The sequence below is a fragment of the Glycomyces sp. TRM65418 genome (genome assembly GCF_019710475.1).
In the GTDB taxonomy this organism is placed as follows: Bacteria; Actinomycetota; Actinomycetes; order Mycobacteriales; family Micromonosporaceae; genus Glycomyces.
Genome location: NZ_JAJFAX010000001.1, coordinates 172,571 through 623,136 on the forward strand (window position 1 = coordinate 172,571; position 450,566 = coordinate 623,136).

The window sequence follows — 450,566 nt, forward strand, 5'->3', positions numbered from 1 at the left end:
GCGTTCCACCGCACCAACCTGTCCGAATGGATGGCCGAAGCCGGGCGCGACCAGTTGATCGTGTGCGGCGTGTACGCGCACATCGGCTGTCTCATGACCGCCTTCGACGCCTTCTCCAACGACATTCAGCCGTTCCTGGTCGCCGACGCCGTCGCCGACTTCACCGCCGAGGACCACCGTCTGGCCCTCGAACTGGCGGCCAGGCGCTGCGCGGCCGTGGTGCGGTCGCGGGACGTCGAAGCAGCCCTGGTCGGCAGCCCGGCGGCACTGACCAATTCGGACTTCTAGGAGCGGTCGACCGCGGTCACAGTCCTGGCGTTCGAGAGGGCTGCCGAGTGGCCGGACAACAGCGGCAGTGGACAGGGGGCGCGGCTGTCCGCCGCGCCCTCCCCGTTGCGAACCCGAACCCCCGGATGGACGCCGCGTCGGATCGGGCTCGGCTCCGTCCCCGCTGGTCTTCCGCATTCGTCGCCCAGCAGCCCTTCGAACGTGCGGGTCCGCCGCTGCGTATTGCCCGCCGGAAGCCGACGTGAGCGATTCCAGCGTTCAGCTCTGGGCCACCTGGACGAGATCCGGAGCCTGTCCACGCCGGGCGAGCAGCGCCCGGCCGACGGGCAGTTGGCGGCTGGCGGCGCCATTGACGAGGCGGCCCTCGAGGCGGTCGCCGGAAAAGAGCAGCCCGGGGCTGGACATGTCGGCGACCTGGCGCAGCAGCGGCTCGTACAGGGCGCGGCTGGCGCCGCCGGTTCGGCGGGCGATGACGAGGTGGAACCCGAGGTCGAGGCCCTGAGGCACGAGTTCGGCCAGGGGCGCCAGGGGGTTGCCCGCGGCGGAGCCGGCGACGATGTCGTAGTCGTCGACGACGACGAAGATCTCCGGGCCGGTCCACCAGGAGCGCTCGCGCAGCTGACGCGGCGTCACGTCGGCGCCGGGCAGGCGCTGCCGCAGCGCGGTGGCGAGTTCGGCGGCGTTCTGGGCGGCGTGCGCGGCGGTGTTGCAGTAGGTGACGAGGTGGTCCTCGGGGACGGCCTCGAGGTGGGTGCGGCGGTAGTCGACCAGGAAGACGCCGGTCTCGGTGGCGGGCCTGCGGACGATCTGCCGCATGATCGTGCGCAGGACGGTCGACTTGCCGGTCTGAGTGTCGCCGAAGACGATCAGGTGCGGATCGGCGGTGAAGTCGACGGCGGCGGGGCCGAGGTCGCTCTCGGCGACGCCGACAACGGGCGCGAGGGCGTACGGATCGCCCGACGTCGCGGGGACGTCGGGGACGAGATCGCGCAGCCGGACCTGGGCCGGGAGGGCCTTGACCGGGGCGACGCGGGGTCCGGGCCAGCGGGCCGAGACGGTCTTGGCGAGCCCGGCGAAGCCGGCGGCGAGGTCGTCGGTGCCGGTCCCCTCGTCGATGCGCGGCAGGGCGATGTGGCCGAAAAGCTTGTCGGACAGCACGACTCGTCCGGGGACATCCTTGGGCAGCTGCTCGATCATCTTGCGGTCGATGCCGGAGTCGTAGGCGTCCGCCAGCCGCAGTTCGATGCGTCCGGAGAAGGCGGCGGCGAGCCGGGCGCGCACCTGGGTGGAGTTGACGGCGGTGAGGACGACGTGGACGCCGAGGGCCGGTCCGCGAGCGGCGATCTCGCCGACGATGTCGCCCGCCTCGTCGTCGGCCTCGGTGAGCGCGCCCCAGCCGTCGATGGCGAGGACGACGTCGCCGGGGATGGCGACCCTGCCGGCCGCGGCGGCGCGGCGCAGTCCCGCCGCGGAGTCGATCCCGCCCCCGCGCATGGCCGCTTCGCGGGCGTCCAGAAGGTTCTTGACCTCGGCGAGGGTGCGTCCGACGAGTTCGGGGTCCGCCCGGCCGGCGGCGACGGCCACCTGGGGCAGCTCGGCGAGGCTCGACAGGGCGCCGCCGCCGTAGTCGATGACGTAGCAGACGACGGCCGAGGGCGGATAGCGCAGGGCGAGACCGGCGACGAGCGTGCGCACCAGTGTGGACTTGCCGGAGGCGGGGGCCCCGACGACCATGAGGTTGGCGTCGGCGCCCGACAGCTCCCATTCGAGCGGTCCCTGGTACTGCTCGCGGGGCTTGTCGCGCAGGCCGAGCACGGCGCTGACGACCCCGCCGGGCTTTGCGGCGTCGATGGCGCCGGGCACGGCCGACAGTGGCAGGGCGTCCGGCAGGGGCGGAAGCCAGACGGGCCGGACCGGTTCGACGTCGGCGCTCGCGAGGCTCTGGACCAGGACGCGCAGGACGCTGCGTTCGGTGTCGGGCCCCTCGGCGGTCGGTGATGTGAGCGCGTCGAGCGCGAGGGTCGGTACGGTGGGCGGCAGGGGCCAGGGCAGGACCGGGAGGCGGCGTTCCTCGGTCTCGCGCGGCGGCGTGTAGCGACCGGAGACCATGGCGGCCTTGAACCTCGTGAAGATCGTGGTGTCCACTTTGAGGTAGCCGGAGCCGGGTTCGGGCGGAAGCTGGTAGGCGTCGGGCACGCCGATCGCCTCGCGGCTCTCCCCTTCGGAGAAGGTGCGCAGCCCGATCCGGTAGGACAGGTGCGATTCGAGGCCGCGCAGGTGCTGCGCCTCGAGGCGCTGGGTGGCCAGCAGCAGGTGCACGCCGATGGAGCGGCCGATGCGGCCCACGGCGACGAACAGCTCGGCGAAGTCGGGCTTGGCGGTGAGCAGCTCCGAGAACTCGTCGATGATGACCAGCAGGTGCGGGAGCGGTTCGAGTGCTGGATCGCCCTGCCGCAGTTGGGCGTAGGTGTGGACGTTGGGCAGGTTCCCTGCGTCCTTGAGGAGCTGCTGGCGGCGCGCCATCTCGCCGTAGAGCGCCTCGGCGAAGCGGTCGACGAGGCTGAGGTCGTCGGCGAGGTTGGTGATCGAGCCGGCCACGTGCGGCAGGGCGTCGCATTCGGCGAACGTCGCCCCGCCCTTGAAGTCCACGGTGAGCAGGGCGAGCCGCTCGGGGAGGTGGCGGACGGCGAGGGCGGCGACGAGGGTGCGCAGGGTCTCGGACTTGCCCGAGCCGGTGGCGCCGACGATGAGTCCGTGGGGCCCCATGCCGCCGAGCGCCGACTCCTTGAGGTCGAGTTCGACGGTCTGGCCTTCGGCGTCGACGGCGAAGGGCACGCGCAGCAGCTCGGATTCGGGGCGGGGCGCCCAGGCGGCGTGCCAGTCGATGTCGGCCGGGTCGGCGACGCCGAGGATGTCGGTCAGGCCGTGGACGCCGCTGAGGGCGTGCGAGGCGTCGTCCGGGGCCAGGCGGTGCGGGCTGAGGGCGCGGGCGATCGCGACCAGCTCGGCGGCGTCGATACGGTCGGCGCGCCCGGTTCGGCTCGACTCGGCCGCGTGGCCTTCGCTCCGATCGATGGTGGTCACGGTGATCTCGGGGCCGTCGACGGTGATGCGGGCGGCGGTGTGCTCGGGCTCTTGGCGCTGCTCGGCCACGAGGGTGCAGAGGTGGACGCCGAGGAGCGCGGGATCGACGTCGGGGACCAGGCTCGGCAGGGCGACCTGCTGTTCGCCGTCGACGATGACGAACAGGCGGCGGGCGCCGGGGCCGGGCGGGGCGCCGCGGCGGCGGCGGAGCTCGGCGGCGCGCACGGCGAGGTCGCCGGAGAGCAGTTCGGCGAGTTCGGCGGTGCTCGGGCAGATGAGCGGGACCGGCAGGTCGGGGTTGTGGCCGTCGGCGAGCAGGTGGGGCAGCCAGGCGAGGCCGCTCCAGTGGGCGGCGACGCCGGGGGCGGCGACGACGGCGATCTGGAGGTCTTCGGGGGCGACGAGTGCGGCCAGTTGGGCGAGGAGGGTCTGGGCGGTCCGGCGGGCCTCGCCGTAGTCGCCGACGACGGACAGCTCGCCGATCCGCCCGATCGGGACGGTCAGCGGCTGGTCGCCGAGGGTGGCATAGCGTTCGACGAGTTCTTCGGCGCCGGACTGGCACACCGGGTCGTACACGGCCAGCGGGTTGGGGTCGAGCTGGAGCGACAGGGGCCGGCTCAACGGGGTTTCCGCCAGGCCGCAGCGCACGGTGAGCAGGTCGGCGTCGGTGGCGCGGCGCTCCCAGCGGCGGGCCGGATCGCAGGCGATGCCGAGCAGGAGACCCGGGTGCGGGTGGCGGGCGGCGTTGAAGTCGCGCTGCGCGCGGACCGCCTCGCGGATGGTGTGCCGGGCGTCTTCGAGGTAGTCCTGGTAGCGCTCGCGTTCCTGGCGGAGCTTGCGGCGCGGCCCCGAGCGCAGGGCGATGAACAGGACGACGCCCATGGCGACGCTCGCGACCAGCATCAGCAGCCCCGCGGTGGCGTACAGGGGGCGAGAGAGGTTCGACAGGACCATGACCATCGCGCCGCCGCCGGACATGATCGGCATCATGAGCATCGGCGCGCCCATGACCGGCGGCGGTCCGTCGCCGATGACGGGAGGGGCGGCCAGGGTGATCGGCTCGGTGGCGATCGCGGGGAGCGGCCGGCGCGCCGGCCGGCGGACGACCTCGGTGCCCATCAGGCGCCCGCCACGGCCGCGTAGAGGCCGAGGAGCTCGCCGGCGAGGGCCGTCAGGCCCGCGACGAGGAGGATCTCGGCGATGCCGACCACGCGCCTCCACCAGGCGGCGGAGACCTGGGAGCGGGAGATCGAGGCGACGGACACATAGGCCATTCCCGAAAGGACGGCCAGCGCGGGAAGCCACTGGCGCAGCGGTTCGCTCGGTTCGATCCAGTTCCAGGCCGCCCAGGCGCCGGCGGCCATGCCGGCCAGGCGCAGGGGCGCGACGTGGCGGACGAGTTCGAAGATCCGCGAGCGGGTGAGCAGCGCGAGCGCGGTGCCGGTGCCCATCAGCTGTGCCCAGAAGGCGTCCTGGGCCGCCAGCAGCGCTCCGGCGGCCGCGGCGGTGGCGGTGAGACCCCAGATCGCACCGGTGATCCGCGAATCGGTGCGGCCCAGACGGTCGCGCAGGCGGGCGTCGGTGGTGGGCTCGCCTCCGCGGACCTCGCGATCGAGGGTGAACAGGCCGGCGGAGAACATGGACGCGCGCGGGGCCAGGGCGAAGGAGAACAGCGCGGCGAGGACCACGAGCACGGCGACTCGGGTCGGCGCGAGGCCCGCATGGGCCCACAAGGTCCAGGCGCCGGCGCCGAGGGCGACCGCGATGCCCAGGCCGACGGCGTAGGAGGTCGCGAGCCTGGCGCCCGCGCGGGCCACGATCACCAGGAGCAGCGCCGCAAGCAGCGCGCCGAGCAGTTGCGTGGGGCGTGCGGCTCGACCGTCGGGCGCGAACGTGTCGGTCATGACGAACCCGACCCTTCCGGCCCACAGGCAGCCGCCGATGAGCGCGAGGTGGGTCATCAGGGCGTGTTGGCGGGTCGACCACCAGGACATGAGGACGGCCAGGACGGCGACCAAGCCGCCGGTGAGCAGAATCGAGCCGTCGACGCCGGGGCTGAACGCCGCGGCGGCCACCAGCAGGCCGGCCGTGGCGACGGCGACCAGGCGGCCGGTGCCGGGTTCCCAGCGGATGCCGGTCTCGTCGACGGCGTCCTCGACGCCGTCGCGCACGTCCTCGACGGTCTCGGGCAGAGCGGCAGCGGTCGCGTCGTGGACCAGCAGCATCGAGCCGTCGGCGACGGTCTTGTCGCGCAATGTCTCCGAGGGCTCGAAGGTGGCGCCTTCGGGGGTGCTCACGGCCCAGCTCACCGCGGTGCCGTCGGTGTCGCCGCCGGTGTGGCGCAGCATCTCGGGCAGCAGTTCGGCTACGGGCAGGTCGTCGGGCAGGGCGAGATCGCGGGTGGTCTCGGGTCCGACGACGGTGACGGTGCTGTATTGACCGGGCACTGTGGACCTTGTCTCAATCTTGGAACGGTGAGGAGAACGCGGGGGCGCCCTGTTCTTCGGCCTCTTGCTGGCGCTGCCGCTCGAAGGCGCCGGACACGGCGATCACCGCGACGATGAGCGCCACCGCGATCGCTCCGATGAGCGCGGCCGGCCAGAGCGACTGGCGCTGGCGCCAGCTGCGCGCCGAACCGTGGAGGACCGCCGCGCGAAGCTGCCTGCGGCGCAGGGCGGCGGCCTGGAGCACGTAACGCTCGCCTTGGCCGGTGCGTCGCATGACCAGCGGCGCGACGTCCATGCCGGACTCGTCGCGCCGCTCGGCCTCGGTGCGGTCGGTCACCCGCCCCACCGGTTGGTGATGCGGGTGATGCCGGCCTGCCAGTTGCTCGCCGAGGTGTCGGTGGCCGTGGCGAGGCGGTTGAAGGCGGTCTGGAGGGCGGTGAACTCGCCCTCGGTGTCGGTGTTGAACTTCGCGAAGCCCTCGGTGCCGGCGCCGACCCACTGGCCCTTGACCGTCGAGACGGCGCTCTGGAGCTGGCCCAGGATGCCCTCGAAGCGGCCGCGGTAGGTGTGCTGCACCTGGGCGAGGCCCTGGAGTTCGGAGACGTTGCCGTGCAACTCGTAGGGAGAGGCGGGCATGACGCGGTCCTTCCTAGACGGTGATGGAGATCGGCTTGATGGGCGTCATGGCGCCGTGGGCGCCGGCGTACTCGCCGTGGTTCTGGTCGTCGACGGTGACGCCGTCGGTGTTGGTCTGATCCTGCGCCATCGCGCTGACGCCGTACTTGTCGGCGAGCGCGTTGTAGGCGGCGATGAAGTCGGCCTTGGCGAGCTGGAACTGGTGGAGCGCCGCGCCGCTCTGGGCCAGGACGTCGCGCTCCATTTCGCCGATGAGCGAGCGCAGCTGCCCGAAGAGCTCGTCGACCGAAACCTGGTGGCTATTGGCGCTGACGTTCAGCGCATTGGCGACTGTGAGCCCGAATTCATTCGCGCTTCCAGGCATGGTTGTCCTCCTTCAGAAGGGAATTACGGGGAATTTAGCAGGCGGTCGAAAAGGCTCTATCGACGTCTCGGTGAACAATTCATAACGACGCCGATCGGGACCGGTCCCGCAATGTCAGGAGTACCGTCATTGCAATGTCGCCGGGACCGGTCCCATGCTGCCATCGGGACCGGTCCCAGGAAAAACGCTTGAGTCACAAGAGAAACAGCAGCACCATTCTCTCGAAATCCACTGAGGTTAACCTAAAATTCCACAATTGCTCACCTAGCTTGGATTACCCTCTCCGTAGTCTCGATTCTCAGCGACGCCACCCCCAATGGAGGACCGATGGACTTCCTCGGAATGAACCCTGATTCCGCCAATGCGAATGGTGAGCAGATCATGACGCTGGCCGAGAGCTTCGGTTCGCTCCAAGGCGAACTGATGTCAATTGTGGAGGGCTGTATCGCCGCGGCCGGCGAACCGGAGGTGATCGGCGGCTACGAGGAGTTCGGCGCAACCTGGTCGACCGACCTCGCCCGGACGGCCGCGCACGGCGCCAGTGTCGGCGGCACGACCCTCATCACGGTCGCCGATGGCGTCGGCGTCGACGCCGAGAACGCCGCGCTCCAAGCGGTCGACGCCCCCGACGTCGCCCCGCCCGCCATCGCGATGAACTGACACGGCCCCAGAGGAGACCGACGACATGCCCAGCATCCCCACCATCGGCAGCTTCGACCCGCCCACCACCACCGCGGACGAGGCCGCGCTCCAAGAGCACGCCCGGACGCTCGTGGCGCACTCGGGCCGCATCATCGGCCAGGGCACCGCCGTCATGGAGCAGATGAACACCACCGCGGTGGACTTCAGTGAGCTCGTCGCCGAGCCCCTCAAGCGCAACGGCCAGGAGTCCCTCGCCGCCAGCGAGATCGCGATGCAGGGAGCCGTGTGGGGCTCCACCGTCACCGAGCGGTGGGCCACCGACGTCACGACCTTCAAGGAGACGATCGCGGCGCTCGAGGCCGAGTGGGCCGCCGCGGTCGCCGCCGACTTCGGCGCCGGCCCGGACCCGGCCGCCATCGCCGCCGCCGGCCAGGCCAAGCTCGCCGAGATGAACGCCCGCGCCAACGAGGCGTACGAGCTGCTGAAGGCGAACGCGGCCACGGCGGGCGGCATGCTCACCGGAGGACCGACCCCGGCCAACCTCCAGGCCCTCGCCGCGGGCGCGGGCGGGGCCAGCTGGCTGGCGTTCAACGTCTTCGGCACCGCCGCCGGGCCACCGCCCGTCACCGGAGCCGAGGGCGCGGCGCTGGCCGACATGATCCTCGGCCATTTCGCGAACGGCACTCCCCTGCCGCCCGCGCTGTTCGACGTCATGCGCTCGCTGGCCCAGCACGCCCAGAACCTCCAGTCGGGAGCCCTCGGCGCGCTCAGCGCCGACCAGCTCGCCTACCTCGAGCAGTTCTTCCGCGGCCTGGACCGACCCTGGAACGCGAACCTGCCGATCGACACGAACATGCTGTACCACCTGCCGGAGATCATCGGGAACTCCGGACTGTCGGCCGGCGACCAGTCGCTGATGCTCGGCGCGGTCGGCGGCGGCCTGCTCGCCCTGTCGGATCACCGGCTCGGGGGCGGGAGCAACCGACTCCCCGGCACCGTGCAGGGACTGATCGGACGCTACTTCGGCGGCGGGGGCACGCCCGCGCAGGACTCCGCGAACCAGCTCAACGCGCTGGGTGCGATGCTCGGCGCCACCGGACACCAAGGCGTCGGGCTCGAGCGGCTCCAAGGGGGCGAGGAACTGTCGGCGGCGCTGACCATGTCGGTCGCCGACGCCAACTCGATCCCCGAGCTCGTTCGCGCCGGAGCGCCGGTCGACGAGTTCCTCCTCGGACTGAACGGCTTCGAGGAGGGGGCCAGGACCGAGCTGCTCGGTGTCGCCACCCGCCACACCGAGGTCAACGGCCAACTGCTGACGGGCCGGACCGTCCACCCCGACTACGGCTCCGACACGCCCGAGTTCCTCGTGCGCAGCCTCTTCGGCCACGACTGGCACGACGACGGGATGGCGGCCGCCGGACTCGTCAACTGGATCAGCGACCCGAATCTGCCGGAGCAGTACCGGGACCTGGCCACCGAATCGGCCTACACGCTGTTCACCGTCTCCACCAATGAGGACGTCAACGGCCGGTGGGGCGCGGCGACGACCTACGGCGTGCTCACCGACGGCTTCGGCGCGATCGGGCCGTTCGAGGCCGCGCCGGTCGGCGTGGCCAACCCGCACATCGCACAGGCGATGGCGCGCACGGCCGTGTCCTATCTCGACTACTTCGACGACTCCAACACCGGCGGCCCGAACCGGCTCGCCTTGTCCGTCGACCCCCGCGCCTCCGACATGTACCTCAACCTGCAGACGCGAGAGAACTTCTTCGAACTGGCCATGGGAGACAAGGGCGCCGCCGACCTCCTCGGCACGGCGGCCTACGCCAGAATGATCGCCTCGGCCGGCGAGGCGCACCTGTGGGAGGGCCTGCCCGAGGCCGAGACCCATGGAGCGAACGGGGGCATGCTGGCCAGGCTGCTCGACACCGGGCTCACGCGGATGATGGAAGACGCGACCACTGACGCCGAGGGCGTGACCGCGCACAACACCCAGCAAGCCGCCTGGTTCCGCGCCGGCGCCGCCGCCGTCAAGGAGCTCATCTCCGAGCTGCCGGTCGTCCGGCAGCTCGGCGATGCCGGCCGCATCTTCATGAAAGAGCTGCTCGAAGCGCCGAAGTGGGCGCCGGGGGCCATGCAGGCCGAAGGCTGGGTCTGGGGCAGCGGTCGGACGCCCGCCATCGAGGACCCCGGCTTCGGTCTCGACCTCGAGAGCGTCAAGCTCGGCGCCGCCCACTCGCTTGTGGACGCGCTGCTCAAGGACCCCGAGTCCGGCATCGACATCCGCGACGTCGAAGCGGTCGACTCGCGGCTGGTCACGACCGACGACGCCGGCAACACCGTGCTGCTGCCGGCGGAACAGCTCCTCGGCGCCGATATCCCGCCGTCGCAGGGCGATCCGGAGCAGCAGGGGAACATGCAGAACCGCGAGGCGCGGCAGTTCCTCGAAGAAGTCCTGGCCGAGTCCTGCTACGACGACGCCGGCGCGAACCTCGACGAGTTCGTCCGGGAATTCTTCGCACGGCGCGAGAGCAAGTAGACCCCTATCCGATCAGGAGAAAGCACGTTGCAGAACGAGGAGCCAGGCGGCCCGAAGCACTCGGCCCCGCGGGACCTGCCCGCCGGCATGAGCGAACTCTGGGAGAAGGCGCGTGCAGGCCTGGGCGCCAACCGGTCGATGGCAGGCGTCGCCGCCGCCGCCGCGCTGGTGCTGATCGTGGCCGTCATCTGGGCGGTGATGTCCGCCGGCGGCGGCGACGATCCCGAGGCCGCCGCCGAAGACGAGCCCGCCGCCACCGAGTCGCCCAGCCCGTCGGCCTCGCCCTCGCCCTCGGCGTCCCCGAGCGCATCGGCGTCGCCCGAACCCGACGACCACGCCGATCCCCCGCCCCAGGAGACGACCGACGACGAGAAGGAGGCCGATGAGGGGGCCACGGAGCAGGCCGAGACTGATTCGGGAGGCCTGTCGGCCATGCCTGACACCGGCTTCTACCAGGCTCGCCAGGAGGCCAGCGGCCTATGCCTGACCCAGGGGCCCGAGCCGGGGTATGAAGAGCGGACCGTGACCGTGCTCGGCGACTGCGCCGAGGCGTATCCCGATCTGCAATGGGAGGCCGAGGACGCGGCCGAAGAGGAGGGTGTGTACATCGTCGAGATGCACTTCGACGAGGACACCGACTGCCTGGGCGTCGACTACGAGGGCGACGAGACCGGGCTCCTCCTGTCGGCCAAGAGCTGCGCGTGGGCCGACACGCAGCAGTTCAAGCTGGAGCCGGTCAGCGGCGGCGTCTTCCTGATCCGCACCGTCTCGGGCGACGACCTGTGCCTGGGCCAGCTCAAGGACCAGCCGTCCGAGGAGGGTCGGGCCGTCGCCACCCGGAACTGCGACGCCGGCGACCCGAAGCAGCGTTGGAGCATCGGTTAGCGGATTCCGGGACCAGCGAGCGCCCGCCCTGGGCGCTCAGGCCCATATCGCCTCGGCGACGGTCATGCCGAGAACGAGGGCACCGAGTCCCGCGGGAGGCCGGCGGCCGGTCTCACCCGTCGATGGCGAGGTGGGTCTTGGTCGACCACCCGCCCCGTGAACGCCCCAGTGCTTCACCGGCTACGGGCGCGAGGGCTCGTTTTGCGGGCGCCGGCGGCGTGCTGGTGGACCCGCACGATCGAGGAGTCGAGACTGATCGTCCACTCCCCGAAGGATGCCGTCGTCCTTGACCTGCGCGGCGGCGAAGACCTTGTTCCGAGTCCCCTCGGCGGTCCACCGCCGCGGCCGCTCGTGCCACGGTTGTGCCTCAGCCACAACCGTTCACAGGCCAGGCTCTAGCCCATCGGCAGCCGGAAGCCGTACCTGCCGGCCAGTTCGGTCGATTCCGGATGGGTCGCCCAGGTCGCGATGAAGTAAGTGCCCCCGTCCGCCAGTTCGTCGGACAGGTCGAGCTCGCGTCCGTGACCGGGTTCGATGAGGTCTTCGGGCTCGGTGTGCGGGGCCTCCTCGACATCGATGAAGTCGTCGCCGGATCGCCATGCGTACACCGTCAACGCGCAGTAGTTCTCGTCCCCGAGGTTCTGGAACCGCCATGTGATGCCGTCCACGTAGCACACCTTCCAAGGCCCGACCCGTACGTCGCGGCTCTTGCCGTCCAGTGCCGCCTCGGCGGCCTTCCTCGCGCCCCGGGCCGACCACCCCGCGAAGACGGCGGCGGCCAGCGCGACGAACGCGGCGACGACGTGCACAGCGGCACTGAAGGGATCAGTCATGAGCCGACCGTACTGGAGGCGGACCCGACCCGCCGTGCGAAGGATGCCGGTCCCTGCACACGCTTGAGGAGAGGACCGCGCGGTCCTCTCCTCGAGCGCATCATTTCCTCGTCGTCCCGTGCCTGCCCGGAAGTCGGCCCGGACAGGGTCGGCCGCATCCTCGCCGATGCGGACGGGCGGGGCACTGATCAGCCGCGCCGTGCGTCGGCGGCGACGATCGCCAGCCAGGTCATCGCGGTCAGGCAGGTGAAGGCGAGGACGAGCGAACCCGCGGGCCCCTGTGCCGAGGAGTAGAGGTCCCCGGCGAGGAAGACGGTGGCGGCGATCCGTGAGCTCAACGCCATTCCGCGCCGACCGGTCCGGGCGTAGTGGCGGCCCATCACGTAGCAGGCGGCGATCAAGGCGATGAATGCGATCGTGCCGACGGCGAGGTGGAGGACGGAGCCGAGTGTCATGCCGGAGGCCTCGGACGCGTCGGCCGGAAAACCGCCGCCGCCTTGCAGGACGAACGGTCCGCACAGGAGGATCCCGATGCCGTAGGCGAGGACCAGTCGGGGTCCCCACGCACCTCCGGGAGTGCCGCGAAGGGCTCGGCGAAGTCCCACCCCGCCCAGTGTCAAGAGCAGTCCCGAGACGATGAAGTTGGTGATCTGGATCCACCCCAGATCGCCGTTGGAGAGCAGGCTCAGCGGGTGGCGGGTCAGGTCGAAGCCCTCGCGGGTGACGGCCTGCGTGAGCGAGACGACGCCGAAGACGGCGGTTCCCGCGATGAGGCTCGCGAGCATCCGGCGAGTGCCGGCGCTGTGGCCCTCGCCGTCAGCGGCGGTGCGGTGGACCTCGATGTGGTGAGCGGCGGTGGCGGTCATCGTCGTTCCTCTTTCAGTGAAGGGATTCGCTTGTCACTGATGCGTCGCCTGAATCGGCCGGAATTCGACAGCGCCGCCGTCATGTACGCTGATCGGCGAAATCACGCGTTCCCTGTCACATCGGTGCGCTGTTGCGGCGGCGCCACACGAGGTGCTGACCCGAAGCGGATCTGAGGAGGTCCAATGCAGTTCTTGCTGACCACACGGGACGACGGCACCGGTGCCGACGTGGACGAGGCGATGCACGCCGAGCTGATGGCGTTCATCAAGGAGCTGAGCGACACGGGCGTGCTGGTCGCCACCGGGGGACTCGACGCGGGCACCCGCGTCGTGAGCGCCGGCGGCTCGCTCACCCTCACCGACGGCCCCTTCGCCGAGACCAAGGAGGCGATCGTCAGCTTCGCGCTGGTCGAGGTGGACTCCCGGGAGGAGGCCATCGACGTGAGCAGGCGCTTCGTCGAGATCTTCGGCGGCGGCACGTCCACGGTGCAGCAGGTCTTCGGTCCCGTCGACGCATGACCGGCGCGGCGGACATCGCAGGCGAGATCTGGCGCCGAGAGTCGGCGCGAATCGTCGCCGGCCTCGCGCGCCTCCTCGCGGGCGACGTCGGCCTGGCCGAAGAACTGGCGCAGGACGCGCTCGTCGCGGCCTTGGAGCAGTGGCCGGAAAGCGGTGTGCCGGACAACCCGGGAGCCTGGCTCACCACCGTGGCCCGCCGCCGCGCGATCGACGCCCTCCGCAAGATCGAGCGTCGCGAGCGCGGCCACGCCGAGATCGCCCACGCCCTGCGGACCGGCGACCCCGAGGAGATCGACCTCCCCGACTCCGACACCCTCGACGACGACGTACTGCGGCTCATGGTCGTCTCCTGTCATCCCGTGCTCGCCCCCGAATCGCGAGTGGCGCTGACCCTCCGGGTCGTCGCCGGGCTGCGGACCGACGAGATCGCCCGCGCGTTCCTGGTCGCCGAGTCGACGGTGGCGCAGCGGATCGTCCGCGCCAAACGGGCGCTCGCCGCGAACCGTGTCCCGTTCGAGGTCCCCGCAGGGCCGGAGCGGACGGCCCGACTGGCCTCCGTGATGGACGTGCTCTACCTCGTCTTCAACGAGGGCTACGCCGCGACCGGCGGCGACGACTGGCTCCGCCCCGCGCTCTGCGATGAGGCCGTACGCCTGGCACGGATGCTCGCGGGCATGGCCCCCGACTCGGCCGAGGCCCACGGGCTGCTCGCGCTCATGGAGCTGCAGCACAGCCGCCGCGACGCCCGCGTCGGTCCGGACGGCGCGCCGGTCCTGCTCCAGGACCAGGACCGCTCGCGATGGAACGCCGACCGGATCCGCGCCGGATTCACGGCGCTCGTGCGCGCCCGGCAGACCGGTGCTCCCGCGGGGCCGTACGTGCTCCAGGCCGCCATCGCGGCCTGCCACGCCCGGGCCCGGTCGGACGCCGACACCGACTGGGGACAGATCGCCGCACTCTACGAACTGCTGATACGGGCGGCCCCTTCGCCGGTGGTGGCGCTCAACCGCGCCGTCGCCGTGGCGAGGGCGCGCGGGAGCGAGGAGGGTCTGCGGCTCACCGAGCCCCTGCTGTCCGAGCCTGCGCTCGCCCGGTATCCGCTGCTGTTCGGCACTCGGGGCGACCTGCTCGCCCGACTCGGGCGGGTGACCGAAGCCCGCAGGGAGTTCGAGCGGGCCGCGGGCCTGACCGCCAGCACTCCGGAACGCGACGTCTGGCTGCGCCGAGCGGCCGAGCTGCCGCGCGCCGCGTCGTACGAGGGGCCGTCGCTGGGCGCCGCGGCCGAGCGCTTCCTCGACCGGCCCGATCTGCGCCCGGGAACCGCGCGATCCTACGGCCAGACCCTCGGCCGGCTGCGCCGCGCGCTCGGCGACGACCTGCCGTTGACCGAACTGTCGCCCGAGGCGGTCGCCGGCGTCTTCGCCGAGACGTGGCCGCGGGCCGCTCCGGCCACATGGAACCGGCACCGGGCGGCCGTGCGCGCCTTCGCCGCGTGGGCCGGCACCGGTCCGCTCGACCGGTTCCTCGACCGGCGCTGGGCCCCACGCGGACGGGTGCGTCCACTGTCGCCGGACCAGGTGACCGAACTCGTCGAACGAGAGGCCACCGCGCTGCGCGAGCGGGTCTTCTGGCGCCTCCTGCACGAGAGCGGGGCGTCGGCCGCTGAGGTGCTCGCGCTCGACGTCGACGACCTCGACCTGGAGGCGCGACGCGCAGGGCAGGACGCGATCACGTGGTCTGGGGGGACCTCCGAGCTCCTGGCCGAGCTGATCGCAGGCCGTGTGCGCGGTCCGGTCTTCCTCGCCGACCGACGGCCGGGCCCCGGCCGACCGCGGCGACCGCACGACCTGTGCCCGCACACCGGCCGCGGCCGACTGTCGTATCCGCGAGCGGCACTCTTGTTCAAGCGGGCGTCAGGCGGCGCGACACTGCGGGCCCTCTCCGGCGCCTGATGCCGGTCAGAGGCGGAGGGGATCTGTCGTGTTCACCGATGATGTGCGCATGTCATGCCCGCTAGATGCAGTGGGGGTTCGAATCCCACACGGGCTACTTCGGGGAGACCCGGCTCAAGCGCTGGAGCGCCGCCGCTGAACGGGTGCGACACCGGTCGGCCGCGGTTTTGCTCGGTGCGGGTGCGCGGCCCGATGGGGGCGTCTACCAGTGCCGAGGGCGACGAGTCCCATCGGGGCCCGCGGCCTGGGAGTAGGTTCGGATGCGGCGCGGAGGAGCGTCTCGACGTGGCGTTGGACGTCGGCCCGAGCGGTGGTGCGCTGGTCGTCGCAGGCGTCGGCGTGGAGTCGGGACCGGTGAACGACAACGCCAGTGCCTGGGGGCCGCCCGGCTCACCCGGCAGGTGCCCGGCGCCGGTCCAGTGCTCGAACCGCCGCGCGACGGCGCCGCGTCCGCCAGGCCCTGAAGTGCCGCCCGCCTCCGCGAACGCAGAATGGCCTCTGGAACACGAGAGCGGGGAACGTCATGGTTGAGCAGCATCGGCCCGGGAGCGGCCCGGGGACGGTATGGACCATCGGTCACTGGACGTGCCCGCCTTCCGTCGTGCTCGACACGCTCGAGTCCGCGGACATCGAGGTGCTGGTCGACGTGCGCAAGATGCCCGGATCGCGTCGCAGCCCGCACTTCGACGCCGACGCGATGCGGTCCTGGCTGGAGGCGGCCGGGATCGACTATCTGCACTTGCCCGAGCTCGGCGGTCGACGCCCGAAGCAGAAGGACGTCGACCCCGGCCGCAATGCCGGTTGGCGGAATGCGAGCTTCAAGAACTACGCCGACTACACGCTGACGCCGGAGTTCGAGGCGGGTCTCGCCCGGTTGACCGGCATGGCGACCGATCGGCACGTGGTGCTCATGTGCGGCGAGCCGATGCCCTGGCGCTGCCACCGCCTGCTCATCGCGAACACGCTGACGGCCCGCGGATGGACCGTCGTGCATCTGATGACCGACGCGAAGCCGGTACCGCACCGACTCGGGCAGTGGGGCGCAACGCCCTCGGTCACCGACGACGGTGTCGTGACCTACCCGGTGAGGTAGGAGGCCCGCCGCTGCAAGAACCGACCCGCCGGTCCCTTCCGATGCTGCCGGCGGCTAAGCCCGCAGTGACCTTCCCTGCTCGGCCAAGACCTGTTCGAGGACCCGGATCGTCTTCGGCCCCACACCGTGCAGCCGCAGCAGCTCGGCCTCGGATCTGGCCGCGACGCGATCCAAGGTCGTCAGACCCGCGCCGTGCAGCGCCCGGGTCGCCGGTCGCCCGATCGCCGCCGGCAGGTCCCCTTCGCCGGTCGCGGCGGCCTCGGCCTGATCGACCGCTGCGACCAGCCGTCGGGGGGCCCGGTGCCGCCAGGACGCCCGCACCAGGGCGTGCAGCGCCCTTCCGTCGAGGGCCGCGAGCGGGACCCGCAGCCCGATCGTCCTTCCCGACCGGGACAGCCGCTCCCCGGCCGGATGCACGGCCGGCGCGGCCTCCACCTGTTCCGGCGGCATCCGAAGCTGCACCCGGCCGTCCTCGGAGAGCGAGGCGAACCCCCTACCGCGCACCGAGAACGCCGCCATGCCGAAATGCGAGCCCTCTGCGGTCTCCGGCAGCGCGAGCGTCGTCGTCCGCAACTGGTTCGGCGTGGCCATCGATCCCTCCTCACCTTCCTTCGGTCGCGTCGGCGAGCGTCTTGCGGCCGGTCACGACCAGCAGCACGTCCTTGACGGGCAGGCGCAGCTCCTCGCCGTCCCCGACTGCCGCATCCGCGTCGGCGGCGACCAGTCGCCGCCCGGTGAGGTCGACGCCGAAGTGGGCCAGGTTGCGCGGGCCCGCCGCGCTCAGGACCAGGCCGATGCGCTCGGCCGGAGGAGCGGGCAGCCCCAACGGCTCGGTGATGTCGAGCCCGTGGACGACCTCGTGCGAGAGCGCGCCGGCTCGCCCTCCCCCGGGCGGCGACCACGGATGCCCGATGTTGGACCGGTAGAGCGCGGCCAGCTCCCGGTCGGTCATCGCCGACGCCGCCCGCCGAGCGTCGCGGTCGGCGAACACGTCGAACCGGAACCGGGCACGCATCATCCCGCCGAGGAATCCCGGCCCGGACAGGCGGAACGGCATCGTCATGTGCGCCAGTACCTCGCGGACGCGCCAGCCTTCGCACAGCGAGGCCTCCGCCCACTGCGCGGGCTCCAAGTCGTCGAAGACCGCCGAGAGCCGCTCGCGCTCAGCGCGCGTCTGCTCCGCGAATCGGGGATCGTCGCGTTCCATGCCGGTGTCCTTCCCTGTTCGGTCGTGCTTCACCGCTTGTACGACCGGACCGGCGCGGACTCATCGGTCGAGGTGCTCGGGGAGCCCGAATTCCGCGAACCGCCCGCCCGAGCCCAGGAACGTGACGGTCTCGGACACCCGCATCTCGCGCAGCTCGACCAGGATGAGGGCGAACGGGACCAGGCGGCCCTCGGCGTCGGGGCGGTACTGCCCGAACCCGGCCGAGCCGTTGACGGCGGTCGGGAGCAGCCGGTCGCCTGCGCACGCCTCGCTGCGGGCCATCAGCGCGGCGATCCGCGCCCCGCCGCGCACCCACCAGGCGAACGGCGGCATCGAGGTGGCCGCGTCCTCCCGCAGCAGCGCGGTCAGGCCCGCCACGTCGTGCGATTCGAAGGCGGCGACGTAGCGCCGCAGCAGCTCCCGCTGCCGGGGGTCGGCGGGGTCGAAGACGTCGACCGGTTCGGGGCGATCGGTCTCGAGGGCGGCGCGGGCGCGCTGCAGCGAGCTGTTGACCGCCGCGACCGTGGTTTCGAGGATCTCGGCGGTCTCGCGGGCCGAGAACGAGAGGACGTCGCGCAGCACCAGGGCCGCGCGCTGGCGGGGCGTCAGCCGCTGCAGCAGGGCGATGAACGCCAGGCGGACCGTCTCGCGTTCCTGGACGACCTCGCCGGGGTCCGCCGTGCCGAACAGGCGCCGGTCGGGCATCGGCTCGACGAACCGCTCCGGCGGCAGCGGCGCACCGAGTCCGCCGCTCTCGGCGGCCGGTCCGAGGTCGATCGCGAGGGCCCGGCGGCGGGCGCCGCGGAGCATGTCGATGCAGATGTTCGTGGCGATCCGGTGGACCCAGGTGGTCAGCCGGGCTCGGCCGGGGTCATAGCGATCGGCGCTGCGGGCCGCGCGGATGAGGGTCTCCTGCACCGCGTCGTCGGTGTCCGCGGCCGATCCCAGCAGGCGGTAGCAGTAGCGCGTCAACGGGGCGCGAAGCGATTCGAGTTCCTCGACCGCGATGGCGGTGCCGTTCATTGCATCCATACAGCCTCCGCGGCCATTGTGCCCGCTGGGTCCGTCCATGCGGCGACCTCGGTCGCCCGAACCGGATGCCGGTCCGGCTCGGCTTCGGACCGGCCGGCCCTCGCGGTCCGCGACCGCACCGGTTCCGGGCGCCGGCAACGGCTGACGAGTCCGGTCCGGCGCGGGAGCGGCGTCCCCGCAACGGCCGTTGCGGTGCCACCGCCGGTGGCGCGAGACGGGCGGTCCGGCTGGCCGCCCGAGAGGGGCGGCGCGCTCCAGCGCGCTTCGCCGGCGCCGGGCGAGGTCGCCGCGTCGCTGTCGGCCTGCGCTCGCTTTGCGATCATGCTGCCGCTCGCCGACTGGGACGAGCGCTCCGCGATGCGGTCGGCCACGCGACGTCGTCGATGGCGAGCCAGGGCGCTGCGGCCACGGCGGTGGGCGTCAGCCCGGTGAACGCCTTGGCCTCGCGGTGGAGATGCGACTGATCGACGTAGCCGCTTTCGACGGCGGCCTCCGCGGCGGGTCGGCCTGCCGCGAGGAGGTGGGCGGCGTGGTCGAACCGCACCAGTCGGGCGGCGCGTTTGGGGGTGATGCCGAGCTGGGAGCGGAAGCGCGACCACAGGCGCTTGCGGCTCCAGCCGACCTCGGCGGCCAGGCCGTCGACCCGCGCCCGCCCTCGGCCGGCGAGCGTCCGCCGCCAGGCGTGGGCGACCTCCGCATCGACCGGTGGACGGGTGCTCAGCCGTCGGCCGAGGAGGTCCGCCGCGATCGCGAACCGGTCGTCCCACGACGCGGCGGCGCGCAGCCGGTCGTGGAACCGGCGCGCATCGCGGCCCCACACCTCCTCCAGGTCGGCCAGTGTCCCGCTGAGTTCGGTCGACGCGCCCCCGAACACGGCTGCCGCGGCGGCCGGTTCCAGCCGGATCTGGAGGCATTCGCCGGCTCCCCGTGCGGTCACCCGGAGGTCGCCGGGAGCGAGCCCCGCGACGACGCTGCCGCGCTCGCGCCGGCCATGTGCGTCGTAGACGAGCCCCTCGCCGTCGCTCAGATCGACGAGCAGGGTGACGGACGGGTGGGCGACCATGGCGATGTCCACGGGAGCGGGTGCGCGGTGGCGGAACCCGGCCATGCCGGTCCCCGGCAGCCGAACTGCCGGGGGCGGGACTGCCACGTCCACGTTCGCCCAGTCGAATGTCCCGGTAGGCAGCACGTGTCCAGTCTAGGTTCGGGGGTTCGCCGGCGGGAGTGTCAGCGGTCCGGGGCCGTGAAGTCGAGCAGCAGTCTGCCGGTCGTCTCGGGGGCTTCGAGGAGGGGCAGGTGTCCGACGCCCGCCAGCAGCTCGACCCGCGCGGTCGGCACCGCGTCGTATCGGTGCGCCGATGCGGGGTCCCACCGGGGGTCGGCCGCGCCGAAGACCACCAGCACCGGGACGTCGAGAGCGGCGAGACGCTCGGGCACGCTGCGTTCGGTGAGGTAGTCGTCGAACCGGCGCAGGAGCGTCCGCAACGTGCGGTAGGAGAGGCGCCGTACATCGGCGACCAGCTCGTCGGGCAGGTCCACCGGGCGGGCGGCCGTCGCGCTGATCCCGCTGCGGATCATCGCGTCCGAGCGCCGCGCCCAGAGCAGCGGACCGAGCGGCGGGGCCAGCAGGGCCCGGAGGACGACCGGCTGCGGCAGGAACGCGTCGGGACCGGGGCCGGTGCTGATGAGCGCCAGCGCGCGCACCAGGTCGGGGCGCTGTTCGGCGAGCGCGGTGGCGACGTAGCCGCCGCTGGAGTGTCCGACCGCGGTGACGGGACCGAGACCGAGGTCGTGGAGCATCGCCGCCAGCCGAGCCGCCTGTGCGGGCACGTCGTATGGCGGCGAGGGCGGGGACTGGCCGCAGCCGGGGAGGTCGACGCGGATGACGCGGTGGTGGTCGGCGAGGATCGGAGCCATGGGGCCCCAGAAGGCGCCCGAGGCACCGGATCCGTGGACGAGCAGCAGCGGCGGGGCCTGCCGCGGGCCGGTCTGGGCCACGTGCAACCCGTGCGAGGACTCAAGGTCGTACTCACTCATGCAGTGATGATGCGAGGACCGACGCCCCCTGTCTTGGACGAATGTCGCCGTGGCCGGCCCGTCGAGGAGCAGACGCGCCTCACGCCGCGGTGACCCGTGACCGGTTCCCGATCCTGTCGGGCGTCGGCCGGTCGCTCTCCTGAGCCGTCGACGGCGACGGCGCCGGTCAGCGGGCATTCGCGGGAGCGTCCGCCCGGCGACGGCGGCGCGGTCGGTCCTCGGCCCAGGGGCCGGTGGCCGTGCGCGCGCCGCCGTCACCGGGGCGGTTCGACTGCCGGGGACGCCGTCAGGCGAGTCGCCATTGCTGAGCGGCGTTGTTCAGGCAGGTCCACTGCCGGACTTCGGCGCCGGGCTCGGTCCCCCAGTTGTAGTCGTCCAGGCACAGGCCGCTGTGCCGGTTGACGAGGTTGACGTAGCCGCCGCCGGCGTCGACCACCCGCCACTGCTGCACGGCCTGGTTGTTGCAGGTCCACTGCCGGACTTCGGCTCCCGGCTCCGTCCCGAAGTTGTAGTCGTCGAGGCAGAGGCCGCTGTAGAGGTTGTGGATCGCGACGTAGCCGTTGCCGAGGTCGCCCAGGTACCAGTCCTGGACGGCGTAGTCGTTGCACGTCCACTGCCGGACTTCGGCGCCGGGCTCGGTCCCCCAGTTGTAGTCGTCCAGGCAGAGGTTGCTGTGGCGGTTGCGGATCGCCACCGGCGCGATGTTCCGCTCGCCCGAGGGGCCCTGCAGGACGGTCGTGGTGGAGACCGGGACGCCGAGGTTCGGCGTGCCGTCGGCGTTCCAGGAGATCTTCTGCACCCTGGTCGTACGGGTCCTCCCGCAGCCGTCGGACGCCGAATCGTTGGCGTGGTAGGCGATCCAGGTCTCCGTGCCGTCCGGTGAGGTGAAGAACGAGTGGTGGGCGGGACCGTAGACGCCGGCGGCGTCATTGCGCTGGAAGATCGGGTCGGAGTACTTCGTCCACGAGCTCGCCTGGAGCGGATTGCTCCCGGTGTACTCGAGCATCCCGATCTTGTAGTTCGGTCCATTGCAGTGGCTGGCCGAGTACGTCAGGAACGTGCGGCCGCCCCGCTGGAGGGCGAACGAGCCTTCGTTGACCGCTCCGTCCTGACGCTCCCATGACAGGGTCGGCGCCGAGATGCGGGTGCCGTGGGCGCTCGCGGTCCAGGGGTTGGACATGGGCGCGATGTACAGCGACTGCAGACCGTCGCCGGCGAAGGCCGAGAAGGTCATGTAGAGGTTGCCGTTCAGCCGCAACGGGGCCGCGTCGATCGCCCAGCCCTGGTCGGGCATCAAGTCCAGGATGCCGAGCTTCGTGTAGGGGCCCATCGGGTCGGATCCGGCGCTCTGGGCGACGTGGGTGCGGCGGGCGGCGCAGCACTGCTCGACCGAGTAGTACAGGTACCAGCGCCCGTCGATCAGCTCCAGATGCGGCGCCCACATGGTGTCGCCGCCGGTCTCCACCACCACCTGCTCGGGCGCGGTCTTCAGACCGGCGATGGTCGCCGACTTGCGCATGACCACTTGGGACGACCAGGTCGTCGCGACGTAGTAGTAGAACCCCTCGTGCTGGACGAGGGTCGGGTCGGCGCTGTTGGGCACGTCCACCACCGGGTTGGTGAAGGAGGAGCCCGGGGCCGCTTCAGCGCGGTCGGCGTCACCGAGGACGTGGGCGGACACGGCGAGGATCGTGACCGCGATGAGCACCAATGCTCTTCGCAGAGCCGTTCGCGGATGGGAAGTGGGCATGAAGACTCCTGGCATGAGGGTGGATGCCGCGCATGCACGCGGCACAGGACCCCAGTGGCCACCAGGTGATGTTCACGATAACAATACTGACGACAGCGGTCAACCCATCGAGATGCATAGATCTGAATTGAGTCGGACCTGAGGTCGGGCGGCCCATTCCAGTGGCGCAACCGAATGCCGGACGCATCGCAGGGGAATCGATTCTGTAGGAGAACGCTTACCTCTACTGCATTTCCGCAAGGGAGGGTCGCCGCCCCGCCGGCGGCCGCCCCGCGGGGGAGTCGGCGCGCCGACGCGGCACCTCCGCGCCTCTGCGCATGGGGACTGCGCCGAGGGGGGCCCGGGGTGTCGTGCGGGAATCGGCCCGGGAGCCGGATCGGTTCAGGCGGGGGCGCGGGTGAAGGTCACGTGCGTGACGCCGCTCGGCGACGAGGTGGCCTCGACCTGGAACTGCCGCTCCAGGCCTTCGAGCCCGTCCCAGAGGCGCACGCCCCGGCCGAGCACGATCGGCACCACGGCGAGGTGCATGTAGTCGATGAGCCCCGCGGCCAGGAATTCGCGGAGCATGGTGGCACCGCCGCCGATGCGGACGTCCAGACCGCCTGCGGCCTCGCGGGCGGCCTCGAGCGCCTCGGCGGGCGAGGCGTCGATGAAGTGGAACGTCGTGCCGCCCTCCATCTCGATCGACGGGCGGACGTGATGGGTCAGGACGAACACCGGCGTGTGGAACGGCGGGTTCTCGCCCCAGGGGCCCTGCCATTCGGGGTCCTCGTGCCAGCCGGGGTAGCCGAACTTCCCGGACCCCATGATCTCGGCGCCGATGCCCGGGCCGTACTGCCGGACGAACACGTCGTCGACGCCGCCGCTGCCGCCGGGCTCCCACGACCGCGTGGCGGCCATCCATTCGTGCAGCCGCTCCCCCGCGTGGCCGAAGAAGGCGTCGCGGCTGACGCCCTCGCCGGTGCCGAAGCCGTCCAGCGAAATCGCGAAATTGTGGACACGGGCGAGCGACATGGACGGAACTCCTTCGTTCGGGGTGGAACCTCTTCCAGCATCATGCCCGTTCGGGGCCATGAGGTCCAGTGCCGTGAAGGCCGCCGGATCCGCAACGGTATTCCAGTGCTAGAATACTGGGATGACCGCAGCGCTGACCGAGGGCGAGTTGACGGTGCTCGGGCTGCTCGTCGAACGGCCCCGCCACGGGTACGAGTTGGAACGGGTCGTCGAGGAGCGGGGCATGCGCGCCTGGACGGCACTCGGGTTCTCGTCGATCTACTACGTGCTCGACAAGCTGGCCGGGCGCGGCCTGATCGAGCCGACCGGCGCCCCCGCGTCGAAGAAGGCGCGGGTCGTGTTCCGGCCGACGGCCGAGGGCGTGGACGCGTGCGCCGCCGCCACCCGGGACGCGCTCGCGGCGCCGACGCCGCTGCGGGGACGCGTGCTCATCGCGATGGCCAACAGTCCCGGTCTGCCCGACGCCGAGGTGGCGGCCGGACTCGCCCAGCGCCTCGAGGCGTTGCGGGAGCGGCTCGCCGAGGTCCGGGCGGCGCGTGCCGCGCAGGAGCCCCTGCCGGCCGCCGCCGCCGCGATCTTCGACTACAGCGAGGCCATGCTGACGACCGACCTCAGCTGGACCGAGACCACCCTGGCCGCATTCACCGAGGAGACCGCCATGCCCAAGTACGACGTCAAGAAGGCCCACAAGGAGCTGTACGCGCCGAGTGCGAAGGCGTTCACCGTGGTCGAAGTGCCCGAGCTGCACTACATCGCGATCGACGGCCACGGCGACCCGAACACCTCCTCCGCGTACGCCGACGCGGTCGAAGCGCTCTACGGCGTGGCGTACACGTTGAAGTTCGCGAGCAAGGCACTCGGCGAGGACTTCGTGGTCGGCCCGATGGAGGGGCTGTGGCGGGCCGACGACCCCGCCGCGTTCCTCGCGCGGCGCAAGGACGAATGGGAGTGGACCATGATGATCAACCGTCCGGACTGGATCACCGAGGACATGGTCCACGCCGCCGTCGACCGCGTCGCGCAGCGGCGGCGCACCGACGCGCTCGACGCGCTCCGGATGCTCACCCTCGACGAGGGCGCCTGCGTCCAGATCCTCCACATCGGCTCGTACGACGACGAGACGCCCACATTGGAGCGCCTCCACCGCGAGTACATGCCCGAGCACGGCCTCGCCTTCAACGGCGACCACCACGAGATCTACCTCAGCGACGCGCGCCGGACCGCGCCCGCCAAGCTCAGGACGATCCTCAGGCAGCCGGTCAAGGCCGCGTAGGCCTCGCGGCTATGCGGCCGCCCGGCTCCGTTCGGCGGCGGTCCGCCGTTCCCTGAGGGCGACCTCCTCGCGGATCGCCGCGAGGCCGCGGGCGATGGCGGGCTGCTCGGCGCTGCCGCGGCGCACCACGGTGAACAGGCGCCGGATCGGAATCGGGTGGCCGTGGATCGGCACGCGCACCACGGCGTGCTCGGCCGGGATCGGCACGAGACGCGAGTACAGGCCCACGCCGAAACCGGTGCACACCAGCCCGGACATGCTGGTCCAGTAGTCGGCGTGGTGGGTGAAGTCGGGCGAGAAGCCGGCCGCCGCGGCCGAGCTGAGGAACAGCTGATGCTGGTCGACGCAGGCGGCCATGCTGATCCACTCCTCATCGGCCGCCTCGGCCAGTTCCACGCTCTCGCGGCCGGCCAGGCGGTGGTCGACCGGCACCAGCAGGTCCTCGATGTCGTCCATCAGGAGCTGCTGGTCGAACCGCTGGTCCGCGGGCGGCGGCGTGGTGTCGGTGGGGGTGATGACGGCGATGTCGGCGTCGCCGGACTCCAGCATGCGGAACGCGTCGTTCACCTCGACCGCGGCCAGGTGCATCCGCACGCCCGGATTCGCCTCGCGCAGCTTCTTGGCCGCCGGGGCCACGAAGGCCGAGATGGCGCTGGATATGCCGCAGAAGCGCAGGGTGCCGATCTGGCCGTCCGCGAGCGCGGCGAGGTCCACTTTGGCTCGTTCCCATTGCGCGTACAGCACGTCGGCGTGCTCCAGCAGGAGCTCCGCGGCCGGGGTGAGCCGGACGCGGCGGCCGTTCGGCTCCAGCAGCCGGACGCCGGTCTCGTGGGCGAGCTGTTTGAGCTGCTGCGACACGGTGGAGGGCGTGAGGTGCAGCGCGAGGGCGGTGGCCGTGACGGTGCCGTGCGAGCGCAGGACTCGCAGGGCTTGCAACTTCGGATCGATCATTCGGATAACCCACAAGGTCCGGTACGAAAACTTCCGTTGTTCCCGGACGATACCAGGCGAAGACTGGTCGTATGACCAACGAAGAGCACCTCGACGACCACGGTTGCCCGATCTGCGAGCTTCGCATGACCGAGGCCCTCACCGTGGTGTCGCGCCACCGGACCTCCACGGGCACCGTGACCTACGCCCGATGCGAGTGCGGACGGCTGTCCATGTGGTCCGAGCCGGCCGCGTTCGTCCAGGCACCGCCGCAGCTGCGGGCGCTGGCCCGGGGGCCGGTCGCCCGCAGCCGTTGAGCCCCCTGCGGGCGGTGCCGGGAGCGACCGTCCGACTGCGGCGCGCGTCTCATGTGACGTGTTGTTCACGCTCGTGCATTAAGGTGGATCCCGTCACATGCGGACGATTCGTGTTTTCGGTGATCGGAGCGACGGTTGCGCGCTGGGCAGGTTGTGGGCGATCGGTACAGGTTGGAAGAGCGCCTCGGTTCGGGGAGCCAGGGACAGGTGTGGCGGGCGGCCGATCTGCGGCTGAGCGAACGGCCCGTGGCGCTCAAACGCGCGCTCAGCGGCGGTGACGCGGCCGCGGCGGCGAAGGTCCGCCGCGAGGCCGAAGTGCTCGCGAACATCAACCACCCCAACGTCGTCACGGTCTACGACGCCGTCGAGGAGGACGACGACTGGTGGGTCGTCATGGAGTTCGTGAACGGGCAGACCCTCGCGCAGCTGGGAACCGTGGCCGCCGGGGAGGCGGCCCGCTACGGGGCGCAGCTCGCCGGAGGACTGGAGGCCGTGCACGCCAACGGGATCCTCCACCGGGACATCAAGCCCGCGAACGTCATGGTCACCGACACCGGCCACGCGAAACTCGCCGACTTCGGCATCGCGCGGCAGGTGCACGCCGAGCCGACCCTCACCGGGACCGGCGCGGTCACCGGGACGCCCGGCTACGTCGCCCCCGAGGTCGTCAAGGGCGGCAGGTTCACCCCCGCGGCCGACGTGTTCTCCTTGGGCGCCACGCTCTTCCACCTCATCGAGGGCACCTCGCCGTTCGGCGAGGGGAACGCGCACGCGCTGCTGTGGCGGACCGCGCAAGGCCGGCGCCTGGAGCCCGAGCGGGCCGGCGATCTGGCCCCGGTGCTCGACCGACTGCTCCAGGCCGACCCGAAGCGGCGCATCAAGGTCGAGGAGGCGCGCCTCGCCCTCGGCGAGTTGAGCGGCGAGCCCACGATCGGCGCGCGCCGCCGGCGGGTCACGAGGCGGCGGTGGATCGGGGCGGGCGCCGCCGCGGCGGCGCTCGTGGTGCTGATGGCGGCCGCCTGGCCCGTGCTGGGGCCCGGTGACGACGGCGGGGCGGGGAACGGATCGCCCGCGTGGGCGGGCGTGGACCTCATCGGCGAGGAGACCACCGCCGATCCCTGTGCGCTGCTGGACGTCGAGGCGCTGGCCGCCTTGGGCGAGACCCGGCTCGACACCGACAAGGGCGACCCGGCCCAGTGCAACGCCGTCGTCTACCACTCCGAAAAGGGCTTCCTCGACGTCGAGCTGTACTTCTACTCCAGCGACGGCGAACCGCCGCCGGGCGAGGCGACCATGGTCGGATCGATCGGCGTCATCCGGTACGAAGGCGACCACGACCGGTGCGGGCGGCAGCTGGTCCTGCCCGACGGGGACCACTTCGTCACCGTGAACGCCCGGCAGGACACCAGCGGCGAGTGGGACCTGTGCGCGGCGGCGGACGTGGCCGCCGACGGCGCGGTCGCGGTGCTGAACCAGGGGCGGGTGCCCCGGCGCGAGGAGGAGCTGGACGCCGATTCGCTGTTCCGGCTCGACGCGTGCGAGCTCCTCGACAGTGAAGGGCTCGAACGGTTCCCCGGGGTCGACGCGCACCATCCGCTGGAGCGATTCGGCGGGTGGAAATGCAAGTGGTACAGCACCACCAGCGACAGCGAGCTGCAGCTGGTCCTCGACCGCTCCGACCCGCCGAGCGCCGACGACGGCGAGCCGATCGAACTCGCCGGGAGGGACGCGATCATCCGGGGCGAGCACTGGGAAGCGCAATCGTGCATGGTCAGCGTCGTCCACCGCCACTACGCCGGCCCTGACGACGACGGAACCACCACGACCGAGTACCTCCACGTCATCGTCGCCGGCGAGGACCCCCTGGAGGAGCTGTGCGACCTCGCGGTGACCATGGCCGAGCCCGCGGCGGCGGCACTGCCGCCGGTCTAGGCCCCGTCCCCGCCGACGCGGCGAGTCCGAAGACGATCGCCCCGCGCCGCGGGCGTCAGCGGCGGCGCCTTCCGGACCGGCGGAGGCGCGCGTTGCGGCGGTGTCCACCGGCCGGTGCGATCCGTTGCCGCGCATGGGCCGCTCACCGATTCGGGCACTGCAGCGGTGATACGCCGCGCGGTTCGGGAGTGGTCCCGGAGCGGGCGTGCATGCTAGGACGCAGGAAAGGAGGTCGGCATGACCGACATCTCGCAGGTCGAGGGGCTGGAGCCGCTGGCGGCGAACCACGCCAGCCTCGCGTTCGGCGTCCCCGAGTCCGTGCCCGGCACGATCTTCGCCCTATCGGTGTCCGGCGGCGTCCGCTTCCGGCCCAAGGAAGCACGCGTGGTCCTCTTCGGACGCAACCGCCCCGAGGTCCACGTCTGCGTCGGCGAAGACGACCGACGCGTCAGCCGCAGCCACGGCCGCCTCGCCCGCCGCGGCGACCACTGGTGGCTCGCCAACACCGGGCACCTGCCGCTCCAGCTGCCCGGCTCGCGGATGCTGTTCCCCGAGGACGAGGCGTTCCCGCTCCAGACCGGGTACACGCCGGTGTTCATCAGCGGCACCGCCCGCCGGCGGCACCTGGTGGAGCTGTACGTCGCGGGCGTGGACGGGCGGCTGCCGACGCCCGCGCCGGAGGCGGCCACGCTGAAGGACCGCCCCTGGAAGCTCGACGCCGACGAGCGGCTCGCGCTCGTGTGCCTGGCCCAGCGGTACCTCCTGCACGACGCCTACCCGCAGCCGGTCTCCTGGAAGCAGGTCGCCACCGAACTCGCGGAGCTGCGCCCGGACGAGGGGTGGCGGCCGAAGAAGGCCGAGCACCTGATCTCCGGCGTGCGCCGACGCCTGTCCTCCGCCGGAGTCCCCGGCCTGACGCGCGAGGAGGTCGGCGAACCGGTCGGCAACATGCTCAACCACAACCTCGTCACCGAGCTGCTGCGCACCCGCACCCTCGTGCCGCCGGATCTGCTCATGCTGGGCGCCGACTGAGGGGCCGGACCGGCGGCACCGCCTCACGGTGCGGGGAAGCACGGCGGTCCATGTGGCTCGCAGTTCAGTTCGCGGCCGCGCTCGCCGGCCTCCTGCACGTGCGCCTCCGGGTCATGGAGACGCTGCGCTTCGACGACCCGAAGGCGCACCGCGGGGTGTTCCGGGTCGCGAGCGCCGACGTGGAGCGCGTCCGGAGCCGGGCGTTCAATCAGAGGGCCGGTACACCCTGTTCCCGGTGATCGGGGCGCTCGTCGGGGTCGCGGTGGTGCGGTTCGAGCAGGCGGTCGGCTGGACGCTGATCCGGTTCGCGCGCGGCTCGATGCCGGGGCGGCGCTGGTGCTCGTGGCGAAGGACCGTTCGATGGCCCGGCGGCGCTCGAGCAGGGCCTGTTCCCGGTGCCGGCGCTGCTTTTCGCGCTCACGCAGCGGTGATCGGTTGATAGGCTGGCGTCCCCATCGGGACGCCGGATGAGCGGAGGTCGACGTGAACGAGCGGCGATTGGTGCGAGTCTCGAAATTCCTGTCGCGGCACCTGCGGCACGACCCGGACCGTATCGGGATCGAACTCGACGAGCACGGCTGGGTCGAGGTCGACGCGCTGCTCAAGGCCGCCGAGGACCACGGATTCCCGATCACGCGCCAGGAACTCGAAGAGGTCGTGGACGAGAACGACAAGCAGCGGTTCGCGCTGCGGGACGGCCGGATCCGGGCCAACCAGGGGCACACGGTCGACGTGGACCTGGACCTCGACCCGGTCGATCCGCCGCCGCTGCTCTACCACGGCACGACCGAGCGGTTCCTCGACTCGATCCGCGAGGAGGGCATCAAGGCCATGGACCGCCACGACGTGCACCTCTCCCCCGACCACGAGACCGCGGTGGACGTGGGTTCGCGGCGCGGCGAGCCGGTGGTGCTCGTCATCGACGCGGGGCGGATGGCCGACCGGGGCCACTTGTTCTACCGGTCGGAGAACGGCGTGTGGCTGACCGAGCACGTGCCCGCCTGGGCGATCACCTTCCCCGACTGAACGCCCTTGCGCGAGGGCCGACTTCGACGCCGGGGGCCGCCGTCCGCTGCGGACGGCGGCCCCCGGCGTCGGCCTCGCTAGCCGATGGCGACCGGTACCGGTTCCACCGTGGCGGCCTCGCGCCGGCGCGTGCGCAGCACGGTGACCGCGATGACGAAGGCGAGGGCCACGAACACGGCGGCGACGGCGTAGCCGACGCGGAACCCGCCCGTCAGGGCTTCGGCGTGGGCCGCGCCGCCCTCGGTCAGCGCCCCGGTGCGAGTCGCGACCGCGGTGCTCAGCACCGCCAGGCCCATGGCGCCCCCGACCTGCTGGGCCGTGTTGAACAGGCCGGAGGTGACCCCGGCGTCCTCCGGTTTCGAGTCGGCCATGCCCAGCGTCATCAGGGCGGGCATGGTGATGCCGAAGCCGAGCGGGGCCGTGATCATCCCGGGCAGCACGTCGACCAGGTAGGACCCGTCGGCGCGCATCTGCGCGAAGAGCACGAAGCCCGCGACCATCACCGCGAGGCCGACCATGGCGAGGCCGCGCGGCGAGAAGCGGGCGAGCAGCTTCGGCGCGACCCACATCGACACGACCGCGATCACCAGCGGCGCGGGCAGGAACGCCATGCCGGCGGCTCCGGGCGCGAACCCGAGCACCTGCTGCAGGTAGAGGACCGTGAAGTACATGAACCCGAACGCGGCGCCGACCATGAGCGCCTGCGCCAGGTTCGCCCCCGCGACGTTGCGGGAGCGGAGGATGCGCAGCGGGATCAGCGGCGCGGCGGCCGTGGCCTGGCGGAGGAAGAACCCGGCGAGCAGGACGATCGCGAGCGCGCCGAGGCCGAGCGTGCGGGCCGAGTCCCAGCCCTGGTGCTCCACCTCGATGAGCGTGTAGACGGCCAGCATGACGCCGGAGGTCACCAGGACGGCGCCGAGGACGTCGGCCCCGGCCTTGACCCCGATGCCGCGGTCGTGCTCCAGCAGCTTCCAGGCCAGCGCCAGGACGGCGAGGCCGATCGGGACGTTGATGAAGAAGATCGACTCCCAGCCGACGGCTTCGGTGAGGACGCCGCCGATCACGCTGCCCAGCGCGCCGCCGCCCGCCGAGGCGAAGCCGAAGGCGCCGATGCCCTTCGCCTGCTGCTCGGGTTCGGGCAGCAGCATGACGACCATGCCGAGGAGCCCGGCCGAGGCGATCGCGCCGCCGACGCCCTGCACGAAGCGGGCGCCGAGCAGGAGGCCCTGCGTGTCGGCCAGGCCCACGGCCGCGGAGGCGGCGACGAACAGGGCCAAGCCGGTCATGAAGACCCACTTGCGGCTGATGAGGTCGCCGAGCCGCCCGGCGAGGAGCAGCAGGCCGCCGAACGGGATCACGTAGGCGTTGACGGTCCACACGAGACCGGCTTGGGAGAAGCCGAGGTCGCCGCGGATCGCGGGCAGCGCGATCGTGACGATGTTCTGGTCGAGGATGATCATGACCTGCGCGGCGAGCAGGACCGTGACGGTGAGCCAGCGGCTCCGGAGGGTCGGTTCGGCGGACATCGAGGGCTCCTAGCGTTTATGGGGAACGATTTGTTCCTTGAGCCATCATGTGTTCCAATGAAGGAATCCGTAAGAAGGCACTTCGATGTGCCGGGGGATACATCGATGTTCCTCTCCAGGTCGAACCCCGCGAACCGCCTAATGTGAAGTGAGGCACTGTGATGACCGACGACGGCTGCGTCCTGCCGAAGTCCGACGTGCAGGCCGAGGCCTGCCCCATCGTCCAGATCATCGACCGCGTCGCGGGCAAGTGGTCGGTGTCGATCCTGGTGGCGGCCATCCGGAAGCCGGTGCGCTACACCGAGCTCGAACGCAGCATCCCCGGCATCAGCCGCCGGATGCTGACGCTCACCCTGCGGAACCTGGAGCGCGACGGCCTGCTGGAGCGCACCGTGTACCCGACCGTGCCGCCGAAGGTGGAGTACCGCGCGACGCCGAGCGCGCGGGAGCTGTACGGGCATCTGACGGGCCTGCTCGACTGGGCCGAGCGGCACCGCCCCGACATCATCGAGGCGCGCCGGGCCTACGACGAGGCGCGGGCCTTGGCCGCATAGCGGAACGCTGCAGAGCGGAGCGCCGAGCCCGGTCGGGCTCGGCGCTTCGCGTGTCAGGCGAGTTCGGCCAGCAGCGCCCGGTGGACTCGAGGGGTCGCGGCCAGGATCGACACCGCTCCGTCGCCGTAGTCGACGCCGTCGAAGTCGGTGACGAGCACGCCGGCCTCGCGGCAGATCACCGTGCCCGCGGCGACGTCCCAGAGGTTGATGCGGTCGTGCATGACGGCGTCGTGGCGTCCGGCTGCCAGCCAGCACAGGTCGAGCGCGGCCGATCCGAGCATCCGGATCCGCTGGATCTTGGGCACGAGCCGCTGGAGCGTGGCCAGGCGGCGGAGGTTGCGCCTGTCGGCGTCCGGGCCGACCGCGAAGTCCCCCATCGCGACCACGGCCCCGGCGAGCGCCTCGGGGGCGACGGCCGAGAGGGACTGCTTGTTCAAGGCCGCGCCGTGGCCGAGCGCGGCGCTGTAGCGCTCCTCGGCCATCGGGGCGTGGACGACGCCGACGACCGGCATCCCGTTGCGCGTCAACGCGAGCGAGACGCCGAACTGCGGCGAGCGGTGGGCGAAGTTGATGGTCCCGTCGATCGGGTCGAGGACCCATTCGTACGGGGAGTCGGTGTCGCCGGTGCGACCGCGCTCCTCCCCCAGGAGCGGAACCCCGGGGGTCGCCTCCGCGAGGAACGCGCGGACCGCGTCCTCCACGGCGAAGTCGAGGTCCGTGGCGAAGTCGCGGTCGCCCTTGCCGCTGATGGACCGTTCGCGGCCGAGCCCCGACCGGATCACCTCCACCGCTCGCTCGGCCGCCTGCTCGGCCGTGCCCAGGAATTCCAGCAACTCGCTCATGTTTGCAGTGCCCGCTCTCGATCGACCCACCCCGACGGACCTCATCTTAGGGGGCCAAGACCATGCGGCACTTGGACTCCCGGCGCGGTTCGCCTCCGGACGCGCCCAAACCGCGCACCCGGGCCGCTCGGACGGGAACGCGGTTGCGAGCCGGTGCGCCCGCCGTAGGGGCGCACCGGGTCAGGGCGCGAGCGGCAGCCACACCCGCATGGGCGCGGGGGCCCTGGTGGCGCGCAAGTGGAACGGGATCAGCGGGACCTCGGCGGACTTGCCTTCGTCGGCGGCGGCGGGCGGGCCGTAGGGCCAGGTGTCGGGGCGGTCGTGACCGCGCTCGAGCACGACGCCGGCGGACACGTACACGCGGCCGTCCCGTTCCAGCGGCACGGCCGAGGCGTCGACCGAGAGGTCAGCGACGTCGGCCCCGCCGGGCAGGTCGATCGACTCGGCGCACAGGACCACCGGGCCGCGCTCGACGGCGGCGCAGCCGCGCACGGCGTCGATGCGCGGATCCGGGAAGGTCCACCGCGGCCGCACTGGCAGGTCGAGACGGATTTCGTCGCCGGGCCGGCACGCGGCGGTGACCGCGGTGAACGCGCCCGCCGCGACCGTGCGGGCCTCGCCGTCCGGCCCGGTGAGGCGGGCGCCTTCGGCCCAGGCGGGGACGCGCAGCGACATGGTGCGCTCGCCGCCTTCGTTCGCTTCGACGCGCACGGTCACGGCGCCGTCCTCGGGGTAGGCGGTCGCGACGGTGAGCGCGAAACGAGCGCCGTCCACTGTGGCGTCGATCGTGGAAGGGGCGTACTGGTGGATCTGGATCCCGCCGCCGTCGGGGCCCAGAACTCGTTCGCGTCGGGCCAGGCGGTGTCGCCGCCGATGTAGGTGGCCCAGGCGTTCCAGTACAGGAGCTGCTTGTAGTCCTCGGCGGTGATGGCGTCCTGGTCGTAGTCGCGGATGGCCGAGGTGGGTGCGCCGGGCGGCCGAAAGAGTCCGAAAACCTTTTCGGTCGTTGCGTCGCCCCCGATGCTATTGGCCGCGGCACGGCGATGTCAATGCATCGATTGCCATGGATTCCCTGCGGCTCGGTGACCGAAAGCCGGTTCGGCAACGTTTCGGCCGGTCGGCTACAGTCGAGCGATCCCGGATGCAGCACGGGCCGCGCCTCGAGGGCGCCGGCCCGGCCGGGTCCCGGCAGAAGGAGGACGAGTGGCCCGATCTTCCGCGGCGCGCGGCACCCGCGCCGCCACGCTGTCCGATGTGGCGCGATTGGCGGGCGTCTCCGTCTCGACCGCCTCGAAGGCGCTCAACAACCGCAACCACGTGCACGCCCAGACCCGCGAGCGGGTCCTGCAGGCCGCCGCGCAGCTGTCCTTCTCCCCCAACTCGCTCGCCCGGGGACTCCTGGCCGGGCGCACCGGCACGGTCGGTCTCCTGACCTCGGACCTGGTGGGCCGCTTCAGCCTCCCGATCCTCATGGGCGCCGAGGACGCGTTCGGCGCGGGCCAGGTGTCGGTGTTCCTGTGCGACGCCCGCGGCGACGCGATCCGCGAGCGCCACCACGTGCAGGCGCTCTTGAGCCGCCGCGTGGACGGCCTCATCGTCGTCGGCTCCTCCACCGACCCGCGGCCGCCGCTGGCCGACGCGGTGGACGTGCCCGTGGTGTACGCCTACGCGCCGTCGGAAGACCCCGAGGACCTCTCGATCGTCCCCGACAACGTGGGGGCCGGGCGGATGGCCGTCGAGCACCTCATCGCCTGCGGGCGCACCCGGATCGCCCACATCAGCGGCGCCCGGCACTACAGCGCCGCGCGCGACCGCGCGGCCGGCGCGCAGGAGGCCCTCGACGCGGCCGGGCTCGCCCTCGTCGGCGAGGTCGCCTACGGCGCTTGGGAAGAGGGGTGGGGCCGGGCCGCGGCCGGAATGCTCCTCGACCGCTCCCCGGAGGTCGACGCGGTGCTGTGCGGCTCGGACCAGGTCGCCCGCGGGGTGCTCGACACGCTGCGCGAACGCGGCCGCCGCGTCCCCGAGGACGTGGCCGTCATGGGCTTCGACAACTGGGACGTGATGACCACCGGCGCGCGGCCCCAACTGACGAGCGTGGACATGAACCTGGAGGAGCTCGGCCGGGCCGCGGCCAGGGCCCTGTTCGAGGCCATCGACGCCGAGCACGGCCGCGGCGTCCGCACCGTCCAGTGCCGGGTGACCGTGCGGGGCTCCACGGCGGCGGAGGGGTGAGCCCCGGTTCGCCGGGAGTTTGGCGATTATTTTCGTACTAGGGACTTCCCGTGAAGCGGAATTTCATGGGATCTTGTGGGGACGACTCGCTCGACCATGACTCCCCCCGAAAGCCAGGTCCCATCGTGCGCAAGACTCCATGGATCCTCGCGGCCGTGCTCGCCGCCGGCCTCCTCGTCCCGCCCGCGAGCGCCCAGGACGCGCCGGCCGACGCCATCGCCGTCGACGCCGACAGCACCCTCCTCGCCCCCGGCGTCGCCCTCGACTCCTACGACCGGTGGGAGGACCAGGGCTGGCTGCGCGCCGACGCCGTCACCGTCGACCTCGCGGGCGCGCATCCCGAGTACCTCTCCCCCGGGTCCGTGGCCGCGGCCGCACCGGTCCGCGAACAGGCGGCCGGGATCGACGACGTGGTGCTCGCGTTCAACGCGGACTTCTTCGACATCAACGACACCGGCGGGCCGGAGGGCGTCGTCGTCGTGGACGGCGAACTCGTCAAGTCCGCCGACGCCGGGACCGCGAACGTGCTCGGCTTCGACGCCGACGGGCGCGCCGCGATCCGGTCGATCGGCTTCACCGGCACCGCCGACACCGGCTCCCGGGTCCTCGACCTCCACGGCCTCAACACGACCGAACTGCCGCGGGACGGGATCGGGGTCTACGACGCGGACTGGGGCGAGGCGAGCCGCGCCCGCGTCGCCGACGGGGCCGCCGAGGTGGTCGAAGTCCACCTCGTCGAGGGGACCGTCACGGCCGTGACCGACGCGCCCGAGGCCGGGCCCATCGCCGAGGACGCGATCACCCTGGTCGGCCGCGAGGCCGGAGCGCAGGCGCTCGCCGCACTCGCCGTCGGCGACCGCGTCGCCGTGGCATACGCGCCGGTGCTCGACGGCGAGCTGCCGCGGACCGGCGTCTCGGGACGCCAGATCCTCATCCGGGACGGCGCGATCGTCCCCCACGCCGACCAGGCCCGCCACCCGCGGACCGCCGTCGGCCTCTCCGAGGACGGGACCACCCTGTACGCGGTCACCGTGGACGGCCGCCAGGCCGCCAGCGGCGGCTACACGCTCGACGAGGTCGCCGCCGAGCTCCTCGAGATGGGCGCCCACAGCGCGATCAACCTCGACGGCGGCGGCTCCTCGACCCTGCTCGCCCGCGCCCCCGGCACGGACGACCTGCTCGCCGTGAACAGCCCCTCCGACGGGACCGAGCGCGCGGTCGGCAACGGCCTCGCGTTCACCGTCCCCGCGGGCGACGGCACCGCGGCCGGCTTCGCGGTCGCACCGCAGGGGCCCTTCGCGCCCGGCGCGATCGACGGCCTCGACTACGACCGGGTCTTCCCCGGTCTGAGCCGCCCGCTCGCCTGGGCCGCACACGACGCGACCTTCGCGCCCGCCGAGGCGACGCCGCGCTGGCGGACCACCGGAGGGAGCCGCGTCGACGGGGACGCGGTCTTCCACGCGGGATGGCGATCCGGCACGGTCGAGGTCCACGCCCGCTCCGGGCGGGCCGCCGGCTCGACCGAGCTGACCGTGCTCGGGCCCCTCCGCACGGTCGCCCCCTCGCAGCGGCTGCTCGCGCTGCCCGACGCCGCGGCGACCGCGACGTTCCAGCTGATCGGCGCCGACGCGGACGGCTTCACCGCGCCGATCGACCCGGTCGACATCGCACTCGACTACGACCGGGACCTGCTCACCGTCGCGCCCGACGGCCTCGGCGGCTTCACCGTCACCGCGAAGCGCGACAGCGGATCGGGCGTCGTCACGCTCACCGTCGGCGGCCGCACCGCGAGCCTCGCCGTCACCGTCGGGCTCACCGAGCGGCCCGTCGCCGACTTCACGGACGCGGCACAGTGGACGTTCTCCGCGGCCCGCGCCACCGGGTCGGCCGCGCCCGCGACCGGGTACGAGGGCGATGGCCTCGCCTTGAGCTACGACTTCACCCAGTCCACCGCCACCCGTGCCGCCTACGTCCGGCCCCCGGCGAACATCGCGGTCGAAGGGCAGCCGCAGCGGTTCGGCATGTGGATCAAGGCCCAGGGCGACGGCGAATGGCCGTCACTGCACCTCAAGGACGCCGACGGCACCGACGTGGTGCTCCGCGGCGCGCACCTCGAGGACGAGGGCTGGCAGTGGGTCGAGTTCGACGTGCCCGAAGGCACGAACCACCCGGTCTCGGTGTACCGCTTCTACGTCGCCGAGACCAAGGCGACCGCGGCGTACCACGGCGAGATCACCATCAGCGGCCTCGTCGCCTACACCGCGCCGGACGTCGAGCTGCCGGCGGTCGCGACCGAACCGGACCCGCTGGTCGCCGACGACCTCGACGGCGCCGAGTGGACCTTCGCGGTCATGTCCGACGCCCAGTTCGTCGGCGAGAGCCCCGACAGCGCCATCGTCGCCTCCGCGCGACGCACCCTGCGCGAGATCAAGGACTCCGAGGCGGACTTCCTGATCGTCAACGGCGACCTGGTCGACGAATGCGAGGCCGACGACCTCGCGCTCGCCGAGCGGGTCCTGGACGAGGAACTCGGTGACGACCTGGAATGGGTCTACGTCCCCGGGAACCACGAGGTCATGGGCTGCGACATCGCGGACTGGTCCGCGGTGTTCGGGCCCGCCCGGCAGACCTTCGACAAGGGCCGCACCAGGTTCGTCACGCTCGACACCTCGCGGCTCACCGTGGCCGGCGGCGGCTGGGAGCAGATCCTGATGCTCCGCGAGACGCTCGACGCGGCCGCCGCCGATCCCGACGTCGACTCGGTCGCGGTGGTGGCCCACGTGCCGCCGCACGACGCCAGCCCGCAGCAGGCGAGCCAGTTGGGCGACCGCCTCGAAGTCGCCGTGGTCGAGCGCTGGCTCAGCGGCTTCGAGACCGAGAGCGGCAAGCAGGCGGTCTACATCGGCGCGCACGCGGGCTACTTCGCCGCCGACCGCGTCGACGGCGTGTCCTACTGGGTGAACGGCAATTCCGGGAAGGCCCCGCACGGCACCGCCGCGGACGGCGGGTTCATCGGCTGGACCGAGTTCGGTCTCGGGGCGGGCGGCGACTGGCTCGCCGCCCAGGTCCGGCCGCAGGTCGACGCCTTGAGCGTCACCGCCGGGGCCGTGCCGCGCGGCACGGCCGTCCAGGTCGAGGCCGCGCTGACCCAAGGCGACCGCGTGCTGCCGGTGGCCTACCCGATGGGCGCGGCGTGGGCCGGTTCGAGCGAGGTCTATGTGGGCGAGCGTCCGCCGGGGCCGATGCACTGGTGGCGCTACGACGCCTGGTTCGACCCCGAAACGCGCGAGCTGTTCGCCTGGCGCACCGGCACGGTCGAGCTGACGCTCACCGTCAACGACGTCGAGGCGGTCGGCGCCTTCACCGTCGCATGAGCGGTCGGGCGCGGCGGTGAAGCGCCGCCGCGCCCGACCGCCTCAGGAGCCTCGCGACCGATGCGGCACCACTCTGGCCCCTGGTGTGGTTCGTTAAGCGCGACAAGGAAAAAGAATGCGGGAACCGTAGAAATCAATCGGTTGGGGCAAATAGACTCACGCCCATGCAATCCGCCCCCCGAACCGTCGGCGTCGGCGTCGACCTGGGGTCTTCGGCCACCACGGTGTCCACGCGCCGCAGCGACGATCGACCGGAGACCCGTCACTACGACCGCGACGACACCGACGGCCCGAACGTCGCGCTCGCCGAAGCGGTCCGCGACGCCGGACAGCACGCGTCGTCGGTCGCGCTCACCGTCCCCGCCGCCTGGAAGTCGACGCGCCGCCGCGCGCACGCCGAGGCCGCCGCGAACGCCGGCTTCGACGTCGCCGTGCTCGTGACCGAACCCGAGGCCGCCGCCAGGTACCTCGCCGAAGCCGAAGGCGCGCAACCGCATCCCGGGGGGCCGCTCATCGTCTGCGGGCTCGGGGCGGGCTCGTGCAATGTCGGGGTCGTCCGCCGCGAAGGCGACCGGTACCGCGTCGAGGCCGCGAAGAGCGCCGAGGACCTCGGCGGCCGGGCCTTCGACCGGCTCCTGCTCGACCACCTCGCCGCCCGGCACCGCGCCATCGACCCCGAGTTCTGGAACCGGGTCGCGGACCCCGCCGAGACCGCCCTGCGAACGGGCCTGTTCGCGGAGGTCAGGCGGGCCCGCGAGCATCTGACCGAGCATCCGTCCACCGCCGTGCGGCTGGCGGCGATCGGACGCGAAGTGCGGTTGAGCCGCGAGGAGGCCGACCAGTGCCTCACGCCCGCGGTCCTGCGGATCATGGCCCTGGTCGAGGAGGTCATGCTGGAGGCGAGGATCGGCGCGGACGAGCGCACGGCCCTGATCCTGGTGGGCGGGGCGAGCCGGACGCCGCTGATCGCCACGGTCATCCGCCACCATCTCGGCGTCCAACCCGTGCTGCCCGAGTTCCCGGAGCTCGTGCTCGCCGAGGGCGCGGCGCTGGCGGCGCTCGCCCGGGTCGAGGAGACCGCTGCGGCGGCGGACACCGCGCCGCCCGAGCGGTTGCGGACGAGCCCCGGCGTGCTGGTGACGGCCATGATGGTCGGCATCGCGATCGCCGCCATCGTCGGTGCCGCGCTGATGAACCGCGATCCGGGCGACCAGGGCGGCGCCGACGCCGTCACGGACGACATCGGCATCGGGTCCCTCCCGATCGAGGCCGAGACGACCGAGCCGGTCGCCACGACGGAACCGACGACCGATCCCGCGCCGACGCCGGAGCCGCAGGAGGAGGACGAGGGCGAGGCGTCCACCGTCCCGGATGCGTCCCCTTTGGACTCGGCGAGCGCGGCCTCGGCCTCGGCGGCCGACGTCGCCGCCCCTTCGGAGACGGAGGCGACCGACGCGGCGGTGCCCGATGTCACCGGCGTCTCGCTCGCGGACGCGAAGCGGACGCTCGCGGAGGCCGGGTTCACGAACGTGTCGGCGCAGGGCGAGCGGCGCACCGGCGCCGACCACGACCACTGCGCGACCACGGCGCAGTCTCCGGGCGGCGGGAAGCGGGCCGGATACGACGACCCGATCACCCTGTCCTATGTGTTCGTGGGCAACGACGACTGCTGACGGCCCGGGCGGTCAGGGGGACGCGGGGACGTGGCAGTCGGCGAGGTGGTCGTCGACCATGCCGACGGCCTGCATCATCGCGTAGGCGGTCGTCGGCCCCACGAACCGGAAGCCGTGCCGTTTGAGCGCCTTCGACAGGGCCGTGGACTCGGGTGTCACCGCCGCGACGTCCGCGATCCGCTTCGGTCGTTCGCGCCGCTCGGGCGCGAACGACCACACCAGGTCGGTGAGGCCGCCGTCGAGTTCCCTCGCGGCTTTGGCGTTCGCGATCGTCGCGGCGATCTTGGCCCGGTTGCGGACGATCCCCTCGTCCGCGAGAAGCCGCTCCGCGTCGGCCTCGGTGTACTCGGCCACCGCGGCGATGCGGAAGCCGTCGAAGGCCGCCCGGAACGCCTCCCGCTTGCGCAGGATCACCAGCCACGACAGACCGGACTGGAAGGCCTCCAGGCTGATCCGCTCGAACAGGGCGTCGTCGCCGCGGATCGGCCGGCCCCATTCGCGGTCGTGGTACTCGCGGTAGAGCGCCGGTTCGGCGCCCCAGGGGCACCGCGCCAGGCCGTCCCCCTCGAATCTGACGGCGTCGCCCACCGTTCGCTCCCGTCCCTCGTGCGGATCGCCCGAGCGTACGCGCCGCCACCGACAATCCGGCTCGAGCCATTGCGCCGCAAAGGCCCCGGATTATACGATGCCGCCATGGCCTCACCTTTAACGATTCCGGTCGTCTCGGGCGCCCGGCCGGTCCTGGGTCACGCCCTCGAACTCGTGAAGGATCCGCTGGGACTGCTCCTGCGCGGGCACCGCGAGCACGGCGCGGCGTTCCAGCTCCGGCTGCCGCTCAAGCGGGCCACGGTGCTGCTCGGTCCCGAGCACAACAAGCTCGTGTTCGACGAGACCGACCACAGGCTGTCGATCCGCGCGGCCTATCCGTTCTTCCTGCGGATGTTCAGCCCCGACTTCTACTTCTTCGCCCCCTACGAGGACTACCGGCGCCAGCGCCAGGTGGTGCTGCCGCGGTTCCAGGGGCCGCAGCTGGACGCGTACGTGGCGGTCATGGAGGCCGAGGCGGAGCGGTTCATGGACGGGTGGGGCGACCGCGGCGAGACGTCGATCCCCGGCTCGTTCGGGCCGCTGGTGATGCGGGTGGCGGCGCACGCGTTCCTCGGGGAGCGGTTCGCGGAGACGACGACGGACTGGTTCGGGGAGTTCCGCCGCTTCTCGCGCGGGGCCGATTACCTGACCCCGGGCTGGCTGCCCGCGCCGCATCTGGTGCGCAGCCGTGCCGCGGGGAAGCGCATCCGGGCCCGGTTGCAGGAGATCATCACGCGGCGCCGGGCCGCGTCCGGGGAGGGCGGGGACTTCCTCGACGCCTTCGTCAAGGCCGAGTACGAGGACGGGACGCCGGTCCCGGACGCGATCCTCATCGATCTCATCGTCATGCTGGTGTGGGCCGGACACGAGACCACCACGGGGCAGCTGGCGTGGGGGCTGATCGATCTCCTGCGCCACCCCGAGGAGCTGGAGCGGGTGCGGGGAGAGGCGGACGGGATCGCCGGACCGCTGGACGCGAAGGGCGTGCGTCGCCTGGGGCATCTCGACCGGTGCCTGCACGAGTCGGAGCGGCTCCACCCGGTCGCGTTCCTGATGGTCCGCCGCGCCGCCGAGGCCCTGGAGGCCGGCGGTCGGGAGATCCCGGCCGGGTCGGTGGTGATGCTCTCCCCCATGGCGTCGCACCGGCTCGATTCGGAGTTCCCGGATCCGCACCGGTACCGGCCCGACCGCTATGTCGAGGATCCGGCGCAGCGGTCGCGGCTCATCGGCTTCGGCGGCGGTCTGCACCGGTGCCTGGGCATCCGGTTCGCCTACCTGGAGATGTCGGTGATCGTCGCGAAGCTCGTCCAGCGGTACGAGTTCGAACTGCTCGACCCGGATCCGCAGCCGGTCGCGCGGACGGGCGCGAAATGGCCGGAGCCGACCCGCGTGCGGTATCGGAGACGCTGACCACTCCACTGGCGCGGACGTCGTTATTGCAAGATACTTGCAATAACGCGTCCCCTTCGGCCTTGAGGAGCAGCATGTCCGCACCCGACGTCCACTCGATCCCCGATCTCGTCATGGCCTGGGGCCGCGGCCGCGCCGTCTCGCGGCTCACCGCGCCGCCGGCTCCCGTCCCCGGCGGGTTCGAGGTCGCCGTCGGCAGGCCGAGCCGCGAGATCCGGCAGGTCTTCCACACCTACACCGCCGAGTCCCTCGCGGCGGCGGCCGAGCGCCTCTCGGAACCGGGACGGCAGATCATGATCGCCGGGCCCCGCGACCTCCTCCGCGAGTCGGTGCCGGCGACGTGGACGATGGACGCGGCCGGGCACCTCATGACCGTCGGGTTCGCGCCGACGCGGTACGAGGTCCCGGACGGCTACCGCCTCAGCGTCGAGACCGAGGGCGCGCTCACGGTGGCGCGGGCGTTCTACCTCACCGGTGACCTGGCGGCCTCGGCCCGCTTGGGCCGGGACGGGGCGTTCGGCGTGTTCGACAAGGTCGTCACCGATCCGGCGCACCGGCGCCGGGGCCTGGGCGCGACGCTCATGCGGGCGCTGACGGGCCACGCGGTCGCGCTCGGGATGCAGTGGGGCCTGCTCGTCGGCAGCGACGACGGCCGGGCCCTCTACGAGCACCTCGGTTGGACGTTCGTGTCCGATTTTCCGGGTGTGCGCAGCAAGGGCGACTGACGCCGGGCCGGTCGCCGCGACCGGTGTTCTCCGAGGTTCCTCTGATGCGGTTTTGAGGCGCGCAGCGGCTCGGCCCTGAATGATCGGGGCACGAACCGCCAGAGAGGGGCACCACGGTGAGGACGACGAAGCGCGAATCGCAGAGTTACGAGGGCCGACCGTACGCGAAGCCGGACGAGGAACTGGTCGACCAGGGCCTGCGATTCGACATCGGGACGCTGTTGAGCCGCCGCGGGGTCCTCTTCGCGGGCGCGGGTGCGGCGGCCCTGGGCTTGGCGGCGTGCGGCACGGCGTCCGACTCGAGCGGCTCGAGCGGTGCGACGTCCGATGCGGCCGCGGGTGATCTCACCGAGATTCCCGAGGAGACCGCGGGGCCGTTCCCGGGCGACGGATCGAACGGGGCCGACGTGCTGGAGCAGAGCGGCGTGGTGCGCGGCGACATCCGCTCCAGCTTCGGCGCGAGCACCGCCACGGCCGAGGGCGTCCCGATGACGCTGGAACTGACGGTCTACGACATGGCGAACGGCAACGCCCGATTCGCGGGCGCCGCGGTCTACGTCTGGCACTGCGACCGCGAGGGCCGGTATTCGATGTACTCCGAGGGCGTCGAGGACGAGAACTTCCTGCGCGGCGTCCAGATCGCCGACGCGGACGGCGTCGTGACCTTCACCAGCGTCTTCCCGGCCTGCTACGAGGGACGCTGGCCGCACGTCCACTTCGAGGTGTACCCGGACGAGGCCTCGATCGCCGACGCCGCCGAGGCGATCGCGACCTCGCAGGTGGCGCTGCCGGAGGACGCCTGCGAGACGGCGTACGCCGCGAACGGCTACGAGCAGTCGGCGGAGCGCCTCGCGACCGTCGCGCTGGACTCGGACACCGTGTTCGGCGACGACGGCGGCGCCGCCCAGCTCGCCACCGTGACCGGCGACGTCGCCGGCGGGTTCACGGTGTCACTGGCGGTGGGCGTCGACGCCGCGACGGAGGCGAGCGGCGGCGCGCGGTGAGCGGTGCCGGCTAACGGCGGACGGCCAACGGCGGACGGCCAACGGCGGACGAGGCCGCCGCTTCGCCGGCGGCCTCGTCCGCGTTCGATGCTCAGTGGAGGACGACCAGGCCGGTCTCGCCGAAGACGGTGGCGGCCAGGGACGGCCGGTTCCCGGCCTTGACGGGGAGCTTCGCGCCGAGCGAGGCGATCGACGGCTCGATCCGCTCCGGGTGCGGGTGGACGCCTTCGAGCGCCACCAGCGGAACGGTGGGCAGGTTCGCCGACGGGTGCGGCGAACGGCCCCAGTCGATGAGGAAGGGCACGAGCCCGGCGTGGCCGCGCTCGACGTCGAGGGTGAGCCGCCACGTGAGGCGCTCGCCGTTCGGGATCTGCCGCGCCATCTCGCGGGGCTCGCCCGGGTCGTATCCGGTTTCGCGGGCGGCCGCGACCGCGGCGTCGATGCCGTCGACGCGGACGGCCCAGGCCATCACGCGGGCCTCGGCGAGGCCGTCGATCCCGAACGGCCGCGGAGCCTGCGGCGCGTCCTGATCGGGATCGGGTCCGACGATCTCGAGGTAGGCGCCCTCGCCGAGTCCGAGCAGGTAGTTCCCGGTTCCCAGGCCCGGATGAGCGCCGCCGGGGACCGGTCGGGTCCCGGTCAGGCGGGCGATCTCGCCGACGGTGGCGGCGAGGTCGGGCGTGGCGAGCACGATGTGGTCGAGTGAGGACATGGCCGCAGTCTAGTCACGATGGGCCGCAGGTGTAACGAGTGCCGCACGATGCGTCCGCCCCGGTTCAGCGCCGCCGCGGGTCGGTGAGCGCTTCCAGGATCTCGTCGCCGGCCTCCTCGAGGACCCGCGATGCGGCTTCACGGGCCTCGGCCTCGCCCGGTTCGTAGCCGATGCGGCAGCCGTCGGGGCCGAAGGCGGGGTCGGGCGCGGGCGCCTCGGTCTCGCGGCGCATGAGGTCGCCGATGCCGTTCTCCAGCAGGTCGAACGCGTGCCGGGCGGCGGAGACCGCCCGCGGATAGAGCTCGTCGAGCGGCTCGCCTTCGAGGACGTGGTGGACGTTGACCTCGACGAGGATCTGCTGGGTGTGCAGGACCTGGGCGGCGACCAGGCGCGAGGTGAGGACCGGGTGGCCCTCCTCGATGAGCGCCTCGGCCAGGAGCGCCCCCGACTGGCGGCGGTAGTCCATGGCGCTCACCAGCAGCGCGGGGGTGGCCCGGATCAGGCGTTGGACCTTGAGGAACAGGGGGCTGTCGCTCAGCCCCGTCTGCGGCGCGCGGCGCTCGAGCAGGTGGAGGTAGTGCTCGCGCAGGGCCGCGTGCGGGGTCTGGCCGCGGGGGCGCTCGCGCACGACTCGGGCCGCGTCGCCCGTGTGGTGCTTCATCCCGCCGATGACGAGGTCTTCCTTGCTCGGGAAGTAGTTGAACACCGTGGCCTTGGAGACCTCGGCCGCCGCGGCGATCTCGGCGACGGACACCCGCTCGTAGCCGCGCTCCTCGAACAGGTCGAGGGCGGTCCGCTTCAAAAGCCCCCACATCGCGTTCTTCTTGCGTTCGCGCAGGCCGGTGCGTTGCTCCACCCGTTCACTGTACCAGATCGAAATTTGAACCGGGAAAAACTTTGTACCCGGTCAAAGTTCAATGCTACGCTCGCTCCCATGACAGGAAACCCACCCTCGCCTCCCCCCGCGAAAGCGGCCGAACCCGAGCCCGAGGACGCCCCCGAAGGCTCGATCACCCGGCTCCTCGCCGAATACCTCCGCCCCCACCGCAGGCCCCTCGCACTCACCGTGGCCCTCCAGATCGTCGGCACCATGGCCTCCCTGTACGTGCCGACCCTCAACGCCGACCTCGTCAACAACGGCGTCGCCCAAGGCGACACCGCCTACGTCCTGCGCCACGGCGCGATCATGCTCGCGGTCACCCTCGTCCAGATCACCGCGTCCGGGTTCGCCGTCTACTTCGGCGCCCGCGCCGCCATGGGCCTCGGGCGCGACCTGCGCGCCGACCTCTTCGCCCAGATCCAGCGCTTCTCCGGCGCCGAGATGGAGCGGTTCGGCGCGCCCTCGCTCGTCACGCGCGCGACCAACGACATCACCCAGGTCGTCACCATGCTCGTCATGGGCCTCACCCTGCTGCTGACCGCGCCGATCGCCGCCTTCGGCGGCCTCGCGCTGGCGCTGAGCCTCGACGTCCCCATGTCGGGCGTGCTCTTCGCCGCGATCCCCGTCATGGCCCTGATCATCTACTGCATCGTCGCCGCGATGGTCCCCGCCAGCCGCGTCATGCAGCGGCGCATCGACGGGATCAACCGCGTCATGCGCGAGCACATCACCGGCATCCGGGTCATCCGCGCCTTCGTCCGCGACGACCACGAGCAACAACGATTCACCAGGGCCAACGCCGAACTCACCGAAGCCTCCCTCAAGGTCGGCCACGTCCAGGCCTTCTTCGGGGCCACCGCGATGGTCTTCGGCAACCTGACCTCCATCGCCATCGTGTGGCTCGGGGCCGGGCGCATCGCCGACGGCACGATGCAGATCGGCGACCTCATCGCCTTCCTCACGTACGCCGGGATGATCCTCGGCGCGGTCATGATGTCCATGGGCGTGTTCATGACGGCCCCGCGCGCCAAGGTCGCCGCCGGCCGCCTCCGCGAAGTCCTCGACACCGAACCGGGCATCGCGGACCCGGCCGAACCGGTCACCGAACTCGCCGGAGTCGGCGAGCTCCGCGTCGAGGGCGTCACCTTCCGCTACGCCGGCGCCGAAGCGGCCGTCCTCCACGACGTCGACCTCGTCGCCCGGCCCGGCCAGACCACCGCGATCATCGGCTCCACCGGCGCGGGCAAGACCACCCTGCTCCACCTCATCCCCCGCCTGTTCGACGTCGACGCCGGCGGCATCCGCGTCGACGGCGTCGACGTCCGCGAGATGGACCGGGCCCTCATCGCCCGCACCATCGGCCTGGTCCCCCAGCGCGCGTACCTGTTCTCCGGGACCGTCGCCTCCAACCTCCGCTACGGCGACCCGGACGCGAGCGACGAGGTCCTCTGGCGGGCACTGGAGGTCGCGCAGGCCGCCGGATTCGTGCGCGCCATGCCCGACGGCCTCGACACGGTCATCGGCCAAGGCGGCACCACCGTCTCCGGCGGCCAGCGCCAACGCCTGGCCATCGCCCGGACGCTGGTGGCGCGCCCGAAGATCTACCTCTTCGACGACTCGTTCTCGGCCCTCGACACCGCCACGGACGCGGCCCTGCGGGCCGCGCTCGCGACCGAGATCGCCGACGCCGCGCAGGTGATCGTCGCCCAGCGCGTCTCCACCATCCGCGACGCCGACCGCATCGTCGTGCTCGACGCCGGACGCGTGGTCGGCACCGGCACCCACGAGGAGCTGCTGGCGGACAACCCGGTCTACGCGGAGATCGTCAACTCCCAACGCACCCTGCAGGAGGCGCTGTGACCATGCGAGGACCGGGCGGACCCGGAGGGCCGGGCATGCCGGCCCAGTCGAAGGCGGACGACTTCCGCGGCACGGTGCGGCGGATCCTCGGGCTGCTGCGGCGCGACCGCCTGCGGCTGGCCTCGGTGCTCGGCTTCGGCGTGCTCATGGTGTGCGGGATGCTGTCGATCCCCACGGTGCTCGGCCGCGCCACCGACCTCGTCATCGACGGCGCGGCCGCGGGAGGCGGCCTCGACTTCGCGGGCCTGGGCCGGTTGCTCGGGCTGGCGGTGGCGCTCGCGCTGGGGACCTTCGTGGTCACCGTGGCCAACGGGCGCACGATCGCCAAGCTGGCGCAGACGATGGCCTTCGCGCTGCGCGCGGAGGCGGACCGCAAGGTCTCGTCGCTGCCGTTGCGGTACTTCGACTCCCGTTCGCGGGGCGAGGTGCTCTCGCGGGTCACCAACGACATCGACAACCTGACCCAGACGGTGGGCGTGGTGACCCAGCGGATCGTGCAGGGCCTGCTGTTCCTCGTCGGCGTCCCGATCATGATGCTCACGATCTCGCCGCTGCTCACGCTGGTGGTGCTCGCGACGATGCCGCTCACGGTGCTGGCGGCGCGGCAGATCGGCAAGCGCAGCCAGCCGCGGTTCGCCCAGCAGTGGGCCACCACGGGGAGGCTCAACGGGCACGTCGAGGAGATGATCACCGGGCATCAGCTGGTGACGCTGTTCGGGCGTCAGGCCCAGGGCGCGGCGCAGTTCAAACGCCACAACGACGAGCTGTACGAGCACACGGTGCGCGCCCAGTGGGTGGCGGGCCTGCTCGGCCCGGCCATGGCGTTCCTGGGTTCGGTGACCTACGTGCTGGTCGCCGTGGTCGGCGGGCTGCAAGTGGCCGCGGCGGTCCTCAGCTTCGGGCAGATCCAGGCGTTCATCCAGTACACCGGGCAGTTCTCGAACCCGCTGAACATGCTGGCGGGCCTGTTCGGCCAGGTCCAGTCGGCGGTGGCCTCGGGCGAGCGGGTCTTCGAGTTCCTCGACGCCGAAGAGCAGTCGCCGGATCCCGCGGCGGCCGGCGACGCGCTGGCATCGGTGCACGGGCGGGTCGCGTTCGAGGACGTCTCGTTCCGGTACCTGCCCGACGAGCCGCTCATCGAGCACCTGTGGCTGTCGGCCTCGCCGGGCGAGACGATCGCGATCGTGGGTCCCACGGGCGCGGGCAAGACGACGCTGGTGAACCTGCTCATGCGCTTCTACGACCTGGACGCGGGTCGGATCACCGTGGACGGCGTCGACGTGGCCACGGTGGAACGGGAGCGGCTGCGGCGGCGCATCGGCATGGTCCTGCAGGACACCTGGCTGTTCGACGGCACGATCGCGGAGAACATCGCGTACGGCAGGCCGGAAGCGAGCCGCGAGGAGGTCGTGGCCGCGGCGTCGGCGGCCCACGCGGACCACTTCATCCGGACCCTCCCGGACGGCTACGACACGGTGGTCGGCGCGGAGGAGGGCAGCCTGAGCGCCGGGGAGCGCCAGTTGGTGACGATCGCGCGGGCGTTCCTGATCGACCCGTCGATCCTGATCCTCGACGAGGCGACGAGCTCGGTGGACACCCGCACGGAGATGCTGGTGCAGCAGGGCATGGTCGCGTTGCGGCAGGGGCGCACGAGTTTCGTGATCGCCCACCGGCTCTCCACGATCCGGGACGCGGACGTGATCGTGGTGATGGAGCACGGCCGGGTGGTGGAGCAGGGCGGTCACGACGACCTGCTGGCCGCCGGCGGGGCCTACGCCCGCCTGTACGAGGCGCAGTTCGCCCAGCCCGCGGCGGACCCGGAGACGGCGGGCACGTGACGGTGCGGCGGTCGGCCGGGGCGAGTCCCCGGCCGACCGCCGCCGACGCGCCGAGTCCTCGGGTTTTCGAGGAGGCGCCGCCCTCGGCCGCCGCGGCGTTCTACGGTGAGAACATGCGACTCACCAAGTTCGGCCATTCGTGCGTCCGCTTCGACACGGACGCGGGCAGTCTCGTCATGGACCCCGGCGTCTTCTCCGACCCCGAAGCGCTGGACGGCGTGGACGCGGTCTTCATCACCCACCAGCATCCCGACCACTGCAACGACCCCGAGCTGCGGAAGCTCCACGAGGACCGGCCCGAGGTCCGCATCTACGGCCCCGACGCGCTCGCGGAGGTGCTCGGCGGCATCCCGTTCACCGCCGTCAGCGCGGGCGACACGGTCCCGGTCGCGGGCACCGAGGTCGCGGTCGTCGGCGAGCGCCACGCGGTGATCCACCCCGACATCCCCGTGATCGCGAACGTCGGCTACATCGTGGACGGGATCTTCCACCCCGGGGACGCGCTCACGGTCCCCGACCTGCCGGTGCGGGCGCTGCTCGCGCCGGTCGCGGCGCCGTGGCTCAAGTTCTCGGAGGCGGTGGACTTCATCCGCACCGTCGACGCGCCCGCGGTGTACCCGATCCACGACGCGATCCTCAGCAAGGACGGCGTGGCCATCGTGGACCGGATGCTCGTGAACCTCATCGGCGACCCGTTCCAGCGCATCCCGGACAACGCGACGGTCACCGCCTGAGCCAACGCCCGTAAGGGCACCGGTCCGAAGTGGCGCCGGTCGCCGGTTCGACGCCCGTGGCGGCGCGGGCGTCGTCGTGCGCCTTCAGGCGAAGACCGTGAAGGTGCCGTAGGCGGCGCTGGTGGCGATCGCTCCGGCGCACACCAGTACGCCGGCGCCGATGACGGCCCAGTCCGCTCGGCGCATCCGCTGACGCCTGGCGTGGGTCCGCGGGATCTCGGAGTCGAAGCCGCGGGCGTCCATGGCGGCGGCCAGTCGGCCGGCGCGGCGGATCGCGCCGACCAGGAGCGTGAACATGGTCGAGCCGAACAGCCGCGCGCGCCGCAGCGGGTTCCATCCGCCTTCCAGGCCCCGGGCGCGGCGCGCGGCGGCGATCTGGCGCCATTCGGCTCCGAGCAGCGGCAGGAGCCGCAGCGCGGCCAGCGCGCCGATGGTGAACCGCGGCGGCGCTTTCAGTTGCTGCGTCAACGCGTCGGCGAGGTCCGTCGGGTCGGTGGTGGCGAAGCCGAGCACGCCCGCGGTGGCGGCCACGCAGACCCGCAGGCCGATCTCCGCGCCGTCGAGCAGCGCGCCGGAGCTGATCGTGATCGGGCCGATGGCGACGAGGACGGCACCGGTCTGCTCGGCGGCGAAGACGGCGTTCACGATGACGACGGTGCCCGCGGCGAGCCACAGCCAGTACAGCCGGCGCGCCAGCGCGCCGATGCGGATGCCGGCGAAGGGGACGGTGGCGAGGAGTGCGCCGAGCAGGAGCAGCTGCGTGAGCCAGTCGGCGGCGACGAGCGCGGTGGTCGAGACCGCGAAGGCGGCGAAGAGCTTCGCGACCGGGTTGACGCGGGCGATCGGCGCGTCGGCGTCGCAGACGGGGGCGAGGGTCAGCATCGGGTCGGCTCCTCCGCGATCCGGCCGCCGCGCAGGACGAGTTCGCGCCCCGCGAGGGCGGCGGCGAAATCGCGGTCGTGGGTGACCGCGAGGAGCGCGGTCCCCTCGTCGCGGATGTCGGCGGTGAGGTCGACGAGTTCGCCCCAGGTGCGCCGGTCCTGCCCGAAGGTGGGTTCGTCGAGCAGCAGCACGCCGGGGGCGGCCGCGAGGGCTCCGGCGACCGAGAGGCGTCGGGCCTCACCGCCGGAGAGGGTGTGCGGGTTGGCGGCGGCCAAGTGCGCCAAGTGGAGTCGTTCGAGCAGTTCGGACACGCGGGCTTCGATCCGCGCTTTCGGCCAGCCGGCCTGGTGCGGGCCGAAGGCGAGTTCGTCGCGGACCGTGGCGGTGACGAACTGGTGCTCGGGGTCTTGGAAGACCGAGCCGACCCGGGTCGCGAGGCGTCGGGCCGGGAGCTTGTGGAGCGGCCGGGCTTCGCCGGGGACGGTCACGCGGCCGCCGGTGGGTCGCACGAGCCCGCCGGCCAGGAGCGCCAGCGTGGACTTGCCGGAGCCGTTGGGTCCGGTGACGGCGAGGAGTTCGCCTGAGCGCAGGTCGAAGGAGACGTCGTCGAGGGCCGGCCGGTCGGTTCCGGGATGGGTCAGGCTCAGCGACTCCCCGCGCAGCGCCGTGTCGCCCGCGGCTCGCGCCGGGCGCGACGGGAGCGGCGCCCCTGGGACCCAGACGCCTTGGGCGGCAAGCGCGTCGCCGTGCTCGGCGAGGACTGCCGCGGCGGGTCCGTCGGCCAGGAGGGCGCCGCCGGGGCCGAGGGCGACGACGCGGTCGACCAGGTCGAGGATCTCGGCGACGCGGTGCTCGACGACGATGAGGGTCGCGTCGGTGTCGGCCAGCGCGGCCCGGAGGGCGTTCCGGACGTCTCGGGCCCCTTCGGGGTCGAGGTTGGCGGTGGGCTCGTCGAGGAGGATCAGCTCGGGCCGGCGGGCGAGGACTCCGGCGAGGGCGAGGCGCTGCTGCTCGCCGCCGGAGAGGGCGTGGGTGGGGCGGTCGAGCCCGTAGGGGAATCCGACGGCTTCGAGGGATTCGCGGACGCGCGGCCAGATCCGGTCGCGCGGGACGGCCTGGTTCTCCAGGCCGAAGGCGACGTCGTCGGCGCTGCGGGCCATGACGAGCTGCGTCTCGGGGTCCTGGAAGAGGATGCCGACCCGGTCGCGCTGGTCGGCGGCGGGCTTGCCGTCGAGGAGGACGTCGCCGTCCTGGTCGCCGGAGTCGTCGGTGAGGAGGCCGGCGAGCGCGGCGAGGAGGGTGGACTTGCCCGACCCGGAGGGGCCGAGCAGGAGCACCCGCTCGCCGGGCTCGACGCGGAGGTCGACGCCCGCGACCGCCTGGGCGCGGCGTCCGGCGTGGCGCCAGGCGAAGCCGCGGAACTCGACCGGGATCATCGTCGGGTCAGATCCGGTCCCGATCGCGCCCGGCGGGGAACCGGTCGAGGACCCCGGTGGGGAGCATGGCCGTGACGAGGGCCATAGAACCGAGGCCGGCGACGAGCGCGCCGGAGAGCATGGCGAGCACGAAGTAGGGGACCTTGAACTCCCACAGGCCGGTCGTCGGGTAGTAGTTGCGCACGTCGAACCAGGCGAGGGCGACGGCGGCGAGCGCACCGCCGAGGAGCGCGATCGGCGTGGTGTAGCGGCGGTAGCGGGTGGAGGCGAAGGCGAGTTCGCCGCCGAGGCCTTGGAGGAGGCCCTGGTAGATGACGGCGACGCCCCAGAAGGAGCCGAGCAGCGCCGAGATGGTGGCGGCCAGGCCTTCGGTGAGCAGGCCCGCGCCGGCGCGGCGCACGATCAGGGGCGCGAGGACGGCGGGGATGAGCCAGACGCCGTTGAGGATCGATTTCAGCGGCGGGTAGAAGGCGAGGGCGGATTCGAGGCCGGTCCAGACGAATCCCCAGGCCCAGAAGACGACGCCGAAGGCGACGGCGAGGACGGCGCAGGTGAGGATGTCTACGGTGCGCCAGCGGCCGGGGGCGGCGAGGGCGGGGCTGTCGGCGGGCATGGGCTTGCCTTTCAGAGTGCGTGGACACGGCGCGACAGCGGCACACGACGACTTCCTACGCCGGCATTACCCGGATCAGGTGTGAGGGTCTGCGGTCGGTTCCGCACTCTCAGCCAGTCGGCTCCCCTGTCTGCTTCGACGGTAACACCAGGCGGCGGGGCGGCGGCGCGAGCGAGCCGCGCAGGTGGCGGGCGACGCCTCCGGGCGCGGCCGCTAGGCTCGCCGGCATGACCACTGAGCGGGATTGGGAGCTGGTGCGCCGGGTCGTGGACGCGTTGCCGGAGGGCACCTGGACCTCGTACGGGGACCTCGCGGAGCTGATCGGGACGGGCCCGAGGCAGGTCGGCGCGTTCATGCGGGACGACGGCGGGGTGCCGAAGGCGTACCGGGTGCTCACGGCGGGCGGCACGGTCTCGGAGGGCTACCGCTGGGCCGACGGCCGCAGCGGCCGGGACGTGCCCGACCTGCTGCGTGCCGACGGCGTGGTGGTGACGGGGAAGGGCCGGGCCGATCAGGCCCAGCGCATGTCGGTGTACGACCTGAGACTGCTGGCCGCCGAACTCGAGGCAGACGCGAACGAGACGGCATCCGACGACAGCCACGGTGGGTTATATCCGATAAATCGTGATATTTCCGGCCTAAGGGACCCCTGACGCAAAACTACCCGACGGGTGCGACATCCGCCGGATATGAGTCCGACTCGGATGCGTCAGAGGTCGGGGACGACCGCGGGTCAGTGCAGTTCGGCGTCCGGTTCGGTGAGGCGCCAGCCCGTGAACTCGACCGTGAGCCCCGCTCGAGTCGGGGCGCAGCAGTAGGGCCCGGCCTTGGCCGGGGCGTCCGGGTCGAAGGGCGCGAGGCGGACCAGCCGCCACGGCTCGTCCTCCGCGCGGGCGCGGATGACGACCGCGTCGGCCTGGCGGGTGGCCCGCATGGTGACCTCCTTGCCCGCCCACTCGGGCACGGGGCCGGTCGACCAGTCGGACTTGCCGTCGGTGACCACCGCGCCCAGCTGCAGTGCGCCGTCGGCGAACTCGACCCCGGTCTTGATCCAGCGTTCGGCGTCGACGCGGATCATCAGGCCCGCCTGGTCGAACTGGGCGTCGAGGGCGGCGACGAAGACGACTTCGATCGCCTGCGCGGGATCCCAGTCCTCCAGGAGCGCGTGCGCGTCGTCGTGGACGAAGCCGTAACTCGTGTGCCGCCAGGCGTCGCTGCCTTCGGCCGCGGTGACCCGCAGCCGTCCGCCCGCCTCCTCCGCCGCGACCGGCAGCGCGGTCCAAGCGCCGGACTTCCAAGGGATTTCAATCGGTGCTTCGATCTCCATCGCACCGAGCCTAGTAGTGCCCTCAACGCCTGTCGCACCAGTCCGGTAGAACGGTGCATATGGCAGAAAACGCGGCCCGGCCGCTCAGAGACGAAGCCGAAACGCTCCTGCGCGCCCTCGCCGGCGAGCATGCGCGGCTCCGAGAGGACCAGTGGCGCGCCATCGAGGCGCTCTGCGAGGGCGCGGCGGCGCCGGGGAGCGCCCACGGCAGCGCTGGCCGCCGTGTGCTCCTGGTGCAGCGCACCGGTTTCGGGAAGTCCGCGGTGTACTTCACCGCCACGGTGCTCCTGCGCCGCCGCGGCGCCGGCCCCACGGTGATCGTCTCGCCGCTGCTCGCGCTCATGCGCAACCAGATCGGGGCCGCCGAGCGCGCGGGCGTGCGCGCCCGCACCATCAACTCGGCCAACCCGGAGGACTGGGACGCCATCGCGGAGGCCATCGCCGAGGACGCCGTCGACGTGCTGCTCATCAGCCCCGAGCGGCTCAACAACCCCGCGTTCCGCGACCACCAGCTCCCCAAGCTCGCCGCCGGCTGCGGCATGCTCGTGGTGGACGAGGCCCACTGCATCTCCGACTGGGGCCACGACTTCCGGCCCGACTACCGGCGCATCGCCACCTTCATCGCGGAATTGCCCGACAGCGTCCCGGTCCTGGCGACCACCGCGACCGCGAACGCCCGCGTCTCCGACGACATCGCCGAGCAGCTCGACAGGCGGGACACCAGCACGCTCGTGCTCCGAGGCAGCCTCGACCGGGAATCCCTGCGGCTGTCCGTGGTCGAGCTGCCCGACAACGCCCACCGGCTCGCCTGGCTGGACGAGCATCTGCCGCGCATCGAAGGCTCGGGCATCGTCTACACGCTCACCGTGGCCGCCGCCGAGGAGGTGAGCGACTACCTCTCCGGACGCGGCCACGCGGTCGCCTCCTACACCGGCCGCACCGACAACACCGAGCGCCTGCAGCGCGAGGAGGACCTGCTCGGCAACCGGCTCAAGGCGCTCGTGGCGACCAGCGCGCTCGGCATGGGCTTCGACAAGCCCGACCTCGGATTCGTCGTCCACTTGGGAGCGCCGTCGTCGCCGGTGGCGTACTACCAGCAGATCGGCCGCGCGGGCCGGGCCCGCGACCGCGCCGAGGTGGTGCTGCTGCCCGGCAGCGAGGACCGGGCGATCTGGGAGTACTTCGGGTCACTGTCGTTTCCCTCGGAGGACGCGGTGCGGCGCACGCTCGACGTGCTCGCGGCCGAGGGCCGGGCGCTGTCGACGGCGGCGCTGGAGACGCGGGTCGATCTGCGCCGCACCCGTCTGGAGATGATGCTCAAGGTCCTCGACGTGGACGGCGCGGTACGGCGCGTGAAGGGCGGCTGGGAGGCCACCGGGGAGCCGTGGACCTACGACGCCGAGCGGTACGCGAAGGTGGCCGCGGCCCGGAAGCACGAGCAGGGGCGGATGCTCGCCTACGAGGCGACCGACCAGTGCCGCCTCGAGTTCCTGCGCCGGGAGCTGGACGACCCCGAGGCCGCGCCGTGCGGGCGGTGCGACAACTGCACCGGCGCCCGCACCGAGGCGAGCGTGTCGGCGGCCGCGGCCGAGGGGGCGGCGGCGGCGCTGTCGAAGCCCGGCGTGCCGTTCGAGCCGAAGCGCATGTGGCCCACGGGGATGCAGGCGATCGGGATCGACCTGAAGGGGAAGATCCCGGCCGATCGGAGCGCGGAGCCGGGCCGGGCGTTGGCCAGGTTGTCGGACATCGGCTGGGGCGGTCCGCTGCGCGAGCTCCTGGCGGACGGCGTCGACCGGGAGGTCCCCGAGGACGTCTTCAAGGCGGTCGTGCAGGTGCTCGCGTCGTGGGACTGGGCGGAGCGGCCGACGGCGGTCGTCTCGATGGGGTCGCTGTCGCGTCCTCGCCTGGTCGACGGCCTGGCGGAGCGGATCGCGCGGTTGGGCCGCATGGAGTACCTGGGTTCGCTGGGGCGGGCCGCGGGTGCGGGCTCGGGCGCGCACCGCGCCAACAGCGCGCAGCGGCTGCAACAGGTGCTGGAGTCGTTCGCTGTGGACTTCCCGGTTCCGGCGTCGAGCGTGCTGCTGGTGGACGACGTGCGCGACAGCGGCTGGTCGATGACCGTGGCGGCCATGCGGTTGCGCGAAGCGGGGGCTGCGGCCGTCTACCCGTTGGCCCTCGCCTTGCAGGCCTGAATGGAGCGGTGGCTCGACCTGTCGCGTTGGGCGGGGCTGCGGCGGCGACGCCGACGGCCGCTTCCGCGGGCCGACCGACGCCGCCCGAGGCCTCTGCCTCACCCGCTGCGCCTGAGCCGCCGACGCCCGCCGGCCCCGACGTGACGGGCCTGCGGGCGTCGGGCCTCACAGGGCTTCGAGCAGGGCCGGGAGGTAGCCGCCGCTGTGACCCGCGGCCTTGGGGTGGTACGGGATGTCGAGCAGGGTGAAGCCGTGGAGCCACGGCTGGCGCGAGCAGATCTCGTGGCCGGTGAACTCGTCGCGCACGTCCACATAGGTGAACCCGTGCGCGTCGGCGGCCGTTTCGATCACGGACGAGAGCACGTCGGCGCCGACGTTCATGCGCTGCTGCTCGGCGATGCTGATCGTCCCCAGCGCGTCGCAGGTGTTCCTGGCGGCGAAGAGGCGCGGATAGCCGGTCACGTAGACCTCGGCGTGCGGGGCGCGCTCCTCGATCGCGGTGTACACCGCGTCGAGCTTCGCGGGGAGTTCCTGAGTGGCCTTGCGCTCGGCCTCCTCGATCGCCGGGAAGCAGTCCGTCAAGGGGGCGATGCACGCCCGGATGGCAGAGGTCCAGTCGATGTCGTTGCCGCCGATGCCGATCGTGACCAGATCGGTCTCGGCGTCGAGCGCCTGCACCTGGTCCTCGAGCACGTCGCCGGTGGTCGCGCCCCCGCAGGCGACGAAGGTGAGCGACGCGCCCAGCTCCGCGGCGAGGAGCGGCGGGTGCGCCCGCCGCGAGCGCTGGCACATGTAGTCGGTGTAGGACCCGGCGCCCGAGCCCGACGTGTAGGAGTCGCCCAGGGCGACGTAGTCGAGCGGCGCGCCTTGGGCTTGGGCTGCGGCGGGGACGAGGATGAGGACGGCGAGTGAGGCGACCGCGATCGCCGCGGCCCGTCGGAGTCGGTGCATGGGGAGCTCCTTCACGAAAGTCGTCATTGACTTGCCACATATTGTGAACTCATGAGTAACTTGTGGGGAACCCCTGCACCGCCACAAATCGGGAACTTTACATATCCCGTTCTATAGTTCTCGTACTGCGTTGTGGGCCAGGCGGTTCAGCGGGCGACTCGATCATGGTCCTAGAGCGCTCCGGCGATCGCCGGGTAGTAGCCGTCGCGGTGCCCCATGGCGTTCGGGTGGTAGGACTCGGCGACAGGATGGCGCAGGCCGTGCAGGTACTCGACCTCGTCGCACACCGCGTGGCCCGCGAAGGCCTCGCGGACGTCCACATAGGTGAATCCGTGCCGCTCGGCGGTGCTCTGGAGCACCTCGGCGAGCCGGTCGGCCGCCTGGTTCATGCGCCGCTGCTCGGCGATGCTGTTCTGCCCGAACGCATCGCACGTGTCCCGCTCGTTGAACAGCCGCGGATAGCCGAGCACGTAGACCGCGGCGTTCGGGGCACGACCCGAGATCGCGCTGTACGCGCCGTCGAGCAGACCGGGCAGTTCGTCGCTCATGCGGGCCTCGGCCGCTTCGATGTCGTCGGTGCAGTCGGTCAACGGGGTGATACAGGTCCGGATGGCCTCGGCCCATCCGATGTCGTTGCCCCCGATGGTGACCGTGACCAGATCGGTCTCGGCGTCGAGTGAGTCGAGCTGCGTGGCCAGCAGATCGGCGGTCGTCGCGCCCGAACAGGCCGCGAACGCCAGCTCGGCCTCCAGCGCGTTCGCCAGGAGGCTCGGGTACGCCAGATTCGAGCGCAGGCACTCGTGGTCGAAGTAGTCGCCGGCGCCGGTCCCGGAAGAGTAGGAGTCGCCGAGCGCCGCGTACTCGGTCGCGAAAGGGAGCGCCTGGGCCGCGGCGGCGGGCAGGAGAACGAGCGGGGCGGCCGCGGCGAGGGCCGCGGCCGCAAGTCGGGCAGGGATCATGCGGGCTCCGTTCCGAGTCGGTTCGAGAGGGAACGTTAATGCCCGAGCAGTGATATTCACGGAGGAAACCGCTAGAAACGGGAAAAGTGTCACAGAGACGACGCACCGGTCGTCGCGACGCGGCACGGCTCGAGCCGCGCGGGATTCAACGCCGCGGCGCCCGATCGACGCCGCGCTTTCCCCGAGACGCGGCGCTGACGTCACCCTCCTCCCCTACGCTGGACGCATGGGTGAATCGACGGCACCGCGTCGCCGGACCATGTCCGACCAGGCGCTCATCGAAGGCACCGGCGCGGACTGGAAGACCTGGCTGGCCCTCCTCGACGAACGGGGCGCGGCCGAGCTCGACCACGCCGCCATCGCCCGGCTGCTGATGCGCGAGTTCGAGATCGACGGCTGGTGGGCCCAGTCCATCACCGTCGGCTATGAGCAGGAGCGCGGTGTGCGGGCACCGGGGCAGCGACCCGACGGCGCCTTCAGCGCCACCGTCTCCAAGACCCTGGACGTGCCGATCGGCGCGGCGTTCGAGCATCTGGCCGATCCCGAGACGCAGGCCGGATGGGTCGGCGACCTCGAGCTCGTCCAGCGCAGCGCCTCCCCGCCGGCATCGGTGCGCTTCGACGCCTCGGACGGCAGCCGGGTCCTCGTGAACCTGTCGGTGCAGGGCGAGACGAAGACGGCCGTGCAGGTCGAGGTCGCGAAGCTCGCCTCCCCCGAGGACGTCGGACCGGCCGAGGAGGCGTGGAAGACGCGTCTGGAGCGGCTCGCGGCGCAGCTGGGGAACTGATCCGGCGCTTAAGACTTCGGCGCCGGCGCGGCGACGTCGGTGGCCTCCACCGGCGGAACGGCGGCGGGCTCGCCCTGGCGTCCCCGCGACCGCGAGATCGCCACGCCGAGGAGCGCCAACGCACCGCCGGCGAGCGTCAGCCAGGTCGGGACCTCGCCGAGGAAGAGCCAGGACATGCCGACGACGATCGCCGGGACCACGTACGTCGTCGCGCCCAGCTTCCCCGCCGTGGTGTACCGCAGCGCGTAACCCCAGGTGAGGAAGGCCAGCGCGGTCGGGACCAGACCGAGATAGAGCACGTGGAGCGCCGCCGAGGTCGGCGCGGACTCCAGCTGGGAGAACAGGAGCGGGGCGAACGGCAGGCACAGGACCGCGGCGATCGCGTTGCCGAAGGCGGTGAACTGCAGCGTGGTGCAGTGGCGCAGGGTGGGTTTCTGGACGACCGCGCTGATGGCGTACGTCAGGGCCGAGACCAGGCACAGCAGCACCCCGGCGATCGAGGCGGCGCCGTCGCGGGACATCGAGAGGCTCACGACCGCGACCCCCGCGAAGGAGATGGCGATGCCGATGAAGAGGCGGGGCGGGAAGCCCTCCTTGAGGACCCAGCCGCCGAACAGCGCGATGAGGATCGGTCCGATGTTGACGATGAGCGCGGCGGTCCCGGCGTCGACGAGCTGCTCGCCCCAGTTGAGGGCGACCATGTAGACGCCGAACCAGAGCACCCCGGCGGTGAGGATGCCGGGCCAGGCGCGGCGATCGGGCAGGCCTTCGCGGCGGACGGCCCACACGGCGAGGAGGACGATGCCGGCGACGGCGGCGCGGCCGAGGGTGAGCGGCCCCGGGTCGAGGTGCTGGCCCGCGTCCCGGATGGACACGAAGGCCGAAGCCCAGCACAGGACGGTGACGCCGATGGCCAGGGCGGCACGGGTGTGGATACGCTCGCTCACGGGCGTTGGCTCCTCGGGACGGGCGGCGGTCGGGTGGGCGCCGCGGACGGACGGGCGCGGGTGACGCCGGGCCAAACCTAGCATCGAGGTCGGGTTCCGGGCATCTGTTGAATGACGGGGAACCGGGTCGCGCCGGGCGGCGTCTTAAGGACATGATGGGACACATGACTATGCAACGGTTGATCCCGGTCGCGGCGCTGCTCATGCTGGCGGCGTGCGGGCAGGGCGCGGATTCCGGAAGCGAGGGCGGGCCCGACGCGACCTCGCCGACCACGACGCAGACCGGCGAGCCGGACGCGCCCGCCGACGGCGTGGTGTACCAGGGCGCGCTGACGGTGCTCCAGGGCGTCGACCGCGACGCGCCGGAGTTGTGCGGCGTGGTCGCGGAGTCGTACCCGCCGCAGTGCGGGGGCCTGCCGGTGACCGGCTGGGACTGGGACACGGTCGACCACGAGGAGGCCGAGGGCGTGCGGTGGGGCTCGTACATCGTGACCGGCACGTACGACGGGAAGTCGCTGGTGCTCACCGAGGACCCGGTGTCGACCGAGACGGTCGACATGGACGACTACCCGCACCTGCAGTACGAGGAGCCGGAGATCGGCGACCCGGCCGAGGACTTGAGCGCCGAGGAACTGCAGGCGATCGCCGACGAGCTGACCACCGAGTTCCCGAGGATCGTGTACGGCGGCTGGGCCGACGAGCAGAACGGGGTGGCGCTGGTGGACACGCTGCTGGTGACCCCGGAGCTGGAGGCGTACGCGGCCGAGCACTACCCGGAGGACGCGGTGGTGTTCTCGACGGTGCTCAAGCCGATCGAGGAATAGCGCCGGGACGAACACCGGGTCCAGGCGATAGATACGTCATCCCTTGAGGGACCGGCCCTCGGCGAAGCCGGCGAGCCGTGAAGGTGCGGAGCGGCAGGTGCACGCCGGGGGTCCGGCATGTTCGGCGACCGCGGACCGCGCCTCGGTCGGACGGTCTCGCACCAGAACGACGCGCGGGTTCGTCGCGCACCCGCACCCGCACCCGCACCCGCACCCGCACCCGCACCCGCACCCGCACCCGCACCGACCATGGATCATTCCCGCGTGCTTCACGCGGCGCCACCCGTTCGGCGGCACCTGCCGCTCCCCCCGCCGTCCGCTTGACGGGACGGCCCGGACGGGCCGGGTTCCGTCCGCTTCGCCATGGCGGACAATTGGCGAGCCCCCGCCGCCGAACCGAGACGAGGCGGTCGCGCCCGCGCGCGGCAGCTCGGCGCGTGCGGGCTCGCAGTCCGGCGGACCGGCGCCGACCGGACGATCGCACGACCGAAAGGGAACCTGGCGATGAGCCGAACCGATTTCACCTACGTGGAAAGCGTTAGCCCCGGCAGCGGGCGGCGTGATCCGCGGGCGGCGCTGGCCTCCGACGCCGCCGCGCTCAGCCTCGACGGCGACTGGCGCTTCCGGCTGGGAGCCGGCCTCCACGACACCACCGAGGGCTTCGAGGACCCCGCCTTCGACACGAGCGGCTGGGACACGGTCACCGTCCCGTCGATGTGGCAGATGCACGACCTGGACGGCGACGCGCCCTACGGGAAGCCGCAGTACACCAACACCCACTACCCGTTCCCGGTGGATCCGCCGCGGGTGCCCGACGCGAACCCCACCGGCGAGTACCGCCGCTCCTTCACCCTCCCCGCCGACTGGCCGGGAACCGGCCGCACCCTCCTGCGCTTCGAAGGCATCGACTCCTGTTTCGCCGTATGGCTCAACGGCACCCGCCTCGGCGACGGGAAGGGCTCGCGCCTGCCCACCGAGTTCGACGCCACACCCCACATGGTGCCGGGCGAGAACACGGTCGCCGTCCGGGTCCACCAGTGGTCGGCCGGGTCCTACCTGGAAGACCAGGACATGTGGTGGCTCTCGGGGATCTTCCGCCCCGCCGCCCTCCTCCACCGCCCCGAGAACGGCCTCGAGGACGTGTTCGCCCACGCCGACTACGACCACACCACCGGCCTGGGGACCCTCCGCGTCGAGACCACCCCCGGCGCCCGCGTGAGCGTCCCCGAACTCGGCATCGACATCGCCGCCGGCGAGAGCGCCACCGTCCCAGTCGAACCGTGGACCGCCGAGACCCCGCGCCTGTACGACGCCCAGATCGCCACGGCGACCGAACGCGTGCACCTGCGCCTCGGCTTCCGCACCGTGAAGGTCGAAGGCGGCCTCCTCACCGTCAACGGCAAGCGGATCCTCCTGCGCGGGGTCAACCGCCACGAATGGGACCCCGACACCGGCCGCACGCTCAGCGTCGAGACCATGCGCGCCGACCTCGAACTCATGAAGCGGCACAACGTCAACGCCGTCCGCACCAGCCACTACCCGCCCGACCGCCGATTCCTCGACCTCTGCGACGAGATCGGCCTCTGGGTCGTGGACGAATGCGACCTCGAAACCCACGGCTTCGTCCACCATCAATGGCGGCACAATCCCAGCGACGAGCCTATGTGGAAGGACGCCTACCTCGACCGCATGGCCCGCATGGTCGAACGCGACAAGAACCACCCCTCGATCATCATGTGGTCCCTGGGCAACGAGGCCGGCACCGGGCAGAACCTCGCGGCGATGTCCGCGTGGGCCAGGCAGCGCGACCCCGGTCGCCCGATCCACTACGAAGGCGACCGGGACTCCGGCTACGTCGACGTCTACTCCCGCATGTACGCCGACCACGCCGAGACCGACCTGATCGGACAGCGAGCCGAGGACCCGACGAAGGACCCCGCGCTCGACGAGCACCGCCGCAGCCTCCCCTTCATCCTGTGCGAATACGCCCACGCCATGGGCAACGGCCCCGGCGGGATGAGCGAGTACCAGCGCCTGTTCGAGCAGCACGACCGCTGCCAGGGCGGGTTCATCTGGGAGTGGATCGACCACGGCGTGCGCCGCCGCACCGAGGACGGCCGCGAATGGTTCGCCTACGGCGGCGACTTCGGCGAGCCGATCCACGACGGCAACTTCGTCATCGACGGCCTGGTCTTCCCCGACCGCACCCCCTCCCCCGGCCTGACCGAGTTCAAGAAGGTCGTCGAGCCCGTCCGCATCACCGTCGACGCCGCCTCCCGCACCGTCGCCGTCGCCGACCTGCGCGACTTCGCCGACACCGGCGACCTCGAATTCGTCTGGTCCGTCGAGGACGGCGGCGAACCGACGGCCGGAGGACGGCTGGACGTCCCCGCGATCGGGGCGGGCGAGTCCGCCATCACGGCGTTCCCGGCCGCGGTCACCGACCTTCCGACGGCCGTCAACGGGGAGCGCTGGCTGACCGTCCGCGCCGTCCTCGCCAAGGACGAGCCCTGGGCCGAAGCGGGGCACGAGATCGCTTGGGGCCAGGCTCGACTGGCCGCCGTCGCGATGCCGGCCCCGGACGGCCCGTGGGTCGCGCCCGTCGCCGAGGAGCGCGGTTTCCGCCTCGGCGGCGCCCGCTTCGACGCGCTCGGTCGCCTCAGGGGCATCGGAGGGATCGCGATCGAGGGGCCGCGGCTCGACCTGTGGCGCGCCCCGACCGACAACGACCTGCTCAGCTGGCACGCCCCCCTGGCGAACCGGTGGCGGGACCGCAGGGCGGCCCTGTACCGCCTGGAGCACAAGGTCCTCGGCATCGAGTCCACCGAGGAGGGTCTCACCGTGGCCACCCGCATGGGCGCGGCCGGGGCCGAGATCGCCATGGGCGCGGTCTACCGGTGGCGGCTCGCCGGCGAACGCCTGTGGCTCACCGTCGAGGTCGTCCCCGAAGGCGACTGGGACTTCCCGCTGCCGCGGCTGGGGGTGCGCGCCGAAGTGCCGAAGGATCTCGACGAGATCACCTGGTTCGGCGGCGGGCCCGGCGAGGCGTACGCCGACACCCGGGCCGCCGCCCGCATCGGCCGCCACAGGTCCACCGTGGCCGAGATGCAGACCCCGTACGTCTTCCCGCAGGAGAACGGCTCCCGCATCGACGTGCGCTGGGCGCGCCTGTCCGGGGCGGGCCGCACCCTGCACGTGTTCGGCTCGCCGCATTTCGCCTTCACGGTCCGGCCGTGGACGAGCGAGGATCTGGAGGCCGCGAGGCACCCGCACGAGCTGGTCGAACGCGACCGGCTCTCGGTGAACCTCGACGCCGCCCTCCACGGGATGGGCTCGGCCGCGTGCGGGCCGGGGGTCCTCCCCGAGCACCGCCTGCTGCCCCAGGCGACCGCGTTCACGTTGGGCTTCGCGGCGACGGAGTGAGACCGCACGCGTTCGGGCCGGGCCACTGCGTGGCCCGGCCCGATGCGCTCGGTGCGCCGCTCCTGATGCCTACGGCGGCCTGCGCCGTGGGCGGCGAGCGGTGCCCGCCTCAGTCGGTCTGCCGCGGCGGCCTGGGCCGCCGGGCGAGTGCCGACCGGTCAGCGACGCTCGTTGTGCCGCCGATCGTCGTCGGTGAGACGCTCCTTGGCGTCGTGGAGCTTGTCGTCGCCTTCCTCTCGGAAGTCGTGGAACTCTTCCTTGGCCTTGCCTTTGAGCTCTTCGGCTCGACCCTCGTTGGCCATGCTGTGGTTGTCGGTCGCGTCGCCGACCTTCTCCTTAGCGCGGCCCTTGAGCTGTTCGGCCTTGTCCTTCGCTTTGTCGAAAGCGCCCATGTGTGCCGTCCTTTCAACGAACGGGAATTTCCATCGGGGGTGTACCCGGTCTGAGCGACGGCCACACCTCCCGTGGTCAGGCCCCGATCACTCGGCGGGCGTGACGTAGGTGTCGAGATCGGGCAGCTCGGCGGGATTGGCCGGGTAGGGCAGGGGCACCACCGGCACCCATTTGCCGCCCGGGTTGCCGCCGCGGTTGCTCGCGAAGCTCAGCGTGCCCGTCGCGCCGCGCACCACCTGCTCGCTGTTGAGCAGCAGCAGGTGCTCCCGGACGTCCACCGGCAGCGGCGCCGCGACCTCCCACGGGTTCGTGATCCGCACGGCGAGGATCGCCGTCGCGAGCGCGTCGTGGTAGGTCATGGCGTAGCCGTCGGCGAGGGAGTGGGGGTCGCGGTCGACGAGGGTCGTGTAGTCCTCGTGGAACGCCGCGAACCACTCGGGGGCGGGGGTCGCGCCCGTGGCCCAGCCGGGATCGGCCCCGGCGGCGTAGAACACCTCGAGCCGGCCGGCGTCGACCCATTCGGCGATCTCCCGCTCGCGCTGCATGTCGGTGCCGGTGACGCCGAAGAGGACGGTGAGCGGCCGGTCCAGGCAGGCGCGGACGCTGAGCGCCTCCAAGAAGACCTTCAGGTCGGGTTCGCGCCCCGCGAACAGGACCGCTTCGGTCTCGGCCGCGCAGATGTTGCGGGTGATCGGGTCGAACACCTCGGGGCCGCCGGACTGGATGGAGCGGCCGGGGAACGGCTGGTGCGACCCGGCGATGTAGTCGGCGAGCTCGGCCTCATAGGCGGTGCGCAGGGTGGTGGTGTAGCGGTCCTGGGCGGTGCTGTCGTAGACGAGGACGGCCGAGGCGATGTCCCCGCGCGCGTCGAGGTAGCGGCGCAGGGCGACGGCGAAGTCGGTGTTGCTGGGCGCGGTGCGGATGAGGCCGTCGATGGCGTCGTGGTCGATGCCGTCGGCGGTGGTGACACCGGTGACCATCGGGATGCCGGCCGCCGACAGGCGCTCGGCGGCGGCGACGGTGTTGTCGCTGCTGACGCCCTGGCCCATGACGGCGACGAGTGGGACGTCGTCGTCGACCATGTCCTCGAGCCGCCCGACGGTGTACTCCCAGTGGGTCTGGCGGGCGCCTTCGTTGGCGAGCACGAGCTGGACGTACCGGAGCCGGTCGCCGAGCTCCTGGGTGCGGTTGGCGCGGTGCAGGGCGACGTAGGCGCCTTCGAGAGCGCTCTGGATCTTGTCGGCGCTCATGGCGCTGTCCTCGGTGGTGGTCAGGGTCGTGAGCAGGGCGATCCTGACGAGCGGCAGCCCCTCGGCGGCGGCCTGCCGGGCGGCCCAGTCGTTCTCGGCCTTGATGTCCTCCTGGATGCGGGTGAACTGGTCCTGGAAGACGAAGGAGCCGTCGGTGACGCCGACGCATTCGCCGCCGAGTTCGCGGACGCCGCTGCCGAGGCCCCCGCATCGCAGGTCGGCCCAGAGTCGCGGGCCGAAGACGACGGCGGCGACCGCCACGACGGCGACCGTGGTCAGGATCGCGAATCGGCGCAGCCGACGCCGACGCTTCGCCCAGAGGAACGAGCCGGGGCTGGGCGGGAGGGAGAGCGGGCCGTCCGCGGGGGCGTCGGTGTCGGCCGAGGTCGCTTGCTCGCTCATGTCCGGCTCCCCTCGACCGATTCCGAGGGCGGGCGCAGCCCGTCGCCGATGACCAGCAGCGGCGGCGGCGCGAGGCCTTCGGCCGCGAGTTCGGCGAGCACGGACCGCAGTCGCTCCCGCAGGATCGACCCCGTCCTGGCGTGGGAGTGGCGCAGCAGGATGACGCTGCGGTACCACTGGTGCTTGGCGAGTCGGCCTCGGCCGTAGGCGTGGCGCAGGTCGGCGAGCATCGCCTCGATGAGGAGGCGGTCGCGCTCGCGGCGGTTCGGCGTGGCGTTGGCGCCGGGAGGGTGGGCGTGGTGGTTCAGTTCGCTCAACCGCGCCTCGGGCACGGTGACGTCGCCGGGTCGGTCGCGGTGGCCCCACCATTTGTAGAAGTCGTACAGCGAGGGGTACCGGCGCTGCATCACGGAGACGGCGAACGCTCCCGCCAGCGCGACCCTCGGGCCGATCTGCGCCAGCAGGGCCACGATGCCCTCCTTCTTCTGCTGCGTGAGCAGCGGCGGCGCGATGGTCTGCCTCGCGGCCGTCCTGAACGCGCGCGAATAGGCGAGCCCGTAGGTGTTGTCGATGCGTTCGGCGATCACCGCGAAACCCACTTCGAGTCGGCGGAACCACAGGCGCGGGTAGTGCTCGCACGGCCGCTCGAGGCCGGTCTTCGCGGTGGCGAGGAGCTCGGGAAGCTCGTCGACGGTGAAGTCGGCGCAGTCGATCAGGGCGTGGGGCGCTTTGCCGTTGAGCGCGGCGGCGATGTCGGCGAGCAGGGTCTCGGGCGCCGAGGAGGGGATTTCGACATCGTGGAGGGTCGGTCCGACCGGCGTCGACGGCGCGGTCGGCGTGTCGAGGTGCGGCCTGATTTTCGCGAACTCGTGTTGAGCGGTCGTTGCGGACATGCGGGTTCCCTTCGGGGTGGCCTCGGCGGGCAGGGAATCACTCGATGCGGGGTCTATCGATCTTAGACGATACGTGCACTGGTCGGGACCGGTCCCGATCGGCGTCCGTTGAGGACGCTTCGCGCGTTCGGCCTGCAGCGGTGGCGAAGTCGTCGGACGCCCGCGGCGGCGGGGCTCCGGTGGAAGGTCGGGCCTCGAACACGACGGCGTCGAGCGGCGCGGGATCGCCGGTGCGGGTGTCGGTCCCGCGAGGCAGAATCTTCTGATGGTCTCCGGTGATGTGCAGATCCGCCCCGCGCTTCCCGCCGAGTACGCCGCGCTCGGGGAGTTGACCGTCCGCTCGTATCTCGACGGCGGGTTCCTCCTCGGAGGGCTCGACGACCCGTACACGCCGAAGCTGCGCGACGTCGCCCACCGGGCCGCGAACGCGCTCGTGCTCGTCGCCGTCGACGGCGAGCGGCTCCTCGGCGGGGTCACGCTCGCCTTCCCCGGTAGTCCGCTCGTCGAGCTGGGCGGGCCCGGCGAGGCCGAGATCCGGATGCTCGCGGTCGATCCGGCGGCGCACGGGCGCGGGGTCGGGTCGGCGCTGGCCGCCGCGTGCGTGGAGCGGTCCCGGGCGGAGCCGGGGATCAAGCGCATCGTGCTGAGCTCGCAGACGACGATGCGCGCGGCCCACCGCGTCTACGCGCGGCTCGGGTTCGAGCGGACGCCAGCGATGGACTGGCGGCCCCTGCCGGCCGTCGAGCTGTGGGCGTTCGGGCTCGACCTCTAGAGCAGGGCGCCGAACGTGCGCTTGTAGTCGGCGAGCGCCCGGTCGACGTCGCCTTCGGTGAGGCCGTAGCGGGCGAGGTCGTAGCGGTGCCCGGTGGGACGGTCGAGGAGCGAGGCGTCGAGGGCGCGCTGCTCGGTCGGGCCCCAGGGCGCGCCGAGGCGTTCGAAGAGCTCGGGCATCCGATCGCGCGCTTCGTCGGTGAGGTGCCGGTAGGGGACGTCGAGGACGGCGTACGCGGGCATGCGCCGGCGTGCGGTGCGGGCCCGGTCGAAGCCCGTGGCGAAGAGCCCGAGCCAGGTCCGGCCGATCGCGTGCAGGTCGATCTCGCTCGTGTTCATGCTCATCGCGGTCTCGTTCATGGAGCACAGGGAGGCCAGCGCGGCGGCCGGGTCGCGGTGGGTCCACACGATCTGGGCGTCGGGGAAGGCCTGCACGAGCGCGCCGAGGTTCCACAGGTGCGCCGGGGCGCGCAGGATCCAGCGGCGGCGGGGCCGCCCGTGCTGGAGGACCTGGAGGGCCTGCTTGAGGTAGCGGTAGTCGGCGGTGTAGTCGCGTTCGAGCATCCACTGGACGTAGCCGGGCGGGTGGACGCGCACGAGGTGGCCGATGCCGTGCGGGAGGACCCAGACGCACGCCTCGGGCTTGTCGGCGGCCATGTCGTAGACGGTCCTGAAGGTGGGGACGGCCTTGCCGATGCCTTCGACGACGCGTTCGGACCGGCGCCGGTGGTCGGCGCCCTCGAGGTCGGGGTACATGAGCTCGTGCATGAGCGGGGAGCGGTGGGGCTCGGGGGCCGCGAGGAGGCGCTGGAGCATGGTGGTGCCGGTGCGGGGGACGCCGATGACCACGATGGGGCGGCTGATCGGCTCGTCGGCGATCTCGGGTCGGAGGGCGTGGAGTTTGCGGACGCGCAGACGGCTTTCGAGGCGGTCGGTGACCTCCTGCTGGACGCCGACCCAGCCGGTGAGGGTGAGGCCCTCGACGTCGGCGTAGCCGCGCAGGAGGACGCGCATGTCCTCGATGAAGGCGTCCTCGCCGTGGGCGGTGGACTCGGTGCGGTCGACGGCCTCGCGGACGGCGCGGTCGAGGAGCCGGTCGACCTTCTTGCGGCGGCCCGCGATCGCGGGGGTGAGGACCGTGTTGACGGCCTTGACCCAGGGGGCGACGCGTTCCATCCGACCACTCCTTTTGTCCCGCTTATGAAAACGAGGTGAGCCTACCCTCCAGTAGGAAAGCGGGCCCACCTCAGTCGGCGCGATGTGTCCCGGGGCCTACCGGGCGTCGACCGGTTCGGCCTCCAGCGGGATGGCCGTGGCGATCTGCGGGGCGAGTTCGGCGACGAACCGGGCCGAGAGGTGGTTGGAGTCGCGGTAGAGGAGGAGGTTGCCGATGACGACGGGGCAGGTGCCGCTGTCGACGTCGCAGACCCACGGAATCGGGTCGACGACGGTGGCGCCGGTGTCGGCGACGGCCGCCATGGTCTGTTCACGCCGTTCGGGTTCGATGACCGAGGCGTCGAGGTCCCCGACGCAGACGCTGGCGTCCTCGGGGTTGTCGGCGAGGCAGGTGGGAGGGTCCACGCCGAGTCGGGGGTTGTCGGCGATGTAGTAGACGGCGGCGCCGGTCTCCTGGAGGCGTTCGACCGATGCGGTCCAGCCGTCGACCCACGCTTGGGCGGGGTCGTCGGCGAGCACGTTCTTGGCGTCGAAGGCCGAGGCGACGACGATGTCCGGTTCGACCTCGTCGAGGAGGTCGAAGACGCGGTCCTTCCACTCGGGGCATTCGGTGTACTCGCGCTTGAGCTTCTCGTCGTACGCGTCGACGTCCGGGACCGAGCAGTTGGCCTTGGTCATGGCGAGGAGGCGGTACCCGGAGGCCTGGGCGAGCTGGTTGAGCGCCGGGAACCATTGGGCGGCATGGGAGTCGCCGAAGAGTACGACGGTCCGGTCACCTTCGGGATCGCCGTACCAGCAGCCGTCCTCCATGACCTCGGTGCTGTCGCGGGCGACGAGGCAGCCGTCGGATTGGAGGGCGGGCTGGTCGAGCCGGGCGTCGTCGAGGGCCGGGGTGAGGTTCGCCGGGACATTGTCCACATCGGAGGCATTGCCGAGGAGTTCCCACACGGTGGCGTCGTTGCCGGTGATCTCCGCGGCCTCCTCGTTGCCGGTGGTGGGCATCGGTTGGAGCGAGGCGAGGATCGACGCCGCGAGCGCGATGGAGACGAGCCCCCCGCCCATGGCGAGCGCGCGCGAGGGCACCTGGACCAGGGGCCGGCGGGTGCGGATCGGTTGCTCGACGAGGTGGAACGTGGCGACGGAGAGGAGGAACGCGGCGACCATGAGGAGGAGGTAGTGCCGCAGGCGCGGCGCTTCGACCCCGATGATCGTCGGCCCGATGATGATCAGCGGCCAGTGCCACAGGTAGAGGCCGTAGGAGATCTTCCCGATGTACTGCAGCGGCTCCAGGCCGAGGACGGTGGTGGCGCCGAAGCGGTGCGGGGCGCAGCCCGCCGCGATGACGAGGGCCGTGCCGGCGACCGGGAGGGCCGCGGCCGAGCCGGGGAAGGCGGTGCTCTCGTCGATGAGGAGGACCGAGGCGACGACGAGGGCGAGGCCCGCCCAGGAGGCGAGGGCGGCGAGCGCGGCCGGGAGCCGCCGGAGCCGGGCCGCGACGAGGGCGACGCCCGCGCCGGCGGCGAGTTCCCAGGCGCGCGTGTGGATCCCGAAGTAGGACCAGACGGGATCAGCCGCGGACTGCGTGACGCTCAGGGAGAAGGAGCCGATGGCGACGACCGCGAGGACGGCGGCGGTCAGCATGATGCGGCGGCGGTGGAGGTGGCCGCGGGGGGCGAACCGGCCGCCCCAGACGCGGCGCGCGGCGAACGCGATCGCCAGCAGCAGGAGCGGCCAGACGATGTAGAACTGCTCCTCGACCGCGAGGGACCAGAAGTGCTGGAGCGGCGAGGGGACGGCGTCGTCGTTGAGGTAGTCGGTGCCTTCCCGGGCGAGGCGGATGTTGACGACGTTCAGGGCCGCGGCGGCGGCGTCGGTCGCGATGTCGGGCAGCCGGGTGCGCGGGAGCCACAGCCACGAGGCGGCGAGGGTCGCGGTGAGCACGAGGGCGGCGGCCGGGAGGAGCCGCACGGCGCGGCGGGCGTAGAACCCCGCGATGGAGACGCGGCCGGTGCGGTCGATCTCGCGCAGCAGCAGCGAGGTGATGAGGAAGCCGGATATGACGAAGAAGACGTCGACGCCGACGAAGCCGCCCTCGGAGTAGAAGAAGTGGATGTGCGCGGCGATGACGGCGCCCACGGCCACGGCTCTGAGGCCTTCGATGTCCGGACGCCAGTGGCTGGGGCGCGCACTGGCATGGTCGGACGCGGCGGACTCGGGGCGGCGCTCCGCCCGTCGTCGATGTATGCGGGCGGCGGCGTCACTGGACGTCTTCGCCGGTTCTGGCGCGTTGGTCAGACGCATAAGGGTCGGTCTCCGAACGGTTCACCGGGCATGGACTCCCCCGCCGGGCAAGGCGGGGCTGACATGGATCGGGCGCGTATCCGGGACGAGTGCAGACCATAACATCGCCATCGCAATTGGATTTACCCGCTGCAATGCGGTGATATGCCGCTCGAACGGGAAATGGGGCGGCCGTCTCGTCAGGGCATGCGGACAGGGGCGTCCCGATGACGGGACCGCCCCTGTTCGCGCGGGGTGGCTAGGGGACGCCGGGGGGCTCGGGGGTCCGCCGGAGGAGGCCCTCCTGGGTCGCCGAGGCGAGGTGCGCCCCGGAGGCGTCGAAGAACCGGCCCTGGGCGAGGCCGCGCCCGTCGGCGGCGGTCGGCGAGACCGAGTCGTAGAGGATCCAGTCGTCGAAGCGGAACGGCCGGTGGAACCACAGGGCGTGGTCCAGACTCGTGCCGAGGTACCCGCCGGGGCCCCAGACCTCGCCGTGGCGGCTGAGGACCGAGTCCAGCAGCGTCAGGTCCGAGGCGTAGGTGAGCACGCACACGTGGATGAGCGGGTCGTCCGGGAGGGCCCCGTCGGCCTTCATCCACACTCGCTGGTGCTCCTGCGCCGGGCGCTCGCCCGAGGCCGAGAAGCCCGAGCCGCCCCCGGCGTAGCGCACGTCGATCGGGCGCGGCACGCGCGCCCAGATCCCGAGCCGGTCGGGGTGGGCCTTGAGCTGCTCGCTCAGCGGCGGGATCTCCTCCGGCGCGGGCAGCCCGTTCGGGGCCGGGTCGGCGTGCTCCAAGCCCGCCTCGCCGGTGTGGAACGACGCCGACATGAAGAAGATCGTCTGCCCGCCTTGGAGGGCGACGGTGCGCCGCACCGAGAACGATCGGCCGTCGCGGATGTTCTCGACCTGGTAGACGATCGGCTTCTTGGAGTCGCCGGGGCGCACGAAGTAGCCGTGCAGCGAGTGGACCCGCCGCTCGGCGGGGACGGTGCGCCCGGCGGCGACCAGGGCCTGGCCGGCGACCTGGCCGCCGAAGACCCGCTGGAGGCCGACTTCGGCGCGCGGCCCGCGGAACAGGCCCTGGTCGATCTCTTCCAGGTCGAGGACGCTCAAGAGCTTGGCGACGGCGTCCTGGCCTACGAGGACCTCCCCCATCTACGAGCCGATCTGGTGGACCCGGACGGTGTTCGTCGAACCGGGGGTCCCCGCCGGGGTCCCCGCGACGATGACGACGAGGTCGCCCCGCTGCGCCAGGTGGTGCTCCTGCAGGGTGTGGTCGACCAGCTTGAACATCGCGTCGGTGTGGTCGACGTGCTCGACCAGGTAGGAGTCGGTGCCCCACGACAGCGCCATCTGGTTGCGGACGCTCTCGATCGGGGTGAGGCCGTAGATCGGCCGGTCCGGCTTGAGGCGGGCCAGGCGCTTCACGGTGTCGCCGGTCTGGGTGAAGGCCACGAGCGCCACCGCGCCGATCGCGTCGGCGATGTCGGCGGCCGCGTGGGTCACCGCGCCGGACTTGGTCTTCGGGTCGTGCAGCAGCTCCCGCAGCGGGATGGGGCCGCCCTCGGTGGTCTCCACGATCTTCGCCATGGTGCGAACGGTCCCGATCGGATACTTGCCGACCGAGGTCTCGCCCGAGAGCATCACGGCGTCGGTGCCGTCGAGGACGGCGTTGGCGACGTCGGAGACCTCGGCGCGGGTCGGCCGGGCGTTCTCGATCATCGAGTCGAGCATCTGGGTGGCGACGATGACGGGCTTCGCGTTCTCGCGGCAGAGGCGCACGATCTCCTTCTGCACGATCGGGACCTCGTCGAGGGGCATCTCGACGCCCAGGTCGCCGCGGGCGACCATGATGCCGTCGAAGGCCAGGACGATCTCCTCGAGGCGCGCGACGGCCTCGGGCTTCTCGATCTTCGCGATGATGGGGCGGCGCACGCCGACCTCGTCCATGACCTTGTGGCCCAGGCGCGCGTCCTCGGGGCTGCGCACGAACGACATCGCGATGAGGTCCACGCCGAGGTTCAACGCGAACTTCATGTCCGAGATGTCCTTCTCGGACAGCGCCGGGACGGAGATGTTCACGTTCGGCAGCGACAGGCCCTTGTTGTTGGACACCGGGCCGCCCTCGACCACCAGGCACTCGACGTCGGTGTCGTCGGCGCTGAGGACCTCCAGCGCCAGCTTGCCGTCGTCCACCAGCAGGCGGTCGCCCTTGGTGACCTCGGCCGGCAGCTTCTTGTACGTGCAGGAGACGCGGTCGTGCGTGCCCTCGACGTCCTCGGAGGTGATCCTGATGCGGTCGCCCGCGTCCCACTGCTCGACGCCGCTGGCGAAGGTGCCCAGGCGGATCTTGGGACCCTGCATGTCGGCGAGGATCGCGATCGGCTTCCCGGCGGCGTCGGCCGCCTCGCGGACCATCTGATAGACGGCCTCATGGTCGGATTGGACGCCGTGGCTGAAGTTCATGCGGGCGACGTTCATGCCGGCGTCGATCAGGCCGGCCATGCGCTCGGGCGTGGCGGTGGCAGGCCCGATGGTGCAGACGATTTTTGCTCTACGAGTCACCCTGCGAGCTTATATCGGACGCTCACTCGCACTCAGGGGGTCACCGCAGTTGAGAGGTGGAATTCACCGGCCCGGAAAAGGCACTGGGGAATGCGAAAGAAAGGCAGGCGGAATTGAGCCCGATGCCATATCCATAGGGCTCAATTCCGCCTATCGCACTTCATGCGGCGAGCGGCTGTGCGCTCGCGTCGACCGGCGAGGGGAGCGCGGTCTGCCCGCCGAGGAACTGGTGCGCGGCCGCCGCGGCGGCGCGGCCCTCGGCGATCGCCCACACGATGAGCGAGGCGCCGCGGTGGGCGTCGCCCGCGACGAACACGCCCGGCGCCTCCGTCTGCCAGTCCTCGCCGCAGTCGATGACGTTGCGGCGGCTCCGCTCGATCCCGAACTGCCGCAGCAGCGGCTGGTCCTCGGTGCCGGCGAAGCCGATCGCCAGCAGGACGAGGTCCGCCGGGACGATCTGCTCGGTGCCCGGCACCGGGATGATGTCGCGCCGGCCCTGGGACTTGTCGACCCGGACCTCGCTGAAGCGCATCTGGCGCACGTGCCCGTGCTCGTCGCCGATGAACTCGGCGGCGGCCGAGGCGTAGTTGCGCTCCCCGCCCTCTTCGTGGGCCGGGTAGTTGCGGACGATGACCGGCCAGGTCGGCCACGGGTCGCGACCGGGGTCGCGGGACTCGGGCGGGGTCGGGTACAGGTCGAGCTGGCGGACCGAGGCCGCGCCCTGCCGGTGGGCCACGCCCAGGCAGTCCGCGCCGGTGTCGCCGCCGCCGATGATGACCACGTGCTTGTCCTTGGCGTCGATCGGCGCGAACGGGGCCTTGCCCGCCACGACCTGGTTGGCGCCCACGAGGTGCTCCATCGCCTGGTGGATCCCGGCGAGTTCGCGCCCGGGCTGCTCGGTCTCGCGGCCTTCGAGCGCGCCCACGGCCAGGATCACCGCGTCGTGGCGCTCGCGCAGGTCTTCGGCGGAGAGGTCGAAGCCGACGTTCACGTTGCACGCGAACTCGACGCCCTCGGCCTCCATCTGGGCGACGCGCCGGTCGATGTGGTGCTTCTCCAGCTTGAAGTCCGGGATGCCGTAGCGCAGCAGGCCGCCGGGGGCGTCGTCGCGCTCGTACACGGTGACCGCGTGGCCCGCGCGGGCCAGCTGCTGCGCCGCCGCCAGGCCCGCCGGGCCCGAGCCGACCACGCCGACGGACTTGCCGCTCGAGTGATCGGCCGGGCGCGGCGCGACGTTCGCGTCCTCGAAGGCCCGGTCGATGATCTCGACCTCGATGTTCTTGATGGTCACCGGGTCGTCCCCGATGCCGAGCACGCACGCCGCCTCGCACGGGGCCGGGCACAGCCGCCCCGTGAACTCCGGGAAGTTGTTCGTCGCGTGCAGCTGCTCGATCGCCGCGCCCCACCGGCCCGTGCGGGCCAGGTCGTTCCACTCGGGGATCCGGTTGCCCAGCGGGCAGCCGTTGTGGCAGAACGGGATGCCGCAGTCCATGCAGCGCGAGGCCTGCGCGGTGATGAGCTCCTGGCTCGCGCGGGTGTAGACCTCGCGGTTGTCGAGGATGCGCACCGGGACGGGGCGCTTCTTCGGGACCTCGCGGCGGTGCTCGAGGAATCCGCTCGGGTCAGGCATTGGCGGCCTCCTTCTCGGTCAGGACCAGCGTGCGGGGCGCGATCAGTTCCTGGGCTTGCTTGGCGAGGACGGCCTTGTACTCGCGCGGGATGACCTTCGTGAAGCCGCTCGCGGCCCTCGGCCAGTCGGCCAGGAGCTCCGCGGCCACGGCCGAACCGGTGGCCCGCTCGTGGCGCTGCAGCAGCGAGTGGACCAGGTCGATGTCGGAGGCCGACAGCGGGTCCAGATCCGCCAGCGCGGTGTTGGTGCGGGACTCGTCCAGGCGCCACACGTAGGCGGTGCCGCCGGACATGCCGGCCGCGAAGTTGCGGCCGGTGGGGCCGAGGACGAGGACGGTGCCGCCGGTCATGTACTCGCAGCCGTGGTCGCCCACGCCTTCGACGACGGCGACGGCGCCGGAGTTGCGGACGGCGAAGCGCTCGCCGACCTTGCCGCGCACGTACAGCTCACCGGAGGTGGCGCCGTACAGGATGGTGTTGCCGGCGATGACGTTCGCCTCGGCCTTGAAGGGCGCGGTCGGGTCGGGCATGAGCGCGATGCGCCCGCCCGAGAGGCCCTTGGCGACGTAGTCGTTGGCGTCGCCGAGGAGCCTGAAGCTCGCGCCGCGGGTGAGGAACGCACCGAAGGACTGGCCGGCGGTGCCCCGGAAGGTGAGCGAGACGGTGTCGTCGGGCAGGCCTTCGCGGCGGGCGCGGCTGACCGCGGCGCCGAGGAGCGCGCCGACCGAGCGGTCGGTGTTGCGGATGTCGAGTTCGGCCTCGACCCGCTCGCCGGTCTCGATGGCGGGACGGGCGAGGTCGACGATGCGGGCCCCGAGGGTCGCTTCGACGCCGTGGTCCTGGACGGCGGCCTGCGTGCGCGGGCCCTCGACGGGAGCGGCGATGACGTTCGACAGGTCCACCCGGGCGGCCTTGCGGCCGGGGGCGGGGACCTGGCGGAGGCGTTCGACCGCGCCGATGGCCTCGTCCAGCGAGCGGTAGCCGAGCTCGGCGAGGATCTCGCGGACCTCTTCGGCGATGTAGCGGAAGAAGTTCTCGACGAACTCGGGGCTGCCGGTGTAGCGCTGGCGCAGGACGGGGTCCTGGGTGGCGACGCCGACGGGGCAGGTGTCGAGGTGGCAGACGCGCATCATGACGCAGCCGGCGACGACGAGTGGGGCGGTGGCGAAGCCGTAGCCCTCCGCGCCGAGGAGCGCGGCGACGACGACGTCGCGGCCGGTCTTCATCGCGCCGTCCACTTCGAGCCTGACGCGGTCGCGCAGGCCGTTGCGGACGAGGGTCTGCTGGGCCTCGGCCAGGCCGATCTCCCACGGCGTGCCCGCGTGCTTGATCGAGTTGGCCGGGGACGCGCCGGTGCCGCCGTCGTAGCCGGAGATGAGGATCGAGTCGGCCTTGGCCTTGGAGACGCCCGCGGCGACGGTGCCGACGCCGACCTCGCTGACCAGCTTCACGTGGACCTCGGCGTCGCCGCCACCGGCGTGCTTGAGGTCGTGGATGAGCTGGGCGAGGTCCTCGATCGAGTAGATGTCGTGGTGCGGGGGCGGGCTGATGAGCCCCACCCCGGGCGTGGCGTTGCGGGTCTCGGCGATCCACGGGTGGACCTTGTACCCGGGCAGCTGCCCGCCCTCGCCGGGCTTCGCGCCCTGGGCCATCTTGATCTGGATGGCGTCGGCGGTGGCGAGGTACTCGGAGGTGACGCCGAAGCGGCCGGAGGCGACCTGCTTGATGGCGCTGCGCCGCTCGGGGTCGTAGAGGCGGTCGACGTCTTCGCCGCCTTCACCGGAGTTGGAGCGGCCGCCGAGGCGGTTCATGGCGATCGCGAGGGTCTCGTGCGACTCGATCGAGAGCGCGCCGTAGGACATCGCGCCGGTGTGGAAGCGCTTGACGATCGCTTCGACCGGTTCGACCTCCTCCAGCGGGACGGCCTCGCGGCTGTCGTCGAAGCCGAGCATGCCGCGCAGGAGCCCGGAGTCGGCGGCGAGGGCGTCGACCTTCTCGGTGTAGCGCTTGAACACCTCGTACTGGCCCGAGCGGGTGGCGTGCTGGAGCAGGAACACCGTCTCGGGGTTGAACAGGTGGACTTCGCCGTCGCGGCGCCACTGGAAGTCGCCGCCCGGGGGCAGCGGCTCCGAGGTCTCGATCTTGCGCTCGTAGGCGGCGCGATGGCGTTCGGCGACCTCTTTGGCGAGGGTCTGGAGGCCGATGCCGCCGATCGAGGAGTCGGTGCCGGTGAAGTAGCGGTCGACGAAGTCGGCGTCGAGGCCGACGGCCTCGAAGATCTGCGCGCCGGTGTAGGAGGCGATGGTGGAGATGCCGATCTTCGACATGACCTTGAGGACCCCGGTGCACAGGCCCTTGATGTAGTTCTCGACGGCCTGGGCCGGTTCGGCGTCGACGACGCCCTGGGCGCAGAGCTCTTCGATGGAGTCGAAGGCCAGGTACGGGTTGATGGCGGCCGCGCCGTAACCGAGGAGGACCGCGGCGTGGTGCACGGTGCGGCAGTCGCCGGTCTCGACCAGGAGCGCGACCTTGGTGCGGGTCTGCTCGCGCACGAGGTGCTGGTGCACGGCGGCGGTGAGCAGGAGCGACGGGATCGGCGCGAGGTCGGCGGTGGAGTCGCGGTCGGAGAGCACGAGGATCCGCACGCCGTCCTCGATGGCCTCGGAGACGTGGCGGCAGATCTCGACCAGGCGGTCCTTGAGGCCGCGCGAGCCGTGGCGGGCCTTGTAGACCCCGGAGACGCGCACGGCCTTGAAGCCGGGCATGTCGCCGTCCTCGTCGATGTGGAGGATCTTGGCGAGCTCCTCGTTGTCGAGGACCGGGCGGGAGAGTTCGATCTGGCGGCACGAGTGCGGGCCGGGCTCGAGCAGGTTGCCCTCGGGACCGACCGTGGTGCCCAGGGCGGTGACGAGCTTCTCGCGGATGGCGTCCAGCGGCGGGTTGGTGACCTGCGCGAACAGCTGCGTGAAGTAGTCGAACAGGAGCTTGGGCCGCTTGGAGAGGCCGGCGATGGGCGTGTCGGAGCCCATGGAGACCAGGGGCTCTTCGCCCTTGGCGGCCATGGGGGCCAGGATGAGGCGCAGCTCTTCGTCGGTGTAGCCGAAGGTGAGCTGGCGGCGGCGCACCGACTCGGGGTCGTAGGGCGTGTGCTCGCGGTCGGGCAGCTCCTCGAGGCGGATGAGCCCGGCGTGGAGCCAGTCCCCGTACGGGTGCTGCTTGGCGAGGGCGTCCTTCACCTCCTCGTCGTCGAGGATGCGGCCGAGGCCGGTGTCGACGAGGAACATGCGGCCCGGTTCGAGGCGGCCCTTCTCGGCGACCTGGCTCGGCTCGACGTCCACGACGCCGGCTTCGGACGCGAGGACGACGAGGTCGTCGGTGGTGCGCCACCAGCGGGCGGGACGCAGGCCGTTGCGGTCGAGGACCGCGCCGATCTGGACGCCGTCGGTGAAGCAGACCGCGGCCGGGCCGTCCCACGGCTCCATGATGGAGGCGTGGTAGCGGTAGAAGTCGCGGCGCTTGGGGTCCATGGTCGCGTTGTGCTCCCAGGCCTCCGGCATCATCATGAGCATCGCGTGGGGCAGGCTGCGCCCGCCCAGGTGCAGCAGCTCGACGACCTCGTCGAAGTTCAGGGAGTCGGATCCGCCCGGGGTGTTGATCGGGAAGAGCCGGCGCAGCCGCCCGGGCAGGTGCTCGGTGGCGAGTTCGGCCTGGCGGGCGGTCATCCAGTTGCGGTTGCCGCGGATCGTGTTGATCTCGCCGTTGTGCGCGACCATCCGGAACGGGTGGGCCAGCGGCCATGACGGGAACGTGTTGGTGGAGAAGCGCGAGTGCACGAGGGCGATGGCGCTCTGCATGCGCTCGTCGGCCAGCTCGGGGTAGAACTGCGGCACCTGCGCGGGCGTGAGCATGCCCTTGTAGACCACGGTGCGGGCCGAGAGGCTGACGATGGCGGCGCCGTCGAGGTGGCGTTCGCGCAGCTCGCGCTCGGCCTGCTTGCGGACGGCGAAGGCCAGCCGGTCGAGGTCGATGCCGGACGCGAGGCCGTCCTCGGCGGCGAGGAAGACCTGGGAGACGCGGGGCTTGGAGGACAGCGCGGCCGCGCCGAGGCCGGAGGCGTCGGTGGGCACGTCGCGCCAGCCGAGGACGCGGCAGCCCTCGGCGACCGCGTACTTCTCGACGATCGAGCGGGCGCGGGAGGTCTCGTCGTCCGATTCGGGCGTGAAGACCAGGCCGGCGGCGTAGTGGCCGGGCTCGGGCAGGCCGAAGTCGACCGTGTCGCGGTAGAAGGCGTCCGGGATCTGGAGCATGATGCCCGCGCCGTCGCCCGAGTCCGGGTCCGGGGCGGTGGCACCGCGGTGCTCCATGCGCACGAGGGCGGAGAGTCCGCGCTCGATGACGCTGTGGGCGACCCGGCCTTGCATGTCCGCAACGAAGGCGACGCCGCAGGCGTCGTGTTCCCAAGCGGGGCGGTAAAGACCGGGCTCTGAGTTCAGGGCAGAACGCAACCGTGGCCTCCTTCGTCGTCGAGGGCTCCAGCAGCAGGTGGGGGCGCGGAGCACTACGGTGTTTCATACGGGACGACGTCGGCCCGAGAGAATGCAAAGTGTCAGACGAGTGTAATGCATCGCTCATCTGGCGGACACCATCGTCCTACGATCCGAGCAGGTGGCGCGGTTTTTCTCCTGCAACGCGCCCTTGACGCAACGGAATCGCAACGGCCGCGTAACCGACCGGGGCGGACGGGCGGTCCGCGCCGGGGCCGTGGCAGCCGGTGGCTAGAGTGATCCGATATCGCACGGCGCCTCTCCCGTGCTTCGAACCCCCCTTTCAGAGTACGTTCGCAAGGAGCTATGCACCAATGAGCTATCCCCCGCCCCCTGGCTACGGGCAGCAGCCGCAGCAGCCCGGCTATCCGCCGCCGCCGCAGCCGGGCGGGTACGCCCCGCAGCAGCCGTACGGCCAGCCGTCCCAGCCCGGGTACGGCGCCCCGCAGCAGCCCGGGTACGGCGCCCCGCAGCAGCCCGGGTACGGCGCGCCCCAGCAGCCCGGTTACCCGCCGCAGCCCGGCGGCGCCTACGGGGCTCCCCCGCCCCCGCCGATCCCGCCGGGCGGCGGAGGCGGCGGCTTCGGCAACTTCGCCAAGGAGACCGGCAAGGGCCTGCTGTGGAAGATCGTGCCCGCGGTCCTGGCCGTGGCCGGCCTCGGCATCTTCTTCGTCATCCGGCTCGTGGCGAACGACGGCGACGCCGGCCACGCCCTCCAGGACATCAGCGACTCGGACACCAGCGCGGGCGTCGCCACCGGCGACTGCCTCTCGTCGTGGGACTACGCCTTCAGCACGTCCGAGGACCCGCTCGCCGATCTCTTGGTCGACTGCTCGTCCGCGGACGCCCTGTGGTCGGTGACCTCGGTGCACGAGGACGTGGACGACATCCGGGCGGACGCCAGCGGCTACGCCGAGGACCTGGCCCCCATCACCGCGATCTGCGGCGAGGAGATCCTCAGCTACCAGTTCGGCCAGACGTGGAAGAACTACAACTACGTCGTGGACGCCTCCGGCGGCAGGCTGGACTACCTGATCTGCGTCGAATCCGTCGACAAGCCGGACGCGTCCGGCCGCACCCCGCGGATGCCCGACGTCGGCGACTGCTTCAACGAGGACTACGACGGCTGGTTCGTCACCGACTGCGCCTCGGCCTCCTACCAAGTCACCGTGACCATCCCGATCGATCCTCCGGTCGCCATGACCGACGACGAGATCTTCGCGCAGGGCGAAGGGCAGTGCGGCGCCGAGGACTACTACTTCTCGATCTACCAGATCACCGACCCGACCGCGACCGAGGTCACCACCTCGGACCCGGTGACCGGCGTCCTCTGCGCCTCCACCACCTACTAGTCGAACGCACGGATCCGCACTGGTCCGCGGCGAACGCGAGAGGGCCGTCCCGGCTGTGGGGCGGCCCTCTCGCGTTCCTGGCGGCACGCCCGCTCGCAGGGGCCCAATATGATGGACCGCAAGCGCACCCACGACGCCCTGAGCCCGGCCACGCGACGGAGACCCCCATGACCTATCCGCCCCAGAACCCCTACGATCCCAGCCAGCCGCCGGGCCCCGGGCAGCCCTCCCCCGGGCCGCAGCACTACACGACCGACGCGGACCCCTATTCGCGTCCGGACCCGTACGGGCCCGGCTCCGGGTACGGCAACCCGCCGCTGAACCTCCGGCCCGGCAGCGCCCCGCCCGGGCAGCCCTACTCCCCCGGGCCCGCGTACACGCCCGCGCAGCCGGGCGGGTACCAGCCGGCCCCTCCCGGTCCTCCGGGGCCGCCCGTCGGCCCCTTCCAGCCCGGCCAGGCCGCGCCGCCCCCGCCCGGCGGTTCGGCCAACATCCCGCTGATCGCCACACTCGCGGTGGTGCTCCTCGTGGTCATCGGCGGCGGCGTCCTGCTGGTCATGAATCTCAACAAGGACGACGGCGACCCCGACGCCGCCTCGACCACCAGTGCCGAGGCGACCTCCGAGGCCGAGCCCACCGAGGAGGCGACCACGGAGGCGGAGCCCACGGCCGAGGCGACTTCGGAGGGCGAGTCGGTCTACCGCGTGCCCGTCGAGGGCGAGTGCATCGAGAACGTGACCACCGGCTTCTACGTCGTCGACTGCGAGTCCCCCGACGCCTACTGGAGCGTCCTCAAGATCGTGCAGAACCCCGAGGACCCCGATCCGACCGATCCGTACCACGCGGTGGCCGCCGCCGACGCGTGCGCGGGCTCGGGCAACACCCAGTACTACTACACCGACACCGCGATCGCGGCCGGCCGCGACTGGGACCCCGAGATCGACTCGATCACCGCGATCTACTGCGTCAAAGAGGTGTGACCAAGGGTCCCTTCGCGACCCGGCTCGCGCACCGGCCCGCGGGCTACGATCGGGTCATGTCCGTGACCGTGAGCGAACTCGACCGGTTCGAGGCCTCCAGGCCGCGCCTGGAGGCCATCGCCTACCGCCTGCTCGGGTCGGCGAGCGAGGCCGAGGACGCCGTGCAGGAGGCGTTCCTGCGCTGGCAGGCCGCCGACCGCGACCTCGTGGAGGTCCCGGAGGCGTGGCTGACGAAAGTGCTCACCAACCTATGCCTCAACCAGCTCACCTCGGCACGGACGCGGCGCGAGACCTATGTGGGCCAATGGCTGCCGGAGCCGCTGCTCGCGGGCGACCCGATGCTCGGCCCTGCCGACACCGTCGAGCAGCGCGAGTCGGTGTCGCTCGCCGTGCTCACCCTCATGGAACGACTGTCTCCTGTGGAGCGCGGCGTGTACGTGCTGCGCGAGGCGTTCGCGTATTCGCACCGCGAGATCGGCGAGATCCTCGATCTCACCGAGGCCGCCAGCCAGCAGATCTTCCACCGCGCCAAGAAGCACCTCGCCGCGGGCAGGACCCGCGCCGAGATCGACGAGGCCGCCGCGCGGCGGATCGTCGAGGAGTTCCTCGCGGCCGCCACCAGCGGCCGGACCGAGCCGCTCGTGCGGCTGCTCACCGAGGACGCCACCTCCGTCGGCGACGGCGGCGGGAAGGTCCCGGCCCGCGCCAAGCCCTTCGAGGGCGCGATCGCGGTCGCCAAGTTCATCTGGGGCCTGTTCAAGCCCGGCGAGGCCAAGCGGAACCTCCTCGGCGGGCCCGCCGACGTGTACGCGACGACCGCCAACGGCGACCCCGCCGTCGTGGTGGTCGTCGAGGGGCGGGTCTTCGCCGTCATGTGCCTGGAGGTCACCGCCGAGGGGATCGTCGCGATCCGCAACCAGGTCAACCCCGACAAGCTGGGACGCGCGGCCCGGCGGTGGGCGGCCGCCGAGCACGAAGCGCCGCTGCTCAGGGCCTGGTAACGATATGTGATCGGCTTCACTCCCGAGACCTGTCAGGAATCGGCGGGCCGTCCGGTTCAGGTGGCGAACCCGAACCAGACAGGAGCAAGGCCATGCAGCACCGCATCCTCGTCCTCGGCGCCGGCTACGCCGGGGCCACCGCCGCCGGGCGCCTCGCCCGCCGCCTGCACCCCGAGGACGTCGCCGTCACCCTCGTCAACGCCGAGCCCGACTTCGTCGAACGGGTCCGGATGCACCAGCTGGCCGCGGGCCAGGACCTCACGCCACGGCCGCTGGCCGAGATGTTCGAGGGCACGGGCGTCCGGTTGCGACTCGCCGAAGTGACCGCCGTCGACGCCGACCGCAAGACCGTCGCCGTCGTCGACGCGGACGGCGCGGACGAACTCCACTACGACACGCTCGTCTACGCGCTCGGCAGCCGCTCGAACGACCACGGCGTCCCCGGCGTCGTCGAGCACGCCCACGAGATCGCGAGCCGACCGGGCGCGCTGCGGCTCCGGGAGCGCCTGGCGCGCCTGGACGCCGGCGGCACGGTCACCGTCGTCGGCGGCGGCCTCACCGGCATCGAGGCGGCGACCGAGTTCGCCGAGGCCCGACCCGACCTGCGCGTGTCGCTCGTCGCCCGCGGCGGCCTGGGCGACTGGGTCTCCCCGAAGGGGCGGGCGCACCTGCGGAAGGTCTTCGCCGGGCTCGGCGTCCAGGTCCACGAGCACACCGCGGTCGCCCGGGTCGAGGCCGGGGCGGTCGTCACGGACGACGGCGCCGAGATCCCCTCGGCGGTCACCGTGTGGACCACCGGCTTCGCGGTCCATCCGATCGCCGCCGCGACCACCTTGGAGACCACCGCGAACGGCCAGATCGTCGTGGACCGGTCCATGGCCTCCGTGTCGCACCCGGACGTGTACGCCGTAGGCGACGCCGGCTACGCGATCGGCGACGCCGGGAAGCCGCTGCGCATGTCCTGCGCGTCGGGGATCCCGATGGCGTGGCAGGCCGCCGATGCGATCGCGGCCCGCCTCGCCGGCGGGAAGGCGAAGCGCACGCCGCTGCGCTACTTCAACCAGTGCATCAGCCTGGGCCGCTCGGAGGGCCTCATCCAGTACGTGACCGCGGACGACCAGGCCAGGAGCTTCTCGCTCCGCGGCCGCTTCGCCGCCCGGTACAAGGAGTTGGTCTGCAAGGGCGCGGCCTGGGGCGTCGCCCACCCGGGCATCGGCGTCCTCAAGCGCCACCAGCGCGTCCGCGGCGCCGGGACCGGCGCCGCCCGGAGGGCCGCCACCGCGCGGTAAGAGGGACATGGCGATCGGCCGTGCGGGGCCGACCGGTGCGCGACCCGCCGGCCGGCCCTGCCGCCCGGCCCGTGCGGGGAGACGAGCACGGGCCGCACTCGTCACGAGCGCGGCCCGTGCTCGCGTCGGCCTACTCGGCGACGATGGTCGGGTGGAGGTCCGCGGCCGGGGGCTCCCAGGCGTCGACGTCCACGGTGGTCTGCTCGCCGGAGCGGATGTCCTTGATCTGCGTGCCCTCCTCGTTCGTGAAGAGCACGAAGGGGATCCCGCGCTTGTCGGCGAACTTGATCTGCTTGCCGAACTTGGCGGCCGAGGGCGAGACCTGGGTCGGGACGCCGCGGCGGCGCAGGCGCTGCGCGAGGGCGTTCGCGGCGGACCGGTCCTCCTCGTCGGCGAGCGCCACGATCACGCACGTGGGCACCTCGCGGGTGGCGTCGATCTTGCCGGCCTGCAGCAGCGGCACCAGGATCCGCGAGACGCCGATCGACAGTCCCACACCGGGATAGGTGTGCTTGCCGTCGGAGGCGAGCTTGTCGTAGCGCCCGCCCGAGCAGATCGAGCCGAGGCCCTCGTAGCCCTCCATGACGGTCTCGTAGACGGTGCCGGTGTAGTAGTCGAGGCCGCGCGCGATCTTCATGTCGGCCACGACGAACCCGGGGGCCTCCTTCGCGGCGGCGTCCACGACGGCGGCCAGTTCGCTCAGGCCCTCGTCGAGCAGCGGATCGGACACCCCCAGGGCGCGGACCTCCTCCACGAACGACGTGTCCTCGGCGCTGATCGAGGCGAGCTTGAGGCAGGCCTCGGCCTGCTCGGGCGTGGCGTCCACGGTGTCGATGAGGAGCTTGGCGACCGCGTCGTGGCCGATCTTGTCGAGCTTGTCGATGATCCGCAGCGCCTCGTCGGTGTCGTGGATGCCGAGGCCCTGGTAGAAGCCCTGGGAGAGCTTGCGGTTGTTGACGTGCATGCGCACGGGCGGCAGCGGCAGGCCGCGGAGGGCGTCGGCGATCACCAGCGCGACCTCGACCTCGTAGTGCGCGGGCAGCTCGCCCAGGTCGACGATGTCGATGTCCGCCTGCAGGAACTCGCGGTAGCGGCCCTCCTGGGGGCGCTCGCCCCGCCAGCAGGGCTGGATCTGGTAGCGGCGGAACGGGAAGTTGAGCTTCCCGGCGTTCTCGAGGACGTAGCGGGCGAAGGGCACGGTCAGGTCGAAGTGGAGGCCGAGTCCGGCGTCGCCGCCCTCGGCGTCGGCCTGGAGGCGGCGCAGCACGTAGACCTCCTTCGAAGTCTCGCCCTTGCGCAGGAGCTGGTCCATCGGCTCGACGGCGCGGGTGTGGAGGTTCGCGAAGCCGTGGAGCTCGAAGGCGCGGCGGAGATGGTCGACGACCTGCTGCTCGACGATCCGCTGCCGGGGCAGCAGTTCGGGGAAGCCCGAGAGCGGCTGAGGTCGTGACATGGCGGTCTCCTAGCGTTGGTTCGGTGGAACGATGCGCGCGGCGAGGCCGCGGCTAATGGGCGCGCTGAGCCGCGCGCTTGAGGTACGGGTTGCGGGCGCGTTCGGCCGCGATGGTGGTCGCCGGGCCGTGCCCGGGGAGGACGATCGTCGCGTCGTCGAGCGGGAGGACCTTGTCGCGCAGCGTGTCCTGCATGGCGGCGTCGGAGCCGCCGGGCAGGTCGGTGCGGCCGATCGCGCCGCGGAAGAGCACGTCGCCGGTCACGGTGTACGGGGCCTCGGCGCCCGCGGTGTGGAACATGGCCGAGCCGGCGGTGTGGCCGGGCGCGTGGTCGACGGTGAAGCGCATCCCGGCGAGCTCGACGACCGCGCCGTCGGCGAGCGCCCGCACGTCGTCGGGCTCGGTCCACTCGAGACCGGTGCCCACGAGCGACATCATGTTCGCGCTGAAGCCCTTCGCGGGGTCTTCGAGGAGGTGGCGGTCGTCGGTGTGGATGAAGGCCGGCACGTCGGAGGCGCCGCACACCGGGGCCACGGAGAACGTGTGGTCCAGGTGGCCGTGGGTGAGCATCACGGCGACGGGCTTGAGCCGCCGCTCGGCGAGCAGGTCGTCCAGGCGCGGGGCGATGCCGATGCCGGGGTCGACGACCACGCATTCGGATCCGGGACCGGCCGACAGCACGTAGCAGTTCGTGCCGAACGCATCCGCCACCAGCGTCTCGATGAGCAACCGCTCCCCCTCCCTTCGCCGGGTCAGGATACACGGGGCATCCTGCGGTGACGCGTCTGACGTGGCCCCGTTAGACTGCGGAACTCGTACCCCCCGGAACGCGCGAGCGGTATGCACCGCACGCGGCGTTCACCCAGACCGGTCGACCGAGGAGGCCAGGTGCCCGCCAAGTCCAAGCACATGGAGCAGCGCAAGCAGCGCATCGCGAACGCGAAGAAGAACGCGCGCCTCGCGGAGAAGTTGCGCCGCCGCCGCCAGCTCCAGGCGCTGTTCGGGCTCATCGCGATCGCCGCCGTGCTGACCCTCGCGTTCCTGTGGCAGACGGGGTTCTTCGAGGACGAGGAGCCCGCGGCCGAGGAGACCCCCACCTCGGAGATCACCGAGATGCCGTCCCTGGACCCGAGCGCCACGGCGGACCCGACCGCGACGCCCACCGCGGAGTCCGCCGAGACCCCTGCCGACACCGAGACCGAGTAAGCACCCCTAACCGCGCGAAGGAGATCCGACGGTGGCGTCGAAACAAGCCCAGCGCCTGGCCGCCCGGCAGCAACTGCAGCAGCGCATGGCCGTGAAGGCCGAGGAAGAGCGCCGCAAGCGCACCGTCCTGTGGAGCATCGGCGGCGTGGCCGCGCTCGTGGCCCTGGTGCTGGTCGCCTGGGGCGCGGTGACGGTCTTCGGCGCGGACGACGACGAGGCCGGCGCGTCGGACCCCGACGTCGCCGAGCTGGTCGACGAGGCCGAGGCCGCCTCGGACCGCTGCGCGGACGTCGAGCCCAGCGGGGAGGGCGCGCTCGGCACGCCGACCGAGGGCCTCACTGACGGGCGTCCCGCCCAGGACGTGTACCTCGAATGCCTCCAGATGAGCACCCCGGACGCCTCGGCGACCGAGTCGTGCATGTACACCTCGGTCGACGGCACCAGCCCGACCCCGCTGTCGGTGCAGCCCGCCGCGGGCACGCAGAAGATGACGATCGTGACCAACCTGGGCACGATCACCGCGGAGATCGACACCGCGGGCGCGCCGTGCACCGCCGGGTCGTTCACCTACCTCGCCAAAGAGGGCTACTTCGACGGCCAGCAGTGCCACCGGCTGACCACCGAGAGCATCTGGGTCCTCCAGTGCGGTGACCCCGACGCGCGCGGCGCGATCGAGGCCGGCACCCCCGAGATGGCGGGCGCGGGCTCCCCGGGCTACCAGTACGAGGAGGAGAACCTGCCGGTCGAGGCCGAGGCGAACTACCCGGCCGGGACCATCGCGATGGCGAACGCCGGCGCGGGCACCACCGGCAGCCAGTTCTTCATCGTCTACGAGGACACGAGCCTCCCCGCGGACTACACCGTCCTCGGACAGGTGACGTCGGGCCTCGACATCGTGGAGCAGGTGGCCGCCGCGGGCGTGATGTAAGCCCGCCGGTGGGCGCGCACGCCCCGCGAACGTGCAGGAGAGCGTGTCCCGCGTCCCGCCGTCGGTGGGGGATCACACTGGCCCGCACGGCCAGCCGAATTTATGGCTCGCACGCATCGCCAAGTAGGATGGGCATCAAAGCTCTGTCGAGCTTTGAGAAACTGTAGGCCGTGTTGAGACCGAGGAGGCGTGCGTGGTGACCGAACGAGCCGCGACCGGCAAGACCGCTGACGCCGCGTCGGCCTCGGGCGGCCCCATAGGGCCCCCGACCGGCAGGCGGATGCGGGCCCGGCTGGCGCGATTCAACGCGCCCTGGCAGTCGTCCCAGCTGCCCGAGGTCCTCGAACCGCTCGTGGCCGCCCACCGGGCCGCCCACCCGCGCGCCGACGTGCGGCTGCTCCAGCAGGCGTACACGCGGGCCGAGGAGCTGCACAACGGGCAGTTCCGCAAGTCCGGCGACCCGTACATCACCCACCCGCTCGCGGTCGCCTCGATCCTCGCCGAGCTGGGCATGGACACGAACACGCTCGTGGCCGCGCTCCTGCACGACACGGTCGAGGACACCGACTACCAGTTGGACGAGCTGTCCGAGGAGTTCGGCGGCGAGGTCGCGCTCCTGGTCGACGGCGTGACCAAGCTGGACAAGGTCAAGCTGGGCGACGCCGCGAAGGCCGAGACCATCCGCAAGATGGTCGTCGCCATGGCGAAGGACCCGCGGGTGCTCGTCATCAAGCTCGCCGACCGGCTGCACAACATGCGGACCCTGACGTTCCTCCCGCCGGAGAAGCAGGAGCAGAAGGCCCGCGAGACCCTGGAGATCCTCGCTCCCCTGGCCCACCGCCTGGGCATGAACACCATCAAGTGGGAGCTGGAGGACCTGTCCTTCGCGACCCTCTACAAGAAGCGCTACTCCGAGATCGCGCGGCTGGTCTCGGAGCACTCCCCGCAGCGGGAGATGCTGCTCCAGCAGGTCGTCGCGCAGGTCAAGGACCACCTGAAGGGCTCGCGGATCAAGGCCGAGGTGTCGGGGCGGCCGAAGCACCTCTACTCGATCTACCAGAAGATGATCGTGCGCGGCCGCGACTTCAACGACATCTACGACCTGGTGGGCCTGCGCATCCTGGTCGAGGACGAGCGGGACTGCTACGCGGCGCTCGGTGTGATCCACGCGAACTGGCAGCCGGTGCCGGGTCGCTTCAAGGACTACATCGCGATGCCGAAGTTCAACATGTACCAGTCGCTGCACACCACGGTGATCGGCCCGAACGGCAAGCCCGTCGAGATGCAGATCCGCACGTGGGCGATGCACCGCACCGCCGAGTACGGCATCGCCGCGCACTGGAAGTACAAGGAGACCAAGAACTCCACTGTGGCCGGCCCTCCGGCGCACATCGACGACATGGCGTGGCTGCGCCAGCTGCTGGACTGGCAGCGCGAGGCCGCCGACCCGTCGGAGTTCCTGGACGCGCTCCGGTTCGACCTGGCCTCCTCCGAGGCGTACGTGTTCACCCCCAAGGGCGACGTGATCGCCCTCCCGGCCGGATCGACCCCGGTGGACTTCGCGTACGCCGTGCACACCGAGGTCGGCAACCGCTGCATCGGCGCGCAGGTCAACGGCAAGATCGTGCCGCTGGAGTCGACGCTGTCGAACGGCGACGTGGTCGAGGTCTTCACCTCGAACTCCGAGAACGCCACCCCGAGCGAGGACTGGCTCGGGTTCGTCAAGAGCCCGCGCGCCCGCACCAAGATCAAGCAGCACTTCAAGCGCGAGCGCCGCGAAGAGGCGATCGAGCTGGGCAAGGACGAGCTGACGCGGGCGATGCGCAAGCGCCGCCTGCCGCTGCAGCGCATGCTCACGCACGACAACCTCACCTCGCTGGCGAAGGACCTGAACCTCAAGGACGTCGAGGCGCTGTACGCGGCCCTGGGCGAGCACCACGTCTCGCCGACGCAGGTCGTGCAGCGGCTCCTGGACGTGCAGGGCGGGGCCGAGGGCGCCGCGGAGGACATGGCCGAGGCCACCGCGCCGACCCAGCCGGCCCGGATCGTGCCGGAGGCGCACGGCGACATCCACGCCGCCGTCACCGTGTCGGGCATGGAGGAGGGCGAGATGCCGGTGCGCCTCGCCCACTGCTGCAACCCGATCCCTGGCGACTCGATCATCGGCTTCGCCACCCGCTACCACGTGATCTCGGTGCACCGCAGGGACTGCGAGAACGCCGAGGAGCGCATCGAACTCCAGCCGGACCGGGTGCTCGAGGTGCACTGGTCCCATGAGGACGACCAGGCGACCTTCGTGGCGACGGTGCAGGTCGAGGCGCTCGACCGGCACCGCCTGCTCGCGGACGTCACGCAGGTCCTCTCGGGCGAGCGCGTCTCGATCCTGTCGGCCACGGTCACCACGACCCGCGACCGGGTGGCGTTGTCCCGCTTCACGTTCGAGATGGCCAACCCGGAGCACCTCGACCACATCATCAAGGTCATCCGCAAGATCGACGGCGTCTACGACGCCTACCGCCTCACCGGCGCCGAGCGCGCCTGAGGCGTCGACCTCGTCTCGCCGGGCGAGCCCGTCCGCAGTATGGTGTGGCGGTCCCCCACTGCCGCAAGAGGAAGCAATGCCATGACGGACCTGTCCGACTTCAACGAGGACGAACGCGCCCTCATCGTCACGACTCCCGGTGTGGTGCTGAAGGGCGCGATCGTGTCCGACGGCTTGAGGAAGCCGATCGCGTTCCTCAAGGAGGTGACGGCCGGCGCCAAGGCGTTCCGCCAGGCCCAGCAGCACCGGAACCCGCTCGTGAAGTCGGTGGCGATCTCCTTGCGCGACAGCGGCTCCTCGATCGAGGAGGACCGGGAACTGCCGTTCACCGACGAGGCGATGGCCAAGGCGCTCCACATGGCGCGGCAGGCGATGGTACTCCTGCACGAGCGGGCCGCTGCGGAGGACGCGGCGGCGTACGGCGCGTGGCTGATCAGCATCGCCACCGACGTCGCGAAGGCGGCCAGCTCGAAGCCGGCCGGCTTCTTCAGCCGAAAGGTCGCGATCACCCCGGCCGAAGAGGCCTTCATCGAAGAACTCCGCCAGGCCGTCGCAGGCTGACCCGATCGGCCCGCCGCGGCGGCACCGTCGTCATCCCACCCGGGTAACGGTCATATTCAGGCCATCGTCCGGATGGTAGTTCCACGTCGCGGTGAGACCGTCGAACGTCGCCTCCTGATAGCCGTCGAGCGCACGAGTGTTCTGGATCCGGTCGACGACGGCATACGGAACGTCGAGCTCTTCGAGGAGGCAGTCGAGCTGCAGGAGGGTCGCGCCGGGCATTTCCTCGGCACCGGCTCGGTCGATGCTCAAGGTGTCACCGTCGTCGCCGATTCGGATGTCAGAGGAGCCGGACGCGCAGGTCTCCTTTGCGGACTCGAAGATATCGGGGTCCGATGCGCCGGCGCCGTCGGAGCCGCCGCTGGCGAGACCCACGATGAGCCCGACGAAGAAGGCGGCCACCGCGGCGGCGATTGAGAATATGAGGCGGAGGTCGGGCCGTCGACGGACCGGCGGCGCAGTCGGGCCATTGGGCCGCCACAGGCCCGGGGTGGTGGACGGAAGTGCCGATGACGTTTCCGATTCGGCGATCCGGTCCTGTTCTGCGGCGGGATCAGGCGGAGGAGGGGAGGGTGCGGGAGTCATCATTGGAGCGTTCCATGTTCCGGGCCGACCAGCGCCATGTACCACTCGTTCGTGTCGGTGCACGCCCGTCCCCCACCCGGTCGATGTCGCCGAACGGCGGGCGGCGGCATCCGTCTGAGCCGGTGTCCGTCAAACGCCGAGCTGCGGCAGGACGTGTTCGCCGAAGGCGTCGATGAATCGTTCCTGCTCGGGGCCGACCTGGTGGACGTAGACGCGGGCGAAGCCCATGTCCGCGTAAGCGGCGAGCTGTTCGGCGTGCCGGTCGAGGTCGGCGCCGATGTGGACGCCGGGATCGATCGCGTCGACGGGAATGTGCCGGCAGGCCGCGTCGAACTGCTCGGGCAGTTCGAGCTCCTCGTTCAGGATCGGCGGCAGGACGCAGAAGCGCCACTGCTCCCAGGCCTGGGCCCGGGCGCGGTCCTCGTCGGGGTCCCACGAGAGGTGGACCTGCAGGTGGACCGGCTTGCCTTCGCCGCCGCCTTCGCGGAAGGCGTCGATGACCTCGCGGAGGTGCTCGGGGGCGGCGTTGACGGTGATGAGGCCGTCGGCCCAGGGGGCGACCTCGCGGGCGGTGCGGGGGGTGAGCGCGGCGGCCATGAGCGGCGGTGGCGTCTCGGGGCGGGTGTAGAGGCGCGCGCCCCGCACCGTGACGGTGCCCTCGTGGTCGACCGTCTGGCCGTCCAGCAGGCGGCCGATGATGTCCGCGCACTCGCGCAGCCGCACGTTCCGTTCGGGCTTGCGCGGCCAGTGCGCGCCCGTGACGTGCTCGTTCAGTGCCTGGCCGCTGCCGAGCGCGGGCGTGAAGCGCCCGGGGAACAGCTCCTCCACGGTGGCGATGGCCTGCGCGGTGATCGCCGGGTGGTAGCGGTCGCCGACGGCGGTGACGATGCCGAAGGGCACCGTGGTGTGGGCCATCGCGGCCCCCAGCCAGGTCCAGGCGAACCCGGACTCGTCCTGGTCGGCGCTCCAGGGCGAGAAGTGGTCGGACGAGAGGACCGCCTCGAATCCGGCCTCCTCCGCGGCGGCGGCCAGCGCGGCCAGGCGCGAGGGCGCGAACTGCTCGTGCGATGCGTGGTATCCGATCTCCACCGGTGACTCCCTCTCGTTCAGTCGAAGACGCTCGCGCGGGGCCGCATCCAGCGGTACCCGTGGCCCCGCAGCCGCAGCAGGCGCGGCTGGTCCTCGTCGGGCGGATAGTCGCTGTCGGCCATGACGTCGACGAGGTCGCCCAGGTCGTCGGGGACTTGCACTTTGACGTCCTCGCCGCTCAGGTTGACGAGGGTGATCGCGACGCCGTCGCCGTCGTCCTGGTGGCGCAGGGCCACCACGGACCGGCAGCCGGTGTCGATGACGCGGTGGCGGCCGAATCCGATCTGGCGGAGGCCGTGACGAGCTCGGACCAGGTCGCCGATCCTGCTCAGGAGACTGTGAGGACGGCGCTGCTGGTCGTAGACGTTGATCTCCCTGTAGCCGAACGGTCCGTCCCGGACCGGCTCCGCGACGAGCCGATCGGACGGGGCGGAGGAGAATCCGGCGTGCTCGTCGGAGCTCCACTGCATGGGGATGCGGACGGAGAGGCGTTCGCGGCGGGAGAGGTCGTCGCCCATGCCGATCTCGTCGCCGTACTGCAGGACCGGCGCGCCGGGCAGGGAGAGCAGCAGGGCGTGGGCGGCGGCGATGCGCCGTTCGTCGCCGCCGAGGATCGGGGCGAGTCGGCGCCGGATGCCGCGGCCGTAGAGGCGCATGTCCTCATCGGGTGCGAAGGCCTCAATCACCTCGGCGCGTTCGGCGTCGCTGAGCCGTTCGAGGTCGAGCTCGTCATGGTTGCGCAGCCAGTTGGCGTACTGGCTCAGGTGGGGCGGCTGCGGCATCGCGTCCAGGGCGCGGTGCACCGGTTCGGCGTCGCCGCGGGCGAGCGCGAGGAACATGTGGTTGTTGAGCCAGAAGTTGAGCAGCATGGTCATGCCGCGGCCGTCGCAGAAGTAGTCGTTGTACTCCTCGATGGGGACGTCGACTTCGCCCATGAGCACCGCTTCGGGGTGGCGCAGGGAGACGAGTTCGCGCATCTCGCGCAGCAGCCACGCGCCGCCTTCATGGGGGTCGGCCGCTCCGGCGGCCTCGACCATGTACGGCACGGCGTCGACGCGGAAGCCCGAGACGCCCAGCCGGAGCCAGAAGGACATGATGCGGCGGATCTCGCGGCGCACCGCGGGGTTGGCGTGGTTGAGGTCGGGTTCGTGGGAGTAGAAGACGTGCCGGTAGTACTGGCCGGCCTGCTCGTCCCAGGTCCAGATGTCGTCCTCGACGGTCGGGAAGATGGGTTCCTGCCCGGTGTCCTTCGGCTCGTCGGACCAGATGTAGTAGTCGCGGTAGGGGGATTCGGGGTCGGAGCGGGCCTCCTGGAACCAGGGGTGCTGGTCGGAGGTGTGCTGCACGACCAGGTCGAGGAGCACGCGGATGCCGTTCTCCTCGGCCTCCTCCAGGAGTTCGACCACGTCGGGGAGCGCGCCGAAGCGGGGGTCCACGCCGAGGTGGTCGGTGATGTCGTAGCCGCCGTCGCGGAACGGCGAGGGGTAGAACGGCAGGAGCCACAGGCAGGTGACGCCGAGTCCGCGGAGGTGGTCGAGCCGGTCGGTGATGCCGCGCAGATCGCCCCATCCGTCCCCGTCGGAGTCGCGGAACATGGCGGGGTCGACGGCGTAGATGACGGCGTTGCGGTACCAGAGCGGTTGCACGGCACTCCCATCGATTCGGTGACGGTCCTCTTCGAATGCGATGGCGGATGCCCGCGGCGCCGATTCGTGAAACCTTCCGCATGTGCGGAGGCCCGCGCGGGCGTTCAGCGGACGCGGCGGCCCCAGTCGATGGCGTGGGCGTGCTGCCACGCGGTTCGCTCCGGAGTCATGAAGCGCTCCATGACGAACGGCATCACGGCGTCCCGGATGCGGGCCGCGATCGGACCGGCGGCCTTGGACTGGTTGGTGCGGGCCGCGGCGGCGATGATCCGTTCGACGCGGCCCCGGCGGATCGCCTCGTAGGCCTGGAAGGCGCGATCGACGGGCAGGTCGCGGAGGCACCGGGCCAGTTCGATCGCCGATTCGGCCGCGAGGCTCGCGCCCTGGCCGGAGGAGGGCGAGGCGGCGTGCGCGGCGTCGCCGATGAGCGCGATGCGGCCCTTGGACCAGTGCGGAAGGTGCGGGAGGTCCTCCAGGGGCGAGGGCGGGATGAAGGAGGCGGGGGTGACGTGGTCGAGCAGCCGCAGGGCCGGGCTCGCGTCGTCGGCGAAGGCCGCTCGCATCCGCGCCGTCCACTCCTCGAAGGCCGTGGCCCGCAAGGCGTCGCGGTCGAGCCGCTTGACGGGAAGGTTGGCGAACCAGCCGGTGCGCTCGCCGTCGGAGAGGTGCCCGAAGAAGGCCCGGCGGCCGAAGACCATGTGGAAGGCGCCGCCGGTGTCCACGACGCCCGCGGGTCCTTCGATGAACCCGCCGAGGCCGATGAGGCCGGTGTAGCGCGGCCGGGGTCCGGCGGGGTCGATATGACTGCGCACAGTGGAGCGGATGCCGTCGCAGCCGATGAGCACATCGGCTTCGGCGGTGGTGTGGTCGTCGAACTGGGCGATGACGCTGCGGCCGGTGTCGGTGGCGTCCACGAAGCGCCTGCCGTAGACGATCGGGACGCCGGCGGCCTCGGCGCGGGCCTGGAGGAGCTCGGTCATGCGGCCGCGGGAGAGGGTGACCATTGTGGGCAGTTCGGGTGCGTGCTCGATCGCGCCGAGCACTTTGCCGGCACCGGAGTGGACGACCATGCGCGGGGTGGGGATGCCGGTTTCGGCGAGGTCCGCGTCGGCGCCGACCACGCGCAGGGCGCTCAGGCCGTTCGGAGCGAGCGTGAGCGGCCCGCCCTTGGAGCCGGTGCCGGGTCGGTGGGCCTCGTACACCGTGGCCGCGATCCCGGCCTTCTGGAGCGCGAGGGCGGCGACGGGTCCGGCGACGCCGCCGCCGATGACGACGGCGGTCCTGGCCCGTCCGCTGGGGTGCTGTGCGTTCATGGGCCCGACGCTAGGGATCGAGGTCTCCCGCGCGCGTCATCCCGCAGTAGCGTTCGGCGGTCGACCGGGGGTGTACGGAAACTCTGGAAACTTCCTTCACAGGAGTCACTCTGCTCATATAGTGATACCGACTCACACAGGGAGGGGTTTGCATCGTGGGTATGCAGGACAAGTTCAACGAGGCGAAGGACAAGTTCTCCGACAACACGGAGGACATGAAGGACAAGGCCGAGAATCTGTACAACAAGGCCAAAGGGTCCGAGTCGGGCGATAGGATCGACGACGTCTCCGATTCCGCCAAGGAACGGGCGCATGACACCGTCGGCGGGATGAGGGACGAACGGCGCACCGAGTAGTCGAGGCGAACTGCCGCGGGCTCTCGATGGAGCCACCAGCGCGAAACGGCGGGCGGACCGAAGAGGTCCGCCCGCCGTTTCGTCGGTTCGCAGAGCGCTAGCGGCGCCGGCGCTTCTTCGGGGCCGGCCGGGACGGTCCACCGGAACGGGACGGTCCGCCCGAGCGGGCCGGGGCGCCGCTCGCGGCCTTGGTGCGCTCCTCCAGGAGCTCCAGCGGGATCTCGTCGCTCTTGGCGAGCACGAGGCGGTCGTCGTCCTCGTCGACCTGCCCGGGCTTCGCCGCGGACTTGCGGAGCGGCTTCCCCTCGTCGTCCACACCGGCGCGCTTGTTGGCGATCTTCTGGTTGTGGCGCTGGTAGACCGCGCTGCGCTCGGCCATGTCGACGACGAACGGCGAGGCCAGGTAGATCGAGGAGTACGTGCCCACGATCATGCCGACGAACAGCACCAGCGCGAGGTCCTTCAGGGTGCCCACCCCGAGCATGCCGACGCCGACGAACAGCAGCGCCGCCACCGGCAGCACGCCGATGATGGTGGTGTTGATCGACCGCATGAGCGTCTGGTTGATCGCGTCGTTGACGCCTTCGGCGAAGGTCTTCATCCGGGTCTGGAGCAGCTGCGCGGTGTTCTCCTGGACCTTGTCGAAGACCACGACCGTGTCGTAGAGCGAGTAGCCCAGGATCGTCAGCATGCCGACGATGGTGGAGGGGGTGATCTCGAAACCGACCAGCGAGTAGATGCCCGCGGTGAGCACGAGGTCGTGCATGAGCGCCCCGAGGGCGGCGATGGCCATGCGCCGCTCGAACCGGATCCAGATGAAGATCGACACCAGGATCAGGAAGACCACCAGCGCGATCAGGGCCTGCTGGGACACCGACTCGCCCCAGGTCGCCGAGACTTCGGAGACCGAGATGTCGTCGGGGTCCAGGCCCGTGGCCTCGGCGATGGCCGCTTCCACCGCGACCGACTCGTCGGACTCGAGCGTGCCGACACGGACGATGTAGGAGCGGCCGTCCCCGGAGCCGGCGACCTGGCCCGAGGCGACCTCGGCTCCGGCCGCTTCCGCCGCGTCCTCGACCTCCTGCAGCGACACCGAGGTGTCGGCGGCGGGCACGTTGTACATGATGCCGCCGGCGAAGTCGATGCCGAGGACGAAGCCCTTGGCGATCATGACCACGACGAGCGCGGCGACGACCACCGCGGAGGCGATGTAGAACCGCTTGCGGTGCTGGACGATCTGGAAGTTCGTCTCACCGCGGTAGAGCTGGCTGAGGACGCCGGGTCGCTTTTCGGTCTGCTTGGTGCTCATCGGAGTTCCTTAGCCTTTCGCGGCCGCGTCGCCGGTGGCCGGGGCCGTCTTGGTGTGCAGCCCGGACAGGCGGGGCTTGTTGAGGAGGTTGCCTCGGGTGAGCCATTCGGCGATCGGGTGGGTGAACAGGAAGACCACCATGACGTCGACCAGGGTCGACAGGCCGAGGGCGAACGCGAAGGCGCGGACCGGGCCGATCGCCAGGATGTACAGGACGATCGCGGAGAGCATCGAGACGGCCGCGGCCGAGAGGATGGTCCGGCGGGTCCTGACCCAGGCGCGCGGGACGGCCGAGCGGGACGACCGGCCTCCCGCCATCTCCTCCTTGATGCGTTCGAAGTAGACGATGAAGGAGTCGGCGGTGATGCCGATGGCGACCACGAAGCCCGCGATGCCCGCGAGGGTCAGCGTCAGGCCGATCTGGGAGCCCAGCAGCGCCACGGTCGGGTAGAGGACGACGGTGGCGGCGAGGAGGCTGCCGAGGACCAGGAAGCCCATCAGCCGGTAGTAGACCATGCAGTAGAGGAAGACCAGGATGAGGCCGAACAGCATGGCGAGCAGGCCGGCTTCGAGCTGGTCGACGCCGAGCGTCGCGGTGACCTCGTTGACGGTCTCGACCACGAAGGTGGTCGGGAGCGAGCCGAAGTTGAGCTGGTCGGCGAGCTGGTTGGCCTCGTCCGCGCTGAAGTCGCCGGAGATCTGCGTCGAGTTGGTGGAGACCTCCCGGATGGTGGGGGCGCTGACGACCTCGTTGTCGAGGACGATCGCGACCTGCGACTGCAGGTTCTCGGTGGTGAGGGCCCCCCACTTCTCGGCGCCTTCGGCGGAGAACTGGACGTTGACGACGAACTGGTTGAGGTTCGCCTGGTCGTTGCCGACGTCGGCCGAGGTCACGTCCGAGCCGAGCACGGTGGCCGGCTGGAGGAGGTACTTGTACGAGAACGTCAGCGTCGGGTCCTCGGCCGCGGCGGACTCGGGGGCCGAGCATGCAGTGACCTCGATGTCGGGCTGCTGGACGGCGCCCGGCGGCCGGTTGTCGAGCTGCTCGCAGGAGATCTGCGGGACGTAGAACTGGACGGGCGCCGGGAGGAGCGAGACCTCCTCGGGCGTGAGCTCGCCGAAGGGCTCGAGCAGGGGCAGGGTGGACTCGTCGGGGGCGGCGGTGAGGGCCTGGGCCGCGGCGGCGGCGTCAGGGCCGACCTTCGCCCACACGTCGTCGAGGGTGGGGCTCACGTCGTCGGTGCCGGCGGCCTGGCCGGAGCCGGGGGCCTCTTCAGTGGCCTCGTCGGTGGGGGTGGCCGAGGCGTCCTCGGCCGGGGCCTCGGAGGACTCCGCGGTGGGGGTCTCGGCGCCCTCGTCGGTGGGCTCCTCGGCCGGGGTCTCCTCGGCGAGGGCGTCCTCGAGCGCGGAGGTGTCGGCGACGGAGTTGGTGACGATGCGGAACCGGAGTTCGGCGGGGGCGCCGACGTCGCGGAGGGCCTGCTCGTCGATGTCGTCGCCGGCGACGTTGACCACGATGTTCTCGGTGCCTTCGACGAAGACCTCGGGCTCGGCGACGCCGGTGGAGTTGACGCGGCTCTCGATGATCTGGCGGGCCTGCTCCATGGTCTCGGCCGAGGGGGGCTCGTCGCTCCCCTGCTGGTAGGCCGTGAGCGTCATCGACAGGCCGCCTTGCAGGTCGAGACCGAGCTTCGGCGTGGGGAACTTCCATCCGGAACCCGCCAGCGCGGACACCCACAGGATCGCGAGCACCAGGAGCAGCGCCGTGAAATAGGGGGCGACTGGCAGGCGCTTGCGCTGGATCTTCTTCCGTGGGCGGTCAGCGCCCGTTACTGAAGCCAATGGTCGGTCTCTTCCTCAGAACTCGAATAGGGGCGGACACCAAAGCGTGAACCGCGCAGAGGGCAGCGGGCGCCGGTCGACCGCGGGGCCGACCGGAGGGAGTGGGCTCGCACACATACCTTCGGCGGGGCTCATTCTAGGACGGGTGCCTCAAAGGCGCAGAAGCGCCTAGTACTCCTTGCGGTCGGGCTTCCCGGCGTGCTTGTCCTTGTCGTCCCCGCCGGTCTCGCCGTCGGTCGCGCGGAGCTTGTCGAGGTCCTCGTCGGTGAGGGTGGCGTCCTCTTCGGCGACGACCTCCTCGACGGTCTCGGCCTCGGCTTCGGTCTCGGCCGGGGTGAGGACCTTGGCGATGGCCTGGCGGGCGAAGACGAGGAAGTTGTCGTCACTGGCCTCGAGGGTGACGGTCTCCTCGTCGGCGTCGACCACGGTGCCGTAGAGGCCGCCGATGGTCATGACGCGCGCGCCGGGGGCGACGGTGTTCTGCATGTTCTGCTGCTCCCGCTGCCGCTTCTTCTGCGGGCGGATCATCACGAAGTACATCAGGGCGATGAAGCCCACGATCATGATGATGAACGTCAGGTTGCTGCCACCCGAGCTTTGGGCGAGAACGTCTGCGGCTGAAAGCACGATGGTGCCTTTCGTGTTGTTCGGTCACTGTTTCAGTGGGTGACGTGGGCGGAGTCTATCCCGTGGCCGGTGCCGCCCCGTCCTCACGGCCCACCCTACGCGTTGCCCGACCCGAAGAGCCCTTCGGCGTTCGGGGGCTGGAGCCCGAGATGGTGCCAGGCCGCGGGCGTGGCGACGCGGCCGCGGGGGGTGCGGGCGAGGAGTCCGGCGCGGACGAGGAACGGCTCGCAGACCTCTTCGACGGTGTCGGGCTGCTCCCCCACCGCGACGGCGATGGTGGTGAGGCCGACCGGCCCGCCGCCGAAGGTGCCGCAGAGGGCGCGCAGGACGGCGCGGTCGAGGCGGTCGAGACCCAGGTCGTCGACGTCGTAGAGAGCCAGGGCTTCGGCGGCGACCTTCGCGTCGATGGTGCCGTCGGCGCGGACCTGCGCGAAGTCGCGGACGCGTCGCAGCAGCCGGTTGGCGATGCGGGGCGTGCCGCGGGAGCGCCCGGCGATCTCCGCGGCCCCTTCGGGGGTGATGGCGACGTCGAGGATGCCCGCCGAGCGGGTGACGATCGCTTCGAGTTCGGACTCGCCGTAGAACTCGAGCTGCCCGAGGAAGCCGAAGCGGTCGCGCAGGGGTCCGGTGAGGAGCCCGGCGCGGGTGGTGGCGCCGACGAGGGTGAACGGTTCGAGTTCGAGCGGGATGGCGGTCGCGCCGGGGCCCTTGCCGACGATGACGTCGACCCGGAAGTCCTCCATGGCGGTGTAGAGGAGCTCTTCGGCGGGGCGGGCGATCCGGTGGATCTCGTCGATGAAGAGGACTTCGTTCGGGCCGAGGCTGGTGAGGATCGCGGCGAGGTCGCCGGAGCGTTCGATGGCGGGGCCGGAGGTCTGGCGCAGGCCGACGCCGAGCTCGGCGGCGACGATCATCGCGAGGGTGGTCTTGCCGAGGCCGGGCGGGCCCGACAGGAGCAGGTGGTCGGGCGAGGCGCCGCGGCGGCGGGCGCCTTCGAGGAGGAGGCTGATCTGCTCGCGGACGCGGGCCTGGCCGATGACGTCGTCGAGCTTGCCGGGGCGGATGCCGGCCTCGGCCAGGCGGTCGAGCTCGGTGGCCTCGGCGGCGGTGAGCGCCGCGCTCCATTCCTCCGGCGTGTAATCGGGTTCGTCCGTGGTTTCGTACGCCATGGCTTATCGCTTCCCGAGGAGTCGGATGGCCTGCTTGAGGAGCGTGGGGACGTCGGTGCCGTCGGCGCCCTCGGCGTCGAGCTTCTCGATGGCGGTCTCGGCCTCCTTGGCGGACCAGCCGAGCGCCTGGAGACCCTGGGAGACCTGGGTGCGCCAGCCGCCGGGGCGGTTGCCGCCCTGCTTGGGGGGACCGCCGAGGTCGACGGGGCCGATCTTGTCGGCGAGGTCGAGCACGATGCGCTCGGCGCTCTTCTTGCCGACGCCGGGGATGCGCGAGAGGGTCGCGGTGTCGCCGGTGGCGATGGCGCGGCGGATGACGTCGGGCCGCAGGGACTCGACGGCGTCGCGGGCGATGCGCGGGCCGATCTTCTGGGCGTTCTGCAGCAGCTCGAACAGGTCGCGTTCCTCGGCGGTGTTGAAGCCGTGCAAGGTGATCGAGTCCTCGCGGACGACCGTGGAGATCGCGAGGACGACTTCGGAGCCGACCTTGAGGTTCGCGAGCGTGTGGGGGCCGGCGTGCACGGCGTAACCGACGCCGCCGACGTCGATCACGGCGTAGGACTCCCCTGCGGCGGCAACGGTTCCGGTGAGCTGGGCGATCATCGGCGGCGCTCCTCGCCGACCGCGGCGCTGCCGTGGCGGGCGGCGTTGTCGTCGAGAGCGGCGCTGATGCGGGCCTTCACGCCGCCGCGCCACAGGTGGCACACGGCGATCGCCAAGGCGTCCGCGGCGTCGGCGGGTTTCGGCGGCTCCTTCAAGCGGAGGATGCGGGTGACCATGGTGGTGACCTGGCGCTTGTCGGCGGTGCCGTTGCCGCAGACGGCGGACTTGACTTCGGAGGGCGTGTAGGTCGCGGTCGGCAGGCCGAGGCGCGCGCCGGCGAGCAGCGCGATGCCGGAGGCCTGGGCGGTGCCGATGACACTGGCCACGTTGTGCTGGCTGAAGACCCGTTCGACGGCGACGGCCTCGGGCTGGTGCTCCTCGAGGATCGCGCGCAGGCCGTCGTCGAGAGCGAGGAGCCGTTCGGCAAGGGGCGCTTCGGGGTCGGTGCGGACCACGCCGACGGCGACCATGGCGCCCGGCGCGCCGGCGCGGCCGTCGACCACCCCGAAGCCGCATCGGGTCAGACCCGGGTCGATCCCCATGACGCGCACGCGTTCCTCCTGTCGCTCGGTTCGCGCCAGCTTATCCGGCCGCACCGACGTTCGGCTCGAAGCACGTCGGCGGGCCCGGCGGCGGTGCGAATCGGGACGGTCCCGGCATGTCACCGTCCTCCGCGAATCGACCTGGTGGCCTTGCCCATAAACCACTTGCCGGTCGGCTAGTGACGTGATTGGGTGGGAAGCGGCCGGACGCACCGCACCGCCTCCCATCGGCGAGCAGGCGAGCCGTGGGTCCGGTTCCCCGTTGTCCTGCAATCCACTCCGCGAACCTCTGGTTGGGATCACCGTGTCTGCTGCCGCCTTCATGCCGCCCGCCACCGCGTCCGGACACTCGCGACGATTCATCGCCACGATGGTGTTCGTGCTCGGTGCCCTCTCGGCGACCGCGCCGATCGCCATCGACCTCTACCTCCCCGCGTTCCCCGCGATGGCCGACGCCCTCGGCTCGCCCGAGAGCCGCATCCAGCTCACGTTGACCTCCATGATGATCGGCATGGGGATCGGGCAGGCCTTCATCGGCCCGCTCTCCGACCGCTTCGGCCGCCGACGGCCGCTGCTCATCGGCATGTCGGTGTTCACGCTGACCTCGCTGGTGTGCGCGATCGCCACGAGCGCGGACCTGCTCATCGCGATGCGGTTCGCGCAGGGCCTCAGCGGCGCGGCCGGCGTCGTCGTGGCCCGCGCGGTCATCCGCGACCACTTCCACGGCGACGACATGACCCGGTTCACGGCGAAGATGATGTTCGTCACGATGCTCGCGCCGATGCTGGGGCCGATCGTCGGGGCGCAGCTCATCCGCTTCGGCCCGTGGCAGACGGTCTTCGTGTTCATGGCGGTCCTGTCGGTGCTCTCGACCTTCCTGGTGTGGAAGTTCCTGCCCGAGAGCCTTCCGGCCCGGGAGCGCCGGTCGATGGGCGGGCGCGAGTTCGCCGCCTCGCTCGGCACGCTGGTGCGGGACGCGCACTTCATCGCGCCGACGCTCGTCGTGATCATGAACTTCTCCATGCTCTTCACGTACGTCTCGACGTTCAGCTTCATCGCGCAGGAGGAGCTGGGGGCCTCTCCGGGCTTCTATTCGCTCCTGTTCGCCGCGGGCACGCTGGCGCTGCTCGCCGGGAACCAGGCGAACATGCTGATGATCGACCGCAGCCAGTCGAACCAGCGCATGATCGTGGGCATGGTGATCTCGCTGGCCGGCGTCCTGTGGATCGCCGGGGTCCAGTTCGCGGGCGCCGAGAACCTGTGGACCGTCCCGGCCGGGATCGTCCTCATGATGTTCGGCTGCGGCGTGGTCTTCCCGAACGCGGGCGCGGCCGCGATGTCCTCGCAGCCGCCGCAGATCGCCGGCACCGCCTCGGCCTTCATGGGCTCGCTCCAGATGGGCGCGGGCGGCGCGATGCCCGCGCTGGCCACGATCGGCGGGGTGACCCTGGCGAACATGACCTTGGGCCTGTCGGTCTACGCCGCCGCCACGGCGCTCGCGGTCGCATGGACCATCCGGGTCTACCGCCGCGACCCGGTCGTGAACGCGTAGCCCATGCCGGGTCGGGTACTCCCGGCCGCATGGAAACGACATCCGTGACGATCCCTGTCGGCTCCGACGAACGCGAAGCCGACCTGGCGCTGCCCGACGATCCCGGGGCCGTGGTGCTGTTCGCCCGCGACTCGGGATCGGTCCGCCGCGACGACCGGGACCGCATCGTCGCCCATACGCTGCACCAGGCCGGTATCGGGACGCTGGGGATGGACCTGGTCGCCCCGTACGAGACGCAGGCCCGCGGGAACCTGCCCGAGGTGCCGCTGCTCGCCGAGCGCCTCGCGCAGGCGACCGGCTGGCTCCGCGATCAGCAGGAGACCCGAGGCCTCCCGATCGGGTATTTCGGGGAGGGCGCCGGCACCGCGGCCGCACTCTGGGCCGCTGCCGACGTGCATGTCGGCGCGGTCGTCTCGTTGAGCGGGCAGCCCGAACTCGCGAGCGAGCGGCTCGGCGACGTGACCGCGCCCGTGCTGCTCATCGTCGGCGGACGCGACGAGGCCGCGCTCGACGGCCACCGCGAGGCCAAGCGGTTGCTGGGCGGGGCCGGCAATCTCACCGTGGTGCCCGAGGCGGGCGGGCTGTTCGAGGAGGCGGGACCCCTGGGGGACGCGGCGGAGCTGGCCCGGGACTGGTTCAAGCGGTACCTGACCCCGAAGGCGTCCTGACCGAGGCGCTCACTCCTCCTCCTTGCCGTCGCCGGAGGCGGCGGTGAGGAGGTTCGCCACCTCCTCGTCGGTGGTCTGGCCGAAGTCGACGTACCACTCGCCGACGGCCGTGAAGTCCCTCGGGGTGTGCGCGCAGACGACCTCGTCCACGAGCGGGGCCAGCTCGCGCAGGGCCGCATCGGGGGCGACGGGGACTGCCGCCACGACCCGCGCGGGCCCCAGTTCGCGTACCGCCCGGACCGCCACGCGCATGGTCGCGCCGGTCGCGAGTCCGTCGTCGACCAGCAGCGCCGTCTTGCCTGCGAGGTCCAGCGGCGGCCGGTCGTTCCGATAGGCATCCTCGCGGCGCCGCAGTTCGGCGCTCTCGCGTTCGGCCGCCCGGTCGAACTCCTCGGGGGAGATGCCGAAGGCGTGGACCACCTGGTCGTTCGTGACCGTGGCGCCACCGGAGGCGATCGCGCCCATCGCCAGCTCGTGCTGGCCGGGGGCGCCGACCTTGCGCACGGCGAAGACGTCGAGGGGCGCACGGAGGTTCCGCGCGATCTCGAAGGCCACCGGCACGCCGCCGCGCGGCAGTCCCAGGACCACGGTGTCCTCGCGGCCCCGGTACTCCCCCAGCCGACGGGCCAGCGCCCGTCCAGCGGCACTCCGATCGGCGAAGACTTGCTCGGTCATGCGCGGGAAGTGCCCGCTCGCGCCGTGGGGCAAACCCGCCGGGAACGCGAGGCGGGCCCGGAGCGCCCGCGCACTCGCTGAACCGCGAGTGCGCGGGGCGCTCCGGGCCCGCCGCATCCGCCTCGGCCGGTGTCCTCGTCCGGCTCGGGCTGGCGTCTTCGTCCGCCTAGACCTCGGCGTCGAGTTCGGCGAGGACCTCGTCGGAGATGTCGGCGTTGGTCCACACGTTCTGGACCTCGTCCGAGTCCTCCAGCGCGTCGACGACGCGCATGACCTTGCGGGCGCCCTCGGCGTCGACCGCGATGTGCACGGAGGGCTGGAAGCCCGCCTCGGCCGAGTCGTAGTCGATCCCGGCGTCCTGGAGGGCGGTGCGCACCGCGACCAGGTCGGTGGGTTCGCACAGGACCTCGAAGCCGCCCTCGCCGAGGTCGTTGACCTCTTCGGCGCCCGCGTCGAGCACCGCCATGAGGATGTCGTCCTCGGTGAGCTCGCCGCCGGCCGGGACGATGATGACGCCCTTGCGGGAGAACATGTAGCCGACCGAGCCGGCCTCGCCCAGGGAGCCGCCGTTGCGCGTCAGCGCCACGCGGACCTCGGCCGCCGCCCGGTTGCGGTTGTCGGTCAGGCACTCGATGAGGACCGCGACGCCGCCCGGCGCGTAGCCTTCGTACATGAGCGTCTCGTAGTCGACGCCGCCGCCGTCCAGGCCGCCGCCGCGCTTGACCGCGCGGTCGATGTTGTCGTTGGGGACCGAGCTCTTCTTGGCCTTCTGGATCGCGTCGAACAGCGTCGGGTTGCCCGCGGGGTCAGGACCGCCAGTGCGCGCCGCGACCTCGATGTTCTTGATGAGCTTCGCGAAGATCTTGCCCCGCTTGGCGTCGATCGCGGCCTTCTTGTGCTTGGTCGTCGCCCACTTGGAGTGGCCACTCATTCCGGCGTTCCTCGTTCCTACTGCTCGACGTTGCTAGCGGACGGCGGGTTCCGCGGCCGTGCCGCGGACCATGTCCACGAAGTACTCGTGCACCCGCGCGTCAGGGGTCACCTCAGGGTGGAAGGAGGTGGCCAGGCAGGCGCCGGCGCGTACGGCGACGATCCTACCGTCCGGCGCGTCACCGGAATCGCCACCGTTCTCGACCCTGCCGAGCACCGCGACCCCGTCGCCGACCCGCTCGACCCACGGAGCGCGGATGAACACCGCCCGGAACGGGGCGCCGGATATCCCCTCGATGCCGATCTCGGTCTCGAAGGAGTCCACTTGGCGGCCGAAGGCGTTGCGGCGAACGGTCATCGGGATGACGCCGAAGGAACGCTGGTCGGGTCGTCCGTCGAGGACCTCGTCGGCGAGCATGATCATGCCCGCGCAGGACCCGAACGCGGGCATCCCCTCGTCGAGGCGCTTCTTGACCGGGTCGAACAGGTCGAAGGCCTCCAGGAGCTTGCTCATGGCGGTGGACTCCCCGCCGGGGATCACCAGGCCGTCGACGGCGTCGAGCTCGGCCGCGCGGCGCACCGGGACCGCCTTCGCGCCCGCGGCCTCCAGCGCGCGCATGTGGTCGACCACGTCGCCCTGCAGGGCGAGCACGCCGATCAAGGGCACGGTCATGAGAGCACTCCAAACAAGTCGGGTCGACGGGCGCGTCAAGCGTAATTCCGGTTCTCCCGCCTGCCCAGCCGCGCGATCGTCACTGTGACCGAAACCGGCCTGAACTCGGAGGGCAGGTGACGATCCGTTAAAGTCTGCGATCGAACGTGCCTCACCCCTGAGCCTGGAGTAAGACGATCATGCCGAAGACCATGCCGAAGACGTCGAAGCGCAATCCGATGCCCCGCGCCGTCCGAGCCGGTCGCAACGCGATGTGGATCGAGGCGGCGATCGCCCTGGTCGTCGGCGGTCTCCTCGTGCTGCTGCACCACACCGCACGGGACTTCGTGCCGCCCGCCGCCGAGCACGACGTCTACCGCGGCGCGGCGGGCCTCGGCGGACTGGCGCTCTTCCTGCTGCTGGCGATCGCGCTCATGCACTTCCAGTGGCGCGTCCTGTGGGTGCTGATCCTGCTCGTGCAGGTCGCCGCCATCGTCGGCCTCGCCTGGCTGCTGTTCACCAGCGGACTGTACTGGGCGCTGTGCATCGGCCTGCTCATCGCGCCGATTACGATCATCGGGACGCTGACCGAGCGCTTCGCCCGCCGCTGGTTCAACCACTAGCCCCCGGGCGTGGCCGCGAGGCGGCCCCGCCGACACCGCTGAAAGGCCACATAGATGCTCCCGCAACCGAACTTCGGCCGCGACAAGGACCCCGTCGGTCCCGACGAGGACGCCGACGACGCGATGCCCCGCCGGAAGCTCCTCCGGTTGCAGATCGCGATGTGGATCCAGGTCGTCTGCGCCGTGATCGCGGGCAACATCCTCGCCTTCTACACCTTCTCGCTGCGCGGGGCCACGGTCGAGGACCTCCAGTCGATCTATGAGGGGAGCGACGCCGTCGACGACCCGGCGGCGACCGCCCAGCAGGCCTTCGAGCTGTACCAGAGCACGAACTTCATGGTCTCGAACCTCGTCATCGCGGGCTTCGCGATCGTCGCCGCGATCATCGGCGCGCTGTGCGCCATCCGGTTCAAGACCCGCCTCAAGGTCGTGCGCTGGTGGGCCGTCGGCGCCACCGCGGTCCTGTTCATCATCGGGATGTTCATGTCGACGGTGTTCGGTCTGTACGTGGCCCCGTGGGTCTTCGCTTCGGTGCTGGCCCTGTGGTGGCTCTTCTCCAGCGACATCCGCTACTGGCTCAGCGAGTCCGGAACCCGGCGGGCGAAAGCCGGCGAAGCGGAGGACTAATCCTTCGGGCCCTCCGACTCTGAGCCGTGCTTCAGGATGTAGTCGATGAAGGCGGCGCGGGCCAGCGGCTCCGCTGAACCCCAGTCGCCCTTCGTGGCCTCGCGCCACATCCCGAGCAGGTCGTCGATCGCCACCCCGATCTCGGCCACGTCCGGGTCGAGGTCCTCGGAGTCCAGCGCGGTCGGGGTGTGCCGGAACAGTTCGATGAAGAAGCGCCAGTCGCGGCGCTCGCGCGCCAGGGCGAAGGCGCGGTGCTGGAGGTCGGCGGTCGGGAGCTGATCGAGGTCGGTTGCTTTCATGGTTCCAAGCGTAGGCGGGGCTCGGAGTGTCGAAGTCCGATTGCGCGCCTTCGGCTCCATATGATCGGCCCATGAAGAAGCTCACCGCGGCCGGCGCCGCCATCGTAGGCGCCTCCGCTCTCTTGGCCCTGGGTTCCGCACCCGCCCATGCGATGTCGTTCCAGCAGGTGCATTCGATGCCGGCCGGTCCCGGCGGCGCCGACCGCCCGCACAGCCAGATGATGATCCGCATCGCCTCCTCGAACGGCGAAGGCGTGGAGGCGATGACCCTCTCGTGCCCGCAGGAGTCGAGCGAGCACCCGAACGCCGCCGCGGTGTGCGACCAGCTGGAGCGGGCCGAGGGGCACGTCGACGCGATCGAAGCCGCCGACGGGCTCTGCACGAAGGAGTACGCGCCGGTGCACGTGGTCGTGGCCGGTCACTGGCACGGGACGCCGCGGTTCTTCATGGGGACCTACGGCAACCGCTGCGAGGCGGTCGTGCAGACCGGTGGGGCGCTCTTTGATTTTTGAGACGCACGCGGCAGGGCCCGAGCGCACGCGCTCGGGCCCTGCCGTTCGTCCGGTGCTACCAGCCGCGCTTGGCGAGCTTCTGCTCCTCGCTCAGGGAGTCGACGTTGATGCCGACCATGGCCTCGCCGAGGCCGCGCGAGACCTCGGCGATGACCTTCGGGTCGTCGTGGAAGGCGGTGGCCTTGACGATCGCGGCGGCGCGCTTGGCGGGGTCGCCGGACTTGAAGATGCCCGAGCCGACGAAGACGCCCTCGGCGCCCAGCTGCATCATCATGGCCGCGTCGGCCGGGGTGGCGATGCCGCCGGCGGTGAAGAGCACCACCGGGAGCCTGCCGAGCCGCGCGACCTCCGCGACGAGCTCGTACGGCGCGCGGAGTTCCTTGGCGGCGGCGTAGAGCTCGGCGTCGTCGAGGGTGGTGAGGCGGCCGATGTCCTGGCGGATCTGGCGCATGTGGCGGGTGGCCTCCACGACGTTGCCGGTGCCGGCCTCGCCCTTGGAGCGGATCATGGCCGCGCCCTCGCCGATGCGGCGCAGGGCCTCGCCGAGGTTGGTCGCGCCGCACACGAACGGCACGTTGAACTGCCACTTGTCGATGTGGTTGGCCTCGTCGGCCGGGGTGAGGACCTCGGACTCGTCCACGTAGTCGACGCCGAGGGACTCCAGGACCTGGGCCTCCACGAAGTGGCCGATCCGGGCCTTGGCCATCACCGGGATCGAGACGGCCTCGACGATGCCGTCGATCATGTCCGGGTCGCTCATGCGCGAGACGCCGCCCTCGGCGCGGATGTCGGCGGGGACGCGTTCGAGCGCCATCACCGCGACGGCTCCGGCGTCCTCGGCGATCCTGGCCTGCTCGGGGGTGACGACGTCCATGATGACGCCGCCCTTCAGCATGTCGGCCATACCGCGCTTGACGCGGGCGGTCCCGATCTCGGCCTCGGTCTTCTGGGTCTCTGACACGGTCACCGGCTCCATCTGAGGTAGGTTCGTCGCAATCACAGGGGTGGATCTGACCTGGACGATTCTACGCCGCGACCCGCCTCACAAGCCCCTCGATACAAACCGTTCACCGTGAGCCGGAATCGCCCACCGGGTCCTCGATGTCCCAGTACGCGGGGCGCGGCAGCCGGTGGTGCAGGCGGAGCAGGACCGCCATCGGCAGGGAGCGCGAGGCGACCGCGTCGCGCACGAAGTCGGAGTGGATCTGCCGCGCCAGCGCGACGCGCCGGTTCGCGGACTCCAGGTCCTCGCTCCAGACCGGGTCGGCCGCGAGTTCGCGCAGCGCCCGGGTGAGGTCGTTCTCGGCGTATTCGCGCAGCTCGCGCTGCCGCTGGGTGTCGGCGGGGACGGCGACGACGGAGAGGGCGAGGGCGACGACCTCCTCGAAGCCGGGGTGGCCGACGAACTTGAGGACGGTCTCGGCGCGGTCGTCGAGTTTGGCGAGGAGGGCGCTCTCGGCGGCGCGGGCGCGGCGGTGGAGACGTTCGACCCGGGTGACCGTCCACGTCGCGTACGCGCCGACGACGGCCACGATCGTCACGAGCACAGCCAACCACCACATCGGCCTCATCGTACGGGCAGGCGTCCGCCGCCGGTTCCCCGGCGGCGGGTGCTCCGGACGGGCCGCGGGCCCGCGCCCGCGGCGTGAGCGGGTCTCAGCGGCGGCGTTCGGTGCCCGCTTCGATGGCGGCCCGGTAGACCTCCAGGAGCCGGGCGGCGACCTCGGGCCAGTCGTAGCGCCGGACCCATTCGTCGGCGCGTTCGACGTAGGCCTTGCGCAGGGTGTGGTCGTCGAGGAGGCGGCCGGCCTTGGCGGCGAGGTCGGCGGCGTCGCCGACGGCGAAGAGCTCCCCGGCGGTGCCGTCGTCCAGGACCGAGCGGAACGCCTCGATGTCGGAGGCGAGGACGCAGGTCCCGGCGGCCATGGCCTCGGTGAGGATCATGCCGAAGGACTCGCCGCCGGTGTTGGGGGCGACGTAGAGGTCGACGCCGGTGAGCATGGAGGCCTTCACCTCGTCGGAGACACCGCCGAGGAAGTGGATGCGGGAGGCGATCGCGGGGTCGAGTCCGTCGACGGCGGCTTCGGGATCGCCGCGGCCGACGACGACCAGGTGCAGGTCGGGCCGGTCGGCGGCGAGCTGCGTGAAGGCCTCGCGGAGGATCGGGAAGCCCTTGCGGGGCTCTTCGTAGCGGCCCATGAAGCCGATCGTGGGGCCGTCGGGCAGGGATTCGAGGGGGGCGGCGTCGCGGTAGAAGGCGACGGGCACGCCGTTGGGGATCTCGACCGCGCCGCCGCCGAGGTGCTCGACCTGGACCTTGCGGGCGTAGGGGCTGACGGCGATGCGCGCGGAGAGGCTTTCGAGGACGAGCTGGGCCATGTGCTTGCCGGCGGCGAGCATCCGGGAGCGGGTCATCGCGGTGTGGAAGGTGGCGACGACGGGGCAGCGGGCGTTGAGGACCGCGAGGCACGAGAGGGAGGGGGTGAGCGGCTCGTGCACGTGGACGACGTCGAAGTCGCCTTCACTGCACCATCGGCGCACCCGCGCGGCCGAGCGCGGGCCGAAGGCGAGGCGGGCGATGGAGCCGTTGTAGGGCACCGCGACGGCCTTGCCGCCGGGGACGACGAAGTCCGGCAGGCCCTCGGTCTCGGTGGCGGGGGCGAGCACCGAGACGTCGTGGCCGGCGGCGATGAGCGTCTCGGCCAGGTCGCGGATGTGGAACTGGACGCCGCCGGGAACGTCGAAGGAGTACGGGCTGACGATCCCGATCCGCAGGGCCTCCATCAGGAGTCCCGGGACTCGAAGTCGGCCGTCCAGAAGCGCTGGAGCATGTGCCAGTCGGCCGGGTGGGCGCGGATGCCCGCCTCGAAGGCCTCGGCCATGCGCTGGGTCGTGACGGCGACGCGCTCGCGCAGCGGGCCGGTGCCGGTGTCGACCGGGCCCGTGATGTGGCAGACGGCGCGGTCGGGCTCGTAGTGGATGTTCGCGGTGAACAGCTCCACGCGGTTGCGGATGGCCAGCAGCGCCGGCCCGGTCGGGAACGTCGTGGCCTCGCCGAAGAACTTGACGTCGGTGCCGCTGCGGCTCAGGTCCCGGTCGGCGACGAGCGCGACCACGTGACCGGCGCCGAGCGCCTCCCCGAGGGCCGCCTGCGGGTTGCGGTCGCTGCCGGAGGTGGGGATGATCTTCATGCCGAGGGACTCGCGGTATTCGAGGAAGCGGCGGTAGACCCCTTCGGGTTTGAGGCGCTCGGCGACGGTGGTGAGCTGGTCGCCCGCGACCGAACCGACCCAGGCCCCGGCGAAGTCCCAGTTCCCGCAGTGGGGCAGGGCCACGATGGATCCCAGGCCGCGTCGGGCGCGCTCGTGGACGGGTTCGTAGCCGTTCATCTCGAACTTGCGCTCGAGGTCGGCGGTGCTCATCGACGGGAGCCGGAAGGCCTCGATCCAGTAGCGGGCGTAGGAGCGCATGGCCTCGCGGATCAGGTCCTCGCCCGGTTCGCCGTCGACGACGCGCGCGAGGTTCCTGCGCAGCTGCCGGACGGCGCGGCCGTCCTGCTTCACGGCCCGGTCGGCGAAGCGGTTGCCCAGCGCCGCGGCGGCGCGCTCGGGCAGGAGCCGCACGCCCCGCCAGGCGGCCAGGTAGGCCAGCTCGGTCATGCGCTCAGACATCGACGCGCTCCTCCCCCGCGGCGAGGACGTTGCGCGCGTGGAGGAGCCGCTGGACCACGGTGATCGACGCGAGCACGGCGAGCAGGCCCAGGCCGGCCTCCAGGGACCACGGGACGCCGAGGATCTCGACGAGGACCGCGAGCGCGGCGATGATGAGGCGTTCGGGCCGTTCGGCGATGCCGACGTTGCATTCGGCGCCGAGGCCTTCGGCGCGGGCCTTGACGTACGAGACCAGCTGGGAGGCGATGAGGACCCACAGCGCCAGCGCGCAGCCGAGACCGCGGTCCTCGGTGAGGAGCCAGTAGGCCAGTCCCGCGAAGATCGCGCCGTCGGCGAGGCGGTCGCACGTGGAGTCGAGGAGCGCGCCGAAGCGGCTGATGGTGCCCTTGACGCGGGCGATCGCGCCGTCGAGCATGTCGGTGAGGACGGACAGCCCGACCACGATGAGGCCCGCGAGGAGCGCGCCGCGGGCGAGCAGCAGCACGGAGGCGGCCACGACGACGGCGGTCCCCGTGACGGTGACGGCGTTGGCGGACACGCCCGCTCGGATGAGGACCTTCGCGGCGGCGTCGACGTACCGGCGTACGCCCGCTCGGCCGGAGGTCCGGAGGAACTTCGCCATGGTCTCCTGTTTTCTCGGCATCGCCCAGGTGGGTGTTCGGGCGAGTGGGTGCGGGGCCCGTTCCCGGATCGGGCCCGGGAGCGGCATGCCTTGACTCTAACGGTGCCGGTCCGGTCACACCCGCTCCCATGCGGCCGCCAGGTCGGCGCGGGTGTCGGACAGGAGCTGCGGGAGGGTCTTGGTGCGGCCGATGATGGGCATGAAGTTGGCGTCGCCGCCCCAGCGGGGGACGATGTGCTGGTGGAGGTGGCCGGCGATGCCCGCCCCGGCGACCTGGCCCTGGTTCATGCCGATGTTGAACCCGTGCGCGCCCATGACGGCGCGGAGGACGGTCATGGCGCGCTGGGTGAGCCGGCCCATCTCGGCCACCTCGTCGGCGTCGAGGTCGGTGTAGTCGGGCACGTGCCGGAAGGGCACGACCATGAGGTGGCCGTTGTTGTACGGGTACTTGTTCATGACCGTGTACATCGTCTGCCCGCGGGCGACGATGTTGCCGCCGACGTCGTCGAGCTTGGGGATCTCGCAGAACGGGCAGCCCTCGATGTCGGCGTCGTCGCCGGTGGGCTTGCCCTCGCCTTTGATGTAGGACATGCGGTGCGGCGTCCACAGCCGCTCGTACCCGTCGGTGACGCCGACGCCTTCGCCTTCGCGCTCTTCCACGGAACGATCCTAGGCCACGGGGTGGTGAACCGGAAACCCGACGAAACTACCGTGACACCGGGTATCGGTTAAGCTCCGGGCGTGACGTTGCCCCAGTTGTACATCGTTCTGCTGATCGGCTGCGTCACCGTGCTCGCCTCCATCGCCGCGATCCGGGCCACGCACCGGCTCGGCCTCCCCGCCCTGCTGGTGTTCCTGGGGGCCGGCATCGTCCTCGGTGAGGACGGTCTGGGGATTCCCTTCGGCGATTTCGAACTCGCGCAGGTCGTCGGCACGTCCGCCTTGGCGCTCATCCTCATCGAGGGCGGCCTGACCACGCGGTGGCGCGCCATCAGGGGCCAGCTGGCGCCGGCGGGCATATTGGCGACGGCCGGCGTGGGCATCAGCGTCGCGGTCGTGGCCTCGGGCGCGCACTACCTGCTCGGATTCTCCTGGCAGACTTCGCTGATCCTCGGGGCGGTGGTCGCCTCGACCGACGCTGCGGCCGTGTTCTCGGAGCTGCGCGGAGCGGGACTGCCGAAGAGGCTGTCCGGGACGCTGGAGGCCGAGTCGGGGTTCAACGACGCCCCGGCGGTGATCCTGGTGCTGGCGTTCTCCTCGGCGGCCGGCGTCCCGAGCACCGCGAACCTGATCGGGACCCTCGCCTGGCAGCTGACCGCGGGCACGGCCATCGGGTTGGCGGTCGGATTCGGCGGGGCGTGGCTGCTGCGGCGCCTGGCGCTGCCGGTGTCCGGGCTCTATCCGCTGGCGGTCTTCAGCCTCGGGCTGGCGGGCTTCGCATTGGCCGGAGCGCTGAACGCCTCGGGCTTCATCGCCGCGTACCTGGCGGCGCTGATCCTGGGCAATTCGCGGCTGCCTCACCGCGCGGCCACGCAGTCGTTCGCGACCGGCCTGGGCTGGATGGCCCAGCTGGGCATGTTCGTCATGCTCGGCCTGCTGGCGAGTCCGGGGAACCTGCTGGACTCGGTGATCCCGGCGCTCATCCTCGGCAGCGTGCTCACCCTGGTGGCGCGGCCGCTGTCGGTGCTGCTGTGCCTCACTCCGTTCCGGTTCTCGGTTCGGGAGCAGACGTTGATCGCATGGGCGGGACTGCGCGGGGCGGTGCCGATCGTCCTCGCCACCATTCCCCGGTCCGAGAGTCTGCCGGGCGGCCAGGCGCTGTGGGACATCGTGTTCATCCTCGTGGTGGTGTTCACCCTGCTGCAGGGCCCGACGCTGCCGTGGGTGGCGAAGCGCCTCGGGCTGTCGCAGCAGGGGCTGGTGCAGGAGGTCGACATCGAGACCGCACCGCTGGACGCGGTGGACGGCGAGGTCCTGACGATCACGGTCCCGAAGCAGTCCGGGCTGGCGGGCATCCGGATCTTCGAGCTGCGCCTGCCCGAGGGGAGCGCCATCGCCGGGATCGTGCGGGGCGACCACCTCTTCGTCCCGGCGAACCACGACCGCCTGCGCTCGAACGACCAGCTCATCGTGCTGACGACGCCGAGGCTCCGCGAAGCGACGGAACAGCGTCTCACGGCCCTGGCCAGGGCCGGAAGGCTCGCCCGCTGGCTCGGCGAGACGGGCAAGGACTGAGTGGGCGGAGGTGCCGGGGAACCGCCTTCAGCGGTTCCCCGGCGCCTCCTGTGTTCAGCGCTACTCGGCTGCGGCCGAGGGGCCTTCGTTGACCCTCGATTCGACTACCTCGACCACGTGGGCGATGGCCTCATCCGCTGGGACGCCGTTGCGCTGGCTGCCGTCCCGGTAGCGGAAGGAGACGGTGCCCGCGTTCTGGTCGTCGTCGCCGGCGATGATCATGAACGGGATCTTCTGCAGCTGCGCGTTGCGGACCTTCTTCTGCATGCGGTCGTCCGAGTGGTCGACCTCGCTGCGGACGCCCGCCGCGCGGAGCCTCCCGAAGAAGTCCTCCAGGTAGTCGGCGTTCTCGTCGCGCACCGGGATGCCGACGGCCTGGACCGGGGCCAGCCACGCCGGGAACGCGCCCGCGTAGTGTTCGGTCAGGACGCCGAAGAAGCGCTCGATCGAGCCGAACAGCGCGCGGTGGATCATGACCGGCTGCTTGCGGGTGCCGTCGGCCGCGGAGTACTCCAGGCCGAAGCGCACCGGCTGGTTGAAGTCGAGCTGGATGGTCGACATCTGCCAGGTCCGGCCGATGGCGTCCTTGGCCTGCACCGAGATCTTCGGGCCGTAGAAGGCCGCGCCGCCCGGGTCCGGGACCAGGTCGAGCCCGGACTCCTCGGCGACCTGCCGCAGGGTCGCGGTCGCCGACTCCCACAGGGCGTCGTCGCCGATGAACTTCGGCGAATCGTCCTTGGTGGACAGCTCCAGGTAGAAGTCGTTGAGCCCGTAGTCGCGCAGCAGCTGCAGCACGAACTCGAGCAGGCTCTTGATCTCGCCGGGCGCCTGCTCCTCGGTGCAGTAGATGTGCGCGTCGTCCTGGGTCATGCCGCGGACGCGGGTGAGGCCGTGGACCACGCCGGACTTCTCGTACCGGTACACCGACCCGAACTCCGACAGGCGCAGCGGCAGCTCCCGGTAGGAGCGCCCGCGCGAGCGGAAGATCAGGTTGTGCATCGGGCAGTTCATGGCCTTGACGTAGTAGTCGGCGCCCTCGAACTCCATCGGCGGGAACATGGTGTCCGCGTAGTACGGCAGGTGCCCCGAGGTCTCGAAGAGCTTCCCCTTGGTGATGTGCGGGGTGTTGACCAGCTCGTACCCGGCCTGCTTCTGGCGCTCGCGCAGGTAGGACTCCATCTCGTACCGGATGATCCCGCCCTTGGGGTGGAACACCGGCAGCCCGGAGCCGAGCTCGTCGGGGAACGAGAACAGGTCGAGCTGCTGCCCGAGCTTGCGGTGGTCGCGCTTCTCGGCCTCGGCCAGGCGCGCGAGGTAGTCCTTCTGGTCCTGGACGGTCGGCCAGGCGGTGCCGTAGATGCGCTGCAGCTGCGGGTTCTTCTCCGAGCCCATCCAGTACGCGGCGGCCGAGCGCATGAGCTTGACGGCGCCGATGAGCTTGGTGGACGGCAGGTGCGGGCCCCGGCACAGGTCGGACCAGACCTTCTCGCCGGTGCGGTCGCGGTTGTCGTACGCGGTCAGCTCGCCGCCGCCGACCTCCATGATCTCGTCGGCGTCGGTGCCCTCGCCCTTGGTCTCGATGAGCTCGAGCTTGTACGGCTCGTTCGCGAGCTCGGCGCGGGCCTCGTCGAGGGAGGCGAACTTCCGGCGGTGGAAGGTCTGCCCCTGCTTGATGATCTGGAGCATCCGCTTCTCGACGGCTTTGAGGTCGTCGGGGTTGAACGGCTCGGCGACGTCGAAGTCGTAGTAGAACCCGTCGGTGATCGGCGGGCCGATGCCGAGCTTGGCCTCGTGCAGTTCCTGCACCGCCTGCGCCATGACGTGCGCGGCGGAGTGGCGCATGACGTTGAGCCCGTCCGGGCTGTTCAGCGGCACGGGTTCGACCTTGGTGTCGGCCTCGGGGGCCCACGCGAGGTCGCGCAGCCGCCCGTCGGCGTCGCGGACCACGACGATCGCGTTGGGGCCGTTCACGGGGAGGCCGGCCTCGGCCACCGCTTCAGCGCACGTGGTGCCAGCAGTGACCCAGAGCGGTTCGGTGACGGCTGGGTTGCTGTGGTTCGGCGCTGCGGATGCCACGGTTCTCCTCGGAAGTCGTGAGCCGGTCGGTTCCGGCGGTGAATGTCCGGGTCAATGGTAGTCGCCCGGGCCCGATGCACTCCATCGCATTCCAGCGGGGGTGACCGCGTCGGAAATTTCCTCGGAGCAGGACTTGACCTTGGACCCGGCTCCAAGGTTTACGGTCGTTCCATGACCGCCGCAACCGCCGCCCTCACCGTCGGGAAGCTCGCCGAGCAGATCGGCGTGACCCCCGACGCCATCCGCTACTGGGAGCGCGAGGGCCTGTTCCCCGCTCCGGAGCGCAGCCCTTCCGGGTACCGCCGGTACGGGGCCGACGCGCTCGACCGGGCCCGGTTCATCCGGGCCTGCCAGCGCGCGGGGCTGCGCTTGTCCGACATCGCGGACCTGCTCTCGGTGCGGGACACGGGCACGTGCCCGTGCGAGCCGGCCGAGACGCATCTGGAGCGGCGGATCGCGGAGGTCACGGCCGAGATCGCGCGCCTGGAGGGACTGCGGTCCCAGTTGACGGCGATGCTCGGGGCGGTCGAGGCGGGGACGTGCGACCCGCCGCTGCCCGAGAACTGGTGCCCCCCGACGGACCCGCCCGTGGACCGCGGATCCGCTCGATCCGTGCCCGGAGGAGGTGAATGCGAATGAACGTGTCCGAGGAATGCTGCACCTGCTGCGACGACGCCGCCTGCGACTGCGGCGGCCAGGAATGCTGCCACGGCTGCTGCGAGAAGTAGCCCGTGCGGTATGAGCGCCCGCCGCCGTCCCCGTTCGGGGACGGCGGCGGGCGCGTTTCGGCGATTCTGCGCAAATCGGGCGCGCGGAGGCGCCCCCGACACAAGGGTGCCCGGCCGGTCCGACAGTCCGGGCGGGACGAAGGCAGGCGCGCGACCGAGCCGCAGACGAGCAAGACTCGACTGTCGGACGGTACGGCCGGGGACCGGGCGTCGGACTGGTCGCCGCCTCCGGCTCCGGGCGGGACGGTCGCGCTACTTGACGGTGAGGACGATCTTGCCGAAGTGGCCTCCGGCGTTCATGAGGCGGTGCGCCTCGGCGGCTTCCCCCAGCGGGAGGCGCGTGGTGACGACCGGTTCGATCTCGCCGGAGTCGAGGGCGGGCCAGATGCGCTCGAAGGACTCGGCGAGGATCTGGCGGCGCTGCTCGATCGGTCGGGCCCGGAGGGTGGTGCCGGTGATCGTGGCGCGCTTGGCGAGCAGGCCCCCGAGGTGGATCTGCGCGGCGTTGCCTTTCTGGAGGCCGATGATCGCGAGGCGCCCGTCCTGGGCGAGCGCCTTGAGGTTCGGCTCGAAGTAGGCCGCGCCGATGACGTCGAGGATCGCGTCCGCGCCTCCGGCTTCCATCGCCAGGGCGGCGAAGTCCTCGTTGCGGTAGTCGATCACCCGGTCGGCGCCGAGGGCCTGGAGCTTCTCGGCCCACTCGCCGCGGGCGGTCGTCCAGGTCTCCGCGGCGGCGAGCTTGCGGGCGAACTGGACCGCGAAGGTGCCGATGCCGCCGGCCCCGCCGTGGACGAGGACGCGGCGCTTGCCGGGGGCGTCCTCGCGGAGCAGGTAGCCGAGGTTGGAGTAGACGGTGGCGGCGGCCTCGGGCAGGCCGGCGGCGTCCACCAGGTCGACCTTCTCGGGCTTGGGGAGCACCAGACCGGCGTCGACGGTCACGTACTGGGCGTAGCCGCCGCCGGGGAGGAGCGCGCAGACCTCCGCGCCGAGGAAGGCCGCGTTGTCGTCGCTGCCGACGTTGACGATGGTGCCGGAGACTTCGAGGCCGGGCCAGGCGGGGGCGCCGGGCGGGCTCGGGTAGTGGCCGGCGACTTGGAGGAGGTCGGCGCGGTTGACGCCGGCGGCGGCGACCTCGATGAGGACTTCATCGGGGCCGGGCGCGGGCTCGGGCACCTGGGCGGCGGTGAGGCGGCCGTCGGCGACGGTCATGGCAAGCATTCCCGCATAGTATGACTGCGCCCGAAGGACAAAGCGGCATACCCGTCAGTAAGTCATGTCCGTCCCGGCGCGATTGCCAGTTCCCTTGCGCTGCAGCGCATCACGGGTTCTCGCTCGAATGGCCGGGGAAGAGGTGAGCGTCGGGGTCGATCGCGACCGCGGCGTTGTTCACGGCGGTGGCGGCCTCGCCGAAGCCGGTGGCGATGAGCTTGACCTTGCCCGGATACGAGGCGATGTCCCCGGCGGCGTAGACGCGCGGCAGATTGGTGGCCATGGTCGAGTCGACGGCGATGGTGCGGTGGTCGAGGCCCAGGCCCCACTCCCCCAGGGGGCCGAGGTCGGCGGTGAAGCCGAGCGCGGCCACGATGGCGTCGGCCGGGAGCGACTGCGGCCCTTGGTCTTTCACGTCGATGTCGATACCGCTGACGCAGACCGTGCCGTCGCGTTCGGCGCCGTGGACGGCGGTCACCTGGGCGTTGACGACGACGGGCACGCCGAGCGCCCGCACTCGGTCCACAGTGCCCTGGTGGGCGCGGAACTTCTCGCGGCGGTGCACGATCACGACGCTGCGGGCGACGCCGTGGAGGGCGAGGGCCCAGTCGAAGGCGGAGTCGCCGCCGCCGACGATGACCACGTCCTGGCCCGCGTGGGCGGCGAGTTCGGGGACGAAGTAGACGATGCCCGTGCCGTGGAAGTCCGCGGCGGCGGGCAGGGGGCGGGGAGCGAAGCTGCCGAGGCCGCCGGTGATGAGCACGGCCTCGGTCGCGAGGCGCTGGCCGTCCGCGAGTTCGAGGACGGGCCTGCCGTCGACGTGCTCGAGCTTCGTGGCCTGGCGGCCGAGGAGGTAGAGGGGGGTGAAGGGGGCGGCCTGGCGCACGAGGTTCTCGACGAGGTCGCGGCCCTTGATCTCGGGGAAGCCGCCGACGTCGAAGATCTGCTTCTCGGGGTACATGGCCGTGATCTGGCCGCCCGCTTCCGGGAGCGCGTCGAGGACCGCGGTCTTCAGGCCGCGGAAGCCCGCGTAGTAGGCGGCGAAGAGGCCGGTGGGACCCGCGCCGACGATCGCGAGGTCGACGGTGAGGACGGACATGGGCGATCACCGGCTTTCGTAGGCGGCACACCGTTGTCAGGACGGCTCAGGACATCCTAGCGATCGAGCGGCCCCGGCGGGGACTTCGCGGCCGGTCTTCCGGCGCCGGCCGCGAGGTCCCCGGCGGTCACGCGCCGCGGAAGGGACCGGTGACCTCGAAGGTCATCCCGGCCCAGCTGGAGCCGGACGTGCCGCGCTGGGAGGAGAAGTAGAGGCGGTCCCCGGCGGGGCTCAGCGCCGGGCCGGTGATCTCGGAGGCGCCGTGCCCGACCAGCCGCAGGAACGGGGCCACGACGTCCTCGGGGGTGATCACGCAGATCTCCATGTTGCCGCCGTCCTCGGCGACGAACAGGTCTCCGCTGGCGGGGCTGCCGGTGATGTTGTCGACGCCCGACAGCGGCGGGTTCGACGTCAGGTTGTCGTCGTAGGCGAGGACGAGGGTGTTCGCGGCGGTGTCGTAGGCCCAGACCCGGTTGTCGCCCTTGGTGGTGAAGAAGCAGACGCCGTCGGCGTAGTAGCAGCCCTCGCCGCCGTTGAAGCGCTTGGTGTTCGCGACCTGGTGGCGGGTGGCCGTCGGCGAGCCGTCCGGGTCGGGCACGGTCTTCCAGGCGAGGGTCCCGCCGGACTCGGTGAGGACCTCGAGGCGGCCCGAGCCCAGGTTGCCCCACGTGGTGGGCACGAAGCGGTAGAAGGCCCCGTCGGAGACGTCCTCGGTGAGGTAGACGACTCTCCGGTCGGGGTCGCAGGCGGCGGCCTCGTGCTTGAAGCGGCCCATCGCGGGCCGCTGCACGGCCGCGCGCTCGCCGAAGGGGTCGGTCTCGTAGACGTAGCCGCGGTCGACCTCCTCGCAGGAGAGCCAGGTGTGCCACGGCGTGGCGCCGCCCGCGCAGTTGGTGCGGGTGCCGTTGAGGATCCGGTAGGCGTCGACGATGGTGCCGGAGGCGTCGAATCGGAGCGCGCCGGCCCCGCCGCCGGTGGAGAGCTCGGCGTTGGAGACGTAGATCCAGCCGTTCCCGTCGGCGAAGCAGGCGCCGCCGTCGGGGGCGCCGTGCCACGTGTAGGAGGTGCCGGGGACGGTGCGGGAGGAGCGGGCCACCACGCGGGAGGTGAAGCCCTGGGGGAGCATGACGCCGTTGGCGTCGGCGGAGCGGAGGGAACCGTAGGGGCTCGGGCCGGTCTGGGCCGGGGCCGCGAACGAGGGGCGGGTCATGGTGAAGCCGAAGGCGACCGATCCGGTGCCGACGGCGGCGGCTCGCAGGACGTGGCGTCGTTGCATGGGGGGAGTTCCTTTGCGGACGAACTGGTGCAAGCTATCGCTGCTGCCCAATACGGTAGGGAATCCGGCGGGGCGCTGAGCCAATGCGACGCGTCGGGTCGGTGATGAATCGGCGGACGGGAGGTGAACGTCCCTCTCTCGATCCCGCCGGCGCGGCCGCGGGGTCCGATTAGACTCGAACGCGCACCTCCACAGGAAGGCGGACCATGCCAGCAGCGAACCCGGACCCGGCCGCGCCGAACAGCACGGCGGGCAGGACGGCCTTGATCACCGGGATCACCGGCCAGGACGGCTCCTACCTGGCTGAACTGCTGCTCGCCAAGGGCTATGCGGTGCACGGGATCGTGCGGCACACGTCGTCGCTCATCGCCAACACCTCGCGGCTCGACGCGGTCTATCAGGACCCGCACGAGTCGGAGCGCAAGCTGTTCCTGCACAAGGGGGACGTCACCGACGCCGGGATGCTGGTCAACCTCATCCGCGACATCCGGCCCGACGAGATCTACAACCTCGCCGCCCAGAGCCATGTGCGCGTCAGCTTCGACCTGCCCGAGTACACCGCGAACGTGACCGCGCTGGGGGCGATCCGGCTCCTGGAGGCGGTGCGCGCCAGCGGGATCGACACCCGGATCTACCAGGCGTCCACATCGGAGATGTTCGGGCTGGCCGCGCCGCCGCAGGACGAGACGACGCCGTTCCACCCGCGCAGCCCGTACGGGGTCGCGAAGGTCTACGCGCACTGGGCGACGGTGAACTACCGCGAGTCCTACGGCATGTTCGCCGCGAGCGGCATCGCGTTCAACCACGAGAGCCCGCGCCGGGGCGAGACGTTCGTGACCCGCAAGATCACCCGCGCCGTCGCCCGGATCGCGGCGGGCCTGGAGAAGCAGGTCTTCCTCGGGAACCTCGACGCGGTGCGCGACTGGGGCTACGCCCCGGAGTACGCCGAGGCGATGTGGCTCATGCTCCAGCACGACGAACCGGTCGACTACGTGATCGCCACCGGCAAACCGGCGACCGTCCGCGAATTCGCCGAGGCGGCCTTCGCGCACGCCGGGCTCGACTGGCGCGACCACATCGAGCACGACGACCGCTACGAGCGTCCCGCCGAGGTCCCCGAGCTCACCGGCAACCCGGCGAAGATCGAGCGCGAGATCGGCTGGAAGGCGAAGGTCCACTGGGACGAACTCGCGCGGATCATGGTCGACGCGGACCGGAGGGCGCTGCAGAGCGGCACCTGACCGGCGTCGCGATGCCGGCCTCGGACGCCGGAGACGCACGGGTCCGCCGGCGTCGCGGCCGGGGCCGGGGCCGGTAACGAGTCGAACATCGCGATCCGGAGCGCCCGCGCCGCCGGCGCGGTTACCATCGCGGGCATGACTGATCTCCGCGCACCGGTACAGCTCAACGACGGCGTCGCCATGCCCCGCATCGGCTACGGCACCTACAAGGTCGGTGACGACGAGGCCCAGGAGGCCGTCGCGACCGCCCTCGAGACCGGGTACCGGCTGATCGACACGGCCGAGATGTACGGCAACGAAGTGGGCGTGGGGCGCGCCATCGCCGCCTCCGGCGTGCCGCGCGAGGAGGTCTTCCTGACCACGAAGGTCTGGAACGACCACCACGGCGCCGACGCCGCCCGCGCCGCGCTCGAGGCCTCGCTGGAGCGCCTGGGCACCGACTACCTCGACCTGTACCTGATCCACTGGCCCTCCCCCAAGCAGGGCCTGTACCCCGAGACCTTCGCGGCGCTGCTCAAGGCCCGCGAGGAAGGGCTGATCCGCTCGGCGGGCGTCTCGAACTTCCTGCCCGAGCACCTCGAGCGCGTCTTCGAGGAGACCGAGACGTGGCCCTCGGTGAACCAGGTCGAGCTGCACCCGTACTTCAACCAGCCCGAGCTGCGCGCCTGGCAGGCCGAGCGCGGCATCGCCACCGAGTCGTGGGGGCCGCTCGGCCAGCGCACCGGCTCGGTCCTGGAGGAGCCCGCCGTCACGGCCGCGGCCGAGGCCCACGGGAAGAGCCCCGGCCAGGTGGTCATCCGCTGGCACCTGCAGAACGGCTGCATCGTGATCCCCAAGTCCTCCAAGGCGAGCCGCATCGCGGAGAACTTCGACGTGTTCGACTTCGCGCTGACGGAGGCCGAGATGGAGGCGATCGACGACCTGGAGACCGGGCGGCGCCAGGGCATCGACCCCGGCGGCGATGAGCGATGACGCCGGGGCGGCGGACGGCGCGGCGAGTCCCCCGAACCGACACGTCCCGTCCATTGCGCCAAGCGGCTTGGCAATCGCTTCCGCACTGAGTAGGCTCGCGCGCATGAGCGAACTGAGCACTGCGATCACCATGTCGGGCGGCGCCGAGATCCCGCGTTACGGCTACGGCACCTTCAAGATCGACGACGACCGGGCGCAGGCCGCCGTCGAGACGGCCCTCGCCACGGGCTACCGGCTCGTGGACACCGCGGTCGGGTACCAGAACGAGGTCGGCGTCGGCCGCGCCATCGCCGCGTCGGGTCTCAAGCGCGAGGACGTCTTCCTGACGAGCAAGACCTGGGACCACGGCTACGACGAGGTCCGCCGGAACCTCCGGGAGTCCCTGGAGCGCCTCGGCACCGACTACCTCGACCTGTACCTCCTGCACTGGCCGCGGCCGGCGGTCGACAAGTACGTCGAGTCCTTCCAGGCGCTGCTCGACGCGCGCGCCGAGGGCCTCATCCGCTCGGCGGGCGTCTCGAACTTCACGATCGAGCACCTCGCCCGCGTCGAGTCCGAGACCGGGGCCGCCCCGGAGCTCAACCAGGTCGAGCTGCACCCGTACTTCAGCCAGCCCGAGCTGCGCGCCTACCACGACGAGCACGGCATCGTCACCGAGTCGTGGGGTCCGCTGGCCCTGCGCGGCGGCGGGCTGTTCGACGAACCGGTCGTCCAAGCGGTGGCCGAGGCCCGCGGCCGGACCGTGGCGCAGGTGGTGCTCCGCTGGAACCTCCAGCGCGGCAACGTGGTCATCCCGAAGTCGGAGACGCCCGAGCGGATCCGCGAGAACTGGGAGGTCCTCGACTTCGCCTTGACCGATGAGGACCTCGCGAAGATCGACGCGCTCGACACCGGGAACCGCCAGGGCGGCGACCCGCTCGACGTCAACTGAGGCGACGCCGTGGCCGCCTCGCTCATCGCCCTGGTGCACAGCCCGCTCACCGGGCCGAGCGCCTGGACGCCGGTGGCCGAAGCGCTGCGGCGACGCGGACGGACCGTGGCGGCGCCGACGCTCACCGAAGCGATCGGCGCCGCCCCGTCGCACTACGGAGCCGTCGCGGCCTCGGCCGGGCGGCAGATCACCGAAGCGGTCCAAGGCGAGGCGGTGACGCTGGTGGCGCACAGCGGCGCGGGCGCCCTGCTCCCGGCCATCGCCGAGGCGACGCCGGGCGTCGTCGGCGCGGTGTTCGTCGACGCGCTGCTCCCCCACCCGGGCGAGTCCTGGTTCGCGACCGCGCCGGAGCCGCTGCGAGAACACGTGCGGGCCTTGGCCGAGGGCGGCCTGCTGCCGAAGTGGACGGACTGGTTCCCCCCGGAGGCGATCGCCGAACTCCTCCCCGACCCCCGACTGCGCGAACGGTTCAGGGCGGAACTGCCGCGCGTCCCGCTGTCGTACTTCGAGGAGGCGGCCCCCGAGTCGAAGGCCTGGCCGCCGCCGAGATGCGCCTACGTGCGCTTGAGCGAGGCCTACCGGGACCAGGCGGACGAGGCGGTCCGCCGCGGCTGGCGAGTCCACGCCGTCGAAGGCGACCACCTGTCGATCCTCACCGACCCGGAACCGGTCGCCGAGTTCATCGCCCGCTGGTGAGGCCGAGGCGGTCGGCCAGGGCGGCGACGCCGTCGATCACTTCGGGGCCCTGGACCAGGGCCGGGTCGTTGTGCCCGGACGCCTCCACCGCCACCACGGTGACCGGGGTTCCCGCCGATTCGGCGGCATCGGCGACCGCCCGGCTCTGGCCGGCGGGCACGACCTCGTCGGACTCGCTGTAGATCACCACCACCGGGGCCTCGTTGCCCGCCAGGTGCTCGGTCACGGCGAACTCGTCCCGCAGGAGCAGTCCCACCGGCAGGATCGGGTAGTGCTTCTGGCCGACGGCGGCGAGGTCGGTGAACGGCGAGCGCAGGACCAGGCCGCCGGGGTCGACCTGTGCGGCCAGCGCGGCGGCGACGCCCGCGCCGAGGCTCTCGCCGAACAGCAGGATCCGCTCGGCCGCGAATCGGGTGCGCAGGTGGTCCCAGGCGGCCGCGGCGTCCTGCGCCAAGCCCTCCTCGGCGGGCGAGCCGGGATTGCCGCCGTAGCCGCGGTATTCGAGCAGCAGGACCGTGAACCCCTCGGCCGCGAGCGACTGGCCGAGGCCGATCCTGTCGCCCCGGTTGCCGGCGTTGCCGGGGGCGACGAGCACCGCGGTCTCGCGGTCGGCGGCGGCGTCGGGCGCGAGTTCCCACGCGGTGAGGTCGAGCCCGTCGTCCGTGCGCAACGCGACCTCGACGACGCCTTCGGGCAGGGGCGGCGTGGCCTGGTCGGGGTGGTAGACGAGGGCCCGCTGGCCGAGCCAGGCGGCGAGGAGCACCAGCGCCCCGACGAGGAGGGCGATGACGGCGATGCGCGCGATCGCGGCCCACGGCATAAGGGCCATTATGCAGGCGACGGGCGGCTCGTGACGGCCGCATCGAACCGGAGGCCGGCTGCGTCAGCCTATGCCGTGGCGGACCGCCCACAGCGCGGCCTGGGTGCGGTCGGCGGCGTCGATGCGCCTGAGCAGGTTCGTGACGTGGGTCTTGACGGTCTTCTCCGAGACGCCGAGGGCCCGTGCGATCTGGCGGTTGGTCTGCCCTTTGGCGATCAGGCCGAGGACCTGACTCTCCCTCGGGGTGAGCGACGGGGTGGACGCGGCGTTGCCGTTGCCGCTCATGAGGCCCCGCATCGCGACGGGCGAGAGCAGCATCTGTCCGGCATGGACGGTGCGGATGGCGTTCGCCAGCGCGTCGGGGTCGATGTCCTTGTACACGAACCCGGCGGCTCCGGCGGCCATGGCGGCCGGGACGCGTTCGGCGTCGGTGGCCGAGGTGAGGACCAGGATCCGCGGGCAGTCGGCGGCCCGGGACCCGCCGCCGAGGCGTTCGAGGACGCCTTGGCCGTCGAGGCCGGGCATCTTGAGGTCGAGGAGGACCACGTCGGGCGCGAGGTCGTCGATGGCCTTCAGGGCCTCCTCGCCGTCGCCGGCCTCGCCGACGACGGCGAAGTCGGGTTCGAGTTCGAGGTAGCCGCGCAGGCCGCGGCGGACCACGGGGTGGTCGTCGACGAGCAGGAGTCGGATCTCAGCCACGGTCGGCCTCGCTCTCGTCGTCGGGGGCGCTGTCGAGGCGGAGGGTGACGACGGTGCCTTCGCCGGGGGCGGTCGCGAGGTCGAGGTCGCCGCCGAGGGCCTTGGCGCGTTCGCGCATCGAGAGCAGGCCGAGGCCGCGCGTGGCGGCTTCGGCGGCGTCGAAGCCGACGCCGTCGTCGGCGATCTCGATCCGGTCCGAGGCGATCATGATGCGGACGTGGGCGGCCTTGGCGTGCCGGAAGGCGTTGCCGAGGGCCTCCTGGACGAGCCGGAGCACTTCGACCTCGCCGTCCCGGGAGAGGTCCACCGGCGAGCGGACCTCGAAGGCGACCTCGGTGTCGTGCAGGCGGTCCAGGAGCGCGACATGGCGTCGGAGGGTCTCGACCAGGCCGTGGACGTCGAGGTCGGCGGGTCGCAGCTCGACGATGACGCCGCGCAGTTCGGTGATCGCCTCGGCCGCGAGCGCCTCGACCTCGCCGAGCCGCGCGACGGCGGCCCCGGGGTCGGTGTCGACGAGCTTGCAGGCGGCGCGGGCCGAGAGCCGCAGGGAGAAGAGGCGCTGCATGACCGCGTCGTGGAGTTCGCGGGCGAGGCGGTTGCGCTCTTCGACGACGGTGAGCTCGCGGCTGCGCTCGTACAGGCGGGCGTTGGTGATCGCGATGGCGGCGTGGGAGGCGAGCAGTTCGATGAGCTCGGTGTCGGCCTCGGAGAAGCCGGGCCTGCCGAGGTCGTTGGTGAGCACCACGATGCCGAGGATCCGGTCGCCGTCGAGGATGGGGACGCCGAGGAGCGCGGCCATGGCCGGGTGGGCCTTGGGCCACCAGCGGTAGCGGGGGTCGCGGCGCAGGTCGTCGAGGCGGATCGGCTCGGTCTCGGTGAGGATCGCGGCGAGCATGCCGTGCTGGCGCGGGAGCGGCCCGATCTTCAGGCGCTGCTCCTCGCCGATGCCGTCGGTGATGAACTCGGCGAAGCCGCCTTCGTCGTCGGGGATGCCGATCGCGGCGTAATCGGCGCCGACCAGGCGCCGGGCCGAGGAGACGATCACTTCGAGCACCTGGCGCACGGACAGGTGCCGGGTGATCGCGCCGACGGCCGCCGACACCTCGTGCAGCAGCGCGGCGGGCTCCGAGAAGGACGCCGCAGGGGCGGGTCCCGTCGAAGCGGGCCCCGCAGGAGCGGGTTCGGCCGAATGGGAGGCGGTCACGCTGCGAATATAGTCCACGAAGCGGCCGCCGGGCCTCCGTCGCTGGTCCTAGGACCTGCGGAGCAGGACGGACCGCGACCTCAGCCGGAGGCGTCGCGGCGCGGGCGGCCATAGCGTGGGGTCATGAACGACATGCTGCTTCCGCAAGTGCACGACCGCACCGCCATCGTCACCGGGGCCTCGGCGGGCCTCGGCGAGGCCCTCGCCGAGCGCCTGGCCGCCTCGGGCTGGGACCTGGTCCTGACCGCCCGGGGCGGCGAGCGTCTGGCGGCGGTCGCCGATCGGCTCGGCGCCCGGTACCTCGCCGGGGACGTCCGCGATCCCGGCCACCGCGAGGCCCTGGTGGCGCTGGCCGGCGACCGGCTCGACCTGCTCGTCAACAACGCGTCGACGCTGGGCGAAGTGCCGCTGCCCCGGCTGAGCGCGGCCGACCTGTCGGTCTGGCCGCGCCTGTTCGACGTGAACGTGGGGGCTCCGATCGCCTTGGCGCAGCAGGCGCTCCCGGTGCTGCGCGAGCGCGGCGGGGCGATCGTCAACATCACTTCGGACGCCGCGACCGGGCCGTACGCGACGTGGGGCCCGTACGGGGCGACGAAGGCCGCGCTCGACCAGCTGTCGAACGTGCTCGCCGCCGAGGAGCCCGCCGTCGCGGTGTGGGCGATCGACCCCGGCGAGATGGCGACGGGGATGCTGGCCGACGCGGTCGGCGAGGCCGACGCCGCCGAAGCGGATCCGCCCGCGACGGCCGCCGAGGCGATCGTCTCCATGATCGGGGCCCGATGGTGCACCTGCGACCGCGGCGCCCCCCAGAGCGGGCGCTACCTCGCCCGCGAGCACGCCGCGCTGCACACCCACACGTACGAGGAGGCACGGCCGTGAGCACCACGTTGACGTCCCCGTTCGAGTTCGCGCTCGACGCGGCCCTGGAGGCCGACCAGCCCGCGGAGGTCCGCGGCGCCTCCCGGTCGGACGTGCGGCTGCTGGTGTCGGACAAGGCGACCGGCGCGATCGCGCACCGGCACTTCGAGGACCTGCCGAGCCTGGTGCGCCCCGGGGACCTGCTCGTGGTCAACAACTCGACCACGCTCCCGGCGGCCGTGCCGACCCGGCAGGGTTTGGGGGTCCACTTCTCGTCCACGCGACCCGACGGGTCGTGGCTGGTGGAGCTGCGCGACCGCGGCAAGCCCTACCTCGGCGAGGCGCCGGGCGGGATCGTGGACCTCCCCGGCGGGGTGGCGCTGCGTCTGGAGCGGTGGTTCGGCAAGCGGCTGTGGGTGACGCGGCCGCCGGTCGAGTCGGTGCCGGAGTACCTCGCGCGGCACGGCAGGCCGATCCGTTATTCGTACCTCGACCGCGCCTGGCCGTTGAGCGCCTACCAGACCGCCTTCGCCACCGTCCCCGGCTCAGCCGAGATGCCGAGCGCGGCAAGGCCGTTCACGCCGGAGATCGTCACGAGGCTGGTGTCGGCCGGCGTCGGGATCGCCCCGATCACGCTCCACACCGGGGTCGCGTCGCTCGAGAGCGACGAGGACCCGTACCCGGAGTGGTTCGAGGTCGGCGAGTACACGGCGCGGGCGGTGAACGCGGCGAGGGCCGCGGGGGCCCGCGTGATCGCCGTCGGCACGACGGCGGTCCGGGCCTTGGAGAGCGCCGTGGTCGACGGCCGGGTCGTGGCGGCCTCGGGCCACACCGACCGGATCGTGTCGCGCGCGAACCCCGTGGCGGTGGTCGACGGCCTCCTCACGGGTTTCCACGAGCCGCGATCGACGCACCTCTCGATGCTGGAGGCGATCGGGGACACCGATCTGCTGCGCGAGTCCTACACGGCCGCGATCGGAGCCCGCTACCTCTGGCATGAATTCGGCGACGTCCACCTCATCGCGTGAGGCGCGGGCCGCCGGGGCCGGGCCTCCGGTCTCGGCAGTACGCGCAGGTCGGGCACGCAGTAGCATGGACGTGTGGTGCATCCAGTGGGACCCGCGATGGGCGACGGGCCGAAGCGCCGGGCGCGCTTGGCGATTCCCGACTCGCCTGTGGTCGCCGTGGTCACGGCGCTGATCACGCTGGCCTTCGCGGTGGTCCTGTTCCTCACGGCGCTGCCCGGCGAGGAGCGCGTGCTCTATTACGAGGGCCGCGAAGTGAGTCCGGGCGCGGTCTGCGAGGTCACCGGCGCCGACGGCGAGACCGAGCACCGCGCGTGCGCCGAGGTCGGCGAGGTCGAGACCCGGCCCACGGGCTGGAGCGTGCCGTCGGTCGTGATCGCCGCGGTCCTCGCCGGACTCGCCGGTGTAGTCCTCGCCGGCGTCCCGAAGCAGCTCAGGGAGCACCGCGCGGAAGAGGCCGCCAGGTTGGCGCGCCTCACCGACGAGGACTTCAAGCGTTAGTCGACGTAGATGTCCGGCTGGAAGTCGGTCTGGCCCGGGACGACGGCGTAGCCGCTCAGGTCGGTGATCCCCTCCGCCGCCAGGAGGTCCTCCACCAGGACCGCGTTGCCGGTGTAGGCGTCGGGGTCCTTCGCGAGGATCGCCACCGCGGCGTCGGCGACGATCTCGGGTTTGCGGCTGCGGTCGATCATGGGCTGCCCGCCGAGGGCGAACTCCACGGCGGCCGTGGCGATGGTCGTCTTGGGCCACAGGCAGTTCGCGGCGATGCCCGGTTCGGTCTGGGCCGCGCCGAGGGTCATGATCGTCATGCCGTACTTGGTGGCGGTGTAGGGCCCGCCCTCGAACCACCGGGCGTCGGTGTTCAGCGGCGGGCTGACGGTGAGCAGGTGGGCGTGGTCGGAGCCGCGCAGGTACGGCAGGGCGGCGCTGATGGTGGCGAAGGTGCCGCGCAGGTTGACGCCGGCGATGAGGTCGAACTTCTTCAGGCTCATCTCGCCGATGCCCGTGATGTCGAGCGCCGAGGCGTTGTTGACGCAGATGTCGAGTCCGCCGAACGCGGCCGCGGCGGTGTCGACGGCCTCGCCGACGGCCTCGGCGTCGCGCAGGTCGCCGACGATCGGGAGCGCCTGGCCTCCGGCCGCTTCCACGGCCTTCGCGGTCTCGTAGACCGTGCCGGGCAGTTTCGGATGGGGCTCGCCGGTCTTGGCGAACAGCGCCACCTTCGCTCCGGCCGCGCCGAGCGCGACCGCGATGGCCGCGCCGATGCCGCGGCTGGCGCCGGTGACGAATGCGGCCCGCCCGTTGAGCGCCTGAGTGTTGACGGCTCGCTCCATTGCTCTGCCTCCAAGTGTTCGGTGTCACCCGAATACTACTAGCCGGTAACTTCCGGGGGAAGCCCGCTCGGCCCGACACTCCGGATTCCTTGCTGAACGGAAGCTGAGAGCCCGTCCAGAACTCGCGTGGAAACGATCGCGAACCCTTTCAGCGGCACAAACGGTGCAATAGGCTGGCCGGGCGATCGAAACGCGGCACGCGGGCAACCGAAGCGCGCCCGCACGAGTACTTAGGAGCGGTGGATGACTTCGACCAGCGGGCCGGCCGGGGCCACACCGCCTGCGGTGCCGCTCCGGGGAGACGGGTCCCCGGCGCGCCTCCTCGTCGTCGACGACGAGGAGAGCCTGGCCGATCTGCTGGTCGAAGCCCTCTCGTTCCAGGGGTACGAGGTCACCGCCGCCCGCTCGGGCACCGAGGCGCTCACCGCCGTCGAGGAGACGCGCCCCGACCTGGTGATCCTCGACGTGAACATGCCCGGACTCGACGGCTTCAGCGTGGCCGACCGGCTGCGCGCCTCGGGCGACGAGACCCCCATCATCTTCCTGACCGCGCGGACCGCGCCCGACGACCTGCGCGACGGCTTCGGCTCCGGCGGCGACGACTACCTGATGAAGCCGTTCCGGCTCGAAGAGCTGTCGCTGCGCGTCTCGGCGGTGCTGCGCCGCACCCTCGGCAAGGAGTCGGCCTCCTCGCGCGGGAACGACACGGTCGCCGTGGCCGACCTCCTCCTCGACCTCGCCGCCCACCAGGTGACGCGCGGGGGCAGGACGATCGACCTCTCCCCCACCGAGTTCCGGCTGCTGCGGTACCTGGCGGCGAACACCGGCCGCGTCGTGTCCAAATCGGAGCTGCTGCGGCAGGTGTGGGGCTACGACTTCGAGACCGAGTCGAGCCTGGCCGAGACCTACGTGTTCTACCTGCGCCGCAAGCTCGACAAGCTCGGGCCGCGCCTCATCCACACCGTCCGGGGCGTCGGCTACATGCTGCGCCCGCCGCAGGGATAGTCCGTGGCCATCAGGACGAAGATCGCCGCGGCCATGGCGGTCCTGCTCATCGTGGCCGTGAGCATCATCGGTTTCGTCACGGTCCAGACCGTCTCGAACCACCTGATCGACCAGGTGGACCACAAGCTGCGCGGGCTGATCGAGCAGGGCGGCATCCGCTCGGACCCCACCACTCCGGACCGCGTCCCCTACAACGAGTTCGCCGTCATGATCTTCGACGAGGGGGGCGAGTTCGTCCTCGCCGCCCCCGCCGGCTACAAGGCCGCCCCCTACTCGCTGCCCGACGTCGCCTCCCCGCCGAGCGAGAGCGGGTACTTCACGGTCGACAGCGCCGACGGCCGGATGACGTACCGGGCCGTGACGCTGGCCGACATCGACGCGACGGTCAACGACGTCGACGGGACTTACACCATCGTGGTCGCCACCTCGATGGAAGGCGTCGAGGCGACCTCCGCGACGCTGACCAAGACCGTGGTGATCACCGGCGTCGTCGTCGCCGCCATGGGGATCCTGGCCGCCTGGATCATCACCCGCCGCGGCCTGCGCGTGGTCGACCACATGGTCGCCGACGCCGAGACGGTCGCCTCCGGGCACATCGGCCACCGCATCACCGCCGCCGACCCGCACACCGAGATGGGCCGGCTCTCCTCGGCGCTCAACCGGATGGTCTCGCGCCTGACCGACGCGATCGCCGAACGGGACCGCCAGCACGGGCGGCTGCGGCAGTTCGTGGCCGACGCCGGGCACGAGCTGCGCACCCCGCTGACGGCCATCGGCGGCTACGTCCAGCTCTACCAGTCCGGCGCCGCCGCCCAAGGCGAGAAGCTCGACCGGGCCATGGACCGGATCGGCAGCGAGAACGCGCGACTGGCGAAGCTCGTCGACGACCTCATGGTCCTCTCGCGACTCGACGAGGAGGTCGGCGGCGACCGCGAACTCGTCGAGCTCACCCAGCTCGCCCAGGACGCCGTGGACGACTCCGAGGTCGCCGACCCGACGCACCCCGTGACCCTCCATGCGGCGCAGGCGGTCACGGTCGTCGCCAACGAGGGGCAGCTCCGGCAGGTGCTCGTGAACCTCCTGACGAACGCCCGCGTCCACACCCCGTCCGGGACGGCCATCGACGTCTCGGTCGAGGTCGACCGCGGCTGGGCCGTCATGCGCGTCCGCGACCACGGGCCGGGCATCCCCGCCGAGCACCGCCAGAAGGTCTTCGACCGGTTCTACCGGGCCGATCCCTCGCGCTCGCGCGCCACCGGCGGCTCCGGCCTCGGACTGTCCATCGTGTCCTCGATCGTGGCCGCCCACGGCGGCCGGATCGACCTCGAGAGCGAAGAGGGCCAAGGCACCCGGATCGACGTGCGGCTGCCGGTCGCGCGCCTCGAATAAGCGGTCAAGGGAGCGGCCCGAGCGGTCCCGGGAGTGGCGCGCGTCGATGCCGCCGCCCTCGCTCGGTCTTCGCCGCGGTGGTCCTCGCCCTCGCGCCGCCGGGCCTGGCCGACGCCGGGATCCAGTCGGGCACGATCGCGTTCGCCGTGGAGTGCGGCGCTCAGGCCACGGCCGCGACCGGTGCCAGTGCCTTCGGGATGACCAAGGGCGTGCCGGTCTCGGGGTCGTCGATGATCCGGCACGGCAGGTCGAAGACCCGGTGCACGGTCTCGGCGGTGACGATCTCGGCCGGGGCGCCCTCGGCGACGACCGCGCCGTCGCGCATCGCGATGAGGTGCGTGGCGTAGCGCGCGGCCTGGTTGAGGTCGTGGAGCACCGCCACGAGGGTGCGGCCCTCGCGGTGGAGCTTCGCGCACAGGTCGAGGACCTCGATCTGGTGCGTGATGTCGAGGAACGTGGTCGGCTCGTCCAGGAGCAGCAGCGGGGTCTGCTGCGCGAGGACCATCGCGATCCACACGCGCTGGCGCTGACCGCCGGAGAGCTCGTCGACGCCGCGGCCGGCGAGCTCGGTGATGTCGGTGGCGGCCATGGCCTCGGCCACGACCTCCTCGTCCCGGTGCGACCACTGGCGCAGGATCCCCTGGTGCGGGTACCGGCCGCGGGCCACGAGGTCGGCGACGGTGATCCCGTCGGGCGCGACCGGGGACTGCGGCAGCAGGCCGAGGCGGCGAGCGACGGCGCGGGTGGGCTGGGAGTGGATGTCCTTGCCGTCGAGCAGGACGTGCCCGGCGGTGGGCTTGAGCATGCGCGCCAAGGCCTTCAGGAGGGTCGACTTGCCGCAGGCGTTGGGGCCGAGGATGACGGTGAACTCCCCTTCGGGGACGTCCACGTTCAGTCCTTCGCTGATGGCGACGCGGCCGTATCCGATCGTGGCGTCCTGCACCTGGAGCGGACTCTGCGATGCGGTCAAGACATGACCCCCTTCTTGCGGTGAGCGATGAGCAGCCAGATGAGGTAGGCGCCGCCGACCACGCCGGTGACGACCCCGGTCGGCAGTTGGCGGTCGCCGATCCCGGCCACCGCGACCGCGTCGGCCGCGGTGACGATGAGCGCGCCGATGATCGCGGCGACCGTGAAGCTGCGGGTCGAACCGGTGAGCCTGGCGGCGATGTGCGGGGCGGCGAGCGCGACGAACGCGAGCGGCCCGGAGACGGCGACGGCCCCGGCGGTCAGCACCGAGGCGACCACGAGCGCGACGACGCGGGTGCCGGTGACGCCGACGCCCAGGCCCGTCGCGGTGGCCTCGCCGAGGCGCAGCGCGTCCAGGCCCCGGGAGAGGAGCACGATCGCGAGCACTCCGGCGGCCAGGACGAACGCCACGGTCCGGGCCTGCTCCCAGTCGCGGCCCGAGAGGTCGCCGGTGAGCCAGTAGACCGCGCGGAACGCGTCCACGATGGTGGTCCGGGTGAGCAGGTAGCCGTTGATCCCGGCGAGGATCGCGGCGACGCCGATGCCCACGAGCACGAGCCGGTACCCGGACGGGTCGCCGCCGCGGGTGAGCGACCAGATGAGCATCCCCGTCGCGAGCGCGCCGATCGCGGCGAACGCGGCGGTGACCTGGAGGCCCGCGTCGGTGAGGACGATCGCGATGAGCGCGCCGGACGTCGCGCCCTGAGTGAGGCCGAGGATGTCGGGGCTGCCGAGGGCGTTGCGGGTGAGGTTCTGGAACAGGGCCCCGGCCAGGCCCATGCACGCCCCGACGGCCAGGCCCGTGGCGAGGCGCGGCAGGCGCAGGGTCCAGAGGATGAACTCGTCGCCCTTGGTGCCTTCACCGATCAGGGCGGCCCAGACGCGTTCGAGGCCGAGCGCGGTCGAACCGGTCGCGGCCGACCACATGGCGATCGCGACGAGCGCGGCGAGCGAGCCGAGGATCGCGGCGAGCGTGCGGTGGCGCAACCGGATCGAGTAGCCGCCCGCGCGGACGACCGTGGCGCGACCGCCGGGCCGGAGGGGAGTCGACACCGTGGTCACAGGCGGGCCACCTTCCTGCGGCTGACGAGGTAGAGGAAGAACGGGCCGCCCGCGACGGCGCAGACGATGCCGACCTGGACTTCGGCGGGCCGGGCGACGACGCGGCCGAGCACGTCGGCGGCCATGAGGAACGCCGCGCCCGAGAGCATCGAGTACGGCAGGACCCAGTTCTGGTCCGGTCCGGTGAAGGCCCGCACCACGTGCGGGACGACGAGGCCGACGAAGACGATCGGACCGCACACGGCCGTGGCCGTCCCGGCCAGGACGGTGATGACCGTGATGCCGGCGACGCGCAGGACCCGCGGGTCCACGCCCAGGCCGGTCGCGGTCGCGTCGCCGAGGGCGAGGGCGTTCAGCGGGCGGGCGAGCAGGACGCCGATGAAGGCGGCGCCGCCGATGAGGAGCACGACCGGGACCATCGGGGCGACATGGGCGTTCACGAGCGAGCCGACCGACCAGAACCGCATCTGCTCCAGGGTGGCCGCGTCCATGAGCTGGATCGCCGAGACGTACGCGTACCCGGCGGCGGTGACCGCGGCGCCGGCCAGCGCGAGCCTCGCGGGGGTCGCGCCGGCGGCCCCCGCGATGAGGTAGCAGCCGACGGCGGCGACCGCGGCGCCGACGAAGGCGAAGCCGATGGTCTCGCCGAATCCGAAGGAGCCCAGGAAGAACGAGGCGGTCACGACGGCGGCGGCGGCGCCGGTGTTGACGCCGAGGAGGCCCGGGTCGGCGAGGGGGTTGCGGGTCATGGCCTGCATGAGCGCCCCGGCGAGGCCGAGGGCGGCCCCGGCGGCGAGGCCGAGGACGGTGCGCGGCAGGCGCAGTTCGGTGACGACCGGGTAGGACTCGGAGGTCGCGTCGGTGAGCCCGGCCCAGACCTGGCCGAGGTCCATCGCGCGGGAGCCGACGGCGATGCTGAGGACCGTCAGGACGGCCAGCGCGGCGACGAGGGCGAGGAGACCCAGGAGGCGGCGAGCCATGGGCGAGCGGGGGACGGACTCGCCTGCGACCCTTGGCGAGTCGAGCGTCGGGGCCGGCACCCTGGCGCTGTGGGCGGTTGACAAGTGCGATCTCCGGAGGGATAGTGGCTGCGGTTTTGTTTAGGCTAACCTAACCGCGATCGCCCCGCTACGATCCCTCACCTTCTGAAGGAGTTCCCCGTGCCACTTCACGCTCGTCCCCCCGCCCCGGGCCGCCTCTCCCGCCGCGGCCTGTTCGCGGTCGGCGGCGGCCTCGGCGCCGCCTCCGTGCTGGCCGCCTGCGGCCCGGACGCGGATGCCGGGGACGAGGACGGCGGCGCGTCGGGGTCGTTCTCCTTCGTCGACGAGCGCGACCAGACCGCCGTCGAGCTCGACCGGATCCCGAGCACGGTGGTCGCCTTCACCGGCCTGGGCGCCGCACTGTACGACTACGGGGTCGAGGTCGCGGCCGTGTTCGGGCCGACGACGCTCGCCGGCGGGTCCCCCGACATCCAGGCCGGGCGGATGCCCGTCGACGGGCTCACCGTCCTGGGCAACGCCTGGGGCGAGTTCGACGTCGAGCAGTACGCGCAGCTGAACCCCGAACTCCTCGTCTCCCACTACTACGACGGCTTCGACCTGTGGTTCGTGCCCGAGGAGCGCCTTGAGGAGGTCGAGTCGCTCGCACCGGGCATCGGCATCGAGGTCTCCCAGCCCGCATTGGACCAGATCATCGACCGCCACGCGGCCCTCGCCCAAGCGCTCGGAGCGGATCTCAGCTCCGACGAGAACGTCGCGGGGATCGAGCGCTTCGGCGCGGCGATGGCGTCGATCTCGGATGACTACTTCGAAGTCCAGATGTCCACCGGCCATGAGTACAAGGCGATGGCCGTCGGCGCGTGGCCCGACGGCCTGTACGTCGCCGACCCCTCCGCCTTCAACCTGCTCGCGAAGAGCGTCGAACTCGGGGTCGACTTCGTCGTTCCGGAAAACCCCGACCAGAACGGCTACTGGGAGCTCCTCTCCTGGGAGAACGTCGACAAGTACGAGGCGGACGTGATCTTCCTGGACCGGCGCACCGGCAACATCCCGGCCGAGGAGCTGCTCGCCGAGTACCCGACCTGGGCGGCGCTTCCGGCCGTCGCAGCCGGGCAGGTGTACAGCTGGAATGCCGAGCCGGTGTACTCGCATGTCGGCGGCGCGGTCGAACTCGAGGCGATCGCGGAAGGGCTCGCGACCGGGAGGCCGCTCCGCTTCCTGAACGACTGAGCAGTGGCCGGCGCCACGCGACGACCCCAGTTCATCAAGCCCGGATCCGTTTAGGTTAGCCTAACCTCCATTCGGTCGGGCCGCGCCCGCGGACGGTTCCGACCCGGCCCTCACCTGCCCTTCGACAAGGAGACACACATGGCTTTCGATGCCGACAGCGTCAAGTTCGGCCGACGCGGCCTGCTCGCGGGCGGTGGCGCCCTCGGCCTCACGGGCGCGCTCGCCGCCTGCGGCGCGGGCGACGACGAGGACGGCGGCAGCGCCGAGCGGACCGACCCCTGGTCCTTCACCGACGACCAGCCGGCCACGGTCGAGCTCCCCGCCACCCCCACCAAGATCGTCGCGTTCACCGGCATGGCCGCCGCGCTGTACGACTTCGGCATCGAGGTCCCGGCCGTCTTCGGCCCCACCACCAACGAGGACGGCACCGCCACCAGCCAGGCCGGGAACCTCCCCGTCGCCGACCTGGAGGTCTTCGGCAACGTCTTCGGCGAGTTCGACGTCGAGGCCTACGCCGCCTGGGGCCCCGAAGTGCTCATGACGCACTACTACTACGACCCGGCGACCCTCTGGTACGTGCCCGAGGAGCGCAAGGACGAGATCACGAGCCTCGCCGAGGTCACCGCCCTCAACGTGGACGACGGCGCGAACACGCTCGACCAGATCATCGGCCGGCACGCCGAACTGGCCGAGTCCCTCGGCGCCGACCTCGCCTCCGAGTCCAACGCCGCCAACAAGGAGCGCTACGACGCGGCCGTCGAGGCCCTCCGGGAGGCCGCCGCCGCGAACCCGGTGACCGTGCTCGCCTGCTCGGCCGCCGCCGAGACGTTCTACGCCTCGAACCCGGCCATGGGCAACGACATGCGGTTCTTCACCGAGCTGGGCGTCGACTTCGTCGTCCCCGACGCGCTCGACGAGTCCACCGGCGGCTACTACGAGACCCTCTCGTGGGAGAACGCCGACAAGTACCCCGCCGACATCCTCTTCCTCGACTCGCGCGTCCAGGCCCTCCAGCCGGAGGCGCTCACCGACTTCCCCACCTGGAACGCGCTCCCGGCCGTCCAGGAAGGCCAGATCGTCGGCTGGGAGGCCGAGCCGATGTACGGCTACGGTCTCGCCGCCGCCTCCATCGAGGCCCTCGCCGAGGCGATCACGAACGCGAAGAAGCTGTCCTAGCGGCTTCGAGAGACCGCAGCTGAAGAACGCCGAGTGAGAAAGGGCGGGCCCTCGCGGACCCGCCCTTTCGCCTGCTCGCTCGTGCTACTTGATGTCGAAGACGACGACTTCGGGGTCGTGGTCGGAGACGCCGTAGTTGCCGTACGCGGGCTCCTCGCCGAACTCGTACGCGTCGGCCGGGTAGTCCGAGTTGATGTGCGCGGACACCGCGGACTCGACCTCGCGCAGCAGCTGCGGGGACGCCCACATCTGGTCGAGCGTCTGGGCCTGGCCCATGTAGGTGTACGTGTAGGCGGCCTCGGGGTGGTCCTCCAGCATGTAGTCGTACAGGTTGGTCAGACCCGAGTCCTCGTAGAGGCCGGCGAGCTGGTCGGACGGGCCGACCCAGTCCCGAGCGATCCGCTGGCCCTCCGCGAACGGGTCGTCCGGGCGCGGGAAGACGTTGAGGTCGCCGCCCGCCAGGACCTTCGCCTTGCGATTGTGGTCGAGGATCGCGGCGCTGACGGCCGCGAGGTAGTTCGCCTGCTCGGTGCGGTGCAGCACGCGGTTGTTCGGGCCCGAGGAGAAGTGGTTGTTGATCAGGAAGATCTCCTCCACGCTGCGGCCGTGCTTGTCCTTGAGGTGGAACTTCGCGACCTGCGTCGGGCGACTGAAGACGTCGTAGCCGTTGCAGGCGTAGACGCCCGAGCCGGTGCACCGGTCGAGGACCTCCTGCGGCAGCGCCGCGTTGAGGGCCTTCGGGTTCTCGACGTCGGCGTTGATCTCGTCGGCCTCGGTCGGGTACTCGACCTCCGGCTCGGCCCCGAACACCGGGTCCCAGCCCTTCACCTTCGACAGGCCGGCCAGCTTGGGCTGGTACAGGAAGCCGGTCATGATGCCGCGGGTGTCGGCCGAGTCGAGGTCGCCGACCGCGTTGTAGGTCGGGCCGCCGTGCTCGGCGATGAGGAGCGCCAGCTCCTGCAGCGAGTCGGGCGCGCCGTCGCGGTGCTCGTTCGCGTCGCCGGTGTTCACCAGGTCGCACACGAGGCGGTCCTGGCCGAGGTCGGAGCGCTTCGTCCACTCGGGATTGACCGAGCACACGTCCTGGGCCTCGCCCTCCTGGGTCATGAGGATCGCCGGGCTGTGCAGGTCGTCCACGATCTGGGCGGCCTCGCGCTGCATGCGGGCCTCGTACTCGTCGTAAGCGGCGGGCACGTAGTCGAAGGGCGGGTTCACGTTGCCCTCGGGGTCCTCCGGGTCGGTGCAGCCGGGGTCGCCGGCGAAGTCGCACTCGGAGTTCGGGTTGTCGCGGGTGTCGTAGAGGTTCTCGATGTTGTACGAGGCGACCGCGGCCTCGTGCTTGCCCGCGGGCTCGACCGGCTCGTTCTCGGCCGGCTCCAGGCCGCCTTCGAGCGCCAGGTCCTCGGCGACCTCGATGGCGTACTTCGCGAACGAGAGGTAGACGCCGCCGGTGTTCGCCTCGGTGATGACGTCGAAGGTCTTGGCCGGGGCGATGATCGACTGCGTGTCGCCCTCGGTCGCCCGGATGCCCAGGTCGCCCATGACGAAGAGGTAGCCGTTGCCGTCGTCGAACGCGCCCTCGACGGTGTCGAGCGGATGGGCGTCGCGGAAGGCGCGGCCCGCGTAGCCGTCCTGCTGGGCCGCTGCGCTGTCGCCGCGCATGGCCCAGACCTCGCCGCCGCTGGAGTACACGTCGCGCCCGGCGGTGACCACCGAGTCGGCCGGGACGGTCATCTGCATGCCGAGGTGGCGGCGGAAGTACTCCTTCGACGCCGTGGCGTCGTTCGGCGGATCGACTTCGACCGCGGCCACCTCGGCGAGCGGGTCGAGGCCCGTCTCGACCACGTCGTAGACGAAGGTGGAGCCGCCGCTGAACTGGATGTTCCCGAAGTAGGAGCCGACCACGGCGCGCACCACGATCTCGTCGCCCACCGTCACGGTCCAGTTCGCGCCCAGCTCGGACTGCGCGGGCGAGCCGTTGAGGGTGCGGACCGTCGTGTACCGGTTGTTGAAGACGAAGATGCCGTCCGAGGAGTTCGGGTCGCCGTCCGTCGCGTCGGCGCGCTCCTGGAGGAAGAAGCCCCGGTTGCCGGAGGGGTCCAGGGTCTCCTGGGTGACGACGCCCTGCACGTACACCGTCTTGCCGGCCAGGGGGGAGGAGAAGTCGGTGTCGCCGTCGGCGATGGAGCCCTGGACTTCGCCGATGTGGACGATGTCGGTCTGGGCGTTGGCCTGCGAGGCGAACGCGAATCCGGCGGCGCCGATGAGCACCGCGCTCGCGGCCGCGGCCGCGAGTCTGGCTCGTCGTCTGAGGGACTGCACAGGAAGACTCCAATGCTGTTCGTATGGGACCTCGGCGCGCGAAGGCGCCTGAGGCGGGATGACGGGGGCGGTCTTCACTCAACCGCAACCGCGGGTCGAAAGCAAGGCTTCCAAGTGAATTCCTCGTATCATCCCATGTCTCAGTGCGGAGGGTCCCGGACGACGGAAGGCGGGGCTCCCGAAGGAACCCCGCCTCACTGCGGTCGTGCAGGTCCGGCTAGTGCCGGCCGTGCCTGGGCGTGTAGTAGTCCGGCACCGTGACGTCGCCGAAGTCCATGTCCGAGCCCATGTAGAAGCTCGTGTACTGCGGCTGGTTGTAGGTGGTCTGCTGGTTCGCGACCCCGACCCGGTACTGCGGGTCGTGCATGAGCGTGAACAGCTTGTGGTCGGTGACCTCGGTCGACAGGTAGACGCGGATCGCGCTGGAGTCGGTGGTGCGCACCAGCAGCTCCTCGCGCCAGTCGCCGAGCACGTCGGCCACCAGGCCGGGGTTGCCCTTCGACCAGTTGTTGGTCAGCGTCCCCGCCGCGTCCAGGACCACGCCGTCGGTGTAGTCCCGGATGGTCGTCTCCTCGATCACGTCGGTGGCGGCGCCGTGGACGAGCTGCGTGGTCAGGTCGGCGGACCAGCGGATGCTCATGTTGGTGCCGGGCGTCGGACCCTCCAGCGGCTCACCGGTCGCGGTGAAGACGCCCTCGGAGGCCCCGCCGGGCGGCAGCGAGGCCCACGCCTCGAAGCCCGGGACCGACGGGTCGATGTCGCCGACCATGCCGCGGCCGGTGTCGCGGCCGGTGTAGCCGCCCCACAGGACCTCCCCGGTCTCGGCGTCGCGCATGGCGTAGCCGTAGGGCGCCCATCGGCCGCCTTCGTGGACCGTGAAGATCTCCAGCCCCTCACGATCGGGGTCGAAGTCGCCGACGTGCTCGGCGTCGCCGTGGCCGAGCTTCGCCAGAGCGCCCGGGTTGCCCGAGCCCTCGGGCATGGTGTCGTAGGAGGAGTACAGCAGCGAGCCGTCGTCGTCCAGGGTCGCCGACCCGTAGACGATCTCCTGCTTGCCGTCGCCGTCCACGTCGGCCGCGCTCAGCGAGTGGAAGCCCTGCGTCGTCAGCGTCCCCCACTCGGGGTCGGGGCCTTCGACGCCGTGCGGGCCGTCGTTGAACGGGTTCGACATCGGCGCGTGCCCCGAGTCGGCGAGCCAGCGCTGCTCGAGGTTGCGGCCGTCCCAGTCGATCGCGGTGATGGTCGCCCGCGTGTAGTAGCCCCGGGCGAAGATCGCCGTGGGGCGCTCGCCGTCCAGGTAGGCCACGCCCGAGAGGAACCGGTCGACCCGGTTGCCGGGCTCGATGCGGGACATGGCGTAGTCGCCCCAGAGGAGCCCGTCGTCGCCGCGCTCGACCGGGAAGTCGATGGTGTCCATCTCCAGGCCGGTGCGGCCGTTGAACACCGTCAGGTACTCCGGCCCGCTCAGGATGAAGCCCTCGAAGTTCCGGAGCTGGTTCCGAGTGGAGCGGGCGGGCGCGTAGACGTCGATGAAGTGGTCGGCGAGGGTCTCCGCGTCCTCCTGGGACAGCGGATACGAGAAGTCGAACTGCTCGTCGGCCCCGAGCGCCGCCTCGATGGTCGCAGGCCAGTCGCCGTTGACGACCTCGGGGTGCTCGTGCCACCCCATGAACATGGAGACGAGGTGGTCGTAGTAGCCCTCGGCGGAGAGCCGGTAGTCGTCCTCGTGGGTGACCCCGGCCTCGACGTCGTCGGAAGGCAGGGTGATGAACCGCTCCTTGCCGCCCCGGACGTACGAGGTGGACTTCGTCCCGGGAGCGGTCTTGAGCATGACCTCCGAGATGCCGTCGCCGTCGAAGTCGTAGACGTCGAACTGGGTGTAGTGGGCGCCGGCCCGGATGTTGACGCCGAGGTCGATCCGCCAGAGGAGGTCGCCCTCCTGGGTGTAGGCGTCGAGGTAGACGGGGCCGGTGTAGCCGACCTGGGAGACGTCCCTGGAGTTGGAGGGGTCCCACTTGACGACGTACTCGTAGTCGCCGTCGCCGTCGAGGTCGCCGGGGCTGATGTCGTTGGCGCGGTACTCGTAGGCCTCCCCGGCAGGCGTGACCCCGTCGGCGGGCTTCTGCAGGGGGATGTCGAGATAGCCCTGCGACCAGGGCTTGACGGAGGCGGAGACGTCCGTCGGCCATCCCCGCTTGTGGGCGACGACCCGGTACTTCGAGTCCGCGGTGCCCGCGGCGTCGAGGAAGTTGGTCGAGTCGCTGACGGTGGCGATCTTCTTGCCGTCGCGGTAGACCTTGAACGTGGCGCCGGTCAGACCTGAATCGTTATAACCGGTCACCTCGTCGGCGAGCAGCCGCCAGCTGAGGAACACGCCCTCGTCGGTCACGGCCGCCACGAGACCGCGGTCGAGCCGTTCGAGCTGGATCTCGTCGCGATGACCGCCGCCGTGGGCCTGCACCGAGGCCGTGACGCCGGCTCCGGCCAGCGCACCGACCAGCGACATCGCGACGACTCTACGAAACATATTGGGAGGACTCATGGAAGGGGCTCCTCGATGAACGCGCGAGGCCTGCGAAAACGCGCCGAAATCGCGAAGGGGACGCGCCCAGACCTCAATTGAAACGATTTAACGCATCGAAGACTATCGACCCCGCCCGCCCCTGTCAACCCACCCCGTGTGACCGGAGGAACCGACAACCCCCCACTGCACTCCCCCGCAACGGACTCGGGTACAGTTCTACCTCGTCCCGGTCGATTAGCTCAGCGGGAGAGCACTCGCTTCACACGCGAGGGGTCACTGGTTCGATCCCAGTATCGACCACCAGCACAGAGAGGGCCCGGCGGATATCCGCCGGGCCCTCTCTGTCGCCAAATCCGGGGCCATTGCCGGTGTTATTCGGCCTCTCGGAACTCCTCCTCAAAGACCTCGTCGAGCAGGTTCGCGCCCGTCGTGATGACCGGCCTGAGCTGGTGCCGGTAGACGGTCCTCGTGGTCGACGTCTTCTTGTGTCCCACCAGGTCAGCGATGAGCTGATCGCTCGCGCCCTGGTCCGACATCCACGACACGAAGGTGTGGCGCAGTTCCCGCGGGGCCCATTGCCCTTCGATCTTCGCCTCTTTCACGATGGCTTGGAAGAATCGGCGCACGTTGCGGGCGTCCTTCACGGTGTCGTTGCGAGTGCCGAAGACGTAGACGATGCCCTCGTGCTTGTGACCATTGCGCTTGCGCGACTCGACTTGCTTCGCCGAGTAGTCGAGGAGAATCGTCACCACGTAGGACGGGAGGGCGATCGTGCGGCGGCTCTTCTCGTTCTTGGTGTCCCCCTTCTTGCGGACCGAGCGCCACACCTCGACGTGCGGTGGCAGGTCTTCCTTGTGGACCCGCCCGCAGGTGCACCGCTCACCCTTGACGGGGTTCAGATGCGTGTGCTCCCGCTTCAGCGGCCGGGCCTCCTCGGTGCGGACCCCGGTGAACATCGACAGCGCCACGTAGGCATGGAGCCACGGCTCCCGGCTCTGCCGGCACCCGCGCACGAGGGCCCTCCCCTGCTCAAGGGTCATGGCCTTGCTCGGACGCCCGTCCTTGCCTAGCGGCGCTTCCACCAGCTCGGCGACATTCCGCGCGACCTTGTTGCGCCGCTGGGCGAAGCGGATCACGCGGCGCAGGGTTCCGAGGATGCGTCCGAGGTAGCTGGTCGAGACCTTCGTCTTCAGGCTGGCTAAAGGCTGTCCCGTAAGGATGTGATGGTCCACCGAGGTTGAGGCCGTGGCCGTGTGTTTAGAGGATCCGGCGCATGCAGGTGCGGGGCCAGCGGTCGAGGCCGTGGGCGGCTTCCCGGTCGCGGATCTTGCGGAGGCCTGGGGTCAGGCTGTTCGCCGGGATCGGTTCGAACCCGCAGCGGGCGTAGTAGGGGGCGTTCCAGGCGACCTCGGTGAAGGTGGTGAGGGTCAGCGCCTCCATGTCCTGGGCGGCGGCATGCCCGGCGGCGTGCTCGATCAGGCGGCGGCCGATGCGGCGGTGCGCCCAGTCCGGGTGGACCGAGACCTGCTCGATGTGCAGGGCGCCGTCCACCGGCTCGGCGATGAGGTAAGCGACCGGCCGGTCCTCGCCATCGACGGCGACCCAGGCCAGCCCCGACCGCTGGAAGCGGGCGAGGTCGTCCAGGCTGAGCGGTTCGTCGTCAGCGATCGGGGACATCCCGATAGGCCGGAAGGATTCGCCCGCGGCGCGTTCGATGTCCCGGCATCGGGGCAGGTCCGTAATGGAGGCCGATCGGATACGCATCGGGCCAGTGTGCCCGACCGGTCCGGCGACGGCAAGCAGGTTTGATGCTGTCGCGTTATTAGTTGCGGCGCAACGGTTTAGGATGTCCGCGTGGGTGTGGTGACCGCTGCCGAGGAGCGCTGGATCGAACCGTTCTCGGGGCTGCGGCCCCGGGTGTTCGCCCGGCTGGTGCGCCAGCTCGAACGCGAGGGCCCGACGCGGCGCGTCGGGGCCGCCCCTGGAGCCTGCCGCTGACCGACCGGGTGCTGCTGGTGGCCGCCTACTGGCGCACCAACCTCACCCTTCGCCAGCTCGCGCCCCTGTTCGGGATCTCGAAGTCCGCTTCCGACCGCATCATCGACGACCTGGGCCCCAAGCTCGCGCTGCGGCCGCGTAAGCGGTTCGCGCCGGGCACCGTGCTCATCGTTGACGGCACCCTGGTGCCCACGCGGGACCGGTCGGTCAGCGCGCCGAGCAAGAACTACCGCTACTCGACCAATCACCAGGTCGTCATCGACGCCGACACGCAGCTGGTGGTCACCGTGGGCACGCCGCTGCCGGGGAACCGCAACGACTGCAAGGCGTTCGCCGGATCCGGGGCCGAGCACGCCTGCCGCAATCATGATGTGATCGGTGATGGCGGCCACACCGCCATCAGCGCGATCATTCCCCACCGCCATCAGCCCGGGCAGGCGCTGCCAGCTTGGAAGGAGGAGTACAACGCCTCCCACCGGCACGTCCGCGTCCGCGTCGAGCACACTTTCGCACGGATGAAAACCTGGAAGATCCTACGGGACTGCCGCCTGCGAGGCGACGGGGTCGCGATCGCGATGAGCGGTATCGCCCGTCTTCACAACCTTGCCCGCACCGCCTGATCCCCAGCGAGTCACCGCGGACGCCAGCGCGATCGAATCCCCAGGACCAATAACGGGACAACCTTTAGCGGCGGAGCCTTTGCGGCGTCAGATGCGGCCGGTCTCGTGGGCCCACATGGCGACTTCGACGCGGTTTCGGGCGCCGAGCTTTCGCATGAGGCTGGCGAGATGGGCTTTGACGGTGCTTGGGGTGATATGGAGCTCGCTGGCGATCTCATTGTTAGTGCGGCCTTGCGCTACAGGCACGAGGACTTCCTCCTCGCGGGCGGTGAGCGGTTCTATCGGCTGCCTGGGTGGTGAGGTCTGCGCATGGGCGAACGCTGCGAGCAGTCGGACAGTCACGCTGGGTGCGATCAGTGCGTTTCCGGCGGCGGCGGCGTGGATGGCCTGGGTCAGCAGGGCGGGTCCGGCGTCCTTGAGCAGGAACCCGCGGGCGCCGGCTTTGAGCGCTCCGTGGACATTCTCGTCAAGGTCGAAGGTGGTGATGACCACGATCGGCAGGGGGTCGGTGACGTCGGGGCCTGCGAGTCGTCGGGTGGCTTCGATGCCGTCCATCAGCGGCATTCGGATGTCGAACAGGCCGACGTCGGGGCGCAATTGGAGCGCCAGGCGGACTGCCTCGCGCCCGTCCGCGGCCGCGCCGATCACTTCGATGTCGGGCTGGGCATCGAGCAGCATCGTCAGCCCGGTGCGCACGATGGGCTGATCGTCGGCGATGAGGACCCTGATGCTCATCGTGGCGTCCCGGTTCGGGGCAGGACCGCCTCTACCCGCCAGCCCCGCTCGGCGGCGGGACCTGCGTGGAAGGTGCCGCCGAGCAGTGAGACGCGTTCGCGCATGCCCACCAGGCCGTAGCCTGCTGGGGCGCGGCCGCCAGCGGCGGAGCCGTCGTCGTCGATGGTCAGCCGTACCTGGTCGGCGTCACCGGTGACGGCGACGGTGACCTGGGTCGCGTGGCGGGCGTGCCGTCGAGCGTTGGTGATGGACTCCTGGGCCAGGCGGTAGATCGCGGCCCCGACCGCCGGGCTGAGGTCGTCGAACTCGCCGAATAGCGTCACCTCGACGCAGGGACCCGTCTGGCCATCGGTGGCGAGCTGCTCGACTTCGGCCACGCCGGGCTGCGGCGCGAAGCCGGTGTCCTGTGAGGCGCGGAGCACGCCGACGATGGCGCGCAGCTCGCCGAGGGTGCGGGTCGCTGCGTCCTCGATGACGGCCAGGGCCTCGATGGCCCCCTCGGGGTGGGAGGCCGCGATGGCACGTCCTGCTTGGGCCTGGATGGTGATGCCCGAGACGTGGTGGGCAACGGTGTCGTGGAGTTCGCGAGCGAGCTGTTCGCGTTCGCGGGCCTTGGCTTGGTCGATGTCGCGGATGCGGATCTTCGCGCGATAGCGGATCGCGGCGCCGAGCGCGGCGGCGAACAGGAAGAACGCATATCCTGCGGCCGCCTCCACCGGGGTGGCGGGGTCGGCGCCGTGGGTGGTGAGGATGGCCAGCCAGAGCAGGATGACGCCGAGGCCGCTTGCGGCTTCCCGTCCGGAACCCCAGCGGAACAGGGCGTAGGCCAGGATCAGCACCGCGAGGGTGCTGTTCAGCATGGTGCCTTGCGTCCCGGTGAGGATTCTGACGAGGTCGACGATCGTCAACGTGCCGCAGGAGACCGCAACCGCGACGAGCGGGTGCGTGCGTCGCCACAGCAGGGGGCCGAGGACCGCGAGCACCGCGAGTAGCTGCAGCGGGCGTGGCGCCAAGTCCTGGCGAAGCACCACTTCCACCACCGACCAGCAGATCAGTACTGCGACCAAGACCCAGTCCCGCGGGCCCCGGCCCGGGGCATTCGTGGGTCGAGGTTCGGCCCACAGCGAGCGGAGTGCGTTGGTGGCCATCTGATCAGCCTAGGCGGCCCGCGTGCTCGGTGTATCCGCCGAAAGTACAAGAGCTCAGCTGTGCCAGTGGCCAGGTCGAACCAGGCTCCGCGGCTGATGTGCCCGCCGCCGGCATCTGTGAAGGTGGAAGCACCCAACCAATCAAGCCAGGGAGCATTGTGATGAGAACGCCTCAATCCCACACCGCACCAGAGAATCCGCCGTCCCAGAACACGCTGGAAGATCTGCGCATGCCCGTGCAGGCCAAGCTCGCAGCAGCATGGACCAGCTTCATGTTCCTCTACATCTACGTCGACTACCTCGCCCTGTACAAGCCCGGCTTCCTCGACGACCTCCTGGCCGGCACCGTCCACGAGTTCGACACCGGCCCAACCTTCGTCGCCGTCGCGCTCACGCTCATGGCCATCCCGATCCTCATGATCCTGCTCTCCGCGACACTGCCAGCCCGTGTCAACCGCACCATCAACCTCGTCGTAGCAACGCTCTACATCCCCGTCTCGATGTTCAACGCGGCAGGGGAGGCTTGGACCTACTCCTACTTCTACGGCCTCTCCATCGGACTCGAGGTGCTGCTCCTGGCCTTCATCCTGCGCTCCGCCTGGACCTGGCCACGCCGCGCCGCATCACCGGCGACCCTGGCAGCCAGCCTCGACAGCGAGCCACTCCGCAGGCCGCAGCAGGCGTGACTGCCCCGCAGTTCAGCCCAGATCGGGCATGGCATGCCCCAGAATGTCCGGCCGGTAGCCGAAGACGCAGTCACCTGGGCAGCCGTCAAGACTCACGGCAAAGATGTCGTGATCGAGCTGGCCGCGAGGCTCATTACCGAACACAAGGCAAGAGCCAGAATCGGGTAACCGGGATGAGGACAGCCTCACCCCGCAGTCGCAGCCGACCCAGCTACGAGCAACCTCTCGACATAGCCCGCCCAGGCATCGCAGGGTGCCTGGGGCGACAACTGCGATTCCCTGGACCCTCGACTCAGCTACTGCTGGCCTTCAGCAGGCGATAGATCGTCTTGCGGCTGACCCCGGACTCCTCAACAAGCCGCAGCCGTGGCACCCCGGCCCGGGCAGCGACTAGCAGCCGCTCCAGCTCATCGACATCGAGGCGGTCGCGAACCGCTCGCGGCTTGCCGTTGCGGGGAGCCATCGCGAGTTGGAACAACTGAGGCACCGGTTCGGGTCGCTCATCGGCCGAGATGGCATCGATGAGATCCCTGAGGGCGGGTGAGCGAGGCTCTGACCTGCAGTGGAGAGTTGTAGTAAGAGCCAGTAAGGTCCACCAGCAAAAAGCCCCGGCCAGATGAGCCGGGGCTTTCGCGTAGGAGCCAAAAAGGGAGCCAATCGGCCTCTCAGCTGGGCTCCTGCAAGGTCTCACCGAACACCCCATCCAGCAGATCGGCGCCCTTGGTGATGACCGGTCGAAGCTGGTGTCGATAGACCGTCCGCGTGGTCGAGGTCTTCTTATGGCCGACGAGATCGGCGATCAGCTCTTCGGCCGCGCCCTGGTCGGACATCCACGATACGAAGGTATGCCGCAGCTCCCGCGGTGTCCAGCTCCCTTCGACCTCCGCGTCCTCGACGATGGTCTGGAAGTAGCGCCGCACGTTGCCCGCATCCTTGACCGTGTCGTTCCGCGTGCCGAAGACGTACACGATGCGCTCATGCCCATGACCGTTCCTCTCGCGGGATTCCGCCTGCTTGGTCCTGTATCCGGCGAGGATCTCGACCACGTAACCGGGCAGGGCGATCGTGCGGCGACTCTTCTCGTTCTTCGTCTCGCCCTTCTTGCGGACCGAGCGCCAGACCTCCACGTGCGCCGGAAGCGTCTCCCGATGCCAGCGCCCGCACGAGCACTCCTCCCCGCTACCGGGTTCAGGTGCGTGTGCTCCCACTTCAACGGCCGCGCCTCCTCGGTCCGGACGCCGGTGAACATCGACAGCGCCACGTAGGCGTAGATCCAGGGTTCCCGGCTAAAGGCTGTCCCGGAAGTTGGTGAGTCGATTCTCCGGTGACGTGACCCGATGGATGTGAGAACCTGCGGGAATGCTGATTCGGGAGCACAAGGGTGTCCAGTACGCCATCGAGGTCGGTTACCTCGGTGATGAGGAGGCATGGATGCTGGAGCTGAGTGAGGCGCGGCATGCCCCCGAGTCCTGGAGCGAGAGCTTCAAGACGGTTCCCTGGTTGCCAGGTGAGGCGTTCCTGATGGCATTGGTTCCTGACGAAGACCTTGATCGGGAGCCGAGTCTCCACCTGTTCGGTCCCAACGGTAAGGAGCTTCCCCACGCGGTCATGCTGTGGTTCATGGAGGTCGTTGCTGAAGAGGTCGCCCGCTGTCGTGCCAACCTTGAACAGGCTCGGCCGTCCGACCCTGCTTGAGAGCAACGCAATGCCGTTGGGGCGCATGGGATCATACTCGTGTGGCAGGTGTGATCAGCGCGGCGGAAGAGACCATGATCGAGCTGTCCAGCGGGCTGTCCGCCCGGCAAGTCGCCAAGCTCATCCGGCAGCTGCGTGCCGAAGGCGCCGACCCGGCGCTCAAGGGCCGCCCTTGGAAGCTCGGTTTCGAGGACCGGGTGCTGGTCGCGACCTATTGGCGCACCAACCTCACGATGCGGCAGATCGCGGTCCTGTTCGGCACTTCGAAGTCCGCCACCGACCGGATCATCGACGACCTTGCCCCGAAGCTCGCGCTTCGGCCGCGGAAGCGATATGCGCCCGAGACCGTGCTCATCGTCGACGGCACCCTGGTCCCGACCAGGGACCACCAGGTCGCGGCGCCATCGAAGAACTACCGGTACTCGACCAACCACCAGGTGGTCATCCACGCCGACACCCAGCTCGTGGTCGCGGTCGGGACGACGCTGCCGGGCAACCGCAACGATTGCAAGGCCTTCGGTGAGTCCGGAGTCGACCACGCCACTCGCACCGCGACCGTGATCGCCGACGGCGGCTATCCCGGCACGCGCGCGGTGATCCCGCACCGTCGCAAGCATAAGGACGAGCCGCTGGTCGAGTGGAAAGAAGAGCACAACGCCTGCCACCGGCGAGTGCGCGCCCGCATCGAGCACACCTTCGCGGCGATGAAGCACTGGAAGACCATGCGTGATTGCCGCCTACGAGGGACCGGCGTTGCCGAGGCCGTGTCCGGCATCGCCCGTCTCCACAACCTCACCCTCGCCAGCTAAAACACCGGCCGGACACCACGCCCACACCCAAAATCAACTTCCGGGACAGCCCTTAGTGCCGGAGGTGGTGGTGGCTTGACAGTGCGGTTTCCGACCGTTACCGTTCGGTGCTCGCTCAGCCCGCCCGGTTGAGCACGCAGCCTTCACAACTGAAAGCGCCCGCCGTGAACCCTTCCACGTCCTCGCCGTCAGGTGAATCAACCCCGCCTGCCCACTCCATATCCCCATCGCCCCAACACGACCAGCCACAACCGCGGCCTCCGCGTACTCTCGTACGCCAGGGGCTGCGCAACCTGTGGGTCTGGATACTCATCGAGTTCGCGATCGTGCCGCTGCCGTTGAGTATCCTGGGGCTCTGGCCCGTCAACGGGGAGATCGACCAGTTCGTCGCGGGCGTGATGCTCTATCTCGCCGTAGTGGGATTCGGCTTCGGGCTCGCTATTGTTGTCCTCCCGTGCGCGATCGCGTCCGCAGGGCGATTCAAACGCAACCCGCCGCCGAGGATGCATTTCGTCCCCTACCTGGCGACGGGGGTTTGCGCCTTCGCCTTCATGCCGATGACCGGCATCCTGTGGGGACTGGTCGTGATTCCGCAGGCTGTCGTCACGCCGGTGCTTCACTTCCTGATGGCGCGGCATTACAAGCGGTCCACCTGGCGCGAGGGTTGAGCAGCGCCATGTACCGTCAGCGGCCACTCGCGGGGGCCGACGGAGCGCGCGGGCCGTGGCGAACTTCGATGATTCCGGCCTGGTAGACGTCGCGGACATCCTCCGTTGAACTCGTTTCGACCCGGAGAACGATGCTGCGGGCATCAGGGCTCCTGGAGTGCGTCACTTGCTGGCGTGGATGAGGGTGCCGTCGATGATCACGTAGCCGCGGCCGGAGCGCTTGGCTCGCCGCAGCCCGGCTCGTAGTCGTGGTGCATGCGCCGCGAGCAGGTCGATCACTTCGTTGAGATACCGCGCGGCAGTGGCCCTCGAGATCCCGAATGCGGGAGCCAACTGCTCATAGGAGTGGCCCTGATGCAGGTAAGCCACGGCCAGCAACGCTTGCTGACCTGGATCGATAGCCCGCCACCGTGACCGGATAGTGCGACGATGCGCCCGGATGAGCCGGGCGGTGAAGTTCAAGGTCCGAGTCGACAACGGCAGCGCGGCCTGGAACAACAACATTCGGAAGCCCCTGGGAGGCAACGTGTTTGGTGACTGTTGTTGTACCAGGAGCTTTGCTGCACAACGGAACCCACTCACGATGAGAGAGGCTCTGTGCCACTGGATGATCGTCTCGAGCAAAGATGCTATTCCGGAGGCCAGGGTTTAACACCAGGATCAACCACTGCGAGGCACTTTAGCGGCCGATCCCCTAGGACGGAGAATGCAATTGCATCCTCGATAGATTCACCCAGTTTCCAGACCCATGAGAATCCGGTCGCCACAACAAGACCATCCTCACGAATAAGTACGCTCGAATGGCTCATCCACTCACCCATCGGGCACCAGTCTCCGCCGAGTGCCTTTTCGAGCTCATCTTGGAATCCAACCCCGGTCAGTGTGGGATCGAGCTCCAAGGGCTCATCATTTGAATAGTTTGGCCCTTCCTTGAACAAGGGATCTATTGAAAGGCCGCCGAACTCCTTCAATGCGGCGCATCCAGATGGATGCATTATGTAACCCTGCCCCTGGAATTCTTCTACCCAGGTTGATATATCTACGGCTCGTCCCGGCGCCCAGCCCGAACTCTCAAGGCGTGAGGCAACCCTAGTCGAGAATCTCATTACGCAACCCTACCCCGCCCTTCCACGAATGGTTGCGCTCCAAGCGGATCGAAGCGATCATCCTGCAACGCCGCCGTAAGAAGATATGGCCTGGGCAAGGTCCGCTGTGTCGTTGAACAGGCCATCGCGCACTTCCACCAGTTCAAACGCCGCGCGGTCCGCTGGGCACCTCCTCCTGCATGAGGACTTCACCAAACTGGCCGCCGCACTGAGCTTGTTTCAACGTGCCTGAGGTCTGTTGCGGTGCAACAGATGTCGTGAGGACATGGCAGGTCCTGGACCGAGACAGCAGGAGAGCCCCTGGTAGAACAGCAGGTGCTGAAATCCGTTGTCTACCAGGAGCTCTCGTGCTTTTCTACCCTGCCGCGCTACCCCTGTCCACCTCGACCCTCAACCGCGTGGCCGGCCTCATCCGCACCCACCGCAAGACCATCGGCTCCCGCTGGCGAGTCCTCGACCCCGGCACCCAGGCACTGCTCACCCTCGCCTACCTGCGTAAAGGCGAAGCACTACGGATCCTCGCCGCCGGGTTCGGCATCTCGGCCGCGACCGCATGGCGACGCACCCGCGAGACCATCCTCCTGCTCGCCGCCCGCGCCCCGGGGATCCGAGACGCCCTGCAGCATGCGAAGTGCTCCGGTGCGGCCTTCGTGATCCTCGACGGCACCCTGGTCCACATCGACCGCAACCAGATCGACCAGCCCTTCTACTCCGGCAAACACCAGCGGCACGGGATGAATCTCCAGGCCATCGCCGATGCGCGAGGGAACCTGCTGTGGGTCTCCGGGGCGATCCGCGGCTCGATCCACGACACCGCTGCCGCCCGGACCTGGCAGATCCCCAGGCTCCTGCACGAGCACGGCCTGTTCGCCCTGGGCGACAAGGGCTACGACGGACTCGACCGAGACCTGGTGGTCACGCCGTTCAAGGGGAAGGGCAAGCCGGAGTGGCAGAAGGAGTACAACCGCCTCCACACCCGGCTCCGCGGCCCCGGCGAACGAATGTTCTCCCAGCTCAAGAAATGGTCGATCTTCGCCCAGCTCCGCTGCGACCCCGCCTGGACCACCCACATCGCCAAAGCCCTCCAGGTCCTCAACGACTACGAGCGCTCAGCAGGTTGAAACAAGCTCACTCATCTGCTGGAGACGCCTCAAGCGTGCCGTTTGAACCGAGCCTGCTTCTCATCTTTGCGGGAGCAACCGGTGCACGATGGCGACAGCTGATCCTTCGGTGTTCGTGAGCCGGGCGGTGTCCACCTTGCAGGGGCCGGGTGGCCAGTCGATGCGCACGAAATCGCCCTCGATGCACCCGTCAGGCCCGTAGTCAGCGACCGAATAGGCGGCGTCGATCGTCACCAGCCCTCCGGGCGGAACGTGCCAATCCATCACACCAAGCCATCGCGCATGCGGCAGTTGGTCGTCGACCATGGCGAGCAGTTGGTGTTCGGTATCAGCGCACCACCATCGGACGATGCAACGATGCTCGGCCAGATAGGCGGATGCAAGCGGCTCGTCGCCGAGGACGAGCGCGTGGGCTTCATCGGTGATGGGGCCGAACGCAACGAGCCCGTGATAGTCGTCAACAGCGCATGCTCGGCCGTAGTCACCCCAGGTTGTCGGGTCGTCCCCGGATCCGAGATCGGCTCCACCCCAGGAACTTGCGCGCAGAAGATCGCGAAGCTGGTGAACGCGAGCGGGAAGGGAGTCCCGGTGGTGGAAGAGCTTCCTCATGGCGACCTTTGGAACCACTCAGGACCCCAATGAGAAACACCTGAATCCAGCCCACGCAGAATCCCCACTTCCGTGGCTTGGGTGGGGATCGTCGTGGGCGAGACGTTGTGGCAGTCGCGGTGCGGGTCAGGCGGTGCGGGCGAGATTGTGGAGACTGGCGATACCGCTCATCGCGATCGCGCCGCCTTCGCCGCGCAGGCGGCAGTCTCGCAAGATCTTCCAGGTCTTCATCCGCGCGAAAGCGTGCTCGACCCGTGCCCTGACCTCCCGGTGCGAGGCATTGTGCTCGGCTTTCCAGGCCGGTAGGTCGGCGACGGTGCGGGATGATCGCGCTGGTGGCGATGTAGCCGCCATCGCCGATCACGTTGTGATTGCGGCAGGCGTGCTCGGCACCGGAATCGGCGAACGCGATGCAGTCGTTGCGGTTGCCCGGAAGCGGCGCGCCCACGGTGACCACCAGTGGCGTATCGGCGTCGATGACGACTTGGTGGTTGGTCGAGTACCTGTAGTTCTTGCTCGGCGCGGCGATCGACCGGTCCCGGGTGGGCACCAGGGTGCCGTCGACGATGAGGACGGTGCCGGGCGCGAACCGCTTGCGCAGCCGCAACGCCACCTTCGGTCCCAGGTCGTCGATGATGCGGTCGGCGGCGGACTTCGAGACACCGAACAGGGGCGCGAGCTGGCGCAGGGTTAGATTGGTCCGCCAGTAGGCGGCCAGGCACAGGCGCCAGGGCCGGCCCCGGCGCGGCGGCACCTTCGCGCTCCAACTGCCGCACCAGCCAGGCGAACACCCTGGGTCGCAGCCCCGAGAACGGCTCGATCCAGCACTCCTCGGCAGCCGTCACCACGCCCACCAGGACATCCTAAACCGTTGGGACACAAGTAGAAACGGTCCATCATTGAGTCGGGCGGATGGCCGCGTACAGCAGCATGTCCCGGCGGACCTCGCCGATGATTTGATGGCTTCGCAAGAGTCCTTCGCGGGCGTAGCCAGCGCGCTCGGCAGTTCGTATCGAACCGGTATTCCAAGGCTCGATGTACAGCTCCATCCGGAACAGTCCGGGCACCGTCCATCCGAAGGCGGTGAGCGCGGTGAGGGCGTCGGCGGCGAATCCGCGCCCGCGGACGGAAGGCGCGATCGAGTACCCGGCCGACGCCCGACCGGCCTCGAGTTCTCTGAGCCAGAGCCCGCATTGACCGACCGCCGTATCGTTGCTGGCTTCAGCGATCACGAAGGAGAAGCCGGCGCCTTCGTGGTAGCGTCCCATCTGCCGACGTATCCATGCCAGGGCCTCCTCGTCATTGGCATGCCGCGGCAGCGTGCCGATCGTGGGAACGTAGGCATCGGTAGCGAGCTCCCGGGCCATGGCGATGTCGTCCTCACGCGGTCGGCGGAGCACGACACCGCCGTGCGCAGGCGGCGTGGATGGCCAAGGCGGGAGCGGCGAGGTCGACACCATGGCCTCATTATCCATGCAAACGCGCTCGCCGACCGTCGCGCAATATCGCCCAGCCGCAACCCCGGAGTCCTCACGTTCTACGGACGCGACGGTGCCATGTCGCGTCTCAAACGGCCGGGTAGGTTGCAGCGGTGAAGCAATTCTGGAGAACCTTCATGTTGTGGTCCGCCCTGAATGCCGGAATCACAGCAGTGCCGCTGGTGGCACTCCCGCTCCTTGCGACCGGCGGGCCCGATCTTGTCCTGATGCGGCTTATGGCAGCCATCGCCGGACTGGGGGTCGGGTTGGGCGTTGCGCTCGTGGTCCTCCCTACCGCGCTGCTGACGACGAAGCGGTTCGCGCATCACTCCAAAAACTGGATCTTCATCCCTTATGCCGCAATGATTCCGTACATGGTCGCGATCATGGCGGCCACCGGCATGTTCTTCATGCCCCCGTTGGTGCTGCAGCTCGTCGTCGCTGTGACCCTGCACCTTCTGATCGCGCAACGCCTTCGAAAGGCACCCCGGCTCTCATGAACGCCGGCCAGACCGCGCAATACGAGCCATCCTCCGCGCATCGGGCCGTCGGACACTCGGATCCCTTTCCGGGAGGGAAACCTCCCAGCCGAGGGCCGCATCCAAACCGGGACCGGCACAGTAGCGGCGCGCGCCACGGATCTACGCTTCCGACATACTCAGCCCGGAGGGGCTTCGCCCTTCCGATGCCTCAACAGGGTGGATCAATGACGGCTCTCTCGCTCCAGTGGAACATGGGGAATGCAGGCTCCGCCGACCTTGTCTTCCAGCATGCGGCGGAGAGCGTCGAAGTGCACACAACGTACATAGGTGACGGTCTCGGCTCCATTGTGCAGGCCGCCGTCGACCTTCACAGAGGTTCACGATCGGCGTTCGCCTATCTACCCGCAGAACCCTCCGGGACCTGCCTGTTCTTTGGAGGAGCACGCACCGATGTGTATGTTCAGATAGTGCAGTTCGCTGACATGGAGTCCTTGTCCGCTCGGTGGAGCGGGGGCGAGCTTCGGTGGCATGGACGGGTCGACGTCAGGGAGTATGTCCGCAACGTGAAGCACATGGCTGACGACGTGTTGCTTCAGTGCGGAGGCGTCGAGTCGTACGCGAGGGCCTGGGGCGGGATTTCCTTCCCGATCGAGGAACTGGAATCACTTCGGCAAGGACCTTCGACCGGACCCGGCTCCGCCCGTTGATGGGCTGGTCAACCTGCGGGTTCATGGGCTGCGCCTGATAAACGCGCACCCCGGACTCTCGCCGAAAGGACCGCGGCGGCCCTGCTGGAGGCCAGGATCACGGTCGAGGCGGCCTCGCCCGATTATGCATAATCAAAACATCGCGCATAGAGAGGAGGGACTTTAATTGACGAGACATGCTTGGAGGCCGAACGTCGGACATCCCGCGTAGAGTGCAGGCATTTTTATCTTCTGAGCAGGGCATGACGTCAGAGCCAGTCTCCGACGGGTGGCCGGTTGATTCGCGTCCATGGAGTTGCCCTCGCATCACCGGTCGGGTACAGGTCGAGCCTCGTCAGGCGCCCATTCGGGTCGGTAGTCGCGGTGATCGGCCCAGGGAGCGGCGAGGTCGCGGAGCTCGCGGCAGCGGGCGATGTCGGCAACTTCGGACTCGAGGTCGCCGTCGAAGTTCAACCATTCACCACATCCGCAGCAGGCCCAGACGCCGTTCTCAGGACGGTCGGCCGGGCGGTGCCGCGCAAGGATGCGGCGCCCGGCGGCGACTTCGCGGAGCGCCCTCGCCGGGGAGTGAAAGACAATGTGGTCGGCTGGTCCGGGCGCTGTCGTGTCGTCGTCGGCGACTAGGACGAGGCGGCCCGCGCCGTCTTCGATGCGGCCACCGCGGCCGCGGTGCCAGGGGGCAGCGCCAGCCGCGCGCGCGGTGGCTTCGTCCTCAACAAGGCGGACGTAGATGAAGTTGCGGAGGTCGTTCATGCTGGCTGAGGGGTTCCTTCTCGGTAGTGGCGGCGGTCGCGCCGTTCGCGATGGCGGTGTCGAGCAGCGTTAGAGGAGAGGTGCTGCATGCCGCGAGCGTAGTGCTACCGAAGGCGCGGGGGCCGGACCCTCAGCAGCTCCTACGGTCCGCAGCGGCCCGGGACTTCCTTTACCGCCCCCGTGCCAGGGTCTTCCGGTTCGGGTTCTGGGGCGAGGCCCTGGGCTCTCAGCTGCTTTGCTTTCGCGATCCGGATGAGGACTCCGGCGATGCGGTGGGCGTCGATAGTCTCGCGCCGCTCGCCATACACGCTGATCCGGCGCTCATATCCTGACATCGCCCGACCATAACGCCGGAGCCCTCGCCTCCCTTGGAAGCGATCGTGCCGTGTCGCGACTCAGCCGGCCAGGAGCCGGTGGATGCTGCGCCGACTGATTCCGAACTCGGCCGCCAGCGCCTTCCTGCAGGCCCCCGCACGAGCCGCAGTCAGCAGACGCTCGAACTCCTCAGGCGCGAGCCGGTCCCGGATCGCCCGAGGTTGACCATTGCGGGAGGCAGCCGCCAGCTCGGAAACTTCCGGTGCCGACTGGTGCCGTCCTGGGGTCGCGGCGGCCGAAATGACGTCTCGTACGCGCGCCAACAGGCGCGTGACCTGCGGTGATGAGTTGTAGTAAGCGGCGCTAAGGTCCACCACCCGGCCCCCTCATGGGGCCCATGTGATCGCCTGTGACCGGCTCTCGGTCACAGGCGTCACGTTTACTGGTCCTCGTCTGCTACCCATACCGCGCCGACGGCGGGTTCGATTACCTCTGCATCCGCACCTCCCACGTGCGCTCCTTCGCGGGGCACATGTGTCCGTGTGTGACCAGCTGTAGGACTGTGATCGTCCATTAGGGTCTATGTTCGAGCCGGTGTCTCCCCGACCATCGCGTGCAGGTAGCCGATGCGCTGCTCGACGCGCGCGGACGACTTCTCGACCGGCCAGGCGGGATTCCCAAAGTGGACCGGGGCGGTTCTGGCCCCGGCGAGTGGTCGGCCGCTTCGCCCGGGACCGGGCCCGGCGGCCGACCCCTCGCCGTCAGTTCCGCACCGTGAATCGATCGGTGATGTCCGTGACGACCGGTCTCGCGACGAGCCACAACGACACCGAGAACGCCCCTCCCAGCAGGAGCAGCAGCGCCTCGGAGCCCAGGACCACCGTGGCGATCACCACGACGAACAGGGCGAGCAAGCCGAGAGACGACTTCCATGAGAGGAAGAACTCCGCCGCCGCCACGCGGAGGACGTCCCGGAAGCGGAACGAGAAGAACGAGGTCACCACGAGCAGGTGACCCGACCACACGGCGAGCGCCACCAGGAGTACGGCGCAGACCGGTCGCAGGACCGCTCCCCCGGCGACCCCTTCGGCGAAGAGCAGGTTCACGGCCAGCACCGTCGTCAGCGCGAGCACCGGGACCCACCAGGCGATCGTGTCCCGCAGGTTGAGCCGCAACCCGCGAAGCAGCAGTCGCGCCGGGCTCAGGTCCGGTTCCCTCGCCCAGGCCCGCTGCGCGTACAGCGCCGCCGAGAGCGCGGGAGCGGCCGGCAGGAGCGCGGCCGTGAAGAGCACGACGTTCGAGGGCTCGGGCGCCAACAGGGTCCAGAACAGCAGGGTCGGCAGCCCGGCGACCGCGAGGAACACTCCGAGGACGAGGTACCGGTAGACCGCGGCGGTCAGCCGGGAGAGCGCCCCCGGGCCGATCTCGTCGGCGTGCGTCGTCATCGTGATGCTCCCGCCGCCCTGCGCGTTTCGGCCGCGCGCCTCTCCGCGTCGCGTCTCATCCCTTCACCGAGCCCAGCATGATCCCCGATACGAAATAGCGCTGCACGAAGGGATAGACGCACAGGATGGGGATGACGGTGAGGATCATCGTCACCGCCTGGATGTTGGTCGACACCAGCGCGGTCGTCGTCCCCGCGGCCGCCGCCCCTTCGGAAGCCGAGGTGGAGGCCCCCGCGATGAGGTTCCTCAGGAACAGGGTGACGGGGAAGAGCTCGGTCTTGTCGAGGTAGAGGAACGCGGCGAACCAGTCGTTCCAGAAGGCGACCGAGTAGAAGAGCACCATCGTGGCGACGACCGCCTTCGACAGCGGCAGCACGATCCGCCCGAAGATGCCGTACCAGCCGAGCCCGTCGATCTGCGCGGCCTCCTCGAGGTCCTTCGGCAGGCTCTCGAAGAACGACTTCATGACGAGGAGGTTGAACACGGAGATCGCCCCGGGCAGCACGATCGCCCACATGGTGTTCTTCATGCCCAGCGAGGAGATGAGCACGTAGTTGGGCACGAGGCCGCCGTTGAAGAACATCGTGAACACGGCGATGCCGATGAGCGCCTTCCGTCCTTTCAGGTGCTTCTTCGACAGCACGTACGCGTAGGTCGTGGTGAGGACCATGGCGATCAGGGTCCCGACCACGGTGTACAGCACGGAGTTGCCGTAGTTGCGCCAGAACATCTCGTTCGACATCACCGCGCCGTAGGTGTCGGTGTTGAAGCCGACGGGCCAGAAGCTGACCTGGCCCGCGTTGATCGCGCCCGGCGAGCTGAACGACTGGGCGAGGACCGTGATGAACGGGTACAGCATGACCAGGCACAGGAGGACGAGGAAGGTCGCGTTGACGACGCCGAAGACGCGCGTCCCGGTGGACTCCTTCATCGGTCGTGGGCGGGTCGCCGGCCTCGTCGTGTTCTTCGCAATGTCGGTCACCACAGGCTCGTCCCCACCATCCGCCGCGAGATCAGGTTCGCGGAAAGCACCATCACGAGGCCGATCACCGCCTGGAACAGGCCGATCGCCGCCGCATAACTGAGATTGTTCGACACGAGGCCGACCCGGTAGAGATACGTCGAGATGACGTCGGCCGTCTCGTACGTCAGCGGGTTGTACAACAGCAGCACCTTCTCGAAGCCGACGTTGAGGAACGTCCCGATGTTGAGGACCAGGAGCGTCATCATCGTGGGTCGGATGCCGGGCAGCGTGACGTGCCACGTCTGCCGCAGCCGGCCGGCCCCGTCGATCCTCGCGGCCTCGTACAGGGAGTCGTCGACCGTGGTGAGCGCCGCCAGATAGAGGATCGTCCCCCAGCCGACGGTCTGCCACACTTCGGAGCCGACGTAAACGGCGCGGAACCACTCGGGCCGCTGGAGGAACGGGATGGCCTCGCCGCCGAACGCCCCGATGATCTGGTTGACCGTCCCCTGCAGGGACAGGAGCTGCATGAGCATGCCGACGACGATGACGATCGAGAGGAAGTGCGGCAGATAGGAGATCGACTGCACGATCTTCTTGAAGTGCTTCTTGCGCACCTCGTTCAGCAGGAGCGCGAGCGCGATCGGGAGCGGGAAGCAGACCAGGAGGGTCAGTCCGCCGAGGATCGCGGTGTTCGCGAACACGTGCCAGAACGTGGGGTCGTTGATGAACATCTCGATGTATCGGACGCCGACCCACTCGTCGCCGAACATGCTGCCGCCGGGGCGGAACCTTCGGAACGCGATGACGTTGCCGACCATGGGGCCGTACTTGAAGACCGCGAAGAAGATCAGGGGAACCAGGGCGAGGCTGTACAGCTGCCAGTCGCGCCGGAACGCCTCCCGCCAGGTCTGCTTCCGCTTGCGGGGCCGAGGGGTCGGTTTCGCGGCGGAAGTCGGTGTCAGGGGCCTGTCGGGTGCGGCCGCGCCGGTCGCGCCCCGGCCCGAGGACCGCGGGGACTGCTCGTCTTGTGTGAGGGGCATCGGTGCTCCCTCCCGTCCGCGTCGGGGCGGCCGCCCCGACAGGCGGATCAGGAGTTCTCCTCCTCGAAGCGGTCGCGGGCGGTGTTGATGAGGTCGACGTACTGCTGGAGGCCCTGGGCTTCGAGCTCGGCCACGTAGTCGTCCCATTCGGCGATGTCGCGCTCGCCCATGATGAACCGCAGCGTGTTCGTGTCGACGGTGTCCTTGATCGGCGTGGCGAGGAGCGAGGCCTGCTCGAGTTCCATCTCGTCGAGGGGCGCGGGCGGGTTCGGGTCGCGCGGGGTCCGTGTGGCGAGTACGGAGTCGATGTACTCGACGAACGTGGGGGTGTTGTAGGACTCCTTGAGCGCGCGCGATTCCGTCGAGTCGGCGAACACCGAGTTCGACCAGCCGAGGTCGCTCTGGATGTCCGTCGGCGCGCCCGGGTTGATGTTGTAGGCGTTGAGGGAGTACTCCGGCTTGAGCGTGATCGTGCCGTCGGCGTCCTTCATGTACGTCTCGTCGAGGATGCCCCAGCGGAGCAGTTCGCGGGCTTCGGGGTTGTAGTAGAGCCAGTCGAGGAACTGCAGCGTGGCGAGGAAGTGCTCGGACTCCGCGACCTCGGAGTTCAGCATGAACCCGTTCCAGAAGTTGCGCGGTTCGACCACCTGGCCGGCCGGGCCTCCCGGCGGGGCGATCTGGAGGACCTCGTAGTTGCCGGCGCCCACGGTGGCGTCCAGCGCCTGCGCGAACTCGATCGCCGTGCCGCTCGATCCGGATGCGGCGAAGACCAGCTCGTTGGCGAACTTCTCCGCCACGCTGCCGCCGCCGCTGCCGTCGTTCGCGGCCGTGAGCGATTCGGTGTCGAGGAGGCCGTCGGCCACGAGGCCGCGGAAGTACTCGACCATCTGCTTGTATCCCTCGGACACGGCGGTGTACTGGAGCTTGCCGGAGCCGTCGTCCATCATGCCGTCGCCGAAGCCCCAGCCGGCCTGGGCGCCGAACGCGTGCGCGGCGTAGTTCAGCAGCGACGCCGCCTCGAACCCGTCGGCGAGGGGCTTGGAGTCGGGGTACTCCGCCTTGATCTCGACGAGGGCTTCGCGCATCTCGTCCCAGGTCTGGGGGACGCCTCCGGCGACGGACTCGAAGACGTCCTTGCGGATGACGAGCGTGAAGACGGGGACCGACACCTCTTGGAGGCCGGGGAGCATGTAGTACTTGCCGTCGGCCTGCTTGAGGTTGTCGATCATCTCTCCGAGGTCCCACTCCTCCACGTACTTGCGGAAGTGCGGCATGTGCTCGACGTAGTCGCTGATCGGGAGGATCGCGCCCGAGGAGACGAAGGAGTCCTCGTCGCCGGTGTAGATGAGCGGGATGACCGTGGGGGCGTCACCGGCGCTGATGAGCAGGCTTCTCTTCTCGACCGCGTCGCTGAAGGGGATGGTCGTGACTTCCATCTTCACGTTCGTGCGCTTCTCGATCTCGTCGAAGAACTGCCACGAGTCGGTGATCGGGAGGTCGGGCCACTCCGTCCACAGGACCGACAGGGTGAACGCCTCAGTCGCCGTGAACTGCGAGTCGGCTGCGAAGTCGTCCATCGCTCCCTTGGATTGCCGATCGAGGTCCACATCGCCGCCGTCGTCGTCGCTGCACGCCGCGAGCGCGAGTGCGCTGGAGGCTGCGATCGACATACCGATGACACCGCGACGAGTCGCTCTTATAGGAGTGCGCCCGAATACGTCTGACATGTCTCTCCTCGAGATCGTCGTTGTTCCGCTTGACCGTCCGCTGTGATGCGCACGGTCACACATGGAGTGCTCGAAAGTTTCGAAGAATTATTCGATAATTTCCAGAGCTTAGTTATCGCGAGCATTGATGTCAATGAGTCTTTTGGTGCGACGCCATCGGCACGCTGGGTGATGAAGTGGATTCGCCCCTCGACGTAGGGAGGTCGGCGATGCCGGACGATGCAGCGGGGCCATCGGCGAGGCGGCAGCACTTTTCGCAGGCACCGTCCGGCAACTCGCGCCACCCGGGGCGGTGTCGGCGAGGACGCGTTCGGCGCCGACTCGTCACCCCGGGCACTTCCCGGTTCTCAGCGCGTACCGTCGCTGAGAACCTTAAGACCAACGGTCACTGTCCGAAACTTTCGTAGCTTCATGACCCGAGACGCCCCGCGAGCGGTCCTGCAGGACCGCTCGCGGCGGGGTGGATCTGCGGGCGCCGCCTCGCCGAGGGCGTTCACCACTGCGGCGCCGCGGACGGTGATGCTCTGGAGTGCGACCTGGCATGTGGACGGATCCGCGACCGCGCTCGGGTGGATTAATAGTCCATGAGGGAATGTCAAGAAGTGCTGACCGTGAAGCGGCGCACGGTGACGGCGCCGCCGAGTGCCGCGGTGGCGTAGTTGAAGACGGCGAACCGGTAGCCCATGAAGAACGTCCAGTTGCTGTTGAGGGTGAACGCGGGACCGAGCGGCACGAAACTCGCGCCGTCCTCGCTGTAGGAGAAGACGGCCTGACGTCCGGGGCCGGGCCGGATGTCGGCGGCGACCCGCGGCCAGACCCGGTCGCCGCACAGCTCGGCGCTCGCGCGTTCGGCGCCCCTGCCGGTGGTGTTCCAGTCGGCGTCCATGGTGAGGCCGTCGGTCATGGAGATCCGTGTGACGCCGTTGTCGCGGCGCAGGCCGATCCAGGCCGAGGCGTCGCGGAGCACCGCCAGGCCCGCGCGGTCGCCGTTCGCCATCGCGGACGGGTCGAGTTCGATCGTGGCCGTGGACGAGGGCCCTTGGATGCGGTGGGTGAGCGTGTTGCGGGCCTGGTAGAGGTCGTTCGTGACCGTAGCGGTCTGGAGGCGGAGGCCGTTCCCGGTGGACCACTCGGCGTTGTCCGGGTTGTGGTTCCATTCCCACTTGGCGCGAGGGTCGCGGCGGTGAACTCGTCCGTCCCGATGAGGGACGGCACCGGGTGCGGGGTGAGGTTCGGGAACGGGTAGGTGCTCCCCCATGCGCCGTTCACCGTGGTGACCTGCGGCCAGCCGTCCGGGGTCCAGGTGATCGGGGCCAGCGCGGGCATCCGGCCCCCGGGATAGGCGTCGACGAAGGCCATGTAGTACCAGGCCCCGCCTGTGGTCGAGACGAGGCCGCCCTGGTGCGGCACGCCGCCGCCCGGGACGGGGCCGGGCATGTCGAGCAGAACTTGCCTGAGTGCGTAAGGGCCCCAAGGGGAGGGGGCTTTGAGGACGTACTGGCCGTTGGCGGGCCGGGTGAGGAAGATGTAGTAGCTGCCGTTGATCTTGTAGAACCGGGCTCCTTCGAGGGCGCCGATGCTCGACGGGGTGGTGAAGACCTGCTGGTCGCGCACCTCGGTCCTGCCGTCGGCCGAGAGCTGCGCGACGGAGATCCGCGTGTTGCCGTAGGCGACGTAGACGGTGTTGTCGGTGTCGACGAGCATCCCCGCGTCGTAGTAGGCGCGGGGCAGCTCGGCGTGGCGGGTCCACGGGCCGGCGGCGTTCGCGGCGGTGTAGAGGTAGGACCGGGCGAAGTCGATCTGGCCGAGCCAGTAGAAGCGGTTCTCGGCGGCGCGGTGCGCGATCGTGGAGGCCCAGATGCCCCGCACGTAGCCGCGTCCGCCGTTCAGATCGTACTTGGCGCCGAAGTCGAGTCTGGGTACCGAGTGGCCGATGAACTCCCAGTTCACGAGGTCTCGCGAGTGCAGGACCGGGGCGCCGGGGGAATAGTGCATCGTGGATGCGGTCATGTAGAAGTCCGCGCCGACGCGGATGACCTCGACGTCGGCGAAGTCCTGCCAGACGACCGGGTTCGCATAGGTCGACTGCTGGGCCGCGGCTTCGGCGAACGGTCGGAGGGCGGTCGCGGCGGCGGCACCGGCGAGCACGCCGGCCCCGCCGATCAGCATCCGCCTGCGGCTCCGGGGCATTCCGAGCCAGGACATGGCGGCTCCCTTCGTTAGAGGTCGGCTTCCCAGACGATGCCGCCGCCGGAGGCGTCCGAGGCGAGCCGGTCGCGGGCGGCGGTGTCGCCGTAGAGGGCCCAGCGCATCCAGTCGAGGCTGGTCTTGACGGTCTGGTCGTAGGTGGGGCCGTTCCAGATGAACTCGTCGTGGCCCTGTCCGGTGTGGGTCATGAACGCCTTGGCCGGCGGGAGTTCGGCGTAGGCCTGCCGGGCGAGCGAGTACTGGCAGATGGGGTCCTGGTCGCCGTGGACGAACAGGGTCTTCGCGTTCACCGCTCCGGTCGGGTCGCCCATGTCGACGCACGCGTAAGGGATCGCGGCGGTGACGCGGGAGTCGGGCCAAGCGGTGAGCAGGCCGTGGGTGGTCATGCCGCCCAGGGAGTGTCCGGCCGCGCCGACGCCGAGAGTCGTGTCCATGCGGCCTTCGAAGGGGTCGCATGAGCCGGGCTCGCCGAGGGCGAGCGTGCGGGTGATGACCTCGGAGACGTCTTTGGACTGGTTGCCGTTGTAGACGTCGCCGACGTTCCCTTCCGCGCCCGTCGTGGTCGTGGGGAACACCGGAGCGGCGACGATGAAGCCCGCGGCGGCCAGGGGCCGGATGCAGACGCCGTAGCTCTCGGGGTTGCCGCCGAGGCCGTGACTCCACTCCACGACGGGGAACCGCCCGTCCGCGACGGGGGCGTCGCCGACGGGGTCGCCGCCCGGGGCGCCGGAGGCGGCGGGATAGAAGATCCGCGTGACGAGGGTGCGGCCGGCGCGGCTCCAGGTGAACTGGCGGACGCCGAGCGGGAACGTCCGGGTCGGCGCGGTCCGGGCCAGAGCGGGCGCCGCGGGACCGATGAGGGCGCCCGCACTCGCCGCGGTGGCGAGGCTGAGAACGGTGCGTCGTGTCATGGACATGGAAGCTCCTTGCTTAGGGCGGGACCGGACCGGGCGGTCGCGGACCGGCGGGTGCGCCGCCCGGCCCGGTCCCGGATCGGTCACTTCGAGGCGGAGGCGATGTCGGCGAGGACGGTGTCCGCACCGCAGGCGGCGCCCACGGGGATGAGCGAGAACTGCTGGTTCGCGGCGCCCGTCGGGGCCCATTGGCGGATCGGGTCGCCGGCGGTGGTCGACCAGTTGTAGACGTCGAGCGCCTTGCCCGAGTGGCGGTTGACGAACGAGTAGTAACCGGCCGAGTCCCTGGTGACCCGCCACTGCTGGTTGTCGCCGTTCAAGTTGGTGTACTGCGCGATGGTGCCGCCGTCGGCGGTGCTGAAGTTCCAGACGTCGAGCACCTGCCCGGAGTGGCGGGCCTGGATCCGGTAGTGGCCGTTGCCGCTGTCGATGAAGCGGAACTGCTGGTTCGCGTTCTCGTAGTTGGTGTACTGGGTCAGGATCGCGCCGGTCGCGGTCGAGGCGCCCTGGATGTCGAACGCGAGGCCGGAGTGGCGGGAGACGATCGTGTACCAGTCGCTCGTGTTCGGCGGCTGCGCCTCGGCACGGTCGACGGGGAAGGCGACCATGGCAGCGGTCGCCACCACGATGACCGCCGCGAGCGCGGCCAGGCCGCGGGCCCAGCGGGACGGGAACGAGCAGTCGGGTGCGGCCGAAGTCATCGGGGGCTCCTTGGCGGACTCGGGAACGGGGGACGAGGGATTCGGAGGAGTCAGCACGGGTCGGCTCCTTGGAGGGTCAGGAGGCCGAGCCGGTAGGGCAGCTGCGAGTAGTCGCCGCCGGAGTTCGGGTTGCGGCCCTGGTAGAGCATCTGGAAGTTGCCGGTGTCGATGTCCATGGTCTGGTCGCGGCCGGATCTGATGAGCTCGCCGTGGCTGATGTCCCTCGTCCAGGCGCCTCCCGGGAAGGAGACGTTCGCGGCTCCCGCGAACGGGGCGGACTGGCTGACGGCCTGGGGCCGCCACTGGCCGTTGAGGCCCTCGGCGGTGTAGGAGCGGTAGTACCGCGCGCCGTCCGACCCGATCGACTCCCACAGCAGGAGATAGGTGTTCGAGTCGTCGACCTGGTACACCGCCCCGCCCTCGAAGAGGTTGTTCTTGGTGTCCTGCAGCACGATCTTGGTGTTGCGGAAGCCGTTCGGGAACTCCCCCACGGTGGTCTCGGCCCGGTAGACGTGCCCGTTGTCGTCGGCGGAGAACAGGTAGCACATCGTGCTGTCGCAGATGACCCAGTAGTCCAGCCAGTGGCCGTCGCCGATGTTGTCCCTGACGATCTGCGGCATCGAGCTCTGGAAGTTCCGCGGCGCCGACCAGCTGCTCGGGTCGTTGATGTTCGCGGTGGTGGAGTACGAGGGCAGGCCGGTCTGGTAGACGAGGTACCAGAGCCGCTGCGGCTCGTAATAGAACACGTGGGGTGCGGCGGCGTACCGGGAGCCGATGTTCGGGTTGGCGTCGAGGAAGGTGTGGGGCGCGGACGAGGCCTGACTCCAGTCGTTGAAGCCGGTGTAGGCGAGGCTCCAGGCTCCGGCGGTGTTCGCGACGGTGAAGAAGACGTGCCATTTGCCGCCGGCGTCCTGGACCACGGTGGGGTCTTTGGCGGAGACGACGTTGTGGCTCGGGTTCGGTTTGGGACCGATGAGGGCCCCGGTCGATTCCCAGCTGTAGCTCGTCGGGAGCGCTTGGGCGCCGACCTCGTCGGCGGTCGGGCTCTGGGCGTTGGCGGTGAGCGCGGTGGCGGCGAGGGCCGCGGCGGCGGCCAGCGCGGCGAGCGCTCCCAGCAGTCTGGTCCGGGTCATTCGGCTTCCTTCCAGGTGAGGCGGGAGGCTGCTCTGTTATCGATCACAGATGCAAGCCGGTTTCGAAACGTTCGAGTTAGATTCCGAAACTTAATAGATTCGAACTATAGAGACTTATCGATACCCAGTCAACGGCCGGGGCGAAGTTGCGACGGGTGTTGCGCCTGGCGTTAGACTGCCGCGATGAGCCCCTCCGCCGCTTCCGGGCCGACTCCTGATGGACCGTTGACGATCGCCCAGCTCGCCGCGCTGGCCGGCGTCTCCACCGCGACCGTCTCGAAAGTGGTCAACGGCCGTTCGGACGTGTCCGCGGCGACCCGTGAGCAGATCGAGGACCTCATCCGGACCCGCGGTTACCGGCGGCAGCGGCGGCCCACGAAATCGGCGGCGCTCATCGACGTCCTCTTCCACGAGCTGCGAGGCCTGTACGCGATCGAGATCCTCAACGGCGTCCAAGAGGTCGCGCACGAGCACCGGCTCGGCGTCGTCCTCTCCGAGATGGGCGGACGCCACGTGCCCGGGCACGACTGGGTCGAGGAGGTCCTGGCCCGCCGGCCGATCGGCGTCGTCTCGGTGTTCTCCGGCCTGACGACCGAGCAGAGCGACCGGCTCTACAGCCGCGACATCCCGCTGGTCCTGCTGGACCCCACCGGCGACCCCGATCCCGACGTGCCCTCGGCGGGCGCGAGCAACTGGAACGGCGGCCTCGCGGCCGCCCGGCATCTCGTGGGGCTCGGGCACCGGCGCATCGCGGTCATCACGGGCCCCGACCACATGGAGGCCGCCAGGGCCCGCCTCGACGGCTTCCGGTCCGGATTGGACATGGCGGGCGCGCCGATCGACCCGGCCCTCGTCCGCCCCGGCGACTTCGAGATCGAGACCGGACGGGACCTGGCGTCGGACCTGCTGCGGCTCGACGCACCGCCCACGGCGATCTTCGCCTGCAACGACGGAACCGCGCTCGGCGTCTACCACGCCGCGGCGAAACTGGGGGTGCGCATCCCCGAGGACCTCAGCGTGGTCGGCTTCGACGACCTGCCGAAGGCGAAGTGGACGGTGCCGCCGCTCACCACGGTCCGCCAACCGCTCAAGGCGATGGGAGCCGCGGCGGCACGGATGATCCTCGCGCTCGCCGCGGGCGAGCCGCTGCCGCAGCAGCGCGTCGAACTCGCCACCGAGCTGGTGGTGCGCGAGAGCACCGCCCCGCCGCGCGACCGAACGGCGTAGTCGACGCGGCCGAACCGATCGCGCACACCGATGAGGCGGCCCGGCAAGGGCCGCGCCGCCGGTTCGGGCCCCGCTGTGTCAGTCCGACTGCCACACGGACATCACGGCCCACGGCGCGAGGTCGACGTCGAGATCGAGCACGCCGGACTCGGGAACGGTGAGCGCGAACCGCAGGAGCGCGTCAGCGACCGCGGCCAGGTACCGGTGCTCGGACCGGCTCGGATTGATCGGGCTTCCCATGCCGTACCAGGCCTCGGCGACGTTGCCGTGCTTCCAGTCGACGATCTCGACGAGGAAGGTCGTGCCCGGTTCCAGCCCGGCGATCGAGTGCCGGATCCTCCGGTTCGGGCCCTGCTCGGCGAGGGCGCGCGTCGCCTCGTACGAGTCCGCCGAGCCGACGGCCCGCAGGCCCATGTCCTCGGGGTAGTTGAAGAACACGGCCGACACCGCCGAGGTCCCGCTGTCGCGGGTCACCGCTCCGTGGGGAGTGGAGTGGAGCAGCCGGTCGCCGAGGCGGTTCAGCATGGCGAACGCGTGGAAGGTGGGCTTGTGGATGCCGTTCTCGTTCACCAGGCCGAAGCCGCCGTGGAACGGCCCGATGCCCGCGCCGCCCTCCTCGAACACGTCGGTGAAGGCCCAGTAGGAGATCGAGTCGGCGAGCGTGGCGCACTGCAGGTACGAGCGCGTGATCGAGGCGGCCGCGAACACCGTGTCGTGCATCCGGTCGCGGGAGGACGGGGACGTCGACCACTCCGTTATGTGGATCTCCGCTTCCGGGTAGGCGCTGCCGGCGACGAGCTTCCGCAGGAGCGCGAGGTCGTCGCGCGTGGCGTCGGCGTAGCGGGCGAGCGGCACCCCGACGCCGTCGGCGCCGAACGCGTAGTCGGTCGGGTACGTGTGGGTGGAGATGAAGTCGATCGGGACCTGCCGCCGCTCGCACCAGGCCAGGAACTCCTCGATCCACACCGGACGCCAGTCGAGCGCGTCCACGTCTTCGGCGGCGGCGGTCTCATGTTCCTCGGCACGATCCTGAACCTCGCCCTTGTACCGGTCGTCGGGCACGAAGACGCTCGTGGAGGGACCGCCGACCCGCAGCTCGGGGTCGATCCGCTTGATCGCCCCCGCAGTCTGCTCGTAGAGCTCGAAGTACTGCGTCCGGGTTCCGGTCCAGAAGTGCGGCACGAGATTCGGCTCGTTCCACACCTCGAACCGCCATTGACGGACCTCTGCCGGGCCGTAGCGGTCGATCCAGTGCTCCACCGTCTTGGTCACCAGTTCGACCCAGCGCGACATGTCCTTGGGCGGGCTGCAGTGCGCCCGCCACCAGAACAGCGTCTCGGTCCGCGTCGCGAGCTCGCGGGGCATGAAGCCGAGTTCCACGAACGGGCGGGCGCCGCAGGCGAGGATGAAGTCGAACACCTTGTCCACGTAGCCGAACGTGTGGACCGGGGACTCCAGGGGCGTGTTCGGGCCGAAGCCGCCGCCGTCGCTCCCTCGGTAGACGAACATGTCGTCGTGGAAGACGCCGTGGAAGCGGATGAACTTGAAGCCGAGGGTGTCGACGGCTTCGGCGAACTGCCGCTGCCAGTCCGCCCGCAGCGCCTCGTTGGCCCTGCCCGCGCCGACGCATTCGCTCCAGACGTGCGGCAGGGCGGTCTCCTCGCACCGTTCGCCGTCGATGCGGAAACGGGGCCGGGGCATGGGGTGGGGGGTCATGGTCTCACTTCGCTCGTGGTCGGCGGCGTCGCGTCGCATTTCGAAATATTTTCGAAATATATTCGATCGGACTTCACGCTACCGTGAAGGACGATGCCAGTCAAACGGCTACTGAAGTGGGAGTTCACTCGGCAGCTCGCCTCATCCGGACGATGTTAGGATCGAAAGGTTTTCGAATCTTGAACGGAGCGCCTGATGGGTCGGCAACCACGAGCTGAGCGAGTCACCCTGGCCGACGTCGCGCTGCGGGCAGGTGTCTCATCGGCGACCGTCTCGAAAGTCCTCAACGGCCGCACCGACGTCTCCGCCCGTACGCGCGAGCATGTCCTCGGCGTCATCGCCGAAACCGGCTACCGGTCGACGACGCCGCGGCACGACCGCCCCCGGAGGCAGGCGCTCGTGGTCGTCGTCGACTTCATGGCTTCCCCCTACGCGGGCACCGTGCTTCAGGAGATCCTCGCCGCCGCCACCGAGAAGGCCACCGATCTGCTGCTCCGCCTGCCGCCGGACGCGTCGATCGGCGCCAGCACCAAGCCCGCTCACACCTGGATCACGCAGCAGCAGGTCGCAGGCGCGGTGGGCCTCATCGAGCTCGCCGTCGCCGTGCCCGACACGGTGCTCACCGCCGCGAACGAGTGCGAACTGCCGATCGTCACGATCGATCCGATCGGCACGGCAGGGTCCCGCGCCGTCACCATCGGTTCCACCAACTGGGCCGGCGGGCGCTCCGCGACCGACCACCTCATCCGCTTCGGCCACCGCAGGATCGCCTGGATCGGCGGCCCGGTGAACTCGGCCCCTTCGGCTGAGCGCTTCCACGGATACCGGGCCGCACTCGAGGCCGCCGACCTCGCAGCGGAACGAGATCTGATCCGCCACGACGCGTTCCTGGTCGAGGCGGGGTTCCGCCACGGCCATGACATGCTTTCGCTCCCGACGCCCCCCACCGCCGTCGTCGCGGGCAACGACGAGATCGCCATCGGGGTCCTGGCCGCGGCGAAGGAGCTGGGCGTCGACGTCCCACGCCAATGCTCCGTCACCGGATTCGACGACACCCCGCAGACCGAATGGACCACGCCCGCCCTCACTTCGGTGCGGCAGCCGCTCGCGGGCATGGGCCGGATGGCCGTCGAGACCGTCCTCGGCATGGCGAACGGCGCCCAGCCCGCGTCCCGCCACCTCCAGCTGGCGACCGCCCTCACCGTCCGCGACTCGACGGGGCCCGCCCCGATGGACTGACCCGATCGAAGCTCGATCCCCCGAGCCCCTGCGGATACGCAATGCCATCACCGACCCTGCCAGGTTCGCTTTGCCGGGATCGAACCGGTGACGAGTCGGCAACGGTTTCTCGATGCCCCCGCTCACTTCGATACGCGCAGACGGTTCACCGCCGTCGCGGGAGTAAACCGATCTGACTTATAACCCGCCCGAGGAGCCGTGGAGGAGCTGGTCAGGTGCGTGGGGGTAGCGGCATAACCCGCCCAGGACGCAAACCCGCACACTTTGAACGTGTCTCAGTCGGTCAGGACCGAGGCGAGGCGTGTGAGGGCGGTCTTGACCTGGTCGGGGGAGAGTCCTTGCCCGCGTTGATGGGCGAAGACGTCAGGAGCGAGGGGGGCAAGGAGGATGTCGGCGAGGGGATCGGGTGAGGCGATGCCGGCCGCCCGTGCGAGCGACAGGACGTGGGCGCGCCAGAAGCGGTAGGCGCCGACTTCGAAGCGGCGCCCGCCGACTTCGGTGGCGAGGGCGAGGTCGCCGTGGGTCTCGAGCAGGTCCACCATCGCCGCGTAGAAGGCGGCGAGGCGATCGACCGGCGGAGCACCCGGGCCCAGGGGCGGAGGGCCTTCCAACAAGTCGCGCTGAAGGCGCCTTTCGTGCTCGTCGAGCAGCGCGACGGCGATGGAGGCGATATCGGGGTAGCGGCGGTACAGGGTCCCGCGGCCGACGCCGGCGGCCTTCGCGATGTCGTCCATCGTCACCGTCCGGGGGTCCTTCGCGGCGAACAGTTCGGCCGCGGCGGTCAGCACCTTGGCGCGGTTGCGGGCCGCATCGGCGCGCTCCTTCCTCATGGTGGCGAGCATAACAGGCAAGTGGACGGCATGACCGGTTATGCTCGGCAGTAAGTGGTCATCGTGTCCACTTATCTGCCGAGGAGGAACCGTGCTCCTGCACCTTGACGCCAGCGCCCGCCGCCACTCGTTCAGCCGTGAGATCGGCGACGCCGTCGCCGACGCCTGGAGACAGACGCATCCCCACTCCGCCTACGTCCACCGCGACCTCGCCTACGACCCGCCGCCGCCGATCGACCAGGCATGGACCGAGCTGTGCGACTACGTCCTGAAGCACCAGATCACCGACCCCGCCCGGTACCGAGAGGCCGTCCGCACCCCTGAGCAGGCGAAGGCGTGGTCCATCGTCGAGCCGCTCCTGACCGAACTGGTCACCGCCGATGCGGTGCTCATCGCGACGCCGATGTACAACTTCTCCATCCCCGCCGCCCTCAAAGCGTGGATCGACCAGGTCACCTTCCCCAAGATGTCCCTGGCCGGCACCCGCTTCGTCGTCGCCTACGCCCGCGGCGGCGCCTACGGCCCGGGCAAACCACGGGAACCGTTCGATCATCACGAGCGCTATCTGCGCGACTTCTTCGCCGGCCACTTCGCCGTCGAAGAGGCCGTGTTCGTCGGCACCGAGATGGTCAACGCGCTCCTCGACCCGGTCCTGGCCGATCGACGCGACGAGCACGAGCGCTCCCGCGCCGCCGCCCTGGCCGCCGCCCGCGAGATCGGAGCAGGGCTGTGAGCTGGTGGATCCTCATCGCCGCCGGCATCGTGGAGATCGCGTGGGCGATGAGCATCAAGCCCACGGCAGGATTCACCCGCTTCTGGCCCACGGTCCTGTGCGTGGCGCTGATGGGGCTCGCCGCCTTCCTGCTGTCGGTCGCGATCCGCGATCTGCCGACCGGCACCGCCTACGCGGTCTTCACCGGGATCGGAGCGATCGGCGCCGTCACGTTGGGCATCGTCCTCAACCGGGACCCCGTGACGACCGGACGAATCGTGGCGATCGCGCTCATATGCTGCGGAGTCGTCCTCGCCAGGATCACCGCACCCTCCGAGTAACAGCCCACCACGCCAGCTGCAGACCCACACGCAGCGACTGAAGCGGCCGACGCCGCGACCGAGCAAACCGGGAGACCGGGCGGATTGAGCAAGTGAGCTGAGCTTCCTCGGCGGCGAGAACGGCCCTCAGATGACGACCGGACCGCGTGTCTGCAGTGAGCCTGTCGCAACTTGATCGGTGTTCGTGGTCATCGAGAACTTGAACGGCCTTGGCGATCCGAGTGGCCCGATTCGGATCGCAGCGGACTTGGTCGAGGATCACCCGGGCTTTGAGCTGGGTGACCATGCGCTCTCCGGGTTCGCGGAGGCGGTTGCACTCCTTACCCCTGAGGCTTGCTCTTGCCCTTGATCGGCGTGGCGACCAGGTCGTGGCCGAGCCCCTGCGCGCCGATTAGTTCTTCGGATCAGGCCATGGGGCTCGCTTCGCGTAGTGCGCGTAGGCGACCAGTGCCGAGAGCATGGCCAAGACACCGCCGAGCGTCATGACCGCCGCAGGCGAGGAGCGGTCGACGACGACGCCTCCGGCGAGTGCCCCGAGGGCGATGGTGGCCTGGAACGACGCGGTGAACAGCACTGACGAGGCCTCAATGGAGTGCGGAGCGGACTTGGCGAACCAGGCCTGGGAGCAGACCGGAACACCGCCGTACGCGATCCCCCAGAGCGTGAGGAGCACGATCGCTCCGAACAGGCCGTGCCCGAGCACGGGCAGCAGCAGCGTGCTCACGGCGATCGCGGTCGCCACGGCCGCGAACGTGGCCCGCGGATACCGGGACACGGCTGCGCCGCAGAGGAAGTTGCCGATCATCCCGGCCACGCCGTAGACGAGCAGGACCGCGGTGACAGTGGTCGAACCCGCCGACGTGACGTCTTCCAGGAACGGCGTGACGTACGTGTAGGCGCCGAAATGGGCTGCCACGATGAGGAACGTCATCGTCAGCGCGAACCGCGTACCGGTACCTCGAAGCATGCTCCCCAGCTCCGACATGCGCGTCGGCCGCTCGGGCCGAAGCGTCGGAACGGTGAGGATCAGTGCCGCGAGGACGGCGGTGCTCAGGACTCCCATGACGACGAACGCCGTGCGCCAGCCAGCGATCTCGCCGATGAAGGTGCCCGCGGGGACCCCGAGCACCGACCCCAGCGGCACCGCGGAGAAGATCGCCGCCGTCGCCCGGCCGACCAATGCAGGGGGCACGAGGCGGCTCGCCAGGCCGGCCCCGATCGACCAGAAGCCGCCGATGGTGACGCCGACGAGCACCCTGGAGAGCAGCAGCAGCCAGTAGTCCGTGGCCGCTGCGGCGAGGAAATTGGCGACAGCCAGCAGCAGGATGAGGGCGCACAGCATCGCCCGGCGATCGAAGCGTGCCGTCGTGACGGTCACCAGTGGGGCGGCGACCGCCGCTAGAAGCCCTGGCATGGTCATCATCAACCCGGCCATGCCGTCGGAGACGTCGAAGCTGGCACCGATGGAGGTCAGCAGGCCGATCGGCAGGATCTCGGTAGTGACGATGGCGAAGATGCCCGTCATCACTGAGACCACCGCCGGCCACGGGGTGAGGCCCGGGCGGTTCGCCGGCTCGGTCGTCCTTGTGGGAGGCGGGGCGGTGGTGTGCATGAACGGGCGTCCTGTCCTGGCGGCTGGAAGAGTGCGTGCGTTCCAGCTCATCAGGCGGCGCAACGGAATGCTGGCAGGATTGCGACGTCAACCGTGTCCCGCCCGGGGACCGCTTCATGACCGATGGTGCGAGATCGGCTGTCGAGTTGGCGATTTCATCGGGCGGAACCTGACCCCGATCGTCGACGGCGTCCTCGGACTGGTCGTGCGGCTGTTCCGGCGGGCAGAGCGCAGAAGCGGCGCTCGGTGACGACCTCCCCGGTTTCTTCGCGGCGCCGGTGGGCGATGAGGGCGCCGAGGACTATCGAGACCGGGGGCGCAAGCAGCTGAACCGAAACGTCGCACGCAAGCTGAGCCGGCCGGGAGGCTGACATGAGCATCCGGGACATCATCGAGGGCAAGCTTCTGCGACGGTCTGATCGAGGACCCGCCGACGTATGCCGGCCTCTGTCAGGAGTCGATTCACAAGCAGTCCTGACGCTCCGGGCGATGACCCGGCCAGCCATGATGAGGGCATCGCCGGACATCCGGTCCGGCCGTCGGGGGGGATCTGTTTTCAGCCGACCAGTGGACGGCCTTCGGGGTAGTGGTACAGGCGCCGCCGGGTGCGGATCGCCAGTGCCGTGGCCAGGAGGACCGGCCCGATGCGGCCGATGAACATCAACGCGATGATGAGCACCTTCGACGCCGCGTCGAGTTCGGCGGTGAGCCCGGTGGACTGGCCGACGGTGGCCAGGGCGGAGGCGACCTCGAAGGCGGACTCGTGGAGCGCGAATTCGGGGTGGAGGAGGGTCATGGCGACCACCGCGGTCACGTTGACAGCGACGTAGAGCAGCGCGATGGTGAGCGCCTGCCGGATGACGTTCACGCTCAGGCGGGTCCGGAACGCCGAGGCGTCGGGTTCGGCGCGCACCTCCGACCAGATCACCCACAGCAGGACGAAGAACGTGGTGACCTTGATGCCGCCGGAGGTCGATGCCGAACCGCCGCCGATGAACATGAGCACGATCGAGACGAGGACCGAGTGGTCCTCCATCGCCCCCACGTCGATCGAGTTGAAGCCGGTGGTGCGCAGCATCGCCGACTGGAAGAACGCCGACAGGGTCTTCTCGTGCCAGCCCATGGGGCCGAATGTGGCCGGGTTCGCCCATTCGAAGGCGAGGAAGACCACGAAGCCGCCCGCGAACAGGATGGTGGTGCCGGCGAGGGTCATCTTGGTGTGCAGGGTCCAGCGCTTGCGCCCCCAACCGCGCCGGGTGACCTCGAAGATCACCGGCATGCCCAGGCCTCCGATGATCGAGGCGGCGGTGATCGGGACGATGACGAGCGGGTCGTTCGCGAAACTCATGAGCGAGTCGGAGAACAGACTGAATCCGCCGTTGTTGAACGCGCTCACGCCGTGGAAGAGGCCCTGCCAGGCCGCTTCGCCGCGCCCCATGCCGTAGCCGTAGTGGAACCGCAGGGCCAGGACCAGCGCCACCGCGGCCTCGACGATGCCCGCCACGGCGAAGGCCCGGAAGATGACGCCCCTGAGGTCGCCGAGGTTCAGCGCCGAGTGCAGCTCGGCCTGGGCCATCAGACGCGAGCGGAGGCCGAGTCGTTTGGATACGAGCAGGCCCATGAACGCGGCGCTGGTCATGATGCCGAGGCCGCCGACCTGCATCGCGACCATGATGACCGCTTCGCCGAAGCCGGTCCAGTGGACGGGGGTGTCGACGGTGGCCAGACCGGTGACGGTGATGGCCGAGGTCGCGGTGAACACGGCGTCCAGCACGGTGGTGCCGCCGGGGTCGGCTTGGGCGATCGGGAGCATGAACAGGCCCGTGACCAGCGCGATGGCGCCGGCGAAGGTGAGCGGCACGAGTTTGATCGGCCGCCGGGCGAGATGCTCGAAGGCCGAGCGCAGGCCGATCGGTGAGGGCCCGGACGCCGTTCGCCGCAAGGAGGCCGCGTTTTTCACTCGGCGAGCGTATTTTCGTTCGGGCGCCTCCGGCTGCTCGGCGGCGTCAAGAATCCGTCAGGATCCGCGGTTCCGCTCACCCGGCCCCGCTCCTGGTGCCCGTACGGCCTGGGATGCGAGCATGCTTAGGGTTGTGACAGGTGGAACGACCGCGCGCCTATCGTGGCCGCGACGGCCCGGTCGAAGCCGGGACTTCATCGGCGCCCGACGCCGCCGCACCGGCTTCGCCCTGACCCTGCTCGGGCTCCCGGCGCTGGTGATATCGCTGGTGCCGCTGCGCGGCGAGCTCTCGTTCAGCAGCGTCATCCTGATCGTGCTGACCGCGGTCATGGGCATCACGCTCACCGGCGGCATGTGGCCGGCGCTCCTGGCGGCGCTGGTCGGATTCTTCGGACTCAACTACTTCTTCACCGAGCCGCACCACACCTTCATCGTCGCGCACGAGCGCCAAGTCGTCGCCCTGGTCGCGTTCGTGGTCCTGGCGCTGGGCGGGGCCAGCGTGGTGAACCTGTCGGCCGATCGGGCTCGCGCGGCCGCGCGAGCCCGATCGGAGGCGCAGGTGCTCGCCGAGGCCGACCGCCTGCGCACGGCGCTGCTGGCGGCGGTCTCCCACGACCTGCGGACGCCGCTGGCCTCGGCGCGCGCGGCGGTGGGCAGCCTGCGATTGAGCGGGAACCGGTTCACCGAAGCCGAACGCGCCGAACTGCTCGACAGCGCCGACATCTCGCTGGCGCGCCTGGGCGGCCTGGTGGACAACCTGCTCGACATGAGCCGCCTCCAGGCGGGTGTGCTCGGGGCCGAGCCGGTCCCGATCGCCCTGGACGAGGCGGTGCCGTCCGCGCTCGACGAGATCGGCGCCGCGGACGTGCGGATCCTCGTGCCGCCCGCCCTGCCCGAGGTGAGCGCCGATCCCGGCCTGCTGCAGCGCATCCTCGTGAACCTCGTCGGCAACGCGATGCGCTACAGCCCCTCCGACCGGCCGCCGCTCATCACGGCCAGCGAGGCAGGCGAGTCGGTGGAACTGCGTGTGACGGACTGCGGCCCGGGCGTGCCGGAGGAGGACTTCGAGCTGATGTTCACCCCGTTCCAGCGTCTGGGCGACACCGACAACAGCACCGGAGTGGGCCTGGGGCTGGCGCTCTCGCGCGGATTGGCCGAGGCGATGGGCGGCGCCCTCACTCCCGAGCCGACTCCGGCCGGGGGCTTGACCATGGTCCTGGCGCTGCCGACCGCGAGGCAGGAGCGATGACCAAGGTCCTGGTCGTCGACGACGACCCCCAGATCGTGCGGACGCTGCGGATCAACCTGGCGGCAGGCGGCTACGAGGTCGTGACGGCCGTCGACGGCACCGCCGCGCTCAGGTCCGCCGAGGCAACTGCACCGGACGTGGTCGTGCTCGACCTGGGCCTGCCGGACATGGACGGCACCGAGGTCATCACCGGTCTCCGCGGGTGGACGGCCGCGCCCATCCTGGTGCTCTCGGGCCGCACGGGCAGCACCGACAAGATCACCGCGCTCGACGTGGGCGCCGACGATTACGTGACCAAGCCGTTCGACATCGGCGAGCTGCTCGCCCGACTGCGGGCCATGGCACGGCGGCAGGGCGGCGAACCCGAACCCACGACTGTCCATATAGGAAACGTTCTCGTCGACCTCGCCGCTCGGACCGTCCACCGGGGCGCTGTGGAGATCCGGCTGACCCGTACCGAATGGCGACTCCTGGAGGTCCTCCTGCGCAACCCCGGCAAGCTGGTCGTCCAGCGCCGCCTCCTGCACGAGGTGTGGGGCCCGACGTACCGGCGCGAAACCAACTACTTGCGCCAGTACATGGCCCAGCTGCGCCGCAAACTCGAACCCGAACCGTCGAGGCCGGTCTACCTCCTCACCGAGCCCGGCATGGGATACCGCTTCAAACCCGACCCCGAGTGACCCTCAACCGGCTGGATCGTTCACGCAGCCTCGTACCCCGAGACGGGGCCATGGTTCGAACTCGAACCGACCGTGCGGGACCGACGTGCTGAACCGCGCCCCCGGTCCCGTCGGATCGCCCGAGTTCGAAGCCGCACCCCTGCTTTTCGGACGTTCGCAATCTGGTCGGCTTCGGCGCTGTAGTCCCGGCCGCCGGTGTCCTGGGGTACGAGCGTCCGCCCGGCCCCGAACTCGATCAGTCCGGCGAGGACGCTCACCGGTCCGCAGCAGAGCAGGCCGAGCCGGGCCAGGAACCAGCCGGTGGCGCGGGCGGTGGCACTGCGGTGGAACACGCCGATCGTCGCATAGAGCACTGCGAGGCACAGATAGACGACCGCTACGGCCCCGAAGGAGATCGAGAGGACCCAATCGACCTGGAGGAAGACGTAGTAGGCGTCTTCCCCGAGCCCCGGGTCGCGCTGGACCCGCCGTTCGAGCTCTTGGCGCACCGCGCCTTCGGAGGCGAGGAAGCCGATCGCGGCGAGGACCAGTGCGGCGGCGGTGAGGAAGCGCGTCCACACGATGACGGTCTCAGCCGGCTGACGCTTCGGTCGGATCGTCGGCGGCTCTCGGAGGTCCAGGGCCATCCCCGGAGCGGACGGCGCAGTGCGATTCGGCGTTCAATGGAGTCGAGGGCTTCCGGTATTGAGTCCTGTTGCGAGACAACGAAGGCAACTGCCGATGCCGTGGCCGACCTGATCCTGGAGGCGGCCGACACCACCGCCCGGGACCGTTCCCGATCGCGGTCAGTTGGCGTCGAGGCGCGGGTGGACGAGCTCTCGGACGACCAGTCGGACCGCGGCGTAGGTCGGGACGGCGAGGACCACGCCGACGACGCCGTAGAGCGTGGCTCCGATGAGGACGCTCACGAGCGCGGCGAGGTTGGAGACCTTGACGGCGCTGCCCATGATGGTCGGATAGATGAGCCAGTTCTCCACCTGCTGGTACACGACGAAGAAGATGAGCGCGGCGACCGCGGTCATCGGCGAGGAGGCGAGCGCGATGAGGATGACGATGCCCGATCCGATGAAGGCGCCGATCTGCGGGATGAGATCGGTGATCGCCACGATGAACGCCAGGATCACCGCGTAGGGGATGCCCGCGATCACCATGAAGACCCACGCGGACACTCCGGCGGTGAGGCCGATCACGAGCGCGCCGATGAGGTAGGAGCCCGCCTGGAGGAGGATGCGGTCGAGGATCTCTCCGGCCCGCTCGCGTTTGGAGTCGACGACGAGCCGCAGCGCGGCGTCCCTGATGCGGTCGTGCGCGGCGAGGATGAACAGCGACAGGAGCACGGCCGTGACGGCCCAGCCGACGACGGTGGCGGCCGAGGCCGCTCCGCCGAGGAGGCCGCCGGCCGCCGCCGAGAGGTTCTCGGCGGTGAGCAGCTCCTGGACGCGGTCGAGCAGCGCCGACTCGCCCCCGAAGCGCTCGGCGAGGGTCGACTGCATGAGCTGCTCGTAGTAGTCGGGCGCGGCGGCGACGAAGTCGGCGGTCTGCCTGACGATCGCGGGGATGACGAGCGCGAGGCCGCCGCAGAAGAACAGGAGGAGGCCGACGATGAGGATCGTCATCGCGAGCCAGCGCGGCAGGCCGTGCCGCGTCATGAACTGGACGGGGCGGTTGAGTCCCACGGCGAGGAATCCGGCGATGATCAGGACGATGATGAGCGTGTCGAGTTTCGTTACGGCCCAGATGAGGAGGGCGGCGAACCCGAGCCCGATGCCAAGGTAGAGGCCGGCCTGCACCGGAGGGGTCTGGGAAAGGCTGCGCCGCGTCGGCAACTGGGGAGCGTTTCCGGTCATACCAGGTGTCTAGCAGAGATTCCTTCACGTGTATCGGCTTCGGCGCTCCCGGTCGACGGGCGGGAGGTACGGCGCCCACGATCATCGGCAATGGCGTGTCGGACGCCGAGCGGATCGAGCCGGAGGCCTGCTCCGAGAAGTTCGCGGTGTGCTGCTGCCGGGGCGGGCTCAGCGCCTCGGCTCGCCCGCGCCCCCTGCCACCAGGACCGGGACGGGCGCCTGCTGGATCATGGTCTGGCTCACGTCGCCCATGAGCGCCTTCGACAGCCCCTTGCCGTGGCGGCCCACCACGATCACGTCGACGTCCCGCTCCTCGGCGTATCGCAGCAGCGCCCCGGCCGGGGGCCCCGCCAGCACCGCGGAGCTCACCTGGCGGTCGCTGATCCGCGCGGCTCTGCGGGCCAGCTCCTCCTCGACCCGCTGGATCGCCTCGGCGTCCTCCGAATCGACGTCGGCGGCTTCGGCGAGGTCGAAGTCCACGACTCTCGCCAGGATCAAGGAGTACCGGTCGCCGGGCAACAGGTCGAGCGCCGTGTCCAAGGCGCGTTCGGACGCCGGAGAGCCGTCGATGCCCACCAGCGCCCGCCGTTGCGCCGAGGAGTCGTCCCGGTCGCGTTCGGATTCGACCAGGCGCGAGTTCATCCGGGCCCGTTCGGGCGCTGAGGCGGCGAAAATGGGGCCCAGCAGCACCGCGAGGAGAATCCATCCGCGATCGCGATGGCCCTGCCGGGCCATCCACAGGAGCGCCACCAGCCCCGAGGCGGCCCACAACGCGATGATGATCAGCAACACTTCAAGTGCGGGCATCCCCCCATGCTAGGTGCGCCCCCATGCCCCGGCAAGGCGTTCGCCGCTCCCGAATCGAAATAGCCGAAACCGGTTTGACGCGCGCCCAAAGGGAAACATCATTAGGTCCGCGGCAGACCGGTGGCGACCGAGCACTGCCGCCGTCCGCCGCCCCGTCGGGGCGGCGGACGCCTGTGCGCTTCGGTCGCGAAAGGAGCGGTGGACCGGTCGTGTTGCTGTTCGCGCCCCTGATCGCCCTGGCGGTCTTCGCCCTCCTCGTCCCCGTGACGTACCGCCGTTTCGGACGCGACACCGGATGGCTCCTCGCCGCGGGGTTCACGGTCCTGGCGGTCGTGCTCGCCCTCCAGTTGCCGGCGAGCGGGGACGGGGAGGTCGTCACCGCCTCCTGGTCGTGGATGCCCTCGATCGACGTGGCGCTGCGGCTGCGGCTCGACGCGCTGGCCCTCCTGTTCTCGCTCATCGTCCTGGGCGTCGGGGCGCTCGTCATGGCGTACTGCGCCCGCTACTTCAGCCGCGGACGCCACGTGTGGCTCTACACCCTCATGACGGTCTTCGCGCTGGCCATGCTGCTGCTCGTCCTCGCCGATGACGTGATCGTGCTCTTCATCGGGTGGGAACTCACCACCCTGTGCTCGTTCTTCCTCATCGGCGGGGTGCGTTCGGGCGCCGCCGGCCCCGCGCTGCGCGCCCTCCTCGTCACGGCGTCCGGGGGTCTGGCCCTCTTCGCCGGGCTGATCCTGCTGTCGGTCCACTCCGGCACGACGAGGCTGAGCGCGATCCTCGACGACGAGGCCTGGAAGAGCGATTCGCCGCTCGCGACGACCGCGGCCGCACTGGTGATCGTCGGCGCCATGGCCAAGTCGGCGCAGCTGCCGCTCCATTTCTGGCTGCCCGGTGCGATGGCCGCCTCGACGCCCGTGAGCGCCTACCTCCACGCCGCTTCGATGGTCAAAGGCGGCATCTACGTCCTCATGCGCTTCTCGCCGCTGTTCGCGGAGAACCCACTGTGGACGTGGGGCCTGATCACCGTCGGCCTCGCGACCGCGCTCTTCGGTGCGCTGCTCGCCCTCGAGCAGCACGACCTCAAGGCGCTGCTGGCCTATTCGACCATGAGCCAGCTCGGCTTCCTGGTCGCGATGATCGGCGTCGGCACCCCCGAGGCGCTGGCCGCGGCGGCCCTGCACACCCTCGCGCACGCCCTGTTCAAGGCGACGCTGTTCATGCTCGTCGGCATCATCGACCGCCAGGCGGGCAGCCGCGACATCCGGGAGTTGGGCGGCCTGCGTCGCGTCATGCCGGTGACCGCGACGCTCACCGCCCTCGCCGGGATGTCCTTGGCCGGCCTCCCGCCGATGATCGGGTTCGTCAGCAAGGAGACGATGTTCGCCGCCTTCCACGATCTGCCCGGCCCGGCGTGGGCGGGGCCGGTCGCATTGGCGCTCACGGTCGCGGCGGCCTCCCTCACGTTCGCCTACGGGCTGCGGATCTTCACCGGCGCCTTCATCGGGCCGACGGTGCAGCGACGCCTCCACGAACCGAGCCTGCTGTTCCTGGCGCCCGCCGCGGTCGCCGCGGCGGGCGGACTGGCGCTGGGCGTCGGCGTGCACACGCTGAACCCGCTCATCCGCCGCGTCGCGGTCGACACCCGCGAGCAGTTCGCCGCGGTCGATCTGCACCTGTGGCACGGGTGGACCCCCGAACTGGCGCTCTCCGCGGTCACCTTCGCGGCGGGCACGGCGCTCTTCCTGGCGCGCGACCCCGTCGACCGATTCCTCCAGCGCCCCCGCCGGCGGCTCGACGGGGAGGCGGCGTTCACCGCCTGCTACGACGCCACGATGCGCGCCGGCGCCCGGCTCGGATCGCTCACCCAGCGCAGCTCCCCCGCGGCGCATCTGCCGGTCCCGATCCTGGCGCTGGCGGCGATCGCCGCGGCGTACGCGCTGCACCCCATCGCCGTGCCCGCGCCGCCGCGGCCCACGACCTTCGGCGTGGACTGGGTCCCGGTGACGGTGCTGGCCGTGACGGTGGCCGGAGCGGCGACCAGGCGCTCACGGCTCGGCGCGGTCATCCTCGTCGGCCTGACCGGGTTCGTCATCGGCCTGTGGTTCCTGCTCGCGGGGGCGCCGGATCTGGCGATCACCCAGGTCCTGTTCGAGGTCATCACCGTGGTCGTGGCGGTGCTGGTGCTCCGCGGCCTGCCCCGCCGGTTCCACTCGGCTTCGCGGCGTCGCACCGCGGTCACGGCGGGCATCGCCGTAGGGGCCGGCATCGCCGCCGCGGCGGCGACCTTCGCGTTCACGGGGCGACGCGAGCGCTCCCCGGTCGCGGATTACCTGCTGCACGAGACGGGTCCGCAGACCGGCGGTTCCAATGTGGTGAACACGATCTTGGTGGAGTTCCGCGCCCTCGACACGCTCGGGGAGATCGCCGTGCTCGTCGCGGCGGGGCTGGGCACGGCCGCGATCATGGACCTGGTGGCCGTGCGCGGCGCTGAGCGCACAGCGGCTTCGGAGCAGGCCGAAGTCCCCGACAGCGCGCTCATCGTCGACGTCGTCCGGCGGGCGCTCACACCGGTGCTCGTGGTCCTCTCGGTCTATCTGCTGCTGCGCGGGCACCACGAGCCGGGCGGCGGCTTCACGGCCGGACTGGTGGGCGGATGCGGGCTCGCACTCGTGCACCTCTCGCGGCCCGCGGCGTCCCGGACGCCGCTGCCGCCGATCCAGACGCCCCTGCTCGCGGCCGGGCTGCTCGTCGCCACCGGCACGGGGCTCGCGGCGCTGGCCGCCGCCGAACCGTTCCTGCGGCCCGCGCACGGCCACGTCGATCTGGCCGGCGCGCACGTGTCGCTCAGCTCCTCCCTGGTGTTCGACCTCGGCGTGTACCTGGTCGTCCTCGGGATGGTGGCCGCGGCGCTCAACCGCTTGGGCCACTACGGCGTCGAAGCGGCGTCGGGCGCCCCCCGCGATGCGCCGGAGCGGGCCGGCGCGGGCGAACGGGGCGACGCATGAGCGCGGCGGTCGCGGTCGGCATCCTGGTGGCCGGAGGCGTGTTCCTGATCCTGCAGCGCGGGCTCGTGCGCATCGCGCTCGGATTCATCCTGCTCGGGCACGCGGCCAACGTCGTGCTGCTCGCCTCCGGCGGCATGTCCACACGCGAGCCGCCCCTGGTCGGGGACGGCGTGCCGGCCGACACCGCCGACCCGCTGCCGCAGGCGTTCGTCCTGACGGCCATCGTGATCACGTTCGGCATCACCGTCTACCTGTTCGCGCTCGCGCGCGCCGAGGGGGACGACGACGACACGGAGGCCGACCCGTGAGCGGACTGACGATGCCCCTGTCCATCGCGCTGCCCCTGGTGGCGGCCACACTGCTGGCCGTGGTGCGCCGTCCCGCGCGGCCGCGGCGCATCGTCCTGCTCGGAACGCTGGGACTCCTGCTGGCCCACCACGTCGTCCTCCTCGTCGCGGTCGCCGACGGCGCGGTGCTCGCCACCCGCATCGGCGGCTGGCCCGGCGGCGTGGCGATCACGTTCGTCCTCGACACCTTCAGCGCGCTCATGCTGGTCGCCACCTCGCTGCTGGCGCTCGTCTGCGTCTGGTTCGCGATCGCGGCGGGTGAGGACGAGCGGTCCATGTTCGCGCCGCTGGTCCTCGTCCTCGTCGCCGGTGTCGCCGGGGTGCTGCTCACCGGCGACCTGTTCAACCTGTTCGTGTTCCTCGAAGTCACCTTGATGCCGTCCTACGCGCTCATGAGCATGTCCTCCGATCGCGCGCGGTTCGCCGTCGGCAGGGTCTTCGTCAGCATCAGCCTGCTCACCTCCACGGTCTTCCTCATCGCCGTGGGCCTCGTCTACGGCATCGTCGGCACGGTCGACCTCGCCTCCCTCGCCGGAGCGGCGGCCGACTCGCCGCCGCTGGCCGCGGCGGGCGCGGTGCTGCTCGCGGCGCTGGCGGTCAAGTCGGCGCTCGTGCCGGTCCACGGTTGGCTCGCCGAGACCTATCCGCACGCCTCCCCCGGCGTGACGGCGCTGTTCTCGGGCCTGCACACCAAGCTCGGCATCTACGCGATCTACCGGCTCTACTCCCTGCTCTACGGCGGCGAAGCCCGGTTCGCCTGGATCGCCGTGGGGGTGTGCGTCCTGACGATGGCCGTCGGCGTCCTCGCGGCCTTCGGGCAGCGATCGATGCGGTCGATCCTGTCGTTCCACATGATCAGCCAGAACGGGTACATCGCGCTCGGCGCGGTGTTGGCGGCGCCGGCCGGGGCCGCGGCGGGCATTTTCTACCTGATGCACCACATGGTGGCTAAGGCGTCGCTGTTCCTCTCGGCGGGCGCCGTCGAGCACCGCTACGGCACGGGGCGGCTCGCATCGTTCGGCGGCCTCGCGCGACGCGAGCCGCTCGTCGCCCTGGCCTTCATCGTCCCGGCGCTGTCCCTGGCGGGGATGCCGCCCTTCTCGGGGTTCCTCGCGAAGTACGTGCTGGTGCGGGCGGCCATCGGCCAGGGGCAGTACATCGCGGCGGTCGCCGCGGTGGCGGTCGGGGCGCTGACCCTGGCATCGATGATCAAGATCTGGCAGTCCGTCTTCATCGCCAAGCCCAAAGACGACGACCGGCACGAGGCGCCGCAGCTCACCGCCGCCCCCGTGGGGTTGGTCGCGCCGGCGTTGTCGCTGGCCGCGGTGACGGTGATCCTCGGTCTCACGGGCGACTGGCTGCTGGCGCTGTGCGAGCAGGCGGGCCGCGGGCTCGCCGACTACACGGCCTATGCGGAGGCGGTGGTCGACTGATGAGAACGGCACGCGGCGCACTCGTCCCGGCCTTGACGTGGCCGGTACGCCTGGTGTGGTTCGCGCTCTACTTCGCGCGCGAGATGATCACGGCCAACGCCGCGCTCACCTGGGACATCCTGACGCCCAGCAGTCGGCTCGCGCCCGGCATCGCGCGGTTCCCCCTGCGCTGCCGGACCCGGTTCGAGATCGCACTCCTGGCGAACCTCATCTCGCTGACGCCCGGCACCTTGACGCTCGCGGTGCGCCGCGAGCCGCCGACGCTGTACGTGCACGGCATGTACGCGCCCGATCCCGATCGATTCCGCGAGCGTCTGCGCGCCTTGGAGAGCCGGATGCTCGCCGCGGTCCGGTTCCACGGCATCGACGCCGAAGCGGCCGAGGGGGGCGGTCATGAACGCGCTTGACGTGATGTTCGCCGTCGTGGCCCTCGCGCTGCTCACAGCAGCCGTCGGTGTGATCCGCGGGCCGACCGACGGCGACCGCGCCGTGGCCGGGGACCTCGGGTTCTACGCCTTCGTCGCCGCCGTGGCGATCCTGGGGACGCGCCTGGGCGGCTCGGCGTTCTTCGCGGTCGTGCTCGTGGCGGCGCTGGTCGGCTTCCTCTCGTCGGTCTCCGTGGCCCGGCTGATCGACCGAGAGGACCGGAACGAAGGAGAGGAGGACTGGTGAACGCGCTCGAAGCGATGTCGTGGGCGTGCATGGGTCTGGGCGTCTGGCTCATCGCCGTGGCGGCCGTGGGCTATGTGCGGCTGCCCGACCCGTATTCGCGGCTCAACGCCGTCACCAAGGCCTCGGCCCTGGGTCTGGTCCTGGTGCTGGTCGGCGCCTGGATGGCCGAACCGGGGTGGCTGGAGGCGGTCGAAGTGCTGCTGGCGATCTGGCTGCTGTTGACCACCGCGCCGGTGGGCGGCTACGCCATCGGCCGGGCGCTGCACCGCAGCGGCGTCCCTCTCGGACCCCGCGCCGGTTACGACGAGTTGCACGAGGACCGGCGAGGAGAGTGAGCAGGGAGCGCCGCGCCGGCCCGCGGCCTTCACCGAGTCGGCGCCCTCCGGCCGAGGCGGCGCGACCATCGGATGCAGGAGGGAAGTGATCGGGTGTCGAAGCCTTTGGAGGACTACGCCCTCATCGGCGACATGCACACGGCGGCGCTGGTGGACCGGGGCGGATCACCTCATCGTCGACGCCGGCGTCGAGTTCGACATCGCCTCGGAAGACCGCGCCGAGGCCGCCGACCGCGGGGGCTCGAGCGATTGAACGACGCCCTGCAGGGAACCTGATGAGCGGTCGCGCCGGAACGCCTCCGCTTCCCGCGCAGGCGTAAACTCTGCAAGATTGTCGGCCCCGAGATCTGAGGACGCGAATGATCGGCCAAACCCCGGCGCTGGCCGCCGCAGTACCGCCCGCCACCGAGGAATACGACGGATTCATCGGGTGGGTCCTGGGGCTGATGACCGATTTCGGCGAGGCCGGCGTCGGCCTGGCGCTCGCCATCGAGACGATCTTCCCGCCCGTCCCCAGTGAGCTCGTCCTGCCGGTGGCCGGATTCCTGTCCTATTCGGGCCACATGAACGTCGCCCTCGTGCTGCTGTTCGCGACCATCGGATCGATGCTCGGCGCGTACTGCTATTACTTCGTCGGCGCCGCGATCGGCCGTGAGCGCACGCGCTGGCTGTTCGCGAAGCTGCCGCTGTTCGAGGTCCGCGACTTCGAGCTGTCCGAGCGGGTCTTCGACCGCTGGGGCGGCATCGCGGTCATGGCGGGGCGCTGCCTGCCGCTGGTGCGCAGCGCCATCTCGATCCCTGCCGGCATCGCGCGGATGCCGCTGGGGAAGTTCTCGCTCTACACGCTCATCGGCAGCACCGTGTGGAACTCGGTCTGGGTCGGGCTCGGCTTCGCGTTCGGCCCGCAGATCGAGCCGATCCTCAGCCGCTACAGCAACCTCTTGAGCACGATCGTGCTGGGCGTCCTCGCCGCCCTGTTCCTCTGGTTCGTCACCGCCCGCATCATCAAACGCATCCGCAAAGGCCCCGATCAAGGCTCAGGACCGAACTCGGTGACCGACACGGTCATCCTGAAAAAGATCCGCTGACCCGACCCTGGACATCCCCGCGGTCAGACGCGGACACCAGCCGCGAAGCCGAAACGGCGGCGTTCGGCGACGCCGTGCCGGTCATGGGCGGAGGCGCGGTAGGAGTGTTCGGCGACCGGAGCGCCGGTCCAGGACCAGGCGTTCCCGTCGCGGAGGTGGTAGTCCTCCCCCGGCTCGGTGCCCATGCCTTCGAACGGGTTCCGCCTCCCTTCGACGAACTCGTCCTCGAATCCCTCGACCAGGTCCGTGGTCGTGCGCCGCATGTCGGCCATCGCGGCGCGGACGCGTTCGCGGTGCGCGATCTCGCGGCGCAGCTCGGCGTGGACACGGTGGCCTCCCTACGGGAATCGGATGCGCGAACGGCACCGCGCTGCCGTGTCGGCCGCTGACGGGCACCGGGATGCGCAGCGGTCTCGACTCTACCCCGGCGGTAGAGTTGCGGCATTCGTGACGGAGGTGGGGACCGAGATGACCGAACCCATTGCGGTGACCGATGCGGGACTGTGGCGGCTGCGCGTCCGCGGAGCGATCATCCTCGCCGCGTGCGCCGACGCGCTCGGCGCGCCCTTCGAGGGCCGGACCGAGGTCGACCCGCAACAGGTCGCCGCCGAACTGGACCTGCCGACCCCGCCGACCCAGTGGACCGACGACACCGCGCAGATGCTCGTCCTCGCCGCCCATCTGGCCCGGCGAGCGGGCCGGATCGACGCGGACGCACTGGCCGGTGAGCTGGCCGCGGCCTGGGCGTCCGAACCCTGGCGCGGCTACGGCCCCGGGGCGGTGAAGGTGCTGTCGCAGATCCGTTCGGGGGCCCGTTGGCAGGAGGCCGCCGCCTCGGTGTTCGGCGGCGCCGGTTCGCTGGGGAACGGCGCGGCGATGCGCGTCGCACCAGTGGGACTGGTCGCCGGCCTGAACCTCGATGCGGTGGCCGAGACGGCGGCGGTGAGCGCGTCGGTCTCGCACGCCCACCCAGAAGGGGTCGACGGTGCGATCGCGCAGGCCGTGGCGGTGGCGCTCGCCGCCCGCAGCGACAGCGCGCTCCCGCTCCCGCCCGCGGACTTCGCTGCGGCCGTCGCCGCCCACACCGGCACCGACGCCTTCGCCGCCGCGCTCGGAGCGGTGCCGTCGCTGGTGGAGGGCCCGAGTGCGGACCTCGCCGATCGGTTCGCGTGCGACGCGACCGCGCTCGGGTCGGTACCGGCGTCGATCACCGTCTTCCTGCGCCACCCCGAGGACCCGGTCGCGGCGGTCGCCGAGGCGATCGGATTGGGCGGCGACACCGACACCATCGCGGCGATGACCGCGGCCCTGGTGGGCGCCCGCTGCGGCGAAGGGGTGGTCCCCCCGCTCTGGGGGCTGCGGTTGGAGCAGCCGATGCGCGTGTGGACGGTCGCGTGCGAGCTGGCACGCCTCGAACCGCACCGGTAACGTGGCACTCTTGGAACCCGAAAGACGGAGCGGCGATGCGCGACAGCGAACTGATGCAGATCGGCGAGGTCGCCGAGCGGACGTGCCTGAGCCTGCGCACCATCCGCTACTACGAAGAGGTCGGTCTGGTCGTGCCCTCGGAGCGCAGCCAGGGGCGCTTCCGTCTCTACACCGAGGCCGACGTGCGCCGGCTGTGGCTGATCCGCCGCCTCAAGCCCCTTGAGCTCTCGCTCGATCAGATCCGGGACCTGCTCGCCGCTCTCGACCGCGCCGATGCGGGGAACGTCGACGGCGACGAGGCGGCCGTACTGCGTTCGACGCTCACCGCGTTCCAGACCATCGCCCGGGTCCGATGCGAATCGCTGCGCGACCAGCTCGTCGGCGCCGAGGAGTTCGCCGCCGCCCTCGCCGACCGGATCGACGCCCTGCAACCGGAGGCCGCGCCGCAGCCCTGACCGCCGCGCCGACAACTGTGACATCACGTTAGTGTCAGCGCCGCAGTCTGGTCCGACGACCCGTCCGACCTCGGCTTCCTCGCTCGGCCCCGCGACGTCTTCGCCAAGGCCGAAGCGCACGTCATCGCGGTTCCGGGTCCCCTGCACGGCATAAAGGCGACCAACACCGTCTACCTCGCCTCGATGGCCTGCCGAGCGCCGGCCCGGCGACACGCCGCCGCGCGATCCCGATCCGGACGAGTGAACTCGCGGAGGCGTTCCATGCCCGCCATCCGCCTGCGGCCGTCCGCGCCCTCGCATCGGGCCTCGCCCGCTGCACCGCCACTGGGCCTCGCCAGCCATCGCCCCAGGCGGAGAACCGGCATCTCAGCGGTCCCCATCTCGTTTCCGCAGCATCGGCCGAGTCTGCCGTAGCGTCTCGGACTCGCCGCCGTCGGCCTCCTGGAGTCGCTCATGACCGCCAAGGTCGTCGACGACGCCACCGACACCGGTTCGAACAAGACCCGTGAAGCCGCGGGCCAGGGCATCGGCAACATCCTCGTCGGCTGCTTCGGCGGCATGGCCGGCTGCGCGATGATCGGCCAGACGATGATCAACGTCAAGGCCGGGGCCCGCTCGCGGCTCTCGACCTTCTCGGCCGGGTTCTTCCTGCTCATCCTCGTGGCCGTCTTCGGCGGCGTGGTCGCTCAGATCCCCATGGCCGCGCTCGTGGCCGTCATGGTCTTCGTGTCCGCGGTGACCTTCGACTGGCACTCCGTCAAGCCCGAGACCCTCCGCAAGATGCCGGTCTCCGAAACGATCACCGTCGCCGTCACCGTCGCCGTCACCGTCGCCACCCACAACCTCGCCATCGGCGTCCTCGCCGGCGTCATCGTCGCGATGGTCGCCTTCGCCCGCAAGGTCGCCCACCTGGTCGAGGTCACCAGCGTCCAAGAAGGTCGAGATCGTCGGCCTCAACCGCCCGAGCGCGAGGCTCCACGGCGAACTCACCGGCGGCCGCTAAAGGCTGTCCGACGAGCTCGGGCCGCAACGGTCGAACGGTCGGACAGCTCCCGGCGGCGTTACCGAGGCGAGGGTCCCCCGCACCGACGCACCGGCTCAAGCGTCACGTGAGCTCCTGAACGACCTCCGGTAGGCCCCGGGTGTGACGCCGACGGTCTGCGCGAACTGCGCCCGGAAGTTGCTCAGGCTCGGGAAGCCCGTCTGCGCGGCGATCCGCTCCACGGTGTGGTCGGTCGTCTCCAGCAGCTCCTGGGCGTGCCGGAGGCGCACCCCGCCGAGCCACTGGATCGGGCTCTGGCCCGTCTCCGCCGCGAACCGCCTGGTGAGCGTTCTGACGCTGACGCCCGCAGCGGCGGCGATGTCCGCCAGGGAGAGGCTGCGGTGCGCGTGCTCCTCGATCCACGCCAGGACGCGCTCCAGCGTCGCGGTCTGATAGGACGGGCGGTTGCGCAGGATGTACTGCGCCTGGCCTCCCGTGCGCTGCAAGGGGGCCACCGCCAGCCGCGCCGCATCGGCCGCCACGGCCACCCCGTAGTCGCGCTGCACCAGGTGAAGGCACAGGTCGAGCCCTGCCGCGGCTCCGGCCGAGGTGAGCACGTCGCCGCCGTCCACATAGAGCACGTCGGGATCGACCTTCACATTCGGGTGTCGGCGCGCGAGCGTCTCGGCGGCCAGCCAGTGCGTGGTCGCGGCTCGGCCCTCGAGCAGACCCGCCTCGGCGAGCGTGAACGCCCCCACGCAGATCGAGGCGATCCGCGAACCGCGCTCGGCCGCGCGTCGGAGCGCGTCGAGGACCGCCGGCGCGGTCGAGCGCCGATGGTCGTTCCGGCCGGGCACCACGACCAAGTCCGCCCGCTCCACCGCCTCCAGTCCTGCGTCGGTGGCGATCCGGATCGGCCCGGCCGTCGTCACCGGGTTCTCTCCGGCGACGACCACCCGGTATCCGGGCCGCCCGTCCGGCAGCCGCACGCGACCGAACACCTCGATCGGGGTGGCCAGATCGAACGCGATGCCGTCCTCTAGTGCGAGGACCACGACGGTGTGCATGGGCTGATCGTAACGCGACTGCGGCGCCTGCCGCGTCATGGCCGGAAACAGGCAAAAGTTGGCCGTCCAGCCATTGTCGATGACCGTCCGCAACGCGAGCATGGGGAGCCAGCAAGCCAAGGAAAGGACCTCCATGACTCGATGCCGCACCAGGGCGGGCGCATGACCGCGTTCCTGCTCTCCGTCCACGTGCTCGCCGCCATCCTGACGATCGGCCCGGTCGCCATCGCCGCCAGCATGTTCCCTCCCGCGCTCGCCGCCGCCGCGCAGGACCCCGAGGACACCCGGAAGACCGCAGGCGTGGCGATCCTGCACCGCATCACCCGCGTCTACGCCGTCATCGGCATCCTCGTGCCGGTCTTCGGCGTCGCCACCGCCGCGAGCCTCGGCGTGCTCACCGACGCCTGGCTCATCACCTCGATGACGCTCACCGCGGCCGCGGCCGTGATCCTCATCGCGATCATCCTCCCCGGGCAGCGCCGTGGCCTCGATTCCCTCAGCACCGCAGCGGCGACCGGCGCCGGTCGGCGCCTCGCTGCCGCCACCGGCGTCTTCAACCTGCTGTGGGCGATCGTCGTAGTCCTCATGGTCTACCGCCCCGGCTCCACGACGGGAGTCTGACCGTGAACCAGCGCCGCGCGCTCCACGCCATCGGAACGGTCGAGCTCACGACCTTCGCGCTCATGATGGCGAACCTGGCCACCGTCCACCTTGAACTCTTCACGAGCATCCTGGGCCCGCTCCACGGTCTCGCCTACACGGTCAGCGTGATCGCCGCCGCCCTCACCTCGAACGGCCGCCACCGGATCTGGCTCCTCGCCCTCGTCCCCGCCGTCGGCGGCCTCCTCGCCGCCCGCAGCCTCCCCTCCCGCCGGCCCTCCCCTTAGGCCGCTCCGCGCAGGCGGGTGGCGCGGCGGGATTCGCCGCCGCGCTACCCGCCCTCGCCGCATCACCGGCCTCCGTCTCCTCGGACTCGGCGTCCCGACCGGTGGCGGGCTCGCCCGGCAACAGGCCTGATCGCTGCGGGAGGCCTCGGGTCGGCAGGACGCGCGGCGTCGCCCGTCGGGGAGCGTGCCGAGTCGACGATCGGCGAGGCCGGTGGCGCCGAGGCGGTCCGGGCCCGGAAGGCGTTCCGTCAGTCGAAGAGATCGCGTTCGGCGGCGACGGCCAGCGCGTCGATCAGCAGCACCGGCCGCTCCAGCAACGACTCCAGGGTGGTCGCGACCTCGCCGAGCGCCTCGCGGTCGCCGCCGTAGGCGCAGAACATGCCGGCCTCGGAGTCGAACGAGAAGCGCTCGAGGAGCGGACCGCGGTCGATCAGCGCGGCGTGCACCGCCGACTGCCAGTCGTAGCCGGATCCTTCGAGCCCGTGGGCGGCGAACACCTCGGACAGATGGGCGTCGGCCGGACCGCCGGGACTGTAGATCACCGAGTCGCTCGTCTCGCCCTCAACGAACGTGACGTTGGGGAAGCGCGTGAATTCCGGTCGTTCTGACATGCCCGCGAGCCTAGCGGGAGCGACCGACAGCACGACGGCTTCTCCGCGGCGGTCCGCGCCCGCCACGCCGTTTCACGGGACGACGCCTCGACCGCCCGGGGTGGACGGCCGGTCGTCGACTGGAGGAAGCGCCGTCTCCGGGTGCCCGATGCCGAATGCGTGAGCCGGTGAGCGCAGACGGCGAGGAGCATACCCCGCATGCTCCCGGCCAGCTGCCGCCGATGGATTGTGCACCTATGGTAGGAAGGCTCCGTACAAGCGTTGGCTTGTCCACGCACGGAATCCGCCGCGACATAGTCCGATGCCCGCACCGGCCGGGCGGTCGCCAGGGCTCCGGACCATACGGAGGTGGAGTGATGGTGAAACGCGGAGACTGCGACCGGAACGGCACCGGCCCGCTGCCGCGGTTGTCTCCCGCCATTCCGCCGCCCGAGCAGGAAGAGCCCTTCCGGGTCACGGCGCATGGTGACTCGCTCGGGGGCATGCGGGTCGCCGGAGTGATCGATGCGAACAGCCACGACGCCTGGGAGCGGGCGCTGAGGCAGGCGACCGGCCCGGGTGCGGGGATACACTTGGATCTGGCCGAGGTGGAATTCATCGACTCTCGGGGCGTGGCCGTACTCGTGCAGGTCGCGAGCGGGCTGCCCGACGGGTACCGGATCGTGGTGCGCCATCCGCCGCGGTGCCTGCGCCGCATCATGCAGGCCCTGTGGCCCCAGGGAGTGCCCGCCATCGTGATCGAAGGAGCCGTGCCATGAGCCCTGCGCATCCCTCTACGGCGGAGGACCCGTTCGACCATCCGGCGCTGTTCTACTCCGGTCCCGACGAGTATTTGGCCGGCACGGTGCCGTTCATCGAGGAAGGCCTGAGCGCGGACGAACCGGTCGCGGTCGCCGTCCCCGAGCGCAACCTCAGACCTCTCCGTGACGCCTTGGGGTCCTCGGCCGAACGCGTCCACATGCTCGACATGACCGAGGCCGGGGCCAACCCCGGACGCATCATCCCCGGGGTGCTGCGCGCCTTCGCCGACGCCCACCCCGACCGCCGCGTGCGGATCATCGGCGAGCCGATCTGGCCGGGCCGCAGCGAGATCGAATACCCCGCGTGCGCCCAGCACGAGGCCTTGATCAACTTCGCGTTCACCGGGCGAGCGGTCACCATCCTGTGCCCCTACGACACCGACGGCCTCCACCCGCAGGTGATCGACGACGCCCGAGCCACCCACCCCGTGCTCGTCGACCGCGGCGGGCGTCGGCGCAGCGACAAGTACGACCCCGGCCGCATCGTCGGCGATCACAACCAGCCGCTGCCACGGCCCCCGCAGACGGCCGTCGAGCGGGTCGTCGATCGCGCCGCTCTCGACGGCGCCCGCCGATTCCTCGCCGCCTACGGACGCGAGTCCGGCCTCGCCGCCGATCGGATCGTCGACCTGGAGATCGCCGCCACCGAACTGCTCACCAACAGCGTCCGCCACGGCGGCGGCACCGGCACGCTCCGCATCTGGACCGACGGGGAACAGCTGATCTGCGAAGTCAGCGACACCGGCCACATCACCGACCCGCTCGCCGGGCGCCGTCCGCCGGGCGCCGATCTCTCGCAGGGCCACGGGCTGCTGCTGGTCAACCACATCGTCGACCTCGTCCGCATCCACACCGGCCCGCTCGGTACGACCGTGCGGATCCACCTGTGGCTGACCCGCCAGGAGCCTCAGGCAGCCGCAGCTCAACAGCGGTGAGGGCGTTCGCGCCGACCCGGCGGGCGTCTGTTATGGAGAGGTCTCGGTCGATTGCCGCCGGCGGGGCTCTGGGGCCTCGGTTCACACCGGCCGGGCCTCCTTGCCCTCCTGAGCACCGCGACGATGCCGTTCGGCCGGCACCGGGCTCGACGTGCCGGTATCGTCTTCCGTCGCACGCGAGCTGCTCCGGTCCATCGCTGCCGTCCGATTCCGACCGGGTGCCGTAACGCGGCGCGGTTCCGATGTCGTCCGGGGTGATCATCGTTGCCGACGCGGGTAAACAACGGCAGAAGGGGAAGCCGATGCGCATGATGCTGCATGGGGTACGCGACGGCGTCGGCGAGGATCTCCGGGGGATGCGGCGATTCCTCCGCGACATGGCCCGCCGGGGCACGTGGGCGCAGGAGACCGCGACGCAGGCGCTCAAGGCCGCGATCGCGTCGGTCCTCGCCTGGATCGTCGCGGCGCATCTGCTCGCGCTGCCGATGCCTTACCTCGCGGCGTGGGCCGCGCTCGTGGTGGTCCGGCCGACGGTCCATTGGTCGGTCCTCACGGGTCTGCGCCAGTTGGTGGCGGTCGGGTTGGGCGTCGTGGTGGCGGTGCTGGCCGTCGTGGTCACGCCCGGCAAGGAGCTCGCCCTCGCCGTGGGCGTGTCGGTCGCCTTCCTCATCGGGTACTGGCCCCGGCTGAACGACCAGGGCCTCTACGTGCCGTTCACCGCACTGTTCATGATCGCCGTGGACAGCGTCGAGGAGCCGTTCGTGGTGGTCCGCCTGCTCGAGACGGCGCTCGGCGCGGGGATCGGCATGGCGGTGAACCTGCTGATCGAGCCTCCTGCGCGAGTGCGCGCGGTGGGCACCCGTATCCGGCAGGACGGTGCGGCGACCGCCGAGTTCCTGCGCCAGATCGCCGCATGGCTGCGGGAGGAGTCCGAGCGCGGCGACGGCGACACCTGGGCGGGCCGGGCGAAGCGCCTGGACAGCCACGCCGCCGAGACGCGATCGGCGCTCGACCACGCGAACGACAGCCTTCGTCTCAACCCCCACACGACCAGCGCGCAGACCGACGCCCTCGATCGGTTCCACGCGGGGTTCGAGCTGAACCAGCGGGTGCTCCGTGCCACCCGGGCCCTCACCGATGTCCTGGACGGGCCCGCTCGCGGCGCGATACCCGACGACCTCGCGCTCGATGCCGAGTTCTGCGGGGACTGCGCGACGGTGATCGAGGAGACGGTCGACGTCTACGAGGGACGGCTCACCCGCATCCTGACGCGCCACGACTCGGATCCGGGCGACTCCAGCTCGGCCGACGAGGCGCTGACGGCGCTGGAGCGCCGGACCCATGCCGCCGGCGACGACGGCGTCATGGTCGAAATGCAGGCGACCGTGCTCGTCGCCCTCCGCCGCCTCCTCAGCGAGGCGCAGTCCTGACAGTCCGGTCGACTCCGGTTCAGTGCTGCGACCGCGGCGTCGCGAGCGTTCGATCGCCAGTGCTCGTCAGTCGGGGCGGCGGACGAGGTGCGGGATGCCCGCAGGGTTGGTGATCCAGTGCGCCGTCATGCCCGGCGGCAGCGGCTCCAGCTCGTCCTGGGGCTCCACCCCGTGCGCGGCCAGATGGTCGGCGGCCAGTTCCACGTCGTCGGTGAACAGCTCCAGCCAGAGCTCGGCGCTCGCGTAGTTGTCGACGCGGTCGAACCAGAGCTTCACCGGCCCGAACTGCACGGATGCGGACTGGCGCACCCCGTCCGCGATGTCGGTTCCGCTCTCGTCGACCACGTCCATGCCCAGGACGTCGCGGTAGAAGGCGAGGGTCCGGTCGAACTGTGCCTTCGGGAGCTTCATGGCGATGTTCTGACCGCCGCGGAAGTGCGGGTTCACGATGGTTCCTCCGATGTGTGGTCCAGATGGTCTTGCAGGTCGTGCAGGCGCGCGTCCCAGTCCCGTGCCATCGCGGCGAGGAACTGCTGCGCCACGCGCATGGGCTCGGAGTGCAGCCGGTACCGCACGCGACGCCCTTCTCTCGGTTCGGGCGTCACCAAGGCCGCCTCGGCGAGCAGCGCCAGATGCTTGGCGATCGCCTGCCGGGTGATCGGCAGCCGGTCGGCGAGCTCGGTGACGGTGGCCGGACCGCCGGAGGCCAGGTCGGTCAGGATCGCGCGCCGGGTCGGGTCGGCGAGGGCGACGAAGACCCGTTCGGCGGTCGTCTCGGCGTCAGGCGGCATCGAGGTATCCGACGAGCTCGTCGAGTTCGATCGTCCATCCCTCGACATTGCCTCCGAAGGCCTCGCGATGCGCGTTCTCCGGCAGTTGCGCGAATCCGGTCTCGACCACGCGAAGCAGCGTGCCCGTGTCCACCGGCTCGAGGGTGAACTCGACGTAGGTGCGCCGCGGGTCGTCCTCGGGCAGTCCGGTGATCGGCCAGGTGAATCCGAAGACCCTCGCCTCCTCCACGCGCTCCACGCGCAGTTCGGCGGTCTCGCCGCCGGCCCATCGCATCCACCCCGCCCCGCCGGGACGCAGGTCGATCCGCGCCTCGGTGCCGAACCAGCCGCTGAGTCCCTCGGCGGTGGTCAGTGCGGCCCAGACCTTGTCCGGCGGATGGGCGAGCTTCACGGTGCGCTCGATGCTGTCCGGAAAACCCATTGCCTGCCTCCAAATGATCGCAACCTCTTGGTTGCGACCATATCGCAACCAAGAGGTTGCGTCAACTATCGGAGGAGCCCTGTTCGAATGCGGACCCGTCCGAGTTCCAGCCGACCGCCCGTCGCCGATCCCCGGTCGGCAAGCACCTCGGCAATGTCCTCGCAAAACCCTGACCGCCCCAAGAGGACGTCGAGCACCCCGCGGGCTCACAGTCCTGGCCCGCCTCTGCGGCGACCGCTGCATGAGCAGTCCCGGCCCTGCGCATCGCGCAGTAGGATCTCGTCGATGAGGGACCCTCTCGAATCGCTCACTCCTCCCCAGCGTGAACTGCTGGACGTATGGCTGCCCGGGCTCGAAGCCGAAGCCGACATGAGCTGGAACCTGGTCGAGACGACGGTGCTGCGGGCCCGAGCGGGGGAACGCACCGTCGTCGTCAAAGCGGGTGGCACTGCGGACCATCACATCGAACGAGAAATCCGCGCCCACCGTGAATGGACCGGTCCCTGGGTGCGCAGCGGCCGAGCCGCCCGGTTGCTCCACGCCGATGCCGACGCGAAGCTGCTGGTCACGGAGTATCTTCCCGGCACTCTCGTCCAAGGCACCGCTGCCGCCGCCGAGACGGACACCTACCGGCAGGCGGGCGAACTGCTCCGCGTGTTCCACGACCAGTTGGCCTTCGAAGACCCCGACTACGAGCCGCGCATGAACGCGAAGGCGCTGGCGTGGATGGACGGCCGCCACCGGATCGAGCCGGAGATCGAGGCGGAGCTGCGGGCCGTGGTGCAGTCCTGGCCCGTACCGACAGCGGTCTGCGCACCCTCGCACGGTGACTGGCAGACCCGGAACTGGCTGCAGGACAACGGCGTGGTGCGCGTGATCGATTTCGGCAGAGCGGCTCTCCGCCCGGCGGCCGAGGACTTCGAACGCCTTGCGGTCCAGGAGTTCGCCTGGCACTCGGGCGCCGAAGAGGCGTTCGTCTCCGGCTACGGCACGGACCCGCGCGAACCCGAGGCCTGGTTCCGCCAACGAGTCCGCTCCGCGATCGCCACCGCCTGCTGGGCCCACCTCGTCGGCGCTGACGATTTCGAAGCCCAGGGCCATCGAATGATCGCCGCAGTACTCGCCGAAGCCGCTTAGAGTGAAGCGTCTGTCTGCGGGTTCGCATAAGTGTGCAGTACCTCCGCCACGGCAATGCCCCGGTCGACCGAGCCGGGGCATTGCCGTGAGCGCCGAATCCAGAGCCGATCGCTTCCTTGCAGCCGCCCTTCAAGGGTGTCCCCGTTGGCGCACTGTCGAGGACGGCGACCGCGTCTCATTGCGCCCTCCGGTTCGACCGGAGGGCGGGCTTGCTCGGGACTAGGCGGCGTCCTGCTGTTCCAGCCACCGCAACATCGCCTGGGTTGTTGCTTCCGGTTGCTCTTGCTGGATCCAATGACCGGAGTCCAGATTGACCACTTCCACATCGGGCACGAACGCCGTCAGGTTCTCAGACCTCCGGACCGCATCGCGGTCGCCGTAGATCATGAGGGCCGGCTGGCGGATGACGGGGTCCACGTCCGCCAGCAAGTGCCAGTTGCGGTCGAGGTTCCGGTACCAGTTGATGCCGCCCGTGAACCCCGAGGATTCGAAGGCGGTGACGAAAACGGCCAGTTCGGCGTCGCTCATCAAGGGCTCCCCGAGCGGTGTTTCCGCCTTGGCGAGATTGATCATCGCCATACCCGGCTGAGGCGCTGCGGGCGGCTGGTTCTTCCGGTACATGTTGCGGAGGAACTGGAAGGTGTGGGCTTCGAGTACGGCGTCGGCGACGCCCGGCTGTCGATTGAAGTGGACGAAATAGAAGTCGCCGCCGAGCACGTCCTCCATGACCTCGACCCAGGGCTTCGCTCCGCGCTCCTGGTAGGGCAGGCTCAGGTTGATCACCTTGTTCACCCGGTCGGGGTGCAACAAGGTCAGTCCCCAAACGACCATTGCGCCCCAGTCATGGCCGACGAAGGCGGCGTCCTCGTATCCGAAGTGGTCGAGCAGTGCGATGAGATCGCCCGACAAGTGCTCGATGTCGTAGTCGGTCACTTCGGTCGGACGGGATGAGTTGCCGTAGCCCCGCTGGTTCGGAACGATGACATGGTAGCCCGCTGCGGCGAGGGCGGGCACCTGGTGGCGCCAGGAGAAGGCATGCTCCGGCCAGCCGTGACAGAGCACAATGGGCTTTCCGGCGTCTCGGCGCCCTGCTTCGAAGACTTCGAGTTCCACACCGTTGACGGCGATGAGGGCGGGCTGGGGAAAATCGTTCGGATCGAACACTGCATCGCTTCCTTGTCGTTTCGGGGTGATCAGGCGATCGCCGGGATCGAAGACGCGGGTGCGCCCTCGGGTGACGGCTCGGCGCATCGAACTTGCTCTCGGTGCACCGATCTCGGTTGCGGCCTGATCGGCTGCCTCACCATAGGACGCTTCGCGGACAGGATCGGTCCTCGATAAGTGGCAGACTGAGAAAATGCGGAACGATCCCACCGGTCGAGCGCTGCAGCTGCTCTCGCTCCTTCAGACGCATCGTTTCTGGCGTGGCGCCGAACTCGCCGAACGACTCGAGACCACGGAGCGGACGGTGCGCCGTGACGTCGATCGGCTGCGCGACCTCGGCTACCCGGTCGACGCCACGTCGGGACGATACGGGGGCTACCGGCTGGCGGCGGGGGCGCACGTGCCGCCCCTCGTCCTCGACGATGACGAGGCCGTCGCGGTAGCCGTCGGACTGCGCTACGCCGCGGTGGCGGCCATCGGCGGCATGGAGGAAACGTCGCTGCGCGCCCTGACGAAAATCGAGCAGCTCCTGCCTCATCGGCTCCGCCGACGGGTGGCTGCGCTGCATTCGAGCGTCACTTCGATGCGGTGGCCGGCCGGCGACGTCGTCGATCCCGAAGTGCTCAGTGCGCTGGCCGCGGCGTGTCGAGATCGTGAGGACGTGCGTTTCGACTACCGGCGACGCGATGGCGAAGACGGGCGACGGCTCGTCGAGCCGCACCGACTCGTCACCGCCGCCCATCGCTGGTATCTCGTGGCATGGGACCGACATCGCCACGGGTGGCGCACGTTTCGGCTGGATCGGCTTCGGGAGCCCCGGCCGGCGGGCGGTCGTTTCACACCCCGCCCGATCCCGGGCGGGGATGCGGCGGCCTTCGTCGCAGGCTCACTGGGCTCGATACCCCGTCACCATGAAGCGAGGCTCGCCGTCAACGCGGCGTTCGCCGAACTCGAGGGTGCGCTTCGATGGGTGGACCACACACTGATCGAGACGAAGGCGGACTTCTGCTCCGTCCAGATCCGCGGCGACGACCTCGACTGGCTTGCCGTGACCGTCGTCCGCATGGCGCTCACCGCCCCAGTGGCCGTCATCGAACCGGCCGAGCTCGCCGACGCCGTCAGGCGGCTCGCCGCTCACCTCGCTGTCTCGCCGCCGTGACGATCAGGAGCGGTCCGGCCGATCAGGTCATGCGGGACCAGAATGTGCCGACGCCTGCTGCTTACGACGGCCCTGCCGCAGAAGGCCTAGACTGCTCGTGAAAACTTCACAGCATTGAAAGGGACCCCTTGTCCACCACGTCTTCCGACCTCTCGCGCCTCGCGCCCCTGCCCGAGCCCGATCCGCCCATGAGCGGACGCAAAAAGGCCCTCATCGCCCTCGTCGCGGTCGCCGCCCTCGCCATGGCGACCGGTATCGGATGGTTGACCGCCCGGCCCGAGGAACGGCCGGCCTGCTGCACCGTGAGGACCGCCATCGCAGACGCCGCCGCGGGGCTCGACTACCAGATCCCGCTCGGATGGGCCCAGATCGATGGAAGGCAGCTCACCGGCTCCGCTTCCACCGCCGCATCGACCGGTGAGCAAGGGGTCACAGGAGCCCAGGTCCTGGCGTTCGCCGACGTCGCCCCCGCAGCGGACCTGGCGACCTGGACCGAAGGCCTCGCCGAGTCCGCGTCCGGAACCCTCTACGCCATGGTGCCGGACCGCACGGAGCTCCTGTCTTCTGAACCCGCTTCGGTGAGCGGGAACGAAGCCCACCAGGTCACCTGGTTGATCTCGCACTCCCGTTACGACGGACCGCTTTACGGGCACGTCATCGTGGTGCGCGCCGCCGACGGACGATCCTCTGCAGTGCTGCTGGGTTTGGTGTACCCGGACGACCCCGCGCTGCGCGAGGAAGTCGGCTGGATCATCGAATCCGCCGGCCGCAACGGCGCCTGAACCGGAGCGGTCGCACCAGCCGATCGGGATGACCAGTGCCTCCTCAGTCTGGATCGTTCGGCGGTGGCCTCCGCCAGGGCCCCGGCCAGCGGCGCTGCGAAGCGGCCGGCTGGGGGCGCGGGTTGCGGCACTTCGGCCGTGCAACGCCCGCCGCAACGCTTCCACCTGGGCCCCTTGATAGTTCCGAGTGACGGCAAGGATCGCCTGCGGACGGTCGGGACCGGATTCGAGGCCTGTGGACCGGTGATTCGACGACGCGCCGCGACCCGCGGCGGAGTCCGCGATGCCGGGGGCGGCGACCGAGCCGCTCGACGAACGCGGTGCCGACCAGACCGGCCGAAGCCGGGAGCGTTCACGGGACCCGACCGTTGCGGCGCCGCGGTCGCTCGTGAGCCTCAGGGCCACAGCCGATCTGAGGAAGCGCCTCCGGAAGGATGCCGGTGCCATATGATGCGCCCGTGACGGCGCATCATCTCGGTCAGACGTTTCCATGGCAGGGACGCTCGGTGTCCTGGGACCGGTTCGGCGACGGGCCGCCGCTGGTGTTCCTGCACGGCACCCCGTGGTCCTCTCGGCTGTGGCGGCCGATCGCCGACGCCCTGGCCGGCCGCTTCACCGTCTACCTGTGGGACATGCCCGGGTACGGCGCCTCCTCCAAGCACCCCGAGCACCGGGTCGACCTCGCATGGCAGGGCGAGCTGTTCACCCGGCTGCTTCGGGGATGGGGCCTCGAACGGCCGCATGTGATCGCCCACGACTTCGGCGGCGCCGTCGCCCTGCGAGCGCGGCTGCTCCACGGCGCGAGGTTCGCGTCCCTGTGCCTGACCGACGTCGTGGCGCTGCGCCCTTGGGGCTCGCCCTTCTTCACCCTCGTCCAACGGCACGCGGCCGTGTTCGAACAGCTTCCCGCCGCTGTGCACCGCGGGGCCGTCGAGGCCTATATCCGCGGCGCGAGCCACCGCGGCCTGCGCGAGGACGACCTCGCGGCACTGGTGGAGCCGTGGACGGGCGATGAGGGCCAAGGCGCCTTCTACCGCCAGATCGCCCAGGCCGACGAACGCTACACCGACGAGATCGAACCGCGCTACGGCCGGATCGGCGAACCGACCCACATCGTCTGGGGAGCCCAGGACACCTGGATCCCCCTCGACCGCGCGCATCGGCTGCAGGCGCTGATTCCCGGTTCCTCGCTGGCCGTGATCGAAGACGCCGGACACCTGATCCAGCTGGACGCACCCGCCGCGCTCGCCGCCGAACTCACCCGCTGGACGGCGGCCGTCCGCGGGTGATCCGGCGCCGGGGCCTCCCGCGTGTCGGGTCCCGTCGAATCGGTGAGCCGCGCCTCCGCGCCTTGGACGGTCCGCGGCCGCGGACCTATCCTGAAGTCGGGGCCCGGCATGCGGGCCCGCGGACGAGGGAGCCGTACCCGCACCACGACAAGACGGCCTGAAAAGGTGACGTCATGGCTTGGACGGTTCTCGTTCTCTCCGGCGTGCTCGAAGCCGTATGGGCATCGGCGCTGTCGGCTTCCGAAGGCTTCAAGCGCAAGGGCCCCACGGCCCTGTTCGCCGCCGCCCTCACGCTCAGCATGGCCGGGTTGGCGTGGTCGATGACCGCTCTGCCCACCGGCACCGCCTACGCCGTGTGGGTCGGCGTCGGCGCCACCCTCACCGTGCTGTGGGGCATCCTCACCGGTCGGGAGCGCGCGGATTGGAGTCGCCTACTGCTGCTGGTGCTCCTGGTCGGCTCGATCGTCGGCCTGAAGGCGGTGAGCTGACATGCCGTGGGTCATCCTGCTCGTCAGCGCCGTGTTCGAAGCCGTCTGGGCGACCGCGCTCGGCGCCTCGCACGGCTTCACCGAACCGGTCCCCACGGTCGTCTTCGCGGTCGCACTGACGGCGAGCATGCTCGGGCTGGGCCGGGCGGCCGAGCACCTCCCCATCGGCACCGCGTACTCGGTGTGGGTGGGCGTCGGCGCCGCGCTGACGGTCGGGTACGCGATGGCCGCGGGGACCGAGTCGGTCTCCCCGGCGAAACTGGTCTTCATCACCGGCGTCATCGCCGCCGTCGTCGGTCTCAAGCTCGTCCCCGGCAGATCAGTCGAGTCGAAGGACTGAGCTGTCATCGTGCTCCGGCGCGGTCGCGCAGGGGGCGGAAGCAGTCGCGGAGGTCTTGGACGAGGAGGTCGGGGGCCTCCATCGCGGCGAAGTGGCCGCCTCGGTCGAACTCGGACCAGTGGACGATCCGGTGCCTGCGTTCCAGGAGGGGGCGAACGGCCGGGTCGTTCGGGAAGACGGCGACGCCGGTCGGCACCTCGGACCGCTCGGGAACGGGTTCGTCGCGCACCGCCCGGTATTGGTGCGCCGAGGTCGCACCCGTGCCGGTGAGCCAGTAGAGGGTGACGTTGGTGAGCAATTGGTCGACGTCGACGGCGTCTTCGGGGAGATCGGCGGCGGGGTCGGTCCAGTCCTTGAACTTGTCGGCGATCCACGCGAGCTGACCGACCGGAGAATCGTTGAGGGCGTATGCGAGCGTCTGCGGCTTGGTGGACTGGAGGTCGGCGTAGCCGGTGCCGTCGCGGACCAGATCGCGGACGCCGTCGAGGCGGGCGCGCTCGGCGGGGGTGAGCGCGGCCAGGTCGGCGTCGCCGGCGGCGGGCAGCTCCAGGCCCCCGTTGATGTGGACGCCGACGACCCGGTCGGGGGCGAGGCGGCCGATCGCCGGTGAGACCTTGGAACCCGTGTCACCGCCGTGGGCGCCGAAGCGGTCGTAGCCGAGCCGGTCCATGAGCACCAGCCAGGCGGCGGCGATGCGGGCGTGGTCCCATGCGGGCGCCGACAGCGGCGTCGAGAACGCGAAGCCCGGCAGGGACGGGGCGACCACGTGGAACGCGTCCGCCGGGTCGCCTCCGTGCGCTCGAGGATCGGTGAGGGGGCCGAGGATCCGCGTGAACTCCACGACCGACCCGGGCCAGCCGTGGGTGATCACGAGCGGCAGCGCGTCGGGTTCGGGCGAGCGCACGTGGAGGAAGTGCACGCGCTGGCCGTCGATCTCGGTGAGCCCCTGCGGGAACGCGTTCAGGGCGGTCTCGTGGGCGCGCCAGTCGTAGCGGTGCAGCCAGTGGTCGGCGAGCTGCTGCAGGTAGGGCACCGGGACGCCGGGACTCCAGCCCGGTTCGGGACTGGCGGCGGGCCAGCGGGTGCGCCGCAGCCGGTCCCGCAGGTCCTCGAGCGCGGCCTCGGGGATGTCGATGCGGAAGTCGGCGATCGGTTCCATGGCAGTCCTTTCGTCCGGCGTCAATGCAATCAGAGCGAGGCGAGGGCGTCCTCGTTTCGCGCAGGACTCGACGGCGCGAAGTCGCTCGGAGCCCGGGCGGCCGCGTTCAGGTGCTCGGCGATCGGCTTCGCCCTCCGGTTGCGGTGGGCCCTCGGCCCTAATATACTCGTCACACAAGTTTATTAGAGGCGGGTGCATCATGAGGAACTTCGACACGATCAGAGCCGTCCTGTTCGACATGGACGGCACGTTGGTGGAGTCCGACGCGGCCGTCGAGCGGGCATGGGAGGCCTGGGCCGTCGAGTACAGCGTCGAGCCGTCCGCCGCGCTCGCCATCGCGCACGGCGCGCCGGCCCCCGACACCGTGGCGAAGCTCCGCGCCGACCTGGATCCGGCCGACGTCGCCGCCGCCGCGGCGCGACAGCTCGAACTGCAGTACGACGACCTCGCGGACGTGACGGCCACGCCCGGCGCGCACCGGCTGATCGGCGTCCTGGACCGACTCGACCTGCCGTGGGCCGTGGTCACCAGCGCCGACGGCCGTCTCGCTCGCGCCCGCCTGGCCGCCGCGGGCATCACACCGCCGCTGCTGCTCACGGTCGAAGACGTCACCCGCGGCAAACCCGATCCCGAGGGCTACCTTCTGGCCGCCGACCGGCTCGGCGTCGACCCGGCGGACTGCCTCGTCGTGGAGGACTCCGAACCCGGTCTCGCAGCCGGACGAGCGGCCGGCGCGACCACCGCCTCGCTGCGCGGCCTCGACGCCGACCTCATCCTGACCGACCTGGGCCGGCTGGCCCGGCTGCTGCGGCGACACCACGATCCGTCCGGGTGGTGGCAGGACGCGGCCGGGTACCAGGTCTACCTCCCGTCCTTCGCCGACAGCGACGGCGACGGCTGGGGCGACCTGCCCGGCGTCGCAGCGCACCTCGATCACATCGCCGCCCTCGGCGTCGACATGCTGTGGCTGACGCCGTTCTTCGCCTCGCCCATGCGCGACCACGGCTACGACGTCAGCGACTACCTCGCCGTCGACCCGAGCTTCGGCGGCGAGCAGGCCCTCGACGACCTGATCGCCGCCGCGCACCGGCGGGGCCTGCGCGTCATCGGCGACCTCGTCGTCAACCACACCAGTGACCGGCACCGGTGGTTCCGGGAAGCGGCGGCGAGCCGCGAGAGCCGCTACCGCGACCACTACATCTGGCGCGACCCCGCACCCGGCGGCGGCCCGCCGAACAACTGGCTCTCGCACTTCGGCGGCCCGGCATGGACCTACAGCGAGGCGACCGGCCAGTACCATCTGCACCTGTTCAAGGCCGAGCAGCCGGACCTCAACTGGCGCAATCCCGCCGTCGCCGAGGCGATCGACGCGGTCATCGAGCACTGGCTCGATCGCGGCCTCGACGGCTTCCGCATCGACACCGCCGCGTACCTGGTCAAGCATCCCGACCTGCCGAGCAATCCCCTTCTGCCGCCGGGCGAGCGGTATCTCAGCGGCACCGTGGCCGCGGACTGGGCCCTGCAGGACCACCGGTACGACATCCACCAGCCCGACGTCCACGCCGTTCACGAGCGCTGGCGTCGCGTCGCCGATCGGCACGGCGCGCTGCTGGTCGGCGAGATCTACGAGACCGACCCGGCCGCTCTGACGGCTTACCTCGCCGCCGATCGGCTGCATTCGGCGTTCTGGTTCGGACTGCTCACCGGCGAGTTCGATCCCGCCGCCACCCCGGCCGAACTGCTGGCAGCCGCGCAGACGTCACCGGGGCTGTCATGGGCGCAGGGGAACCACGACTGCCGTCGCGCCGCCACCAGATTCGGGGCCCGCCGATCGCTGGCCCTCCATGCGATGACGGCGTTCCTGCCCGGCCTCACCTGGATCTACCAGGGCGAAGAACTCGGACTCGAGGACGGCGTCGTGCCTCCCGAACGAGCCGCCGACCCGTTGGCGACGGCGCACCCCGAATCGAGTCGCGACAGCGCCCGCACGCCGATGCCCTGGGACGCCGGGCCGGGACTCGGATTCACCACGGGAGAGCCGTGGCTGCCGCTCGGAGGGCGAACCGAAGCCGATACCGTCGCGAGCCAGGAAGAGGACCCGAACTCGCCGCTGCGGACCATGCGACGGCTCATGCGCGTGCGCCACGCCGTCCTCGACGATCTGCCGAAAGGGCTGGACGACTGGCAGGTCGACGACGGCGTGGCCGCTTTCCGTCGAGGATCCGTCCAGGTCTTCGCGAACCTCGGAGCGACCGCCGTCGACGGCGTGGCCCCCGCAGGGCCCGTGGTGTTCGACAGCGACGACCACCGGGTCACTCCCGAAACCGCCTCCAGTGGACCGATCCGGCTCGCCCCGGGCCAGGCCGTGGTCGCCTTCACGGCGTGAGCCGATCGCCGGGCGTGTCGCCGACCGAACGGCGGTGTGCTGACGAGGCGCAGCTGGTCGTGGCGCCGCCCAGCCGACATCATTTGCCGGTTCGGCAAGAAAATTTGCCGGGATCCGGTTGCAGCGGGGACGATGGCCGGACCGGGATCGGGCCTCGGCGCGCCGCGTGAGCGCCCGTCCCATTCCCGGTGCAGGCCTTCCGACGACCAGGGCAGGGATACATGGACGCACGATACTGGGACGAGCGATACGGCAGCCGCGATCAACTCTTCAGCGGCGCGCCCAACGGGGTGCTCGTCGCCGAGACCGCCGACCTGCCGCCGGGACGGGCACTCGATGTCGGCTGCGGCGAAGGCGGCGACGCGATCTGGCTGGCCCGGCGGGGGTGGCGGGTCACCGCCGTCGACCTCTCACAGGTCGCACTCCGACGCGCTGCCGCGGCAGGAGCGGACCTGGCCGACCGGGTGACCTGGACCCGAAGCGACCTCGCGGCCGCGCCGCCGCCGAAGCACGCGTTCGACCTGGTTTCCGCGCAGTACTTCCCGCTTCCGAAGCAGCCCGACCACGCCGCGCTGCGCGGCCTGCTGGACGCCGTCGCACCGGGCGGCACCGTGCTGATCGCGAGCCACGACCTCGCCGACCTCGGCCACCTCCGGGACGAAGGCGTCGACCTCGCCGACTTCTACCAGCCCGCCGACATCGCCGGTCTCCTCGGCGGCGACTGGGACGTGCTGGTCAATGAGACTCGCCCCCGAACCCGCCCGGGACCGGAGGGGACGCGCCACACCCGCGACACCGTCCTGCGCGCTCGGCGCCACGACCGATAGCGGCGGTCTGCGGTCGGGTCGAAGCCGCGCGGAGATCGCATGCGGAGGCGTTCCCCGCGGTCGAGCGGCGTTCAGCCGCCGGTTTCGAGGTGCGCCAGGGCGCGTTCGGCGAAGGCGGTTCCCAGCGGGCACAGGGTCGACTGGTGCTCTTCCCCGCCGATGGTCGTGATCAGGATCGACTGGTCCGGACGGGTCGCGACGACGGTGAAGCAGATCGCCTGGAACTCTTCCTGGATGACGGTGTAGCCGTCGATCGCGGCGTCCGTGTCGCGGCCGTCCTCCCAGTCCTCTGCGACCGTCTCGGCGCTCTCCGAAAGGTGGACGACGATGCCGGCGGAGACGCCGTCGCGGGTCTCCCAGTTGCAGCTCTTGCCGGAGTCGCCTTCGCTCGGTTCGGGATCGGTGAGGCCGAGGGCGAAGGCGTCCATGTCGTCGATCGCCGTGCAGGGATCCTCGGCCAGTTCCTCGAGCGTGACGGGCTCGGGCGTCGGCGTGGCGTCGGGCTCGGCGGATTCGCCCGAGGCGGAGGGCGCCCTCGAACCGCCAGCGGCCGGGTCCTCGTCGTCGGAGCCGCATCCGGTGATCGCCAGGCCGAGCAGGACCGCGGACGCGATGCCCGCCGCCCGCCGCAGTCCCCCGGTCTCCCGCCGTGCAGATGAAAGGCGCATGTCCGGAAGGTAGACCGGCCTCCTCGGGACCGGTCCCGGCGTGGCGGGGGCGTCAGCGCGAAGGCGTCTTCACCGGGACGTCCGGACGGCCGCCGCCGCGGGCCGGTCGGCCGCGTCCTCGCAGGCTGACGTCGGGGCTCGGATTCGGCGGCGAGTCGGTGACGGAAGTGCCTGCGGCCCTGCTCATCAGAGCGCTACGGTGGGCCGATGAACCGATTCGAAGGCAAGGTCGCCATCGTCACCGGCGGCGCCAAGGGCATCGGAGCGGCCTGCACCGCTCGTCTCGCGAGCGAGGGCGCGGCGGTGTACGTCGCCGACGTCGACGAGGAGGCGGGTGCGCGCATCGTCGAGGAGACCAAGGGCGAAGTCCACTTCAACCGATGCGACGCCTCCAGCGCCGCCGACTGGACGGCGGTGTCCTCGGCCGCGCTCGACGTCCACGGACGCATCGACGTCGTCGTCTCCAACGCCTTCGCCAGCGTTCCCGGCGCCCCCCACGAACTGTCCGAAGCGGACTGGGACCGGACGGTGGACGTGACGCTGAAGGCTACCTACCTCGGCGTCAAGGCCTGCATCGAGCCGCTGCGGGCCGCGCGCGGCGCGGTCGTGGCGGTCTCCTCCGTCCACGCCCACCGCTCGCATCCCGGTTACACCGCCTACGCCGCCGCCAAGGGCGGGCTCAGCGCGCTCATCCGGCAGCTCGCCGTCGAGTACGCCCCCGAGGTCCGGTGCAACTCGGTCGCGCCCGGCCCCATTCTCACCACGCACTGGGCAGGCACCTCCGAGGAGGAGATCGCCCGCGCCGGCGGCACCACCCTCGTCGGCCGCGTGGGCCGCCCCGAAGAGGTCGGCGCCGCCGTCGCCTTCCTCGCCTCCGAGGAGGCGAGCTATGTGACCGGCGCCGAACTGCCGGTCGACGGCGGGTGGCTCGCCTTCAAGCCCGAGTGAGGCACGGGCGCGCCGCCGCGCGCCCGGTTCAGCGGCGGCCGATGGCGAAGCCGATGAGCAGCCATCCGGCGGCCGCGGCGAGGCCGATGACGACGGCCATCGCGATGCGGTCGAGCATGACGTAGAAGCCGATGCCGAAGACGAGCGCCATGATGACGGCGCCGCCGAAGCGGACGGTGTTGGACATGGGTACCTGCCTTTCACTGGTGTGGAAGCGGTTGCGCACGCCCGGCGCGCCGAACGGGGTCCCCCGTTCCGTTCGGCGCGCCGGGCGTGCGCGGCGAATCACCCGCAGATGGCCTCAGTGGCGGCCTGGCATCCCAGGAAGGCGATCAGGGAGCACACGGTGGCGCAGCCCAGTCCGCCCGGTCCCGAGACGAGTCCGAGGGCGATGCAGGCGCCGTAGCAGCCGGCGCCCCCGCCTGTCGCGCAGAGTGCCCCGACGGCCCATTCGCACACCCCCTGCTGCGACATGTCGTCGCCGGCGGCCAAGGCCTCGGCCGCCTCCTTGCACTCGGCGTCGGCCGTACCGCTGTCGGCGGCCGCGGTCATCTCGCGGTATTCCGGAGCGGCGGTCAGCTCGCCGTCGGACCCGATGGTGCCCTCGTAGACCGCATCGCCTTGGTCGAGCACCGTGATGTCCACGGCGTGGGGGTCGGCCCCGCGGCCGACCGTGGGAGTGAAGACCATGGTGCGGTCCCACAGGACCTGGTCGTCGGCGAGGTCGACGAAGTAGAGGCTCACCCGGGAGTGCTCGGGGTCCAGCGAGTTCACGGCCACGCTGGCGTAGTCGCCCTTGACGTTGACGATCGCCTCGTCGAAGTCGAACGGCGCGTCGGCCGACTCGTCCTGTTGCGCGAACGCCGCCGAGTCGGCGACCACGGCCTTCGCTTCGGTCTGCTGCTGCGAGGTGCCGGTGGAGTCCGGCGGATCGGGAGTTTGCGGCGCCGGGGGCCCCGCCTGGGCCGACGCTCCGATGCCGAGGAGCGCGACCAGCGCGGTGACGCACAATAGCAGTCGCTTCATACGGTGTTTCTCCTTGCTCTGGGCAGAGATGGCAGAGGCGGCAGTCTTCTCATGTAGACAGTCGACTGGTGAGGGTCATCCGCCTCCCTACCGTCGTACCATCTCTGGCAAAAGCACACAAGACAGACAAGTGTGCCATTTTGATTCCCGTTCGGTCCCAAGGCGATCGAGCGATTTCCCCAATGGTGCGATCGGGACGCGTTCGACGGTTGCATCCATAGAGGCCTGTTGTCGGCGTCCGGGGCGCGGCGGGCGAATGCGATGCGCGTCGCCTCGCCGAGCGGCCCGGACGCCTGTGGCGGAGGGGGCCCGTGAGGCCTCCGATCACGAAGTGCCCGGGGAGGTCACGCGATCGTCGCGAGGTCGCCGCGGCGCGCGCGCAGGAGCCGCCCATGCCGAAAGCCTCCGCGCCGCGCTCGCCTTCGGCTCACCGACCGCGATGCCGCGGTCTCATGGGCTCGACGGAGCGGGAAGGGAGGCCGGAGGTCTCAGGCGGTGCGTCGGGGACCGCGGGACGGAGGTGGGCGGGCGTGATCACGCCCGCCCACTTCGCCGACGCCGGTCGAACGGCTCCGATGCGGAGCGGACCGGCGGTTCAGAGGATCAGAATCCGGCGTCGATCGTCGGCGCCGCGAACGCCGTCAGGGCGAAAGCGGCCGCCAAGAGCGCGATGCCGACGCCGCGGGTGCGGCGGGACGGCAGGGGTAGCGCGGCGACGACCAGCAGGATGATCGCGATCAGGTAGAACACGGCTTGGAATGTGGCCATGGTGGACTCTCCAGGAGTGGGCGAAGGGCGGTGTGCGGTCCGCCGCGTCGGTTGCACGGCGAACATCGACTTGCTTCAATGATACGACCAAAATGGATAGAAGTCCACCGATTCGTGCGATCTCGGCCCGCTTTCGGCGATCTCGCCGCACCCGGCCGGCCGCGTCGCCGATTCGCCGGAGCGGACGTCGCGGTCCCGGCGTCGACTGCGGGCCCCGAACCGCTGGGCGGCCCGCATCGCCGAGGGGGGGCCGGGTGTTCGCCCGGCCCGCCCTCGGCTCGGGTTCAGGACGCGCCGCCGCCCTTGCGGGGGCGCCGCACGATCGCGGTCCCGTGCGGGTCGAGTTCGAGGCGCTCGCCGCCGAGGTCGACGACCGCCCCGGTCGGGTTGCAGTTCAGGACGAACACGTGGTCGGTGTCGCCGTCGGTGCGGAGCTGGGCGGTCACGCCCGCGGGCAGGTCCGCGTCGAGCGCCCGCTCGACGCCGGCCTCCGCGATCACCTCGCGGTAGAAGTCGGTGAGGAAGTCCGCGCCGGTGCGCGCGGCGACGAAGTACGCCCTGCCTTCGCCGTGGCGGTTGACGGTGAGCGCCGGGCGGCCCGCGTAGAAGTCCGCGCCGTACGTGCCGAGGACCTCGGCGCCTTCGGCGTGGATCAGCTCGCAGAGGTCGAACGCCTCGTACTCCTTGCCGTTCCAGGCGACGGCGTTCCGGTCCTCGGGGTAGAGGGCGTCGATCTCCTCGGCCCAGACGCCGAGCGTGCCGCGGAGCGGCCCGGGGAAGCCGCCGAGGAACGTGCGGTCGTTCTCGTCCACATAGCCGGAGGCGTAGGTGGCGACGAGGGTGCCGCCGCGTTCGACGAACGCGTTCACGGCTTCGGCCACCCCGGGCCGGAGCATGTAGAGCATCGGGGCGACGAGCACGCGGTAGCGGTCCAGCTCCCCCGGTGCGGCCAGGAGCGAGCCGTCGAGGACGTCCACGGGGACGCCCTGCTCCCAGAACGCCTGGTAGTGGTCGACCACCGTGCGCACGTAGCCCGTGCGCTCCTGGAGCATGCCCTTCATGTCGTCCAGGGCCCAGCGGTTGTGCCAGTCGTAGACGAGGGCGACGTCGGCGGGCGTCGTGGTGCCGACGACCGCGTCCAGCCCGGCGAGGCGCTCGCCGACCTCGGCGACGTCGCGGAAGACCCGCGTGCGCTCGGTGCCCTCGTGGTCCACGATCGCGCCGTGGAACTTCTCGGAGCCGCCGCGTCCCTTGCGGAACTGGAAGTACTGCACGGTGTCGGCGCCGTGGGCGACCGCCTGGATCGACTGGAGCATGTGGACGCCGGGACGGTGGAGCTTGGCGACCGGCCGCCAGTTGGTGGCCGAGGGCGAGGACTCCATGAGCATGAACGGCTTGCCTTTGAGGCTGCGCGTGAGGTCGTGGTGGAAGGAGGCCTCGACGCCGGTGCGCACGTCCCGCTCGGTGTCGCTCCACTGCGGGTAGGAGTCCCACGAGACGACGTCGAGCACCTGCGCGAGCCGGTAGTAGTCGATGCCCGGATAGGTGCCCATGAGGTTGGTCGTGCACGGGACCTCGGGCGCGGCCGCCTTGAGCGGCGCGGCCTCGTGGAGGTAGAAGTCCGTGAACTGCTCGGTCGTGAAGCGCATCCAGTCGAGCTTGAGGCCGTGGATGTCCTGCTCGCCGCGCCAGTGGGCGCTCGGGGACTCGATGTGCGACCAGTCGCTGTAGGTCTTGGCCCAGAACGCGGTCCACCAGGCCTCGTTCAGCTCGTCGAGCGAGCCGTACTTCTCCTGGAGGAACGCGCGGAAGCGCTCCTGGCAGAGGTCGCAGTGGCATTCGCCGCCGTATTCGTTGGAGAGGTGCCAGACGCCGAGCGCGGGGTGCCCGGCGTAGCGTTCGGCCAGGGCCGTGTTGATCGCGAGGGTCTTCTCGCGGTACACCGGGGAGGTGAGGCAGTGGTTGTGGCGCCCGCCGTGGAGGTTCTTGGTGCGGTCGGCGTTCACGCGCAGGACCTCGGGGTAGCGGTGGCTCATCCAGCCGGGGCGCGCGCCGGAGGGGGTGGCGAGCACGGCGGTGACGCCGTTCTCGGCCATGAGGTCCATGATCTCGTCGAGCCACCCGAACTCGTATCGCCCCTCTTCGGGTTCGAGTGCGGCCCAGGCGAAGATGCCGACCGAGAGGGTGTTGACCCCGGCGAGCCGGGCGAGGCGCATGTCCTCCTTCCAGGTGGTGTCCTTGGACCTGATCCACTGGTCGGGGTTGTAGTCCCCGCCGTGCAGGAGGTGGGGGACGCCCTTGACGATGGGCGCGTGGCGGAGGATCCGGCTCACGAGTCGTACTTCCTTCGATCGACGATGAAACTTTATCGATAAAAATCCTAGGGGCGCGAGGCCGTTTGTCAAGCCCGATCCCGCATGCTCGACGGTCGCGCGGAGCGGGCCGAGGGTCGCGACGGGATCGGTCGAGCGCTTCGGATCACCGCGGAGGCGAGCGGATCACGCCAGGTCGGCCGGCGCCGGGGCGCCGATCTCGGCGCCGAGCCGGCGCGCCTCGCCGCGGCGGCTCCGGAACGTCGCCGTGTCGCCTTCGGCGGGGGCCGGGCCGGTGGGGACGCCGAGCGGCTCGGCGGGGCCGCGCGGCAATGGGACCAGAGGGACGAATCCGCACTTCACTCGGGGGCGCCGGTGCGGCAGACGGTTCACACGGGAGGCCTCGGCGGATGTCCGCCCAGTTCAGAGGCGCGAATGAGCACTCGAGTGCATTCGGTGCGTTCAGGGGAGGAATACGGGGAATACCGATATGCGTCGCCAAAACGCGTGACCGTATCATAATCCGATCGAATGGCTTTGTACTGGAAGGATCACTCCCGGTGCCCGACGCGCCCACCCCCCGGCTCATTTACGACGCGTTTCTCATCACCGCCCACCACGACTTCTACAAACCCGCGGTCTCGCCCCATGTGAGCGGACTGGGGTTGGGCGCCGCGCTCTTGGCGGAACTGGTGATCTCCGGCCATCTCGCCGTGCACGCCCAAGGCGGCGAAGACCTGGTGTTCCCCGGACCGCGCGGCCAGCCGCCGCAGGACTCCCTGGGGCTGTGGCTGGTCGAGCTGGTCCGCTCCGAACAGGACCAGCTCGCGGTGCCCCAGTGGCTCGAATACCTCGCGATCGCCGACGTCCAGACCAAGACGGCCGAGCACATGGTCGTCGCTGGGCTGCTGCTGCGGTCCGAGCGGCGCAGCCGCTGGCTGCAGCGCACCCAGGTCAGCTACGAGGCGGCCGACGCGCTCATCGCCCAGGCCCCCCTGGCCCGGATGCGCCGCCAGCTGTCCACGATGGATCAGCGCATGCCCCTGGTCGACGCCTTCCTCCTGGCGGTGACCGAAGCCGTCGGCCTGTCCAAGCCCCTCTACTCCCAGCTGCCCTCCGGCGCGCGCGACTACGCCGACGGGCACCTGCGCGTGCTGCCCGCACCGCTCCAGACCCTCCGCGGCCACCTCATCGCGGCCGTGGCCGACAACGCCATCACCGGCAACCTCTGAACGAACCGCTACCCCCCGTAAGGAGACCACGTCCCATGTCCGCACCTCCTGCACCCTCCAGTGTGGTCCAATCCGCACTGGCCCGCGACAAACTCGGCACCCTCAGCCTGCTCCACTTCTCCCTCACCGCCGCGACGCCGCTCACGGTGATCGCCGGCGGCGTCGTCGTCATGTTCGCCATCGCCGGCCAGATCGGCATCCCCCTCGGATACGTGATCATCGCCGTGTCCCTGTGGCTGTTCAGCGTCGGCTACACCGCCATGGCCCGCCACATCTCCAACGCCGGAGCCATGTACGCCTTCATCGCCCGGGGCCTGGGCCGCGTCCCCGGCGTCGCCGCCGCCTGGGTCGCCGCCACCTCCTACTGCGCCCTCCAGGCCAGCCTCTACGGTCTGCTCGGCATCACCGCCGAGGGCCTGTTCGCGCGCGCCGGACTCGAGCTGCCGTGGTGGGCCTTCGCGCTCGCCGCCTGGCTGCTCGTCGGCCTGCTCGGCACCCGGGCGGTCGACATCAACGCGAAGGTGCTGGCCATCCTGCTCGCGGTCGAAGTCGCCGTCATCCTCCTGTTCAGCGTCTCGAACTTCGCGCACCCCGCCGACGGCCTCTCGTTCGCCCCGCTCTCCCCCACCGCGCTCGGCGGCGAGGCCGCCGGGGCCGTGCTGGCCCTGGCCGTCATCGGCTTCATCGGGTTCGAGTCGCCCACCGTCTACGGCGAGGAGGCCAAGGACCGCAAGCGCACCGTCGCCAGGGCCACCCTCGCCACGATCGGCATCCTCGCGTTCATCTACATCGCCGCGTCGTGGTCGATCATCACCGCCGTCGGCGACGACAACGTGGTCGCCGCCAGCGCCGACCCGGACCTCATGTTCACCCTCGCCGGGGAACAGCTCGGGAGCGCGTGGGTGACGATCGGCCAGGTGCTGCTGCTGACCTCGGTCACCGCCGCCTCGCTGAGCTTCCACAACACCACCGCCCGGTACCTGTTCGCGCTCGGACGCGAGCAGGTCGTCTTCTCCTGGCTCGGCCGCACCTCGGTGCGCACCTGCGCGCCGGTCGCCGCCTCGATCACGCAGACCGTCGTCGGCGGCCTCGTCATCGTGCTCTGGGCCGTGCTCGGCCTCGACCCGCTGGTGCACCTGTTCTACTACCTCGGCACGTCCTCGGGGATCGGCCTGATCGCCCTCATCCTGACCTGCGGCATCGCCGTGGTGGTGTACTTCGCGCGGGATCGGCGCGACGAGTCGCTGTGGGCCTCCAGGATCGCGCCGACGCTCGCGGTGCTCGCGATGGCCGGGGTCATGTACCTGTCGGTCGCCCACTTCCACACGCTGCTGGGCGTCGAGCAGGGCTCGCTGCTGCCGCGGCTCGTGCCGATCCTGTTCGCCGTGCTGGCGCTGCTGGGCGCGGGCTGGGCGGCGTACCTGAAGCGGGGGAGGCCGGAGGTGTACGCCGGGATCGGCCACGGCGCGAAGGCGCCGCTCGTGCAGGCCGCCGAGCGGACCGCCGTCCCGGTGGGGGTCACCGGTGACCGTTGACGCCTATCGGACCGTGGCGGCCATGCTCGCCGTGGAGTTCAACGACCTGCCCACCGCGCGGTGGCTCGTGGACGACCCCGACGAGCGCCTCAGGGCGGTCCGGGGCCAGTTCGAGCTGATCGTCGAGCACGCGCTGGGGCACGGCGGCGTGGTCACCTCCGGCGACCTCGACGGCGCGGTCGTCTGGTTCGACCACACCGTGCCCCCGCCGCCGGTCCCGGATTACGACGAGCGGCTTCGCGCGGCGTGCGGCGCGCACACCGACCGGTTCCACCGCCTGGACCGGGTGATGGAGGAGCACCACCCCGGCGATCCCCACCATTATGTGGCGCTGGTCGGCGTGCGCAAGGAGCGGCGCGGCAACGGCATCGCCTCGGCGATGCTGCGCCGCCACCACCGGGTGCTCGACCGGGACGGGATCCCGGCGTACCTCGAAGCGGTCTCGCCCGAGACGGCGAAGCTGTACGAGACGCTCGGGTACCGGGCGCACGGCGAGCCGTACGGGCTCGAACCGGGCGGTCCGTTCCTGTATCCGATGTGGCGGGAGCCGCAGACCGGCTGAGCCGCGATCGCGGCGGGCCGGCGGCCCGCCGCCCGTTCCGCTGCGCGAGGCGGGCACCGTCGACCGAGCGGTGCCCGCCTCGCGGCCGTGGCATGCTGGTCGACGTGACAACTGATGCGAGGGCGAGGGCGCCTCGGTGAGCAACGTGGAGACCGACCCGGTGGCCGTGCGCTGCGGCGAGGACGGGTCGCAGGAGGCGGCGCGGGTCGAGGTGCTCACCGCGCGGGACGTGCCCTTGGGCGGGGTGCGGGCGCTGCACGTGCGGCGGACCCTGCCGCAGCGGGCGCGGACCCTGATCGGCGCGTGGTGCTTCGCCGACCACTACGGTCCCGTCGACGTCCCGTCCTCGGGCGGCATGGACGTGCCGCCGCATCCCCACACCGGCCTCGCCACGGTGAGCTGGCTGTTCAGCGGCACCATCGAGCACCGCGACAGCCTCGGCACCCACGCCCTCATCCGGCCGGGCGAACTCAACCTCATGACCGGCGGGCACGGCATCAGCCACTCCGAGGTCTCCACCGCGGACACGGCGGTCCTCCACGGCGTCCAGCTGTGGGTCGCCCTGCCCGAGGCCCACCGGAACGCCGACCGGGACTTCCGGCACCACGCGCCCGAACCGGTGCGCGTCGACGGCGCCGAGATCCGCGTCTTCCTCGGCTCGCTCGCCGGGGACACCTCCCCGGTGCCGACCTTCACGCCGCTGCTGGGCGCGCAGATCGACCTCGAACCGGGCGCCCGCGTCACCTTGGAGGCGGACCCCGCGTTCGAGCACGGCCTGCTCGTCGATGCCGGGGACGTCCGTTTCGCCGACACGGGCCTGCGCCCGACCGAACTCGGCTACGCGCCGTGCGGCCACGGCGCCCTCACGCTCGCGAACGAGTCCGAGCGCCCGGCGCGGACGATCCTGCTCGGCGGCCCGCCGTTCGAGGAGGCGATCGTCATGTGGTGGAACTTCATCGCGCGGACCCATGAGGAGATCGTCCAGGCCCGGGAGGACTGGGAGGCCGCCGCCGACCGCTTCGGCGCCGTCGAAGGCTATGCAGGGCAGCGGCTTCGCGCGCCCGCCCTGCCGAACGCCGTCCTCACGCCGCGCGAGAACCCTCGGCGCGACCGGACCGAGAGCGGGAAGGCGGGCGCCTCGTGAACGGGGCGTCGACCGAGCCGGTCGTGGACCGCGTGGACGGCGAGCACCGGTACGCGATCACCGTGGACGGGCGGCGCGCCGGCTTCACCGCCTACCGCGACCAGGGGGACCGGCGCGTCTTCTTCCACACCGAGATCGACGACGCCTACGCCGGACGGGGCCTGGCCGCGCACCTGGTCGAGCGGGCCCTGACCGACGTGCGCGACTCCGGGATGCGGGTCGTGCCCGTCTGCCCCTACGTCGCGAAGTTCCTCGAACGGCACGGCGAGTTCGCCGACATCGCCGACCCCGTGACGCCCGAGATCCTGCAATGGCTCGAGACGGCGATCGCTTGAACGCCGAGGACCGGCCGCCGCATCCAGGGCTCGACCGGTTCTCCCCCGCCACCGCCTCGTGGTTCGCCCGCGAGTTCGGCTCGCCGACCGCCGCCCAGGAAGGGGCCTGGACGGCGCTGGCCGAGGACGAGGACGTGCTCGTCGTCGCGCCGACGGGTTCGGGCAAGACGCTCGCGGCGTTCCTGTCGGCGCTGGACGACCTGGCGTCCGCGCCGCCGCCCGAAGAGGCCAGGCGGCGCTGCCGGGTCCTGTACCTCTCGCCGCTCAAGGCCCTCGGCGTGGACGTCGAGCGCAACCTGCAAATGCCGCTGGCGGGGATCCGCGCCGAGTGCGGGCGGCTCGGGCTGCCGGAGCCGGAGATCCGCGTCGGGGTGCGGTCGGGCGACACGCCGCAGTCCGAGCGGCGCTCGATCGCCGAGCGGCCGCCGGACATCCTGATCACCACGCCCGAGTCGCTGTTCCTCATGCTCACCTCGAAGGCGCGGGAGGCGCTGCGCGGCGTCGAGACGGTGATCCTCGACGAGGTGCACGCCGTCGCCGGCACGAAGCGGGGTGCGCACCTGGCGCTCTCGCTGGAGCGCCTGGACGCGCTGCTGCCGCGGCCCGCCCGCCGGATCGGCCTCTCCGCGACCGTGCGCCCGGTCGACGAGGTGGCCCGCTTCCTGGCGCCCCAGCGGCGCGTCGCGATCGTCCAGCCGCCGTCGGACAAGGTGTTCGACCTGTCGGTCGTCGTACCGGTCGAGGACATGGGCGACCTCGGCGAGACGACCGGCCGGTCCTCCTCCGCACGGGAGGCGCGCGACCGGCTCCATCTGGCCGCACGTCGAAACCCGGATCGTCGACCTGGTGGAACGGCACCGCTCGACCATCGTCTTCACCAACGCGCGCCGCGTCGCCGAACGGCTGTCGAACCGGCTCAACGAGATCGCATACGAGCGGATGCACGGCGGACCGCCGCCGGAGGACCACGCGCCCGCCGAGCTGATGGGGAGCGCCGCGGCCGCCTCGGGCGTCCCGTCCGTGCTCTCGCGCACCCACCACGGCTCGATCGCGAAGGAGCAGCGCGCGCAGGTCGAGGCCGACCTCAAGGCCGGGCGGCTGCGCGCCGTCGTCGCGACGTCCAGTCTCGAACTCGGCATCGACATGGGCGCGGTGGACCTGGTCGTCCAGGTCGAATCGCCGCCGTCGGTCGCCTCCGGGCTCCAGCGCGTGGGCCGCGCGGGCCACCAGGTCGGGGCCGTCTCCCGGGGCGTCATCTTCCCGAAGGTCCGCGGCGACCTGATCCAGTCGGCGGTGGTCGCCGAGCGGATGCGCACCGGCGCGATCGAGGCGCTCAGGATCCCGGTCAACCCGCTCGACGTGCTCGCTCAGCAGATCGTGGCGATGGCCGCGATGGACGAATGGCCGGTCGATCGGCTGCTGGCGCTGGTGCGCCGGGCGGCGCCGTTCGCGTCCCTACCGGATTCGGCGTTCGAGGCCGTGCTCGACATGCTCGCCGGACGCTATCCCTCCGACGCGTTCGCCGAGCTGCGTCCGCGCCTGGTCTGGGACCGCGTCGAGGGCACCGTCACCGGACGGCCCGGCGCGCAGCGCCTCGCCGTCACGTCCGGCGGGACCATCCCCGACCGCGGCCTGTTCGGGGTCTTCCTCGCCGGAGCCGACCCGAAGCGCGGCGGCGGCCGCGTCGGCGAACTGGACGAGGAGATGGTGTACGAGTCCCGCGTGGGCGACGTGTTCACACTGGGGACCTCCTCATGGCGGGTCGAGGAGATCACCCGCGACCGGGTGCTGGTCTCCCCCGCGAGCGGCGTGCCCGGGCGGCTCCCGTTCTGGAGGGGCGACGGGCTCGGCCGCCCGTTCGAACTCGGCCGCGCCGTCGGCGCGTTCGTCCGCGAACTCACCGCCATGGACGAGTCGGCGGCCCGTGCCCGGCTCGACGCGGCGGGCCTCGACGAGTTCGCCGCCCGCAACGCCGTCGCCTACCTCGAGGAGCAGCGCGAGGCCACCGGCCACGTCCCCGACGACCGCACCGTCGTCGTCGAGCGGTTCCGCGACGAGCTCGGCGACTGGCGCATCGTGGTCCACTCGCCGTTCGGCGCGCAGGTGAACGCCCCGTGGGCGCTCGCGATCGGCGCGCGGCTGCGCGACCGGCACGGCGTCGACCCGCAGCTGATGCACCACGACGACGGCATCGTGCTGCGCCCGCCCGACGCGGACCTGTTCGCGCCGCCGGGCGAGACGGACGCCGATATCGCGCCGGTCGGCGCCGACGACCTGGTGTTCGACCCCGACGCGATCCGCGAACTGGTCACCGAGGCCGTCGGCGGGTCCTCGCTGTTCGCCTCCCGGTTCCGCGAAGCCGCCTCACGGGCGCTGCTGCTGCCGCGCCGCCGGCCGGGAAAACGGCAGCCGCTGTGGCAGCAGCGGCTGCGCTCCTCGCAGCTGCTCGACGTGGCCGGGGAGTTCCCGTCGTTCCCGATCGTGCTCGAAGCGGTGCGCGAGGTGCTGCAGGACGTGTACGACGTCCCCGGGCTGGTCGCGCTCATGGCCGACCTCGCCGCGCGCAAGGTGCGTCTGGTCGAGGTCGCGACCGCCGAGGCGTCCCCGTTCGCCCGGTCGCTCCTCTTCGGATACGTCGCCCAGTTCATGTACGAAGGGGACTCGCCGCTGGCCGAGCGCCGCGCCGCCGCGCTCGCGCTCGACTCCCGGCTCCTCGCCGACCTCCTGGGCGAGGTCGAGCTGCGCGAACTCCTCGACCCCGAGGTCGTGGCCGCGACCGAGCGGGAGCTGCAATGGCGGACCGGGGACCGCCGGGCACGCGACGCCGAGGGCGTCGCCGACCTGCTGCGCCTGCTCGGCCCGCTTCCGGACGACGAACTGGCCGAGCGCGGCGCCGAGCCCGCATGGGCCCGCGAACTCGCGGAAGCCGGCCGCGCCGTACGGGTCCGCATCGCCGAGCGCGAGCATTGGGCGGCGATCGAGGACGCGGGCCGCTTGCGCGACGCCCTCGGCACCGTGCTCCCGCCGGACGTCCCGGAGGCCTTCACCGAGCCCGCCGCCGACCCGCTCGGCGACCTCCTCTCCCGCTACGCCCGCACCCGCGGGCCGTTCACCACCGCCGAGGCCGCGGCCCGGTTCGGCCTCGGCGCCGCCGTGGCGGCGGACGGCCTGCAGCGGCTGGCCTCGGCGGGCCGCCTGGTGGAAGGCGAGTTCCGACCCGGCGGGCAGGGACTGGAGTGGTGCGACGCCCAGGTGCTGCGGCGATTGCGCCGCCGCTCCCTCGCCGCGCTCCGCGAAGCGCTCGAACCCGTCCCGCAGTCCGCATTGGCGTCGTTCCTGCCGCAGTGGCAGCACTTCGGCGAGCTGCGCGGCGTCGACGGCCTCGCCCGCGCCGTCGAGCAGCTGCAGGGCGTCCCCGTGCCCGCCTCCGCGCTGGAGCGGCTCATCCTGCCCGCCCGCGTCGCCGACTACCGCCCGGCGCTCCTGGACGAGCTCACCGCCTCCGGCGAAGTGCTGTGGGCCGGGGCGGGCGCGACCGCGGGCAGGGACGGCTGGGTCGCCCTCTACCCCGCCGAGACGGCCTCGCTGCTCCTGCCCGAGCCGCGACCGCTCGACCGCACCGACCTGCACGACGCGCTGCTCGACGCCTTGGCGGGCGGCTACGGGCTGTTCTTCCGCCAGCTCGCCGACCGCGTCCGCGCCGAAGGCCGCCCCGACGCCGACGACGGCGCCCTCGCCGGGGCCCTGTGGGACCTGGTCTGGGCCGGTCGCGTCACGGGCGACACGCCCGCGCCGCTGCGGGCGTTCCTCGGCTCGGGCCGCACGGCGGGCGCCTCGGCCCACCGCGCCGAGCGGCCCTCGCCCCGCGGCCGGTACGGCGTCCTGCCCGGCGTTCGGCGGGAGCTGCAGCGCGGGCCGGGCGCGTCGAGCCTGCCCGAGGTCGCCGGGCGCTGGTCGCTGCTTCCCGAGCCCGAGCCGGATCCCACGGTCAGGGTGCACGCGCTCGCCCGCGCGCTGCTGGACCGGCACGGGGTCGTGACGCGCGGCGCGGTCGCCGCGGAGGACGTCGAGGGCGGTTTCGCGAAGGCGTACCGGGTGCTGTCGGTGTTCGAGGAGACCGGCCGGGCCCGCCGCGGCTACGTCGTCGAGGGGCTCGGCGCAGCGCAGTTCGCCATGGACGGCGCCGTGGACCGACTGCGCGCCACCGCGAGTCAGGGCGATGCGGCGGCCGGCGCGAGGGTGCTGGCAGCGGCCGATCCGGCCAACGCGTACGGGGCCGCCCTGCCGTGGCCCGAGCCGCCCGCCGGCGCGAGCCACCGGCCCGGCCGCAAGGCCGGTTCACTGGTGGTCCTGGTCGAGGGCGAACTGGTCCTCTACGTCGAACGCGGCGGGAAGACGCTGCTCGTCTGGCCCGGCCGGGCCGGTGACGCGGCGACCGCGGCGGCGTGCGCCGCCTTGGCGGCGGCGGTCCGCGCGGGCGGGGTGGAGTCGCTCCACGTCGAACAGGTCAACGGCGTCTGGGCCCCGACCTCGCCGCTGGCTCCGCTGCTCGAATCAGCCGGATTCCGGGCCACCCCCAGGGGTTTCCGCTTGCGCGCGTAGCGGATCGGCAGCGCGAAGTCGGCGGTGCCGGACGGCCGCGCAGACGGCCGCCGACGACTGGCCGCCCCATAATATGAATTTGACAGTATATACATTCTAGAGTATGTTAGCTTCATGCTGTCGATATTCGAGGTGCTGTCGCTGCCGGCTCGGCGGGAGATCATCGAGCGGCTCCGCGACGGCCCGAAATCGGTCGGCGAGCTCGCCGACGAACTCGGCGTCGGCCAACCGGTCATGTCGAAGCACCTGCGGGTGCTTCGCGACTCGGGATTCGTGACCGTCCGGGCGGACGCGCAGCGCCGCTGGTACGAGCTTCGTCCCGAGCCGCTGCGGGAGGTGGCCGAGTGGGTCGAGCCCTACCGATGGATGTGGGAGGGCCGGCTCGACCGGCTGGGCGAGCGACTCGACGCCATGCGAGACGAGGAGGAGAACCGATGAACGATCCCGAACTGCTCACCGACCGCGAGCGACCGGCCATAAGGGTGGAGCGCCGATACGAGCATCCGATCGACCGGGTGTGGCGAGCCGTGACCGCCGCCGAGCACCTCGCGCAGTGGTTCCCCGCGGCGGCCGAAATCGATCTGCGGCCGGGCGGACCGGTCCGCTTCGACGGGTTCGAGGACGATGCGGCCTCCGGGCGGGTGCTGGAGGTCGATCCGCCCCGGTACCTCTCGTTCACGTGGGGGGACGACCGCCTCGAGTTCGAGCTGCACGAGCGGGACGGGCGGACGGACTTCGTCCTGACCCACCACTTCGACGACCGGGCGGGAGCGGCGAGCTTCGCGACCGGCTGGGAGACGTGCCTCGCCGGCCTGGGCGAGGTCCTCGCCGGGGCCGAACCCGGCGAGCCCGGCAGGAGCGTCGAGCGGCACGAGGAACTCGTGGCCCGCTTCCGACTCGACCGGCCGGAGGTCACCCGCGGCGGTACGGGCTGGCACGTCAGGTTCGAACGGCAGCTCACGTGCCCGGCCGAAACGGCCTGGGACCTGTTCTTCGGCTCCGATCCGGCGGGCGGGGAGCGGCGGCGGGCGCCCGCGGTCGGCGAGGAGTTCCGCGCCCGCGAGACGCCCGAGGTCGTGCTCGGGACCGTCACCGAGGTCGACGCCCCGCGGACGTTCGCGTTCAAGGTGGCCGACGGCGAACCGGGAGACGCGGTGCGGCTGCGGCTCGGTGAGGGCACCGGCCACGGCGCGCGGCTCTTCCTCGAGGTGCGCGGCGGCGAAGAGGCGGAGCTCGATCGGGCCGTCGACCGATGGGGCGCCGGAGCGGTGGCCCACGTCGCCCGCGAAGCCGCCCGCCTCGCGGCCTGAGCGTCACTCGTTCCGCGCGATGCCGCCCGGCCGGCGAACCCCGGCGGTGCGGGCCGTCGCCGGCCTCCGGCTCGGCCTCTGCAAGGGCCTGGGAGTCCCGCCGCGCTGATCGTCGCCGCATGTCCGCACGACGCTCAGGGGCCGTCGCATCGGCGACGGCCCCTGAGCGTGGCAACGTTCCGAGTCGGACTCAGACGGCCGTCCAGCGGCTCTCATCGGCGGCGCTCGCCTCGACCGCCGCCAGGACGCGCTGGACCCGCAGGGCGTCCGCGAACGACGGGGCCGGGCGCTCACGGTTCGCGATCGCCCCGACGAGGTCCACCACCTGATGGGTGAACGCGTGCTCGTAGCCGAGCCCGTGCCCCACCGGCCACCAGTTGCCCGTGTACGGGTGCTCCGGTTCGGTGACCTGGATGCGGCGGAAACCGGCGTTCGGCTCGTCGGCCGCGTCGTAGAACCACAGCGCGTTCATGTCCTCGAAGTCGAACGCGAGCGCGCCCTTCGAGCCGTTGAGCTCCAGTCGCATGGCGTTCTTCCGGCCCAGCGCGAACCGGGTCGCCTCGAAGACGCCGACCGCACCGCCCTCGAACCGGGCGGTGAACATCGCGGCGTCGTCCACCGTGACCGGGCCGCGGGGGCCGTCGACCCCGCCGTGGCCGCCCAGGCCGACGAACTCGCCGCCGACCGGTCGCTCCTTGACGAACGTCTCCATCAGCGCCGAGACGCCGGTGACGTTCGCGCCCGCGATCCACTGCGCGGCGTCGACGATGTGCGCGCCGATGTCGCCGAGGGACCCCGAACCGGACTTCGACTTGTCGAGCCGCCACGTCAGCGGCGCGTCCTCGTCGGTGAGCCAGTCTTGGAGGTACTGGGCGCGCACGTGGCGGATCCGCCCGAGCGCGCCGGATTCGACCAGGCGCTTCGCGAGCGAGAGCGCCGGGGTGCGGCGGTAGCTGAAGCCGCACATGGCGAACGCGCCGCGGGCCTCGGCGGCCTCCGCGGCCGCGGTCATCCGCTCGGCCTCGGCCACCGAGTTCGCCAGCGGCTTCTCGCACAGCACGTGCTTGCCCGCTTCGAGCGCGGCGATCGCGATCTCCGCGTGCAGGTCGCCCGGCACGCAGATGTCGATCAGGTCGATGTCGTCGCGCTCGACGAGCCGCCGCCAGTCGGTCTCGGTGGAGTCCCAGCCGAGCGTCGCCGCCGCGGCGGCGACGCGTTCGGGGTCGCGGCCGGCGACGGCGGTCATGCGGGGTGCGAGCGGCAGGTCGAAGAAGCGCGGCGCGGTCCGCCACGCGTGGGAGTGGGCCGCGCCCATGAAGGCGTAGCCGACCATGCCGACATTGAGGGTTCCGGATTCACTCACTGCGATGGCTCCTCTGGCTCAGGACTTCGCGGACCGAGGTCCAGGCTTTCATGGCCGCGAGGACGTCGGCGTTCCGCTCGGTCGCGATCGCGGCCTCATAGGAGCGGTCGAGCACGTCGTCGATGACGACTCGCCGGCCCTGCGCGGCGCTCTGGGTCGCGGCCTCGACCATGGCGAGGCTCATGACGTTGGCGTGCACGCGCCCCATCGGTTCGGTCCCGCGGCGGACGGCGGCGACGAACTCGCGCAGCGAGCCCGCGATCTCCAGTCCGGGATCGTCGACCGCGGCGACGGCCTCCTCCGGGTCGGCGCGGGGTTCGCCCTCCCCGTCCCACAGGACGGTGCCGCGCTCGGCCGAGATCCGCCAGGAGCCGTTCCAGGAGGTCTCGAAGCCCGGGCTGCACCAGCTGCCGTTGAAGGTGAACCGGGCGCCGCCCTCCATCGCGAAGACCGCGGTCGCGGCGGCGTCGCCGGCGTACCAGCTCCACGCCGGGTTGTACTCCTCGCAGGAGACCGAGACGGGGTCGGCGTCGAGGAGGAACCGGGCCATGTCGAACTGATGGATGGCCATGTCGAGCAGCAGCGGGCTCGCCATCTCGTCGCGGAAGCCGCCGAACCTGGGGGCCTTGAAGAAGTCGACGGCGACGATCCCGACGGCCCCGAGCCCGGCGAGCCGCCGCTTCGCCCGGTGGAGCGCGTGGTGGTAGCGGCGGGACTGACTGACCATGAACAGCTGCCCGGTGAGCTCGGCCGCGGCGGCGAGCGAGAGCCCTTCGGCGACGCTGGCGGCGACCGGCTTCTCCCCTAGCACCGGGAAGCCCGCCAGGAGCGCGGCCGTGGTGACCGGGTGGTGGGCCTCGGGGACGGTGGCGTTGACGATGGCGTCCGCGCCCGCGCGGCGGGCGAGTTCGACGGCGTCCGAGCCGACGGCGAGGCCGGGGATGCCGGTCTCCTGCGCGGCCGATTCGGCCGCGGCGGCGAAGAGGTCGGCGATGCCGACGAGTTCGGTGTCGGGGTCGGCCTGGATGGCGCGGGCCCAGGCCCGTCCCATCCCGCCGGCGCCGACCACGATGAGGCGCAGCGGGCCTTCGGTTTCGACGGTGCGGAAGCTCATCGCTCGAACGCTCCCCGGTAGCCCTGGCCGTTGAAGAAGTCGTCGGTGTCGTAGCGCAGCAGCGTGGGCGTCTCGCGCTCGCGGTCGGGCCGGGCCCATTCGATGCCGTTGGCGATCACGTGGTTCACGTCGGGGTGGTGGTAGACGGGGAAGTCCTGGTCGCCGGGGCTGAAGTAGAAGATCCGGCCGAATCCGCGGCGGTAGGTCATGCCGCTGCGGAAGACCTCGCCGCCGGTGAAGCCGCTGATGAAGATGAGCTCGTCCGGGGTGGGCACGTCGAAGTACTCGCCGTACATCTCCTGCTCGGGGATGACGATCGGGTTCGGGATGCCGCGGGCGATCGGGTGCTGGGGGTTGACGGTCCACACCAGTTCGCGGTCGTGCTCGCTGCGCCAGCGCAGCGTGCAGGTGGTGCCCATGAGCTTGGTGAAGATCTTGGACCAGTGCCCGGAGTGGAGCACGACGAGGCCCATGCCGGCGAGGACGTGGCGGTGGACGCGTTCGACGACCTCGTCGGCGACCTCGTGGTGGGCCGCGTGGCCCCACCAGACGAGCACGTCGGTCTCGTCCAGCACGTCGGCGGTGAGGCCGTGCTCGGGTTCGTCGAGCGTGCGGGTGGTGATGCTGGCCCGCTCGCCGAGCCACTCCCCCGCGCCTTTCGCGATGGCGCCGTGCATCCCGTCCGGGTAGCGCTCGGCGACGGAGGGTTCGAGTTGTTCGTGCCGGTTCTCGCCCCACACGACGACTCGGATCGGCTGGTTGGTCATGTTGTCGGTCTCCTTGGTAGGTGTTCGCGAATTGTGAGCTTAAAATCCTGAGTGCCGGTGTCTTCGGAGGCGTTTCCGATCATGGGGCGGGGTCGGTGCTGGAGCGGACGACGAGCGTCGGCGGCAGCAGGAGGTGCTCGGGTTCCTCGGGCCGGTCGATGACGAGGCGGACCAGTTCGGCGGCGATCCGCGTCGACGGCTGGCGGACCGAGGTGATGCCCACGGTCCCGAACGAGGTCAGCGGCGTGTCGTCGTAGCCGGTGACGGCCACGTCCCTGCCGGGGACGAGGTCGCGGCCCTGCATCGCGATGACGACGCCCGCGGCGAGGGGGTCGGCGACGCAGATGATCGCGGTCGGCGGCGTGACCGCCTCGAGGAGGCCGGCGGCGACGTGGACGCCGGTGGCCAGGTCGCGGCCGCAGTGGACGATCCGGTCGTCGGCCACCGATCGGGTGAGCCCGCGGCGCAGGCAGGCGTCGCGATAGCCGATCTCGCGCTGGACCATGGTGACGCTGTCGGGGTCGGCGCCGACGAACGCCAGTTCGCGGTGCCCGCGGTCGGCGACGTGGTCGACGGCGGTCGCGATGCCGAGCGCGGCGTCGGCCTCGGCCCAGCTCCACGGACTCGCGAACGCCTCGCCGGTGCGCCCGTAGGCGGCGAACGGGAGGCCGCGCTTGCGGAGTTCGACCGGCCGGGGGTCCGCCGACTCCACGTTGGAGATGATGAAGCCCGCGGCGGACTGGCCGAAGTACAGGTTCTCGCAGGCGGTCATGAGCGCCTCGGTGCCCTGCTCGGTGACGAGGGCGAGGTTGCGGTCGGCCTCCTGGCAGGCGGCGGCGAGGTCGTGGAGGAACGCGTCCATGTACTCGTTGCCGACCGCGTCCCGGGCCGGGAGGACGTAGGCGATCTGCCGCGGCTGCGCGAGCCTGAGGCTGCGGGCGACCAGGTTGTTGCGGTAGCGCAGTTCGCGCATCGCGGCGTGGACCTTCGCCTGGGTGGCCTCGGAGACGATGGCGGGCCGGTTGATGACGTTCGAGACGGTCATGACCGAGACGCCCGCGAGGTCGGCGACGTCCGCCATGCTCGGCTTCCGCCGCGCGGCGGAGGACTTGCCGCTCATGCGCCGCCCTCCGTCCGGTGTCCTTCGGCCCGCGGCCCCGGAAGGGGTCCTGCTGACGCGCCGCTGGCGATTTTAAGCATAAAGTCTCGCGGCGGGCAAACGCGGGGTCTCGTCGGATCCGGCGCGGACCGGGACGGCCGGGCTCCCGGTCCAGCGGAGAGGGCGGGAAAGGGCAGGGACGCCGGCAGGCGCGCGGCCGCATACCGGCAGGGACGTCAAAGGGCGGGCGGCCTCTGCAGGCCGCCCGCCCCGGCACTCGTGGGGAACGACGCTCGGTCAGATGCCGTGGTCGTTCCTGAAGTCTTCGACGGTCCCCTGCGCCTGGTCGCCGGCGTCCTGCGCGGCGTCGCCCGCGCCTTGCGCCGCGTCTCCGGCCTGCTGCGAGAACTCGCCCGCCTGCTCTTCGAGCGGCACGTCCGTCGCGTCGCCGAGCATTTCGCCGGCCTGGCCCTTGGCCTCCTCGACGGCCCCGGTGACCAAGTCCTTCATCTCGTTGAACTTGTCCATCAAGCCCATGTGTCCACCCCCTGTTTCGCTTCGTCCTGTCCACTATAAGGGCCGGAACGGCGGAACGGTCGCGTCGCTTATGGTGCAATGTGCACGGTTCCCGCCCGAACCGTTCTTACTCGCCGGTAATACGGCCTTCGCGGACGCGTGCCGGAACCTGGCGGGCTCGCTCGGCGCCGGAGGGCGACCGAGGACGAGTCGGCCGCCGGGCGGGGCCTGGAGGGCGCCCCGACCCGCCCGAGGAGACCGAGACCCCCTGGCCGTCTGCGGCGGCGGTTACGGTGGAGGCCATGCGCTTCCATGTGTCAGCGGCGTCCGCGCCGGGGGGCGGTGCGCCGAACGAGGACCACTTCCTCGTGTCGGACCGGTGGGCCCTGGTCCTCGACGGCATCACCCGCTACCCCGACGACGGCTGCGTCCACGACGTGCCCTGGTACGTCGCCCGGCTGGGGGCCGCGATCGCCTGGCAGCTCGCGGACCCCGGCGTTCCCTTGGGGACGGCGCTGGCGGAGGCGATCACGGGCGTCAACCGCCGGCATGAGGGCGGCTGCGACCTGGCGAATCCGGTGTCGCCGGGCGCGACGGTCGGGATCGTGCGCGTGGCGGGCGGCGACCTCGAGTGGGCCCTGCTCGGCGACTGCTCCATCGCATGGCGCGATCGCGAAGGGGCGCATCAGGTCCGGTCCGACGAGCGGCTCGTCGGCCTCGTGGACCCGCCCGCCGCGGTCGACGTCGGCGGGATCCGGCGCTACGCCGTCGACTACATCGCGCGGGTGCGCAACCGCGAGGGCGGGTTCTGGGTCGCCTCGACCGATCCCGGGGCCGCCGCCATGGCGTACACGGGGTCGGTGGCCGCTGCGGAGGTCGGTGAGATGCTGCTGTGCACCGACGGGCTGACGCGGCTCACCGAGCGCTACGGCCGCACGTGGCCCTTCCTCTTCGACCTCGCCGCCGCCGAAGGGGTCGAAGGGCTGATCCGACTCGTTCGCGAGCACGAGCAGGCCGGTCCTGCAATGGGAAAGCGCCACGACGACGCCACCGGCGTGCACCTCCGCTTCCCGGCGCCGCCCGCCGGCGAAGCGACTCTTTACTGACAATGATTGTCGCTATAGAATCGGTGGCGGCGGGGCGCGAAGCGCGCGTTCGCGTGCGGAGACCCGCCGCGCGCTCCCGAGGAGGGCGGAACCGATGGAGATCGATCACGTCGTACTGGCGGCCAGGTCCAAGGCCGAGGCCGAGCGCGTACTCGCCGAGGCCGGGCTCGGCATCGCACGAGGCCGGGCCATTCCCGGCCTCGGGGTGTCCAACCTCGTCGTGCCGCTGCGGCAGGGCCAGCTGCTGGAGATCCACTACCCGAACGGTGAGCCGCCCGCGCCCGACGCCCCACCGCTGCTCCGGTTCCACCTGGAGGCCCTCGACGCGAATCCCCGCGCCTCCATGACCGCGATGGCGTGGCTGCTCGCTTACGAGGACGAGCGGCGACTCCGCGGTCTCGCCGCCGCGAACGGGATGTCCGTGATCGAAGCCCCCGCGGAGGGGCCCGGATTCCCGCCGTACCTGCTGGCCGGGTTCGGCGCGAACTTCGAGCGTCGGCATCTGCCCTGCCTCATCCACTGGCCGGAGGGCTTCCCGTCGCTCAGCGCCGAGCACCGCCGCCGCCCCGTCGGCATCACGCGCATCGACGTCGCCGGTCCCGCCGACGAGATCGAGGCCTGGTGCGGCGGCGCCCCGAACGGGTGGCGCGCCCTCCCCGGCTCCGGCGGTCCACTGCGGGTCGCGATCGGCTTCGAGGACGGGGAACCGGTCACGCTGGGCCTTCCCGGGTAGCGCTTGACGCGGAGGTTCGGGTCTCTCTCCGATCGCGTTGCGCCCGCGATGCACCCGCCGCCGCCGGTCAGCGAAGCGGCCACCCGCTCCTTCGGCCTGACAATGCGGCATCAGAGGGACATTCGCATCACGGTAAAGTCGTGGCGGCGTTCGCGGGCTGAGCCGACGGGGGGCTGAGATCGAAGGGCATTGCGCTGGAACCGGTCGCCGCCTCATGGCGGCGGCGCTGTCGGCGCTCGCCTTCGGGTGGCTCGGCTGGCGCACCTCCCACGCGCTCTCCACCCGGCTGTTCGACCACGTCCACGAGCAGGACACCGGCGCCGCGGCGTGGAGCCAGAGCGGCCTCGCGGGCTCGGTCGGGCTCCTCGCCGGGTGCCTCGCGCTCGGATCGCTCGTGGCGGTCCTGGCCTCCGGACCGCGCGCCCACTCCGCGAGCGTCCGGACGGCCAGCGTGCTGTCCGCCGGGGCCTTCGTCACCGCGGACTTCGCCGAACGCGTGCTCGCCGGCGATCACGCGATCCCCTCCGCGCTCGTGCTCGCCATCGCCGTCGGCGTCCACACGCTGTTCGCCGCCGGGGCGTCGATGCTGTGGCACGGCTGCGTGGGCGCGCTGCTCGAGACGCGCGCCTGCTTCGAGGAGAACCGGCGGCCGGTCACGGCCCGCCGTCCGGCGCCGCCCCGGCCGCGGGCCGAACGCCTGCTGCCGCTCCATTCGGGATCGACCTTCGAGGGGCGCGCGCCGCCGTGCGCGGCGGCGTGACCGATACCGCCGCCACCGACGCCTCGTCCGCGAACGCGCCCGGAAGGGCGCCGCCGTCCCTCCCACAGGCAGGAGCCGCTCAGTGCTGCCCCGACAACCCGAAGACCACCGGCGCGACCACGACCACGACATCGACTGGACCGGCGAGCAGTGGGGCTCGCACGGCCGCCCGGTGCTCATCCTCAACGGCCCCGCGCACCATCGCACCGCCTGGTGGCCCGTCGCGGCGCGCCTGGCCGACGCCCACGCGGTCACCGTCCTCGAGCTGCCCGCACGCCGCTCGCCGCACTCGCTCGCCGAGGAGCTGGCCCTGCTCACCGTGCGGCAGGGCACGAGGGCGCCCGTGCTGATCGGCCACGGCTTCTCGGCGCTCGTCGCCTCGCTGTTCGCCCTCCACTACATCGCGCACGCGGTGGTGGCCGTCGAACGGAGCCTCGACACGCGGCCCGGGGCCGCGGCGGCCGAGGACGTCGGCACGCTCGCACTGCTCCGCGAGCTCACGGGCGGGCCGAGCGTCATCCGCTGCCCGTTCCTGTCGGTGTTCGCCGCCGAGCCGCGCCCCGGCTACGCCGACTGGCTCAAGGAGCGGATCCCCGCGTCCCGCTGCGCGGTGTACGGCACCGCCGGGCCCTATCCGCATCTCGAGGACGGGACGCGGTTCATCGCCGACGTCCGGGAGGTCGCCGCCTGACTCGGCCCGCCCGCGGGTCCCGCCGCGACACGGCGCGGGCGTCAGGCTCGGTACAGCGACCCGAGGCTGGCGACGAGGACTTCCGGGGCCTGTTCGGCGGTGAGGCGGCCCGCGGAGATCTCGTCGGAGGCGGCGTGCACGAGGCTGTACAGCGCCGTGACCATCCACGACAGGGGCAGGTCGGTGCGGAAGACGCCGTCGTCCTGCCCGCGGGTGAGGAGTGCCTCGATCCGCCGCAGGATCGGGTCGTGGCGTTCGCGCAGCCATTGCGGGGATAGGTCGCCCACGACGTTGTCGCGCAGGTTCCGGTTGCGCTCCATGAGGTTCCACTGCCGGCGCAGGATCCGGGCGAGCGCTTCGTCGGCCGCACCCGAGGTGTCCACGTCCCGCCAGGCCGCTTCGGTCTCCTCGAACGCCCGCTCGATCAGGGCCTGGGCCAGTTCGGTGCGGGAGGGGAAGTGCCCGTAGAGGGTCACGCGCCCGACCCCGGCGGCTTCGGCGACCTCGGCGACGCTCACGCCGGGCCGGGAGCTGTAGAGCTCGAGTCCTGCGGCGAGGATCTTGTCGATGCTGCGCTGGGCGTCGGCACGGCGCTGCCCGCTGGGCCGCCGTGCCGACGCGGTGGTCTTGCCGTCGGCCATGCCTGAAGGGTAGCTAGTGGCCGTGGGGGCCGCCGCCGGTCTCGACCTTCCCGCCCGGGACCAGGAGCAGCGCGACGACGGCGGCCGCACCGGCGGCCACGGCGCAGACGAGGAACGCGTCGGTGAAGCCCGAGAGGGTCGGGATGCTCACCCCGATGCTCGCGGCGGCCACGGTCGACATCACCGCCACGCCCACGCTGCCGCCGAGTTCGTGGAAGGTGGTGACCATGCCCGAGGCCACGCCCGCCTCCTGCGGTTCCACCTGGGAGAGCGCCGTCGCGTTGGCGGTGATGAACAGGGTCCCGAGGGCGAAGGCGCCCAACGCGAGTCCGGGGACGACCACGGTGGCCGCCTGGCTGTCGGTCTCCAGCATCGCGAGCCAGGCCGAGGCGGCGGCCGCGAGCAGCATGCCGGCCACGGCGATCGGGCGGGGGCCGAGCCTCCCGATGAGGCGCCCGGCCAGCTGCGCGCCGATCGTGGTGGCGACGGCGACGGGCAGGAACAGCAGGCCGGTGCGCAGCGGCGAGTACGCGGCGAAGTCCTGGAGGTACAGCGAGCCGAGGAAGAAGAACGAGATCAGCAGCGCGGTCGCCATGAGCATGAGGAACGCGCCGGTGACGACGGTGCGGCGGGCCAGCAGCGCCACGCGCATGAGCGGCGCGGCGGTGCGCCGCTCGACGAGGCCGAAGACCGCGTAGAGCACGACCGCGGCGGCCAGGGCGGTGAGCGTCGTCGCGGAGGCCCATCCGTGGTCGCCCGCGCGGACGAGGCCGAAGATGAGCGCGGCGGTGGCGGCGGTGACGAGCAGCGCGCCGGGCGCGTCGAGGCGCTCGCGCTGCGCGACTGAGGCGTCCGCGGGGAGCAGGGCGGGCAGGAGCACCAGGATCAGCGCGCCGATGGGCACGTTGATGTAGAAGATCCACTGCCAGCCGGGCCCGGCGGTGAGCACCCCGCCGACGAGGACGCCCACGGCGGCCCCGGCTCCGGCGATCGCCGAGAGCAGGGCGAGCGCGCGGTGGCGTCGGGCGCCGTGGAAGACGGTGGTGACCGTGGACAGGATGGCGGGGGCCATGAGGGCCGCGCCGAGGCCTTGGACGAGGCGACCGCCGAGCAGGACCGGTCCGGTCGGGGCGAGTCCGGCGGCGAGTGAGGCCGCGACGAAGAGCGCGAGCCCGGTCCCGAGCATCCGGCGCGGGCCGAAGAGGTCGGCGAGCCGGCCGCCGAGCAGCATGAGGCCGCCGAAGACCAGGGTGTAGCCGGTGACGATCCAGGTGAGCGCCTCGCGGTCGAGGCGGAGGTCGGCGCCGATCGAGGGCAGCGCGATGTTGACGACGGTGATGTCGATGATGAGCATCGCCTGGGCGGTGCACAGCAGCGCCAGCATGAGGCGGGGCCGCGGGAGCGGCGGCGCGACCGGGGCGGCGGGCTCGGGGTGGTGGATCGCGGACACGATCACTCCTTAACTCGAACATGTATGTACGAGTTTTAGCGTAACCGCGTTCGCTCCATAAATCAAACAGTGGTGTTCGACTTATCGTCGGGGTCCGGGAACGCCTGAGGCCCCGGCGGGTCTCCCCGCCGGGGCCTCACGGCAACCGGAAGCGACGGCCGTACCGCTCAGGGCACGGCTCCGGCCGGTCTCAGATCGCGGGCATGCGCATGGCCTGGCGGGACCGGAGCGCGGCGAACATGGGCTTGCGGGAGGGCGACTCGGCCAGCCCGCTGTGGAGGACCGCGGTGATCGCGACCGCCGCCGCGGCGTCGTCGGCGGCGGCCACCCCGGCGGAGATCATGTCGAGGATCTCGTCGGCGGCGGCCGTCACGAGCTCCGGGTCGGCCTTCTTGGAGGCCTTGGAGAAGCCGAAGGCGAGGTCGCTGTCGCCGACGACGTTCCAAGCGGCGCAGGTGTGCAGGCGCCGCCCGTACCCCGTGCCGTCGATCCAGGCGTCCACCAGGAACACCAGGATCCGGTCCTCCCGCTCCCAGAGCAGGTCGCCGTCGAGCAGATCCGACAGCGCCGGGAGGCGCTGCGCCTTCGGATACTTGGAATCGACGACGGCCGTCGCCTCGGCAGGGGACAGGTAACGGTAGTTCATACCTCAACGGTAACCGGCCGGAGCGTCATAAACCCAATGCCCGGACCATGCGATGCCACTCCGGATGCGGAAACCGGGCCGCAGGCGCCCGCCGGCGCGTCGCGGGCCACGCGAGCGAGCCGCGGATCACCCGCAGAGGGCCTTGCGGGCCTAGCCGATGGCGTCGCAGTGCGGCCGGATGGTCTCCACGATCGTGGGGCCCTCGGCCTCCTCGACGCCGAAGAGCTCGGCGGCGTCGCGGGCGAGCTGCTCCTCGTCCTGCTTGTCCACGGCCTTCTGGCACACTTCCCGCGCGTTGTCGAGCAGGTCCTGCGGGCTCATGTCGGGGACGATCTCCCACAGTTCGGAGGCGAGGTCGGTGGGGAACTCGGAGGCGAGCTCGTCGAGGGACGACTCCCAGTCCGAGAGCGTGGGCGAGTCGACCGGCAGGTCGATGCCCTCTTCGCTGCACGCCGAGAGCGCCAGGAGGGCGCCGATCGCGAGTGCGGCCAATGCGCGTCGTGCCATGTGCGTTGCTCCGTTCGCGTGGTGTTGCGGCCACGCTAACAGGCGCGGGCGGCGGCGGCGTCCCAGGCGGGAGCGGAGCTGCCGGGTACGTCACCCGCGCCGGCCTCCACGGTGGAGCGCTCAGCGCCGGCGACCGGTCCGGCGCGGGCCCTCCTCATCCGCGGCCGGGGCGGGCGGACACCGGCCTCCCCGCGTCTAGACGGCTTCCCATTCGAAGCCGTCGGGGTCGGTGAAGGCGCCGAGGTCGCCGCCGATGACGATCCGGTGCGAGCCGGAGCCCTCCTGGTCGACGAAGGCGCTCTTGGCGATGAACTTGCGGCTGTAGAGCCCGAGCGACACGCCGTTCTCGGGCGCCTCGAACTCGACGTACTTGCGTCCGAAGCTCTTCGCCACCTTCATGCCGCGGTCGATGTAGAGCTGCTTGGTCGCGGCGACGTCGGCGACGCCGAGCCCGAGGTTGACCTCCTCGACCTCGCGGACGACCGGGCCGCCGTCCTTCTTCTTGGAGGTGGCGATCTTCCAGATCGCGCCCCACGGGTCCCGCAGGACGGCGCCGTAGCCCCAGAGGCTCTTCTCGGCGGGCTTGACCGCGGCGGCCCCCGCGTCGAGCGCGGTCGCCACGAAACTGTCGACGTCGCCCGGCTGGGCGACCACGAGCGAGAGGGCGTAGCCGCGGAAGCCGGTGCTCGGCTCCTTGGCGGGCCGCACGCGCAGCCGGCCGTCCGCGCCGAGGTCGAAGGCGGCGGCGTAGAACGCCTCGGCCGCGGCGGTGTCCTCGACTTCGAGGGTGACGGTCCGGATCCCGGTGGCGGTCATGGTGGACTCCTTCAGCATCGTGCGCTTCACGGACGTGTTCCGCTTGCTCATGTGCGCAACGGTATGGCCGCGAAGGGCGACGGGGCTTCTCGATTCCTGACCAGTCCGGCCCGCTCCCCTTTGCGACCGGTTTGCGGCTATATTCGTAAACGTCGATGTATAAGTCATGTCCGCCGGCGGTTGGGTGGTGCGGACCCAGCCTGAGAGGACAGTGCATGCGAGCCATGCGAAACCGGCCGCGGAGGTTCGCGGCCGTCGCCGCCGCCTGTGCGGCGCTCGCCGCGGGGACGATCGGCGCGGTCGCGGCGAGCCCGGCGCACGCCGACGCCTGCGAATCGATCGACTACACCGTCGTGAGCTCCTGGAACGGCGGCCACCAGGCCGCCGTCTCGCTCACGGCCGGGACCGAGGCGGTGAACGGCTGGACGATCGGATTCGACCTGCCGGTCGGAGCCGCGGTCCAGAGCGCCTGGAACGTCGAATGGGGCCAGTCCGGGCAGGCCTTCACCGGCTCGGACGTCGGCTGGAACGCGAGCGTGGCGGCCGGGCAGACCCGGGAGCTGTTCGGGCTCGTCGTCTCCGGCGGCGCGGCGGCGCCCGCGGCGTTCACGCTCGACGGGATCGGCTGCGGCGCCGAGGAGCCCACCACGAGCGAGGAACCCACCGAGACGCCGAGCGAGGACCCGACCACGGGCCCGCCGGCCGACTGCCCGACCGGTGCCGTCTGCGACGACTTCGAGGACCAGGCCGGCGCCGTCCCCGGCGGGGACTGGACGGTCGGCGCGAACGACTGCACCGGCACCGGCATCGTCGCGGTGGACACGGCGGTCGCCCGCAGCGGTGACACCTCGATCCGCGTCGAGGGCGGCGCGACCTACTGCAACCACGTCTTCATCGGCCGGGACCTGCCCGCCGACGCCGAGTGGTTCCGCGTCTACATGCGGCACACCACGCCGCAGCCGCAGAACCACACCACGATGATCGCCATGGAGGACCGCGCCGACGCGGGGACCGACCTGCGCCTGGGCGGCCAGAACGGCGCGCTCCAGTGGAACCGCGAGTCCGACGACGCGACCCTGCCGGCGCAGAGCCCGGCCGGGGTCGCGCTGAGCGAGCCGCTGCCGGTGGGGACCTGGACGTGCGTGGAGTTCCGGATCCAGGGCGGGAACCTCGCCACCTGGGTCGACGGCGCGCTCGTCGAGGGCCTGGTCGTGGACGGGGCGCCGACCCACGACGTGGACGCGCAGTGGCTCGCGAAGTCGGGCTGGAACCCGGACCTGGCGGACCTGCGGCTCGGCTGGGAGAGCTACGGCGACGACGCCGACACCCTCTGGTACGACGACGTCGCCTTCGGTCCCGAGCGGATCGGCTGCTGACACGGCGGCGCCCCGGCGGGACTCCCGCCGGGGCGCCGCGCTTCGTCAGAGGCGGAGGGCGAACTCCAGCAGGTCCAGTCGCACGGCCGCGTCGCGGGCCACGAGGAAGCCGACGATGCCGAGCACCCAGCCGGTGGTACTGGCGGCGTGCTTGACCATCCAGTCGTTGATCTTCACCAGCAGCGGCTCGATCGCGTTGCGGGCCGCGAGCCGGGCGGCCAGGAGCACCAGCGCGGGCAGCACCATCACGAGGCAGTACCCGGCCATGGTCAGGGTGGTCGGGCCGGCGCCGAGGCCGGCGGAGGCGACCATCCCGATGGCCGCCAGGTACGGCAGCATCGTCGCGACCTCGATCGAGGCCGCGGTCAGGGCGAGGCCCGCGAGCGGCAGCACCGAGGCGCGGGTGCTCGTCCCGCCCTCCGCCGCGTCCTTGGCGTCCGCGTCGATCCCGAGGGCCCGTTCGCGCCAGCGCGACAGCCGGCCGCCCTCCTTGGTCCGCTTCTTCGAGTCGAAGCGGAAGCTCAGCGCGAACAGGCCGACGCCGATGAAGAGCTGCACCCAGGAGGCGGGGCGGGTGTTCAGGAGCGCGCCGATGTCGTCGATGAACGTGGTGGCGCCCAGGACGATCGCCATGCCGACGAGGAAGTAGAAGACGACGATGGTGCCGAGGTAGACGAGCATCCGGCCGGCCCGCACGCGGCCGGGGGCCAGGAGGAGCCAGACGGGGATGAGCAGCGTGCCGAAGCTGGTCGAGTCGATGAGCGCGAGCGCGGCCAGCGAGGCGGCGAGGGCGAGGTCCATGCTCTGAGCGTAGGAACGCGGCGGGTGCGGCCGCGTCGGCCGCGGGAGTGAGGTTCGCGGGCGGGCCTGCATCTTTGGTGGCAGTCCGAAAGGCGCGGTCGAAACCGGCTCGCGACTGGATACCGCTTTCAGATAGTGTCGGACGTCAATGCATCCCCGCCGAAGGAGGCCCCCGTGCACCCATCAGGTCCCGCCGAACCGATCGTCGTCAACGACAACGGCGCGTGGTGCTGGTTCCAGGACGAGCGGGCGCTCGTCGACCCCGAGACGCAGACGCTCGTGGCCGGTTCGATCGCGGCCGCCGAGGGACCGGGCGGCGAGGCCCGCTCCGGGAACGTCGAGCTGTCCGTGGTGGACCTGCGCTCGGGCGCCTCCACGGTGGTCGTGCTGCACGAGCGCATGGAGGTGGACGACCACGACGTGCCCGCCCTGTGGCGCCGCTCGGACGGCCGCTGGCTGGCCGTCTACACCAAGCACAAGAGCGACGACCTGACGCGCTGGCGGATCTCGGAGCCGGGCGACCCGACCCGGTGGGGCCCCGAGCGGACCTTCGACTGGAGCCCGTTCACCGGCGGCCGCGGCGTCACGTACTCGAACCTGCGCGCCATGGGCGGGCGGCTGTACTGCTTCGCCCGCGCGGTCAACGACGACCAGTGCGCGCTCGTCTCCGACGACGAGGGCGAGACCTGGGCGTACGCGGGGAAGCTCTTCACCAGGCCGAAGGTCGGCTACGTCAACGGCTACACGCGGTACGCCGCGAACGGCGACCGGATCGACCTGGTGACCACCGACCACCACCCGCGGGACTTCGACAACTCGGTCTACCACGGCTACCTGGAGGACGGGGCGCTTCGCCGCAGCGACGGCAGCGTGCTCGACCCCGCAGCGCTGCAAGGCGACGCGCCGACGCAGGCGGACCTGACGACGGTGCTCGCGGCGGGCTCGCGGTGGGGCGGCGAGCGGATGTCGCACTGCTGGACCACCGACATCCGCACCGGCGCCGACGGCTCGGTCGCGGCGGTCCTGACCTCCCGCGCGGGCGAGGACGAACTGGACCTGGACCGCGGCGAGGCCGCGCCGGACCTGAGGTTCTTCTACGCGCGCATGTCGCCCGGCGGCGAGTGGACCGTGAACGAGCTGGCGAAGGCCGGGCCCGGCCTGATGCCGCACGAGCAGGACTACACGGGGCTGGCGGCGATCGACCCGTACGACCTCGGCTCGGTGTTCGTCTCGACGCCGATCGACCCGCGGGACGGCTCGGCGCTGGCGCATCGGGAGATCTTCCACGGCCGCGCCGCGGCCGCGGGGGCCTTCTGGGCGTGGACGCCGGTCACCGAGAGTTCCGAGGTGGACAATCTGCGGCCGATCGTGGCGCCGGGCGACCCGTCGCGGACCCCGCTGCTGTGGTTCCGGGGCCCGATGACCGCCTCGCAGCACTACCGGTGCGAGGTCGTGCTGCTGGATCTCCCCCGCGCCTGAGCGCGGCGGCCGAACGCCGCGTCGGGCTGCCGACCGCCGACGCGGACTTCCCCGACTCGGCGCCCTGGGCCGAGGGCGACGCCGATGCGGCGTTGCTCAACGCCCGCTGAGGAACGCGGTGAGCGCGGCGGCGACCTCGCCGGGGGCCTCCTCGGCCATGTGGTGCCCGGAGTCGATCACGGCGGTCTGCACCGGCCGTTCGCACCACGGCTTCCAGATCGCGGCCGGGTCGCCGTAGAGCCGCTCCATGTCGTCGTGCCGCGACCACATGGCCAGGACCGGGGCGGTGATGCGGCGACCGGCCGCACGGTCGGCGGCGTCGTGCTCGCGGTCGACGGTGAGTCCGGCGCGGTAGTCCTCCAGCATGGCCCGCACGGTCCGCGGGTCGGTGACGGCCGCGACCATGTCCGCGTAGTTCTCGCGGCCCATGCGCGATTCGTCGGGCCGGTACCAGGCGAGCGGGTCGGCGGTGATCACGCGTTCGGCGTGCGGCGAGGAACCGAAGAAGAACCAGTGCCACCAGGCGGCGGCGAAGTCGGCGTCGGCGCGCTCCAGGGCCTCGATCAGGGGGACGCCGTCGCACACGGCCAGGGCGGCGACCCGGTCGGGGGCGTCGAGGGCGGTCCGGTAGGCCACGTACGCGCCGCGGTCGTGGCCGGCGACGGCGAAGCGGTCGTGGCCGAGGGCGCTCATGAGGGCGGTCAGGTCGGCGGCCATGGTGCGGTCGCAGTAGACGCGGTGCTCGGGGTCGGGTTCGGGTTTCGCGGAGCGGCCGTACCCGCGCAGGTCGGGGCAGACGACGGTGAAGCCCTCGGCGGCGAGGGCGGGGGCGACGCGGTGCCAGGTGGCGTGGGTGCGCGGGTGGCCGTGCAGCAGCAGGACGGCCGGGCCGGCGCCGCCGGATCGGCCGTGGAGCGCGACGCCCGGTGCGACGGGCAGGTCCCATTCGCCGAAGCCGGGGAACAGACCCGTCACTCGGGGTCCTTCCGCTCGAGGGGCGCGGTGGCCGGGCCTTCGATGACGCTGCCGTCGAGATCGAAGCGCGAGCCGTGGCAGGGGCAGTCCCAGGTGCGTTCGGCGTCGTTGAAGCCGACGATGCAGCCGAGGTGGGTGCACTTCGCCGAGAGCGTCCGGAGCCGCCCGTCCTCGCCGCGGTGGACGGCGAGGCTCTCGCCGTCGACGTGCACGACCGCGCCCTCGCCGGGGCCGACGTCGTCGAGTTCGGTCCGGCGCGCGGCGATCCGGTCGCCCACGAAGTGGCCGACGACCTGCTTCTGGAACGAGGCGAACCGGACGGCCTCCCGGCCGGGGTGGACGCGGGCGGGGTCGAACAGCTCGCTCCATGCGGGCGGTTCGCCGGCGACGAGTCCGGCGATGAGGCGTCCGGCGGCGACGCCGTTGGTCATGCCCCAGCCGCCGAATCCGGTGGCGACGTAGGCGCGTTCGGTGCCGGGCAGGCGGCCGATGTAGGGCAGGCGGTCGGTGGTGTGGTTGTCCTGCGCGGCCCAGTGGTGGCCGACTTCGGTGAGGCCGAAGCGCTCGGCGGCCCAGGCGGCGAGCCGTTCGAATCGGCCGGTCACGTCGGGGCTGCCGGGCGTGAAGGCCTCGCCGGTGACGATGAGGAGCCGCCGCCCGTCCGGCAGGGGCGCGGTGCGCACCGACCGGGTGTTGCCCTCGGCGGTCCAGTACATGCCGCCGGGGTCGGCCTCGGCGGCGATGGGCGCGGCGACGACCGCTTCGCGGTGCGGGGAGAGGCGGCCGAAGAGCCGGACCCGGTCGACGATCGGGTAGTGGGTGGCGACGACGACTTCGAGCGCGCGGATCTCGATGCCGCTGCCGAGCCGCAGCACGTGGGGGGTCGCTTCGAAGTCGATGTCGGCGACGCGGGAGCCCTCGAAGATCCGTCCGCCTCGGGCGATGAAGTCGTCGGCGAGCGCGAGCAGGTAGCGGCGGGGGTGGAACTGCGCCTGGTTCTCGACGCGGACGGCCCCGGCCACGGGGAAGGGCAGACCGGTGTCGACGGTGAAGGACGCGTCCAGGCCCGCCGCGGAGGCGGCGTCGGCCTCGGCGGTGATGCCCGCGAGGCCCTCGTCGGTGTGGGTGTAGGCGTAGGCGGGGACGCGTTCGAGTTCGCAGTCGACGCCCAGCTCGGCGGCCGTGGCGGCGACGTGCTCGATCGCCTCGGTCTGGGCGGTCGCGTACTGCCGTGCCGTCTCGGCCCCGAAGGACTCGCTCAGGGGGCCGTATATGAGCCCGTGCTGCGCGGTGAGCTTCGCGGTGGTGTGCCCGGTGACCCCGGCGGCGACCCGTCCGCCCTCCAGGAGGGTGACGGAGCGGCCGGCGCGCGCGAGCTCCCAGGCGGTGCAGAGCCCGGCGATGCCCCCGCCGACGACGGCGACGTCGGTCGAGAGGTCCTCGGAGGCAGGCGGATGGAAGGCCGCCTCCGTGGAGGCCATCCAGTACGACTTCGGCTGTCCTGAAATGAGCGTCACCATCTGGAACTACCCAGCAGGGCCGACTCCATGCCGATCGTTTACACCCGGTTCACGGCCCGGGCCCTACCGTTCGGCCCATGAAGCGCATCTCTCTCAACGGTTCTCTCATCTGTGCGGCGGCGATGCTCGCGTCCGCGTGCTACACCTCCGCTGAATCCCACCAGCCCGACCGGGCGGCCGGCTGCGAACCCGAGCTCCTGGCCGCGCTGGGCCAGTGGGCCGACGTCGGGTTCAGCGGGACGGTGGCGATCGAGGGCGGCGGCCGCTACTGCCGGGCCGCGTTCGGCTCGGCCGACGTCGCGGCCGGGACCGCGAACACCGATGCGACGGTGTTCGGCATCGGCTCGGTCAGCAAGGCGTTCACCGCCGCGGCGATCCTCGACCTGGTGGACGCGGACGCGTTCGCCCTCGACGACCGGGCGGGCGACCTCCTGCCCGGTCTCGGCGGTCCCGCCGCCGAGGCCACCGTGGAGCAGCTGCTGCTGCACACGAGCGGCATCGAGGGCTCCCACGGCGCCGACCACCGGCCGCTGGACCGCGACGAGGCGATAGCGGCCATCAGCGCCCTGGAGTCGGCGTTTCCGCCCGGCACCGACTACCTGTACTCGAACGCCGGCTACTCGCTCCTGGCCCTCATCATCGACGAGCAGTCCGGCTCGTCCTACCGGGAGTACCTGGACGAGCAGATCCTCACGCTCGACAGCGGGCACATGGGCGGGTTCTGGGACGGCGAACCGGCCCCGGCGGGGCCGCGCGCGATCGGCTACACGGAAGGGGAGCCCGCGCCGGAGACGGGCGGCTTCGCCGGACCGCACTGGGCCATGGCCGGCAACGGCGACCTGGCGATGACCGCCGCCGAGCTCGGCGCCGGCACCGCGGCTCTCTTCACCGGTGAGCTCCTCTCGCCCGAAGCGGTGGACATGCTCATGAGCACCGGCTTCGACCACGGGGACGGCACCACCGAGCTCCCCGGCTGGGTGTCGATCGACCCGGAGCTGCTCGGCGTCCCCGTCATCGCCGCCTCCGGGGGCGGCGGCGACACCGGCCACAGCGCGGTCACGGTCTGGCTGCCGGAGACCGCCACGACCATCGCGATCGCGAGCAACACCGACGAGGTCCTGCCGGACGAACTCCTGGAAGTGCTCCTCCCGGCCGTCGTCACGGGCGAGCCGATGGCGGTCCCCGATGAACGGGCCGAGGTCGACCCGGCCGAACTCCAGGCGCGCGCGGGCGTCTACGCGCTCGACTCCGGCTCGACGCTCACAGTCGCCGCCGAGGACGACGGCCTCCTCGTCACCGCCGAGGGCGCCGACGCCGTGGCCGCGATGTTCGGCTCCGACGACTTCACGGTCGAGGACGCCGCCGCCCACGAGGACGCCGTCCTCGCCCTCCTGGACGGCGAGTCCGCCGTCGGCCGCGCCGAACGCGACGCGATCGAGGCCGAGATCGGCCCCATCACCGGCGTCGACCTCGCCGGGACCGCCGACGAGGACGGTGAACTGCGCACCTACGTGCGCGTCCACGGCGAGGACGGCGACATGCTCGTGTGGTACGCCCTGGACGACCAGGGCCAGATCGCGGCGCTGGAGTACGACGCCGGACCGCCCGCGTTTACGCTGGTGCCCATGGGCGAGGGCGAGTACCGTCCCGACGAGCCGATCGCCGCGGAGGCCGCGGTCGAGGTGTCCTTCCAGGACGACCTGATGACCGTGACCGGACCCGACGGCGCGGTCGACGCCCGCCGCACCGCCTGAGGGGAGACGCCGTGCGCATCCTGCTGGTCGAGGACGACCGCGACCTGGGCCCGGTGATCGCGATGGGCCTGCGCAACGAGGCCTATGCCGTCGACCTGGCGACCACCTGCGCCGACGCCGAAGAGCTGCTGTGCGGCAACGACTTCGACGTGGCCTGCCTCGACCTGGGCCTGCCCGACGGCGACGGCCTGGCGCTGCTGCGGCGCCTCGGCGCGGACCCGGCGCTGCGCCGGCCCCGGCGGCTGCTCGTGCTCACCGCGCGCGACGCCGTGGAGGACCGGGTCGCGGGCCTGGACGCGGGCGCGGACGACTACCTGGTCAAACCGTTCAGCTTCCAGGAGCTGGCCGCGCGGCTGCGGGCGCTCTCGCGGCGCTCGGACGTCCTCGACGCCGTCCTCCACGTCGGGGACCTGCGGCTCGACTCGGCCGCGCACCGGGCCTGGCGCGGCGACGAGGCCCTGGACCTGACCCCGAGGGAGTTCTCGATGCTGCGCTACTTCATGCACCACCCGGGGCGCGCCGTCAGCGCCGAGGAGCTGCTGGAGCACGTGTGGGACGCGCAGGCCGACCCGTTCACCGCCTCGGTGCGGGTGATCCTCAGCCGCCTGCGCCGCAAGCTCGGCGAACCCGGCCCGATCACCACCGTCACCGGCGTCGGCTACGTGCTGCGGGAGTCGCCGTGATCGGGTCGCTGCGGGTCCGCCTCGCGCTCACCGGGTCGCTGGCGATCTACCTGCCGGTGCTGCTGGTCTTCGCCGTCACCATGCTCAACCGCTCGGAGGAGAGCCGGGTGGCGCCGGACGGGACGGAGCACGTGGTCGCCTCCACCGGGATCGAGCCGACGCCCTGGGCGGTGTTCACGGTGCTCGCGCTGCTGCCGGTCACCGCGGCGCTCGCGTGGTGGTGGTCGGGCCGGGCGGTGCGCCCCTTCGAGCGGATCCGCGAGGCGGCCGAGCGGATCGAGGCCGCCGACCTGAGCCTGCGGGTGGGCACCGCGCACGGGACGACCGAGGCGATCGGCCTCGCCGCCGCGTTCGACGCCATGCTCGACCGCCTGGAGCGGTCGGCGCAGGTGCAGCGGCGGCTCGTCGAGGAGACCAGCCACGAGCTGCGGACCCCGCTGGCGGTGCTCATCACCGGCGCGGACGTGCTGCTGCGCCACCCCGAACCGGACCTGGACCTGTACCGGGAGGGCTTGGAGCGCAGCCGGAACGCGGCCGAGCGCCTGCGGGACGCCGTGGGCGAGCTGCTGGTGGACGCGCGCGGCCGCGCCCGGGTGATCGACCGGCGGCCGACGGACGTGACCGCGCTGGTGCGCGAGGTGTTCGAGGAGGTGGGCGCGTTCGCCGCGTCGCGGTCGGTGCGGCTGGAGCTGCGCGGGGGGCCGGCGGAGGCCCCGGTGGACGGCCCGAGCATCCGGCGGGCCGTCGCGAACCTGGTCCACAACGCCGTCAAGCACGCCCCGGCGGGCACGGCGGTGGCGGTCGCGGTGGAGCGCTCGGCGGGGACGATCGCCGTGCTCGTCGCCGACGCGGGCCCGGGCGTCCCCGCGGTCGAACGGGACCGGGTCTTCGAGCGGTTCTGGCGGGGCGACCGGGCCCCGGGCACGGGCCTGGGGCTGCCGATCGCCCGCCAGATCGCACAGGCCCACGGCGGTGACGTCACGCTGCTGGACGCGGAGGAGGGCTGCCGGTTCCGGCTCGACCTCCCGGTGCCGGAGGCGTGAGGCCGGACCGCGCGGGGGCGGCCCGGCCAGGATTGTCCTTAGGGGACGAGGTGGCCGGCGGCGATGAAGAGCTTGTACCACTCCTCGCGGGTGAGCGGGACCTCGGATCCCGCGGCGGACTCGGCGACGCGGGTCGGGTTCGTGGTGCCGAGGACGACCTGCATGTCCGCCGGGTGGCGGGTGATCCAGGCGACCGCGATCCCGGTGGGGGTCACGTCGTACTTCGCGGCCAGGTCGTCGAGCATGTCGTTGAGCTCGGCGTAGTGCTCGCGGTCGCCGAGGAAGACGCCGTCGAAGAAGCCCTTCTGGAACGGCGACCAGGCCTGGAGGGTCATCTTGTTGATCCGCGAGTACTCCAGCAGCCCGTTGTCGCGGTCGATCGCCTGGTCCTGGCCGGCCATGTTCGCGGCGACGCCCTGGGCGATGAGCGGCGAATGCGTGATCGACAGCTGCACCTGGTTGTAGAGCAGCGGCTGCCGCACGGCGGTCTTGAGCAGTTCGACCTGCAGCGGGGTGTGGTTGGAGACGCCGAAGGCGCGGACCTTCCCGGCGGCCTCGAGCGCGTCGAAGGCCTCGGCGACCTCTTCGGGCTCCATGAGCGTGTCGGGCCGGTGCAGCAGCAGGACGTCCAGGTAGTCGGTGTTCAGCGCCGCGAGCGACTCGTCGACGCTCGTGAGGATGTGCTCCTTCGAGAAGTCGAAGAAGGGGTGGCGGATGCCGACCTTGGACTGGATGATCACCTGCTCGCGTTCGGCGGCGGCGAGCTTGACGGCCTGGCCGAAGCGGGCCTCGCAGCCGTGTCGGGGCGGGCCGTAGATGTCGGCGTGGTCGAGGACGTTGATGCCGGCGTCGCGGGCCGCGCCGTAGAGGGTGCGGATGTCCTCGTCGGTCATCTCGGCGATGCGCATCAGGCCGAGGACGACGTTCGAGGGACGCGGGCCGGCCCCGGGGATCGCGAGCGTTTTCATAGCGTTCTTCCTGCCTATCGCGTTAGTTGACCGATAAAGTACCACGGTTCGGGGTACGGCCGGGCCGACCCGCCGCGGCGCTCCTGGCACGGCGGACCTCGCCGAGGAGCTCGGGGCCCGACCAGTCGCGGCGCCCGCCCGCCTCGGCGGCGTGGACGAGGGCGGCGAGGCGCTCGTTGACGGGCGCGGTGCGGCCGCGCTCGGCCGCGAGCGCGGCGATCTCGCCGTTGAGGTAGTCCACTTCGGTGGGTCGGCCCGCTTCGAGGTCGTCCCATGTCGAGGACCGCGCGAGCGGGTCCATGGCGAGCATCTTCGCGGCGGCGCGGGTGAACACGGCGTCGGGCAGGCCGAACAGGAGCGGCAGCAGGCGCGAGTCGAGCCCGGCCGTCTTGGCGGGGCGGATGCCCGCGGCCCGGAAGACCTCGAGCGCCTCCCGGACGGCGATCCCGAGGCAGCGGCGGTAGTCCCGTTGCGAGAGCTGGGTCTTGAGCGGCAGTCCCGAGAGCGCGTTGACCGGGTTGTTGAGGTTCAGCAGGAGCTTCGCGGCCTGCACGCCGGTGAGATCGGCGTGGCGGGCCAGGGGCAGCCCGGCGTTCGCGAACGCGGTCGCGTGCGCGTCGAGCGCGGAATGGTCCTGGACGGCCACCTCCCCCACCGTGCCCTGGTGGAAGCGGCCCTCGCCGAGGTGGACGACGTTGAAGGCGACCATGCCCGGCAGGACGACCGCCTCCGGCAGATGCTCGCGCAGGACGGCGGCGTTGCGCAGCCCGTTCTGGAGGCTGACGACGACCGCGCCCGGCGCGAGGTGCGGGGCCAGCCCCTGCGCCGCCGCGGCGGTGGCCGCGGACTTGACGGTGACGAGCACCAGGTCGGCCCCGGCGGCGGCCTCGGGGACGGTCGCGTAGTCCGGCTCGGGCACATGCAGTTCGGCGCCGCGCAGATCGGTGAGGGTGAGACCGTGGGCGGCGGTCTCGCGGGCGAGGCGCTCGCGGCCGACCAGGACGACGTCCGCGCCGGCCGCCGCGAGCCTGCCGCCGACGTAGCAGCCGATGCTCCCGGCGCCGTACACGCAGATCATCCCCAGATGCTACTGCCCCGCCGCCGCACGGCCGCTCCTCCGTTTCCGCAGATCCGTTCGCGCCGAATCGTTCCGGCACGGCCACCCGTCGTTCAAGATGGGGTCATGGGATGACACCGGGAAACGGGTGCCACAATCCACGATCATTCCTCGAATACCTCGGTGCTGAGACAGGAGCGACCATGTCCGCCGACCGCAGAACCCTGCTCGGGGCATCGGCCGCCGCGGCCGAGCAGCCCAAGCGCTACTCCTTCACCGTCATGGGGACCACCGACCTCCACGGCAACGTCTTCAACTGGGACTACTTCGCCGACAGGGAGTACAGCGACGCCGCCGGCAACACCCGCGGCATCGCCCGCATCGCCACCCTCGTCAGGCAGGTCCGCGAAGCCGAGGGCCGGGAGAACACCATCCTCATCGACTCCGGCGACACCATCCAGGGCACGCCCCTGGCCTACTACTACGCCCGCGTCGACCCCATCGCCGCCCCGGCCGGCCCCGTCCACCCCATGGCCCGGTCCATGAACGAGATCGGCTACGACGCCGCCGCCCTCGGCAACCACGAGTTCAACTACGGCCTCGACACCCTCCGCCGATTCGAGTCCCAACTCGACTTCCCGCTCCTGGCCGCCAACGCGATCGACGTCGAGACGCAGCAGCCCGCCTTCCCGCCCTACCACATGGTCCGCCTGCGCACCGACTGCGGCGAAGACGTCAAGGTCGCCGTCCTCGGCCTGTGCACCCCCGGCGTCGCCGTCTGGGACAAGGCCTACGTCGACGGCGTCCTCGAGTTCCCGAGCCTCGAAACCGAAGCGGCGCACTGGGTACCGAAGCTGAAGAAGATGGGCGCCGACGTCGTCGTCATCTCCGCCCACTCGGGCACCTCCGGCGCCTCCGCCTACGACACCGCTGCGGGCCTCGGCGTCGAGAACGCCTCGGCGCTCGTCGCCCGGCAGGTCAGCGGCATCGACGCGATCCTCGTCGGCCACGCCCACGCCGAGATCGAGGAGATGCGCGTCGCCGACCCCGACGGCCACGAGGTCGTCCTCTCCAACCCCCTCTGCTACGGCCAGCGCCTCACCCTGTTCGACTTCGAACTCGTCCTGGAGCGCGGCGAATGGAAGGTGGAGTCGGTCAAGGCCTCCCTCCTCGACTCGAACGAGGTCGAGGAGGACGAGCGCATCGCCCAGATCCTCACCGACGAGCACGACGAGGTCGTCGCCTACGTGAACCAGGTCGTCGGCCGGGCCGTGATCGACCTCGACACCGCCGAGGCCCGCTACAAGGACGAGCCGATCATCGATCTGATCACCAAGGTCCAGGAGGACACGGTGAAGGCCGCGCTGGCGGGCACCGAGCACGCCGACCTGCCCGTGGTCGCGCAGGCGTCGCCGTTCTCGCGGACCTCGCTCATCCCCGCCGGGGACGTGCGGATCAAGGACCTGTCGAGCCTCTACATCTACGACAACACGCTGGCCGCGAAGCTCATGACGGGCGCGCAGATCCGCGACTACCTCGAATACTCGGCCGAGTACTTCGTGCGGACCGCCGCGGAGGCGACCGCGGACCCGGCGGCGATCACGAACGCGGGCGACCGGCCCGACTACAACTACGACTACGTCTCGGGCTTCACGTACGAGATCGACATCGCCGAACCGGCGGGTTCGCGCATCGCGAACCTGAAGCACGCGGGGGCCGAGGTGGACGATGCACAGCGGTTCGTGCTGGCGGTCAACAACTACCGCGCCAACGGCGGCGGCAACTTCCCGCACGTCGCGGCCGCCGAGGAGCTGTGGAGCGAGTCGATCGAGATCCGCACCCGGATCATCGAGTGGGTGACCGCGAAGGGCGCGCTGGACCCGGCCGAGTTCGCCTCGGTGGACTGGATCCTCACCCGCGAGGGCGCCCCGGTCTTCTGAACACCGCAGGGAGCACGGCGCCGCGGGCCGAGGGCCCGCGGCGCCGCCGCTATATCGCGGGCGGTCCGGCGGCCGCCTCGACGACGACCGCTCACCGCGGCGGGCCGCCTTCCTGGGGGCGCCGATCCCTTCGCGAGCGTGCGCTTCGAAGGACGGACCGCCGTGGGCGCCGACGACTGGCGGAACCTGCTGCGGCGCGGCCTCGACGACACCGCCCCGGCCCGACCGTCCCGCTCCCGACTCCGGGGCGATGCCTGCCGGCGCGCGACGCGGACGTGGCAGTATTGCGTTCACCAGGCGGGCTGACCGCCCGGCTAGGAGACCAGCACCCAATACGCCCCAGGAGCGCACATGGACTTTCGGGAAGAGGCCGCCGCGATCGCGCCCGAGCTGATCGCACTGCGCCGCCGACTCCACCGGATCCCCGAGATCGGACTCGACCTGCCGAAGACGCAGGCCGCCGTCCTCGCCGCGTTGGCGGGCCTGCCGCTGGAGATCACGCTCGGCCGGACCTCGACCGCCGTCACCGCGGTCCTCCGGGGCGGGAGGCCGGGACCGGCCGTGCTGCTGCGCGGCGACATGGACGCCCTGCCCGTGACCGAGGAGACCGCCGTCGACTACGTCTCCGAGCATGTGGGCACCATGCACGCCTGCGGCCACGATCTGCACACCGCCGGGCTCGTCGGCGCGGCGAAGCTCCTGTCGGCGCATCAGGCCGAGCTGTCCGGCGACGTGGTGTTCATGTTCCAGCCCGGCGAGGAGGGCTTCGACGGCGCGGGGCACATGATCGCCGAGGGCGTGCTGGAGGCCGCGGGCCGCAAGGTCGACGCGGCCTACGGGCTGCACGTCATCTCGGACATGGTGCCGCGCGGGGTGTTCACCACCCGGCCGGGGCCGATGATGGCCGCGTCCTCGGGCCTGTTCGTGAACGTGGTCGGCAAGGGCGGGCACGGCTCGCGCCCGCACACGGCACTGGACCCGATCCCGGTCGCCGCGGAGATCGTCACGGCGCTGCAGAACCTCATCACGCGGCGGTTCTCCGTGTTCGAGCCGATCGTCATCACCGTCGGGACCTTCCACGCCGGGACGCGGCACAACATCATCCCCGACAACGCGCGGTTCGAGGCCACGGTGCGGACCTTCTCCGAGGAGGCGCTCGCGCAGGTGGAGAAGGAGTCGGTGCAGCTCGCCGAGGACATCGCGACCGCGCACGGCCTGTCGGCGGAGGTGCGGTTCGACCGCGAATACCCGGCGACGGTCAACGACGCGGACGAGGCGGCGTTCGTGGAGGCGACGGTGAAGGACCTGTTCGGCGGGGAGCGGTACACGGAGATGCCGAACCCGGTGATGGGTTCGGAGGACTTCTCGCGGGTGCTCCAGGCGGTGCCCGGCAGCTACATGTTCTACGGCGCGACGATCAAGGACGACCCGAACGAGGCGGCGTCGAACCACTCCCCCAGGGCCGCCTTCGACGACGGCGTCCTGGCCGACGGCGCGGCCCTCCTGGCCGAGCTCGCCGTCAGGCGCATGGCCCGCGGATAGCGTTCCGCGCATCGGCGGCGCGTCGCCCGCCCGCCGTGGACGCGACGGCCGGAGGGCGGCCCGCGCCGCGGGCCGCCCCTCGGGTGCTGATGCGCTAACGCGCGATGCGCGCGAGGCGACCGGATTCCAGTGCGGTCCAGACCGTGCCGTCCGGGGCGATCGCCAGGCCGTGGGGTTCGCTGCCGGCCTCCGACAGGTCCCAGCCGCTCACTTCGCCGTCGAGGCTCACGCGCCCGAGGCGGTTGCCGCCCCACTCGGTGAACCAGCAGCCGCCCTCGGCGTCGACCGCCACGGCGTGCGGCTTCGCGCCCTCGCTCAACGCGAAGGCGCTGACCGTGCCGTCCGCGTCGATGCGGCCGATCCGGTCCCCCATGATGTCGGCGAACCAGACGCCGCTCACGCCCGCGGCGATGCCGACCGGCGCGGCCCCGTCCCATTCGAGCGGGATCACCGTGACCGCCCCGTCCGCGTCGACGTGCCCGACCGACGCGGCGGCGTTGAGCGTGAACCACATGCGGCCCCCGGGCGCGGCCGCGATGGCCGACGGGAAGCCGCCCCGGTGCGGGATCGCGAACCGGGTCAGCTCCCCGTCCGGGGCGATCCGCCCGATGTGGTCGGTGGCGGTCTCGGTGAACCACACCGCTCCCGAGCGGTCCGTCGCGATGCCGTACGGCCCCGCGCCTTCCCCGAGCTGGATCGCGGTCAGCTCTCCGTCCGCGCCGATCCGACCGATCCGGTCGGCCTTGTACTCGGTGAACCAGGCCGCGCCGTCCGGTGCGACGGTGACGACCGTCGGCTGCGATCCGGCCTCCAGCCGGTGGTAGACCGGCTCACCGCCGTCCTCCACGTGCCCGACCTGGGCGCCCTCGGCGACGGTGAACCAGGTCGATCCGTCCGCGCCGAAGGCGATGCCGTACGCGCCCTTGGCGACTTCGACGGTTCTCATCAGATGGCGCCTTTCGCTCGCAGGGTGGCGGCCACGGCCGCGATGTCGGCCGGGGTGCCGGACATGATCGTGCGCGCGTGCTCGGTCACGGCCTCGACGGGCCAGTCCCACCACGCGGCGTCGAGCATCCGCGCGGTGTCGGCCTCGTCGAAGCGGCGCTTGACCGGCTTCGCCGGGTTGCCGCCGACGATCGTGTAGGGCTCCACGTCGGCCGTCACGACCGCGCCGGCGGCGACGATCGCGCCGTCGCCGATGCGCACGCCCGGCATCACCAGGGCGTTGTAGCCGATCCAGACGTCGTTGCCGACCACCGTGTCGCCGCGGCTCGGGGCGCCCTGCATCAGATCCGCGGTGCGCTCGGCCCACTCGCCGCCGAAGATGGTGAACGGGAACGTCGAGACGCCGCTCATCAGGTGGTTCGCCCCGGCCATGATGAACCGCGTGCCGGTCGCGATCGCGCAGTACCTGCCGATCACGAGTTTTTCCGGCCCGTAGGCGTAGAGCACGTTCCGGGTCTCGAACTCCTCGGCCGCGTCGGGATCGTCGTAGTAGGTGTACTCGCCGACCTCGATCCTCGGGTCCTTCACGAGCGGCCTGAGGAAGACGACCCGCGGGAAGTCCGGCATGGGGTGCAGCGTGTTCGGATCGGGAATGGCGCTCGTCATCGGTGCCTTTCTGTCGCCGCGGCCGGGGCGGCGATCGTGTCGCTCCGGCCGCGCGATTACTCTGTACAACGTACGATGATAATCGCCGTCGCGGCCGCCGCAAGACTTCGGACGATCCGAACGCCGTGTTTCAGATCACTCTTGGATCGCCGCCTTGCGGTTTCGGCTGCCGAGCGGGCACGGAAAAAGCGGTCGGCGGGACCCCCTTGCGTCCCGCCGACCGCCGCGACGACCGGTTCCCTCAGCCGCCGGTCAGGCGGCACCGGCCAGTGCGAAGGCCAGGCTCGCCAGCGCGAAGCCCATGAGCCCGATGGTGGTCTCCATGACCGTCCAGGTCTTCAGCGTGGTCTTGACGTCCATGCCGAGGAAGCGGCCCACGAGCCAGAACCCGGAGTCGTTCACGTGGCTGGCCATGACCGAGCCCGCCGACATGGCGAGGACGATCGAGGCGAGTTCGACGGCGTTGTAGCCGCCTCCGGCGACGATCGGCTGGACCAGGCCCGCCGCGGTCGTCAGGGCCACGGTCGCCGAACCCTGGGCGACCCGCAGGGCGGTCGCGATGAGGAAGGCGGCCGCGATGACCGGCAGTCCGATGTCCGAGAGCCCGTCGGAGAGCGCCTCGCCGATGCCGCTGGCGCGCAGCACGCCGCCGAACATGCCGCCCGCGCCGGTGATGAGGATGATCGCGCAGACCGGGCCGAGGGCGTTGTTGAGCAGGTCTTCGACCCAGGTGCGGGTGCGCCCGCGGCGCGCGCCGAGCACGTAGCTGGCGACGAAGACGGTGACGAGCAGGGCGATCGGGGTCGCGCCGACCGCGCGGGCCACGTTGAACCAGGTGGCGTCGGCGTCGACCCAGCCGGCCGAGCCGGCGGTGTTGAGCCCGGTGTCGATGAAGATCATCGCGAGCGGCAGGAGCAGCAGCAGGATGACGGTGCGGGCCTTGGGCGGGTCCTCGGGGTCCTCGACCTGCGGGCCGCCGGACAGGACGTCGGGGACGGGCAGCTCGATGCGCTTGCCGACCCAGAGGCCGTACAGGTAGCTGGTGACGTACCAGGTGGGGATGGCGATGAGGAGGCCGAGCGCGACGACGAGGCCGACGTCGGCGCCCAGGAGCGTGCTCGCGGCGACCGGTCCGGGGTGCGGGGGCACGTAGATGTGCATCACGGAGAAGGCGCCGGCGGCGGGCAGCGCGTACTTGAGGACGCCGCCGCCGAGCCGGCGGGCGACCGCGAAGATGATGGGCAGCATGACGACGAGCCCGGCGTCGAAGAAGATCGGGAAACCGAAGATCAGGGACGCGACGCCCAGGGCGAGCGGGGCGCGGTCTTCGCCGAACTTCGCGATGAGCATGTCGGTCAGCGCCTTCGCGCCGCCGGAGACCTCGACGAGGCGGCCGAGCATCGCACCGAGGCCCACCAGGAGGGCGACGTTCGCGAGCGTGGCGCCGAAGCCGCTGGTGAGGGTGGGGATGACGTACTCGGCGGGGATGCCGGTGGCGAAGGCGGTGAGGACCGAGACGGTGATCAGCGCGAGGAAGGCGTGGACGCGCAGCCAGATGATGAGGACGAGCAGGAGCGCCACCGCGCCCGCCGCTATGCCCAGGAGCGGTCCCGCTCCGAGGGTCGGTGTCCAGTCCATTTCCATGGGGGAAAGCTCCTTTGCTTTACGGGGGGCTCGTTCACGCCGGGCGTCGGCGTTCGAGGTCGTCGCAGACCTCGTCGACGATCTCCTCGGGCGTGGCCTCGACGTCGACGGTGATCCCGTCCTCGTCGGGGCCGAGCGGCTGGAGATCGGCGTATTGGGAGTCGAGGAGGCTGGCGGGCATGAAGTGGCCCCTGCGGCCGCCGAGGCGGGCGGCGATGACGTCGCGGGCGCCGGCGAGGTGGACGAAGTGCACGCGGGAGGTCGCGCCGCGCAGGAGGTCGCGGTAGGAGCGCTTCAGCGCCGAGCAGGTGGCCACAGTGGACTGCCCTGCGGCGTCGTGCTCGCTGATCCAGTCGCGCAGCGACAGGAGCCAGGGCTCGCGGTCCACGTCGGTGAGCGGAATGCCCGCCTCCATCTTGGCGATGTTGGCCGGGGAGTGGAACTCGTCGGCCTCGGCCATCGGCCAGCCGAGTCGGGCGGCGAGCATGAGTGCGACGGTGCTCTTGCCCGAGCCCGAGACTCCCATGACCACCAGGCTGGTCGTCGACATGGACCCCTCCTCATCGAAAGGTAGTATCTATTGAACGGAAAGGTAACACCATTTATACGAGCGCGCAAACGCGGCCCGGATAGGATGCCGACATGGGCGACAGGCGCAATCCGACCGCAACGGGGCTCCACGATCCCGTGCTGGACGAGCTCGGCACGGAGATCGCCTCCGGCGAGCTCCCCGCCGGGCACGTGCTCACTCTCGACGGCATCCAGGAGCGCTTCGGCGTCTCCCGCACGGTCGCCCGCGAGACGATGCGCATCCTCGAATCGATGGGCCTGGTCCGCTCGCGTCGCCGCGTGGGCATCACGGTGCGGCCCATCGCGGACTGGAACGTCTTCGACCCCAAGGTGATCTGGTGGCGGCTCGCCGGCCCCGGACGGGGCGCGCAGCTGCGCACCCTCACCGAACTGCGCATCGCGGTCGAACCGCTCGCCGCCGGCGCGGCCGCCCGCGCCGCGACCGTCGCGCAGCGATCGCGCGTCGTCGAACTGGCCGGAACCCTGCGCCGCCTCGGCGAGGCGGGCGAGCTGACCGAGTTCATGGAACGGGACGTGGAGTTCCACGCGCTGCTCCTGCAGGCCAGCGGGAACGAGATGTTCGGCGCGCTGTCCGACGTGGTCGCCGCCGTCCTCCGCGGCCGCACGCAACTGGGCCTCATGCCCCACAAGCCGGTCCCCCAGGCCCTGGACCTCCACGAAGCGGTCGCCCACGCGGTGGCGGCCGGCAGATCCGCCGACGCCGAGCACTCGATGCGGGAACTCCTGGTCGAGGTCCGCAGCGCCATGCTCCCGGGCTGAACCCGGCACCGCACCGCGCGAGCCGGGCGCCGCCCGGCTCTTCACACGACCCCAGCCGCCGCGACGCTGCGTGGCGGCTTCACTCGTGCCCATCGCCACATCCCGGCGCAGGCAACTCCCAATAGCGCATCACGCGTCACATACCCAGAAAGGCAGACTCGACACCCGCTCGGCAGCACCACATCACATGCCACATATCCCCCTGCGGCACAACGCTCCGCAACCGCTGCCCGCGGCCCTGCCCGGCCGGACCGTATTTAGGCGACGACACGGCGTTTCTCCCGGTCTGAGCAGTGAACCACGGGCTGTAACCGAATAGCATGTGCCACAACACCACCACGGTTCACAAGACCGCGACACACCGCAGATCGGACCAGCCATGCCCGAGTTCGCACCAGTGCGCCTGCCGCACTACGACGGCCGGGCTTCCGGCCCCCACTCGCTCCTCGCCGACGTCGCCGCCTGGACCGGATCCCCGCCCATGCGCCGACTCCTCGACCAGTTCGGCGGCGCGCTCCCCGGCGCCGGCACCGCCGAAGACCTCGCCTACCTGGAGGCCTTCTCGGCCGACCACTGGGACTTCCGCGCCGGCCGCGAACGCCACGAGACCGCGCCCCAGCCGCTCGACCCCGAACAGGAGCACGCCGTCACCGAGGCCGCGCTGGCGCTGGGTCTCGGCGCCCAGGCCGAGCCGCGCCGACGGCACTACACCCACGTCCTGGTCCTCGGCGGCCTCGTCGCCTCCTGCCTGTTCCGCACGCGGTTCGCCGCCGAACTGCTCGCGAACGGCGTCGAAGCCGACAACGTGACCGGCGTCGGGGGCTTCCGCCCCTTGGACGCACCGGATCGCGAATCGGCCGCGCTGAGCGGGATCGCGTGCGGCGACTTCGAGGTCGACGCGATCGAGGCGAGCCTCAAGCGCGCCTTCGGGATCGAGGGCGAGCCGCATGTGGACCGAGGCGGGGACCCGCGCCTGGAGCCGAGCCGGGCCTGGAAGGTCGCGACGTTCGCGGACGGACCGGTCGCGGTCCGGGCGGTGGCGGCGCCGTCCTCGCAACCCGACCGCCGCCGGGCCGACACCGTGGACACCTGCCGCTTCTGGGCCGACCGGGTCGCCGACCTCTCCCCCGGCGACAGCGTCCTGGTCGTGACCTCCGCGCCCTACACGGTGTTCCAGCACTGCGACGCGATCACCCACATGGGACTGCCCTACGGGTGCGCGGTGGACACCGTCGCCGTCGACCCCGCCCAGCTCCCCGAACCCCACTTCCGCAAGGAGCACACCGCGAGCGGCTACCTCCAGGAGGTCCGCTCGGCGATCCGCTCGATGCAGCGCCTCTACGGCCTCGCCTACGCCGCCGCCCAGGCCCCGACGTCGCGGTCCCGTCCGCACCGCACCAGGTCGGCGGCATTCCGCTAGCGGCGGGTGACCTCTCACCGACGCTCAGTAGGGTCAATGTAGACGAACGGTCGCGCTCCGTGGTGCGCGTCGTCGCGGTGATCGTCCAGCGGCGGGCGAAGGCCTGTACCTCGTTGCCGATATATCTCTATTACATCACCGCAGGGCGCGTCTCGCCTCGGCCCGCGCGCGGCGACGGCCGACCCCGAGCGCCAGCGAGCGGGGTCGGCCGCGCAGGTTCCGCGGGCGCGGTCGTGCCGGGCCCGGTTCGGCTAGACGAGGAACCTGGTGTAGGCCGGCAGGGTCAGGAAGGTCGGGTAGTCCTCCCCCAGGGCGCATTCGGTGAAGACGGCGAGCGCGTCGTCGAAGCGGTCGCCTTCGAAACGCTGCATCTTGGCGAACTCGTCTTTCAGCAGCTCCTCGACCCACGGCCGCGTCACGGTGCGCCCCTCGTCCGTCTTGGCCTCGGCGTTGATCCACTGCCAGATCTGCGAGCGCGAGATCTCGGCGGTCGCGGCGTCCTCCATGAGGTTGTTGATCGCCGCCGCGCCGATGCCGCGCAGCCACGACTCGATGTACCGCACGCCGACTTCGAGGTTCTTGCGGATGCCGCCCTCGGTGATCGCTCCGGGTGTCGAGGCGACGTCGAGCAGGGCCGCCGCGTCCGGGACGACGTCCTCGCGCTGCTTGTCGATCTGGTTCGGGAGCCCGCCCAGCGTCTCGTCGAAGACCGCCATGGCGACCGGCACGAGGTCCGGGTGGGCCACCCAGGAGCCGTCGAAGCCGTCGTCGGCCTCGCGGCTCTTGTCGGCCCGGACCTTCTCCAGGGCGACGGCGTTCGCCTCGGCGTCCTTGCGGCTCGGGATGAACGCGGCCATGCCGCCGATGGCGGAGGCGCTGCGCCGGTGGCAGGTGCGCACCAGCAGTTCGGTGTAGGCGCGCATGAACGGCGCGGTCATGGTCACCTGGTCGCGGTCGGGCAGGACGAAGCGGGGTCCCCGCTGACGGAAGTTCTTGATGACCGAGAAGATGTAGTCCCAGCGGCCGGCGTTGAGGCCCGACGAGTGGCGCCGCAGCTCGTAGAGGATCTCCTCCATCTCGAACGCGGCGGTGATGGTCTCGATGAGGACCGTCGCCCGGATGGTCCCCTGCGGGACGCCGAGGAGGTCCTGAGCCATGACGAAGACGTCGTTCCACAGGCGCGCTTCGAGATGCGATTCCAGCTTGGGCAGGTAGAAGTAGGGGCCGCGGCCGAGTTCGATGAGCCGGTGCGCGTTGTGGAAGAAGTACAGCCCGAAGTCGACGAGGGACCCGGCGACGGGCACGCCGTCGACCCGCACGTGCAGTTCGGCGAGATGCCAGCCGCGGGGGCGGACGATGATCGTCGGCAGGTCGGTGAGGGTCTCGCCCTTGAGGCGGTACTCCTTGCCCTGCTCGCTGGTGAAGTCGATGCGCCGCTCGATGGCGTCGCGCAGGTTCGCCTGCGAGTCGATGACGTTGTGCCAGTTGGGGGTGGAGGAGTCCTCCAGGTCGGCCATCCAGCATTTCGCGCCCGAGTTGAGGGCGTTGATCGTCATCTTCCGGTCGCAGGGGCCGGTGATCTCGACGCGCCGGTCCTCCAGGCCCGGCGCGAGCGTGGCGACGCTCCAGGAGAAGTCCTCGCGCACGTCGGCGGTCTCGGGCAGGAAGCGGGGATCGCAGCCGTTGGCGATCTTGACGCGCCGCTCCTGCCGGCGCTGGAGGATCTCCTGGCGACGGGGCGCGAAGGCCCGGTGGAGGGCGGCGACGAAGGCCAGCGCGTCAGGGGTGAGGATCTCGTCCTGGCGGGCGACCTCGGGCCCGTTGATCGCTATCCCTGAGTCGGTGCGGGTCTCGGTTGTGGTGACCACGTGGGTACTCCTAAGGTGGCGGGCGGAGCCGCGCGGGGCTCCGCCGCGGCGGACAGGCGTCGCAGGGCTAGTGGAATTGTCCCGCCTCGGTGGACCCGGTGAGAGCGAGAGTTTCGCTATCCGGGTTCAGGGCGGCGGTGACGCGGTCGAAGTAGCCGGTGCCGACCTCGCGCTGGTGCTTGGTGGCGGTGTACCCCCGCTCCTCGGCGCTGAACTCGCGTTCCTGCAGGTCCACGTAGGCGCTCATGCCTTCGCGGGCGTAGCCGTAGGCGAGGTCGAACATCGAGTGGTTGAGGGCGTGGAACCCGGCGAGGGTGATGAACTGGAAGGTGAAGCCCATCGAGCCGAGTTCGCGCTGGAACTTGGCGATCGTGTCGTCGTCGAGGTGGCGCTTCCAGTTGAAGGACGGCGAGCAGTTGTAGGCGAGCATCTGCTCGGGGTGCTCGGCCTTGACCGCTTCGGCGAACGTGCGGGCGGCCTCGAGGTCCGGTGTGCCGGTCTCCATCCACAGCAGGTCGGCGTAGGGCGCGTAGGCGTTGGCGCGGGCGATGCACGCCTCGATGCCGTTGCGGACGCGGTAGTAGCCCTCGGGCGTGCGGTCGCCGGTGAGGAACCGGCGGTCGCGTTCGTCGACGTCGGCGGTCAGCAGCGTGGCGGCCTCGGCGTCGGTGCGGGCGATGATGACCGTGGGGACGCCTTCGACGTCGGCGGCCAGGCGCGCCGCGTTCAGCGTCCGCACGTGCTGCGAGGTGGGAATGAGCACCTTGCCGCCCAGGTGGCCGCATTTCTTCTCGGAGGCGAGCTGGTCCTCCCAGTGGACCCCGGCCGCGCCGGCGCCGATCATGGCCTTCATGAGCTCGAAGGCGTTGAGCGGGCCGCCGAAGCCGGCTTCGGCGTCGGCGACGATGGGCACGAGCCAGTCCTCGACGGTCTGGATCCCTTCGGCGGCCTCGATCTGGTCGGCGCGCAGGAGGGCGTTGTTGATGCGGCGCACCACCTGCGGGACCGAGTTCGCCGGGTAGAGCGACTGGTCGGGGTAGGTCTGCGCGGCGAGGTTGGCGTCGGCGGCGACCTGCCAGCCGGAGAGGTAGATGGCCTTGAGGCCGGCCTTGACCTGCTCGACGGCCTGGCCGCCGGTCATCGCGCCGAGCGCGTGGGTGTACCCGCCGGTGGCGGCGTCCTCGGTGAGCCGGGTCCAGAGGCGCTCGGCGCCGCGGCGGGCGAGGGTGTGCTCTTCGGTGACGCGACCGCGCAGACGCACCACGTCGGCGGCGGTGTAGTCGCGGGCCGTGTGGGCCCACCGCGGGTCGGACGCCCACTCGTGGGCGAGCCGTTCCGCGGCGGGGCCGCTGTCGTTCGCTTGTCGTTCGCGGTTGGTGTCGGACATCGTCGGCTCCGAGCGTCGGGGCCGCCAGGGCGGCCGTTACTTGCAGGTAACAGCAATTTTTCACCGGATGCCGGGCCTACGGAGGAGTTCGGACTGGAAAGATCGTCAATTCTTCGCAATACTGGGGAAATGACGAACCTACCGGTGGACCGTGCCGACGCAGGCGTGCCCCCCGCCCAGAGCAGGGGGAATGGCAGCGGTAACCAACGGGTGCCCGCGCCGTCGAAGCGCGCGGTCTCCCCTTCGAAGAACGGCGAATCCGCCGATCACGGCGCTGCGCACCGCCCTTGGGGCGCGGCCGAGGCGGCCGAGCTCGCGGCCGACGACGTCACCGTGGACCTCATCAGCCTGGGCAAGCAGATCCGGCACCTGCGCAAGCAGCAGGAGATGAGCCTGGACGACCTGGGGGCGGCCGTGGGCGCGGCGGCCTCGCAGCTGTCGCTCATCGAGAACGGCAAGAAGGAGCCGAAGCTGTCGATGCTGCGGGCCCTGGCCCGCGCGCTCGGCGTCTCCTCGGACGAGCTGCTGGGGGCCGAGCCGCCGAACCGCCGCGTCGCGCTGGAGATCGCCCTCGAGCGCGCGCAGCGCAGCGCCCAGTACCAGGCGCTCGGGCTGCCGAGCGTGAAGCCGTCCGGGCGCGTCCCCACCGAGATCCTCGAAGCGCTCGTGGGCCTGCACCAGGAGGTCGAGCGCCAGGTCAACCTGCACGCGGCCACGCCCGAGGAGGCCCGGCGCGCGAACACCGAGCTGCGGCGTCGGATGCGGGACAAGGACAACTACTTCGGGGACATCGAGGCCGAGGCGCGGACGCTGCTGCGCAACGTCGACTACACGAGCGGGCCGCTGTCGCAGCACCAGATCGCGGACCTGGCCGCGCACCTGCGGTTCACGCTGCACCACGTGGACGACCTGCCGCACTCCACGCGCTCGGTCACCGACCTCAAGCACCGCCGGATCTACCTGACGCAGGTGGGGACCGGCTCGCACGACCCGCGCACGGTGCTGCTCCAGGCGCTCGCGAGCCACGTGCTCCAGCACGAGGTGCCGCGCACGTACCTGGAGTTCCTGGGGCAGCGGGTGGCGACGAACTACCTGGCGGCGGCGCTGCTCATCCCGGAGTCGAGCGCGGTGGCGTACCTGCGGCAGGCGATGGCGGGCAAGGAGATCGCGGTGGAGGACCTGCGGGACAACTTCGCGGTGTCCTATGAGGCCGCCGCGCACCGGTTCACGAACCTGGCGACGCACCACCTGGGGATCAGGACGCACTTCCAGAAGGTCCACAAGTCCGGGATCATCTTCAAGGCGTACGAGAACGACGACGTGGCGTTCCCTGCCGACCCGACGGGCGCGATCGAGGGGCAGCCGATCTGCCGGTACTGGACGAGCCGGCAGGTCTTCGACGTGCCGGACAAGTTCAACGCGTTCAACCAGTACACGGACACGGGGACGGGCACGTACTGGTGCACGGCCAGGACCGAGCGGAGCGCGGACGGGCTGTTCTCGCTGTCGATCGGCGTCCCGTACGAGTCGGCGAAGTGGTTCCGGGGCAAGGAGACCCGGGCGCGGTCGGTGTCGCGCTGCCCGGACCCGGACTGCTGCAGGAACCCGCCGAGGGAGCTGTCGGAGACGTGGGCGGGCCAGGTCTGGCCGACCGCGAGGGCGACGAGCTCCCAACTGGCCGCGATGCCGCTGGGCTCCTTCCCGGGCGTGGACGAGACCGAGGTCTACCAGTTCCTGGAGCGCCACTCGAAGCGCTGACGCGTCGACCCGCGGGCATGACGGGCCCCGCAGACCGCGGACGGCGCTTCGCGCAAGGCCGAACTCGTCTCGCTCGAACTCCCTGGAGCCGGGGCAGGGGCCCTGGACCGGGCCGCGGTCGCAGTCGCAGCCGTCGATCGCGGCCCGGCGCCAGGTCCCCGTTCACTGCAGCTCGGCGAAGAACGCCCGCACGTCGTCCGCGAACGCCTCGGGCCGCTCGGCCGCGAAGAAATGGCCGCCGCGCTCGTGCTCGGTCCACCGCACCACGTTGTGGTCGCGCTCGGCCCACGGCCGGATCGCCACATCGTGGCGCGACCTGAGCACCGCGGTCGGCACCGTGCCGCACCCCGGCCCCCGGCCGCCGGGCTCGCCGCCGCCCCAGCCGCCCGACTCGGCCCCGGCCTCCTCGCCGTCCCGGTCCCGAGCGGCGGTGCCCGCGGCCGCCGCGTCCCACTCGGCGCCGGCGTCCTCACCGCCCCACTCCTCGCTCCAGCCGCTCGCGGTCACGAACTCGTAGTAGTACTGCGCCGCCGAACCCGCCGTGCCCGTGAACCAGTACAGGCTCACGAACGCGAGCATCCGGTCCGGGTCGAACGCGGACTCGCCCTCGGGAGCGTCCGTCCAGGCCGCGAACTTCTCGGCCATCCACGCCAGCTGCCCGACCGGCGAATCGTGGAGCGCATACGCGAGGGTCTGCGGGCTCTTCCCCTGGATCTGCAGGTAGCCGTCGTTGAACGCCTGCATCGCCTTCCAGCGCGCCCGGTCGCCCTCGTCCAGCTCCTCCATCTCGCCTTCGGCTCCCACCGGGAACGTGAGCAGCGCGTTCGTGTGCACGCCGATCACCCGCTCCGGCTCCTGCTTGCCCATCTCGGGCGCCACCCATCCCCCGATGTCGCCGCCCTGCACCCCGTACCGCTCGTATCCGAGCCGGGTCATCAGCGCCCCGAACGCCTTCGCGATGCGTTCGGCGTTCCAGCCCGGACCGCTCAGCGGCGTCGAGAACCCGAACCCGGGCAGCGACGGGATCACCACGTGGAAGGCCTGCGCCGGGTCGCCGCCGTGGGCCCGCGGGTCGCTCAGCGGCCCGGCCGCCTCCAGGAAGTCCGCGAAGCTGGACGGCCATCCGTGGACGAGCATCAGCGGCACCGCGTCGGGCTCCGGCGACCGGACGTGCGCGAAGTGGATGGTCTGGCCGTCGATCTCGGTCGTGTACTGCGGGAAACGGTTCATCTGGGCTTCCTGGGCGCGCCAGTCGAAGCCCTCGCGCCAGTGATCGGCGAGGCCGCGCAGGTACTCGACGGGGACGCCCCGGCTCCAGCCGGCGCCGGGGACCTCGGGGGCCCACCGGGTGCGGTCGAGGCGCTCGGCGAGGTCGTCGAGCACGGCCTGCGGGACGTCGATGCGGAAGGGTCGAATCTCGTTCTCGTGTGCCATGTCCCCCAAGCTAGGAGCCGTTGCGGCCGACTACCGTCCTATACGGCTGCGAGAATCGGGGCATGTCGGCGACCTCGGCGCGGCTGCTGCGCCTGCTGTCCTTGCTCCAGACTCCGCGCGAGTGGAGCGGCTCCGAGCTGGCCGAACGCCTGGAGGTCAGCCGGCGCACGGTCCGGCGCGACGTCGACCGGCTCCGCGGGCTCGGCTACCCGGTCCACGCCACCCGCGGCGGCGCGGGCGGCTACCGGCTCGCCGCGGGCGCGAAGCTGCCGCCGCTGCTCCTCGACGACGAGGAGGCCGTCGCGGTCGCGGTCTCGCTGCGCAGCGCCGCTCTCGGCACCGTTGCGGGCCTGCAGGACACGGCCCGCCGGGCCCTGTCCAAACTGGAGCAGGTGCTGCCGCCGCGGCTGCGCGGCCCCGTCCGGGCCATCGAGGCCGCCACCGTCACCATCCCCGACCGGGACACGCCCACGGTCACGCCCGCGGCGCTCGCGGCGCTGGCGACCGCCTGCCGCGACCGCCAGTCGCTGCGCTTCGACTACACCGCGCACGACGGCACCGGCTCCTACCGGCGCACCGAGCCGCTCCGACTCGTCTCGTGGGGCGAGCGCTGGTACCTCGTCGCATTCGACCTCGACCGCGACGACTGGCGCACGTTCCGCGTCGACCGCATCGAGCCCCGTGGGCCCACGGGCCCGCCGTTCGCCGCCCGCGAGGCGCCCGCGGGTGATCTCACCGCCTCCCTCACGCGGCAGTTCGGGGCGATGTGGCCGGTGCGCGCCGTGTTCCGGGTCCACGCCCCGGCCGAGCGGATCGCCCCGGGGATCGCTCCTGCGGACGGCGTGGTCGAGGCGGTGGACGACGCGACCTGCCTGGTCACCCTCGGCGGCTCCGACCCGTTGGTCGTGACCTCGTTCCTGTGCATGTTCGGCGTCGACTTCACCCTCGTCGAGGGCGAGGAGGCGGCCGCGGCGCTGCGCGACCTGCGCGACCGCTGCGATCGGGCCCTCATGGACGGCCCGACCGGCGATCCCGCCGGCGGCGGGCCGAATGCCCCGATCACTCCGTGACTCCGACGTTCGTCCTCATCCACGGCTCCGACGCCGACTCCTCCACCCGGGCCCCGCTCCAGCGCGAGTCCGCCCCGCCGGGGCGCCGCTGGCTCGCGGTGGACCTGCCGGGCCACGGGTTCGACGCCGCCGTCCCGTCCGCGTACCGGGTCCCGGACGCGGATTCACCGCCCGAGGCGCATGGCACATCGTGTGCCAACTTCTGGTCGATGCGACGCCGCAAAGGCCTCCGAATCGGCTTTAGGTCTCCATAGGACACTGCCGCACCCGGCCGAGGAGCGGCGTGTACCTCCGGGTCGCATCGGCCGCTCCCATACTGAGGCGGTACCGCACCTTTCTCAAGGAGTGTCCATGCGCCTCATCGTCCAACGACTCGTGCTCGCGGTCGCGTTCGCCGTCGCCGCGCTCATGTTCATCCCGGCGCCCGCCCAAGCGGGCGGCCGCTGGATCGAGATCTGCACCTACATCGAACTCACCGACGACGTCTTCGTCATCGACGACTGCCACATGGTGTACCTGCCGATCCCGGAGCCCAGCGACCCCTGGCCGCCCGACTGCTGGAACTGCATCCTGGCCTTCGACATCTGGGACGACAAGATCGACCCGGGCCTCGTGTTCGAGTTCAACCAGTACTTCAACAAGGGCTTCGGCCTGCTCGCGGAATCGCGCCTCACCGAGGACCCGAAGCTCGCCGACCAGATGCGCAAGTCGTCCGTGGAGTACTTCCTGGCCGCCGCGAAGGCGCTCGGGCAGTACACGGTCGCGCTCGACGCCGTCGGCTGGGCGAATCCGGACACCGGCGAGATCCACCATGACTCCGGCACGCAGCCGCTCCTCGAGACGTTCGGCAAGGAGCTCGCCGCCGGGACCACGCTCTTCCAGGGGGCGCTGTGGGAGCAGCAGCCCGGTGCGTCCGTCGACGCGGCCCTCGCGCACTACGACGCGGCTCTCGACGCCCTCGACAAGACCGCGGTGGGCTGAGGCGGATTCGCTCGCGACAGCGGGCGCCGCTGCGATTCCTCTTCCGGCGCTTCATCGGGGGCAGGGCGAGCGCAGCGGCGGGAACGGGGCCGGGAGCCGCACGGCTCCCGGCCCCGGCTGCGGCAGGCTCGCCAGACCGCCTCGGCTGCGGCCCGCCGGCCGACGGCACCGCTTCGGGCCGGGCCGATCGCGATCGGCCCGGCCCGAAGCGCCCCCCTCGTCCCCCCGTCGGCGGGCCGGTTCGCCATTCCCACGGCGCCGCGCACCCGCCGAGGTGGACTGATGCCGGTGGGCCGGGTCAGCGGCCGGCGAGCGCGGCGAAGACCTTGTCGTAGGTGCCGTCGGCCTCGGCGAAGCGCATCGGCTTGACGCGGTCGACCAGGATCTGCGCCGCGTCGGGTTGCGATTCGAGCAGGCGCATGGTCTCGTCGACGTACTCGTCGAGCGGCATCGCGCGGTCGTTGTTCGTCGCCTCGCCGTTCAGGTCGGTGCGGACGAGCGGCGGAGCGATCTCGATGACCTGGACCGAGGTGTCGCGCAGCTGCTCGCGCAGGGCCTCGGTGTAGGCGTGCACCGCGGCCTTGGTGGCGCTGTAGGTCGGCGCGCCGGCCAGCGGCACATAGGCGAGGCCCGAGGTCACGGTCAAGATCGCCGCGTCGGGCTGCCGGGTCAGGAACGGGGCGAAGGCGTGGACGAGGCGGATCGGGCCGAGCACGTTGGTCGCGACCGTGCGCTCGGCGATGTCGAGCGAGTCGCGGTCGAGCACCTGCTCGAACCGCATGATGCCCGCCACGGCGATCACCGCGTTGAGCTGCGGGTGCTCGGCGGTGACCGTTTCGAAGAGCCGGCGGATCGAGGACTCGTCGGTGACGTCGAGCAGTTCGCCCTCGATGCCGTGCTCGGCGGCGATCTCGTCGAGGAGGCGGCGTCGCCGGCCGGCGACGATCACCTTGTTCCCGGCTTCGTGGAGGCGGCGGGCGAGTGCGAGGCCGATGCCGGAGGTGCCTCCGGCGATGAGGATGGTGTTGCCAGTGGTCTTCATTGCGGTGCTCCCGAAGATCGTTGTTATCACCGATAACAATACACCGTTTTCAACGTTATGCAACCATGGTTAGCAGAGAACTGTTATCGTTGATCCGTGAACGAACGGGAGACCACCAGGCGGAGGATCGTCGACGCCGCGGCGACACTGCTGGAAGAGCACGGCATCGACATGGTGACCACCCGGGCCGTCAGCGCCGCCGCGGGCGTCCAGCCGCCGACGATCTACCGGCTCTTCACCGACATGAGCGGCCTGCTGGAGGCCGTGGCGTCGCAGGGGTTCGACGACTACCTGGGGCGCAAGCACGCCGTGGCCCTGACCGACGACCCCGTCGAGGACCTGCGCAGCGGGTGGGACGTGCACGTCCAGTTCGGGCTCGAGAATCCGGCCCTCTACCTGCTCATGTACGGGCAGCGCACCCCGGGCCGCCACGCCGCCGCCGTGGAGCGGGCCGCCGAGCGGCTGCACCTGCTCGTCAGACGCGTCGCCGAGGCCGGAAGGCTCAAGGTCGCCGTCGAGACCGGCGCGGCGATGATCCACGCCGCCGGTTCGGGCCTCATGCTCAGTCTCATCGCGACGGACCCCGAAGACCGCGACCCCGACCTCTCACCGCGGCTGCGGGAGGCGATGATCGCCTCCATCACCGGCGAGGCGCGAGCGGAAGCACGGGACTGCGCCCAGCGCGCCGCCGGGTTGAAGGCGGTGCTCGACGAGGCGCCCGGGCTCCTCTCCCCCGGGGAGCGCGCCCTCCTCGGCGAGCTCCTGGACCGACTCGCGGACGCGCCGAGCGGGAGCGGACCGGAGACGTGATCGCCGTGCGAGGGCCGGCGGCGGGCGGCGTCCTGCCGCCGTAGGGAGGGTCGACGAGCGACGCGCCCGGCCGGGGTTCCGGCCGGGCGCGCTGTTCGAGTCGTCTACTGCTGCTTGATGCGGAGCATGTTGCCCGCCGGGTCGCGGAAGGCGCAGTCGCGGACGCCGTAGGGCTGGTCGGTCGGTTCCTGGACGACCTCGGCGCTCTCCTGGAGCTTCGCGAACACGCCGTCGAGGTCCGGCGTCGACAGGTTGATGCCGGCGTAGGTGCCCTTGGCCATCATCTCGGTGATGACGGTCCGCTCCTCGTCGGTGACGGCCGGATCCGCGGCGGGCGGGTGCAGGACGATGGAGACGTCGGGCTGGCCGACCGGGCCGACGGTGATCCAGCGCATCCCGTCGTAGCCGACGTCGCCCCGGACCTCGAAGCCGAGGAGGTCCCGGTAGAAGGCGAGCGCGGCGTCGGGGTCGTCGTGCGGCAGATATGCCTGGTAGATGTTGATGTCCATGCCGGCAACCCTATTGCTCGCCCGCGGCCGGTGCTTCTCGATTCCTGATCGGTCGGCTGATCCGCTTGGCCACGCACGCCGGGAGGCCCTCGGTGGCGTCGGCGGCCCGCTGCTTGTAGACGCTCGGCGGCATCCCCACCAGCTCGGTGAACCGGGTGCTGAACGTCCCGAGCGAGGACGAGCCGACCGCGAAGCACACCTCGGTCACGCTCATCTCCCCCATGCGCAGCAGCGCCATCGCGCGTTCGATGCGCCGGGTCATCAGGTACGAGTACACCGATTCGCCGTACGCCGCCTTGAACTCGCGGCTGAGGTGCCCGGCCGACATGTGGACGCCGCGGGCGAGCGCCTCGACGTTGAGCGGCCGGGTGTACTCGCGGTCGATGCGGTCGCGGACGCGGCGCAGGACCGCGAGGTCGCGCCTGCGCTGTTCGGGACTCGGTCGGCTGGTCACGTCGACATCATCGCACTCCGGGCCGACGCCGGCCGTGCAGCGGACCGCCCGCGGCGACGCGCGGGCGGTCCGTGAGGCGGTTCGTCCGGGTCAGGCGCCGACGTAGGCGGCGAGGTGCTCGCCCGTGAGCGTCTCGGGGTTCGCGACGAGGTCGGCCGGGGTGCCCTCGAAGACGACCTTGCCGCCGTCGTGGCCCGCGCCGGGGCCGAGGTCGATGATCCAGTCCGCGTGGGCCATGACCGCCTGGTGGTGCTCGATGACGACGACCGACTTCCCGGCGTCCACGAGCCGGTCGAGCAGGGCGAGCAGGTGCTCGACGTCGGCGAGGTGAAGGCCGGTGGTCGGCTCGTCGAGGAGGTACACGCCGCCGTCGTCGCCCATGTGGGTCGCGAGTTTGAGGCGCTGGCGTTCGCCGCCGGAGAGGGTGGTGAGCGGCTGGCCGAGCTTGAGGTAGCCGAGGCCGACGTCGTCGAGCCGGGACAGGATCGCGTGCGCGGCCGGGATGCGCGCCTCGCCGTCGCCGAAGAACGCCTCGGCCTCGGCCACGGACATCTCGAACACCTCGCTGATGTCGCGCCCGCCGAGCTTGTACTCGAGCACCGACGCCTCGAACCGCTTGCCCTCGCAGTCCTCGCAGGGCGTGGACACCGTCTCCATGAAGCCCAGCTCGGTGTAGATGACGCCGTTGCCGTTGCAGGTCGGGCAGGCGCCCTCGGAGTTGGCGGAGAACAGGGCGGGCTTCACGCCGTTGGCCTTCGCGAACGCCTTGCGGATCGGCTCCAGGAGCCCGGTGTAGGTCGCCGGGTTGCTGCGCCGCGAGCCCTTGATGGCGCTCTGGTCGACCGTCACGACGTCGTCGCGTTTGGACAGCGAGCCGTGGACGAGGGAGCTCTTGCCCGAGCCGGCGACGCCGGTGACCACGCAGAGCGTCCCGAGCGGGATGTCGACGTCGACGTTCTGGAGGTTGTGGGTGTTCGCGCCGCGGATCTCCAGGGCGCCGGTCGGCGTGCGCACGTCCGACTTGAGTTTCGCCCGGTCGTCCAGGTGGCGGCCGGTGACCGTGCCGCTGGCCCGCAGGCCGTCCAGGTCGCCCTCGAAGCAGACGGTGCCGCCGGCGGTGCCCGCGCCGGGGCCGATGTCGATCACGTGGTCGGCGATCGCGATCGTCTCGGGCTTGTGCTCGACCACGAGCACGGTGTTCCCCTTGTCGCGCAACCGCAGCAGCAGGTCGTTCATCCGCTGGATGTCGTGCGGGTGGAGGCCGACCGTGGGCTCGTCGAAGACGTAGGTGACGTCGGTCAGGGCCGAGCCGAGCGCGCGGATCATCTTGATGCGCTGGGCCTCGCCGCCCGAGAGCGTGCCCGAGGGGCGGTCGAGCGAGAGGTAGCCGAGGCCGATCTCCACGAAGGAGTCGAGGAGCGCCTGGAGCCCGGCGAGCAGCGGGGCCACCGACGGCTCCTCGATGGTGCGGAGCCACTCGGCCAGGTCGGTGATCTGCATGGCGCAGACCTCGGCGATGTCGCGGCCATTGATCTTCGAGGACCGGGCTTCTTCGCTGAGCCGGGTGCCGTCGCAGTCGGGGCAGGTGCCGTAGGTGACCGCCCGGTCGACGAAGGCGCGGACGTGCGGCTGCATCGCCTCCCGGTCCTTGGTCAGGAACGACTTCTGGATCCGGGGCACCAGGCCTTCGTAGGTCATGTTGGTGCCGCCGATCTTGACCTTGGTGGCCTCGCGGTGCAGGAAGTCGTCGAGTTCCTTCTTCGTGTACTCGCTGATCGGCTTGTCCGGGTCGAAGAAGCCCGACTCGGTGTAGAACCGCACCGACCATCCGTCGGCCTTGTAGCCGGGGACGGTGATGGCGCCTTCGTTGAGGGACTTGCTCGCGTCGTACAGCTGGCTCAGGTCGATGTCCTTGACCTGGCCGGTGCCTTCGCAGCGGGCGCACATGCCGCCGTGGTAGACGGCCTTGCGGACGACCTGCTTCTCGCCCCTGCCCTTCTCGGAGGTCAGGACGCCGCTGGCGATCCGCTTCGGGACGTTGAACGAGTAGGCGGTCGGCGGCCCGATCTGCGGCTCGGCGAGGCGGCTGAACAGGACCCGCAGCATGGCGTTGGCGTCGGTGGCGGTGCCGACGGTGGAGCGGGGGTTCGCGCCGAGGCGCTCCTGGTCGACGATGATCGCGGTCGTCAGGCCTTCGAGGAGGTCCACGTCGGGGCGCGCCAGGTTGGGCATGAAGCCCTGCAGGAAGGCGCTGTAGGTCTCGTTGATCATCCGCTGGGACTCGGAGGCGATCGTCTCGAACACCAGGGAGCTCTTGCCCGAGCCGGAGACGCCGGTGAACACGGTCAGCCGGCGCTTGGGGATCTCGACGCTGACGTCCTTGAGGTTGTTGACGCGCGCGCCGTGCACGCGGATCAGTTCATGGCTGTCGGCGTCGTGCGGCGGGGTCGTCTTCAGGGCTCTGCTCATGGAGGCAACTGTAGAGCTCGGCCCCGACACGCACTTCTCGAATCCTGATCGGTCGAGACGCGCATGCCGGGGCCTGCGACGACGTCGGTGCGTCGGTCGTTATTCGGCGGTGAGTCGTGCGAGGCGCTCGGGCGTGGGCCATTTGGCGTCGGTGACCCAGCCGGCCTGCTCCATCAACCAGATGATCCGCGCCGAGGTGTCGATCTGCCCCCGCTTGACCCCGTGCCGGGCACTGGTCGGGTCGGCGTGGTGGGAGTTGTGCCACGACTCGCCGCCCGAGATGAGGGCCAGGGGCCAGAAGTTCGCGGCCTTGTCCCGGCTCTTGAACGGGCGCTCCCCGATCATGTGGCAGATCGAGTTCGTCGACCACGTCGCGTGGTGCAACGCCGAGACCCGCACCAGGCTGGCCCAGAAGAACGCGGTGAGCGCGCCCTGCCACGACATCGTGATGAGCCCGCCCAGGAGCGCCGGGAGGAGGAACGTCGCCACCGTCCACACCCAGAACAGCCGGTCGATCTTGACCAGGTCGCGGTCCTTGAGCAGGTCGGGCGCGAACCGCTCCTCGTTGGTGGTGTTGCGGGCCTGGAACATCCAGCCCATGTGCGCGTGCCAGAAGCCCTTGCTCAACGCCCAGGCGGAGGTGCCGAACAGCCACGGCGAATGCGGGTCGCCCTCCTTGTCGGAGAACGCGTGGTGGCGGCGGTGGTCGGCCACCCAGGTGATCAGCGGCCCCTGCACCGACATCGACCCCAGGATCGCCAAAGCGATCTTCACCGGCCGGTTCGGCTTGAAGGAGCTGTGCGTGAACAACCGGTGGAACCCGATCGTCACCCCGTGCAGGGTCAGCACGTAGAACCCGACGGCGATCGCGACATCGGTCCAGGACAGCAGCCCGGTCGTCCACGCGAACGGCACCGCCGCCGCCAACGCCGCCATCGGCACCAGCAGGAAGAGGTAGACGAGGGATTGCCGTCCGGCGTCGCGAACGTCGCCGTGGATGGGTTTGGGACCGGCGGGCGCCTTCCCTGCGGGCAGGGTCTGCGTGATGGTGGCCATCGCACGTCCTCGCTTTCGATTCGTCCGACGGTTCAATCGTCGTCCGGCGCGGTCGCCGATGCAGTGGGGCGGATCAGTGCATTTCGCACCATTGACGCCCCTCGTCACAGGGGACCTACCCCTACCCTCGAACGACCCGTCCGGTGCGCGGGCGCGCCGAGCGTGCCGAACCGGCGTGCGGGGACGAAGGGGCCTGCCGGTCAGTTGCCTTCGAGGTAGGCGAGGACGGCGAGGACGCGGCGGTTGTCGTCCTCGGACTGGCCGAGGCCGAGCTTGCGGAACACGTTCGCGGAGTGCTTGCCGACGGCCTTCTCGGTGATGAACAGGCTCGCGGCGATGGCGGCGTTGGTGCGGCCCTCGGCCATGAGGCCCAGGACCTCGAGTTCGCGCGGGGTGAGCGCGTCGAGCCGGTTCTGCTGCCTGCCGAGCAGGCGGGCGACCACTTCGGGGTCCATGGCGGTGCCGCCGGCGGCGACGCGGCGGAGGGCCTCGATGAACTCGGTGATGTTGGAGACGCGGTCTTTGAGGAGGTAGCCCACGCCGCCGCGGCGGTCGCCGAGGAGTTCGCGGGCGTAGAGCTGCTCGACGTACTGCGAGAGCACCAGGATCGGCAGGGCCGGGATGTGGCGGCGGGCCTCGATGGCGGCGCGCAGGCCCTCGTCGGTGAACGTCGGCGGGAGGCGGATGTCGACCACGGCGACGTCGGGTCGGTGCTTGAGCAGGGCGGCGGCCAGCGAGGGCCCGTTGTCGACGGCCTCCACGACGGTGAAGTCGTGGGCCTCGAGCATGCGGGTGAGCCCGTCGCGCAGCAGCGAGTGGTCTTCGGCGAGGACGACGTCCATGATGCTCCTCAGGCTCCGTTTCGGCGGCGGCCGGCTCAGTCCGGCCGCGGCTCGATTCAATTATCGGCGCCGCGGACGTCGACCACCACGGCGGGCATCGTCATCGTGACGGTGGTGGGTCCGCCCGGCGGGCTGTCGACCTCCACGGTGCCGTCGAACGCGGCGAGGCGGCGGCGCACGCCGTCGAGTCCGCCGCCGGGCGCGAAGGTCGCCCCGCCGACGCCGTCGTCGCGCACCTCGATGACCACCTTCTGGCCGAAGCGGCCCACGACGACCTGCACCTGCCCGGCCTCGGCGTGCTTGGTGATGTTCGTGAGGACCTCGTTGGTGGCGAAGTAGGCCGCGGCCTCCAGCGGCGCGGGCAGCTTGTCCGCGAGCCGGTCGACGACGGAGACCGGCAGCGGGTGGTCGAGCGCCATCGCCTGCAGCGCTCCGGTGAAGCCCCGGTCCGCGAGCACGGGCGGGTGGATGCCGCGCACGAGCTGGCGGATCTCCTCCAGCGCGTCGGAGCAGGCCTGGCGGGCCTCGCCCACGAGGGCGGCGGCCTGGTCGGGCCGGCCGTGCTGCAGCAGCTCCTCGGCCATGCCGAGGGTGAGGCTGAGGGCGGCGATGCGGGCCTGCGCGCCGTCGTGGAGGTCGCGTTCTATGCGGCGCAGCTCGGCGGCGGCGTGGTCGGCGGTCTGGTCGCGGGCCTGCCGCAGCTCCGAGACGCGCGCGGTGAGCAGGGCCTTCGACGTCGGTCCGAGCAGGAGCACGCCGAGATGCGAGTACCAGCGCAGGAAGAGTTCGCCCCAGCGCCACCACGCGACCCCGCACGCGAGCGCGAGCGGCACGAGCATGAGCGTCTTGGCGGGCGTGTCGAAGTCGTAGAAGCCGAAGTCGTTGACGAACGGGCTCTGCGCGGAGCGGAAGACCGTGACGAGCAGGACCGGCTGCACGAGGTAGTAGACGGCGACGCTGAAGACGCCGAGATAGAGCAGGTTCACGAGGAACCCGAGGGTCGCGTCGATCGCGAGCCACGCGAAGTCGCGCCAGGTGGCGGCCTCGCGGATGAGCCACAGGGCCTGCTGGTCGATCCGGCCCTTCGCGCGGGGCCGGTACGGGGCCGGGATGGTGATGCCGAGCTGCTCGCCGATGATGCGCCGCTGGGTGTTGGCCCAGAAGCGGATGGCGAGGAGGACGGCGACGGCGACGGGGATGCCGATCCAGAAGATGACGAACACGCCGGTGACGATCGCGGCGGCCAGGAGGGCTCCCGCGACGAGTGTGAGGCTGAATCGCAGGACCGACCAGCCCGGAAGGGCCAGTCGCCGCGTGATGGGATTGGCCGGCATCGACATGATGCGCTGAAGCCTACCCTCCGGGTCGCGAGGATCGATGCCGCTGCCTGCGGTGTCACGGCGTGCCGTGCTCCGGTGACTAGGCTGAGGGCCTGTCTTTCCTTACGCGTGAGAGGAACCGGTATGGGCGAGGGGACGTGGGCGCTGGTCACGGGCGCTTCGGGGGGCATCGGGGAGGCCTTCGCCCGGCAGCTGGCGGCCCGCGGCCACGGCGTGGTCCTCGTGGCCAGGTCGGAGCGGAAGCTCACCGCGCTGGCGGCGGAGCTGCACGAGCGGCACGGGGTCGACACGATGGTCCTCACGCAGGATCTGGCGAAGCCGGGGGCGGCCGAGCAGATCGCGGACGCGGTGTCGGTGGCCGGGATCCGGATCGAGACGCTGGTGAACAACGCCGGGATCGGCACGTTCGGCCGGGACGCGGAGATCCCCGCCGACTACAACCGCGACGTGGCGATGGTGAACGTCGTGGCGGTGGCGGACCTGGTGCAGCGGTTCCTGCCCGGCATGGTCGAACGCGGCCGGGGCGCGGTGGTGAACGTGGCGTCGATGGCGGGCTTCCAGGCGCAGCCGTACATGGCGCTGTACGCGGCGACGAAGGCGTTCGTCGTGAACTACAGCCTCGGCCTGTGGGTGGAGACCAAGGACACGGGCGTGAAGGTGCTGGCGGTGTGCCCGGGGCCGGTCGACACGGACTTCCCGATCGCGAACGGCATCAAGTACGACGAGCGCCGCCTGGGGTGGCTGCTGGCGGACCCCGAGAAGGTCGTCCGGCAGGCGCTGCGGGCCCTCGACCGCGACAGGGGCTATGTGGTGCCGGACTGGCGGAACTGGCCCGAGGCGCATCTGCTCCCCCGCCGGCCGCGGCGGCTCGTGGCCCGGCTCATCGGCCTGGTGCTCCGGCGGTTCGCGGACTATCAGCGGGGGTGACCGCGCCTTCGCGGCTCGGCGTTCGACGAGCCGTCCGGCGGGGCGCCCCGGTCTCGGAGACCGGGGCGCCCCTCACTCGATCGGCGGGCCGGGCGGGGCCGAGTCGATCGGGCCTTATGCCTTGATCGACGGGCTGTACTCGTGCCACTTGTAGGTGCCGCTCTGCGAGGCCCAGATGTGGACTCGGAACGTCGCGCCCTCGGCGACGTTGCGGTCGCAGACCGTCCTGCCCCCGGAGGAGTTGCCGGTGCTGGTGTCGTCGAAGCAGACGCCGCCGTGGTTCTTCCAGTACTGGTACCCGGCGGGGTCCCAGGTGAGCACCTGGAGCTGCGCGCGGGTGCCCCAGCCGTCCGCGCGGAAGTCCTCGACCACGAGGTTCTCCCCGTAGCTCCGGGTTTCGGCGACACCGCCGTTGTTGACGTGGGCGGGGTTCTTCCACCACGCCCAGGTGTGGTTCGGCTCGGCGGCGTGGGCGGCGCTGGGGGCCAGCCCCACGGCCACCAGGATGCCCGCCGCGAGGGCGATGAGGGCGTGCCTGACGTTCTTGCGCGAACGGATTCGCATGGACTCTCCAGTCTCTGCTTGTCGCAGTCGTAACGGATGCGGGGATCGTCATCCCTCTATACGCGGCGACAGCGTGGGAGCGTTGCACCGAACTGAAGATTTTCTTCAGAAATCTATCGACTGATGCCAAGGAATCACCAAACGCTCCGCGCCTGGAGCAGGCCGGGCCCCCGGCCGCCTGGCGGCCGGGGGCCCGGCCGCGGTTCAGAACGGGTAGCGCTCCAGGAGCTTGCGGGCCTGTTCGAGCACGTCGCGCTTGTCGAGCTCGAGCAGGCCGGGGTCGGGGCGGTCGCCGAGGGCGTCGCCGGTGCGCCCCGCCCAGAGGGCCCGGTGGCGGCGCCGCCACGGCGGCGGCCCCCACAGCGTCGGCGGCATGGGTCCGAACAGGACGACCGAGGGCGTGCCGAACGCGGTCGCCATGTGCGCGACGCCCGTGTCCCCGCAGACCACGAGCCGCGCCGAGGCGATGATCGCCGCCAGCTCCTCCAGGCCGGTGTGACCCGCGAGCACCCGCCAGGGCGCGATGCCGCCCGCGGCGGCCACGGAGCGGGCGAGACCGATCTCGTCGGCGCTGCCGGTGATGGTGATGTCGTGCCCGTCGTCCTGGAGTTCCCTCGCGACCCAGGCGAAGCGGTCGGCGGGCCAGCGCCGCGCCGCTGCCGCCGCGCCCGGGTGGACCACCACGGTGCCCACGTGCGGGGTCGGCGTGGGCGGCGGCGCGAGCAGGAGGTCGGTGGGGTCCGCGGTGATGCCGGACTGGTCGAGCAGGCGGCACCAGCGGTCGATCTCGTGGAGTTCGGGCCGCCAGGGCGGGCCCGGGACCTCGGGGACCTCGGGATGGCCGTGCGCGATGAGCGACGAGGGCCGGACGCCGAGGAGGTCGCGGACGCTCTCGGGGCCGCAGCCGTGCAGGTTGACGGCCAGGTCGGGAGCCGCGCTGTGCCAGGCGAGGCCGCCGAGGCCGGTCGTCGGGTGGAGCCGGTCGACGGCCTCCACGAGGTCGGCGAGCGGCCGCAGCGCCTCGGGCGCCGCCAGGACGATCCGCTTGTCGGGGAAGGCCCGGCGCAGCGCCCGGAGGGCGGGGACGGCGGTGAGGAGGTCGCCGACCCCGAGGGCCCGCAGGACGAGGACGGTGCCCCCCAGGGTGGGGTCGTCCTCAGGGGGTCTGAGCGGTTCCTCGGCGCCGGCGGGGTCGGGGTGGAGGGTTACGGCCACGAGGTCTCCTCCGACGAGCAGATGACCAGTTCGCGCACCTCGCAGCCGGGGGGCTGGGCGAGCGCGAAGAGGACGGCGTTGGCGACGTCCCGCGGGTCGTTGAGCTTGGCGGTGGGACCGGGCTTGTACTGCTCCGGGCGGCCGTCGAAGAAGGCCGTGCGCATGCCGCCGGGGACGAGGAGCGTGACGCGGACGCGCCCGGCGGTCTCGGCGGCGAGCGCGCGCGTGAACCCGACGACGCCGAACTTGGAGGCGCAGTAGGCGGTCGCGTCGGCGACGGCGTTGAAGCCGAGCGTGGACGCGCAGGTGATCACGGCCCCTTGGGTCTCGGTGAGGTGCGGGAGCGCGGCGCGGACGACGGCGGCGGTGCCGATGAGGTTGACCTTGACGACCTGCTCCCAGGCGTCGGCCTCGATGTCCGCGAGCTTGCCGCAGGCGTCCGTCCCGGCGGCGCAGAAGACCGCGTCGAGGCCGCCGGCCTGGACGGCGAGTTCCTCGACGGCCTGCGCGGCGGCCTTGGAGTCGGCGAGGTCGGCGCGGCGGAAGGGCCAGTCGGCGTCGGGTACGTCGCGGTCGATGACGAGCGGGACGCCGCCGGCCTTGGCGACGGCTTCGGCGGTCGCGGCGCCGAGTCCGGAGGCGCCGCCGGTGATGAGGACGTTTCCTGGCTGCATGGTGGTCCCTTCGTCAGATGCGGCTGTTCACGGTGTCGCCGTGCACGGCCGGGTCGTCGTTCATGTCGCTGGTGTCGAGGTCGTTGGTGTTCAGGTCGCCCGTGGCCATGGGTCGGCCGTTCAGCGCACGGCCGTTCAGGGCGCCGCCGTTCCCGTCGGCGCCCGCCGCGTTGATGTTGAGGGCGTTGACGAGCCCGGTCGTCGAGTATCCGTCTACTGTGGGCACTGTGACGATCTCGCCGCCGTGGCGGCGGACCGTGTGCGCCTCGGGGAGCGGGAGCCCGTCGTAGTCGCCGCCCTTGACCCACACGTCGGGCCGGAGCCGGTCGAGCACGCGGTCGGGGGTCGGCTCGTCGAAGACCGCGACGGCGTCGACCGCGGTGAGCGCCATGAGCATTTCGGCGCGTGCGGCGGCGGGCAGGATCGGTCGGCCGGGGCCCTTGAGCTCCTGGATCGACCGGTCCGAGTTGAGGCAGACGACGAGGGCGTCGCCCATGGCGCGGGCGCGGCGCAGGAGGCTCACGTGCCCGGGGTGGAGCAGGTCGAAGCACCCCCCGGTGGCGACGAGCGTGCCGCCGCCGCCGCGGATCCGCTCGGCCAGCGCGAAGGCGTCGGCCGGTTCGGAGGTCGCTGGGGGCGCGGCGGCCTCGCCGGTCCGCACCGTGTCGGCGTCGCCGCGCGAGGCGGCGGACCCGACGTTCACCTGCGAGGCGGCGTCGTCGTGGGACCGTTCGCCGACGGCTCCCGCGCCGCCGGCGGCGACGAACTCGGAGGCGGCGGCCACGGCGGACGCGACGGCGTGCGTGAGGTCGAGGCCGCGCAGGAGCGCGGTGGCCGCGGCCGCGCTGAAGCGGTCGCCCGCGCCGCACGTGTCCGTCCAGTGCGCCGAGGACGCCGCTGCGGGCGGGCTGATGCGTTCGACCCGGTGGGCGGTGGCGATGGTGGCGCCGCGTTCGCCTTCGGTGACGGCGACCGCTTCGCACGCGAAGGCGGCGCGCAGGGCCGCGGCGAGCTCGGCGACGTCGTGGTCGCCGGGCGCGAGGCGGCGGGCCTCGGCGAGGTTCGGGGTCACCAGGGCCGTGCCGCGCACCGGCGGCGGCCCCTTCGGATGCGGGTCCCACACGATCGGGATGTCGAGGGCGCGTTGCGCGAGCAGCCGGCGCAGCCCCGGGTGGGCGGCGAGCCCGCGGCCGTAGTCGGCCACGAGCACCGCGTCGGCGCACTGCAGGGCGGTGAACGCCTCGGGGACGAGACCGCCGTCGGGGGCGCGCCCGTCGCCGTCGTCGACGCGGGTGACGAGCTGCCCGGAGGCGCGGATGCGGATCTTGCGCACGGTGGTGCCGCACAGCGGCACCGCGGCGAGGTCGACCTGCGGGGCGAGCAGCTCGCGGAGCTGCCGCCCGGCCGGGTCGTCGCCGATCGCGGTCACGAGGCCGACGGCCGGCGCGGTCAGCCCCTGGCAGTCGGCGGCGGCGAGGACGGCGGCGAGCCCGGCCCCGCCGGGGCGGCGGACCTCGCTCTGGGCGTCCACGACCGGCACGGGCGCTTCGGGGCACAGCCGCTCGGAGCGGCCGTCCAGGTCGACGTCGAGGAACGCGTCGCCGACGACCACCAGCCGTTTGCGGCCGTTCGGGCTGCGGTGCGTCATGGCCGGGCTCCGATCGCCGCGTCGAAGGCCTCGCAGAGGGCGTGGACGATCGCCAGGTGCGCCTCCTGCACGGTGGCGGTGGTGTCGGCGTCGACGCTGATCGCGTCGTCGGCGAGGGTCGCGAGCGGGTTCGGCGCGGGACCGGTCAGGCCCCACACGGTCAGTCCCTCCTGGAGTCCGGCCTTGGCGGCCTGGATGACGTTCTGGCTCGTGCCGCTCGTGGACAGCGCTATGAGGACGTCCCCGGGGCGGCCGTGGGCGCGGACCTGGCGGGCGAAGTACTCGTGCTCGCCGTAGTCGTTGAGGATGGCGGTGGCCGCGGAGGTGTCGGCGTGCAGGGCGATCGCCGAGAACGGCGGCCGGTCGAGGCGGAAGCGCCCCACCAGTTCCCCGCTCAGGTGCTGCGCCTCGGCCGCCGAACCGCCGTTGCCGCAGGTGAGCAGGCGGCCTCCGCCGCTGAGGACCTCGGCGAGGTGCGCGGCCCAGCGGGCCACGCGCGGCGCCTGGTCCTCCAGGCGCTCCATGGCCGTGCCGAGCCGCCGCCAATGGCTCGCGGCGTCCGGCGTCTGCACCGTGGATTCGTCGGTCATAGCGGGTGCCTTCCTTTCCTCAGCGTCAGTTCATATCCCCGCGGTCGCGGCCGCGAGCGAGTCGACGGCCTCGGCCACGTCCATGGGGGACACCGTTTCGAGGCACGGGTGGCGGGGGACGGGGCAGTGCCGGGCGCGGGTGTCGCGGCAGGCGGCGTGCTGGTCCCCGAGGAGCACGTGCGGGACCCGGTAGGGCCCCCATTTGACGGCGGGGACGACGGGCGCGAAGAGGCTCACCACGGGCGTGCCGACGGCCGCGGCCACGTGGGCGGCGGCCGTGTTCGGCGCGACCAGGGCGTCGGCCCGGTCGATGACGGCGGCGAGTTCGGGCAGGTCGGTCCGGCCGCCGAGGTCGATCGCGCGACCGTGGGCGACGCGGACGGTGAGCGGCCGTTCGTCGGGCGAGCCGGTGACGACGACGTCGCGGCCGGCGGCCGCGAGGGTGTCGACGATCGCCGCGAGGCGCGGCGGCGACATGCGCCGGGCCGGGGCCGAGGCCCCGGGGTGGACGACGACGTACGAGGCGGGAAGACCGAGGTGGCCGATGTCGGGGAGGGGCCGGGCCAGCGCGAGGCGTCCGTCGTCGCCTTCGGGGAGCGCGAACCCGGCCGCCTCGGCCAGGTGCAGCGCCCGTTCGGGTTCGGGGAGCGCTTCGGGGACGTGCAGGCGCAGGTCGAGCAGCGACCCCGGGTAGTCGGTGCTGATCGCGCCGACCCACGGGACGTGCGCGAGGCGCAGCATGAGCGCGGTCGGCAGCGGCGACTGGTGGAAGGAGGTGAGGATGAGCGCGGTGTCGAAGCCCCCCTCGGCGATCCGGGCCCGGATCGCCTCGAAGTCGTTCGGGTCGAGCGGCTGCGGCTCGGGGTCGATCCAGGGCGCGCGCCAGGAGATCACCTCGTCGACGCCGGGCAGGAGCGCGGCGGCGGCCGCGCCGCGCGGCCCGGCGAGGACGGTGACCGAGTCGGATCCGGCGGCCGCGGCGCGGATGCACGGCCCGGCGAGCAGGACGTCCCCGAGGTTGTCCTGGCGCACGATGAGGGTCTTGGCGCTCATGCGACGTCTCCCAACGCGATGTTGACCGCCTCGCACAGGTCCCGTGCGACCGCGCCCCGCTCGCGGGCCAGGGCGACCTCCTCGGGCCGGGTGCGCTTGGTGGGGACCAGGATCGCGCGGGCGCCGGCCGCCCACGCCGCTTCCATGTCGGCCCCGATGTCGCCGATCATGACGCACCGTTCGGGCCGGGCCCCGAGCTCCTCGGCGGCTTCGAGGATGAGCCGCGGCGAGGGCTTGCGGCAGTCGCAGCCGTCCAGGTGCGGGCAGACCTTCCAGGTCTCGAACGGGCCGAGCAGCTCGTCGACGCGGCGGTTCACGGCCTCCAGTTCGGCCTCGGTGATGAGGCCGCGGGCGACGCCGGACTGGTTCGACACGACCCCGGTCGGGATCGCGGCGGCCCGGACGCGGCTCATCGCGAGCGCGGCCTCGGGCAGCGGCGTGACCTTGGCGGGGTCGTTCAGGTAGGGGCCGTCCTCGATGAGCGTGTCGTCGCGGTCGAACAGGATCGCGTCGGGCCTCGGCGGCACGCGGTGGCGGAGGGTGCCGACGACGTTCCAGTAGACCGCGGCGGGCGGGATGAGGACGCTGGAGAGCGCCATGTCCGCGATCTCGGTGGCCCGCAGCGGGCCGTGCGCGATGCGGGAGGCGGCGAACCGCCCGGTCATGGCGGCCCAGGCCGCGGCGGCCGGCGCGGCGAAGCGGCGGCGGCGCGCCGTCCCGTACAGGGCCGCGGCTCCGAGGACGCTCGTGGTCAGGTGGAAGGCGAAGCGGGAGCGCCGCTCGCCGCAGCGTTCGCGCCAGGTGAGGCCGTGCTTGGCGCGCATGAGCGCGTTGTCGGCGTTGCCGACCTGCTCGCGGACGCTGGAGAGGAAGCCCTTCGGCCGGGCCGGGTGCTGGGTGCGGCGCGTGCCTTCGGCGATGCGCCAACCGGCGTCGACCACCCGCAGCGCCAGGTCGCTGTCCTCCCGGAAGGCGCGGGTGAAGCGGTCGTCGAAGCCGCCCACGGCCTGGAGCACGTCCCGGCGGTAGGCCATGTCCGCGGTGATCCAGCGGGCGTCGGCCAGCGCCGCGGTACGGCGCTCGGCGTCGGTGGGCGCGTGGTCCTCGGGCGGGGGCACTTCGATGCGGCCCTGGGAGCCGCCGTCCTCGCCGCCGACGAGATCGAGGTCGCGGGCGAGGTCGGCGAACCAGCCGGTGCCGGGGATGACGTCGTCGTCGAGGAACGCGATCCACTCGGTGTCGGCTGCGCGCCAGCCGAGGTTGCGGGCGGCGGCGGGGCCGTGCCCGTAGGAGCGGAGCGTCCCGGTGCGGAACGGCATCGGCGGCAGGTCGAGGTGGTCGGGCCGGGGGCGGTCGTCGACGAGGATGAGCTTCGCCGGGCGCGGCCCCTCGGCGGCGGCCAGCGCGAGCAGGAGCGTGTGCAGGCTCTCGCGGCCGACGGTCGGGACGACGACGGTGACGTGGTCGAGCGTGGGCTCGCCGGGCGCTGCGGCCTGGCGGCGCTGCGGGTGCGGTGCCTCGTTCATCGCCGCCTCACCGTGAACGGTCCGATGGCGAGCAGGTCGATCGGGGAGGACCCGAAGCACTCCATGGCGTCCTGGGGCGAGTCGACCATGGGCCGTCCGGCGGTGTTGAAGCTGGTGTTGACCACGGCGGGCAGCTGGGTGAGCCGCTCGAACTCGGTGAGCATCGCCCCCAGGAGGGGCTGCTCGGCCGGGTCGACGGTCTGGACGCGCGCGGTGTCGTCCACGTGCGTCACCGCGGGCAGGCGGCCCTGCCAGTCGGGATGGACGTCGTGGACGAAGAGCATGTACGGCGAGGGGATCGGACCGCGCGAGAAGACCTCGGGGGCGCGGTCGAGGAGCACCATGGGCGCGATGGGCCGGAAGCGTTCGCGGCCTTTGACGGCGTTGAGCCGGTCGAGGTTCGCGGCCCGGCCCGGGTGCGCCATCAGCGAGCGCTGCCCGAGGGCGCGGGGCCCGAACTCGCTGCGGCCTTGGAACCATCCGACGATGCCGTCGTCGGCGAGGGCCGCGGCGACGCGGGTCGCGAGGTTGTCGGGGCGCTCGTACGGGAGGTCGGCGCGCTTGAGCTCGGCCTCGATCGCGTCCTCGCTCCAGCCGCGCCCGAGCGCGGCGTCGCGCATGGGCTCGGGCGTGTCGCCGAGTTCGACCGCGACGTGGAGGGCCGCGCCCAGCGCGGTCCCGGCGTCGCCGGCGGCGGGCTGGACCCACACGTTCGCGAAGGGGCCTTCGGCGTGGAGGCGGGTGTTGGCGACGCAGTTGAGCGCCACGCCGCCGGCGAGCGCGAGGTTCGTGGCGCCGGTCTCGGCGTGGGTCCAGTGCGCGAGTTCGAGCAGGACGTCTTCGACGCGCCGCTGCACGCTGGCGGCCAGGTCGGCGTGCGCCGCGGTCGGCTCCTGCCCCGGCTGCCTCGGCGGGACGAGACGGCTCCAGTCGATCGGCTCGGTGACGAAGCCGCCGTCGCCGGTGGTGCGCACGGCCTGGGTGAGCTCGGGCAGGAACTGGGGACTGCCGTAGGAGGCGAGGGCCATGACCTTGTACTCGTCACTGGAGCGCTGGAAGCCCAGGTGCACGGTGACGTCCTCGTAGAGCAGACCGAGGGAGTGCGGGAGGGCCTGGGACGCGAACTCGACGAGCTTGCCGCCGCTGTAGCGGCCCGCGAGGTGCGAGGCGCACTCGCCGCGGCCGTCGGCCACGATGACGGCGGTGTCGCCGTGCGGGCCCGCCAGCGCGGCGGAGGCGGCGTGCGCGACGTGGTGGCGCACGAAGACTACTTTGGACGGATCGAGGCCCGGCAGGGCGGTCTGCATGAACCACGGCGTCCGGCGGGCGTAGGAGGTGCGCAGCGACTCCCACTGGGGGTCCTGGCCCGGGCCGTCGGGGATGACCGCGTCGGGGTCGTAGGAATAGGCGACGGCGTCGAGGTCGGCGGCCTCGATCCCGGCTTGGGCGAGGCACCAGGCCATGGCCTGCTCGGGAAGCTCCCATGCCGAGAACGGCACCGGGCGCTTGCCGTGCTTGCGGCGGCTGAAGCGCTCTTCCTCCGCGGCGGCGACGATGCGGCCGTCGACGACGAGGGCCGCTGCTGGATCGTGGAAGATGGCGTTGACGCCGAGTACTTTCACCGTGGGCCTCCCGTGCCGATGGCGTGATTACCGGTCGTGGTCAACTACCCGCAGGCTTCTCCGATAAACGCTTCGCAGGTGAAGCGGTATAGTGTTCCCGCAGGTGTGGGGCTTGGAAGTGGGGGTACCCCCGCCCGATGCTCGATGCGCGGACCACCGTGGTGATCGCGACGCGAAACCGCGGACCTGAACTGGAGAAGACCATTGAGGAGATTTGCGGGCTGGACCCGGCGCCGCCGGTGATCGTCCTCGACAACGCCTCGGAGGACGACACGGCCCCCCGGCTCCTGGCCCTGGCGGAACGCCATCGCCAGGTGAGCGGCTTCCGGCTGCCGGTCAACCGGGGCACGGCGGTGCGGAACCTCGGGGTGGTGGCCGCGCGGACGCCGTATGCCGCGTTCTGCGACGACGATTCGACCTGGGAGCCCGGCGCCCTCCAGCGCGCCGCGGACCTGCTGGACGACCATCCGCGCCTGGGTCTGGTGGCGGCGCGGACGCTCGTCGGCGAGGAGGGCGCGGAGGACCCGATGAACGCGGCGCTCGCCGACAGCGCCCTGGGGACGCCGCCGGACCTGCCGGGGCCGGCCGTGCTGGGCTTCCTGGCCTGCGCGGCCGTGGTACGGCGCAAGGCGTTCCTGGAGGTCGGCGGGTTCAGCGAGGTGCTGCGGTTCATCGGCGAGGAGCGGCTGCTGGCGATGGACCTGGCCGCGAGCGGGTGGGCCGCGTGCTACGCCGAGACGGTGACCGCGCGGCACCGGCCCTCGGAGCACCGGCCGCCGTCGCCGTGGCGGCGGGCCCGGGAGCTGCGCAACGACGCGCTGACGGCGTGGATGCGCCGCCCGGTGGGCGTCGCGGCCCGCGAGACGCGGGCGCTGGCGAAGCGGGCGGTGCGGGACCGCCAAGCGGCCAAGGCGATGGCCGAACTCGCGGCGCGGTTCCCGGTCGCGCTGGCGCAGCGCCGCCGGCTCCCCGAAGCGATCGAAGCCCAGGCGGCGGCGCTGGAAGCGGCCCGGGGAAGGGCCTGACACCGCCCTGGAAGCGGCCCGGGGAAGACGCGGTGGCGGGCGGGGCCGAACCGCCCGCATACCGGCAGTGATCGGGGCGCCGCCGTGCGGTGAAGCCCCGACCCTGCTCAGCGTTCGTCCTCGGCGCGTCGCGCGGGCCGCTCGCGCCGACGCCGCTCAGCTCGCGGGCACCTCGCGGTCCGCGATCACCTTCTCGTAGGCCTTCAGGGTCTCGGCCCCGATCGCGTCCCACGAGTACCGGGCGCAGGCCCGCTCCCGGCCCGCGAGGCCGCGGCGCTTCCGCAGCTCCTCGTCGTGCAGGTACGGCCGGATCGCGTCCGCCACCGCCACCGGGTCGTTCTCGTGGACCAGCGTCCCGGTCACGCCGTCCTCCACGGTGTCCTTCATGCCGCCGACCGCCGACGCGACCACCGGCACGCCGCAGGCCATCGCCTCCAGCGGGACGATCCCGAACGGCTCGTACCACGGGGTGCACACCACGACGTCGCTCGCGCGGTACAGCGCGGGCATCGCGTCGTGGAGCACCTTCCCGGGCATGAGCACCCGGTCGGCCACGCCGCACTCCTCGGCGACCCAGCGCAGCCGCGCCGCCTCGGGGTCCGCCTCCACCGGGCCCTCGGCCGGTCCCCCGGCGATCACCAGCTCGGTGTCGCGCAGGTGTCGCAAGGCGGCGATCACGGTGTCGACGCCCTTGCGCCGCACGAGCCTGCCGGCCACGAGCAGCCGCGGCAACCCGTCCCGGCCCGCCGCGGGACCGAACGGGTTGAAGTAGTCCAGGTCCACCCCGCAGGGGATCACCGCGCACTTGTCCTCGGGGACGCCCATGGCGGCCAGCTCGGCCACCTCGTCCTCGCAGGTCGCCACGATCCCCGCGCAGGCCGCCCCGATCTCGCGCTCGACGGCGATCCGCTCGGGCGGGCTCGTGTCGGCCGCGCCCTGGTAGCGCCGCTTCACCGTGCCGAGCGCGTGGTACGTCTGCACCACCGGCACGTCCAGCGGCTGGGCGGCGCGCAGCGACGCCAGGCCCGACATCCAGAAGTGCGCGTGCACGACGTCGGGCCGCTCGAGCCCCCAGGTCTCCCCCAGGCGCTTGGCGAACCGCTTCATGTACGGCGGCAGCTGGTCCTTCGGGACCGGCTCGGCCGGCCCGGCGTCGACGTGGACGACGGCGTAGCCGTCCGCGGCGAGCACGACCGCCTCGATGTCGGGGCGGTCCCGCCGCGTGTAGACCGTGACCTCGTGGCCCTGCCGGACCAATGCCGCGGCGAGCTGGGCGACGTGGACGTTCTGCCCCCCGGCGTCCTCGCCCCCCATCTCGGCCAGCGGGCTGGCGTGCTCGGACACCATCGCGATCCTCATGTCGCCTCCGTTCGCGTTCAGGACGTGGCACGCGCCAGGAGCGCGTCCCACCGCCGCAGGAAATCCTCGAGTCCGAAATGGATGCTTGCGTACTCGCGGGCCGCCGCGCCCGCCTCGCGCGCCTCGCCGGGGTCGGCGACGAGCTTGGCGACCCGGTCGACGAGCTCGTCGACGTCCGCCGAGACCGCGCCGACCTCCGGAGGCAGGGTCGCGGCGGCGGTGCTCGCGACGACGGCGACGGGCATGCCCAGGTGCATGGCCTCCACGAGGGAGAGCCCCAGGGAGGTCCAGCGGGCCGGGTGGATGTAGACGCGGCGGCGGGCCATCGCCCGGTGCAGCTCGCCCATCGGCAGGTCGGGTCCGCCGAGCAGCTCGTGCCGCGACGGGCCGGTCTCCAGCCGCAGCTCCGCGGCCTTGATGCCGAAGACGTCCACGGGCGCGGCGGCGCAGAACGCAGGGAGCAGGTCCGCCCCGGCGGCCCGGCCGCGGCGCACGGGTTCGTTGACGACGGCGACCGCGCGCGGCAGGTCGCCGAGGTAGCGCTGCCCCGGGTCGGGGATGCCGTGACCGATGACGGTGGTGGGCGCGGTGCCGCAGTCCCACATGAGCCGGTTGAAGTCGGTGACGTGGACGATCGGGATGTCGCGGCGGTCGGCGAGCGGGTGGCGGCTGACCGAAGCCCCGCCGGGCGGGGTGTTGTGCTCGACGTAGACGGCCGGGAGGTCGATGCCGGGACGGCGGCCGAGCCAGCGCTCGGTCAGCCGGATCTCCTCGACCCGCTGCAGGACCACGACGTCCACGGCGGTCCCGGGAAGTTCGTCGACCGGGACGTCGCGGACGTTCTCGGGCCAGGCCCGCCCGGCGCGCCCGCGGCCCCATTGCCCGCCCTCGTTGAGCACCGGCAGCAGGTACTCGTGCCCGCCGCGCACGAACGCGTCGTGCCACGTGCCGTGCACGTGCCAGCACAGCACCCGCAGACGCCGGGGTCCCCCGGCCGGAAACGTCTCCTCCAGCATGGCGGGCAGGTACCCCGAAGCGACTCTCGCCAATCACCGTCGAACGAGAGGCCCTGCCGCGCAATCGGTGAGAACGGGCCGATACGCAGTGCGCCTAGTCGATCACGCGTGCGATCGAGAGGCCGTCGTAGCCCTTGACGCCGACGGTCTGCATGACGGTGCCCTCCAGGCGCGGGTGGGCCGCGACCTTCTCCAGATACGAGCGCACGCCCTGCACGTTCGGGTCCCGGCTGAGCCCGTCGGCCACGGCCCCGCCGCGCACCACGTTGTCGGCGACGATGAGGCCGCCGGGCCGGGTCAGCTTGAGCGCCCAGTCCAGGTAATCGGGGTAGCCGCCCTTGTCGGCGTCGATGAAGACCATGTCGAACGGCTCGACGCCCTCGGCGGCGAGCGCCGGCAGGCTCTCGGCCGCGGCGCCGACGCGGATCTCCACGGTGCCCACGAGGCCGGCGCGGGCGATGTTGCCGCTGGCGACCTCGGCGTGCCGGGGGCTGTACTCCAGGCTCACGAGGTGCCCGTCCGCGGGCAGGGCCCGCGCCATCCAGATCGCGCTGTAACCGCCGAGCGTGCCGATCTCCAGGATGCGGCGCGCCCCCAGCACCTTCGCCAGGAGATGGAGGAACTTCCCCGTCGCAGGGGAGATCGAGATCGGCGGCAGGCCGGCCCGCTGGGCCGCGGCGGTCGCCTCGGCGAGGGTGTCGTCCTCGCCGACGATCAGCGATCCGAGGAACGCGTCGACTTCGCTCCACTGCGACTGGCCCATTTGCTCGCCCCTTCCAAGGAGTCGGAGAACATCGGTCAAACGCTATCACCGCGGTGCCACGGGGCTCACTCCGATAAAGTCCGGCATTCGTGACGAGGCGCTCGTGCGCATTGTCGGTTTGCCGGAGTGAGCGGCGGGGAATGGTACCGCTAACGAGTGAAGAACGTTGTTGTAATTACGACTTGGACGCAGGATCGCCGATGGCCTTTTGTCGGATTTTGCCCCTGAATCAGCTGAACGCGCCGGGCTCGGTCTTGCCGATCTTCGTACGGTGCAAGGGCTTGAATGATAGACCTGAATCACGACTTGTTCACCGCCGAGACGCCGGACCTCCGGTGCGGCGGCGGACCGGAACGACGGCCGACTTCGGGGGGAGCCGGTCGCAGACTGGGGGGTAACGCTATGAGCATGGCACGAGCGGCGACAGTCGACATCGGCACCACCATGCGGCTCGTCGCGCCCGATTTCGCGACGGTGAGTGTGCGCGCGAGTCTGCGATACGACCCGGACGACCCGTACGCGGTCTGCGTCATGTTCCACCCCGACGGCACCGACGCCGACCAGGTGGCCTGGTCCTTCTCGCGGGAGCTCCTCGCCAAAGGACTCGAGGAGCCCACCGGCATCGGCGACGTGCGCGTATGGCCCTGGACGACCCCCCGGGGCGAGTCGGTGGCGCTCGCGCTGTCCTCTCCGGACGGGAACGCGCTGTTCGAGATCAACCGCGGCGTCGTGCAGCGGTTCCTCCGCCGCGCCTACAGCCTGGTGCCGCGCGGCCGCGAATCGGGCTACGTCGACATGGACACGACCCTCACCAAGCTCCTCGCCGGCGGCGTCTGACACGCCGACCTCCCAGGCGAACGAAGGGGCGGACCGGATGATCCGGTCCGCCTTTCGCGTGCTCGGCGGGACCCGTCGGGTCCGGGGACCGCGACCGGAGCGGCGCCGGCCGGACTCGGACACGAGGGGCGCGGGCCCCTCGGCCGGGGTCAGCTGCGCAGGAGCGCCGCGGTCTGGCCCGCGATCTCGCCCTCTTCATTGGTCGGAACGACCATCACCGTGATCGGCGAGTCCGGCGTCGAGATGATGGGGCCGCCCGCCGCGTTCGCGGCCTCGTCGAGCTGCACGCCGAGCGCCACGAGCGAACCGAGCGCGCCCGCGCGCACCTCGGCGCTGTTCTCCCCCACGCCGGCGGTGAACGCGATCGCGTCCGCCCCGCCGAGCGCGGCGATGTACGAGCCGATGTACTTGCGGATGCGGTAGCAGTAGATCTCCAGCGCGGTCTGCGCCGCCCGGTCCCCCGCCGCCGCGGCCGCCTCGATCGCGCGCATGTCGATCTGCCCGGTCAGGGCGTACATCCCCGACTCCTTGTTCAGCGCCGTGTCCAGGTCGGCGAAGGAGGCGCCGGTCCGGCGGTGCATGTGGAAGACGATCGCCGGGTCGATGTCGCCCGAGCGGGTCCCCATCACGAGGCCTTCGAGCGGGGTCAGGCCCATCGAGGTGTCGATCGAGCGGCCGCGCTCGACGGCGGTCACGGACGCGCCGTTGCCGAGGTGCGCGACGATCACGTTGACCTCTTTGGGGCTCCTGCCGAGCATCTCGGCGGCCTTGCGGGAGACGTACGCGTGCGAGGTCCCGTGGAAGCCGTAGCGGCGCACCCCGTGGTCCTCGCGCCAGGAGGCGGGCACCGCGTACAGGTGCGCCCGCTCGGGCACCGTCGCGTGGAACGCGGTGTCGAACACGGCCACCTGCGGGAGCTTCGGGAAGAGCTTGCGGGCGACCCGGATGCCTTCGAGGTTCGCCGGGTTGTGCAGGGGCGCGAGCGCCGAGAGGTCCTCGATGGCCTGCTCGACCTCGTCGTCCACGATCACCGGCTGCACGAACCGCTCGCCGCCGTGCACGACCCGGTGGGCGACGGCGATGAGCCCCGTCGTCGACAGCGGCGTCCCGTGCTCCTCGAACGCGGCGACCATCGCCTCGAGTCCGGCCGCGTGGTCGGCGAGGCGCCCTTCGCGCTCGTGCCGCTCGCCCGCGTGCCGGTGGGTGAGGAGCGACGCCGACTGCCCGATGCGCTCGATCAGGCCCGAGGTCGACGCCTCCATGGTGTCGCCGTCGACCAGCTGGTACTTGATCGACGAGGACCCGGAGTTGATCACCAGGACCGGTGCGCTCATGGAACTTCCCTTCGGTGCCGGGCTCGGCTAGGCGGTCTGGCTCGCCTGGATGGCGGTCAGGGCGACGGTGTTGACGATGTCGGGCACGGTCGCGCCCCGCGACAGGTCGTTCACGGGCTTGCGCAGGCCCTGGAGCACCGGCCCCACGGCGATCGCCCCGGCGGAGCGCTGCACGGCCTTGTACAGGTTGTTGCCGGTGTTCAGGTCGGGGACGATGAAGACCGTCGCCTTCCCGGCCACCTGCGACTCCGGCAGCTTCGTGCCCGCGACGCCGGCGTCGGCGGCGGCGTCGTACTGGATCGGCCCCTCCACCGGGAGGTCCGGCCGGCGGGACCGGACGATCTCGGTGGCCGCCCGGACCTTGTCCACGGCTTCGCCGTGGCCCGAGGTGCCGGTGGAGTAGGAGAGCATCGCCACGCGCGGTTCGACGCCGAACTCGGTGGCGGTGTCAGCAGAGGATAGCGCGATGTCGGCGAGCTGCTCGGCATCGGGGTTCGGGTTCACCGCGCAGTCGCCGTAGACGAGGACGCGGTCCTCCAGGCACATGAAGAACACCGAGGAGACCACGGCCACTTCGGGTTTGGTCTTGATGATCTCGAAGGAGGGCCGGATGGTGTGGGCGGTGGTGTGCACCGCGCCGGAGACCATGCCGTCGGCCATGCCCGTGTGGACCATCATGGTGCCGAAATAGGACACGTCCGCCACGGTGTCGTAGGCCTGGTCCGCGGTGACGCCCTTGTGGGCGCGCAGCTGCGCGTACTCCTTCGCGAAGCGCTCGCGGATCTCGTGGTCGCCCGGGTTGAGGACGGCGGTCCCGCCGAGGTCGACGCCCAGTTGCGCGGCCTGCGAACGGATCTCGGACTCCTCGCCGAGGAGGGTCAGGCGGGCGACGTCGCGCCGCATGAGGATCTCGGCGGCCTTGAGGATGCGCGGCTCGGTGCCCTCGGGCAGCACGATGTGCTTGTCGAGGGACTTCGCGCGCCCGATCATGGCGTGCTCGAACATGATCGGCGTGACCACGGTGGGCTTGGCGAGGGCGAGCCGGTCGAGGAGGTCGTCGCCGTCCACGCCCGCGGCGAAGCCTTCGAGCGCCCGGGTGATCTTGCGCTGGCCGCCCGAGGCGAGCGAGCCGGACACGTCGCCGACGAGGTTGGCCATGTCGAAGGTGTCGTGCTGCACCAAGGCGATCGGCAGGCGCGAGTCGAGCCCCGCGACGATGTCGAGGATCTGCGGCTCGGGCCGGATGCCGCCGGTGAGGAACACCGCGGAGAGGCTCGGCGTGCCCTCGGCCTGGTGGGCGGCGAGGAGTCCGAGGAGGACCTCGGAGCGGTCGCCGGGGAGGATCACGGCCTTGTCGTCGGCGAGTCGGGTGAGGAGGTTCGGGAGGGTCATCGCGGCGACGACCACGTCGCCGACGGTGCGGGTGAAGACCTCGGGGTCGCCGGAGATGAGCGTGGCGTCGGCGGCGTCGATGAGCTCGCCGACCGTGGGGGCCTCGATCATCGGGTCCTCGACGATGACGCCGGTGCCGGGGTGGGCGGCCTTGACGAGCTCGGCGTCGGCGGCGTCGACGCGGTTGACGATGGTGCCGAGCACGGTCGCGTGGTCGGCTTCGGCCTGGGCGACGCCGAAGCGCAGCGCCGCGGCGATGTCGGCGGGGGTCTTGCGGTAGCCGGTGATGACGAGCAGCATCGGCGCGGCGAGGTTCACGGCGATGCGGGTGTTGTAGGTGAACTCGACGGAGGCGCCCACATCGGAGTAGTCGGAGCCGACGACGAGCACGACGTCGTGGGCGTCGGCCAGCGCGTGGTAGCGCTCGACGATCTGGGTGAGCGCGGCGTCGGCGTCGGCGCGCACGTCCGAGTAGGTGACGCCGACCGAGGCCTCGTACGGGCTCGAGAGCCGGTACCGCTCGCGGAGCACGGCGATGACGGGGTCGCCCTGCGGCCGGGCGTCGGTGTGCAGGCCGCGGGGGTCGGGCGCCGGGCGGGCGTGCTCGTCGCGGACGATGGGGCGGAAGACGGCCACGGAGCCGGCGCGCCGGGTGAGCAGGTCCATGACGCCGACCGCTACGGCCGACTTGCCGCTGCCGGGGTCCAGACTGGCGAGATAGAGACTTTGAGCCACGGCTCCAACGCTATCCATCCTGTGTCTGCCGCGCAGCGGATCTGCGCGGCGGCTCACCTGTGAGCCGCGCCTGTGACCGAGCGGTCCCGGCCGGGCCGCCGGGACCGGGCGGGCGCGGCCACGGAGGCCGGTGCGGCCGCAGTCCTGGTGCAGGCTGCCGACGACCGTCCCCGACCCCCGCCCGCCCGCCCGGGGACCGTAGCCTCGATCCTCCCGCGCGGGTGCGACGAGAACCGGGCGGTGCGGCGCGCATGTCACCCGGACGTGTGCGGTGAGGCGTGGCCGGCGGCGCTCGCCGCAGGCCGCGCCCCGCCGCGCACCGTCATGCCGCGAAGCCGCCCTCGGGGACCGGCTGCGGCGGCGGGGCGCCGACGTAGCGGGCCCGCGGGCGGATGATCTTGGAGTCCCTGGCCTGCTCGAGGATGTTGGCGCTCCAGCCGACCACGCGGCTGGAGGTGAACGTGGGCGTGAACATCGGGCGCGGCACGCCCGCGAGCTCCATGACCACGCCCGCGTAGAACTCGACGTTCGTGTAGAGCTTGCGGTCGGGCTTGACCTCGGCGAGGATCTCGATCACGCGGCGCTCGACGGTCTTGGCGAAGTCCACGATGTCGCCGCCGAGTTCGTCGGCGACGTCGCGCAGGTGGAGCGAGCGCGGGTCGTCGGTCCGGTAGACGGCGTGGCCGAAGCCCATGATGCGCCGCCCGGCCTCCAGTTCCCCGCGGACCCAGGCGTCGATGTTCTCGGGCCCGCCGATCGCGTCGAGGGCGTCCAGCGCCCGGGAGGGCGCGCCGCCGTGGAGCGGCCCGGAGAGCGCCCCGACCGCGCCGACCAGGGCCGCGCCGAGGTCGGCGCCGGTGGAGGCGATGACGCGGGCGGTGAACGTGGAGGCGTTGAAGCCGTGGTCGACGGTGAGGATGAGGTAGTGCTCGACGGCGCGCGCGGCGGCCTCGGAGGGCACCTCGCCGGTCATCATGTACAGGTAGTTGGCCGCGTAGCCGAGGTCCTCGCGCGGGTCGAGCGGTTCGAGGCCCTGGCCGAGCCGCCACATCGCGGTGAGGATCGTGGGAGTGACGGCGCACGCGAAGAGGGCGTCGTCGGCGCGGGCGTCCTCGTCGATGTCGAGCACGGGCTTCATCGGCCGGGCCGCGCACGCGGCCGAGAGGGCGGTGCGCAGGGCGTCGAGCGGCGAGGCGCCGGTGAGGTGCGGCAGGAGTTCGCGCAGCTGCGGAGTGAGGGTCCGGTACGGGGCGGTCTGCGCCTTGAACTCCTCGAGCTGCGCGCGGGTGGGCAGCGCCGCACGGGTCATGAGGTACCAGACCTGCTCGAAAGAACAATGCTGGGCGAGGTCTACGGCGCTGTACTGCCGATAGTGGTAGAAGCCCTCCTCGCCGCGGACGTCGCCGATCTCGGTGTCGGCGACGATGACGCGGTCCAGGCCTTTGGGGACTTCGATGAATTCGGTCATAAGGTACTCCTCGTCCGGCGCGCCTGTGGGCCGCCTCGTGACGTTTCCTGTCGAGTTCGCCGCTCCGGTTCGCTTGACAGCCTACGGGATTTCGTCCGGCCGGGGTTCGAACGCCCACCCGGGGAACCGCCGCCGGACGCCGGAGGTCACACTGGTGCGGAACCGATCCCTCGGGCGGGCCCGCCGTGAGACGGGCTCGGACGGCGATCGTCTCCCTGCCCGACAGCAGCGCACGCCCCCGCGAGCCGCCGGACTCCGACACTCCATGGCCCGCAGGCGATCGCGTTGCCGACGCCGTCAGAGGAGGCGGCCGATCCGCAGGACGAAGACGGCGGCGGCGAAGGCGGCGACACCGACGGCGAGCCCACGGGCGACGACGATCCCGAGGTCCGGAACGAGACCAGCGAGCCCGATCAGCCGAAGGAGGGCGGCGGCGAAGTGCCGAGCGTCCTCGGTCCGACGGCGTTCGAGGCCCGCGACGAGCTTGCGGCGCAAGGGTTCGCGAACGCCGTGGCGGCCGTCGGGTATTTCGCGTTCTCGCCCGAGCCCGAGCACTGCGAGGTGATGACGCAGTCGCCGCGCTCGGGCCAGACGGCCGACTACTCCGCGCAGATCACGGTGTACTACCACAGCCGCAACAGCGTCGGCACCGGCTGCGAGTGGTGAGCCGCGCAGACGGTCCTGTGTGGCCGCCGGTCCGGGAGGCGGGCCGCAACGGCGTTCGGGTTGACCGGTCGGGACCCGGCCTGAATGATGGAGAGGACGACCGGTAGAAAGGTCGAGGCACGGTCGGCCTCTGACGGGATTGGGATCAAGTTGGACGAAGGTTTGAACTCCGCGCCCGGCGTGGTGGTCGGGGTGCTCCTCATCATCGCGGCGATCATGTGGTTCTCCCCCGGCGCGCGCCACAAGTTCCGCAAGGCCACGCTGTGGCTGGTGATCGCGGCGGTCGCGATGATCATCATCTTCGGCTACCTGAACGCGGGCCAGCAGACCTGAGCCCGGCCGCGGCGCCCGCAGGCCCGCCGTGGTGCGCAGCGATCGCGGGCGGCCGCACCGGTTCGGGGACCTGAGCGCGGCGTCGACCGCCGGTGCCCGCCGTGCGGGCCTGCGCGCCCGAGCGCCGCGACCGTCGACGACCGCCGTTCCGGTCCCGACCATGGGCACCGCCCAGCAGACCCGATCACGGCGGCGACCACCAGTTCGCGGCCCCGGCCCCCTTGCGCCTCGCGACGTCCTCCTCCCATCTCAGGTGGTCATTGGCGGTCTTCCGGATGCCGGTTGTGAAGGCCGGAGCCCGATGCTTCCTTCGCTCGCCTGCCCACAGGCGGGCGTTTTCGCTGTTCATCGGATGGCGGGAAAATCTTCGGACTCGTAGTGGAACAGATCATTCCGGTCTGCTATAGTGGAATCAAGCGTTCCGTTCCAACGAACTCGCACCCACTGGAGTCACCGTGAGCCTGTCCACCGAAGCCCCTCCCGTCACCGCCGTCGAACCCGAGAAGCCTGCTGCCGCGACCGAATCGCCCGCGCCGTTCCCCCGCCGCTGGCTCGGTCTCATCGCGATCCTCGCGGCGACCCTCCTCAACCTGCTCGACGCCTCGATCGTCAACGTCGCCGCCCCGGCGATCCGGGCCGAACTCGGCGGCAACGCCTCGCACCTCCAGTGGCTCGCCGCCGGATACACCCTCACCCTCGCGATCGGCCTGCTCACCGGCGGCCGCCTCGGAGACATGTTCGGCCGCAAGCGCGTCCTCATGATCGGCCTGGTCGGCTTCATCGCCGCCTCGGTCGCCTGCGGCGCGGCCGGGTCGATCGGCCTCCTGCTCGCCGCCCGCGTCGTCCAGGGCGCCTTCGCGGCCGTGATGGTGCCGCAGTGCTTCGGACTCATCCGCGACATGTTCGGCCGGGACATGGGCAAGGCCTACGCGCTCTTCGGCCCGATGATCGGCCTCGCCTCCATCGCCGGACCGATCGCGGCCGGCCTGCTCGTCGACGCCGACCTGTTCGGCACCGGCTGGCGCTCGATCTTCCTGCTCAACCTCCCGCTCGGCATCGCCGCCCTCGTCCTGGGCGTCAAGACCCTCCCGGCGGGCGCGCCCACCGTCAAGCACCTGAAGCTCGACCTCGGGGGCGCGGTCGTCGCCGCCGTCGGGATGTGCCTCCTGCTCGTCCCGCTGGTCGAAGGCCACGAACTCGGCTGGCCCGCCTGGTCGCTCGTCATGCTCGCCGCCGCGGTCCCGGTCCTGGCGGTCTTCGCCCGCGGCCAGGTGCGCCGCGCCCGCTCCGGCCGGACCGCGCTGATCGAGCTGAGCGTCTTCAAGAAGCGCTCCTACACCTCCGGCAGCGCGTTCGTGGTCGTCTTCTTCGGCGCGGTCACCGGGTTCTCCCTCGCGGTCGGCCTGTTCCTCCAGCTCGGCCTCGGCTTCAGCCCCCTCAAGGCGAGCCTGGCGATGGCCGCGTGGGCGGTCGGCGCGTTCATCGGCTCCGGGTCCAGCGCGGGCCTCGCGCCGAAGCTCGGACGCGGCGTCCTGCACCTGGGCCTCGCCGTGATGACCGTCGGCCTGGTGGTGCTGTGGTTCCAGTTCGGCGCGGCCGCGGCTCCGGGGACGTGGGCGCTCGCTCCGGCGCTGCTGGTGTACGGGATCGGGATGGGCATGATCTTCGTGCCGCTGTTCGGGATCATCGTCGGTGAGCTCGAAGACCACGAGGTCGGCTCGGCCTCGGGCCTGCTCGAGTCCTTCCAGCAGGGCGCGGCGGCGCTGGGCGTGGCGGGCCTCGGCACGGTCTTCTTCAGCCGGTTCGCCATCGGCGACGGCGCGGCCGAGTCGATGGGCGCGGCGCAGTGGGTCACCGGGTTGACCGTCGTGCTCACGGTGATCGCGTTCTTCGTGGCCTTCGGCCTGCCGAAGCAGGCGAAGGCCGAGCACTAGGCGGTCGATCTCCCGCCGACCGGTCGGGCCCGCGAGGGCGCGCCCGGTCGGCGGCGTATCAGAATGAACTACTCTGTTCCAGTTAGGATGCCGTCATGACCGACAAGCCGCTCAGCGGACGCAAGGCACAGGCCGCCCGCAACGACAAGCTCATCCTCGAGGCCGCCCAGGAGGTGTTCGTCGCCGACCCGGAGGCGCCGATCGCCGAGGTGGCCAAGCGCGCCGGCGTCGGCATCAGCGCACTGTACCGGCGCTACCCGAGCAAGGAGGATCTGGTCCGCAAGCTCTGCAGCGACGGCCTGGCCCGGTACACCGAACTGGTGCGCGAGGCGCTCGAGGACGAAGGCGACCCTTGGGAGGCCTTCCGGGCCTTCATGAGAGGAGTCGTCTCAGCCGACACGCCTTCGATCACGGTCAAGCTCGCGGGGACCTTCACGCCCACTCCGGACATGTTCGAGGCCGGCGTCGCGGCGGACGCGCTGAACCGGGCACTCATCGTCAAGTTGAGGGATGCCGGCGTCCTGCGCGAGGAGGTGGAGAACGGCGATCTCGCCCTCGTGACCGAGTCGATCGCCTCGATCAACCTCGGCAGCGGGGAGCGGACGCGAGAATTGCGCCTGCGGGCCTTGGAGCTGTATCTGGAGGCGCTGCGCGCCCCGGGTGCAGCGCCACTGCCGGGCACGGCCCCGAGCGAGGAGGAGATGGGCGCCCGCTGGGTGCCGAAGAACGTCAAGGAATAGGGATGCGGCAGAGGGCCTCCGGCCGGGAGGCCCTCGCCGAGCACGCCCCCGCTGCGGAGGCGAACGAAAAGGCCCGGCGAAACCGCCGGGCCTTGCACATCTGAGCGGACGACCGGGATCGAACCGGCGACCTACACCTTGGCAAGGTGTCGCGCTACCAACTGCGCTACGTCCGCATCTCGCGGGATCGCCCCGCGAACGAGCATTACTGTAGCGCATCGTTCAACGGGACTTCATGGGGCCTTGGGTCCGTTTGGGGCGCGGCTCACGCCTGAGCCGCGCCCCAAGCCCGCTCATCGCTCACGCATCGGGCCCGAGGCCGAGCGCCCGCAGCACGTCCTCGTCGAGGCCCTCGATCGCGACCTCGTGCCTGCGGTGGGCCTCCCAGTCCTCGCGGGTGAGCCGCCAGCGCCGGTCGACGCGGCGTTCATTCCGCAGCACGTGGTGCTCGATGCCGTCGGCCCGGTAGCCGAGTTTGCGCGAGACGCCCGCCGAGGGCTCGTTGCCGTCGAACGAGGCGCTCACCGCGTAGTCGGCGCCGAGCCCGTTGAAGAGGAAGTCGAGCACGGCGGCGCGCATCTCGGTGCCGACGCCCTTGCCGTGGTGGGCGAGGCCGAGCCACGAGCCGGTGGCGCCCTCCCGCTTGACCTTGAAGTCCTTCGCGGCGACCTCCTGCATGCCGACGACCTGGCCGTCGAAGACGGTGACGAACGGCAGCGTCCAGTCCTCCGGTGTCGCGTTCATGATCGCGCGCATCTGCCATTGGATCGTGGCGCGGCCGCGCTCGACCGGTTCGGCCTCGGTCCAGGGCGTGGGGAACGGCATGAAGTCGGGGTCGTGGACGCCCGCGGCGGCCTGGTCGGCGAGGGCGACCAGGTCGCCGAGGTCGGGCAGGCGCAGTTCGAGCCGTTCGGTGCGCAGGCGGATCCGGTAGATCGGCAGGTAGTCGGTGAGCATCACGCGTCGCTTTCTGACACGCCGAGGCCGAGCATGTCGAGGACGTCCCGGTCGAGGCCTTCGACGGCGACCTCGTGCCGGCGGTGCGCCTCCCAGGCCTCGCGGTCGAGTCGCCAGCGCTGCTCGGTGCGGCGGACGTCTTGGACCACGGGGTGCTGGATGCCGTCCTCGCGGTAGCCGAGGCGCCGCGAGACGCCCGCGGAGGCGCCGTTGCCGTCGTAGGAGCCGCTGGTGGCGTATTCGGCGTCGAGTTCCGCGAACGCGAGGTGCAGCACGGCGGCGCGCATCTCCTTGCCCAGACCTCGGCCCTGGAAGGCCAGGCCGATCCACGAGCCCGTGCTGACCTCGCGGGTGACCGCGAACCGCGTGCCCCTCAAGACCTGCACACCGATCGGCTTCCCTTCGTGGAAGACGACGAAGGGGAAGCCCCAGTCCTGGGCGTCCCAGCGGCCGATGGCCCGGTGGTACCAGAGCGCGACGCTGCGGGCGACCGCCTCGGGTCCGCCTTCGGTCCAGGGGACGCCGAAGGGCATGAAGTCCGGGTCGTGGACCCCCGCCGCGGCGGCGTCGGCGAGCGCGGCCAATTCGTCGAAGGACTCGGGCAGGCGCAGTTCCAGGCGTTCGGTGCGCAACCGGAGCCGGTGGACGGGGAGGTGGTCGGCCAGCATGTCCTGATTCTTCCGCCGGGCGTCGCTGCGCGGCAACCCGTTTACGACCGCTCCGGCCCGGCATTTGCGTCTCGATCTGACATGTGTCAGAATTTTCTGACATACGACAAGGATGGTTTTCATGGAGGACGAGGAGTACACCGGCGCGGCCCTGCTCGCGGCCTGCTCGGCCCTGGCGAACCCGCACCGGCTGCGCATCCTCGGCGCGCTCGCGGACGGGCGCCAGTACGTGAGCCTGCTGGCCCGCCGGCTGGGCATGAGCCGGCCGCTGCTCCACATGCACCTGCAGAAGCTCCAGGCCGCGGGCCTGGTGACGGGTTCACTGGAGCTCTCGGAGGACGGCAAGGCCGTCAAGTACTTCGAGGCCGTGCCGTTCGCGCTCCGGATCACCCCGCAGATCGTCAAGGCGTCGCTGCCGACGCTGCCCGACACGGGCAAGACCGACCCTCCGAAGACCGACGCCGACAAGACCGACCCAGAGAAGGAAGCCTCGTTATGTCCACTGCCAACGCCGGGATGCTGTTCGTCTTCGGATTCGCCCTGCTCATCGCCGCGATCGTGATCGCGGCGATGCTCGTCTGGGCCTCGACCAAGAAGGCGCAGGCCTCGGCCGCCCGCGAGGCGAACTACCGGGAGCTCGCGGAGCGCACCGGCGCGGACTCGGCCGAGATCAAGGCCTCGCTCATGGAGATCAAGAGCCGCCTGGTGTCGGTGGAGCGGATGCTCAAAGAGGTCGACTGAACAGCGCGGCGCGCGGGCGCGTCGATCAGGCACGAGGAATTCTTGCGAATCACCATGCGCCCGCGCCGGATACGGCACCCTCGGACGCATGGACACCTCCAAGACCCGCCACTCCGACCCCGCCGCCTCGCACACCGCGGCGCCGCTGGACGACGCCGAGCTCGCCCGGATCGACGCCTACTGGCGCGCCGCCAACTACCTCACCGTCGGCCAGATCTACCTGCTCGACAACCCGCTCCTGCGCGAACCCCTGCGGCCCGAGCACATCAAACCGCGCCTGCTCGGCCACTGGGGCACCAGCCCTGGCCTGAGCCTGATCTACGCGCACCTCAACCGCTGCATCACGGCCCGCGACCTCGACATGATCTACGTGGCCGGGCCCGGCCACGGCGGCCCCGCCATCGTGGCGAACACCTGGCTGGAGGGCACCTACCCCGAGCTGCATCCGTCGGTGGACCACTCCGAGGACGGCATGCGGAAGCTGTTCCGCCAGTTCTCCTTCCCCGGGGGCATACCGTCCCATGTGGCCCCCGACGTGCCCGGCTCGATCCACGAGGGCGGCGAGCTGGGCTACGCCCTCTCGCACGCCTACGGGGCCGCGTTCGACAACCCGGACCTCACCGTGGCCTGCGTGATCGGCGACGGCGAGGCCGAGACCGGCCCGCTGGCCGGATCGTGGTTCTCCAATGTGTTCCTCAACCCGGTCTCGGACGGCACGGTCCTGCCGATCCTGCACCTCAACGGCTACAAGATCGCGAACCCGACGATCTTCGCGCGCATCTCCGACGAGGACCGCGTCTCCTTCTTCCGCGGCGCGGGCTACGAGCCGCACCTGGTGGAGGGCGACGACCCCGCGGAAGTCCATCAGCGGCTCGCCGCGGCGTTCGACGCGTGCTTCGACCGTATCGCCGAGATCCGCGCCGACGCCCGGCGGCGCGCGGACGGCGAACCGGTGCGGCCGCGCTGGCCGATGGTGATCCTGCGGACCCCCAAGGGGTGGACCGGACCCGAGGAGGTCGACGGCGTCCCCGTCGAGGGCACGTGGCGAGCCCACCAGGTGCCGCTCGCGGCGGTGCGCTCCGATCCCGAGCACCTCGCGATGCTCGAATCCTGGATGCGGTCGTACCGGCCCGAGGAGCTGTTCGACGCCACCGGCAAGCCCGTCCCGGAGCTGCTCGGCCTCCCTCCGGAGGGCGAGGCGCGCATGAGCGCCAACCCGCACGCCAACGGCGGTCTCCTGCTGCGCGACCTGGTGCTGCCGGACTACCGCGAGTACGGCGTCGCGATCGAGGGCCACGGGCGCACGCTCGGGGAGGCCACGCGGACGCTGGGCGCGTGGCTGCGGGACGTCATCGCCGCGAACCCGGACCGGTTCCGGCTCTTCGGGCCCGACGAGGTCGCCTCGAACCGCCTCAGCGCGGCCTTCGAGACCACCGACCGGCAGTGGGAGGCCGAACTGCTGCCGACCGACGAGCACCAGGCCCCGCACGGACGCGTCATGGAAGTCCTCTCCGAGCACCTGTGCCAGGGCTGGCTGGAGGGCTACCTCCTGACGGGCCGGCACGGGCTGTTCACCAGCTACGAGGCGTTCATCCACATCGTCGACTCGATGTTCAACCAGCACGCCAAATGGCTCGACGCCTCCGGCGGCATCCCGTGGCGCCGCCCGGTCGCCTCGCTCAACTACCTCCTGTCGAGCCACGTGTGGCGCCAGGACCACAACGGCTTCTCGCACCAGGACCCGGGCTTCATCGACCACGTCATGAACAAGAAGGCCGACGTCGTCCGCGTCTACCTGCCGCCGGACGCCAACACTCTGCTGTCCACCATGGACCACTGCCTGCGCTCGCGGCAGTACGTCAACGTGGTGGTCGCCGGGAAGCAGCCGGCGCTCCAGTACCTGAGCATGGACGAGGCCGTGCGCCACTGCGAACGGGGCCTCGGCATCTGGGAGTGGGCGTCCACCGACGACGGGCACGAGCCGGACGTGGTGCTCGCCTGCGCCGGGGACGCGCCGACCCTCGAGGTCCTGGCCGCCGCCGACCTCCTGCGCCGCCACCTGCCCGACCTGCGCGTGCGCGTGGTCAACGTCGTGGACCTCATGCGGCTCCAGCCCGACTCCGAGCACCCGCACGGCCTGACCGACCGCGAGTTCGACACGGTCTTCACCACCGACAAGCCGATCCTCTTCGCCTACCACGGCTACCCGTGGCTCATCCACCGCCTGACCTACCGCCGCACCAACCACCGCAACCTCCATGTGCGCGGCTACAAGGAGGAGGGGACCACGACGACGCCGTTCGACATGGTGATGCTCAACGACCTCGACCGCTACCGCCTCGTCATCGACGTCGTGGACCGCGTGCCGGGCCTGGGCCCGAACGCCGCGGGCCTGCGGCAGGAGATGGTGGACGCCCGGCACGCGGCCCGGGAGCACACCCGCCTCCACGGCGAGGACGTGCCCGCCGTCGCCGAGTGGCGCTGGTCGGGCTGACCCGTCTCCTCAAGCGGCGCAGCGGCATCGGACGACGCCTTGACACGAGGTGAACACGCTTCGTCAGTCTCTTGAGGGAGGTACGCTCGCAACCCCTTGGAGGACTGCACGTGGCGAAGGTCAGACCCGGTCGCGTCGTAGTCGACCACGACGAGGACCTCGTGGTCTTCACGGTCGGCATGCGGATCAACAAGTTCTGGAAGTTCGGCAAGTGGGTCCCGGTGTTCACCGCCATGCCGCGGATGCTGCGGGAACTGGAGGCCGACCCGGACCTCGGCCTGCTCGACTCGCGGATCATGGTCGGCGGCCGCGTGATCATGGTCGTCCAGTACTGGCGCAGCGAGGACCACCTGGAGCGGTACGCGCACTCCCGGGTCCACGGCCACCGCGGCTTCTGGAAGTGGTTCAACCGCAACGTCAAGAGCAACGGCGAGGTCGGCCTCTGGCACGAGCTGTACCGGGTCCCGGCCGGGGCCCACGACACCTCCTACGTCAACATGCCGCCGTACGGGCTCGCCAAGGCGACCGGGGATCGGGCCGCCGAGCGGACCGACCCGGACGACCACGGCCACGAGACCGGGACCGGGACCGTCCACTAGATCCGGTCACGCCTCCAGGAGCGCGAGGTTCCTGACGAGGACCTCGGTCGACCACTTGATCTGGTGGGCGGTCTGCTCCTCGTCGAAGCCGCGCACGGCGCACTCGACGACGAGGATGAGCATCAGGTAGATCCGGTAGAGGGCCAGCCGCCGCTCCTCCCCCGCCGTCAGCTCCCGGCCCAGGAAGCCGTCCACGGCCGCCGCCGTCTCCTCGGCGGAACCGAACGAGAGGGAGACGATCTCGGCGATCGGATCCCCGTAGAACGCCCGCTCGCCGTCGATGAACGCCTCGACGCGCCAACCGGACTCGGCCCGCTCGACGAAGACGTTGCCGTCCCACAGGTCGAAGTGGACGAGCGCGGGTCGGGTCACCTCGTCGAGCAGGTCGCGCTCGGCGGCGACGAGCGCGGCGATCTCCTCGGCGGGACGCGGCAGCGGCGAGCCCTGCTCGGCGGCGTCGGCGAGGACGTCCGCGATCATCGCCTGGAACGACTCGGACCAGGTGTCCGCGACGGTGCGGCCGCTCTTGCGCGGGTAGCCGAACCGCTCACCGGTGACCGTGGCGAAGCGTGCGCTCAGGGCCCCGATCTCGCGCCGCACGGCCAGGAGCTCGGCCTCGGACATGTCGTCCCTCGCGTTCGGGAGCGTGACGCCGTTGAGGCGGTCGATGATCATCACGCCGCCGTCGGGGTCGCCGTAGTGGAGCGCGGGCATCGGCACGCCCGCGGCGAGGCCCCGCTCGAAGCACTCGATCTCGGTCGCCATGAGGTCGACTTCGTAGCGCAGCAGCTTGAGGTTCCTGTCGGGGGCGACCTTGACGACCACGTGGCGGCCGTCGGCCAGTTCGAGGGCGTGCGCGGCGTTGAAGAAGCCGTCCTGGAACTCCTCGTGGCCGACGACGTCGACCGGTCCCGGAAGGTGCCGCCGGGCGATGGCCTCGACGTCGGCGCGGGCGAGGCGGGGGCGGATGGCGATTTCCATCGGGCCATTCTCGCCGCCGGAGCGCCGGACGGCAATCCTGATTTTCTCCTTGTCCCGCAGGGCGGCCCGTCATAGCGTGGACGGATCGACCGTTCGATGACCGGAGGCGACCATGACCGACCCGCATTCATCCGTGGTGCTGCGCGAGGCGCGGCCCGGCGACCTCGGCTGGATCGTGCACCGCCAGGGGAAGGGCTACTGGGAGGAGTTCGGCTGGAACGAGGAGTACGAGGCGCTCGTCGCGCGCATCGTGGCCGACTTCGCCGCCGGCCACGACCCCAGCCGCGAGGCCGTCTGGATCGCCGAACTCGACGGCGAGCCGGTCGGGTCGGTCATGTGCGTGGACGCGGGCGGGTCGGTCGCGAAGCTGCGGCTGCTGTGGGTCGAGCCGTCCGGCCGCGGCAAGGGCGTCGGCGGGCTGCTCGTGCGCCGCTGCGTCGACTTCGCCCGCGAGGCCGGGTACCTGTCGATGACGTTGTGGACCATGGGCGTCCTGGATGCGGCCCGGCGGCTCTACGAGGAGGCCGGGTTCGCCCTGACCAGCGAGAAGCCGGTGCGGATGTTCGGCAAGGACGACCTGGTGAACCAGGTCTGGGACCTGCCGCTGCGCGAGAGCGCCGCTTGAGGAGCCGCGCCGCGTGCGGGACGGGGCGCGGCTCGCCCCGGGTCGCCGGCGCGGCCCGGGGACGGTGCCGGGGTGTCGCTCACCCCGACTTGAGGGCCGCCATGCGGGCCTCGATCTCGGCCTCGTCGCCGAGGCTCTCGAGGTCCTCGAACTGCTGATCCAAGGAGGACATGGCCAGCTCCTGATGGCCCCGCACCTTTGCCTCCTCGCGGCGGACCTTCTCCTCGAACCGGCTGACCTCGCTGAGGGGGTCCATCACGTCGATGCCGCCGAGCGCCTCGGTGACCTGCTGCTGCGCCTGAGCGGTCCGCTGCCGCGCGACCAGGCTGCTCCGCTTCGACTGCAGCTCGGACAGCTTCGACTTCATCGCCGCCAGGGAATGCTTCAGCTTCTCGACCACCTCGCGCTGGCCCGCGATGATCGGCTCGTTGGCCCTCATCTCCTTCTCGAACGCGATCTGCTTGCCCAGCGCGACCTTGGCGAGGTTGTCGAAACGGTCGGCCTCGGCGTCGTTGCCCGCCGCCCGCAGCTCGTCGGCCTTGCGGCTCGCGGTGCGCGCCTTGGCGCCCCACTCCTCGACCGCCTGCGAGTCGGCCTCGTGGTCGTCCTCCATGAGCCGCAGGTTCCCGATGGTCTCGGCGATCGAGTTCTCCGCCTCGACGATGCTGTTCTTGTAGTCGCGCTCCATCTGCGTGAGCATCTTCTCGGGATCCTCGGCGTTGTCGATGACGTCGTTGATGTTCGCCTTGACGAGCTGCCCGATGCGCCCGAGGATCGACTGCTTCTTGGTCATGGTGGTCTCCTTGAGATCGTGCTGGATCGTGTCGGTCACCGGGTCCTTCAGAATCGGCCCCCGCCTCCTCGCCGGCCGCGGGTCGCGCCGCCCCCGAACGAACCCGGGACCCCACCGCGCCGATGCCCTCCGGAACCGGTGGAGAAGCCGCCGGGGCGCGCGGACCCGCCGCCGAGCAGATTGCCCAGGAGGATCCCGCCGAGGACGGCTCCGGCGTTGCCGCCCATGGCGGGTCCGCCCTGGTTCGGGTTGCTCGGAGACAGGTAGCCGCGCACGTCCCGCTGGGCGCCGGCGGAGGCCTCGTTCGCGAGCGCGTCGGCCCGGTGGGCCAGGTCGAGCGCCTGCGCCGGGTCCCGGTCCTGCAGCGCCGACGCCTGCGCGAGGTGGTGCTTGGCCTCGTTGAGGCGGGTGCGGGCCTCGGGGCCGACCGCGCCGCGGTTGGTGTTGACGTAGTCCTCGACGGCGGCCGTGGTGCTCCGCGCGCTCAGCAGGACCTGGCCGAGCTGCTCCTTCGCCCGCCTGGCGTTCTGGGCGGCGTCGCGCAGCGCCTGGACTTCGCGGTCGAGGTCGGCCTGGGCCCGTTCGACGCCGGCGATGGTCTCGAGGGGATCGACGGATCCGGCCGACATGGCGCGGCGGGCGTCGGCGACGACCGCCTCCGAACGCGCCGCCCGGGCGGCGACCCCGGGACCGGCATCGGTGGCCGCGGCCAGGCGGCGGGCCTCGGCGGCGTTCGCGGCGGCTTCGTCGAGTACGGCCGGCAGGCGCGCGGCGGCGGCGTCGATCTCCTCGGCCCGCCGCTGGACGGCTTCGACCGCCTGCTCGGCCTGCGCGGTCGCCTCCTCGGCGGCCCGTACGAGTACGGCGGCCCGGCCCCGGTCGCCCGCGTCGATCGCCTCCTCGGCCTCGGCGAGGTGCTCTTGGGCGAAGCGCAGCCGGTCCTCGGCGGTGTCGGGGAAGTCGGCGACCGTGGCGGAGGCGGAGGCGGGGTGTCGTTCACGGAGGGCCGCCACCGCCGTGCGGGACTCGTCGAGCTTCGGGCGCAGGGCCGCACCTCGTTCCTTGAGCGCGGCGACGGCCTCGGGGGCGCGCCGGCCGAGGTCGCGGAGCCGGTCGAAGTCGGCCGCCTTGGCGTCCAGTTCCCGGTTGGCCTTGACGAGCCGGTCGATGATCTCCGAGAGCATCTGGCGGCGTTCGGGTTCGGTCTCGGGGACCTCGTCGTCGAGTTCCTGGCGGAGCGTGAACGAGGCGGAGAGCTCGGCCTTGGCCGACGTCAGCGCGGTGGTGTACGCGGCGGTCTGCTCGGCGCCGAACTCGGCCTCCGCGAAGCCGAGTTCCTGCTCGCTGGTGCGGAGCGCGTCGTCGGTCGCCACGAGGAGCCGGTTGGCCTCGTTGTTGAGCTGCTCGGTGGTGAGCTTCTTGCGCTGTCCGGTGGTGGGCGCGCCGACGGCTCGGGCGGGGCGGCGCTTCCTGAACCAAAGGAAGAGGAGCACGGCGGCGATGAGGAGGAGCGGGACCAGGAGCCAGGCGGGCGAGAGGCCGCCGGAGGAGCCGGAGGAGCGTTCTCCGGTGGAGGCGGCCCTGTAGCCTTCGGCGGCGCCGATCGCGGCCCCGGCCCAGTCCCCTTCGGCCAGTCGCGGTCCGATCCGGTCGGCGGCGACCTCGTTGAGCTGGCCGTCGGTGAGCGGGAAGCCCGAGGCGACGGACCAGGTGTAGCGGCGCTCCTCGGTGGCGACGGCGAGCAGGAGGTCGTCGGTGCCGAGTCCGCTGTCGATGGCGGTGGTGTCGGCCCAGGTCTGCGGTTCGTAGCCGCCGAAGTCGGCGATGTAGACGACGTAGAGGCCGATGCCGGTGTCGGCCTTGAGGTCCGCGATGGCGTCCTGGATCTCGGCTTCTTCGCCGGCGACGGCGCCGACCTGGTCGGTGACGGGGCCCGAGAGGAGGATCGGAGCCGCGGCCGGGGCGGGCGGGGCCCAGAGGAGCAGGGCGAGTCCCGCCAGTGCCGCCAGTGTCGACTGGAGCGACCGCATGAGCACCCCCTCAGCTCGGAAACGGAGTCAGTCTAGGAGCGAACGCGTCGATGCCCGGTTCGTTTCGGTATTTCCTTCACGGCGGGCCAGTATGCGGAGGGAGTGGTCCGTGTCACGGGCCGAAATATTCGGCGGCGGGCGGGCGTCCTACAGGGCGTTGGCACTCTCGGGTTGAGAGTGCTAATCCCGAGGAAGGAGACCGCCACCATGATCGTTCGCTACCAGCACCCTTACGCGGCGTTCCGACAGTTCGACCGCGAGTTCGAGCGCCTGGTCCGGGCCGGTTTCGGCCAGGGATCGGTGCAGTACACCCTGCGCGCCGACGTCTACACCGAAGGCGAGGACCTCGTGGTCACCGCCGCGGTTCCCGGCGTGAGCCCGGAGGACGTCACGGTCGAACTCGAGGGGCGCCGCCTCTCGATCACCGCCGAGCGACGGCGCCGCGAGGCCGCCGAAGGCGACCGCTACCTCGTGCGCGGCCTGGCCGGCGGCACGTTCCGCCGCGAGTTCACCCTCCCGGAGGGCACGACCGCCGAGCAGCTGAGCGCGGAGGTCGCCGACGGGCTCCTCACGGTGCGCGTGGCGGGCGCGGTCAAGCCCGCCCCGCAGCCGCAGCGCATCCCAGTCAACGGCGTCACGCCGGCGATCGAGGGCGAAGCCGCCGAGGCGACGGCGACCGAATAGGCGTCGAACGGCGGGCGGCCCCGGAGCGATCCGGGGCCGTTCCGCCGTCCGCGGCTCACCACAGCTCGGGGGGCCGGGCGCTGAGGACCGGGTCGCCGAACGCGCCGGTGTTCGTGACGATCTGGCCCGGCATGGAGTACGCGACGGCGACGGGCAGCGCGACCCCGTCGCCGGTGGCCACCTCGGCGACGGCCTCGCCGCCCTCGTAGACGTGGACGGTCCGGCTCTCGTTGCCCGTGGGGAAGGACTCCATCGGGAGCCGGTCCGGGACGGGCTCGCCCTGCCAAGGACCGCCGGACAGGGCCGCACCTGCTGAGGCCCGGTGCCGTCCCGTGCCTCAGTGCGCGGCCTCGACGGTTTCGGCGGCCTTCCGCAGGTCGTCGACCAACCGCGCGAGCGCCTCGGCGCGATCGTCGCCGTGCAGGCGGATCACCGCGGAGGGATGGACCGTCGCCAGGAACGCGCACTGCACCTCCGTCCCCTCCAGCTCCAGGTCGTAGACCTCGCCCCGCTGGGTGCTGACGCGGAACGCCGGGCCCATGAGGGACTGGGCGGCGGTCGCCCCGAGCGCGACCACGAGCGCGGGCCGGATCGCGTCCAGCTCGGCGCGCAGCCAAGGGTGGCAGGCGACCACCTCGCTGCGGGCCGGCTTCTTGTGGAGGCGGCGGCCGCCGCGTTCGGCCCGCTCGAACTTGAAATGCTTGACCGCGTTGGTGACGTAGAGCCGGGACCGGTCGATCCCGGCCTCCTCGAGCGCCTGGTCCAGCAGCCGCCCGGACGGACCTGCGAACGGTTCGCCCTCCCGGTCCTCGACGTCGCCCGGCTGCTCGCCGACCAGGACGACGCGGGCGTGCTCGTCGCCCTCGCCGAAGACGGTCTGCGTGGCTTCGCGGTACAGCTCGCAGCCTTCGCAGGTCCGGGCCGCCTCGCGCAGCCGGTCGATGTCGCCGCCTTCGGGCACCCATGCTTCGGCGCCGGGTTGCCGTGGTGTCATGTCGTCGCCTTCCCGAGCAGGATCCGCTGCAGCTCGCGCTGGCGACGGGGATACCCGGGCACGGCACCGGTGAACACGGAGCGTGCTCGTCGAATCTCGGCCGATCGGGTGCGATGGCGGCCTCGTCGCCGAATGCGAAGACGGCACCGCGCGCCGGTGCAGCGCGGCGGGCCTCAGCGGCGCGCGGCGACGAGGCGGGCGCGGGGGCGGTGACGCCACTCGCCGACCGGCGCTCTCCGGAGGAACTCGGCGCGCAGCATGTCGACGAACGCGTCGCCTCGCGAGAGGACCAGGGAGCGGCCCGGGCCCGAGCTCGCCCAGGCGTCGAAGACCTCGGCCGCGTCGCGGTGCGCCATCGGGTAGACCGGGAGCTCGTCGCGTTCGAGCGTCGCGCCGTGCTCGGTCACCGTGGCGGCGAGCGCGTCCTCCCAGGCGTCGTCGTCGCCGGCGGGCAGATGCTCGCCGGTCACCTCGGCCAGGAGCGCGAACGGCCCGTCCGTCTCGGTGACCTCCGGCCAGAACACGATCGAGAGCCGCCCGTTGGGGCGCAGCGCGTCCAGCCAGGACCGGACGGCGTGCTCGGGGTCGGGCAGCTGCTGGAGGCCGAAGACGGAGACGACCGCGCCGCAGCGGCCGGACCAGCGCGGGTCGAGCGTGGCGGCGTCCGCCACGACCGCCTCGACACGGGGCCGGCCGGCGGCCCGTTCGCGGGCCCGCTCGATCATGCCCGGCGAGAGGTCGATGCCGACGATCTCGCGATCGGGGAAGCGTTCGACCAGCAGGTCGAGTTCGGGGAAGGTCCCGCAGCACGGTACGAGGACGGGGCCGTCCGGGAGGTCGGGGGCGGCGACGGCCGCGACCGCGAGCTCGACCCAGGGCGCGAACCGCGGGACGAAATAGGCGTCGTACCCGTCCGCCGCGTCGTCCCAGGCGCGGGCCGTCCGTCGGAGCCGTTCATCGTCGGTCGTCATGATGCGCCACAGCGTATCGCCTCCCCGGACTCGCCCGAGGCGAGCGGTCAGGCCCGCTTCGCGAGCAGCAGGCCGTGGGCGCGGCACTCCGCGGCGAGGCCGTGGGCCGCCGCGTCGGCGATCCTCCGCTCGGGAGGGGTTCGCCGCCAGTCGGAACTGGACGAGCGTTCGTCGACGAGGACGATCGGAGACGGATACCGCGGGGCCCGGGAGCCCGCGCGAAGAAGAAGGAATGCTGTGGAGGTGGGTACGGGATTCGAACCCGTGTGCACGGCTTTGCAGGCCGTTACCTAACCACTCGGACAACCCACCCTGATGCGAAGGAAGCCCAGGTCTTGCGAACCCGGGCTTCTCGCTTCTGTGGACGATACTGGGATTGAACCAGTGACCTCTCCCGTGTCAGGGGAGTGCTCTCCCGCTGAGCTAATCGTCCGGGACAGCGCTCTTTCGAGCTCCGAGCGGACGACCGGGATCGAACCGGCGACCTACACCTTGGCAAGGTGTCGCGCTACCAACTGCGCTACGTCCGCATGTCTGCCTGGGGTTTTTCGTTCCCCCGGCGACGGGATAGAACTTTACCCAATGCTCGCGGGAGCGTCCACCGGGGGGTGGGGGCTTCCGGCTTGGAAGCATGTTGTCGCAGCGCTCTGGCAGAATCCTCCCGTGGCTCAAGCTATCGATCAACGCATCGCCGAAGAACTCTCGGTCGGCGCCCATCAAGTCCGCGCGGCCGTCGCCCTGCTCGACGACGGCTCCACCGTTCCGTTCATCGCCCGGTACCGCAAGGAGGCCACCGGGGGCCTCTCCGACGAGCAGCTGCGCGGCCTCGAAGAGCGCCTCGGCTACCTGCGGGAATTGGAGGCCCGCCGCAAGGCGGTGCTCGAATCCATCGGCGAGCAGGGCAAACTCACCGATGCGCTCGCCGCGCAGATCGAGGCCGCGGACACCAAGGCCCGACTCGAAGACCTCTACGCGCCCTTCAAGGTCAAGCGCCGCACCAAGGCGCAGATCGCCCGCGAGGCCGGTCTGGAGCCGCTCGCGGATCTGCTGCTGAGTGATCCCTCACAGCATCCGGAGACCGCTGCGGCGGGCTTCCTCAACCCCGAGGCGGAGGTCGACGACGCGGCCGCCGCGCTCGCCGGGGCCCGCGCGATCCTCACCGAGCGCTTCAGCGAGGACGCCGACCTCATCGGCGACCTGCGCGAACGCATGTGGCGGCGAGGCCGGCTGGTGTCGCGAGTGCGCGACGGCGCGGAGGAGAAGGGCGCGAAGTTCTCGGACTACTTCGACTTCGCCGAGACGTTCACCACGCTCCCCTCGCACCGGGTCCTCGCGCTCATGCGCGGCGAGAAGGAAGAGGTGCTCTCGCTTTCCCTGGAACCCGGCGAATCGGAGGCGGACGGGGCCGACTGCGAGGCCGTCATCGCGGCCAAGTTCGGCGTCCGGGACGAGGGCCGGCCGGCCGACGCGTGGCTCGCCAAGACCGTCTCGTGGGCCTGGCGCACCCGCATCCTCGTCAAGCTCGGCGTGGACCTGCGGATGCGGCTGTGGCAGCTCGCCGAGGACGAGGCCGTCAAGGTCTTCGCCGCGAACCTCAAGGACCTGCTGCTGGCGGCCCCGGCCGGGCCGAAGACGGTGCTGGGCCTCGACCCGGGCTACCGCACCGGCGTCAAAGTGGCCGTCGTCGACCCCACGGGCAAGGTCCTCGACGCCACCGCGATCTACCCGCACCAGCCCCAGAACCAGTGGGACGCCTCGCTCGCGACCCTCGGTGCGCTCGTCGAGAAGCACGGCGTGCAGCTCATCGCCATCGGCAACGGCACCGCCTCGCGGGAGACCGACAAGCTGGCCGCCGACCTCATCAAGGCGTACACCGCCGCGGGCGGCGGGGAGCTGGCGAAGATCGTGGTCTCCGAGGCCGGGGCCTCGATCTACTCGGCCTCCGCGTACGCCACCAAGGAGCTCCCGGGCATGGACGTGTCCCTGCGCGGAGCCGTCTCGATCGCCCGGCGGCTCCAGGACCCGCTCGCCGAACTCGTCAAGATCGAGCCGAAGCACATCGGCGTCGGCCAGTACCAGCACGACCTCACTGAGTCGAAACTCACCAAATCCCTTGAGGCCGTAGTCGAAGACGCCGTGAACGCCGTGGGCGTGGACCTGAACACCGCCTCGGTGCCGCTGCTGTCGCAGGTCTCGGGCCTCTCCGAGAGCGTGGCCGCGAACATCGTGGCGTACCGCGACGAGCACGGCCGCTTCCCGGACCGCAAGGCCCTGCTGAGCGTTCCCCGCCTGGGCCCCAAGGCCTTCGAGCAGGCCGCCGGGTTCCTCCGGGTGCCGGGCGGGGCGAACCCGCTCGACGCTTCCGCGGTCCACCCCGAGGCCTACCCGGTCGTGGAGCGGATCCTGGCCGCCACCGGCGCGCCGATCGGCGGGCTCGTGGGCGACGCGAAGACCCTTCGCAAACTCAAGCCCGGCGATTTCGCCGACGACCGCTTCGGCGTCCCCACGGTCTCCGACATCCTCGCCGAACTGGAGAAGCCCGGCCGCGACCCGCGCCCGGAGTTCAAGGCCGCCACCTTCAAGGAGGGCGTGGAGAAGGTCTCGGACCTCCAGCCGGGGATGCTCCTCGAAGGGGCCGTGACGAACGTCGCGGCGTTCGGCGCGTTCGTCGACATCGGCGTCCACCAGGACGGCCTGGTGCACATCTCCGCGCTCGCGAACCGGTACGTCGAGGACCCGCGCGAGATCGTCAAACCCGGCGACGTGGTCAAGGTGAAGGTGCTCAGCGTCGACCTGCAGCGCCAGCGCATCGCGCTGACCATGCGGCTGGACGACGAACCCGAAGCCGGCGGCGCCGAGCCGCGCGGCGGCAGGGGCAAGGGCCAGGGCAAGGGCGGCAAGGGGAACGGCCGGCAGCAGCCGCGCCAGCGCGGCGGCCAGCAGGCGGCCCCGCAGAGCGCGATGGCCGAGGCGCTGCGCCGGGCCGGGCTCACGAAGTGACCGCGGGAGCGCCCGGCCGGGGCCGGGCGCTCCGCTTAGGCTGGGAGTCGTGCTGCACCGCTTCGCCGTCAAACGGATCGACCTCGTCGTGGGGCTCGTCAACGCGGTCGTGGTCGTGGCGTGGACGATGCTGCAGTGGGTGCTGCACATCCGCGACAACCAGGGCCTGAGCGAGTCGCTGGCGTGGACGGCGATGGCGGTCTCGGTCGTCGTGCTGTTCTGGCGCAGCTCGTTCCCGCTCGCGGTCACGCTCGTGACGCTGGCCTGCACGGTCGTGTACTACCCGGCGTCCTCGACGGACGGGCCGATGCTCTCGGGCTTCGTGGTCGCGTTGTACACGCTCGCGGCGCTGGGGCGGCTGATGGCGGCGGGAGCGATCGCGGTGGGCACGTTCCTGCTGGTGGTGGTCTCGGAGGTCATCGCTGACTTCGCGCACATGTCGCCGAGCGAGACGTTCATGCTCAGCGGTTGGATCGTCGCCGTCCCGGCCATCGGGGCCATCGTGGCGAGCAACCGGCGGATCCGGGCCGAGACGGCGGTGGCGCTCCAGGAGACGCAGCGGCGCAGCGCGGCCGAGGAGCGGCTGCGGATCGCGCGGGAGCTGCACGACGCGGTGGGGCACCACCTGTCGCTCATCAACGTCCAGACGGCGGCGGCCCTGCGGAAGCTGAAGAAGAACCCCGCGTTCGCGACCGAGGGAACGCTCCGGATCATCGACGAGACGAGCCGGTCGTCCCTGCGGGAGCTGCGGGCGATGGTCGGGGTGCTGCGCGAGCGCGGGGAGGACTCGCCGACGGGCCCCGGGCCGACCCTGGAGCAGCTGCCTTCGCTCGTGGAGGCGGCGCGCGCTTCGGGCCTGCAGGTCGAGCTGCGCGTGGACGGACGGGCGGAGCTGCCGGTGGCGGTGGACGCGGCGGCGTACCGGGTGGTGCAGGAGTCGCTGACGAACGTGCTGCGGCACGCGAAGGCGAAGCGGGTGCAGGTGAAGGTGGTGATCGGGACTTCGACGCTCGCGGTCGCGGTGGCCGACGACGGCGCGGGCGAGGCCAGGCGCGGCAACGGGCCCGGGAACGGTCTGACGGGGATGCGCGAGCGCGCCGAGAGCCTCGGCGGTACCTTCAACGCGGGGCCGCGCGACGACGGCGGCTTCTTGGTCGAGGCCACGTGGCCGTTGCAGGTGGAGGCGCCGTGATCCGGGTGATGCTGGTGGACGATCAGCGGTTGGTGCGGGCGGGGTTCGCCTCGATCCTCGGCGACGAGGACGACATCGAGCTGGTCGCCGAGGCGAGCAACGGGGCCGAGGCCCTGGAGCTGGCCCGCCGGCACCGTCCCGACGTGGCGCTCATGGACATCCGCATGCCGGACATGGACGGGCTGGAGGCGACCGAGCGGATCGGGCGGGACCCGAAGCTCGACGGCGTCAAGGTGGTGATCCTGACGACGTTCGACGAGGACGACTACGTGTACCGGGCGCTGCGCGCCGGGGCGAGCGGGTTCCTCGTCAAGGACACCGACCCCGACGAGCTGCTCCACGCGATCCGGGTGGTCGCGGCGGGCGAGGCGCTGATCTCGCCGAAGGTGACGCGGCGGCTCATCGGCGAGTTCGCCGGGAGGATCGCCCGGCCGGAGCCGAGCCCGAAGCTGAACGCGCTGACCGAGCGCGAGACCGAGGTGCTCAAACTCGTGGCGACGGGTATGAGCAACGACGAGATCGCCGGGAGCCTGTTCCTCTCCCCCGCGACGGCGAAGACGCACGTCAGCCGCATCATGTCGAAGCTCTCGGCGCGCGACCGGGCGCAGCTCGTGGTCACCGCGTACGAGTCGGGCCTGGTGCGGCCCACCTGGACCGACGGCGAATCGTAGGCGGGCGCCGCCGCGACGTGGACGGCGGCGTGCGACCGGGGAGGTACGCCCGGAAGCGTCCTGACGCCTGGGGTGTACGGCGATCTCGGTTGCTGAGGTGATGCGGCCGGGGCCGCCTGTCGCCCATAGTCGTCGGCATGGAACCACACCTTGCCGCAAAGCCCTCCGCGATGGCGCGGCTGTCCGGTTGGACGCAGCGCCGCCCCCTCATCGCGCTTTTCATCTGGGTCCTCGTGTTCGCCGGCGCCATCGGGGCGTCCGCCGCGGTCGGCTCGGCCTTCGAAGACGACAACACCATGCCCGGCACCGAATCGCAGGAGCTGTCCGACCTGCTCGACGAGCGCGCGCCCGACGCGAACGACAGCACCGTGCAGGTCGTCTTCGCCGCCGACGACGTGGCGGCCGAACGGACCCGCATCGAGGGCTTCCTCGCCGACCTGGCCGACGAGCCCGGGATCGCGGGCGTGAACGACCCCTTCGCCGAGTACGGGGCCGTCAGCGAGGACGGCACGGTCGGCTATGCCACCGCGGTCTTCGACGGGACCACCGCGCAGGCCGGCGACCTGATCGCCAAGGCCGAGGCGGCCTCGGGCGACGGCGTGGCGTTCGCGCTCGGCGGCGACGCCGTTCGCGAGGCCGGTGAAGGCGGCGGCGGCGCGGCCGAGGGCATCGGGATGCTCGCGGCGCTGGTGATCCTCGTGCTCATGTTCGGGTCCCTGCTGGCCGCGAGCGTCCCGCTCATCACCGCGGTCTTCGCCGTGGGCACCGCGTTCTGCCTGTCGATGCTGGTATCGCATGTGGTCACACTGCCGACGTTCCTGGCACCGATCATGTTCCTCATCGGCTTCGGCGTCGGCGTGGACTACGCGCTGCTGATCTTCGCCCGCTTCCGCTCCGAGCTGATGGGCGGCGCGAGCCGCAAGGCGGCCGCCGCGACGGCGCTCGACACCGCCGGCCGCTCGGTGCTGTTCGCCGGCTCGGTGGTCATCGTGGCGCTCATGGGCCTGTTCGCGCTCGGCCTGGGCTCGCTCCAGGCGGTCGCCATCGCGGTGGCGCTCACCGTCCTCGTGACGATGCTCGCTTCGGTGACGCTGCTCCCGGCGCTGCTGGCCCTGTTCGGCAGGCGGATCGAGCGGTCCGTGCGCAAGAGGGCCGCCAAGGCGAGGCGCGCGCCCGGCTCGCGCTGGGTGGGCTGGTCGCGGTTCGTGGAGCAGCGCGCCTGGCTCGCGATCATCATCGTGACGGCCGGACTCGCCGCGCTCGCGGCGCCGCTGGCGGACCTGCGCCTGGGCTTCGCCGACGCGGGCACCGACGCGGAGGGCACGACCGGCCGCGAGGCGTACGACCTGCTCTCCGAGGGATTCGGGGAGGGCTTCAACGGCCCGCTCATGGTCGTCACCGACGGCACCGAGGCCGAGGCGACCGCCGCGTACACCGCCATCGACGCGCTCGACACGGTCGAGCAGGTGTCGCCGCCGTTCCCGATCGGCGCGGACCTGTGGATGTCCACCGTGGTCGGCACCGCCGGGCCGGCCGACGAGGCCACCGTCGACCTCGTCCACGAACTGCGCGACGACGTGCTGGACGAGGTCGAGGGCGAGCAGCTGGTCGGCGGCTCGACGGCCGCCGCGATCGACTTCAGCGACATCATGATCGAGAAGGCGCCGCTGTTCCTGCTGTTCGTGGTGGGACTGTCCCTCCTCCTGCTGATGGTCGTGTTCCGCTCGATCCTGATCCCGGTCAAGGCCGCGATCCTCAACCTGCTGACGATCGGCGCGAGCCTCGGCGTGGTCGCGTGGATCTTCCAGGAGGGCGCGTTCGGCGTCCCGGCGGGCCCGGTCGAGGCGTTCGTGCCGGTGATGGCGTTCGCGATCATCTTCGGCCTGTCGATGGACTACGAGGTGTTCCTCATGTCGCGGATGCGGGAGGAGTACCTGCGCACGGGCGACGCCCGGGACGCGGTCCGCCGCGGTCTGGCCTCCACGGGCGGCGTGGTGACCGCCGCGGCGGCGATCATGATGGCGGTCTTCGGATCGTTCATCCTCGACGACGCGCGCCTGCTCCAGCAGTTCGGCATCGGCATGGCGGTGGCGATCTTCATCGACGCGTTCGTCATCCGCTGCCTGCTGGTCCCGGCGATCATGAAGGTCATGGGCCGGGCGGCCTGGTGGATGCCGAAGGGCCTCGACAAGGTCCTGCCGCACCTGACCGTCGAACCCGAGCCCGAGCCGCAGCGGGCCGCTCGGGAACCGGTCGAGGTCCACTGACCGAAACGGGAAACCGTTGCGGCCCCGGCGCATCGCGCCGGGGCCGCAACGGGCTTCAGGCTAGGAGACCGAGATACCGAACGACAGCGTATTCGACCTGTTCCATGTCCTCCCGATTCAGAAAATCGACGAGGTCGCCGGTGACGTACTGCGTGTCGATGGTCCGCATCTGGTCGACCAGCATCCGAGTCGATCGTCCCGCGACCACCGCTTCGGGACGGAAGGCCGACGCCTGCGCGCTGGTGGAGGTCGGGACGACAGTGACGGTGCTCCAGCGCTCATGCTGGGCGCTCAACATCAGACCGAGGCGCCTACCGCGCTGCTCGTGACCGCGTTTGGCATCGCCGAAGTCGACGGGATAGACCGCGCCACGGATCACCGGTCGGTGTCCTTGCGAGAAGCGACGACCACATCGGTGCCGACGACGCGAATATTGCCGTCTTCGTCGTATTCCCAGGCATCGGGCTCGTCCGAGAGGTCCTCAAGTGCCAGGCGCGCCATGTCGGCGCGCGCCTGCTCCTCCCAGGCGAGCCGTTCGAGGCTGCGCAGGCCTCGACGAAGCACGTCAGAGGTGCTCTCGCCTTCGCGCTTGAAATGTTCGATGATCCGTTCGTCATCGTCCGTGGGCCGGAATCCGATAGCCATGCCCCTGATTGTACAACATTTGTCGAACACGCTGGTGGCGCTCTTGTCGCGTCGTCGTACTCAAGACCGCTGAGCGGCGACGAAGGGGCCCGCGTCGACGCGGGCCCCTGTCGCCTCGGCTACTTCGGTGCCGACCAGGCCTTCCAGGCTTCGACCTGCTCGCGCACCTGCGCGAGCTGGTCGGCCACGGCCTTGGGGCCCGTGGAACCCGGGGTCGTGCGGCCCGCCAGCGCGCCGTCGACGGTGAGGACTTCCTTCACCGACGCGTCCAGGTGCTCGGAGAGGCCCGGCAGGTCCTCGTCGGCGATCTCGTGCAGTTCGATGCCCCGCGCCTCGCAGTGGGCCACGCAGGCCCCCGCGATCTCGTGGGCGCCGCGGAACGGGACGCCCTTGCGCACCAGCCAGTCCGCGATCTCCGTGGCGAGGCTGAAGCCCTTCGGGGCGCTCGCGCGCGGGACCTCGACGTTGAAGACCATGGTCGCGACCATCCCCGTCACGGCCGGGAGCAGGAGCGCCAGGTTGTCGAGCGAGTCGAAGACCGGCTCCTTGTCCTCCTGGAGGTCCTTGTTGTACGCGAACGGCAGCCCCTTCAGCGTCACCAGGAGACTCGTCAGGTTGCCCACCAGGCGACCGGACTTGCCCCGCGCGAGCTCGGCGACGTCCGGGTTCTTCTTCTGCGGCATGATCGAGGAGCCCGTGGAGAACGCGTCGTCCAGCGTCACCCAGCCGAACTCCTGGCTCGACCAGAGGATGACCTCCTCCCCCAGGCGGGAGAGGTGGACGCCGATCATGGAGCAGACGAAGAGCAGCTCGGCCGCGAAGTCGCGGTCGGCCACGCCGTCGAGCGAGTTGGCGGCGGGCCTGTCGAAGCCGAGGTCCTCGGCGACCGCGACCGGATCCAGCGGCAGGGACGAGCCGGAGAGCGCACCGGAGCCCAGCGGCGAGACCGCCGCCCGCTTGTCCCAGTCCCGCAGCCGTTCCAGGTCGCGCAGGAAGCCCTGCGCGTGCGCCAGCAGCTGGTGGCCCAGCGTGATCGGCTGCGCGTGCTGGAGGTGCGTCATGCCCGGCGCGGGCGCCTCCACCAGGCCGGCGGCCTGCTCGGCCAGCGCGCTCACGAGGTCGTGGAGGTCGGCGGCCAGGCCGCGCGCGTGGTCGCGGCAGTACAGGCGCAGGTCCGTGGCGATCTGGTCGTTGCGGCTGCGCCCGGCGCGGAGCTTGCCGCCGAGTTCGCCGAGGCGCTCGACCAGGCCGCGCTCCAGCGCGGTGTGGACGTCCTCGTCGGCGACCGTGCCGGTGAACGCGCCCGAGGCCACGTCGTCGGCGAGGGCGTCCAGGGCGGACAGCATCCGGTCCAGTTCGGACTCGGTCAGGAGCCCCGCGCGGTTGAGCACGCGCGCATGGGCTTTCGAGGCCTTGATGTCGTACGGGGCCAGCCGCCAGTCGAAGCCGATCGAGGCGTTCAGGGCTTCGAGGGCGGCGGCGGGGCCGCCCGAGAAGCGGCCCCCCCACAGTTTCGCCATTACTCGGCCTCGGCCTTGATCCGCTCGTTCCGGGCGGCGGCGAGCTTCGACGGGAGGCTCCACAGCTCCACGAAGCCGCGCGCGTTCGACTGGTCGAAGGTGTCGCCCTCGTCGTAGGTGGCCAGGTCGAAGTCGTACAGGCTGGTCTCCGAGCGCCGGCCGGTGACGGTGGCCTTGCCCGCGTGGAGGGTCAGCCGGACCTCGCCGGTGACGTAGGTCTGCACGTCGTCGATGAACGTCTCGAGGCTCTGCTTCAGCGGGGAGAACCAGAGGCCGTCGTAGACGAGCTCGCCCCACCGCTGGTCGACCGTGCGCTTGAACCGGGCCTGCTCCCGCTCGACGGTGACGTTCTCGAGCTCCATGTGCGCGGCGATGAGCGCGATGCCCGCCGGGGACTCGTAGACCTCGCGGGACTTGATGCCCACGAGCCGGTCCTCGACCATGTCGATCCGGCCCACGCCCTGCGCGCCGGCCCGCTGGTTGAGCTCCTGCACGAGCGCGAACGCGGACTTCTTCACGCCGTCGATGGCGACCGGCTTGCCGGAGACGAAGGTGATGACCACTTCGTCGGCGTCCCGCTCGACGGCCGGGTCCTGGGTGTAGTCGTAGATGTCCTCGATCGGACCGTTCCAGATGTCCTCCAGGAACCCGGTCTCGACGGCCCGGCCCCACAGGTTCTGGTCGATCGAGTACGGGGACTTCTTGGTCACGTCGATCGGGAGGCCCTTCTCCTCCGCGAACGCGATGGCCTTGTCCCGGGTCCAGGCGAAGTCGCGGGCGGGCGCGACGACCTTGAGGTGCGGGGCGAGGGCGGCGAGGCCGGCCTCGAAGCGCACCTGGTCGTTGCCCTTGCCGGTGCAGCCGTGCGAGACGATCGTCGCGCCGTGCTTCTCGGCGGCGGCCACGAGGTGCTTCACGATGAGCGGCCGGGAGAGCGCGGAGACCAGCGGGTAGCGGTCCATGTAGAGCGCGTTGGCGGCGACGGCCGGGAAGCAGTACTCGGCGGCGAACTCCTCGCGCGCGTCGACGATCTCCGCGGCCACGGCGCCGCAGCCGAGGGCCCGCTCCTTGATGACGTCCATGTCCTCGCCGTCCTGGCCGACGTCGATGGCCACGGCGATGACCTCGGCGTCGAGCTGCTCGGCGAGGTACGGAATGGCGACGGACGTGTCGAGGCCGCCGGAGTAGGCGAGCACTACTTTCTCGGTCATTTGGTGTTCTCCTTGGCAGTTTTCAAAGGCTCGGGCTCAGTGGTGGCGGCGTGGTACGGGTCCGGCGCTTTTCCGGCCCAGTGCAGCATCTGCTCGGCTACCTCGCGGCCGGTGACGCCGTCGCGGGCGATCACGGCGATCGTGTCGTCCCCTGCGATGGTGCCGATGACGTCCGCGAGGCCCGATCGGTCGATCGCGCTGGCGAGGTACTGGGCCGCGCCCGGCGGGACCCGCAGGACGGCCATGTTGGCCGAGTGGTCGGCGCCGACGAGCAGTTCGCGCAGGAGGCGCTGGAGCCGGTCGGGGGCGGCCTCCGCGTCGCGAAGGGGCCGTTCGCCTTCGGCGAAGATCGAGTAGACCGCGCCGCCGCCGTCGGTGCCGCGGACCTTGACCGCGCCGAGTTCTTCGAGGTCGCGCGAGAGCGTGGCCTGGGTGGCCTCGATGCCGTCGGCGGCGAGGAGGTTCGCCAGTTCGGTCTGCGAGCGGATGGCGCGGGTGGAGATCAGCTCGACGATGCGGGCCTGCCGCGCCGCTTTGGTGGTCGGTTGGTTCATCGGCGTTCACTCCGGTTCGGGGAAGGCGAGCGCAGCGAGCCGGCTTGGCCACAGTGGGCGCGCAGCGCCCACCATGTCGGGTGGGGGCGGGCGACGGGCGGGCGCGACGGGTGTGGGCTCATGACGGCTCTCCCACGAGCCGGGCGAGGAGCGCCTTCTGGGCGTGGAGCCGGTTCTCGGCCTGGTCGAACACCCGCGACCGGGGGCCGTCCATGACCTCGTCCGTGATCTCCTCGCCCCGGTGGGCCGGGAGGCAGTGGAGGACGATCGCGTCGTCGGCCGCGTGGGCGAGCAGGTCGCCGTTGAGCTGGTACGGGCGCAGCTCGGCGAGGCGCTGCTCGCCGTCGGTCATGCCCATCGAGACCCACGCGTCGGTGGAGACCACGTCCGCGCCCGCCACGGCCTCGACCGGGTCGGCGGTGACGGTGACCGATCCGCCGGTGGCGGCGTTGATCGCGGCGGCGCGGGCCAGGACCTCGTCCGCGGGCCGGTAGCCCTCGGGGGCGCCGATCCGGACGTGCATCCCGGCCATCGAGCAGGCGATGACGGTGGAGTTGCCCATGTTGAACGCGGCGTCGCCGACGTAGGCGAGGGTCGTGCCCTTGAGCGGCCGGTGCTCGGCGACGGTCTGGAGGTCGGCGAGGAGCTGGCAGGGGTGCCAGCCGTCGGTGAGGGCGTTGACGACCGGGACGCTCGCGTGGGCGGCGAGCTCTTCGATCCGGTCGTCGCCGAAGGTGCGGATCACGATGGCGCTGACGTACCGGGAGAGGACCCGGGCGGTGTCGGCGACGCTCTCGCCGCGGCCGAGCTGGGTGGACTGGGCGTCGATCACGACCGAGTGGCCGCCGAGCTCGGCGATGCCGATGTCGAAGGACAGCCGGGTCCGGGTGGAGGGCTTCTCGAAGACGACCGCGACGGACTTGGGGCCCGCGAGCGGGCGGTAGCCGTGGCGGTCGGCCTTCAGTTTCGCGGCGAGGTCGAGGATGTCGGCCTGCTGCGCGACGGTGAGGTCGTCGTCTTTGAGGAAGTGCGGCGTGTTCGGCTGGGCCGAGTGCTTGACGGTCACGGTCGACCTCCAGGGGCGGAAACGACGGCGTCGAGGGCTTCGATGAGCTTGTCGCAGAAGGCGTCGAGCTCGGCCCGGGTGATGGTGAGCGGCGGGGCGATCCGGATCGTGTCGGGCCGGGGGGCGTTGGCGAGGACGCCGAGGCCGATGAGGTGCTCGACCGCCTCGGCGGCGACCGGCTCGGCGAGGGCGATGCCCCGCCACAGGGCCTGGCCCCGGATCTCGGTGACCCGCGGGTCGGCGGCGAGCCGGGCGTCGAGGTGCTCGCCGAGGGCGAGGACGTTCTCGAGGAGGTGCTCGCGTTCGATCGTGTCGATCACCGCGAGGGACGCGGCGCACGCGATCGGGTTGCCGCCGAAGGTGGAGCCGTGCACGCCCTTGGCGAAGAGCGCGGCGGTCGCGTCGGTGGCGAGGACCGCGCCGATCGGGACGCCGCCGCCGAGGCCCTTCGCGAGGGTCACGACGTCGGGCACGACGCCTTCGGCGTGGTGGGCGAACCAGGCGCCGGTGCGGCCGAAGCCGGACTGGATCTCGTCGAGGACGAGCAGGGCGTTGCTGGAGGCAGTGATCTCCCTGGCGGCCTTGAGGTATCCGGCGGGTGCGGGCATGACGCCGGTCTCGCCCTGGGTCGGTTCGATGAAGCAGGCGGCCACGGTGTCGTCCACAGCGGACTTCAGGGCGTCGGCGTCGCCGTAGGGCACGAACGCGACGTCCCGCCCGAAGGGCCCGAAGGCGTCGCGGATCGCGGCCTTGCCGGTGATCGAGAGGGCGCCGAGGGTCCGGCCGTGGAAGCCGTTGTCGGTGGCGACGATCTTGGTGCGCCCGTTGGCGTTCCCGTGGAGGATCGCGAGCTTCAGGGCGGCCTCGTTGGCCTCGGCGCCCGAGTTGCACAGGAAGACCTTGCCGGGGTTGCCCCACAGTTCGAGGAGCTTCTCGGCGAGTTCGACCTCCTTCTCGTGCAGGAAGAGGTTCGAGCTGTGGGCGAGCCGGGCGGCCTGGTGGCTCACGGCCTCGACCAGCGCGGGGTGGTTGTGCCCCAGGCTGGAGACGGCGATGCCGCCGATCATGTCGAGGTAGGCGTTGCCGTCGACGTCGGTGACGGTGCGGCCCTCGCCCTCGCGGAGGGCGACGGGCGGGAGGCCGTAGTTGCCCATCAGGGCGGCGGCGTACCGGGTCTTGATCTGCTCGGAGTAGGTCATTTCGCCTCCACGACCATGGTGCCGACGCCGTCGGAGGTGAAGATCTCCAACAGGGTCGAGTGGGGGACGCGCCCGTCGATGACGTGCGCCTGGGGGACGCCGCCCTTGACCGCCCGCAGGCAGGCCTCCATCTTCGGGACCATGCCCGACTGGAGGGAGGGCAGGAGGCCGGCGAGCCGGTCGGTGGTGATCTGCCGCAGCAGGGAGTCCTTCTCCGGCCAGTTCTCGTAGAGCCCCTCGACGTCGGTGAGGACGATGAGCTTCTGCGCGCGGAGGGCTTCGGCGAGCGCGGCGGCGGCGGTGTCGGCGTTGAGGTTGTAGAGGACGCCGTCGTGGTCGAGCGCCACAGTGGAGACCACGGGGATGCGGCCGGCGTCGATGAGGTCGTCGATCGCCGCGGTGTTCACGGAGGCGACGTCGCCGACGCGGCCCACGTCGACCCGTTCGCCCTCGACCTCGGCCCACCGCCGCTTGGCGGTGAACAGCTGGGCGTCCTCGCCGGACATGCCGACCGCGAAGGGACCGTGGTTGTTGATGAGCCCCACCAGTTCCCGGCCGACCTGGCCGACCAGGACCATCCGGACCACGTCGGCGGCCTCGGGGGTGGTGACGCGCAGGCCGCCCTTGAACTCGGAGGCGATGTTCAGCTTGGCGAGCATGGCCGAGATCTGCGGGCCGCCGCCGTGCACGACGACGGGCTTGATGCCGACGTAGTGCAGGAACACCATGTCGGCCGCGAACGCGGCCTGGAGCTCGGGGTTGATCATGGCGTTGCCGCCGTACTTGACCACCACGATGGAACCGGTGAACCGCTGGAGCCACGGGAGCGCCTCGATGAGGGTCTCGGCCTTGCCCAGGGCGGACTGCAGGTGCGGTGCGAGATCGGCGTAGCCGTTGTCGGCGAAGCTCATCGGCGTTGACTCCGGTTCGGGGTGGACGAGCGAAGCGAGTCGGCTGGGCGGGGTGACGAGTGTGGGCTCATGTCGAATATGCCGAATTCTCGTGGACGTAGTCGTGGGACAGGTCGTTGGTCCAGATCGTGGCCGAGGCCGCGCCGTTGTGGAGTTCGACGTCGATCGCCACGTCGCGGCCCGTGAGGTCGACGAGGTCGCGGCTCTCGCCCGCGGCGCCGGCCTTGCAGATCCACACGCCGTTCACGGCGACGTCGACCGCGTCGGCGTCGAAGGGGGCCTTGGAGACGCCGACGGCCGCGAGGATCCGGCCCCAGTTCGGGTCGGAGCCGAAGAGGGCGGTCTTGACGAGGTTGTCGCGGGCGACGCACCGGGCGACCTCCACGGCGTCGTCCTCGGTCGCCGCGCCGGAGACGGTGATCGCGACGTCCTTCGTGGAGCCCTCGGCGTCGCTCAGGAGCTGGCGCGCGAGGTCCTTGCACAGGTCGGTGAGGGCCGCGGTGAACTCGTCCGCGTCGGCCTCGACGCCGGAGGCGCCCGACGCGAGGAGGAGCACGGTGTCGTTGGTGGACATCGAGCCGTCGGAGTCGAGCCGGTCGAACGAGTAGCGGCAGGCCGTGCCCAGCGCGGCGTCGGCGAGCGGTCCGTCGATCACGGCGTCGGTGGTGAGGACGACGAGCATCGTCGCGAGGCCGGGGGCGAGCATGCCCGCGCCCTTCGCGATCCCGCCGACGGTCCAGCCCGCCGGGCCGGTGATCGATGCGTGCTTGGCGACGGTGTCGGTGGTCATGATCGCGGTGGCGGCGGCCTCCCCGCCGTCGGCGGCGAGCGCGGCCGCGGCGGCCTCGACGCCGGGCAGGAGCTTGTCCATCGGCAGCTGCTCGCCGATGAGCCCGGTCGAGCAGACCGCGATCTCGACGGCGCCGCAGCCGAGGACCTCGGCGGTCTTCTCGGCGGTGGCGTGGGTGTTCTGGAAGCCCTCGGCGCCGGTGCAGGCGTTCGCGCCGCCGGAGTTGAGGATGACGGCCTTGACCTTGCCGTAGGTCAGGACCTGCTGCGACCACTTGACCGGGGCGGCCTTGACGCGGTTCCCGGTGAAGCGCCCGGCGGCCACCTGGAGCGGGCCCTCGTTGACGACGAGCGCCACGTCCGGCCTGCCGGAGGCCTTGAGCCCGGCGGTGACGCCGGAGGCCGTGAAGCCCTTGGGGGTCGTGACCGTCACGGCGCCACTCCGTTCACGGTGAGGCCCGCGGCCTCGGGGAGGCCGAGCATGAGGTTCGCGCACTGCACGACCTGCGCGGCCGCGCCCTTGCCGAGGTTGTCGATCGCCGCGGTGACGATGATCCGGCCCGAGTCCTTGTCGACCGCGCCCTGGAGCTGGACGGCGTTGGTGCCGTAGGTCGCGGCGGTCGAGGGCCACTGGCCTTCCCGCAGGACGTGCACGAAGTGCTCGCCGTCGTAGGCCTTGGCCAGCGCGGCCCGCACGTCGCCCGCGTCGAGCTCGGCGGTCGCCTTGGCCGTCACGGTGGCGATGATGCCGCGCGGCATCGGGGCCAGCAGCGGGGTCATCGAGAGGGAGGCCGCGCCGGAGGCCTGCTTGATCTCGGGGACGTGCTGGTGCGCGCCCACCTTGTACGGGCTCATGGAGCCCATGACCTCGCTGGCGAGGAGCTGCTTCTTGGGGGCGTTCCCGGCCCCGGAGGTGCCGGAGGCGGCGACGACCACGACGTCCTCGGCCGCGGCGATCCCCGCGTCCAGGAGGGGCCGCAGCGCGAGGATCGTGGCGACGGCGTAGCAGCCGGTCGCGGCGACCCGGGTCGCGGCGGCGATCCGCTCGCGCTGGCCGGGCAGTTCGGGCAGGCCGTAGGTCCAGGTTCCGGCGTGGGGGCCGGGGTAGTAGGCCTCCCAGGCGGCGGCGTCTTCGAGTCGGTGGTCCGCGCCGAGGTCGACGATCTTCTGGTCGGCCGGGAGCTGGGCGGCGAGCGCGGCCGACTGGCCGTGCGGGAGGGTCATGATCACCAGGTCGGCCTCGGCGAAGGCCTCCGGGGTGGTCGGGGTGAAGCGTCGGTCGCCGTACGCGGTGAGGTGGGGGTGGACCGCGGTGATGAACTCACCGGCGTTGCTGTGCGCGCCCGCGGCGACGACGTCGAGCTGCGGGTGGTCGGCGAGCAGCCGCAGCACCTCGCCCCCCGCGTAGCCGCTGGCGCCGGCCACGGCGACCTGGTACGTCACTGGAAACCTCCGTCTTGAATGACTATGCAGAGAACTGTATCAGCATTCAAGTCGGACGGGAACGCCTGTTCCGGTGTGTGGGACGTGACTATCGCCCCTGTTCACGGGCGAAGATGGCGGCCTGGACGCGGCTGGTGAGGCCGAGTTTCGCGAGCACGCGGGTGACGTGGGATTTGACCGTGGCCTCGGCCATCCCGAGTTCGGCGGCGATCTCGGCGTTCGACATCCCCTCGCCGATGAGCGCGAGGACCTCGGTCTCGCGCGGGGTCAGGCTCGCCAGTCCGGCGTGGTCGACCGCGATCGGGGCGTAGGCGGGGCGCGAGCGCGCGAACTCGGCGATGAGGCCGCGCGTGACCGCCGGGGAGATGAGGCCGTCGCCGCGCGCGATCGTGCGCACGGCCTCGACGAGCGTCTCGGCGTCGGCGTCCTTGAGCAGGAAGCCGCTCGCACCCGCGCGCAGGGCGTCGAAGACGTTCGCGTCCTCGCCGTAACTGGTGAGGACGAGGACGTCGGCGGCGCCGCGCAGCTCGGCGGCGGCCGCGATGCCGTCCTTGCGGGGCATGCGCACGTCCATGACGACCACGTCCGGGGACAGTGCCCTCGCGAGGTCGACCGCCTCCACGCCGTCCGCGGCCTCCCCGACCACCTCGATGTCGTCCGCGCTGTCGAGCAGCATGCGCAGGCCCGCGCGCACCGCGGCGTGGTCGTCGGCGAGCAGGACGGAAATCATCGGTGTTCACTCCGTTTCGGGGAAGGCGAGCGCGCGGCGACGGGACCGTCAACGCGGGATCAGGTTCGGGAAGCGGCGGGCGGGAGGCTCGGCCGGCGGCGCGAGGTCGTCGGGACCGCCCGTCGGGATCTCCGCGTGGACGCGCCACCGGCGGCCCTCGGGTCCGGCCCGCACCTTGCCGCCCAGGAGGCGGACCCGCTCGGTCATGCCGACCAGTCCCGCTCCCCCGCTCGGCACGAGGTCGGTTCCCGGGCGCACCGCGTTCGCGACCTCGACGGTGACCCGGTCGTCCCCGTAGCGGATCGCGACGGCGGCGTCCGAACCGTATTTGAGCACGTTCGTCAGCGCCTCCTGGACGACCCGGTAGGCGGTGAGCTCGACCTCGCCCGGCAGGGCCCGCACCGGTCCCTCGGTCGTGAAGTCCACTTTGAGGCCGACCGCCCGCATGCGCTCGACCAGCTCGGGCACCTGGTCGAGCCGGAACGACGCCAGCTCCTCGCCCTCCCCCGTCCCGTTCTCCGCGGCGCGCAGGAGGCCGATGATGCGCCGCAGCTCGGCCAGGCCCTCGACGCTGGAGGAGCGGATCGCCGCGACCGAGGTCCGCATCGTCTCGGCGTCGAGGTCCTTGCGGGCCTGGAGGGCCGTGGACTGGAGGGCGATCGCCGACAGGTAGTTGGCGACGGTGTCGTGCAGCTCGCGCGCCATCAGGGTGCGCTCGCGCAGCACGGCCTCGCGGCGGCGCACGTCCGCCAGCCGCGCGGTCTGCTCGGCCCGCTCGGCCTCCAGCATCGCCCGCTCGTGGGCTTGGCGCACGATGACGCCCGTGAACACCGGCGAGGCCGTGACCAGCGCGGCGATCGCCAGCGAGCTGATCACCGAGGCGGCCCTGCCGTCCGTGACCGCGACGTAGACGCCCACCGCGAGCACGACCGCCACCACCGCGGGCATCATGATCGCGAGCCCGCGCCGGGAGCCGTAGCGGGCGTACGAGTACAGGTTGTCGGTGAAGACGAACACGACCGCCAGCGAGAACCCGATCGCGAACTCCGTGCCGAAGCCGAGGACGCCCAGCGCGAGCGTGACGCCGGGCCGGGCGCGCCGCAGCACGACGCCGGTGCAGACCAGGAGCAGCGGCACGTACCGCACCCGGTCGGGCACCTCGATGCCGAACCGCTCGTAACTGCCGAGCGCGAGCAGCGACGCCCCCGCGAAGAACAGGAGGACGGCGGCGATCACATCACCGCGATGGACGCGGCTGAGGAGGCTGGACGGGCGCGGCGGGCTCATGTTCCCATCCCATCATGCCCGGCGCGGTGCGGCCTCGGTCTGGATGCCTAACCACGCCTCCGACTTTGGTCGGACCCGCCGCGTTCGGGTCGGCCGCGTCGGCCCTGCGGGGCCGGGCCCTCCGGCCGCGGCGGTCGCCGCGGTGACCGCCTACGTCAGAATCCGGCCGCCAGGCCGATGATCCAGGACGGGTCGTCGGGGGGGTAGGACGTCGGCCAGTCCTCGATCTCGTTGACGGCGGCCCCGATCATCGCGACGGCGAAGACGTAGTACGCGATCCAGAAGAGGGTCGCCGCGACCCCGATCCACCCGAGGACGATCCCGGCGGTGGCCATGCCGTCGCCGCCGTCGCCGGACTCCCGGATCTGGCGCTTGGCGACCATGCCGAAGATGATGCCGAGGACTCCCACGATCGAGCACACGCCGACGATGCCGCAGACCATCGCGGCGATCGCCATCCCGTTCGTGGGGCGCGGCGGCGGGAACCGGTACGGCGCGTATCCGTACGGCGGGTACGGCACGTAGGGCGGCGGGGCCTGGTACGGCTGGTACGGATTGGGGTCGGGCGTGGACATGGGGCACCTCTCGAACGAACCGGGCTCGCCCCCTCAGCTTAGGGGCGCCGCGCTCATGCGCGGTGTCCCGCAGCGGTCCGCGCGTGCTCGGCCGCCGCTCGCGCGGCCCGCTCGCGGTCGAGCAGGGGCGTCATCGCCCACCAGGTGAGCGCGGCCACGGCCCAGCCGAGGGCGGCGCCGGCGATCGTGTCGGTCAGCCAGTGCGCGTGCTGCCAGTTCCTGGCGAGCATCATCGCGATCGTCAGCACCGCGCCGATCGGCCACCAGAACTTCAGGTGCCGGGCCGGGATCGCCACGGCGGCGATCACCACCACGAACGCGGCCATGCGCGCCGCATGGCCCGAGGGGAAGGCCAGCGAGGCGGTCTCGACCATGATGTCCGCCGGGCGCGGGCGGGCGGAGAGGGTCTTGAGCAGGTCGACCACGAGCGCGGTCACCGCGACGGCGGCGCAGGCGAAGACCGCCGAGCGCCAGCGCCGCATCAGCAGCAGCGCGACGGCCGCGGCCGCCAGCACGAGCAGGCCGGACTGGGCGCCGACGTGGTAGAACAGCTCGGCCGCCTGCCACGCCGGTCCCTCGGCGGGGCCGCCGACGAGGCCGTTCCACCAGTCGTCGACGTCTTGCCACGGCGGGGCGTCCGGGTCGGCGCGGATCCAGAGGGCGTCGCCGAGCACGCCCAGCGGGATCGCGATCGCCAGGATCAGCGCGAGCCTGGACTTCGGAAAGCCGTTGGGCGTCATGGGCGGCATCGTATCGGAGGCGCCGATCCGGGCCGCGGGCCGTCAGCGCGCCTAGTAGGTCGTCGAGTAGGAGCTGGCGGCCGAAGTGACCGCGACGATGACGACGACGAAGTAGAGGATCCAGAAGATGGTGAAGGCGATCCCGATCCAACCGAGGACGACCCCGGCCTTGGCGAGCGGGCGGCCGATGCCCATCCCCATCTCGATCTGCCGCTGCGCGCTCTTGCCGAGGACCAGCGGGATGACGCCGAGCGGGGTGGTGCAGAACAGGACGCCGCAGACGAGGGCGGCGACGGCCTTGCCGTTGATCTCGACGCCGGCCTGCTGCGGCGCGTACTGCTGGGCCATCGGCATCCCGGGCGGGGGCGGCATGCCCGGAGGCGGCGGAGCGGAGGGCTGCGATTGCTGTCCGTAAGGGTCGTAGGTCATGGCGGATCCTCGGGCTCGATGGGGCGCTGATGTGAAGCACCGTAGCACCGTGTCTCAACAGAAGGGCCAGTCGCAGTCCTCGGTCGTCGGGACCTCCGTCGACGGCGGTTCGGAGCTGGGCTCCGGCTCGGGTTCCTCAGTGGTCGGATCGGGCTCCGGCGCTTCGCTGGTCTCGGGCGCCGAGGGCGACTCCGACTCGGTCGGGGACGGGGACTCGCCGGCGCCGCAGGCGTCCTCGTCGGGGTTGGCCCGGCAGTACTCGCTGCCGGGGTCGATCCGGCCGTCGTCGTCGGCGATGCCGTCGGTGAGGTCCTCGCCCGCCCCCGAGGCGCCCGGCAGCTGCTCCGGCTCGTAGTCGTGCACCTCGATGGCGGTGTCGATGAGGTTGCGCCACAAAGGCAGGCCACCGTCGCCGGCCGCCGCGCCGTCGGCCCACGCGGCGACGCTCAGCTGCGGGATGGCGCCGACGAACCAGGACTGGGTGGTCGTGCCGTGGTAGTCGGCGGCGACGCCGAAGTAGTCGCGGTCCTCGATGGCCTCGCTCGCGCCGAGGCCGAGGAACTGGAGGTCCTGCGCGGTGGTCTCGGCGAGGGCCCGGTCGGTGCGGACGCCCTCGCCGGGCTCGACCGTCGCGTCGTCGGTGTCGATGACGCGGTCGATGAAGTGGGTCTCGGCGTGGACGCCGCCCGAGGCGATCGTCGCGTAGACGCTCGCCATGTCGACGACGCTCACGGGGTAGACGCCGAGGTCGGCGGCCTCGAGACCGTCGTACTCCCCTGCCGCGAGGTCGCGGACGGCGCCTTCCGCGTCGGTGACGGCGGTGAGCCCCATGCCTTTGCCGGTGTCGAGGACCGCCTCGACGCCGTACTGCTCGGCGACGGCGTCCATGGCGGCGGCGTGGGAGTCCTGCACGGCCGCGGCGAGGGTGACGTCGGCGTCGTCGCCGCGCCACCAGGACTCGATGGAGGCGCCCGCTTCGAGCGCGGTCGCGGCGGTGACCATGTCGAACACCGACAACGGCGGATGCGGTGCGGCCGGGCCGATCTGGTCGACGCCCGTGGCGCCCTCCGCGCCGTAGTAGCACCGGACCGCGCCGGTGCCGGGTTCGACGGCGACGACCCCGGCCTCCCCGGGGGTCGCCTCGGCGGCCTCCTGGAGCGCCTTGTCGAGGGTGAGGACGACGCGGAAGCCGTCGGGGCGGGCGGCCGCGTCGTAGAGCTGCTCGGGGGTGAGCCCGTAGCGCGCTTCGAGTTCGGCGTCGATCTGCTCGGCCAGGGCGGGGTGCCGCTCGGCGAAGTCCGCGGGCAGCGACTGCCCGCCCGCGTAGAGGAACGCCGCCTGCGCTTCGCCGCCCGCGCCGGAGGCGTCGTCGGGGAGGTCGCCGAGCACGATCGCGACGCCGAGGACGACCACGAGGCTCACCGCTCCCGCCACGGCCAGGTGCAGCTTGGTGAACGCCACGTCGCCGATCTTGCCGGGCAGGGTGATGCCGAGGGGGAGGGCCGGGGCCGCACGGCGCTTGCCGCTGTAGCCCGGGGTGCGGGCGCCGGCCCGGCGATGGCCGGACGGGTCGCCGTGCGAGCCGGTCCGCCTCCGCCGCCTGCCGACGCGAGAGGGGTTCCCGTTGTTCACACACGTACCTTAAAAGGCGCGGACCATACGGTAAGCCGCGGCTCCGGGCCTACGCCGCGTAACCGTGTGACACGGACATGCGGAACGGGGCGCGGCATCGCCTTCGCGATGCCGCGCCCCGACGGCGGTTCTAGACGCGGATCGAGGCGCCGAAGCGCTCGGCCGCGACCGCCACGGCCGCGTCGCGCACGGCCACGCCCTCCTCGTTGGTGAGCGTCCGGTCGGCCGCGCGCAGCTCCAGCTTGAACGCCAGGGACTTGCGGCCCTCGCCCAGCTTCGCGTCGCGGTAGACGTCGAACAGGTGCAGGTCCTCGAGCAGGTCGCCCGCGCCCTCGCGCAGGGCCGCCTCGACCTCGCCGGCCGGGACCGACTCGGCGACCACGAGGGCCACGTCGATCAAGGTGACCGGGAAGTGCGAGATCACCGGCGCGGGGGCCAGGTCCTGCAGCGGCAGGGCCGAGATCGCCATCTCCATCGCGGCGGTGCGCCGCGGCAGGCCGAGGCGCTCGCAGACCTCCGGGTGCAGCTCGCCGGCGTGGCCGACGACGACGCCGTCCACGCGCAGCGCCGCGCACCGGCCCGGGTGCCACGGCGCGGCCTCGCCTTGGGCCACGTCGAGCGTCACTCCGGAGGCCTCGGCGACGACCTCCGCGGCCTCGATCGCGTCGGCCCAGTCCACGGCCCGCCCGGGCGCGTCGACCCCGGCGGGCACCGCCTGTCCGCACAGGACCGCGGCCACGTGGCGCGGCTGCACCGGCAGGCGCCGGATCGCGGCGGCGACGGCCTCGTCCTCGGGGCGCTTGGCGACCGGCAGCTCGACGACCTCCAGGTCGGTCCAGCCGTCGGCGGGCTGGAAGACCAGGCCCTCCTCGAAGACGGCGAGGTCCCGCGCGCCGCGCGCGAGGTTGAGGCGCACGGCGTTCACCAGGGTCGCGAGGACGGTGGTGCGCAGCAGCGGCGCGGCGTCGTCGAGCGGGTTGAGCACCGCGACGGCCTCGCGCTGCGGGTCCTTCTCGTCCAGGCCGAGCTCGTCCGCGCGGTCGCGGGAGACGAACGGGAACGTGTAGGTCTCGACGAAGCCGTTGTCGGCCAAGGCGCGGGCCACGCGGCGGCGGCGGCGCTGGGCGGCGGTGAGGCCGGTTCCGGCGATCGCGCGCGGCGTCGCCGAGGGGACGTGCGCGTAGCCGTGCAGCCGGACGACCTCCTCGACCAGGTCGGCCGGGTCGGTCAGGTCCGGACGCCACGAAGCGGGCGTGACGGTGAGGACGTCGCCGCCCTCCACCGTGCCCTCCTTGACGATCCCGCCCACGACGGTGCAGCCGGCCGCTTCGAGCATCGACACGACCAGTTCGCGGTCGTAGTCGACGCCGACGGTCCTCGACGGCAGGTCCACCGGCATGACGATCGGCGCGGCCGGTTCGCGGTGGTCGACGTCGGCGACCTCGTCCACGAGCGTGCCGCCGCCGTACTCGACCAGGAGCTCGGCCGCGCGCTGGGCGGCGAGCAGGCTCAGGGCCGGGTCCGCGCCGCGCTCGTAGCGCTTGGAGGCCTCGGAGGTGAGGCGGTGCCGCCGGGAGGTGCGCGCGATCGCCACCGGGTTCCAGTGCGCCGCCTCGATGAGCACGTTGCGGGTGTTCGGCCCGACCTCGGAGGTCTGGCCGCCCATGACGCCGGCCAGCGACAGCGGGCCGGTGCCGTCGCAGATCACCATGTCCTCGGGGTCGAGCATGCGCTCCACGTCGTCGAGGGTCTTCAGGGTCTCGCCGGGCCGGGCGCGGCGCACGACCATGACGTCCTCGAGCGCGTCGCGGTCGAAGGCGTGCAGCGGGTGCCCCAGTTCGAGCATGAGGTAGTTCGTGACGTCCACGGCGAGGCCCAGCGGGCGCATCCCGGCCTGGGCGAGCCGCTTGGCCATCCACTCCGGGGAGGCCGCGTTGGCGTCCACGTCGCGCACCTCGCGCAGCGTGAAGCGGGTGCAGCCGTCGGTCTCCACGCGGACCGGGTACGGCGGGACCTCGGTCGCGGTCGGCTCGGTCGCCTTCGCGGCCGGGTCGGTGAACGCGACGCCGAGGCGGTGGGCGACCTCGCGGGCGATGCCGCGCACCGAGAAGCAGTAGCCCATGTCCGGGGTGATCGCCAGCTCGAAGACGACGTCGTCGAGGCCGACGAGCGGGCGCGCGTCGGCGCCGACCTCGCCGTCGGGGAGGACGATGATGCCCTCGTGGTCGTCGGAGACGCCGAGTTCGCGGGCCGAGCAGATCATGCCGTCCGAGAGGCGGCCGTAGGTCTTGCGGGAGGCGATCCGGAAGCCGCCGGGCAGCTCCGCGCCCGGCAGCGCGACCACGACGAGGTCGCCCTCGCCGAAGTTCCTCGCGCCGCAGATGATCGAGCGCGGCTCGGCCTCGCCGACCTCCACGTGGCAGTGGCGGATCGGCTTCTTGAACTCCGTGAGCTCTTCGATCGAGGCGACGCGGCCGACCACGAGCGGGCCGGTCACGCGCCCGCGCAGGTCGTCGACCTCCTCGACTTCGAGACCGGATTCGACCAGCGCGGCGTCGAGCGCCTCGGTGGTCAGGTCCGGGGGCAGGTCGGCGTACTCGGCGAGCCACGAGACGGGAATCCTCATCGGGTTACTCCTCCACCTTCAGCCCGGTCGGGAACCGGACGTCGCCGTCGATGATGTCGCGCAGGTCGGTGATGCCGTGGCGCAGCATGAGCGCGCGCTCCACGCCCATCCCGAACGCGAAGCCCGAGTAGACGTCGGGGTCGATCCCGCAGGCGCGCAGCACGCGCGGGTTGACCATGCCGCAGCCGCCCCACTCGATCCAGCGGGGGCCGTCCTTGTGCGCGGCGAACCAGACGTCGACCTCGGCGCTCGGCTCGGTGAACGGGAAGTACGAGGGCCGCAGGCGGGTGATCGCGTCGGGCCCGAAGACCGATTTCGCGAAGTGGTCGAGGGTGCCCTTGAGGTCGGCCATGGTGATGCCCTCGTCGACCACGAGGCCCTCGGTCTGGTGGAACACCGGCGAGTGGGTCGCGTCGACCTCGTCGGTGCGGTACACGCGGCCGGGCGCGACCGTGTAGATCGGCGGCTCCTGCGTGAGCATGGTGTGGATCTGCACGGTCGAGGTGTGGGTGCGCAGCACCATGTTCGAGCCGTACTCGCCCTTGCCGTCGGCGATGTGGAACGTGTCCATCATGGTCCGGGCCGGGTGGTCGGGGTGGATGTTGAGGGCGTCGAAGTTGAACCACTCCAGCTCGACCTCGGGGCCCTCGCCGATCGCGTAGCCCATCGCGGCGAACAGGTCGGCGATGCGGTCCATCTGGACGTTGATGGGGTGGCGCGCGCCCTGGCGGCGGCGCGGCGTGCGGGCGGTGACGTCGACGGTCTCCTCGCGGAGGATCCGGGCCGCCTCGGCGGCCTCCAGGATCTCCTTGCGGGCCTCGAACACGGCGGTGATCTCGGCGCGGGCGGCGTTCACGTTGCGGCCGGCCTCGCCGCGCTCCTTGCCGGGGATGGAACCGATCGCCCTGCGGGCCAAGGACACGGGGGCCTTGTCGCCGAGCGTGGCGGATTTGGCGGCGGCCAGTTCCTCAAGGTTCGCGGCGGCTTCGATGGCCGCGGCGGCCTGCTTGACGGCCTCGGCGAGCGCCTCGGGCCGGAGCAGGCCGGCCTCGTTCTCGTTCTCTGTGCTCATGCTGCTTTCTCCTGGCGGGACCATAAGGAGTCTAGAAAAGGCGCGCGGCTCTGCCGCAGCCCGCCAGGGAGCAGTAAGGCGTGGACGACTAGCGCCGCAGCCCGCACCCGGCGGGCTGGATAAATTCGCGGTAGCCGTAAGACATGACGCCATTCTAACTTCCCTCTCGGGAAGCCTGCGAGCCGTTACTCGGCATGCCGCGCCGCCGCACCGGCGGCCGCGCTCACGGCGCGCCGCTGCGCGGCGGCGCTCGCGTAGAGGCACACTCCGGCGGCCACGGCGAGGTTCAGGCTCTCCGCCTTGCCCCAGATGGGGACGCCGACCTTGCGGTGCGCCAGGGCGGCCGTGGCGTCGTCGAGGCCGTGGGCCTCGGAGCCGAACAGCCACACCGTGGGCGCGGCGAGCTCGCCGGCGCCGTCGAGCGCGTACAGGTCGTCCCCTGCGGCGGCGGCCGCCAGGATCTGGGCGTGGTCGAACACGTCCAGGAGGTCGGCGGTGTCGGCCGCGCGGATGACGGGCAGGTGGAACAGGCTCCCGGCCGAGGAGCGCACGCACTTGCCGTTGTACGGGTCGACCGAGTCGGTCCCGAAGACCACGCAGTCGGCTCCGGCGGCGTCGGCCGCGCGCAGCACCGTCCCGGCGTTGCCGGGGTCGGTGATCCCGTGGAGCACCGCGACCAGGTCCGCCCGCTCGGGGAGGCGCTGATCGAGGAACCGGCAGACCGCGACGAGCCCCTGCGGGGCCACGGTCTCGGCCAGCGCGGCCAGGCCCTCGTCGGTGCAGGGGTGCACGTGGGCGCCCGCCGCGACGGCGGCGTCGATCAGGTCCGAGTGGCGCTCGTCGGCGCCGAGGTCGTAGAACAGGTCCTCGACCACGCCAGCGGCGACGGCCTCGCGGACCGCCTGCGGCCCTTCGGCGAGGAACCGCTCGGCCTTGTCGCGGCCGCGGCGGCGCTGCAGCTTCCGGGCGGCGACAACCCGGGACGATCGCGCGGTGAGCGCGTCCGCCCCGGGTCCGTCGGCCATCACGTCTACTGCTCGGCCGGAGCGTTGACGTCCTCGGGGAGGGCCTTGCGGGCGACCTCGACGAGGGCGGTGAACGCCGCCGCGTCGTTGACGGCCAGCTCGGCGAGGATCTTGCGGTCGACCTCGACTTCGGCGAGGGACAGGCCCTGCATGAAGCGGTTGTAGGTGATGCCGTTCGCACGGGCGGCCGCGTTGATGCGGGTGATCCAGAGCTTGCGGAACTCGCGCTTGCGGGCCTTCCGGTCGCGGTACGAGTAGGTGTACGAGTGGAGCAGCTGCTCCTTGGCCTTGCGGTACAGGCGCGAGCGCTGGCCGCGGTAGCCCTTGGCCTCTTCCAGTACGACGCGGCGCTTCTTCTTGGCGTTCAGCGAACGCTTGACGCGTGCCACAGTTCAGTCTCCTTGCGTTAAAAGCGGATGGAAGTCAAACGGAGTGCGGGCTAGCGGCCCAGCAGTCTCCGGACCTGCTTCTGGTCGGCGGGGGCCACTTCGGAGCGACCCTGCTGCTCGCGCTTGAAGCGACCGCTCTTGTGCTCCATCAGGTGGTTCTTGCCGGCCTTGCGGCGCATCAGCTTGCCCGAGCCGGACACCTTGAATCGCTTCTTGGCACCGCTGTGGGTCTTCATCTTCGGCATCGTGTTCTCCTCTGTGTTCAATGCCGACCAGGGGCGGGCGCGCGGGGCGCCCGCTTCCGGTCGGTGCGTGCTCAGGTCTCTAGGACTCGGGCTGCTCGGCGGGCGTCTCCGCGGGCGCCTCGGCCGGGGCCTCGGCCTGCTCGGCGTCGCCGCCGCGGCCGCCCTTGCGCCCGCCGCCCTTGGCGATCTCGCCCTTGGGGCGGATCGGGGCGACGACCATGATCATGTTGCGGCCGTCCTGCTTGGCGGCGGACTCGATGACCGCGAGGTCGGCGAGCTCCTCCGCGAGCTTGTCGAGCAGGCGACGACCCAGTTCCGGGCGCGACTGCTCGCGGCCGCGGAACATGATGGTGATCTTGACCTTGTCGCCGGCCGTGAGGAACCGCACGATGTGACCCTTTTTGGTCTCGTAGTCGTGCTTGTCGATCTTCGGCCGCAGCTTCATCTCTTTGATGACGGTCTGCTGCTGGTTCCGGCGCGAGGCACGAGCCTTCTGGGCGGACTCGTACTTGTACTTGCCGTAGTCCATGAGCTTGCAGACGGGCGGACGGGCGGTGGGTGCGACTTCGACCAGGTCCATGTCGACGTCGGCGGCCAGTTGCAGGGCCTTGTCGATCGACACGATGCCGACCTGTTCCCCTGCCGGGCCGACCAGGCGCACTTCCTTGGTCCGAATCTGGTCGTTAATACGCAGATCGCTGATGGGGCCTCCTTGGTTCGCGATTCTCGCCGATGGCAACATCGGCGCCCCTGTGGCTGTTCCGGTCGTCGGAGCGGGCGCTCCGGCGGCTTGTCGCGCAAGCGTGACCCAGCACAGGCCTCACGAAATGAGGTCCCCAAAAGAAAAGACCCCGGCGTCGGCCAGGGTCCACTCCAAGGGCACGGCGATCATCTCGCCGTACGTGACCCGGTCGCCTGTCAGTCCCTCGGAACGAGGGCCCGGCTGCGGGTGGGAGCTGGACTCCGCTTGCTCGGCACCGCACGCCGCCGAGAGGCGGGCGCGGTGCGATCGACACGCAATCGTACCACTCAGCTGCGGGACTGCTCCAAGAGCGCCCGCAGGTGCTTGATCGCCGCCACGGCCCGCTCCTTGTCGGTGACCTGCACGGCCATGATCGACATCTCGTCGTCGTCCGCGAGTTCGACCGTGGCCCAAGTCATCTTCTCCGTGAAGTTGACCGCGGTGACGACCCCCCACGGGAAGTAGCGCTTCTGGGCGACGTTGGTGATCTCGATGCCCTTCTCGTCCGCGCGCACGCGCAGGCGCAGGAAGCTGAGGATGACGATCGCGCCGATGACGCCGAGGCCGATCATGCCGGCCTGGTCGGCCCAGGTGACGGTGCCGCCCTCGACGGTCCGGGACCCGAGGGTGAAGGAGAGGGCGGTGAAGCCGCCCAGGCAGATGACGGCGCCGATCCAGGCGCCGATGCGGGACTTGCGGGGCCGGTAATCCAGCTGGCCGGGTTCGGTCATGGTCTGCTCCTGTACGGCGGTCACGCTGCTCCTCCATTATCCGACTGCGGGGTCCTTCACCCGGACGCTCAGGGCAGCTGGTCGATCTCCAGGCCCGAGTCGAATGCAAGCAGCGTCTTCGGCTCGCCCGTGACGATGGGCCAGCCGGGGCGGTTCAGGCCACACCATGCGACGTGCCCGGCGGCGATGTTCCCGTGCTGGCGCGAACGGGAGAGCATGAGCCCGACGTCGCGGGCGGACTTCTGGTCGAGGTTCATCACGACGGTGACGGGCAGGCCGAGCAGCACCTGGAGCGCGTCGCGGTCGCGCCGGCGCGCCTGGGACCAGGCTTCGGCGAGGGCCCCCGAGGGGATCGCGAGGACCACGTTCTGCTCGAGCGCCGTGAAGACGACGGCCTGCGGGTAGGGCATGGAGGTGGCGAACCCCACGATGGCCGATACGTCCAGGATGCGGCCACCGATCACGAGGCGGCCTCTCCTTCTTTGCCTTCGACGCCGAGGACCTCGCGCGCCCAGGCCAGGTGCTCCGCGCTGGGGGCGTGTCCCTTCCGCTCGAACAGGTCCTGGAGCTCGGCGAGCGAGCGGTCCCGCTCCAGGCGCTCGGCGACGGCGGCGGCGACGTACTCGTCGACCGAGGAGGCCCGTCCGACCGCCACGAGGCGGCGGATCTGCTCGAGCTGGCCGTCGGGCAGGGTGACGCTCGGCCGCGTGGAGCCCGCCCCCGCGGGAGAGGAATTGAGCGACGAATTGGCGCGATCGGTCACGCCTCCCAGGGTAGCGGGGCGGGGGCCGGGAGAGGCAGCCGCCATGACACCGGCGGGCGCTTCCCACGGAGTAGTACCGTCGGAGTGAGGCCCTCACGACCGGGCCGCATTCGCGTTCATGGGGAAGGACCTGGCATGGCTGACAAGAAGTCCGGCGAGCGGCCGCACGACCCGAAGTTCCCGGAGAAGTTCCTGAACTTCATGCGCACCGGCTGGGGCGCGACCGAGCTGGACGTGGCCGAACTCGAGCAGGCGGCCTACACGGCCCGCCGCCGCGAGGCGGTCTCCGCGGCGTTCCCGGGCGAGACGATCGTGGTGCCCACCGGCGCCGAGAAGGTCCGCGCGAACGACACGTTCTTCCGCTTCCGCGCGAGCTCGGACTTCGCGTGGCTCACCGGCGACTACGACCCCGAGGGCGTGCTGGTGCTCCACCCGAACGGGTCCGGCCACGACGCGGTGCTGTACCGGCGCCCGCGCCGGGGCTACGACTCCGACGAGTTCTTCCGCTCGGCGAAGTACGGCGAGCTCTGGATCGGCCGCAAGCGCTCCCTGGAGGAGACCGGCGTGCTGCTGGGCATCGAGGTGCGCGACGTCGACCGGCTCGAAGGCGAGCTCAAGGGGATCGAGCGCGGCAAGGTCCGCGTGCTGCGCGGCTTCGACGCGGGCGTCGACGAGCGCTTCCCGGCCGAGGCGCCGGCGAAGGACGCCGACGGGAAGCCGCAGCCGACCCGCGACGGCGAACTCGCCGCGGTGCTCTCGGAGCTGCGACTGGTCAAGGACGAGTGGGAGCTGGCGCAGCTGCAGAACGCCGTCGACATCACCGTGCGCGGCTTCGAGGACGTGGCGCGGATCCTCCCGGCCGGCGGGTCGGTCCCCGAGCGGCTCCTCGAGGGCGTGTTCGGGATGCGCTCGCGCGTCGAGGGCAACGGCCTGGGCTACGACTCGATCGTGGGCGCGGGCTCGCACGCCACGACCCTCCACTGGATCACCAACGACGGGCGGACGACGCCCGGCGAGCTGATCCTCATGGACATGGGCGTGGAGAACGACCACCTCTACACCGCCGACGTCACGCGCACGATCCCCGTGAGCGGCACGTTCACGCCGCTCCAGCGGCAGGTCTACGACATCGTGCACGCCTCGCAGCAGGCCGGCATGGACGTCGTCAAGCCCGGCACGGAGTTCCAGGAGATCCACCAGACCTGCATGCGGGTCCTGGCCGAAGGGCTCAAGGACCTCGGGGTGCTGCCCGGCTCGGTCGACGAGGCCCTCGACAAGGACTCGCTGATCTACCGCCGCTGGACCCTGCACGGCTTCGGGCACATGCTCGGCCTCGACGTGCACGACTGCGCCAACTCCCGCCCCGAGCACTACTACCGGGGCGCGGTCCAGGAGGACTACGTGCTCACCGTCGAACCGGGCCTGTACTTCCAGGCCAACGACGAGCTGGTGCCCGAGGAGCTGCGCGGCGTCGGCATCCGCATCGAGGACGACGTGCGGGTCACCGCCGAGGGCTGCGAGAACCTCTCGGCCGGGCTGCCGCGCACGGCCGACGACGTCGAGTCCTGGCTCGCCGCGCAGCGCGAGGCCGGCCCCCGCTGGCCGGGGCTCGCGGAGGCCTGAACCGGTCGGCCCGGCTCGGCTCCCGGAAGCGCGAGTTCCTCCGGCCGGGCATGGAAGACCAGGTGACGAGGGGGATCACAGGGCCGCTGCAAGGCCTGTGAGGGCCCCGCGTATAGTCCGAATTAAGACTTATATCCACCGCACCGGGCCGACGGCGGCGAGCATCACCGCACACCGACCGCCAGCCGCCGTCGGCCTTTAACCCAAGGCGACAGGCCCGGATGCGAGTCCTCTCCGAACGCCTACGGCCGCAGCGCCGTTCCTTAGGCTCGGCTAAGAACCTCGCGGGCGAACCCGGGTGCTACAGTTGGACTCGTTAAATAAGACGGACGTACTGTTTAAGAGTCGGACGCTCTGCCGGACCTCCCGTCCCCTTCCCTCGGGTTGCGGCAGACTGAAGCCGACCTTCAGTCCTGAATCGAGGAGCTCTCATGGTGAGTACGGACTCCTTCGGCGCCCGCGAAACGCTGCGGGTCGGCGAACACGAATACGACATCTTCCGCATCGACAGGGTCGAGGGGCACGACCGACTGCCATACAGCCTCAAGGTCCTCCTCGAGAACCTGCTGCGCAACGAGGACGGCGCGGACATCACCGCCGACCACATCCGCGCCCTGGGCTCCTGGGACCCGGCCGCCAAGCCCAACACCGAGATCCAGTTCACGCCCGGCCGCGTGATCATGCAGGACTTCACCGGCGTCCCCTGCGTCGTCGACCTCGCCACCATGCGCGAGGCCGTGCGCGACCTCGGCGGCGACCCGTCCAAGGTGAACCCCCTCGCGCCTGCCGAGATGGTCATCGACCACTCCGTGATCGTCGACTTCTTCGGGCGCCCGGACTCCTTCCAGCGCAACGTGGAACGCGAGTACGAGCGCAACCGCGAGCGCTACCAGTTCCTGCGCTGGGGCCAGACCGCCTTCGACGAGTTCAAGGTCGTCCCGCCCGGCACCGGCATCGTCCACCAGGTCAACATCGAGCACCTGGCCCGCGTCGTCATGACCCGCGACGGGGTGGCCTACCCCGACACCTGCGTGGGCACCGACTCGCACACCACCATGGAGAACGGCATCGGCGTCCTCGGCTGGGGCGTCGGCGGCATCGAGGCCGAGGCCGCGATGCTCGGCCAGCCGATCTCGATGCTCATCCCGCGCGTCGTCGGCTTCAAGCTCTCCGGCGACCTCCCGGCCGGGACCACCGCCACCGACCTCGTGCTGACCATCACCGAGATCCTGCGCGACCACGGCGTGGTCGGCAAGTTCGTCGAGTTCTACGGCGAGGGCGTCGCCGCCGTGCCGGTGGCCGACCGCGCCACCCTCGGCAACATGAGCCCCGAGTTCGGCTCCACCTGCGCGATCTTCCCGATCGACGAGCGCACCGTGGACTACCTGCGCCTGACCGGCCGCACCGACGAGCAGATCGCGCTCGTCGAGGCGTACGCCAAGGCCCAGGGCCTGTGGCACGACGCCTCCCGCGAGGCAGCGTACTCCGAGTACCTCGAACTCGACCTCTCGACCGTGGTGCCCTCCATCGCCGGGCCCAAGCGCCCGCAGGACCGCATCCTGCTCGACCGCGCCGACTCCCAGTGGCGCCGCGACGTGGCGAACTACGTCACCACCGACGAGGGCAGCGTGGAGTCCTTCCCGGCCTCCGACTCCCCCGCCGTGACGCCCAACGGCGACCGCCCGCACAACCCGCAGACGGTCAAGACCGAGGAGGGCGTGTTCGAGATCGACCACGGCGACGTCGTCATCGCCGCGATCACCTCGTGCACCAACACCTCGAACCCGTACGTCATGGTCGGCGCGGGGCTCCTCGCCAAGAAGGCCGTCGAGGCGGGCCTGCTGTCCAAACCGTGGGTGAAGACCTCGCTCGCGCCGGGCTCGCAGGTCGTCACCGGCTACCTCCAGCGCGCCGGGCTCTCGCCGTACCTCGACAAGCTCGGGTTCAACCTGGTCGGCTACGGCTGCACCACGTGCATCGGCAACTCCGGCCCGCTCCCGGAGGACATCTCCCGGGCGGTCCAGGGCGGCGACCTCGCCGTCGCGGCGGTCCTCTCGGGCAACCGCAACTTCGAGGGCCGCATCAACCCCGACGTGAAGATGAACTACCTGGCGTCGCCGCCGCTGGTGGTGGCGTACGCGCTCGCCGGCTCGATGGACGTGAACCTCACGAGCGACCCGCTCGGCAAGGGCAAGGACGGCCAGGACGTGTACCTGCGCGACGTGTGGCCCACCTTCGAGGAGATCCGCGAGGTCGTGGACGGCAACATCGGCCGCGACATGTTCCTCAAGGAGTACGCCTCCGTCTTCGACGGCGACGAGACCTGGCAGTCGCTGCCGATCCCGACCGGGAACACCTTCGAGTGGGACGAGGACTCGACCTACGTGCGCAAGGCCCCCTACTTCGAGGGCATGCCGGCGACCCCGGCCCCCGTCGAGGACATCACGGGCGCGCGCGTCATGGCGAAGCTGGGCGACTCGGTCACGACCGACCACATCTCCCCCGCCGGGTCCATCAAGGCCGACTCGCCGGCGGGCGAGTACCTGAAGGGCCAGGGCGTCTCCCCGGCCGACTTCAACTCCTACGGCTCGCGCCGCGGGAACCACGAGGTCATGGTCCGCGGCACCTTCGCGAACATCCGCCTGCGCAACCAGCTCGCGCCGGGCACCGAGGGCGGATGGACCCGCGACTTCACGCAGCCGGGCGGCCCGGTGTCGACCATCTACGACGCCTGCCGGCGCTACGCCGCCGAGGGCACCCCGCTGGTGGTCTTCGCCGGCAAGGAGTACGGGACGGGCTCGAGCCGCGACTGGGCGGCCAAGGGCACGCGCCTGCTGGGCGTCAAGGCCGTCATCGCCGAGTCGTACGAGCGCATCCACCGCTCGAACCTCATCGGCATGGGCGTGCTCCCGCTCCAGTTCCCGGAGGGCGAGTCGCACCAGAGCCTCGGCCTCACCGGCGAGGAGACCGTCTCCATCACCGGCGTCACCGCGATCAATGACGGGATCCCGGAGACGGTGACCGTGACCGCCGTGAGCCCCGACGGGTCCGAGAAGACCTTCGAGGCCGTGGTCCGCCTGGACACCCCGGGCGAGGCCGAGTACTACCGCAACGGCGGCATCCTGCAGTACGTCCTGCGCGGCCTGCTCGCCGCGTAAGCGCGCACCTCGACGGGGGCGGGCCTGCGGGCCCGCCCCCGTCTCCTTCCCTCAAGGAGGCACACCCCTGTGAACTACGGCTACGGGCTGCACCACGTGCAGCTCGCCATCCGCCCCCACGGCGAAGCGGACGCCCGCGCGTTCTACGTGGACGTCCTCGGCATGACCGAGATCGCGAAGCCCCCGGAACTGGCGGAGCGCGGGGGGCTGTGGCTGCGCACCGACGCGCTGGAGCTCCACCTCGGCGTCGAGAACGACCTCGTGCCCTCGAAGCGGGCGCACCCGGGCCTCCTCGTCGCCGACCTCGACGGCCTGGCGGCCGCGCTGAAGTCGGCCGGGCACCCGGTCGACTGGGACGACCGCTTTCCCGGGTTCCGGCGCTGCTACGCCCGCGACCCGTTCGGCAACCGCCTGGAGTTCCTGACGCCGCTGGCGGGTTGAGACCCCCGACGGGCGAAAACCCAGTCGACTGGGTTTCCCCCGCGGCCGTTGACGCCGGTCCGCGGCCCTGGAAGGCTCGGGGCATGACTGCGGGATATGAACTGGCACAGGTGAACATCGGGCGGATGCTCGCGCCGCTGGACTCGCCGGCGATGCGGGACTTCGTGGACAACCTCGACGAGGTGAACGCCGCCGCGGAGGCGGCCGAGGGCTTCGTGTGGCGGCTCGTCGACGAGGAGGGCGACAACGCGACCGGGTTCCGGTTCTACGGCGACGAATGGCTCATCGTGAACATGTCGGTGTGGACGTCGGCGGAGGCCTTGCGGGCCTATGTGTACGGTCCGGCGCACCGGCCGTTCCTGCAGCGGCGGCGCGAGTGGTTCGAGCACCTGGCGGAGGCGATCACCGCCCTGTGGTGGGTGCCCGCGGGCGAGCGCCCCACGGTCGAGGAGGCCGAGAAGCGCCTCACCCTGCTGCGCGAGAAGGGGCCGACCATCGAGGCCTTCACGATGAAGGACTCGTTCGCGAACCCGGAGGCGTAGTCGCGGGGCGCAGCCGAACCGTACGGGTCGCCCTGCGCGTGAAAGGCCTCACCACTCGGAATCGGCGCCGTCGCGGGGCCGTTGGACCCGGTGTGATTCGCGAGGTCGAGGTCGTCGTCATCGGGGCCGGGCAGGCCGGGCTCTCGGCCGCCTACTTCCTGCGGAAGCACTTCGAACCCGAGACGGGGTTCGTCGTGCTCGACCACGCCCCGCACGCGGGCGGCGCGTGGCAGTTCCGCTGGCCGACCCTCACGTTCGCCACGGTCAACGGCGTCTATCGGCTGCCGGGCATGCCGGTGCCCGAACCCGAGGCGTCGGCGCCCGTGGCCCCCGTCCTCTCCGAGTACTTCGCCGACTACGAGCGGGCGTTCGACCTGCGCGTCCAGCGGCCCGTCTCCGTGCGGTCGGTCCGGTCGCTGCCCGACGGGCGGCTCGAGGTCGCGACCGGCAGCGGGATCTGGATCGCCGAGGCGCTCGTCAACGCCACCGGCACCTGGGAGCGGCCGTTCTGGCCCCGGTACGCCGGTCAGGACCGGTTCGAGGGCCGCCAGCTCCACACCGCCCAGTACCGCGGCCCGTGGGAATTCGAGCATGAGCGCGTCGTGGTCGTCGGCGGCGGCATCTCGGCCGTCCAGCACCTCATGGAGATCCACCCGCTCGCCGCGTCGACGCATTGGGTGACGCGGCGCCCGCCGGCATGGCGCACCGACGAGTTCAACCCCGACCGGGGCCGCGAAGCCGTCGCGATGGTCGAGGAGCGCGTCCGCATGGGCCTGCGCCCGCAGTCGGTCATCAGCGTGACCGGCCTGCCGCAGACGCCCGAGATCAGGGCCGCCCGCGAGGCCGGGATCCTGGAGCGGCTGCCGGTGTTCGACCGCATCGAGCCCGGCGGTGTCGCTTGGGAGGACGGGCGGTTCGTCCCGGCCGACGTCATCGTGTGGGCCACGGGGTTCCGGGCCGCGCTCGACCATCTCGCGCCGCTGAAGCTGCGCGCCCCGGGCGGCGGGATCGTCATGGAGGGCACCCGCGTCGCGGCCGATCCGCGCGTGCACCTGGTGGGCTACGGTCCTTCGGCGAGCACTGTGGGGGCGAACCGGGCCGGGCGCGCGGCCGTCAGGGAGATCCGGGAGCTGCTCGGTGCGAGGAGGCCGACCGCCGAGCGCGTCTCGGCACGAGCCTGATGAGGGCCTGCACCGGCCAGTGGTCGGAGGGGGTGAGGCCGTTCTGGGTGAAGGCGTTCACGCCCGTGCTGAGGCATTCGACGGCGCAGTCCCGGCTCGGCCTGGTGAGGATCCAGTCTATGCGGGTCGGCCCCTCGAACGGTGCGGTCCTCCAGCGGTTGAACGTGGCCCAGGCCGGGGTGAGGCGGTCGGCCGCGGTCTCCCAGGCGTCGTCCAGTCCACCGCCGGTGAAGGCCCGGTGGGTCGCCGAGCCGGGCCCGCAGTTGAAGTCCCCGGCGACGATCACCGGGTCGAGGAAGCGCTCGGCGGTCTTCAGGACGATCGCGGCGCTCTTGCGCCGGGCCTTCTCGGAGCGGTGGTCGAAGTGGTTGTTCACCACGTAGAACCGCAGGCCGGTCTCGTGGTCCTCGAAGTGGACCCAGGTGAGCATCCGGACGGTGCCGCTTCCCCAGCTGCGCGAGCCGATCACCTTCGGGCGGCGGGAGAGCCACAGGTGGTCGTATTCGAGCGGGGCGAGTCGCGCGGCGTCCCAGAAGATCGCGGTCGATTCGCTCCTGGAGCCGCCGCCGCGTCCGAGGTGGACCCAGTCGTAGTCGTCGAGGTCCGCGCGCAGTTCCAGGAGCTGTCGGAAGCGTCCCTCCTGCGTGCAGATGACGGAGGGCAGCTCGGTCTCCAGCACGGTCTTCACCAGGGGGCGGCGTTTCCACCACGAGTGCGGGGCGCGGCCGGAGGCCGACTTGAGGTTGTAGGTCATGACGTGGAGGAACGGCGGTGCGGCCGGCCCGATGAGCGGGTGGCCGGTCTGGGCGGCGATCTGCGCGTCGTTCACCTACGCAACGATATTCGCGCGATCACCGCCCTGCTGGCCGTTCGCCGACTACGGCAGTTCGACGAGCGCCTGCGCGGGCCAGTGGTCGGAGGGCGTGAGGCCGTCCTTGGAGTACGTGTTCACCGCGGCCTTGAGGACGCGGATGTCGGGAGTGGCCATGATCCAGTCGATCCGGCGCTCCTCCTCGGTGGGGACGGGGTCCCAGCCGTTCCAGGTGCCGTAGACGGGCGTGACCTGCTCCTCGGCCTCCAGCATGGTGTCGACGAGGCCGCCCTCGACGAGGATCTGGTAGGTCGGGGTGCCGGGGACCTGGTTGAAGTCGCCGGCGGAGACGACCGGGAAGCCCTGCTCGATCCACGGCGCGATGACGTCGAGGTTCATCTGGGAACCGAGCTGGCGGGAGTGCTCCGACTGGTGGTCGAAGTGGTTGTTGACGGTGTAGAACTCCTTGCCGGTCTCCAGGTCCAGGAAGCGGATCCAGGTGAGCATCCGGACGACGTTGTTGCCCCAGCTCTTGGAGCCGATGAGCAGCGGCGTGTCGGAGAGCCACAGGTGGTCGTACTCGACCACCTTGAGCCGCTTGGTGTTCCAGTAGATCGCGGTGGCCTCGGACTTGGAGCCGCCGAGGCGGCCCAGGTGGATCCAGTCGTAGCCGTCGAGGTCCTCCAGGACGTCCTGGAGCTGGCTGAACACGCCTTCCTGCGTGAACAGGATGGAGGGCTTCTCGCGCTTGAGCACGTTCTTGACGAGGGGGCGACGCTCTTCCCAGGTGTGGGGCGAGGGGTCGCCGCCCTTGTAGCGGAGGTTGAAGGTGAGCAGGTGCAGCTGCTCGCCCCGGGGCTTGCCGATGAGCGAGCCGCCGAAGGCCTCCTGCGCGTGAGCGGTGCCGGAGAGGGCGCCGGTGGTGAGAGCGGTGGCGCCGACCGCGAGGCCGGCACCGAGCACGTTGCGTCGACTGAGGACGTTTGTCATGGAACCTCTATATCTCAGGAGCAAACCGGGTGGAAAGCAAGTTCACGACAAATGACTCTTTCGGACAACCGACAGGGCGTGAATTTCGCTTGAACGCACTTCGGCGAGCAACGAAACGCCCTCTCCGGCAGGGAAGGGCGTCTCGCACTCCTCAAGCGGCGGTGCTCGTCTGGACCGTGAGCGGCGGAGGCGAAGGGGCCCGCCTCGCGGCGGGGTCCCGCAGGAGGATGCAGGGCACCGCGGCGCGCGCCGGTGGGGCCCGCTCGCCCCGAGTGTCCGCAAGCGACGGCGGCGGGAGGGCGTCCCGCCGCCGTGTTCACGGTTTCAGGCGGTCAGCGAGCCCCGGCATTGGTCTCCAGGTAGGCCCGGATCGCCGCGGGGTCGTCCTCGCCGGCCCAGCCGATGTAGCCGTCGGGGCGGATGACGCGGGCCGGACTGCCGGGCGCGGCCGAGGCCGCGTGGGCGACGAACGCGCCGCCGGCGGCGTCCGCACCGGGTTTCAAGGCACTGTCGAGCACGACGAACCGCCCGCCGCGGAGCGCCTCGTAGAGCCGCGAGCCGTCGGCGAGGCCGATGTCCTCGGCGCGCCGGCCGACCAGGTGGTGGTCGCCGTGGGCGTGCGGGTAGCGGATGCCGATGCCGCTGATCATGCCGGTCATCCGCTGCATGACGGGCTTGATGCCCAGGGCGGTGCCGAGGACGGTGCCGCGGATGCGCTGGGCGATCTTGGAGCGGTTGGCGGCGACCCGGATCAGCGCGCCGCTGGAGCGCAGCACCGCCTTGCCGACCGGGTGGCGCTCGCCTTCGTAGGTGTCGAGCAGGGCCGGGTCGCCGCCGCGGAGGACCGCCGCGAGCTTCCAGGACAGGTTCGCCGCGTCCTGGAGGCCGGTGTTCATGCCCTGGCCGCCTGCGGGCGAGTGGCAGTGCGCGGCGTCGCCCGCGAGGAACACGCCGCCTTCGCGGTAGGTCGGGGCCTGGCGTTCGTCGGAGTGGAAGCGGGAGGCCCACCGTTCATCGCGCATCCCGAAGTCGGTGCCGAGCGAGCGCCGCACGGCGGTGCGGATCTCGTCGAGGTCCACGGGGGCGTCGTCGGGCTGCTGGTCGTCGCTGTTCCAGCCGATGACCCGCCAGTAGCCGTCGCCGAAGTCGGCGATGAAGGTGAAGGCGCCGTCGGCGCCGGCGATGACGGGGCTCCGGTCGGGCGGATCGGTGAACCGCACGTCGGCGAGCATGAGCGACTGGAGGACGGCCTCGCCGGGGAAGGGGATGCCGACGGCGTCGCGGACCGCCGAGTGGACGCCGTCGGTGCCGACCGCGTAGGTCGCGGTCCAGTCGCCGTGTTCGGTGTGGACGGTGACGCGGCCGTCGCGTTGGTCGACGCCGGTGACCCGGTGGTCGTAGTGGAACTCGACGCCCGCGTCGACGGCGCGGCGGCGCAGGACGCGCTCCACGTGGTACTGCGGGGTCATGAGGACGAACGGGAAGCGGCTGTCGAGCCGGTCCAAGTGGAGAGTGGCGCGGCCGAACAGGAGGAACTCCCCGAGTTTGTTGCCGCCGAGGGCGAACAGGTCGTCGGTCAGGCCGCGGGCGTCGAGGACTTCGAGGGTGCGGGCGTGGACGGCGAAGGCGCGGGAGAGGTTGGAGAGCCGCTCGCCGCGTTTCTCGAGCACCACCACCCGGACGCCGGCTTCGGCGAGGTCGCCGGCGAGGAGGAGGCCGGTGGGCCCGGCTCCGACGACGATGACTTCCGCTTGCTGCTGGTCCGACATGGCGGTCTCCTTCGGGGCGGGCCGATACCTTTAATTCATCAGCCGATGAATTAAAGGTAGACCCGAAGGCGCCCCGAGGGAAGCCGTTGGGGCGTGATGTGACGGAGAACAAGGGAGTGTCGGCACGCAGTGGAGAGCGACTGCCCGCCGGCGCGAGAAAGCATCAGGGCCACGGGAGGTGAGAAGCCCGCGGCCCTGCGTCGTACTGCCGAAGAAAGGTTAGCATAACCTAACTTCATCGCTCAAGCGGTGCTCACCAGCGCAGGAACGCCCCCACGCCTCCGGCCTTCTCGTCGAGCCGCACCTCGTCGCTGAGGAACGACACCTGAGCGTCCGAGGCCAGCGCCATCTCGATCATCGCCTCGCCGAGCTGGGCGTCCGCGATCGCGGTGGCGAGGTCGGGCTCGGCGGGCGCGATGGCGTCGGCCAGGACCGTCCCCTCCGGGATGCGCTGGCCGCTCCACAGCGAGTCGCGCTCGATGACGAGCCGGTCGACCCGGGCGCCCTGGAGCGCGTCGAGCACCGCCTCGGCGCCGGCGACGGTCATGCGCGGGGACTCGGTGAACTCGGCGACGAGGCGTCGGTCCCGGTCCGCCCTCGCGGCGGCGATCTCCGGGGCCAGCACCTGCTGGACCTGGGCGGGCGTGGACTGGCTCAGGACGTGCTGCGAGGCCACGACCTCGGCCTTGACGCCGTTGCGGAGGGCCTTCGTGGTGGCCTCGACGAGTTCGGGCTCGCCGCTGACGACGAGCAGCTCCCAGCCGAACGTCGCCACGTGCTCCTCCAGTGTGGAGTGAGCGGCGGCGAGGAACTTCTGGAGGTGCTCGGCGACGCGGTAGTCGAACAGGTCGCGCTGGTTCGACGAGCTCTGGCCGTCGCGGCCGCCCCAGCCGCCGCGGGCGCGGGCGGGGGCGGGCCCCCGCAGGACCCGCCATTCGGCGGTGTCGAGTTCGAAGGAGAGCCCGGAGATCTCCTCGCACTTGCCGAAGCGGGAGTCGAGGATGCGCATGCCCTTGCCGTCGACGACGGCGATGCCGACGGGCGAGCCCTCGGCCCACGCGGCGAACATCGGGGCGATGTGGGAGCGGGGGGCGAGGGCGATCCGGTCGGTCAGCGGCGTCTGCATCTCGACGCTGTAGGAGTTGCCGCTGGCGAGGCCCACGAACAGGGCGCGCCCGATGCCGGGCGCGCCGGGGCGGACGAGCTGCTCGATGTCGAGCTTGAGCTCGTCGAGCCGGCGCCCGAGCGCCGACCGCGTGCCGTTGTCGACGGCTTCGAGCAGGTGCTTCAGCCCCTTGTCGAGGCGGGTCTTCCAGGGCGGTTGGGAGCCTTCCTGCCGGGGGTCGGCGTTGACGTAGAGCGAGAGCACACCGGTGTCGTCGCGCATCTTCACCAGTCGCAGTTGCGTCTCGCGGTCCATCGGCATGGCGGTCGCCTCCTCGATCTAGCGGAATTCGCCTCAGGATATTCCCCGAGGTGTCCGTTCGTGAAGGTTTCGCCGGTTGTGTGCGAGGACGCGTCTAGACGGCGCAGCCCTCGGGGCCGCAGGCCTCGCCCGTCGAGCCCGCGTCGGTCATGATCACCGGCCGCTTTTCACCCCAGGCCTTTTCGAGGATTTCGGCGAACAGCTCCGTGGGCTGGGCGCCGGAGATGCCGTATTGCTCGTCGATGACGAAGAAGGGCACGCCGGTCGCCCCGAGCGCGGCGGCCTCGGCCTCGTCGGCGCGGACCGATTCGCGGTAGGCCTCGGGGTCGTCGAGGACGGCGACGACCTCGTCCCGGTCGAGCCCGGCGCCGACGGCGGTCGCGATGACGCGCTCGCGGTCGAAGACGGAGGCGGTCTCGGCGAAGTTGGCGACGTAGAAGGCCTTCCAGGCCTCGGCCTCGGCGCCGCGCGCGGCGGCGAGGTGGAGGACGCGGTGCAGGTCGAAGGTGTTGGCGACGTCCCGGCCCTCGGCCTCGTAGGCGAGGCCTTCGGCGGCGGCGAGGTCGCGGAGCCGGTACTCCCCCGCCTGCGCCTCAGCCGGGCTCATGCCGTACTTCGCAGCGAGCATGGCGACGACGGGCGTCCGCTCGCCGGGGGCGCTGTGCGGGTCGAGCTCGAACGAGCGGTGCCGCACCTCGACCGCGACCTTCCCCTCGAGCTGCCGCACGGCCTTGTCGAAGCGGGCCTTCCCGACGTAGCACCAGGGGCACACGATATCGGACCAGATGTCCACACGAATCTTTGTCACAACAGCTGAAACACTTGAAGCTTCCACTGAATTCCGGCCGTGCGCCACGCCTCACGATCCGGAACGGCGTCGGGCCCGCACTCGCGCCCAAGCGCCCGTTCAGGTACCCTTTCTCAGGCTCGGCGCGCCCCTGCGCGCCCCGAGGGTGCTTAGCTCAGCGGTAGAGCACCTCGCTTACAACGAGGTGGTCACAGGTTCGATCCCTGTAGCACCCACCACCCAAATAACCCGGATGCTCAGGCAGTTACATCTCATCTCAAATGATCCGGGTTTGGTTATCACTGGTCATGGCCAGAACTCCCCCACAGCAACGCTTGCGCATCACGGCGAGTGAGGATGGCGCTGATCCGACGTTTGAGGGGACGCGGACACTTCTGGCGCTGGTATGTGGGGAGACAGCACTTGCTCGATCCTGGAGGCGGCTCCCACCGTGATCGAACCCCTCACCGCCGCAACCCTCAGCGGTCGCGGCCGATTCGCCGGCAATGCAGGAACCGGCCGCGCATACGGGGCTCCTCCGAGCTTCATGGGCCGTGATCAGGTAAGTCGGTCGGTACGGCGCCACCCTGGTCGGACAGACCCTCGGCATAGAAGTCGAAGTACAGGCGGGACACCAGTCCTCCGCGCGAGCTGGTGCCGGTCTTGTCGAAGACGGATTTCAAGTAGTCCTGGACCGTGTAGGCCGACAAGTGCAGGTCCCGGGCGATCTGGGCGGTCGAGTTGCCACGGGCGACCAGCGCGGTCACCTCGCGCTCGCGTTCGGTCAGGCCGTACGCCGCTGCGATCAGGCCCGCCATCTCGGGGGCCCGTGCGCCTTCCAGCGTCACGGCCACGGGGGCCTCGGGCCCGTCGCCGAGTACCGATCCGCGCACCACCAGCCATCCGCCGGTCGTATGCACCGTGGCCCTGGCGAGCTGGGCGCCGCCGACTGCGAGTGGTCCGCCTGCGAGGAGGAGGCGGGCGTGCCGTGCGACCGCCGAGATCGCCAGCGGCAGTCTCGCGCCCACACGCGCACCAGCCGACAGCCGGTCGAGCCACCGGTCGGCTCCGTGGTCGCTCATCGCCACCGAATCGTCGGGGTTGAGCACCAGGACGCCGTGATCGTCCTGTTCCGCAGCCCCTGAAAGCAGGGCGGCACGCCGCAGCCCGTCGGTGATCACCGGAGCGAGCGAGGCCAGTCGGCGGATCTCCGTCGGCGTGTAATGCGGCCGATTGGACTCCCGGAACAGCGTCAGGCCGCCCCAGGCGCCGGCGCCGCTCGCGAGCACGATGCGGATCTCGTCCTCGAAACCGCCGGGCCTGCGCACTTCCCGTTGGCGCGCGCTCCGGTCGAGTTCTCCTCGGGTCGCCTCGGCGAGCCCTGCGGCCGCAGTCCCGGCGTTCCTGAGCGCGATCCACTTGTTGACGTCCGGTTCGGCGAGTTCGATCTCGATCAGGCGGAGGATGTCGTCGGAGGGCAGGCCGTCTTCGACGTAGTCCCCGGTGGGGAGCATGGTGGCGGGGTCGACCGTCTGCAGGCAGGACCCCTCGCCGGGGACGATGCGGCCCAGCACCTTGTTGACCTCGCGGGCGAACGCGGGCACGTCGAGTCCGCGATGAACCAGCCTGACGAGGTCATCGCGAGCGCGGGCGTAGGTCGCCGCCGAAGGCATACAGCCGACTCTAACGGCCGCGGCGCAACCCCCAGGAATCTGGGGTACCGCAGGCCGCTTGCTGCTTGCATCGTGGAAGACACATCCTGAGGAGGAACCATGAACCAAGCAATAGTCGCGGACGGTACATCGATCGACGTGCCGTGTGGCATCTGGCAAATCGACCCCGCCCATAGCGTGGTCGGCTTCTCAGTACGGCATCTGATGAGCAAGGTGCGCGGCACCTTCGACGACTTCACCGGTCAGATCACCATCGACGAGGACCGCGTCGAGTCGTCCGTGCGCGTCGAGATCGCCATGGCATCGGTGAACACCGGAAACGAGATGCGGGACAACGATCTGCGAAGCAGCAATTTCTTCGGGATCGAGCAGCATCCGGTCATGACATACGTCAGCACTGCGTTGAACGAATCCGGCGGATCTTGGACGCTCGACGGCGATCTGACGATCCGTGGCATCACCCGCAGCGTTCGCATCGCCGTGGCCTTCCTCGGCTACGAACCCACCGGACTGCAAGGCGAGCCCAGGATCGGAATCGAGGGGACCACGTTGATCAACCGCAGCGACTTCGGCGTCGACTTCGGCCTCGCCGACAGCGGCAAGGTCGTCGTCGGCGACAAGATCGACATTTCACTGGAGATCGAAGCGTTCCTGACCGACACGGCGGGAGAGCACTGATGTCTCGCGTGGTACTGGACATGTCCATGTCGCTCGACGGCTTCATCGCAGGCCCCGATGACAGCCCGGACAATGGCCTGGGCGATGGCGGAGAACGCCTGCACGCGTGGCTCAGCGACGGCAGGGGCGACGATCCCACCAGCTTCAGGCCCACGGAAGAGACCGACGCGATCGTGGTCGACGAGATGATGTCGACCGGAGCGGTGATCTGCGGCAAGCGGCTCGGCGAGTTCGTCGACTACTGGGAAGGTGATCACCACAACGGCGTGCCCATCTTCGTGCCGACCCATCACGTGCCCGACCAGAAGCCGCCCGGCGACGTCCGCTTCGTGACCGACGGTATCGAATCCTGCGTCGAGCAGGCGAAGGCCGCCGCCGAGGGCCACGACGTCATGCTGCACGGCGCCTACACGGCGCAGGAATGCCTGCGAGCCCGCGTGCTGGACGCGATGGAGATCCACCTGATCCCGGTGCTGCTCGGGCGGGGCCGCCGACTGTTCGACCGCCTCGGCCCCGAGCACATCGAGCTCGACCTGGTCCGGCAGCTCCAGTCGCCGACGGTGCTGCACCTGCGCTACGAGGTGCGGTCGTGAGCGCGCCGATCCGGCTCTACATGTCGATGTCGCTCGACGGCTTCATCGCCGGCGAAGACGACCGCTCCGGTCAGGAGCTCGGTCGAGGCGGCGGGCGCCTGTTCAACTGGCTCGACGACCGGCACAGCGACGGCCCCAACGGCCAGGTGTACCGCGAGGCCCTGGCGACCGGCGCGCTGATCTCCGGCCGCCGCACGTTCGAGCTGGCCAAACGCTGGAACGGCGACCACCACGACGGCGTGCCGATCTTCGTCCTCACCCACCATGTCGCCAAGGGCGATAACCCTCCCGGCAGCGCGCGATTCGTCACCGACGTGGAGGAGTGCGCCGCCCGGGCCAGAGCCGCAGCGGGCGACCGGCCTGTCATGGTGCACGGCGCGGGTGCGGCACAATCGCTGCTGCGGGCGGGCCTGCTCGACGAGATGGAGATCCACCTGGTCCAGGTCCTGCTCGGACGAGGGCGGCGACTCTTCGACTCGCTCGGCACAGGTCCCCTCCCGCTCGAACTCGTGCGTCGACTCCCCGCGCGAGACGTCACGCATCTCCGGTACCGCATCGCCCGCTGAGGAGAGCGTGCGGCGAAGGGCCGGTGTCGATTCAGTTCCGTTGCCCTCCATCTGACGCAGCCCCGGGAACTCGACACCATGTCATCTGAGACTTCCTTATTTCGGCATGTCAACCAAGCGAGAGACGGACCGAAGGCTCATGCCGTACCGCTTCGCGAGCTGCCGCTTCGGTACACCAGCGCGAACCGCATCGAGCAACTGCTCGTATTCCTCTGCAGCGAGGCGATCGCGGATTGCTCGAGACTTGCCGTTGCGGCAGGCCGGCGCGAGTTGCGACAATTGCGGTACTGGTTCGTGCCGGTCTTGGGCGTCGATCGCCGTCATAAGCCGCCGCAGGCGCGCCAATAGCCCTTTGACCTGGGGTTTTGAGTGGTAGCAGGAGGTTGAAAGGTCCACCGCGGAACCGCAGGTCAGGCGCTGCTTTTTCGCGACGCGCCGACGCGTTCCGAGTTCTGGTCCATGTCGGTGTCCATGAAGATCATGTTGGGCATGGCCGACCGACCTTCAAATGACCCGCGCGCTCGCGGGAGCATCCGGCCCCGCGGCGGTTCCCTGCAAGTCCGCGTCTACGCCGGCACCGGCACACCCGTCTGTCTCACCGAGACCCACGCCGACCTCGAGGAAGCCGAGAAGGCCCGCACGCGACTGGTGGCGGCCGTAGACGCCAGTCGTGCTCCGCTCGCCGAAGGCGACTTCGCCGGCGCCATCGGGCGGCGGCTCGAGTCGCTCCACGACGAAGTCGACGCGGGCGTATGACGATCGAGCACCACGCCACCGGGCGGGCCGACAGCCGGACGCTCCGCACACTCGGGACCCGCGCACGGCGGCGGGGTGACGATCAGGCGGTCGTCGAGGCGGACGGGGCCGCGTGCGACCGCGCCGCCGAGGAACCCGTCACCGGTCCCGCGCCTGCGGCGGCGTCTCCTGTCCGCCGTGGGCGGCGTGGTGGCGGAAGCGGTCCGCCACCGCGGTGCGCACTCGGGCGAGATCGCCCTCGCGGTCCTGGAGTTCCCACAGCCCCATGGTCAGGCGGTGCGCCTCGCGCGGCATCCGCGAATGGCGGTACGTCCACTCGTACATGTCGAACAGCGGCCACCAGGTGTAGCCGACGACGTCCACTCCGGAGGCGCGCAGATCGTGTAGGGCCGCGACCGATTCGTCGAGCCAGTCGGTGCGCTCCTTGACCGAACCGGTCACGCAGGTCTCGGTCAGCATGACGGGGGCACCGTACCGGTCGGCCGCCTCCCGCAGCAGTTCGACGAGCCCCGCGACGCCGTCGTCCCGCGTCGGGCGCGGATCGCGGAAGCCTCCCGAGTGGAAGACTCCGGCCTCGAAGACCTCGGTCGAGTGGAGCGGGTAGTAGTTCACGCCCATCACGTCCGGCCGCACCGGGGCCTCGGTGAACCAGGCGAAGTCGTCATCGCCCCAGCCATGGGCGTTCAAGAACGGCTTGAGCGGATGCGACTCGCCGACGCCCCCGGTCACCAGGTCCTCTACCAGGAACACCTGCTCCTTCAGCCGCGCCGCGTGCTCCCGGTGCTCGGACGCCCCGATGTCGCCGACGAAGCGCATGCCCGCGTCCACGTGGACGAACACCGACCGGTCTCCGAGCACGTCGCCGATGGCGCGCTGCTGGAGCACGAAGCCGCGGGCGAGCTGCTTGACGATGGCACTGAAACCATGGGGGCCTTGCAGGTACGGAGGCCAGTACGCGTACTCGCCGGAGAACAGGGCGTGAATCATCGGCTCGTTGACCGGCGTGTAGTCGACCACGCCGAGCGGCGCATACCGTTCGGCCACCCGCGCGGAGTACTCGGCGACCCTGGCCGGGTAGTCGGGATGCGCGAACTCGCGCTCCAGCCACAGCGGCGTGCCGTAGTGCATGAGGTCGACGATCGGGCGCAGACCGAGTTCCGCGAAGCGGTCCATCACCTGGTCGAGCCAGCTCCAGTCCCATCGGAGCGGTTCCGGCTGGATCTTGTACCAGGGCACGCCCCAGCGCACGAGTTCAGCACCCGCCTCCCGCGCCAAGCCGAGGTCGGCGTGCCACTTCTCGTAGTGCTGGGTGAGCTCGTACTCGTCGATCGGCCGCTCATCGGGCCCCGACTGGGGCACGAAGGTGTCCTCGACGCCGACGGCGAAGTGCATCACGCCGTCGCGATTCCATTGGGGGGAGCCGATCATTTGAGTCCTGTCGTTGCGATGTTCTCGATGAATCGACGCTGGATGAAGAGGAACGCGATGACGAGCGGCAGGATCGCGATGAGCGAGCCGGCCATCATCACGCCGTGCGGCACGATGCCGCTCGGCCCGGTCAGCAGCGTCAGTCCGGACGTGATCGTGCCCATGTCGGCATCGGTGGTGAACACCAGCGGCCACAGCAGGTCGTTCCAGTTGTTCACGAACGTGAACAGGCCCAAGGTGAGCAGGGCCGGGACGGCGTTCGGCAGCACGATCGACCGGAAGATGCGGAACTCGCCCGCGCCGTCCATCCGCGCGGCGGCGTCGATGTCGCGCGGGAGCGCCAAGAAGAACTGGCGCAGGAAGAAGATGCCGAACGCGTCGGCCGCGCGCGGCGCGATGAGCCCCGCGTACGTGTTCACCCACCCGAGGTCGGCCACCAGCTGGTAGAGCGGGATCAACGTGGCCTGGAACGGGATCATGAGCGTCGCGATGATCGCGACGAGCAGGAGGCGGCGGCCCGCGAAGTCGATCCGCGCGAGGGCGTAGGCCGCGAGCGAGTCGAACACCAGCGCGCACACGGTGACGCCCCCGGCGAACACGAAGCTGTTGCCGACCAGCCGCATGAACGGCAGTTCGGACGTGACGGTCTTCAGGTTGTCGAGCGTCCACGTGTCCGGGAGGAGGCTCGGCGGGTACGCGTTGACCTCCGCGACCGGTTTGAAGGCGGTGAGCACGATGATCGCGATCGGCAGCAGCACGACGGCGCTGGCGGCGAGGAGGGCGATCGTCGCGATCACCGTGGACGGCCGGAGGTCGCGGGGGGTCCGGCGGCGCGAGGCGGCGGTGCTCATGCCAGGTCCTTTTCTTTGCGGCCGAAGAACGCGAACTGCACGAGGCTCAGCAGCAGGGTGGCGATGAGCAGCACGTACGAGAGCGCGGAGGCGAAGCCGAGTTCGAGCTTGCGGAAGCCGGACTCGTAGATCTCCATGACCAGCGTCTGCGTGCTGCCGTAGGGTCCGCCGCCGGTCATGACGTAGATCTGGTCGAAGGCCTGGAGCGCCGCGATCATCGCGAAGACGAGGACGAAGGCCATGGTGTTGGAGAGGAGCGGGAGGGTCACGTGGCGCAGCCGCGAGAGGGGGCCCGCGCCGTCCATGCGGGCGGCCTCGTAGAGCGAGGCGGGGATGTCCTGGAGTCCGGCCAGGAAGATCACGAAGTAGAACCCGAAGAGCTTCCACACGGCGACGAAGGCCACGGCGGGCATCGCCAGTTGCGGATCCTGCAGGACGTTGCCGAGCTGGATCCCCATGCCGCGCAGCCAGTAGTTCAGCAGGCCCACGTGCGGGTCGATGAGATAGCTCCAGGCGAAGGCCGCCACGGCGAACGAGACCACGAAGGGCACGAACAGCGCCGTGCGGAAGAACCCGCGGAACGGCAGGTGCGGGCTGTTGAGCAGCAGCGCCAGTCCGAGCGCCGCGAGGACCGCGGTCGGTGTGAACAGCACGGTGTAGAGCGCCGTGTTGGTGACCGCCTTGAGCAGGTCGGGGTCGGTGAAGACCTCGGCGTAGTTCTCCAGCCCGACCCATTCGGGTTCGCCGAACCCGCTGGCGTCCGTGAAGGACAGGCGCAAGGCCGAGAACATCGGCCAGATGACGAACAGGCCGAGGACGATCAGCGCCGGGGCGAGAAAGCCGAAGGCCTTCGCGCTGCGTCGCATGGAGCCGTCCTGGGCGCGGCGGCGTCCTCCCAGGGGCGCCGGCGGGCGGTACCGGCGGGCCGGCGGGTGCTGCACACTCATGGTCTCCTCGTTTTCTCCACTCGCTCTTGTTCCCTCGCTTCGGCGCGACGGGGACGCCCTGGAGCGGGCGCCCCCGTCGCCTTGCGCCCTACTCGTCGAGCGCGGCCTGGATCTCGGCCTGCGCTTCGGCGAGCAGCGCGTCGACGTCTTCGCCGGCCATGGCCCGCTGGGTGAGTTCGTCGACGGCGGCGAGCACGTCCACGCTGTTGACGACGCCCGGCAGCAGCGGGCGGCCGAGGTCGGACATCTCGGTCAGTGAGACGACGACCGGGTTGGCGCTGACGGCCTCGGTGGGCACGTCGGTGCGCAGCGGTGGCCACCCGGAGCCGAGCGACCAGGCGGCGGCGTTCTCGTCGTTGAGGAAGTGCGCGAAGAACTCCTCGGCCGCAGCCTGCGCCTCGTCACCGGCGTCGACGGTGATGCCCATCGATACACCGATCGCGGAGGCGGCCTGGGCTTCCGGTCCGGCGGGGATCGCGGCGATCTCGTAGCCGATGCCGTTCTCCTCGGCGATGGAGGCCATCCAGGGCCCGCCGACGGTCATCGCGGCCTTGCCGGCGCTGAACAGCTCGTCGGCGCCGATGCCGTCGACGCCGGTGGGAGAGATCTGGCCGTCCACGATCGCGGTGCGCCAGTACTCGAGCGTCGCGGCGTTCTCGGGCGAGTCGATGACGGCCTTGCCGTCCTCGACGATGTTCCCGCCGTTGCCGTAGAACAGGGACGGCCACAGGCCGTTGGCGACGGTGGCGTGGTCGGGCAGGACGGCCCCGTACTGCTCGGGGGTGCCGTCCCCGTCCTCGTCGACGGTGAGCCGCTCGGCCGTGGCGACCCACTCGTCCCAGGTCTGGGGGAACTCGGTGACGCCCGCGGCCTCGAAGAGCGCGGTGTTGTAGTAGACGGCGAGCGGCACGAAGCCGGTGGGCACGCCGTACTTGGTGCCTTCGACCTCCACCATGGACGCCGCGCCCTCGACGAGGTCGGCGGTGTTGCTGGACTCGTCGGCGTAGAAGTCGTCGAGTTCGGCGAAGGCGCCCTTGTCGGCGTAGACCGGGAGCCGTTCGGCGGGCATGGCGACGATGTCGGGGCCTTCGCCGGCGGAGAGCGCCGTCAGGAGCGAGTCGTCGATGCTCGCCCAGGTCTTCACCTCGGTGGTGATGGTGACGTCGTCCTGCGACTCGTTGAAGTCGTCGACGATGCCTTCCAGGACGTCGCCGTCGGCCTCGGTGTAGCCGTGCCAGAACGTGAGTTCGACCGGGCCGCCGGTGTCGCCGCCCCCGCCGCAGGCGGTCGCGGCGAGCGCGAGTGCGGCGCCTCCGGCGCTCAGCAGGATACGTGTGCGTGTCATTTCGAGTTCCCTCCCAACGCGAGACTGCGCTGTCCGTGTTCGGTGAACGTCGCGTCGAGAGCCTCTTCGAGGCTGTTCTACAACGTTGTAATTTTCTGAATCGTAAAGAGCGGTGATCATCTCTGTCAACGCCGTGCGGCGTTCGTCTCCAGTTCTTCTCCATTCCGTGACCACGGACTTGACCGTTCGAGCGAAGTCGTCCTAGGATGTGCTCCACCTAACATACAACGTTGTAGAAAGTAGGATCGCTCATGCCCCTTGTTCGAACGCGCAATGTGCGGCGGTTGGTCGCCGCCTGCGCCGTGACGGCGCTTTTGGCGCTGCTCGTCGCCCTCGTGCAGGCACCCGCCCCCGCTGCGGCGGTCACCACCGGAAACGGCGCACTCGTCTACTCCCCCGCGCCAGGCTCCTCGTTCAACCCCGAAGGCGGCACGCCCGCCGGCACCACCTACGCCAAGGTCATCGTGCTCAAGCACAGCGGCAGCGCGAACGGCACGCAACTGGTCACCTTCGACCAGCTCGTGCTCCAGAACGGCGTGCAGGTCTACCCGATCTACCGCAGCACGAACAACGGCACCAGCTGGACCAAGGTCGCCGACGTCAACCCCAGCGCCCAGTTCCCCGCCCTCACCCGCACCGCTCAGCCGTTCCTCTACGAGGTCACCCAGACCACCGGCGACCTGGCCGCGGGCACGATCCTGCTCGCGGGCATGATCATGCCGGAGGACCGCTCCTCCAGCCGCCTGGTGGTGTACAAGAGCACGGACCAGGGCACCAGCTGGAGCTACCTGAGCACCATCGACACCGGCGGACCCGCGGTCTACGACCCCTCGCCGACCTCCACCACGACCACCGTGTGGGAGCCCTCGCTGCTCATCGACGGCAACGGCGGCCTCGCCGCGTACTTCTCCGACGAGCGCCAGAAGGCCAACGGGGTGCTCCAGGCGATCTCCTACCGCCGCTCCACCGACGGCGGCAAGACCTGGGGCTCGCTGGTCAACGTCTCGGCGCCCACGAACCGGAGCGACCGTCCGGGCATGATCACCGTGACGAAGCTGCCGAACGGCCGCTACCTGGCGACCTTCGAGGTCGTGAACCGCCCCAGCCAGTCCAACAACACCGCGCCGGTCTACTACAAGACCTCCGCCGACGGCCTCAACTGGGGGAGCCCCACCTCCATCGGCACTCCGATCGAGCTGGCGGACGGCCGCGGCATCGGCTCCTCGCCGTACGTGACCTGGGTGCCCTCGGGCGGCCCGAAGGGGATGGTCGTGGTCGCCTCGAAATGGTCGCTCGACGCGAACGGCGCCATCGACGGCGGCCAGAACTTCTACGTCAACTACAACCTCGGCGAGGGCCCGTGGGAGCGGCTGCCGATGGCGGTCACCTACGACGCGAGCGACACCCAGGGCGGCAACTTCAGCGGCTTCGCCCAGGGCATCGACGTCAGCGTCGACGGCCGCACGCTCTACCAGGCCACGAACGTCGAGAACCTCCAGACCGGTCTCAACGACATCAGGGTCGGCTCCATCCCGCTCGACGCCCAGCAGTACGAGGCCGAGAACGCCGTGCGCAACGACGCGTCCACGGTCGCGCACGTGCAGGCCTCGAACGGATCGAAGATCGGCAACATCAACAACGCCGGCAGCTACGTCGAATTCACCGTCAACGTCCCGGCCGCCGGGACCTACACGATGAACGTCCGCTACGACAACGGCTTCGGCGCCACCGCCACCCACGGTGTCAGCGTCAACGGCGGCTCCTCCTCCTCGATCAGCTACCCGGCGACGGTCGACTGGGGCCGGTACCAGTGGGCCCAGAAATCCGTCAGCCTCAACGCCGGCGACAACACGATCCGGTTCACCAAGGGCACGAACTTCGCCGAGCTCGACGTCCTGCACCTCTACCGGAGCGCCGCGCTCGACCCGGTCTTCCAAGTGCAGAACCGGAGCAGCGGCAAGTACCTCGAAGTGCTCAGCGCCTCGACGGCCGACGGCGCGGCCGTCGGGCAGTGGGGCGACACGGACCACGCGACTCAGCGCTGGACGATCAGCGGCGGGAACACGGTGCAGCTCGTCAACCGCAACAGCGGGAAACTCCTGGAGATCCCCTCGGGCCAGACCGCCGACGGCGTCGACGCGGTCCAATGGGGCCCCACGGGCAGCGCCACCCAGTCGTGGACCGCGGTGACCAGCGGCGGCTGGTGGACCTTCGCCAACGCCAACAGCGGGAAGCTCCTGGAGATCACCGGCTGCTCGACCGCGGATGGAGCGGTCGCCCAGCAGTGGGCCGCCAGCGGCGCCACCTGCCAGCAGTGGCGTCTCGTGAAGGAGGGCATCCAATAGGAGGCCGCCGGGGCGGCGGGCGCATCGCCCGCCGCCCCGGCGGGGCCGCGCTCAAGATGCGGGCCGCTCGCCCATGCCGCCGTGCTCATCGCGGGGGCAGCCTCCGAGCAGACCCCGCTCCGCGGGAACGTCATGCGTCCCGGTGCTCAGCCCCCCGGGGCGGACTCCCGCTCGACGATGCTGAAATCCGCCAGCTTGGTGCGCGGCGGCAGGTCGGAACCGCCCCGGCCGATGCGTTCGAGCAGTGTGTCGACTGCGGTGCGGGCCAGCCATTCCCGGCCCGGGTCCACCGTGGTGAGCGAGGGAATCGAGTAGGCGGCCTCGTCCAAGTCGTCGAAGCCCAGGACCGCCACGTCCTCGGGCACCCGCAGCCCCGCCTCCTGGAGGACGCGCATCGCGCCGAGCGCCATCGTGTCGTTGAAGCCGAACACCGCGTCGAATGGGACGCCGCGCTCCAGCAGCTCGCGCATCGCCCGCGCGCCGTCGGCCCGGTGCCACAGGGTCGCCCGCACGACCAGCCGCTCGTCGTATTCGATCCCATGCGCGGCAAGCGCTTCGCGGTACCCGCGGAGCCGCAGTCGGGCGGAGCCCATCACCTCGGCCTCGTTCTCGCCGATGGCCGCGATCCGGCGTCGCCCCGAACCGATGAGGTACTCGGTCGCCGCCCGCGCGGCGTCCTCGTTGCGCATCGTCACGTGGTCGCACGGCCAGTCGAACGTCCGCTCGCCGAGCAGCACCAGCGGAAACGGGACGTTGAGCGCCTCGGTGTCCTCCTGGCCCATGCCGAGCGGGCTGATGATGAGGCCGTCGGTCATGCTCAGCCGCGGGCTGTGGAGCAGCGCGAGTTCGCGCTCGCGGTCGCCGCCGGTCTGCTCGACCAGTGTGACCAGGCCCTTCTCCTCGGCGGCCGCGATGATCATGCCGGCGAGCTCGGCGAAATAACTCAGGTTCAGCTCGGGGACGGCGAGGGCGATCGTGTCGGTGCGGCCCGACCTGAGGCTCCGGGCGCTCATGTTCGGCTTGTAGCCGAGTTCGGCGATCGCCCGCTCGACCTTCTCACGGGTCGCGGGACGGACGTGGGGGTAGTCGTTGATCACGTTCGAGACGGTCTTGAACGACACCCCGGCCAGTTTGGCGACATCGCGCAGGGTCGCTGCCATCGCACCTCCTCGGTCCGGCAAATCGTACAACGATGCAAACCGGTGGAATTCCGCTGACGTCCTCGAACGCGAAGGGCGGCCCCATCACCCGTCCTCGGCGTCGTGCATCATCGCGGCCGAACGCCTCCCCTCGGACTGGACTGCCGCACCTCCGCGTCGGCGAGCACGCAGGGCTTACGCTGCCGGGCACGGACTCCCCGCGGCACCGCCTGAACGTGATCGACGTCGAAGCGACATGCTGGGAGCAGCCGCCGCCGTCCGGGGCCGTCGGCGAGATCACCGCGACCGGACCGACGGCGGTCGACTGAGGTACCGGCTCACGCGGTGTTCGGCCGCGACCCCTGCCGGCCCGTACTCCAGGGAGACGGCCACCGTCGCGGGACCGCCCGTGAAAACGGTTCGCCATAGGTCAGGGACGCTTGCTATGGTCGGCGGCATGTCCACTCCGCGCAAGTCGTTACTGCCACGCTCCGACTTCGCGGGTGGAGTCTGCCCTGTTCCAGGGCGGTCTCGGGATTGTTCCGCCTGGTCTGACGCGTGGCTGCGCGACCGGGGGCCCGCGGGTCGCAGCTGCCGTGACAGCGACCGCAGCGCCGAATCCGGCGCACACACGAAGGACCTTCCGTGGACACCTCCACCGCTCCCGCGCGCCTTGGACTGGGCCGCGACTTCCGGCTGCTCGCCTCCGGGCGGGTCACTTCCCAACTGGGCGACCAGATCCAGTTCCTCGCCCTACCGCTCCTCGTCGTCGCACTGACCGGTTCGACGATCCAGGCCGGCATCGTGCTCGGCGCGCAGACCATCACCTCGCTCGCCTTCGGGCTGCTCGCCGGTGCGCTCGCCGACCGGTGGGACCGCAAGCGCACCATGATCGCCTGCGACCTCGGCCGGGCGGCCCTGACCGCGACCATCCCGATCGCCGCGCTCTTCGGGTCGGTGCCGATGGGCCTGCTCTACGCGGTCGCCGTCGCGAACGGGCTCCTGGGCACCCTGTTCGGGGCCGCGAGCACCTCGGCCCTGCCCAACCTCGTCGACGCCGAGGACTTGACCCGGGCCCTCGGCGGCCTCGGCGCGATCGAGAACACGGTGCGGCTCGCGGGCGCGTCGATCGCGGGCCTGGTCTATACCCTCGGCCGGACCGTGCCCTTCGCCGCCAACGCCGTGACGTTCCTGGTCTCCGCCGCCACCCTGCACCGCATCCGGCACTCCTTCCAGCAGGAGACCGAGGCGCGGCAGGGCGCGCCGACGCCGCGCGCATTGCTCGCCGACATGCGCGAAGGACTGGCCTGGCTCTGGCGCAAGCCGGTGATCCGCACGCTCGCTCTGCTCGATGCCGGTGACGCCCTTCGCTACGGCGCGGGCTACCTGCTGATCATCGCGCTCGCCGCGAGCTTGGACGCGAGCCCGACCCAGATCGGGATCGTGTTCACCGGTGCGGCGTTGGGTGCGCTGCTGGGCAATCTGTTCGCGCCGAAGCTCTCGACCCGGTTCGCCTTGGGGCGCCTGGCGATCGCGATGCTGTGGGTCGAGGCGCTGACATTCCCGTTCTACGCGATCGCGCCGACCTGGTGGCTGCTGCTGGTCGTCGCCTTCGCCGAATCGGTCGTCAGCCCGGTCTACAACGTCGCGCTCGACAGCTACCGCCTCGCCCGGACTCCTGACCGGATGCGGGGTCGAGTCACCGCCGGTATCGGCGCGGTGGTGACCGGCGCTTCGGCGATCGGGGCCGTCGCGAGCGGCTCGCTCATCGCAGCGATCGGCCCGGCCGCGCTCACCTGGGCGCTCGCGGGCTGGCTGGCGCTGCTGGCGACCGCCGCGACGCTGAGCGGCACCGTCCGCCGAGCCGAGTAGTGAACGGGGGTGAGGACCGGGGTCCTCGCCCCCGGCAGGTTGACCGGTAGGCGCAACCGGAGCCATGTCACGGTGTGGACGAAATCGGCGCTGAAGACCCGCCGATCGGCGCGTACGCGTACGGGGTTGACGGCCGGGACACTCATCCCGATCACCTGCAAAAGGCACCCAGGCGACACCGTCACCGTCGCGACGATCCGGCACGGCAACGCGGTGCTGCGCGCCTTCTACGACTTCTGCAGCGAGGAGGCCACTGGGGGCCGCCGCTGTCGGGGCGGCGGCAACGAGCGAGGGCCGGTTAGGCGAGTGCGAGCACGACGCCCGCGGCCTCAGCCCCTGCCAGAGGCCGTCCTGACGTTGCACTCGGCGAGGGGTTCAGCACGAGCGGGAACAGCGATTCCCGTTCAGCCCCGGGCACGTCCGGGCTCTCCGTTCGAGGAATGCCCCCGCAACCGGATCACTCCGCCGACCTGGGGTTTTCGCGCTGCTTGGCGTTGAAGCGCGCTTTCTTCCGGCGGTTCCCGCACGTGTTCATGTCGCACCATTTGCGGGTCCGGCTTCGGCTGGTGTCGAAAAAGGCGGCCCGGCAGGTCGGCGAGGCGCACAGAGCCAATGTTCCGTCTCGCTCGCCCGCGATGACGCTGATCGCGTCGGAGGCGATCACGCTGAGGGCGTCTTCCACACAGGACGCGGAGCTGAGGCGCCACCGCCGCTCGCCCTCGGGCGTCAGGACTGCTGCGGCCCGACCCTGAGCGCTACAGCCGTTGATGACTCGGACCGCCGATGCGGGGAGCGCGCCCTGGGTCGCGGCCGCTGTCGCGGCGGCGTGAATCGACTCCCTCAGTTCTCGGGCGAGGTCGAGCTGAGCGGTGCTGCAGGAGTCCACGGCGAGACCGTTCACCGCCAGCCAGTCGATGAGTCGCTGCGGCGTCGGAATGCGCTCCACGCTGTCGCCGTGACGCTCCGACAGCGTCCCCGTGAAGCTGGTCGCCAGCACGTTGCCGAGGCGGAACGCAGGGAACTGGCCGCGCATTGAACCCCCTTCTGCAGGTTGCACGTGGGCATGAGGGGATGGTAGAACCGTCTAAGCCGGTTCGCAATAGGGCGCGGCCGGTTCCCCGACGGCCAGGAGGTCTCATGCCCCGTCCGACCGGCGACGTGCAGGCATTCGAAGCCCGCGCGACTGATGCGGAGCTCGACGATCTGCGCGCCCGGCTGGCCGCGGCGCGGCTACCGGAGGCCGAGACGGTCGACCACTCTCGCCGATGGGACCAGGGTGTTCCTCTCGCCGACCTCGTCGGCCTCGTGGACTACTGGCGCACGGGGTACGACTGGCGGTCGTTCGAAGAGCGCCTCGACCGGATCGGCCAGTTCCGCACGACCATCGACGGCCTGGGAATCCACTTCCTGCACCGCCGATCCGCTCGCGCCGACGCCACGCCGCTGATCCTGACGCACGGCTGGCCGGGCAGCATCGCCGAGTTCATCGACGTAGTGGACGAGCTGGCGGATCCGAAGGACGCGGACGCGCCGGCGTTCCACGTCGTGGTGCCCTCGCTACCGGGTTTCGGTCACAGCGACAAGCCGGCCACGACCGGGTGGGGCACCGAGAAGATCGCGGCCGCATGGGTGGAACTGATGGGAAGGCTCGGCTACGGCGAGTTCGCGGCGCACGGCGGCGACTGGGGAGGCAATATCACCACGGTGCTCGGCGGCAGGTTCCCCGCGCACGTCCTCGGCATCCACACCACGTTCGCGGAGGGACCGCCCGGACTGACGACGGACGGGTTGACGGCGGTCGAGCGCAAGTGGGCCGAGGAGACCCGCGAGTTCTACGAGGGCCCCCGCGGGGCGTATGCGAAGCAGCAGGCGGCCCGGCCGCAGACCATCGGATACTCCCTCGTCGACTCACCGGTCGGGCTGCTCGCCTGGATCCTCGACAAGTTCGCCGAGTGGTCGGACACCGAGGACAGCCCGTTCGAGACGATTTCCAGAGACCGCGTGCTCGACGACGTCACGCTGTATTGGCTGACGCGGACCGGCGCATCGGCGGCCCGCATCTACTACGAGAGCCACAGCTCGCTCGATCCCGGACTGCGGGTCGACGTCCCGGCGGCGATCACCATGTACCCCCGCGACATCGAGAAGTGTCCGCGCCCCTGGGCCGAGGAGCGCTACCGACGGATCGTCCGATGGAGGTCGCCCGAACGCGGCGGGCACTTCCCGTCACTGGAGGTTCCCGAGTATTTCGTCGACGATCTGCGAGAGGGCCTCGCGGCAGTGCTGGCCGCTCAGCGGTGAGCGCGGCGGTCCTCAAGGCTCGAGCGTCTCGCTCGATTCCTCCCAGCTGGTGAGTCGGCCGCAATCCGGCGAAGGCGTACCGGCGGTCAGACGCCGGTGTGCGCCTTCAGGAAGGCGGCGACGGCTTCAGGGTCGCCCGTGAGCTCGGTTTCGGCGGCCTCGCGGCGACCGCTGAGGTAGAGCAGCAGCTCCACCGGGTGGCCGGTGAGCACGGCGCCTCCCGGGGAGCCGAAGCGGTGCGTCCGGCCTCCAGGACTGCGCAGTTCCAGACCGTGCGGGCGGATCTTGCGGGCGGCCCGCCAGCCGGTGAGGCGGTTCGTCTTCCAGGCGAGCGAGTCGAGGTCGGGGCGGTCGGTGCGCCGGCCCCGCCCATTGGCGCGGCGGACGTCTTCATGGTGGATCAGGAACTCGGTGCCGTTCAAGACCGTGCGGAGTCCCGGTATCCGCCACGGCAGCATCGGCGGTCCCGCACGGAGCCGGTCGATCAGGGCGGGGAGGCCCTTGGCCTTCGCCGTCGACATCTTGGCCTCGGTCCATGTGGCGAAGTGCTCGCGCAGCACGAGGTGCGCGGCGAGGTCGAGGGTGGCCCAGCCCTCGCACAGGGTCGGCGCGTCGGGGCCGAGCTCGGCCAGCAGGTCGCACAGGTCCCGGCGCTCTCGCGCATCCAGTGGCAATGCCCGTTCCCGTGTGGCGCTCATTCGCCGCCTCCCTCTCTTCGGACCGACTGTAGTACCCGATCTCGGGAGGTCCAGACCAATGATGGTCCAGGCGGATGGCCGTCCCTGCCCGTGCAGGGGGCCGCGCGCCGCTCGGACATCGAGCGAGGCTCCGGCCGGTCGCAACCGCGTTGCCGTGCCGGCAGGCGCGTGAGATCGTTTGCGGTGAGACCGCCTTCGAGCATTGGAGACAGGTCCTGCTCCTGCTTCGGTTCCCCGCCCGCCCTACTACGCCGTGGTGTTCACCTCGTCGCGAACGACCGGCGACAACGGCTACGGCGAACGTGCCGAGCAGATGCTGGAACTCGCGCGCGACCAGCCGGGGTTCCTCGGGGTCGACTCGGCCCGCGGCGCGGACGGCCTGGGCATCACGGTGTCGTATTGGAAGGACGAGGCGTCGATCGCCGCCTGGCGCGACCACGCCGAGCACGCGCTGACCCGGTCAGAGGGACGCGAGCGCTGGTACACCTCCTTCGCCGTGCACGTCGCCAAGGTCGAACGCAGCTACGGATTCGCTCGCCCGGCCGAAGAGCGAGCGCTGTGACCGTTGCCTCCGGCCCTGCACCCGACTCCGGCGCGGTGAACTCGTCGAGCACGGCGTGTTCGACGACATCGCCCCCGCCGACCGGATGGCCGGGACAGGCGGTCGGCGCTCATATCGAGTGGCGCAGGTTCGCCGTCGTCAGCCGGCCGGGTCGTACTGGAACTGGCGGAGCTCCTGCGCGCAGCGGCAGGCGGCGGCGAGCCCGTCCCGGCGGCCGACGAGCGCCGGCCGATCGAGGCCGAGGCGGAACCGGCCCTAGACCCTCGTGTCCGCTTCCGGCCTGCTCGCCGGGTGCGGGAGCGGCGTGACGAGCGCGGCGATCATGACCGCCAGCGGGACGAGCGTGGACAGCCACAGGACGAGTCGGAACGAGCCGGTCCAGTCGTGGAACAGCGAGTACAGCAGGGGGGCGAACGCGACCGCGGCGATGGTGACCGAGGCGACCACGCCGCGGATCGATCCGATGTGGGCGGTGCCGAACAGGCGCGGGGTCATGGCGCTCTCGATGGAGCGCAACGCGTTGCCGGCCGCGCCGATGGCGAGGCCGAACCCGAGCGCGGACCAGCCCGGCTCCACGGCGGTGCCCCAGGCGACCGCGAGGGCGAAACCGAGCATGGAGGCGGCCAGCAGCAGTCGGGGGCGGCCCCGGTCGACCAGGTAACCGAGCAGGAGCGTCGCGAGGGTGCCGGCGATGGTCTGGGGCAGGAAGTTCGCGGCCGCCTCGGTGGCGGACAGGCCCTGCTCGCCGAGCAGGGCGATCTGGTGGAAGCCGATGGCGGTGCCGAAGAACCCGGCGGTGCCCACGGAGGCGACCAGGACCCAGAAGTAGGGGTGGCGCATGGCCTCGCCGCGGGTCATGCCCCACTCGGCGGTGCTCGCGTGCTCGTTGGCCGGGTCGCCGTCGACGAACTGGCCGATGTCGCCGGGGCGATTGCGCACCAGGAGGACCGCGAGCGGGACGACGATGAGCGCGACGGCGGCGGCTTCGAGGTGCATGGCGGTGCGCCAGTCGGTGGCGGCGATGACGCGTTCGAGGATCACCGGCGAGATCGAGATGATGCCGCCGCCGATCGCGCCCTGCAGGCCCAGGACGGTGCCGCGGCGCTTGTCGTACCAGCGCGAGACCAGGGTGGCGGCGCACAGCCCGAGCGCGCCCTGGCCGAGCATCCGGATCCCGATGAAGCCCGCGCCGAGGCCGATGATGTTCTGGGCGAAGGAGAGTCCGACGAGGGCGAGGCTGAAGGCGGTGGCCACCACGGCCATGGTCGTGCGGGTGCCGTAGCGGTCCACGGCCCGGCCGATCCAGGGCAGGGCGAGCGCGCCGGTGAGGGTGCCGACCATGTAGGCGGTGGAGACGGCGGTGCGGGAGACGCCGATCTCCGCGATCATCGGGTCGAGGAAGACCGAGATCGACGCGGTCTGGCCCGGGGCGGTCAGGCCCAGGGCGATCGTGGCGACGACGACCATGCGCGGTCCGGCGAACCGGCGCTGGGCGGTGTGGGACGCGGTGGCGGTCATGCGGCGAGGCTCCCGAGGTGCGCTGGAAAACGTTGGCTTGCCGGTCGGCAGGCAGAGACGGTTCCAGCCTAGAGCGCGGCAGGCGCGAGGCGCCTCGTCAATTTCCGCATGCCGGGAGGCGGGCGAACGGGCCGCCGATGCCCATGGCCTGTTGGTTCGCCCGCCCGCAGGTCGGCCGTCATGTGCGCCGCGGGTGTGAACGGCCGCTCATGAGGTCGTGTCGGCTTCGGCGGATCGCGTAGGCGTAGACCGCCGCCGCGAGGGTCGCGCCCCAGGGCAGGAAGAACAATCCGGGCAGGCCTTCGCCCCAGTTGCTCCAGGTCATGTCGTCGAGCGCGCCCACGGTCACCGTGGTGACCCGCATGCCTCCCTGGAGGAGGATGATCGCGACCCAGGCTCCCGGCACCACGGCGGCCCAGATGGGCACCCGTCGCCCGCGCAGCACGGGAATCCAGCGGGGGAAGACCTCGCCCCAGGGCCGGACCAGCCCGAGCGTCAAGACCGCCCCGGCGATCGGCAGGCCCCCGAAGAGCACGGCCAACCCCAGACGCTCCAGTCCGGTCATGGTGTCGACGTAGCCGTCCGGGACGCCGAGCGGGAGCCCCACGGCCCAGGAGAGCCGCACCAGCGGGTAGGGCAGCGCGAGGAGCGCGGACGCGTAGGTCACCGCCGCTCCCCAGCGCGGCGCGCGGGCCGCCGCGAGGAGGCTCCGGCCTCGGGACAGCTGCGCGACGGCCGCCAGCGCCCACAGGACGCCGCCGACGATCGAGACCACCATCGCGCCCAGGGCGAGGTCCCACAGGCCCGTGTGGCCGAAGAACAGGTAGGTGAAGTTCTGCAGCACGCGCACGTCGGGGACGATCAGCAGCAGCACCAGGCTCAGGCACGCGGCCGGCATCGCCGGCCAGCGGTGATGCGGCAGGAGCCGGCCGGCCAGGACGGTCAGGAGGCCGGTGAGTCCGATGAGGAATGTCGCCCAGCCGATCGGCTCCGACTGGAGGCCTTCGAAATAGGACCAGACGTCCGCTGCCCGCCGGTCGTTGACGCCGAAGGGGCTGTCGGCGGCGCCGGTGGCCCAGAAGAGGCCCGCCACGCAGGCGAGGACGGACCATACGGCGGCGGCCGGTGCGGCCCGGGAACGCCATGATCGCCGCGAGGCGCGTTCCGGCGGTTCGTCGGTCGGATGCTGCGACGCTTCGGTCGTCGTGGACATGTCGGCTCCTTCGCTCGGTGAGGGCCGGACTGGAGCCGGCCTCCACACCAGCCTTCCCGGCGGGCGCTGCCGCGAGATCCCCCGTGCGGGGGAACCGGCTCCCGCCGCCGAGTGAACGCGCTGCTCGTGCGGGCCGAACGGTCAGACCGCCGGGCCCTCGCTCGGGCGGAGGAGGCGTTTGAGGAGGGTGTTCAGCAGGATGACGACCACGAGGAGCGCAGGCAGGTTCAGGAGTCCGAAGAGGATGACCGGCGGGATGTAGGCGGCCCAGGTCTTCGCTCCGGCCGCCCAGGCCCGGGGTTCGTCATAGCCTCTGAACAGCGAGGTCCGGCCCTCGATCAGGTGGGCTTCGGCCTCCTGACCCACTTCGCATCGACCCGGGAGCTCGATGCGGACCTCGACCGCGGGGCCGCCGTCGTCGGGGACGAACGTGCCCGTGCAGGCGCGGCCCTGTTTGACGTCGACGGCGCGCTCCACGGTCACCGTGCCGGGCACGCCGGCCTGGCCGTTCGTGGCTCGGTAACCGTCGATCAACGCCATCGCGTTCGCGTGCAACGCCACTGCGAACAGCGCCAGCACGAGGCCGAGGGCCGCGAAGAGCGCCGCCATGACCGCGGGGTGCGGCCGCTTCCGGCTCTGGTCACGCTCGGCTGCGCGCATGTTCGGCTCCACGGTTCGATCGGTTCGGTCCGCTCCAGCATGGCCTGCCCGTGCCATGGAGGCCGAAGCGGTCGTGCGGGCTGTCAGGGTCATGGCGGCGACGTGTCAGGGCCGTGTCAGCCGACAGGTCGAACCTCTGGTGCATGGAACGCACACCGCACCTCACGACCGCGACCGAAGCCGCTCGAACCGACCGGATCGTCGAGCGGCTGCTCGCCGACCGCCACTCGGTGCCGCTGTCGATCGCGCTGCACCTCGTCCCCGGGGCCCTGATCGTCGCGGCCTACTACCTCATCGGACAGCCGATCACGAAGGCGATCGACTACCCGATCTTCCTCGCCTGGGCGATCGCCTTGACCGTGGTGCTCGCGCCACTCCAGTTCGGCCTGCTGTGGCTGGGCCGCAGGCGCAACGGCCGGTACTCGCTGCGCGGCGTGCTGCACTACCGCGACAAGCCGTTCTCGCGCGGCGGGATCACCGCCATCGGCATCGGGCTCATGGTCTACATGACCGTGGTGGCGCTCGCGCTCGTCCCGCTCGACAACCTCGTGTACGAGTGGGCCTTCACCTGGGTGCCCTTCGAGGGCGCCGGCGGCAGCGCCACCGCCTACCTCGACGCGTACTCGCAGTCCTTCCTCCTGGTCACCCTGCTGGTCTGCCTGCCGTTCACCGGGTTCTCGCTGCCGCTCGTCGAGGAGTACTACTTCCGCGGCTTCCTGCTCCCCCGGCTCCCCCAGCTGGGCGGGTGGGCGCCGCTGTTCAACACGGTCCTGTTCTCGGTGTACCACTTCTGGGCGCCCTGGACGGTCCTGTCGAAGATCGTCTTCCTGCTCCCCGGCGTGTGGTTCGTCTGGCGCAAGCACGACCTCCGGGCGTCGATCTGGATGCACCCCGGTTCGGCGCTCCTCATGACCACCGCCGGCCTCATCGCCATCGCGCTCGGCCTCATGTAGCGCCGAACCGAGCGGGCGCCGTCCACACCGGACGGCGCCCGCTTCCGGCTGCGCGGTCAGGCCAGGTTCGGGATCGCCGCGTGCAGGAGCTCGCGGACCTTGTGGAGGTTCGCCTCGAAGACCGCGAAGACCGCCTCCTGCGTCACCGGTTCGACGTCCGGGTCCTCGTCGAGCCCGGCGTCGTAGTCGGTGACCAGCGCGATGCCGACGAAGGGCAGCCCCGCCTCCTTGGCGAGGGGCGCCTCCGGGGACTGGGTCATGTTCACGACGTGCCAGCCGGCGTCGCGGTGCCAGCGGGACTCGGCGCGGCTGGAGAAGCGGGGCCCGTTGATCACGACGACGGTGCCGCCGTCGTGGGCGCGGACGCCGACCTCGGCGGCCGCGTCGAGCACGACCCGGCGCAGGCGCGGATCGTAGGGTTCGGCGAAGGGGGTGTGCACGGGTCCGTCCTCGAACTCGTCGTGGAAGGTGGACTCGCGGCCCCACGTGCGGTCGACGATCTGGTCGCAGACGACGAACTCGCCGGGTCGGATCTCGGGGCGCAGCGATCCGGCCGCGAACGGGGAGACGAGGGCCCGCACCCCCAGCCGCCGCATCGCGTCCACATTGGCGCGGTAGTTGACGCGGTGGGGCGGGAAGCGGTGGCCGGCGCCGTGGCGGGGCAGGAACGCCACGCGCGTGGATCCGAAGGCGGCGATGTGGACCGGTGCGGACGGCGGCCCCCACGGGGTCGCGATCTCGTGGGTCTCCGCGTCGTCGGCGAAACGGTAGAAGCCGGTGCCGCCGAAGACGCCGATGTCGGCCCGGGGCCGGGACGGATCGTTCAATTCGTGCTCCTCATCGCATTCGTGCTCGGGCCAGGGCCAGTTGGGCCCGCATGTCCTTGATCGCGCGGAGGGTCCCGCCGACGGTGCCGGTGACCTTGCTCCTGCCGACCCGGGGCCGGTACGGGACCGCCACTTCGGCGATCCGCCAGCCGTCGTGTCCGGCGCGGAGGACCATTTCGAGCGGCCAGCCGGAGCGGCGGTCGGCGATGCCGAGGCCGAGGAGGGCGTCGCGGCGGGCGGCGCGCATCGGGCCGATGTCGGTGACGCGCGCGCCGCAGTAGCGGCGGACCTGCCGGGCGAGGTAGCGGTTGGCGACGCGGTTCTGCGGGGCCAGCGCCCCGGCCTCGGCGTCCCTGGCGCCGAGCACCAGGTCGGCCTCGCCGTCCAGGACGGGCCCGCAGACCGCGGGGAGGTCGCCGGGGTCGAGCGAGGCGTCGCAGTCCATGAAGGACACGACGGGTGCGGTGGCGGCGGCGAGCCCGGCGTGGCAGGCCGCGCCGAAGCCGCGGCGCGGCTCGGCCACGACGCGGGCGCCGTACTCGGCGGCGATCTCGGCCGAGCCGTCGTCGGAGCCGTTGTCGACCACGATCGCCCGGTAGCCCTTGGGCATCCGCTCGAGCACCCACGGGATCGCGTCGCGCTCGTTGAGCACCGGGAGGACGACGTCGACCTCCGGTTCCTCGGGCGGCGCCAGGTCGCACAGCACCGCGGCGGTACGGGTGCGCGGGGCGAGGCGGGCGATGGCGCGGGCGTCCTCCATGTCGTCGAGGTCGCGCAGTGCCGGGAGCTCGGCGACGGTCAGGCCGAGGGCCCGGAGCCGCTCGAGCTGCCGCAGGCCGGTGTCGGCGCGGCTCATCGGGACGTCCCGGAACGCGTCCGGGTGCGGGCGGTGCAGGCCCAGGGCCCACCAGCCGCCGTCCTCGGCCGGCCCCAGCGCCGCGTCGCGCCCGCCGTCGACCAGCGCGGACAGCGACGCGTCGAGCAGTGCGGCGGTGATCTGCGGGGTGTCCATGCCGATCTGGAGGCCGGGCCCGCCCGCGTGCGCCCAGGCCGCGGCGAGCCGCTGGTTGAAGGTGCCGTCCGCCTGCGGGACGACCTCGAAGCCCTCGGGCAGCCACGGGCCGGGCTCGCCGTCGAGGGCGAGGACGCGCCGGTCGGCCCCGCAGGCGGCGACGGCCTCCAGGGTGTCGGCGAGCGCCGCCTCGGCGACCGCGGCGGCCTCGGCCGGCGTGAGCGGGGGCGTGAGCCGGGTCTTGGACCGGCCCGGGAACGGGGCTTTGGCCAGGACGAGGAGATGGATCCTCTGCATGAGGCCGATGCTACTGAGCGCGCGGCCCTCCGAGGCCCGGAGTTTGCTTACGGTATGCGAAAGTCTCGGCCCGTCGCTTGGCGCGGGGGCCCGCCATCGGCCATCGTAGGGGCATGGTTCCCGATGCCGACCCGCGCGTGCTGGTCGTCGACGACGATCCCGCGCTGGCCGACGTCGTCGCCCGCTATCTGCGCCGCGAGGGCTTCGAGGTCGACTACGCCCCCGACGGGGCCACCGGCCTGCGCCGGGCCCTCGCCACCCTGCCCGACCTGGTCGTGCTCGACCTGATGATGCCCGGCATGGACGGGTTCGAGGTCTGCCGCCGCCTGCGCCGGGCCACCTCCATCCCGGTGGTCATGCTGACCGCGCTCGGCGAGGAGGACGACCGCATCGCCGGGCTCGACCTCGGCGCGGACGACTACGTGACCAAGCCGTTCTCCCCGCGCGAGCTCGCCGCCCGGGTCCGGGCCGTCCTGCGCCGCGCCGCGCCCGGGGCCGCCGAGGTCCTCAGCGCCGGGGGCATCGAGGTCGACACGCTCGCGCACCGCGTCAGCCGCGGGGGCGAGCCGGTTTCGCTGACGGCCAAGGAGTACGACCTCCTGGTGTGCTTCCTGACCAATCCGGGGCGGGCGTTCCGCCGCGAGGAGCTGCTCGAGAGCGTGTGGGGCTGGCGCATCGGCGACACCTCCACCGTCACCGTCCACGTCCGCCGCCTGCGCGAGAAGGTCGAGGACGACGCGTCCGCGCCCCGCCACCTGACCACCGTCCGCGGCGTCGGCTACCGATGGGAGCCCTGATGCAGCAGCGCCGGCGCCGACGCGGAGGCTCGCTGCTGATCCTCGCCGTCGCACTCGCGGCCGCCACCGCCCTCGCGGTGAGCTTCGACTTCCCGCCCCGCGACATCGCCGTCCTCGCCGCGACCGCCGCGGTCGCGTCCGCGGTGGCCGGCGGGATCGGCGGGGTCGCGCTGCGGCGCCTGCGCAACCGGCCCGCGGGCGTCCAGACCATGGCCGTCGCGCTCTCCTCGGTCCTGGTCGCCGCCACGGGCGTGGTGACCGCCGCGCTCGCCATGTTCATCTCGCTGCACGACCTCGTGGTGCTCTTCGTGGTCCTCATCGTCGCCTCCGGCGTCGCGTTCGGCGCGGCATGGCAGCTCGGCGACGACATCGGCGCGGGCGCGCAGCAGGTCGGCGCGTACGCGCGGACCATGGTCGGCGGCGACGGCGCCATCAGCGCCGAGCGGGCCCCGGCGGTGACCGGACCGGGCGAACTGGCGGCGCTCGCGCGGGAGCTCGCCGACGTCTCGCACCGGCTGGACGAGTCGCGGCGGCGCGAACGCGCCCTCGAAGCGTCCCGGCGCGAGCTCATCGCCTGGGTCTCCCACGACCTGCGCGCCCCGCTCGCCACCATCCGCGCCATGGCCGAGGCCCTCGACGACGGCGTCGTCGGCGGGGACGACGCCACGGTCAAGCGCTACCACGCGCAGATCCGCACCGACGCCGAACGGCTCACCGCGCTCGTAGACGACCTGTTCGAGCTCTCCCGCATCCACAGCGGGGCGCTCCGGCTCGGCGGCGAGAAGGTCGACCTGAGCGACGCCGTCGCCGACGCCCTCGCCGGGGCCGCCGCCGCCGCGGACCTCAAGGGCGTCACCGTGGTCGAGCGGCTGTCGGGGCTGCCGCCCGCGGAGGTGTCCGCGCGCGAGTGCTGCCGCGCCCTGGACAACCTGTTCGACAACGCGATCCGCCACACGCCGCCGGGCGGCACCGTCGTGGTCGAGGCGGCCGCCGACGCGGACGCCGCCGTCCTCCACGTGGAGGACGAATGCGGCGGCATCCCCGAACCGGACCTGCCTCGCGTGTTCGACATCGCCTTCCGCGGCGACGACGCCCGGCGGCGCGACGAGCGCGGCGGCGGCCTGGGCCTGGCGATCTGCCGCGGCCTCATCGAGGCCCACGCGGGCTCGGTCGCGGTCGCCAACACCGCGGGGGGATGCCGCTTCACCGTCCGGCTGCCGACCGGGGAACGCCGGTGACCGCGCCCCGCCGCACGGCCCTGACGGCCGCCGTCCTCGCGTCCTGGGCGCTGTTCCTCGCCCTCGTGTGGGTGTTGGGGCAGTACAAGGACGCGATCACCGCCGAGGACCTCGTCCTGGGCGCGATGCCGCTCTTCGGCAGCTGGGAATGGCGTCTCGACGTCGAGCTGCTCGTCCCGATCGGCGTGGGCGTGCTGCTCATCGCCGTGCTGCCCGTGATCAGCGCGCGCGGCCGGTGGCGGGCGGTGGCGGCCGCGGCCGCGCTCGGCGGCATCGCGTTCAGCCTCGCCCTGGCCCTCGCGCACTCCCACCCGCTCACCTGGCAGGACCTGGACAACCACTACGGGAGCCGCATCCACGTGGTGGACGACGCGGGCGGGTTCGGGCCGTTCCTGCGGCAGTACACCGACGTGCAGCTCACCGACGTCTACCCGGTCCACCTGCAGTCCCACCCGCCCGGGCTCGTCCTGTTCTTCTGGGCGGCGGCGAAGATCGGCCTCGAAGGGCTCGTCTTCCAGAACGCCGTGATCATGCTCGCCGCGGGCGCGGGCATCGCCGCCGCGCTCGCGATCGGCCGCGACGTCGCCGGGGAGCGCCTCGCGCGCCGCGCCGCGCCGTTCCTCGTCGTCGTCCCGGCCGCGTTCTGGCACAACAACGCCGACATCGTCTTCGCCGGGGTCACGCTCGCCGCCGTGGCGTGCCTCGTCCTGGCGACCAACCGGACCGGCGCGCGCGCCGTCGCGTTCACGGCGGCGGGCGGGCTGCTCGCGGGTGCGGCGCTCATGCTGTCGTTCTCCGCGGTGCTGTTGGCGCTGCCGTTCCTCGTGGTCGCCGTGCGGCGGCGGCGCTGGGACGTGCTCCTCGGCGGCGGCGCGCTCGCGGCCGCCGTGGTGCTCGCGCCGCTCCTGTGGGGCTACTGGTGGCTCGAAGGGCTCCAGGTCACGCGCGTGCGCTACTACGCGGGCGTGGCCTCGGTCCGCGGCTACTGGTACTTCCTGGTCGCGAACCCCGCGGTGTACGCGCTCGCGCTCGGCCCGGCGATCGCGGTCGCCCTCGCGCGCCTGCGCGACCGCCGCATGTGGATCGTCGTCGGCTCGTGCCTCGCGGCCGTCGCGATCGCCGACCTCTCGGGCATGTCCTCCTCCGAGACCGAGCGGATCTGGCAGCCGTTCATGCCGCTGACGCTCCTGGCCGGGTGCGCCCTGGACCGTCCACGGGCCTGGCTGACCCTCCAACTGGCCGTCGCCGTCGCCCTCGCCGCCGCGCTGCGCGTGCACTGGTGACCGAGAGAAAGGCAAGACCCATGCGAGTACTCGTGACCGGCGGCGCCGGGTTCATCGGCGGGCACGTCGTCGAGCGGCTCGCCGCGCGCGGCGACGACGTGGTCGTCCTCGACTCCCTCACCGCCCACGAGCGGCCCCCGGCCCACCTCCCCGACTCGGTCGAGCTCATCGTCGGCGACCTCGCCGACGCCGAGGTCCTCGAGCGGGCGGTCGAGGGCGTGGACGCGGTCTGCCACCAGGCCGCGCGGGTCGGGCTCGGCGTCGACTTCGACGACGTGGCCGACTACGTCGCCGACAACGACGGCGGCACCGCGAACCTGCTGCGGGCCCTGTGGCGGCGCTCCTTCGCCGGCCGCCTCGTCATCGCCTCCTCCATGGTCGTCTACGGCGAGGGCCGCTACCGCTGCCCCGAGCACGGCGACGTCCGCGCCGAACCCCGCCGCGCGGCCGACCTCGACGCCGGGCGCTTCGAGCCGGGCTGCCCCCGCTGCGGCGCCGACCTCGCCTGGGCGCCGGTCTTCGAAGACGCCCGCCTCGATCCCCGGAACGTCTACGCCGCCACCAAGGTCCACACCGAGCACCTGGCGTTCCTGTACGGCCGCGAATCCGGCGCGCGCGTGTGCGCCCTGCGCTACCACAACGTCTACGGCCCCCGCATGCCCCGCGACACCCCGTATGCGGGCGTCGCCAGCGTCTTCCGCAGCGCCCTGGAGGCCGGGAAGGCCCCCCGGGTGTTCGAGGACGGCGCGCAGACCCGCGACTTCGTGCACGTCGACGACGTGGCCCGCGCGAACCTCCTGGCCCTCGACGGCGCCTGGGAGGGCGCGTGCAACGTCGCCAGCGGCGAGCCGCGCAGCGTCGGCGACATGGCGCGGGCGCTCGCCGCCGCGATGCCCGGCGCGCCCGAGCCGGTCGTCACCGGCGAGTACCGGCTCGGGGACGTCCGCCACGTCGTCGCCTCGCCCGATCTCGCCGCCGAGGCCCTGGGCTTCCGCGCCGAGACCGGCTTCGCCGAGGGCATGGCCGCCTTCGCGCACGCGCCGCTCCGGTAGCCGGCCGCGGCTTTCGCATCTTGTAAGGTCCGCGCGGCCGTTCGCGTGCTGTACTCGGAGGATGACGACAACAGCGTCGTATCCGCCGTCCCGGTTCGGCGCGTGGCTCATCGCCGCCACCCGCGTCGGCGTGGCGTTCCTGTGGATCGACAACACCTCCTGGAAGGTGCCGCCCGACTTCGGCGAGGACGACGGGGGCAGCCTCTACCGCTGGACCCTGCTCGGCGTCGAGCACCAGGTGCTCGCGCCGTGGGCCTGGTTCGTCGAGCACGTCGTGGTCCCGAACTTCACGCTCTTCGGCTGGGCCGTCCTCGCGATCGAGGCCTCGTTGGGCGCGTTCCTGCTCATCGGGCTGTGCACCAGGCTGTTCGCGCTGCTGGGCCTCGTCCAGACGCTCGCCATCACGTTCTCGGTGCTCAACGCCCCGCACGAGTGGTACTGGGCGTACCTGCTCATGCTGCTCGTCCACCTCATGCTCTTCGCGACCGCGGCCGGGCGCTTCGGCGGCATGGACGGCCTCCTGCGGCCCGTCTGGCACCACCGCCCGGGCCGGGTCCACCGGCTCCTGGAGGCGGCGTCATGACCGGCCCCCGAGGACTCGACCGGGCCGCGCTGGCCCTCGGGCTCGCCTCCGTCGCGAGCCTCGTCTTCGCCTTCAAGGGGCTCGACGAGTTCCGGTTCATCGCCATCGGCGGCCCGTCGATCGCGGTCGCGCTCGGCCTCGGCGCGCTCGCCGTCGCCGCCGGCCTCACCGGCGTGCGGGTCCTCGTGCTCCTCGCCGGGCTCGGCTTCGCCGCCGCGGCCCTGCTGCAGCTCATCGCCGCCGCCAATGGCGAACGCTGGCTCCAGGCCGACCTCGCCGCCATGTCGTTCTGGCTCGGACTCGCCGTCGGCCTGCTCCTGGTCGGCGCCTCACCGAAGACCACCGCCACTTCCGAAGGGGATTGAATGGACACCTCAGCCGCGCTGGAACCGGTCCTGCGCACCGCCCGCGACCACGCCGCCGACGTCGACGCCGAAGGCCGCTTCCCGACCGAGGCGGTCACCGCCCTGCGCGACAGCGGCCTGCTCGGCCTCACCCTCCCGCTCGACGCGGGCGGCCTCGGCGGCGGACCCGCGGACCTCGTCCGCGTGGCGGGCGGGCTCGCCGCCGCCTGCGGCTCGACCGCCATGGTCTACCTCATGCACGTCAGCGCCGCCATGACCGTGGCCGCCGCGCCGCCGCCCGCGCAGCCGAAGCTGCTGGGGCAGATGGCCTCCGGGGAAGCGCTCGGCACGCTCGCGTTCTCCGAGCCCGGCTCCCGCTCCCATTTCTGGGCGCCGACCTCGGTCGCGAGCGCCGACGGCGACACCGTCACCCTCGCGTCGAAGAAGAGCTTCGTCACCTCGGCCGGCCACGCCGACGTCTACGTCGTGTCCACCCAGAGCCCGCCCGGCCGCGCCGAGGGCGTCGACCTCTACGCCGTCCCCGCCGACGCCGACGGCATCGCCGTCGCGGGCCCGTGGAAGGGACTCGGCCTGCGCGGCAACGCCTCCTCCCCCATGACCTTCGCGCTCGACACCGACGCCGGCCACCGCATCGGCGCCGCCGGAGGCGGATTCGGCCTCATGCTCGAAACCGTCCTGCCCTGGTTCAACCTCGGCAACGCCGCGGTCTCCCTCGGTCTGGCGCAGGCCGCCGTCGACGCGGCCGTCGGCCACGCCTCCGGCGCGCGACTCGAGCACCTCGGCGAATCGCTCGCGCAGCTGCCGACCATCCGGGCGCATCTGTCCAAGACGTCCATCGAGCTGGCCGCCGCGCAGGCCTACCTCGACGCCACCGCCCGGAGCCTCGCCGCGCCCGACGAGGGCACCATGCTCCGCGTCCTCGCCGTCAAGGCCCTCGCCAACGACACCGCCCTGCACGTCACCGACGCCGCGATGCGCGTGTGCGGCGGCGCGGCCTTCGCGAAGGGCCTCGGCCTGGAGCGGTACTTCCGCGACGCCCGCGCCGGGCACGTGATGGCCCCGACCGCCGACGTCCTCTACGACTTCTACGGCAAGGCCGTCTGCGGCCTGCCCCTGTTCGAAAGCTGAGGCTCACCATGGATCGACCGCTGCTCGTCGGCGCCGTCGCCTACACCCCCAACGTGGTCCCGATCTGGGAGGGCATCCGCGACTACTTCGCGGGTGGACCGGCCGAGATGGACTTCGTGCTGTTCTCCAACTACGGCCGCCAGGTCGACGCCCTCATCGACGGGACGATCGACGTCGCCTGGAACACCAACCTCGCCTGGGTCCGCACCGTCCTCCAGACGCAGGGGAAGTGCCAGGCGCTCGCCATGCGCGACACCGACCTGAAGTTCCGGACCGTGTTCGCCGCGCGGGCCGGGAGCGGCTTCACCGGTCTCGCCGATCTGCGCGGCCGCCGCGTCGCCCTCGGCTCGCGCGACTCGGCGCAGGCGGCGATCCTGCCGGTCCAGTACCTGCGCGAGGCCGGGCTCGACGACGAGGACGTCGAGCTCGTGCGGCTCGACTCCGACATCGGCAAGCACGGCGACACCGGCCGCAGCGAACTCGACGCGATCCGGGTGCTCCTCGACGAGGACGCCGACGCGGTGGCGCTCGGGATCAACACCTGGGACGCGATCGGCGCCGACGAGCTCATGGGCGACGCGCTGGAGGCGTTCTGGACCTCGCCGGCCTACTGCCACTGCAACTTCACCGCCCTCGACTCGCTCCCGCCGGAGCGGTACGGCCTCTGGGTCGAGCAGCTGCTGGCGATGTCGTGGGACGAGCCGGAGCACCGCCGGATCATGGAGCTCGAAGGACTCGAACGGGCGTGGGCGAAGCCCGATCTGGCCCGGTACGCCTCGCTGTTCAAGGCGGTCGAGGACCAGGGGATCTCAGCGCGGTGGTGACCTCGGGGATCGTGCTCGACCTCGTCGAGCGCGTCGGCGGCGCGGTGGCCGGCTCGCTCGTCGAGGTCCCGGCCGCCGCGACCGACGCCGACCTGATCGGGCGGTGGTGCGAGCGGGCCGGCCACCGGTTGGTCGCCGTCGAGGACGGGGTCGCGCGGATCAGGCGCGGCCCGTTCCCCGACGACGCCGCCGTCCTCGCCTCGGTCCCGGCCGAACGGCGGCCCGGGGCGCGGCTGTGGATCTACACCAACTTCGACTGCAACCTCGCCTGCGACTACTGCTGCGCGAAGTCCTCGCCGAAGGCCGAGCGGAAGGCCATCGGCCCCGAGCTGATCGAACGGCTCGTCGCGGAGGGCGCCGACCACGGCGTCACCGAGGTCTTCCTCACCGGCGGCGAACCGTTCCTGCTGCTCGACCTGGACCGGATCGTGCACGCGTGCGTCGAGCGGGCGCCGACCACGCTGCTCACCAACGGGATGCTCTTCCGCGGCAGGCGCCTCGACATGCTCAAGGCCATGCCCCGGGAAGGGCTGGCGCTGCAGATCAGCCTCGACTCGGCCACGCCGGGGCTCCACGACCGCCACCGCGGCGCGGGCAGCTGGCAACGCGCGCTCGACGGCATCCGCACGGCCGTCGGCGAGGGCTTCCGCGTCCGGGTCGCGGCCACGGTCGCGGCCGGAGAGAGCGGCGCGGACGAGGCCCGGGCGTTCCACGCCCTGCTCGACGAGGTCGGCATCGACCGCGACGACCAGGTGATCCGCCCGATCGCCCAGCGCGGCTTCGCGGAGGACGGCGTGGCGCTCACCGTCGAGTCGTTGATCCCGGAGGTGACGGTGACCGCCGACGGGGTCTGGTGGCATCCGGTCGCCGCCGAGCACGAGGACCAGCTCGTCACGCGGGACCTGTTCCCGCTGGGCGCGGCCATCGAGCAGGTGCGGCGGCGCTTCGCCGAGTACCGGCGCGAATCCGACACGGCCGCCCAGCGCTTCACCTGCGCCTGAAGGCCGGGTCTCGGACAGCCGCCACCGGCCCCGCCCGCTCGGGCGGGGCCGGTGGCGGTTCAGAAGGACGTGTGCACGCGGGCCCGTGTACGGCTCCTCGATCGCCGCGGTCGCCTCGTCGGTAGGCGACGTCCGACGCGGCCGAGCCGGGGACGGCCTTGCACGGGCGCTGAGACTTCTCGCCTCGTGGCCGGCCGCCGATGCCCCGCTCGTGGAGGCGGGAGGTCGGCCCTCACAGGTTGCCCCCGGCTCGGCGCGTGCTCGCGCCGAGCCGGGTCGTGCTGCGGCCTCGTCAGCGCGCCGGTTCACGGCCGTTCGCGCTCCGCGGGGCGGTCATTCCGGCACGGGGGCCGCGGTCACGCGCTCCAGGCGCGGTGTTCGGTCGCCTGCGGTCCCGCGGACCAGCAGCCGGACCGTACCGGTGTTCCAGGACCCCGGGACCCAGAGCCTGCCGGGGTCGCCGCCGGTGAAGCGCGGGCGGGCCGGGTCGTCCAGCCAGACGCGGCCGAGCAGTTCCCCGCCGGTGAACGCGCTGATGCGGATCTGCTCGCCCGCGAACCGCAGCGAGCGGCCGCCGGAGGGGACCGCGACGTCGAGCCAGACCTCTTCCCCCGCATCGAGTTCGAGCGGCAGCGCGATGGACTCGCCGGCGCCGTCCTTTCGGGACAGCGCCAGGATCGCATCGTCGGGCTGCGGCTCGACCTCCCAGGCGCGCACCGCTTCGAGGCGCAGCAGCGTCGCGGCCCCGATCGATCCGGGCCAGTGCGGCAGGGCGACCGCCAGCTCCCGGCCCTCGCCGGGGGCCAGGTGCACCCACGGGTCCTCGGGACTGACGATGCGGGAGGCGCCGTCGACGGTCACGCCGCAGGGCGCCGCCAGTCCGTCCAGGTGCAGCGCGTAATGGCTCACGCCGTCCACCGGCAGCGGGCGCCGGTAGGTCGCGGGCAGGCCGATGCGGGTGCTGCTCCAGCCGCCGAGGGTTCGCAGCGGGGCCGGGTCCCCGGCCCACTGGTCGCCGCCGTCGACGGTCCACAGTGCGGTGACGTCCTCGCTCGCGACGACCGACCAGACGCGGCCGAGGCCGCGCGGGGAGCCGATCGCGAGGCCCGGCAGGCGGGCGTCGTCGAAGTTCGCGTGGCCCCAGGTCTCGACGGTCGCGGCGAACGCCTCGGCGCCTCGGAGCGGCACGCGGACGGTGGCGCCGAAGCGGGCGAAGGTCCCCGCGGCCCGGCCGTCGAGGGCGAGGTCGACGATGTCGCCCGCGCCCTCGACGAGCAGTTCGGTGAGTCCGGCGACGGACGCGGCGTAGTGGGTGCGGCCGCGGTAGACGCCGACCTGCTCCGAAGTCGGCGGCAGTTCGTGCGCCTCGGTCTCGCCGGTGCGGGTCTCGAGGTCGAGGCGGGTCGCGGCGGTGAGCGGCTCGGGTTCGGGCGGTTCCGGAGAGATGACGCCCGCGGTGCCGTCGGGAGCGGGCACGTCCTCCGGGTGGAGTACCACGACTTCCCATGCGGTGGAGCCGGCCCGAACCGTGTGTCGTTTCGGCTCCCCCGTTGCGGGGGCGTCCAGGTCGACGATGACCGGTATTTCACCGTCCGCTGCGAGGGCCACGGTGCTCGGTACCCGCGAGGCGAACTGGAGCCCGTCCTGGTCCGCGCCGACGAGATCGGCGTTCGCGAACTGCAGCACACCCGGCAGACCGAAGCCCGCGAGCGGCAGGTCCTGCACTACCAGCGCGCAGGAGCGCGGCGCGAGCTCGATCGGGAGCTCCCCGAGTGCCGTCGTGATCCATCCGGTGCCCGGCTCCTCGGTGAGGTTCGGGACGCCGGTGAGCGTGCCGCCCCCATCAAGGACGAGCCGCGACGGCGATGAGCTGGTCGTCACCGATACACGGTGCACCCCTTCGGCTTCGGTGGTCGTGGCGCGGGCGAGTGCCGGTCCGAGCGTGCGGGCGACGGCCGCCAGCACCCGGGCCTCGGCGGCCTGCGCCCGGGATTCGCCCACAGGGGACAGATAGCCGCCGAAGTCGTAGTCGTGGGTCATGAACCCGCCCGGGTCGCCCCAGTTGCCGACCGACGGCGTGTACCCGAAGTCGTAGCCCGACGCCTGGAGGTAGGGCGCGAGCAGCGTCGCGCCGGAGCACAGCAGTCGCCGCAGCGTGGCGTGGCTCCGGTTGGTCTCGGTGATCAGCAGCGGCAGGCCCCGATCGGCGACGAGGTCGGCGTACCGGCGGACCTCGGGTTCGATGAACGCGGAGCGGTCGTCGGGGTAGAAGTTGAACGCCGGGGCGACCCCTTCGACGCCGCCGGTGGCGCCGAACAGGTCGCCCTGGCCGGCGCACGCGATGAGCGGCACGTCGATGCCGTGCCCGACCGCCATGTCGCGCAAGGCGGTCATGTACGCCGTGCGGTCGCGGGTGTCGAAGAAGTCGAGCTCGTTCTCCAGCTGGACGGCGACGACGCCGCCGCCGCGCCCCCATTGGCGTTCGGCCAGGATCGGGATGGCCCGGTCGAACCAGCCCCGCACCTGCGCGAGGAAGCGCGGCTCCGCTTGGCGCAGTTCGAGGCCCTCTTCGAGCGCGAGCCACGCGGGCAGCGCGCCGCCGTCCCATTCGGAGCAGATGTACGGCCCGGGCCGCGCGATGACGAGGAGGCCGGCCTCGTGGGCGAGGTCGAGGAACGCGCCGACGTCGCGGCGCCCCTCGAAGTCCCACACGCCGGGCGACGTCTCGTGGAAGTTCCACGGCAGGTAGACGTCGATCGCGCGGTAGCCGGTGGCGCGGACCTGCGCCAGCCGGGCCTCCCAGACCTCGCGAGGGAGCCGGAAATAGAACAGGGACGCGCACAGCAGCGCCTCTTCGCGGCCGTCGAGCACGAGCCCTGTGGGACGCAGTGCGACGGTCGCCGTCGACAGGTCGGTCACTTACTTCACTCCTGCACTTCCGCCTTGGAGGTTCATTTCGTAGAGGTACTTCTGGCCGAGGTAGTAGATCGCGATCATCGGCACCGTCAGCAGGATCGAGCCGACCATCACGAGGTTCCACGGCGGCAGCTGCATGGCGTTGCTCGTGCTCGTCATGTACTGCAGGCCGAGCGCGAGCGGCATGGACTCCTCGGAGTTGAGGTAGATGAGCGGGCCCATGAAGTCGCCCCACGCCGCGGTGAGCGTGAAGATCGCGATCGCCGTCAGGATCGGCCACATCATCGGCAGGATGATCCTGCGGTAGACCCCGAAGTAGCCGAGCCCGTCCATCTGCGCGGCCTCGTCGAGCTCCCCGGAGATGCGGGAGACGAACTGCCGCACCAGGAACACGTTGAACGCGTTGGTGAAGAAGTTCGGGACGATGAGCGGCAGGTAGGTGTTCACCCAGCCGAGCTCCTTGAACAGCAGGAACTGCGGGATCATCGTGATCTGCGCGGGGATCATCATCGTGGCGAGCACGATCATGAACATGACGCCCTTGCCGGGGGCGCGCAGCCGCGCGAAGGCGTAGCCCACGAGCGACGAGGACAGGACCTGGCCGACCGCGGAGAGGGTCGCGATGAGGACCGAGTTGAGGACGAACCGGCCCACGGGCAGGCCCGTGGCGGTGAAGACCTCCGCGAAGTTGCCCCACTCGAACTCGGTCGGGAGGACCGTGAACGCGTTCTGCGCGCTGGTCTGGTCGCTCGCGAGGGAGATCGAGACCATGAGCACGAACGGCACGAAGAACATCGCCGAGACGATGAGCAGCACCGCGTAGGTCGCGGGCGAGGCCTTGAACGCGGAGAGGCCGCCCTTGGGGTCGCGGTCGGCCCGGCGGCCCTTGGCGGCGGCGACCGCGTGGTCGGGCGTCTGGGAGGCGACGGCCATCAGCGCACCTCCGTCTCGTAGAAGACCCATTTGCGGGCCGTGCGGAACGCGATCACGGTGAACAGCAGGATCACGATGAACAGCAGCCACGCGATCGCCGAGGCGTAACCGAAGTGGTAGAAGGAGAACGCCTCCTGGAACAGGAGCGTCACCATCATCTGGCTGGCGTTGTCGGGGCCGCCCACGTTGTTGTTGGGCGCGAGGATGTAGACCTGCGAGAAGATCTGGAACGCCCCGATGAGCCCCATGATGAGGTTGAAGAAGATCACCGGGGTGATCTGCGGGAACGTGACCGACCAGAACTGCCGCCACGGACTGGCGCCGTCGATCTCGGCGGCCTCGTACAGCTCGCGCGGGATCCCGTTCATCGCCGAGAGCAGCAGCACCGTCGCGCCGCCCGCGCCCCACACGGACAGGATGATCAGCGCGGGCTTGATCCAGGTGGCGCTGAGCAGCCACTGCGGGCCGTCGATGCCGAACCAGCCGAGCAGGTCGTTGAACGGGCCCGAGGGCGCGAGGACCATCTTGAAGACCATCGCCGTCGCGACGAGCGGGACGAGCGTGGGCAGGTAGATGAACGTGCGGAACAGCTTGCGGCCGCGGACCCGCTTGTTGAGCAGGTTCGCCAGCCACACGCCGACGACCAGGCCGAGCGGCACCGAGATCGCCGCGAAGTAGAAGGTGTTCCCGAGCGCCTTCCAGAAGATCGGGTCCTCGGTGAGCGCGCGCGAGTAGTTCTCCAGGCCGACCCATTCGGGCGGCGTGAACGAGTCCCACTCCGTCAGCGAGATGTAGACGGAGGCGATCATGGGGCCGAGCAGGAACCCGACGAATCCGATCAGCCACGGCGAGATGAAGAGCCAGAAGTACAGGGCCTCCTTCTTCCGCCGCCCGGACATCTTGGGGCGACGCCTCCCGGCGCCGCGCGTCTCGCGCGCGGCACCGGGGGCCTCGTCGACGACGACGTTCGACATCGGAGCGTCCTACTCGATGATCGACTCGAGCTGCGCCTGGATCTTGTCCAGTTCGGTCTTCGCGTCGCCGCCCTCGTTCCAGAAGGTGCCGAGGTTGTCGTCGAAGGTCGCCATCATCTCGTTCCACTCGGGGATGAACGGGGCCCGGAAGATGAACTCCGAGGACTCGCCGAAGGCGCCCATGTCCAGGCCCTCGGGGGCCCACTCGGGGTTGAGGAACGCGTCGGACTGCTGCACTTCGAGGTTGGCCGGGACGTCCTGCGCCTTGTCGATGATGACGGTCTGCGCCTCGACGTCGGTGAGGAAGTCGATGGCCTCGAAGGCCTGCTCGGGGTTCTCGCTGTCGCGGGTGACGGCGAGGCCGGAGCCGAACGCGGACACGGCCTGCTGCTCGCCGCTCCACATGGGGGCGATGCCCCAGTTGATGTCGGACTCGATGAGCCCGCCGATGGCCCAGAAGCCGGTGGTGTTCATCGCGACGGTTCCGGCGGCGAAGGCGGGGTCGCCGCCCATGTCCGGGCCCATGTCCGCGTACTCGGCGGCGGTCGGGACCACGTGGTGGACGTGGGTCAGGTCGTTGGCCCACTGGAGCGCCGCGACGACCTCGGGCGAGTTCACCGCGGGCCGGCCGCTGTCGTCGATGATCTGGCCGCCGTTCTGGTAGGCGAAGCTCCACCACTGGGCCCACCAGCCGGCGCCGCCGTAGCCCCACTGCTCGCCGGGGATCGTCAGCTGCTCCATGGCGGCCTGGGCGTCCTCCTGGGTCCACTCGGCCGTCGGGTACTCGAGGCCGGCGGCGTCGAAGAGGTCCTTGTTGTAGTAGACGATCATCGCGCCCGAGCGGTCCGGGATCGCGTACGTCTGGTCCTCGTAGGTGTAGAGGTCGCCGACGGGCCCGAAGCGCTGCTCCATGTCGAGGCCGGAGGACTCGATGTACTCGTCGAGGGGGACGAGCTGGCTCTTGGACGAGTAGGAGTTGACGTTCTCGGCCACCTGCATGATGTCGGGGCCGTCGCCGCCGGCGATCATCGTCTGGACCTTCTGCTCGTACTGGTCGGACGGGATGAGCTGGAGGTCGATCGTGATGTCGGGGTTCTCGGCCTCGAGCAGGTCGATGCGCGCCTGATAGGTCTCCTTGTCGAGGTCGCCGCCCCAGACGACCATCTTGAGCGCGCCGTCGTCGCCGGAGTCGCCGCCGCCGCAGGCCGCGAGGGCCGCCGCACCGAGCAGCGCCGTCGCGGCGAGTCCGGCGCCTCTGCGCCATTGCACCTTGTGCATCATGTCGTCCGCCTCCTTGCGGTCAGGGGTTCTGGCGTCGACGGCCCGCCGACACCACTTAAGACGAGGGTAAATCTAACCAATAGACAAAGGGCTGTACAGGCGTCCTCGATAACGATTCGAGCGTCATTCATCGATGTCATCGCTCCCATTCCCCCAGCTCCCGGCATGTGGACGCCGAGGTGGGCCCGCAGCGGCGGCGGACGCGCGCCCCGGCGTCGCGGGCGAGCCGCGGAGGCGAAGCGGTGCAAGGAGAACCGCGCCCGGACGATCCCGGCCCGACGATCCGCCCGCGAGAGCGCCGCCGGAGCGGCCGGTGTCGGGGCCGGCCGCGGCCTTCGCCCGTCGTGGGCGCGAATCGGCCGTCGCTGCCTTAGGCTGGGGCCGTGAGCGATGCGTCCCAGGTGAAGTCCGAGAGCGTCCTGACGGTGCTCGTCGCGGCCCTGATGAATCTCGGCATCGCGCTGGCGAAGCTCGTAGCCGGGCTCCTGGGCGGGTCGGCCGCGATGGTCTCCGAGGCCGCGCACTCGGCGGCCGACACCGTCACCGAGCTCATGCTCTACCTCGCCCTGCGCAACAGCGTGAAGCCCGCCGACGAGACGCACCCGTTCGGGTACGGCAGCACCCACTACATGTGGGCGGCGCTCGCCGCGGCGCTCACGTTCGTGGCGGGCGGGCTGTTCTCCATCACCCACGGCTTCCACTCGATGCACGACGAGCCGGGAGGCGACTACCTGCTCTCCTATGCGGTCCTGGCGATCTCGTTCGCCTTGGAGGCCGTCTCGTTCGCGCGGACGATCGTGCAGTTGCGGAGCGAGTCCCGGCGCTGGAAGGTCCGCCCGTGCCTGTTCCTGCGGCACACGCCGGACACCAGCTTGAAGGCGGTGTTCCTGGAGGACCTCGCCGCCCTGATCGGCCTCGTCCTCGCCGCGGTGGGCCTGGGGCTGACCGAGATCACCGGCAGCCCCCTCTACGACGGGCTCGCCTCGGTCCTCATCGGCGTGCTGCTCATCGTCGTCGCGGTCCTGCTGGGCCACGCCAACCTGTCGCTCCTGATCGGGCGGAGCCTGCCGCCGCGCTTCCGCGCGGCCGTGCGCGCCGACCTCGAGACGGGCGAGGACATCGACGCGGTGCAGGAGCTCCTGACGCTGCAGCTCGGGCCCGCGTCGGTGCTCATCGCGGCCCGGGTCGACTTCCGCGACGGCGCCGACGGCGCGGCCGTCGAACGGACCTGCCGCGAAGCCGAGGCCCGGCTGCGCGAGCGCTACCCGGTGATCCGGTACGTCTTCCTCAGCCCGTGGGGCGAGGCGGACCTGCCGCGCCGCTGACCGGGCGCACCGGCCGTTCGAGCCGGTGCGCCCGACTGGCGTCCGTCAGCGGAGCTTCCCGGCTCCGGCCCAAAGCGGGACCAGGACCGGCACGAGCCGGGTCGCGTGGACCTTGCCGTGGAGCACCGGCAGCTCGGTGACCGTGTCCGCCATGGGCGCGTCGGGGTTCGCCTCGTTCCAGGCGGCGAGGAGGTCGACCCGCCTGCCGTTGAACAGGCTGCCTTCGATGTGCATGGCGTCGCCGCCCCAGTTGTAGAGCGCGACGGCGGGCGGGAGGCCCTCGAGGTCCCAGGCGTTGTTCTCGGCGTAGATCTGCGAGTGCCGGCCGGCGCCGATCGAGTAGTGGTACGGGTACCCCGAGGCCTCGCGGTACGTGTAGTAGTTGTTGTAGACGTGGTTCTGGCCCCAGCGCAGGCGCGGGGCGCGCTGGCCGGCGTTCTCGAACCAGTTGTGGTGGATGGTGACCCGCAGCTTGTCGTCCTCGGCGTAGCGGTCGGAGTCGGTGTTGCCGATGAGCATGGTCTTGTCGTGGTTGCGGATGTGGTTCCAGGACACGGTGACCAGGTCGGAGGCGCGCACGATGTCGATGCCGCCGTCGAGGTGCTCGACGCGCTTGCCCCAGATCACCGGGGCCTCGTAGTCGTGGGTGGTGCCGTCGGTGACGGTGAGGTGGTCGAGCCACACGTGGGTGGCACCGGAGACCTCGAAGTTGTCGAACTCGCCGTCCCAGGCGTCGCCCTCCCAGGCGGGGAAGCAGTCGTAGGCGTTGTGGACGCCGAGGTTGCGGACGATCACGTTGTCGACGTTGCCGATGAAGAACGCGCCGTGGGTGACGGAGGCGCGCCCGGAGCCGACGATGGTCGTGTTCGCGCCGATCCGCAGCAGCACGTGCTCGCGGTAGGCGTTGTAGGAGCGGACCCGGGCCTCCTCGACCGGCCCGGAGGGGGCGTTCCAGCCCCAGACCTCGGGGTCGTAGGCCGCCAGGTACTGCTCCCAGGTGTAGCCGGGGTCGTTCCAGTCCTCGCAGGTGAGCGCGTTGCCCTCGGCGTCGGTCCAGGCGTCGATGTCGCCTTCGACCTTGACGATCTTGGGCTCGTCGCCCTGGACCGCCGCCTTGAGCTCCGCCCAGGTGTCCACGGTGTACACGTGGTCGCGGTCGGCGTCGGCGCCGCCGGTGGTGCCGCCGTCGTAGGCGGCCCAGCCGTCGTTCGCGGCGAGGGTCTGGCGGCCGAGGTCGTGGCGGCCGTGCGCGTCGGCGGCGCCGGGGACGGCCGTGGCGGCCAGCGCGGCGATCGCGCCGGCGGCGAGGAGTCGTCTGACAGGACCGTTCATCGTCGAATGTCCTTTCGGGGTGAGGGTGGCGGGCGGGCGGGCGGCCCTCCGGCGGGCTCGGGTTCCACCGATGGGGCAACCGTTTGCCCTAGCCTGGCGCACCCGGCAACCGATGTCAAGCATTCGACTATGTCAATGTGAGGGGCAAGAGGAAGGGCCGCCGGTCGTCCCCGGCGGCCCCGCGGCCTCGGTCAGCGCTGCAGCTCGGCCAGGGCCTTCTGCCAGGCGCCCTGGTCGCGGGCCTCGCCGGGCGGGTTCATCTCGGCGAAGCGGACGACGCCCTGCTTGTCGATGACGAACGTGCCGCGGTTCGCCATGCCCCTCTCCTCGTTGAACACGCCGTACGCCTGGGCGACCGCGCCGTGCGGCCAGAAGTCGCTCAGCAGCGGGAACGCGAAGCCCTCGCGCTGCGCCCAGACCTTGTGGGCGAACGGGGAGTCGACCGAGACGCTGAGGACCTGGACGTCGTCGCTCTGGAAGGCGTCGAGGTTGTCGCGGATCCCGCACAGCTCGCCCTCGCACGTGCCGGTGAACGCGAACGGGTAGAACACGAGGAGGACGGCCTTCTCGCCGAGGAAGTCGGCCAGGGCGACCTCCTGGTTGTTCTGGTCCTTGAGGGTGAAGCCGGGGGCCTTGGTTCCGATGTCGATCGGCATGCGCGCTCCTTGCGGTGCGGCCCTCGACGGAGGGCCTCGGTTCGTCTGACGGGCAGAACGGTAGCGCCGGGGCCTCCCTCGCGCGAGAGGGCCCGGCGTCGACGGGTCGGGCCGATGGGCCGGCTAGCGGCGGGCCACGACCATGCGGGAGGCGACCCAGTCCGGTGAGGCGTTGAGGGTCTTGGTCGACTTGAGACCCGCCAGCGTCGCCGCCTCCTCCACGTCGGCCGGCTCGATGTGGCCGGGCCTGCCGGCCTTGGGGGTGAGCAGCCACACCACCCCGTTGTCGGCGAGCGGGTCGCGCGCGTCGAGCAGGAGGTCGACCAGATCGCCGTCCTCCTGTCGGCACCACAGGAGCACCGCGCCGACGATCTCGTCGGAATCCTCGTCGAGGAGTTCCCCGACTGCTTCGATGACCGCGGTGCGCAAGGCGGCGTCGACATCGGTGTCGAAGCCGATCTCCATGACGGCTTCGACGCCTTCGAGCCCGAGTCGCTGCACCACGCTCGATGAGTCCACCGGGCTGCCCGGAGCGTTCACTGCATCCCCTCCATAGGTCGTTCTGCTGTGCATGCGTCACAGCGTATGGCGTCGAGCATAGGAGGTGGGGCGTATGCCGCACTAGTACGCCCGGACGCCGGGTTCGTTCGGCAAACGATCGCAAGGGGGCGCGGCCTAAAGGTGAGCGCTCGTTCACATGCCCGTGATCTCGGCGCGGCGGCCCGCCCTCGCTGCGGCGCAGGTGAGCGGCCCTCCTGGTCGGGGGGAGTGTGGGCGCGGTCGCATCAACCCGGGTGGGTGGGCGATGCTCGCGGTAGATTCAAGGGAGGATGGTAGAAAACGATGACACTCTGCTGCCTGAAAGAAACCCTGCAAAGCCGCAGTCTTAGAACGAGGGATCGCCCGTGACCACGGAACAGAACCGGCCGCCCATCAGTGACGGATTGCCGACCCAAGTACCGGACACTGACCCCGGGGAGACCAGCGAATGGCTGGAGTCCCTGGACGGCCTCCTCGACGCCGGCGGGCGCACCCGCGCCCGCTACGTCATGCAGCGGCTGCTCGAGCACGCCCGCAAGCGCCAGATCGGCATCCCGGCGTCCACGAGCACCGACTACGTGAACACCATCCCCGTGGAGGCCGAACCGCACTACCCCGGTGACGAGGCCATCGAGCACCGCATCCGCGCGTACGTGCGCTGGAACGCGGCGATGACCGTCCACCGCGCGCAGCGTCCCGGCATCGGCGTCGGCGGCCACATCTCCACGTACGCGTCCGCCGCGAACCTGTACGAGGTGGGCTACAACCACTTCTTCCGCGGCCGTCAGCACCCCGGCGGCGGCGACCAGATCTTCTTCCAGGGCCACGCCTCCCCCGGCATGTACGCCCGGTCCTTCGTCGAGGGCCGCCTCACCGAGGACGATCTCGACGGCTTCCGCCAGGAGGTCTCGCGGCCGCAGGGCGGGCTCCCGTCCTACCCGCACCCGCGCCTGATGCCGGACTACTGGCAGTTCCCGACCGTGTCGATGGGCCTGGGCCCGATCAACGCCGTCTACCAGGCGCTGTTCAACCGCTACATGGACGACCGCGGCCTCGCGGACACCAAGGGCCAGCAGGTGTGGGCGTTCCTGGGCGACGGCGAGATGGACGAGGTCGAGTCGCGGGGCGCGCTGCAGTTCGCGGCCGGCGCCGAGCTCGACAACCTCACCTTCGTCGTCAACTGCAACCTCCAGCGCCTCGACGGGCCGGTGCGCGGCAACGGCAAGATCGTGCAGGAGCTGGAGTCGTACTTCCGCGGCGCGGGCTGGAACGTCATCAAGGTCATCTGGGGCTCGGAGTGGGACCCGCTGCTGGCGGCCGACCACGACGGCGCGCTGGTGAACCTCATGAACACCACCCCCGACGGCGACTTCCAGACCTTCAAGGCCGAGTCGGGCGCGTTCATCCGCGAGCACTTCTTCGGGCGCGACACGCGCACCAAGGCGATGGCGAACAACCTCTCGGACGACGACATCTGGGCGCTGCGCCGCGGCGGCCACGACGACCGGAAGATCTACGCCGCCTACAAGGCCGCGATGGAGCACGAGGGCCAGCCGACGGTGATCCTCGCGCACACCGTCAAGGGCTACCGTCTGGGCTCGGCCTTCGAGGGCCGCAACGCGACCCACCAGATGAAGAAGCTCTCGCTCGACGACCTCAAGGGCTTCCGCGACGCGCTCGAGATGCCGGTCAGCGACGAGCAGCTGGAGCAGGACCCGTACCTGCCGCCGTACGTCAAGCCCGAGGAGGGCTCGGCCGAGCACGAGTACCTGCAGGAGCGCCGCAAGGCCCTCGGCGGGCCGATCCCCTCGCGCCGCAACACGGTGATCCCGCTCAACCTGCCGGGCTCGGACGCCTACAAGAGCGCCAAGCGCGGCTCGGGCAAGCAGAAGGTCGCCACGACGATGGCGCTGGTGCGCCTGCTCAAGGACCTGATGCGGGACAAGGAGATCGGCAAGCGCTGGGTCCCGATCATCCCCGACGAGGCGCGCACGTTCGGCATGGACGCGATGTTCCCGACGGCGAAGATCTGGTCCCCGCAGGGCCAGCAGTACCTGTCGGTGGACCGCGACCTGTTCCTGTCCTACAAGGAGTCCGAGCAGGGGCAGCTCCTGCACCTGGGCATCAACGAGGCCGGCTCGATGGCGGCGTTCACCGCCGCCGGCACCGCCGGGGACACGCTCGGCCAGCCGATGATCCCGTTCTACATCTTCTACTCGATGTTCGGGTTCCAGCGGACCGCCGACGCGATCTGGGCGGCCACCGACCAGCTCGCGAACGGCTTCCTCATCGGCGCGACCGCCGGGCGGACCACGCTCAACGGCGAGGGCCTGCAGCACGAGGACGGCCACTCGATCCTCATGGCCCACACCAACCCGGCGGTGCTCTCCTACGACCCGGCGTTCGGCTACGAGATCGGCCACCTGGTCCAGGACGGCCTCAAGCGCATGTACGAGGACGGCGAGCACGTCTTCTACTACCTGACGGTCTACAACGAGCCGATCGTGCAGCCGGCGGAGCCGGAGGGCGTGGACGTCGAGGGCATCCTCAGGGGCATCCACAAGATCGCCGAGTCCGAGGGCTCCGGTCCCCGCGTGCAGCTGCTGGCCTCGGGCTCGGGCATGCCGTGGGCCCAGAAGGCCGTCGAGCTGCTCGCCTCGGACTGGGACGTGACGGCCGACCTGTGGTCGGTGACCTCGTGGTCCGAGCTCAACCGCGACGCGGTCGAGGCCGAGAAGCACAACCTGCGCCACCCCGAGGCCGAGAAGCGCGTGCCGTACGTGACGCGCAAGCTCTCGGGTGCCGAGGGCCCGTTCATCGCCGTCAGCGACTACATGCGGTCCGTCCCGGACCTCATCAGCCGCTGGGTGCCGGGCGACTACACCTCGCTGGGCACGGACGGCTTCGGCCACTCCGACACGCGCGGGGCCCTGCGCCGCCACTTCAACGTCGACGCCGAGTCGATCACCGTGGCCGCCCTCCAGCAGCTCGCCGCCCGCGGCGAGGTCAAGCCGGAGCTGGCGGCCCAGGCCGCGGCGAAGTACCAGATCACCGACCCGACCGCCGCCGAGGCGGGCGAAGCGGGCGGCGACTCCTAAGGGGCGCAATGCGAAAGGCGGGGCCGCGAGCATGGTGCTCGCGGCCCCGCCGCCGTTCGATCCCGCCCTCGCCGTCCCGGCACCCGGCCGCCTTCCGCTTCGGAGACGACGACGGGCGGGGCGCCCCCGTTCGCGGAGGCGGCCCGCCCGATCGTGTGGTGACCCGAGGCGACCTAGTGGCGGTGCCCCTCGTGGTCGCCGTGGTCGTGGCCGCCCGCGGCCTCTTCCTTCTCGATCTCGGCGCGCACGGCGTCCATGTCGAGTTCCTTCACCTTGCCGATGATCTCCTCGAGCGCGGCCGGCGGCAGCGCGCCGGGCTGGCTGTAGAGGAGGATGCCGTCGCGGAAGGCCATGAGCGTCGGGATCGACTGGATCCCGGCCTCGGCGGAGAGCTCGGGCTGGTCCTCGGTGTCGATCTTCCCGAAGACGACGTCCGCGTGCTTCTCGCTCGAGGCCTCGAACGTGGGCGCGAACATCTTGCACGGCCCGCACCAGTCGGCCCACCAGTCGACCAGCACGATGCCGTTGCCGGTGACGGTCTCTTCGAAGTTGTCCTTGGTCAGTGCAACCGTGGCCATGGGGCCGCCTCTCTGTCGTCGCTTTGCGGTGATCTTCCGCGCAACAGTAGTGGCGTCCCGGCTATTCCGTCATACGGCGGTGCGCGGCGCGCGCCACGTCTGGCAGGCTATAGGGCATGGATCTGGCCACGACCATTCAGAACATCGAACGCTCCTCATCGGCGCTGACGACCCAATCGCTCACCCGGATGGACGAACGCCTCCCCTGGTTCCGCGACCTGCCCGCCGAACAGCGCTCCATGGTCACGCTGGTGGCCCAGGCGGGGGTGCGGCAGTTCCTCGAATGGCTGCGCTCCTCCGGCGACGACCTCGGCTCCTCGGACATGGTCTTCGAGGCCGCCCCCGTCGAACTCGCCCGCGCCATCAGCCTGCAGCACACCGTGGCCCTCATCCAGGTCGTCATCGACGTGGTCGAGGAGCAGGTCCCGGCCCTGGCCGCCGACGGCGAGGTGGACCAGCTGCGCGAATCGGTGCTGCGCTTCAGCCGCGAGATCGCCTTCGCCGCCGCCCGCGTCTACGCCCGCGCCGCCGAGACCCGCGGCGCCTGGGACGCCCGCCTCCAGGCCATGCTCGTCGACGCGCTCCTGCGCGGCGACAACTCCGACGAGCTCATCAGCCGCGCCGCGGCCCTCGGCTGGTCCGAGACGCAGACCATCACGGTCGTCTGCGGCAACACGCCCGGCGGCGAGGCCACCCTCGTCCTCCACTCGGTCCAGCGCGCCGCCAGGCGGCTCGGGCTCGACATCCTCGCGGGCGTCCACGGCGCCCGCCTCGTGCTCCTCCTCGGCGGCGTCAAGGAGCCCGTCGAGATCGTCGAGAAGCTCACCGGGCAGTTCGGCGACGGCCCGATCGTCGTGGGCCCCACCGTGACCGGCCTCGCCGACGCCTCGTCGTCGGCGCTGGCGGCCGTGGCCGGGCACCGGGCCGCCCCCGCGTGGACCGACGCGCCCCGGCCCGTGACCGCGACGCAGCTCCTCCCCGAGCGGGCCATCGCCGGAGACGAGGCGGCCCGCATCGGCCTGCGCGAGAGCGTCTACATGACGCTGCGGCGCGCCGGCGGCGAGCTGCTGGAGACCATGGACGCGTTCATCTCCTCCGGCGGCGTCCTCGAAGGCACCGCCCGCGAGCTGTACGTCCACCCCAACACGGTCCGCTACCGGCTCCGCCGCATCCAGGAGGTGACCGGTTTCTCCCCGACCGAACCGCATGAGGCCTTCGTCCTCCGTGTGGGGTTGACCATAGGGCGGCTCGAGAGCGGCCCGGGCACCCGGCGTTCCCGCAGTTGACAACGAGTGTTGTAGATTCCCTACAAGAACCGAACGGGCTTTCAGTCCTCTGACTGCTCCCGTATTCCAAGTCGTCGATGCGAAAGTCTTAATGTGCTTGCCATTCTCGCTCCCGGGCAAGGCTCGCAGAAGCCCGGGTTCCTCTCGCCGTGGATCGAAGAGCCCTCGGCGGACGCTCGCCTGCGCGAGTGGTCCGATCTCATCGGCCTCGACCTCGTCCGCCTCGGCACCGAAGCGGACCAGGACGAGATCACCGACACGGCCAACACCCAGCCGCTGCTCGTCGCGGCGGGCCTGCTCGCCGCCGAGCGCCTCCTCGCCGAGGGGACCGCGCTCGGCTCGGCCGACCTCACCGTCGCCGGCCACTCGGTCGGCGAACTCACCGCGCTCGCGATCAGCGGGGTCCTGAGCCCCGAGGCCGCCGTCCGCCTCGCCGCCGTGCGCGGCCGCGAGATGGCCGCCGCCTGCAACATCGAGCCGACCACGATGGCCGCCGTCCTCGGCGGCGTCGAGGACGAGGTCCTCGCCGCGATCGAGTCCGCCGGGGCGTGGCCCGCCAACCGCAACGGCGCCGGCCAGATCGTCGCCGCCGGGCCGGTGGCCGCGATCCAGAAGCTCGCCCAGCAGCCGCCGGAGAAGGCGCGCGTCATCCCGCTCAAGGTCGCCGGGGCCTTCCACACCCCGCACATGGCGCCCGCGCAGGAGGCGCTCGAAGCCGTCGCCGCGGAGATCGAGGTCGCCGACCCGGTCCGCACGCTGCTGTCGAACAAGGACGGCAGGCCCGTCACCAGCGGCACGACCGCCTTGCAGCAGATCGTGGCCCAGGTCACCTCGCCGGTCAGGTGGGACGCCTGCATGAGTACGCTTGGAGCATCGGGCGTCACGGCGGTCATCGAGCTGCCGCCGGCAGGGACGCTCACCGGCCTGGCCAAGCGGGCCCTCAAGGGCGTGGAACGGGTCAACGTCAACACCCCCGAGGATCTCGCGGCTGCCGCAGAACTCGCAGCGAACGAAGGAGTCGAGTGAGCGTCAACGGAACGCGCGTCGTCAGCGTCGGCCACTACCAGCCGGAGAAGGTCCTCACCAACGACGACCTCGCCAAGATGGTCGACACCAACGACGAGTGGATCGTCTCCCGCGTCGGCATCAAGGAACGCCGGATCGCCGCCGAGGACGAGAAGGTCGCCGACATGGCGATCCACGCCGCCAGGCAGGCCCTCGAGAACGCCGGCCTCCAGCCCGGCGACATCGACATGGTCCTGGTGGCGACGGTGTCCGCCAAGGACACCTGCCCCAACACCGCCTGCCGCGTCGCCGACGCGCTCGGCATCAGCACGCCCGCCGCGATGGACGTCAACACCGCCTGCTCGGGCTTCGAGTACGCGCTCGCGCAGGCCGACATGGCCATCCGGGTCGGCAGCGCCACGCGCGCCCTGGTCGTCGGCGCCGAGAAGCTCACCGCCGTCACCGACTGGGAGGACCGCACCTCGTGCGTGCTCTTCGGGGACGGCGCGGGCGCGGTGGTCGTCGAGGGCACCGACGACCCGGAGCTGGCCATCAGCCCGGTCGTGTGGGGCTCCGAGCCGTCCATGAGCGACGTCATCCGCATCGAGGAGGACGTGCCGTACATCAAGCAGGCCGGCCAGACCGTCTTCCGCTGGGCCACCACCCAGCTCGCGCCGCTCATCGAGCAGGTCGCCGAGCGGGCCGGCGTGAAGATCGACGAACTCGCGGCCTTCGTGCCGCACCAGGCGAACCTGCGGATCATCCAGGGCATCGCCAAGCGCCTCGACTTCAGCGACGACTGCGTCATCGCCGAGGACATCGTCTACTCCGGCAACACGTCCGCGGCATCGGTGCCGCTGGCGCTGTCGAAGTTGGTACAAAGTGGCAAGGTGCCCTCCGGCGCCCCGATCCTCCTGTTCGGATTCGGCGGCGGGCTCACCTACGCCGGGCAGGTCATCCGCTGCCCGTAACTATCGAGAGGAAATATCTCATGGCTCTGTCTCGTGACGAGATCCGCGAAGGCCTGTCCGACATTCTCGAAGAGGTCGCGGGCGTCAACCCCGACGATGTCGCCGACGGCAAGTCGTTCACCGACGACCTGGACGTCGACTCGCTCGCCATGGTCGAGGTCGTCGTGGCCGCCGAAGAGAAGTTCGGCGTCAAGATCCCCGACGACGAGGTCGCGAACCTGAAGACCGTCGGCGACGCCGTCTCCTACATCGAAAAGGGCTAAAAGGTGACTGAGGTAGTCGTCACCGGGCTCGGCGCGACCACCCCCCTCGGCGGGGACGTGGCGTCGACCTGGGAAGCACTCGTGGCCGGACGGTCGGGTGTCCACCTGCTCGATCAGGAGTGGGCGCTGGAACTCCCCTGCCGCATCGCCGCCGAGCTGGCGGTGGAGCCGTCCGAGGCGCTGCCTCGGGTCCGGCTGCGCCGCCTCGACCGCTCCGAGCAGATCGCGCTCATCGCGGCTCAGCAGGCGTGGGACGACGCGGGGCTGAGCGACGACCTCGAGAAGGAACGGCTGGGCGTCGTCTTCGGTTCCGGCATCGGCGGCGCGCTCACGCTGCTCGCCCAGGACGACATCCTGGAAGAGCACGGCGCGCGCCGGGTCTCCCCGTTCACCGTGCCCATGCTGATGCCCAACGGCCCCGCGGCCGTGGTCGGCCTGGAGTTCCACGCCAAGGCGGGCGTGCACGCACCCACCAGCGCGTGCGCCACCTCGGCCGAGGCGATCTCGTGGGCGGCCGACATGATCCGCGTCGGCCGCGCCGACGTGGTCGTCGCGGGCGGCGCGGAGGCGGTCATCGGCGGCCTGCCGATGGCCGGGTTCTCCTCGATGAAGGCCATGTCGACCCGCAACGACGACCCCGAGCACGCGTCCCGGCCCTGGGACCGCGACCGCGACGGCTTCGTCATGGGCGAGGGCGCCGGCGCGTTGATCCTCGAACGCCGCGAGCACGCCGAGGCGCGCGGAGCGAAGATCTACGCCGTCGTGGCGGGCTCGGGCCTGACCTCCGACGGGTTCGACATCGTCCAGCCCGACCCGGAGTGCCGGGGCGGCGGCCGGGCGATGGCGGCGGCGATCAAGCAGGCCGACATCGACCCGAAGGAGATCGGCCACGTCAACGCGCACGCCACCTCGACGCCCGTGGGCGACATGGCCGAGGTCAAGGGCATCAAGCGCGAGGTCGGCGACCACGTGGTGCTCACCGGGACCAAGTCCATGACCGGGCACCTGCTCGGCGGGGCGGGCGCGGTCGAGTCGATCGCGGCGATCATGGCGATCGTCGAAGGGGTCATCCCCCCGACGATCAACCTGGAGAACCCCGACCCGGCCCTGGACCTGGACGTGGCGGCGAACGAGGCCCGCAAGGTCGAACTGAACGCCGCGCTCAACACGGCCTTCGGCTTCGGCGGCCACAACGCGGCGCTCTTGTTCACGAAGGCGTAGCCGGAGTGAACCGGGAGCACCGCACGAAGGCGTAGCCGGAGTGAAGCGGGAGCACCGCACGAAGGCGTAGCCGGAGTGAAGCGGGAGCACCGCACGAAGGCGTAGCCGGAGTGAAGCGGGAGCACCGCACGAAGGCGTAGCCGGAGTGCGCTTGGATCACGGCGCTCAGGCGTGAGCGCCACAACGCCATCGGGCCCCACCGCAGTCGCGGTGGGGCCCTGTCGCGTTTTCGGTATGTCGGGAGCGTCCCGGAGCGCCTTCGCAGATCGGACGATGAGGGGACCCGGCTCGGCGACGCTCGCGAGCCGTCATGTCGGTGGGCCGGAGAGTACTCCCGGGGTACGACACCCGCCGGACGCGATCCACCCGCAGGTGGACGGGCGCGGTACCGCGGACGGGAGCTCGACGCGGGGACCGGCCGTACCGTGAACGGCGACCGCCTTCCTTAGACTGACTTCTGGAAACCAGTACCGCCCGCATTGACCACAGAGGAGTCCGTCGTGACCGCCACCCCGCTCGCCACCGCCGGTCCGCCGGGGCCCGCCGCCCCGATCAGCAAGACCGAACGCTCGCTCGCGCCCGACATCGCCCGCGGCGGCATGCTGCTGTTCATCGCCCTCGCCAACGTCCCCATCCACATGTGGGGCATGAAGCTCGACGCCTACAACCACCACACCGGGCAGTCGGCCGCGGACCACATCGCGTACTTCGTCGAGCAGCTCCTGATCGCCGACCGCTCCCGCCCGATGTTCGCGATCCTCTACGGCTTCGGCATCGCGGTCATGGCCTCGCGAATGTTCGCGCGCGGCATCGACGCCAAGGGCGTCCGCAAGGTCCTGCGCCGCCGTTCGTGGTGGCTCATCGGCTTCGGCTTCCTGCACGCCACGTTCCTCTTCTTCGGCGACATCCTCGCCCCGTACGGCGCCGCGGGGCTCATCGCCCTGTTCTTCGTCCACCTCTCCGACCGCTCGCTCAAGAAGCTGCTCTGGGGCACCCTCGCCTATGTCGTGCTGATCGGCAACCCGCTGTTCGCGTACTTCTACACCACCGGCGGCCAGCCGCCGGCGATGGGAGACCTGCCGCCGTATGCGGGGCAGATGCTCTTCGGGGCGATCGCCTCGCCCATCGCCGCCATCGCGATCGTGGTCACCGGATCGTTCTTCCCGCTGATCATCGCGGGCATGATGCTCCAGCGCTCGGGCTGGCTCAACCACCCCGAAGCGCACCTGCCGCAGCTCAAGAAGGTGTTCGTCTCCGCGATGGTCGTGAACGTCCTCAGCTCGCTGCCGGTGGCGCTCATCGCCCTCGGCGCCTGGGAGCCCTCCTCGGGGGTGTGGGGGGCCGCGGTCTACCTGACGCTGCTGGGGGGCATGTACGCCGGTCTCGGTTACATCTGCGGCTTCGCGCTGCTGGCCCACAAGCTGCGGGACTTCGGACGCCGGGGCATCCCCGGGGCGCTGGCCGCGGTGGGCGAGCGGTCGCTCACCAGCTACCTGCTCCAGTCGATCATCATGGCCCCGCTGCTCACCGCCTGGGGCTTCGGCCTGGGCGAGGACATGGGCTACCTGGCGGCGTTCGGAGTCGCGTTCGGCACGTGGCTGGTCACCGTCGTCGTCGCGGTCCTCCTCGACAAGGCCGGCAAGCGCGGGCCCTTCGAGGTCCTGCTGCGGCGGCTCACCTACGGCCGCAAACGGGCCTGAGGCGACGGCGAACGCCCCCGTGTCGGATGCCCGACGCGGGGGCGTCCCCGCTTCCGGGCCCGTGCCACAATACGGGCCATGCAAGTGAGACAGACTCCGTTCCGACTGCTGCGGGCCGCCGTGTTCGCCGCCGTCTCGGCGTCCGTCTCGCTCCTGCTCCACCTCTGGAGCGGCGGGCACGCGCCCGGCCCGCTCCAGGCCGCCGCCGCGTTCGGCCTGCTCGCCGTCGCCGCGTACGCCGCCGGCGGGCGCCAACGCGGCTTCGCCGTCCTCCTGCCCCTGTGCCTGGCGGCGCAGTGGGGCCTGCACGAGTTCTTCGAGCTGGGCGCGGTCGAGGCGGCGGGCCACGTGCACGGCACGGGGCCGAGCATGCTGCTGGTCCACGTCGCCGCCGCGCTGGCGCAGGCGTCGTGGCTGGCGCGCGGCGAGTCGGCGCTGGCGGGGCTGCTCGAACTGCTGACGCTGTTCTTCGCGCGCGCGGTGCGCGTGCTCGGCGCGGGCGCGCTCGTCATGGTCCGGCCGCGCCGGTTCACGCTGCGGGCGCAGCCGCCGCGGGCGCTCCCGGCGGTGCGCACGACGATCTCACACCGCGGTCCCCCGCGGTTCGCTTGCTCCTGAGTCTTTTTGTCCCCCAGCGCCTTCGGCGCTGACCCCTGCCTGAGGGCGCCGTGCCCTCGCACGGCTCGCGAGCCGTGCGTCGGCCCCGTCGAGGGTGCGCCCCGGGCTGCTCGGAAAGCGAACCATGTCTGATCAACGCAAGTCTTCGGCCGCCCTGCGGCGGCTCCTGCTCCGGCTGCATTTCTACGCCGGCCTGTTCATCGCCCCGTTGTTGCTGGTCTCGGCCGTGACCGGCCTGGCCTACGCCCTGTCCTACCCAGTGGAGGATCTCCTTTACGCCGATCTCGAGACCGTGGAGGTCGGCGAGGAGCGCCTCAGCCTCGCCGCCCAGGTGAACGCGGTGACCGAAGCCCATCCGGATTGGACCGTGCAGGCGGTGCGGCCCGCGGCCGAGGAGGACGCCGCCACGGTGGTCCTGGTGGACGACGGCGTCGTCCGCGAGTCCGGGGCGGTCGCCACGGTCCACGTCGACCCGTACACGGGCGAGCTGCTCGGCGAGTCGACCTCGTACGGGTCCTCGCAGGCCGGACCGGTGCGCGAGTGGATCTCGACGCTGCACCGGAGCCTGCACCTGGGCGACCCGGGCCGCCTCTACAGCGAGCTCGCGGCGAGCTGGCTGTGGGTGGTGGCGCTCGGGGGCCTCGTCCTGTGGATCGCGCGCAAGCGCCGCGGCGGCGGCCTGCTCCGGCCCAGGCCGACCGGTTCGGGGCGGGCGCGGACGCTCGCCTGGCACGGCCCGGTCGGCCTGTGGCTGGTCGCGATCCTCGTGTTCCTGTCGGCGACGGGCGTGACCTGGTCGCGGTATGCGGGCGAGAACGTGGGCGAACTGCGGGAGGCGCTGAGCTGGGCGACTCCGGCACTCTCGGTGGACGCGGGCGACCACGCGGGCCACGACCCGGCCGCGCACGACCACGCGGAGGGTTCGTCGGCGTTCGCGGTGACGCTGCTCGACGGCGTCCACGAGGCCGCGCTCGACGCGGACATGCGGGGGCCGCTGCAGATCACGCTCCCGACGGGGTCGGGCACGGCGTACCTGGTGGCGGAGACGCGACGGTCGCTGCCGCTGGAGCAGGACCAGATCGTGGTCGACACGGCGTCGGGCGCGCCCGTGGTGGCCGAGGAGCTGCGGTTCGCGGACTGGCCGATGATGGCGCAGGTGACCAACGTGGTCATCGCCGCGCACATGGGCCTGCTCTTCGGCCTGGCGAACCAGCTGCTCTTGGCGGCGGCGATGTGCGCGCTCATCGCCGTGATCGTGTGGGGCTACCGGATGTGGTGGCAGCGCCGTCCCCAGGGCGGGCTCGTGGGCCGGCCGTATCCGCGCGGGACGCTCCGGAGCCTCCCGTGGCCGCTCGTCGCGGTGATCGTCGCGGTCGCGGCGGTCGTGGGCTGGTGCTTCCCGATGCTGGGCCTCTCGTTGGCGGCGTTCGTGGCCGTCGACGTCGCGATCGGACTGTGGCAGCGGTACCGCAGGAGGCCGGAGCCGGTCGGCGAGGACGGTGAAGCGCACGTGACGCGTCGGACCGCGTTGGGGGCGGCGACGCTCACGGCGGCCGTCGGCGCGGGAGTCGGATACGCGTTCGGCTCGAACCACGAGCACGAGGACGAGGCGGCGCACGGCCACGGTGCCGGTGTGGAGCCGTTCTACGGCGAGCGGCAGGCGGGGATCGCGACGCCGGCGCAGCGGCATGCGCTGTTCGCCGCGTTCGCGCTGTCCGAGACGGCGCTGCCGGGCGGGGAGGCGCTGGACGCGGCCGGCGTCGCGGCGAACCTGGAAGCGCTGCTCGCGGACTGGTCGGCCGTCGCGGCGGCCCTCGCGGCCGGTGAGGTTCCGCCGAAGGCCGCGTTCGACGGCGACGACCGGTTCGACGCCGAGGCGGTCGCGGCGGGCCTGGATCCGGCGCGGTTGACGGTGACGTTCGGGATCGGCCCGGCCGCGTTCGCGAAGGCCGGGCTGGAGGCGTCGCAGCCGTCGAAGCTCGTCGAGCTGCCGGAGTTCGACGGCGACAAGCTGCGCCCGGCCTGGTCGGGCGGCGATCTGCTGCTGCAGATCTGCGGCGACGACCAGCAGGTGGTGAGCAACGCGTTCCTGGAGCTGCGCAAGCGGGCCGTCGGCCGGGGCACGCTGGCGTGGATGCAGCAGGGCTTCTCGTCGGCGCCCGACGGCGGGACGCCGCGGAACCTGATGGGGTTCAAGGACGGCAGCGCGAATCCGGCGGCCGGCACCGCGCTGTTCGACGACCGCGTGTGGGCGGTGGACTCGGAGCCGTCCTGGTTCGAGGGCGGCACGTACCTGGTGTTCCGCAAGATCCGGATGCGGCTGCCGGACTGGTCGATGCTGGCGGCCGAGGACCAGAACCTCACGTTCGGGCGGGAGCGGGACTCGGGCGCGCCGCTGAGCGGCGGCGGCGAGTTCGACCACCCGGACTTCTCGGTGCTGGACGAGTCGGGGCTGCGGGCGGTGCCCGCGGACTCGCACGTGGCCGTGGTGCACGACGCGGCGATGGTCCGGCGCGGCTACAACTACGACTACGGGTTCCTCACCCAAGGCGACGTGAGTTCGGATGCGGCGACCGACGGGCACCTGGACGGCCACATGCACGCGGAGCACCCGTACGACGCGGGCATGCTGTTCGTGTCGTTCCAGGCGGATCCGCAGGCGTTCGTCGACGCGCAGGAGAAGATGGCGGCGTCGGACCGGTTGAACGAGTTCATCACCGCCGAGGGCAGCGCGATCTTCGCGGTCCCGCCGGGCGCGCCTGAGGGCGGCTTCGTCGGCGAGGGCCTGTTCAAGGCCTGACCGCGGGTCGGCGGGGTCGAGCCGGCGGGGGCTCGGACGGACCGACCGTCCGAGTCCCGGAGCCGGAACGCCCCGCTCGCGGCGGCGCGGGCCGCGGAGCGATCCGCGGCCCGCGTTCGCCTTGCCGCCCTAGGCGGCCGCGGTGGTGAGGCCCCGGTGGCCGGGGCCGTGCTGCTGCGGGGCCGTCCCCGTGCCGGTCACCGGGGCCGCGGTCCGGGGCGCGCGGACGCGGTCGAAGCCGAACGGCGGCCGGTCGAGCTGGGAGTACCAGAGGCAGAAGACCATGACCGCCCACACCTTGCGGGCGTTGTCGGCCTCCCCGGCGCGGTGGTCGCGCAGCAGGCCGCGCGCGTACTCCAGGTCGAGCAGGTGCCCGCAGCCGCTGGAGGCCATGATCTGGTCGGCCCACTCGAACATCGCCCCGGCCAGCCACTGCCGGTGCGGGGTCGGGAAGCCGAGCTTGGGGCGCTCGACGATCGAGGGCGGCACCAGGCTCGCGACGGCCCGGCGCATCGCGACCTTCGTCTGCTTGCCTTGGAGGCGGTGCTCGACGGGGATGCGGGAGGCGACCTCCCACACCACCCGGTCCAGGAACGGCACCCGCACCTCCAGACTGTGCGCCATGGACATCCGGTCGGCCTTGACGAGGATGTCGCCCTTCATCCAGGTCATCAGGTCGAGGTACTGCATGCGCGTGGTCGGGTCCAGGTGCGCCGACTCGTCCCAGATCGGGTCGGTGACGGCCCGGAAGGACTCCACATCGCGGTGGAGCAGGCGCCGCTTGGACTCGCCGGTGAAGATCTTCGCGTTGCCGACGAAGCGCTCTCGCAGCTCGGCGGTCCCGCGCTCCAGGAAGCTCTTGCCCTTGACGCCTTCGGGCAGGGCCGCCGAGGCCTTGCGCAGCAGGCCCTTGGCGGGGTGGGGCAGGGATTCGAGGCGCTTGAGCGAATGCGGTTCGCGGTAGATGGTGTACCCGCCGAAGAACTCGTCGGCGCCTTCGCCGCCGAGGGCCACGGTGACGTACTCGGCGGCCTTCTTCGCGGTGAAGTACAGCGGCACCAGGGCCGGGTCGGCCACCGGGTCGTCCAGGTGCCACACGATCTTCGGCAGCTCGGCCATGACGTCCTCGACCGACACGGGCGCGGGGATCGACCTGACCCCCAGGGCCGCGGCCGAGGCGGCGGCCACCTCGAGCTCGTCGTACAGGCCCGGATCGGTGAAGTGGGCCGTGAACGTGAGCAGGTTCGGGTTGACCTCGCGCGCCAGAGCGACGACGGCGGTCGAGTCGATGCCGCTCGACAGGAGCGCGCCGACCGGGACGTCCGAGCGCATGTGGATGCGCACCGAGTCGCGCAGGGCGGCCTGGATCTCGCCGTGGAGGCGCTGCTCGTCGTCGATGGGGCGCGGCTTGAACATCGGCTGGAAGTACCGCTGCGGGCGCGGCTCGGCGCCGGGCCGGAACATCGCGCAGTGGCCGGCCTCGAGGCGGTGGAGGTGGCGGTGGAGCGTGGCGGGCTCGGGCGTGTACTGGAACGTGGCGTAGTGGGCGACCTGCTCGGGGTCGATGAGGTCGGGGTGGCCCAGGCCGGGGAGTGCCTTCTTCTCGCTGGCGAGCCAGGTGCTGCCGTCCCACTGCGTCCAGTAGAGGGGCTTGATGCCGAAGGGGTCGCGGGCGGCGAAGAGCAGGTCGGCGACCCGGTCGTGGACGACGAACGCGAACATGCCGCGGAGGCGGTGGACGACGTCGGGGCCCCAGTGCTTGTAGGCGGCGAGGATGACCTCGGTGTCGCCGCGGGTCGCGAAGGTCTCGCCGTGGACGCGGACGAGTTCGTCGCGCAGTTCCACGTAGTTGTAGATCTCGCCGTTGAACACGATCGTGTAGCGTTCCGTATCGGTGTCGTCGCCGCGCCGCATCGGCTGGTGCGAGCCTTCGACGTCGATGATGGAGAGCCGCTTGAAGCCCATCAGGACCCGTTCGCCCGAGGTCAGGACCGCGGTCTCGTCGGGGCCGCGGTGGGTCAGCAGGGCCAGGGCCGCGGCGAAACGGTCGGCGTCGGTCTCGGTGCTCGCGCCGGCGCGGACGGTGAAGCCGCACATGGTGCCTCCAGGCGGAAGACGATTCGGGTGGGAATACCAGACTCGCCCGCGGCGGTGCTGAAAACCTCCGGCGAAGATCCAGACCGGATCCGGTGGAAGACCCTCCGGGAAAAGGACCGACGGACTAGTACGGGGGCGGCCGAAGGTCCCGAGTCGCACCGTCGTCCGACGGGTATGCGGACCCGCCATGTGGATGCCTGGGCACCCTCCCTTCGTCGGATAGCCCGCCCCGTGGATGATGAGCGCTCATATAACGAATAGGTGACAGGGAGGTGCACGTGATCCGAGTGCTGATCGTCGACGACGAGGCCCTCATCCGATCGGGCTTCACCCACATTCTCAACGCCGCCGAGGACATCGAGGTCGTCGACGCGGTCACGGGTGCGGATGCGGTGGACCGGGTCCTGACGCTGCGGCCCGACGTCGTGCTCCTCGACATCCGGATGCCCGACGTCGACGGCCTCACCGTGCTCAAACGGCTCAAGAACCTCTCGCACCCGCCGATCACCGCGGCGCTGACCACCTTCGACACCGACGAGTACGTGTACGCGGCGCTCCGCCTGGGCGCGGCGGGCTTCCTGCTCAAGGACACCGAGCCCGAACACCTCGCCTACCAGGTGCGGGCCCTGGTGACCGAGGGCGCGGTGCTCTCGGCGAAGGTCACGCAGGCCGTCGTCGCCGGCTACCTGGAGCGCTCCGTGGAGACGAAGCCGAACCCGCGGATCGAGCGGCTCACCGAGCGCGAGCGGGAGATCCTGCTGCTCCTGGCCGAGGGGAAGTCGAACGGGGAGATCTCCGCCGAGCTGTTCCTGGGCCTGGGCACCGTCAAGGACCACGTCAGCTCGATCCTCACCAAGCTCCAGGTGACCAACCGGGTCCAGGCGGCGCTGGCGGCCCACGACGCGGGGCTGCTCAAGGGGGACGGTGGGTGACCCGGTGGTGGCCGCTGCGGCGGGTGCCGCAATGGGCGTTCGACCTGTTCGTGATGGCCGTGGCGGTCGGGCACCTGTGGCTGGTGCTCAGGCCGGAGAACCAGCCGGCGGCGACGTTCGCGGTCCTGGGCGTCGCGGCGCTGCTGTTCCGCCGCCGGTTCCCGTTCCTGGTGCTGCTCGTGACCCTGCCGGCCGCGGCGCTGGTGGGCGAGAAGGTCGCGTCCATGTTCGCGGTCTACAGCGTCGCCTACCGCTCACGCCGCCCGTGGGTGACCGTGACGGCGGCCACGCTGCTCGCCGCCTGCTTCATCTTCTGGAACTCCGGGGTGCTGTACACGCTCCAGCACCCGGACCCCGAATGGACGCCGTCGGACGCGCTCTACTGGAGCTTCTGGGGCGACTTGCCGCTGCGCAACCAGCTGTACTACGCGGTGCTGGCGGCCGTCCCGGCGATCATCGGCTACAGCCAGCGGGCCCGGCAGGCGCTGGCCGACCGGCTCGCGGAGATCGAGGAGGCCCGCGAGCACGAGCAGCTGCTGCTCACGCAGCAGGCGCTGTCCGCCGAGCGGGCCCAGTTGGCGCGGGAGATGCACGACGTGGTCTCCCACCAGGTCAGCCTCATCGCGGTGCAGGCCGGCGCGCTGCAGGTCAAGGCGCAGGACGAGGAGTTCAAGTCGATCGCGGCCACCATCCGCAAGTTGAGCGTGACCACCCTTGAGGAGCTGCGGCACATGGTGCAGGTGCTGCAGGCCTCGGGCGTCCGGGCGACCGAGCTGACCCCGCAGCCGACGCTGGACCAGCTGGACGCGCTCGTGGCGGGCAGCGGGGTCGACGCCGAGCTTCGCGTGGAGCGGATCGTCGGGCTCGACCCGGCGGGCCAGCGCGCGATCTACCGGACGGTGCAGGAGGCGCTCACCAACGCCCGCAAGCATGCCCCGGGCGCGTCGGTGCAGGTGTCGGTGGTCAACTGGCGCGAGGGCGCGACCGTCCTCGTCGAGAACGCGGCCGGTTCGCGGCCGGTGCTGGAGCTGCCGAGCGCCCGGCACGGGCTGCTGGGGCTGCGGCAGCGCGCCGAGCTGCTCGGCGGGCGCTTCGAGGCCGGGCCGACGCCGGAGGGCGGCTGGTCGGTGCGGATGTGGGTGCCGCGGGTGAGCGGCAGCCGGTGAGCGGGCACGGTCGCGCCGTTCGCGGACGTGCGGCCGGCGCCGTCGGCCCGATCAGCTTGAGCGCAGTCCCCGTTGAGCGCAGCCCCCGAGGGTCCGCGCGTCAGGCGGCTTTGCCGGCGCCGCCCGGTGCGAGACGGCCCGGCCGGTCCGCGCCGGCGCTCCCCGCGGGCCGGGGCCTGCGGACGGCTTTTTACCAGCGCCGCCCGGTGAGGCGCTCGTAGGCCTCGATGTAGCGGGCGCGGGTGGCGTCGACGACCGGCTCGGGGATCTCGGGGGCCTCGGCGGCGGCGTTGTCGCCGGTGGGCTTCCAGCCGGTGGACTTGGCCCAGTCGCGCACGTACTGCTTGTCGAACGAGGCCTGGGTCCCCCCGGGCTTCCAGGTCGCGGCCTCCCAGAAGCGGGAGGAGTCGGAGGTGAGCACCTCGTCGGCGAGGCGGAGGGCGCCCTCGGCGTCGATCCCGAATTCGAGCTTGGTGTCGGCGATGATGATGCCCTTGGCGAGGGCGATCTCGCTGCCGCGGCGGTAGACCGCGAGGGTAATGTCGCGGATCCGCGCGGCGAGGTCGGCGCCGAGCCGGTCGGCGGTCTCCTCGAAGGTCATCGGCAGGTCGTGGTCGCCGACGTCGGCCTTGGAGGTCGGGGTGTAGATCGGTTCGGGAAGCCGCGAGCCGTCCTCCAGGCCCGCGGGGAGGGCGATGCCGCAGACCGCGCCGGTGGCCCGGTAGTCGGCGAGGCCGGAGCCGGTGAGGTAGCCGCGGACGACCGCCTCGACCTTGACCATGTCGAGCCGCTTGACGCGCACGGCGCGCCCCGCGAACGCCGCGGGCACGTCCTCGGCGGAGACGACGTGGTTGGGGACGAGGTCGGCGAGCTGGTCGAACCACCAGAGGCTCAGGGCGGTCAGGAGCGCGCCCTTGCCGGGGATCGGGGTCGGCAGCAGGACGTCGTAGACGCTGACGCGGTCGGAGGCGACGAGGATCAGGTCCTCGCCGTCGGCGTAGACGTCGCGGACCTTGCCCTGGTGAACGAGTTCCACTGGACTCTCCCCTCCCGTATGCCCTTTTGGTGAACGACCCCATTAGAGCAGCGCGGACGTCATCCTACGTTTGATCCGCGCCGCGGCTGTGCCGAGCGACACCTGCCGCCCCGCGGGTCCGCGGCGTAGGCTAGGCCGGTGACTTCCGTACAGCCTGAAGGACGCCGGATGCTGCGCCTCGAAGTGCGCAACGCCGAGACACCGATCGAGAAGAAACCCTCCTGGATCAAGGTCAAGGCCAAGACCGGCCCCGAGTACACCGAACTGCGGGGCCTCGTCAAAAGCGAGGGGCTGCACACGGTCTGCCAAGAAGCCGGGTGTCCCAACATCTACGAATGCTGGGAGGACCGCGAGGCGACGTTCCTCATCGGCGGCTCCCAGTGCACGCGCCGCTGCGACTTCTGCCAGATCGACACCGGCAAGCCCGCCCCGCTCGACCGGGACGAGCCGCGCCGCGTCGCCGAGTCGGTCCAGACGATGGGCCTGAAGTACGCCACGATCACCGGCGTCGCCCGCGACGACCTCGACGACGGCGGGGCCTGGCTGTACGCCGAGACCGTCCGCCAGATCCACGAGGCCGTCCCCGGCTGCGGGGTCGAGCTCCTCATCCCCGACTTCAACGCCGAGCCCGAGGCGCTCGAAGAGGTCTTCTCCTCGCGCCCGGAGGTGCTCGCGCACAACGTCGAGACCGTGCCGCGCATCTTCAAGCGCATCCGGCCCGCGTTCACGTACGAGCGGTCGCTGTCGGTCATCACCGCGGCCCGCGAGGACGGCCTGGTCACCAAGTCGAACCTCATCCTCGGCATGGGCGAGACCCGCGAGGAGGTCTCCCAGGCGCTCAAGGACCTGCACGCCGCGGGCTGCGAGCTCATCACCATCACCCAGTACCTGCGGCCGACCAAGCGCCACCACCCGGTGGACCGGTGGGTCAAGCCCGAGGAGTTCGTGGAGCTCTCGGCCGAGGCCGAGGAGATCGGCTTCGCGGGCGTCATGAGCGGGCCGCTCGTGCGCTCCTCGTACCGGGCGGGCCGGCTGTACCGACAGGCGATCGAGGCCCGCGCCGCAGCCCCCGCTTAGCAGTCCGGATCGCACACTAGAATCGACGTCATGGCAAAGCAGCGGGAAAAAGAGACGTTCGGGTCGCGCCTGAAGACCATCGGCATGGCCATCAAGTTCACGAGCCAGCGGGACAAGCTGTTCGTGCCGCTCGAGGCCGCCGCGATCCTGCTGCCGTTCGTGATCGTCACCGCGCTGGTCGTGTTCGCCCGGTTCTCCCTGCTGTGGTACATCAGTGCGCTGTTCGTGGCGTTGCTGGCCGGGATGATCGTGCTCAACGTGCGCACGAGCAAGGTGGTGAACAAGGAGGCCGTCGGCAAGCCGGGCGCGGCGTACGCGCTCATCGACGGCATCCGGGGCTGGCAGGTGACGCCGGGCGTGGCGGCCCTGTCGGAGACGCAGATGGTGCACCGGGCGGTCGGCAAGGCCGGCGTGGTGCTCCTGGGCGAGGGCGGCGGGAAGGTCCGCAAGCTGCTGGGCCAGGAGAAGAAGCGGATCTCGCGGGTGGTCGGCTCGACGCCGGTGTACACGTTCATGGTCGGCGAGACCCCGAACGACGACTTCTCGGTGACCGAGGTGCGCAAGCGCCTCATGAAGCTGCCGAAGAACATCGACTCGAAGGCCGCCAACCACATCGCCAAGCGCCTCGACGCGTTGGGCATCGGCATGGCGATCCCGAAGGGACCGATCCCGACCAGCGCGAACGCCGGCAAGGGCGCACGCCGAGCGATGCTCCGCGGCCGCTAAAGGCCATCGGCTCTGCACCGCAGAGGCCCTATAGCGAGAACCGGCCCGGCCGGGGGGATCCCCCGGCCGGGCCGAGTCGTTCCGAGCCGCCCTTGCACCGGGGGACCCCGCAATCACGCACCCGAGCCCGTGGGCCGCTCCCCCGCTCCCTGAGGATGCGAAGACGGGCCGGCTCTCAGGCGCGGCCCGTGGTGCCTTCAATCGCGCGCGTGCGCTTGCTCAGTCGCAGGTGTTGGTCGCTCGATCGTTCGAGGGTGCCGGTTCAGAAGATGTCGCCGTTGTCGCGGCGGCGGCGCCATCGCTCCTCCATGCGGGAGGTGAACCCTCCCGGCTTGGGGCTCTTCGAACCGCCGACTGATCGGCTGGCCTTCCCATCCACTGCCTTGAGCTTCACGTTCGTGCCTCGACGCTGCGCCCACAGGCCCAGGAGCAGACCACCGAACATGAGCACCGCACCGATGGGGGCGCCCCACATGGCGGCGGCCCCGCCGGCGATCACGGTGCCGATGACGGCGCCGATCCCGATGACCGTGATGATCCCGGCCAGGATGAGCCTGCGTCGGGTCACATGCGCGGGGTCGTGGGCGCGCACAGCAGAGGCGAACTGCGGGTCTTCGGACAAGGACTGTTCGATCTGCTCGAACAGGCGTTGTTCGTGGTCGGAGAGCGGCACGACACTCCTCCTGCGCTAGTGCTCGGCGGGGCCCCAGCAAAGGCCCCAATGCTTGTAATCCAAGTCTACGAGGCTTTCGCCCGAGGCGGAAGGCAGTTCGTCCTTGAATCGGTCCGTTCTGACCCCGGTGCGTCCCCTGAGGGAGATCCCGCGAGGCGACAGCGCTCAACGCCCCGGGTTCCCCGGTTTCGGGGTGTCTACACGCGAGTCCGGGCGTTCCAGCCGACCCGCCGAGCGGACCGCGCCCTTCCCGAATTTCGCGCTCGCCCGGTCGATCACGGTCTCGATGTCCCGCCAGCCGTGCTCGGGCTCCCCGAGGGCGACCTGGCGGCCCACCGCGGCGGCCTCCACGAGATGGTCGAGCCGCACGCCGATGAGCCGCACCGGCGCGGTCGCGGCCGCGTCCGCCAGATCCCGTGCGGCCGCGTAGATCTCGTGGCCGACGTCGGTGGGCGCGGCGAGCGTCCTCGAACGGGTGATCGTGCGGAAGTCCCCGAAACGGATCTTGACGGTGACCCCGCGGCCCGCCCAGCCGGCGGCGCGCGCCCGCGAGGCGACCTTGCGGGACAGTTCGAGCAGCACCGGTCCCCACACCGAGCCGTCGGGCGCGTCGCGGTCGAAGGTGGTCTCGCCGCTGATGGACTTCTCGACCCGTTCGGGCCGCACCGGCCGCGGATCGATGTTGCGCGAGAGCGCGTACAGGTGCTCGGCGCCGGCAGTGCCGACCGCGGCCGCGAGGCTGTCGACGTCGAGGCGGGCCAGGTCGCCGACGTTGCGCAGGCCGAGGCGGGTGAGCTTCTCGGCGGTCTTCTCGCCGATGCCCCACACCGAGCGGATCGGCAGCCGGTGGAGGAACTCGAGCTCGGTGGCGACGGGGACGACGCCGAGCCCGTCGGGCTTGGAGGCCTCGGAGGCGAGCTTCGCGAGGAACTTCGTGGAGGCGATGCCCACCGTGCAGGTGAGGCCGTGCTCGGCGCGGACGCGCTCGCGGACGGCGCGCGCGATCGCGACCGGGGTGCCGATGAGGCGGCGCGCGCCGGAGACGTCGAGGAAGGCCTCGTCGACGGAGATCGGCTGGACGTGCGGGGTGTACTCCCGGAAGATCGCCATGATCGCGCGCGAGACCTCGCGGTAGGAGACGGTGGGCGTGATGAAGACCCCGTGCGGGCAGCGGCGGCGGGCGACGGCGGTGGGGAGGGCCGAGTGGACGCCGTACTCGCGGGCCTCGTAGGAGGCGGCCGCGACCACGCCGCGGGGTCCGAGCCCGGCGACGATCACGGGCTTGCCGCGCAGCGAGGGGTCGCGGGCGATCTCGACGGACGCGAAGAACGCGTCCATGTCGACGTGCATAATCCCGATGCCGTCATCGGACAGGTCGGGACCGATGAAACGACGCAGATCGCTGGCCACCGCCGAAGCCTAGCGGCCGGGTACGACAACCGCCGGATCCGGAACGCGCCCCGTGCCCACGCCCACGCCCACGCCCACGCCCACGCCCACGCCCACGCCCACGCCCACGCCCACGCCCACGCCCACGCCCACGCCCCGACAAATGGTCGGACCCTTGCGCCATCGTTGGCATCGGGGGCGGCGGCGAACCGACACACCCGGCCTCGGGGGCCGGGCGGCCCGACGAGAGGTCAGACCCCCGCGTCGCCGTTGAACCGGGGGCGCCCGAGCTCCGACACACCCGGCCCCGGGGGCCTGCGACGGCCCCCTCCCCCGGCAGGTCCCCCGCTCAGCCGGTTCGGTAGCTCCAGAGCGGAACCGCCATCTCCGCGGCCGTCAGGCCGCCGTGCTGGCCGATGAGCTTCGCCACGTGCGGCGGCTCGCCCTCGACCCCGACCACCGCGAACGTGTCGCGGCACGCCACCACCAGATCGCCGATGCGCTCGCGGCTCCGCGCGGTCACCTTCGGGCCGAACCAGCCCCGGTCGACCGCCTCGTCCCGCCCCATGACCTCCGCGCGGCCCCCCACCGCCTCCGTCCACGCCTGCCGGACCTCCTCCACCGCGCCGGGCGCGGTGTAGAGGTACCGAATCCGACCGTCGCCCGCGATCGCCTCGACTCCGTCGCGCAGGTCCGGCCGCTGGTCGACGTGCAGCCGGTCGGTCACGTTCACCATGCCGTGGTCGGCGGTCACCATCAGCGCCGCATCGCTCGGCAGGCCGGTGAGGATGCCGTCGATCGCCTCGGCGACGTTCGCGACCGCTTCGAGCCACTGCGGCGAGCCGATGCCGTGGAAGTGCCCGGCGGTGTCCACGTCCGGCAGGTAGCCGTACACCAGGCTGCGCCCGCCTCGCGCCAGCGCCGCGAGCGTCCCTTCGGCGACCTCTCCCGGGGTGGACGCGGGGAGCCAGTCGGCGCCCCGGTAGATCGCGTGCGTCAGGCCGGTGTCGCGGAAGGCGCCGCTGGAGACGACGGTGCAGACGACCCCGTCCGCGTCGGCCTGCTCGAAGCAGGTCGGTTCGGGCTGCCAGGTCTCCGGGTCGGGGGCGCCGTCCCAGCGGATGTGGGTGACCAGGTCGCCGGTGCCGGGGACGCGCACGGTGAAGCCGATGATGCCGTGTTCGCCGGGCGGCATGCCGCATGCGAGGGAGGCGAGGCTGATGGGGGTCGAGGACGGGACGGTCGCGGTGATGGGGGTGAGGGTGCCGAGTTCGCCGTGGTGGATGGCCCCGATGGTGGCGCTGGCCTGGGCGGCCTGGCCGAGCAGGTGGTGGCCGAAGCCGTCGAGGAGGAGCACGGCCACGCGGCGCACGCCGTCGAACTCGGTGTCGCGCAGGTTCAGGCCTTTGGCGGGGATTCCTAGGGCGCCGAGGGCGGTCGGCATCACGTCGGCGAGCGTGCCGGTGCCGTAGGCAGGTCGCATCTCCGCCAGGTACGGGCTCGAAGGCATGGCCCGAGGCTAGCCGGTTTCGTGTCGGTTCGCCCACACCGGGTGCCGGATGCGCGGGAGGTTCCCCGGTCGGCGCTGAACGCGCGGCTGCGGCGGCCCTGAAAGGGGCCGCCGCAGCCGCGTCGGTCGGTCAGACGCTCGCCGATTCGCGGTCGGTCGCCGCCGGCGTCCCCGCGGCGGCGTCGCGCCGCTTCGCGATGCCGCCGGGCCACCAGAGCCGTTCGCCGATCCACAGCGCGAGCGCGGGGACCAGGAGCGATCGGACGATGATCGCGTCGGCCAGGACGCCGACGCAGACGACGACGCCGATCTGCATCAGGAAGGTCAGCGGCATGAGCGCGAGCACGGTGAAGGTCGCGGCCAGGACCAGTCCGGCGGAGGTGATGACGCCGCCGGTCAGCGTGAGGGCCCGGAGGGTGCCGACGCGGTGGCCCCATCGCGGGACCTCCTCGCGGACCCGCGTCATGAGGAAGATCGTGTAGTCGACCCCCATGGCGACCAGGAACAGGAATCCGAACAGGAAGAACGTGGTGTCCACGGTGCCGTGCCCGAGGAGGTCGAGCACGACGGCGGCGGTGCCGATGGCGGCGGCGAACGACAGGACCGTGGCGAGGGTCAGCACGAGCGCGGCGACGGCGGCCCGCAGCAGGATCATGATCACCGCGAAGACCACGGCGAAGATGAGCGGGATGAGCAGCGCCAGGTCGCGGTTGTTGGCGTCGACGAGGTCGAGGCGGGTGGCGGTGGCGCCGCCGACGAGGGCGTCGGTGCCGTCGTCGGCGAAGGCGTTCCGGAGGTCGGCCACGGTGTCCTGGGCGGCGGCGCTGGAGGGGGCCCCGGCGAGGATCGCGTCGATACGGACCCGGTCGGAACCGGTGGCGGCCACCGGTTCGAGGACCTGGGCGACGCGGTCGTCGGCTTCGAGGACCGCCAGTGCGGCGTCGGCGTCGGCGGCGTGGACGTAGACCTCGGCGGGCTCGGAGGCGCCGGCCGGGTAGTGCTCGGCCATCTCGGTGGCGACGCGCTGGGATTCGGTCTCGGTGGTGAGGGTCTGGGACTGCTCCAGGCCGGTGGACAGGCCGGTCCAGCCGAGGGCGAGGAGCGCGAGTCCGGCGGTGGCGGCGAGGGCGATGAGGCGGGGCCTGGCCGAGACGGCGCCGGCGATGCGGCCCCAGAAGCGGTGGCGGCGTTGGGCGGGCGCGTGGGCTTCGGCGGGGTCGTAGCGCGGGACGACGGGCCAGAACAGGGCCCGGCCGAAGAGCGAGAGGACGGCGGGGAGCAGGGTCATGGAGGCGATGACGGCGCTGACGACGCCGGCGATGAGGACGGGGCCGAGGGCCGCGGTGCTGGAGACGGAGGCGAGCGGCATGACCGCGAGCGCGAGGACGACGGTGCCGGCGGAGGCGAGCACGGCGGGCATGGTGCGGGTGAGGGCGGTCTGCATCGCGGCGAAGCGGTCCTCGTCGCGGCGCAGCTCTTCGCGGTACCGGGAGACGAGCAGGAGCGTGTAGTCGGTGGAGACGCCGAAGACGAGGACGGTGAGGATGCCGGTGTTCTGGCCGTTGACGGTGACGTCGGCGTATTCGCCGAGGAGGTAGGCGAGCGCGGTGGCGAGCTGTTCGGCGACGGCGATGCACGCGAGCGGGAGGACGAGCAGCAGCGGGGACCGGTAGCTGAGCGCGAGGACGATGGCGACGACGGCGACGGTCATCCAAGTGAGCGGCCCGTCGAGTTCCTCGAAGGCGGATTCCATGTCGCGGGCGAAGGCCGCACCGCCGGTGAAGCCCGCTTCGGTGCCGGCGGGGAGGCCGGCTTGGACGGCGGCGTCGGCGCGGTCGAGGATCGCGGGGTCGTCGTCGACGGCGGTCTCGGGGAGGGGCACGACGAGCATGAGCGCTCGGCCGTCCTCGGAGGGGATCGGTCCGGCGGTGGTCTCGCCGGCGGCGGCGAACCGGTCGAGTGCGGCGCGGTCGGCCTCGGCGGCGGCGAAGGCCTCGGCGTCGAGGGCGCTGCCGTCGGCGGCGGTGTAGAGGACGAGGAGACTGCTGACGCCGTCGTCGTCGAATTCGGTTTCGGCGAGGCGAAGCGCCTCGGTGGATTCGGCGTCGGCGGGGAGCCAGTTGATCTGGGAGTCGTCTTGGACGTCGCCGAGCTTCGGGGCGAGGGCGAAGCCGACGGCGGCGAGGAGCACCCAGACGGCGAGGGCGGGCCATCGGCCGCGTCGGGTGCCCGCGAAGGCGGACCGGGCTCGGCGGAGGGTGGGCGTCGGCATGGGACGGTTCCTTTCGGATCGTTCGGGTTCCATGCCTCCGAATCTGCTGCAGCCCAATCGAATGCGCCTCAGCGTGCGAGCGTGTTCGCGCCTACGGCGAGGCGACTGCGCGGGAGGGCCGTGGGGGCGGCGCGGCGCCTCGGAACGCTCCGGGGCCCGGCGCGCCTACACCTCGGGGACGTCCAGGCCGGATCGGTAGGCGATGGCGACCAGGCCGGCCCTGTCGCGGGCGGCCAGCTTGGACAGCAGCTTGCCGACGTGGGTGCGGACCGTGGCGGGGCTGATGAACAGCCGCTCGCCGATCTCGTCGTTCGGGAGGCCCGTGGCGACCCAGCGCAGGATCTCCAGTTCGCGCTCGGTGAGGTCCCCCAGGTTCTGGTGGGGCCTGCCGGCCCCGGTGCCGCGCTCGGCGTAGGCCTCGATGACCTTCCGGGTCACGTCCGGGCTGAGCAGGGAGTCCCCCGCCGCGGCGAGGCGCACGGCCCGCAGGAGGTCCTCGGGCGGCGCGTCCTTCATGACGAATCCGGCCGCGCCGCTGGAGAGGGCGTCGAAGATGTAGTCGTCCACTTCGAACGTGGTGATCATGACGACGCGCGTGCCGGCCAGGTTCGCGTCCCGGCTGATGCGCCGGAGCACTTCGAGGCCGTCGAGGCCGGGCATGCGGATGTCGAGCAGGGCGACGTCGGGCCGCAGCCGCGAGACGAGCTCCCAGGCCTCCTGGCCGTTGTCGGCCTCGGCCGCGACGTGGATGTCGTCCTCGCTGTGGAAGAGGTTGCGCAGGGCCATCCGGATGAGGCTCTGGTCGTCGGCGATCACGAGTTCGATCATGCGCGTTCCTCACTGCTGGACGGCGCTGCGGCCGTCGGTCGGCGCCCTCGGCGAGGGCTCGGGAGCCGTCAACCGGGGTGGTTCGTGTAGGGAAGGTCGGCCTTGACGGCGAAGCCGCCGCCGGGCCGGGGCCCGGCGCTGAACTCGCCGCCGCCGGTCACGACCCGTTCCATCATGCCGGTCACGCCCTGCCCGACCCGGTCCGGGTCGATCGGGCCGCCGCGTCCGTCGTCCTCCACGAGGATGCCGATCCGGTGGGGCCCGCAGTCGATCCGGACCTCGGCCCGGCGGGCCTCGGCATGGCGGATGACGTTCGTCAGCGACTCCTGCACCACGCGGTAGACCGTGGCGGCGATGTTCGTCGGCACCGCCCCCGGGTCGCCGGAGACGGTGTACTCGACGTCGAGGCCGCCGGTGCGCACGGCGTCGACGAGGGCCGGCAGGTCGGTTATCGCGCCTGTCGGGCGCAGCTCGGGCTGCCGCCCTTGGCGCAGCGGGGCGAGGGTGGCGCGCAGGTCCTGCAGCGCCCGCGTGGAGGCGTCGCGGATGGCCTGGAGGTTCTCGACCACCTCGGGCGGGGCGCCCGGCCGCTTGTCCAGCACGTGCAGGGCCACACCGGCGTTCATGCTGACCACGGCCAGGCTGTGGCCGACGACGTCGTGGATCTCCCTGGCCATCTGGATCCGTTCCTCGGCCCGGTAGCGCTCGCGTTCGGCCTCGCGCTCGGTGGTGCGTTCGCGCGCCCGGGCGTTGCGGGACTCGCGGAGGAGGCGGCCGCCGGTGGCGGCGAGACCGAGCCAGACCAGTGCGATGCTCGCGTTCACCCACAGGTCGGCGATGTCGTCCATGACGACGGTGTGGAAGGCCGTGGTGGCGGCGAACAGGACAGCGAGGACGACGAGGACGGTCTTCAGCGGTCGCGCGAACGCGAAGAAGAACACGGCCACGGCCGGGAGCAGGTAGACCGGTCCCTCGGGCAGGCCCAGGTACAGGTAGAGGAAGAGCCCGGCCATCGAGCCGACGAGCGCGACCTCGGGCCACGGGCGCCGGACCGCGAGGCACCCGCTGATCACCGCGATCAGCGCGAAGGCCGGACCGCCGGGGCTGTGGTCGGGATCGGCCCCGACGGTCGCGCCGCTCGTGAGGACGCCGAGCAGCGCGGCGAGGCCGACGTCGAAGGCGGCGGCGCGGATCCGCTTGGCGCGGGCGGTCGTCGGCGTGGTCACGGGTCCAGGCTACGAGCCGACGGCGGCCGCGCCCTCGGCAGCGCGGCGTAAACGCGCCTACGCTCGCCGACGTAGCGCGGCTCGCGGACGCGCCGCACCTCCCCTGGGCCGAACGCGAGGGGCGCGAAACGTCGTACGAAGTGCTCGGTGGTCGTACGCCGGCGGAACCCGCGACCCAGTGCACTTCGTACACTGAACAGTGTACGACGCACGCCCTTCCCGGTGCGCCGTCAGCGCATGGGGTTGCGCGCGAGCAGGTGGATGTTGGTCGCCATGTCCCGGAACGGCACGCGCGAGGCGGTGGCGCGTTCGAACTCGCGCAGGGCCTCGCCGGCGCTCGCCTCGGTCTGGGCGGCCGAGGCCGGGAGGAGGTCGCCGACCACGCCGACCCCGTGGACCTGCTCGGTGACCAGGCCCGAGCCGCCGACCAGCGCGGTGAGCGTGGCGGTCTCGAAGCGGCGCTTGATGGTGTCGCGTCCGTCGAGGACGCCGTCGATGTTGTGGAGCAGGTCGAGGGCGGTCCCGAACTGGCCCGAGAGGGCCTTGCCGAGGACGGCGGCGATGCGGTTGGAGACGAGAATGCTGACCGCGCCGCCGGGCGCGCAGACGCGCGCGATCGCGTCGAGCGCGGTGTCGGGGTAGTCGACCATCTCCAGGACGGAGTGGCACAGCACGAGGTCGGCGCTGCCGGGCTCGGCGACGTCGGGGAGTTCGTCGGCGTCGGCCTGGACGGCTCGGACCCGGTCGGCGACGTCCGCGTCGGCGGCGCGCTGCCGCAGGGAGGCGAGCGCGTTGGCGCTGGGCTCGACGACGACGACGTCGTGGCCGAGCTCGGCCAAGGGGACGGCGAACCCGCCGGAGCCGCCGCCGACGTCGAGGACGCGGAGGGTCGCCCCGGTACCCGCGGCGAAGCGCTCGATCTCGGCCGACAGGACCGACCACACGACGGTCATGCGGGGGTGGTGCGCGGTCTGGGCGCTCGCTTTGTGAATGTCGACCATGCGCCAAAGCCTAGCGTCGTCGCGGCGTGCGGGTAAGGAGGGCGAAGCGAACGACTTCGGCGGGGGTTTCCGGCTCGCGCTCTTGAAACAGGCACGGGGAAGCCCTTCGGCAGCGCCCCTGCCCGAGGGGCACGCCCAGCCCCCGACCGGCCCGGAGTCCGCGACCGGCGGAGTCGCACCGGTAGGAGGGCGCGTGCGGCGGGCCCGTGGACGCAGCGGGAGCGGACGCCGGATCCGGCGGCGCCGCTGAGGTGCGGGTCGGATGCCGCGCACCGGCGACGTGGCGCACGACGTCATCGGGACGGCCGAAGCGGCGGGGCCGCCGGGGTCGGGAGCGGGCCGCCATGCGGCGCGCCGCCGACCGTTCGGGCGGCGGCGCTGCCGCGTCTTCGTCCGGTCCGGTTCGGCGCTAGTCGCGCAGGAACGGGGGGCGTCGGCGGATCGCTCGCAGGTAGGCCGGGTTGTTCTTGAAGTACCGGCGCCACAGGCGCTTCGGTTCCTTCGTGAGCCGGTAGAGCCATTCCAGGCCGTTGCGCTGCATCCACGGCGGGGCCTGCGGGACGAGCCCGGCGTGGAAGTCGAAGGCGGCCCCCACCCCGAACAGGACCGGCGCGTTCAGCCGGTCGCGGTGCGCGGCCATCCACCGCTCCTGCTTCGGCGTCGACAGGCCCACCCATACCAGTTGCGCACCGGAGTCGTTGATGCGCTTGACGATCGCCTCGTCCTCCTCGTCGGTGAGGGGGCGGAACGGCGGCGAGTACGTCCCGGCGATCTTCACGCCCGGGATGCGCTCGGCGAGCTTCTCGGCGAGCAGCTCCGGCACGCCGTCCTTGCCGCCGTACAGGAACGAGGACCAGCCGCGTTCGGCGGCGCGGGCGAGCACGTTGAGCATCAGATCGGGCCCGTAGACCCGGTCCATCCACTCGGCGCCGGCCTTGTGCCCGGCCCACACCATCGGCATGCCGTCGGGCGTGGTCAGCCCGGAGGCGTTGTGGATCGCGAGGAGCTCGGGGTCGCGCTGCGACTCCATGACGCCGTGCACGCCGGTGACGCACACGTAGTGGCGCTCGCCCGAGTCGACCCAGCGGGTCACCTCTGCCAGCGCCATCGCCTGGTTGACGGTGGAGACGCCGACGCCGAGGACGTCGACGCGGCGGAGCTTCGGGTCGGCCATCTCAGAGGTTGTACTTGGCCTTGACCTGGTCGTAGACCCACGCGTAGGTCTTCGCCATGCCGTCGCGGAGGCTGATGGACGGCTCCCAGCCGTAGTACTTCTCGATGAGCGTGTTGTCCGAGTTGCGGCCGCGCACGCCCAGGGCGCCGTCGACGTGCTTGAGCTCGATGTCGATCCCGGCGATGTCGGCGACCAGGTAGTACAGGTTGTTGATGGTCGTCATCTCGGAGGAGCCGAGGTTGAGCGGCTCGGTGACGTCGCCGCGGGTGAGCATCTTGGTGCCGTGGACGCAGTCGTCGATGTAGGTGAAGGAGCGGGTCTGCTCGCCGTCGCCCCAGATCTCGACGGTCTTCTCGCCCTTGAGGGCGGCGAGGGCGATCTTGCGGCAGGTGGCGGCGGGGGCCTTCTCGCGGCCGCCGTCCCAGGTGCCCTCGGGGCCGTAGATGTTGTGGTAGCGGGCGACGCGGGTCTCGAGGCCGAAGTCCTCGCGGAAGTGGCGGCACATGCGCTCGGAGAAGAGCTTCTCCCAGCCGTAGCCGTCCTCGGCGTCGGCGGGGTAGGCGTCCTCTTCCTTCAGGGGCGCGATGTCGGCCTCGGTCTGCTTGTAGCCGGCGTACACGCACGCGGAGGAGGCGTAGAAGAAGCGGCCGACCTCGGCGTCCTTGGCGGCCATGAGCATGTGGGTCGAGGGGAGGACCGACAGCATGCACAGGGCCTTGTTGTTCTCGATGAAGCCCATGCCGCCCATGTTGCAGGCGAGGTTGTAGACCTCGGCGGCGCCGTCGCCGACGGCTTCGCGGCAGGCGTCCAGGTCGGCGAGGTCGCGCTGGAGGCTCTCGGTGTCCCCGTGGACCTGGTACCACTCGTGGAGGGGCTTGACGTCGACGGCGCGAACGGTCTTGCCCTCGGCGAGGAGGCTCGCCACCAGGTGCCCGCCGATGAAGCCACCGGCTCCCGCCACTACCGCGTCCACGCTTGCCGCCATCGTCACTCCTCAAGGTTTCGGATACGGGGAAAGAGCCCTCAGCCTACCCGCCGGGTCTCCGCCCCCACCAGCCGGGAAATGGGGTGTAAGTCACCCGGGGGCGCCGATTCCGGTGCGATTCGGGGCGTCGTGGAGGCGCGGCGCAGGAGCTGCGCGGGGCTGATGACGAACAGGTCCGGGTCGGCGTCGGCGCCGGCGACGATGGCCGGGTCGACGCGCGGCGCGACGCAGTAGAGGCGGGCGGGCGGGTCGCCGAGGAGCCGCTTGACGTATCGCAGGCGCTTGAGCTGGCGTTCGACCATGCGGAAGCGCCAGCGGACGGTGCCGAGGGCGATCGGTGCGCCCTGGCCGTCCCAGACGGCGAGTTCGAGGGTGCGCAGTTGCCTGAAGCGCGGGTCGGGGACGGTCATGCGGGTGGTCGCGGCGGCGGCCGGGTCGTTCAGGGCCCATTCGCGGGCGAGCCGGTTGAACTCGGGGCGGCACACGTACCGGTCGAAGCGGGCGTGGGTCATTCGCCACAGTTTGTCGGTGATGTAGCCGCGCCGCCAGCGCGGCAGGTGCTGGGCGACCATCGCGTAGTGGAAGCGCGCGAGGCGGTGCTCCATGGTCCAGAACGGGTCGTCGGGTTCCAGCGGGTTGGGGTCGGCGCGGACGAGGCCGGCCTCGGCGAGGCGCGGGAGCAGCGCGTCGAGGTCGGCTTCGCTGAGGCCGGTCACGGCGCGCAGGTCGTAGCGGGTGCGGGGCCGGGTGGTGATGTGGTCGAGCACGCGGTCGACGGCGGTGTCGGGGGCTTCGCCGAGGGCGTCGGCGACGGCGGCGGCCGCGGCCTCGAGGAACGGTCCCTCGGGCCTGAGGAAGGCGGTCTTGACCCACTCGTCCAGGGCGGGGCGGGCCGCGGGCAGGCCGCCGGCCTGCGCCAGGAGGGCGGGGTCGGAGCCGATGAGGGCGTGGATGGCGACGGCCGTCTCGGGGTCGGCGACGCCCAGGGACAGGATGGACTCGCGCAGTTCGTTCATATCGAAGGTGATGCTACACAGCCGGGTCGAGGGTCACAGTTCGCGGAACATGAGGTGCATGTCGACGAGGCCCCGCGTGGGGTGGCGGAAGCCCTTGGGGATGAGCGCGAGGGTCTCCATGCCGAGCGAGTGCCAGAGTCTGACGGCGTGGGTGTTGGTGGCGACGACGGCGTTGAACTGCATGGCGGTGAAGCCGTCGGCGGCGGCGCGGGCGAGGGCGGCCTCGCCGAGGGCGCGGCCGACGCCGCGGCGGCCGAAGGCCGGGTCGACCATGAACCCGGCGTTGGCCACGTGCGAGCCCTGGCCGGGCAGGTTCGGGTGGATCTCAACGGTCCCGGCGATGCGGCCGTCGATCTCGGCGACCAGCCGCGAGGCGGGCGCGGGCCGCTCCATCCAGTAGGCGCGGGTCCACGACTCGGTGGTGTCCGGCGGCCACGGGTAGGTCTCGCCGGCTTCGATGATCGGTCGCATGAACGCCCACATGGCGGGCCAGTCGGATTCGACGGCGTCGCGGATCTGCATGGGGCGAAATCTTAACGAGCCGACGCGTCCGTCGCCAGTGGCGGCGGGCGGCCCGCCCGGGGCCGGGGACGCCGCGTTCAGTTCGGCGGCCGCCAGTCGGCGAGGCCGGCGGCCTGGTTCTGGACCCAGGAGTCGGGGACGGCCCGCAGGAGGCTCTTGGTGACGCCGCGGCCGCCCGAGGCGATCGTGTGGACGCGCCGCGAGAGGCGGGCCACGCGCTTGATGCGGGCGAGGCGGGCCCGGTCGTAGGAGGCGAGCGCGTCCGCCACCGACCCGGCATGGTGCCGCAGCGCCCAGCCGAGGGTCACCGCGTCCTCCAGGGCGAGGCCCGCGCCCTGCGCCAGGATCGGGGCGACGCCGTGGGCGGCGTCGCCCATGAGCACCAGGCCGCCGTCGCCGACGGGCTGGTGGAGCCGCGCGGGCACGGGCCAGACGTACCGGACGGGCTGCTGGGTCAGCTCCGAGGGCCGGGTCGCGGCGATGAACTTCCCGACCGGGTCGGGCCAGTCGGCGAACCAGCGGTTGATGAGCTCGTGCTGGATCTGCGGGGACTCCGGGCGCATCCCGCCGGGCACGGTCGCCCACCAGCAGGCCCCGGCGTGCCCGAGGTCGCCGTAGCCGAAGCGGCGCCGGTCGGGCCCGTAGATCTCCACCGCGTCGGTGGTCCGCTCGGGGGCGCGGTGGGCGGGGATGATCCCGCGGAACGCCACCGCCCCGGCGTCCACGGTGGGCGAGCCGGGGGCGATGAGGGGGCGGGTCGGCGAGTCGATGCCGTCGGCGGCGACCACGAGGTCGGCGTCCCAGCGCCGCGAGGCGTCCCCGGCGGCCAGGTCGACCATGTCGATCCGGTCGACCTGCGTGGCCGGGAACACCTGGACGCTGTCGCCCAGGCGCGCCACGAGCGCCTCGTACAGCATCGCGTTGTGGACCATCACCGACGGCGTGCCGTCGTCGGCGCCGAGCATCGCCGCCGAGAACGAGCTGGACAGGCGCTCCTCGTTGCGGATCTCGAAGCGGTCCACCGGGGTCCCGGAGACGTCGAGGGTCGCGTCGATCCCGAGGGCGCGCAGCGCGCGCACGCCCGAGGCCCACAGGATCATCCCGAGGTCGTCGCCCTTGAGCCGCTCGCGCCGCTCCAGCAGCGCCACCCTCCAGCCCAGTTCGGACAGGACGATGGCGCCGGCGAGACCGGCGACGCCGGCGCCGACCACTACGGCTCTTCGGTTCTGCATCTGCACCTGCCCGGGGGAAGCGGCGGCGGTCAGCTGCCGGCGCGGGGGCGGCCGGGGTCCTCGGCGGACGGGTCGTCGGGGATCGCGTCGTCCTCGGGCCGGTCGGGCGCGGCCTCCGGCTCGGACGCCTCCTCCGCGTCGTCGTCGGCGGCGGTCCCGGTCTCGGTCTCGGCCAGTTCGACGCCCTTCGGCAGGGCGCCGTCCACGTATCCGGCGGCGTGGGCGGCCTCGGAGTCCCAGGCGACGGCGACGCGTTTGCCGTCCTCGACGACGAAGACCTGCCGCGTGCCGCGCACGATCAGGAGGTACGCCACGGCGAGGACCACGACGACGACGCTCATCCACTGGTTGAGGCGCAGTCCGGCGAAGGACTGGGCCGGGTCGATGCGCAGGCCCTCGATCCAGAACCGGCCGAGGCCGTAGAGGGCGACGTAGAGGGCGACGGCGCGTCCGGCCCCGAACTTCACCTTGCGGTCGGCGAGCCACACGGCGAGCGCGACCCCGAGGTTCCACAGGAGTTCGTACAGGAACGTCGGGTGGAAGGTCGTGAATTCGCGGTAGCCCGCGACGCGGTGGCTCTCGTCGATGGCGACGGCCCACCAGGCGTCGAGGGGCTTGCCGTACAGCTCCTGGTTGAACCAGTTGCCGAGGCGGCCGATCGCTTGGGCGACGGGGATGCCGGGGACGATCGCGTCGGCCACCATGCCGAACGGCAGCTGCAGCTGGCGGCAGCCGAGCCACACGCCGACGGCGCCGAGGACGATCGCGCCGGGGATGCCCAGGCCGCCCTCCCAGACCGCGAGGGCCTTCCACGGGTCGCCGTCCGGGCCGAAGTAGGCGTCGGGGCTGGTGAAGACGTGGTAGATGCGGGCGCCGACGATGCCGAACGGCACGGCCCACACGGCGAGGTCGAGCACCGCCCACTTGGGCGCGCCGCGGGAGCGCATGCGCGCCTCGGCGATCCAGCAGGCCGCGACGATCCCTGCGATGAGGGCGAGCGCGTAGGCGCGGATCGGGATGGGGCCGAGATGCCAGACGGACTCCGACGGGCTCGGGATGTATGCGAGGTCCACGACGCATAAACCTATCGGGTGAGCGAGCGGGGCGGGGCACGGGCCCGAGCCGGTCCCGCGGACCGCCGCGTCCGGCGGGCGCGCGGGCGCCGGCGCCGGGCGGCGGCGCGCCCCGCGAGCGATGCTCGCGGGGCACGGCGGAGGCGGGTCGACGGCGTCGCGCCGCGGTCGGCTCGGACGCCGTCGCTGCGGTGGTCCGCCGCGGCGGACCCCCTTGCCGGGGGGCCGTCGGCGGGCCGGTTCAGCGGCGGACGCCCTCGGCGAGGTCGGCCGTGAGCTCGGCGAGCCTCTGGTGGCCCGAGGGGACGTCCTCGGCGTCGAGGTAGCAGTTCACGATCGCCGAGCCGACGATGACCGCGTCGCCGTACGCGCCGATCTCGGCGGCCTGGTCGCCGCTGCGGACGCCCAGGCCCACGCCGATCGGCAGGTCCGTGTGCTTGCGGGTGCGCTCGACCAGCAGCGGCGCGGCGGCCGAGGTCGCGGAGCGGGCCCCGGTGACGCCCATGACCGACTGCGCGTACACGAAGCCGCGGCAGGCCGCGACGGTGGACGCGATCCGCTCCTCGGTGGAGGAGGGCGCGACCAGGAAGATCCGGTCGAGGTCATGGGCGTCGGCGGCGGCGATCCACTCGTCGGCCTCGTCGGGGATGAGGTCGGGCGTGATGAGCCCGGCCCCGCCCGCCGCTTGGAAGTCGCGCGCGAAGCGGTCGACGCCGTAGCGCTCCACGAGGTTCCAGTAGGTCATGACGAGGATCGGGACGCGGCCCGAGACGGCCTCGACGACGTCGAAGACCTGCCGGGTGCGGAACCCGGCGGCCAGGGCCCGGTCGGCGGCCTTCTGGATCGCGGGCCCGTCCATGACCGGGTCCGAGTACGGCAGGCCGACCTCGACGATGTCGGCCCCGTGGTCGATCATGATGTCGATCGCCTTGATGGAGTCGGCGAGGGTCGGGAACCCGGCCGGGAGGTAGCCGACGAGGGCCGCGCGGCCCTCGGCCCGGGTCTTGGCGAACGCTTCGGCCGTCCTCATCTACTGCGCTCCGTTCGGTGCGGCGGTCTCGGCGAAGCCGTAGTACTCCACGACGTTGCCCATGTCCTTGTCGCCGCGCCCGGACAGGTTCACCAGGACGCGCGCGCCCGGCTCCAGGGACTTGGCGAGGCGCAGCGCCCCGGCGAGGCCGTGCGCCGACTCGATCGCGCAGATGATGCCCTCGGTGCGCGCGAGCTTCTCCAGGGCGGCCATGGCCTCGGCGTCGTCCACGGGCTCGTACACGGCGCGGCCGGAGGCCGCGAGGTGGGCGTGCTCGGGGCCGACGCCCGGGTAGTCCAGGCCCGCCGAGATCGAGTGCGACTCGACGGTCTGGCCGTCCTCGTCCTGGAGGACGAAGGTGCGGGCGCCGTGGAGGACGCCGACCTGCCCGGCGGTGATGGTCGCGGCGTGGCGGCCGGTGCCGTACCCGTCGCCGCCGGCTTCGAACCCGTACAGCTTGACGGCCTCGTCGTCGAGGAACGCGGTGAAGATGCCCATGGCGTTCGAGCCGCCGCCGACGCACGCGGCGACGACGTCCGGGAGGGCCCCGGTGCGGTCCTGGAACTGGGCGCGGGCCTCGTCGCCGATGCCGCGGCAGTAGTCGCGCACGAGCATCGGGAACGGGTGCGGCCCGCCGACCGAGCCGATGAGGTAGTGCGTGTCGTCCACGGTGGCGACCCATTCGCGCAGGGCCTCGTTCATGGCGTCCTTGAGCGTGCGCGACCCCGTGGTCACGGGCACGACCTCGGCGCCGAGCAGGCGCATCCGGGCGACGTTGAGCGCCTGGCGGCGGGTGTCCTCCTCGCCCATGTAGACGGTGCAGTCCATGCCGAAGTAGGCCGCGGCGGTCGCGGAGGCGACGCCGTGCTGGCCCGCGCCGGTCTCGGCGATGATCCGGGACTTGCCCATGCGCTTGGTGAGCAGGGCCTGCCCGAGGACGTTGCGGATCTTGTGCGCGCCGGTGTGGTTGAGGTCCTCGCGCTTGAGCCAGACCTCGATCCCGGCCTCCTCGGAGAGCCGCTCGGCGAAGTACAGCGGCGACGGGAGGTTCCCGTACTCGCGGCCGAGCCGGTCGAGCTCGTCCCGGAAGGCCGGGTCGGCCATGGCCTCGGCGTGGGCGGTCTCGAGCTCGTCGAGGGCGGCTATGAGCGCCTCGGGGACGAACCGGCCCCCGAATTCGCCCCAGTGGCCGCTGGCATCTGGATTGGGCACGGTCTCGCTCCCCTTCTTGACTCGCTGGCCTGCGCGCGCAGGCCTCACCTGCGTGAAACTCCCCCGCCGGCGGCTAGATCGGCCGCGGCGTGGCCGGGTGGGACCCGGCGGTGACCAGTTCGGCGACGGCGTCGCGCGGGCTCTTCTGCTTGACCACGCCCTCGCCGACGAGCACGGCGTCGGCGCCGGCGCTGGCGTAGCGGATGAGGTCGCGGGTGCCCCTGACGCCCGACTCCGCGACCTTGACGACGTCGCGGGGCAGGCCGGGGGCGATGCGTTCGAACACCGAACGGTCCACTTGGAGCGTAGTCAGGTCGCGGGCGTTGACGCCAATGACTTTCGCCCCGGCCCGCAGCGCCCGGTCGGCCTCGTACTCGGTGTGCACCTCCACGAGGGCGGTCATGCCCAGGCCCTCGATGCGCTCGTGGAGCGAGACGAGGGTGTCCTGGTCGAGGGCGGCGACGATGAGGAGCACGAGGTCGGCGCCGTGGGCGCGGGCCTCCAGGACCTGGTAGGGGGAGACCACGAAGTCCTTGCGGAGGACCGGGATCTGGACCTTCGCGCGCACCGCGTCGAGGTCGTCCAGGCTGCCCTTGAAGTAGTTGGCCTCGGTGAGCACCGAGATGACGCTGGCGCCGCCCGCGGCGTACTCGGCCGCGAGCACGGCCGGGTCGGGGATGTCGGCGAGCGCGCCCTTCGACGGGGAGGCCCGCTTGACCTCGGCGATGACGCTGACGCCGCCGCCGTTGAGCGCGGCGTACCCGTCGAGGGGGGCCTTCGCGGCCTCGGCGAGTTCGCGGATCCGCTCGAGGGGGGTCTCGGTCTGGCGCCGTTCGAGATCGGCGCGGACTTCGGTGATGATCTGCTCCAGCACGTTCACCTAAGATCGTCCCTTCTCCTGCGCCGATGCCGTGATATTAGGCGACGAGGGGTCCCGGCCCGAGTCGAGGGCGTTCCACAGCGACACCGGGTCCTCTGCTATGGCGTCCGCGCCGCCGGACGCCCCGTCGCGGCGGGGCCCGGCGTCGTGCCGGGAGGCGCCGTCGTACCGGGAGGCGGCGGCGGGCCACCCGCCCGCGCGGGCGGTCGTGGCGGCCCCGGCGGCGGCCAGGACGAGCCCGGCCGCGGCGAGCGTGACCGGCCACGCGCCGGCGTCCAGGTGGAGGGCCCCGGCGAGGCCGGCCGCGAGCCCGGCCAGGGCGGCGACCACGCCGAGGACGCGGCGGGCGCGGTTCCCGGTGGCGAGCATCGCCAGGAACGCCGCGCCGCCGGCGAGCGCGCACGGCAGCGCCCAGGAGGCGAGGTCGGTGCCGGCCTGGGCGGTGGTCGCGGTGATCCCGGCGTGGCCGGTCTCGGTGGTGGAGGTCCAGTCGCGGGAGGCCGCCAGCGCGGCGAGGGCGGCCGCGCCGGCCCCCGCGAGGAGGACGCGGGTGCGCTCGGCGGCGCGGGGCTCGGCGCCCTCTCGGGGTGCTTCGGCTTCGCTCATGCGATCTCCCTTCCGGTGAAGCAGGTGCGGGTGCCGGTGTGGCAGGCGGGACCGGTCTGGTCCACCTGGAGCAGGACCGTGTCGCCGTCGCAGTCGACCGCGACGGACACGACCGCCTGGTGGTGCCCGGAGGTCTCGCCCTTGACCCAGTAGTCGGCGCGGCTGCGCGACCAGTACGTGGCCTTGCGGGTGGCGACCGTGCGCCGCAGCGCCTCGGCGTCCATCCACGCGAGCATGAGGACCTCGCCCGTGTCGTGCTGCTGCGCGATGGCGGGGACGAGCCCGTCCGCGTTGAACTTGAGTGCCGCGATCACGTCGTCGCCGCTGGTCTGTCGGGCTTCCACGTCTACCGATTGTGATCGCCTCCCTCCGGTGACCTGCACCCGGGCCCGTCGCGGTGTGCATCGTGGGATTCTCAGGGGCATGGAGCGCCCTTATGTGATCGTTTCGGCCGCGATGAGCCTCGACGGCTACCTCGACGACACCTCGTCCGAGCGGCTCGTGCTGTCGAACGCCGCGGACTTCGACCGGGTCGACGCGGTCCGCGCCGACGTCGACGCGATCGCGGTCGGGGCGGGCACGGTGCGCGCGGACGACCCGCGGCTCCAGGTCCGCTCGGAGACGCGCCGCGCCCACCGGGTCGCCGCAGGCCGGCCGGCGTCGCCGCTGCGCGTGGTCTTCTCCCCCTCGGGCGAGCTCGACCCGGGCGCGCGGCTGTTCACCGGCGGCGACCGCGTGGTCGTCTACACGAGCGAGGCCGGGATGCGGGCGTGCCCGCTCGCTCCGGAGGCCGCCGAGGTGATCGCCACGGCCGACCGCGACGTGGACCTCGAGGCGGCCCTGGCCGACCTGGCCCGGCGGGGCGTGCGGCGGCTGCTGGTGGAGGGCGGCGGCGTGGTGCACACGGCGTTCCTCTCGGCGGACCTGGTGGACGAGATGCACCTGGCGGTCGCGCCGTTCCTGCTCGGCGCGCGCGGCGGGGCCCGGTTCGTGCACCCGGCGGTGTTCCCCCAGTCCCCCGAGCGGCCCCTGGAACTGGCCGAGACCCGCGCGATCGGCGACCTCGCCCTGATGCGGTACCGCCGAGCTGGAGTTTTATCCGTATATGACCTGGCTAATCCCCTACGATGTCCGCAGCACCGACATCGTCGGAGGATGGAGCCAGGATGTCCGAGACCGAGACGACCGCGCACGGCGAGACGCCCGAAGGCCCCCCGCCACCGGCCGGGCCGACGGCGAGAGCCGACACCCTCCCGATCGACAAGGTGACCTTCGGCATCGCCGCCGCCGTCATCCTGGCCGTCATCGCCGTCGGCGCGGTCTTCCCCGACCGCTTCGAGACCGCCTCCACCGCGGCCCTGAACTGGGTGATCGACCACTTCGGATGGCTGTTCATCATCGCCGGGAACGTCTTCCTCATCCTGGCCGTGTACATCGCCGTCGGCCGCTACGGCAACATCCGGCTCGGCAACGCCGAGGAGGAACCCGAGTTCGGCACGCTCCCGTGGATCGCGATGATGTTCGCCGCGGGCATGGGCATCGGCCTCATGTTCTTCGGCGTGGCCGAACCGCTCTCGCATTACTTCACGGTCCCGCCGCCGCTGGAGCTGGAGCCGGACTCGGCGTACTTCGAGGAGGACCGGCAGCGCGGCGCGCTGATCTACAGCTACTTCCACTGGGTGCTGCACCCGTGGGCGATCTACGCCGTCGCGGGGCTCGCGCTGGCGTACTCGACGTTCCGCAAGGGACGCGGCAACAACCTCAGCGAGGCGTTCCTGCCGCTCACCGGCGGGCGCCGATGGGGCCGGAGCGCGGGCCGGGCGATCGACCTGATGGGAATCTTCGCGACGGTGTTCGGCACCGCCGCGAGCCTCGGCCTCGGGGCCCTGCAGGTGGCGGTCGGGCTCGACATCGTCGCCGGGGTGCCGGGCTCGACCCGGTTGGAGCTCATCGTGATCGGCGCGCTCACCGCGGCGTTCGTGGTCTCGGCGTTCTCGGGCGTCCACCGGGGCGTCAAATGGCTGTCCACCGTGAACGTGCTGCTGGCGGCGCTGATCATGGCGTTCGTGTTCGTCGCGGGGCCGACGCTGTTCCTGCTCGACGCCTGGCCGTCCTCGGTCGGCTCCTACCTGTCGGGCCTGGTGCGGCTGTCGAGCGTCACCGGGGCGTTCGGCGGCGAGGACTGGATGGCGGCCTGGACGATCTTCTACTGGGCGTGGTGGCTGTCGTGGGCGCCGTTCGTGGGGACGTTCATCGCCCGCATCTCGCGCGGCCGGTCGGTGCGGCAGTTCGTCGCCGGGGTGCTGCTGGTGCCCTCGACGGCCTCGACGGTGTGGTTCACCGTGATGGGCGGCACCGCGATCTGGAACCAGGCCAACACCGACGCCGACTACAGCGGGGCCGTGGCCCGGGGCGAGGAGTTCGCGATGTTCGCGCTGCTGGAGTCACTGCCGCTCTACGCGCTGATCTCGGGAATGACCATGCTGCTGGTGGCCAACTACTTCGTGACCAGCGCCGACTCGGCCTCGCTCGTGCTCGGCTCCCTGTCGAGCTCGGGTTCGCTGGTGCCGAAGAAGCCGCTGGTCGTGTTCTGGGGCATGACGATCGGCGGGGTCGCGGCGGTGCTGCTGCTCAGCGGCGGCCTGGAGGGGCTCAAGAACGCCACGATCATCGTGGCGCTGCCGTTCATGTTCGTGATGCTCCTGCTGTGCGTCTCGCTGCTGAAGGAGCTCAACTCCGACCCCGCCGCCAGCCCGCTGCGGCACCAACTGCGGCACAAGGGCTTCCGCGACGCGATCCGCAAACTCGTCGGCGACGAGGTGGAGACGCGCATCGCCGACCCGAACCACCCCGACAAGTGGACCCGCGGCAGGATGCGCTTCGGCACCGGGAGCCGCCGCTCCGGCCCGGAGGAGTGAGCGCCGGGCGAGGCCGGTTCGCGGTGAGCGCCGCGACACCCGCAGCGCACCATGAGGACCGCGGCACGGGCGCCCGCGCCGCTGCTACGTTAAGGACCGACCCTGCGGCGGAAGGACACCTCATGAAGGCGATCGTGGTCGAGCAGACCGGCGGGCCGGGCGTGATGCGGCTGCTGGAGGGCGAGGACCCCGGTCCTCGCCCGGGGCAGATCGCCGTCCGGGTCGCCGCCGCGGGCGTGAACTTCATCGACGTCTACCACCGCACCGGCCTGTACGGGCTGCCGCTGCCGTTCACGCCGGGCCTCGAAGGCGGCGGATACGTGGTCGCCGTGGGCGAAGGCGTCGCCGACGTCGCCGTCGGCGACGAAGTCGCCTGGAAGAACGTCCCCGGGTCCTATGCGGACCTCGTGGTCGGCGACGCCGACGCGTTCGTGCCCGTCCCCGAGAAGGTGGCGGTCGAGACCGCCGCCGCCGTCATGCTCCAAGGGCTCACCGCGCACTACCTGTGCAACACCGTGTACCCGGTGCGGGAGGGCGACACCGTGATCGTCCACGCCGCCGCGGGCGGCATGGGACTCCTGCTCACCCAGATGGTGAAAAGCAAGGGCGGCAAGGTCATCGGCACCGTCTCCACGGACGCGAAAGCCGAGCTGGCCCGCCAGAACGGCGCCGACCACGTGCTGCGCTACGAGGGCTTCGGCGCGAAGGCCCGCGAGCTCACCGGCGGCGAAGGGGTCGCCGCGGTCTACGACGGCGTCGGCCAGACCACCTTCGACGAGGGCCTCGGGGCGCTGCGCCGCCGCGGCGTCATGGCCCTGTTCGGCCAGGCGAGCGGCCCCGTGCCGCCCGTGGACCCGCAGGTGCTCAACCGGGGCGGCTCGCTCGTCCTCACCCGCCCGACCCTGAACGACTTCACCGCGACCCGCGAGGAGTACCTGTGGCGCGCGGCCGAGGTCTTCCAGATGATCGAGGACGACGACCTGCTCGTGCGCGTGGGCGAGACCTTCCGCCTCGAGGAGGCCCCCGAGGCGCACCAGGCCCTCGAGTCCCGCAAGACCACCGGGAAGCTCCTGCTCATCCCGTAGCGGCGGCAGCGAACCCGTTGCGGCGGAACGTCCTGCGGTAGGCCGAGGGCGAGACCCCCAGCGCCGCGCGCAGATGCTGGCGCAGGGAGACCCCGGTGCCGAGACCGGCCCGCTGCGCGATCTGGTCCACGGTCAGATCGGTGGCCTCCAGCAGGTGCCGGGCGTGCTCGACCCGCTGGCGGGTGAGCCACTGCGCGGGGCTCTGGCCCGTCTCGTCGCGGAACCGCCGCGTGAACGACCGGCGGCTCATGTTGGCCCTGCGCGCGAGCTCGTCGATGCTCAACGGGCGGTCGAGGTTCGCCAGCGCCCAGGCGCGGGCCTCAGAGGTGCTGAGATCCCGCTCGTCGGGCACGGGCCGTTCGATGAACTGCGCCTGGCCGCCTTCGCGCCAGGGCGGGACGACGCAGCGGCGGGCGACCGCGTTCGCGACCGCGCTGCCGTGGTCGAGCCGGACCAGGTGCAGGCACAGGTCCACGGCCGCACCGGCTCCGGCCGAGGTGAGGATGCGGCCCGCGTCGACGAACAGCACGTCCGGGTCCACGTTGATCTTCGGATAGCGCTCGCGCATCCGGTCGGTGAGGACCCAGTGGGTGGTCGCCGACTTCCCGTCGAGCAGGCCGAGTTCGGCGAGCACGAAGGCGGCGCTGCAGAAGGAGACGATGCGGGCGTCGGCCCGGATCGTCGCGAACGCCTCGGCGAGCTTCTGGACGTCCGGGAACGGGCCGTCGTCGTCGATGGTCGCGACGATGACCGTGTCGGCCCACGCCAGCAGTTCAGGGCCGTGGCCGGGGAGGACGGCGAAGCCGCTGGAGGTGCGGACGGGGCCGCCGTCGAGCGTGCACACCCGCACGTCGTAGAGGCGCGCCGAGTCGTCGCCGACGGCCGAGGAGAGGATCCGGTCGGGGGTGCCGAGCTCGAAGGCCATCACCCGGTCCAGGGCCAGGACCGCCACGCGGTGGGAATTCGCCATGGCCCGATTCTTGCACAACGTGGCCCTCGGGCCACTAGGCGGCGACCGCGGCGCCGCAGAGAATGGAGCGCATCAGAGTGCAAGCGCGCGAAGGGAATCCGAAATGACCACCATGCGAATCGTGATCCAGGACGAACTCGGCGGGCCCGAGGTGCTGCGGATCGGCGAGGTCGAACGTCCCGAACCCGGCCTCGGCGAGATCCTCGTGAAGGTCCACGCCGCGGGGACGAACCCGGTCGACTGGAAGACCCGGACCTTCGGCTTCGGCGGCTTCGAGCCGCCGTTCACCGTGGGCTGGGACGTCTCCGGCACCGTCGAGGCGGTCGGCGGCGGCGTGCGCCTCTACCGGCCCGGCGACGAGGTGTACGGGATGCCCCGCTTCCCGAAGCTCGCGAACGGCTACGCCGAGTACGTGGCCGCCCCGGCCCGGCACTTCGACGTCAAGCCCGCCCGGCTGAGCCACGTCGAGGCCGCCGCGCTGCCGCTGGCCGGGCTCACCGCCCACCAGGCGCTGGTGGACGTCGCCGAAGTGCGACCGGGGCAGCGGGTGCTCGTCCACGCCGCCGCGGGCGGCGTCGGGCACTTCGCGGTCCAGATCGCGAAGGCGAAGGGCGCCTATGTGATCGGCACCGCGAGCGCCGGGAAGCACGAGTTCGTGCGTGCGATCGGCGCGGACGAGGTCGTCGACTATCGCACGGTCGACTTCACCGAGGCCGTGAGCGATGTGGACGTCGTGGTGGACCCGATCGGCGAGGCATACGCGGCCCGCTCGGCGTCGGTGGTCAAGGACGGCGGCCATCTCGTGTCGGTCATGCCCGGTGAACTGAGCGAGGCCGAGCAGGCCCGGATCACAGCGGGGTACATGATGGTGGAGGCGGACTGGAGCGGGATGCGCGCACTCTCGGCGCTGGTGGAGGCGGGACGGCTCACCCCGCACGTCGCCGAGACCTACCCGCTGGAAGCGGTCGCCGAGGCCCACGAATCCCTGGCGACGGGCCGCACCACCGGCAAGATCGTCCTCACGGTCGCCTGAACGCCTTCGACCACACTGACCAGGCCATTCGCGGAACGCTCACGAAGTTATCCACAGGCCGGAAACTTCTTGTTGCCGCTCGACTACCGAAAGTGTTGTAGTAGATAGCAAAAACGCCATCCGGCACCGGCGGGATGGCGGCGACAGAGGGGATTCGCGAACGTCGCCATACCAAGGCCGCGCGCGGGAAGCCACCCGCGCGCGGTCCCCGCCAGGTGCCACACCCCTCCGCCTCCGCGGAGGCCGCGCGTGGCGGTCGGGCCCGGGCCCGACCGCCACGCTCATACCTCAACTCCCGCGGGTTTGATCGACCCAGGAACCGTGCAGGCCCGCATAGACCGAGCCCTCCTCGGCGGCGAGCTCCGCGTGCGGGCCCTGCTGGACGAGATGGCCCGCGTCGAAGACCAGGACCTCGTCCGAGGTCTCCGCAGTGGACAGCCGGTGCGCGATGATCACGGTCGTGCGCCCGCGCGTCACCGCGTCGAGCGCCGCCGATAGGCGCAGTTCGGTGGCCGGGTCGACCGCGCTGGTGGCCTCGTCGAGCACGAGCAGGTCGGGGTCGGCGACATAGGCGCGCACGAGCGACACCAGTTGCCGCTCGCCCACGGACAGGTTCGCGCCGCTCTCCCCCAGTTCGGTGTCGAGGCCGGCCGGGAGCGTCTCCAGCCAGTCGGTCAGGCCCAGTTCGGCGAAGGCCACGTAGATCTCCGCGTCGGTGAGCTCGGGCCGGGCGAAGCGGACGTTGCGGGCGAGGGTCCCGTTGAACAGGAAACCTTCCTGCGGGACCATCGTCACCCGCGACCGCAGGGATGCGAACGTGACCTCGGTGAGCGGCGCGCCCCCGATGAGGACCCGCCCCGAGGTCGGGTCCATCAGCCGGGTCAGCAGTTTCGCGAACGTGGTCTTGCCCGAGCCGGTCTCGCCGACCACGGCCACCTTGGCGTGCGGGCGGATCTCGAGGTCGATGCCGTGCAGGACCTCCTCGCCGCCCGGATACGCGAAGCGGACGCCTTCGAAGCGGACCCCAAGGGGCCCTTCGGGAAGGGCGATGCCGTCGGCCGGGTCGACCACGTCGGGCGCGGTGTCGACGATGTCGAGCACCCGGCGCCAGCCGGAGACCGCGTTCTGGGCCTCGTTGAGCGTCTCCGTGCCGATGACGACGGGTTGCGTGAACAGGACGACCAGGAACAGGAACGCGGTCAGCTCGCCAACGCTCAACTCGCCGGCGGCGACCAGGAACGCGCCGAGGACGATCACGACCGCGTTGACGCCCAGGAGGACCAGCTCGCCTGCGCCGAAGGAGAACGCCGAACGGCTGATGGCCTTGGTCTGGTCGCGGCGGTGCTCGTCGATGGAGGCGTCGAGGCGTTCGCTCGTGCGCGAGCCGACGCCGTATGCGCGCACCGTGCCCGCGCCGACCACCGACTCCGAGACGGCCGAGAGCATTTTCGACACGCTCTTGCGGACGTCCGTGTAAGCGGCGGCGAGGTGCCCTTGGAGCCATTTGATCAGCCACGTCACGGGGATGAACACGATCCACACGGCGATCGCGAGCTGCCAGGAGTAGACGACCATGACGACGGTGGCGACGATGATCTGCGCCGTGGAGGTCACCAGGATCATGCCGCCTTGCTGGAGGAACTGGCTCACCTGGTCGATGTCCGTGGTGACGCGCGCGGTCAGCGCGCCGCGCCGTTCCGACTGCTGGTGCAGCATCGACAAGTCGTGGATGTGCCGGAACGTTCTGCGGCGCAGGTTGGCGAGCGCGTGTTCGGAGACGACGAACAGGCGCCGGTTCATCACGTAGTTGGCGGTGGTCGTGATGAGGAGGGCCCCGATGCCGAGTGCGGCGACCACCATCACGTACCCCAGGTCGGGGCCGCCGTCGCCGAGGAGTCCCTTGTCGAGGATCTGCTGGGCGGCGATCGGCACGACCAGGCGCCCCAGGGCGGTGACGGCCGCGAGGACCACGGTGAAGGCCAGGCCCCGGCGCAGCTCGGGTGAGAGCTGGAGTCCGCGTTTGACGGTCTGCAGCGGGCCGGGCGGGGCGGGCTCCTCGACGGGTGGGCGCGATTCGGCGGCGTCGGCCTTGGCTTTGGCGGCCTCGGCGGCGGTGGTCTTCGCGGCGGTCGCCTTGTCGGCGTTGGACGGTTCGGTGGTCTTGTCGGTGCGGGTGCTCACGCGGCGTTCTCCTCGTCGAACTCGGCGTCGTCGCGATCGGCGTTCGCGAGTTCGGGGTCGTCGAATTCGGGGTCGTCGAACTCGCCGTCGAATTCGCGTTCGGCCTCGGCTCGCTCGTAGGCGGTCACCAGGTCGGCGTACGGCTGGTGGGTCTGCAGCAGCTGGTGGTGGGGGCCGCGGGCGGTGATGCGGCCGCCTTCGAGGAACACCACTTCGTCGGCGAGTGCGATGGTGGCCCGTCGGTAGGCGACGACGAGGACGCTCGCGGTGTCGGAGGAGTGCTTGAGTCCTGAGAGGATCTGCGACTCGACTTTCGGGTCGACGGCGCTGGTGGCGTCGTCGAGGATGAGGAGTCGGGGGCGTCCGGCGAGGGCGCGGGCGAGGGTGAGTCGCTGGCGCTGGCCGCCGGAGAGGGTGGTGCCGCGTTCGCCGACCTCGGTGTCGAGGCCCGCGTCGAGTGCGGCGGTGAATTTCTCGGCTCCGGCGGCGACGAGGGCGTCCCAGAGGCGGTCGTCGTCGAGGCCGGGGCGGTCGAGGGCGAGGTTGGCGCGGACGGTGTCGTCGAAGACGAACGGGATCTGCTGGACGAGCGCGGTGGTGCGGGCGAGGCCGGCGTGGGTGAGGTCGCGCAGGTCGTGGCCGTCGAGGCGGACGGTGCCGCGGGTGGGGTCGATGAGGCGGGCGGCGAGGTGGGCGAGGGTGGATTTGCCGGAGCCGGTGGCGCCGACGAGGGCGACGGTGGTGCCGGGTTCGACGGTGAAGGTGACTTCGCTGAGGGCTTCGTGGCCGTCGGGGTAGGCGTAGGCGACGGCGTCGAATTCGAGCCGGGCGGGGGTGTCGGAGTCGGGGATCTCTTTGTCGCCGTAGGTCATGTCGCCGGTGGCGGAGAGGACGCGGTCGACGCGGCGGCGGCCGACGACGGAGGTGGGGAGGTCGCCGAGGACCCAGCCGATGGCGCGGATGGGGAAGGCGAGCACTGAGAACATGAAGGAGACGGTGACGAGTTGTTCGAGGTTGATGGCGCCGGCCTGGTAGCGGGAGAGGCCGACGAGGAGGGCGAGGAGCACGCCGATTTCGGGGAGTCCTGAGATGGCCGGTTCGAAGGCGGCGCGGAGGCGTCCGACGCCGATCATGGCGTCGCGCAGTTCGTTGGCGGAGCCGCTGAAGCGCTCGGTTTCGGCGGCTTCGCGGCCCATGGATTTGACGACGAGGGCGCCGTCGAAGGATTCGTGGCCGACGGCGGAGACTTCGGCGCGCAGTTCTTGGGCGCGTTTGGCGCGGGGGGCCATCTTGGTGGCGAAGAGGGCGTTGAGGGCGGCCAGGGCGGGGAACATGCCGACGGCGACGAGGGCGACGGCCCAGTCGATGGTGAGGAACGCGACCATGGCGACGGCGACCATGAAGAGGGTGCCGCAGGCGAAGGGGAGCGGGGCGAGGGGGCGGGTGGCGGCCTCGACGTCGGCGTTCGCGTTGGAGAGGAGGGTGCCGGTGGGGTGTTTCTGGTGCCAGGAGAGGGGGAGGGCGAGGTAGCGGCGGGTGATCTGGCGGCGCCAGTGGGCTTGGACGCCGAACATCATGACGCCGGCGCCGATGCGGCGGGCGCACATGGAGGAGAAGCGGATGATCGAGGTGCCGAGGAGGGCGGCGATGCCGAGGGCGACGGTGCCGAGGGCGACTTCGCCGTTCTCGTAGGCGGGGACGGCGATCTTGGCGACGACCCAGCCGATGACGTAGGAGAGGAAGAGGGTCATGCCGGTGTTGACCATGGCTCCGGCCGCGCCGACGGCGAACGGTTTGGGGGCGAGCTTGATCATGTCGCCGATGTTGCGCAGGCCTTCTCGGAGGATGCGGGGGTCTTCGGGACCGGCGAGGTCGTCGGTCCCGGCGTTTGGGCCTGCGGCGTCGGCGGTGGACAGCGTCATTGGGTCTCCGGTCGGGTGGGTGTCGTCCTGGGTCGCACGGGCTGTCGCGCGGGTCTTCCCGGCGGCATTGGCTAGCCGGGCGGCAAGCAACCGTTAGCAATCATGCCTCGTGGGTGCGACGGACGCCAACCGCTTTCGGGATCGGGTGATCGTCTTCGGGTCGCGGTCGGAGGCGGGCGAACGGACGTGAGCGGTCTTCGATCCTGAAGCGCCCCGGAGACGTGAGCGATCCTCGATCCGGAAGTGCCCCCGGATCAACCGTGCCAGGCGGGTGCGACAGGCGGTGCCATGCGTGACTTGCGGTGAGTGTGCAGGCGTTGCGGTGGGTGACAGCCATGCTCACCTGACCCGGTGGACCGTAGCGGCGAGACTCCCGCGCGGGTACGACGAGCACCGGGCTTCACCGTCGGCGTCACCCGACCGTGGCATCCGGCGGGCGCGGCGCCGCCCGGCCGGGAATGGGGCCCCCGCTCATACAGAGGCGCTAGAGCCAGGGGTGCCAGCGCGAGAGGTGCCAGAGCCGGGGCGCCAGCGGGAGGGGTGCCAGAGCCAAGGGTGCCAGCGCGAGGGCGTCTGCGCGGTGAGCGGTCCCGGGGGCGCTCCTCGTCCAGAGGCCTCTGGTGATTGCCTCGGGTGGGGGCGGAAGCAGCCGGGGTGGCTATCCGGGGCTGCTCGTGGGGATGAGGGCCTGGCCGGCTCGAGCGCTCGTGAGGACGACGGCCCGGTTGGCTCGAGCGCTCCGTGAGGAGGACGGTCTGGCCGGCTCGAGCGCGCCGTGCTGCCGCGAGCGGCTGGTGCAGCAGGGTGTCTCCCGCTGGTATGAGTCACGCCCCTCGCCCAGGGCATCCTGAGCGGATCAGGGGGCCCGCTTGCCGGGAAGGAGCGCGCTCAGCGGATCGGTGGCCCGCCGGCTCAGAGGGAGTGCCCTCAGCGGATCGGGTGACCCGCCGGCCTAGAGCGAGCGTGCCCAGCGACTCGCGTGGCCTGCTCGTCCGGAGCGAGGGGGCTCAGCGGATCGGGTGACCCGCCGGCCTAGAGCGAGCGTGCCCAGCGACTCGCGTGGCCTGCTCGTCCGGAGCGAGGGGGCTCAGCGGATCGGGTGGCCTTCGTTCTTGAGCTCCTGTTTGACCTCGCCGATGCTCACGTCGCCGAAGTGGAAGATCGAGGCGGCGAGCACCGCGTCCGCGCCCGCGTCGACCGCGGGCGGGAAGTCGGCGGCCTTGCCCGCGCCGCCCGAGGCGATGAGCGGGAGGTCCACGGCCGCGCGCACGGCGGCGATCAGCGGGAGGTCGAAGCCGCTCTTCGTTCCGTCCGCGTCGATCGAGTTGAGGAGGATCTCCCCCGCGCCCAGCTCGGCCGCTTTCGCGCACCAGGCCACCGCGTCGATGCCGGTGCGCCGTCGGCCGCCGTGGGTCGTCACTTCCCAGCCGGAGTCGGTGTCCGCGCCTGAGGCGACGTCGGCCGAGAGCACCAGGACCTGGTTGCCGAACCGGTCGGCGATCTCGGCGATGACTTCCGGGCGGGCGATCGCGGCGGTGTTCACGCCGACCTTGTCGGCTCCGGCGCGCAGGAGCCGGTCGACGTCTTCGGGGGTGCGGACGCCGCCGCCGACGGTGAGGGGGATGAAGACCTGTTCGGCGGTGCGCGCGACGACGTCCATCATCGTGCCGCGGTCGTCGGTCGAGGCGGTGACGTCGAGGAAGGTCAGCTCGTCGGCGCCGGCCGCGTCGTAGGCGGCGGCGAGTGCCACCGGGTCGCCCGCGTCGCGCAGGTTCTCGAAGTTGACGCCTTTGACGACCCGTCCGGCGTCCACGTCCAGGCAGGGGATCACACGCACCGCAACAGTCACGTGGTCAGCCTACCGTGCAGGTCGTTCGGTGGCGTGCGCCATATTCGCGCCTCGTTCTTGAACATGTTCAAGAGGGCGTGTAGCGTCAAGACCGGAGTTGAACATGTTCAACTGATTGACCGCCCGCAGAGAACGGAGCACTGTCATGGACTTGGCAGTCATCGGCTACATCGCCTACCTCCTCGTCGCCATCCCCCTCACCGTCTGGGTCGCCCGCACCCTCGGCGCCAACGGCTACCACTTCATCAAGGACGTCTTCGCCGGCGACGAGCAGCTCGCCCACGCCGTGAACAGGCTCCTCCAGGTCGGCTTCTACCTCCTGAACTTCGGCTTCGTGGCGCTGTGGCTGCGCACCGCCGACCCGGTCCCCGACGCCCGCGGCGTCTTCGAGACCGTCGCCGTCAAGATCGGCGCCGTGCTCCTCGTCCTCGGGGTCCTCCACGTCCTCAACGTCATCGTGCTCAACGGCTTCCGCAAGCGCGCCCACGTCGACGCCCGCACCCTCGCCGCGCTGGAGCCGCCGCAGCGACCCCAGGCGCACGGGGCCTGACCCAAGTAGGATCGCCTCCGTGAGCGCTTCTGCTTCGGAATCCGAATCCGCCGACGCGGCCGCCCGCCCCTCGACCAAGGGCGAGCGGACGCGGCAGCGCATCATCGAGACCGCCCTCGACATGTTCGCCGAACGCGGCTACGACAAGACCACGATGCGCGCGATCGCCGCCGAGGCGGGGGTGTCCGTCGGCAACGCGTACTACTACTTCAAGTCCAAAGAGCACCTCATCCAGGGCTTCTACGAGCAGGCGACCATGCGCCACGCGGAGATCGCCCCCGGCATGCTCGAAGGCAAGGAGACGCTGGCCGAGCGGATCGAGGCGGCGCTGCTCGCCTGGCTCGACATCGCCGGGCCCTACCACGCGTTCGCGGGCCAGTTCTTCAGGAACGCCGCCGACCCCAGCAGTCCGCTGAGTCCGTTCTCGGACGAGTCCGCCGAGAGCCGCGACCGCGACATCGCCCTCTACCGGGAGGTGCTGGAGGGCTCGAAGACCAAGGTCCCCAAGGACATGGCCG

Annotated in this window: 412 protein-coding genes, 6 tRNA genes, 8 pseudogenes and 2 riboswitches (2 of these 428 running past the window's edge); of the genes and pseudogenes, 182 read left to right on the top strand and 244 right to left on the bottom strand. The window is 71.4% G+C overall.

Annotation, left to right across the window (positions count from 1 at the left end):
- Positions 1–288: the end of an isochorismatase family protein gene (locus K3N28_RS00720; protein WP_228090556.1), read on the top strand. 375 nt of this gene lie to the left of the window's left edge; only the last 288 of its 663 coding nucleotides appear in the window; its start codon lies beyond the left edge, outside the window; its stop codon occupies positions 286–288.
- Positions 289–546: 258 nt separating this feature from the next.
- On the opposite strand, the gene eccCa is transcribed toward K3N28_RS00720, so the two are convergent.
- Genes eccCa through K3N28_RS00745 form a run of 5 tightly spaced genes read right to left on the bottom strand, consistent with a single transcriptional unit; the run spans position 547 to position 6,819 of the window.
- The gene (gene eccCa / locus K3N28_RS00725) at positions 547–4,491 is read right to left on the bottom strand and encodes a type VII secretion protein EccCa (protein ID WP_228090557.1); all 3,945 of its coding nucleotides are present in this window, start codon (positions 4,489–4,491) and stop codon (positions 547–549) included.
- A complete protein-coding gene (gene eccD, locus K3N28_RS00730; RefSeq protein WP_228090558.1) occupies positions 4,491–5,819 on the bottom strand; it encodes a type VII secretion integral membrane protein EccD in 1,329 nt (442 codons plus the stop codon). The genes eccCa and eccD overlap by 1 nt, the downstream gene beginning before the upstream one ends.
- Before the next feature lie 13 nt (positions 5,820–5,832).
- Positions 5,833–6,156, bottom strand: coding sequence for a hypothetical protein (locus K3N28_RS00735; protein WP_228090559.1), 324 nt, complete (start codon positions 6,154–6,156; stop codon positions 5,833–5,835).
- The gene (locus K3N28_RS00740) at positions 6,153–6,455 is read right to left on the bottom strand and encodes a WXG100 family type VII secretion target (RefSeq protein WP_228090560.1); all 303 of its coding nucleotides are present in this window, start codon (positions 6,453–6,455) and stop codon (positions 6,153–6,155) included. The genes K3N28_RS00735 and K3N28_RS00740 overlap by 4 nt, the downstream gene beginning before the upstream one ends.
- A 13-nt stretch (positions 6,456–6,468) precedes the next feature.
- The gene (locus tag K3N28_RS00745; RefSeq protein WP_228090561.1) at positions 6,469–6,819 is read right to left on the bottom strand and encodes a hypothetical protein; all 351 of its coding nucleotides are present in this window, start codon (positions 6,817–6,819) and stop codon (positions 6,469–6,471) included.
- 327 nt (positions 6,820–7,146) lie between these two features.
- On the opposite strand from K3N28_RS00745, the gene K3N28_RS00750 reads away from it, so the two are divergent.
- Genes K3N28_RS00750 through K3N28_RS00760 form a run of 3 tightly spaced genes read left to right on the top strand, consistent with a single transcriptional unit; the run spans position 7,147 to position 10,885 of the window.
- Positions 7,147–7,479, top strand: a complete 333-nt coding sequence (locus tag K3N28_RS00750; protein ID WP_228090562.1) for a hypothetical protein — start codon at positions 7,147–7,149, stop codon at positions 7,477–7,479.
- Positions 7,480–7,504: 25 nt separating this feature from the next.
- Entirely contained in the window at positions 7,505–10,000 is a 2,496-nt protein-coding gene (locus K3N28_RS00755) for a hypothetical protein (protein WP_228090563.1), read from the top strand.
- A 27-nt stretch (positions 10,001–10,027) separates the two neighbouring features.
- On the top strand, positions 10,028–10,885 hold the full coding sequence (locus K3N28_RS00760) for an RICIN domain-containing protein (RefSeq protein ID WP_228090564.1): 858 nt from the start codon (positions 10,028–10,030) through the stop codon (positions 10,883–10,885).
- A gap of 115 nt (positions 10,886–11,000) precedes the next feature.
- On the opposite strand, the pseudogene K3N28_RS23445 reads toward K3N28_RS00760, so the two are convergent.
- From K3N28_RS23445 to K3N28_RS00770, 3 genes and pseudogenes are all read right to left on the bottom strand, one after another.
- Positions 11,001–11,245 (bottom strand): annotated as a pseudogene (locus K3N28_RS23445) (IS5/IS1182 family transposase); the annotation flags it as partial.
- Positions 11,246–11,280: 35 nt separating this feature from the next.
- A complete protein-coding gene (locus tag K3N28_RS00765; RefSeq protein ID WP_228090565.1) occupies positions 11,281–11,718 on the bottom strand; it encodes a hypothetical protein in 438 nt (145 codons plus the stop codon).
- 188 nt (positions 11,719–11,906) lie between these two features.
- Entirely contained in the window at positions 11,907–12,584 is a 678-nt protein-coding gene (locus K3N28_RS00770; protein ID WP_228090566.1) for a DUF998 domain-containing protein, read from the bottom strand.
- A 183-nt stretch (positions 12,585–12,767) separates the two neighbouring features.
- On the opposite strand from K3N28_RS00770, the gene K3N28_RS00775 reads away from it, so the two are divergent.
- The 3 genes from K3N28_RS00775 to K3N28_RS00785 all read left to right on the top strand — a co-directional run bounded on the left by K3N28_RS00775 (position 12,768) and on the right by K3N28_RS00785 (position 16,148).
- The gene (locus K3N28_RS00775; protein ID WP_228090567.1) at positions 12,768–13,103 is read left to right on the top strand and encodes a YciI family protein; all 336 of its coding nucleotides are present in this window, start codon (positions 12,768–12,770) and stop codon (positions 13,101–13,103) included.
- Positions 13,100–15,055, top strand: a complete 1,956-nt coding sequence (locus K3N28_RS00780; RefSeq protein WP_228090568.1) for an RNA polymerase sigma factor — start codon at positions 13,100–13,102, stop codon at positions 15,053–15,055. The genes K3N28_RS00775 and K3N28_RS00780 overlap by 4 nt, the downstream gene beginning before the upstream one ends.
- A gap of 523 nt (positions 15,056–15,578) precedes the next feature.
- Positions 15,579–16,148: a DUF488 family protein gene (locus tag K3N28_RS00785; protein ID WP_374209636.1), complete on the top strand. Its 570-nt coding sequence runs from the start codon at positions 15,579–15,581 to the stop codon at positions 16,146–16,148.
- Positions 16,149–16,202: 54 nt separating this feature from the next.
- Here K3N28_RS00785 and K3N28_RS00790 read toward each other — a convergent pair whose 3' ends face one another.
- The 7 genes from K3N28_RS00790 to K3N28_RS00820 all read right to left on the bottom strand — a co-directional run bounded on the left by K3N28_RS00790 (position 16,203) and on the right by K3N28_RS00820 (position 23,188).
- Positions 16,203–16,739, bottom strand: coding sequence for a hypothetical protein (locus tag K3N28_RS00790; protein WP_228090570.1), 537 nt, complete (start codon positions 16,737–16,739; stop codon positions 16,203–16,205).
- Between the two features lie 10 nt (positions 16,740–16,749).
- Positions 16,750–17,355 carry a maleylpyruvate isomerase family mycothiol-dependent enzyme gene (locus K3N28_RS00795; RefSeq protein WP_228090571.1) on the bottom strand — a complete coding sequence of 202 codons (606 nt, stop codon included), beginning with the start codon at positions 17,353–17,355 and terminating at the stop codon, positions 16,750–16,752.
- A gap of 60 nt (positions 17,356–17,415) precedes the next feature.
- On the bottom strand, positions 17,416–18,387 hold the full coding sequence (locus tag K3N28_RS00800) for an RNA polymerase subunit sigma-70 (RefSeq protein WP_374209637.1): 972 nt from the start codon (positions 18,385–18,387) through the stop codon (positions 17,416–17,418).
- Between the two features lie 319 nt (positions 18,388–18,706).
- On the bottom strand, positions 18,707–19,495 hold the full coding sequence (locus K3N28_RS00805) for a helix-turn-helix domain-containing protein (RefSeq protein WP_374209658.1): 789 nt from the start codon (positions 19,493–19,495) through the stop codon (positions 18,707–18,709).
- 119 nt (positions 19,496–19,614) lie between these two features.
- Entirely contained in the window at positions 19,615–20,424 is an 810-nt protein-coding gene (locus K3N28_RS00810) for an alpha/beta fold hydrolase (RefSeq protein WP_228090574.1), read from the bottom strand.
- A gap of 286 nt (positions 20,425–20,710) precedes the next feature.
- Positions 20,711–22,174 (bottom strand): family 43 glycosylhydrolase, encoded by a 1,464-nt coding sequence (locus K3N28_RS00815; protein ID WP_228090575.1) that lies wholly within the window; start codon positions 22,172–22,174, stop codon positions 20,711–20,713.
- 381 nt (positions 22,175–22,555) lie between these two features.
- Positions 22,556–23,188 (bottom strand): dihydrofolate reductase family protein, encoded by a 633-nt coding sequence (locus K3N28_RS00820; protein ID WP_228090576.1) that lies wholly within the window; start codon positions 23,186–23,188, stop codon positions 22,556–22,558.
- A gap of 121 nt (positions 23,189–23,309) precedes the next feature.
- Here K3N28_RS00820 and K3N28_RS00825 point away from each other — a divergent pair, with 121 nt between their 5' ends.
- Entirely contained in the window at positions 23,310–24,461 is a 1,152-nt protein-coding gene (locus tag K3N28_RS00825) for a GyrI-like domain-containing protein (protein ID WP_228090577.1), read from the top strand.
- A gap of 9 nt (positions 24,462–24,470) precedes the next feature.
- Here K3N28_RS00825 and K3N28_RS00830 read toward each other — a convergent pair whose 3' ends face one another.
- Positions 24,471–25,412: a LysR family transcriptional regulator gene (locus K3N28_RS00830; RefSeq protein ID WP_228090578.1), complete on the bottom strand. Its 942-nt coding sequence runs from the start codon at positions 25,410–25,412 to the stop codon at positions 24,471–24,473.
- A 71-nt stretch (positions 25,413–25,483) separates the two neighbouring features.
- Between K3N28_RS00830 and K3N28_RS00835 the strand changes: the two genes are divergently transcribed.
- The 5 genes from K3N28_RS00835 (at position 25,484) to K3N28_RS00855 (ending at position 29,698) form a co-directional block, all read left to right on the top strand.
- Positions 25,484–25,708, top strand: a complete 225-nt coding sequence (locus K3N28_RS00835; RefSeq protein ID WP_228090579.1) for a hypothetical protein — start codon at positions 25,484–25,486, stop codon at positions 25,706–25,708.
- 171 nt (positions 25,709–25,879) lie between these two features.
- Positions 25,880–27,640, top strand: coding sequence for a serine/threonine-protein kinase (locus K3N28_RS00840; RefSeq protein WP_255640244.1), 1,761 nt, complete (start codon positions 25,880–25,882; stop codon positions 27,638–27,640).
- 237 nt (positions 27,641–27,877) lie between these two features.
- Positions 27,878–28,672, top strand: coding sequence for a hypothetical protein (locus K3N28_RS00845; RefSeq protein WP_228090581.1), 795 nt, complete (start codon positions 27,878–27,880; stop codon positions 28,670–28,672).
- 50 nt (positions 28,673–28,722) lie between these two features.
- Complete coding sequence (locus K3N28_RS00850) at positions 28,723–28,911, top strand: DUF1304 domain-containing protein (RefSeq protein ID WP_228090582.1); 189 nt, start codon at positions 28,723–28,725, stop codon at positions 28,909–28,911.
- 244 nt (positions 28,912–29,155) lie between these two features.
- A complete protein-coding gene (locus K3N28_RS00855) occupies positions 29,156–29,698 on the top strand; it encodes an RNA 2'-phosphotransferase (protein ID WP_255640245.1) in 543 nt (180 codons plus the stop codon).
- A 77-nt stretch (positions 29,699–29,775) separates the two neighbouring features.
- Here K3N28_RS00855 and K3N28_RS00860 read toward each other — a convergent pair whose 3' ends face one another.
- Positions 29,776–31,224: an MFS transporter gene (locus tag K3N28_RS00860; RefSeq protein ID WP_228090584.1), complete on the bottom strand. Its 1,449-nt coding sequence runs from the start codon at positions 31,222–31,224 to the stop codon at positions 29,776–29,778.
- 161 nt (positions 31,225–31,385) lie between these two features.
- Here K3N28_RS00860 and K3N28_RS00865 point away from each other — a divergent pair, with 161 nt between their 5' ends.
- Complete coding sequence (locus K3N28_RS00865; RefSeq protein WP_228090585.1) at positions 31,386–31,778, top strand: helix-turn-helix domain-containing protein; 393 nt, start codon at positions 31,386–31,388, stop codon at positions 31,776–31,778.
- A gap of 53 nt (positions 31,779–31,831) precedes the next feature.
- Here the strand turns inward: K3N28_RS00865 and K3N28_RS00870 are convergent, their stop codons facing one another.
- Complete coding sequence (locus tag K3N28_RS00870) at positions 31,832–32,620, bottom strand: inositol monophosphatase family protein (RefSeq protein ID WP_228090586.1); 789 nt, start codon at positions 32,618–32,620, stop codon at positions 31,832–31,834.
- Positions 32,621–32,800: 180 nt separating this feature from the next.
- Positions 32,801–33,478: a hypothetical protein gene (locus tag K3N28_RS00875; RefSeq protein WP_374209659.1), complete on the bottom strand. Its 678-nt coding sequence runs from the start codon at positions 33,476–33,478 to the stop codon at positions 32,801–32,803.
- Positions 33,479–33,823: 345 nt separating this feature from the next.
- Here K3N28_RS00875 and K3N28_RS00880 point away from each other — a divergent pair, with 345 nt between their 5' ends.
- From K3N28_RS00880 to K3N28_RS00890, 3 genes are all read left to right on the top strand, one after another.
- Positions 33,824–34,852 carry a LacI family DNA-binding transcriptional regulator gene (locus K3N28_RS00880; RefSeq protein WP_228090587.1) on the top strand — a complete coding sequence of 343 codons (1,029 nt, stop codon included), beginning with the start codon at positions 33,824–33,826 and terminating at the stop codon, positions 34,850–34,852.
- A 125-nt stretch (positions 34,853–34,977) separates the two neighbouring features.
- Complete coding sequence (locus tag K3N28_RS00885) at positions 34,978–38,226, top strand: phosphodiester glycosidase family protein (RefSeq protein WP_228090588.1); 3,249 nt, start codon at positions 34,978–34,980, stop codon at positions 38,224–38,226.
- Between the two features lie 164 nt (positions 38,227–38,390).
- A complete protein-coding gene (locus K3N28_RS00890) occupies positions 38,391–39,899 on the top strand; it encodes an Hsp70 family protein (RefSeq protein ID WP_228090589.1) in 1,509 nt (502 codons plus the stop codon).
- Between the two features lie 12 nt (positions 39,900–39,911).
- Here the strand turns inward: K3N28_RS00890 and K3N28_RS00895 are convergent, their stop codons facing one another.
- Entirely contained in the window at positions 39,912–40,487 is a 576-nt protein-coding gene (locus tag K3N28_RS00895) for a DNA-3-methyladenine glycosylase I (RefSeq protein WP_304608664.1), read from the bottom strand.
- Between the two features lie 105 nt (positions 40,488–40,592).
- Between K3N28_RS00895 and K3N28_RS00900 the strand changes: the two genes are divergently transcribed.
- The 3 genes from K3N28_RS00900 to K3N28_RS00910 all read left to right on the top strand — a co-directional run bounded on the left by K3N28_RS00900 (position 40,593) and on the right by K3N28_RS00910 (position 43,626).
- Complete coding sequence (locus K3N28_RS00900) at positions 40,593–41,897, top strand: cytochrome P450 (protein WP_228090590.1); 1,305 nt, start codon at positions 40,593–40,595, stop codon at positions 41,895–41,897.
- Positions 41,898–41,971: 74 nt separating this feature from the next.
- Positions 41,972–42,622 (top strand): GNAT family N-acetyltransferase, encoded by a 651-nt coding sequence (locus K3N28_RS00905; protein ID WP_228090591.1) that lies wholly within the window; start codon positions 41,972–41,974, stop codon positions 42,620–42,622.
- Positions 42,623–42,738: 116 nt separating this feature from the next.
- Positions 42,739–43,626: an intradiol ring-cleavage dioxygenase gene (locus K3N28_RS00910; protein WP_228090592.1), complete on the top strand. Its 888-nt coding sequence runs from the start codon at positions 42,739–42,741 to the stop codon at positions 43,624–43,626.
- A gap of 91 nt (positions 43,627–43,717) precedes the next feature.
- Here K3N28_RS00910 and K3N28_RS00915 read toward each other — a convergent pair whose 3' ends face one another.
- Both K3N28_RS00915 and K3N28_RS23305 read right to left on the bottom strand, forming a co-directional pair.
- Entirely contained in the window at positions 43,718–44,338 is a 621-nt protein-coding gene (locus K3N28_RS00915) for a VOC family protein (protein WP_228090593.1), read from the bottom strand.
- Between the two features lie 64 nt (positions 44,339–44,402).
- Entirely contained in the window at positions 44,403–45,194 is a 792-nt protein-coding gene (locus K3N28_RS23305; protein ID WP_304608665.1) for a TetR/AcrR family transcriptional regulator, read from the bottom strand.
- A gap of 78 nt (positions 45,195–45,272) precedes the next feature.
- On the opposite strand from K3N28_RS23305, the gene K3N28_RS00925 reads away from it, so the two are divergent.
- From K3N28_RS00925 to K3N28_RS00935, 3 genes are all read left to right on the top strand, one after another.
- Positions 45,273–47,078: an ABC transporter ATP-binding protein gene (locus tag K3N28_RS00925; RefSeq protein ID WP_228090594.1), complete on the top strand. Its 1,806-nt coding sequence runs from the start codon at positions 45,273–45,275 to the stop codon at positions 47,076–47,078.
- 35 nt (positions 47,079–47,113) lie between these two features.
- On the top strand, positions 47,114–48,916 hold the full coding sequence (locus K3N28_RS00930) for an ABC transporter ATP-binding protein (RefSeq protein ID WP_228090595.1): 1,803 nt from the start codon (positions 47,114–47,116) through the stop codon (positions 48,914–48,916).
- A 113-nt stretch (positions 48,917–49,029) separates the two neighbouring features.
- Entirely contained in the window at positions 49,030–49,650 is a 621-nt protein-coding gene (locus K3N28_RS00935; protein WP_228090596.1) for an MBL fold metallo-hydrolase, read from the top strand.
- Positions 49,651–49,734: 84 nt separating this feature from the next.
- On the opposite strand, the gene K3N28_RS00940 is transcribed toward K3N28_RS00935, so the two are convergent.
- Genes K3N28_RS00940 through K3N28_RS00950 form a run of 3 tightly spaced genes read right to left on the bottom strand, consistent with a single transcriptional unit; the run spans position 49,735 to position 52,581 of the window.
- Positions 49,735–50,532 carry an energy-coupling factor transporter transmembrane protein EcfT gene (locus tag K3N28_RS00940; RefSeq protein WP_228090597.1) on the bottom strand — a complete coding sequence of 266 codons (798 nt, stop codon included), beginning with the start codon at positions 50,530–50,532 and terminating at the stop codon, positions 49,735–49,737.
- A complete protein-coding gene (locus tag K3N28_RS00945) occupies positions 50,526–51,968 on the bottom strand; it encodes an ABC transporter ATP-binding protein (RefSeq protein WP_228090598.1) in 1,443 nt (480 codons plus the stop codon). Before K3N28_RS00945 ends, K3N28_RS00940 begins: the two co-directional genes overlap by 7 nt.
- A 7-nt stretch (positions 51,969–51,975) precedes the next feature.
- Positions 51,976–52,581, bottom strand: a complete 606-nt coding sequence (locus tag K3N28_RS00950) for an ECF transporter S component (protein WP_228090599.1) — start codon at positions 52,579–52,581, stop codon at positions 51,976–51,978.
- Between the two features lie 35 nt (positions 52,582–52,616).
- Positions 52,617–52,719: riboswitch (TPP riboswitch) on the bottom strand.
- Between the two features lie 89 nt (positions 52,720–52,808).
- On the opposite strand from K3N28_RS00950, the gene K3N28_RS00955 reads away from it, so the two are divergent.
- The gene (locus tag K3N28_RS00955; protein WP_228090600.1) at positions 52,809–53,234 is read left to right on the top strand and encodes an MGMT family protein; all 426 of its coding nucleotides are present in this window, start codon (positions 52,809–52,811) and stop codon (positions 53,232–53,234) included.
- 80 nt (positions 53,235–53,314) lie between these two features.
- Here K3N28_RS00955 and K3N28_RS00960 read toward each other — a convergent pair whose 3' ends face one another.
- Positions 53,315–53,908: a DUF1349 domain-containing protein gene (locus tag K3N28_RS00960; protein WP_228090601.1), complete on the bottom strand. Its 594-nt coding sequence runs from the start codon at positions 53,906–53,908 to the stop codon at positions 53,315–53,317.
- A gap of 59 nt (positions 53,909–53,967) precedes the next feature.
- Here K3N28_RS00960 and K3N28_RS00965 point away from each other — a divergent pair, with 59 nt between their 5' ends.
- Positions 53,968–56,100, top strand: coding sequence for a RecQ family ATP-dependent DNA helicase (locus K3N28_RS00965; protein ID WP_228090602.1), 2,133 nt, complete (start codon positions 53,968–53,970; stop codon positions 56,098–56,100).
- 165 nt (positions 56,101–56,265) lie between these two features.
- Here the strand turns inward: K3N28_RS00965 and K3N28_RS00970 are convergent, their stop codons facing one another.
- Entirely contained in the window at positions 56,266–57,051 is a 786-nt protein-coding gene (locus K3N28_RS00970; RefSeq protein ID WP_228090603.1) for an SGNH/GDSL hydrolase family protein, read from the bottom strand.
- Positions 57,052–57,221: 170 nt separating this feature from the next.
- Positions 57,222–58,010, bottom strand: a complete 789-nt coding sequence (locus K3N28_RS00975; RefSeq protein WP_228090604.1) for an SGNH/GDSL hydrolase family protein — start codon at positions 58,008–58,010, stop codon at positions 57,222–57,224.
- A gap of 226 nt (positions 58,011–58,236) precedes the next feature.
- On the opposite strand from K3N28_RS00975, the gene K3N28_RS00980 reads away from it, so the two are divergent.
- Positions 58,237–58,797 (top strand): hypothetical protein, encoded by a 561-nt coding sequence (locus K3N28_RS00980; protein ID WP_228090605.1) that lies wholly within the window; start codon positions 58,237–58,239, stop codon positions 58,795–58,797.
- Positions 58,798–58,805: 8 nt separating this feature from the next.
- Here the strand turns inward: K3N28_RS00980 and K3N28_RS00985 are convergent, their stop codons facing one another.
- Complete coding sequence (locus K3N28_RS00985; RefSeq protein ID WP_228090606.1) at positions 58,806–59,744, bottom strand: DMT family transporter; 939 nt, start codon at positions 59,742–59,744, stop codon at positions 58,806–58,808.
- Positions 59,745–59,908: 164 nt separating this feature from the next.
- Here K3N28_RS00985 and K3N28_RS00990 point away from each other — a divergent pair, with 164 nt between their 5' ends.
- Positions 59,909–60,568: a hypothetical protein gene (locus K3N28_RS00990; RefSeq protein ID WP_228090607.1), complete on the top strand. Its 660-nt coding sequence runs from the start codon at positions 59,909–59,911 to the stop codon at positions 60,566–60,568.
- A gap of 504 nt (positions 60,569–61,072) precedes the next feature.
- The gene (locus tag K3N28_RS00995) at positions 61,073–63,991 is read left to right on the top strand and encodes a glycoside hydrolase family 2 TIM barrel-domain containing protein (RefSeq protein WP_228090608.1); all 2,919 of its coding nucleotides are present in this window, start codon (positions 61,073–61,075) and stop codon (positions 63,989–63,991) included.
- Positions 63,992–64,149: 158 nt separating this feature from the next.
- On the opposite strand, the gene K3N28_RS01000 is transcribed toward K3N28_RS00995, so the two are convergent.
- From K3N28_RS01000 to K3N28_RS01010, 3 genes are all read right to left on the bottom strand, one after another.
- Entirely contained in the window at positions 64,150–64,383 is a 234-nt protein-coding gene (locus tag K3N28_RS01000) for a CsbD family protein (protein ID WP_228090609.1), read from the bottom strand.
- 87 nt (positions 64,384–64,470) lie between these two features.
- Positions 64,471–66,036 (bottom strand): ABC transporter substrate-binding protein, encoded by a 1,566-nt coding sequence (locus K3N28_RS01005; RefSeq protein ID WP_228090610.1) that lies wholly within the window; start codon positions 66,034–66,036, stop codon positions 64,471–64,473.
- A complete protein-coding gene (locus K3N28_RS01010) occupies positions 66,033–66,929 on the bottom strand; it encodes a hypothetical protein (protein ID WP_228090611.1) in 897 nt (298 codons plus the stop codon). The genes K3N28_RS01005 and K3N28_RS01010 overlap by 4 nt, the downstream gene beginning before the upstream one ends.
- A gap of 265 nt (positions 66,930–67,194) precedes the next feature.
- Between K3N28_RS01010 and K3N28_RS01015 the strand changes: the two genes are divergently transcribed.
- Entirely contained in the window at positions 67,195–67,701 is a 507-nt protein-coding gene (locus K3N28_RS01015; RefSeq protein WP_228090612.1) for a GNAT family N-acetyltransferase, read from the top strand.
- Here the strand turns inward: K3N28_RS01015 and K3N28_RS01020 are convergent.
- From K3N28_RS01020 to gltB, 6 genes are all read right to left on the bottom strand, one after another.
- Positions 67,698–68,876 (bottom strand): sulfotransferase, encoded by a 1,179-nt coding sequence (locus K3N28_RS01020; RefSeq protein WP_228090613.1) that lies wholly within the window; start codon positions 68,874–68,876, stop codon positions 67,698–67,700. The genes K3N28_RS01015 and K3N28_RS01020 overlap by 4 nt on opposite strands.
- Before the next feature lie 96 nt (positions 68,877–68,972).
- Complete coding sequence (locus K3N28_RS01025; protein WP_228090614.1) at positions 68,973–71,177, bottom strand: acyltransferase family protein; 2,205 nt, start codon at positions 71,175–71,177, stop codon at positions 68,973–68,975.
- 238 nt (positions 71,178–71,415) lie between these two features.
- On the bottom strand, positions 71,416–72,312 hold the full coding sequence (locus K3N28_RS01030) for an acyl-CoA thioesterase II (protein ID WP_228090615.1): 897 nt from the start codon (positions 72,310–72,312) through the stop codon (positions 71,416–71,418).
- Positions 72,313–73,722: a pyruvate kinase gene (pyk, locus tag K3N28_RS01035; RefSeq protein WP_228090616.1), complete on the bottom strand. Its 1,410-nt coding sequence runs from the start codon at positions 73,720–73,722 to the stop codon at positions 72,313–72,315. It lies immediately after the preceding gene.
- A gap of 160 nt (positions 73,723–73,882) precedes the next feature.
- Positions 73,883–75,352, bottom strand: coding sequence for a glutamate synthase subunit beta (locus K3N28_RS01040; RefSeq protein WP_228090617.1), 1,470 nt, complete (start codon positions 75,350–75,352; stop codon positions 73,883–73,885).
- The gene (gene gltB / locus K3N28_RS01045; RefSeq protein WP_228090618.1) at positions 75,345–79,856 is read right to left on the bottom strand and encodes a glutamate synthase large subunit; all 4,512 of its coding nucleotides are present in this window, start codon (positions 79,854–79,856) and stop codon (positions 75,345–75,347) included. The genes K3N28_RS01040 and gltB overlap by 8 nt, the downstream gene beginning before the upstream one ends.
- A 353-nt stretch (positions 79,857–80,209) precedes the next feature.
- On the opposite strand from gltB, the gene K3N28_RS01050 reads away from it, so the two are divergent.
- The 4 genes from K3N28_RS01050 (at position 80,210) to K3N28_RS01065 (ending at position 84,517) form a co-directional block, all read left to right on the top strand.
- The gene (locus K3N28_RS01050) at positions 80,210–81,247 is read left to right on the top strand and encodes a hypothetical protein (protein WP_228090619.1); all 1,038 of its coding nucleotides are present in this window, start codon (positions 80,210–80,212) and stop codon (positions 81,245–81,247) included.
- 167 nt (positions 81,248–81,414) lie between these two features.
- Positions 81,415–82,227 (top strand): hypothetical protein, encoded by an 813-nt coding sequence (locus tag K3N28_RS01055; protein WP_228090620.1) that lies wholly within the window; start codon positions 81,415–81,417, stop codon positions 82,225–82,227.
- 56 nt (positions 82,228–82,283) lie between these two features.
- Positions 82,284–83,228 carry an RNA polymerase sigma-70 factor gene (locus tag K3N28_RS01060; RefSeq protein ID WP_228090621.1) on the top strand — a complete coding sequence of 315 codons (945 nt, stop codon included), beginning with the start codon at positions 82,284–82,286 and terminating at the stop codon, positions 83,226–83,228.
- Positions 83,229–83,320: 92 nt separating this feature from the next.
- Entirely contained in the window at positions 83,321–84,517 is a 1,197-nt protein-coding gene (locus K3N28_RS01065) for an NAD(P)/FAD-dependent oxidoreductase (RefSeq protein ID WP_228090622.1), read from the top strand.
- Between the two features lie 130 nt (positions 84,518–84,647).
- Here the strand turns inward: K3N28_RS01065 and hisS are convergent, their stop codons facing one another.
- Both hisS and K3N28_RS01075 read right to left on the bottom strand, forming a co-directional pair.
- Positions 84,648–85,970, bottom strand: a complete 1,323-nt coding sequence (gene hisS / locus K3N28_RS01070) for a histidine--tRNA ligase (RefSeq protein WP_228090623.1) — start codon at positions 85,968–85,970, stop codon at positions 84,648–84,650.
- Positions 85,971–86,022: 52 nt separating this feature from the next.
- Positions 86,023–86,697: an MBL fold metallo-hydrolase gene (locus K3N28_RS01075; protein ID WP_228090624.1), complete on the bottom strand. Its 675-nt coding sequence runs from the start codon at positions 86,695–86,697 to the stop codon at positions 86,023–86,025.
- A 159-nt stretch (positions 86,698–86,856) separates the two neighbouring features.
- Here K3N28_RS01075 and K3N28_RS01080 point away from each other — a divergent pair, with 159 nt between their 5' ends.
- The 4 genes from K3N28_RS01080 (at position 86,857) to K3N28_RS01095 (ending at position 91,205) form a co-directional block, all read left to right on the top strand.
- A complete protein-coding gene (locus tag K3N28_RS01080; protein ID WP_228090625.1) occupies positions 86,857–87,174 on the top strand; it encodes a hypothetical protein in 318 nt (105 codons plus the stop codon).
- Positions 87,175–87,205: 31 nt separating this feature from the next.
- Entirely contained in the window at positions 87,206–88,102 is an 897-nt protein-coding gene (locus K3N28_RS01085; RefSeq protein WP_228090626.1) for a peptidylprolyl isomerase, read from the top strand.
- A 193-nt stretch (positions 88,103–88,295) separates the two neighbouring features.
- Positions 88,296–90,644, top strand: coding sequence for a bifunctional (p)ppGpp synthetase/guanosine-3',5'-bis(diphosphate) 3'-pyrophosphohydrolase (locus tag K3N28_RS01090; RefSeq protein WP_304608667.1), 2,349 nt, complete (start codon positions 88,296–88,298; stop codon positions 90,642–90,644).
- An 81-nt stretch (positions 90,645–90,725) separates the two neighbouring features.
- Entirely contained in the window at positions 90,726–91,205 is a 480-nt protein-coding gene (locus tag K3N28_RS01095; RefSeq protein ID WP_228090627.1) for a hypothetical protein, read from the top strand.
- 30 nt (positions 91,206–91,235) lie between these two features.
- Here the strand turns inward: K3N28_RS01095 and K3N28_RS01100 are convergent, their stop codons facing one another.
- The 4 genes from K3N28_RS01100 to K3N28_RS01115 form a co-directional block, all read right to left on the bottom strand.
- Complete coding sequence (locus tag K3N28_RS01100; RefSeq protein ID WP_228090628.1) at positions 91,236–91,793, bottom strand: hypothetical protein; 558 nt, start codon at positions 91,791–91,793, stop codon at positions 91,236–91,238.
- Between the two features lie 126 nt (positions 91,794–91,919).
- Positions 91,920–92,879 (bottom strand): TIGR03885 family FMN-dependent LLM class oxidoreductase, encoded by a 960-nt coding sequence (locus K3N28_RS01105; RefSeq protein WP_228090629.1) that lies wholly within the window; start codon positions 92,877–92,879, stop codon positions 91,920–91,922.
- 17 nt (positions 92,880–92,896) lie between these two features.
- The gene (locus tag K3N28_RS01110; protein WP_228090630.1) at positions 92,897–94,525 is read right to left on the bottom strand and encodes an alpha-amylase family protein; all 1,629 of its coding nucleotides are present in this window, start codon (positions 94,523–94,525) and stop codon (positions 92,897–92,899) included.
- Between the two features lie 104 nt (positions 94,526–94,629).
- Complete coding sequence (locus K3N28_RS01115; RefSeq protein ID WP_228090631.1) at positions 94,630–95,838, bottom strand: NAD(P)/FAD-dependent oxidoreductase; 1,209 nt, start codon at positions 95,836–95,838, stop codon at positions 94,630–94,632.
- A 161-nt stretch (positions 95,839–95,999) separates the two neighbouring features.
- Here K3N28_RS01115 and K3N28_RS01120 point away from each other — a divergent pair, with 161 nt between their 5' ends.
- Entirely contained in the window at positions 96,000–96,194 is a 195-nt protein-coding gene (locus tag K3N28_RS01120) for a hypothetical protein (RefSeq protein WP_228090632.1), read from the top strand.
- A 97-nt stretch (positions 96,195–96,291) separates the two neighbouring features.
- Here the strand turns inward: K3N28_RS01120 and secF are convergent, their stop codons facing one another.
- The 6 genes from secF to ruvC form a co-directional block, all read right to left on the bottom strand.
- Positions 96,292–97,503, bottom strand: a complete 1,212-nt coding sequence (gene secF / locus K3N28_RS01125) for a protein translocase subunit SecF (protein WP_228090633.1) — start codon at positions 97,501–97,503, stop codon at positions 96,292–96,294.
- A 9-nt stretch (positions 97,504–97,512) separates the two neighbouring features.
- Positions 97,513–99,345 carry a protein translocase subunit SecD gene (gene secD, locus K3N28_RS01130; protein ID WP_228090634.1) on the bottom strand — a complete coding sequence of 611 codons (1,833 nt, stop codon included), beginning with the start codon at positions 99,343–99,345 and terminating at the stop codon, positions 97,513–97,515.
- A gap of 168 nt (positions 99,346–99,513) precedes the next feature.
- Positions 99,514–99,972, bottom strand: a complete 459-nt coding sequence (gene yajC / locus K3N28_RS01135) for a preprotein translocase subunit YajC (protein ID WP_228090635.1) — start codon at positions 99,970–99,972, stop codon at positions 99,514–99,516.
- A 95-nt stretch (positions 99,973–100,067) separates the two neighbouring features.
- Entirely contained in the window at positions 100,068–101,141 is a 1,074-nt protein-coding gene (ruvB, locus tag K3N28_RS01140) for a Holliday junction branch migration DNA helicase RuvB (RefSeq protein WP_228090636.1), read from the bottom strand.
- A 3-nt stretch (positions 101,142–101,144) separates the two neighbouring features.
- On the bottom strand, positions 101,145–101,744 hold the full coding sequence (gene ruvA / locus K3N28_RS01145) for a Holliday junction branch migration protein RuvA (RefSeq protein WP_228090637.1): 600 nt from the start codon (positions 101,742–101,744) through the stop codon (positions 101,145–101,147).
- A complete protein-coding gene (gene ruvC, locus K3N28_RS01150) occupies positions 101,741–102,295 on the bottom strand; it encodes a crossover junction endodeoxyribonuclease RuvC (protein WP_374209638.1) in 555 nt (184 codons plus the stop codon). Before ruvC ends, ruvA begins: the two co-directional genes overlap by 4 nt.
- Positions 102,296–102,590: 295 nt before the next feature.
- Between ruvC and K3N28_RS01155 the strand changes: the two genes are divergently transcribed.
- Both K3N28_RS01155 and K3N28_RS01160 read left to right on the top strand, forming a co-directional pair.
- Positions 102,591–103,838: a multidrug effflux MFS transporter gene (locus K3N28_RS01155; protein ID WP_228090638.1), complete on the top strand. Its 1,248-nt coding sequence runs from the start codon at positions 102,591–102,593 to the stop codon at positions 103,836–103,838.
- Between the two features lie 44 nt (positions 103,839–103,882).
- A complete protein-coding gene (locus K3N28_RS01160; RefSeq protein ID WP_228090639.1) occupies positions 103,883–104,506 on the top strand; it encodes a dienelactone hydrolase family protein in 624 nt (207 codons plus the stop codon).
- A 9-nt stretch (positions 104,507–104,515) separates the two neighbouring features.
- On the opposite strand, the gene K3N28_RS01165 is transcribed toward K3N28_RS01160, so the two are convergent.
- From K3N28_RS01165 to pdxT, 3 genes are all read right to left on the bottom strand, one after another.
- Positions 104,516–105,181 (bottom strand): phosphoribosyltransferase, encoded by a 666-nt coding sequence (locus tag K3N28_RS01165; protein ID WP_228090640.1) that lies wholly within the window; start codon positions 105,179–105,181, stop codon positions 104,516–104,518.
- A gap of 166 nt (positions 105,182–105,347) precedes the next feature.
- Positions 105,348–106,112: a YebC/PmpR family DNA-binding transcriptional regulator gene (locus tag K3N28_RS01170; RefSeq protein WP_228090641.1), complete on the bottom strand. Its 765-nt coding sequence runs from the start codon at positions 106,110–106,112 to the stop codon at positions 105,348–105,350.
- Positions 106,113–106,145: 33 nt separating this feature from the next.
- The gene (gene pdxT, locus K3N28_RS01175; protein WP_228090642.1) at positions 106,146–106,784 is read right to left on the bottom strand and encodes a pyridoxal 5'-phosphate synthase glutaminase subunit PdxT; all 639 of its coding nucleotides are present in this window, start codon (positions 106,782–106,784) and stop codon (positions 106,146–106,148) included.
- 179 nt (positions 106,785–106,963) lie between these two features.
- Here pdxT and K3N28_RS01180 point away from each other — a divergent pair, with 179 nt between their 5' ends.
- Together K3N28_RS01180 and K3N28_RS01185 are read left to right on the top strand one after the other, a co-directional pair.
- On the top strand, positions 106,964–107,386 hold the full coding sequence (locus tag K3N28_RS01180; protein WP_228090643.1) for a hypothetical protein: 423 nt from the start codon (positions 106,964–106,966) through the stop codon (positions 107,384–107,386).
- 54 nt (positions 107,387–107,440) lie between these two features.
- A complete protein-coding gene (locus K3N28_RS01185) occupies positions 107,441–108,013 on the top strand; it encodes a hypothetical protein (protein WP_228090644.1) in 573 nt (190 codons plus the stop codon).
- On the opposite strand, the gene K3N28_RS01190 is transcribed toward K3N28_RS01185, so the two are convergent.
- Positions 108,010–108,312, bottom strand: a complete 303-nt coding sequence (locus tag K3N28_RS01190) for a hypothetical protein (RefSeq protein ID WP_228090645.1) — start codon at positions 108,310–108,312, stop codon at positions 108,010–108,012. The two genes, K3N28_RS01185 and K3N28_RS01190, sit on opposite strands and share 4 nt — an antisense overlap.
- A 71-nt stretch (positions 108,313–108,383) precedes the next feature.
- On the opposite strand from K3N28_RS01190, the gene K3N28_RS01195 reads away from it, so the two are divergent.
- Positions 108,384–108,824: an SSI family serine proteinase inhibitor gene (locus tag K3N28_RS01195; RefSeq protein ID WP_228090646.1), complete on the top strand. Its 441-nt coding sequence runs from the start codon at positions 108,384–108,386 to the stop codon at positions 108,822–108,824.
- Positions 108,825–108,879: 55 nt separating this feature from the next.
- Here the strand turns inward: K3N28_RS01195 and pdxS are convergent, their stop codons facing one another.
- From pdxS to K3N28_RS01225, 6 genes are all read right to left on the bottom strand, one after another.
- Positions 108,880–109,800 (bottom strand): pyridoxal 5'-phosphate synthase lyase subunit PdxS, encoded by a 921-nt coding sequence (gene pdxS, locus K3N28_RS01200; protein ID WP_374209639.1) that lies wholly within the window; start codon positions 109,798–109,800, stop codon positions 108,880–108,882.
- 91 nt (positions 109,801–109,891) lie between these two features.
- On the bottom strand, positions 109,892–110,386 hold the full coding sequence (locus K3N28_RS01205; RefSeq protein WP_228090648.1) for a hypothetical protein: 495 nt from the start codon (positions 110,384–110,386) through the stop codon (positions 109,892–109,894).
- A 94-nt stretch (positions 110,387–110,480) separates the two neighbouring features.
- Positions 110,481–111,599, bottom strand: coding sequence for a glycosyltransferase family 4 protein (locus K3N28_RS01210; protein ID WP_374209660.1), 1,119 nt, complete (start codon positions 111,597–111,599; stop codon positions 110,481–110,483).
- An 8-nt stretch (positions 111,600–111,607) separates the two neighbouring features.
- A complete protein-coding gene (locus K3N28_RS01215) occupies positions 111,608–112,495 on the bottom strand; it encodes a phosphatidylinositol mannoside acyltransferase (RefSeq protein ID WP_228090650.1) in 888 nt (295 codons plus the stop codon).
- Positions 112,488–113,117, bottom strand: coding sequence for a phosphatidylinositol phosphate synthase (gene pgsA / locus K3N28_RS01220; RefSeq protein WP_228090651.1), 630 nt, complete (start codon positions 113,115–113,117; stop codon positions 112,488–112,490). Before pgsA ends, K3N28_RS01215 begins: the two co-directional genes overlap by 8 nt.
- Before the next feature lie 114 nt (positions 113,118–113,231).
- On the bottom strand, positions 113,232–113,777 hold the full coding sequence (locus K3N28_RS01225; RefSeq protein WP_228090652.1) for an HIT domain-containing protein: 546 nt from the start codon (positions 113,775–113,777) through the stop codon (positions 113,232–113,234).
- A gap of 81 nt (positions 113,778–113,858) precedes the next feature.
- Between K3N28_RS01225 and K3N28_RS01230 the strand changes: the two genes are divergently transcribed.
- A complete protein-coding gene (locus K3N28_RS01230; RefSeq protein WP_228090653.1) occupies positions 113,859–115,352 on the top strand; it encodes a potassium/proton antiporter in 1,494 nt (497 codons plus the stop codon).
- Between the two features lie 60 nt (positions 115,353–115,412).
- Here K3N28_RS01230 and thrS read toward each other — a convergent pair whose 3' ends face one another.
- The gene (thrS, locus tag K3N28_RS01235; RefSeq protein WP_228090654.1) at positions 115,413–117,428 is read right to left on the bottom strand and encodes a threonine--tRNA ligase; all 2,016 of its coding nucleotides are present in this window, start codon (positions 117,426–117,428) and stop codon (positions 115,413–115,415) included.
- A 171-nt stretch (positions 117,429–117,599) separates the two neighbouring features.
- Between thrS and K3N28_RS01240 the strand changes: the two genes are divergently transcribed.
- Entirely contained in the window at positions 117,600–118,067 is a 468-nt protein-coding gene (locus K3N28_RS01240; RefSeq protein WP_228090655.1) for a heavy metal-responsive transcriptional regulator, read from the top strand.
- A gap of 341 nt (positions 118,068–118,408) precedes the next feature.
- Here K3N28_RS01240 and K3N28_RS01245 read toward each other — a convergent pair whose 3' ends face one another.
- The 3 genes from K3N28_RS01245 to K3N28_RS01255 all read right to left on the bottom strand — a co-directional run bounded on the left by K3N28_RS01245 (position 118,409) and on the right by K3N28_RS01255 (position 121,740).
- Positions 118,409–119,374 carry an NAD(P)H-quinone oxidoreductase gene (locus tag K3N28_RS01245; RefSeq protein ID WP_228090656.1) on the bottom strand — a complete coding sequence of 322 codons (966 nt, stop codon included), beginning with the start codon at positions 119,372–119,374 and terminating at the stop codon, positions 118,409–118,411.
- Positions 119,375–119,474: 100 nt separating this feature from the next.
- Positions 119,475–120,464, bottom strand: a complete 990-nt coding sequence (locus tag K3N28_RS01250) for an NAD(P)/FAD-dependent oxidoreductase (RefSeq protein ID WP_228090657.1) — start codon at positions 120,462–120,464, stop codon at positions 119,475–119,477.
- Positions 120,465–120,591: 127 nt separating this feature from the next.
- Positions 120,592–121,740, bottom strand: coding sequence for an alkaline phosphatase PhoX (locus tag K3N28_RS01255; RefSeq protein WP_304608668.1), 1,149 nt, complete (start codon positions 121,738–121,740; stop codon positions 120,592–120,594).
- A 206-nt stretch (positions 121,741–121,946) separates the two neighbouring features.
- Between K3N28_RS01255 and gmd the strand changes: the two genes are divergently transcribed.
- From gmd to K3N28_RS01275, 4 genes are all read left to right on the top strand, one after another.
- The gene (gmd, locus tag K3N28_RS01260) at positions 121,947–122,981 is read left to right on the top strand and encodes a GDP-mannose 4,6-dehydratase (RefSeq protein ID WP_228090659.1); all 1,035 of its coding nucleotides are present in this window, start codon (positions 121,947–121,949) and stop codon (positions 122,979–122,981) included.
- 135 nt (positions 122,982–123,116) lie between these two features.
- Complete coding sequence (locus tag K3N28_RS01265) at positions 123,117–123,953, top strand: aldo/keto reductase (RefSeq protein ID WP_228090660.1); 837 nt, start codon at positions 123,117–123,119, stop codon at positions 123,951–123,953.
- 103 nt (positions 123,954–124,056) lie between these two features.
- Positions 124,057–124,884 carry an aldo/keto reductase gene (locus tag K3N28_RS01270; RefSeq protein ID WP_228090661.1) on the top strand — a complete coding sequence of 276 codons (828 nt, stop codon included), beginning with the start codon at positions 124,057–124,059 and terminating at the stop codon, positions 124,882–124,884.
- A gap of 9 nt (positions 124,885–124,893) precedes the next feature.
- Positions 124,894–125,580: a hypothetical protein gene (locus tag K3N28_RS01275; RefSeq protein ID WP_228090662.1), complete on the top strand. Its 687-nt coding sequence runs from the start codon at positions 124,894–124,896 to the stop codon at positions 125,578–125,580.
- Here the strand turns inward: K3N28_RS01275 and K3N28_RS01280 are convergent.
- From K3N28_RS01280 to K3N28_RS01290, 3 genes are all read right to left on the bottom strand, one after another.
- A complete protein-coding gene (locus tag K3N28_RS01280) occupies positions 125,564–126,400 on the bottom strand; it encodes an alpha/beta hydrolase (protein ID WP_228090663.1) in 837 nt (278 codons plus the stop codon). The two genes, K3N28_RS01275 and K3N28_RS01280, sit on opposite strands and share 17 nt — an antisense overlap.
- A 63-nt stretch (positions 126,401–126,463) precedes the next feature.
- Complete coding sequence (locus K3N28_RS01285) at positions 126,464–127,099, bottom strand: response regulator transcription factor (RefSeq protein ID WP_228090664.1); 636 nt, start codon at positions 127,097–127,099, stop codon at positions 126,464–126,466.
- Positions 127,092–128,201 carry a GAF domain-containing protein gene (locus K3N28_RS01290; protein ID WP_374209661.1) on the bottom strand — a complete coding sequence of 370 codons (1,110 nt, stop codon included), beginning with the start codon at positions 128,199–128,201 and terminating at the stop codon, positions 127,092–127,094. Before K3N28_RS01290 ends, K3N28_RS01285 begins: the two co-directional genes overlap by 8 nt.
- A gap of 225 nt (positions 128,202–128,426) precedes the next feature.
- Between K3N28_RS01290 and K3N28_RS01295 the strand changes: the two genes are divergently transcribed.
- The 3 genes from K3N28_RS01295 (at position 128,427) to K3N28_RS01305 (ending at position 130,687) form a co-directional block, all read left to right on the top strand.
- A complete protein-coding gene (locus K3N28_RS01295; RefSeq protein WP_228090666.1) occupies positions 128,427–129,182 on the top strand; it encodes an SDR family oxidoreductase in 756 nt (251 codons plus the stop codon).
- Positions 129,179–130,189 (top strand): S-adenosylmethionine:tRNA ribosyltransferase-isomerase, encoded by a 1,011-nt coding sequence (locus K3N28_RS01300; protein WP_228090667.1) that lies wholly within the window; start codon positions 129,179–129,181, stop codon positions 130,187–130,189. The genes K3N28_RS01295 and K3N28_RS01300 overlap by 4 nt, the downstream gene beginning before the upstream one ends.
- Before the next feature lie 72 nt (positions 130,190–130,261).
- Positions 130,262–130,687: a hypothetical protein gene (locus K3N28_RS01305; protein WP_228090668.1), complete on the top strand. Its 426-nt coding sequence runs from the start codon at positions 130,262–130,264 to the stop codon at positions 130,685–130,687.
- Here the strand turns inward: K3N28_RS01305 and K3N28_RS01310 are convergent.
- Positions 130,684–131,520 carry an SDR family oxidoreductase gene (locus tag K3N28_RS01310; RefSeq protein WP_228090669.1) on the bottom strand — a complete coding sequence of 279 codons (837 nt, stop codon included), beginning with the start codon at positions 131,518–131,520 and terminating at the stop codon, positions 130,684–130,686. The genes K3N28_RS01305 and K3N28_RS01310 overlap by 4 nt on opposite strands.
- A 243-nt stretch (positions 131,521–131,763) precedes the next feature.
- Between K3N28_RS01310 and K3N28_RS01315 the strand changes: the two genes are divergently transcribed.
- On the top strand, positions 131,764–132,525 hold the full coding sequence (locus K3N28_RS01315; protein ID WP_228090670.1) for a response regulator transcription factor: 762 nt from the start codon (positions 131,764–131,766) through the stop codon (positions 132,523–132,525).
- A gap of 3 nt (positions 132,526–132,528) precedes the next feature.
- Positions 132,529–133,914 carry a cell wall metabolism sensor histidine kinase WalK gene (locus K3N28_RS01320; protein ID WP_228090671.1) on the top strand — a complete coding sequence of 462 codons (1,386 nt, stop codon included), beginning with the start codon at positions 132,529–132,531 and terminating at the stop codon, positions 133,912–133,914.
- A 160-nt stretch (positions 133,915–134,074) separates the two neighbouring features.
- Here K3N28_RS01320 and K3N28_RS01325 read toward each other — a convergent pair whose 3' ends face one another.
- From K3N28_RS01325 to K3N28_RS01335, 3 genes are read right to left on the bottom strand one after another with little or no spacing between them, the layout of a single operon-like run.
- Positions 134,075–134,842 carry an ABC transporter ATP-binding protein gene (locus K3N28_RS01325; protein ID WP_374209662.1) on the bottom strand — a complete coding sequence of 256 codons (768 nt, stop codon included), beginning with the start codon at positions 134,840–134,842 and terminating at the stop codon, positions 134,075–134,077.
- Between the two features lie 38 nt (positions 134,843–134,880).
- On the bottom strand, positions 134,881–135,945 hold the full coding sequence (locus K3N28_RS01330; RefSeq protein WP_228090673.1) for an iron chelate uptake ABC transporter family permease subunit: 1,065 nt from the start codon (positions 135,943–135,945) through the stop codon (positions 134,881–134,883).
- The gene (locus tag K3N28_RS01335) at positions 135,942–136,925 is read right to left on the bottom strand and encodes an iron ABC transporter permease (RefSeq protein WP_228090674.1); all 984 of its coding nucleotides are present in this window, start codon (positions 136,923–136,925) and stop codon (positions 135,942–135,944) included. Before K3N28_RS01335 ends, K3N28_RS01330 begins: the two co-directional genes overlap by 4 nt.
- 180 nt (positions 136,926–137,105) lie before the next feature.
- Between K3N28_RS01335 and K3N28_RS01340 the strand changes: the two genes are divergently transcribed.
- Positions 137,106–138,173, top strand: coding sequence for an ABC transporter substrate-binding protein (locus tag K3N28_RS01340; protein WP_228090675.1), 1,068 nt, complete (start codon positions 137,106–137,108; stop codon positions 138,171–138,173).
- A 138-nt stretch (positions 138,174–138,311) separates the two neighbouring features.
- Complete coding sequence (locus K3N28_RS01345; RefSeq protein WP_228090676.1) at positions 138,312–139,349, top strand: ABC transporter substrate-binding protein; 1,038 nt, start codon at positions 138,312–138,314, stop codon at positions 139,347–139,349.
- An 84-nt stretch (positions 139,350–139,433) separates the two neighbouring features.
- Here the strand turns inward: K3N28_RS01345 and K3N28_RS01350 are convergent, their stop codons facing one another.
- A complete protein-coding gene (locus K3N28_RS01350) occupies positions 139,434–141,671 on the bottom strand; it encodes a hypothetical protein (protein ID WP_228090677.1) in 2,238 nt (745 codons plus the stop codon).
- Positions 141,672–141,888: 217 nt separating this feature from the next.
- The gene (locus tag K3N28_RS01355; RefSeq protein ID WP_228090678.1) at positions 141,889–144,213 is read right to left on the bottom strand and encodes a rhamnogalacturonan lyase; all 2,325 of its coding nucleotides are present in this window, start codon (positions 144,211–144,213) and stop codon (positions 141,889–141,891) included.
- Positions 144,214–144,423: 210 nt separating this feature from the next.
- On the opposite strand from K3N28_RS01355, the gene K3N28_RS01360 reads away from it, so the two are divergent.
- Positions 144,424–144,498: transfer RNA gene (locus tag K3N28_RS01360), tRNA-Val, on the top strand.
- Between the two features lie 68 nt (positions 144,499–144,566).
- Here the strand turns inward: K3N28_RS01360 and xerC are convergent.
- Positions 144,567–145,427, bottom strand: coding sequence for a tyrosine recombinase XerC (xerC, locus tag K3N28_RS01365; protein ID WP_228090679.1), 861 nt, complete (start codon positions 145,425–145,427; stop codon positions 144,567–144,569).
- Between the two features lie 25 nt (positions 145,428–145,452).
- The gene (locus tag K3N28_RS01370) at positions 145,453–145,959 is read right to left on the bottom strand and encodes a GNAT family N-acetyltransferase (protein WP_228090680.1); all 507 of its coding nucleotides are present in this window, start codon (positions 145,957–145,959) and stop codon (positions 145,453–145,455) included.
- A gap of 90 nt (positions 145,960–146,049) precedes the next feature.
- Here K3N28_RS01370 and K3N28_RS01375 point away from each other — a divergent pair.
- Positions 146,050–146,813: pseudogene (locus K3N28_RS01375) on the top strand (transposase).
- 87 nt (positions 146,814–146,900) lie between these two features.
- Here K3N28_RS01375 and K3N28_RS01380 read toward each other — a convergent pair.
- Positions 146,901–147,548, bottom strand: a complete 648-nt coding sequence (locus K3N28_RS01380) for a response regulator transcription factor (protein WP_228090681.1) — start codon at positions 147,546–147,548, stop codon at positions 146,901–146,903.
- On the bottom strand, positions 147,545–148,696 hold the full coding sequence (locus K3N28_RS01385) for a sensor histidine kinase (RefSeq protein ID WP_228090682.1): 1,152 nt from the start codon (positions 148,694–148,696) through the stop codon (positions 147,545–147,547). Before K3N28_RS01385 ends, K3N28_RS01380 begins: the two co-directional genes overlap by 4 nt.
- 161 nt (positions 148,697–148,857) lie before the next feature.
- Between K3N28_RS01385 and K3N28_RS01390 the strand changes: the two genes are divergently transcribed.
- Positions 148,858–149,382, top strand: coding sequence for a DUF6326 family protein (locus K3N28_RS01390; protein WP_228090683.1), 525 nt, complete (start codon positions 148,858–148,860; stop codon positions 149,380–149,382).
- A 292-nt stretch (positions 149,383–149,674) separates the two neighbouring features.
- Here the strand turns inward: K3N28_RS01390 and K3N28_RS01395 are convergent, their stop codons facing one another.
- Both K3N28_RS01395 and K3N28_RS01400 read right to left on the bottom strand, forming a co-directional pair.
- Positions 149,675–149,845 (bottom strand): hypothetical protein, encoded by a 171-nt coding sequence (locus tag K3N28_RS01395; protein WP_228090684.1) that lies wholly within the window; start codon positions 149,843–149,845, stop codon positions 149,675–149,677.
- A 202-nt stretch (positions 149,846–150,047) separates the two neighbouring features.
- On the bottom strand, positions 150,048–150,509 hold the full coding sequence (locus tag K3N28_RS01400) for a tyrosine-type recombinase/integrase (RefSeq protein WP_228090685.1): 462 nt from the start codon (positions 150,507–150,509) through the stop codon (positions 150,048–150,050).
- Positions 150,510–150,741: 232 nt separating this feature from the next.
- On the opposite strand from K3N28_RS01400, the gene K3N28_RS01405 reads away from it, so the two are divergent.
- From K3N28_RS01405 to K3N28_RS01415, 3 genes are all read left to right on the top strand, one after another.
- Entirely contained in the window at positions 150,742–151,077 is a 336-nt protein-coding gene (locus K3N28_RS01405; protein ID WP_228090686.1) for a hypothetical protein, read from the top strand.
- 41 nt (positions 151,078–151,118) lie between these two features.
- Entirely contained in the window at positions 151,119–151,886 is a 768-nt protein-coding gene (locus K3N28_RS01410) for a transposase (RefSeq protein ID WP_228091376.1), read from the top strand.
- A gap of 326 nt (positions 151,887–152,212) precedes the next feature.
- Complete coding sequence (locus K3N28_RS01415; RefSeq protein ID WP_228090687.1) at positions 152,213–152,554, top strand: hypothetical protein; 342 nt, start codon at positions 152,213–152,215, stop codon at positions 152,552–152,554.
- A gap of 162 nt (positions 152,555–152,716) precedes the next feature.
- Here K3N28_RS01415 and K3N28_RS01420 read toward each other — a convergent pair whose 3' ends face one another.
- Together K3N28_RS01420 and K3N28_RS01425 are read right to left on the bottom strand one after the other, a co-directional pair.
- Positions 152,717–153,058: a transposase family protein gene (locus K3N28_RS01420; RefSeq protein WP_228090688.1), complete on the bottom strand. Its 342-nt coding sequence runs from the start codon at positions 153,056–153,058 to the stop codon at positions 152,717–152,719.
- Between the two features lie 125 nt (positions 153,059–153,183).
- Entirely contained in the window at positions 153,184–153,660 is a 477-nt protein-coding gene (locus K3N28_RS01425) for an SUKH-3 domain-containing protein (RefSeq protein ID WP_228090689.1), read from the bottom strand.
- A gap of 347 nt (positions 153,661–154,007) precedes the next feature.
- Here K3N28_RS01425 and K3N28_RS01430 point away from each other — a divergent pair, with 347 nt between their 5' ends.
- The gene (locus tag K3N28_RS01430) at positions 154,008–154,781 is read left to right on the top strand and encodes a transposase family protein (protein WP_228090690.1); all 774 of its coding nucleotides are present in this window, start codon (positions 154,008–154,010) and stop codon (positions 154,779–154,781) included.
- 60 nt (positions 154,782–154,841) lie between these two features.
- On the opposite strand, the gene K3N28_RS01435 is transcribed toward K3N28_RS01430, so the two are convergent.
- The 3 genes from K3N28_RS01435 to K3N28_RS01445 all read right to left on the bottom strand — a co-directional run bounded on the left by K3N28_RS01435 (position 154,842) and on the right by K3N28_RS01445 (position 156,850).
- A complete protein-coding gene (locus K3N28_RS01435) occupies positions 154,842–155,327 on the bottom strand; it encodes an Imm21 family immunity protein (protein ID WP_228091377.1) in 486 nt (161 codons plus the stop codon).
- Entirely contained in the window at positions 155,263–156,144 is an 882-nt protein-coding gene (locus K3N28_RS01440; RefSeq protein WP_228090691.1) for a transposase, read from the bottom strand. The genes K3N28_RS01435 and K3N28_RS01440 overlap by 65 nt, the downstream gene beginning before the upstream one ends.
- A 142-nt stretch (positions 156,145–156,286) precedes the next feature.
- Entirely contained in the window at positions 156,287–156,850 is a 564-nt protein-coding gene (locus tag K3N28_RS01445; protein WP_228090692.1) for a GNAT family N-acetyltransferase, read from the bottom strand.
- 131 nt (positions 156,851–156,981) lie between these two features.
- Between K3N28_RS01445 and K3N28_RS01450 the strand changes: the two genes are divergently transcribed.
- Positions 156,982–157,368, top strand: a complete 387-nt coding sequence (locus K3N28_RS01450; RefSeq protein WP_228090693.1) for a hypothetical protein — start codon at positions 156,982–156,984, stop codon at positions 157,366–157,368.
- A gap of 206 nt (positions 157,369–157,574) precedes the next feature.
- Positions 157,575–158,057, top strand: coding sequence for a hypothetical protein (locus K3N28_RS01455; RefSeq protein WP_228090694.1), 483 nt, complete (start codon positions 157,575–157,577; stop codon positions 158,055–158,057).
- 306 nt (positions 158,058–158,363) lie between these two features.
- Here the strand turns inward: K3N28_RS01455 and K3N28_RS01460 are convergent, their stop codons facing one another.
- The 9 genes and pseudogenes from K3N28_RS01460 to K3N28_RS01505 form a co-directional block, all read right to left on the bottom strand.
- A complete protein-coding gene (locus tag K3N28_RS01460) occupies positions 158,364–158,810 on the bottom strand; it encodes a DUF6221 family protein (protein WP_228090695.1) in 447 nt (148 codons plus the stop codon).
- A 1,076-nt stretch (positions 158,811–159,886) separates the two neighbouring features.
- Complete coding sequence (locus K3N28_RS01465; protein WP_228090696.1) at positions 159,887–160,570, bottom strand: hypothetical protein; 684 nt, start codon at positions 160,568–160,570, stop codon at positions 159,887–159,889.
- Positions 160,571–160,625: 55 nt separating this feature from the next.
- Complete coding sequence (locus tag K3N28_RS01470) at positions 160,626–161,501, bottom strand: carbohydrate ABC transporter permease (protein WP_374209663.1); 876 nt, start codon at positions 161,499–161,501, stop codon at positions 160,626–160,628.
- 47 nt (positions 161,502–161,548) lie between these two features.
- Positions 161,549–162,577, bottom strand: coding sequence for a sugar ABC transporter permease (locus tag K3N28_RS01475; protein ID WP_228090698.1), 1,029 nt, complete (start codon positions 162,575–162,577; stop codon positions 161,549–161,551).
- Between the two features lie 47 nt (positions 162,578–162,624).
- Entirely contained in the window at positions 162,625–164,247 is a 1,623-nt protein-coding gene (locus tag K3N28_RS01480) for an extracellular solute-binding protein (RefSeq protein WP_228090699.1), read from the bottom strand.
- Positions 164,248–164,899: 652 nt separating this feature from the next.
- A pseudogene (locus tag K3N28_RS23450) lies at positions 164,900–166,509 on the bottom strand (family 43 glycosylhydrolase).
- A 14-nt stretch (positions 166,510–166,523) separates the two neighbouring features.
- Complete coding sequence (locus tag K3N28_RS01495; protein WP_228090701.1) at positions 166,524–167,429, bottom strand: alpha/beta hydrolase; 906 nt, start codon at positions 167,427–167,429, stop codon at positions 166,524–166,526.
- Between the two features lie 80 nt (positions 167,430–167,509).
- A complete protein-coding gene (locus tag K3N28_RS01500) occupies positions 167,510–168,127 on the bottom strand; it encodes an RICIN domain-containing protein (RefSeq protein ID WP_228090702.1) in 618 nt (205 codons plus the stop codon).
- A gap of 50 nt (positions 168,128–168,177) precedes the next feature.
- Entirely contained in the window at positions 168,178–169,260 is a 1,083-nt protein-coding gene (locus tag K3N28_RS01505; protein ID WP_228090703.1) for a non-reducing end alpha-L-arabinofuranosidase family hydrolase, read from the bottom strand.
- 183 nt (positions 169,261–169,443) lie between these two features.
- Here K3N28_RS01505 and K3N28_RS01510 point away from each other — a divergent pair, with 183 nt between their 5' ends.
- A complete protein-coding gene (locus K3N28_RS01510; protein ID WP_228090704.1) occupies positions 169,444–170,487 on the top strand; it encodes a LacI family DNA-binding transcriptional regulator in 1,044 nt (347 codons plus the stop codon).
- A 78-nt stretch (positions 170,488–170,565) separates the two neighbouring features.
- Here the strand turns inward: K3N28_RS01510 and K3N28_RS01515 are convergent, their stop codons facing one another.
- Positions 170,566–172,242 (bottom strand): hypothetical protein, encoded by a 1,677-nt coding sequence (locus tag K3N28_RS01515; protein ID WP_228090705.1) that lies wholly within the window; start codon positions 172,240–172,242, stop codon positions 170,566–170,568.
- 156 nt (positions 172,243–172,398) lie between these two features.
- On the opposite strand from K3N28_RS01515, the gene K3N28_RS01520 reads away from it, so the two are divergent.
- On the top strand, positions 172,399–173,442 hold the full coding sequence (locus K3N28_RS01520) for a LacI family DNA-binding transcriptional regulator (RefSeq protein ID WP_228090706.1): 1,044 nt from the start codon (positions 172,399–172,401) through the stop codon (positions 173,440–173,442).
- A gap of 275 nt (positions 173,443–173,717) precedes the next feature.
- On the opposite strand, the gene K3N28_RS01525 is transcribed toward K3N28_RS01520, so the two are convergent.
- Positions 173,718–174,272, bottom strand: a complete 555-nt coding sequence (locus tag K3N28_RS01525) for a TetR/AcrR family transcriptional regulator (protein WP_228090707.1) — start codon at positions 174,270–174,272, stop codon at positions 173,718–173,720.
- Positions 174,273–174,312: 40 nt separating this feature from the next.
- On the opposite strand from K3N28_RS01525, the gene K3N28_RS01530 reads away from it, so the two are divergent.
- Both K3N28_RS01530 and K3N28_RS01535 read left to right on the top strand, forming a co-directional pair.
- The gene (locus tag K3N28_RS01530; RefSeq protein ID WP_374209640.1) at positions 174,313–175,005 is read left to right on the top strand and encodes an FMN-dependent NADH-azoreductase; all 693 of its coding nucleotides are present in this window, start codon (positions 174,313–174,315) and stop codon (positions 175,003–175,005) included.
- A complete protein-coding gene (locus K3N28_RS01535) occupies positions 175,002–175,325 on the top strand; it encodes a multidrug efflux SMR transporter (RefSeq protein ID WP_228090709.1) in 324 nt (107 codons plus the stop codon). The genes K3N28_RS01530 and K3N28_RS01535 overlap by 4 nt, the downstream gene beginning before the upstream one ends.
- Before the next feature lie 391 nt (positions 175,326–175,716).
- Here the strand turns inward: K3N28_RS01535 and K3N28_RS01540 are convergent, their stop codons facing one another.
- On the bottom strand, positions 175,717–176,937 hold the full coding sequence (locus K3N28_RS01540; protein WP_374209641.1) for an MFS transporter: 1,221 nt from the start codon (positions 176,935–176,937) through the stop codon (positions 175,717–175,719).
- 148 nt (positions 176,938–177,085) lie between these two features.
- Here K3N28_RS01540 and K3N28_RS23455 point away from each other — a divergent pair.
- Positions 177,086–177,308: pseudogene (locus K3N28_RS23455) on the top strand (hypothetical protein); the annotation flags it as partial.
- 185 nt (positions 177,309–177,493) lie between these two features.
- Here K3N28_RS23455 and K3N28_RS01545 read toward each other — a convergent pair.
- The gene (locus tag K3N28_RS01545) at positions 177,494–178,897 is read right to left on the bottom strand and encodes a TrkH family potassium uptake protein (RefSeq protein WP_228090711.1); all 1,404 of its coding nucleotides are present in this window, start codon (positions 178,895–178,897) and stop codon (positions 177,494–177,496) included.
- 133 nt (positions 178,898–179,030) lie between these two features.
- Here K3N28_RS01545 and K3N28_RS01550 point away from each other — a divergent pair, with 133 nt between their 5' ends.
- A complete protein-coding gene (locus K3N28_RS01550; RefSeq protein WP_228090712.1) occupies positions 179,031–180,146 on the top strand; it encodes an ATP-binding protein in 1,116 nt (371 codons plus the stop codon).
- On the top strand, positions 180,143–180,826 hold the full coding sequence (locus K3N28_RS01555; protein WP_228090713.1) for a response regulator: 684 nt from the start codon (positions 180,143–180,145) through the stop codon (positions 180,824–180,826). Before K3N28_RS01550 ends, K3N28_RS01555 begins: the two co-directional genes overlap by 4 nt.
- A 20-nt stretch (positions 180,827–180,846) precedes the next feature.
- Here K3N28_RS01555 and K3N28_RS01560 read toward each other — a convergent pair whose 3' ends face one another.
- From K3N28_RS01560 to K3N28_RS01570, 3 genes are all read right to left on the bottom strand, one after another.
- Positions 180,847–181,452 carry a hypothetical protein gene (locus tag K3N28_RS01560; RefSeq protein ID WP_228090714.1) on the bottom strand — a complete coding sequence of 202 codons (606 nt, stop codon included), beginning with the start codon at positions 181,450–181,452 and terminating at the stop codon, positions 180,847–180,849.
- A 159-nt stretch (positions 181,453–181,611) separates the two neighbouring features.
- Positions 181,612–182,673, bottom strand: a complete 1,062-nt coding sequence (locus tag K3N28_RS01565; RefSeq protein ID WP_228090715.1) for an AI-2E family transporter — start codon at positions 182,671–182,673, stop codon at positions 181,612–181,614.
- Positions 182,674–182,841: 168 nt separating this feature from the next.
- On the bottom strand, positions 182,842–183,480 hold the full coding sequence (locus K3N28_RS01570; protein ID WP_228090716.1) for a universal stress protein: 639 nt from the start codon (positions 183,478–183,480) through the stop codon (positions 182,842–182,844).
- Positions 183,481–183,689: 209 nt separating this feature from the next.
- Between K3N28_RS01570 and mbhE the strand changes: the two genes are divergently transcribed.
- The 7 genes from mbhE to K3N28_RS01605 all read left to right on the top strand — a co-directional run bounded on the left by mbhE (position 183,690) and on the right by K3N28_RS01605 (position 190,363).
- On the top strand, positions 183,690–186,488 hold the full coding sequence (gene mbhE, locus K3N28_RS01575) for a hydrogen gas-evolving membrane-bound hydrogenase subunit E (protein ID WP_228090717.1): 2,799 nt from the start codon (positions 183,690–183,692) through the stop codon (positions 186,486–186,488).
- Positions 186,485–186,796: a sodium:proton antiporter gene (locus tag K3N28_RS01580; RefSeq protein ID WP_228090718.1), complete on the top strand. Its 312-nt coding sequence runs from the start codon at positions 186,485–186,487 to the stop codon at positions 186,794–186,796. The genes mbhE and K3N28_RS01580 overlap by 4 nt, the downstream gene beginning before the upstream one ends.
- The gene (locus K3N28_RS01585) at positions 186,793–188,268 is read left to right on the top strand and encodes a monovalent cation/H+ antiporter subunit D family protein (RefSeq protein WP_228090719.1); all 1,476 of its coding nucleotides are present in this window, start codon (positions 186,793–186,795) and stop codon (positions 188,266–188,268) included. Before K3N28_RS01580 ends, K3N28_RS01585 begins: the two co-directional genes overlap by 4 nt.
- Positions 188,268–188,675 (top strand): Na+/H+ antiporter subunit E, encoded by a 408-nt coding sequence (locus K3N28_RS01590; protein WP_228090720.1) that lies wholly within the window; start codon positions 188,268–188,270, stop codon positions 188,673–188,675. The genes K3N28_RS01585 and K3N28_RS01590 overlap by 1 nt, the downstream gene beginning before the upstream one ends.
- Positions 188,662–188,940 carry a monovalent cation/H+ antiporter complex subunit F gene (locus K3N28_RS01595; RefSeq protein WP_228090721.1) on the top strand — a complete coding sequence of 93 codons (279 nt, stop codon included), beginning with the start codon at positions 188,662–188,664 and terminating at the stop codon, positions 188,938–188,940. Before K3N28_RS01590 ends, K3N28_RS01595 begins: the two co-directional genes overlap by 14 nt.
- Complete coding sequence (gene mnhG / locus K3N28_RS01600) at positions 188,937–189,275, top strand: monovalent cation/H(+) antiporter subunit G (RefSeq protein WP_228090722.1); 339 nt, start codon at positions 188,937–188,939, stop codon at positions 189,273–189,275. The genes K3N28_RS01595 and mnhG overlap by 4 nt, the downstream gene beginning before the upstream one ends.
- Positions 189,276–189,634: 359 nt before the next feature.
- Positions 189,635–190,363 (top strand): DedA family protein, encoded by a 729-nt coding sequence (locus tag K3N28_RS01605; RefSeq protein WP_228090723.1) that lies wholly within the window; start codon positions 189,635–189,637, stop codon positions 190,361–190,363.
- Between the two features lie 23 nt (positions 190,364–190,386).
- Here K3N28_RS01605 and K3N28_RS01610 read toward each other — a convergent pair whose 3' ends face one another.
- On the bottom strand, positions 190,387–190,626 hold the full coding sequence (locus tag K3N28_RS01610) for a hypothetical protein (protein WP_228090724.1): 240 nt from the start codon (positions 190,624–190,626) through the stop codon (positions 190,387–190,389).
- A 205-nt stretch (positions 190,627–190,831) separates the two neighbouring features.
- On the opposite strand from K3N28_RS01610, the gene K3N28_RS01615 reads away from it, so the two are divergent.
- From K3N28_RS01615 to K3N28_RS01625, 3 genes and pseudogenes are all read left to right on the top strand, one after another.
- Positions 190,832–191,791: an ADP-ribosylglycohydrolase family protein gene (locus K3N28_RS01615; protein ID WP_228090725.1), complete on the top strand. Its 960-nt coding sequence runs from the start codon at positions 190,832–190,834 to the stop codon at positions 191,789–191,791.
- 35 nt (positions 191,792–191,826) lie between these two features.
- Positions 191,827–192,246, top strand: coding sequence for a MerR family transcriptional regulator (locus tag K3N28_RS01620; RefSeq protein ID WP_228090726.1), 420 nt, complete (start codon positions 191,827–191,829; stop codon positions 192,244–192,246).
- A gap of 417 nt (positions 192,247–192,663) precedes the next feature.
- Positions 192,664–193,176, top strand: a pseudogene (locus K3N28_RS01625) (SulP family inorganic anion transporter); the annotation flags it as partial.
- A 168-nt stretch (positions 193,177–193,344) separates the two neighbouring features.
- Here the strand turns inward: K3N28_RS01625 and K3N28_RS01630 are convergent.
- Entirely contained in the window at positions 193,345–194,295 is a 951-nt protein-coding gene (locus K3N28_RS01630) for a GlxA family transcriptional regulator (RefSeq protein ID WP_228090727.1), read from the bottom strand.
- Between the two features lie 162 nt (positions 194,296–194,457).
- Between K3N28_RS01630 and K3N28_RS01635 the strand changes: the two genes are divergently transcribed.
- Together K3N28_RS01635 and K3N28_RS01640 are read left to right on the top strand one after the other, a co-directional pair.
- Positions 194,458–194,916, top strand: a complete 459-nt coding sequence (locus tag K3N28_RS01635; RefSeq protein WP_374209664.1) for a hypothetical protein — start codon at positions 194,458–194,460, stop codon at positions 194,914–194,916.
- Between the two features lie 62 nt (positions 194,917–194,978).
- A complete protein-coding gene (locus K3N28_RS01640) occupies positions 194,979–195,182 on the top strand; it encodes a hypothetical protein (RefSeq protein WP_374209665.1) in 204 nt (67 codons plus the stop codon).
- Positions 195,183–195,430: 248 nt separating this feature from the next.
- Here K3N28_RS01640 and K3N28_RS01645 read toward each other — a convergent pair whose 3' ends face one another.
- Positions 195,431–195,793, bottom strand: a complete 363-nt coding sequence (locus tag K3N28_RS01645; protein ID WP_228090730.1) for an Imm51 family immunity protein — start codon at positions 195,791–195,793, stop codon at positions 195,431–195,433.
- A 356-nt stretch (positions 195,794–196,149) separates the two neighbouring features.
- Here K3N28_RS01645 and K3N28_RS01650 point away from each other — a divergent pair, with 356 nt between their 5' ends.
- The 3 genes from K3N28_RS01650 to K3N28_RS01660 all read left to right on the top strand — a co-directional run bounded on the left by K3N28_RS01650 (position 196,150) and on the right by K3N28_RS01660 (position 198,958).
- Positions 196,150–196,551 carry an STAS domain-containing protein gene (locus K3N28_RS01650; RefSeq protein ID WP_228090731.1) on the top strand — a complete coding sequence of 134 codons (402 nt, stop codon included), beginning with the start codon at positions 196,150–196,152 and terminating at the stop codon, positions 196,549–196,551.
- Positions 196,548–197,528 carry a sensor histidine kinase gene (locus K3N28_RS01655; RefSeq protein WP_228090732.1) on the top strand — a complete coding sequence of 327 codons (981 nt, stop codon included), beginning with the start codon at positions 196,548–196,550 and terminating at the stop codon, positions 197,526–197,528. Before K3N28_RS01650 ends, K3N28_RS01655 begins: the two co-directional genes overlap by 4 nt.
- Before the next feature lie 356 nt (positions 197,529–197,884).
- On the top strand, positions 197,885–198,958 hold the full coding sequence (locus K3N28_RS01660; protein WP_228090733.1) for an aromatic acid exporter family protein: 1,074 nt from the start codon (positions 197,885–197,887) through the stop codon (positions 198,956–198,958).
- 66 nt (positions 198,959–199,024) lie between these two features.
- Here K3N28_RS01660 and K3N28_RS01665 read toward each other — a convergent pair whose 3' ends face one another.
- The 3 genes from K3N28_RS01665 to K3N28_RS01675 are packed head-to-tail and all read right to left on the bottom strand — an operon-like array spanning position 199,025 to position 200,170.
- On the bottom strand, positions 199,025–199,405 hold the full coding sequence (locus K3N28_RS01665) for a VOC family protein (protein WP_228090734.1): 381 nt from the start codon (positions 199,403–199,405) through the stop codon (positions 199,025–199,027).
- Positions 199,402–199,749 carry a helix-turn-helix transcriptional regulator gene (locus K3N28_RS01670; protein ID WP_228090735.1) on the bottom strand — a complete coding sequence of 116 codons (348 nt, stop codon included), beginning with the start codon at positions 199,747–199,749 and terminating at the stop codon, positions 199,402–199,404. Before K3N28_RS01670 ends, K3N28_RS01665 begins: the two co-directional genes overlap by 4 nt.
- The gene (locus K3N28_RS01675; RefSeq protein WP_228090736.1) at positions 199,739–200,170 is read right to left on the bottom strand and encodes an SRPBCC domain-containing protein; all 432 of its coding nucleotides are present in this window, start codon (positions 200,168–200,170) and stop codon (positions 199,739–199,741) included. The genes K3N28_RS01670 and K3N28_RS01675 overlap by 11 nt, the downstream gene beginning before the upstream one ends.
- Positions 200,171–200,455: 285 nt before the next feature.
- On the opposite strand from K3N28_RS01675, the gene K3N28_RS01680 reads away from it, so the two are divergent.
- The gene (locus tag K3N28_RS01680) at positions 200,456–201,307 is read left to right on the top strand and encodes a phosphotransferase family protein (protein WP_228090737.1); all 852 of its coding nucleotides are present in this window, start codon (positions 200,456–200,458) and stop codon (positions 201,305–201,307) included.
- A 219-nt stretch (positions 201,308–201,526) separates the two neighbouring features.
- Here K3N28_RS01680 and K3N28_RS01685 read toward each other — a convergent pair whose 3' ends face one another.
- On the bottom strand, positions 201,527–202,471 hold the full coding sequence (locus K3N28_RS01685; RefSeq protein ID WP_228090738.1) for an alpha/beta fold hydrolase: 945 nt from the start codon (positions 202,469–202,471) through the stop codon (positions 201,527–201,529).
- A gap of 193 nt (positions 202,472–202,664) precedes the next feature.
- Between K3N28_RS01685 and K3N28_RS01690 the strand changes: the two genes are divergently transcribed.
- The 5 genes from K3N28_RS01690 to K3N28_RS01710 all read left to right on the top strand — a co-directional run bounded on the left by K3N28_RS01690 (position 202,665) and on the right by K3N28_RS01710 (position 206,529).
- Positions 202,665–203,630, top strand: coding sequence for a YafY family protein (locus K3N28_RS01690; RefSeq protein WP_228090739.1), 966 nt, complete (start codon positions 202,665–202,667; stop codon positions 203,628–203,630).
- 128 nt (positions 203,631–203,758) lie between these two features.
- The gene (locus K3N28_RS01695) at positions 203,759–204,412 is read left to right on the top strand and encodes a hypothetical protein (RefSeq protein WP_228090740.1); all 654 of its coding nucleotides are present in this window, start codon (positions 203,759–203,761) and stop codon (positions 204,410–204,412) included.
- 434 nt (positions 204,413–204,846) lie between these two features.
- Positions 204,847–205,701 carry an alpha/beta fold hydrolase gene (locus K3N28_RS01700; RefSeq protein ID WP_374209642.1) on the top strand — a complete coding sequence of 285 codons (855 nt, stop codon included), beginning with the start codon at positions 204,847–204,849 and terminating at the stop codon, positions 205,699–205,701.
- Between the two features lie 96 nt (positions 205,702–205,797).
- Positions 205,798–205,863: riboswitch (guanidine-III (ykkC-III) riboswitch) on the top strand.
- Positions 205,864–205,874: 11 nt separating this feature from the next.
- The gene (locus K3N28_RS01705; RefSeq protein WP_228090742.1) at positions 205,875–206,189 is read left to right on the top strand and encodes a multidrug efflux SMR transporter; all 315 of its coding nucleotides are present in this window, start codon (positions 205,875–205,877) and stop codon (positions 206,187–206,189) included.
- 1 nt (position 206,190) lies between these two features.
- Complete coding sequence (locus K3N28_RS01710; protein ID WP_228090743.1) at positions 206,191–206,529, top strand: multidrug efflux SMR transporter; 339 nt, start codon at positions 206,191–206,193, stop codon at positions 206,527–206,529.
- Between the two features lie 4 nt (positions 206,530–206,533).
- On the opposite strand, the gene K3N28_RS01715 is transcribed toward K3N28_RS01710, so the two are convergent.
- Positions 206,534–207,688 carry an epoxide hydrolase family protein gene (locus K3N28_RS01715; protein ID WP_228090744.1) on the bottom strand — a complete coding sequence of 385 codons (1,155 nt, stop codon included), beginning with the start codon at positions 207,686–207,688 and terminating at the stop codon, positions 206,534–206,536.
- 199 nt (positions 207,689–207,887) lie between these two features.
- Here K3N28_RS01715 and K3N28_RS01720 point away from each other — a divergent pair, with 199 nt between their 5' ends.
- On the top strand, positions 207,888–210,074 hold the full coding sequence (locus tag K3N28_RS01720; RefSeq protein ID WP_228090745.1) for an HAD-IA family hydrolase: 2,187 nt from the start codon (positions 207,888–207,890) through the stop codon (positions 210,072–210,074).
- A gap of 221 nt (positions 210,075–210,295) precedes the next feature.
- On the top strand, positions 210,296–210,901 hold the full coding sequence (locus K3N28_RS01725) for a bifunctional 2-polyprenyl-6-hydroxyphenol methylase/3-demethylubiquinol 3-O-methyltransferase UbiG (RefSeq protein ID WP_228090746.1): 606 nt from the start codon (positions 210,296–210,298) through the stop codon (positions 210,899–210,901).
- A gap of 71 nt (positions 210,902–210,972) precedes the next feature.
- Here the strand turns inward: K3N28_RS01725 and K3N28_RS01730 are convergent, their stop codons facing one another.
- Positions 210,973–211,569, bottom strand: a complete 597-nt coding sequence (locus K3N28_RS01730) for a DUF3558 family protein (RefSeq protein ID WP_228090747.1) — start codon at positions 211,567–211,569, stop codon at positions 210,973–210,975.
- 207 nt (positions 211,570–211,776) lie between these two features.
- Between K3N28_RS01730 and K3N28_RS01735 the strand changes: the two genes are divergently transcribed.
- Positions 211,777–212,517, top strand: a complete 741-nt coding sequence (locus K3N28_RS01735) for an SDR family NAD(P)-dependent oxidoreductase (protein WP_228090748.1) — start codon at positions 211,777–211,779, stop codon at positions 212,515–212,517.
- A gap of 28 nt (positions 212,518–212,545) precedes the next feature.
- On the opposite strand, the gene K3N28_RS01740 is transcribed toward K3N28_RS01735, so the two are convergent.
- The 5 genes from K3N28_RS01740 to K3N28_RS01760 form a co-directional block, all read right to left on the bottom strand.
- Positions 212,546–212,704, bottom strand: coding sequence for a hypothetical protein (locus K3N28_RS01740; protein ID WP_228090749.1), 159 nt, complete (start codon positions 212,702–212,704; stop codon positions 212,546–212,548).
- A gap of 98 nt (positions 212,705–212,802) precedes the next feature.
- Positions 212,803–213,543, bottom strand: coding sequence for a halocin C8-like domain-containing protein (locus tag K3N28_RS01745; protein ID WP_228090750.1), 741 nt, complete (start codon positions 213,541–213,543; stop codon positions 212,803–212,805).
- Between the two features lie 603 nt (positions 213,544–214,146).
- Positions 214,147–214,311: a hypothetical protein gene (locus tag K3N28_RS01750; RefSeq protein WP_228090751.1), complete on the bottom strand. Its 165-nt coding sequence runs from the start codon at positions 214,309–214,311 to the stop codon at positions 214,147–214,149.
- Between the two features lie 284 nt (positions 214,312–214,595).
- Complete coding sequence (locus K3N28_RS01755; protein ID WP_228090752.1) at positions 214,596–216,644, bottom strand: beta-galactosidase; 2,049 nt, start codon at positions 216,642–216,644, stop codon at positions 214,596–214,598.
- A 165-nt stretch (positions 216,645–216,809) separates the two neighbouring features.
- Positions 216,810–216,956, bottom strand: a complete 147-nt coding sequence (locus tag K3N28_RS01760) for a hypothetical protein (protein ID WP_228090753.1) — start codon at positions 216,954–216,956, stop codon at positions 216,810–216,812.
- Between the two features lie 227 nt (positions 216,957–217,183).
- On the opposite strand from K3N28_RS01760, the gene K3N28_RS01765 reads away from it, so the two are divergent.
- The 8 genes and pseudogenes from K3N28_RS01765 to K3N28_RS01800 all read left to right on the top strand — a co-directional run bounded on the left by K3N28_RS01765 (position 217,184) and on the right by K3N28_RS01800 (position 227,343).
- Positions 217,184–217,855 (top strand): GPP34 family phosphoprotein, encoded by a 672-nt coding sequence (locus K3N28_RS01765; RefSeq protein WP_228090754.1) that lies wholly within the window; start codon positions 217,184–217,186, stop codon positions 217,853–217,855.
- Positions 217,856–217,890: 35 nt separating this feature from the next.
- A complete protein-coding gene (locus K3N28_RS01770) occupies positions 217,891–219,390 on the top strand; it encodes an APC family permease (protein ID WP_228090755.1) in 1,500 nt (499 codons plus the stop codon).
- Entirely contained in the window at positions 219,380–219,952 is a 573-nt protein-coding gene (locus tag K3N28_RS01775) for a GNAT family N-acetyltransferase (protein ID WP_228090756.1), read from the top strand. The genes K3N28_RS01770 and K3N28_RS01775 overlap by 11 nt, the downstream gene beginning before the upstream one ends.
- Before the next feature lie 136 nt (positions 219,953–220,088).
- Positions 220,089–221,096: a pirin family protein gene (locus K3N28_RS01780; RefSeq protein ID WP_228090757.1), complete on the top strand. Its 1,008-nt coding sequence runs from the start codon at positions 220,089–220,091 to the stop codon at positions 221,094–221,096.
- Positions 221,093–221,431 carry a GNAT family N-acetyltransferase gene (locus K3N28_RS01785; RefSeq protein WP_228090758.1) on the top strand — a complete coding sequence of 113 codons (339 nt, stop codon included), beginning with the start codon at positions 221,093–221,095 and terminating at the stop codon, positions 221,429–221,431. The genes K3N28_RS01780 and K3N28_RS01785 overlap by 4 nt, the downstream gene beginning before the upstream one ends.
- A pseudogene (locus K3N28_RS01790) lies at positions 221,407–226,033 on the top strand (ATP-dependent helicase). The gene K3N28_RS01785 and the pseudogene K3N28_RS01790 overlap by 25 nt, the downstream one beginning before the upstream one ends.
- Positions 226,034–226,147: 114 nt before the next feature.
- Positions 226,148–226,471 carry a helix-turn-helix transcriptional regulator gene (locus K3N28_RS01795; protein ID WP_228090760.1) on the top strand — a complete coding sequence of 108 codons (324 nt, stop codon included), beginning with the start codon at positions 226,148–226,150 and terminating at the stop codon, positions 226,469–226,471.
- Positions 226,468–227,343, top strand: a complete 876-nt coding sequence (locus K3N28_RS01800; protein WP_228090761.1) for an SRPBCC family protein — start codon at positions 226,468–226,470, stop codon at positions 227,341–227,343. The genes K3N28_RS01795 and K3N28_RS01800 overlap by 4 nt, the downstream gene beginning before the upstream one ends.
- A gap of 190 nt (positions 227,344–227,533) precedes the next feature.
- On the opposite strand, the gene K3N28_RS01805 is transcribed toward K3N28_RS01800, so the two are convergent.
- The 5 genes from K3N28_RS01805 to K3N28_RS01825 all read right to left on the bottom strand — a co-directional run bounded on the left by K3N28_RS01805 (position 227,534) and on the right by K3N28_RS01825 (position 232,214).
- Entirely contained in the window at positions 227,534–228,676 is a 1,143-nt protein-coding gene (locus tag K3N28_RS01805; protein ID WP_374209666.1) for a Gfo/Idh/MocA family protein, read from the bottom strand.
- Positions 228,677–228,698: 22 nt separating this feature from the next.
- A complete protein-coding gene (locus tag K3N28_RS01810; RefSeq protein ID WP_228090763.1) occupies positions 228,699–229,820 on the bottom strand; it encodes a Gfo/Idh/MocA family protein in 1,122 nt (373 codons plus the stop codon).
- Positions 229,817–230,587 carry a ThuA domain-containing protein gene (locus K3N28_RS01815; protein WP_228090764.1) on the bottom strand — a complete coding sequence of 257 codons (771 nt, stop codon included), beginning with the start codon at positions 230,585–230,587 and terminating at the stop codon, positions 229,817–229,819. The genes K3N28_RS01810 and K3N28_RS01815 overlap by 4 nt, the downstream gene beginning before the upstream one ends.
- Positions 230,588–230,666: 79 nt before the next feature.
- A complete protein-coding gene (locus tag K3N28_RS01820) occupies positions 230,667–231,707 on the bottom strand; it encodes a LacI family DNA-binding transcriptional regulator (protein ID WP_228090765.1) in 1,041 nt (346 codons plus the stop codon).
- 276 nt (positions 231,708–231,983) lie between these two features.
- Positions 231,984–232,214 carry a hypothetical protein gene (locus K3N28_RS01825; RefSeq protein ID WP_228090766.1) on the bottom strand — a complete coding sequence of 77 codons (231 nt, stop codon included), beginning with the start codon at positions 232,212–232,214 and terminating at the stop codon, positions 231,984–231,986.
- Positions 232,215–232,504: 290 nt separating this feature from the next.
- Between K3N28_RS01825 and K3N28_RS01830 the strand changes: the two genes are divergently transcribed.
- The 4 genes from K3N28_RS01830 to K3N28_RS01845 all read left to right on the top strand — a co-directional run bounded on the left by K3N28_RS01830 (position 232,505) and on the right by K3N28_RS01845 (position 235,492).
- Positions 232,505–233,308, top strand: coding sequence for a protein phosphatase 2C domain-containing protein (locus K3N28_RS01830; protein WP_228090767.1), 804 nt, complete (start codon positions 232,505–232,507; stop codon positions 233,306–233,308).
- Between the two features lie 94 nt (positions 233,309–233,402).
- Positions 233,403–234,041 carry a VOC family protein gene (locus K3N28_RS01835; RefSeq protein ID WP_228090768.1) on the top strand — a complete coding sequence of 213 codons (639 nt, stop codon included), beginning with the start codon at positions 233,403–233,405 and terminating at the stop codon, positions 234,039–234,041.
- A gap of 214 nt (positions 234,042–234,255) precedes the next feature.
- On the top strand, positions 234,256–234,801 hold the full coding sequence (locus tag K3N28_RS01840; RefSeq protein ID WP_228090769.1) for a hypothetical protein: 546 nt from the start codon (positions 234,256–234,258) through the stop codon (positions 234,799–234,801).
- An 82-nt stretch (positions 234,802–234,883) separates the two neighbouring features.
- The gene (locus tag K3N28_RS01845; RefSeq protein WP_228090770.1) at positions 234,884–235,492 is read left to right on the top strand and encodes an alpha/beta fold hydrolase; all 609 of its coding nucleotides are present in this window, start codon (positions 234,884–234,886) and stop codon (positions 235,490–235,492) included.
- Positions 235,493–235,533: 41 nt separating this feature from the next.
- On the opposite strand, the gene K3N28_RS01850 is transcribed toward K3N28_RS01845, so the two are convergent.
- From K3N28_RS01850 to K3N28_RS01870, 5 genes are all read right to left on the bottom strand, one after another.
- On the bottom strand, positions 235,534–236,133 hold the full coding sequence (locus K3N28_RS01850; protein ID WP_228090771.1) for a TetR/AcrR family transcriptional regulator: 600 nt from the start codon (positions 236,131–236,133) through the stop codon (positions 235,534–235,536).
- A gap of 13 nt (positions 236,134–236,146) precedes the next feature.
- A complete protein-coding gene (locus K3N28_RS01855; RefSeq protein WP_228090772.1) occupies positions 236,147–237,583 on the bottom strand; it encodes an MFS transporter in 1,437 nt (478 codons plus the stop codon).
- A gap of 190 nt (positions 237,584–237,773) precedes the next feature.
- A complete protein-coding gene (locus tag K3N28_RS01860; protein ID WP_228090773.1) occupies positions 237,774–238,229 on the bottom strand; it encodes a hypothetical protein in 456 nt (151 codons plus the stop codon).
- 150 nt (positions 238,230–238,379) lie between these two features.
- On the bottom strand, positions 238,380–238,736 hold the full coding sequence (locus K3N28_RS01865) for a hypothetical protein (protein WP_228090774.1): 357 nt from the start codon (positions 238,734–238,736) through the stop codon (positions 238,380–238,382).
- Positions 238,737–238,931: 195 nt separating this feature from the next.
- A complete protein-coding gene (locus K3N28_RS01870) occupies positions 238,932–239,603 on the bottom strand; it encodes a glyoxalase (protein ID WP_228090775.1) in 672 nt (223 codons plus the stop codon).
- Positions 239,604–239,767: 164 nt separating this feature from the next.
- Between K3N28_RS01870 and K3N28_RS01875 the strand changes: the two genes are divergently transcribed.
- Positions 239,768–240,928 carry a cellulose binding domain-containing protein gene (locus K3N28_RS01875; protein ID WP_228090776.1) on the top strand — a complete coding sequence of 387 codons (1,161 nt, stop codon included), beginning with the start codon at positions 239,768–239,770 and terminating at the stop codon, positions 240,926–240,928.
- 45 nt (positions 240,929–240,973) lie between these two features.
- On the opposite strand, the gene K3N28_RS01880 is transcribed toward K3N28_RS01875, so the two are convergent.
- Entirely contained in the window at positions 240,974–241,729 is a 756-nt protein-coding gene (locus K3N28_RS01880; protein WP_228090777.1) for a GAP family protein, read from the bottom strand.
- 174 nt (positions 241,730–241,903) lie between these two features.
- Here K3N28_RS01880 and K3N28_RS01885 point away from each other — a divergent pair, with 174 nt between their 5' ends.
- Entirely contained in the window at positions 241,904–243,208 is a 1,305-nt protein-coding gene (locus K3N28_RS01885; RefSeq protein WP_228090778.1) for a BNR-4 repeat-containing protein, read from the top strand.
- Between the two features lie 96 nt (positions 243,209–243,304).
- Here the strand turns inward: K3N28_RS01885 and K3N28_RS01890 are convergent, their stop codons facing one another.
- Both K3N28_RS01890 and K3N28_RS01895 read right to left on the bottom strand, forming a co-directional pair.
- Positions 243,305–244,174 carry an alpha/beta fold hydrolase gene (locus tag K3N28_RS01890; RefSeq protein WP_374209667.1) on the bottom strand — a complete coding sequence of 290 codons (870 nt, stop codon included), beginning with the start codon at positions 244,172–244,174 and terminating at the stop codon, positions 243,305–243,307.
- Positions 244,175–244,179: 5 nt separating this feature from the next.
- Positions 244,180–245,703 (bottom strand): FAD-dependent oxidoreductase, encoded by a 1,524-nt coding sequence (locus K3N28_RS01895; RefSeq protein WP_228090780.1) that lies wholly within the window; start codon positions 245,701–245,703, stop codon positions 244,180–244,182.
- Between the two features lie 77 nt (positions 245,704–245,780).
- Between K3N28_RS01895 and K3N28_RS01900 the strand changes: the two genes are divergently transcribed.
- The 3 genes from K3N28_RS01900 to K3N28_RS01910 are packed head-to-tail and all read left to right on the top strand — an operon-like array spanning position 245,781 to position 249,183.
- Positions 245,781–247,457, top strand: a complete 1,677-nt coding sequence (locus K3N28_RS01900) for a serine hydrolase (protein ID WP_228090781.1) — start codon at positions 245,781–245,783, stop codon at positions 247,455–247,457.
- Positions 247,458–247,468: 11 nt separating this feature from the next.
- Complete coding sequence (locus tag K3N28_RS01905; protein ID WP_228090782.1) at positions 247,469–248,140, top strand: response regulator transcription factor; 672 nt, start codon at positions 247,469–247,471, stop codon at positions 248,138–248,140.
- Positions 248,137–249,183: an ATP-binding protein gene (locus K3N28_RS01910; protein WP_228090783.1), complete on the top strand. Its 1,047-nt coding sequence runs from the start codon at positions 248,137–248,139 to the stop codon at positions 249,181–249,183. The genes K3N28_RS01905 and K3N28_RS01910 overlap by 4 nt, the downstream gene beginning before the upstream one ends.
- Positions 249,184–249,221: 38 nt before the next feature.
- Here the strand turns inward: K3N28_RS01910 and K3N28_RS01915 are convergent, their stop codons facing one another.
- Together K3N28_RS01915 and K3N28_RS01920 are read right to left on the bottom strand one after the other, a co-directional pair.
- Positions 249,222–250,151 (bottom strand): aldo/keto reductase family oxidoreductase, encoded by a 930-nt coding sequence (locus tag K3N28_RS01915; protein WP_228090784.1) that lies wholly within the window; start codon positions 250,149–250,151, stop codon positions 249,222–249,224.
- 22 nt (positions 250,152–250,173) lie between these two features.
- The gene (locus K3N28_RS01920; RefSeq protein WP_228090785.1) at positions 250,174–251,229 is read right to left on the bottom strand and encodes a 2-dehydropantoate 2-reductase; all 1,056 of its coding nucleotides are present in this window, start codon (positions 251,227–251,229) and stop codon (positions 250,174–250,176) included.
- Between the two features lie 182 nt (positions 251,230–251,411).
- Here K3N28_RS01920 and K3N28_RS01925 point away from each other — a divergent pair, with 182 nt between their 5' ends.
- A complete protein-coding gene (locus tag K3N28_RS01925; RefSeq protein ID WP_228090786.1) occupies positions 251,412–253,148 on the top strand; it encodes a bifunctional UDP-sugar hydrolase/5'-nucleotidase in 1,737 nt (578 codons plus the stop codon).
- A gap of 351 nt (positions 253,149–253,499) precedes the next feature.
- The gene (locus K3N28_RS01930) at positions 253,500–254,690 is read left to right on the top strand and encodes a M20 family metallopeptidase (RefSeq protein WP_228090787.1); all 1,191 of its coding nucleotides are present in this window, start codon (positions 253,500–253,502) and stop codon (positions 254,688–254,690) included.
- A gap of 94 nt (positions 254,691–254,784) precedes the next feature.
- On the opposite strand, the gene K3N28_RS01935 is transcribed toward K3N28_RS01930, so the two are convergent.
- From K3N28_RS01935 to K3N28_RS01950, 4 genes are all read right to left on the bottom strand, one after another.
- Positions 254,785–255,636 (bottom strand): virginiamycin B lyase, encoded by an 852-nt coding sequence (locus K3N28_RS01935; protein WP_228090788.1) that lies wholly within the window; start codon positions 255,634–255,636, stop codon positions 254,785–254,787.
- The gene (locus K3N28_RS23410) at positions 255,636–256,301 is read right to left on the bottom strand and encodes a CatB-related O-acetyltransferase (RefSeq protein ID WP_228090789.1); all 666 of its coding nucleotides are present in this window, start codon (positions 256,299–256,301) and stop codon (positions 255,636–255,638) included. The genes K3N28_RS01935 and K3N28_RS23410 overlap by 1 nt, the downstream gene beginning before the upstream one ends.
- Positions 256,302–256,553: 252 nt before the next feature.
- Positions 256,554–257,945, bottom strand: a complete 1,392-nt coding sequence (locus tag K3N28_RS01945; protein WP_228090790.1) for a GntP family permease — start codon at positions 257,943–257,945, stop codon at positions 256,554–256,556.
- 34 nt (positions 257,946–257,979) lie between these two features.
- Entirely contained in the window at positions 257,980–258,495 is a 516-nt protein-coding gene (locus tag K3N28_RS01950; RefSeq protein ID WP_228090791.1) for a gluconokinase, read from the bottom strand.
- Between the two features lie 92 nt (positions 258,496–258,587).
- Here K3N28_RS01950 and K3N28_RS01955 point away from each other — a divergent pair, with 92 nt between their 5' ends.
- Together K3N28_RS01955 and K3N28_RS01960 are read left to right on the top strand one after the other, a co-directional pair.
- Positions 258,588–259,295, top strand: coding sequence for a FadR/GntR family transcriptional regulator (locus K3N28_RS01955; protein WP_228090792.1), 708 nt, complete (start codon positions 258,588–258,590; stop codon positions 259,293–259,295).
- Positions 259,296–259,674: 379 nt separating this feature from the next.
- Entirely contained in the window at positions 259,675–260,715 is a 1,041-nt protein-coding gene (locus tag K3N28_RS01960; RefSeq protein ID WP_228090793.1) for a hypothetical protein, read from the top strand.
- Between the two features lie 251 nt (positions 260,716–260,966).
- On the opposite strand, the gene aceB is transcribed toward K3N28_RS01960, so the two are convergent.
- Positions 260,967–262,583, bottom strand: a complete 1,617-nt coding sequence (gene aceB, locus K3N28_RS01965; protein WP_228090794.1) for a malate synthase A — start codon at positions 262,581–262,583, stop codon at positions 260,967–260,969.
- Positions 262,584–262,650: 67 nt separating this feature from the next.
- Positions 262,651–263,970 carry an isocitrate lyase gene (aceA, locus tag K3N28_RS01970; protein WP_228090795.1) on the bottom strand — a complete coding sequence of 440 codons (1,320 nt, stop codon included), beginning with the start codon at positions 263,968–263,970 and terminating at the stop codon, positions 262,651–262,653.
- Positions 263,971–264,099: 129 nt separating this feature from the next.
- Between aceA and K3N28_RS01975 the strand changes: the two genes are divergently transcribed.
- Entirely contained in the window at positions 264,100–265,728 is a 1,629-nt protein-coding gene (locus tag K3N28_RS01975) for a helix-turn-helix transcriptional regulator (RefSeq protein ID WP_228090796.1), read from the top strand.
- A gap of 162 nt (positions 265,729–265,890) precedes the next feature.
- Here the strand turns inward: K3N28_RS01975 and K3N28_RS01980 are convergent, their stop codons facing one another.
- Complete coding sequence (locus tag K3N28_RS01980) at positions 265,891–267,162, bottom strand: epoxide hydrolase family protein (RefSeq protein ID WP_228090797.1); 1,272 nt, start codon at positions 267,160–267,162, stop codon at positions 265,891–265,893.
- Between the two features lie 62 nt (positions 267,163–267,224).
- Here K3N28_RS01980 and K3N28_RS01985 point away from each other — a divergent pair, with 62 nt between their 5' ends.
- Complete coding sequence (locus tag K3N28_RS01985; RefSeq protein WP_228090798.1) at positions 267,225–268,232, top strand: YafY family protein; 1,008 nt, start codon at positions 267,225–267,227, stop codon at positions 268,230–268,232.
- A 351-nt stretch (positions 268,233–268,583) separates the two neighbouring features.
- Positions 268,584–269,213: a hypothetical protein gene (locus K3N28_RS01990; RefSeq protein WP_228090799.1), complete on the top strand. Its 630-nt coding sequence runs from the start codon at positions 268,584–268,586 to the stop codon at positions 269,211–269,213.
- A gap of 298 nt (positions 269,214–269,511) precedes the next feature.
- On the opposite strand, the gene K3N28_RS01995 is transcribed toward K3N28_RS01990, so the two are convergent.
- Positions 269,512–270,255: an SDR family oxidoreductase gene (locus K3N28_RS01995; protein WP_228090800.1), complete on the bottom strand. Its 744-nt coding sequence runs from the start codon at positions 270,253–270,255 to the stop codon at positions 269,512–269,514.
- Positions 270,256–270,351: 96 nt separating this feature from the next.
- Here K3N28_RS01995 and K3N28_RS02000 point away from each other — a divergent pair, with 96 nt between their 5' ends.
- Entirely contained in the window at positions 270,352–271,065 is a 714-nt protein-coding gene (locus K3N28_RS02000) for a TetR/AcrR family transcriptional regulator (protein ID WP_228090801.1), read from the top strand.
- A 104-nt stretch (positions 271,066–271,169) separates the two neighbouring features.
- On the opposite strand, the gene K3N28_RS02005 is transcribed toward K3N28_RS02000, so the two are convergent.
- From K3N28_RS02005 to K3N28_RS02030, 6 genes are all read right to left on the bottom strand, one after another.
- Positions 271,170–271,574: a VOC family protein gene (locus tag K3N28_RS02005; protein ID WP_228090802.1), complete on the bottom strand. Its 405-nt coding sequence runs from the start codon at positions 271,572–271,574 to the stop codon at positions 271,170–271,172.
- 10 nt (positions 271,575–271,584) lie between these two features.
- The gene (locus K3N28_RS02010; RefSeq protein ID WP_228090803.1) at positions 271,585–272,028 is read right to left on the bottom strand and encodes a helix-turn-helix transcriptional regulator; all 444 of its coding nucleotides are present in this window, start codon (positions 272,026–272,028) and stop codon (positions 271,585–271,587) included.
- Positions 272,029–272,118: 90 nt separating this feature from the next.
- A complete protein-coding gene (locus tag K3N28_RS02015) occupies positions 272,119–274,497 on the bottom strand; it encodes an excinuclease ABC subunit UvrA (protein WP_228090804.1) in 2,379 nt (792 codons plus the stop codon).
- A 99-nt stretch (positions 274,498–274,596) separates the two neighbouring features.
- Positions 274,597–275,553, bottom strand: a complete 957-nt coding sequence (locus K3N28_RS02020; protein ID WP_228090805.1) for an acyl-CoA desaturase — start codon at positions 275,551–275,553, stop codon at positions 274,597–274,599.
- A gap of 200 nt (positions 275,554–275,753) precedes the next feature.
- A complete protein-coding gene (locus K3N28_RS02025) occupies positions 275,754–276,395 on the bottom strand; it encodes a response regulator transcription factor (RefSeq protein WP_228090806.1) in 642 nt (213 codons plus the stop codon).
- Between the two features lie 56 nt (positions 276,396–276,451).
- Entirely contained in the window at positions 276,452–277,729 is a 1,278-nt protein-coding gene (locus K3N28_RS02030) for a sensor domain-containing protein (RefSeq protein WP_228090807.1), read from the bottom strand.
- A 129-nt stretch (positions 277,730–277,858) separates the two neighbouring features.
- Here K3N28_RS02030 and K3N28_RS02035 point away from each other — a divergent pair, with 129 nt between their 5' ends.
- A complete protein-coding gene (locus K3N28_RS02035) occupies positions 277,859–278,662 on the top strand; it encodes an SDR family oxidoreductase (RefSeq protein WP_228090808.1) in 804 nt (267 codons plus the stop codon).
- Between the two features lie 114 nt (positions 278,663–278,776).
- On the opposite strand, the gene K3N28_RS02040 is transcribed toward K3N28_RS02035, so the two are convergent.
- The 8 genes from K3N28_RS02040 to K3N28_RS02075 form a co-directional block, all read right to left on the bottom strand.
- Entirely contained in the window at positions 278,777–279,226 is a 450-nt protein-coding gene (locus K3N28_RS02040; protein WP_228090809.1) for a hypothetical protein, read from the bottom strand.
- A 204-nt stretch (positions 279,227–279,430) separates the two neighbouring features.
- Positions 279,431–280,369 (bottom strand): glycosyltransferase family 9 protein, encoded by a 939-nt coding sequence (locus K3N28_RS02045; protein ID WP_374209668.1) that lies wholly within the window; start codon positions 280,367–280,369, stop codon positions 279,431–279,433.
- A 62-nt stretch (positions 280,370–280,431) separates the two neighbouring features.
- Positions 280,432–281,115 carry an SDR family oxidoreductase gene (locus tag K3N28_RS02050; RefSeq protein WP_228090811.1) on the bottom strand — a complete coding sequence of 228 codons (684 nt, stop codon included), beginning with the start codon at positions 281,113–281,115 and terminating at the stop codon, positions 280,432–280,434.
- 13 nt (positions 281,116–281,128) lie between these two features.
- On the bottom strand, positions 281,129–282,763 hold the full coding sequence (locus K3N28_RS02055; RefSeq protein ID WP_228090812.1) for a PfkB family carbohydrate kinase: 1,635 nt from the start codon (positions 282,761–282,763) through the stop codon (positions 281,129–281,131).
- Positions 282,760–283,287, bottom strand: coding sequence for an SIS domain-containing protein (locus K3N28_RS02060; RefSeq protein ID WP_374209669.1), 528 nt, complete (start codon positions 283,285–283,287; stop codon positions 282,760–282,762). Before K3N28_RS02060 ends, K3N28_RS02055 begins: the two co-directional genes overlap by 4 nt.
- Positions 283,288–283,383: 96 nt before the next feature.
- On the bottom strand, positions 283,384–284,406 hold the full coding sequence (locus K3N28_RS02065; RefSeq protein WP_228090814.1) for a glycosyltransferase family 9 protein: 1,023 nt from the start codon (positions 284,404–284,406) through the stop codon (positions 283,384–283,386).
- Positions 284,403–285,932 carry an HAD-IIIA family hydrolase gene (locus K3N28_RS02070; RefSeq protein WP_228090815.1) on the bottom strand — a complete coding sequence of 510 codons (1,530 nt, stop codon included), beginning with the start codon at positions 285,930–285,932 and terminating at the stop codon, positions 284,403–284,405. Before K3N28_RS02070 ends, K3N28_RS02065 begins: the two co-directional genes overlap by 4 nt.
- Positions 285,929–287,554, bottom strand: coding sequence for a carbamoyltransferase C-terminal domain-containing protein (locus K3N28_RS02075; protein WP_228090816.1), 1,626 nt, complete (start codon positions 287,552–287,554; stop codon positions 285,929–285,931). The genes K3N28_RS02070 and K3N28_RS02075 overlap by 4 nt, the downstream gene beginning before the upstream one ends.
- A 137-nt stretch (positions 287,555–287,691) precedes the next feature.
- Here K3N28_RS02075 and K3N28_RS02080 point away from each other — a divergent pair, with 137 nt between their 5' ends.
- Positions 287,692–288,579, top strand: coding sequence for a glycosyltransferase family 2 protein (locus K3N28_RS02080; RefSeq protein WP_228090817.1), 888 nt, complete (start codon positions 287,692–287,694; stop codon positions 288,577–288,579).
- A 156-nt stretch (positions 288,580–288,735) separates the two neighbouring features.
- Here K3N28_RS02080 and K3N28_RS02085 read toward each other — a convergent pair whose 3' ends face one another.
- The 3 genes from K3N28_RS02085 to K3N28_RS02095 form a co-directional block, all read right to left on the bottom strand.
- A complete protein-coding gene (locus tag K3N28_RS02085) occupies positions 288,736–289,938 on the bottom strand; it encodes a glycosyltransferase (RefSeq protein ID WP_228090818.1) in 1,203 nt (400 codons plus the stop codon).
- A gap of 17 nt (positions 289,939–289,955) precedes the next feature.
- Entirely contained in the window at positions 289,956–290,915 is a 960-nt protein-coding gene (locus K3N28_RS02090; RefSeq protein ID WP_374209670.1) for a glycosyltransferase, read from the bottom strand.
- Positions 290,916–291,048: 133 nt separating this feature from the next.
- Positions 291,049–291,717, bottom strand: a complete 669-nt coding sequence (locus tag K3N28_RS02095) for an O-methyltransferase (RefSeq protein WP_228090820.1) — start codon at positions 291,715–291,717, stop codon at positions 291,049–291,051.
- Between the two features lie 402 nt (positions 291,718–292,119).
- Between K3N28_RS02095 and K3N28_RS02100 the strand changes: the two genes are divergently transcribed.
- Positions 292,120–292,554 (top strand): SsgA family sporulation/cell division regulator, encoded by a 435-nt coding sequence (locus tag K3N28_RS02100; RefSeq protein WP_374209643.1) that lies wholly within the window; start codon positions 292,120–292,122, stop codon positions 292,552–292,554.
- Positions 292,555–292,703: 149 nt separating this feature from the next.
- On the opposite strand, the gene K3N28_RS02105 is transcribed toward K3N28_RS02100, so the two are convergent.
- The 3 genes from K3N28_RS02105 to K3N28_RS02115 all read right to left on the bottom strand — a co-directional run bounded on the left by K3N28_RS02105 (position 292,704) and on the right by K3N28_RS02115 (position 297,483).
- Positions 292,704–293,888 (bottom strand): acetate/propionate family kinase, encoded by a 1,185-nt coding sequence (locus tag K3N28_RS02105; protein WP_228090822.1) that lies wholly within the window; start codon positions 293,886–293,888, stop codon positions 292,704–292,706.
- Between the two features lie 27 nt (positions 293,889–293,915).
- The gene (gene pta / locus K3N28_RS02110) at positions 293,916–296,033 is read right to left on the bottom strand and encodes a phosphate acetyltransferase (RefSeq protein WP_374209644.1); all 2,118 of its coding nucleotides are present in this window, start codon (positions 296,031–296,033) and stop codon (positions 293,916–293,918) included.
- A gap of 304 nt (positions 296,034–296,337) precedes the next feature.
- Positions 296,338–297,483, bottom strand: coding sequence for a citrate synthase/methylcitrate synthase (locus K3N28_RS02115; RefSeq protein ID WP_228090824.1), 1,146 nt, complete (start codon positions 297,481–297,483; stop codon positions 296,338–296,340).
- Between the two features lie 285 nt (positions 297,484–297,768).
- On the opposite strand from K3N28_RS02115, the gene K3N28_RS02120 reads away from it, so the two are divergent.
- The 4 genes from K3N28_RS02120 to K3N28_RS02135 all read left to right on the top strand — a co-directional run bounded on the left by K3N28_RS02120 (position 297,769) and on the right by K3N28_RS02135 (position 301,156).
- Positions 297,769–298,149, top strand: a complete 381-nt coding sequence (locus K3N28_RS02120) for a PASTA domain-containing protein (protein WP_228090825.1) — start codon at positions 297,769–297,771, stop codon at positions 298,147–298,149.
- Positions 298,150–298,299: 150 nt separating this feature from the next.
- Positions 298,300–298,482 carry a hypothetical protein gene (locus tag K3N28_RS02125; RefSeq protein WP_228090826.1) on the top strand — a complete coding sequence of 61 codons (183 nt, stop codon included), beginning with the start codon at positions 298,300–298,302 and terminating at the stop codon, positions 298,480–298,482.
- Between the two features lie 455 nt (positions 298,483–298,937).
- Positions 298,938–300,416, top strand: coding sequence for an MFS transporter (locus K3N28_RS02130; RefSeq protein WP_228090827.1), 1,479 nt, complete (start codon positions 298,938–298,940; stop codon positions 300,414–300,416).
- A 95-nt stretch (positions 300,417–300,511) separates the two neighbouring features.
- On the top strand, positions 300,512–301,156 hold the full coding sequence (locus K3N28_RS02135) for a TetR/AcrR family transcriptional regulator (RefSeq protein WP_228090828.1): 645 nt from the start codon (positions 300,512–300,514) through the stop codon (positions 301,154–301,156).
- 103 nt (positions 301,157–301,259) lie between these two features.
- Here K3N28_RS02135 and K3N28_RS02140 read toward each other — a convergent pair.
- The 3 genes from K3N28_RS02140 to K3N28_RS02150 form a co-directional block, all read right to left on the bottom strand.
- Positions 301,260–301,332 (bottom strand) — tRNA-Gly (locus tag K3N28_RS02140).
- 124 nt (positions 301,333–301,456) lie between these two features.
- Entirely contained in the window at positions 301,457–302,113 is a 657-nt protein-coding gene (locus K3N28_RS02145; protein ID WP_228091379.1) for a GNAT family N-acetyltransferase, read from the bottom strand.
- Positions 302,113–302,781, bottom strand: a complete 669-nt coding sequence (locus tag K3N28_RS02150; RefSeq protein WP_228090829.1) for a GNAT family N-acetyltransferase — start codon at positions 302,779–302,781, stop codon at positions 302,113–302,115. The genes K3N28_RS02145 and K3N28_RS02150 overlap by 1 nt, the downstream gene beginning before the upstream one ends.
- Positions 302,782–302,902: 121 nt before the next feature.
- On the opposite strand from K3N28_RS02150, the gene K3N28_RS02155 reads away from it, so the two are divergent.
- The 4 genes from K3N28_RS02155 to K3N28_RS02170 all read left to right on the top strand — a co-directional run bounded on the left by K3N28_RS02155 (position 302,903) and on the right by K3N28_RS02170 (position 306,615).
- Positions 302,903–303,343, top strand: a complete 441-nt coding sequence (locus tag K3N28_RS02155) for a winged helix-turn-helix domain-containing protein (RefSeq protein WP_228090830.1) — start codon at positions 302,903–302,905, stop codon at positions 303,341–303,343.
- The gene (locus K3N28_RS02160; protein WP_228090831.1) at positions 303,277–303,522 is read left to right on the top strand and encodes a hypothetical protein; all 246 of its coding nucleotides are present in this window, start codon (positions 303,277–303,279) and stop codon (positions 303,520–303,522) included. Before K3N28_RS02155 ends, K3N28_RS02160 begins: the two co-directional genes overlap by 67 nt.
- An 88-nt stretch (positions 303,523–303,610) precedes the next feature.
- The gene (locus tag K3N28_RS02165) at positions 303,611–306,016 is read left to right on the top strand and encodes a phosphoketolase (RefSeq protein WP_228090832.1); all 2,406 of its coding nucleotides are present in this window, start codon (positions 303,611–303,613) and stop codon (positions 306,014–306,016) included.
- A 110-nt stretch (positions 306,017–306,126) separates the two neighbouring features.
- A complete protein-coding gene (locus K3N28_RS02170; RefSeq protein ID WP_228090833.1) occupies positions 306,127–306,615 on the top strand; it encodes a DUF4188 domain-containing protein in 489 nt (162 codons plus the stop codon).
- Between the two features lie 6 nt (positions 306,616–306,621).
- Here K3N28_RS02170 and K3N28_RS02175 read toward each other — a convergent pair whose 3' ends face one another.
- A complete protein-coding gene (locus tag K3N28_RS02175; RefSeq protein ID WP_228090834.1) occupies positions 306,622–307,596 on the bottom strand; it encodes a phosphotransferase family protein in 975 nt (324 codons plus the stop codon).
- Between the two features lie 112 nt (positions 307,597–307,708).
- Here K3N28_RS02175 and K3N28_RS02180 point away from each other — a divergent pair, with 112 nt between their 5' ends.
- Entirely contained in the window at positions 307,709–308,221 is a 513-nt protein-coding gene (locus K3N28_RS02180; protein ID WP_228090835.1) for a GNAT family N-acetyltransferase, read from the top strand.
- A gap of 79 nt (positions 308,222–308,300) precedes the next feature.
- Here the strand turns inward: K3N28_RS02180 and K3N28_RS02185 are convergent, their stop codons facing one another.
- Positions 308,301–309,014 (bottom strand): PspA/IM30 family protein, encoded by a 714-nt coding sequence (locus tag K3N28_RS02185; protein WP_374209671.1) that lies wholly within the window; start codon positions 309,012–309,014, stop codon positions 308,301–308,303.
- A gap of 47 nt (positions 309,015–309,061) precedes the next feature.
- On the bottom strand, positions 309,062–311,044 hold the full coding sequence (locus K3N28_RS02190) for a TPM domain-containing protein (protein ID WP_228090837.1): 1,983 nt from the start codon (positions 311,042–311,044) through the stop codon (positions 309,062–309,064).
- Positions 311,045–311,251: 207 nt separating this feature from the next.
- Here K3N28_RS02190 and K3N28_RS02195 point away from each other — a divergent pair, with 207 nt between their 5' ends.
- Positions 311,252–311,728 (top strand): Hsp20/alpha crystallin family protein, encoded by a 477-nt coding sequence (locus K3N28_RS02195; RefSeq protein WP_228090838.1) that lies wholly within the window; start codon positions 311,252–311,254, stop codon positions 311,726–311,728.
- A 55-nt stretch (positions 311,729–311,783) separates the two neighbouring features.
- On the opposite strand, the gene K3N28_RS02200 is transcribed toward K3N28_RS02195, so the two are convergent.
- The 6 genes from K3N28_RS02200 to K3N28_RS02225 form a co-directional block, all read right to left on the bottom strand.
- The gene (locus K3N28_RS02200; RefSeq protein ID WP_228090839.1) at positions 311,784–311,981 is read right to left on the bottom strand and encodes a hypothetical protein; all 198 of its coding nucleotides are present in this window, start codon (positions 311,979–311,981) and stop codon (positions 311,784–311,786) included.
- A gap of 84 nt (positions 311,982–312,065) precedes the next feature.
- Positions 312,066–312,722, bottom strand: coding sequence for a UdgX family uracil-DNA binding protein (locus tag K3N28_RS02205; protein ID WP_228090840.1), 657 nt, complete (start codon positions 312,720–312,722; stop codon positions 312,066–312,068).
- A 173-nt stretch (positions 312,723–312,895) separates the two neighbouring features.
- The gene (locus K3N28_RS02210; protein WP_228090841.1) at positions 312,896–313,693 is read right to left on the bottom strand and encodes a trans-aconitate 2-methyltransferase; all 798 of its coding nucleotides are present in this window, start codon (positions 313,691–313,693) and stop codon (positions 312,896–312,898) included.
- A gap of 238 nt (positions 313,694–313,931) precedes the next feature.
- A tRNA-Cys gene (locus K3N28_RS02215) sits at positions 313,932–314,005 on the bottom strand.
- Between the two features lie 49 nt (positions 314,006–314,054).
- Positions 314,055–314,126: transfer RNA gene (locus K3N28_RS02220), tRNA-Val, on the bottom strand.
- Positions 314,127–314,150: 24 nt separating this feature from the next.
- Positions 314,151–314,223: transfer RNA gene (locus K3N28_RS02225), tRNA-Gly, on the bottom strand.
- Between the two features lie 133 nt (positions 314,224–314,356).
- Here K3N28_RS02225 and K3N28_RS02230 point away from each other — a divergent pair.
- The 4 genes from K3N28_RS02230 to K3N28_RS02245 all read left to right on the top strand — a co-directional run bounded on the left by K3N28_RS02230 (position 314,357) and on the right by K3N28_RS02245 (position 320,823).
- Positions 314,357–316,693, top strand: a complete 2,337-nt coding sequence (locus tag K3N28_RS02230; protein WP_255640246.1) for a Tex family protein — start codon at positions 314,357–314,359, stop codon at positions 316,691–316,693.
- A 49-nt stretch (positions 316,694–316,742) separates the two neighbouring features.
- Entirely contained in the window at positions 316,743–317,885 is a 1,143-nt protein-coding gene (locus K3N28_RS02235; RefSeq protein WP_228090842.1) for a sensor histidine kinase, read from the top strand.
- Positions 317,882–318,556, top strand: coding sequence for a response regulator transcription factor (locus K3N28_RS02240; RefSeq protein WP_228090843.1), 675 nt, complete (start codon positions 317,882–317,884; stop codon positions 318,554–318,556). Before K3N28_RS02235 ends, K3N28_RS02240 begins: the two co-directional genes overlap by 4 nt.
- A gap of 137 nt (positions 318,557–318,693) precedes the next feature.
- Positions 318,694–320,823: an MMPL family transporter gene (locus K3N28_RS02245; RefSeq protein ID WP_228090844.1), complete on the top strand. Its 2,130-nt coding sequence runs from the start codon at positions 318,694–318,696 to the stop codon at positions 320,821–320,823.
- A gap of 55 nt (positions 320,824–320,878) precedes the next feature.
- On the opposite strand, the gene K3N28_RS02250 is transcribed toward K3N28_RS02245, so the two are convergent.
- The 25 genes from K3N28_RS02250 to K3N28_RS02370 form a co-directional block, all read right to left on the bottom strand.
- The gene (locus K3N28_RS02250) at positions 320,879–321,202 is read right to left on the bottom strand and encodes a type II toxin-antitoxin system PemK/MazF family toxin (protein ID WP_228090845.1); all 324 of its coding nucleotides are present in this window, start codon (positions 321,200–321,202) and stop codon (positions 320,879–320,881) included.
- The gene (locus tag K3N28_RS02255) at positions 321,199–321,468 is read right to left on the bottom strand and encodes a hypothetical protein (protein ID WP_228090846.1); all 270 of its coding nucleotides are present in this window, start codon (positions 321,466–321,468) and stop codon (positions 321,199–321,201) included. The genes K3N28_RS02250 and K3N28_RS02255 overlap by 4 nt, the downstream gene beginning before the upstream one ends.
- 119 nt (positions 321,469–321,587) lie before the next feature.
- Positions 321,588–322,988, bottom strand: a complete 1,401-nt coding sequence (argH, locus tag K3N28_RS02260) for an argininosuccinate lyase (RefSeq protein WP_228090847.1) — start codon at positions 322,986–322,988, stop codon at positions 321,588–321,590.
- Entirely contained in the window at positions 322,988–324,199 is a 1,212-nt protein-coding gene (locus K3N28_RS02265; RefSeq protein ID WP_228090848.1) for an argininosuccinate synthase, read from the bottom strand. The genes argH and K3N28_RS02265 overlap by 1 nt, the downstream gene beginning before the upstream one ends.
- Positions 324,196–324,753, bottom strand: coding sequence for an arginine repressor (locus K3N28_RS02270; RefSeq protein ID WP_228090849.1), 558 nt, complete (start codon positions 324,751–324,753; stop codon positions 324,196–324,198). The genes K3N28_RS02265 and K3N28_RS02270 overlap by 4 nt, the downstream gene beginning before the upstream one ends.
- Positions 324,754–324,871: 118 nt before the next feature.
- Positions 324,872–325,819 carry an ornithine carbamoyltransferase gene (gene argF / locus K3N28_RS02275; protein WP_228090850.1) on the bottom strand — a complete coding sequence of 316 codons (948 nt, stop codon included), beginning with the start codon at positions 325,817–325,819 and terminating at the stop codon, positions 324,872–324,874.
- Positions 325,816–327,018 carry an acetylornithine transaminase gene (locus K3N28_RS02280; protein WP_228090851.1) on the bottom strand — a complete coding sequence of 401 codons (1,203 nt, stop codon included), beginning with the start codon at positions 327,016–327,018 and terminating at the stop codon, positions 325,816–325,818. Before K3N28_RS02280 ends, argF begins: the two co-directional genes overlap by 4 nt.
- Positions 327,015–327,929, bottom strand: a complete 915-nt coding sequence (gene argB, locus K3N28_RS02285) for an acetylglutamate kinase (RefSeq protein ID WP_228090852.1) — start codon at positions 327,927–327,929, stop codon at positions 327,015–327,017. The genes K3N28_RS02280 and argB overlap by 4 nt, the downstream gene beginning before the upstream one ends.
- Positions 327,930–327,996: 67 nt before the next feature.
- Positions 327,997–329,151, bottom strand: a complete 1,155-nt coding sequence (gene argJ, locus K3N28_RS02290) for a bifunctional glutamate N-acetyltransferase/amino-acid acetyltransferase ArgJ (protein ID WP_228090853.1) — start codon at positions 329,149–329,151, stop codon at positions 327,997–327,999.
- The gene (gene argC, locus K3N28_RS02295; protein WP_228090854.1) at positions 329,148–330,161 is read right to left on the bottom strand and encodes an N-acetyl-gamma-glutamyl-phosphate reductase; all 1,014 of its coding nucleotides are present in this window, start codon (positions 330,159–330,161) and stop codon (positions 329,148–329,150) included. Before argC ends, argJ begins: the two co-directional genes overlap by 4 nt.
- An 88-nt stretch (positions 330,162–330,249) precedes the next feature.
- On the bottom strand, positions 330,250–330,891 hold the full coding sequence (locus tag K3N28_RS02300) for a response regulator transcription factor (protein ID WP_228090855.1): 642 nt from the start codon (positions 330,889–330,891) through the stop codon (positions 330,250–330,252).
- A gap of 48 nt (positions 330,892–330,939) precedes the next feature.
- Positions 330,940–332,178, bottom strand: a complete 1,239-nt coding sequence (locus K3N28_RS02305) for a sensor histidine kinase (RefSeq protein ID WP_228090856.1) — start codon at positions 332,176–332,178, stop codon at positions 330,940–330,942.
- 155 nt (positions 332,179–332,333) lie between these two features.
- Positions 332,334–332,753 (bottom strand): DUF4190 domain-containing protein, encoded by a 420-nt coding sequence (locus K3N28_RS02310; protein WP_228090857.1) that lies wholly within the window; start codon positions 332,751–332,753, stop codon positions 332,334–332,336.
- Positions 332,754–332,806: 53 nt separating this feature from the next.
- The gene (locus K3N28_RS02315; protein WP_228090858.1) at positions 332,807–333,493 is read right to left on the bottom strand and encodes a phosphatase PAP2 family protein; all 687 of its coding nucleotides are present in this window, start codon (positions 333,491–333,493) and stop codon (positions 332,807–332,809) included.
- A 51-nt stretch (positions 333,494–333,544) separates the two neighbouring features.
- Positions 333,545–333,922: a DUF4190 domain-containing protein gene (locus K3N28_RS02320; RefSeq protein ID WP_228090859.1), complete on the bottom strand. Its 378-nt coding sequence runs from the start codon at positions 333,920–333,922 to the stop codon at positions 333,545–333,547.
- A 54-nt stretch (positions 333,923–333,976) separates the two neighbouring features.
- On the bottom strand, positions 333,977–335,554 hold the full coding sequence (locus tag K3N28_RS02325) for a penicillin-binding transpeptidase domain-containing protein (RefSeq protein WP_228090860.1): 1,578 nt from the start codon (positions 335,552–335,554) through the stop codon (positions 333,977–333,979).
- Positions 335,555–335,684: 130 nt separating this feature from the next.
- On the bottom strand, positions 335,685–338,180 hold the full coding sequence (pheT, locus tag K3N28_RS02330; protein WP_228090861.1) for a phenylalanine--tRNA ligase subunit beta: 2,496 nt from the start codon (positions 338,178–338,180) through the stop codon (positions 335,685–335,687).
- A gap of 4 nt (positions 338,181–338,184) precedes the next feature.
- Positions 338,185–339,252, bottom strand: coding sequence for a phenylalanine--tRNA ligase subunit alpha (gene pheS, locus K3N28_RS02335; RefSeq protein WP_228090862.1), 1,068 nt, complete (start codon positions 339,250–339,252; stop codon positions 338,185–338,187).
- A 185-nt stretch (positions 339,253–339,437) separates the two neighbouring features.
- Entirely contained in the window at positions 339,438–340,277 is an 840-nt protein-coding gene (locus tag K3N28_RS02340) for an RNA methyltransferase (RefSeq protein WP_228090863.1), read from the bottom strand.
- 5 nt (positions 340,278–340,282) lie between these two features.
- Entirely contained in the window at positions 340,283–340,666 is a 384-nt protein-coding gene (gene rplT, locus K3N28_RS02345; RefSeq protein ID WP_228090864.1) for a 50S ribosomal protein L20, read from the bottom strand.
- A 50-nt stretch (positions 340,667–340,716) separates the two neighbouring features.
- The gene (gene rpmI, locus K3N28_RS02350; protein ID WP_228090865.1) at positions 340,717–340,911 is read right to left on the bottom strand and encodes a 50S ribosomal protein L35; all 195 of its coding nucleotides are present in this window, start codon (positions 340,909–340,911) and stop codon (positions 340,717–340,719) included.
- A 79-nt stretch (positions 340,912–340,990) separates the two neighbouring features.
- Positions 340,991–341,599 carry a translation initiation factor IF-3 gene (gene infC / locus K3N28_RS02355; RefSeq protein ID WP_374209672.1) on the bottom strand — a complete coding sequence of 203 codons (609 nt, stop codon included), beginning with the start codon at positions 341,597–341,599 and terminating at the stop codon, positions 340,991–340,993.
- A gap of 341 nt (positions 341,600–341,940) precedes the next feature.
- The gene (locus K3N28_RS02360; RefSeq protein ID WP_228090867.1) at positions 341,941–342,408 is read right to left on the bottom strand and encodes a PH domain-containing protein; all 468 of its coding nucleotides are present in this window, start codon (positions 342,406–342,408) and stop codon (positions 341,941–341,943) included.
- A gap of 44 nt (positions 342,409–342,452) precedes the next feature.
- The gene (locus tag K3N28_RS02365; protein ID WP_228090868.1) at positions 342,453–342,848 is read right to left on the bottom strand and encodes a hypothetical protein; all 396 of its coding nucleotides are present in this window, start codon (positions 342,846–342,848) and stop codon (positions 342,453–342,455) included.
- Positions 342,845–343,147, bottom strand: coding sequence for a ribbon-helix-helix domain-containing protein (locus K3N28_RS02370; protein WP_228090869.1), 303 nt, complete (start codon positions 343,145–343,147; stop codon positions 342,845–342,847). The genes K3N28_RS02365 and K3N28_RS02370 overlap by 4 nt, the downstream gene beginning before the upstream one ends.
- A gap of 135 nt (positions 343,148–343,282) precedes the next feature.
- Between K3N28_RS02370 and K3N28_RS02375 the strand changes: the two genes are divergently transcribed.
- From K3N28_RS02375 to K3N28_RS02395, 5 genes are all read left to right on the top strand, one after another.
- Positions 343,283–344,770 carry an aminopeptidase P family protein gene (locus K3N28_RS02375; RefSeq protein ID WP_228090870.1) on the top strand — a complete coding sequence of 496 codons (1,488 nt, stop codon included), beginning with the start codon at positions 343,283–343,285 and terminating at the stop codon, positions 344,768–344,770.
- 434 nt (positions 344,771–345,204) lie between these two features.
- Complete coding sequence (gene acnA, locus K3N28_RS02380; RefSeq protein WP_374209673.1) at positions 345,205–347,928, top strand: aconitate hydratase AcnA; 2,724 nt, start codon at positions 345,205–345,207, stop codon at positions 347,926–347,928.
- A 69-nt stretch (positions 347,929–347,997) separates the two neighbouring features.
- A complete protein-coding gene (locus tag K3N28_RS02385) occupies positions 347,998–348,369 on the top strand; it encodes a VOC family protein (protein WP_228090872.1) in 372 nt (123 codons plus the stop codon).
- Between the two features lie 83 nt (positions 348,370–348,452).
- Entirely contained in the window at positions 348,453–348,911 is a 459-nt protein-coding gene (locus tag K3N28_RS02390; RefSeq protein WP_228090873.1) for a DUF3291 domain-containing protein, read from the top strand.
- Between the two features lie 95 nt (positions 348,912–349,006).
- Entirely contained in the window at positions 349,007–350,092 is a 1,086-nt protein-coding gene (locus tag K3N28_RS02395) for an NAD(P)-binding domain-containing protein (RefSeq protein ID WP_374209674.1), read from the top strand.
- Here K3N28_RS02395 and K3N28_RS02400 read toward each other — a convergent pair.
- The 5 genes from K3N28_RS02400 to K3N28_RS02420 form a co-directional block, all read right to left on the bottom strand.
- Entirely contained in the window at positions 350,025–350,921 is an 897-nt protein-coding gene (locus tag K3N28_RS02400) for an endonuclease/exonuclease/phosphatase family protein (RefSeq protein ID WP_228090875.1), read from the bottom strand. The two genes, K3N28_RS02395 and K3N28_RS02400, sit on opposite strands and share 68 nt — an antisense overlap.
- Positions 350,922–350,969: 48 nt before the next feature.
- A complete protein-coding gene (locus K3N28_RS02405; protein WP_228090876.1) occupies positions 350,970–351,893 on the bottom strand; it encodes an endonuclease/exonuclease/phosphatase family protein in 924 nt (307 codons plus the stop codon).
- A gap of 332 nt (positions 351,894–352,225) precedes the next feature.
- Complete coding sequence (locus tag K3N28_RS02410; protein ID WP_228090877.1) at positions 352,226–353,662, bottom strand: FAD-dependent monooxygenase; 1,437 nt, start codon at positions 353,660–353,662, stop codon at positions 352,226–352,228.
- A 253-nt stretch (positions 353,663–353,915) separates the two neighbouring features.
- Positions 353,916–355,088, bottom strand: a complete 1,173-nt coding sequence (locus tag K3N28_RS02415; RefSeq protein ID WP_228090878.1) for a VLRF1 family aeRF1-type release factor — start codon at positions 355,086–355,088, stop codon at positions 353,916–353,918.
- A 94-nt stretch (positions 355,089–355,182) separates the two neighbouring features.
- Positions 355,183–355,887 (bottom strand): DsbA family oxidoreductase, encoded by a 705-nt coding sequence (locus K3N28_RS02420; protein WP_374209675.1) that lies wholly within the window; start codon positions 355,885–355,887, stop codon positions 355,183–355,185.
- Positions 355,888–356,039: 152 nt separating this feature from the next.
- Between K3N28_RS02420 and K3N28_RS02425 the strand changes: the two genes are divergently transcribed.
- Positions 356,040–356,114: transfer RNA gene (locus K3N28_RS02425), tRNA-Val, on the top strand.
- 306 nt (positions 356,115–356,420) lie between these two features.
- Here K3N28_RS02425 and K3N28_RS02430 read toward each other — a convergent pair.
- Complete coding sequence (locus K3N28_RS02430; RefSeq protein WP_228090880.1) at positions 356,421–357,548, bottom strand: helix-turn-helix transcriptional regulator; 1,128 nt, start codon at positions 357,546–357,548, stop codon at positions 356,421–356,423.
- A 99-nt stretch (positions 357,549–357,647) separates the two neighbouring features.
- Between K3N28_RS02430 and K3N28_RS02435 the strand changes: the two genes are divergently transcribed.
- From K3N28_RS02435 to K3N28_RS02450, 4 genes are all read left to right on the top strand, one after another.
- Positions 357,648–358,226 carry a YceI family protein gene (locus tag K3N28_RS02435; RefSeq protein WP_228090881.1) on the top strand — a complete coding sequence of 193 codons (579 nt, stop codon included), beginning with the start codon at positions 357,648–357,650 and terminating at the stop codon, positions 358,224–358,226.
- On the top strand, positions 358,226–358,819 hold the full coding sequence (locus K3N28_RS02440) for a dihydrofolate reductase family protein (RefSeq protein ID WP_304608671.1): 594 nt from the start codon (positions 358,226–358,228) through the stop codon (positions 358,817–358,819). The genes K3N28_RS02435 and K3N28_RS02440 overlap by 1 nt, the downstream gene beginning before the upstream one ends.
- Positions 358,816–359,385 (top strand): dihydrofolate reductase family protein, encoded by a 570-nt coding sequence (locus K3N28_RS02445; protein ID WP_228090882.1) that lies wholly within the window; start codon positions 358,816–358,818, stop codon positions 359,383–359,385. Before K3N28_RS02440 ends, K3N28_RS02445 begins: the two co-directional genes overlap by 4 nt.
- 489 nt (positions 359,386–359,874) lie before the next feature.
- Positions 359,875–360,141 (top strand): hypothetical protein, encoded by a 267-nt coding sequence (locus K3N28_RS02450; RefSeq protein WP_228090883.1) that lies wholly within the window; start codon positions 359,875–359,877, stop codon positions 360,139–360,141.
- Between the two features lie 138 nt (positions 360,142–360,279).
- Here K3N28_RS02450 and K3N28_RS02455 read toward each other — a convergent pair whose 3' ends face one another.
- From K3N28_RS02455 to K3N28_RS02470, 4 genes are all read right to left on the bottom strand, one after another.
- Complete coding sequence (locus K3N28_RS02455; protein ID WP_228091381.1) at positions 360,280–361,533, bottom strand: family 1 glycosylhydrolase; 1,254 nt, start codon at positions 361,531–361,533, stop codon at positions 360,280–360,282.
- A 32-nt stretch (positions 361,534–361,565) separates the two neighbouring features.
- Positions 361,566–362,420, bottom strand: coding sequence for a carbohydrate ABC transporter permease (locus K3N28_RS02460; protein ID WP_228090884.1), 855 nt, complete (start codon positions 362,418–362,420; stop codon positions 361,566–361,568).
- A complete protein-coding gene (locus K3N28_RS02465; protein WP_228090885.1) occupies positions 362,417–363,367 on the bottom strand; it encodes a carbohydrate ABC transporter permease in 951 nt (316 codons plus the stop codon). The genes K3N28_RS02460 and K3N28_RS02465 overlap by 4 nt, the downstream gene beginning before the upstream one ends.
- 88 nt (positions 363,368–363,455) lie before the next feature.
- The gene (locus tag K3N28_RS02470) at positions 363,456–364,712 is read right to left on the bottom strand and encodes an ABC transporter substrate-binding protein (RefSeq protein WP_228090886.1); all 1,257 of its coding nucleotides are present in this window, start codon (positions 364,710–364,712) and stop codon (positions 363,456–363,458) included.
- A gap of 251 nt (positions 364,713–364,963) precedes the next feature.
- On the opposite strand from K3N28_RS02470, the gene K3N28_RS02475 reads away from it, so the two are divergent.
- Positions 364,964–367,057, top strand: coding sequence for an RICIN domain-containing protein (locus tag K3N28_RS02475; protein WP_228090887.1), 2,094 nt, complete (start codon positions 364,964–364,966; stop codon positions 367,055–367,057).
- 146 nt (positions 367,058–367,203) lie between these two features.
- On the opposite strand, the gene K3N28_RS02480 is transcribed toward K3N28_RS02475, so the two are convergent.
- Positions 367,204–368,217, bottom strand: coding sequence for a LacI family DNA-binding transcriptional regulator (locus K3N28_RS02480; RefSeq protein ID WP_228090888.1), 1,014 nt, complete (start codon positions 368,215–368,217; stop codon positions 367,204–367,206).
- Positions 368,218–368,841: 624 nt separating this feature from the next.
- Between K3N28_RS02480 and K3N28_RS02485 the strand changes: the two genes are divergently transcribed.
- Positions 368,842–370,068 (top strand): MFS transporter, encoded by a 1,227-nt coding sequence (locus tag K3N28_RS02485; protein ID WP_228090889.1) that lies wholly within the window; start codon positions 368,842–368,844, stop codon positions 370,066–370,068.
- A 457-nt stretch (positions 370,069–370,525) separates the two neighbouring features.
- Here K3N28_RS02485 and K3N28_RS02490 read toward each other — a convergent pair whose 3' ends face one another.
- Positions 370,526–371,101, bottom strand: coding sequence for an ABATE domain-containing protein (locus K3N28_RS02490; protein ID WP_228090890.1), 576 nt, complete (start codon positions 371,099–371,101; stop codon positions 370,526–370,528).
- Positions 371,102–371,205: 104 nt separating this feature from the next.
- On the opposite strand from K3N28_RS02490, the gene K3N28_RS02495 reads away from it, so the two are divergent.
- Entirely contained in the window at positions 371,206–372,369 is a 1,164-nt protein-coding gene (locus K3N28_RS02495) for an epoxide hydrolase family protein (protein ID WP_228090891.1), read from the top strand.
- A gap of 86 nt (positions 372,370–372,455) precedes the next feature.
- On the opposite strand, the gene K3N28_RS02500 is transcribed toward K3N28_RS02495, so the two are convergent.
- Entirely contained in the window at positions 372,456–373,067 is a 612-nt protein-coding gene (locus K3N28_RS02500; RefSeq protein WP_228090892.1) for a maleylpyruvate isomerase family mycothiol-dependent enzyme, read from the bottom strand.
- Between the two features lie 256 nt (positions 373,068–373,323).
- Here K3N28_RS02500 and K3N28_RS02505 point away from each other — a divergent pair, with 256 nt between their 5' ends.
- The gene (locus tag K3N28_RS02505) at positions 373,324–373,629 is read left to right on the top strand and encodes an antibiotic biosynthesis monooxygenase (protein WP_228090893.1); all 306 of its coding nucleotides are present in this window, start codon (positions 373,324–373,326) and stop codon (positions 373,627–373,629) included.
- Positions 373,630–373,884: 255 nt separating this feature from the next.
- On the opposite strand, the gene K3N28_RS02510 is transcribed toward K3N28_RS02505, so the two are convergent.
- The 3 genes from K3N28_RS02510 to K3N28_RS02520 all read right to left on the bottom strand — a co-directional run bounded on the left by K3N28_RS02510 (position 373,885) and on the right by K3N28_RS02520 (position 377,020).
- Positions 373,885–375,147 (bottom strand): MFS transporter, encoded by a 1,263-nt coding sequence (locus K3N28_RS02510; RefSeq protein ID WP_228090894.1) that lies wholly within the window; start codon positions 375,145–375,147, stop codon positions 373,885–373,887.
- A 178-nt stretch (positions 375,148–375,325) separates the two neighbouring features.
- Positions 375,326–376,360, bottom strand: coding sequence for a hypothetical protein (locus tag K3N28_RS02515; protein WP_228090895.1), 1,035 nt, complete (start codon positions 376,358–376,360; stop codon positions 375,326–375,328).
- Between the two features lie 141 nt (positions 376,361–376,501).
- Positions 376,502–377,020: a hypothetical protein gene (locus tag K3N28_RS02520; RefSeq protein ID WP_228090896.1), complete on the bottom strand. Its 519-nt coding sequence runs from the start codon at positions 377,018–377,020 to the stop codon at positions 376,502–376,504.
- A gap of 143 nt (positions 377,021–377,163) precedes the next feature.
- Here K3N28_RS02520 and K3N28_RS02525 point away from each other — a divergent pair, with 143 nt between their 5' ends.
- The gene (locus K3N28_RS02525) at positions 377,164–377,973 is read left to right on the top strand and encodes a CPBP family intramembrane glutamic endopeptidase (protein WP_228090897.1); all 810 of its coding nucleotides are present in this window, start codon (positions 377,164–377,166) and stop codon (positions 377,971–377,973) included.
- Positions 377,974–378,029: 56 nt separating this feature from the next.
- Here K3N28_RS02525 and K3N28_RS02530 read toward each other — a convergent pair whose 3' ends face one another.
- Both K3N28_RS02530 and K3N28_RS02535 read right to left on the bottom strand, forming a co-directional pair.
- The gene (locus tag K3N28_RS02530; protein ID WP_228090898.1) at positions 378,030–378,800 is read right to left on the bottom strand and encodes an S-methyl-5'-thioadenosine phosphorylase; all 771 of its coding nucleotides are present in this window, start codon (positions 378,798–378,800) and stop codon (positions 378,030–378,032) included.
- Between the two features lie 10 nt (positions 378,801–378,810).
- A complete protein-coding gene (locus tag K3N28_RS02535) occupies positions 378,811–380,109 on the bottom strand; it encodes a DUF2064 domain-containing protein (RefSeq protein WP_228090899.1) in 1,299 nt (432 codons plus the stop codon).
- Between the two features lie 113 nt (positions 380,110–380,222).
- Here K3N28_RS02535 and K3N28_RS02540 point away from each other — a divergent pair, with 113 nt between their 5' ends.
- The 9 genes from K3N28_RS02540 (at position 380,223) to K3N28_RS02580 (ending at position 388,380) form a co-directional block, all read left to right on the top strand.
- Complete coding sequence (locus tag K3N28_RS02540) at positions 380,223–380,906, top strand: response regulator transcription factor (protein WP_228090900.1); 684 nt, start codon at positions 380,223–380,225, stop codon at positions 380,904–380,906.
- Entirely contained in the window at positions 380,906–382,144 is a 1,239-nt protein-coding gene (locus K3N28_RS02545; protein WP_228090901.1) for a sensor histidine kinase KdpD, read from the top strand. The genes K3N28_RS02540 and K3N28_RS02545 overlap by 1 nt, the downstream gene beginning before the upstream one ends.
- Positions 382,141–383,427, top strand: a complete 1,287-nt coding sequence (locus K3N28_RS02550) for a hypothetical protein (RefSeq protein WP_228090902.1) — start codon at positions 382,141–382,143, stop codon at positions 383,425–383,427. The genes K3N28_RS02545 and K3N28_RS02550 overlap by 4 nt, the downstream gene beginning before the upstream one ends.
- A 20-nt stretch (positions 383,428–383,447) precedes the next feature.
- Positions 383,448–384,479 carry an NAD-dependent epimerase/dehydratase family protein gene (locus tag K3N28_RS02555; protein ID WP_228090903.1) on the top strand — a complete coding sequence of 344 codons (1,032 nt, stop codon included), beginning with the start codon at positions 383,448–383,450 and terminating at the stop codon, positions 384,477–384,479.
- A 61-nt stretch (positions 384,480–384,540) separates the two neighbouring features.
- Positions 384,541–385,062, top strand: coding sequence for a DoxX family protein (locus K3N28_RS02560; protein ID WP_228090904.1), 522 nt, complete (start codon positions 384,541–384,543; stop codon positions 385,060–385,062).
- Positions 385,059–385,427 (top strand): hypothetical protein, encoded by a 369-nt coding sequence (locus K3N28_RS02565; protein WP_228090905.1) that lies wholly within the window; start codon positions 385,059–385,061, stop codon positions 385,425–385,427. The genes K3N28_RS02560 and K3N28_RS02565 overlap by 4 nt, the downstream gene beginning before the upstream one ends.
- Positions 385,428–386,555 (top strand): acyl-CoA dehydrogenase family protein, encoded by a 1,128-nt coding sequence (locus K3N28_RS02570; RefSeq protein WP_228090906.1) that lies wholly within the window; start codon positions 385,428–385,430, stop codon positions 386,553–386,555.
- Positions 386,556–386,563: 8 nt separating this feature from the next.
- A complete protein-coding gene (locus tag K3N28_RS02575; RefSeq protein WP_228090907.1) occupies positions 386,564–387,379 on the top strand; it encodes a phosphate/phosphite/phosphonate ABC transporter substrate-binding protein in 816 nt (271 codons plus the stop codon).
- A gap of 8 nt (positions 387,380–387,387) precedes the next feature.
- Positions 387,388–388,380: a radical SAM protein gene (locus tag K3N28_RS02580; protein ID WP_374209676.1), complete on the top strand. Its 993-nt coding sequence runs from the start codon at positions 387,388–387,390 to the stop codon at positions 388,378–388,380.
- 333 nt (positions 388,381–388,713) lie between these two features.
- Here the strand turns inward: K3N28_RS02580 and K3N28_RS02585 are convergent, their stop codons facing one another.
- From K3N28_RS02585 to K3N28_RS02600, 4 genes are all read right to left on the bottom strand, one after another.
- Positions 388,714–391,299 carry a beta-galactosidase gene (locus K3N28_RS02585; protein WP_228090909.1) on the bottom strand — a complete coding sequence of 862 codons (2,586 nt, stop codon included), beginning with the start codon at positions 391,297–391,299 and terminating at the stop codon, positions 388,714–388,716.
- Complete coding sequence (locus tag K3N28_RS02590; protein WP_228090910.1) at positions 391,300–392,229, bottom strand: carbohydrate ABC transporter permease; 930 nt, start codon at positions 392,227–392,229, stop codon at positions 391,300–391,302.
- The gene (locus K3N28_RS02595) at positions 392,229–393,128 is read right to left on the bottom strand and encodes a carbohydrate ABC transporter permease (protein WP_374209677.1); all 900 of its coding nucleotides are present in this window, start codon (positions 393,126–393,128) and stop codon (positions 392,229–392,231) included. The genes K3N28_RS02590 and K3N28_RS02595 overlap by 1 nt, the downstream gene beginning before the upstream one ends.
- A gap of 84 nt (positions 393,129–393,212) precedes the next feature.
- Positions 393,213–394,484 (bottom strand): sugar ABC transporter substrate-binding protein, encoded by a 1,272-nt coding sequence (locus tag K3N28_RS02600; protein ID WP_228090912.1) that lies wholly within the window; start codon positions 394,482–394,484, stop codon positions 393,213–393,215.
- A gap of 383 nt (positions 394,485–394,867) precedes the next feature.
- On the opposite strand from K3N28_RS02600, the gene K3N28_RS02605 reads away from it, so the two are divergent.
- Positions 394,868–395,809 carry a cation diffusion facilitator family transporter gene (locus K3N28_RS02605; protein ID WP_228090913.1) on the top strand — a complete coding sequence of 314 codons (942 nt, stop codon included), beginning with the start codon at positions 394,868–394,870 and terminating at the stop codon, positions 395,807–395,809.
- A gap of 45 nt (positions 395,810–395,854) precedes the next feature.
- On the opposite strand, the gene K3N28_RS02610 is transcribed toward K3N28_RS02605, so the two are convergent.
- The 3 genes from K3N28_RS02610 to K3N28_RS02620 all read right to left on the bottom strand — a co-directional run bounded on the left by K3N28_RS02610 (position 395,855) and on the right by K3N28_RS02620 (position 398,337).
- Complete coding sequence (locus K3N28_RS02610) at positions 395,855–397,141, bottom strand: polysaccharide lyase family 1 protein (protein ID WP_228090914.1); 1,287 nt, start codon at positions 397,139–397,141, stop codon at positions 395,855–395,857.
- A gap of 191 nt (positions 397,142–397,332) precedes the next feature.
- The gene (locus K3N28_RS02615) at positions 397,333–397,797 is read right to left on the bottom strand and encodes a peroxiredoxin (protein ID WP_228090915.1); all 465 of its coding nucleotides are present in this window, start codon (positions 397,795–397,797) and stop codon (positions 397,333–397,335) included.
- Between the two features lie 123 nt (positions 397,798–397,920).
- The gene (locus tag K3N28_RS02620) at positions 397,921–398,337 is read right to left on the bottom strand and encodes a DUF3052 domain-containing protein (RefSeq protein WP_374209678.1); all 417 of its coding nucleotides are present in this window, start codon (positions 398,335–398,337) and stop codon (positions 397,921–397,923) included.
- 365 nt (positions 398,338–398,702) lie between these two features.
- On the opposite strand from K3N28_RS02620, the gene aceE reads away from it, so the two are divergent.
- Entirely contained in the window at positions 398,703–401,435 is a 2,733-nt protein-coding gene (gene aceE / locus K3N28_RS02625) for a pyruvate dehydrogenase (acetyl-transferring), homodimeric type (RefSeq protein ID WP_228090917.1), read from the top strand.
- A gap of 173 nt (positions 401,436–401,608) precedes the next feature.
- Here the strand turns inward: aceE and trxA are convergent, their stop codons facing one another.
- Entirely contained in the window at positions 401,609–402,013 is a 405-nt protein-coding gene (trxA, locus tag K3N28_RS02630) for a thioredoxin (protein WP_228090918.1), read from the bottom strand.
- A gap of 116 nt (positions 402,014–402,129) precedes the next feature.
- Here trxA and K3N28_RS02635 point away from each other — a divergent pair, with 116 nt between their 5' ends.
- The 8 genes and pseudogenes from K3N28_RS02635 (at position 402,130) to K3N28_RS02670 (ending at position 411,877) form a co-directional block, all read left to right on the top strand.
- On the top strand, positions 402,130–403,299 hold the full coding sequence (locus tag K3N28_RS02635; RefSeq protein WP_228090919.1) for a CdaR family transcriptional regulator: 1,170 nt from the start codon (positions 402,130–402,132) through the stop codon (positions 403,297–403,299).
- Between the two features lie 93 nt (positions 403,300–403,392).
- Positions 403,393–404,307, top strand: a pseudogene (locus K3N28_RS02640) (ACP S-malonyltransferase); the annotation flags it as partial.
- A gap of 14 nt (positions 404,308–404,321) precedes the next feature.
- Positions 404,322–405,275, top strand: a complete 954-nt coding sequence (locus tag K3N28_RS02645; RefSeq protein ID WP_228090921.1) for a beta-ketoacyl-ACP synthase III — start codon at positions 404,322–404,324, stop codon at positions 405,273–405,275.
- 26 nt (positions 405,276–405,301) lie between these two features.
- Positions 405,302–405,538 carry an acyl carrier protein gene (locus K3N28_RS02650; RefSeq protein ID WP_030159099.1) on the top strand — a complete coding sequence of 79 codons (237 nt, stop codon included), beginning with the start codon at positions 405,302–405,304 and terminating at the stop codon, positions 405,536–405,538.
- Between the two features lie 3 nt (positions 405,539–405,541).
- On the top strand, positions 405,542–406,759 hold the full coding sequence (fabF, locus tag K3N28_RS02655) for a beta-ketoacyl-ACP synthase II (RefSeq protein ID WP_228090922.1): 1,218 nt from the start codon (positions 405,542–405,544) through the stop codon (positions 406,757–406,759).
- Between the two features lie 500 nt (positions 406,760–407,259).
- Positions 407,260–408,459: a DUF418 domain-containing protein gene (locus K3N28_RS02660; RefSeq protein ID WP_228090923.1), complete on the top strand. Its 1,200-nt coding sequence runs from the start codon at positions 407,260–407,262 to the stop codon at positions 408,457–408,459.
- A 78-nt stretch (positions 408,460–408,537) separates the two neighbouring features.
- Positions 408,538–409,077, top strand: a complete 540-nt coding sequence (locus K3N28_RS02665) for a hypothetical protein (protein ID WP_228090924.1) — start codon at positions 408,538–408,540, stop codon at positions 409,075–409,077.
- 124 nt (positions 409,078–409,201) lie between these two features.
- Positions 409,202–411,877, top strand: a complete 2,676-nt coding sequence (locus K3N28_RS02670) for a Dyp-type peroxidase (RefSeq protein WP_228090925.1) — start codon at positions 409,202–409,204, stop codon at positions 411,875–411,877.
- Positions 411,878–412,006: 129 nt separating this feature from the next.
- Here the strand turns inward: K3N28_RS02670 and asnB are convergent, their stop codons facing one another.
- Positions 412,007–413,974, bottom strand: a complete 1,968-nt coding sequence (gene asnB / locus K3N28_RS02675; protein ID WP_228090926.1) for an asparagine synthase (glutamine-hydrolyzing) — start codon at positions 413,972–413,974, stop codon at positions 412,007–412,009.
- Positions 413,975–414,252: 278 nt separating this feature from the next.
- Between asnB and K3N28_RS02680 the strand changes: the two genes are divergently transcribed.
- Positions 414,253–414,906, top strand: a complete 654-nt coding sequence (locus tag K3N28_RS02680) for a response regulator transcription factor (protein WP_228090927.1) — start codon at positions 414,253–414,255, stop codon at positions 414,904–414,906.
- Positions 414,903–416,072, top strand: a complete 1,170-nt coding sequence (locus K3N28_RS02685; protein WP_228090928.1) for a sensor histidine kinase — start codon at positions 414,903–414,905, stop codon at positions 416,070–416,072. Before K3N28_RS02680 ends, K3N28_RS02685 begins: the two co-directional genes overlap by 4 nt.
- 190 nt (positions 416,073–416,262) lie before the next feature.
- Here K3N28_RS02685 and K3N28_RS02690 read toward each other — a convergent pair whose 3' ends face one another.
- A complete protein-coding gene (locus K3N28_RS02690; RefSeq protein WP_228090929.1) occupies positions 416,263–417,108 on the bottom strand; it encodes a phosphoribosylaminoimidazolesuccinocarboxamide synthase in 846 nt (281 codons plus the stop codon).
- 168 nt (positions 417,109–417,276) lie between these two features.
- On the opposite strand from K3N28_RS02690, the gene lipA reads away from it, so the two are divergent.
- Both lipA and K3N28_RS02700 read left to right on the top strand, forming a co-directional pair.
- Entirely contained in the window at positions 417,277–418,185 is a 909-nt protein-coding gene (gene lipA, locus K3N28_RS02695) for a lipoyl synthase (RefSeq protein ID WP_374209679.1), read from the top strand.
- 30 nt (positions 418,186–418,215) lie between these two features.
- Positions 418,216–418,911 (top strand): DUF4191 family protein, encoded by a 696-nt coding sequence (locus K3N28_RS02700; RefSeq protein WP_228090931.1) that lies wholly within the window; start codon positions 418,216–418,218, stop codon positions 418,909–418,911.
- Between the two features lie 262 nt (positions 418,912–419,173).
- On the opposite strand, the gene K3N28_RS02705 is transcribed toward K3N28_RS02700, so the two are convergent.
- The 18 genes from K3N28_RS02705 to hisI all read right to left on the bottom strand — a co-directional run bounded on the left by K3N28_RS02705 (position 419,174) and on the right by hisI (position 437,965).
- The gene (locus K3N28_RS02705; protein ID WP_228090932.1) at positions 419,174–419,584 is read right to left on the bottom strand and encodes a DUF3040 domain-containing protein; all 411 of its coding nucleotides are present in this window, start codon (positions 419,582–419,584) and stop codon (positions 419,174–419,176) included.
- Between the two features lie 165 nt (positions 419,585–419,749).
- Positions 419,750–420,934, bottom strand: coding sequence for a DNA polymerase IV (gene dinB / locus K3N28_RS02710; protein WP_374209680.1), 1,185 nt, complete (start codon positions 420,932–420,934; stop codon positions 419,750–419,752).
- Between the two features lie 388 nt (positions 420,935–421,322).
- Positions 421,323–422,483, bottom strand: coding sequence for an alkaline phosphatase family protein (locus K3N28_RS02715; RefSeq protein ID WP_228090934.1), 1,161 nt, complete (start codon positions 422,481–422,483; stop codon positions 421,323–421,325).
- 130 nt (positions 422,484–422,613) lie between these two features.
- Positions 422,614–424,755, bottom strand: a complete 2,142-nt coding sequence (locus K3N28_RS23225) for an MMPL family transporter (RefSeq protein ID WP_255640248.1) — start codon at positions 424,753–424,755, stop codon at positions 422,614–422,616.
- Between the two features lie 165 nt (positions 424,756–424,920).
- On the bottom strand, positions 424,921–425,583 hold the full coding sequence (locus tag K3N28_RS02735) for a response regulator transcription factor (RefSeq protein ID WP_228090935.1): 663 nt from the start codon (positions 425,581–425,583) through the stop codon (positions 424,921–424,923).
- A gap of 68 nt (positions 425,584–425,651) precedes the next feature.
- Positions 425,652–426,809: a sensor histidine kinase gene (locus tag K3N28_RS02740; RefSeq protein WP_228090936.1), complete on the bottom strand. Its 1,158-nt coding sequence runs from the start codon at positions 426,807–426,809 to the stop codon at positions 425,652–425,654.
- Between the two features lie 230 nt (positions 426,810–427,039).
- Entirely contained in the window at positions 427,040–427,810 is a 771-nt protein-coding gene (locus K3N28_RS02745) for a bifunctional 2-polyprenyl-6-hydroxyphenol methylase/3-demethylubiquinol 3-O-methyltransferase UbiG (RefSeq protein WP_228090937.1), read from the bottom strand.
- A gap of 409 nt (positions 427,811–428,219) precedes the next feature.
- Complete coding sequence (locus K3N28_RS02750) at positions 428,220–428,984, bottom strand: WecB/TagA/CpsF family glycosyltransferase (RefSeq protein WP_228090938.1); 765 nt, start codon at positions 428,982–428,984, stop codon at positions 428,220–428,222.
- Position 428,985: 1 nt separating this feature from the next.
- Complete coding sequence (locus tag K3N28_RS02755) at positions 428,986–429,969, bottom strand: NAD-dependent epimerase/dehydratase family protein (RefSeq protein ID WP_228090939.1); 984 nt, start codon at positions 429,967–429,969, stop codon at positions 428,986–428,988.
- 38 nt (positions 429,970–430,007) lie between these two features.
- Positions 430,008–430,985 carry a hypothetical protein gene (locus tag K3N28_RS02760; protein ID WP_228090940.1) on the bottom strand — a complete coding sequence of 326 codons (978 nt, stop codon included), beginning with the start codon at positions 430,983–430,985 and terminating at the stop codon, positions 430,008–430,010.
- Between the two features lie 33 nt (positions 430,986–431,018).
- Positions 431,019–431,636 carry an N-acetyltransferase family protein gene (locus K3N28_RS02765; RefSeq protein WP_374209681.1) on the bottom strand — a complete coding sequence of 206 codons (618 nt, stop codon included), beginning with the start codon at positions 431,634–431,636 and terminating at the stop codon, positions 431,019–431,021.
- The gene (locus K3N28_RS02770; protein ID WP_228090942.1) at positions 431,585–432,739 is read right to left on the bottom strand and encodes an NAD(P)/FAD-dependent oxidoreductase; all 1,155 of its coding nucleotides are present in this window, start codon (positions 432,737–432,739) and stop codon (positions 431,585–431,587) included. The genes K3N28_RS02765 and K3N28_RS02770 overlap by 52 nt, the downstream gene beginning before the upstream one ends.
- 29 nt (positions 432,740–432,768) lie before the next feature.
- Positions 432,769–433,812, bottom strand: a complete 1,044-nt coding sequence (gene lgt, locus K3N28_RS02775) for a prolipoprotein diacylglyceryl transferase (protein ID WP_228090943.1) — start codon at positions 433,810–433,812, stop codon at positions 432,769–432,771.
- Between the two features lie 241 nt (positions 433,813–434,053).
- Positions 434,054–434,842, bottom strand: coding sequence for a tryptophan synthase subunit alpha (gene trpA, locus K3N28_RS02780; RefSeq protein ID WP_228090944.1), 789 nt, complete (start codon positions 434,840–434,842; stop codon positions 434,054–434,056).
- Positions 434,843–436,054: a tryptophan synthase subunit beta gene (gene trpB / locus K3N28_RS02785; RefSeq protein WP_228090945.1), complete on the bottom strand. Its 1,212-nt coding sequence runs from the start codon at positions 436,052–436,054 to the stop codon at positions 434,843–434,845. It abuts the gene before it with no gap.
- A 73-nt stretch (positions 436,055–436,127) separates the two neighbouring features.
- A complete protein-coding gene (trpC, locus tag K3N28_RS02790) occupies positions 436,128–436,928 on the bottom strand; it encodes an indole-3-glycerol phosphate synthase TrpC (protein ID WP_374209682.1) in 801 nt (266 codons plus the stop codon).
- A 6-nt stretch (positions 436,929–436,934) separates the two neighbouring features.
- Positions 436,935–437,540, bottom strand: coding sequence for a Trp biosynthesis-associated membrane protein (locus tag K3N28_RS02795; RefSeq protein ID WP_228090947.1), 606 nt, complete (start codon positions 437,538–437,540; stop codon positions 436,935–436,937).
- Positions 437,537–437,965: a phosphoribosyl-AMP cyclohydrolase gene (gene hisI, locus K3N28_RS02800; protein ID WP_374209645.1), complete on the bottom strand. Its 429-nt coding sequence runs from the start codon at positions 437,963–437,965 to the stop codon at positions 437,537–437,539. Before hisI ends, K3N28_RS02795 begins: the two co-directional genes overlap by 4 nt.
- Here hisI and K3N28_RS02805 point away from each other — a divergent pair.
- The 3 genes and pseudogenes from K3N28_RS02805 to K3N28_RS02815 form a co-directional block, all read left to right on the top strand.
- A pseudogene (locus K3N28_RS02805) lies at positions 437,964–438,620 on the top strand (RibD family protein); the annotation flags it as partial. The gene hisI and the pseudogene K3N28_RS02805 sit on opposite strands and share 2 nt — an antisense overlap.
- A gap of 86 nt (positions 438,621–438,706) precedes the next feature.
- A complete protein-coding gene (locus tag K3N28_RS02810) occupies positions 438,707–440,458 on the top strand; it encodes a BCCT family transporter (RefSeq protein WP_228090950.1) in 1,752 nt (583 codons plus the stop codon).
- Positions 440,459–440,580: 122 nt separating this feature from the next.
- Positions 440,581–441,543 carry a quinone oxidoreductase gene (locus K3N28_RS02815; RefSeq protein WP_228090951.1) on the top strand — a complete coding sequence of 321 codons (963 nt, stop codon included), beginning with the start codon at positions 440,581–440,583 and terminating at the stop codon, positions 441,541–441,543.
- On the opposite strand, the gene K3N28_RS02820 is transcribed toward K3N28_RS02815, so the two are convergent.
- Positions 441,533–442,513, bottom strand: coding sequence for a GlxA family transcriptional regulator (locus K3N28_RS02820; RefSeq protein ID WP_228090952.1), 981 nt, complete (start codon positions 442,511–442,513; stop codon positions 441,533–441,535). The two genes, K3N28_RS02815 and K3N28_RS02820, sit on opposite strands and share 11 nt — an antisense overlap.
- 112 nt (positions 442,514–442,625) lie before the next feature.
- On the opposite strand from K3N28_RS02820, the gene K3N28_RS02825 reads away from it, so the two are divergent.
- Complete coding sequence (locus K3N28_RS02825) at positions 442,626–443,546, top strand: NADP-dependent oxidoreductase (protein ID WP_374209683.1); 921 nt, start codon at positions 442,626–442,628, stop codon at positions 443,544–443,546.
- A 288-nt stretch (positions 443,547–443,834) separates the two neighbouring features.
- Here K3N28_RS02825 and K3N28_RS02830 read toward each other — a convergent pair whose 3' ends face one another.
- From K3N28_RS02830 to hisF, 3 genes are all read right to left on the bottom strand, one after another.
- On the bottom strand, positions 443,835–445,727 hold the full coding sequence (locus K3N28_RS02830) for an ABC transporter ATP-binding protein (protein ID WP_228090954.1): 1,893 nt from the start codon (positions 445,725–445,727) through the stop codon (positions 443,835–443,837).
- On the bottom strand, positions 445,724–447,541 hold the full coding sequence (locus K3N28_RS02835; protein WP_374209684.1) for an ABC transporter ATP-binding protein: 1,818 nt from the start codon (positions 447,539–447,541) through the stop codon (positions 445,724–445,726). Before K3N28_RS02835 ends, K3N28_RS02830 begins: the two co-directional genes overlap by 4 nt.
- Positions 447,542–448,736: 1,195 nt before the next feature.
- Positions 448,737–449,498 carry an imidazole glycerol phosphate synthase subunit HisF gene (gene hisF, locus K3N28_RS02840; protein WP_228090956.1) on the bottom strand — a complete coding sequence of 254 codons (762 nt, stop codon included), beginning with the start codon at positions 449,496–449,498 and terminating at the stop codon, positions 448,737–448,739.
- Positions 449,499–449,643: 145 nt separating this feature from the next.
- Between hisF and K3N28_RS02845 the strand changes: the two genes are divergently transcribed.
- Positions 449,644–450,048, top strand: a complete 405-nt coding sequence (locus K3N28_RS02845) for a hypothetical protein (protein WP_228090957.1) — start codon at positions 449,644–449,646, stop codon at positions 450,046–450,048.
- 19 nt (positions 450,049–450,067) lie between these two features.
- Positions 450,068–450,566, top strand: partial view of a TetR/AcrR family transcriptional regulator gene (locus K3N28_RS02850; protein WP_228090958.1) — the 5' portion only. The gene runs 221 nt beyond the window's last position; 499 of the gene's 720 nt are visible here — the first part of the coding sequence; its start codon is at positions 450,068–450,070; its stop codon lies off the right edge, out of view.

Bases quoted from the DNA above. Each gene is read 5' to 3' on its own strand.
- K3N28_RS02610 (WP_228090914.1), bottom strand. From the start codon at position 397,141: ATGAACGGTCCTGTCAGACGACTCCTCGCCGCCGGCGCGATCGCCGCG.
- ruvB (WP_228090636.1), bottom strand. From the start codon at position 101,141: ATGGCGTACGAAACCACGGACGAACCCGATTACACGCCGGAGGAATGG.
- K3N28_RS02635 (WP_228090919.1), top strand. From the start codon at position 402,130: ATGGATCTGGCCACGACCATTCAGAACATCGAACGCTCCTCATCGGCG.
- K3N28_RS02165 (WP_228090832.1), top strand. From the start codon at position 303,611: ATGGACACCTCCAAGACCCGCCACTCCGACCCCGCCGCCTCGCACACC.
- K3N28_RS01245 (WP_228090656.1), bottom strand. From the start codon at position 119,374: ATGCTTGCCATGACCGTCGCCGACGGCCGCCTCACCGCCGCCCAGGTG.
- K3N28_RS02755 (WP_228090939.1), bottom strand. From the start codon at position 429,969: ATGGCGGCAAGCGTGGACGCGGTAGTGGCGGGAGCCGGTGGCTTCATC.
- K3N28_RS00825 (WP_228090577.1), top strand. From the start codon at position 23,310: ATGACCGCAGCGCTGACCGAGGGCGAGTTGACGGTGCTCGGGCTGCTC.
- K3N28_RS00835 (WP_228090579.1), top strand. From the start codon at position 25,484: ATGACCAACGAAGAGCACCTCGACGACCACGGTTGCCCGATCTGCGAG.
- K3N28_RS01265 (WP_228090660.1), top strand. From the start codon at position 123,117: ATGACTGATCTCCGCGCACCGGTACAGCTCAACGACGGCGTCGCCATG.
- K3N28_RS00970 (WP_228090603.1), bottom strand. From the start codon at position 57,051: ATGCACCGACTCCGACGGGCCGCGGCGATCGCGGTCGCCTCACTCGCC.
- K3N28_RS01030 (WP_228090615.1), bottom strand. From the start codon at position 72,312: ATGGGGGAGGTCCTCGTAGGCCAGGACGCCGTCGCCAAGCTCTTGAGC.
- K3N28_RS01520 (WP_228090706.1), top strand. From the start codon at position 172,399: ATGGGTCGGCAACCACGAGCTGAGCGAGTCACCCTGGCCGACGTCGCG.
- K3N28_RS02115 (WP_228090824.1), bottom strand. From the start codon at position 297,483: ATGACCGAATTCATCGAAGTCCCCAAAGGCCTGGACCGCGTCATCGTC.
- argH (WP_228090847.1), bottom strand. From the start codon at position 322,988: ATGGCGAAACTGTGGGGGGGCCGCTTCTCGGGCGGCCCCGCCGCCGCC.
- K3N28_RS02665 (WP_228090924.1), top strand. From the start codon at position 408,538: ATGCAAGTGAGACAGACTCCGTTCCGACTGCTGCGGGCCGCCGTGTTC.
- K3N28_RS01370 (WP_228090680.1), bottom strand. From the start codon at position 145,959: ATGCGTATCCGATCGGCCTCCATTACGGACCTGCCCCGATGCCGGGAC.
- K3N28_RS01850 (WP_228090771.1), bottom strand. From the start codon at position 236,133: ATGGCCGACGGCAAGACCACCGCGTCGGCACGGCGGCCCAGCGGGCAG.
- K3N28_RS01620 (WP_228090726.1), top strand. From the start codon at position 191,827: ATGCGCGACAGCGAACTGATGCAGATCGGCGAGGTCGCCGAGCGGACG.
- K3N28_RS01955 (WP_228090792.1), top strand. From the start codon at position 258,588: ATGGGCGACAGGCGCAATCCGACCGCAACGGGGCTCCACGATCCCGTG.
- K3N28_RS02465 (WP_228090885.1), bottom strand. From the start codon at position 363,367: ATGAGTGTGCAGCACCCGCCGGCCCGCCGGTACCGCCCGCCGGCGCCC.
- K3N28_RS00790 (WP_228090570.1), bottom strand. From the start codon at position 16,739: ATGGCCACGCCGAACCAGTTGCGGACGACGACGCTCGCGCTGCCGGAG.
- K3N28_RS02715 (WP_228090934.1), bottom strand. From the start codon at position 422,483: ATGCCTTCGAGCCCGTACCTGGCGGAGATGCGACCTGCCTACGGCACC.
- K3N28_RS01335 (WP_228090674.1), bottom strand. From the start codon at position 136,925: ATGGCTCGCCGCCTCCTGGGTCTCCTCGCCCTCGTCGCCGCGCTGGCC.
- lipA (WP_374209679.1), top strand. From the start codon at position 417,277: ATGCTGCGCCTCGAAGTGCGCAACGCCGAGACACCGATCGAGAAGAAA.
- K3N28_RS00930 (WP_228090595.1), top strand. From the start codon at position 47,114: ATGCCGGCCCAGTCGAAGGCGGACGACTTCCGCGGCACGGTGCGGCGG.
- K3N28_RS01570 (WP_228090716.1), bottom strand. From the start codon at position 183,480: ATGCCCGCACTTGAAGTGTTGCTGATCATCATCGCGTTGTGGGCCGCC.
- K3N28_RS01510 (WP_228090704.1), top strand. From the start codon at position 169,444: ATGAGCCCCTCCGCCGCTTCCGGGCCGACTCCTGATGGACCGTTGACG.
- ruvA (WP_228090637.1), bottom strand. From the start codon at position 101,744: ATGATCGCCCAGCTCACCGGAACCGTTGCCGCCGCAGGGGAGTCCTAC.
- K3N28_RS00890 (WP_228090589.1), top strand. From the start codon at position 38,391: ATGCAATCCGCCCCCCGAACCGTCGGCGTCGGCGTCGACCTGGGGTCT.
- K3N28_RS02340 (WP_228090863.1), bottom strand. From the start codon at position 340,277: ATGGCCGACGGACCCGGGGCGGACGCGCTCACCGCGCGATCGTCCCGG.
- K3N28_RS01975 (WP_228090796.1), top strand. From the start codon at position 264,100: ATGACGAACCTACCGGTGGACCGTGCCGACGCAGGCGTGCCCCCCGCC.
- aceA (WP_228090795.1), bottom strand. From the start codon at position 263,970: ATGTCCGACACCAACCGCGAACGACAAGCGAACGACAGCGGCCCCGCC.
- K3N28_RS01025 (WP_228090614.1), bottom strand. From the start codon at position 71,177: ATGCGTCTGACCAACGCGCCAGAACCGGCGAAGACGTCCAGTGACGCC.
- K3N28_RS01935 (WP_228090788.1), bottom strand. From the start codon at position 255,636: ATGAGAACCGTCGAAGTCGCCAAGGGCGCGTACGGCATCGCCTTCGGC.
- K3N28_RS00965 (WP_228090602.1), top strand. From the start codon at position 53,968: ATGGCAGAAAACGCGGCCCGGCCGCTCAGAGACGAAGCCGAAACGCTC.
- K3N28_RS01355 (WP_228090678.1), bottom strand. From the start codon at position 144,213: ATGAGTCCTCCCAATATGTTTCGTAGAGTCGTCGCGATGTCGCTGGTC.
- K3N28_RS02205 (WP_228090840.1), bottom strand. From the start codon at position 312,722: ATGACACCACGGCAACCCGGCGCCGAAGCATGGGTGCCCGAAGGCGGC.
- K3N28_RS01630 (WP_228090727.1), bottom strand. From the start codon at position 194,295: ATGCACACCGTCGTGGTCCTCGCACTAGAGGACGGCATCGCGTTCGAT.
- K3N28_RS02390 (WP_228090873.1), top strand. From the start codon at position 348,453: ATGACTGCGGGATATGAACTGGCACAGGTGAACATCGGGCGGATGCTC.
- K3N28_RS02615 (WP_228090915.1), bottom strand. From the start codon at position 397,797: ATGCCGATCGACATCGGAACCAAGGCCCCCGGCTTCACCCTCAAGGAC.
- K3N28_RS00750 (WP_228090562.1), top strand. From the start codon at position 7,147: ATGGACTTCCTCGGAATGAACCCTGATTCCGCCAATGCGAATGGTGAG.
- K3N28_RS02735 (WP_228090935.1), bottom strand. From the start codon at position 425,583: ATGATCGAACTCGTGATCGCCGACGACCAGAGCCTCATCCGGATGGCC.
- K3N28_RS02595 (WP_374209677.1), bottom strand. From the start codon at position 393,128: ATGTCCGGGCGGCGGAAGAAGGAGGCCCTGTACTTCTGGCTCTTCATC.
- K3N28_RS01055 (WP_228090620.1), top strand. From the start codon at position 81,415: ATGACCTATCCGCCCCAGAACCCCTACGATCCCAGCCAGCCGCCGGGC.
- K3N28_RS02410 (WP_228090877.1), bottom strand. From the start codon at position 353,662: ATGTCGGACCAGCAGCAAGCGGAAGTCATCGTCGTCGGAGCCGGGCCC.
- K3N28_RS02065 (WP_228090814.1), bottom strand. From the start codon at position 284,406: ATGAGCGCCAAGACCCTCATCGTGCGCCAGGACAACCTCGGGGACGTC.
- K3N28_RS02745 (WP_228090937.1), bottom strand. From the start codon at position 427,810: ATGGTCGACATTCACAAAGCGAGCGCCCAGACCGCGCACCACCCCCGC.
- K3N28_RS01345 (WP_228090676.1), top strand. From the start codon at position 138,312: ATGGCTTTCGATGCCGACAGCGTCAAGTTCGGCCGACGCGGCCTGCTC.
- trxA (WP_228090918.1), bottom strand. From the start codon at position 402,013: ATGGCCACGGTTGCACTGACCAAGGACAACTTCGAAGAGACCGTCACC.
- K3N28_RS01615 (WP_228090725.1), top strand. From the start codon at position 190,832: ATGACCGAACCCATTGCGGTGACCGATGCGGGACTGTGGCGGCTGCGC.
- K3N28_RS02540 (WP_228090900.1), top strand. From the start codon at position 380,223: ATGGTTCCCGATGCCGACCCGCGCGTGCTGGTCGTCGACGACGATCCC.
- K3N28_RS02600 (WP_228090912.1), bottom strand. From the start codon at position 394,484: ATGATGCACAAGGTGCAATGGCGCAGAGGCGCCGGACTCGCCGCGACG.
- K3N28_RS01065 (WP_228090622.1), top strand. From the start codon at position 83,321: ATGCAGCACCGCATCCTCGTCCTCGGCGCCGGCTACGCCGGGGCCACC.
- K3N28_RS01555 (WP_228090713.1), top strand. From the start codon at position 180,143: ATGACCAAGGTCCTGGTCGTCGACGACGACCCCCAGATCGTGCGGACG.
- K3N28_RS02050 (WP_228090811.1), bottom strand. From the start codon at position 281,115: ATGCAGCCAGGAAACGTCCTCATCACCGGCGGCGCCTCCGGACTCGGC.
- K3N28_RS01240 (WP_228090655.1), top strand. From the start codon at position 117,600: ATGACCGCCGCAACCGCCGCCCTCACCGTCGGGAAGCTCGCCGAGCAG.
- K3N28_RS02195 (WP_228090838.1), top strand. From the start codon at position 311,252: ATGATCGTTCGCTACCAGCACCCTTACGCGGCGTTCCGACAGTTCGAC.
- K3N28_RS02510 (WP_228090894.1), bottom strand. From the start codon at position 375,147: ATGACCGCCACCGCGTCCCACACCGCCCAGCGCCGGTTCGCCGGACCG.
- K3N28_RS01920 (WP_228090785.1), bottom strand. From the start codon at position 251,229: ATGATCTGCGTGTACGGCGCCGGGAGCATCGGCTGCTACGTCGGCGGC.
- K3N28_RS01010 (WP_228090611.1), bottom strand. From the start codon at position 66,929: ATGTCCGCAACGACCGCTCAACACGAGTTCGCGAAAATCAGGCCGCAC.
- K3N28_RS02265 (WP_228090848.1), bottom strand. From the start codon at position 324,199: ATGACCGAGAAAGTAGTGCTCGCCTACTCCGGCGGCCTCGACACGTCC.
- K3N28_RS02060 (WP_374209669.1), bottom strand. From the start codon at position 283,287: ATGGAGCGCCTGGAGGACCAGGCGCCGCGCGTGGCCCGCTGGGCCGCG.
- K3N28_RS01495 (WP_228090701.1), bottom strand. From the start codon at position 167,429: ATGTCCATGACACGACGCACCGTTCTCAGCCTCGCCACCGCGGCGAGT.
- hisI (WP_374209645.1), bottom strand. From the start codon at position 437,965: ATGCCCCTGAGAATCCCACGATGCACACCGCGACGGGCCCGGGTGCAG.
- K3N28_RS02320 (WP_228090859.1), bottom strand. From the start codon at position 333,922: ATGACCTACGACCCTTACGGACAGCAATCGCAGCCCTCCGCTCCGCCG.
- K3N28_RS01250 (WP_228090657.1), bottom strand. From the start codon at position 120,464: ATGTCCGTCCTCACCGTCGACCTCGCGATCGTCGGCGCGGGTCCCACC.
- K3N28_RS00860 (WP_228090584.1), bottom strand. From the start codon at position 31,224: ATGTCCGCCGAACCGACCCTCCGGAGCCGCTGGCTCACCGTCACGGTC.
- K3N28_RS02095 (WP_228090820.1), bottom strand. From the start codon at position 291,717: ATGGGCCAGTCGCAGTGGAGCGAAGTCGACGCGTTCCTCGGATCGCTG.
- K3N28_RS02455 (WP_228091381.1), bottom strand. From the start codon at position 361,533: ATGCACTTCGCCGTCGGCGTCGAGGACACCTTCGTGCCCCAGTCGGGG.
- K3N28_RS02825 (WP_374209683.1), top strand. From the start codon at position 442,626: ATGCGAATCGTGATCCAGGACGAACTCGGCGGGCCCGAGGTGCTGCGG.
- K3N28_RS02145 (WP_228091379.1), bottom strand. From the start codon at position 302,113: ATGCTCACCGACTACCTGCCGATCTACCGGATCCGCCTGCGCACCGAA.
- K3N28_RS01865 (WP_228090774.1), bottom strand. From the start codon at position 238,736: ATGGCACGACGCGCATTGGCCGCACTCGCGATCGGCGCCCTCCTGGCG.
- K3N28_RS02030 (WP_228090807.1), bottom strand. From the start codon at position 277,729: ATGCCGGCCAATCCCATCACGCGGCGACTGGCCCTTCCGGGCTGGTCG.
- K3N28_RS00795 (WP_228090571.1), bottom strand. From the start codon at position 17,355: ATGGAACGCGACGATCCCCGATTCGCGGAGCAGACGCGCGCTGAGCGC.
- K3N28_RS02440 (WP_304608671.1), top strand. From the start codon at position 358,226: ATGTCTCGCGTGGTACTGGACATGTCCATGTCGCTCGACGGCTTCATC.
- K3N28_RS02815 (WP_228090951.1), top strand. From the start codon at position 440,581: ATGAAGGCGATCGTGGTCGAGCAGACCGGCGGGCCGGGCGTGATGCGG.
- K3N28_RS02255 (WP_228090846.1), bottom strand. From the start codon at position 321,468: ATGGCTATCGGATTCCGGCCCACGGACGATGACGAACGGATCATCGAA.
- K3N28_RS00940 (WP_228090597.1), bottom strand. From the start codon at position 50,532: ATGCTGACCCTCGCCCCCGTCTGCGACGCCGACGCGCCGATCGCCCGC.
- K3N28_RS01505 (WP_228090703.1), bottom strand. From the start codon at position 169,260: ATGACCCGGACCAGACTGCTGGGAGCGCTCGCCGCGCTGGCCGCCGCC.
- K3N28_RS00780 (WP_228090568.1), top strand. From the start codon at position 13,100: ATGACCGGCGCGGCGGACATCGCAGGCGAGATCTGGCGCCGAGAGTCG.
- K3N28_RS00990 (WP_228090607.1), top strand. From the start codon at position 59,909: ATGACTATGCAACGGTTGATCCCGGTCGCGGCGCTGCTCATGCTGGCG.
- K3N28_RS01725 (WP_228090746.1), top strand. From the start codon at position 210,296: ATGGACGCACGATACTGGGACGAGCGATACGGCAGCCGCGATCAACTC.
- K3N28_RS01115 (WP_228090631.1), bottom strand. From the start codon at position 95,838: ATGAACGCACAGCACCCCAGCGGACGGGCCAGGACCGCCGTCGTCATC.
- hisS (WP_228090623.1), bottom strand. From the start codon at position 85,970: ATGTCACGACCTCAGCCGCTCTCGGGCTTCCCCGAACTGCTGCCCCGG.
- K3N28_RS01925 (WP_228090786.1), top strand. From the start codon at position 251,412: ATGTCCGCCGACCGCAGAACCCTGCTCGGGGCATCGGCCGCCGCGGCC.
- K3N28_RS02005 (WP_228090802.1), bottom strand. From the start codon at position 271,574: ATGGACATCAACATCTACCAGGCATATCTGCCGCACGACGACCCCGAC.
- K3N28_RS01985 (WP_228090798.1), top strand. From the start codon at position 267,225: ATGTCGGCGACCTCGGCGCGGCTGCTGCGCCTGCTGTCCTTGCTCCAG.
- K3N28_RS02175 (WP_228090834.1), bottom strand. From the start codon at position 307,596: ATGGAAATCGCCATCCGCCCCCGCCTCGCCCGCGCCGACGTCGAGGCC.
- K3N28_RS01635 (WP_374209664.1), top strand. From the start codon at position 194,458: ATGACCGCGTTCCTGCTCTCCGTCCACGTGCTCGCCGCCATCCTGACG.
- K3N28_RS02135 (WP_228090828.1), top strand. From the start codon at position 300,512: ATGACCGACAAGCCGCTCAGCGGACGCAAGGCACAGGCCGCCCGCAAC.
- K3N28_RS01385 (WP_228090682.1), bottom strand. From the start codon at position 148,696: ATGGCCACCAACGCACTCCGCTCGCTGTGGGCCGAACCTCGACCCACG.
- K3N28_RS01705 (WP_228090742.1), top strand. From the start codon at position 205,875: ATGGCTTGGACGGTTCTCGTTCTCTCCGGCGTGCTCGAAGCCGTATGG.
- rpmI (WP_228090865.1), bottom strand. From the start codon at position 340,911: ATGCCGAAGATGAAGACCCACAGCGGTGCCAAGAAGCGATTCAAGGTG.
- K3N28_RS01690 (WP_228090739.1), top strand. From the start codon at position 202,665: ATGCGGAACGATCCCACCGGTCGAGCGCTGCAGCTGCTCTCGCTCCTT.
- K3N28_RS01165 (WP_228090640.1), bottom strand. From the start codon at position 105,181: ATGACCGAGCAAGTCTTCGCCGATCGGAGTGCCGCTGGACGGGCGCTG.
- K3N28_RS00740 (WP_228090560.1), bottom strand. From the start codon at position 6,455: ATGCCCGCCTCTCCCTACGAGTTGCACGGCAACGTCTCCGAACTCCAG.
- K3N28_RS02845 (WP_228090957.1), top strand. From the start codon at position 449,644: ATGGACTTGGCAGTCATCGGCTACATCGCCTACCTCCTCGTCGCCATC.
- K3N28_RS01895 (WP_228090780.1), bottom strand. From the start codon at position 245,703: ATGGTGACGCTCATTTCAGGACAGCCGAAGTCGTACTGGATGGCCTCC.
- K3N28_RS02575 (WP_228090907.1), top strand. From the start codon at position 386,564: ATGGATCGACCGCTGCTCGTCGGCGCCGTCGCCTACACCCCCAACGTG.
- K3N28_RS01560 (WP_228090714.1), bottom strand. From the start codon at position 181,452: ATGGCCCTGGACCTCCGAGAGCCGCCGACGATCCGACCGAAGCGTCAG.
- K3N28_RS01825 (WP_228090766.1), bottom strand. From the start codon at position 232,214: ATGGACAAGTTCAACGAGATGAAGGACTTGGTCACCGGGGCCGTCGAG.
- K3N28_RS00980 (WP_228090605.1), top strand. From the start codon at position 58,237: ATGGGTGAATCGACGGCACCGCGTCGCCGGACCATGTCCGACCAGGCG.
- K3N28_RS01650 (WP_228090731.1), top strand. From the start codon at position 196,150: ATGGTGAAACGCGGAGACTGCGACCGGAACGGCACCGGCCCGCTGCCG.
- K3N28_RS02270 (WP_228090849.1), bottom strand. From the start codon at position 324,753: ATGAACCAACCGACCACCAAAGCGGCGCGGCAGGCCCGCATCGTCGAG.
- K3N28_RS02560 (WP_228090904.1), top strand. From the start codon at position 384,541: ATGACGACAACAGCGTCGTATCCGCCGTCCCGGTTCGGCGCGTGGCTC.
- pdxS (WP_374209639.1), bottom strand. From the start codon at position 109,800: ATGGAGCCGGTGACCGTGTCAGAGACCCAGAAGACCGAGGCCGAGATC.
- K3N28_RS01995 (WP_228090800.1), bottom strand. From the start codon at position 270,255: ATGAAGACCACTGGCAACACCATCCTCATCGCCGGAGGCACCTCCGGC.
- K3N28_RS02150 (WP_228090829.1), bottom strand. From the start codon at position 302,781: ATGCTGGCCGACCACCTCCCCGTCCACCGGCTCCGGTTGCGCACCGAA.
- K3N28_RS01315 (WP_228090670.1), top strand. From the start codon at position 131,764: ATGACTTCGACCAGCGGGCCGGCCGGGGCCACACCGCCTGCGGTGCCG.
- K3N28_RS02305 (WP_228090856.1), bottom strand. From the start codon at position 332,178: ATGAGCCCGCCGCGCCCGTCCAGCCTCCTCAGCCGCGTCCATCGCGGT.
- K3N28_RS02040 (WP_228090809.1), bottom strand. From the start codon at position 279,226: ATGCGAATCCGTTCGCGCAAGAACGTCAGGCACGCCCTCATCGCCCTC.
- K3N28_RS01005 (WP_228090610.1), bottom strand. From the start codon at position 66,036: ATGAGCGAGCAAGCGACCTCGGCCGACACCGACGCCCCCGCGGACGGC.
- K3N28_RS00745 (WP_228090561.1), bottom strand. From the start codon at position 6,819: ATGCCTGGAAGCGCGAATGAATTCGGGCTCACAGTCGCCAATGCGCTG.
- K3N28_RS01530 (WP_374209640.1), top strand. From the start codon at position 174,313: ATGCTCGGCAGTAAGTGGTCATCGTGTCCACTTATCTGCCGAGGAGGA.
- K3N28_RS01000 (WP_228090609.1), bottom strand. From the start codon at position 64,383: ATGGGCGCTTTCGACAAAGCGAAGGACAAGGCCGAACAGCTCAAGGGC.
- K3N28_RS01425 (WP_228090689.1), bottom strand. From the start codon at position 153,660: ATGAGATTCTCGACTAGGGTTGCCTCACGCCTTGAGAGTTCGGGCTGG.
- trpA (WP_228090944.1), bottom strand. From the start codon at position 434,842: ATGAGGACGGCCGAAGCGTTCGCCAAGACCCGGGCCGAGGGCCGCGCG.
- K3N28_RS01580 (WP_228090718.1), top strand. From the start codon at position 186,485: ATGAGCGCGGCGGTCGCGGTCGGCATCCTGGTGGCCGGAGGCGTGTTC.
- K3N28_RS00975 (WP_228090604.1), bottom strand. From the start codon at position 58,010: ATGATCCCTGCCCGACTTGCGGCCGCGGCCCTCGCCGCGGCCGCCCCG.
- K3N28_RS02025 (WP_228090806.1), bottom strand. From the start codon at position 276,395: ATGGACGTCGTCCTCGCCGAAGACCACTCGCTGCTGCGCGACGGGCTC.
- K3N28_RS01610 (WP_228090724.1), bottom strand. From the start codon at position 190,626: ATGCGGCGCACGACCACGGACCTGGTCGAGGGATTCGAGGACGAGTTC.
- K3N28_RS02500 (WP_228090892.1), bottom strand. From the start codon at position 373,067: ATGAGCGCCACACGGGAACGGGCATTGCCACTGGATGCGCGAGAGCGC.
- K3N28_RS01395 (WP_228090684.1), bottom strand. From the start codon at position 149,845: ATGGCTCCCCGCAACGGCAAGCCGCGAGCGGTTCGCGACCGCCTCGAT.
- K3N28_RS01515 (WP_228090705.1), bottom strand. From the start codon at position 172,242: ATGCGACGCGACGCCGCCGACCACGAGCGAAGTGAGACCATGACCCCC.
- K3N28_RS01180 (WP_228090643.1), top strand. From the start codon at position 106,964: ATGCCGAAGACCATGCCGAAGACGTCGAAGCGCAATCCGATGCCCCGC.
- K3N28_RS01805 (WP_374209666.1), bottom strand. From the start codon at position 228,676: ATGGTCGGCTACGCCTTCATGGGCGCGGCCCACTCCCACGCGTGGCGG.
- K3N28_RS01255 (WP_304608668.1), bottom strand. From the start codon at position 121,740: ATGCAACGACGCCACGTCCTGCGAGCCGCCGCCGTCGGCACCGGATCG.
- K3N28_RS02535 (WP_228090899.1), bottom strand. From the start codon at position 380,109: ATGCAGAGGATCCATCTCCTCGTCCTGGCCAAAGCCCCGTTCCCGGGC.
- K3N28_RS00865 (WP_228090585.1), top strand. From the start codon at position 31,386: ATGACCGACGACGGCTGCGTCCTGCCGAAGTCCGACGTGCAGGCCGAG.
- K3N28_RS02200 (WP_228090839.1), bottom strand. From the start codon at position 311,981: ATGGAGTCCTTCCCCACGGGCAACGAGAGCCGGACCGTCCACGTCTAC.
- K3N28_RS23225 (WP_255640248.1), bottom strand. From the start codon at position 424,755: ATGCCGACGCCCACCCTCCGCCGAGCCCGGTCCGCCTTCGCGGGCACC.
- K3N28_RS01730 (WP_228090747.1), bottom strand. From the start codon at position 211,569: ATGCGCCTTTCATCTGCACGGCGGGAGACCGGGGGACTGCGGCGGGCG.
- K3N28_RS01960 (WP_228090793.1), top strand. From the start codon at position 259,675: ATGCCCGAGTTCGCACCAGTGCGCCTGCCGCACTACGACGGCCGGGCT.
- K3N28_RS01590 (WP_228090720.1), top strand. From the start codon at position 188,268: ATGAGAACGGCACGCGGCGCACTCGTCCCGGCCTTGACGTGGCCGGTA.
- K3N28_RS01660 (WP_228090733.1), top strand. From the start codon at position 197,885: ATGCGGCGATTCCTCCGCGACATGGCCCGCCGGGGCACGTGGGCGCAG.
- K3N28_RS02080 (WP_228090817.1), top strand. From the start codon at position 287,692: ATGCTCGATGCGCGGACCACCGTGGTGATCGCGACGCGAAACCGCGGA.
- K3N28_RS01100 (WP_228090628.1), bottom strand. From the start codon at position 91,793: ATGATGACTCCCGCACCCTCCCCTCCTCCGCCTGATCCCGCCGCAGAA.
- K3N28_RS01500 (WP_228090702.1), bottom strand. From the start codon at position 168,127: ATGACTTCGGCCGCACCCGACTGCTCGTTCCCGTCCCGCTGGGCCCGC.
- K3N28_RS01190 (WP_228090645.1), bottom strand. From the start codon at position 108,312: ATGAAAGCAACCGACCTCGATCAGCTCCCGACCGCCGACCTCCAGCAC.
- K3N28_RS01915 (WP_228090784.1), bottom strand. From the start codon at position 250,151: ATGAAAACGCTCGCGATCCCCGGGGCCGGCCCGCGTCCCTCGAACGTC.
- K3N28_RS02210 (WP_228090841.1), bottom strand. From the start codon at position 313,693: ATGACGACCGACGATGAACGGCTCCGACGGACGGCCCGCGCCTGGGAC.
- K3N28_RS00850 (WP_228090582.1), top strand. From the start codon at position 28,723: ATGTGGCTCGCAGTTCAGTTCGCGGCCGCGCTCGCCGGCCTCCTGCAC.
- K3N28_RS01795 (WP_228090760.1), top strand. From the start codon at position 226,148: ATGCTGTCGATATTCGAGGTGCTGTCGCTGCCGGCTCGGCGGGAGATC.
- K3N28_RS02565 (WP_228090905.1), top strand. From the start codon at position 385,059: ATGACCGGCCCCCGAGGACTCGACCGGGCCGCGCTGGCCCTCGGGCTC.
- gmd (WP_228090659.1), top strand. From the start codon at position 121,947: ATGCCAGCAGCGAACCCGGACCCGGCCGCGCCGAACAGCACGGCGGGC.
- K3N28_RS02160 (WP_228090831.1), top strand. From the start codon at position 303,277: ATGTCCACTGCCAACGCCGGGATGCTGTTCGTCTTCGGATTCGCCCTG.
- K3N28_RS02245 (WP_228090844.1), top strand. From the start codon at position 318,694: ATGGAACCACACCTTGCCGCAAAGCCCTCCGCGATGGCGCGGCTGTCC.
- pdxT (WP_228090642.1), bottom strand. From the start codon at position 106,784: ATGACCGTGCCCTTGATCGGCGTGCTCGCCCTGCAGGGCGACGTGGTC.
- pheT (WP_228090861.1), bottom strand. From the start codon at position 338,180: ATGAGGATTCCCGTCTCGTGGCTCGCCGAGTACGCCGACCTGCCCCCG.
- K3N28_RS01675 (WP_228090736.1), bottom strand. From the start codon at position 200,170: ATGGGTTTTCCGGACAGCATCGAGCGCACCGTGAAGCTCGCCCATCCG.
- K3N28_RS02480 (WP_228090888.1), bottom strand. From the start codon at position 368,217: ATGGCAGCGACCCTGCGCGATGTCGCCAAACTGGCCGGGGTGTCGTTC.
- K3N28_RS00905 (WP_228090591.1), top strand. From the start codon at position 41,972: ATGTCCGCACCCGACGTCCACTCGATCCCCGATCTCGTCATGGCCTGG.
- eccCa (WP_228090557.1), bottom strand. From the start codon at position 4,491: ATGGGCACCGAGGTCGTCCGCCGGCCGGCGCGCCGGCCGCTCCCCGCG.
- K3N28_RS01800 (WP_228090761.1), top strand. From the start codon at position 226,468: ATGAACGATCCCGAACTGCTCACCGACCGCGAGCGACCGGCCATAAGG.
- K3N28_RS02555 (WP_228090903.1), top strand. From the start codon at position 383,448: ATGCGAGTACTCGTGACCGGCGGCGCCGGGTTCATCGGCGGGCACGTC.
- K3N28_RS01060 (WP_228090621.1), top strand. From the start codon at position 82,284: ATGTCCGTGACCGTGAGCGAACTCGACCGGTTCGAGGCCTCCAGGCCG.
- K3N28_RS01525 (WP_228090707.1), bottom strand. From the start codon at position 174,272: ATGAGGAAGGAGCGCGCCGATGCGGCCCGCAACCGCGCCAAGGTGCTG.
- K3N28_RS00815 (WP_228090575.1), bottom strand. From the start codon at position 22,174: ATGCCCACTTCCCATCCGCGAACGGCTCTGCGAAGAGCATTGGTGCTC.
- K3N28_RS02055 (WP_228090812.1), bottom strand. From the start codon at position 282,763: ATGACGCACCGCAGCCCGAACGGCCGCAAACGGCTGGTGGTCGTCGGC.
- K3N28_RS01185 (WP_228090644.1), top strand. From the start codon at position 107,441: ATGCTCCCGCAACCGAACTTCGGCCGCGACAAGGACCCCGTCGGTCCC.
- K3N28_RS02435 (WP_228090881.1), top strand. From the start codon at position 357,648: ATGAACCAAGCAATAGTCGCGGACGGTACATCGATCGACGTGCCGTGT.
- K3N28_RS01670 (WP_228090735.1), bottom strand. From the start codon at position 199,749: ATGCCGCCTGACGCCGAGACGACCGCCGAACGGGTCTTCGTCGCCCTC.
- K3N28_RS02190 (WP_228090837.1), bottom strand. From the start codon at position 311,044: ATGCGGTCGCTCCAGTCGACACTGGCGGCACTGGCGGGACTCGCCCTG.
- K3N28_RS01195 (WP_228090646.1), top strand. From the start codon at position 108,384: ATGAAGAAGCTCACCGCGGCCGGCGCCGCCATCGTAGGCGCCTCCGCT.
- K3N28_RS01645 (WP_228090730.1), bottom strand. From the start codon at position 195,793: ATGTCAGAACGACCGGAATTCACGCGCTTCCCCAACGTCACGTTCGTT.
- K3N28_RS00810 (WP_228090574.1), bottom strand. From the start codon at position 20,424: ATGAGTGAGTACGACCTTGAGTCCTCGCACGGGTTGCACGTGGCCCAG.
- K3N28_RS02750 (WP_228090938.1), bottom strand. From the start codon at position 428,984: ATGGCCGACCCGAAGCTCCGCCGCGTCGACGTCCTCGGCGTCGGCGTC.
- K3N28_RS01750 (WP_228090751.1), bottom strand. From the start codon at position 214,311: ATGGCCACATTCCAAGCCGTGTTCTACCTGATCGCGATCATCCTGCTG.
- K3N28_RS00845 (WP_228090581.1), top strand. From the start codon at position 27,878: ATGACCGACATCTCGCAGGTCGAGGGGCTGGAGCCGCTGGCGGCGAAC.
- K3N28_RS01820 (WP_228090765.1), bottom strand. From the start codon at position 231,707: ATGAGCGGCAAGTCCTCCGCCGCGCGGCGGAAGCCGAGCATGGCGGAC.
- K3N28_RS01310 (WP_228090669.1), bottom strand. From the start codon at position 131,520: ATGGAGCGAGCCGTCAACACTCAGGCGCTCAACGGGCGGGCCGCATTC.
- K3N28_RS00775 (WP_228090567.1), top strand. From the start codon at position 12,768: ATGCAGTTCTTGCTGACCACACGGGACGACGGCACCGGTGCCGACGTG.
- K3N28_RS00960 (WP_228090601.1), bottom strand. From the start codon at position 53,908: ATGGAGATCGAAGCACCGATTGAAATCCCTTGGAAGTCCGGCGCTTGG.
- K3N28_RS02430 (WP_228090880.1), bottom strand. From the start codon at position 357,548: ATGCCTTCGGCGGCGACCTACGCCCGCGCTCGCGATGACCTCGTCAGG.
- secF (WP_228090633.1), bottom strand. From the start codon at position 97,503: ATGAGCACCAAGCAGACCGAAAAGCGACCCGGCGTCCTCAGCCAGCTC.
- K3N28_RS02070 (WP_228090815.1), bottom strand. From the start codon at position 285,932: ATGAACGAGGCACCGCACCCGCAGCGCCGCCAGGCCGCAGCGCCCGGC.
- K3N28_RS01015 (WP_228090612.1), top strand. From the start codon at position 67,195: ATGGTCTCCGGTGATGTGCAGATCCGCCCCGCGCTTCCCGCCGAGTAC.
- K3N28_RS01455 (WP_228090694.1), top strand. From the start codon at position 157,575: ATGACGGCTCTCTCGCTCCAGTGGAACATGGGGAATGCAGGCTCCGCC.
- K3N28_RS01595 (WP_228090721.1), top strand. From the start codon at position 188,662: ATGAACGCGCTTGACGTGATGTTCGCCGTCGTGGCCCTCGCGCTGCTC.
- K3N28_RS00805 (WP_374209658.1), bottom strand. From the start codon at position 19,495: ATGGCCGGGTTCCGCCACCGCGCACCCGCTCCCGTGGACATCGCCATG.
- K3N28_RS01740 (WP_228090749.1), bottom strand. From the start codon at position 212,704: ATGTCCAACACCGTCCGCTTCGGCGGCGCCGTCATCATGGCGCTCGTC.
- K3N28_RS01715 (WP_228090744.1), bottom strand. From the start codon at position 207,688: ATGGAACCGATCGCCGACTTCCGCATCGACATCCCCGAGGCCGCGCTC.
- K3N28_RS02460 (WP_228090884.1), bottom strand. From the start codon at position 362,420: ATGAGCACCGCCGCCTCGCGCCGCCGGACCCCCCGCGACCTCCGGCCG.
- K3N28_RS02300 (WP_228090855.1), bottom strand. From the start codon at position 330,891: ATGATTTCCGTCCTGCTCGCCGACGACCACGCCGCGGTGCGCGCGGGC.
- K3N28_RS01710 (WP_228090743.1), top strand. From the start codon at position 206,191: ATGCCGTGGGTCATCCTGCTCGTCAGCGCCGTGTTCGAAGCCGTCTGG.
- K3N28_RS01945 (WP_228090790.1), bottom strand. From the start codon at position 257,945: ATGGAAATGGACTGGACACCGACCCTCGGAGCGGGACCGCTCCTGGGC.
- K3N28_RS01680 (WP_228090737.1), top strand. From the start codon at position 200,456: ATGAGGGACCCTCTCGAATCGCTCACTCCTCCCCAGCGTGAACTGCTG.
- K3N28_RS02760 (WP_228090940.1), bottom strand. From the start codon at position 430,985: ATGAACGAACTGCGCGAGTCCATCCTGTCCCTGGGCGTCGCCGACCCC.
- K3N28_RS01540 (WP_374209641.1), bottom strand. From the start codon at position 176,937: ATGCACACCACCGCCCCGCCTCCCACAAGGACGACCGAGCCGGCGAAC.
- K3N28_RS02100 (WP_374209643.1), top strand. From the start codon at position 292,120: ATGAGCATGGCACGAGCGGCGACAGTCGACATCGGCACCACCATGCGG.
- K3N28_RS01215 (WP_228090650.1), bottom strand. From the start codon at position 112,495: ATGTCTGAGCGCATGACCGAGCTGGCCTACCTGGCCGCCTGGCGGGGC.
- K3N28_RS02700 (WP_228090931.1), top strand. From the start codon at position 418,216: ATGGCAAAGCAGCGGGAAAAAGAGACGTTCGGGTCGCGCCTGAAGACC.
- K3N28_RS02590 (WP_228090910.1), bottom strand. From the start codon at position 392,229: ATGGCCGTCGCCTCCCAGACGCCCGACCACGCGGTCGCCGCCGCCAAG.
- K3N28_RS02450 (WP_228090883.1), top strand. From the start codon at position 359,875: ATGGCCGACCGACCTTCAAATGACCCGCGCGCTCGCGGGAGCATCCGG.
- K3N28_RS00900 (WP_228090590.1), top strand. From the start codon at position 40,593: ATGGCCTCACCTTTAACGATTCCGGTCGTCTCGGGCGCCCGGCCGGTC.
- K3N28_RS02810 (WP_228090950.1), top strand. From the start codon at position 438,707: ATGTCCGAGACCGAGACGACCGCGCACGGCGAGACGCCCGAAGGCCCC.
- K3N28_RS01950 (WP_228090791.1), bottom strand. From the start codon at position 258,495: ATGTCGACGACCAGCCTGGTGGTCATGGGAGTCTCGGGCTCGGGCAAG.
- K3N28_RS01990 (WP_228090799.1), top strand. From the start codon at position 268,584: ATGCGCCTCATCGTCCAACGACTCGTGCTCGCGGTCGCGTTCGCCGTC.
- K3N28_RS01565 (WP_228090715.1), bottom strand. From the start codon at position 182,673: ATGACCGGAAACGCTCCCCAGTTGCCGACGCGGCGCAGCCTTTCCCAG.
- K3N28_RS02490 (WP_228090890.1), bottom strand. From the start codon at position 371,101: ATGCGCGGCCAGTTCCCTGCGTTCCGCCTCGGCAACGTGCTGGCGACC.
- K3N28_RS01460 (WP_228090695.1), bottom strand. From the start codon at position 158,810: ATGAACGACCTCCGCAACTTCATCTACGTCCGCCTTGTTGAGGACGAA.
- K3N28_RS01735 (WP_228090748.1), top strand. From the start codon at position 211,777: ATGAACCGATTCGAAGGCAAGGTCGCCATCGTCACCGGCGGCGCCAAG.
- K3N28_RS01445 (WP_228090692.1), bottom strand. From the start codon at position 156,850: ATGGTGTCGACCTCGCCGCTCCCGCCTTGGCCATCCACGCCGCCTGCG.
- K3N28_RS01840 (WP_228090769.1), top strand. From the start codon at position 234,256: ATGGCGGCGGCGCTGTCGGCGCTCGCCTTCGGGTGGCTCGGCTGGCGC.
- K3N28_RS00870 (WP_228090586.1), bottom strand. From the start codon at position 32,620: ATGAGCGAGTTGCTGGAATTCCTGGGCACGGCCGAGCAGGCGGCCGAG.
- K3N28_RS01655 (WP_228090732.1), top strand. From the start codon at position 196,548: ATGAGCCCTGCGCATCCCTCTACGGCGGAGGACCCGTTCGACCATCCG.
- K3N28_RS02795 (WP_228090947.1), bottom strand. From the start codon at position 437,540: ATGAGCGAAGCCGAAGCACCCCGAGAGGGCGCCGAGCCCCGCGCCGCC.
- K3N28_RS01835 (WP_228090768.1), top strand. From the start codon at position 233,403: ATGGAGATCGATCACGTCGTACTGGCGGCCAGGTCCAAGGCCGAGGCC.
- K3N28_RS01930 (WP_228090787.1), top strand. From the start codon at position 253,500: ATGGACTTTCGGGAAGAGGCCGCCGCGATCGCGCCCGAGCTGATCGCA.
- K3N28_RS02770 (WP_228090942.1), bottom strand. From the start codon at position 432,739: ATGCAGAACCGAAGAGCCGTAGTGGTCGGCGCCGGCGTCGCCGGTCTC.
- K3N28_RS00770 (WP_228090566.1), bottom strand. From the start codon at position 12,584: ATGACCGCCACCGCCGCTCACCACATCGAGGTCCACCGCACCGCCGCT.
- K3N28_RS01280 (WP_228090663.1), bottom strand. From the start codon at position 126,400: ATGCCGTGGGCCGCGATCGCGCGCATCGCCGTCATCGCCCTCCTCGTC.
- K3N28_RS02835 (WP_374209684.1), bottom strand. From the start codon at position 447,541: ATGATCAAGCTCGCCCCCAAACCGTTCGCCGTCGGCGCGGCCGGAGCC.
- K3N28_RS01700 (WP_374209642.1), top strand. From the start codon at position 204,847: ATGCCGGTGCCATATGATGCGCCCGTGACGGCGCATCATCTCGGTCAG.
- K3N28_RS01405 (WP_228090686.1), top strand. From the start codon at position 150,742: ATGCTGATTCGGGAGCACAAGGGTGTCCAGTACGCCATCGAGGTCGGT.
- K3N28_RS00935 (WP_228090596.1), top strand. From the start codon at position 49,030: ATGCGACTCACCAAGTTCGGCCATTCGTGCGTCCGCTTCGACACGGAC.
- K3N28_RS02280 (WP_228090851.1), bottom strand. From the start codon at position 327,018: ATGACCTACTCCGAGCAGATCAAGACCCGGTACGCCGCCGCCCTGATG.
- K3N28_RS01120 (WP_228090632.1), top strand. From the start codon at position 96,000: ATGCAGGACAAGTTCAACGAGGCGAAGGACAAGTTCTCCGACAACACG.
- K3N28_RS01810 (WP_228090763.1), bottom strand. From the start codon at position 229,820: ATGAGCTTCCGCACCGTCGAAACCGAAGGCCCGCTGCGCCTCATCGTG.
- K3N28_RS01205 (WP_228090648.1), bottom strand. From the start codon at position 110,386: ATGTGGTGGTTGGCTGTGCTCGTGACGATCGTGGCCGTCGTCGGCGCG.
- K3N28_RS01170 (WP_228090641.1), bottom strand. From the start codon at position 106,112: ATGAGTGGCCACTCCAAGTGGGCGACGACCAAGCACAAGAAGGCCGCG.
- K3N28_RS00995 (WP_228090608.1), top strand. From the start codon at position 61,073: ATGAGCCGAACCGATTTCACCTACGTGGAAAGCGTTAGCCCCGGCAGC.
- K3N28_RS01720 (WP_228090745.1), top strand. From the start codon at position 207,888: ATGAGGAACTTCGACACGATCAGAGCCGTCCTGTTCGACATGGACGGC.
- K3N28_RS02415 (WP_228090878.1), bottom strand. From the start codon at position 355,088: ATGCCGATGGACCGCGAGACGCAACTGCGACTGGTGAAGATGCGCGAC.
- K3N28_RS01040 (WP_228090617.1), bottom strand. From the start codon at position 75,352: ATGCCTGACCCGAGCGGATTCCTCGAGCACCGCCGCGAGGTCCCGAAG.
- K3N28_RS02180 (WP_228090835.1), top strand. From the start codon at position 307,709: ATGACCGACCCGCATTCATCCGTGGTGCTGCGCGAGGCGCGGCCCGGC.
- K3N28_RS02820 (WP_228090952.1), bottom strand. From the start codon at position 442,513: ATGGCGAATTCCCACCGCGTGGCGGTCCTGGCCCTGGACCGGGTGATG.
- K3N28_RS00765 (WP_228090565.1), bottom strand. From the start codon at position 11,718: ATGACTGATCCCTTCAGTGCCGCTGTGCACGTCGTCGCCGCGTTCGTC.
- K3N28_RS01745 (WP_228090750.1), bottom strand. From the start codon at position 213,543: ATGAAGCGACTGCTATTGTGCGTCACCGCGCTGGTCGCGCTCCTCGGC.
- K3N28_RS02470 (WP_228090886.1), bottom strand. From the start codon at position 364,712: ATGACACGCACACGTATCCTGCTGAGCGCCGGAGGCGCCGCACTCGCG.
- K3N28_RS01480 (WP_228090699.1), bottom strand. From the start codon at position 164,247: ATGTCGATCGCAGCCTCCAGCGCACTCGCGCTCGCGGCGTGCAGCGAC.
- K3N28_RS02315 (WP_228090858.1), bottom strand. From the start codon at position 333,493: ATGACGCCCAACGGCTTTCCGAAGTCCAGGCTCGCGCTGATCCTGGCG.
- K3N28_RS02015 (WP_228090804.1), bottom strand. From the start codon at position 274,497: ATGAGCAGAGCCCTGAAGACGACCCCGCCGCACGACGCCGACAGCCAT.
- K3N28_RS02185 (WP_374209671.1), bottom strand. From the start codon at position 309,014: ATGACCAAGAAGCAGTCGATCCTCGGGCGCATCGGGCAGCTCGTCAAG.
- K3N28_RS00800 (WP_374209637.1), bottom strand. From the start codon at position 18,387: ATGGATGCAATGAACGGCACCGCCATCGCGGTCGAGGAACTCGAATCG.
- K3N28_RS01050 (WP_228090619.1), top strand. From the start codon at position 80,210: ATGAGCTATCCCCCGCCCCCTGGCTACGGGCAGCAGCCGCAGCAGCCC.
- K3N28_RS02495 (WP_228090891.1), top strand. From the start codon at position 371,206: ATGCCCCGTCCGACCGGCGACGTGCAGGCATTCGAAGCCCGCGCGACT.
- K3N28_RS01830 (WP_228090767.1), top strand. From the start codon at position 232,505: ATGCGCTTCCATGTGTCAGCGGCGTCCGCGCCGGGGGGCGGTGCGCCG.
- K3N28_RS00830 (WP_228090578.1), bottom strand. From the start codon at position 25,412: ATGATCGATCCGAAGTTGCAAGCCCTGCGAGTCCTGCGCTCGCACGGC.
- K3N28_RS02105 (WP_228090822.1), bottom strand. From the start codon at position 293,888: ATGAGCGCACCGGTCCTGGTGATCAACTCCGGGTCCTCGTCGATCAAG.
- K3N28_RS02020 (WP_228090805.1), bottom strand. From the start codon at position 275,553: ATGGCCACCATCACGCAGACCCTGCCCGCAGGGAAGGCGCCCGCCGGT.
- K3N28_RS01270 (WP_228090661.1), top strand. From the start codon at position 124,057: ATGAGCGAACTGAGCACTGCGATCACCATGTCGGGCGGCGCCGAGATC.
- K3N28_RS01815 (WP_228090764.1), bottom strand. From the start codon at position 230,587: ATGACCAACCAGCCGATCCGAGTCGTCGTGTGGGGCGAGAACCGGCAC.
- K3N28_RS00925 (WP_228090594.1), top strand. From the start codon at position 45,273: ATGACAGGAAACCCACCCTCGCCTCCCCCCGCGAAAGCGGCCGAACCC.
- K3N28_RS01420 (WP_228090688.1), bottom strand. From the start codon at position 153,058: ATGTTGTTGTTCCAGGCCGCGCTGCCGTTGTCGACTCGGACCTTGAAC.
- K3N28_RS02570 (WP_228090906.1), top strand. From the start codon at position 385,428: ATGGACACCTCAGCCGCGCTGGAACCGGTCCTGCGCACCGCCCGCGAC.
- K3N28_RS02475 (WP_228090887.1), top strand. From the start codon at position 364,964: ATGCCCCTTGTTCGAACGCGCAATGTGCGGCGGTTGGTCGCCGCCTGC.
- K3N28_RS02525 (WP_228090897.1), top strand. From the start codon at position 377,164: ATGGAACGCACACCGCACCTCACGACCGCGACCGAAGCCGCTCGAACC.
- K3N28_RS01875 (WP_228090776.1), top strand. From the start codon at position 239,768: ATGCGAGCCATGCGAAACCGGCCGCGGAGGTTCGCGGCCGTCGCCGCC.
- K3N28_RS02545 (WP_228090901.1), top strand. From the start codon at position 380,906: ATGCAGCAGCGCCGGCGCCGACGCGGAGGCTCGCTGCTGATCCTCGCC.
- K3N28_RS02310 (WP_228090857.1), bottom strand. From the start codon at position 332,753: ATGTCCACGCCCGACCCCAATCCGTACCAGCCGTACCAGGCCCCGCCG.
- K3N28_RS01095 (WP_228090627.1), top strand. From the start codon at position 90,726: ATGACGGACCTGTCCGACTTCAACGAGGACGAACGCGCCCTCATCGTC.
- K3N28_RS02035 (WP_228090808.1), top strand. From the start codon at position 277,859: ATGGGCGAGGGGACGTGGGCGCTGGTCACGGGCGCTTCGGGGGGCATC.
- K3N28_RS00945 (WP_228090598.1), bottom strand. From the start codon at position 51,968: ATGATCCCGGTCGAGTTCCGCGGCTTCGCCTGGCGCCACGCCGGACGC.
- K3N28_RS00755 (WP_228090563.1), top strand. From the start codon at position 7,505: ATGCCCAGCATCCCCACCATCGGCAGCTTCGACCCGCCCACCACCACC.
- asnB (WP_228090926.1), bottom strand. From the start codon at position 413,974: ATGTGCGGCTTCACCGTCCGCGCCGGCGCGAGCACCGAGACCGACGCC.
- K3N28_RS01475 (WP_228090698.1), bottom strand. From the start codon at position 162,577: ATGCCCCTCACACAAGACGAGCAGTCCCCGCGGTCCTCGGGCCGGGGC.
- K3N28_RS01470 (WP_374209663.1), bottom strand. From the start codon at position 161,501: ATGAAGGAGTCCACCGGGACGCGCGTCTTCGGCGTCGTCAACGCGACC.
- K3N28_RS02670 (WP_228090925.1), top strand. From the start codon at position 409,202: ATGTCTGATCAACGCAAGTCTTCGGCCGCCCTGCGGCGGCTCCTGCTC.
- K3N28_RS02155 (WP_228090830.1), top strand. From the start codon at position 302,903: ATGGAGGACGAGGAGTACACCGGCGCGGCCCTGCTCGCGGCCTGCTCG.
- K3N28_RS00785 (WP_374209636.1), top strand. From the start codon at position 15,579: ATGGTTGAGCAGCATCGGCCCGGGAGCGGCCCGGGGACGGTATGGACC.
- K3N28_RS01295 (WP_228090666.1), top strand. From the start codon at position 128,427: ATGAACGACATGCTGCTTCCGCAAGTGCACGACCGCACCGCCATCGTC.
- K3N28_RS01020 (WP_228090613.1), bottom strand. From the start codon at position 68,876: ATGGAACGCGTCGCCCCCTGGGTCAAGGCCGTCAACACGGTCCTCACC.
- pheS (WP_228090862.1), bottom strand. From the start codon at position 339,252: ATGAGCACAGAGAACGAGAACGAGGCCGGCCTGCTCCGGCCCGAGGCG.
- K3N28_RS00955 (WP_228090600.1), top strand. From the start codon at position 52,809: ATGACCACTGAGCGGGATTGGGAGCTGGTGCGCCGGGTCGTGGACGCG.
- pgsA (WP_228090651.1), bottom strand. From the start codon at position 113,117: ATGGCGAAGTTCCTCCGGACCTCCGGCCGAGCGGGCGTACGCCGGTAC.
- K3N28_RS00950 (WP_228090599.1), bottom strand. From the start codon at position 52,581: ATGCCCGCCGACAGCCCCGCCCTCGCCGCCCCCGGCCGCTGGCGCACC.
- K3N28_RS01900 (WP_228090781.1), top strand. From the start codon at position 245,781: ATGAAGCGCATCTCTCTCAACGGTTCTCTCATCTGTGCGGCGGCGATG.
- K3N28_RS01770 (WP_228090755.1), top strand. From the start codon at position 217,891: ATGTCCGCACCTCCTGCACCCTCCAGTGTGGTCCAATCCGCACTGGCC.
- K3N28_RS02375 (WP_228090870.1), top strand. From the start codon at position 343,283: ATGGCTGACAAGAAGTCCGGCGAGCGGCCGCACGACCCGAAGTTCCCG.
- K3N28_RS02085 (WP_228090818.1), bottom strand. From the start codon at position 289,938: ATGAGGATCGCGATGGTGTCCGAGCACGCCAGCCCGCTGGCCGAGATG.
- K3N28_RS00915 (WP_228090593.1), bottom strand. From the start codon at position 44,338: ATGTCCTCACTCGACCACATCGTGCTCGCCACGCCCGACCTCGCCGCC.
- K3N28_RS01380 (WP_228090681.1), bottom strand. From the start codon at position 147,548: ATGAGCATCAGGGTCCTCATCGCCGACGATCAGCCCATCGTGCGCACC.
- K3N28_RS02520 (WP_228090896.1), bottom strand. From the start codon at position 377,020: ATGCGCGCAGCCGAGCGTGACCAGAGCCGGAAGCGGCCGCACCCCGCG.
- K3N28_RS23410 (WP_228090789.1), bottom strand. From the start codon at position 256,301: ATGACGAGCGCCATTCCCGATCCGAACACGCTGCACCCCATGCCGGAC.
- argB (WP_228090852.1), bottom strand. From the start codon at position 327,929: ATGAGCTTCGCCGACAACGGCTACGCCGATCTCGCACCGCACCTGCAG.
- K3N28_RS01880 (WP_228090777.1), bottom strand. From the start codon at position 241,729: ATGGACCTCGCCCTCGCCGCCTCGCTGGCCGCGCTCGCGCTCATCGAC.
- K3N28_RS00820 (WP_228090576.1), bottom strand. From the start codon at position 23,188: ATGTCGCTCGCCCGTGTCCACAATTTCGCGATTTCGCTGGACGGCTTC.
- K3N28_RS02515 (WP_228090895.1), bottom strand. From the start codon at position 376,360: ATGTCCACGACGACCGAAGCGTCGCAGCATCCGACCGACGAACCGCCG.
- K3N28_RS02405 (WP_228090876.1), bottom strand. From the start codon at position 351,893: ATGACAAACGTCCTCAGTCGACGCAACGTGCTCGGTGCCGGCCTCGCG.
- K3N28_RS01980 (WP_228090797.1), bottom strand. From the start codon at position 267,162: ATGGCACACGAGAACGAGATTCGACCCTTCCGCATCGACGTCCCGCAG.
- K3N28_RS01465 (WP_228090696.1), bottom strand. From the start codon at position 160,570: ATGACGACGCACGCCGACGAGATCGGCCCGGGGGCGCTCTCCCGGCTG.
- K3N28_RS01605 (WP_228090723.1), top strand. From the start codon at position 189,635: ATGATCGGCCAAACCCCGGCGCTGGCCGCCGCAGTACCGCCCGCCACC.
- dinB (WP_374209680.1), bottom strand. From the start codon at position 420,934: ATGCACGTCGACATGGACGCGTTCTTCGCGTCCGTCGAGATCGCCCGC.
- pta (WP_374209644.1), bottom strand. From the start codon at position 296,033: ATGGATAGCGTTGGAGCCGTGGCTCAAAGTCTCTATCTCGCCAGTCTG.
- K3N28_RS01870 (WP_228090775.1), bottom strand. From the start codon at position 239,603: ATGAGCAAGCGGAACACGTCCGTGAAGCGCACGATGCTGAAGGAGTCC.
- K3N28_RS01640 (WP_374209665.1), top strand. From the start codon at position 194,979: ATGATGGCGAACCTGGCCACCGTCCACCTTGAACTCTTCACGAGCATC.
- K3N28_RS01860 (WP_228090773.1), bottom strand. From the start codon at position 238,229: ATGAACTACCGTTACCTGTCCCCTGCCGAGGCGACGGCCGTCGTCGAT.
- K3N28_RS01390 (WP_228090683.1), top strand. From the start codon at position 148,858: ATGAGAACGCCTCAATCCCACACCGCACCAGAGAATCCGCCGTCCCAG.